The 458,338-nt window shown below is 71.9% G+C and carries 414 protein-coding genes, 3 tRNA genes, 4 pseudogenes and 3 riboswitches (2 of these 424 only partly in view); of the genes and pseudogenes, 162 read left to right on the top strand and 259 right to left on the bottom strand.

Translation table 11 applies throughout. The features are described from left to right. The 6 genes and pseudogenes from IE207_RS33945 to IE207_RS09390 all read right to left on the bottom strand — a co-directional run. On the bottom strand, positions 1–491 hold the start of the coding sequence (locus IE207_RS33945) for a helix-turn-helix transcriptional regulator (protein ID WP_190183546.1). Its footprint begins 2,575 nt before the window's first position; 491 of the gene's 3,066 nt are visible here — the first part of the coding sequence; its start codon is at positions 489–491; the stop codon falls past the left edge of the window. 79 nt (positions 492–570) lie between these two features. Continuing rightward, entirely contained in the window at positions 571–744 is a 174-nt protein-coding gene (locus IE207_RS09410; RefSeq protein WP_190183545.1) for a hypothetical protein, read from the bottom strand. A 179-nt stretch (positions 745–923) separates the two neighbouring features. Further along, complete coding sequence (locus IE207_RS09405; RefSeq protein ID WP_190183544.1) at positions 924–1,505, bottom strand: hypothetical protein; 582 nt, start codon at positions 1,503–1,505, stop codon at positions 924–926. 102 nt (positions 1,506–1,607) lie between these two features. Next, the gene (locus tag IE207_RS09400; RefSeq protein ID WP_190183543.1) at positions 1,608–2,162 is read right to left on the bottom strand and encodes a GNAT family N-acetyltransferase; all 555 of its coding nucleotides are present in this window, start codon (positions 2,160–2,162) and stop codon (positions 1,608–1,610) included. A gap of 40 nt (positions 2,163–2,202) precedes the next feature. Further along, on the bottom strand, positions 2,203–4,482 hold the full coding sequence (locus tag IE207_RS09395) for an MMPL family transporter (protein ID WP_190183542.1): 2,280 nt from the start codon (positions 4,480–4,482) through the stop codon (positions 2,203–2,205). A gap of 245 nt (positions 4,483–4,727) precedes the next feature. Beyond that, positions 4,728–5,114: pseudogene (locus tag IE207_RS09390) on the bottom strand (cupin domain-containing protein); the annotation flags it as partial. Positions 5,115–5,180: 66 nt separating this feature from the next. Between IE207_RS09390 and IE207_RS09385 the strand changes: the two are divergent. The 7 genes and pseudogenes from IE207_RS09385 (at position 5,181) to IE207_RS09355 (ending at position 12,253) form a co-directional block, all read left to right on the top strand. Beyond that, positions 5,181–5,987: a GNAT family N-acetyltransferase gene (locus tag IE207_RS09385; protein WP_190183541.1), complete on the top strand. Its 807-nt coding sequence runs from the start codon at positions 5,181–5,183 to the stop codon at positions 5,985–5,987. 84 nt (positions 5,988–6,071) lie between these two features. Next, a complete protein-coding gene (locus IE207_RS09380) occupies positions 6,072–6,572 on the top strand; it encodes a DinB family protein (RefSeq protein ID WP_190183540.1) in 501 nt (166 codons plus the stop codon). Between the two features lie 71 nt (positions 6,573–6,643). Then, a complete protein-coding gene (locus IE207_RS09375; RefSeq protein ID WP_190183539.1) occupies positions 6,644–8,707 on the top strand; it encodes a penicillin acylase family protein in 2,064 nt (687 codons plus the stop codon). Further along, entirely contained in the window at positions 8,704–9,303 is a 600-nt protein-coding gene (locus IE207_RS09370) for a GNAT family N-acetyltransferase (RefSeq protein ID WP_190183538.1), read from the top strand. Before IE207_RS09375 ends, IE207_RS09370 begins: the two co-directional genes overlap by 4 nt. Before the next feature lie 81 nt (positions 9,304–9,384). Further along, positions 9,385–10,209 carry a helix-turn-helix domain-containing protein gene (locus IE207_RS09365; RefSeq protein WP_190183537.1) on the top strand — a complete coding sequence of 275 codons (825 nt, stop codon included), beginning with the start codon at positions 9,385–9,387 and terminating at the stop codon, positions 10,207–10,209. Continuing rightward, positions 10,206–10,446: pseudogene (locus IE207_RS09360) on the top strand (DUF397 domain-containing protein). Before IE207_RS09365 ends, IE207_RS09360 begins: the two are co-directional and overlap by 4 nt. Before the next feature lie 73 nt (positions 10,447–10,519). Next, entirely contained in the window at positions 10,520–12,253 is a 1,734-nt protein-coding gene (locus IE207_RS09355; protein WP_190183536.1) for a protein kinase domain-containing protein, read from the top strand. Between the two features lie 86 nt (positions 12,254–12,339). Here IE207_RS09355 and gatB read toward each other — a convergent pair whose 3' ends face one another. The 10 genes from gatB to IE207_RS09305 form a co-directional block, all read right to left on the bottom strand. Further along, positions 12,340–13,848, bottom strand: coding sequence for an Asp-tRNA(Asn)/Glu-tRNA(Gln) amidotransferase subunit GatB (gatB, locus tag IE207_RS09350; protein WP_190183535.1), 1,509 nt, complete (start codon positions 13,846–13,848; stop codon positions 12,340–12,342). Positions 13,849–13,863: 15 nt separating this feature from the next. After that, positions 13,864–14,109, bottom strand: a complete 246-nt coding sequence (locus tag IE207_RS09345) for a hypothetical protein (protein WP_136214541.1) — start codon at positions 14,107–14,109, stop codon at positions 13,864–13,866. Then, positions 14,106–15,605 carry an Asp-tRNA(Asn)/Glu-tRNA(Gln) amidotransferase subunit GatA gene (gatA, locus tag IE207_RS09340; RefSeq protein WP_190183534.1) on the bottom strand — a complete coding sequence of 500 codons (1,500 nt, stop codon included), beginning with the start codon at positions 15,603–15,605 and terminating at the stop codon, positions 14,106–14,108. Before gatA ends, IE207_RS09345 begins: the two co-directional genes overlap by 4 nt. Before the next feature lie 5 nt (positions 15,606–15,610). After that, positions 15,611–15,907 (bottom strand): Asp-tRNA(Asn)/Glu-tRNA(Gln) amidotransferase subunit GatC, encoded by a 297-nt coding sequence (gene gatC, locus IE207_RS09335; protein ID WP_007266718.1) that lies wholly within the window; start codon positions 15,905–15,907, stop codon positions 15,611–15,613. Positions 15,908–16,289: 382 nt separating this feature from the next. Beyond that, positions 16,290–18,485, bottom strand: coding sequence for a putative bifunctional diguanylate cyclase/phosphodiesterase (locus IE207_RS09330; protein ID WP_190183533.1), 2,196 nt, complete (start codon positions 18,483–18,485; stop codon positions 16,290–16,292). Between the two features lie 388 nt (positions 18,486–18,873). Then, complete coding sequence (ligA, locus tag IE207_RS09325; RefSeq protein ID WP_190183532.1) at positions 18,874–21,084, bottom strand: NAD-dependent DNA ligase LigA; 2,211 nt, start codon at positions 21,082–21,084, stop codon at positions 18,874–18,876. 30 nt (positions 21,085–21,114) lie between these two features. After that, positions 21,115–22,110, bottom strand: a complete 996-nt coding sequence (locus IE207_RS09320; protein WP_190183531.1) for a methionine synthase — start codon at positions 22,108–22,110, stop codon at positions 21,115–21,117. Next, positions 22,107–22,796, bottom strand: a complete 690-nt coding sequence (locus IE207_RS09315) for an SDR family oxidoreductase (RefSeq protein WP_190183530.1) — start codon at positions 22,794–22,796, stop codon at positions 22,107–22,109. The genes IE207_RS09320 and IE207_RS09315 overlap by 4 nt, the downstream gene beginning before the upstream one ends. A gap of 42 nt (positions 22,797–22,838) precedes the next feature. Further along, positions 22,839–23,183, bottom strand: a complete 345-nt coding sequence (locus IE207_RS09310) for a DUF1330 domain-containing protein (RefSeq protein WP_190183529.1) — start codon at positions 23,181–23,183, stop codon at positions 22,839–22,841. A gap of 95 nt (positions 23,184–23,278) precedes the next feature. Next, positions 23,279–24,250: a GlxA family transcriptional regulator gene (locus tag IE207_RS09305; protein ID WP_190183528.1), complete on the bottom strand. Its 972-nt coding sequence runs from the start codon at positions 24,248–24,250 to the stop codon at positions 23,279–23,281. A gap of 114 nt (positions 24,251–24,364) precedes the next feature. On the opposite strand from IE207_RS09305, the gene IE207_RS09300 reads away from it, so the two are divergent. After that, on the top strand, positions 24,365–25,288 hold the full coding sequence (locus IE207_RS09300; protein ID WP_190183527.1) for an NADP-dependent oxidoreductase: 924 nt from the start codon (positions 24,365–24,367) through the stop codon (positions 25,286–25,288). Between the two features lie 39 nt (positions 25,289–25,327). Here IE207_RS09300 and mnmA read toward each other — a convergent pair whose 3' ends face one another. Then, positions 25,328–26,461 (bottom strand): tRNA 2-thiouridine(34) synthase MnmA, encoded by a 1,134-nt coding sequence (gene mnmA / locus IE207_RS09295; RefSeq protein WP_190183526.1) that lies wholly within the window; start codon positions 26,459–26,461, stop codon positions 25,328–25,330. A 69-nt stretch (positions 26,462–26,530) separates the two neighbouring features. Here mnmA and IE207_RS09290 point away from each other — a divergent pair, with 69 nt between their 5' ends. Beyond that, positions 26,531–27,172: an N-acetylmuramoyl-L-alanine amidase gene (locus IE207_RS09290; RefSeq protein WP_190183652.1), complete on the top strand. Its 642-nt coding sequence runs from the start codon at positions 26,531–26,533 to the stop codon at positions 27,170–27,172. Between the two features lie 34 nt (positions 27,173–27,206). Here the strand turns inward: IE207_RS09290 and IE207_RS09285 are convergent, their stop codons facing one another. The 11 genes from IE207_RS09285 to IE207_RS09235 all read right to left on the bottom strand — a co-directional run bounded on the left by IE207_RS09285 (position 27,207) and on the right by IE207_RS09235 (position 39,437). After that, positions 27,207–28,370: a cysteine desulfurase family protein gene (locus tag IE207_RS09285; RefSeq protein ID WP_190183525.1), complete on the bottom strand. Its 1,164-nt coding sequence runs from the start codon at positions 28,368–28,370 to the stop codon at positions 27,207–27,209. 107 nt (positions 28,371–28,477) lie between these two features. Further along, positions 28,478–29,332 carry a thioesterase family protein gene (locus tag IE207_RS09280; RefSeq protein ID WP_190183524.1) on the bottom strand — a complete coding sequence of 285 codons (855 nt, stop codon included), beginning with the start codon at positions 29,330–29,332 and terminating at the stop codon, positions 28,478–28,480. 57 nt (positions 29,333–29,389) lie between these two features. After that, positions 29,390–30,046, bottom strand: a complete 657-nt coding sequence (locus IE207_RS09275; protein ID WP_190183523.1) for a trimeric intracellular cation channel family protein — start codon at positions 30,044–30,046, stop codon at positions 29,390–29,392. A 115-nt stretch (positions 30,047–30,161) separates the two neighbouring features. Continuing rightward, positions 30,162–31,274 (bottom strand): ABC transporter ATP-binding protein, encoded by a 1,113-nt coding sequence (locus IE207_RS09270; RefSeq protein WP_229873558.1) that lies wholly within the window; start codon positions 31,272–31,274, stop codon positions 30,162–30,164. A gap of 5 nt (positions 31,275–31,279) precedes the next feature. Further along, positions 31,280–32,389 (bottom strand): ABC transporter ATP-binding protein, encoded by a 1,110-nt coding sequence (locus IE207_RS09265; protein WP_373304684.1) that lies wholly within the window; start codon positions 32,387–32,389, stop codon positions 31,280–31,282. Then, entirely contained in the window at positions 32,386–33,387 is a 1,002-nt protein-coding gene (locus tag IE207_RS09260; RefSeq protein WP_190183522.1) for an ABC transporter permease, read from the bottom strand. Before IE207_RS09260 ends, IE207_RS09265 begins: the two co-directional genes overlap by 4 nt. Positions 33,388–33,596: 209 nt before the next feature. Next, the gene (locus tag IE207_RS09255; protein WP_190183521.1) at positions 33,597–35,354 is read right to left on the bottom strand and encodes an ABC transporter substrate-binding protein; all 1,758 of its coding nucleotides are present in this window, start codon (positions 35,352–35,354) and stop codon (positions 33,597–33,599) included. A gap of 41 nt (positions 35,355–35,395) precedes the next feature. Continuing rightward, positions 35,396–36,388, bottom strand: coding sequence for an ABC transporter permease (locus IE207_RS09250; protein ID WP_190183520.1), 993 nt, complete (start codon positions 36,386–36,388; stop codon positions 35,396–35,398). Positions 36,389–36,972: 584 nt separating this feature from the next. Then, complete coding sequence (locus IE207_RS09245; protein WP_136214523.1) at positions 36,973–37,713, bottom strand: enhanced serine sensitivity protein SseB C-terminal domain-containing protein; 741 nt, start codon at positions 37,711–37,713, stop codon at positions 36,973–36,975. Between the two features lie 58 nt (positions 37,714–37,771). After that, entirely contained in the window at positions 37,772–38,506 is a 735-nt protein-coding gene (locus IE207_RS09240) for an enhanced serine sensitivity protein SseB (protein WP_190183519.1), read from the bottom strand. Between the two features lie 328 nt (positions 38,507–38,834). Then, the gene (locus IE207_RS09235) at positions 38,835–39,437 is read right to left on the bottom strand and encodes an ATP-binding protein (RefSeq protein ID WP_229873493.1); all 603 of its coding nucleotides are present in this window, start codon (positions 39,435–39,437) and stop codon (positions 38,835–38,837) included. Between the two features lie 257 nt (positions 39,438–39,694). Then, positions 39,695–39,798: riboswitch (glycine riboswitch) on the top strand. A 160-nt stretch (positions 39,799–39,958) separates the two neighbouring features. Here IE207_RS09235 and gcvT point away from each other — a divergent pair. From gcvT to IE207_RS09210, 5 genes are all read left to right on the top strand, one after another. Continuing rightward, positions 39,959–41,074 (top strand): glycine cleavage system aminomethyltransferase GcvT, encoded by a 1,116-nt coding sequence (gene gcvT / locus IE207_RS09230; RefSeq protein ID WP_190183517.1) that lies wholly within the window; start codon positions 39,959–39,961, stop codon positions 41,072–41,074. Positions 41,075–41,174: 100 nt separating this feature from the next. Then, positions 41,175–41,558: a glycine cleavage system protein GcvH gene (gcvH, locus tag IE207_RS09225; protein WP_030236063.1), complete on the top strand. Its 384-nt coding sequence runs from the start codon at positions 41,175–41,177 to the stop codon at positions 41,556–41,558. A gap of 17 nt (positions 41,559–41,575) precedes the next feature. Next, positions 41,576–42,832, top strand: coding sequence for a serine hydroxymethyltransferase (gene glyA, locus IE207_RS09220; protein WP_190183516.1), 1,257 nt, complete (start codon positions 41,576–41,578; stop codon positions 42,830–42,832). Positions 42,833–43,111: 279 nt separating this feature from the next. Next, complete coding sequence (locus IE207_RS09215) at positions 43,112–44,494, top strand: L-serine ammonia-lyase (protein ID WP_190183515.1); 1,383 nt, start codon at positions 43,112–43,114, stop codon at positions 44,492–44,494. 142 nt (positions 44,495–44,636) lie between these two features. Next, positions 44,637–45,128, top strand: coding sequence for an AMIN-like domain-containing (lipo)protein (locus IE207_RS09210; protein WP_190183514.1), 492 nt, complete (start codon positions 44,637–44,639; stop codon positions 45,126–45,128). 12 nt (positions 45,129–45,140) lie between these two features. On the opposite strand, the gene IE207_RS09205 is transcribed toward IE207_RS09210, so the two are convergent. Then, a complete protein-coding gene (locus IE207_RS09205; protein WP_190183513.1) occupies positions 45,141–45,872 on the bottom strand; it encodes a flavodoxin family protein in 732 nt (243 codons plus the stop codon). Between the two features lie 83 nt (positions 45,873–45,955). Next, positions 45,956–46,152: riboswitch (cobalamin riboswitch) on the top strand. Positions 46,153–46,181: 29 nt separating this feature from the next. Here IE207_RS09205 and IE207_RS09200 point away from each other — a divergent pair. Genes IE207_RS09200 through IE207_RS09180 form a run of 5 tightly spaced genes read left to right on the top strand, consistent with a single transcriptional unit; the run spans position 46,182 to position 49,401 of the window. Next, the gene (locus tag IE207_RS09200) at positions 46,182–46,877 is read left to right on the top strand and encodes an energy-coupling factor ABC transporter permease (protein ID WP_190183512.1); all 696 of its coding nucleotides are present in this window, start codon (positions 46,182–46,184) and stop codon (positions 46,875–46,877) included. After that, a complete protein-coding gene (locus IE207_RS09195) occupies positions 46,874–47,224 on the top strand; it encodes an energy-coupling factor ABC transporter substrate-binding protein (protein WP_190183511.1) in 351 nt (116 codons plus the stop codon). The genes IE207_RS09200 and IE207_RS09195 overlap by 4 nt, the downstream gene beginning before the upstream one ends. Positions 47,225–47,227: 3 nt before the next feature. Beyond that, the gene (gene cbiQ, locus IE207_RS09190; protein ID WP_190183510.1) at positions 47,228–47,977 is read left to right on the top strand and encodes a cobalt ECF transporter T component CbiQ; all 750 of its coding nucleotides are present in this window, start codon (positions 47,228–47,230) and stop codon (positions 47,975–47,977) included. Next, the gene (locus tag IE207_RS09185; RefSeq protein WP_190183509.1) at positions 47,974–48,807 is read left to right on the top strand and encodes an energy-coupling factor ABC transporter ATP-binding protein; all 834 of its coding nucleotides are present in this window, start codon (positions 47,974–47,976) and stop codon (positions 48,805–48,807) included. The genes cbiQ and IE207_RS09185 overlap by 4 nt, the downstream gene beginning before the upstream one ends. A 45-nt stretch (positions 48,808–48,852) precedes the next feature. Beyond that, the gene (locus IE207_RS09180; protein ID WP_190183508.1) at positions 48,853–49,401 is read left to right on the top strand and encodes a PadR family transcriptional regulator; all 549 of its coding nucleotides are present in this window, start codon (positions 48,853–48,855) and stop codon (positions 49,399–49,401) included. 21 nt (positions 49,402–49,422) lie between these two features. Here IE207_RS09180 and IE207_RS09175 read toward each other — a convergent pair whose 3' ends face one another. Continuing rightward, complete coding sequence (locus IE207_RS09175) at positions 49,423–49,635, bottom strand: EF-hand domain-containing protein (protein WP_190183507.1); 213 nt, start codon at positions 49,633–49,635, stop codon at positions 49,423–49,425. 251 nt (positions 49,636–49,886) lie between these two features. On the opposite strand from IE207_RS09175, the gene IE207_RS09170 reads away from it, so the two are divergent. Beyond that, positions 49,887–50,639 carry a tRNA-dependent cyclodipeptide synthase gene (locus IE207_RS09170; protein ID WP_190183506.1) on the top strand — a complete coding sequence of 251 codons (753 nt, stop codon included), beginning with the start codon at positions 49,887–49,889 and terminating at the stop codon, positions 50,637–50,639. Next, on the top strand, positions 50,620–51,873 hold the full coding sequence (locus IE207_RS09165) for a cytochrome P450 (RefSeq protein ID WP_190183505.1): 1,254 nt from the start codon (positions 50,620–50,622) through the stop codon (positions 51,871–51,873). Before IE207_RS09170 ends, IE207_RS09165 begins: the two co-directional genes overlap by 20 nt. A gap of 67 nt (positions 51,874–51,940) precedes the next feature. Here IE207_RS09165 and IE207_RS09160 read toward each other — a convergent pair whose 3' ends face one another. The 6 genes from IE207_RS09160 to IE207_RS09135 form a co-directional block, all read right to left on the bottom strand. Then, positions 51,941–53,128 (bottom strand): YncE family protein, encoded by a 1,188-nt coding sequence (locus IE207_RS09160; RefSeq protein WP_190183504.1) that lies wholly within the window; start codon positions 53,126–53,128, stop codon positions 51,941–51,943. Next, complete coding sequence (locus IE207_RS09155; protein ID WP_190183503.1) at positions 53,125–53,910, bottom strand: polysaccharide deacetylase family protein; 786 nt, start codon at positions 53,908–53,910, stop codon at positions 53,125–53,127. Before IE207_RS09155 ends, IE207_RS09160 begins: the two co-directional genes overlap by 4 nt. Positions 53,911–54,304: 394 nt before the next feature. Further along, positions 54,305–54,811: an ATP-binding protein gene (locus IE207_RS09150; RefSeq protein WP_190183502.1), complete on the bottom strand. Its 507-nt coding sequence runs from the start codon at positions 54,809–54,811 to the stop codon at positions 54,305–54,307. Between the two features lie 262 nt (positions 54,812–55,073). Continuing rightward, positions 55,074–55,841 carry an enoyl-CoA hydratase/isomerase family protein gene (locus tag IE207_RS09145; protein ID WP_136214504.1) on the bottom strand — a complete coding sequence of 256 codons (768 nt, stop codon included), beginning with the start codon at positions 55,839–55,841 and terminating at the stop codon, positions 55,074–55,076. 85 nt (positions 55,842–55,926) lie between these two features. Then, entirely contained in the window at positions 55,927–57,153 is a 1,227-nt protein-coding gene (locus IE207_RS09140; RefSeq protein ID WP_373304683.1) for a L,D-transpeptidase, read from the bottom strand. A 163-nt stretch (positions 57,154–57,316) separates the two neighbouring features. Then, positions 57,317–58,537: a L,D-transpeptidase gene (locus tag IE207_RS09135; RefSeq protein ID WP_190183649.1), complete on the bottom strand. Its 1,221-nt coding sequence runs from the start codon at positions 58,535–58,537 to the stop codon at positions 57,317–57,319. Between the two features lie 389 nt (positions 58,538–58,926). Between IE207_RS09135 and glgX the strand changes: the two genes are divergently transcribed. Next, the gene (gene glgX, locus IE207_RS09130; protein WP_229873547.1) at positions 58,927–61,104 is read left to right on the top strand and encodes a glycogen debranching protein GlgX; all 2,178 of its coding nucleotides are present in this window, start codon (positions 58,927–58,929) and stop codon (positions 61,102–61,104) included. A gap of 146 nt (positions 61,105–61,250) precedes the next feature. Further along, a complete protein-coding gene (locus IE207_RS09125; RefSeq protein WP_190183499.1) occupies positions 61,251–61,985 on the top strand; it encodes a CDP-alcohol phosphatidyltransferase family protein in 735 nt (244 codons plus the stop codon). Here the strand turns inward: IE207_RS09125 and IE207_RS09120 are convergent. Beyond that, entirely contained in the window at positions 61,966–62,463 is a 498-nt protein-coding gene (locus IE207_RS09120) for an FAD synthase family protein (RefSeq protein WP_229873490.1), read from the bottom strand. The genes IE207_RS09125 and IE207_RS09120 overlap by 20 nt on opposite strands. A gap of 157 nt (positions 62,464–62,620) precedes the next feature. On the opposite strand from IE207_RS09120, the gene IE207_RS09115 reads away from it, so the two are divergent. The 3 genes from IE207_RS09115 to IE207_RS09105 are packed head-to-tail and all read left to right on the top strand — an operon-like array spanning position 62,621 to position 66,815. Continuing rightward, the gene (locus tag IE207_RS09115; RefSeq protein WP_190183647.1) at positions 62,621–63,826 is read left to right on the top strand and encodes a glycosyltransferase; all 1,206 of its coding nucleotides are present in this window, start codon (positions 62,621–62,623) and stop codon (positions 63,824–63,826) included. After that, complete coding sequence (locus IE207_RS09110; RefSeq protein ID WP_190183498.1) at positions 63,823–65,592, top strand: lipopolysaccharide biosynthesis protein; 1,770 nt, start codon at positions 63,823–63,825, stop codon at positions 65,590–65,592. Before IE207_RS09115 ends, IE207_RS09110 begins: the two co-directional genes overlap by 4 nt. Continuing rightward, positions 65,589–66,815 (top strand): MATE family efflux transporter, encoded by a 1,227-nt coding sequence (locus tag IE207_RS09105; protein ID WP_190183497.1) that lies wholly within the window; start codon positions 65,589–65,591, stop codon positions 66,813–66,815. The genes IE207_RS09110 and IE207_RS09105 overlap by 4 nt, the downstream gene beginning before the upstream one ends. 498 nt (positions 66,816–67,313) lie before the next feature. Here IE207_RS09105 and IE207_RS09100 read toward each other — a convergent pair whose 3' ends face one another. Next, positions 67,314–68,828 (bottom strand): hypothetical protein, encoded by a 1,515-nt coding sequence (locus IE207_RS09100; RefSeq protein ID WP_229873488.1) that lies wholly within the window; start codon positions 68,826–68,828, stop codon positions 67,314–67,316. A 109-nt stretch (positions 68,829–68,937) separates the two neighbouring features. Between IE207_RS09100 and IE207_RS09095 the strand changes: the two genes are divergently transcribed. Both IE207_RS09095 and IE207_RS09090 read left to right on the top strand, forming a co-directional pair. After that, a complete protein-coding gene (locus IE207_RS09095; protein ID WP_190183496.1) occupies positions 68,938–69,477 on the top strand; it encodes a WcaF family extracellular polysaccharide biosynthesis acetyltransferase in 540 nt (179 codons plus the stop codon). Between the two features lie 8 nt (positions 69,478–69,485). Next, a complete protein-coding gene (locus tag IE207_RS09090; RefSeq protein ID WP_190183645.1) occupies positions 69,486–70,613 on the top strand; it encodes a glycosyltransferase in 1,128 nt (375 codons plus the stop codon). Positions 70,614–70,634: 21 nt separating this feature from the next. Here the strand turns inward: IE207_RS09090 and IE207_RS09085 are convergent, their stop codons facing one another. From IE207_RS09085 to gmd, 4 genes are all read right to left on the bottom strand, one after another. Further along, complete coding sequence (locus tag IE207_RS09085) at positions 70,635–70,853, bottom strand: hypothetical protein (protein WP_136214496.1); 219 nt, start codon at positions 70,851–70,853, stop codon at positions 70,635–70,637. A gap of 122 nt (positions 70,854–70,975) precedes the next feature. Then, positions 70,976–71,653: a hypothetical protein gene (locus IE207_RS09080; protein WP_190183495.1), complete on the bottom strand. Its 678-nt coding sequence runs from the start codon at positions 71,651–71,653 to the stop codon at positions 70,976–70,978. A 97-nt stretch (positions 71,654–71,750) separates the two neighbouring features. Beyond that, complete coding sequence (locus IE207_RS09075; protein WP_190183494.1) at positions 71,751–74,531, bottom strand: CBM96 family carbohydrate-binding protein; 2,781 nt, start codon at positions 74,529–74,531, stop codon at positions 71,751–71,753. A 246-nt stretch (positions 74,532–74,777) separates the two neighbouring features. Beyond that, positions 74,778–75,791 carry a GDP-mannose 4,6-dehydratase gene (gene gmd / locus IE207_RS09070; protein ID WP_190183493.1) on the bottom strand — a complete coding sequence of 338 codons (1,014 nt, stop codon included), beginning with the start codon at positions 75,789–75,791 and terminating at the stop codon, positions 74,778–74,780. A 473-nt stretch (positions 75,792–76,264) separates the two neighbouring features. Here gmd and IE207_RS09065 point away from each other — a divergent pair, with 473 nt between their 5' ends. Continuing rightward, positions 76,265–77,209 carry a GDP-L-fucose synthase family protein gene (locus IE207_RS09065; protein WP_190183492.1) on the top strand — a complete coding sequence of 315 codons (945 nt, stop codon included), beginning with the start codon at positions 76,265–76,267 and terminating at the stop codon, positions 77,207–77,209. 18 nt (positions 77,210–77,227) lie between these two features. Here IE207_RS09065 and IE207_RS09060 read toward each other — a convergent pair whose 3' ends face one another. Beyond that, positions 77,228–78,712, bottom strand: coding sequence for a sugar transferase (locus IE207_RS09060; RefSeq protein ID WP_190183491.1), 1,485 nt, complete (start codon positions 78,710–78,712; stop codon positions 77,228–77,230). 381 nt (positions 78,713–79,093) lie between these two features. Here IE207_RS09060 and IE207_RS09055 point away from each other — a divergent pair, with 381 nt between their 5' ends. Continuing rightward, complete coding sequence (locus tag IE207_RS09055) at positions 79,094–81,364, top strand: M4 family metallopeptidase (protein WP_190183490.1); 2,271 nt, start codon at positions 79,094–79,096, stop codon at positions 81,362–81,364. Between the two features lie 185 nt (positions 81,365–81,549). On the opposite strand, the gene IE207_RS09050 is transcribed toward IE207_RS09055, so the two are convergent. Further along, a complete protein-coding gene (locus IE207_RS09050; RefSeq protein WP_190183489.1) occupies positions 81,550–82,419 on the bottom strand; it encodes a hypothetical protein in 870 nt (289 codons plus the stop codon). Positions 82,420–82,600: 181 nt separating this feature from the next. Then, positions 82,601–84,121 (bottom strand): MFS transporter, encoded by a 1,521-nt coding sequence (locus tag IE207_RS09045; RefSeq protein ID WP_190183488.1) that lies wholly within the window; start codon positions 84,119–84,121, stop codon positions 82,601–82,603. A gap of 128 nt (positions 84,122–84,249) precedes the next feature. Here IE207_RS09045 and IE207_RS09040 point away from each other — a divergent pair, with 128 nt between their 5' ends. Further along, entirely contained in the window at positions 84,250–85,251 is a 1,002-nt protein-coding gene (locus IE207_RS09040; protein ID WP_229873486.1) for an Lrp/AsnC family transcriptional regulator, read from the top strand. A gap of 230 nt (positions 85,252–85,481) precedes the next feature. On the opposite strand, the gene glgP is transcribed toward IE207_RS09040, so the two are convergent. Continuing rightward, a complete protein-coding gene (glgP, locus tag IE207_RS09035; RefSeq protein ID WP_190183486.1) occupies positions 85,482–88,130 on the bottom strand; it encodes an alpha-glucan family phosphorylase in 2,649 nt (882 codons plus the stop codon). A gap of 502 nt (positions 88,131–88,632) precedes the next feature. On the opposite strand from glgP, the gene IE207_RS09030 reads away from it, so the two are divergent. The 4 genes from IE207_RS09030 to glgB all read left to right on the top strand — a co-directional run bounded on the left by IE207_RS09030 (position 88,633) and on the right by glgB (position 96,224). After that, a complete protein-coding gene (locus IE207_RS09030) occupies positions 88,633–90,627 on the top strand; it encodes an alpha-1,4-glucan--maltose-1-phosphate maltosyltransferase (RefSeq protein ID WP_190183485.1) in 1,995 nt (664 codons plus the stop codon). Next, on the top strand, positions 90,624–92,318 hold the full coding sequence (gene treS / locus IE207_RS09025; protein WP_190183484.1) for a maltose alpha-D-glucosyltransferase: 1,695 nt from the start codon (positions 90,624–90,626) through the stop codon (positions 92,316–92,318). Before IE207_RS09030 ends, treS begins: the two co-directional genes overlap by 4 nt. A gap of 172 nt (positions 92,319–92,490) precedes the next feature. Next, complete coding sequence (locus IE207_RS09020; protein ID WP_229873485.1) at positions 92,491–93,942, top strand: maltokinase N-terminal cap-like domain-containing protein; 1,452 nt, start codon at positions 92,491–92,493, stop codon at positions 93,940–93,942. Continuing rightward, a complete protein-coding gene (gene glgB / locus IE207_RS09015) occupies positions 93,939–96,224 on the top strand; it encodes a 1,4-alpha-glucan branching enzyme (protein WP_229873484.1) in 2,286 nt (761 codons plus the stop codon). The genes IE207_RS09020 and glgB overlap by 4 nt, the downstream gene beginning before the upstream one ends. Here the strand turns inward: glgB and IE207_RS09010 are convergent. Together IE207_RS09010 and IE207_RS09005 are read right to left on the bottom strand one after the other, a co-directional pair. Then, complete coding sequence (locus IE207_RS09010; RefSeq protein WP_190183483.1) at positions 96,214–96,555, bottom strand: thioredoxin family protein; 342 nt, start codon at positions 96,553–96,555, stop codon at positions 96,214–96,216. The genes glgB and IE207_RS09010 overlap by 11 nt on opposite strands. Before the next feature lie 20 nt (positions 96,556–96,575). Next, on the bottom strand, positions 96,576–96,965 hold the full coding sequence (locus IE207_RS09005) for a MerR family transcriptional regulator (protein WP_190183482.1): 390 nt from the start codon (positions 96,963–96,965) through the stop codon (positions 96,576–96,578). A 325-nt stretch (positions 96,966–97,290) separates the two neighbouring features. Between IE207_RS09005 and IE207_RS09000 the strand changes: the two genes are divergently transcribed. Next, complete coding sequence (locus tag IE207_RS09000) at positions 97,291–97,980, top strand: helix-turn-helix domain-containing protein (protein WP_190183481.1); 690 nt, start codon at positions 97,291–97,293, stop codon at positions 97,978–97,980. Positions 97,981–98,003: 23 nt separating this feature from the next. On the opposite strand, the gene IE207_RS08995 is transcribed toward IE207_RS09000, so the two are convergent. Next, complete coding sequence (locus IE207_RS08995) at positions 98,004–99,029, bottom strand: ATP-dependent 6-phosphofructokinase (RefSeq protein ID WP_190183480.1); 1,026 nt, start codon at positions 99,027–99,029, stop codon at positions 98,004–98,006. A 233-nt stretch (positions 99,030–99,262) separates the two neighbouring features. On the opposite strand from IE207_RS08995, the gene pta reads away from it, so the two are divergent. The 3 genes from pta to pyk all read left to right on the top strand — a co-directional run bounded on the left by pta (position 99,263) and on the right by pyk (position 104,157). Beyond that, positions 99,263–101,392 carry a phosphate acetyltransferase gene (gene pta / locus IE207_RS08990; RefSeq protein WP_190183479.1) on the top strand — a complete coding sequence of 710 codons (2,130 nt, stop codon included), beginning with the start codon at positions 99,263–99,265 and terminating at the stop codon, positions 101,390–101,392. Between the two features lie 57 nt (positions 101,393–101,449). Next, positions 101,450–102,664 carry an acetate kinase gene (locus IE207_RS08985; protein ID WP_190183478.1) on the top strand — a complete coding sequence of 405 codons (1,215 nt, stop codon included), beginning with the start codon at positions 101,450–101,452 and terminating at the stop codon, positions 102,662–102,664. Between the two features lie 62 nt (positions 102,665–102,726). Continuing rightward, on the top strand, positions 102,727–104,157 hold the full coding sequence (gene pyk / locus IE207_RS08980) for a pyruvate kinase (RefSeq protein WP_190183477.1): 1,431 nt from the start codon (positions 102,727–102,729) through the stop codon (positions 104,155–104,157). A gap of 96 nt (positions 104,158–104,253) precedes the next feature. On the opposite strand, the gene IE207_RS08975 is transcribed toward pyk, so the two are convergent. The 4 genes from IE207_RS08975 to IE207_RS08960 form a co-directional block, all read right to left on the bottom strand. Beyond that, the gene (locus tag IE207_RS08975; RefSeq protein WP_190183476.1) at positions 104,254–105,552 is read right to left on the bottom strand and encodes a hypothetical protein; all 1,299 of its coding nucleotides are present in this window, start codon (positions 105,550–105,552) and stop codon (positions 104,254–104,256) included. Next, complete coding sequence (locus tag IE207_RS08970; RefSeq protein ID WP_190183475.1) at positions 105,542–106,111, bottom strand: DUF6114 domain-containing protein; 570 nt, start codon at positions 106,109–106,111, stop codon at positions 105,542–105,544. The genes IE207_RS08975 and IE207_RS08970 overlap by 11 nt, the downstream gene beginning before the upstream one ends. A 108-nt stretch (positions 106,112–106,219) precedes the next feature. Next, entirely contained in the window at positions 106,220–106,870 is a 651-nt protein-coding gene (locus IE207_RS08965) for a DUF6230 family protein (RefSeq protein ID WP_190183474.1), read from the bottom strand. Between the two features lie 581 nt (positions 106,871–107,451). Then, on the bottom strand, positions 107,452–108,444 hold the full coding sequence (locus tag IE207_RS08960; protein ID WP_190183473.1) for a tetratricopeptide repeat protein: 993 nt from the start codon (positions 108,442–108,444) through the stop codon (positions 107,452–107,454). A gap of 251 nt (positions 108,445–108,695) precedes the next feature. Between IE207_RS08960 and IE207_RS08955 the strand changes: the two genes are divergently transcribed. Further along, positions 108,696–109,334, top strand: a complete 639-nt coding sequence (locus IE207_RS08955) for a TetR/AcrR family transcriptional regulator (RefSeq protein WP_190183472.1) — start codon at positions 108,696–108,698, stop codon at positions 109,332–109,334. Here the strand turns inward: IE207_RS08955 and IE207_RS08950 are convergent. The 5 genes from IE207_RS08950 to IE207_RS08930 form a co-directional block, all read right to left on the bottom strand. After that, a complete protein-coding gene (locus tag IE207_RS08950) occupies positions 109,300–109,620 on the bottom strand; it encodes a hypothetical protein (protein ID WP_190183471.1) in 321 nt (106 codons plus the stop codon). The two genes, IE207_RS08955 and IE207_RS08950, sit on opposite strands and share 35 nt — an antisense overlap. Positions 109,621–109,767: 147 nt before the next feature. Next, positions 109,768–111,468 carry a coenzyme B12-dependent isobutyryl-CoA mutase large subunit gene (gene icmA, locus IE207_RS08945; protein ID WP_190183470.1) on the bottom strand — a complete coding sequence of 567 codons (1,701 nt, stop codon included), beginning with the start codon at positions 111,466–111,468 and terminating at the stop codon, positions 109,768–109,770. A 145-nt stretch (positions 111,469–111,613) separates the two neighbouring features. Then, a complete protein-coding gene (locus tag IE207_RS08940) occupies positions 111,614–111,943 on the bottom strand; it encodes a DUF3817 domain-containing protein (RefSeq protein ID WP_190183469.1) in 330 nt (109 codons plus the stop codon). Between the two features lie 81 nt (positions 111,944–112,024). Further along, positions 112,025–112,534 carry a MarR family winged helix-turn-helix transcriptional regulator gene (locus IE207_RS08935; RefSeq protein ID WP_190183468.1) on the bottom strand — a complete coding sequence of 170 codons (510 nt, stop codon included), beginning with the start codon at positions 112,532–112,534 and terminating at the stop codon, positions 112,025–112,027. Positions 112,535–112,874: 340 nt separating this feature from the next. After that, a complete protein-coding gene (locus IE207_RS08930; RefSeq protein WP_190183467.1) occupies positions 112,875–113,216 on the bottom strand; it encodes a DUF3817 domain-containing protein in 342 nt (113 codons plus the stop codon). Positions 113,217–113,375: 159 nt separating this feature from the next. Here IE207_RS08930 and IE207_RS08925 point away from each other — a divergent pair, with 159 nt between their 5' ends. The 5 genes from IE207_RS08925 to IE207_RS34060 all read left to right on the top strand — a co-directional run bounded on the left by IE207_RS08925 (position 113,376) and on the right by IE207_RS34060 (position 116,230). Then, positions 113,376–114,014 carry an AIM24 family protein gene (locus IE207_RS08925; protein ID WP_190183466.1) on the top strand — a complete coding sequence of 213 codons (639 nt, stop codon included), beginning with the start codon at positions 113,376–113,378 and terminating at the stop codon, positions 114,012–114,014. Beyond that, positions 114,014–114,664: an AIM24 family protein gene (locus IE207_RS08920; protein WP_190183465.1), complete on the top strand. Its 651-nt coding sequence runs from the start codon at positions 114,014–114,016 to the stop codon at positions 114,662–114,664. The genes IE207_RS08925 and IE207_RS08920 overlap by 1 nt, the downstream gene beginning before the upstream one ends. Further along, entirely contained in the window at positions 114,661–115,494 is an 834-nt protein-coding gene (locus IE207_RS08915) for an AIM24 family protein (RefSeq protein ID WP_190183464.1), read from the top strand. The genes IE207_RS08920 and IE207_RS08915 overlap by 4 nt, the downstream gene beginning before the upstream one ends. 82 nt (positions 115,495–115,576) lie before the next feature. Further along, positions 115,577–116,053 carry a MarR family winged helix-turn-helix transcriptional regulator gene (locus IE207_RS08910; RefSeq protein WP_190183643.1) on the top strand — a complete coding sequence of 159 codons (477 nt, stop codon included), beginning with the start codon at positions 115,577–115,579 and terminating at the stop codon, positions 116,051–116,053. Positions 116,054–116,155: 102 nt separating this feature from the next. Continuing rightward, the gene (locus IE207_RS34060) at positions 116,156–116,230 is read left to right on the top strand and encodes a 50S ribosomal protein bL37 (RefSeq protein ID WP_099895366.1); all 75 of its coding nucleotides are present in this window, start codon (positions 116,156–116,158) and stop codon (positions 116,228–116,230) included. Positions 116,231–116,400: 170 nt separating this feature from the next. On the opposite strand, the gene meaB is transcribed toward IE207_RS34060, so the two are convergent. Together meaB and IE207_RS08900 are read right to left on the bottom strand one after the other, a co-directional pair. After that, on the bottom strand, positions 116,401–117,363 hold the full coding sequence (gene meaB / locus IE207_RS08905; RefSeq protein WP_190183463.1) for a methylmalonyl Co-A mutase-associated GTPase MeaB: 963 nt from the start codon (positions 117,361–117,363) through the stop codon (positions 116,401–116,403). Between the two features lie 11 nt (positions 117,364–117,374). Then, positions 117,375–118,589 (bottom strand): acetyl-CoA C-acetyltransferase, encoded by a 1,215-nt coding sequence (locus IE207_RS08900; RefSeq protein WP_190183462.1) that lies wholly within the window; start codon positions 118,587–118,589, stop codon positions 117,375–117,377. Positions 118,590–118,726: 137 nt separating this feature from the next. On the opposite strand from IE207_RS08900, the gene mce reads away from it, so the two are divergent. The 7 genes from mce to IE207_RS08865 all read left to right on the top strand — a co-directional run bounded on the left by mce (position 118,727) and on the right by IE207_RS08865 (position 129,102). Then, positions 118,727–119,155, top strand: coding sequence for a methylmalonyl-CoA epimerase (gene mce / locus IE207_RS08895; RefSeq protein WP_190183461.1), 429 nt, complete (start codon positions 118,727–118,729; stop codon positions 119,153–119,155). Positions 119,156–119,336: 181 nt separating this feature from the next. Continuing rightward, a complete protein-coding gene (gene scy / locus IE207_RS08890; RefSeq protein WP_190183460.1) occupies positions 119,337–123,872 on the top strand; it encodes a polarized growth protein Scy in 4,536 nt (1,511 codons plus the stop codon). A 194-nt stretch (positions 123,873–124,066) separates the two neighbouring features. After that, entirely contained in the window at positions 124,067–125,005 is a 939-nt protein-coding gene (locus IE207_RS08885; RefSeq protein WP_190183459.1) for a coiled-coil domain-containing protein, read from the top strand. Between the two features lie 134 nt (positions 125,006–125,139). Then, on the top strand, positions 125,140–126,180 hold the full coding sequence (locus IE207_RS08880) for an ABC transporter ATP-binding protein (RefSeq protein ID WP_190183458.1): 1,041 nt from the start codon (positions 125,140–125,142) through the stop codon (positions 126,178–126,180). After that, positions 126,177–126,959 carry an ABC transporter permease gene (locus IE207_RS08875; protein WP_190183457.1) on the top strand — a complete coding sequence of 261 codons (783 nt, stop codon included), beginning with the start codon at positions 126,177–126,179 and terminating at the stop codon, positions 126,957–126,959. Before IE207_RS08880 ends, IE207_RS08875 begins: the two co-directional genes overlap by 4 nt. A 161-nt stretch (positions 126,960–127,120) precedes the next feature. Then, positions 127,121–128,239, top strand: a complete 1,119-nt coding sequence (locus IE207_RS08870) for an ABC transporter ATP-binding protein (protein WP_190183456.1) — start codon at positions 127,121–127,123, stop codon at positions 128,237–128,239. Beyond that, positions 128,236–129,102, top strand: coding sequence for an ABC transporter permease (locus tag IE207_RS08865; protein ID WP_190183455.1), 867 nt, complete (start codon positions 128,236–128,238; stop codon positions 129,100–129,102). The genes IE207_RS08870 and IE207_RS08865 overlap by 4 nt, the downstream gene beginning before the upstream one ends. Before the next feature lie 50 nt (positions 129,103–129,152). Here IE207_RS08865 and IE207_RS08860 read toward each other — a convergent pair whose 3' ends face one another. After that, positions 129,153–129,506 carry an Rv1322 family protein gene (locus IE207_RS08860; protein ID WP_190183454.1) on the bottom strand — a complete coding sequence of 118 codons (354 nt, stop codon included), beginning with the start codon at positions 129,504–129,506 and terminating at the stop codon, positions 129,153–129,155. Between the two features lie 248 nt (positions 129,507–129,754). On the opposite strand from IE207_RS08860, the gene IE207_RS08855 reads away from it, so the two are divergent. Then, positions 129,755–130,774 carry an LLM class flavin-dependent oxidoreductase gene (locus tag IE207_RS08855; RefSeq protein ID WP_190183453.1) on the top strand — a complete coding sequence of 340 codons (1,020 nt, stop codon included), beginning with the start codon at positions 129,755–129,757 and terminating at the stop codon, positions 130,772–130,774. A gap of 89 nt (positions 130,775–130,863) precedes the next feature. On the opposite strand, the gene IE207_RS08850 is transcribed toward IE207_RS08855, so the two are convergent. Beyond that, a complete protein-coding gene (locus IE207_RS08850) occupies positions 130,864–131,256 on the bottom strand; it encodes an SCO5389 family protein (protein WP_136215131.1) in 393 nt (130 codons plus the stop codon). 220 nt (positions 131,257–131,476) lie between these two features. Here IE207_RS08850 and nucS point away from each other — a divergent pair, with 220 nt between their 5' ends. Beyond that, positions 131,477–132,148: an endonuclease NucS gene (gene nucS / locus IE207_RS08845; RefSeq protein ID WP_190183452.1), complete on the top strand. Its 672-nt coding sequence runs from the start codon at positions 131,477–131,479 to the stop codon at positions 132,146–132,148. A gap of 16 nt (positions 132,149–132,164) precedes the next feature. Here the strand turns inward: nucS and IE207_RS33735 are convergent, their stop codons facing one another. The 3 genes from IE207_RS33735 to IE207_RS08830 form a co-directional block, all read right to left on the bottom strand. Next, entirely contained in the window at positions 132,165–134,684 is a 2,520-nt protein-coding gene (locus tag IE207_RS33735) for an ATP-binding protein (RefSeq protein ID WP_190183451.1), read from the bottom strand. Between the two features lie 194 nt (positions 134,685–134,878). Further along, complete coding sequence (locus tag IE207_RS08835; protein ID WP_190183450.1) at positions 134,879–135,202, bottom strand: STAS domain-containing protein; 324 nt, start codon at positions 135,200–135,202, stop codon at positions 134,879–134,881. Positions 135,203–135,369: 167 nt separating this feature from the next. Then, complete coding sequence (locus tag IE207_RS08830) at positions 135,370–136,218, bottom strand: 3-hydroxyacyl-CoA dehydrogenase family protein (protein WP_190183449.1); 849 nt, start codon at positions 136,216–136,218, stop codon at positions 135,370–135,372. A 237-nt stretch (positions 136,219–136,455) separates the two neighbouring features. Here IE207_RS08830 and IE207_RS08825 point away from each other — a divergent pair, with 237 nt between their 5' ends. Beyond that, a complete protein-coding gene (locus tag IE207_RS08825) occupies positions 136,456–137,028 on the top strand; it encodes a cob(I)yrinic acid a,c-diamide adenosyltransferase (RefSeq protein ID WP_190183448.1) in 573 nt (190 codons plus the stop codon). Here IE207_RS08825 and IE207_RS08820 read toward each other — a convergent pair. After that, positions 137,025–137,579: a hypothetical protein gene (locus tag IE207_RS08820; RefSeq protein WP_190183447.1), complete on the bottom strand. Its 555-nt coding sequence runs from the start codon at positions 137,577–137,579 to the stop codon at positions 137,025–137,027. The two genes, IE207_RS08825 and IE207_RS08820, sit on opposite strands and share 4 nt — an antisense overlap. 185 nt (positions 137,580–137,764) lie before the next feature. Between IE207_RS08820 and IE207_RS08815 the strand changes: the two genes are divergently transcribed. The 3 genes from IE207_RS08815 (at position 137,765) to IE207_RS08805 (ending at position 141,641) form a co-directional block, all read left to right on the top strand. After that, positions 137,765–138,961 (top strand): sensor histidine kinase, encoded by a 1,197-nt coding sequence (locus tag IE207_RS08815; RefSeq protein WP_190183446.1) that lies wholly within the window; start codon positions 137,765–137,767, stop codon positions 138,959–138,961. Continuing rightward, positions 138,958–139,638 (top strand): response regulator, encoded by a 681-nt coding sequence (locus IE207_RS08810; protein WP_190183445.1) that lies wholly within the window; start codon positions 138,958–138,960, stop codon positions 139,636–139,638. Before IE207_RS08815 ends, IE207_RS08810 begins: the two co-directional genes overlap by 4 nt. A gap of 155 nt (positions 139,639–139,793) precedes the next feature. Continuing rightward, complete coding sequence (locus IE207_RS08805; RefSeq protein ID WP_373304682.1) at positions 139,794–141,641, top strand: glycoside hydrolase family 18 chitinase; 1,848 nt, start codon at positions 139,794–139,796, stop codon at positions 141,639–141,641. 167 nt (positions 141,642–141,808) lie between these two features. On the opposite strand, the gene IE207_RS08800 is transcribed toward IE207_RS08805, so the two are convergent. The 25 genes from IE207_RS08800 to IE207_RS08680 form a co-directional block, all read right to left on the bottom strand. Beyond that, positions 141,809–142,255 (bottom strand): DUF2550 domain-containing protein, encoded by a 447-nt coding sequence (locus IE207_RS08800; RefSeq protein WP_190183443.1) that lies wholly within the window; start codon positions 142,253–142,255, stop codon positions 141,809–141,811. Between the two features lie 128 nt (positions 142,256–142,383). Further along, positions 142,384–142,758, bottom strand: a complete 375-nt coding sequence (locus IE207_RS08795) for a F0F1 ATP synthase subunit epsilon (protein ID WP_190183442.1) — start codon at positions 142,756–142,758, stop codon at positions 142,384–142,386. A gap of 129 nt (positions 142,759–142,887) precedes the next feature. Further along, the gene (gene atpD / locus IE207_RS08790; protein WP_190183441.1) at positions 142,888–144,330 is read right to left on the bottom strand and encodes a F0F1 ATP synthase subunit beta; all 1,443 of its coding nucleotides are present in this window, start codon (positions 144,328–144,330) and stop codon (positions 142,888–142,890) included. Beyond that, positions 144,330–145,259, bottom strand: a complete 930-nt coding sequence (locus IE207_RS08785) for a F0F1 ATP synthase subunit gamma (RefSeq protein ID WP_190183440.1) — start codon at positions 145,257–145,259, stop codon at positions 144,330–144,332. The genes atpD and IE207_RS08785 overlap by 1 nt, the downstream gene beginning before the upstream one ends. 20 nt (positions 145,260–145,279) lie before the next feature. Further along, entirely contained in the window at positions 145,280–146,875 is a 1,596-nt protein-coding gene (gene atpA, locus IE207_RS08780) for a F0F1 ATP synthase subunit alpha (RefSeq protein ID WP_190183439.1), read from the bottom strand. Between the two features lie 129 nt (positions 146,876–147,004). Next, positions 147,005–147,820, bottom strand: a complete 816-nt coding sequence (locus IE207_RS08775) for a F0F1 ATP synthase subunit delta (protein WP_190183438.1) — start codon at positions 147,818–147,820, stop codon at positions 147,005–147,007. Beyond that, positions 147,817–148,356, bottom strand: a complete 540-nt coding sequence (locus IE207_RS08770; protein ID WP_190183437.1) for a F0F1 ATP synthase subunit B — start codon at positions 148,354–148,356, stop codon at positions 147,817–147,819. The genes IE207_RS08775 and IE207_RS08770 overlap by 4 nt, the downstream gene beginning before the upstream one ends. Positions 148,357–148,399: 43 nt before the next feature. Then, complete coding sequence (atpE, locus tag IE207_RS08765) at positions 148,400–148,633, bottom strand: ATP synthase F0 subunit C (protein ID WP_007266589.1); 234 nt, start codon at positions 148,631–148,633, stop codon at positions 148,400–148,402. A 79-nt stretch (positions 148,634–148,712) separates the two neighbouring features. After that, positions 148,713–149,552: a F0F1 ATP synthase subunit A gene (gene atpB / locus IE207_RS08760; protein WP_190183642.1), complete on the bottom strand. Its 840-nt coding sequence runs from the start codon at positions 149,550–149,552 to the stop codon at positions 148,713–148,715. Between the two features lie 210 nt (positions 149,553–149,762). Then, entirely contained in the window at positions 149,763–150,200 is a 438-nt protein-coding gene (locus IE207_RS08755; protein WP_190183436.1) for a Cg1360 family ATP-synthase-associated protein, read from the bottom strand. Between the two features lie 285 nt (positions 150,201–150,485). Then, complete coding sequence (locus tag IE207_RS08750) at positions 150,486–151,820, bottom strand: MraY family glycosyltransferase (RefSeq protein WP_190183641.1); 1,335 nt, start codon at positions 151,818–151,820, stop codon at positions 150,486–150,488. A 104-nt stretch (positions 151,821–151,924) separates the two neighbouring features. After that, complete coding sequence (glyA, locus tag IE207_RS08745; RefSeq protein ID WP_190183435.1) at positions 151,925–153,154, bottom strand: serine hydroxymethyltransferase; 1,230 nt, start codon at positions 153,152–153,154, stop codon at positions 151,925–151,927. A gap of 220 nt (positions 153,155–153,374) precedes the next feature. After that, complete coding sequence (locus IE207_RS08740; RefSeq protein WP_190183434.1) at positions 153,375–154,031, bottom strand: arsenate reductase/protein-tyrosine-phosphatase family protein; 657 nt, start codon at positions 154,029–154,031, stop codon at positions 153,375–153,377. After that, entirely contained in the window at positions 154,028–154,675 is a 648-nt protein-coding gene (locus IE207_RS08735) for an L-threonylcarbamoyladenylate synthase (RefSeq protein WP_190183433.1), read from the bottom strand. The genes IE207_RS08740 and IE207_RS08735 overlap by 4 nt, the downstream gene beginning before the upstream one ends. Before the next feature lie 58 nt (positions 154,676–154,733). Beyond that, the gene (prmC, locus tag IE207_RS08730; protein ID WP_190183432.1) at positions 154,734–155,579 is read right to left on the bottom strand and encodes a peptide chain release factor N(5)-glutamine methyltransferase; all 846 of its coding nucleotides are present in this window, start codon (positions 155,577–155,579) and stop codon (positions 154,734–154,736) included. 78 nt (positions 155,580–155,657) lie between these two features. Further along, on the bottom strand, positions 155,658–156,737 hold the full coding sequence (gene prfA / locus IE207_RS08725; protein ID WP_190183431.1) for a peptide chain release factor 1: 1,080 nt from the start codon (positions 156,735–156,737) through the stop codon (positions 155,658–155,660). Between the two features lie 108 nt (positions 156,738–156,845). After that, positions 156,846–157,064 carry a 50S ribosomal protein L31 gene (rpmE, locus tag IE207_RS08720; RefSeq protein ID WP_030153765.1) on the bottom strand — a complete coding sequence of 73 codons (219 nt, stop codon included), beginning with the start codon at positions 157,062–157,064 and terminating at the stop codon, positions 156,846–156,848. Between the two features lie 203 nt (positions 157,065–157,267). Then, positions 157,268–158,374 carry an LCP family protein gene (locus IE207_RS08715; protein ID WP_190183430.1) on the bottom strand — a complete coding sequence of 369 codons (1,107 nt, stop codon included), beginning with the start codon at positions 158,372–158,374 and terminating at the stop codon, positions 157,268–157,270. A gap of 342 nt (positions 158,375–158,716) precedes the next feature. Next, on the bottom strand, positions 158,717–160,855 hold the full coding sequence (gene rho, locus IE207_RS08710; protein WP_190183429.1) for a transcription termination factor Rho: 2,139 nt from the start codon (positions 160,853–160,855) through the stop codon (positions 158,717–158,719). 439 nt (positions 160,856–161,294) lie between these two features. After that, complete coding sequence (thrB, locus tag IE207_RS08705) at positions 161,295–162,221, bottom strand: homoserine kinase (RefSeq protein WP_190183428.1); 927 nt, start codon at positions 162,219–162,221, stop codon at positions 161,295–161,297. 304 nt (positions 162,222–162,525) lie between these two features. Beyond that, a complete protein-coding gene (thrC, locus tag IE207_RS08700) occupies positions 162,526–163,596 on the bottom strand; it encodes a threonine synthase (RefSeq protein ID WP_190183427.1) in 1,071 nt (356 codons plus the stop codon). A gap of 6 nt (positions 163,597–163,602) precedes the next feature. Beyond that, positions 163,603–164,907 (bottom strand): homoserine dehydrogenase, encoded by a 1,305-nt coding sequence (locus tag IE207_RS08695; protein WP_190183426.1) that lies wholly within the window; start codon positions 164,905–164,907, stop codon positions 163,603–163,605. 184 nt (positions 164,908–165,091) lie between these two features. Further along, positions 165,092–166,483, bottom strand: coding sequence for a diaminopimelate decarboxylase (gene lysA, locus IE207_RS08690; protein ID WP_190183425.1), 1,392 nt, complete (start codon positions 166,481–166,483; stop codon positions 165,092–165,094). A 19-nt stretch (positions 166,484–166,502) separates the two neighbouring features. After that, entirely contained in the window at positions 166,503–167,444 is a 942-nt protein-coding gene (gene nrtL / locus IE207_RS08685) for an ArgS-related anticodon-binding protein NrtL (RefSeq protein WP_190183424.1), read from the bottom strand. A gap of 101 nt (positions 167,445–167,545) precedes the next feature. Beyond that, positions 167,546–168,070 carry a response regulator gene (locus tag IE207_RS08680; protein ID WP_373304692.1) on the bottom strand — a complete coding sequence of 175 codons (525 nt, stop codon included), beginning with the start codon at positions 168,068–168,070 and terminating at the stop codon, positions 167,546–167,548. 52 nt (positions 168,071–168,122) lie between these two features. On the opposite strand from IE207_RS08680, the gene IE207_RS08675 reads away from it, so the two are divergent. After that, positions 168,123–168,194 (top strand) — tRNA-Arg (locus IE207_RS08675). Positions 168,195–168,506: 312 nt separating this feature from the next. Here IE207_RS08675 and IE207_RS08670 read toward each other — a convergent pair. Then, positions 168,507–169,574 carry a beta family protein gene (locus IE207_RS08670; RefSeq protein ID WP_229873481.1) on the bottom strand — a complete coding sequence of 356 codons (1,068 nt, stop codon included), beginning with the start codon at positions 169,572–169,574 and terminating at the stop codon, positions 168,507–168,509. A gap of 126 nt (positions 169,575–169,700) precedes the next feature. Further along, positions 169,701–171,266, bottom strand: coding sequence for an Eco57I restriction-modification methylase domain-containing protein (locus IE207_RS08665; protein ID WP_190183421.1), 1,566 nt, complete (start codon positions 171,264–171,266; stop codon positions 169,701–169,703). 203 nt (positions 171,267–171,469) lie between these two features. Here IE207_RS08665 and IE207_RS08660 point away from each other — a divergent pair, with 203 nt between their 5' ends. Then, entirely contained in the window at positions 171,470–172,702 is a 1,233-nt protein-coding gene (locus IE207_RS08660; RefSeq protein ID WP_190183420.1) for a phospholipase D-like domain-containing protein, read from the top strand. 120 nt (positions 172,703–172,822) lie between these two features. On the opposite strand, the pseudogene IE207_RS08655 reads toward IE207_RS08660, so the two are convergent. Continuing rightward, a pseudogene (locus tag IE207_RS08655) lies at positions 172,823–173,452 on the bottom strand (phosphoribosyltransferase); the annotation flags it as partial. 223 nt (positions 173,453–173,675) lie between these two features. On the opposite strand from IE207_RS08655, the gene IE207_RS08650 reads away from it, so the two are divergent. Together IE207_RS08650 and IE207_RS08645 are read left to right on the top strand one after the other, a co-directional pair. Beyond that, entirely contained in the window at positions 173,676–174,659 is a 984-nt protein-coding gene (locus tag IE207_RS08650) for an XdhC family protein (protein ID WP_190183418.1), read from the top strand. A gap of 106 nt (positions 174,660–174,765) precedes the next feature. After that, entirely contained in the window at positions 174,766–175,206 is a 441-nt protein-coding gene (locus tag IE207_RS08645) for a DUF6479 family protein (protein ID WP_229873479.1), read from the top strand. Positions 175,207–175,253: 47 nt separating this feature from the next. On the opposite strand, the gene IE207_RS08640 is transcribed toward IE207_RS08645, so the two are convergent. Next, on the bottom strand, positions 175,254–176,159 hold the full coding sequence (locus tag IE207_RS08640) for an ATP-dependent DNA ligase (RefSeq protein WP_190183417.1): 906 nt from the start codon (positions 176,157–176,159) through the stop codon (positions 175,254–175,256). Further along, positions 176,156–177,040 carry a non-homologous end-joining DNA ligase gene (gene ligD / locus IE207_RS08635; RefSeq protein WP_190183416.1) on the bottom strand — a complete coding sequence of 295 codons (885 nt, stop codon included), beginning with the start codon at positions 177,038–177,040 and terminating at the stop codon, positions 176,156–176,158. Before ligD ends, IE207_RS08640 begins: the two co-directional genes overlap by 4 nt. A gap of 31 nt (positions 177,041–177,071) precedes the next feature. Between ligD and ku the strand changes: the two genes are divergently transcribed. Further along, a complete protein-coding gene (gene ku, locus IE207_RS08630) occupies positions 177,072–178,160 on the top strand; it encodes a non-homologous end joining protein Ku (RefSeq protein WP_190183415.1) in 1,089 nt (362 codons plus the stop codon). 264 nt (positions 178,161–178,424) lie between these two features. Here ku and IE207_RS08625 read toward each other — a convergent pair whose 3' ends face one another. Next, the gene (locus tag IE207_RS08625; RefSeq protein ID WP_190183414.1) at positions 178,425–179,222 is read right to left on the bottom strand and encodes a nuclease-related domain-containing protein; all 798 of its coding nucleotides are present in this window, start codon (positions 179,220–179,222) and stop codon (positions 178,425–178,427) included. Positions 179,223–179,410: 188 nt separating this feature from the next. Between IE207_RS08625 and IE207_RS08620 the strand changes: the two genes are divergently transcribed. From IE207_RS08620 to IE207_RS08610, 3 genes are all read left to right on the top strand, one after another. After that, entirely contained in the window at positions 179,411–179,992 is a 582-nt protein-coding gene (locus IE207_RS08620; RefSeq protein WP_190183413.1) for a hypothetical protein, read from the top strand. A 151-nt stretch (positions 179,993–180,143) separates the two neighbouring features. After that, positions 180,144–180,833, top strand: a complete 690-nt coding sequence (locus IE207_RS08615) for a hypothetical protein (protein WP_229873477.1) — start codon at positions 180,144–180,146, stop codon at positions 180,831–180,833. Beyond that, positions 180,830–182,077 (top strand): histidine kinase dimerization/phospho-acceptor domain-containing protein, encoded by a 1,248-nt coding sequence (locus IE207_RS08610; RefSeq protein WP_190183411.1) that lies wholly within the window; start codon positions 180,830–180,832, stop codon positions 182,075–182,077. The genes IE207_RS08615 and IE207_RS08610 overlap by 4 nt, the downstream gene beginning before the upstream one ends. A gap of 417 nt (positions 182,078–182,494) precedes the next feature. Here the strand turns inward: IE207_RS08610 and IE207_RS08605 are convergent, their stop codons facing one another. From IE207_RS08605 to IE207_RS08595, 3 genes are read right to left on the bottom strand one after another with little or no spacing between them, the layout of a single operon-like run. Then, positions 182,495–182,755 carry a DUF8847 domain-containing protein gene (locus IE207_RS08605; RefSeq protein ID WP_190183410.1) on the bottom strand — a complete coding sequence of 87 codons (261 nt, stop codon included), beginning with the start codon at positions 182,753–182,755 and terminating at the stop codon, positions 182,495–182,497. Between the two features lie 10 nt (positions 182,756–182,765). Next, a complete protein-coding gene (locus IE207_RS08600) occupies positions 182,766–183,482 on the bottom strand; it encodes a TetR/AcrR family transcriptional regulator (protein ID WP_190183409.1) in 717 nt (238 codons plus the stop codon). A gap of 29 nt (positions 183,483–183,511) precedes the next feature. Next, positions 183,512–184,441 (bottom strand): AurF N-oxygenase family protein, encoded by a 930-nt coding sequence (locus IE207_RS08595; RefSeq protein WP_190183408.1) that lies wholly within the window; start codon positions 184,439–184,441, stop codon positions 183,512–183,514. A 179-nt stretch (positions 184,442–184,620) separates the two neighbouring features. On the opposite strand from IE207_RS08595, the gene IE207_RS08590 reads away from it, so the two are divergent. Continuing rightward, complete coding sequence (locus IE207_RS08590) at positions 184,621–185,742, top strand: ferritin-like domain-containing protein (protein ID WP_190183407.1); 1,122 nt, start codon at positions 184,621–184,623, stop codon at positions 185,740–185,742. A gap of 116 nt (positions 185,743–185,858) precedes the next feature. Here IE207_RS08590 and IE207_RS08585 read toward each other — a convergent pair whose 3' ends face one another. Beyond that, positions 185,859–187,328, bottom strand: a complete 1,470-nt coding sequence (locus tag IE207_RS08585) for a penicillin-binding transpeptidase domain-containing protein (RefSeq protein ID WP_190183406.1) — start codon at positions 187,326–187,328, stop codon at positions 185,859–185,861. Continuing rightward, complete coding sequence (locus IE207_RS08580) at positions 187,325–188,746, bottom strand: FtsW/RodA/SpoVE family cell cycle protein (protein ID WP_190183405.1); 1,422 nt, start codon at positions 188,744–188,746, stop codon at positions 187,325–187,327. Before IE207_RS08580 ends, IE207_RS08585 begins: the two co-directional genes overlap by 4 nt. A 222-nt stretch (positions 188,747–188,968) precedes the next feature. On the opposite strand from IE207_RS08580, the gene IE207_RS08575 reads away from it, so the two are divergent. Continuing rightward, complete coding sequence (locus tag IE207_RS08575; RefSeq protein ID WP_190183404.1) at positions 188,969–190,297, top strand: C40 family peptidase; 1,329 nt, start codon at positions 188,969–188,971, stop codon at positions 190,295–190,297. Here the strand turns inward: IE207_RS08575 and IE207_RS08570 are convergent. From IE207_RS08570 to IE207_RS08550, 5 genes are all read right to left on the bottom strand, one after another. Then, positions 190,243–191,508, bottom strand: coding sequence for a styrene monooxygenase/indole monooxygenase family protein (locus tag IE207_RS08570; RefSeq protein WP_190183403.1), 1,266 nt, complete (start codon positions 191,506–191,508; stop codon positions 190,243–190,245). The genes IE207_RS08575 and IE207_RS08570 overlap by 55 nt on opposite strands. A gap of 135 nt (positions 191,509–191,643) precedes the next feature. Then, positions 191,644–192,264 carry a GTP-binding protein gene (locus IE207_RS08565; protein ID WP_190183402.1) on the bottom strand — a complete coding sequence of 207 codons (621 nt, stop codon included), beginning with the start codon at positions 192,262–192,264 and terminating at the stop codon, positions 191,644–191,646. Beyond that, positions 192,245–192,628 (bottom strand): DUF742 domain-containing protein, encoded by a 384-nt coding sequence (locus IE207_RS08560; protein WP_190183401.1) that lies wholly within the window; start codon positions 192,626–192,628, stop codon positions 192,245–192,247. Before IE207_RS08560 ends, IE207_RS08565 begins: the two co-directional genes overlap by 20 nt. Continuing rightward, positions 192,625–193,098 carry a roadblock/LC7 domain-containing protein gene (locus IE207_RS08555; protein WP_190183400.1) on the bottom strand — a complete coding sequence of 158 codons (474 nt, stop codon included), beginning with the start codon at positions 193,096–193,098 and terminating at the stop codon, positions 192,625–192,627. The genes IE207_RS08560 and IE207_RS08555 overlap by 4 nt, the downstream gene beginning before the upstream one ends. Then, positions 193,095–196,145 (bottom strand): sensor histidine kinase, encoded by a 3,051-nt coding sequence (locus IE207_RS08550; RefSeq protein ID WP_229873475.1) that lies wholly within the window; start codon positions 196,143–196,145, stop codon positions 193,095–193,097. Before IE207_RS08550 ends, IE207_RS08555 begins: the two co-directional genes overlap by 4 nt. Positions 196,146–196,597: 452 nt before the next feature. Here IE207_RS08550 and IE207_RS08545 point away from each other — a divergent pair, with 452 nt between their 5' ends. After that, complete coding sequence (locus IE207_RS08545; RefSeq protein WP_190183398.1) at positions 196,598–197,371, top strand: hypothetical protein; 774 nt, start codon at positions 196,598–196,600, stop codon at positions 197,369–197,371. Positions 197,372–197,401: 30 nt separating this feature from the next. Here IE207_RS08545 and IE207_RS08540 read toward each other — a convergent pair whose 3' ends face one another. From IE207_RS08540 to IE207_RS08520, 5 genes are all read right to left on the bottom strand, one after another. Beyond that, a complete protein-coding gene (locus tag IE207_RS08540) occupies positions 197,402–197,842 on the bottom strand; it encodes a MarR family winged helix-turn-helix transcriptional regulator (RefSeq protein WP_190183397.1) in 441 nt (146 codons plus the stop codon). Positions 197,843–198,082: 240 nt separating this feature from the next. Beyond that, a complete protein-coding gene (lon, locus tag IE207_RS08535; RefSeq protein ID WP_190183396.1) occupies positions 198,083–200,482 on the bottom strand; it encodes an endopeptidase La in 2,400 nt (799 codons plus the stop codon). A gap of 103 nt (positions 200,483–200,585) precedes the next feature. Then, positions 200,586–201,356 (bottom strand): DUF4097 family beta strand repeat-containing protein, encoded by a 771-nt coding sequence (locus IE207_RS08530; RefSeq protein WP_190183395.1) that lies wholly within the window; start codon positions 201,354–201,356, stop codon positions 200,586–200,588. A 65-nt stretch (positions 201,357–201,421) separates the two neighbouring features. After that, positions 201,422–202,300, bottom strand: coding sequence for a sulfurtransferase (locus tag IE207_RS08525; RefSeq protein WP_190183394.1), 879 nt, complete (start codon positions 202,298–202,300; stop codon positions 201,422–201,424). Positions 202,301–202,357: 57 nt separating this feature from the next. Further along, positions 202,358–203,773, bottom strand: coding sequence for a glycosyltransferase family protein (locus IE207_RS08520; RefSeq protein ID WP_229873473.1), 1,416 nt, complete (start codon positions 203,771–203,773; stop codon positions 202,358–202,360). Positions 203,774–203,815: 42 nt separating this feature from the next. On the opposite strand from IE207_RS08520, the gene IE207_RS08515 reads away from it, so the two are divergent. The 4 genes from IE207_RS08515 to IE207_RS08500 all read left to right on the top strand — a co-directional run bounded on the left by IE207_RS08515 (position 203,816) and on the right by IE207_RS08500 (position 210,506). Further along, positions 203,816–204,340: a hypothetical protein gene (locus IE207_RS08515; protein ID WP_190183393.1), complete on the top strand. Its 525-nt coding sequence runs from the start codon at positions 203,816–203,818 to the stop codon at positions 204,338–204,340. Between the two features lie 115 nt (positions 204,341–204,455). Further along, complete coding sequence (locus tag IE207_RS08510; protein WP_190183392.1) at positions 204,456–205,196, top strand: response regulator transcription factor; 741 nt, start codon at positions 204,456–204,458, stop codon at positions 205,194–205,196. A 95-nt stretch (positions 205,197–205,291) separates the two neighbouring features. Then, positions 205,292–206,344 carry a HAMP domain-containing sensor histidine kinase gene (locus IE207_RS08505; protein WP_190183639.1) on the top strand — a complete coding sequence of 351 codons (1,053 nt, stop codon included), beginning with the start codon at positions 205,292–205,294 and terminating at the stop codon, positions 206,342–206,344. A 259-nt stretch (positions 206,345–206,603) separates the two neighbouring features. Further along, entirely contained in the window at positions 206,604–210,506 is a 3,903-nt protein-coding gene (locus IE207_RS08500; RefSeq protein ID WP_190183391.1) for a multifunctional oxoglutarate decarboxylase/oxoglutarate dehydrogenase thiamine pyrophosphate-binding subunit/dihydrolipoyllysine-residue succinyltransferase subunit, read from the top strand. 143 nt (positions 210,507–210,649) lie between these two features. Here IE207_RS08500 and fxsT read toward each other — a convergent pair whose 3' ends face one another. The 7 genes from fxsT to IE207_RS08465 form a co-directional block, all read right to left on the bottom strand. Continuing rightward, positions 210,650–213,652 (bottom strand): FxSxx-COOH system tetratricopeptide repeat protein, encoded by a 3,003-nt coding sequence (fxsT, locus tag IE207_RS08495; RefSeq protein ID WP_190183390.1) that lies wholly within the window; start codon positions 213,650–213,652, stop codon positions 210,650–210,652. Positions 213,653–213,725: 73 nt separating this feature from the next. After that, positions 213,726–214,979: an aKG-HExxH-type peptide beta-hydroxylase gene (locus tag IE207_RS08490; RefSeq protein ID WP_190183389.1), complete on the bottom strand. Its 1,254-nt coding sequence runs from the start codon at positions 214,977–214,979 to the stop codon at positions 213,726–213,728. After that, a complete protein-coding gene (locus IE207_RS08485) occupies positions 214,976–216,202 on the bottom strand; it encodes an FxsB family cyclophane-forming radical SAM/SPASM peptide maturase (protein ID WP_190183388.1) in 1,227 nt (408 codons plus the stop codon). The genes IE207_RS08490 and IE207_RS08485 overlap by 4 nt, the downstream gene beginning before the upstream one ends. Positions 216,203–216,634: 432 nt before the next feature. Next, on the bottom strand, positions 216,635–216,808 hold the full coding sequence (fxsA, locus tag IE207_RS08480) for an FxSxx-COOH cyclophane-containing RiPP peptide (RefSeq protein ID WP_190183387.1): 174 nt from the start codon (positions 216,806–216,808) through the stop codon (positions 216,635–216,637). Between the two features lie 104 nt (positions 216,809–216,912). Then, positions 216,913–220,095, bottom strand: coding sequence for an SAV_2336 N-terminal domain-related protein (locus tag IE207_RS08475; RefSeq protein WP_190183386.1), 3,183 nt, complete (start codon positions 220,093–220,095; stop codon positions 216,913–216,915). Between the two features lie 5 nt (positions 220,096–220,100). After that, complete coding sequence (locus IE207_RS08470; RefSeq protein ID WP_190183385.1) at positions 220,101–221,114, bottom strand: AAA family ATPase; 1,014 nt, start codon at positions 221,112–221,114, stop codon at positions 220,101–220,103. Positions 221,115–221,175: 61 nt separating this feature from the next. Beyond that, the gene (locus IE207_RS08465; RefSeq protein WP_190183384.1) at positions 221,176–223,278 is read right to left on the bottom strand and encodes a VMAP-C domain-containing protein; all 2,103 of its coding nucleotides are present in this window, start codon (positions 223,276–223,278) and stop codon (positions 221,176–221,178) included. Positions 223,279–223,400: 122 nt separating this feature from the next. Here IE207_RS08465 and IE207_RS08460 point away from each other — a divergent pair, with 122 nt between their 5' ends. Then, the gene (locus tag IE207_RS08460; protein ID WP_136215066.1) at positions 223,401–223,583 is read left to right on the top strand and encodes a DUF6104 family protein; all 183 of its coding nucleotides are present in this window, start codon (positions 223,401–223,403) and stop codon (positions 223,581–223,583) included. A 35-nt stretch (positions 223,584–223,618) separates the two neighbouring features. On the opposite strand, the gene IE207_RS08455 is transcribed toward IE207_RS08460, so the two are convergent. After that, the gene (locus IE207_RS08455) at positions 223,619–223,783 is read right to left on the bottom strand and encodes a hypothetical protein (protein ID WP_190183383.1); all 165 of its coding nucleotides are present in this window, start codon (positions 223,781–223,783) and stop codon (positions 223,619–223,621) included. Between the two features lie 107 nt (positions 223,784–223,890). Next, entirely contained in the window at positions 223,891–224,286 is a 396-nt protein-coding gene (gene sodN, locus IE207_RS08450; RefSeq protein ID WP_190183382.1) for a superoxide dismutase, Ni, read from the bottom strand. Between the two features lie 171 nt (positions 224,287–224,457). On the opposite strand from sodN, the gene sodX reads away from it, so the two are divergent. Further along, complete coding sequence (gene sodX, locus IE207_RS08445; RefSeq protein WP_190183381.1) at positions 224,458–224,877, top strand: nickel-type superoxide dismutase maturation protease; 420 nt, start codon at positions 224,458–224,460, stop codon at positions 224,875–224,877. On the opposite strand, the gene IE207_RS08440 is transcribed toward sodX, so the two are convergent. The 4 genes from IE207_RS08440 to IE207_RS08425 form a co-directional block, all read right to left on the bottom strand. Beyond that, complete coding sequence (locus IE207_RS08440; RefSeq protein WP_190183380.1) at positions 224,781–225,410, bottom strand: CGNR zinc finger domain-containing protein; 630 nt, start codon at positions 225,408–225,410, stop codon at positions 224,781–224,783. The genes sodX and IE207_RS08440 overlap by 97 nt on opposite strands. Before the next feature lie 155 nt (positions 225,411–225,565). Beyond that, on the bottom strand, positions 225,566–226,333 hold the full coding sequence (locus tag IE207_RS08435) for an amino acid ABC transporter ATP-binding protein (protein ID WP_308433567.1): 768 nt from the start codon (positions 226,331–226,333) through the stop codon (positions 225,566–225,568). Continuing rightward, positions 226,330–227,280: an amino acid ABC transporter permease gene (locus tag IE207_RS08430; RefSeq protein ID WP_190183379.1), complete on the bottom strand. Its 951-nt coding sequence runs from the start codon at positions 227,278–227,280 to the stop codon at positions 226,330–226,332. The genes IE207_RS08435 and IE207_RS08430 overlap by 4 nt, the downstream gene beginning before the upstream one ends. A gap of 36 nt (positions 227,281–227,316) precedes the next feature. Beyond that, positions 227,317–228,267 carry an ABC transporter substrate-binding protein gene (locus tag IE207_RS08425; RefSeq protein ID WP_190183378.1) on the bottom strand — a complete coding sequence of 317 codons (951 nt, stop codon included), beginning with the start codon at positions 228,265–228,267 and terminating at the stop codon, positions 227,317–227,319. A 526-nt stretch (positions 228,268–228,793) separates the two neighbouring features. Here IE207_RS08425 and IE207_RS08420 point away from each other — a divergent pair. Then, positions 228,794–229,996, top strand: a complete 1,203-nt coding sequence (locus IE207_RS08420) for an NAD(P)-dependent malic enzyme (protein WP_190183377.1) — start codon at positions 228,794–228,796, stop codon at positions 229,994–229,996. Positions 229,997–230,507: 511 nt separating this feature from the next. Further along, entirely contained in the window at positions 230,508–231,470 is a 963-nt protein-coding gene (locus tag IE207_RS08415) for a zinc-binding dehydrogenase (protein WP_190183376.1), read from the top strand. A gap of 118 nt (positions 231,471–231,588) precedes the next feature. Here the strand turns inward: IE207_RS08415 and IE207_RS08410 are convergent, their stop codons facing one another. The 3 genes from IE207_RS08410 to IE207_RS08400 all read right to left on the bottom strand — a co-directional run bounded on the left by IE207_RS08410 (position 231,589) and on the right by IE207_RS08400 (position 234,531). After that, positions 231,589–232,494, bottom strand: a complete 906-nt coding sequence (locus tag IE207_RS08410) for a PadR family transcriptional regulator (protein ID WP_190183375.1) — start codon at positions 232,492–232,494, stop codon at positions 231,589–231,591. A gap of 1 nt (position 232,495) precedes the next feature. Next, positions 232,496–233,419, bottom strand: coding sequence for a DUF4097 family beta strand repeat-containing protein (locus tag IE207_RS08405; protein WP_190183374.1), 924 nt, complete (start codon positions 233,417–233,419; stop codon positions 232,496–232,498). 179 nt (positions 233,420–233,598) lie between these two features. Further along, positions 233,599–234,531 (bottom strand): LysR family transcriptional regulator, encoded by a 933-nt coding sequence (locus IE207_RS08400; RefSeq protein WP_190183373.1) that lies wholly within the window; start codon positions 234,529–234,531, stop codon positions 233,599–233,601. Positions 234,532–234,739: 208 nt separating this feature from the next. Between IE207_RS08400 and snpA the strand changes: the two genes are divergently transcribed. After that, positions 234,740–235,402: a snapalysin gene (gene snpA, locus IE207_RS08395; protein ID WP_190183372.1), complete on the top strand. Its 663-nt coding sequence runs from the start codon at positions 234,740–234,742 to the stop codon at positions 235,400–235,402. Positions 235,403–235,412: 10 nt separating this feature from the next. On the opposite strand, the gene IE207_RS08390 is transcribed toward snpA, so the two are convergent. The 4 genes from IE207_RS08390 to IE207_RS08375 form a co-directional block, all read right to left on the bottom strand. Continuing rightward, a complete protein-coding gene (locus IE207_RS08390) occupies positions 235,413–235,616 on the bottom strand; it encodes a hypothetical protein (protein ID WP_190183371.1) in 204 nt (67 codons plus the stop codon). A gap of 70 nt (positions 235,617–235,686) precedes the next feature. Next, positions 235,687–236,289, bottom strand: a complete 603-nt coding sequence (locus IE207_RS08385; RefSeq protein WP_190183370.1) for a GNAT family N-acetyltransferase — start codon at positions 236,287–236,289, stop codon at positions 235,687–235,689. A 145-nt stretch (positions 236,290–236,434) separates the two neighbouring features. Next, a complete protein-coding gene (locus tag IE207_RS08380; RefSeq protein WP_190183369.1) occupies positions 236,435–237,484 on the bottom strand; it encodes a family 2 encapsulin nanocompartment cargo protein polyprenyl transferase in 1,050 nt (349 codons plus the stop codon). 32 nt (positions 237,485–237,516) lie between these two features. Next, a complete protein-coding gene (locus IE207_RS08375) occupies positions 237,517–238,929 on the bottom strand; it encodes a family 2B encapsulin nanocompartment shell protein (protein WP_190183368.1) in 1,413 nt (470 codons plus the stop codon). Positions 238,930–239,216: 287 nt separating this feature from the next. Here IE207_RS08375 and IE207_RS08370 point away from each other — a divergent pair, with 287 nt between their 5' ends. Together IE207_RS08370 and IE207_RS08365 are read left to right on the top strand one after the other, a co-directional pair. Next, positions 239,217–239,807: an N-acetylmuramoyl-L-alanine amidase gene (locus IE207_RS08370; protein WP_190183367.1), complete on the top strand. Its 591-nt coding sequence runs from the start codon at positions 239,217–239,219 to the stop codon at positions 239,805–239,807. Between the two features lie 103 nt (positions 239,808–239,910). Then, positions 239,911–240,864, top strand: a complete 954-nt coding sequence (locus tag IE207_RS08365) for a 1-aminocyclopropane-1-carboxylate deaminase/D-cysteine desulfhydrase (protein ID WP_190183366.1) — start codon at positions 239,911–239,913, stop codon at positions 240,862–240,864. Here IE207_RS08365 and IE207_RS08360 read toward each other — a convergent pair. Continuing rightward, complete coding sequence (locus IE207_RS08360) at positions 240,843–242,423, bottom strand: Na+/H+ antiporter (RefSeq protein WP_190183365.1); 1,581 nt, start codon at positions 242,421–242,423, stop codon at positions 240,843–240,845. The two genes, IE207_RS08365 and IE207_RS08360, sit on opposite strands and share 22 nt — an antisense overlap. Before the next feature lie 63 nt (positions 242,424–242,486). On the opposite strand from IE207_RS08360, the gene IE207_RS08355 reads away from it, so the two are divergent. The 3 genes from IE207_RS08355 to IE207_RS08345 all read left to right on the top strand — a co-directional run bounded on the left by IE207_RS08355 (position 242,487) and on the right by IE207_RS08345 (position 244,369). Then, the gene (locus IE207_RS08355) at positions 242,487–242,747 is read left to right on the top strand and encodes a UBP-type zinc finger domain-containing protein (protein WP_190183364.1); all 261 of its coding nucleotides are present in this window, start codon (positions 242,487–242,489) and stop codon (positions 242,745–242,747) included. A 216-nt stretch (positions 242,748–242,963) separates the two neighbouring features. Continuing rightward, the gene (locus tag IE207_RS08350) at positions 242,964–243,377 is read left to right on the top strand and encodes an ATP-binding protein (protein WP_136215044.1); all 414 of its coding nucleotides are present in this window, start codon (positions 242,964–242,966) and stop codon (positions 243,375–243,377) included. Between the two features lie 11 nt (positions 243,378–243,388). After that, positions 243,389–244,369: an RNA polymerase sigma factor SigF gene (locus tag IE207_RS08345; RefSeq protein ID WP_373304691.1), complete on the top strand. Its 981-nt coding sequence runs from the start codon at positions 243,389–243,391 to the stop codon at positions 244,367–244,369. Positions 244,370–244,388: 19 nt separating this feature from the next. Here IE207_RS08345 and IE207_RS08340 read toward each other — a convergent pair whose 3' ends face one another. Beyond that, on the bottom strand, positions 244,389–244,835 hold the full coding sequence (locus tag IE207_RS08340) for a hypothetical protein (protein ID WP_190183362.1): 447 nt from the start codon (positions 244,833–244,835) through the stop codon (positions 244,389–244,391). Positions 244,836–244,932: 97 nt separating this feature from the next. Here IE207_RS08340 and IE207_RS08335 point away from each other — a divergent pair, with 97 nt between their 5' ends. After that, positions 244,933–245,898, top strand: coding sequence for a diacylglycerol/lipid kinase family protein (locus IE207_RS08335; protein WP_190183361.1), 966 nt, complete (start codon positions 244,933–244,935; stop codon positions 245,896–245,898). 322 nt (positions 245,899–246,220) lie between these two features. Further along, the gene (locus IE207_RS08330; RefSeq protein WP_003953983.1) at positions 246,221–246,478 is read left to right on the top strand and encodes a WhiB family transcriptional regulator; all 258 of its coding nucleotides are present in this window, start codon (positions 246,221–246,223) and stop codon (positions 246,476–246,478) included. 171 nt (positions 246,479–246,649) lie between these two features. Here IE207_RS08330 and IE207_RS08325 read toward each other — a convergent pair whose 3' ends face one another. Both IE207_RS08325 and IE207_RS08320 read right to left on the bottom strand, forming a co-directional pair. After that, positions 246,650–248,119: a sensor histidine kinase gene (locus tag IE207_RS08325; RefSeq protein WP_190183637.1), complete on the bottom strand. Its 1,470-nt coding sequence runs from the start codon at positions 248,117–248,119 to the stop codon at positions 246,650–246,652. A gap of 413 nt (positions 248,120–248,532) precedes the next feature. Beyond that, positions 248,533–249,126, bottom strand: coding sequence for a TetR/AcrR family transcriptional regulator (locus IE207_RS08320; RefSeq protein WP_190183360.1), 594 nt, complete (start codon positions 249,124–249,126; stop codon positions 248,533–248,535). An 82-nt stretch (positions 249,127–249,208) separates the two neighbouring features. Between IE207_RS08320 and IE207_RS08315 the strand changes: the two genes are divergently transcribed. Continuing rightward, positions 249,209–249,970, top strand: coding sequence for an SDR family oxidoreductase (locus tag IE207_RS08315; RefSeq protein ID WP_190183359.1), 762 nt, complete (start codon positions 249,209–249,211; stop codon positions 249,968–249,970). 139 nt (positions 249,971–250,109) lie between these two features. Next, positions 250,110–250,895: a glucosamine-6-phosphate deaminase gene (nagB, locus tag IE207_RS08310; protein WP_190183358.1), complete on the top strand. Its 786-nt coding sequence runs from the start codon at positions 250,110–250,112 to the stop codon at positions 250,893–250,895. Between the two features lie 133 nt (positions 250,896–251,028). Here nagB and IE207_RS08305 read toward each other — a convergent pair whose 3' ends face one another. The 4 genes from IE207_RS08305 to IE207_RS08290 form a co-directional block, all read right to left on the bottom strand. After that, positions 251,029–252,516, bottom strand: coding sequence for a glycoside hydrolase family 3 protein (locus IE207_RS08305; protein ID WP_190183357.1), 1,488 nt, complete (start codon positions 252,514–252,516; stop codon positions 251,029–251,031). Positions 252,517–252,522: 6 nt separating this feature from the next. After that, positions 252,523–253,410, bottom strand: a complete 888-nt coding sequence (locus IE207_RS08300; protein WP_190183356.1) for a carbohydrate ABC transporter permease — start codon at positions 253,408–253,410, stop codon at positions 252,523–252,525. Continuing rightward, positions 253,407–254,402, bottom strand: coding sequence for a carbohydrate ABC transporter permease (locus IE207_RS08295; RefSeq protein ID WP_190183355.1), 996 nt, complete (start codon positions 254,400–254,402; stop codon positions 253,407–253,409). The genes IE207_RS08300 and IE207_RS08295 overlap by 4 nt, the downstream gene beginning before the upstream one ends. A 73-nt stretch (positions 254,403–254,475) precedes the next feature. After that, entirely contained in the window at positions 254,476–255,765 is a 1,290-nt protein-coding gene (locus IE207_RS08290; RefSeq protein ID WP_190183354.1) for an extracellular solute-binding protein, read from the bottom strand. Positions 255,766–256,056: 291 nt separating this feature from the next. Between IE207_RS08290 and IE207_RS08285 the strand changes: the two genes are divergently transcribed. The 8 genes from IE207_RS08285 (at position 256,057) to IE207_RS08250 (ending at position 264,989) form a co-directional block, all read left to right on the top strand. Then, the gene (locus IE207_RS08285) at positions 256,057–256,821 is read left to right on the top strand and encodes a GntR family transcriptional regulator (RefSeq protein WP_190183636.1); all 765 of its coding nucleotides are present in this window, start codon (positions 256,057–256,059) and stop codon (positions 256,819–256,821) included. 128 nt (positions 256,822–256,949) lie between these two features. Then, the gene (locus tag IE207_RS08280; RefSeq protein ID WP_190183353.1) at positions 256,950–259,163 is read left to right on the top strand and encodes a carbon starvation CstA family protein; all 2,214 of its coding nucleotides are present in this window, start codon (positions 256,950–256,952) and stop codon (positions 259,161–259,163) included. Then, a complete protein-coding gene (locus IE207_RS08275) occupies positions 259,160–259,357 on the top strand; it encodes a YbdD/YjiX family protein (RefSeq protein ID WP_190183352.1) in 198 nt (65 codons plus the stop codon). Before IE207_RS08280 ends, IE207_RS08275 begins: the two co-directional genes overlap by 4 nt. A gap of 76 nt (positions 259,358–259,433) precedes the next feature. Further along, positions 259,434–259,934, top strand: coding sequence for a GNAT family N-acetyltransferase (locus IE207_RS08270; protein ID WP_190183351.1), 501 nt, complete (start codon positions 259,434–259,436; stop codon positions 259,932–259,934). 53 nt (positions 259,935–259,987) lie between these two features. Beyond that, a riboswitch (cobalamin riboswitch) is annotated at positions 259,988–260,110 on the top strand. Positions 260,111–260,262: 152 nt separating this feature from the next. Then, a complete protein-coding gene (locus IE207_RS08265; RefSeq protein WP_190183350.1) occupies positions 260,263–262,659 on the top strand; it encodes a ribonucleoside-diphosphate reductase subunit alpha in 2,397 nt (798 codons plus the stop codon). Beyond that, positions 262,659–263,690: a ribonucleotide-diphosphate reductase subunit beta gene (locus tag IE207_RS08260; RefSeq protein WP_190183349.1), complete on the top strand. Its 1,032-nt coding sequence runs from the start codon at positions 262,659–262,661 to the stop codon at positions 263,688–263,690. Before IE207_RS08265 ends, IE207_RS08260 begins: the two co-directional genes overlap by 1 nt. Positions 263,691–263,778: 88 nt before the next feature. Then, positions 263,779–264,513 (top strand): helix-turn-helix domain-containing protein, encoded by a 735-nt coding sequence (locus tag IE207_RS08255; protein ID WP_190183348.1) that lies wholly within the window; start codon positions 263,779–263,781, stop codon positions 264,511–264,513. 47 nt (positions 264,514–264,560) lie between these two features. After that, entirely contained in the window at positions 264,561–264,989 is a 429-nt protein-coding gene (locus IE207_RS08250) for a DUF3703 domain-containing protein (RefSeq protein WP_229873471.1), read from the top strand. Here the strand turns inward: IE207_RS08250 and def are convergent. The 8 genes from def to IE207_RS08210 all read right to left on the bottom strand — a co-directional run bounded on the left by def (position 264,965) and on the right by IE207_RS08210 (position 272,508). Then, complete coding sequence (gene def / locus IE207_RS08245; RefSeq protein WP_190183347.1) at positions 264,965–265,600, bottom strand: peptide deformylase; 636 nt, start codon at positions 265,598–265,600, stop codon at positions 264,965–264,967. The two genes, IE207_RS08250 and def, sit on opposite strands and share 25 nt — an antisense overlap. 66 nt (positions 265,601–265,666) lie before the next feature. Continuing rightward, positions 265,667–266,662, bottom strand: coding sequence for a tetratricopeptide repeat protein (locus IE207_RS08240; protein WP_190183346.1), 996 nt, complete (start codon positions 266,660–266,662; stop codon positions 265,667–265,669). A gap of 131 nt (positions 266,663–266,793) precedes the next feature. Then, complete coding sequence (locus IE207_RS08235) at positions 266,794–268,095, bottom strand: HD-GYP domain-containing protein (RefSeq protein ID WP_190183345.1); 1,302 nt, start codon at positions 268,093–268,095, stop codon at positions 266,794–266,796. After that, positions 268,092–269,471, bottom strand: a complete 1,380-nt coding sequence (locus tag IE207_RS08230; protein WP_190183344.1) for an HD-GYP domain-containing protein — start codon at positions 269,469–269,471, stop codon at positions 268,092–268,094. Before IE207_RS08230 ends, IE207_RS08235 begins: the two co-directional genes overlap by 4 nt. Before the next feature lie 236 nt (positions 269,472–269,707). Beyond that, positions 269,708–270,010 (bottom strand): mycothiol system anti-sigma-R factor, encoded by a 303-nt coding sequence (gene rsrA, locus IE207_RS08225; protein ID WP_190183343.1) that lies wholly within the window; start codon positions 270,008–270,010, stop codon positions 269,708–269,710. After that, positions 270,007–270,651 carry a sigma-70 family RNA polymerase sigma factor gene (locus IE207_RS08220; protein ID WP_190183342.1) on the bottom strand — a complete coding sequence of 215 codons (645 nt, stop codon included), beginning with the start codon at positions 270,649–270,651 and terminating at the stop codon, positions 270,007–270,009. Before IE207_RS08220 ends, rsrA begins: the two co-directional genes overlap by 4 nt. Positions 270,652–270,984: 333 nt before the next feature. Further along, the gene (locus tag IE207_RS08215; RefSeq protein WP_190183341.1) at positions 270,985–271,662 is read right to left on the bottom strand and encodes an alpha/beta hydrolase family protein; all 678 of its coding nucleotides are present in this window, start codon (positions 271,660–271,662) and stop codon (positions 270,985–270,987) included. 30 nt (positions 271,663–271,692) lie between these two features. Next, complete coding sequence (locus tag IE207_RS08210) at positions 271,693–272,508, bottom strand: SOS response-associated peptidase (RefSeq protein ID WP_190183340.1); 816 nt, start codon at positions 272,506–272,508, stop codon at positions 271,693–271,695. Between the two features lie 53 nt (positions 272,509–272,561). On the opposite strand from IE207_RS08210, the gene IE207_RS08205 reads away from it, so the two are divergent. The 4 genes from IE207_RS08205 (at position 272,562) to IE207_RS08190 (ending at position 276,181) form a co-directional block, all read left to right on the top strand. After that, positions 272,562–273,275 (top strand): M50 family metallopeptidase, encoded by a 714-nt coding sequence (locus tag IE207_RS08205; protein WP_190183339.1) that lies wholly within the window; start codon positions 272,562–272,564, stop codon positions 273,273–273,275. An 87-nt stretch (positions 273,276–273,362) separates the two neighbouring features. Further along, complete coding sequence (gene aroA / locus IE207_RS08200; protein ID WP_190183338.1) at positions 273,363–274,715, top strand: 3-phosphoshikimate 1-carboxyvinyltransferase; 1,353 nt, start codon at positions 273,363–273,365, stop codon at positions 274,713–274,715. 8 nt (positions 274,716–274,723) lie between these two features. Then, the gene (gene rsgA / locus IE207_RS08195) at positions 274,724–275,734 is read left to right on the top strand and encodes a ribosome small subunit-dependent GTPase A (protein ID WP_190183337.1); all 1,011 of its coding nucleotides are present in this window, start codon (positions 274,724–274,726) and stop codon (positions 275,732–275,734) included. 123 nt (positions 275,735–275,857) lie between these two features. Beyond that, entirely contained in the window at positions 275,858–276,181 is a 324-nt protein-coding gene (locus IE207_RS08190; protein WP_190183336.1) for a DMT family transporter, read from the top strand. Here the strand turns inward: IE207_RS08190 and IE207_RS08185 are convergent. Beyond that, positions 276,147–276,716 carry a TetR/AcrR family transcriptional regulator gene (locus IE207_RS08185; RefSeq protein ID WP_190183335.1) on the bottom strand — a complete coding sequence of 190 codons (570 nt, stop codon included), beginning with the start codon at positions 276,714–276,716 and terminating at the stop codon, positions 276,147–276,149. The genes IE207_RS08190 and IE207_RS08185 overlap by 35 nt on opposite strands. 136 nt (positions 276,717–276,852) lie before the next feature. Here IE207_RS08185 and hisN point away from each other — a divergent pair, with 136 nt between their 5' ends. Together hisN and IE207_RS08175 are read left to right on the top strand one after the other, a co-directional pair. Continuing rightward, positions 276,853–277,656, top strand: coding sequence for a histidinol-phosphatase (gene hisN / locus IE207_RS08180; protein ID WP_190183334.1), 804 nt, complete (start codon positions 276,853–276,855; stop codon positions 277,654–277,656). A gap of 206 nt (positions 277,657–277,862) precedes the next feature. Then, positions 277,863–278,258, top strand: coding sequence for a CBS domain-containing protein (locus IE207_RS08175; protein ID WP_190183333.1), 396 nt, complete (start codon positions 277,863–277,865; stop codon positions 278,256–278,258). Between the two features lie 75 nt (positions 278,259–278,333). Here the strand turns inward: IE207_RS08175 and IE207_RS08170 are convergent, their stop codons facing one another. Further along, entirely contained in the window at positions 278,334–279,803 is a 1,470-nt protein-coding gene (locus IE207_RS08170; RefSeq protein ID WP_190183332.1) for a catalase, read from the bottom strand. Positions 279,804–279,935: 132 nt separating this feature from the next. Between IE207_RS08170 and IE207_RS08165 the strand changes: the two genes are divergently transcribed. After that, complete coding sequence (locus tag IE207_RS08165) at positions 279,936–280,352, top strand: Fur family transcriptional regulator (protein WP_190183331.1); 417 nt, start codon at positions 279,936–279,938, stop codon at positions 280,350–280,352. 104 nt (positions 280,353–280,456) lie between these two features. Here IE207_RS08165 and IE207_RS08160 read toward each other — a convergent pair. From IE207_RS08160 to IE207_RS08145, 4 genes are all read right to left on the bottom strand, one after another. Next, a tRNA-Met gene (locus IE207_RS08160) sits at positions 280,457–280,530 on the bottom strand. A 140-nt stretch (positions 280,531–280,670) separates the two neighbouring features. Beyond that, positions 280,671–282,518 carry a tetratricopeptide repeat protein gene (locus tag IE207_RS08155; RefSeq protein ID WP_373304681.1) on the bottom strand — a complete coding sequence of 616 codons (1,848 nt, stop codon included), beginning with the start codon at positions 282,516–282,518 and terminating at the stop codon, positions 280,671–280,673. 214 nt (positions 282,519–282,732) lie between these two features. Further along, positions 282,733–282,806: transfer RNA gene (locus tag IE207_RS08150), tRNA-Met, on the bottom strand. A 52-nt stretch (positions 282,807–282,858) separates the two neighbouring features. Next, on the bottom strand, positions 282,859–285,747 hold the full coding sequence (locus IE207_RS08145; RefSeq protein WP_190183634.1) for a UPF0182 family membrane protein: 2,889 nt from the start codon (positions 285,745–285,747) through the stop codon (positions 282,859–282,861). Positions 285,748–285,877: 130 nt separating this feature from the next. Here IE207_RS08145 and IE207_RS08140 point away from each other — a divergent pair, with 130 nt between their 5' ends. Then, a complete protein-coding gene (locus tag IE207_RS08140; protein ID WP_190183329.1) occupies positions 285,878–286,444 on the top strand; it encodes a PPA1309 family protein in 567 nt (188 codons plus the stop codon). A 20-nt stretch (positions 286,445–286,464) separates the two neighbouring features. On the opposite strand, the gene IE207_RS08135 is transcribed toward IE207_RS08140, so the two are convergent. The 4 genes from IE207_RS08135 to IE207_RS08120 form a co-directional block, all read right to left on the bottom strand. Then, positions 286,465–287,553, bottom strand: a complete 1,089-nt coding sequence (locus IE207_RS08135) for a YlbL family protein (protein WP_190183328.1) — start codon at positions 287,551–287,553, stop codon at positions 286,465–286,467. Between the two features lie 107 nt (positions 287,554–287,660). After that, positions 287,661–287,894: a hypothetical protein gene (locus IE207_RS08130; protein ID WP_190183327.1), complete on the bottom strand. Its 234-nt coding sequence runs from the start codon at positions 287,892–287,894 to the stop codon at positions 287,661–287,663. A 146-nt stretch (positions 287,895–288,040) separates the two neighbouring features. Continuing rightward, a complete protein-coding gene (locus tag IE207_RS08125) occupies positions 288,041–288,502 on the bottom strand; it encodes a molybdenum cofactor biosynthesis protein MoaE (RefSeq protein WP_190183326.1) in 462 nt (153 codons plus the stop codon). Positions 288,503–288,734: 232 nt separating this feature from the next. Beyond that, entirely contained in the window at positions 288,735–289,856 is a 1,122-nt protein-coding gene (locus tag IE207_RS08120) for an SDR family oxidoreductase (RefSeq protein ID WP_190183633.1), read from the bottom strand. Positions 289,857–290,105: 249 nt separating this feature from the next. Here IE207_RS08120 and IE207_RS08115 point away from each other — a divergent pair, with 249 nt between their 5' ends. Both IE207_RS08115 and IE207_RS08110 read left to right on the top strand, forming a co-directional pair. Beyond that, positions 290,106–291,530, top strand: a complete 1,425-nt coding sequence (locus IE207_RS08115) for a zinc-dependent metalloprotease (protein WP_190183325.1) — start codon at positions 290,106–290,108, stop codon at positions 291,528–291,530. Further along, a complete protein-coding gene (locus IE207_RS08110) occupies positions 291,527–292,051 on the top strand; it encodes an NUDIX hydrolase (protein ID WP_190183324.1) in 525 nt (174 codons plus the stop codon). Before IE207_RS08115 ends, IE207_RS08110 begins: the two co-directional genes overlap by 4 nt. A gap of 72 nt (positions 292,052–292,123) precedes the next feature. Here the strand turns inward: IE207_RS08110 and IE207_RS08105 are convergent, their stop codons facing one another. The 4 genes from IE207_RS08105 to IE207_RS08090 form a co-directional block, all read right to left on the bottom strand. Next, the gene (locus tag IE207_RS08105; RefSeq protein ID WP_190183323.1) at positions 292,124–292,879 is read right to left on the bottom strand and encodes an AIM24 family protein; all 756 of its coding nucleotides are present in this window, start codon (positions 292,877–292,879) and stop codon (positions 292,124–292,126) included. A gap of 17 nt (positions 292,880–292,896) precedes the next feature. Then, a complete protein-coding gene (locus tag IE207_RS08100) occupies positions 292,897–293,577 on the bottom strand; it encodes an AIM24 family protein (RefSeq protein ID WP_190183632.1) in 681 nt (226 codons plus the stop codon). Between the two features lie 29 nt (positions 293,578–293,606). Continuing rightward, positions 293,607–295,304, bottom strand: a complete 1,698-nt coding sequence (locus IE207_RS08095; protein WP_190183322.1) for a TerD family protein — start codon at positions 295,302–295,304, stop codon at positions 293,607–293,609. Between the two features lie 163 nt (positions 295,305–295,467). Continuing rightward, a complete protein-coding gene (locus IE207_RS08090; protein ID WP_190183321.1) occupies positions 295,468–296,097 on the bottom strand; it encodes a M48 metallopeptidase family protein in 630 nt (209 codons plus the stop codon). A gap of 172 nt (positions 296,098–296,269) precedes the next feature. Between IE207_RS08090 and IE207_RS08085 the strand changes: the two genes are divergently transcribed. Beyond that, the gene (locus IE207_RS08085) at positions 296,270–297,412 is read left to right on the top strand and encodes a TOMM precursor leader peptide-binding protein (protein ID WP_190183320.1); all 1,143 of its coding nucleotides are present in this window, start codon (positions 296,270–296,272) and stop codon (positions 297,410–297,412) included. A gap of 103 nt (positions 297,413–297,515) precedes the next feature. After that, entirely contained in the window at positions 297,516–298,886 is a 1,371-nt protein-coding gene (locus IE207_RS08080) for an ABC1 kinase family protein (protein WP_190183319.1), read from the top strand. Between the two features lie 185 nt (positions 298,887–299,071). On the opposite strand, the gene IE207_RS08075 is transcribed toward IE207_RS08080, so the two are convergent. The 5 genes from IE207_RS08075 to IE207_RS08055 all read right to left on the bottom strand — a co-directional run bounded on the left by IE207_RS08075 (position 299,072) and on the right by IE207_RS08055 (position 302,957). Then, on the bottom strand, positions 299,072–299,287 hold the full coding sequence (locus tag IE207_RS08075) for a hypothetical protein (RefSeq protein ID WP_190183318.1): 216 nt from the start codon (positions 299,285–299,287) through the stop codon (positions 299,072–299,074). Positions 299,288–299,387: 100 nt separating this feature from the next. Then, the gene (locus tag IE207_RS08070) at positions 299,388–299,720 is read right to left on the bottom strand and encodes a putative WhiB-interacting protein (protein WP_190183317.1); all 333 of its coding nucleotides are present in this window, start codon (positions 299,718–299,720) and stop codon (positions 299,388–299,390) included. After that, positions 299,717–300,088 carry a WhiB family transcriptional regulator gene (locus tag IE207_RS08065; protein ID WP_053676354.1) on the bottom strand — a complete coding sequence of 124 codons (372 nt, stop codon included), beginning with the start codon at positions 300,086–300,088 and terminating at the stop codon, positions 299,717–299,719. The genes IE207_RS08070 and IE207_RS08065 overlap by 4 nt, the downstream gene beginning before the upstream one ends. A 184-nt stretch (positions 300,089–300,272) precedes the next feature. Continuing rightward, on the bottom strand, positions 300,273–300,614 hold the full coding sequence (locus tag IE207_RS08060; RefSeq protein WP_373304680.1) for a hypothetical protein: 342 nt from the start codon (positions 300,612–300,614) through the stop codon (positions 300,273–300,275). Positions 300,615–300,791: 177 nt separating this feature from the next. Further along, on the bottom strand, positions 300,792–302,957 hold the full coding sequence (locus tag IE207_RS08055) for an ATP-dependent DNA helicase UvrD2 (protein ID WP_190183316.1): 2,166 nt from the start codon (positions 302,955–302,957) through the stop codon (positions 300,792–300,794). A gap of 148 nt (positions 302,958–303,105) precedes the next feature. Here IE207_RS08055 and IE207_RS08050 point away from each other — a divergent pair, with 148 nt between their 5' ends. Continuing rightward, positions 303,106–303,366 (top strand): mycoredoxin, encoded by a 261-nt coding sequence (locus tag IE207_RS08050; RefSeq protein WP_190183315.1) that lies wholly within the window; start codon positions 303,106–303,108, stop codon positions 303,364–303,366. A gap of 66 nt (positions 303,367–303,432) precedes the next feature. Here the strand turns inward: IE207_RS08050 and nudC are convergent, their stop codons facing one another. The 5 genes from nudC to IE207_RS08025 all read right to left on the bottom strand — a co-directional run bounded on the left by nudC (position 303,433) and on the right by IE207_RS08025 (position 313,917). Continuing rightward, complete coding sequence (gene nudC / locus IE207_RS08045) at positions 303,433–304,380, bottom strand: NAD(+) diphosphatase (protein WP_190183314.1); 948 nt, start codon at positions 304,378–304,380, stop codon at positions 303,433–303,435. Between the two features lie 75 nt (positions 304,381–304,455). After that, on the bottom strand, positions 304,456–305,859 hold the full coding sequence (locus tag IE207_RS08040; protein WP_190183313.1) for a dipeptidase: 1,404 nt from the start codon (positions 305,857–305,859) through the stop codon (positions 304,456–304,458). A gap of 10 nt (positions 305,860–305,869) precedes the next feature. Beyond that, positions 305,870–309,790, bottom strand: a complete 3,921-nt coding sequence (locus tag IE207_RS08035; RefSeq protein ID WP_190183312.1) for an ATP-dependent DNA helicase — start codon at positions 309,788–309,790, stop codon at positions 305,870–305,872. Positions 309,791–309,837: 47 nt separating this feature from the next. Further along, positions 309,838–313,308 carry an ATP-dependent helicase gene (locus tag IE207_RS08030; protein ID WP_229873540.1) on the bottom strand — a complete coding sequence of 1,157 codons (3,471 nt, stop codon included), beginning with the start codon at positions 313,306–313,308 and terminating at the stop codon, positions 309,838–309,840. A gap of 261 nt (positions 313,309–313,569) precedes the next feature. Further along, positions 313,570–313,917, bottom strand: coding sequence for an MGMT family protein (locus IE207_RS08025; protein ID WP_308433565.1), 348 nt, complete (start codon positions 313,915–313,917; stop codon positions 313,570–313,572). A 167-nt stretch (positions 313,918–314,084) separates the two neighbouring features. Between IE207_RS08025 and IE207_RS08020 the strand changes: the two genes are divergently transcribed. Continuing rightward, positions 314,085–316,844, top strand: coding sequence for a lysylphosphatidylglycerol synthase transmembrane domain-containing protein (locus tag IE207_RS08020; protein WP_373304679.1), 2,760 nt, complete (start codon positions 314,085–314,087; stop codon positions 316,842–316,844). A gap of 71 nt (positions 316,845–316,915) precedes the next feature. Here the strand turns inward: IE207_RS08020 and IE207_RS08015 are convergent, their stop codons facing one another. The 3 genes from IE207_RS08015 to IE207_RS08005 all read right to left on the bottom strand — a co-directional run bounded on the left by IE207_RS08015 (position 316,916) and on the right by IE207_RS08005 (position 318,712). Further along, the gene (locus IE207_RS08015) at positions 316,916–317,359 is read right to left on the bottom strand and encodes a winged helix DNA-binding protein (protein WP_190183309.1); all 444 of its coding nucleotides are present in this window, start codon (positions 317,357–317,359) and stop codon (positions 316,916–316,918) included. After that, positions 317,356–317,850 carry a MarR family winged helix-turn-helix transcriptional regulator gene (locus IE207_RS08010; protein WP_190183308.1) on the bottom strand — a complete coding sequence of 165 codons (495 nt, stop codon included), beginning with the start codon at positions 317,848–317,850 and terminating at the stop codon, positions 317,356–317,358. The genes IE207_RS08015 and IE207_RS08010 overlap by 4 nt, the downstream gene beginning before the upstream one ends. Positions 317,851–317,974: 124 nt before the next feature. Then, the gene (locus IE207_RS08005) at positions 317,975–318,712 is read right to left on the bottom strand and encodes a helix-turn-helix domain-containing protein (protein WP_190183307.1); all 738 of its coding nucleotides are present in this window, start codon (positions 318,710–318,712) and stop codon (positions 317,975–317,977) included. 93 nt (positions 318,713–318,805) lie between these two features. Between IE207_RS08005 and IE207_RS08000 the strand changes: the two genes are divergently transcribed. After that, on the top strand, positions 318,806–320,413 hold the full coding sequence (locus tag IE207_RS08000) for an alpha/beta hydrolase (protein ID WP_190183306.1): 1,608 nt from the start codon (positions 318,806–318,808) through the stop codon (positions 320,411–320,413). Between the two features lie 112 nt (positions 320,414–320,525). Here IE207_RS08000 and moeZ read toward each other — a convergent pair whose 3' ends face one another. The 7 genes from moeZ to IE207_RS07965 form a co-directional block, all read right to left on the bottom strand. Continuing rightward, entirely contained in the window at positions 320,526–321,704 is a 1,179-nt protein-coding gene (moeZ, locus tag IE207_RS07995; protein ID WP_136213940.1) for an adenylyltransferase/sulfurtransferase MoeZ, read from the bottom strand. Positions 321,705–321,767: 63 nt separating this feature from the next. Further along, on the bottom strand, positions 321,768–322,532 hold the full coding sequence (locus IE207_RS07990; RefSeq protein ID WP_190183305.1) for a spherulation-specific family 4 protein: 765 nt from the start codon (positions 322,530–322,532) through the stop codon (positions 321,768–321,770). Then, a complete protein-coding gene (locus tag IE207_RS07985) occupies positions 322,520–323,530 on the bottom strand; it encodes an NAD-dependent epimerase/dehydratase (protein WP_190183304.1) in 1,011 nt (336 codons plus the stop codon). The genes IE207_RS07990 and IE207_RS07985 overlap by 13 nt, the downstream gene beginning before the upstream one ends. A 100-nt stretch (positions 323,531–323,630) precedes the next feature. After that, positions 323,631–324,527 carry a hypothetical protein gene (locus tag IE207_RS07980; RefSeq protein WP_229873465.1) on the bottom strand — a complete coding sequence of 299 codons (897 nt, stop codon included), beginning with the start codon at positions 324,525–324,527 and terminating at the stop codon, positions 323,631–323,633. After that, on the bottom strand, positions 324,524–326,371 hold the full coding sequence (locus IE207_RS07975; RefSeq protein ID WP_190183303.1) for a DUF3492 domain-containing protein: 1,848 nt from the start codon (positions 326,369–326,371) through the stop codon (positions 324,524–324,526). Before IE207_RS07975 ends, IE207_RS07980 begins: the two co-directional genes overlap by 4 nt. A 206-nt stretch (positions 326,372–326,577) precedes the next feature. Further along, positions 326,578–327,819 carry a DUF3152 domain-containing protein gene (locus tag IE207_RS07970; RefSeq protein ID WP_190183302.1) on the bottom strand — a complete coding sequence of 414 codons (1,242 nt, stop codon included), beginning with the start codon at positions 327,817–327,819 and terminating at the stop codon, positions 326,578–326,580. A gap of 5 nt (positions 327,820–327,824) precedes the next feature. Further along, positions 327,825–328,958, bottom strand: a complete 1,134-nt coding sequence (locus IE207_RS07965; protein ID WP_229873463.1) for an alpha/beta fold hydrolase — start codon at positions 328,956–328,958, stop codon at positions 327,825–327,827. Between the two features lie 122 nt (positions 328,959–329,080). On the opposite strand from IE207_RS07965, the gene IE207_RS07960 reads away from it, so the two are divergent. The 4 genes from IE207_RS07960 (at position 329,081) to IE207_RS07945 (ending at position 330,898) form a co-directional block, all read left to right on the top strand. Then, positions 329,081–329,296, top strand: a complete 216-nt coding sequence (locus IE207_RS07960; protein WP_190183301.1) for an Rv3202a family protein — start codon at positions 329,081–329,083, stop codon at positions 329,294–329,296. Between the two features lie 136 nt (positions 329,297–329,432). Then, a complete protein-coding gene (locus tag IE207_RS07955) occupies positions 329,433–330,071 on the top strand; it encodes a TetR/AcrR family transcriptional regulator (protein ID WP_190183300.1) in 639 nt (212 codons plus the stop codon). Positions 330,072–330,216: 145 nt separating this feature from the next. Continuing rightward, positions 330,217–330,444: a DUF3107 domain-containing protein gene (locus IE207_RS07950; protein ID WP_190183299.1), complete on the top strand. Its 228-nt coding sequence runs from the start codon at positions 330,217–330,219 to the stop codon at positions 330,442–330,444. A gap of 151 nt (positions 330,445–330,595) precedes the next feature. Then, entirely contained in the window at positions 330,596–330,898 is a 303-nt protein-coding gene (locus tag IE207_RS07945; RefSeq protein ID WP_308433564.1) for a hypothetical protein, read from the top strand. 80 nt (positions 330,899–330,978) lie between these two features. On the opposite strand, the gene IE207_RS07940 is transcribed toward IE207_RS07945, so the two are convergent. After that, on the bottom strand, positions 330,979–331,737 hold the full coding sequence (locus tag IE207_RS07940; RefSeq protein ID WP_190183298.1) for a ferritin-like fold-containing protein: 759 nt from the start codon (positions 331,735–331,737) through the stop codon (positions 330,979–330,981). 455 nt (positions 331,738–332,192) lie between these two features. Here IE207_RS07940 and IE207_RS07935 point away from each other — a divergent pair, with 455 nt between their 5' ends. From IE207_RS07935 to IE207_RS07925, 3 genes are all read left to right on the top strand, one after another. Further along, on the top strand, positions 332,193–334,268 hold the full coding sequence (locus IE207_RS07935) for a DEAD/DEAH box helicase (protein WP_229873461.1): 2,076 nt from the start codon (positions 332,193–332,195) through the stop codon (positions 334,266–334,268). Positions 334,269–334,369: 101 nt separating this feature from the next. Next, complete coding sequence (locus tag IE207_RS07930; RefSeq protein WP_190183297.1) at positions 334,370–335,248, top strand: alpha/beta fold hydrolase; 879 nt, start codon at positions 334,370–334,372, stop codon at positions 335,246–335,248. Positions 335,249–335,332: 84 nt separating this feature from the next. Continuing rightward, on the top strand, positions 335,333–335,485 hold the full coding sequence (locus IE207_RS07925; RefSeq protein ID WP_168714059.1) for a DUF8834 family protein: 153 nt from the start codon (positions 335,333–335,335) through the stop codon (positions 335,483–335,485). A gap of 100 nt (positions 335,486–335,585) precedes the next feature. Here IE207_RS07925 and IE207_RS07920 read toward each other — a convergent pair whose 3' ends face one another. The 4 genes from IE207_RS07920 to IE207_RS07905 all read right to left on the bottom strand — a co-directional run bounded on the left by IE207_RS07920 (position 335,586) and on the right by IE207_RS07905 (position 339,035). Further along, positions 335,586–336,188 carry a MarC family protein gene (locus IE207_RS07920; RefSeq protein WP_190183296.1) on the bottom strand — a complete coding sequence of 201 codons (603 nt, stop codon included), beginning with the start codon at positions 336,186–336,188 and terminating at the stop codon, positions 335,586–335,588. A 57-nt stretch (positions 336,189–336,245) separates the two neighbouring features. Further along, positions 336,246–337,115, bottom strand: a complete 870-nt coding sequence (locus tag IE207_RS07915; RefSeq protein ID WP_190183626.1) for a PHP domain-containing protein — start codon at positions 337,113–337,115, stop codon at positions 336,246–336,248. Between the two features lie 606 nt (positions 337,116–337,721). Next, on the bottom strand, positions 337,722–338,366 hold the full coding sequence (locus IE207_RS07910) for a DUF6758 family protein (RefSeq protein WP_190183295.1): 645 nt from the start codon (positions 338,364–338,366) through the stop codon (positions 337,722–337,724). Between the two features lie 84 nt (positions 338,367–338,450). Then, positions 338,451–339,035, bottom strand: a complete 585-nt coding sequence (locus IE207_RS07905) for a suppressor of fused domain protein (protein ID WP_190183294.1) — start codon at positions 339,033–339,035, stop codon at positions 338,451–338,453. A 409-nt stretch (positions 339,036–339,444) separates the two neighbouring features. On the opposite strand from IE207_RS07905, the gene IE207_RS07900 reads away from it, so the two are divergent. Together IE207_RS07900 and IE207_RS07895 are read left to right on the top strand one after the other, a co-directional pair. Beyond that, positions 339,445–340,569 carry a magnesium and cobalt transport protein CorA gene (locus IE207_RS07900; RefSeq protein ID WP_190183293.1) on the top strand — a complete coding sequence of 375 codons (1,125 nt, stop codon included), beginning with the start codon at positions 339,445–339,447 and terminating at the stop codon, positions 340,567–340,569. A 30-nt stretch (positions 340,570–340,599) separates the two neighbouring features. Continuing rightward, positions 340,600–341,112 carry a hypothetical protein gene (locus tag IE207_RS07895; protein WP_190183292.1) on the top strand — a complete coding sequence of 171 codons (513 nt, stop codon included), beginning with the start codon at positions 340,600–340,602 and terminating at the stop codon, positions 341,110–341,112. A 150-nt stretch (positions 341,113–341,262) separates the two neighbouring features. Here IE207_RS07895 and IE207_RS07890 read toward each other — a convergent pair whose 3' ends face one another. After that, the gene (locus IE207_RS07890) at positions 341,263–342,060 is read right to left on the bottom strand and encodes a hypothetical protein (RefSeq protein ID WP_190183291.1); all 798 of its coding nucleotides are present in this window, start codon (positions 342,058–342,060) and stop codon (positions 341,263–341,265) included. 210 nt (positions 342,061–342,270) lie between these two features. Here IE207_RS07890 and IE207_RS07885 point away from each other — a divergent pair, with 210 nt between their 5' ends. From IE207_RS07885 to IE207_RS07875, 3 genes are all read left to right on the top strand, one after another. Continuing rightward, entirely contained in the window at positions 342,271–343,542 is a 1,272-nt protein-coding gene (locus IE207_RS07885; RefSeq protein WP_190183290.1) for a magnesium transporter MgtE N-terminal domain-containing protein, read from the top strand. Positions 343,543–343,675: 133 nt separating this feature from the next. Continuing rightward, complete coding sequence (locus IE207_RS07880) at positions 343,676–344,227, top strand: DUF1003 domain-containing protein (RefSeq protein WP_229873538.1); 552 nt, start codon at positions 343,676–343,678, stop codon at positions 344,225–344,227. An 87-nt stretch (positions 344,228–344,314) separates the two neighbouring features. After that, positions 344,315–345,430 (top strand): Mrp/NBP35 family ATP-binding protein, encoded by a 1,116-nt coding sequence (locus tag IE207_RS07875; protein WP_190183625.1) that lies wholly within the window; start codon positions 344,315–344,317, stop codon positions 345,428–345,430. A 113-nt stretch (positions 345,431–345,543) separates the two neighbouring features. Here the strand turns inward: IE207_RS07875 and IE207_RS07870 are convergent, their stop codons facing one another. The 5 genes from IE207_RS07870 to sigE all read right to left on the bottom strand — a co-directional run bounded on the left by IE207_RS07870 (position 345,544) and on the right by sigE (position 349,978). Continuing rightward, positions 345,544–346,281 carry a hypothetical protein gene (locus tag IE207_RS07870; RefSeq protein ID WP_190183288.1) on the bottom strand — a complete coding sequence of 246 codons (738 nt, stop codon included), beginning with the start codon at positions 346,279–346,281 and terminating at the stop codon, positions 345,544–345,546. Between the two features lie 147 nt (positions 346,282–346,428). After that, complete coding sequence (locus IE207_RS07865; RefSeq protein WP_190183287.1) at positions 346,429–346,875, bottom strand: sec-independent translocase; 447 nt, start codon at positions 346,873–346,875, stop codon at positions 346,429–346,431. Positions 346,876–347,072: 197 nt separating this feature from the next. After that, on the bottom strand, positions 347,073–348,407 hold the full coding sequence (locus tag IE207_RS07860; protein WP_190183286.1) for a S1C family serine protease: 1,335 nt from the start codon (positions 348,405–348,407) through the stop codon (positions 347,073–347,075). A 156-nt stretch (positions 348,408–348,563) separates the two neighbouring features. Then, positions 348,564–349,202, bottom strand: coding sequence for an anti-sigma factor family protein (locus IE207_RS07855; RefSeq protein ID WP_190183285.1), 639 nt, complete (start codon positions 349,200–349,202; stop codon positions 348,564–348,566). Then, positions 349,199–349,978, bottom strand: a complete 780-nt coding sequence (gene sigE / locus IE207_RS07850) for an RNA polymerase sigma factor SigE (protein ID WP_190183284.1) — start codon at positions 349,976–349,978, stop codon at positions 349,199–349,201. Before sigE ends, IE207_RS07855 begins: the two co-directional genes overlap by 4 nt. 189 nt (positions 349,979–350,167) lie before the next feature. Between sigE and IE207_RS07845 the strand changes: the two genes are divergently transcribed. Beyond that, positions 350,168–350,830, top strand: a complete 663-nt coding sequence (locus IE207_RS07845) for an O-methyltransferase (protein ID WP_190183283.1) — start codon at positions 350,168–350,170, stop codon at positions 350,828–350,830. Between the two features lie 101 nt (positions 350,831–350,931). Here IE207_RS07845 and IE207_RS07840 read toward each other — a convergent pair whose 3' ends face one another. Beyond that, the gene (locus IE207_RS07840; protein ID WP_003966491.1) at positions 350,932–351,099 is read right to left on the bottom strand and encodes a DUF3117 domain-containing protein; all 168 of its coding nucleotides are present in this window, start codon (positions 351,097–351,099) and stop codon (positions 350,932–350,934) included. Between the two features lie 330 nt (positions 351,100–351,429). On the opposite strand from IE207_RS07840, the gene chcB reads away from it, so the two are divergent. Continuing rightward, positions 351,430–352,233: a 2-cyclohexenylcarbonyl CoA isomerase gene (chcB, locus tag IE207_RS07835; RefSeq protein WP_190183282.1), complete on the top strand. Its 804-nt coding sequence runs from the start codon at positions 351,430–351,432 to the stop codon at positions 352,231–352,233. A gap of 58 nt (positions 352,234–352,291) precedes the next feature. Here chcB and IE207_RS07830 read toward each other — a convergent pair whose 3' ends face one another. Both IE207_RS07830 and IE207_RS07825 read right to left on the bottom strand, forming a co-directional pair. Then, positions 352,292–352,873 carry a DNA-3-methyladenine glycosylase I gene (locus tag IE207_RS07830; protein ID WP_190183281.1) on the bottom strand — a complete coding sequence of 194 codons (582 nt, stop codon included), beginning with the start codon at positions 352,871–352,873 and terminating at the stop codon, positions 352,292–352,294. A gap of 41 nt (positions 352,874–352,914) precedes the next feature. After that, a pseudogene (locus tag IE207_RS07825) lies at positions 352,915–353,199 on the bottom strand (DivIVA domain-containing protein); the annotation flags it as partial. A gap of 76 nt (positions 353,200–353,275) precedes the next feature. On the opposite strand from IE207_RS07825, the gene folP reads away from it, so the two are divergent. Beyond that, positions 353,276–354,136, top strand: a complete 861-nt coding sequence (gene folP, locus IE207_RS07820; protein WP_190183279.1) for a dihydropteroate synthase — start codon at positions 353,276–353,278, stop codon at positions 354,134–354,136. 9 nt (positions 354,137–354,145) lie between these two features. On the opposite strand, the gene IE207_RS07815 is transcribed toward folP, so the two are convergent. After that, positions 354,146–354,961: an LOG family protein gene (locus IE207_RS07815; protein ID WP_229873456.1), complete on the bottom strand. Its 816-nt coding sequence runs from the start codon at positions 354,959–354,961 to the stop codon at positions 354,146–354,148. 64 nt (positions 354,962–355,025) lie between these two features. Then, positions 355,026–356,105 (bottom strand): succinyl-diaminopimelate desuccinylase, encoded by a 1,080-nt coding sequence (gene dapE, locus IE207_RS07810; RefSeq protein ID WP_190183278.1) that lies wholly within the window; start codon positions 356,103–356,105, stop codon positions 355,026–355,028. A 110-nt stretch (positions 356,106–356,215) separates the two neighbouring features. Between dapE and IE207_RS07805 the strand changes: the two genes are divergently transcribed. Further along, positions 356,216–357,175, top strand: a complete 960-nt coding sequence (locus IE207_RS07805; RefSeq protein WP_229873454.1) for a hypothetical protein — start codon at positions 356,216–356,218, stop codon at positions 357,173–357,175. Positions 357,176–357,428: 253 nt separating this feature from the next. Continuing rightward, positions 357,429–357,788 carry an ATP-binding protein gene (locus tag IE207_RS07800; protein ID WP_190183277.1) on the top strand — a complete coding sequence of 120 codons (360 nt, stop codon included), beginning with the start codon at positions 357,429–357,431 and terminating at the stop codon, positions 357,786–357,788. Between the two features lie 103 nt (positions 357,789–357,891). Here the strand turns inward: IE207_RS07800 and dapC are convergent, their stop codons facing one another. Together dapC and fdxA are read right to left on the bottom strand one after the other, a co-directional pair. Further along, a complete protein-coding gene (dapC, locus tag IE207_RS07795; RefSeq protein WP_190183276.1) occupies positions 357,892–358,989 on the bottom strand; it encodes a succinyldiaminopimelate transaminase in 1,098 nt (365 codons plus the stop codon). Positions 358,990–359,126: 137 nt separating this feature from the next. Next, complete coding sequence (gene fdxA, locus IE207_RS07790) at positions 359,127–359,453, bottom strand: ferredoxin (protein ID WP_030291119.1); 327 nt, start codon at positions 359,451–359,453, stop codon at positions 359,127–359,129. A 117-nt stretch (positions 359,454–359,570) separates the two neighbouring features. On the opposite strand from fdxA, the gene IE207_RS07785 reads away from it, so the two are divergent. Beyond that, positions 359,571–360,554, top strand: coding sequence for a GNAT family N-acetyltransferase (locus IE207_RS07785; protein ID WP_190183275.1), 984 nt, complete (start codon positions 359,571–359,573; stop codon positions 360,552–360,554). Next, on the top strand, positions 360,551–361,342 hold the full coding sequence (locus IE207_RS07780; RefSeq protein WP_229873452.1) for a transglutaminase-like domain-containing protein: 792 nt from the start codon (positions 360,551–360,553) through the stop codon (positions 361,340–361,342). Before IE207_RS07785 ends, IE207_RS07780 begins: the two co-directional genes overlap by 4 nt. Before the next feature lie 34 nt (positions 361,343–361,376). Here IE207_RS07780 and IE207_RS07775 read toward each other — a convergent pair whose 3' ends face one another. The 21 genes from IE207_RS07775 to IE207_RS07675 all read right to left on the bottom strand — a co-directional run bounded on the left by IE207_RS07775 (position 361,377) and on the right by IE207_RS07675 (position 387,234). After that, positions 361,377–361,994, bottom strand: coding sequence for a response regulator transcription factor (locus IE207_RS07775; protein WP_190183273.1), 618 nt, complete (start codon positions 361,992–361,994; stop codon positions 361,377–361,379). Beyond that, complete coding sequence (locus tag IE207_RS07770; RefSeq protein WP_190183623.1) at positions 361,991–363,142, bottom strand: sensor histidine kinase; 1,152 nt, start codon at positions 363,140–363,142, stop codon at positions 361,991–361,993. The genes IE207_RS07775 and IE207_RS07770 overlap by 4 nt, the downstream gene beginning before the upstream one ends. Before the next feature lie 44 nt (positions 363,143–363,186). Beyond that, a complete protein-coding gene (locus tag IE207_RS07765; RefSeq protein WP_190183272.1) occupies positions 363,187–363,939 on the bottom strand; it encodes an ABC transporter permease in 753 nt (250 codons plus the stop codon). After that, entirely contained in the window at positions 363,936–364,895 is a 960-nt protein-coding gene (locus IE207_RS07760) for an ABC transporter ATP-binding protein (RefSeq protein ID WP_190183271.1), read from the bottom strand. The genes IE207_RS07765 and IE207_RS07760 overlap by 4 nt, the downstream gene beginning before the upstream one ends. Positions 364,896–365,072: 177 nt before the next feature. Continuing rightward, entirely contained in the window at positions 365,073–367,208 is a 2,136-nt protein-coding gene (locus IE207_RS07755; RefSeq protein ID WP_229873449.1) for a peptidoglycan binding domain-containing protein, read from the bottom strand. A 205-nt stretch (positions 367,209–367,413) separates the two neighbouring features. Further along, entirely contained in the window at positions 367,414–367,797 is a 384-nt protein-coding gene (locus IE207_RS07750) for a DUF6113 family protein (protein ID WP_190183269.1), read from the bottom strand. Then, positions 367,794–368,699, bottom strand: coding sequence for an N-acetyl-1-D-myo-inositol-2-amino-2-deoxy-alpha-D-glucopyranoside deacetylase (gene mshB, locus IE207_RS07745; protein ID WP_190183268.1), 906 nt, complete (start codon positions 368,697–368,699; stop codon positions 367,794–367,796). Before mshB ends, IE207_RS07750 begins: the two co-directional genes overlap by 4 nt. A 22-nt stretch (positions 368,700–368,721) precedes the next feature. Further along, on the bottom strand, positions 368,722–368,916 hold the full coding sequence (locus IE207_RS07740; RefSeq protein ID WP_136213899.1) for a hypothetical protein: 195 nt from the start codon (positions 368,914–368,916) through the stop codon (positions 368,722–368,724). Between the two features lie 335 nt (positions 368,917–369,251). Further along, complete coding sequence (locus tag IE207_RS07735; RefSeq protein WP_190183267.1) at positions 369,252–370,364, bottom strand: ABC transporter ATP-binding protein; 1,113 nt, start codon at positions 370,362–370,364, stop codon at positions 369,252–369,254. Continuing rightward, the gene (locus IE207_RS07730) at positions 370,357–371,340 is read right to left on the bottom strand and encodes an ABC transporter ATP-binding protein (protein ID WP_190183266.1); all 984 of its coding nucleotides are present in this window, start codon (positions 371,338–371,340) and stop codon (positions 370,357–370,359) included. Before IE207_RS07730 ends, IE207_RS07735 begins: the two co-directional genes overlap by 8 nt. A 12-nt stretch (positions 371,341–371,352) precedes the next feature. Continuing rightward, positions 371,353–372,354 (bottom strand): ABC transporter permease, encoded by a 1,002-nt coding sequence (locus IE207_RS07725; protein WP_190183265.1) that lies wholly within the window; start codon positions 372,352–372,354, stop codon positions 371,353–371,355. Then, the gene (locus tag IE207_RS07720; protein ID WP_190183264.1) at positions 372,347–373,270 is read right to left on the bottom strand and encodes an ABC transporter permease; all 924 of its coding nucleotides are present in this window, start codon (positions 373,268–373,270) and stop codon (positions 372,347–372,349) included. The genes IE207_RS07725 and IE207_RS07720 overlap by 8 nt, the downstream gene beginning before the upstream one ends. Before the next feature lie 30 nt (positions 373,271–373,300). Continuing rightward, on the bottom strand, positions 373,301–374,926 hold the full coding sequence (locus IE207_RS07715) for a peptide ABC transporter substrate-binding protein (protein ID WP_190183263.1): 1,626 nt from the start codon (positions 374,924–374,926) through the stop codon (positions 373,301–373,303). Between the two features lie 106 nt (positions 374,927–375,032). Then, positions 375,033–375,971 carry a GNAT family N-acetyltransferase gene (locus IE207_RS07710; protein WP_190183262.1) on the bottom strand — a complete coding sequence of 313 codons (939 nt, stop codon included), beginning with the start codon at positions 375,969–375,971 and terminating at the stop codon, positions 375,033–375,035. 128 nt (positions 375,972–376,099) lie between these two features. Further along, positions 376,100–377,245 carry an ABC transporter ATP-binding protein gene (locus IE207_RS07705; protein WP_190183261.1) on the bottom strand — a complete coding sequence of 382 codons (1,146 nt, stop codon included), beginning with the start codon at positions 377,243–377,245 and terminating at the stop codon, positions 376,100–376,102. Then, on the bottom strand, positions 377,238–378,293 hold the full coding sequence (locus IE207_RS07700; RefSeq protein WP_190183260.1) for an ABC transporter ATP-binding protein: 1,056 nt from the start codon (positions 378,291–378,293) through the stop codon (positions 377,238–377,240). Before IE207_RS07700 ends, IE207_RS07705 begins: the two co-directional genes overlap by 8 nt. Before the next feature lie 17 nt (positions 378,294–378,310). Beyond that, a complete protein-coding gene (locus IE207_RS07695; protein ID WP_190183259.1) occupies positions 378,311–379,231 on the bottom strand; it encodes an ABC transporter permease in 921 nt (306 codons plus the stop codon). A 31-nt stretch (positions 379,232–379,262) separates the two neighbouring features. Beyond that, positions 379,263–380,186, bottom strand: a complete 924-nt coding sequence (locus IE207_RS07690) for an ABC transporter permease (protein WP_229873448.1) — start codon at positions 380,184–380,186, stop codon at positions 379,263–379,265. 170 nt (positions 380,187–380,356) lie between these two features. Beyond that, on the bottom strand, positions 380,357–382,000 hold the full coding sequence (locus IE207_RS07685; RefSeq protein WP_190183258.1) for a peptide ABC transporter substrate-binding protein: 1,644 nt from the start codon (positions 381,998–382,000) through the stop codon (positions 380,357–380,359). Between the two features lie 436 nt (positions 382,001–382,436). Further along, a complete protein-coding gene (typA, locus tag IE207_RS07680; protein ID WP_190183257.1) occupies positions 382,437–384,341 on the bottom strand; it encodes a translational GTPase TypA in 1,905 nt (634 codons plus the stop codon). 421 nt (positions 384,342–384,762) lie between these two features. After that, on the bottom strand, positions 384,763–387,234 hold the full coding sequence (locus IE207_RS07675; protein WP_190183256.1) for an ABC transporter family substrate-binding protein: 2,472 nt from the start codon (positions 387,232–387,234) through the stop codon (positions 384,763–384,765). A 377-nt stretch (positions 387,235–387,611) separates the two neighbouring features. Between IE207_RS07675 and IE207_RS07670 the strand changes: the two genes are divergently transcribed. From IE207_RS07670 to IE207_RS07650, 5 genes are all read left to right on the top strand, one after another. After that, the gene (locus IE207_RS07670) at positions 387,612–387,833 is read left to right on the top strand and encodes an Rv0250c family protein (RefSeq protein ID WP_190183255.1); all 222 of its coding nucleotides are present in this window, start codon (positions 387,612–387,614) and stop codon (positions 387,831–387,833) included. A gap of 103 nt (positions 387,834–387,936) precedes the next feature. Then, entirely contained in the window at positions 387,937–388,773 is an 837-nt protein-coding gene (gene sdhC / locus IE207_RS07665; protein WP_190183254.1) for a succinate dehydrogenase subunit SdhC, read from the top strand. A gap of 1 nt (position 388,774) precedes the next feature. Continuing rightward, on the top strand, positions 388,775–390,679 hold the full coding sequence (locus IE207_RS07660; RefSeq protein WP_190183253.1) for a fumarate reductase/succinate dehydrogenase flavoprotein subunit: 1,905 nt from the start codon (positions 388,775–388,777) through the stop codon (positions 390,677–390,679). Then, a complete protein-coding gene (locus IE207_RS07655; RefSeq protein ID WP_190183252.1) occupies positions 390,676–391,449 on the top strand; it encodes a succinate dehydrogenase/fumarate reductase iron-sulfur subunit in 774 nt (257 codons plus the stop codon). The genes IE207_RS07660 and IE207_RS07655 overlap by 4 nt, the downstream gene beginning before the upstream one ends. A 267-nt stretch (positions 391,450–391,716) precedes the next feature. After that, positions 391,717–391,914, top strand: a complete 198-nt coding sequence (locus IE207_RS07650; RefSeq protein WP_190183251.1) for a hypothetical protein — start codon at positions 391,717–391,719, stop codon at positions 391,912–391,914. Positions 391,915–391,958: 44 nt separating this feature from the next. Here the strand turns inward: IE207_RS07650 and IE207_RS07645 are convergent, their stop codons facing one another. From IE207_RS07645 to IE207_RS07620, 6 genes are all read right to left on the bottom strand, one after another. Next, complete coding sequence (locus IE207_RS07645; RefSeq protein WP_373304678.1) at positions 391,959–394,583, bottom strand: SpoIIE family protein phosphatase; 2,625 nt, start codon at positions 394,581–394,583, stop codon at positions 391,959–391,961. Positions 394,584–394,731: 148 nt separating this feature from the next. Beyond that, a complete protein-coding gene (locus IE207_RS07640) occupies positions 394,732–395,160 on the bottom strand; it encodes an ATP-binding protein (RefSeq protein WP_190183250.1) in 429 nt (142 codons plus the stop codon). 166 nt (positions 395,161–395,326) lie between these two features. After that, entirely contained in the window at positions 395,327–395,731 is a 405-nt protein-coding gene (locus tag IE207_RS07635; protein ID WP_190183249.1) for a (deoxy)nucleoside triphosphate pyrophosphohydrolase, read from the bottom strand. Between the two features lie 123 nt (positions 395,732–395,854). Beyond that, the gene (locus IE207_RS07630; protein ID WP_190183248.1) at positions 395,855–396,049 is read right to left on the bottom strand and encodes an SPOR domain-containing protein; all 195 of its coding nucleotides are present in this window, start codon (positions 396,047–396,049) and stop codon (positions 395,855–395,857) included. 234 nt (positions 396,050–396,283) lie between these two features. After that, positions 396,284–397,036 (bottom strand): GntR family transcriptional regulator, encoded by a 753-nt coding sequence (locus IE207_RS07625; protein WP_190183247.1) that lies wholly within the window; start codon positions 397,034–397,036, stop codon positions 396,284–396,286. Between the two features lie 141 nt (positions 397,037–397,177). Continuing rightward, positions 397,178–398,341 (bottom strand): DUF4190 domain-containing protein, encoded by a 1,164-nt coding sequence (locus IE207_RS07620; protein WP_190183246.1) that lies wholly within the window; start codon positions 398,339–398,341, stop codon positions 397,178–397,180. 116 nt (positions 398,342–398,457) lie between these two features. Between IE207_RS07620 and IE207_RS07615 the strand changes: the two genes are divergently transcribed. The 3 genes from IE207_RS07615 (at position 398,458) to IE207_RS07605 (ending at position 401,528) form a co-directional block, all read left to right on the top strand. After that, positions 398,458–399,582: a pyridoxal-phosphate dependent enzyme gene (locus IE207_RS07615; RefSeq protein ID WP_190183245.1), complete on the top strand. Its 1,125-nt coding sequence runs from the start codon at positions 398,458–398,460 to the stop codon at positions 399,580–399,582. A gap of 199 nt (positions 399,583–399,781) precedes the next feature. After that, entirely contained in the window at positions 399,782–400,591 is an 810-nt protein-coding gene (locus IE207_RS07610) for an isocitrate lyase/PEP mutase family protein (RefSeq protein ID WP_190183244.1), read from the top strand. A 43-nt stretch (positions 400,592–400,634) separates the two neighbouring features. Next, complete coding sequence (locus IE207_RS07605; RefSeq protein ID WP_190183243.1) at positions 400,635–401,528, top strand: EamA family transporter; 894 nt, start codon at positions 400,635–400,637, stop codon at positions 401,526–401,528. A 45-nt stretch (positions 401,529–401,573) separates the two neighbouring features. Here IE207_RS07605 and IE207_RS07600 read toward each other — a convergent pair whose 3' ends face one another. From IE207_RS07600 to IE207_RS07585, 4 genes are all read right to left on the bottom strand, one after another. Next, positions 401,574–402,362, bottom strand: coding sequence for a trypsin-like serine peptidase (locus IE207_RS07600; RefSeq protein ID WP_229873446.1), 789 nt, complete (start codon positions 402,360–402,362; stop codon positions 401,574–401,576). Between the two features lie 5 nt (positions 402,363–402,367). Then, complete coding sequence (locus tag IE207_RS07595; RefSeq protein ID WP_373304677.1) at positions 402,368–403,588, bottom strand: alpha/beta hydrolase; 1,221 nt, start codon at positions 403,586–403,588, stop codon at positions 402,368–402,370. 255 nt (positions 403,589–403,843) lie between these two features. Beyond that, positions 403,844–404,986: an alpha/beta hydrolase gene (locus IE207_RS07590; protein WP_190183241.1), complete on the bottom strand. Its 1,143-nt coding sequence runs from the start codon at positions 404,984–404,986 to the stop codon at positions 403,844–403,846. Positions 404,987–405,099: 113 nt separating this feature from the next. Further along, the gene (locus tag IE207_RS07585; protein ID WP_190183240.1) at positions 405,100–405,537 is read right to left on the bottom strand and encodes a MarR family winged helix-turn-helix transcriptional regulator; all 438 of its coding nucleotides are present in this window, start codon (positions 405,535–405,537) and stop codon (positions 405,100–405,102) included. 91 nt (positions 405,538–405,628) lie between these two features. On the opposite strand from IE207_RS07585, the gene IE207_RS07580 reads away from it, so the two are divergent. The 4 genes from IE207_RS07580 to IE207_RS07565 all read left to right on the top strand — a co-directional run bounded on the left by IE207_RS07580 (position 405,629) and on the right by IE207_RS07565 (position 408,222). Beyond that, positions 405,629–406,618, top strand: coding sequence for an SMP-30/gluconolactonase/LRE family protein (locus IE207_RS07580; protein WP_190183239.1), 990 nt, complete (start codon positions 405,629–405,631; stop codon positions 406,616–406,618). 198 nt (positions 406,619–406,816) lie between these two features. Then, a complete protein-coding gene (locus IE207_RS07575; protein ID WP_190183238.1) occupies positions 406,817–407,443 on the top strand; it encodes a hypothetical protein in 627 nt (208 codons plus the stop codon). Positions 407,444–407,696: 253 nt separating this feature from the next. Continuing rightward, complete coding sequence (locus IE207_RS07570) at positions 407,697–407,966, top strand: type II toxin-antitoxin system Phd/YefM family antitoxin (RefSeq protein WP_190183237.1); 270 nt, start codon at positions 407,697–407,699, stop codon at positions 407,964–407,966. After that, positions 407,959–408,222: a type II toxin-antitoxin system RelE family toxin gene (locus IE207_RS07565; protein ID WP_190183236.1), complete on the top strand. Its 264-nt coding sequence runs from the start codon at positions 407,959–407,961 to the stop codon at positions 408,220–408,222. Before IE207_RS07570 ends, IE207_RS07565 begins: the two co-directional genes overlap by 8 nt. Positions 408,223–408,357: 135 nt before the next feature. Here IE207_RS07565 and ychF read toward each other — a convergent pair whose 3' ends face one another. Continuing rightward, positions 408,358–409,446 (bottom strand): redox-regulated ATPase YchF, encoded by a 1,089-nt coding sequence (gene ychF / locus IE207_RS07560; RefSeq protein ID WP_190183235.1) that lies wholly within the window; start codon positions 409,444–409,446, stop codon positions 408,358–408,360. Between the two features lie 135 nt (positions 409,447–409,581). Here ychF and IE207_RS07555 point away from each other — a divergent pair, with 135 nt between their 5' ends. Continuing rightward, a complete protein-coding gene (locus IE207_RS07555) occupies positions 409,582–410,082 on the top strand; it encodes a DUF6542 domain-containing protein (RefSeq protein ID WP_373304676.1) in 501 nt (166 codons plus the stop codon). Positions 410,083–410,102: 20 nt separating this feature from the next. On the opposite strand, the gene ppgK is transcribed toward IE207_RS07555, so the two are convergent. Continuing rightward, a complete protein-coding gene (gene ppgK / locus IE207_RS07550) occupies positions 410,103–410,846 on the bottom strand; it encodes a polyphosphate--glucose phosphotransferase (RefSeq protein ID WP_190183234.1) in 744 nt (247 codons plus the stop codon). Positions 410,847–410,879: 33 nt separating this feature from the next. Then, positions 410,880–411,920 (bottom strand): 4-hydroxy-3-methylbut-2-enyl diphosphate reductase, encoded by a 1,041-nt coding sequence (locus IE207_RS07545; RefSeq protein ID WP_190183233.1) that lies wholly within the window; start codon positions 411,918–411,920, stop codon positions 410,880–410,882. 86 nt (positions 411,921–412,006) lie between these two features. Here IE207_RS07545 and IE207_RS07540 point away from each other — a divergent pair, with 86 nt between their 5' ends. The 4 genes from IE207_RS07540 (at position 412,007) to IE207_RS07525 (ending at position 415,728) form a co-directional block, all read left to right on the top strand. Further along, positions 412,007–413,401, top strand: coding sequence for an APC family permease (locus tag IE207_RS07540; RefSeq protein ID WP_190183232.1), 1,395 nt, complete (start codon positions 412,007–412,009; stop codon positions 413,399–413,401). 9 nt (positions 413,402–413,410) lie between these two features. Next, positions 413,411–414,658 (top strand): exodeoxyribonuclease VII large subunit, encoded by a 1,248-nt coding sequence (gene xseA / locus IE207_RS07535; protein WP_190183231.1) that lies wholly within the window; start codon positions 413,411–413,413, stop codon positions 414,656–414,658. An 80-nt stretch (positions 414,659–414,738) separates the two neighbouring features. Further along, positions 414,739–414,978 (top strand): exodeoxyribonuclease VII small subunit, encoded by a 240-nt coding sequence (locus IE207_RS07530; protein ID WP_190183230.1) that lies wholly within the window; start codon positions 414,739–414,741, stop codon positions 414,976–414,978. A gap of 159 nt (positions 414,979–415,137) precedes the next feature. Further along, positions 415,138–415,728, top strand: coding sequence for a malonic semialdehyde reductase (locus IE207_RS07525; protein ID WP_190183229.1), 591 nt, complete (start codon positions 415,138–415,140; stop codon positions 415,726–415,728). Between the two features lie 131 nt (positions 415,729–415,859). Here the strand turns inward: IE207_RS07525 and IE207_RS07520 are convergent, their stop codons facing one another. Then, positions 415,860–416,378, bottom strand: a complete 519-nt coding sequence (locus IE207_RS07520; protein WP_229873534.1) for a DUF4245 domain-containing protein — start codon at positions 416,376–416,378, stop codon at positions 415,860–415,862. 224 nt (positions 416,379–416,602) lie between these two features. Between IE207_RS07520 and glpX the strand changes: the two genes are divergently transcribed. Further along, positions 416,603–417,634, top strand: a complete 1,032-nt coding sequence (gene glpX, locus IE207_RS07515; protein ID WP_190183227.1) for a class II fructose-bisphosphatase — start codon at positions 416,603–416,605, stop codon at positions 417,632–417,634. Between the two features lie 135 nt (positions 417,635–417,769). Here glpX and IE207_RS07510 read toward each other — a convergent pair whose 3' ends face one another. Further along, positions 417,770–418,168, bottom strand: coding sequence for a WhiB family transcriptional regulator (locus IE207_RS07510; protein ID WP_373304675.1), 399 nt, complete (start codon positions 418,166–418,168; stop codon positions 417,770–417,772). Between the two features lie 163 nt (positions 418,169–418,331). After that, positions 418,332–419,018 (bottom strand): DUF1707 SHOCT-like domain-containing protein, encoded by a 687-nt coding sequence (locus IE207_RS07505; RefSeq protein ID WP_190183226.1) that lies wholly within the window; start codon positions 419,016–419,018, stop codon positions 418,332–418,334. 169 nt (positions 419,019–419,187) lie between these two features. Between IE207_RS07505 and IE207_RS07500 the strand changes: the two genes are divergently transcribed. Both IE207_RS07500 and IE207_RS07495 read left to right on the top strand, forming a co-directional pair. Beyond that, a complete protein-coding gene (locus tag IE207_RS07500) occupies positions 419,188–420,855 on the top strand; it encodes a fumarate hydratase (protein WP_190183225.1) in 1,668 nt (555 codons plus the stop codon). 120 nt (positions 420,856–420,975) lie between these two features. After that, the gene (locus tag IE207_RS07495; protein ID WP_190183224.1) at positions 420,976–421,773 is read left to right on the top strand and encodes a glycerophosphodiester phosphodiesterase; all 798 of its coding nucleotides are present in this window, start codon (positions 420,976–420,978) and stop codon (positions 421,771–421,773) included. A 49-nt stretch (positions 421,774–421,822) separates the two neighbouring features. Here IE207_RS07495 and IE207_RS07490 read toward each other — a convergent pair whose 3' ends face one another. Beyond that, positions 421,823–423,352, bottom strand: coding sequence for a ricin-type beta-trefoil lectin domain protein (locus IE207_RS07490; protein ID WP_190183223.1), 1,530 nt, complete (start codon positions 423,350–423,352; stop codon positions 421,823–421,825). Positions 423,353–423,459: 107 nt separating this feature from the next. Between IE207_RS07490 and IE207_RS07485 the strand changes: the two genes are divergently transcribed. The 3 genes from IE207_RS07485 to IE207_RS07475 all read left to right on the top strand — a co-directional run bounded on the left by IE207_RS07485 (position 423,460) and on the right by IE207_RS07475 (position 428,024). Continuing rightward, positions 423,460–424,875 carry a class II fumarate hydratase gene (locus tag IE207_RS07485; protein ID WP_190183222.1) on the top strand — a complete coding sequence of 472 codons (1,416 nt, stop codon included), beginning with the start codon at positions 423,460–423,462 and terminating at the stop codon, positions 424,873–424,875. Between the two features lie 102 nt (positions 424,876–424,977). Continuing rightward, the gene (fomD, locus tag IE207_RS07480) at positions 424,978–425,709 is read left to right on the top strand and encodes a cytidylyl-2-hydroxypropylphosphonate hydrolase (RefSeq protein WP_190183221.1); all 732 of its coding nucleotides are present in this window, start codon (positions 424,978–424,980) and stop codon (positions 425,707–425,709) included. Between the two features lie 230 nt (positions 425,710–425,939). Beyond that, the gene (locus IE207_RS07475; RefSeq protein ID WP_190183220.1) at positions 425,940–428,024 is read left to right on the top strand and encodes a SpoIIE family protein phosphatase; all 2,085 of its coding nucleotides are present in this window, start codon (positions 425,940–425,942) and stop codon (positions 428,022–428,024) included. Positions 428,025–428,096: 72 nt separating this feature from the next. Here IE207_RS07475 and IE207_RS07470 read toward each other — a convergent pair whose 3' ends face one another. Next, positions 428,097–430,376, bottom strand: a complete 2,280-nt coding sequence (locus IE207_RS07470) for a transglycosylase domain-containing protein (protein WP_190183219.1) — start codon at positions 430,374–430,376, stop codon at positions 428,097–428,099. Positions 430,377–430,618: 242 nt separating this feature from the next. On the opposite strand from IE207_RS07470, the gene IE207_RS07465 reads away from it, so the two are divergent. Together IE207_RS07465 and IE207_RS07460 are read left to right on the top strand one after the other, a co-directional pair. After that, positions 430,619–431,551, top strand: coding sequence for an SPFH domain-containing protein (locus IE207_RS07465; protein ID WP_190183218.1), 933 nt, complete (start codon positions 430,619–430,621; stop codon positions 431,549–431,551). Further along, positions 431,548–431,826: a type II toxin-antitoxin system antitoxin gene (locus tag IE207_RS07460; RefSeq protein WP_229873444.1), complete on the top strand. Its 279-nt coding sequence runs from the start codon at positions 431,548–431,550 to the stop codon at positions 431,824–431,826. Before IE207_RS07465 ends, IE207_RS07460 begins: the two co-directional genes overlap by 4 nt. A gap of 27 nt (positions 431,827–431,853) precedes the next feature. On the opposite strand, the gene IE207_RS07455 is transcribed toward IE207_RS07460, so the two are convergent. Beyond that, on the bottom strand, positions 431,854–432,834 hold the full coding sequence (locus IE207_RS07455; RefSeq protein WP_190183216.1) for a hydrogen peroxide-inducible genes activator: 981 nt from the start codon (positions 432,832–432,834) through the stop codon (positions 431,854–431,856). Positions 432,835–432,968: 134 nt separating this feature from the next. On the opposite strand from IE207_RS07455, the gene IE207_RS07450 reads away from it, so the two are divergent. Next, positions 432,969–433,523: a peroxiredoxin gene (locus IE207_RS07450; RefSeq protein ID WP_030159560.1), complete on the top strand. Its 555-nt coding sequence runs from the start codon at positions 432,969–432,971 to the stop codon at positions 433,521–433,523. Between the two features lie 2 nt (positions 433,524–433,525). After that, positions 433,526–434,062 carry an alkyl hydroperoxide reductase gene (locus IE207_RS07445; RefSeq protein ID WP_190183215.1) on the top strand — a complete coding sequence of 179 codons (537 nt, stop codon included), beginning with the start codon at positions 433,526–433,528 and terminating at the stop codon, positions 434,060–434,062. Positions 434,063–434,134: 72 nt separating this feature from the next. Here IE207_RS07445 and IE207_RS07440 read toward each other — a convergent pair whose 3' ends face one another. The 4 genes from IE207_RS07440 to IE207_RS07425 form a co-directional block, all read right to left on the bottom strand. After that, entirely contained in the window at positions 434,135–435,505 is a 1,371-nt protein-coding gene (locus IE207_RS07440) for an AI-2E family transporter (RefSeq protein WP_190183214.1), read from the bottom strand. 132 nt (positions 435,506–435,637) lie between these two features. Then, positions 435,638–436,345 carry an aggregation-promoting factor C-terminal-like domain-containing protein gene (locus tag IE207_RS07435; RefSeq protein WP_190183213.1) on the bottom strand — a complete coding sequence of 236 codons (708 nt, stop codon included), beginning with the start codon at positions 436,343–436,345 and terminating at the stop codon, positions 435,638–435,640. A 460-nt stretch (positions 436,346–436,805) separates the two neighbouring features. Further along, on the bottom strand, positions 436,806–438,122 hold the full coding sequence (phoH2, locus tag IE207_RS07430; RefSeq protein WP_190183212.1) for an RNA 5'-3' helicase PhoH2: 1,317 nt from the start codon (positions 438,120–438,122) through the stop codon (positions 436,806–436,808). A gap of 329 nt (positions 438,123–438,451) precedes the next feature. Then, positions 438,452–439,213, bottom strand: coding sequence for an isoprenyl transferase (locus tag IE207_RS07425; RefSeq protein WP_136216151.1), 762 nt, complete (start codon positions 439,211–439,213; stop codon positions 438,452–438,454). A gap of 128 nt (positions 439,214–439,341) precedes the next feature. On the opposite strand from IE207_RS07425, the gene mgrA reads away from it, so the two are divergent. Next, positions 439,342–440,379 (top strand): L-glyceraldehyde 3-phosphate reductase, encoded by a 1,038-nt coding sequence (mgrA, locus tag IE207_RS07420; protein ID WP_190183211.1) that lies wholly within the window; start codon positions 439,342–439,344, stop codon positions 440,377–440,379. Between the two features lie 168 nt (positions 440,380–440,547). Here mgrA and IE207_RS07415 read toward each other — a convergent pair whose 3' ends face one another. Beyond that, positions 440,548–441,375 carry a prepilin peptidase gene (locus IE207_RS07415; RefSeq protein ID WP_190183210.1) on the bottom strand — a complete coding sequence of 276 codons (828 nt, stop codon included), beginning with the start codon at positions 441,373–441,375 and terminating at the stop codon, positions 440,548–440,550. Between the two features lie 86 nt (positions 441,376–441,461). Here IE207_RS07415 and IE207_RS07410 point away from each other — a divergent pair, with 86 nt between their 5' ends. The 3 genes from IE207_RS07410 (at position 441,462) to IE207_RS07400 (ending at position 444,277) form a co-directional block, all read left to right on the top strand. Next, positions 441,462–441,875 carry a DUF192 domain-containing protein gene (locus IE207_RS07410; protein WP_190183209.1) on the top strand — a complete coding sequence of 138 codons (414 nt, stop codon included), beginning with the start codon at positions 441,462–441,464 and terminating at the stop codon, positions 441,873–441,875. A 176-nt stretch (positions 441,876–442,051) separates the two neighbouring features. Continuing rightward, positions 442,052–442,669 (top strand): SMI1/KNR4 family protein, encoded by a 618-nt coding sequence (locus tag IE207_RS07405; RefSeq protein WP_190183208.1) that lies wholly within the window; start codon positions 442,052–442,054, stop codon positions 442,667–442,669. A 324-nt stretch (positions 442,670–442,993) separates the two neighbouring features. Next, complete coding sequence (locus IE207_RS07400) at positions 442,994–444,277, top strand: extracellular solute-binding protein (protein ID WP_444544995.1); 1,284 nt, start codon at positions 442,994–442,996, stop codon at positions 444,275–444,277. Positions 444,278–444,433: 156 nt separating this feature from the next. On the opposite strand, the gene IE207_RS07395 is transcribed toward IE207_RS07400, so the two are convergent. Beyond that, positions 444,434–445,060, bottom strand: a complete 627-nt coding sequence (locus IE207_RS07395; protein ID WP_190183207.1) for a hypothetical protein — start codon at positions 445,058–445,060, stop codon at positions 444,434–444,436. Positions 445,061–445,235: 175 nt separating this feature from the next. Here IE207_RS07395 and IE207_RS07390 point away from each other — a divergent pair, with 175 nt between their 5' ends. Then, entirely contained in the window at positions 445,236–446,372 is a 1,137-nt protein-coding gene (locus IE207_RS07390) for a serine hydrolase domain-containing protein (RefSeq protein ID WP_190183206.1), read from the top strand. A gap of 27 nt (positions 446,373–446,399) precedes the next feature. Here the strand turns inward: IE207_RS07390 and IE207_RS07385 are convergent, their stop codons facing one another. Beyond that, complete coding sequence (locus tag IE207_RS07385) at positions 446,400–447,215, bottom strand: polysaccharide deacetylase family protein (protein WP_190183205.1); 816 nt, start codon at positions 447,213–447,215, stop codon at positions 446,400–446,402. Positions 447,216–447,434: 219 nt separating this feature from the next. After that, positions 447,435–449,018, bottom strand: a complete 1,584-nt coding sequence (locus IE207_RS07380) for an MDR family MFS transporter (RefSeq protein ID WP_229873440.1) — start codon at positions 449,016–449,018, stop codon at positions 447,435–447,437. A gap of 122 nt (positions 449,019–449,140) precedes the next feature. Between IE207_RS07380 and IE207_RS07375 the strand changes: the two genes are divergently transcribed. After that, entirely contained in the window at positions 449,141–449,725 is a 585-nt protein-coding gene (locus IE207_RS07375) for a TetR/AcrR family transcriptional regulator (protein ID WP_190183204.1), read from the top strand. Here the strand turns inward: IE207_RS07375 and IE207_RS07370 are convergent. The 11 genes from IE207_RS07370 to IE207_RS07320 form a co-directional block, all read right to left on the bottom strand. Further along, the gene (locus IE207_RS07370; RefSeq protein ID WP_190183203.1) at positions 449,694–450,524 is read right to left on the bottom strand and encodes an alpha/beta fold hydrolase; all 831 of its coding nucleotides are present in this window, start codon (positions 450,522–450,524) and stop codon (positions 449,694–449,696) included. The two genes, IE207_RS07375 and IE207_RS07370, sit on opposite strands and share 32 nt — an antisense overlap. 133 nt (positions 450,525–450,657) lie before the next feature. Continuing rightward, a complete protein-coding gene (locus IE207_RS07365) occupies positions 450,658–451,296 on the bottom strand; it encodes an OmpA family protein (protein WP_190183202.1) in 639 nt (212 codons plus the stop codon). A gap of 4 nt (positions 451,297–451,300) precedes the next feature. Then, positions 451,301–451,882, bottom strand: coding sequence for a hypothetical protein (locus IE207_RS07360; RefSeq protein ID WP_190183201.1), 582 nt, complete (start codon positions 451,880–451,882; stop codon positions 451,301–451,303). Positions 451,883–451,914: 32 nt separating this feature from the next. Beyond that, entirely contained in the window at positions 451,915–452,565 is a 651-nt protein-coding gene (locus IE207_RS07355) for a pilus assembly protein TadG-related protein (RefSeq protein WP_190183200.1), read from the bottom strand. Further along, positions 452,565–452,816 (bottom strand): hypothetical protein, encoded by a 252-nt coding sequence (locus IE207_RS07350; RefSeq protein ID WP_373304674.1) that lies wholly within the window; start codon positions 452,814–452,816, stop codon positions 452,565–452,567. The genes IE207_RS07355 and IE207_RS07350 overlap by 1 nt, the downstream gene beginning before the upstream one ends. 110 nt (positions 452,817–452,926) lie before the next feature. Continuing rightward, a complete protein-coding gene (locus IE207_RS07345; protein WP_190183199.1) occupies positions 452,927–453,613 on the bottom strand; it encodes a response regulator in 687 nt (228 codons plus the stop codon). Continuing rightward, positions 453,613–454,824 (bottom strand): sensor histidine kinase, encoded by a 1,212-nt coding sequence (locus IE207_RS07340; RefSeq protein ID WP_190183198.1) that lies wholly within the window; start codon positions 454,822–454,824, stop codon positions 453,613–453,615. The genes IE207_RS07345 and IE207_RS07340 overlap by 1 nt, the downstream gene beginning before the upstream one ends. Positions 454,825–454,827: 3 nt before the next feature. Continuing rightward, positions 454,828–455,721: a DUF5936 domain-containing protein gene (locus IE207_RS07335; protein WP_190183197.1), complete on the bottom strand. Its 894-nt coding sequence runs from the start codon at positions 455,719–455,721 to the stop codon at positions 454,828–454,830. 10 nt (positions 455,722–455,731) lie between these two features. Next, positions 455,732–456,670 carry a type II secretion system F family protein gene (locus tag IE207_RS07330; RefSeq protein WP_190183196.1) on the bottom strand — a complete coding sequence of 313 codons (939 nt, stop codon included), beginning with the start codon at positions 456,668–456,670 and terminating at the stop codon, positions 455,732–455,734. Then, complete coding sequence (locus IE207_RS07325; RefSeq protein WP_229873439.1) at positions 456,667–458,094, bottom strand: ATPase, T2SS/T4P/T4SS family; 1,428 nt, start codon at positions 458,092–458,094, stop codon at positions 456,667–456,669. The genes IE207_RS07330 and IE207_RS07325 overlap by 4 nt, the downstream gene beginning before the upstream one ends. 2 nt (positions 458,095–458,096) lie before the next feature. Then, a protein-coding gene (locus IE207_RS07320) for a TadE/TadG family type IV pilus assembly protein (protein ID WP_190183195.1) crosses the window boundary here: on the bottom strand, positions 458,097–458,338 show its 3' portion. It continues 130 nt past the right edge of the window; the window shows 242 of its 372 coding nt (coding positions 131–372); its start codon lies off the right edge, out of view — the gene reads right to left on this strand; it ends in the stop codon at positions 458,097–458,099.

Here is a 458,338-nt window from a genome sequence, read left to right as displayed (position 1 = left end):
GAGGTGTCGGCCCAGTGCAGGTCCTCCAGGACGAGCACGATGGTGCGGTCCGCGGCGAGCCGCTCCAGCATCCGGGCCATCAGCTCGAACAGCCGGGCGGTGCTCTCCTCGTCGTGCGGGCCCCGGGGCGTGTCGCCGAGTTCGGGCAGGATCCGGGCCAGTTCGTCCTCCTGGCCGGCGGCCGCCGCGGTCAGCTCGTCGGGGAGCCGGCGGTGCAGACTGCGCAGGGCGGTCGAGAAGGGGGCGAAGGGCAGCCCCTCCGCCCCGATCTCCACGCATCCCCCGACGGCCACCACTGCGCCTCGGCGGCCGGCCGCCTCGAGGAACTCCTCGGTGAGCCGGGTCTTGCCGACCCCCGCCTCTCCGCCGATGAGGAGGGCTTGCGGCTCGTGCCCGGCGGCGCGGGTCAAAGCGTCGACGAGTGCGGCCAGTTCGTCGGCTCGGCCGACGAACACCGGGCTGACAGATCTGGTCTCCACGGCATCGAGCATCGCACAGGGGTGCTGCCCTGTGGCAGTCGTTATCGGTGCGCCCGTCATGTCGGGTCAGTGGAGCCGCTGTGCGGGCGGTTCACGCGGCCGGTGTGAAGCGGCTGCGTTGGCTCGTCACCAATGCCCCTCCGGATTCCCGGCTCCGTGAGGAGGCGGCGCGGCGCGCCTTCTTGGCCTCCCGGGCCAGGCGGTAGTCGGCGGCCTCGCGGATGAGGTCGGCGCGGCGGGCGGTGGCGATTTCGTAGGCGAACATCTCGTACTCCCTGGTTGCGTTTCTCGGACACCTCGTTCGGTGTGGTCCAAGAATCGCGTCCCAGGGGGTACCACCGCATCGGGCGCATGCCGCATCTGTACGGGCCGGGGTGCCTTAGGCGGGGGCCGTGGATGCCTGAGGCGGGCCGCGGGAGGGGGGAGGGGGAGCTAAGACGGTGCCTAGCCGGCGGGCTGGGCGGGGGCCGTCGGGACGGGGAGGAGGACGTCGAAGTACATGAGTGCGAAGAGCAGGATCCCGAGGACGGCGAGGGCGACGGCCGCCCAGGCGACGGACCGGACCCAGGTGGGGAGGGTGCGGCCGGGGCTGCCGAACGCCGGGCGGGCCAGGACGAAGACGGCGACGAGGAGCGCGATGGTGGCGAGGACGCCGTTGACGAGGGCGGTCGCGTGCCACGGCGAGCTGTAGAGCGCGGCGATCTTCTCGTTGTTGTCGGCGCCGGCGCTCAGGTCGAGCTGGTTGACGAGGTTCTCGCGCTCGGCGGCGACGCGGGAGATCCAGCTGCCGCTGAGGGCGACGGTGCCGAGCGCGGAGGCGACGATGGCACCGGCGGCTGCCCCGACGCCGCCGTCGCGCTCCTCCACCGAGTCCGTTTCATCGGCTCCGTCAGCCTCGGCCGCCGTCTCGGCCGCCTCGTCGATCTCGGCGGGGTCCTCCTTGACGAGGTCGACGGGCTTGTCGGCCACCGTCACGTCCTCGGGGGTCTCGGCGTCGGCGGGGGCGGGGGTCTTGGTGGTCTCCATGCGGGGCACCGTAGGCGGCGTTTCTGAGAGGTTCCTGAGAAGTCGCCGTGCCGCATCTGCCCAGGTGGGCGGCGAGTTACGGCGCACCAGTGGCGGGCCCGGTCACCGCCCGGCGGGTTCCGGCCATTCGGAGGCCAGTACCGCCCAGATCTCGGTGTCCTGGCGGACGCCGCGGTGCAGGTAGTTCTCCCGCAGCACCGCCTCCCGCTTCATGCCGAGGCGCCCGGCCGTCGCGAGGCTCTTGTGGTTGGCGGAGGAGGCGCGCCACTCCACGCGGTGCATGCCGCGCTCCCGCAAGGCCCAGTCGATGAGGATCCGGCAGGCTGCGGTGACCAGTCCCCGGCCGGCCGCGGCGGGCTCCAGCCAGCAGCCGACCTCGCAGTTCCCGGTCTCCGCCTCGAAGATCCGGAAGAGGACTCCCCCGACGAGCTTCCCGTCCACCCGGATCCCGTAGAGCCGTCCGCCATCGGCAGCCGTCTTCTGCGCGTACGCGGAGAGGAAGGCGCGTGCCGAGTCGAGGTCCGTGACGAAGTCGGGCAGCTGGATGTGCTCGCCGATGTACTCGCGGCCGCGGTCCATGTGCGCGAGGAACTCCTCGGCGTGCCAGATCTCCAGCGGGAACAGCCGGGCGTCGGCGGCGAGGTCTATCGAGAACATGAGGCTCTTCCTTCGGATCGGTCGGATCGGCCGGCCGACATCACCGGGCCGCGGTGGCGGCGTCGGTGGCGGAGGGGGCGCCGGCACCGCCCCCCTGCGCCGGGAGTGTCGCACGGTCGCCGCATTCGGGCGGCTCGATGCTGATGCGCGGCAGCCTGCGGTCCAGCCACGCGGGCAGCCACCAGTTGGCGCCGCCGAGCATGTGCATCAGCGCGGGGACCAGCAGCGTTCGCAGGACGAAGGCGTCGAGCGCGACGGCGGACGCGAGGGCGATGCCGAACATCGCGATCAGCCGGTCACCGCTGAGGACGAACGCCAGGAAGACGGAGATCATGATGACGGCCGCCGAGTTGATGACCCGGCTGGTCTCCGCCAGCCCGACACGGACGGCGCGGCGGTTGTCGCCGGTCTCCAGCCACTCCTCGTACATCCGGCTCACCAGGAAGACCTGGTAGTCCATGGAGAGCCCGAAGAGCACCGACACCATGATCACGGGGAGGAACGGCTCGATCGGGCCCGCGCGGCCCAGGCCTAGCAGCTCGCTGCCCCAGCCCCACTGGAAGACGCCGACGACGACGCCGAAGGAGGAGGCGACGGCCGCGAGGTTCATGACGGCGGCCTTGACCGGGATCCCGATGGACCGGAAGCCCAGCAGCAGGAGGGCGCAGCCCAGGGTGATCACCACCGAGACGAACAGCGGTAGTTTCCCGATGATCACCTCGGCGAAGTCGTCGAAGGAGGCGGTCACACCACCGACGTGGGCCTCCATCGAACTGCCCCGCGCGGCCCGCGGTATGACGTCCCGGCGCAGCCTGTCGACGAGGTCGCTGGTGGCGCGGGACTGGGGCGCGGAGTCCGGTACGACGGTCAGGACGGCGGTGTCGGCGCTCCGGTCGAACACGGGCGGGGCGGCCGAGGCCACGCCCTTCGTGGTGCGCAGCGCCTCGGCCAGCCGGTCGACGGCGATCCGGTCGCCGGCGCCGTCGAGCCGGGCGACGACGGTGAGCGGCCCGTTCGTCCCGGGGCCGAACCCCGGGGCCGGCGACCCGGGCGCCGCATCCCGCGACGGGCTTCCCGCCAGCAGGTCGTAGGCCTTGCGGGTGGTGGAGGCGGCAGGGTCGTTGCCCTGGTCCGAGGTGCCGAGGTGCAAGGAGGCGGTGGGGAGCGCCAGTACCACCATCACGGCGGCGGCGAGGAGTCCGAGCAGCTTGGGGTGGCGTTCGACGAAGGCGGACCACCGGGCGGCGAACCCGGCGGCCGCCTCGGGCCGCGGTCCCTGCGCCGCAAGCCTGCGGCGCTCGCGGCGCGAGAGGGCGCGCGGGCCGATGACCGAGAGGAGGGCGGGGAGCAGGGTGACCGACGCGGCCACGGTGAGCACCACGGTGAGGGAGGCCGCGATCGCGACGCCGTCGAGGAAGTCGAGCCGCAGCACCAGCATGCCGAGCAGCGCGATGCAGACGGTGGCCCCGGCGAAGACCACGGCGCGGCCGGTGGTGGCCACGGCGTGTGCGGCCGCCTCCTCGACGGGCAGGCCGCGGCCGAGGCCCTTGCGGTGCCGGGTGACGATGAACAGCGCGTAGTCGATGCCGACTCCGAGGCCTACGAGCGTGCCCAGCATCGGGGCGAAGTCGGCGACGGGCATGACGTGCCCGAGGAGGGTGGTCCCGGAGTAGGCGGTGCCGACGCTGACCAGGGCGGTGGCGATGGGCAGCAGGCTCGCGGCGAGGGAGCCGAAGGCGAGGAAGAGGACGACGGCCGCGATGACCACGCCGACGGCCTCGGCGTAGTGGGCGCTGGGCGTCTGCGTCAGGGCGATGGCGCGGCCGCCGAGTTCCACCTGGAGCCCGTCGCTCTGCGTGGCCGGGTTCTTGGCCGCTCGGACCACGGCCTCGGCCTGGGCCTTGGGTACGGAGTCGGCCGGCCGGTCGAAGGTGACGACGGCGTAGGCGGTGCGCCCGTCCGGGCTGATCTGCGCGGCCTGACCGGGGTGGGGGCCGTAGGGGCCGGCGACCGATCCGACGCCGGGCAGGCGTGACACCGCTTCCAGTGCCGCCGTCATCCGCTGCCGGACGGCGGGGGTGCGGGCCGTCTGGTGGTCGGGGGTCCGCCAGACGATGGTGTCGGTGTCACCGCCCTGGCCGTGGAAGCCTTCGCGCAGGAGGGTGGTGGCCCGGCCGGACTCGGTTCCGGGGACCTCGTAGTCGTTGGAGAACGCCGGTCCGGCGGCTCCGGCGGCGACTGCCGTCCCGGCGAGGGCGAGCAGCCAGATCAGGACGGTGGCCAGGCGGTGCCGGACGCACCACCGTGCGATTGCTGCCAACGGACGTGCTCCCTGTGGTTCGGATCTTCACGGGAGACGGCCCGTCGCAAAGAACGCCTGAACGTGTGAAGGTCCGGCCGAAGTTCTGAACTTCGCCGGTTCTGGCTCGCGCCTGCGCCGGGGCCTTACAGTCCACCGTCGAGGATCGCAGCGGTTCGTGATCGTTGGTCCCTTTCGTGCGCATCGTCACAGGGGGCCGGAGCCGGAGCCGGGCCGCTCTGCCGGGACACCTCACCCGACGGCGCTTCGGCCCGGTAGCCGGGGATCGAGGGCCAGCGGACCGTGAGGACCACCGTGTCCTCTTCCGCGTACCAGGAGTGGTCGACGCCCGGGCCCCAGACGACGTAGTCGCCCTGTTCGGCGAGGACGACGCTGCGGCCGGGGAACTCCAGCCGGAACCGCCCGCTGATCAGCACCTGGAGGGCGGTGCGCTCTTCTGCGGTGACCCACTGCGCCCGCTCGTCGCCCTTGGGGTGGACGCCCCACTTGATCTCCACGTCCTCGCTGTGGCGGGGGTCGCCGGGCGCCTTGAAGTGCCCGAGGAGCCAGCCACGGTCGGCGGCGGCATCGGGGGCGGCCTTGCCGGTGTAGACGGCGGGGGCGGAAGCGGCGGGCGTCGAGTGGTCGTTCACGGGGCGAGGTTAATGCAGTTGTGCGGGACCGGCGGCGGGTGGTGGGCTGGGCGGATGGCGACTGCGATGGACCGTGACGACCTGTTGAAGGTGCGTGCCCTGTACGACGCTCAGATGCGCCGTGACGCACGGCCCGACTCGGCCCTGGCGCGGGTCGAGCGGGTGGGCTCCGTCGTCCGGCAGACGGTGCCCGGGCTGCTCGGCTGGAACGGCGTGCTCTGGTCGGAGTTGGACGAGGGGAACGCGGACGCCGAGATCGCAGCGCAGATCGCGCACTTCGGGCAGCACGCGCGGACCGGGCAGCCGGCGGGCTTCGAGTGGAAGCTGTACGACTACGACCGCCCGGCCGACCTGGCGGACCGGCTGCGCGCCGCGGGCTTCGTGCCCGAGCCGCCCGAGACCCTGCTGGTGGCCCGGACGGACGCTCTGGCCGGGCTTCCGGTGGAGCCGCCGGAGGGGATCACGCTGCGGGTGGTGGCGGACGAGGCGGGGGTGGACCTGCTGATGGAGGCCCACGCCCGGGCCTTCGGCGTAGAGCGCCCGCGCATCCGCGAGCAGGTCCTCACCCTGCTGCGGGAGCGGCCCGAGACCATCGAGGCCGTGGTCGCGATGGCGGGTGACACACCGGTCAGCGCGGCCCGGATGGAGATGGTCCCGGGCTCCTCCTTCGCGGGCCTGTGGGGCGGCGGCACGGCCCCCGAGTGGCGCGGCCGCGGCATCTACCGCCTCCTGGTCGCCCACCGCGCCCGCCTGGCGGCGCGCCGCGGCATCCCGTACCTCCAGGTGGACGCTTCGGCCGACAGCCGCCCGATCCTGGAGCGGCTCGGCTTCCAGGTTCTGGGGACGACGGTGCCGTACGTGTGGCAGGTCTGAACGTGGCAGGTCTGACGGCCCGCCAGGGGAACCCCGGAGGAAACTGCCTTCCGTCCGCGGTCCCCCGCGCGGCAAGATCCGTACATGGAACGCATCCCACCCTCCCCGATCGCCGATGAGCGCGAGAGTCTGCGCGCCCACCTCGACTTCCACCGAGCCACCCTCGCCATGAAGTGCGAGGGCCTTTCCGACGAGGACCTGCGCCGGCCGGCGTCACCGCCCTCGACCATGTCCCTGCTGGGCCTCGTACGGCACATGGCCGAGGTCGAGCGGCAGTGGTTCCGCCGCACGGCCGGCGGCGCCGACGTACCGCACGTGTGGTCGGACCGGCACGACTTCCAGGCCGCCTACGACGCCTCCTCCTCCACCCGCGCCGAGGCGTTCGGGGCCTGGGAGGCGGAGGTCGAGCACTCGCGCGCCGTGGAGGCCGCCGCCGACTCCATCGACGTGCGCTTCTACGTCCCCAGGTGGGAGGCGGAGGTCACGCTCAGGCACTTGATGCTGCACATGATCCACGAGTACGCCCGCCACAACGGCCACGCCGACTTCCTGCGAGAGGCGATCGACGGCACTGTCGGCGTCTGATCCCCCTACCGCTATAGCCGCTGGGCATTAGGGTAGCCTTACCTAAGCCGCTACCACGGGGGGACCCCAGCATGCGCAGCACGGACGACGCGGAGCTCTACCGCGACAGCTGGGGCATCCCCCACCTCCGCGCCGGCGACCACCTCGGCCTCGCCCGCGCCCAGGGCCGCGTCACCGCCCTGGACCGGGCCTGGCAGATCGAGGTGGAGCGGCACCGCGCCCAGGGGTCGAGCGCCTCCTTCCTCGGCCCCGGGGCCGTCGCCTGGGACCGCTTCGCCCGCCAGGCCCGGCTCGACGACACCGCGCGCCGCTGCCACGACGCCCTCGACCCGCAGACCGCCGCCTGGGTACGCGCCTACGTCGACGGCGTCAACGACGGCCTCGCCGAAGGCGCCGCCCGCGACGAGCGGTTCGCGCGCACCGGGCACGGCCCCGCCCCCTGGGAGCCGTGGGTCCCGCTCTCCATCTGGATCGCCACCCACATCCTCTTCGCCGGTTTCGCCACCAAGCTCTGGCGCGAACGCGTCGCCCGCGCCCTCGGCGACGACGCCGCCACCCTCTTCGCCACCGACGGCCCCGGCACCGCCGGCAGCAACGGCTGGCTGGTCCCCGGGGAACGCACCGCCACCGGAGCGGCGATCATCGCGGGCGACCCCCACCGGTTCATCGAGGACCCGGGCGTCTACCAGCAGATACGTCTCTCCTGCCCCGAGTACGACGTCCTCGGCCTCGCCGTCCCCGGCGTCCCCGGTCTCGCCCACTTCGGCCACACCGGCAGCGCCGCCTGGGCCATCACCAACGCCATGGCCGACTACCAGGACCTGTACGTCGAGCAGTTGCGCCCGGCCGCCGACGGTGACGGCACCGAGGCGCTGGGCCCGGACGGCTCCTGGGAGCCCGTCCACCGGCACACCGAGACCATCACGGTCGCCGGCGCCGACCCGGTCACCGTCGAGGTGCTGGAAACCGCGCGCGGCCCGGTCATCACGCACACCCCCACGGCGCAGCAGACGCTGTCCCTGCGCTACCCGCCCCGCGTCCGCCGCGACCTCGGCTTCGCCGCCCTCCCCGCGCTGCTGCGCGCCCGCACCGTCACCGACATCGACCACGCCCTCGACGGCTGGGCCGAACCCGTCAACGTGGTCCACGCCGCCGACACCGACGGCGGGCTCCTGCACCGGGTCGCCGGAGCCGTCCCGCACCGCGACCCCGCCAACCGGCTGCGCCCGGTGCCCGCCTGGGAGGCGCGGTACGCCTGGCAGGGCTGGGCGCAGCCCCCCGCCGAACCGGTCCAGGGCTTCGCCGTCATGGCGAACGCGCGCGGCATCGCCTCCCCTCTCGGCGTCGAGTTCGCGCCGCCGCACCGCGCGAACCGCATCCGCGAGCTGCTCTCCGGCTCGGCCGACTGGTCCCCGGCCGCGATGGCCGACGTACACCGGGACACCCACCTGGCCTCGGCGGAACCCCTTCTGGCCCTGCTGCCCGGGCTCGAAGGCCTCTCCCCCGACGCGGAGCGGCTGAGGGAACGCCTGCTCGCCTGGGACCGGCACATGGCGGCCGACTCCACCGACGCCACCGTCTTCTCGGCCTTCCGGACCGCGACCGTACGCCGCTTCGCCTCCGACCCCGTCTTCGCCGGCCTGGCCGACGCGCCCGCCGCCCCCGAGGTGTTCCACCCCTGGCTGCACCTGGTCCCGCGCGTCGGCTACGCCCTGGAGGGCCTGCTCACCACCTCCCTCCTGCCCGCACTGGACCGCGCCGCGCACGTCCGCGCCGCCCTGGAGGAGACCGCGGCCGCGCACACCACCGACACACCGTGGTCGGAGGTCCACCGGCTGGCCCCGTGGTCGGCGCTCCCGGACCCGGACGCCGAGTGGCCCGGCCTCGGCGGCGACCACGACTGCGTGAACGCCACCAGTTCCGTCCCCGGCCTCACCGACCTCGCCGCCCGCGCGTCGGCGGCCCGCTACGTGTGGGACCTGGCCCGGCGCGAGGACAGCCTCTGGGCGGTTCCGCTGGGCGCGGACGGCGTCACCGGCTCCCCGCACCACCGCGACCAGCTCCCCCTGTGGGCGCGCTGCGAACTCGTCCCCGTCGTCACCGACTGGGCCCGACTCACCAAGGAATCCGCATGACCGCCTCCTCCGGCGCTCCCGCCACCCGGCAGCCCGTGTTCATCCGCGCCGTCGAGGGCTTCGGCACCGTCACCCTCACCCCCGTCGACCCGGCCGCCGACTCGGCCCTGATCCACAGCTGGGTCATCGAGGAACGGGCCCGGTTCTGGGGCATGGCCGAAGCCGGCCGCGAGCTGGTCCAGGAGATCTACGAGGACGTCGACCGGCGCACCACCCACCACGCGTTCCTCGTCCGCCGCGACGGGGAGCCGGTCGCGCTGTTCCAGACGTACGACTGCGCCGAGGACCGGATCAGCGAGTGCTACGAGGTGCAGCCCGGAGACGTCGGCATCCACCTGCTGCTCGGCCCCGCGCAGGGCGCTCCGGAACACGGGTTCAGCGCGACCCTGGTGAGCGTCCTCACGGCGTACGTGTTCGAAGGCTGCGGCGCCCGCCGCCTGGTCGGTGAACCGGACGCCCGCAACGGCAAGGCCATCGCCTTGCTGGAGCACTCGGGCTTCACCATCGGCCCCGAGATCGAGCTCCCCGAGATCGACCTCCCGGAGGTCTTCCTCCCGGCGAAGAAGGCCCGTCTCGTCTTCCTCACGACCCCGTAGTCCGCCGACGGAGCGATTCTGTACGGGTGTTGTACGGGTTCACGGTGCGTCAGCGCTCCGCCAATCGGGGATGTCTGCGCCATGGCACACACCAACAAGCCCCTGCGCAACGCCTCTTGGGTGGTCATCGGCGCCCTGGCCAAGCACTATCGCAAGCAGACGCCGTTTACCCAGGTGACGCTGGCCGAGCACCTGTTCATCGACCCGGAGACCATCGCCTCGATGGAACAGGGCCGCCGCCTGCTCCAGCCGAAGATGGCGGCGGTCCTGGACAAGCTGTTCAACACCGGCGGCGCGTTGACCGTCGCCCTCGCGGAGGTCCCGAGGCGGGAGCGGTACCCGGCCTTCGCGATCGACTTCATCACGCACGAGCGCGACGCGCAGAGCCTGTTCTCGTATGAGAACTCGGTCATCCCGGGACTGCTGCAGACGCCCGAGTACGCGGCGGCGGTATTCGGCTGCCTGTATCCGCCGCTCACCCCCGAGGAGATCGAGGTGCAGACGGCGACGAGGCTAGGCCGCCAGTCCCTGTTGGACCGCAAGCCGTGGCCGCCGATGATGCACCACATCATCGAACAGTCCGTGCTGGAACGTCCCGTCGGCGGCAAGGAGGTGCTCCGTGCCCAGCTCCGTCACCTGCGCGAACTGGCCGATCTCTCCTACCCTGGGCTCCAGATCATGCCCATGGGGCAGGGCGACCATGCCGGCCTTGACGGGCCCATGGTTCTGTTGGAGACCGACGACCACGACCAGCTCGCCTACATCGAAGGCCAGCGCGTCAGCTTCCTGCTGGACGACCCCGAAGAGGTCCATCCGCTCACCCTCAAGTATGGGATGCTGCGGAACCAGGCGCTGTCCATGGAGGACAGCAAGCGCCTGCTGGATGACCTGCTAGGAGAGTCATGACCCACGCCTTGGCCTGGTTCAAGTCGAGCTACAGCGGCAGCGAAGGTGGCAACTGCCTCGAAGTCGCCTACCACTGGCACAAGTCGAGCTACAGCGGCGACGCGGGGGGGCGACTGCGTCGAGGTCGCCGCGCACCCCGCCGCCGTGCACGTCCGGGACTCCAAAGTGAGCGACGGGCCGGTCCTGACCGTCTCCCCCGCCACCTGGATCGCCTTCGTCTGCGACGCGGCAAACTGACCGTTCCGATTGACCGTGTGATTCAGGCCACGCCAGACTGATCCCCACTCAGACCAGTTCCGCTGGGGGGAAATTGACCAGCCAGAATCTGCACATCGGACCGAATTCCGCAGCCGACCGCTACCGGTTGCTCCGATCCATCGGGCGCGGCGGGGAGGCCGTGCTCTACCTCGCCGAGATCGAACTCGCGGGCGGCCGCGAACCGGTGGTCGTCAAGGTGCTCGACTCCAAGACGACCATCACGCCCGACGTCTTCGACCGGATCAGCCAGAAGTGGAACGAACAGGCCGAGCTGCTCCGCTTCGTCCACCGCCCCGGTGTCGTCGGGGTGCGGGAGCACTTCGAAGGGCCGCCGATCCACCGCCCCGGGGAGTCCGGGACCCTGACCGGCCGGGCCCTCGTCCTCGTCATGAACCACGTCGACGGGCTCGACCTGCGCGACTGGCGGGCCGAGCGGACCCTCACCACCGCCGCCGAGCGCCGCGAGGTCATGCGCACGCTGGAGCAGCTGGCCGACGTCCTGGACTGGCTGCACTCGGGCAAGGCGACCCCCTCCGGGCGCCAGGTCATCCACGGCGACCTCTCCCCCGGCAACGTCATGGTCGACGCCCACGGGCAGGCGACCCTGGTGGACTTCGGCCTGAGCAAGCTCACCGCCGACCACCAGACGGCCGAGGTCTGGTTCACCCCGGGCTACGCGGCCCCCGAGGTCTTCGACGGCAAGCGGACCCCGGGCACCGACCGGTACGCCTTCGGGGCCATCGCTTACTTCCTGCTCAGCGGGGAATCGCCGCCCTCCTCGCCGGAGCAGCTGGCCCGGGCCGTGCAGGCGCTGCCGCAGATCGCGGTGCTGGATGCCGAGCAGCGGAACCGGATCACCTCGATCTACGCCTACGACCCCGCCGAGCGCCCGGTGAGCCTGACCGGGTGGATGAAGGACGTCCGGCACGCGGTGGTGTCCACGACCGGCTCCACCTCCCAGCGGGCCACGGCCGCCCAGGACGCGGTCCCGCCCAGGCCGGCGGTGGCGCCGGTCGTCCCGCCGCAGCCCGCCACACCGCCCGCCGCCACACCGTTCGCCGCCGCACCGCCCGCCGGGTACGCGCCCACGTACCCCCTGCACTCGACGCCACCCCCGGAGCCGGCGCGCAAGAAGAAGCGGACCGGGCTCGTCCTGGGCTCGGTGGCCTCCGTGCTGGTCATCGCCGCGCTGGCGGTGATCGGCGTACAACTGCTCCAGAACAAGGACGGCAACGCGCGGGACCGGACGGCCGCGGACAGCAAGGCCGACAGCACCGCCTCGGACGAGGCCACCGCGCAGGAGTCCGCGACGCCCACCCCGTCGGAGAGCGAGAGCGAGGCGGCCACGGCCGACCCCACCGCGTCGGGTACCAAGCCGGTGGGCGTCGCGGCGGACATCAAGGCCGCCGACCTGACCGTCATGACGCCCGTGGACTCGCTGGGCGACTTCACGGTCGGCGCGGCGAAGATCAACACCAAGCAGTACGGCGCGGCTTTCATCGCGGACCTGGGCTGCAACGGCGACGCGATCGCGGAGTTCGACCTCAACCGGGAGTGGAAGTCGCTGGACTTCACGGCCGGGATCGATGACGGCTCCACCCACGAGAAGGGCCGCGTCAGCATCTCGCTCGACGGCCGGCCGGCCGCCTTCTCCGAGCTGGTCGAGCTCGGCAAACCGATCACCAAGAAGGTGGACGTGAACGGCGCCCTGCGGCTGCGCCTCAAGGTGGACGCGGGGTGCGACATGGGCAAGGTCGTCATCGCCGCCCCGCAGCTGACGCGCTGACGCCCTGACCTTCTGACACGCAAGAAGGCGGCCCCGCACCGGTATTCCGGGGCGGGGCCGCCTTTCACCTGCGGTCGTACGGGGGTCTACTCCGAGACGCCCAGGCGTTCCAGGATGAGCTCCTTGACGCGAGCAGCGTCCGCCTGGCCGCGGGTGGTCTTCATGACCGCGCCGACCAGGGCGCCCACCGCGGCGATCTTGCCGCCGCGGATCTTGTCGGCGATACCGGCGTTGCCCGCGATGGCCTCGTCCACGGCCGCGCCCAGCGCGCCCTCGTCCGAGACGACCTTGAGGCCGCGCTTTTCGACGACCTCGTCCGGGGTGCCCTCGCCGGCGAGGACGCCCTCGATGACCTGTCGGGCCAGCTTGTCGTTGAGCGAGCCCTCGGCTACCAGCGCCGCGACCCGGGCGACCTGCGCCGGGGTGATGGGCAGCTCGTCCACGGAGACGCCCTGCTCGTTGGCGTTGCGGGCCAGCTCGCCCATCCACCACTTGCGCGCGGCGGCCGAGTCGGCGCCCGCCTCGACCGTGGCGACGATGGAGTCCACCGCGCCCGCGTTGAGGATCGACTGCATGTCGTGCTCGCTGACGCCCCACTCCTCGCGGAGCCGGTTGCGGCGCACGCGCGGCATCTCGGGCAGGGTGGCGCGCAGTTCCTCGACCCAGTCGCGGGCCGGGGCGACGGGGACCAGGTCGGGCTCCGGGAAGTACCGGTAGTCCTCGGCGTTGTCCTTGATGCGGCCGGCCGTGGTGGAGCCGTCCTCCTCGTGGAAGTGCCGGGTCTCCTGGATGATCGTGCCGCCGGAGGAGAGGACCGCCGCGTGGCGCTGGATCTCGAAGCGCGCCGCCCGCTCCACGGAGCGCAGCGAGTTGACGTTCTTCGTCTCCGAGCGGGTGCCGAACTTCTCCGTGCCGTTCGGGCGCAACGACAGGTTCACGTCGCAGCGCATCTGGCCCTTGTCCATCCGGGCCTCGGAGACACCGAGGGCCTTGATGACCTCGCGCAGCTCGGCGACGTACGCCTTGGCGACCTCGGGGGCCCGCTCGCCCGCGCCCTCGATGGGCTTGGTGACGATCTCGATGAGCGGGATGCCGGCGCGGTTGTAGTCCAGCAGGGAGTGGGACGCGCCGTGGATACGGCCGGTGGCGCCGCCGACGTGCAGCGACTTGCCGGTGTCCTCCTCCATGTGGGCGCGCTCGATCTCCACGCGGAAGATCTCGCCGTCCTCCAGCTGGACGTCCAGGAAGCCGTTGAAGGCGATGGGCTCGTCGTACTGGGAGGTCTGGAAGTTCTTCGGCATGTCCGGATAGAAGTAGTTCTTCCGGGCGAAGCGGCACCATTCGGCGATCTCGCAGTTCAGCGCGAGGCCGATCTTGATCGCGGATTCGACGCCGATCGCGTTGACGACCGGGAGCGCGCCGGGCATGCCGAGGCAGACCGGACAGGTCTGCGAGTTGGGCTCGGCGCCCAGCTCGGTCGAGCAGCCGCAGAACATCTTGGTCTTGGTGCCGAGCTCGACATGGACCTCGAGGCCCATGACGGGGTCGTACGACGCGAGGGCGTCCTCGTACGACAGCAGTTCGGTGACGGTCACAGTGAAACTTCCCTCTCAGCCCAGCAGGACGTCGTCGTCGCCGAGGCGCTTGAGCTCGCGGTACAAGATCGCGAGCCCGGTGACGATGGCGGCGGCGGACACAACGGCGTCGACCAGCTTCAGCGTGTCGTTCTCGGTGCGGGCCTTCTTGGCCTGCTTGATCACGCTGATGGCACCGAAGGCGGTGGTGCCGATCGACAGGTACGTACCGGACTTGGACTTCTTGAAGCCCTTGGCCTTGGACAGTGCGCTACCACTCACAGCGACGGAGCCTCCTCGAGCAACGGGTGACCCCAGCGCGCGGTGAAGGCGGCCTCGACGGCGGCACCGACCTTGTACAGCCGGTCGTCCTTCATGGCGGGGGCGATGATCTGCAGTCCGACCGGCAGGCCGTCCTCCGGTGCCAGGCCGCAGGGGAGCGACATGGCGGAGTTGCCGGCCAGGTTGGTCGGGATGGTGCACAGGTCGGCGAGGTACATCGCCAGCGGGTCGTCGGTGCGCTCGCCGATCGGGAAGGCGGTGGTCGGGGTCGTCGGGGAGACGATCACGTCGACCTGTTCGAAGGACTTCTCGAAGTCCTTCGAGATCAGCGTGCGGACCTTCTGGGCGGAGCCGTAGTACGCGTCGTAGTAGCCGGAGCTGAGCGCGTACGTGCCGAGGATGATGCGGCGCTTGACCTCGTCGCCGAAGCCGGCTTCGCGGGTCAGGGCGGTGACGTCCTCGGCGGACAGGGTGCCGTCGTCGCCGACGCGCAGGCCGTAGCGCAGACCGTCGAAGCGGGCCAGGTTCGAGGAGGCCTCGGACGGGGCGATCAGGTAGTACGCGGCCATGGCGAGGTCGAAGGAGGGGCAGTCCAGCTCGACGATCTCGGCGCCGAGCTCCTTGAGGAGCTCGACCGACTCGTTGAAGCGCTGGACGACACCGGCCTGGTAGCCCTCGCCCGCGAACTGCTTGACCACGCCGACGCGCATGCCGGCGACGGAGCCGTTGCGGGCCGCTTCGACGACGGGCGGGACGGGGGCGTCGATGGAGGTGGAGTCCATCGGGTCGTGGCCGGCGATGACCTCGTGGAGGAGCGCGGCGTCCAGGACCGTACGGGCGCAGGGGCCGCCCTGGTCGAGGGAGGAGGAGAAGGCGACCATGCCGTAGCGGGACACCGAGCCGTACGTGGGCTTCACGCCGACGGTGGCCGTGACGGCGGCGGGCTGGCGGATGGAGCCGCCGGTGTCCGTGCCGATGGCGAGGGGCGCCTGGAAGGCGGCGAGGGCCGCGGCGGAGCCACCGCCGGATCCGCCGGGGATGCGGGTGAGGTCCCACGGGTTGCCGGTGGGGCCGTACGCGCTGTTCTCGGTGGAGGACCCCATGGCGAACTCGTCCATGTTGGTCTTGCCGAGGATGACGACGTCGGCTTCCTTGAGCCTGCGCGTCAGGGTGGCGTCGTAGGGCGGGATCCACCCTTCGAGCATCTTCGAGCCGACGGTGGTCGGGATCCCGACGGTCGTGAAGATGTCCTTGAGCGCGAGCGGTACGCCGGCCAGCGGGCCGAGCTTCTCGCCGCGCTCGCGCTTGGCGTCGACGGCGCGGGCCTGGGCGAGGGCGCCTTCGCGGTCGACGTGGAGGAAGGCGTGGACCTTCTCGTCGGTCGCCTCGATGCGGGCCAGGTGGGCCTCGGTGACCTCGACGGCCGTGAGCTCGCCGGAGGCGATCTTCTCGGCGGTCTCGGCGGCCGTGAGCTTGATGATGACGGTGTCAGCCATGGTTGTTAGTCCTCCCCCAGGATCTGCGGCACCTTGAAACGCTGCTGCTCCTGGGCGGGAGCGCCGGAAAGCGCCTGCTCGGGGGTGAGCGACGGACGGACCTCGTCCGCGCGCATGACGTTGGTCAGCGGCAGCGGGTGGGAGGTCGGCGGGACGTCTTGGTCGGCGACCTCGGATACGCGGGCGACCGCGCCGATGATGTCGTCGAGCTGTCCGGCGAAGTGGTCGAGCTCTTCGCTCTTCAGTTCCAGACGTGCCAGCCGAGCGAGGTGGGCGACCTCCTCGCGCGTGATGCCAGGCATGCAGCGATCCTCTGGGGGTGGTGAGTGTGTAGGTTTCGCTGCCAATCCTATGGGGCGGGAGGCCGGAGCCACTAAACGGTTTGCCGCCGGGGGCCTCCGGCGGAGGGGGTACGGGCCGGCTGCGGCGCCGCGCCGCGAGCGGCCCCCGGGCTGGGCCCGGGGCTCCCCGGGGCTCCGCCCCGGCCCCCGCGCCTCAAACGCCGGCGGGGCTGAAATGTCCCGGCTGGACCGGGTGGGCCTCGGCGGGGGCCGGGTGAACCTCATGGCGGGACCGGGGGTGGGCCTCCGCCGGACCGGGTGGGCCTCCGGCAGGGCCGGATGCCCGCCGGAGGGGCATGGTGGGCCCCCGGCGGGCCCGGGGGCCTCCGGCGGGGCCGGGGGGTCAGGACGCCTGGGATTCCTTGGCGGCCGCGGCGGCGAGTTCGGCCGTGATGTCCGCCGGGCGGCGCCAGCCGCGTTCGCCGCGGGCCAGGAGCCAGGCCGTGGCCTCCTGCGGCGGCATGGCGGCGGCGACCAGCCAGCCCTGGACGGCGTCGCAGCCCAGGTCCCGCAGGCGCTCCCAGGTCTCGTCGTCCTCGACGCCCTCCGCGACGACCAGCAGGCCCAGCGAGTGCGCGAGGTCCACCGTGCACCGCACGATCTCGGCGTCCTGGGCGTCCACGGCCAGCCGCGCCACGAACGAGCGGTCGATCTTGAGCTCGCTGACCGGCAGCCGCCGCAGATGCACCAGCGAGGAGTAGCCGGTGCCGAAGTCGTCCAGGGACATCTTCACCCCGTGGCCGGTCAGCCCGGCCATGGTGTCCGCCGCCCGCTGCGGGTCCTCCAGCAAGACGTGCTCCGTTATCTCCAGCTGGAGGCCGCTCGCCGGGACGCCGTGCCGGGCGAGTCTGGCGGCCACGGCTCCCGCGAAACCGGGGGTGTGGACGTCGCGCGGTGAGACGTTCACGGCGACCGGCACCTCGAGGCCCTGCGCGCGCCAGCGCGCCACCTGGGCCAGCGCCGTCTCCAGGACGTATTCCGTCAGGTGCGGCATGAGGCCGGAGGTCTCCGCGATGGCGATGAACTCGTCCGGGGAGACCCGCCCCCGCTCGGGGTGGACCCAGCGCACGAGCGCTTCGAGGCCGGCCACCTTTCCGTCGAAGCGGACTTTCGGCTGGTAGTGGAGTTCGACCTCGCCCGCGTCGAGCGCCCTGCGGAGGTCTCCGAGGAGGCCGAGCCGGTCGGGCGTGTTGCTGTCGCGCTTGGACTCGTACACCTCGACGCCGGTGCGGTCCCGCTTGGCCTGGTACATGGCGACGTCGGCGCGGCGCAGCAGGCCCTCCGCGTCCAGGGCGTGGTCGGGGAAGACGGCGAGGCCGGCGCTGGCCTCCAGGACGAGGGTGAGGCCGTCGAGGTCGAGCGGGGAGCTGAGCTCGGAGACCAGGTGCCGGGCGACCCGCTGGGCGCTGGTGGTGGAGTCGGCCAGGGGCAGCAGGACGGCGAACTCGTCACCGCCCAGGCGCGCCGCCTCGGCGTCCGGCGGGAGCGCCTGGCGCAGCCGCTCGGCGATCTGGAGGAGCAGCCGGTCCCCGGCGAGGTGGCCGAGGGTGTCGTTGACGGCGCGGAAGCGGTCGAGGTCGATGAGGACGAGGGCGGAGCGGGTGCCCAAACGTTCAGCCTCGTCCAGCGCCGACCAGGTGCGCTCCAAAAGCCACTGCCGGTTCGGCAGGCCGGTCAGCGGGTCGCGCAGCTGTTCCTCGGCGCGGGCGCGGGCGATCCACAGGGTGGAGTCCAGTGCGATGAGCGGTACGGCGAACAGCGGCAGCAGTACCGGCTGGTTGGAGGCGACGACGCAGATCAGCGGGGCGATGCCGAGCAGGGCGGCGGCGACCAGGGCCTGGCGCAGCAGGGCGGTGCGGGCAACGGTGGGCAGTCCGGCGCCGCGCGGGGCGAGCGCGAACCACAGCACGATCCGGGTCACCAGCAGGTAGGTGAGGGCGACGATGACCACTTCGGGGATCGCCGCCAGGTCCCACGTGCCGGGCAGCCAGGGGGTTTCCACGGTCGGCGTCTCGCCGAAGGCGGCCAGGGCGAGGGCGCCCGCGCCGATGCCGAGGATGTCGGCGGAGCCGTGCAGCAGGCCTTGCCGCCAGCGGTGGCGGCGGGCCGCGCCGACGAGCGAGACGACGGCCAGCGAGACCAGTCCGGCGGGGACCCATCCGTAGAGGAGGAGGACGCCGAGTGTGAGCGCGGCTCCCGAGCCGGTGCCGCCCCACCAGCGGTCGCGGCCGAGCGCCACGAGGTGGCCGACGATGACTCCGGTGAGCAGGGCCAGCGCCCAGCCCACGGGGCCGCCGGGGAACAGGGCGTGACGGTCGGTCAGGGCGGAGACCACGCCTGCGGCCAGTACGGCGACGGCAAGGCCGACGACGGCGAAGGGCAGCACGGTGCGCCCCTGTACGTCATCCGCGGCCGCCCCGGTGTCGAGCGTGCGTGTCCGCGGCGTCCTGGCACGCAGGAGACCGAGCCGGCCCGTCCGCACGGGCGGGGGTTCCCCGCCTGATTCGGGTGACGGGTCGGCGCTTTCGGTGGGTTTCATGCCCGTCCCTCTCACAGCCGGCGATGCCGATGTCACGCGATGGCCCCTGTGTCATGCCATCACGGCTGACAGCGCATCAGGCAGCCGTGCACGACAGGCGCACCCCTCAACAGTAGGACGCCAAAGGCTCCCAGGGGCAGCGGTCGGCGGTGGTTGCCCGAATGCGACCCAGCCATCCTCATCAGTACGGTATCCGCCGAACGGGCGAGTTTGGACCAGGACAACCGGGGTCACCCATCCGATGATCCGACAGCTCATGGGCCTGCCACCAGCCTTGTACCGGCCGTTTACCACTGGGAGCCGCGCCGGGCGTGCGCCCGCCCGTACGGCCGCACGCCACGCATCCGTTCGTCTACACCGCTATCCCGGAAGGACGTTCATCCGGTTGTCACTCCGATTCGGTGGCGCCGTCCACCGGCAGGGCTGCGGCGCGCGCGGCATCGGGCCCCTGCTCCAGCAGCACCTCGAAACCCGCGTCGTCGAGCACCGGGAGCTTCAACTGCACGGCCTTGTCGTACTTCGAGCCCGGGTTCTCGCCGACGACGACGAAGGACGTCTTCTTCGAGACGGAGCCGGTGACCTTGGCTCCCCGGCTCTGCAAGGCCTCCTTCGCGCCGTCCCGGGTGTGGTTCTGCAGCGTGCCGGTGACCACGACGGTCATGCCCTCCAGCGGGCGCGGTCCCTCGGCTTCGCCGGAACCTTCCTCCTCCATCCGGACACCGGCCGCACGCCACTTGCGCAGGATCTCCTGGTGCCACTCGACGGCGAACCACTCCTTGAGGGAGGCGGCGATGATCGCTCCGACCCCGTCGGTGGCGGCGAGTTCCGCCTCGGTGGCCTGCTCGATGCGCTCGATCGAACGGAATTCGCGGGCGAGGGCCTCGGCGGCGACGGGCCCGACGTGGCGGATGGACAGCCCGTTGATGATGCGGGCCAGGGGCCGGTCCTTGGCCGCTTCGATGTTCTGGAGCATCGCCAGGGCGTTCTTCTTCGGCTCGCCCTTCTGGTTGGCGAAGACCGTGACGATCTTCTCCTCGCCCGTCTTCGGGTCGCGCTTGGGCAGTCCGCTGTCCTGGTCGAGGACGTACGCCTTGATGGGCAGCAGGTCCTCGATGGTGAGGGTGAACAGGTCCCCCTCGTCCAGCATCGGCGGGGAGGCCGGCTCCAGCGGCCGGGTCAGCGCGGCCGCGGCGACCTTGCCGAAGTTCTCGATGTCCAGGCACTGGCGGCCGACCAGGTAGAACAGCCGCTCGCGCAGCTGCGCGGGGCAGGTCTGCCCGTTGGGGCAGCGCAGGTCGATGTCGCCTTCCTTCATCGGCCGCAGCGGCGTACCGCACTCGGGGCACTCGGCGGGCATCACGAACTCCCGCTCGGTGCCGTCCCGCAGGTCCACCACCGGGCCGAGGATCTCGGGGATGACGTCGCCCGCCTTGCGCAGCACGACCGTGTCCCCGATGAGCACGCCCTTGGCCTTGACGACCTCCTGGTTGTGCAGCGTCGCGAACTCGACCTCCGAGCCGGCCACGGTCACCGGCTCGACCTGGGCGTAGGGGGTGACGCGCCCGGTGCGGCCGACGCCGACCTTGATGTCGACCAGCTTGGTGTTGACCTCTTCGGGGGCGTACTTCCAGGCGATGGCCCAGCGCGGGGCGCGCGCGGTGGAGCCGAGCCGGCCCTGGAGCGGGATCTCGTCGAGCTTGACGACCACGCCGTCGATCTCGTGCTCCACGGAGTGCCGGTTCTCGCCGAAGTAGGAGATGAACTCGCGTACCTCTTCGAGGGAGGCGACCACCTTGTTGTGCCGGGCGGTCGGCAGGCCCCACTCGCCGAGCAGGCCGTACGCCTGGGACAGCTTGTCGATGTCGAAGCCCTCGCGGGCGCCGATGCCGTGGACGACCATGTGCAGCGGGCGGGTCGCGGTGACCTTGGGGTCCTTCTGGCGCAGCGAACCGGCCGCCGCGTTGCGGGGGTTGGCGAAGGGCTTGTCGCCCGCCTCGACCAGGCGGGCGTTGAGCTCCTCGAACTTCTCCATGGGGAAGAAGACCTCGCCGCGGATCTCCACCAGCTTCGGGATCCGCTCGCCCTTGAGGCGGTCGGGGATCTCGGCGATGGTGCGGACGTTGGGCGTGATGTCCTCACCGGTGCGGCCGTCGCCGCGGGTGGCGGCGCGGGTGAGGCGGCCGTTCTCGTAGGTGAGGTTGACGGCGAGGCCGTCCACCTTGAGCTCGCACAGGTAGTGGTAGTCGCCGGTGTTCACGTCCCGGGCCACCCGCTCGGCCCAGGCCGCCAGTTCCTCGTCCTCGAAGGCGTTGTCGAGCGAGAGCATGCGCTCGCGGTGCCGGACGGAGGCGAAGTCCGTCTCGTACGCCCCGGCCACCTTCTGGGTGGGCGAGTCCGGGGTGCGCAGCTCCGGATACTCCTCCTCCAGTGCCTCCAGCGAGCGCAGCAGCTGGTCGAACTCGGCGTCGCTGACGACCGGCTGGTCGTTCACGTAGTACCGGAAGCGGTGCTCCTCGACCTGCTCGGCGAGCAGGGCGTGCTGTTCGCGCACCGCCGCCGGTACCGTCGTGTCGCTTGCCTGCTTCTGTTCGGCTGCCATGCCGTGTCCTCCCGTGGCCCGTCTCGACCGTCACTCAGGGTTGTCGGCGAGCGACCTCGCCGCTCTGACGCAGTGCGCCTGTGCCGCGCGGGCGTAGGCGGGCGAGGCGCCCGCCAGACCGCACGACGGGGTGACCACGACGGACTCGGCCAGAGTCCCCGGGGCCAGCCCCAGCCTGCGCCAAAGCTTCCTGACACCCATGACGCTACCGCCCGGGTCTGACAACGGGGCGTCGGTGCCCGGCACCACTCCGGCGAAGAGTTTCAGGCCGTCCTCGACCGCTTCCCCGATGGCGTCGTCCTCGCGCTCGGTGAGCAGCGAGAAATCGAACGACACGCCCGTGGCGCCCGCTCGGCGCAGGAGGCCGAAGGGGACCTCGGGGGCGCAGGAGTGGACGATCACCTCGCCGCCCCCGACGGAGTCCGTGACGGCGAACAGCTCGCGGAGCGTGCCCTCGACCACCTGCCGGTCGACCGCCCGGTAGGTGCGGTAGCCGCTCGCGGAGCGGACGCGGCCGAGCAGGACGGCGGTCAGCGAAGGCTCGTCGAACTGGAGCACGATCTCGGCGCCGGGTACCCGCCGCTGTACGTCGGCCAGGTGCTCGCGCAGGCCCTCGGCGAGGGATCCGGCCAGGTCACGGCAGGCACCCGCGTCCTGGAGCATGGCCTCGCCGCCGTGCAGTTCCAGGGCGGCGGCCAGGGTCCACGGGCCGACGGCCTGGATCTTGAGCTTGCCCCGGTACCCCTGGGTGAACTCCTCCAGGGCGTCCAGGTCCTCCCCGAGCCAGGACCGGGAACGCCTGGTGTCGCGGCCGGGGCGGTCGCTGATGCGCCAGCCGCTGGGTTCGACGTGGGCGTACATCTCCACGAGGAGGCCGAGGGTGCGGCCGATCATGTCCGCGCCGGGCCCGCGGGCGGGCAGCTCGGGGAGGTACGGGAACTCCTCGAAGGAGCCGGTGGCGGTCTTGGCGGCCTCGCGGGCGTCGCCGCCGGGCAGCGACCCGACGCCGGTGGCGTTCGCGGTCATCGGCCGGGCCTCACGGACAGGTCGTTGACCTCGGCGTCGCGGGGCAGGTCGACGGCCATGACGATGGTGGTGGCCACCGACTCGGGGTCGATCCAGGCGGCGGGGTCGTACTCCTTGCCCTCCTGCGAGTGCACCTTGGCCTGCATGGGGCTGGCCGTGCGGCCGGGGTAGACGGAGGTGACGCGGATGCCGTGGGGCTTCTCCTCCGCGCGCAGGGAGTCGGCGAGCGCCTTGAGGCCGTGCTTGGAGGCGGCGTACGCGCTCCAGTCGGCGTGGGCGCTCAGTCCGGCGCCGGAGTTCACGAAGACCACGGTGGCGTGCGAGGCGCGCAGGGTCGGCAGCAGCAGCCGGGTGACCTCGGCGGGGGCGATGAGGTTCACGTTGAGCTGCTGGTGCCAGGTCTTGGGGCGCAGCTCGCCGACGGGGCCGAGGTCCACGATGCCGGCGATGTGCAGGAGGGAGTCGATCCGCTCGGGGACGGCCTGCTTGGAGAACGCCCAGGAGAGCCGGTCGGGGTCGGCGAGGTCGCCGACGAGTGCGCGGGCCCCGGGGTAGCGGTCGGTGAGCTGCCTGGCGCGGCCGGCGTCGCGGGCCAGCAGGACGAGGTCGTCGCCGCGGGCGTGCAGGCGGGCGGCGACGGCGGCGCCGATGCCGGATCCGGCACCGGTGATCAGGTGAGTAGCCATACGGTCATGCTCGCACCCCGCCGGACCCCGCCCCGCCCCTCCTCAGAGTCCGGCCGCCTCGCGCAGCCCGGCGGCGGTCTTGCGGGCGTCGTAGCCCGGCGGGACGCCGTCGACCAGGATGATCTCTCCCGGGATGTGGCGGGTGCGGAGCGGGACGAGGGCCTGGTAGGCGGGCGAGGCGTACCAGGCGCGGGCGCGCTCGATGTCCGGGAAGCCGATGACGACGAGCGTGCCGGGGAAGGTGCCTTCCATGACCTCCACTTGTGCTCCGTGGACGAGGAAGCGGCCCTCGAAGGGATCCATGGTGGCCTGGATCTCCTCGATGTAGCGCAGGATCTCCTCGTTCATCGTCCCGGGACGTATGTGGCCGATGGCGTACGCGGTCATGGCTGTCTCCCTTGCCGGCTGTCGCGGGTGGCCCGGGCCCGGGCCGTCGGGTCGATCCTGCCGAACGGCGTCCGGGAGGGCGATTACCCCGGAGGTCATGCCTCCACGAGGGCCGGGCGGAAGGTGCGCCGGTAGGCGATCGGGGAGATGCCCAGGGCGGCGCGCATGTGCTGGCGCAGGGAGTTCGCGGAGCCGAAGCCGGAGCGGTGGGCGACCAGGTCGACGGGCAGGTCGCTCGATTCCAGCAACTGCCGTGCCAGGTCGAGGCGCTGGCCGGTGAGCCACTGGACCGGGGTCATGCCGACCTCGTCGCGGAAGCGCCGGGTGAAGGTGCGCAGGCTCATCCTCGCGTGCGCGGCCAGCTCGGCCAGGGTGAGGGGCTGGGAGAGCCGTTCCAGGGCCCAGGCGCGGGTGGCGGTGGTGGTGGCGACGGTGGGCTCGGGGACCGGCCGGTCGATGTACTGGGCCTGGCCGCCGTCGCGCCACGGCGGTACGACGCACAGCCGGGCGGCGCGGTTGGCGACGGCGGTGCCGTGGTCGGCGCGGATCAGGTAGAGGCAGAGGTCGATGCCGGCGGCGACCCCGGCGGAGGTGAGGAGGTCGCCGTCGTCGACGAAGAGCACGTCCTCGTCGAGCTTGACCCGGGGGAATGCCCGCTGGAACTCCGGCGCGTGCACCCAGTGGGTGGTGGCGGGTCGGCCGTCGAGCAGCCCGGCGGCGGCGAGCACCTCCGAGCCGGTGCAGATGGACACGATGCGGGTGCCGGGGCGGATGGCCGCGAGGGCGTCCGCGAGGGGCTCCGGCAGGGGTTCGCCGCGCAGCAGCCCCGGCATGGCGTGGGTCGGCGGGACGATCACGGTGTCGGCCGCGGCGAGGGCTTCGGGGCCCGCCGAGACGCCGATGGTGAAGCCCGCGTCGCTGGCTACGGGCCGGCCGTCCGCGGTACAGACGGTGACCTCGTAGAGGGCGCTGCGGTCCTCGGCGAGGGCGTTGCCGAAGACGCGCGAGGGCATGCCGAGCTCGAAGGGGGCGACGCCGTCGAGGGCGAGTACGGCTACACGGTGCATGGCCAGATTCTGTCACATGGTGGCCGTCCGGCCATCACCATGAGGGTCGGGGGGCGGCCAAGCTGGTGCCATCGGCCGGTAGAACCGGCGCAGAGCGCAACCAAGGAGACATTCATGCGTGCCGTCGTCGTCAGCCAGTGGGGTGGACCCGAGGTTCTCACCGAGGTCGAGACCGAGCGGCCCGAGCCGGGTCTGAACGAGGTCCTCGTGCGGGTCCACGCGGCCGGCGTGAACCCGGTGGACTTCAAGACCCGGGCCAGTGGCGCCCTCATCGGCTGGGGCGAGGTCCCGATGGTCGGCTGGGACGTCTCCGGCACCGTCGAGGCGGTCGGCCCGGGCGTGACGCTGTACCGCGCGGGCGACGAGGTCTACGGCATGCCGAACTTCCCGCGCCAGGCGGGCGGCTACGCCGAGTACGTGGTCGCCCCGGCCCGGCACTTCGCGCGCAAGCCCGCCTCCCTGGACCACGTGCAGGCTGCGGCCCTGCCGCTGGCCGCGCTGACCGCCTGGCAGGCGCTGGTGGACACGGCCGGGGTCGCCGAGGGTCAGCGGGTGCTGATCCACGCGGCGGCCGGCGGCGTCGGCCACCTGGCGGTGCAGATCGCCAAGGCCCGCGGCGCGTACGTGATCGGCACCGCCAGCGCCGCCAAGCACGAGCTGCTGCGCGAGCTGGGCGCCGACGAGGTGATCGACTACCGGACCACCGACTTCGAGGACGCCGTCCGCGGTGTGGACGTCGTGCTCGACGCGGTCGGCGGGGACCACGGGCAGCGCTCGCTCAAGGTGCTCAAGCAGGGCGGCCACCTGATCACCCTGCCGGGCCCGGACGGCCTGCCGCAGGACCCGCAGGGCGTGCACGCCGCGTGGATGCTCGTGGAGCCGGACCACCGCGGCCTGCTGGAGATCGCCGCGCTGGCCGACGCGGGCAGGCTCCGCGTGGTCGTCGACACCGTCCTGCCGCTGGAGCAGGCGGCGAAGGCCCACGAGATCGGCGAGCAGGGCCGCACCACCGGCAAGATCGTCCTGACGGTGGCCTGAGCCGGCTCGGGCCGGGGCCGGGGCCCGGCCCGGGGCCGGTCAGACGCTCGCGGCGGCGCGGGTGGTGGTGGCGATGGTGGCGGAGCCGACCACGCGCGTGCCGTCGTAGAGCACGATGGCCTGGCCGGGGGCCACGCCGCGCACCGGCTCCGTGAAGGAGACCCGCAGCTCGCCGTCCACGACTTCGGCGTGGACCTCGCTCTCGCCGCCGTGGGCGCGCAGCTGCGCGGTGTAGGTGCCCGGGGCGGCGGGGGTGGAGCCGCACCAGCGGGGACGGATGGCGGTGAGGGCGCTCACGTCGAGGGCCTCGGCGGGGCCGACGGTGACGGTGTTGTTGACCGGCGAGATGTCGAGCACGTAGCGCGGCTTCCCGTCGGGGGCGGGGTGCCCGATGCGCAGGCCCTTGCGCTGGCCGATGGTGAAGCCGAAGGCGCCGTCGTGGCTGCCGACCTTCTCGCCGGTCGCCCCGTCCACGATGTCACCCTCGGCCTTGCCCAGACGGCTCGCGAGGAAGCCCTGGGTGTCGCCGTCGGCGATGAAGCAGATGTCGTGGCTGTCGGGCTTCTTCGCGACGGCCAGGCCCCGGCGCTCGGCCTCGGCGCGGATCTCGTCCTTGGTGGTGAGCGTGTCGCCGAGCGGGAAGAGGGCGTGGGCGAGCTGCTTCTCGTCCAGGACGCCGAGGACGTAGGACTGGTCCTTGGCCATGTCGCTGGCGCGGTGCAGCTCGCGGGAGCCGTCCGGGTTCTCCACGACGGTGGCGTAGTGGCCGGTGCAGACGGCGTCGAAGCCGAGGGCGAGGGCCTTGTCGAGCAGCGCCGCGAACTTGATCTTCTCGTTGCAGCGCAGGCACGGGTTGGGCGTGCGGCCGGCCTCGTACTCGGAGATGAAGTCCTCCACGACGTCCTCGCGGAAGCGTTCGGCGAGGTCCCAGACGTAGAAGGGGATGCCGATGACGTCGGCGGCGCGCCGGGCGTCGCGGGAGTCCTCGATGGTGCAGCAGCCGCGGGCGCCGGTCCGGAAGGACTGCGGGTTCGCGGAGAGGGCGAGGTGGACGCCGGTCACCTCGTGCCCGGCTTCGACCGCGCGGGCCGCGGCGACGGCGGAGTCCACACCGCCGGACATGGCGGCCAGGACGCGAAGGGGGCGGGGGGTGCGCGGCAGGTTCTCAGTCATAGCACCGTCCAGGGTACGGGGGAACCGCCCGGGGTCACAGCGCGTTGTGAGGAGCGGGGGGTGGATCACATGGGGAGCAGGGGCAGGACCCGCAGGGCCGTGCTGTTCGGCGGGCTCGGGATCTTCGCGGTCGCGGCGCTCGCCGGACGGGAGGAGCTCGGGCGCGCGTGGTGGCTGCTGCCGGGGGTGTCCCGGCCGCGCGAGGAGGGGGCGCTGGACCACGCGGGCGCGAGCTGGACGGCGGCCTCGCCGGCGAACTGGCGGATGGCGGACCGGCCGGAGGACTACCGGGTGGACCGGATCGTCATCCATGTCACACAGGGCAGCTTCGACACCTCCGTGGACGCCTTCAAGAACCCGTGGCACAAGGCGTCGGCGCACTACATCGTCCGCCAGGACGGGCATGTGGAGCAGATGGTGCGCGAGCTGGACGTGGCCTTCCACTCCGGGAACCGCTCGATGAACGAGCGCAGTGTCGGCATCGAGCACGAGGGCTTCATAGACCGGCCGCAGGACTTCACGGACGCGATGTACGCGGCGTCGGCCCGGCTCACGGCGGACGTCTGCCGCAGGTACGGCATACCCGTCGACCGAAGACACGTCCTCGGCCACAGCGAGGTCCCGGGCACCGACCACACGGACCCGGGCCCCCTGTGGGACTGGGACCGGTACCTGCGCATGGTCCGCGAGGCGGGCCCGGGCACCGCCTAGTGCTGTGACCGGGAAGGTTCACCGGGTCACAGCACTAGCTGAGGCCGGCGGTGCGGGCGCGGGCCACGGCGGGGCCGATGGCGGCGGCCACGGCGGTGACGTCCTCCTTGGTGGAGGTGTGGCCGAGGGAGAACCGCAGGGTGCCGCGGGCCAGGTCGGGATCGGTGCCGGTGGCGAGCAGGACGTGGCTGGGCTGGGCCACGCCCGCGGTGCAGGCGGAGCCGGTGGAGCATTCGATGCCCTGGGCGTCGAGGAGCAGCAGCAGGGAGTCGCCCTCGCAGCCGGGGAAGCTGAAATGCGCGTTGGCGGGAAGCCGCTCGGCCGGGTCGCCGCCGAGGACGGCGTCGGGCACTTCCCGGAGCACGGCGGTGATCAGCTCGTCGCGCAGGGCGCCGATCCGGGTGGCGAAGTCCTCGCGCCGCTCTGCGGCGAGGACGGCGGCGACCGCGAAGGCGGCGATGGCGGGCACGTCCAGGGTGCCGGAGCGGACGTGCCGTTCCTGGCCGCCGCCGTGCAGGACGGGCACGGGGCTCTGGTCGCGGCCGAGCAGCAGCGCGCCGATGCCGTAGGGGCCGCCGATCTTGTGGCCGCTGACCGTCATGGCGGCGAGGCCGCTGTCGCCGAAGCGGACGTCGAGCTGTCCGAACGCCTGGACGGCGTCGGAGTGCACGGGGATCCCGTACTCGGCTGCGACCGTGGCGAGTTCGCGGACCGGCAGTACGGTGCCGATCTCGTTGTTGGCCCACATGACGGTGGCGAGGGCGATGTCGCCCGGGTCCCGCTCCACCGCTTCCCGGAAAGCCTCGGGGTGTACGCGTCCGTACCGGTCCACCGGCAGGTACTCGACGCGGGCGCCCTCGTGCTCGGCGAGCCAGTGGACGGCGTCGAGGACGGCGTGGTGCTCGACGGGGCTGGCGAGGACGCGGGTGCGGGCGGGGTCCTGGTCGCGCCGGGCCCAGTAGAGGCCCTTGACGGCGAGGTTGTCGGCCTCGGTGCCCCCGGCGGTGAAGACCACCTCGCTCGGGCGCGCGCCGAGGGCTTCGGCGAGAGCCTCGCGCGCCTCCTCGACGGTGCGGCGGGCGCGGCGGCCGGCGGCGTGGAGGGAGGACGCGTTACCCGTGGCGGCGAACTGCGCGGTCATCGCCGCAGCCGCCTCCGGCAGCATCGGCGTGGTTGCGGCGTGATCGAGGTAGGCCATGATCCCCCGATTCTACGAGCCCCCACCGGGCCCTGCGGCCCCGGGACCGGGCCCGGACCGGCCGGGGCCCCGAGCCGGACGGGACCCGGGCCGGGGGCGGGGTGCCGTCAGGTGCGCGGGGCGCGGGCCAGTTGGCGGGACTGGGCCACCAGGCGGTCCGCCGAGTCCCAGACTTCGGCGTCCTCCTCCAGGAAGCCGCCGGCCAGGTTGCGGGTGGTGATGGCGACCCGCAGCGGCCCCGGGGCCGGGCGGTGGCGGATGTGCGTGGTGAGCTCGACGGTCGGGGTCCACCCCATCAGACCGAGGTCGAAGGAGGTCGGCGGCAGCGCGTCCACCGCCAGCAGCAGGGACAGCGGGTCCGCGTCCCGGCCGTCGGCCAGCTCGAACCAGGCCCGCATCTCGCCCTTGCCGGACGGCGCGCCGACGGCCCAGCCGGCCGTCGCGGGGTCCAGCCGCAGCCGCAGCCGGTCGACGATCTCGGAGCTGCCCGGGATGGGCGCCGGGCCGGCTTCCGTGCCGAGGCAGTCCTCGTACGCCGGGATGGCCGGGGGCCGCGCCGTGGTGTGGACGGAGTCGGGGAGCGAGGCGAGATCGCCGTAGGAGGCGAGGACCCGGATGCGCTCGACCTCCGCGCCGTTCTCGTCGTACTGGAAGAGCGAGGCCTGCCCGGTGGAGAGGGTGCGTCCGCTCCGGACGAGCTGCGTGCGGATCACGGCGGGGCCGGGCACGGAGGAGGTCAGGTAGTGGGCGGAGACGGTGAACGGGTCCGGGTGCGGGAGCGCTGCCGCCAGCGCCCGGCCGACCAGGGCCAGCAGGTATCCGCCGTTGACCGCGCTGATGATCGTCCAACCGGCGGAGAGTTCCGCGTCGTACACCCCGGCCTCGCCCGCTCGGGGGGCGATGGCGGTGTCGCGGTCGAACTCGCTGTCTCCGATGGCTGCCTGGGCCGCTGTGTGTGACATGAGGCGAAGGTACACCGGCAAGCTACTAAGCGGTAGCTTTGTTGTGCTACGGCGATGTTACGGCTCTTCGGCCACCGCAGAGCGGCGGTTCCAGGCCAACGGCGCCCGCCAGTGGTACCGGATCGCGAGCAGCCGCAGCACGAAGGCGGTGACGATCGCGACGCCCGTGGTGAAACCGTTCAGCTTGTCGAAGCCGATGAACAGGGCCACCATCGAGGCCCCGACCACCGCCGGGACCGCGTACATCTCGCGGTCGCGCAGCAGGGACGGCACCCCGCCCGCGAGGACGTCGCGCATGACACCGCCGCCGACCGCCGTCGCCACCCCCAGCGCGGCCGACGCGGTGAGCCCCAGCCCGTACTCGTAGGCCTTCGTGGTGCCCGACACGCAGAACAGCCCGAGCCCGGCGGCGTCGAAGACGTTGATGGCGCGGTTGATCCGCTGGACCTCGGGGTGCAGGAAGAAGACGAGCGCTGCGGCGACCAGCGGGGTCAGGAAGAAGCTGAGCTCGCCGAACGCGGCCGGCGGGACGGCGCCGATCACCAGGTCGCGCAGCAGTCCGCCGCCGAGGGCGGTGACGAGCGCGAGCACGCAGATGCCGAAGACGTCGAAGTTCTTGCGGACGGCGAGCAGCGCGCCGGCGGTGGCGAAGACAAAAATGCCCGCGAGGTCCAGGGCGTGCTGGATACCGGGCGGGAAGAGATCGTGGGACACGCCCCCATTGTGCGGGCTGGCGGCGATGGCCCCGACAAAGGCCCCGCCGCGGCGGAACAGCAGCCCGCGCGGGGGTCCCGGGGCGTGGCCGCCCCGGGACCCCCGGCGTGCCGGCCTAGAGGGTCGGCGTCTCCACCGCTTCCGCCGCGCCCGGCAGGGCCTTGTCGCCCGGCGCCTGGTCGGGGGCGTTCTCCGGGTGATGACAGGCGACCTGGTGCCCGGTCTTGAGGGCGACCAGCGGCGGCTCCTGCGTCGTGCACAGCTCCGTCGCCTTCCAGCAGCGGGTGTGGAAACGGCAGCCGCTGGGGGGCGAGATGGGAGAGGGCACGTCGCCCTTGAGCAGGATGCGGCCGCTCTTCGCGCCGCGCCGCCTCGGGTCCGGCACCGGCACGGCCGACATCAGCGCGGTCGTGTACGGGTGCATCGGCGCCTCGTACAGCGACTTGCGGTCCGCCAGCTCCACGATCTTGCCGAGGTACATCACCGCGATCCGGTCGGAGACGTGCCGGATGACCGACAGGTCGTGCGCGATGATCACGTAGGTCAGGCCGAGTTCCTCCTGGAGGTCGTCCAGCAGGTTCACCACCTGGGCCTGGATCGACACGTCCAGCGCCGACACCGGCTCGTCCGCGACGACCAGCTTCGGCTTGAGGGCCAGCGCCCGGGCGATGCCGATGCGCTGGCGCTGGCCGCCGGAGAACTCGTGCGGGTAGCGGTTGTAGTGCTCGGGGTTGAGCCCAACCAGCGAGAGCAGCCGCTGCACCTCCGCCTTGACGCCGCCTTCGGGGGTGACCTTCTGGAGCTTGAACGGCGCTCCGACGATCGTGCCGACCGTGTGGCGGGGGTTCAGCGAGCCGTAGGGGTCCTGGAAGATCATCTGGACGTCGCGGCGCAGCGGCCGCATGCCGGCCACACCCAGGTGGGTGATGTCCTTGCCCTCGAACTCGACCTTTCCGCTGCTCGGTTCGAGCAGTCGCGTGATCAGCCGGCCCATCGTGGACTTGCCGCAGCCGGACTCGCCGACGATGCCGAGGGTCTCACCCCGGCGGACGTCGAAGTCGATGCCGTCCACGGCCTTGACCGCTCCGCTCTGGCGGCGCAGCAGCCCCTTGTTGATGGGGAAGTGCTTGACCAGTCCGGTCACCTTGAGCAGCGGTTCCTCGGCCGCGGACGCCCCTGAGGCCTCGGCGGCCCGCGGCGCGCCCGTCTGCGCGCCCGTCTCGTTCATGTCGCTCACAGCTTCGGCGCAATCTCTTCGGTCCAGATCCGGGTCCGCTCCTCCTGCGACATGTGGCAGGCGGACCAGTGCCGGCTGTCGTCCTGGGTCAGCTCGGGGCGCTGGGTGCGGGTGATGCCGCCCTTGGGTACGTCGGCGTAGGGGCACCGGGGGTTGAAGGCGCAGCCGCTCGGGATGTTGATGAGGCTGGGCGGGGAGCCCTTGACCGGGATCAGCCGCTCGGTCTGGTCGCGGTCGATGCGCGGCATCGAGCCGAGCAGGCCCCAGGTGTAGGGGTGGCGGGGCTCGTAGAAGACCTTCTCGGCGGTGCCGCGCTCGACGCACCGGCCGCCGTACATCACGAGGATGTCGTCTGCCATCTCGGCGACCACGCCGAGGTCGTGCGTGATCATGATGACGGCGGAGCCGAACTCCTTCTGGAGGTCGCGGATCAGGTCCAGGATCTGCGCCTGGACGGTGACGTCCAGCGCGGTCGTGGGCTCGTCGGCGATGAGCAGTTCGGGGTTGTTGACCAGCGCCATCGCGATCATCGCGCGCTGGCGCATACCGCCGGAGAACTCGTGGGGGTAGGAGTCCACGCGCCGGTGGGGCTCCGGGATGCCGACGCGGTCGAGCATCTCCACGGCCCGGGTGCGGGCCGTCTTCTTGTCGACGTCGTTGTGGGTCCGGTACGCCTCGACGATCTGCTTGCCGACGGAGTAGTACGGGTGCATCGCGGACAGCGGGTCCTGGAAGACCATCGCCATCTTGCGGCCGCGGAGCGTGCGCACGTGGTCGGCGTCGGCCCGGACGAGGTCCTCGCCGTCGAGCACGACCTCGCCGGAGATGTGCGGGCGGCTGCGGGACTGGCCGGTGCGGTGCAGGCCCATGATGGCCAGCGAGGTGACCGACTTGCCGGAGCCGGACTCGCCGACGATGCCGAGCGTCTTGCCGCGTTCGAGGTCGAAGGAGAGCCCGTCGACGGACTTGACCAGGCCGTCGTCGGTCGGGAAGTGGACCTGGAGGTCGCGTACGGACAGGAAGGACGTCGCCGGGACCCGGGACCCGGGACCCGCCTGCTCGGGCACGAACACGGGTCCGCCGGAGGTGGAGGGGTTGTCGGTCACGTCAGCCTCACGCGCGGGTCGATGACGGCGTACAGCAGGTCCACGATCAGGTTGGCCAGGACCACGAACAGCGCGGCGAGCATGGTGACGCCCATGATGACGGGGAGGTCGCCCTGGCTGATGGCGGCGACGGCCGCCGTTCCCAGGCCCTGGAAGTTGAAGGTCGTCTCGGTGAGCACGGCGCCGCCGAGCAGGCCGCCGAGGTCGAGGCCGAACATCGTGACGACCGGGGTGAGCGTGGAGCGCAGGGCGTGCTTGCGGATGACCACGCCCTCCTTGAGGCCCTTGGCGCGGGCCGTGCGGATGTAGTCCTCTCCGAGGACCTCCAGCATGGTGGCGCGGGTGATGCGGGCGTAGGTGGCGGCGAAGAGGAAGGCCAGGGTGACCCACGGGAGGATCAGGCTGTTGAGCCAGGCCAGTGGATCCTCGGTCAGGGGTTTGTAGTTGGACACGTCCAGCCAGCCCAGGCCGTAGACGAAGATCGCGGGCGCCACCATGCCGGTGAAGAAGATCGGCAGGGATACGCCGGCGAGCGCTCCGATCATCACGGTCCGGTCGATGGCGGTCCTGCGTTTGAGCGCGGAGACCACTCCGGTGGCCACACCGGCGATCACCCAGATCACGGCCGCGCCGAGGGCGAGCGAGAGGGTGACCGGCATGCGGTCGAGCATGGTCTCCCAGACGGGGGCCTCGCTCTTGAAGGAGTAGCCGAAACACGGTGCCGCGCAGTGCGTGACCTCGGTGCCGGCGTCGTAGTCGCGGCCGGCGAAGACGCCCTTGAGGAACATCCAGTACTGCTCGGAGATGGGCTTGTCGAAGCCCATCTTCACGCGGATGCCGGCCAGGGCGGTCGGGTTGGTCTCGCGGCCGGCGTACATGAGCGCGGGATCGCTGCCGGTCAGTTTCGGGACCGCGAAGAAGATGCCGAAGGTGACCACGGAGACCACCAGCAGCGTGGCGGCGACGTTGAACAGCCGCCGTATGAGGTAGACGAGCACTGCAGTCGGCCGCCCGGGGCGGGCGGTCGCCGCCCCTCGTGGGGACGGCGACCGCCGCCTGCGGCCTTCACCTGCCCTTCGGACTAGCGCATGTGCGGTGAAGGCACTTACTTACGTACTTGCTGACCTGCTGGTGTCCGGCGGCCGCCTCGCGGGGCCGCCGGACGGTCGGACGACTGGCGCCGACTACTGGCTGCCGTGCCCGCGGGCTACTTGGCGACGCCGACGACCGCGAGGTCGATCTTGCCCATGGAGTCGTTGAAGTAGACGTTCGTCAGGCGCGGGTTGTGGTAGACCAGCGCCTTGTCGAAGTTGATCGGCAGGTAGAGCGCCTTCTCCATGATCTTCTTGTTGATGTCGGTGTAGAACGGCGCTGCGGCGTCCGGCGTGGCGGCCGCGGCGGCCTTGTCGAACAGCCCGTTGACCTCGGGGTCGTCGAGCATCGTGTAGTTGTTGTTGCCGGTCTGCGCGATGAACGAACCGTCGACCAGCGGCTGGAGGAAGCCCGCGCCGGAGTTGTAGTCGGCGCCCCAGCCCATGACGATGATTCCGTAGTTCTTCTTCTTCACGTTGTCGGGCGAACCGATGGTGGAGGAGGAGAGCTTGCCGTCGTACTGGTCGATCGTGGCCTTGATGCCGACCTTGGCGAGCGAGGCCTGGAGGGACTCGGCCGACTTGACCTCGGGGGCCTTGTTGTTGCGGACCGCGATGGTGGTCTCGAAGCCGTCCGGCTTGCCGCACGCCTTGAGGGCGGCCTTCGCCTTGTCCTCCTGCGGCTTGCCGGCGGTCAGGTTCCACGGGTCGTAGGACTTGTCGGCGCCGGGGACACCGGGCGGCAGCATGTTCGCGCCGAGGTCACCGCTGGTCGGGCCGCCGCGGGCGTTCTGCAGCGACTTCGGGTCGGCCGCGTAGATGACCGCCTTGCGGCACTCGACGTTGTCGAACGGCGCGACCGTCTGCGGGAAGGCGAAGTAGCGGATGTAGCCCGTGAAGGGGTTGTCCGCGTTCTTCTTGAGGTTCGCGTCCTTGAGGATCTTGTTCTTCGCGGCCTGCTGGACACCGGTGCCGTCGACGGCGAGGTCGATGTCGCCGGAGAGCAGGCGCTGGTCCATGTCGTCCGGGTTGGTGGTGACCGTGAAGGTGATCTTGTCCGGCAGACCCTTGCGGATCGTGTCGGTCTTCGGGTCCCAGTTCTCGTTGCGGACGAAGGTCGCGCCCTTGCCGGAGGCGAAGCTCTCGACCTTGTACGGCCCCGTGGAGACCGGCTTGTTGGTGTAGGTGGCACCCGTGTCCTTGCCCGCCGGGACGGGCGAGGAGGACGACATGGCCAGCAGGTACTTGAAGTCGGAGTTCGCGCTCGCCAGGTTGAAGACGACCGTGTGGTCGTCCGGCGTCTGGACGGACTTCAGCCCCATCTTGTCCGGGTCGGTGTCCTTGTAGGGACCCTGGTACTTCTGGCCCTGGTCGAGCTGGTCGATCAGGTAGGTCGGGCCGCCGGCCAGCACGTCCTGTGCGAAGACGCGCTCGACGCCGTACTTGAAGTCCTTCGAGGTGATCGGCGTGCCGTCCTCGAACTTCACGCCGTCCTTGATCTTGACGGTGTACGTTTTGCCGTCGTTGCTCAGGACGGGCTCGCCGTCGGCGAGGTCCGGGACCAGCTTGGTGCCCGCGGCGCCCGGCTTGCTGTCGTACGCGTAGAGCTGGCGTATGAACAGGCGCTGCATGTTCCACACGAAGCCGTAGTAGGCACGCGCCGGGTCGAGGAAGTCGACGTCCTGGGGGGACCAGAGCTTGAGCTCACCGCCCTTGGCGTCGGAGGCGTTCACGACGCCGGTGGCGGCACCGCTGTAGCCCTTGTCGCCCTTGTCGCCCCCCGCCTTCTTGGTGTCGTCGCCACCGCACGCGGCGGTCAGCGACAGGGCGGCGATCACGGCGGTGATCGCGAGTGCCTGCTTTCTGCGGATCACGGTTGTCCAACCTCCATAGGTGGGTGAATCGAAAGAGCGGTTCAGCTGCCCTTGGGGTCGAGTGCGTCGCGCAGCCCGTCCCCGAAGAGGTTGAACGCCAGGACGGTGATGAAGATCGTGATACCGGGGACCACCATGTACATGGGGTCGTCCTGGTAGATGGGGATGGCGTCGGACAGCATCTTTCCCCAGGAGGCGGTGGGCGGCTTGACGCCGGCACCGAGGAAGCTGAGGGCCGCTTCCGTCAGGATGTTGGTCGGGATGATCAGCGTCGAGTAGACGAGGATCGGCGCGACCAGGTTCGGCAGCAGCTCCTTGATCAGGATGTACCCGCGGCCCGCGCCGAGGCTGCGTGCCGCCTCCACGTACTCGCGCTCCCGCAGGGACATCGTCTGGCCCCGGACGATACGGCCGATGTAGGGCCAGCCGAAGAAGCCGATGACGAGGATCAGCACCGCCATGCGGACGCTCGAACCCTCCAGCCCCATGAGGCTGTTGGGCACGACGGAGACGAGCGCGATGGTGAACAGCAGCTGCGGGAAGGCCAGCAGCAGGTCCATCAGGCGGCTGATCACGCCGTCGACCCAGCCGCCGAGGAAGCCGGCGAGCGCGCCCAGCAGGCTGCCGATGACGACCGAGACGAAGGCCGCCAGGAAGGCGACGATCAGGGAGATGCGGGCTCCGTAGAGGATCCGGCTGAACACGTCGCGGCCGTTGGTGGGTTCGACACCCAGCAGGAAGTCGGAACTCACGCCGCCGAACGAACCGATCGGCGTGCCGAGGTCGGGATCGATCAAGTCCTCGTGGAACTCGTTGGGCGGGTGGCCCAGCAGGCTCACGATCTGCGGCGCGAAGACCGCCACCAGGATCAGGAAGATCACGACCACGCCGCCGGTCAGCGCGACCTTGTCGCGCTTGAGCCGCATCCAGGCGATGCGGCCGGGCGAGCGGCCTTCGATGGCCTTGGCAGGGACGTCGGCTACGGACACGGGTGCGGGCGTCTCCGCGCTCGTGTCGTGCAGTGGTGCCGTCATCGTGGTGGGGACCCCTCTCGGCCGACGGGTGTGCCGGCCCATGCCCGCCGCTGTGGCGGCGTTGGTGCGGAGTGACGCTCGGAGTGCGTGGGACACGCGGAACGCGTGTGAAGTGCAGGAAGTGCAGGACGTGCGGGAAGTGCTGCGGGAAAAACGCGGCGTGCGAGTGCAGTGCCGATCACGTGCCGAACCGCGTCCTGGAGGACTGACCGGCTCTTGGGTGGGGAGTCTTCATCGGGCGCTCGACCAGCCGCCAGACCCGCAGTTGAATGGATGCGCAACCGTGATCTGACGCCCTGATTCCCGTTATCCGGACTCCACTCACACCTGAGCGGAGCAAGACCGTCCGTTCGGTACGCAATCGGGCATGTCGCCCAACTCGCAAGAGCGATGCGTCTTTTGGGCGTACGACTCGGGTGAAATCCGGACAAGACGAAGGCCGCCGGGAACCGTGGGGTCCGGCGGCCTCGGAATGGCCGGTATTCGATGTCTCAAAACATAAGCACGTTCCGGAAGGAGGGATTCCGGCGCAGGAGCTCGTACGGGCCTCGTACGGGGCCTCGTACGGGAGCCGGCGGGGGCGGCTAGTAGGAGGGGGCCTGGCCCTCGCGGTCGTAGAACGGACGGGTCTGCGAACGCAGCCACATCGCCACCGGGTCGTGCTCGTCGGCGAGCGCGACGGTGCACACCGGAACGCCCTCCGGGACCGCCCCGACCGACTGCCGCATCATCTCCCGTACGGATTCCAGCGCGGGCGCGGAAGCGTCGTACAGGTCCAGCCCCACCGCCAGGTACGCCGACCCCAGCGACGGCTGCACCCAGGCGCGGCGGAGCGAGCGGACGGCGGGCGTACGGTGCGCGTGCTGGGTCAGCAGCCCGTAGAACTGCGGGAGCTCCAGGGCGGGCTCGGACAGCCGCAGCGGGCCGGCCGGCATCCGGTCGAGGCCGGTGGCGATGCGGCGCAGGTCCGCCCAGGGCAGGCCGAGGCCGCCGCCCTGGGCATGGGGGTTGAGCCACAGGCCCCAGCGGTCCGGGTACAGGGCGCGGGCGATGTCCCGGCCGGTGACCACTTCGTAGCCGCGGTTCCATCCGCTGGCGGCCAGCTCCTGCGGGGAGGTCACGCAGGGCGCGTAGCCGAGGCCGTCGACCTCCATGCCGCCGTACTGGGCGTCCGGGGAGCCCGGCCGGCCCTGCCAGAGCAGCATCCACAGGCGGCCCTCCGCCAGGGCGTGCAGGAGCGACTCGTAGCTCTCATAGCGCCCCGGAGTCACCTGGCGCAGCATGTGCTCGACCTGCCCGGCCGCGGCCGTGCCTGACGCACTCACCCGGTACCCCTCTTCGTCCGCCGTCATCCACGCGTATGGGCCACCAGCTTAAGCGGCCCTAGGGGAGGTAGAAGGGGCGTACGCGCTCACGGATGTAGTCGACCACCGGGTCCTGGGCGGCGTCGAGGAGGATCAACTGCACGGGCCAGGGCGGGGGTACGCGCGTCAGGGCCCGGCCGAGGGCCTCCAGCGGGGCGCTGCGCGCCTCGGGATCCCATCCCGCCAGTTGGACACCGATGTACAGCTGCGGCTCCCCGCCTTCGACGCTGGCGAGACAGCGGTGGGCGGCGGTGACCACGCCGAGGGCGCGGAACTCCTCGGTGGCGGCGGCGAGGAAGTCGACCGGGTCGTGCTGCCAGTCGGGCTCGAAGAGCCGGACGCGGCCGCCGGTGGCGGGGCCGTCGAGGGGGGTGCGGCCGGTGCGGCAGAGCTCCGCGACGGCGGGCGGGGGGAGCGGGACGCCGACGGCGCCCTCGGGGTTCAGGGCGATGCCGAGCTGCGGGGGCAGGCCGCGGGCGAACTCGACCGCGGGGGCGACGGCGAAGTCCATGGCGGGGCCGGCGCAGACGCGGAACTGGGCCTCGGAGCTGTAGACGGGGACGTACGCCTGTCCGCCGATCAGCATCGTGGGCAGGTCGAGGCTGGCGTGGTCCGGGCCGCCTCCGCGCGGCAGCGGCACCCACACCTGGCTGCGGCCGAGCACCTCCAGGATCCGGGCCCCGGCGTCCGCCTGCCCCAGGGCCGCGCCGAGCACGTGCTCCAGCTCGTTGTCGGGCCACCCACTGCCGTGCATCCGCCGCCTCCTCGCTCCGCGCTCCTCCGCAGACCCTAATCCTTCCCACCTCCCGCCCTCCCCCGGGGCCCCGCGCCACCCCGGCCCCGCCGGCCCACTCCGGCCCACTCCAGCCCCGCCGGCGTTTGAGGCGCGGGTCCGGGCGGAGCCCGGTGCCCGGCGGACCCGGGTTCCCTGGGGCTCCGCCCCAGACCCCGCGCCTCAAACGCCGGCGAGGCTGACATGGCCCGAACCGGCGCCTCGAACGCCGGCGAGGCTGACATGGCCCGGACCCCGCGCCTCGAACGCCGGCGGGGCTGGAGTGGGCGGCGGCGCGGCCAGGGCGGGGCTACCGGAACGTGATGTGCGTGACCGCGGCAGCGGAAGGGCGGTCCAGGAGGGTGACCGTCGCGCAGCCCGCAGGGGGACGGCCGGCTTCCGCGGCGCGCAGGAGCCGGGTCACCGCCGCGCGGTGGCGGGCGAAGGCGTACGCCGACACCCCCCGCCCCCGCTCCGCCTGCCCGGACAGTGCCTCCTGCGCGGTGGTGTCCAGCAGCAGCAGGTGCAGCGCCCGCCCCCGTCGCCGCGCCACCGCCGCCAGCAGGCCCCGCACCCACGCCTGGCTGCCGCAGTCGTGCACCACCGCCGACGCCCCCGACCGCAGGGTCCGCCACAGCCCCCAGTAGTGGTCGAGGCGGACCAGCGGCCGGTACACCCCGTACGGCAGCGCCCCCGGCATCCGCCGCTCCCACCGCTCCCGGGTGTCCTGCGAGTCGATCGCCCCGACCCCCGCGGCCCGCTTGATCAGCGTGCTCTTGCCACCGCCCGGCAGGCCGGACACCACCACGATGTCCCCCGCGGCGAAGCCGAGCCACCGAGGCCCCCGCGCCCCGGTCCCGCGCAGGTCCCGGACCCGCCCGGCCTGCGCCTCCACCGGAACCGCCGCCGGCACGTCCGCACGCCGCTGCGCCGGAACCCCCCCAAGGGTCCCCGTCAAAGCCGGCACTCCGAACCTCCGCACAGTGATCGCCTCCCCCGCTTCTGTAAAGGGACGGTAATCCGCCCCGCCCGGTTCCGACCCGCCCGGTGCCGCCCCGCCGGGTTCCGCCCCGCTCAAGCCCCGCTCGGACTTTCGGGCCCGCCCGCCCGCACCCGCCGACCTCGTGCAATGATGTGCGCCATCTGGACACCAACTGCATACCGGCCGCTTGAATCCGCGCGGGAGAGTCCCGGCAGGCCGCAAGGCCGTGCCCGGGCGCCGAAGGAGCAAGTTCCTCCCTTGAATCTCTCAGGCCCCGTACCGCGTGGATGAGGCAGATCTGAAAAGCGGGCTGCTCGACAGCTCCACCCAAGGTGCAAGCCGATGACGCGCCCGCCCGGCGCGGGAACTCTCGGCGAACCTCTCAGGTTCCGATGACAGATGGGGAGGATCGTCCTCGTCATGTCATGCCCTGGGACCCGGGAGCCACACCCATGAGCACTGCCCCCCGCCTGACCGCGCTCGACGCGCTGCACCGCTCGCTCGGTGCGACCATGACCGACTTCGCGGGCTGGGACATGCCGCTGCGCTACGCCAGTGAGCGCGACGAGCACAACGCCGTGCGCACGAAGGCCGGTCTCTTCGACCTGTCCCACATGGGCGAGATCACCCTGACCGGCCCCGAGGCCGTCAAGGCGCTGGACCACGCGCTGGTCGGCAACATCTCCACCGTCGGCGTCGGCCGCGCCCGCTACACGCACATCTGCCAGGAGGACGGCGGGATCCTCGACGACCTGATCGTCTACCGCCTGGGCGAGAGCGAGTTCATGGTCGTCGCGAACGCCTCCAACGCCCAGGTCGTCCTGGACGCCCTGACGGAGCGTGCCGCCGGCTTCGACACCGAGGTCCGCGACGACCGTGACGCGTACGCGCTGATCGCCGTCCAGGGCCCCGAGTCCCCCGGCATCCTCGCCTCCCTCACCGACGCCGACCTGGACGGGCTCAAGTACTACGCGGGTCTGCCCGGCACGGTCGCCGGCGTCCCCGCGCTGATCGCGCGTACGGGCTACACCGGCGAGGACGGCTTCGAGCTGTTCGTCGCCCCCGAGCACGCCGTGGAGCTGTGGCAGGCGCTGACCAAGGCCGGCGAGGCCGTCGGCCTGGTCCCGGCCGGCCTGTCCTGCCGGGACACGTTGCGCCTGGAGGCGGGCATGCCGCTGTACGGGCACGAGCTGACCACCTCCCTGACCCCGTTCGACGCGGGTCTGGGCCGGGTCGTGAAGTTCGAGAAGGAGGGCGACTTCGTCGGCCGCGCCGCGCTGGAGGCCGCCGCCGAGCGTGCCGCCTCGAACCCCCCGCGCAAGCTGGTCGGCCTGATCGCCGAGGGCCGCCGGGTCCCGCGCGCCGGTTTCCCGGTGGTCGCCGACGGCAAGGTCATCGGCGAGGTCACCTCCGGCGCCCCGTCCCCGACGCTGGGCAAGCCGATCGCGATGGCCTACGTGGACGCGGCGCACGCCGCGCCCGGCACCTCCGGTGTCGGCGTGGACATTCGCGGTACGCATGAGCCGTACGAGGTCGTCGCCCTGCCGTTCTACAAGCGGCAGAAGTAGCCCCCGTACGCCGTACCGGCCGTCTCAGCCCGTCTCAGCCCGTCTCAGCCCGCAAGACCACTGTTCGTATCCACTCCCCCGCATCCAGGAGAATCAGGTCATGAGCAACCCCCAGCAGCTGCGTTACACCAAGGAGCACGAGTGGCTGTCGGACGCCGTGGACGGCGTCGCGACGGTCGGCATCACGGAGTTCGCGGCCAACGCGCTCGGTGACGTCGTCTACGCCCAGCTGCCCGCGGTCGGCGACACCGTCACCGAGGGCGAGACCTGTGGCGAGCTGGAGTCGACCAAGTCGGTCAGCGACCTGTACTCCCCCGTCTCCGGCGAGGTCGTCGAGGCCAACCAGGACGTCGTGGACGACCCGGCGCTCGTGAACACCGCACCGTTCGAGGGTGGCTGGCTGTTCAAGGTGCGCCTCTCGGAGGAGCCGAAGGACGTGCTCTCCGCCGACGAGTACGCCGCGCTCACCCACTCCGACAACTGACACCCCAGGGGATCCTGATGTCCGTTCTGAACACCCCCCTCCACGAGCTCGACCCGGACGTCGCCGCCGCCGTCGACGCCGAGCTCGTACGCCAGCAGTCGACCCTGGAAATGATCGCGTCGGAGAACTTCGCTCCGGTCGCCGTCATGGAGGCCCAGGGCTCGGTCCTGACCAACAAGTACGCCGAGGGCTACCCCGGCCGCCGCTACTACGGCGGCTGCGAGCACGTCGACGTGGTCGAGCAGATCGCGATCGACCGGATCAAGGCGCTGTTCGGCGCCGAGGCCGCGAACGTCCAGCCCCACTCGGGTGCGCAGGCGAACGCCGCCGCGATGTTCGCGCTGCTCAAGCCGGGCGACACGATCATGGGCCTGAACCTGGCCCACGGCGGTCACCTGACCCACGGCATGAAGATCAACTTCTCTGGCAAGCTCTACAACGTGGTCCCGTACCACGTCGACGAGACCGGCCAGGTCGACATGGCCGAGGTCGAGCGCCTCGCCAAGGAGTCCAAGCCGCAGCTGATCGTCGCCGGCTGGTCCGCGTACCCGCGCCAGCTGGACTTCGCCGCGTTCCGCCGGATCGCGGACGAGGTCGGCGCGTACCTGATGGTCGACATGGCGCACTTCGCCGGCCTGGTCGCCGCGGGTCTGCACCCGAACCCGGTCCCGCACGCCCACGTCGTCACCACCACCACGCACAAGACCCTCGGCGGTCCGCGCGGCGGTGTCATCCTGTCGACGCAGGAGCTGGCGAAGAAGATCAACTCCGCGGTCTTCCCCGGTCAGCAGGGTGGCCCGCTGGAGCACGTGATCGCGGCCAAGGCCGTCTCCTTCAAGGTCGCCGCGTCGCCCGAGTTCAAGGAGCGCCAGGAGCGCACCCTGGAAGGTGCGAAGATCCTCGCCGCCCGCCTGGTCCAGGACGACGTCAAGGCCGTGGGCGTGGACGTCCTCACCGGCGGCACCGACGTGCACCTGGTCCTGGTCGACCTGCGCAACTCGGAGCTGGACGGCCAGCAGGCCGAGGACCGCCTCCACGAGGTCGGCATCACGGTCAACCGCAACGCCATCCCGAACGACCCGCGGCCCCCGATGGTCACCTCGGGCCTGCGGATCGGTACGCCGGCCCTGGCCACCCGCGGTTTCGACGCCGAGGCCTTCACCGAGGTCGCCGAGATCATCGCGCAGGCGCTCAAGCCGGCCTACGACGCCGAGTCCCTCAAGGCGCGCGTCTCCGCGCTCGCCGCGAAGTTCCCGCTGTACCCGACGCTCTGACGCGGCCGGGCGGGGCCCGGTGCCTGTTCCCACAGGCCCGGGCCCCTTTTCACGCCCGCCCGGCCCTCCCCGCCCGCCGGGTGCGGCCGGAATGTGAGCCGACCCACACCCGGGCTTCCCCTTGTGGCCCCGTCCGGCAGCCAGGTCGTTCACCTCGCCGCGTTAAGCTCGACCGTCGGACAAAATCCGAACAAACCTCCCTGATCACCTCCCGCTGATCAAACCCGCTCTCCTGTGCCCCTCTCCCACCCCACGAGCAGACAAGGGAGTCTCGCCACCGTGGCCATCTCCGTCTTCGACCTCTTCTCCATCGGCATCGGCCCCTCCTCCTCCCACACGGTCGGCCCGATGCGGGCGGCTCGCATGTTCGTGACCCGCTTGAAGAAGGAAGGCGTCCTCGCCCAGACGGCTTCCGTACGCGCAGAGCTCTTCGGCTCGCTCGGCGCCACCGGCCACGGCCACGGCACCCCCAAGGCGGTCCTGCTGGGTCTGGAGGGCCACTCCCCCCGCTCGGTGAACGTGGAGACCGCCGACGCCGAGGTCGAGCGGATCCGCCAGAGCGGCCGGCTGCGCCTGCTGGGAGCGGAGATAGGCGAGGCCCACGAGATCGCCTTCGACGAGCCGAGCCAGCTCATCCTGCACCGCCGCCGGTCCCTGCCCTACCACGCGAACGGCATGACGCTCTTCGCGTACGACGCGGCCGGCGCCCCTCTGCTGGAGAAGACGTACTACTCGGTCGGCGGCGGCTTCGTCGTGGACGAGGACGCGGTCGGCGAGGACCGGATCAAGCTCGACGACACCGAGCTCAAGTTCCCGTTCCGCAGCGGCGACGAGATGCTGCGCATGGCCCGGGAAAGCGGCCTGTCGATCTCCGCGATGATGCTGGAGAACGAGAAGGCCTGGCGCACGGAGGAGGAGATCCGCGAGGGCCTCCTGGAGATCTGGCGGGTCATGCAGGCCTGCGTCGCGCGCGGCATGTCCCGCGAGGGCATCCTGCCGGGCGGCCTGAAAGTCCGGCGCCGCGCCGCGAACACCGCGCGCAAGCTGCGCTCCGAGGGCGACCCGCAGGCGCTGTCGATGGAGTGGATCACCCTCTACGCGATGGCCGTGAACGAGGAGAACGCCGCGGGCGGCCGGGTGGTCACCGCCCCGACGAACGGCGCCGCGGGCATCATCCCGGCGGTGCTGCACTACTACATGAACTTCGTGCCCGGCGCCGACGAGGAGGGCGTGGTCCGCTTCCTGCTGTCGGCCGGAGCGATCGGTCTGCTCTTCAAGGAGAACGCCTCGATCTCCGGCGCCGAGGTCGGCTGCCAGGGTGAGGTCGGCTCGGCCTGCTCCATGGCGGCCGGCGCCCTCGCCGAGGTCCTGGGCGGCAGCCCGGAGCAGGTCGAGAACGCCGCCGAGATCGGCATGGAGCACAACCTGGGCCTGACCTGCGACCCGGTCGGCGGCCTGGTCCAGATCCCGTGCATCGAGCGCAACGGCATGGCGGCGGTCAAGGCCGTCACCGCGGCCAGGATGGCGATGCGCGGTGACGGCTCCCACAAGGTCTCCCTGGACAAGGTCATCAAGACCATGAAGGAGACCGGCGCCGACATGAAGGTCAAGTACAAGGAGACCGCCCGCGGCGGCCTCGCGGTCAACGTCATCGAGTGCTGAGCCCCTGAGGGCGGACGTGAGGGCCGGGCGCGCGCGTGCGCCCGGCCCTCACGTCGTCCCCGCGCGCGTGCAACCGTGACGGCGTCCCGCGTGTCTTCAGCGGTGTCACCTTGTCCCCGTCTCTCAGAATCGGGGGGACGTCATGCAGCACGTACGTCGCCGCCAGGTCACCGCCCTGCTCGCGGGCGCCCTGCTCACCGCCGGGATCGCGTTCGCCGCGCCGGCCTCCGCCGCCACCACCACGCTGGTCACCAACGCCCGCTGGGGCGGCCACTGCACCTACGACCGGCTCGTCATCGACCTCCAGGGAGCCGCCCCGCCGGTCACCGTCACGCCCGTCTCCGAGCTGGTCTACGACGGGTCCGGCAAGCCGGTGCCCCTGCCGGGCAAGTATTTCCTGGAGATCAGGCTGCACCCCGCCGCCGCGCACGACTCGGCCGGTCACAACGTCTACGTGGGGCCGGCGCTCCAGCAGATCGCCCTCCCCAAGCTCAAGGGCATGGCCAAGACCGGCGACTTCGAGGGGTACGTCACCTTCGGGGCGGCCTTCGACACCCCGCCCACCTACAACACGAGCGTGCTGCACGCCCCGGAGCGGTTCGTCCTGGACTTCCCGCACCCGGCCACCTGCTGAGCCCGGCCCCCGCTAGCGGTGCTCGGGGTTGGGGAAGTCGAAGCGGCACCCGGCGTCCCACTCCGAGCGCTGGTTGCCGTGTGCCGGGATGCCGCCCGCCCGTTTCAGGAGGGCGGCCAGGTGCATGAGGTTCCAGCTCATGAAGGTCGTGTTCCGGTTGGTGAAGTCGTTCTCGGGGCCGCCCGAGCCGGGGTCCAGGTACGAGGGCCCCGGCCCGGCCTCGCCGATCCACCCGGCGTCGGCCTGCGGCGGGATCGCGTACCCGAGGTGCTGGAGGCTGTAGAGGACGTTCATCGCGCAGTGCTTGACGCCGTCCTCGTTGCCGGTGATCAGCGCCCCGCCCACCCGGCCGTAATAGGCGTACTGGCCGTGCTCGTTCAGCAGCGAGGAGCAGGCGTAGAGCCTCTCGATGACCCGCTTCATCACGGAGCTGTTGTCCCCGAGCCAGATCGGGCCGCAGAGCACCAGGATGTCGGCGTCCATGATCCGGCTGTAGAGGACGGGCCACTCGTCGCTCTCCCAGCCGTGCTCGGTCATGTCGGGCCACACACCGGTGGCGATGTCGTGGTCGACGGCCCGGACGAGCTCGGTCCGGGCGCCGGCGGCCTCCATGACCGCCCGGCTCCTGGAGATCAGGCCCTCGGTGTTGCTGGTCTCGGGGGACCGCTTGAGGGTGCAGTTCACGTAGAGGGCGCTCAGGTCGCCGTAGCGGGGGCTCTGCGCGGATTCCGAATCGTCGGCCACCGCACCACCGTGCGTCCCGCGGGACGCGGCCACCAACCCGGCGCGCCCGGAAGGGGCGGGTTGTGACCCGTCCGGGCGGGCGACTAGGGTCATGGGGCCTTGGTGTTCGGGAAACCGGTGGGAAACCGGTGCGGCCCTCGCCACTGTGATCGGGAAGTCCGGCTCCACTCCCACGCGGGAAGCCACTGGGCCCGCGCGGGTGACCGCACGGCCCCGGGAAGGCGGAGTCAGGGCATCAGTACCCGTGAGCCAGGAGACCGGCCGGGGCGCGTCGTCCATCCACGAGGTGCTGGAGAGGTCTCCAAAGTCATGCATATCGCCGAGGGCTTCCTGCCCCCGTTGCACGCGGTCGCCTGGGGCGTCGCGTCCGCCCCCTTTGTCGTACACGGTGCCCGCGCCCTGACCCGCGAGGTGAAGGCGAACCCGGAGAGCACGCTGCTGCTCGGAGCGTCGGGAGCGTTCACGTTCGTCCTGTCGGCCCTCAAGATCCCGTCCGTCACGGGCAGTTGCTCCCACCCGACCGGGACGGGGCTCGGCGCCATCCTGTTCCGACCGCCGGTCATGACGGTGCTCGGGACCATCACCCTGCTGTTCCAGGCCCTGCTGCTCGCGCACGGCGGGCTGACCACGCTCGGCGCGAACGCCTTCTCGATGGCGATCGCCGGGCCCTGGGCGGGATACGGCGTCTACCGGCTGCTCAAGCAGTTCGACGTGCCGCTGATGGTGACCGTCTTCTTCGGCGCGTTCTTCGCCGACCTCGTCACCTACTGCGTGACCAGCGTCCAGCTGGCGCTGGCCTTCCCGGACCCGTCGAGCGGATTCCCCGGCGCGCTCGCGAAGTTCGGCGGCATCTTCGCGGTCACGCAGATCCCGCTGGCCGTCAGCGAAGGGCTGCTGACCGTCCTCGTCATGCGGCTGCTGATGCAGTCCAGCAAGTCCGACCTGGTCCGCCTCGGCGTCGCCAAGCTGACCGGCGGCGCCGCACGCACGGAGGCCGCCCGATGAGCCGTAACGCTAAGATCAACGCCCTGCTGCTGCTCCTGGTCGCGGCGCTCGCCGTACTGCCCGTCGCGCTGGGCATGGGCGACGGCAAGGAAGAGCCGTTCGCCGGCGCGGACAGCCAGGCCGAGTCGGCGATCACCCAGATCGAGCCGGACTACAAGCCGTGGTTCTCGCCCCTGTACGAACCCCCCTCCGCGGAGGTCGAGTCGGCGCTGTTCGCGCTCCAGGCGGCCCTCGGTGCGGGCGTGCTCGCGTACTACTTCGGCCTGCGCAAGGGCCGCCGCCAGGGCCTCGCCCACAACCGCGGCGAACAGGCCGGCGTCGCCCGGTCGCGCGGCGAACAGCCGTAGCCGGTGCTGCCCATCGACGTGGCGGCGCACGGCAGCCGCTGGCGCCACCGCCATCCGCTGGAGAAGGCACTGCTCGGGCTCGGGCTCACCGTCACGGCCGTCGCCCTGCCGCCCTGGCCGGGCGGGCCGCTGGTCGCGGCGGCGACCCTGGCCGTGCTGCTCGGTCCGGCCGGCGTGGCCGGACGGCAGCTGTGGCGGGCCTTCCGGATCCCGCTGGGCTTCTGCGTCACCGGGGCGCTGCCCCTGCTGTTCGCGGTCGGCGGCCCGGCGGGGCCGGTCTCCCTGGCCCCGGACGGCCCCCGGCACGCGGCGGAGCTGCTGCTGCGCACTTCGGCGGCTTCGCTCGGGGTGCTGCTGTTCGCCTTCACCACCCCCGTGTCGGACGTGCTGCCCCGGCTGGTGCGGGCGGGGGTACCGGCCCCGGTCGTGGACGTGGCCCTGGTCATGTACCGGATCGGGTTCCTGCTGCTCGACTCGGTGGCCCAGGTCCGCCGGGCGCAGGCGGCCCGGCTCGGGCACACCGGCCGGGCCGCGCTGTGGCGTTCGCTGGCCGGGCTCGCCGCGACCTCGTTCGTGCGGGCCTTCGACCGCGCGGCGCGGCTCCAGGAGGGGCTGGCCGGGCGGGGCTACGACGGGGCGCTGCGGGTGCTGGTGCCCGGGGCGACGCTGTCGTGGCGGTTCCTGGCGGCGTCGGCGGCCCTGCTGGGCGCGCTGGTCACCGTGACTCTCACCCTGGAAGGGCTGTACTTGTGAACCCGTTGGTGGAACTGGTGGGCGCGGGTTACGCGTACGAGGACGGCCCGGAGGTGCTGTCCGGAGTGGACTTCGCCATCGCACCGGGCCGGGCGCTGGTCCTCCTGGGCCGCAACGGCAGCGGCAAGACCACGCTGATGCGGCTGCTGAGCGGCGGCCTGCGGCCGGGTGCGGGCGAACTGCGGCTGGACGGCACTGCGGTGGGGTACGACCGGGCGGGGCTGACCCGGCTGCGCAGCCGCGTCCAGCTGGTCGTGCAGGACCCGGACGACCAGCTGTTCGCCGCCTCGGTCGAGCAGGACGTGTCCTTCGGCCCGATGAACATGGGCCTGGCCCTGGCAGAGGTACGGGACCGGGTGGACTCGGCGCTCACCGCGCTGGACATCACCGCCCTGCGGGACCGGCCGACGCACCTGCTCTCGTACGGGCAGCGCAAGCGGGCGGCGATCGCGGGCGCGGTCGCGATGGCGCCGGAGGTGCTGATCCTGGACGAGCCGACGGCCGGACTGGACCCGGACGGGCAGGAGCGGCTGCTGGAGGTGCTGGCGGGCCTGCGCGCGAACGGCACGACGGTGGTGATGGCCACGCACGACGTCGAGCTCGCGGTGCGCTGGGCCGACGACGCGGCGGTCCTCACCCCGTCGGGCATCCGCGTCGGCCCGGCCGCGGCGCTGCTGTCGGACCCGGAGCTGCTGGCTTCGGCGGGGCTGCGCCAGGCGTGGTCCCCGGCGGTGACGGCGCTCCTGCGGGCGCGGGGCCTGCTGGAGCCGGACGCACCGGGGCCGAGGACGCCGGAGGCACTGTCCGCCTGGGCGGGGGCCCCGTCCTGAGCCGGGACACGGCCCGGCGCCGGCGGCCGAACCTAGGATGAGCGCATGTCGCTCCCGCACGCCATCCTCACCGCCCTGCTCGAGAAGCCGTCGTCCGGGCTGGAGCTGACCCGGCGGTTCGACAAGTCGATCGGGTACTTCTGGTCCGCGACGCACCAGCAGATCTACCGCGAGCTCGGCCGGCTGGAGGAGGCCGGGCTGATCCGGGCGCTGCCCAGCGAGGTACCGGTGCGCGGGCAGAAGAAGGAGTACGAGGTGCTGCCGGCCGGAAGCGCGGAGCTGGCCCGGTGGGTCGGCGAGAGCCAGGACCCGAAGGCGATCCGCGATCCGCTGCTGCTGCGGGTGCGGGCGGCCGGCGTCGTCGGCCCGCAGGGGCTGGCCGGGGAGCTGCGGCGGCATCTGGAGCTGCACCGGGGGCAGCTGGCGGAGTACGAGGCGATCGAGGCGAAGGACTTCCCGCCGGGGCGGGACTCCGACGAGGACCGGCTGCGCCGGCTCGTGCTGCGCGGCGGGATCGGCCTGGAGACGTTCTGGCTGCGCTGGCTGGAGGAGGCGCTGGCCGAGGTCGAGGACATGACGGGGCCGCCCGCGTGACGCGGCCCCGCCCCGCGTGCGCTACTTGTTCAGGGCGTTCCAGAACTCGTCGAAGCTCAGCAGGCCGTCGCCGTTCGCGTCCTTGGCGGCGATGACGGCGTCCGCGACGGCGCCGGTGACGTACGCGTCACCCATGGCCTTCATGGCCGCGCTGTACTCGTCGGCCGTGACGAAGCCGTCGCCGTCCGCGTCGAACTTGCCGAACGTCGCCCGCGCGCTCTCGATGTCCGCCACTGGGTCCACCCCTTCTCGGTGCTTGTTGACGGCTCAGGGTAGCGCCCTGCGCGGGCCGTCCTCACCCCGGGTCCCGTTCGGTCGGCAGAAAGAAATTCAATTACCCTTCCGGCAGCCGGAAGCGATAATTCCAGCCAACAAATCCGGCCGCCACTTGTCACGCTCCGGGATCACGGCATAACGTACCGGCATTGCCGCCACACCAGGAGCGCAGGGCTCCCAGGGACAAGCGGCATAAAGGGCGATCACAGGTGACGATCACAACTGACGCATCATTCGAAGTTCTGCCCTTCACCCGCACTTGCCGCCATATCTGGGAAGACGGCGACCATGTGCTCATCGGAGTGAGCCCCGGCAACAGCTACTTCAGCTCCGAGCGCATCAGCAGTCTTGCCCGATGGGCTGCGACCCGCTTCGCGCAGGTCGACTTCGTCTACGCGGACCTCCACGTGGACCGGATGTTCGCCGCCTTCGGCTACACCCCGGAGCACGCGGGCAAGCGGGCCGCGAAGGAGATCAAGGCAGTGCGGCGAAGGATCGTCAAAGGTGTCGAGGATTCAGGGTCCACGCACGCCGAGATACGCGTGAGGGCGCTTTCCGACTTCCAGTCGAACCCGGTGTACCAACTACTGCACCGGCGGGTCCTGCATTTCCTTGAGACGGATGACGGGTTTCGTAAGGGATGCGAGGAAATGGCCCTCCACTTCGTCGGATCGAAGTTGCCGGAAGGTGAATCCATCACAGACGCACAGTTGCAGGTCTGTTTCGATTACATGGCGGCGGAGCTGCCGTTCTTCGTGGACACCCCGAGCATTCTCGACGTGCCGTCCTCCGTGGCGGCCTACCACGTCAAGATGCCGATGACCGATCTCCTCTTCGCGCGCGGCGGGGGCCTGCGCGCGACCCGCAACCAGGCGTACGCCGTCGTGCGCCCGGAGCAGCACGCCACACCCGCGCACCACGCACCGACCGAAGGGACCGTCGATGAGCGTCGAGCAGCTTGAGGGCCCGCAGGCCGGAACGGGCGCGGGGGCCGGTGGGGCGCTCCTCGACTTCCCGCTGTCGCGGCGCGGAGACGTACTCCCCGAGGAGTGCGCCTGGCTGCGCGAGAAGGCACCGGTCGCCGCGGTCCGCACCCTGACAGGGGACCCGGCCTGGCTCGTCAGCAGCTACGCACTGGCCAAGCAGGTGCTGGAGGACGAACGGTTCAGCCTCAAGGACACCGCCAACGCCGGTGTGCCCCGCCAGTACGCGCTGACGATCCCGCCCGAGGTCGTCAACAACATGGGCAACATCAACAGCGCCGGGCTGCGCAACGCGGTGATGAAGGCCCTGAACCCGCGCCAGAAGGGCCTCCAGGACTGGTTGCGCGCCAAGGCCGGGGAGCTCATCGACCGGATCGTGGCAGAGGGCGGTCCGGCGGACCTCCGGGCGGGGTTCGCCGACCCCTTCTCGGCGGCGTTGCACTGTCGGGTACTGGGTGTTCCCTTCGAGGACCACCGCCGGCTGATGTCGGGGCTGGACGTCGCGTTCATGACCGCACGCGAGCCGTTCGCCGACTCCGCACTGAACTGGTACAAGGACGTCGGCTATTTCGTCGAGCAGCTGAACGTCCAGCTCGCGCTGCCGGCCGAGGAGCGTACGGGGCTCCTCGGCAGGTTCGCCGGGCTCAAGGAGGCCGACCCCGAGTCGGCGCACCTGAGTGACGACATGTTCGCGACGGTCGCCGTCTCCCTCTTCGGGGCGGGCGCGGTGTCCACCTCGGCGTTCCTGGTGCTCGCGGTCCTCGCGCTGCTCCAGCGCCCCGAGCTCATCGGGTACCTGCGGGCGCACCCCGAGCGGATGGCCGGCGCGGTGGAGGAACTGCTGCGCTGGAACCTGTCCGTGGGTGACGGCCTGCCGCGCATCGCCATGGCCGACGTACAGGTCGGGGACGTCCTGGTGAAGGAGGGCGAGCTGGTCCTCGTCCTGCTGGAGGGGGCCAACTTCGACCCGGCGGCCTTCGAGAACCCGGACGAACTGGACCTGGAGCGGGAGAGCGCGAACGCCCACCTGGCCTTCGGGGCCGGGCGGCACTTCTGCCCCGCGTCCGCGCTCGGCCGGGTGCACGCGCAGATCGCGCTGGAGGTGCTGGTGGAGCGGCTGCCGGAGCTGCGGCTCGCGGTGCCGGCGGAGAACCTCGTCTGGCGCACCGGCTTCATCAAGCGGCTTCCCGAGCGGCTTCCCGTCGCCTGGTGAGCCACCGCGCGTAGGGACGGGGGTGCCCCGGGAGCCGTGCGGGCTCCCGGGGCACCCCCGCCGCCGCCTACCGGAAGATGCCGGTGTGGCCGAGCGAGTAGCGGCCGGGCTGCGGGTAGACGGCGAGGCCGTGCGGGCCGGAGCCGACCGGGATCTTGGCCAGTTCCTCGCCCGTCTTCGTGTCGATCGCGTACACCTCGGAGTTGTAGCGGCCCGAAAGCCACAGCACCTTGCCGTCGGCGGACACCCCGCCCATGTCGGGGCTGCCGCCGTCCGGGAGCTCCCACTTCTTGGTGAGCTTGTTCGCCTTGAAGTCGAAGACGGAGATGCTGCCCTCGCCCCGGTTGGAGATGTACATCTCCTTCGAGTCGCGGCTGACGTACAGGCCGTGGCAGCCCTTACCGGTGGGCAGCAGCGTCGGCGCCCCGAACTTGTCGCCGCTGAGCACCCACATGCCGTGCGCCATCATGTCCGCGACGTAGAAGGTCTTCCCGTCCGGGGAGACCTTGACGTCCTGTGGCATGGCGCCTTCGAAGGGCAGCTTCTGCTGGCCGACGACCTCCATCTTCTCGGTGTCGACCTTGAGCAGCTCGCCGGAGAACTCGCAGCTGACGATGAAGTACCGGCCGTCCAGCGAGAAGTCCGCGTGGTTGACGCCGTAGCAGGTCACCGGGACCGTCTTCACCCGGTTCATGGTGTGCGGGTCACGGAAGACCAGCTCGCGGTCCATGGAGGCCATCACGACCGCGTACTTGCCGTTGGGCGTGAAGTACAGGTTGTACGGGTCGTGCACCTCCACCGGGTCACCGGCCTCGCCGGTGGCCGGGTTGATGGGGGTGAGCGTGTGACCGCGGTTGTTGTTGACCCACAGGGTCTTCATGTCCCAGGACGGCACCACGTGCTGGGGCTGGATGCCGACCGGGATGGTGTCGATGACCTTGTACGTCTTCGGGTCGATGACGGACACGGTGTTGGAGCCGGTGTTCGGTACGTAGACACGGGAAGGGAAGTTCTTGACGACCGGGGACAGCTGGTTCGGCCGGTCGGCCGCGTAGACGTCGTGGGGGTCGAGCACCGGCGGCATTCCGGCCAGTCCGGGCGGCGCCGCGGGTTCCGCCTTGACCGGCCGGGCGGGCCCCTTGGTGCCGAGCGCCTCCGTCGCGTTCTTTCCCCCGGCTCCGCACCCGGCCAGGGCCGCGAGAACCAGTCCGGCAAGGAGCACGGTGGCCTTCCGTGGAAGGCGATTCGTCGTCATGGGGTCAGCAGCTCCGTGGTGGTCACCGCGCGCAGTTGGCGACGCGCGAGTTCTTCGAGGAGGGGCGGCATCGCGTCGACCGTGTCCGCGTAGCCGAAGTGCAGGCTCACCACCGATCCGGCGTGGATCGTCCCGGTGACGTTGCGGATGACGGCCGCGGCGCCGGGCGAGGTGAAGTCGAGGGAGTCCACGTCGTACGAGAGGACGTGCGGGTAGCCGGCCCTCTGGGCGAGCTCCTGGACGAGGGGGGTCGCGTACTGGGTCTGCGAGGGGCGGAACCAGGTGCCGATCGAGCCGGTGAGGCGCCTGAGGCGTTGGGCGCATCCGGTGATCTCCGCGTAGGCCTCTTCCTCCGGCATGGAGTTGATGGCGAGGTGGCGCTGGGTGTGGTTGCCGAGCTCGTGCCCGCCGTCCAGGACCCGGCGGGCCATGTCGGGGTGCTCGTCGAGCCAGGTGCCGATCGCCAGTACGGTGACACGAGCGCCCGCGCGCTCGGCTTCGGCGAGGACCGCGCGCCCCGTCGCGGGGTCGCCGTTGCCGTGGAAGGTGAGGGCGATGCGGGGGCGGTCCCGGGAGCCGTGCCCGATCTCCACGGGCTGACCGGCGAACCGGCGCGGGCCCGGGGCGGCGGCCGCCGGGGCGGGTCCGGCGGCGGTGGGGGTGGCGGCGGCGGAGGCGGGCGCCTTGGGCGCCGTCGCGGTCCCACAGGCGGCGGTGAGGGCACCGGCGGCGACCGCGGCACCGGCGAGGAGGGCAGATCGACGGTCCGGGTAGCAGTGCACCCGCCCATTTAAGGTCCGTACGCCCCTTTACAGGCTGATTGACCCAGTTCGCCGTCTGCCCCAGGCAGGCCCCGGCGAGCGAGCCGTCCGCTACGTGATCAACGATTCACTCAGAGCGGTCGATACTTATTCATAGATTACGAGGCGAGTAGGTCACCTCACCTAGGATTTAGCTGTGAACTCTTAGGTTATACACACTTATGTCCGAGTTTGCGCTTTTGGCATTTGGTCGCTCGTCTGCCATAGTCGGAATCACGGCTTCCCTTTGACCCGAGCGAAGTCCCACGCCGAGGATCACACCCCCCCAGATCCTCGGCGCACCCCTGAAACCCCCGCGGCGCCCCCATCACACGGCGACAGGGGGTTTCCGGCGTTCCGACGGCTTCCGCGCGCCTCAGCGGTCCGCCACCCGCATCTCGAACCAGGTGATCTTGCCGCGCGGCAACAGGTCGGCGCCCCAGCGGTCGGACAGCTTGTCCACGAGGAAGAGACCCCGGCCCGTGGTGTCCATCTCGTGGACCGGCATCAGACAGGGCAGCCCCCGCGAGGGGTCGCGCACCTCGGCCCGGATCCACCCGCGGCGGCGCACCAGCCGTAAGCCGAACGACCGCGCCCCGGTGTGCCGCACGGCGTTGCCGACGAGTTCGGAGACCAGCAGGACGGTGTGCTCGGCGATCTGCGGCGACAGGCCCCACAGCCGGATCACCACGGACTGGGTCAGCCGGCGCGCCGTACCGGCCGATTCGGGCATGGACGGCAGCGTGACTTCCGCCTCGGCGGGGTTCCCGTACAACTCCAGGGCCCTGAGGCCCTGTTCCTCCTCAAGAGCCGCCGCGATCCGTACCGCCGAAGCGCTGCCGCGCTGCTGCCGCGGCTGTTCCACACCCTCCAGGCCCGCCATGCACCCATCATGGACGGCCGCACCGCCGCTCCGGGCCGTTCCGCGGGAAAACACCCCCCGGGTTCCACCGACTCCCAGGGGGCGTTCCGGCATATGCGGAAGGCAATCAGGGGGCCGCGCCACCGGTCCGACCTGGGGTGACACGGCGCACACCGGTGATCACGTGGAGTGGATCACCGGTTCGCCTTAAGGCCCCCTTAAGGCCCGGCTAATCCACCCCCAAGGAGGAACCGGCCGGGAACCGGTCACAACCGGCCGCGACTCAGAGGAACTTGGCCTTGCCGGGTCCCTCCTCCACGAAGCTGCGCATCCCGCGCTCGCGGTCCTCCGTTGCGAACAGACCGGCGAACCAGTTGCGTTCGATGGTGAGCCCGGTGTCGATGTCCGCCTCCAGCCCGGCGTCCACGCACTCCTTGGCGGCGCGCAGCGCGAGGGCCGGTCCCTGCGCGAGCTTCGCCGCCCAGGCGTGCGCCTGCTCGTACACCTCGGCGGCCGGCACGACCCGGTCAACGAGCCCCAGGGCGAGCGCCTCGTCGGCCTTGACCATGCGGCCGGTGAAGATGAGGTCCTTGGCCTTGGAGGGACCGATCAGCCGGGACAGCCGCTGGGTGCCGCCGGCGCCCGGGATCAGGCCGAGCAGGATCTCGGGCTGGCCGAGCTTGGCGTTGTCGGCCGCGATCCGGTAGTCGGCGCACAGCGCCAGCTCGCAACCGCCGCCGAGGGCGTAGCCGGTGACGGCCGCGACGACCGGCTTGGGGATCCGCGCGACGGCGGTGAAGGCGTCCTGGAGCCCGCGGGACCGGGCGACCATGGCCGCGTGGTCCATCGTCTGCATCTCCTTGATGTCCGCGCCGGCCGCGAACACCTTCTCGCCGCCGTAGAGGATCACCGCGCGGACGTCGGCGCGGTCGGTGGCCTCCGCCGCGAGCTCGCGCAGCCGGTCCTGGGTGGCGATGTCCAGGGCGTTCATGGGAGGGCGGTCCAGACGCAGGGTGCCGACGCCTTCGGAGACTTCGAGAGAGAGGGTCATACGGGGAAGGTTAGTGCCGGTTAACGCCGGGTGGCCCGGTGCTGTGGGTCACAGCACCGGGCCACCGATCACGTACGGGAGCGGACTACTTGATCCACTCCGACCAGTCCATGTTCCAGCCGTTGAGGCCGTTGTCCGGGGCGATCTGCTTGTCCTTGGAGTTCTTCACGACGACCACGTCGCCGATCAAGGACTCGTTGAAGAACCAGGCGGCGGGCTGGTCGTCGTCACCGGCGCCGCGCGCGTCCTTGAGGCCGACGCAGCCGTGGCTGACGTTCTCCGAGCCGAACGTGCTGCTGGAGGCCCAGTAGTTGCCGTGCACGAAGGTGCCGGAGTTCGACAGGCGCATGGCGTGCGGGACGTCGGAGATGTCGTACTCGCCGCCGAAGCCGACGGTGGCGCCGTTCATCCGGGTCACCTTGTACTTCTCGCTGATGACCATCTGCCCGTTGTACGTGGTGGTCGACGGGGCGCCCGCGGTGATCGGCAGGTTCTTGAGCACCTGGCCGTCGCGGACGACCTCCATCGTGTGCGCGCTCGCGTCGACCGTGGAGACCTGGGAGCGGCCGATGGTGAAGTGCACGGTACGGGTCTGCTTGCCGTAGACGCCCGGGCGGCCTTCGACCCCGTCGAGGGCGATCTTCACGGTGACCTTGGTGCCCGCGGCCCAGTACTTCTCGGGGCGGAAGTCGAGGCGGTCGTTGCCGAACCAGTGGCCCTCGACCGGCACGTTCGGCTCCGCCGTGACGGTGATGGCCTTCTCGACGGCCTCGGTGTTGGTGATGCCCCGGGTGAAGTTGATCGACACGGGCATGCCCACGCCGACGGTGTCCCCGTCCTCGGGCGCGTAGTGGCCGACGAAGGTGTTCGTCGGCGTGAGGGTGGTGAAGGTGGTGTCCTTGGCGGACTCCCGGCCCGCCTCGTCCTTGGCGACCACGTGCACCTTGTATTCGGTGGCGGCGGCCAGGTTGCGCGCGGGCTCCCAGCTGGCCCCGTCGGCGCCCATCTTGCCGTCGACCGCGTTGCCCTTGGTGTCGGCGACCGTCACCGTGGTGAGCTTGCCGCCGGTGCTGGATATCTTGAGGACGCCGCTCGTGGCGACCTCCTTGGAGCCGTCGTCGGGCTTGACGTTGACCACGGCCTTGGACGCTTCGGTGCCGGTCTTGCCACCGCCCTTGCCGCCGGCGTTGTCACCGGCGCCGCCCCCGCTGTCTCCGCCGCCGCTGCACGCGCTGGTGAACAGCAGGGCCGCTCCCAGCAGAAGGGCCGGCAGGCCGGTGCGGACGCGGCCGCGAATCGGCTGCAGGTTCACTCTTGTTCTCCCCATGTCCCCCGCGCGGACAGTCGCGCGCTTGTCGACAGGAAATCACATGGGGAGATCACGTGAAGGCACGGTCTTGTCACCGTTCCGTCCCAACTGGAGTGCGGGCCGTGTCCTCCCGCGCCCGTTCCGCACCCCTGCCGTCACCTGGCCCTCAGCCGGTGGCGGAGCCGGCGGTCCAGTCGGCCCAGGAGAGGTTCCAGCCGCCCAGGCCGTTGTCCGGCGCCACCGTCTTGTCCTGCGAGTTGACGACCTCGACCACGTCCCCGACCAGCGAGCGGTCGAAGAACCAGCCCGCCGGGGTGTCGGAGCCGCCGCCCTTGTCGTCGCGCAGGCCCACGCAGCCGTGGCTGGTGTTGAGGGTGCCGAAGGTGTCGGGGCTGGCCCAGTAGTTGCCGTGCAGGAAGGTGCCCGAGGTGGTGAGCCGCATGGCGTGCGGGACGTCGGGGATGTCGTACTCGCCCCCGAAGCCGACGGTCTGACCGTTCATGCGGGTCACGTCGAACATCTCCATCACCACCATCTTCCCGTTGTAGGTGGTGTTCTTGGGTGCGCCCGCGGTGATGGGCAGCGTCTGCAACAGCTGTCCCTCACGGCGGACCTCCATGGTGTGCGCGGCCGCGTCCACGGTGGAGACCTGCGAACGGCCGACCTTGAAGGTGACCGTCTTGTCCTGGATGCCGTACGCGCCGGGCGCGCCCTCGACGTCGCGGAGGTTCATCCGGATGGTGACCTCGGTGCCGGGCTTCCAGTACTCCCTGGGCCGGAAGTCGAGGCGGTCGGCGCCGAACCAGTGGCCGACGACCTTCACGGCGGGTACGGAGGTGACGGTGATGGCCCGTTCCACGGCGGCGCGCTGCTTGATGGAGCGGTTGAACCGGAAGGAGATGATCATGCCGGTGCCCACGGTGGAGCGGTTCTCGGGCCGGAAGTAGCCGATGAACCGCTCCTCGGGCACGTAGGTGGTGAAGGTGGTGTGCCGGGCCTGACGGCGGTCGTGTCCGTCGACGGCCACCACGTCGACGGTGTACTTGGCCGCGAGCGCGAGCCGTCCGGCCGCCGGGTCGGGGCTCCAGCTGAGCCCGTCTTCGGCGATGTCCCCCGGGACCCGCTCCTCCTGGGCGTCCTCGACCTTGGTGACCACCACCCGCTCCAGCCGCCCCTCGGCGACCTTGACGGTCAGCGGGCCGTCGGCGGGCACCCCCTTGGCGTTGTCCTCGGGGGTGATCCGGATGGCCTCGTCCGGCGACCGGGGTTTTCCGGGCAGCTGGATCTCGACCGGTGAGCGGCCGTCCTTGGTACAGCCGCTCAGACCGCCCAGCAGGGCCGCCCACACCGCGACGGCCGCCAAGCCCGCCGCTGCCCGCCTCGTCAGAAGAGTCACGCCCTTCCAACGACCGGCCCCCTCGGGGGGAAACGTGGGCGCGGCCGACGTTCCGGGCCGGGCAGTTCGGGCAGAACAGTGTGAAGGACCAGACGGGGGCGGGCCCGGGCCGGGACGCCGGGGCCGCACTCCCCTGCCCCCGCAGGTACCGAGAGCCGTGGAGGCGGGCAGTGTCGAGCGCAGCCGAGCAAGAGGCGGTGGAAACCGTCGCCGGAGAGGTACGGGTCAACGGGAGCGTGCCCGCGCCGCCCGTCGACGGGCGGCCGGACGGACATCCGCTGGACCGGCCGAACGGGCTGGTCGACGGCGTCGACGGCGCCCCTGGCCTCAACGGTGTCAACGGGCAGGCCGCCGGCCGGCCGGCGGGTCGGACCGCACGGGTGCCGGCGCCCCCGGGGCCGCCGGTGTGGCCGGGCTCCTCGCACCCGCTGGGTGCCCGCTACCGGTCGGGCCCGGAGGGCGTCGCGGGCACCAACTTCGCGCTGTGGGCGCCGGGCGCGGAGGCGGTGGAGCTCTGCCTGTTCGACGGTCAGGGCGCCCAGACGCGCTGTTCCCTGACGGAACTCACCCACGAGATCTGGCACGGCTTCGTCCCCGGCGTGCGGCCCGGGCAGCGTTACGGGTTCCGGGTGCACGGCCGCTGGGACCCCTGGACGGGCGCCCGCCACAATCCGGCGAAGCTGCTCCTGGACCCCTACGCGCGGGCCGTGGACGCACGCCCGGGCAACGACTACGGGGCGCTGCCGCCGGAGGTGTACGGCCACGTGCGGGACTGGCCGCAGCAGTACATCGCCGACACCGTGCGCGACGACCGCGACTCGGCCCCGCACGTCCCCAAGGGCGTCGTGGTCCACGATGACGACGACTGGGCGGACGACGTCCGGCCGAAGACGCCGTGGGCCGATTCGGTGATCTACGAGCTGCACGTGCGCGGGTTCACGATGCGCCACCCGCGTGTTCCCGAGCAGCTGCGCGGCACCTACGCGGGGCTCGCCCATCCCGCGGCGATCGAGCACCTGACCCGCCTCGGGGTGACGGCGGTGGAGCTGCTGCCGGTGCACCAGTTCGCGCACGAGGACCACTTGCTGCGCCGCGGGATGCGCAACTACTGGGGCTACAACTCGATCGGCTACTTCGCCCCGCACGCCGCGTACTCCTCCAGCGGCACGGCCGGTCAGCAGGTCGGCGAGTTCAAGCGGATGGTGCGGGCGCTGCACGCGGCCGGGATCGAGGTCATCCTCGACGTGGTCTACAACCACACGGCGGAGGCGGGCGAGCTGGGGCCGACCCTGTCCCTGCGCGGGATCGACAACAGGGGCTACTACCGGCTCCAGAACGACCAGCGCCGGTACGCGGACTACACGGGCTGTGGCAACACCCTGCACGCGGGGCGGCCGAACGTGCTGCGGCTGATCACCGACTCACTGCGCTACTGGGTGACGGAGATGGGGGTCGACGGCTTCCGCTTCGACCTGGCGGCGGCCCTGGCCCGCTCCATGCACGACGTGGACATGCTGTCGCCGTTCCTCGCGGTGATCGCCCAGGACCCGGTGCTGCGGCGGGTCAAGCTGATCGCGGAGCCGTGGGACGTGGGCTCGGGCGGCTACCAGGTGGGCGCGTTCCCGCCCCTGTGGACGGAGTGGAACGACCGCTACCGGGACGCCGTCCGGGACTTCTGGCGCGGCGCTCTGCCCGACGTACGCGATCTGGGGTACCGGCTGTCGGGGTCGAGCGACCTCTACGCGTGGGGCGGCCGGCGCCCGTACGCCTCGGTGAACTTCGTGACCGCGCACGACGGTTTCACGCTGCGGGACCTGGTGTCGTACGAGCGCAAGCACAACGAGGCCAACGGGGAGGACGGCCGGGACGGCACCAACGACAACCGGTCGTGGAACTGCGGGGCGGAGGGCGAGACGGACGACCCCCGGATCGGGGCGCTGCGCCGGCGGCAGCTGCGCAACCTGCTCACCACGCTGCTGCTGTCGACGGGGGTGCCGATGCTGGTCGCGGGCGACGAGTTCGGCCGGACACAGGGCGGCAACAACAACGCGTACTGCCAGGACAACGCGACGAGCTGGCTGGATTGGTCGCTGCTGGAGGACCCGTCCTGGCGCGAGCTGTTCGCGCTGACCACCCGGCTGACGGCGCTGCGCCGGGAGCATCCGGTGCTGCGCAGGCGGGCGTTCTTCTCGGGGCGCGCCCAGGACGCGGACGGCCTGCGCGACCTGGCCTGGTTCACCCCGGCGGGCACGGAGATGACCGAGCGGGACTGGTACGCGCCCGCCGCGGCGCTGGGCCTGTACCTGTCGGGCCGGGACATCCCGGGCCGCGACGAGTGCGGGCGGCAGGTGAGCGACGACAGCTTCCTGGCGTTGCTCCACGCCGGGGACCGGCCGGTGGAGTGGATGCTGCCGGGCGCGCCGTGGGCGGCGGCGTACGAGCTGGTGCTCGACACCTCGCGGGAGGAGCAGGCGGCGCCGCCCGGCACCCGCCACCGGGGCGGCGAGCGGCTGACGGTCCCGGCGCGGGCGGTGCTGCTGCTGCGGGTGGCGGCCTGAGCGCGGGGTCACGCGCCTCTCCTTACCGCCGCTTCAAGACGTAAGGGCGCATCCGGAGCCGAAAGCCCGGTGCGCCCTGCGATGATGTGCCCTTCGTACACACACGCGTCGCACACACGTGCGCACTGCGAAGGGGGCTTGCGTCGATGCCGAGAGTCGGGACCGCGCTGCGGGAGCTGCGCGGGGCGCAGAAGTCGGCGAAGGGGGTGTCGCTCTACTCGCGGTTCGTGAACCGGCCCGCCGGGCGGTACCTGGCCGCCGGTTCGTACGCGCTCGGGCTCACCCCGAACCAGGTGACGCTGATCAGCGCCGCGTTCAGCTTCGCCGCCGTGGCGGCGGTCGCGCTGGCCGCGCCCTCGTGGGGGCTGGGGGTCGCGGTGTGGGCCGCGCTCGCGGTGGGCTTCGCCTTCGACTCGGCGGACGGACAGCTGGCCCGGCTGCGCGGGGGCGGCAGCCCTTCGGGCGAGTGGCTCGACCACGTCGTGGACTGCGCGAAGCTGACCGCGCTCCACACCTGTGTGCTGATCGCCTTCTACCGCTTCCCCGACGCGTACGGGATCGCGGGGGACGGGGCGCCGTCCGGCGGCTGGCTCCTGGTGCCGCTCGGCTTCCAGTTCGCGGCCGTCGTCACCTTCTTCGGCGGGCTGCTCACCGAGAAGCTGGGGCCCCGGCCGGCGCCGGGGAGCCCCGCCGCCGCCCCGTCGACGCTGCGGGCGGTGGCGTTGCTGCCCGTGGATTACGGGGTGTTCTGCCTGGTGTTCCTGCTGCTCGGCGGCGGGCTGTTCCGCTGGGCGTACGCGGCCCTGGGCGCGGTCGCCGCGCTGTTCCTGCTGGCGTTCTCCGCGAAGTGGTTCCGGGAGCTCAGCGCAGTTCAGCGGTGAGGGGCTCCGGGAGCGGCTGCGACAGCGCGTCCAGCGCCCGGCGCAGCTGGGTGCTGGAGGTGTGCACCGTGTAGGGGAAGTAGACGACGTCGACCCCGTGCGCGGCGAAGTCCTTCTCCAGCCGGTCGCCCTTGGGGGTGCCGCGCCAGTCGTCGCCCTTGAAGATGACGTCGAAGCGGACCTGCTTCCAGGTCTCCACCTTGTCCGGGACCGTCTCGACGAAGGCGGCGTCGACGTACTTGACGCTGCGGACGATCTCCAGCCGTTCGACGAGCGGGATCATCGGCCGGCGGCCCTTGGCGAGCTCGGCCATCTCGTCGGAGACCACCCCGGCCACCAGGTAGTCGCACTGACTGCGGGCGTGCCGCAGGATGTTGAGATGCCCGATATGGAACAGATCGTAGGCGCCGGGCGCGTAGCCGACGCGGTACGGCCTGTGCCCGGACGCGCCGAGGTCGGACATGTCCTGCTCCGTCATTTCCTACCCCCCAGAAGCCACACCCCCCGGTGTGGCGGATTAGCAGACAATAGCGTGCACGTTCCGCACCACGCCGGTGAACGAATAGGGTGACGTGCGCATCATCCAGGGGAGAAGGGGACGTTCAGTGTCGAGATCCGGTCACCGGCGACTGCTGCTGGTTTCCACCAATTACGCTCCCGAGCACGCGGGGATTGGGCCGTACGCCACCCAGATCGCGGAGCACTGGGCGGATCTCGGCCACGAGACGCACGTCCTCGCGGGCATGCCGCACTATCCGGCCTGGTCGCTGGAGCCCGAGTACAAGGGGGCGCTCCGGCGCACGGAACAGCGCGCGGGTGTCACTGTGCACCGGCGCGCGCACACCGTGCCGCCCCGCCAGACCGCCGTACGACGGGCCCTGTTCGAAGGATCGATCCTGCTGCACGGCGCCGTGGCCCCGCCCCGGATGCCGAAGCCGGACGCGGTCCTCGCCCAGATGCCCAGCCTGGCCGGCGGGGTGCTCGCCGCACGCCTGGCCGCGAAGTGGAAGGTCCCCTACGTCCCGGTCGTCCAGGACCTGATGGGCGCCGCCGCCGCGCAGAGCGGGATCAGCGGAGGCGACAGGGCGGCCGCGCTGGCCGGGCGCGCCGAGGCGTACGCGCTCAAACGCGCCACCCTGGTCGGCGTCATCCACGAGACCTTCGTGGACCGGGTCGTCGGGATGGGCGTGCCCGAGGAGAAGATCCGCCTGGTGCCCAACTGGTCGCACGTGGCCGTGCCGACCAAGCCGCGCGGCGAGACCCGCCGCCACCTCGGCTGGGCGCCGGGCCAGACGGTGGTCCTGCACTCCGGGAACATGGGCCTCAAGCAGGGGCTCGAAGTCCTCGTCGGCGCGGCCCGGCTCGACCCCGATGTCCGCTTCGTCCTGATGGGGGACGGCAGTCAGCGCGCGGCCCTCGCCGACCTCGCGTCCGGCGTACCGAACCTTGACATCATTCCCCCTGCCGCCGACGGGGAGTTCCCCGATATCCTCGCGGCGGCGGACGTGCTCGCGGTCACGCAGCACGCAGCTGTGCTCGACATGAGCGTGCCCTCCAAGCTGACCTCGTACTTCCAGGCCGGCCGGCCCGTCGTCGCGTCCGTCGCGGCGCAGGGCGGGACCGCCCAGGAGGTGGAACGTTCCGGCGCGGGGGTGCTCGTACCGCCGGAGGACCCGCACGCCCTGCTCAAGGCCGTACGGGCGCTGGCCGAGGACCCGCGGGCCGCGGACGCGCTGGGCGCCGCCGGGCCCGTCCACGTGGCGGCCCACCTGAGCCGCGAAGCGGGGCTGGCCCGCATCGACGCACTGATGGACGAAGCACTTGGGGGTTCCCGGCCGTGATCGAGACGAACCGGCCGGCAGCGGCCCCCGCCGAGGACGAACCCGACCTCCTGCGGGACCAGTTCCGACAGCTCCTGCGCTACCGCCGCCTCCTCGGCGCGGGCGTCGGCATCGGACTGCTGGGCGGCGTCTACCTCGGCATATCGACGGCCGACACCTATGTCGCGACCGCCGACATCGTGCTCCGCGCACCCACCGACGACCCGTTCAACCCGAGCCTGGCGCCCGACAAGGCGATCAACATCGGCTCGGAACGCCAGGTCGCGCTCAGCTCCTCCACCGCCGACGAGGCGGCGAAGAAGCTCGGCGTCCCCGACTCCGGCGTCCCCGCCCTGCGCAGCGGCCTCCAGGTCACCAACCCGCCGCAGACGATGGTGCTCCGCTTCACCTACACCGCGTCCACCCCCGGGGAGGCCGCGAAGCGGGCCAACGCGATGACCGCGGCGTACCTGCTCAAGCGGCAGGAATCCCTGGACGTCACCCGCGACAAGATGGTCAAGGGCTACCAGGACCAGCGCGATCCGGTCGCCAAGCAGCTCGACGAGCTCGTCAAGCAGATCAACTCCATGCCCTCCGGCCCGGGGCGCGACGCGGCCTACTCCTCCAAGACCGACCTCCAGAGCAAGGTCAACACCCTCAACAGCAACATCGCCAAGCTCCAGGCGCTGGACATGGCCCCGGGCCGGGTCACCAGCCCCGCGACCCCGCCCGGCGACTCCGACGGACCGGGACTGCCGATGTCCCTCGCGCTCGGCGCGGCCGTGGGCCTGGCGCTCGGCCTGCTCGCCGCCTGGGTGCGGCTCGTCTTCGACCCGGCGCCGCGCTCCGAGGGCGATGTGGCGCGGGCCCTGCGGGCGCCCGTACTGGGCTCCCTGCCGCGGGACAAGTCCGGCGGCGGTCCGCTGCTCGCGGCCGGTGAGGAAGACCCGCGCCTCGCGGAAGAGTTCCGGTCGGTGGCCTTCCGGCTCGCCTACGACTCCCGCTTCGCCGACCGGCGCCGGCTGCTGGTGGTCGCGCCGCGCGGGAGCAGCGAGACCGCCGCCGCCGTCGCCGTGAACCTGGCCGCCTCCTTCGCGGAGACCGGCAAGGACGTCCTGCTGATCGAGGCGGACCTGCGCACTCCGGTGCTGGCCAGCCAGCTGCCGACCGACGCCGGCGGGCGCCCGCGCTGGAGCCAGATGCCGGGCGGCCCGGGCGCGGGCGGCCGGCCCGGACAGCAGGGCGACTCCGACTGGCCCGACGGGCGTCAGCTCGTCGTGGACGCGGGGGAGTCGGGCGCCTTCGACCTCATCCCCGGTGAGCGGGTCCGCAACGTCGCCCGCGCGCTGACCTCGCCGCGCGCGACCCGGCTGATCTCCGAGGCCGACTCGCCGAACTCCACCGTCGTGGTGCTCGCGCCGCCCGTGCTCTCCTACGCCGACGCGCTCGCGCTGGTCGACCGGGTGGACGGCGTCCTCGTGGTCTGCGACCCGCGGGCCGTGCACCGCAGCGACCTGTCCCGCATCCGGGAGCTCATCAGCGGCGCCGGCGGGACCGTGCTCGGCGCGGTGCTGCACACGCCGCTGCCGGGCGAGAAGCGCGGGCGCGGCAAGGGCAAGGGCAAGGCGGCCCCGGCGGAACCCGCGGGCCCGGCACCGGCTCCGGCTCCGGGCGGCAAGCCGGCTCCGCAGCCGATCCCGTACGAGGTCGCCGAGGCCGAGCAGCACATCCCCGGTGACGGTACCGACACCGTCGCGCTGCGTACGGTCCGCACGGGCCGGCGGTGAGGCGCGGGGGTCTCGCGGCGGTCGCCTCGGTCCTGGACCAGGCCGCTTCCAGCGCCACCAACATCCTGGTGCTGGTGCTGGCCGCCCGGCTGTCGTCGGCGTCCGGCTTCGCCGACTTCTCGATGGTGTACGTGACCTTCACGGTGCTCCTCGGGCTGAACATGGCGTACGTCGGCCAGACGGTGGTGCTGGAGAAGTCCGCGGAACGCCTCGGCGCGGTGTGCCGTTCGGGCCTGGCTTTCACGGCGGCCGCCTCGGCCCTGGCCGGGGTGGTGCTGGCACTGGTGGGCCTGGTGCTGCCGGGGGCCGGGGGGTGGGCGTTCCTCGCGCTGGGGCTCGTACTGCCGCTGGTGCTCGTCCAGGACGGGCTGAGGTACTGCTTCTCGGCGCTGCGCGTGCCGGAACGGGCGCTGGCCGCCGATGTGCTGCGGCTGGGCGGCGTGGTCGGCGCGCTGCTCGCGCAGCCCGAAGGGGCCTCGGCGGGACGGCTGGTACTGGTGTGGGGGGTGTCGGCGCTGCCGGCGCTCGGGCTGGGGCTGTGGCTGCTGCGGCCGTACGTCAGCGGGGCGCGGGTGGAGCTGCGGCCGTACGTGCGGCGGGGGCACCTGGGTCAGCGGTTCGTGGTCGAGTTCGCGGTGGGCAACGGCTCCAGCCAGCTGGCGGTGCTGGGACTCGGGGTGTTCGCGACGCCGCTGGCGGTGGGCGCGCTGCGGGGCGCGACGACGTTGTTCGGGCCGCTGAACGTGCTGTTCAACTCGGCGAACGCGTTCGGGCCGCCGGTGGTCGGGCGGGCGTCGGGCAAGCGGGGCGTGGTCCGGCTGACGCTGCTCATGGGCGGGGTGCTGGCGGCGCTCGGCGCGGGGTGGGGCGCGGTGCTGTACGCGCTGCCGGGGTCGGTGGGGCGGCAACTGCTGGGCGACACGTGGGGGGCGGCGTCCGCCCTGCTGCCCGCTACGGGCGCCCAGTACGCGGTGATGGGACTGGGCACCTGCGCGCTGCTGACGCTGCGGGTGCTGAACCCGAAGGCGACGCTGTCGTTGCAGGTGGTGTTCTCACTGCTGTCGGTGGCGCTGCTGTTGGGCGGGTACGCCGCGTGGGGGGTGGCGGGCGCCGCCTGGGGGCTGGCGGCCGGCTCCGCCGCGAAGGCGGCGGCGGCCTGGACCCGCGTCTCCCGCCTCCGGACCCCGGCCCCGGAACCGGCCACGGCCACGGAACCGGCCTGACGCCCCCTGCGGCCTCGTCGGCCTGACCGGGGTCCGGTGCGCCGCCTCTGCGCAAGCGTTTCCCGGCTGCGCCGGGCTTCGCGGGGCTCCGCCCCGCACCCCGCGCCTCAAACGCCGGCGGGGCTGGATTGGCTGCCCCGGCGTTCGAGACCCCGAGCCGGGGGCGGAGCCCCACACAACCCGGCGGAGCCGAGGGCTTCGGGGCGGAGCCCCACACAACCCGACGCAGCCAAGGGCCTTGGGGCGGAGCCCCACACAACCGGGCGGAGCCAAGGGCTTCGGGGCGGAGCCCCACACAACCCGGCGGAGCCGAGGGCTTTAGGGCGGAGCCCCACACAACCCGGCGGAGGCGAGGGCTTCGGGGCGGAGCCCCACACAACCCGGCGCAGCCAGGGGCTTAGAGGCAGAGCCTCGCAGAACCCGGCGCAGCCGGGGGCGGTTCGCGGGACGGTGCCGAAGCCGGACGGGCTCACGTGGGGGCGTCGCTCGGATGGGGCGTCAGCGGAGGCGGGCTGCCTTGTCGTCGCGGAACGTCGCGACCAGCGCCAGGCAGAGGGCCGCGATGGCGATCCGGCCCGAGGCCTGGAGCAGGGGACCCCGCAGGAGGATGAAGGAGTAGCCCGCCACCAGCGGCACCACCACCGAGATCAGGCTGCCCGGCGGCGACCGCCTCGTGGCGCGCTTCGCGTACCGGCGGTCCACCCGGGCGGCCGCGTAGCCCATCCCCAGTAGCCCCGCGCCCATCCCCAACGAGCCGAAGTCGACCCACAGCTCCGCCCAGACCGGGGACGAGAGGTTGGTGTTGACCGTGCCCATCCACTCCCCGATCATCACGCCCGTGTCCTTCGGCTTCCCCGCCCACACCGACCGCGGCACCGCGAAGAACACCGACCCCGCGAGCTGACGCCCGTACAGATGGCCCGGCCCCGAGTCCGAGTACGTGATCGTGTTCGCGAACATCCCGATCTGGTCGTAGTCCTTGAGGGCCATCGGCTCCAGGAACGAGGTCGTCTCGACCGGCTTGTAGTTCTTCTCGTCGTACCGGAAGCGGTCCGCGAACGGGAAGACGAGCAGCGCGATCACCACGGCCATCGACAGCGCCACCCGGTACATCGCCGCGCTCACCGGGAAGACGGTGAACAGCAGCGCGAACATCACCGTCAGGAACCAGTACCGCGGGTTCGAGATCGGGTTGTTGACCACCAGGTTCAGCAGCGCGAGCCCGCCCCACGTCACGATGACCGAGACCTTGCGGCGGGCGTACTTCGAGGTGATCAGCCAGCGCGTGTACAGCAGCATCGCCAGCAGCGCCGGTACCGTGCCGAAACCGCGCAGCAGGGCCTGGCCCGCCTGGCCGTCGCCGTTGGAGACGCCCGCTTCCTCGATGCCCGCGATGATCTCCTGCCGGCTGGAGAAGAAGACCGCCGGGCCGCCCAGCTTCATGATGAACGCCGCGCTGCACAGGAACGCGAGCGCGGTGAGCAGGTGCAGGCGCCGCCGGTGCGCGAGGACGGGCCGTTTCTCCTTCTGCGAGCCGCCGGCGCGCCCCGTCGGCCGGTGCCGGGCCAGCAGTACGCCGACGTCGAAGGCGGTGCAGCCCAGCAGGACGAGACCGATGGCGGTCGTCAGGTCGTAGCGGGGGCCGACGACGGGTGTCGGGACCCGGCCGAGGACGGCCTGGGCGAGCGGGGCCACCCCCATCGCCATGTAGACGAAGAGCCAGAACGAGCCCTGGAGCAGTTTGCGCCGACTGGTCAGGACCATCGCGGACAGCCGGGCGCCCGCGTACATCGTCAGCAGCAGCTGGAGCCAGAACGCGGCGTCGTGCTGGCCGTCGCCGGGCTGTATGGCGACGAAGAGCGGCAGGAAGACGGTGAACCCGAGGATCAACGGGACGGACAGGGCGCGCGAGAGCAGGGTGCGGGGGGTGGTGACACGGCCCCACTGGGCCTCGTCCTGGGGCGGCGGTACCGGTACTACCGCGACGGCGGGCTTGCGTATGTCCGTTGCCACTGCCGCCCCCACCCCATGTGCCTGGTCCGCGCGCAGTCTAGTCTGAGCGGGCTGCGCCCGGGGAGGCGCGGCGGGGTGGTTGTCGGGGGCGGACGATGAGGGGCAACTGTTGCGTGATCTTCCTTCCTTCACGCTGGCCGGGTACGACAAGGGGCGCGGGCTGCTGACGCAGGCGCTCTGGTTCGCGGTGATGAACACGCTCTTCATGGCGTGGTTCTGTCCGGCCCGGGTGCGGGTGGCGCTGCTGCGCGCGTTCGGTGCGCGGATCGGCGAGGGTGTGCTGATCCGGCACAGGGTGCGGGTGCTGTGGCCGTGGAAGCTGACGGTCGGGGACCACACGTGGATCGGCGAGGGCGCCTGGCTGCTGAACCTGGAGCCGGTGACCATCGGGGCGAACGTGTGCGTCTCGCAGGAGGCGATGCTGTGCACCGGTTCGCACGACCACCGGGCCGCCGACTTCCGCTACCGCAACGCGCCCGTCGTGGTGGAGGACGGGGCGTGGGTGGCCGTACGCGCCACCGTGCTGGCGGGTGTGACGATCGGGCGGTGCGCCGTGGCGGGCGCGGGCGCGGTGGTCCACAAGGATCTGCCCCCACTGACCCTCCAGACCCAGGACGGGCGTCGCCGCCCGGTGGAGGAGCCGAAGTGAGCCCCGCTCTGAGAGTTCTGCACGCCGTCACCCTGCACTCCCCCTCGCACGCCTTCGGCGGGCCGGTCCGGGTCGCCCTGAACCTGGCGAAGGGTCTGCGGGCGCGCGGCCACGAGGCCCGGCTGCTGGCCCTCGGCGAGGGGTTCCCCGATCCGTGGCCCACCTCCGTCGAAGGGGTGCCGGCGAAGCTGTTCCCGGCCCGCAGACTGCTGCCGCTGGGGTTCAGCGGGATGACCTCGCCGACGCTGCTCGCCTCGGCGGGACGGCTGGTGCGGGACGCCGACGTGGTCCACGTCCACCTCGCGCGGGACCTCGTGACGCTGCCGGTGGCGCTGGCCGCGCTGCGGGCCCGCAAGCCGCTGGTCCTCCAGACCCACGGCATGGTGGACCCGAGCGGGAAGCTGCTGGCCAAGGTGCTGGACGCGGTGGCGGTACGCCGGCTGCTGCGCGGCGCGGACGCGGTGCTGTACCTGACCCCGCACGAGCGGCAGGGCCTGGACGCGGTGGTGGGTCCGCCCGCGCTGGCCACGGCGGTACGGCTGGTCAACGGCACTCCGGCGCAGGAGGAGCGCCCGGCACCGGCGGGGGCTCCGCGCATCCTGTACTCGGCGCGCCTACAGGCCCGCAAGCGGCCCGTGGACTTCGTGGACGCGGCCCCGGCCGTGCTGGCCGCGCATCCGGACGCGCAGTTCGTGGTGGCGGGGCCGGACGAGGGTGAACTGGCCGCGGTGCGGGCGCGGATCGCGGGGCTGGGGCTGGGCGCGCGGTTCACGGTCCCCGGACCCCTGTCGGGCGCGGAGGTCCTGGCGGAGCTGCGCCGGGCCCACGTGTACGTGCTGCCGTCGGTGGAGGAACCGTTCCCCATGTCGGTACTGGAGGCGCTGGCGGTGGGCGTGCCTTCGGTGGTGACCCACTCCAACGGTCTGGCCCGGGACATCGCCGCGGCGGGGGCCGGGCGGGCGGTGGATCCGGGCCCGGCGGGGGTCGCCGGTGCGGTCCTCGACCTCCTGGACCCGGACGCGAACCGGTCGGCCTCGGTCGCCGCCCGGAAGCTGGCGGCGCGGTCGTTCTCGATGGACGCCGTGCTGGACACCCTTCTGCCGGTGTACGAGTCCGCCCGCGGCGCGGGGGCGTAGCCGCTCCCCCGCCCGGAGGGGTCAGATGATGTCCCGGCCGCGTTCCTCGACCACCGGGAGCACCCCGGCGGCCCGGCGGCGGCGCAGGACGCTGGAGTACACGGCCAGGCCGATCGCACCCGCCGCCATCATGATCAGGCCGACGAGGGGCAGGTTGACGCCCTCCATCCGCCAGTCGCTGGCGAAGGTGATGATGGCCCCCACCACGATCAGGGCAATGCAGCCGCCGATGCCTCGCATGTCAACTCGCCTCCACGTTCGTGGTCTTGTGACGGCGCGAGTACCCCGGGCCGGGACATGGAAACGCCCCCGCGGGCAGTGGGACTGCCCGCGGGGGCGTTCTCGTCCGGTCGCGGCCGCGCCTACGCGGGGATCCAGGCGTAGCAGGCGGTCGAGCTGAACTCGGCGGTACCCGCCGGGATCGTCGCCGTGATCTTGTCGCCGGCCTTCGGCGGGGCCTCGGGGCCCGAGGCGAGGACCGAGCCGTCCTTGCCCTTCGCCTCCCAGGAGCAGGAGGTGCTCTGGGTCAGCGCCCGGTAGGTGCCCGCGGCGGGCGACTGGTGGCGGCCGTCGCCGAAGCCCTTCTCGGCGGCGGCCAGGATCGGCTTCTGCTCCGGGCACAGGTACGGGATGGCGTCCTTCGCCCCCGGGATCTCACCGGCGACGATGGCACCCGTGGCCGCGTCCTTGTCGTGCTTGGCCGTGCGCTCCACCCGCTGGCAGGACTCCTGGCCGGTCTGGAGGACGGCCGCGGGGTCCATCTTCTCCGGAACCCGGCCGCTCAGGTACTTCTTCTCCGTCTCGGTGAAACTGCCCGTCTTCGGGACGAGCTTGGAGTCGGGCAGGACCGGGCCGGACGGCTTCGCCCCGGGGGAGGCCGACGCGGCCGGGCTGTCGGCGGGGTCCGGCGCCGGGGCGGAGGCCGGCGGCTTCGGCTTGCCGGGCGCCGGGTCGGCCTTCGCGCCGCCGTCCGAACTGCAGGCGGTCAGGGTCAGGGCGGCGGCCAGCAGAACAGCAGCCGCTGCGGAGCGTCGGTACATCAGGGGGCTCCCGTACTTGCCGGTGGTGGACAAAGGAGTACGGGGCCTGCCGCGCGGGCGGGCCCCGTACTCCGTCAGGCGGGTGTTGCCTCGGCCGTTACTTGGGGCCGAAGGTGAGGATCAGCTGCGGAGCGGCGTCCGCGGCGGTCGCCTCCGAGGACCAGATCCACAGCGGGTCGGTGCCCGTGCTCGTCAGGGCCATGCTGTATCCGGTGCCCAGCACCGAGGAGACGGCGGTGGTGTCCAGTTCGACGCTCTGGACCGCCGAGCCGTCCGGCACGCCCGCGATGGATCCGAGCGGGGTGGTGCCGAGGGTCGGCTTGGTGTTGAACGTCGTGCCCGCGGCGCTCCAGGTGCCGGTGACCGGCACCACGGACACGGTGTCGGCCGTACCGGCACCCGTCTGTGTCGTGGTCTTGACCTGGAGCGAAGCCGACTTGAGGACCGTCCCGGCTGGGGCGGCCGGCAGGTTGAAGCGCAGGTACGTCTCGTAGGCCGAGGTGCCGCGCACCGCGAGCGAGGTGGACGTGCCGTAGGCCTGGCTGGGGGCGCCCTGGTTGATGTAGGTGTCCTCGGTCGTGACGACCTTGGAGACCGTGTCGGTGGGGGCCTTGGCGAGGTCGTAGTGGTTCTTGACCTGGGCCTGCGTCAGCGCCGTCGGGTAGACGGCCGTCTCGTCGATCTGTCCGGCGAAGAAGTTGCTCGTCGGACGGTTCGGCCAGCTGCTCAGGTTGTCGCCGCCCACGTGCCAGAAACCGGCGTACTGCTGGAAGTTGGTGACGTTGAGCGTGCCCTTGTTCTGGCCGTCCACGTACAGCGCCATGCCCGAGGGGCCCTGCGTGCCGACGACGTGGTGCCACTTGTTGTCGTTGTACGTCTCGAACAGCCCGGTGGAGACGGTCCGGGTCGAGCCGTTGTACACGCCGAAGACCAGGCGGCCCGTGTTGGTCATGTACAGCTGCTTGTCGTACGAGCCGCTGCTGCGGTCGGTGTTGTTGCCGAAGCCGATCAGCTTGCCGCCGCGCGTGGTGTTCGTCTTGAACCAGGTCTCGATGGTGTAGCTGGCGCCGACCGTCTGGCGGTGGTCGCTGTACACCTGCTGGCTGGTGCCGTTGAAGCCCATCGCGGTGCTGGCACCGGAGACGGCGCCGGGCGTCTGGCGCAGGGCCGGGGCGTTCAGCTGGATGCCGCTGGTGTTGCCGTCCGTGGAGGAGTCGGCGACGTAGGGGCTGACGGTGTCGTCGTAGCGCCAGTACAGGTTGGCGCCGTCGGCGCGGACCTGGTTCGGGTACGACTGGACCGAGACGGGCACCGTCACCGAGGCGGTGGCCGACAGCGCGCTGGTGTTGCCGGCGGCGTCGGTCGCGGTCACGCGGTAGGTGTAGGACTGGCCGGCCTTGACCGTGGTGTCGGTCCAGGAGGCCTGCTGCCGCTCGAACTCCAGGGAGTCGGCGGTCATGGTGTGGGCCGGGGTGGACGAGCCGTTCCGGTAGATCCGGTACGTCAGCTTGCTGTCGTCCTCGTCGTAGCTGGTGCGCCAGCGGACCTGGACCTCGCCGGGCTTGACGCTCGCGGCGCTGGCGACCGGGGTGGTGGGCGCGCCGACGTCGCCGGTGGAGGCGAAGCGGGTCAGGCCCTGCTGCGCGACGCCGTTGACGGTGGTGAACTCGCCACCGACCCACATGTACTTGGTGTCGCCCTTTTCCGCGACCGCCATGACGCGCGGGCCGATGCCCTCGCCGAGGCCGTCGTTGGTGTCGGGGAACCAGCCGAGCTTGCGGGGGCTGGCCACGAAACCGTCCACCGGGGCCGGGGGTGTGCCCTGGTAGTCGGTGGGCTGGGCCAGCAGGTGGTGGCGCCGGCCGTCGGGGTATTCGCCGTTGAGCGTGCAGTCGTGGGCGTGCGAGGAGCTGTAGAGCACTCCGTCGTACGGCAGGACGAACTGGGTCGCGCCGAGGCAGCGGTCCCGCCACTTCTCGCTGAAGTCGCCGAGGTTCAGGCCGATGCGGCCGTCGAAGACACCGCCGCCGGAGCCCTCGTTGCCCGTGTAGAAGCCGGTCGCGTCGGTGGCGATCGACTTGACGACGGAGTTGGAGGGGATGGTGCTGTAGGTCTTGGCGACGGCGCCGGTGGCGGAGTTCACGACCGCCAGCGCGTGCGTGTTCTGGCCGTTGACCGTGAAGAAGTCACCGCCCAGCAGCACGTTCTTGCCGTCGGGGGTGACCGCTACGGCCCGGCCGGGCTCGTCGGCGTTGGCGACGAAGGGCCTGAGCGCACCGGAGGTGGCGTCGACCGCGGCGAACCGCTCGCGGGTCTGGCCCTCGACGGTGGAGAAGTCGCCGGCCGCGTACAGCGTGTCGTCGCTGACCGCGAACGCGCGCACGGTGGCGGGGAAGCTCGGGTGGAACGACGCCTTGGGGGTGCAGGTCTCGATGTCGATCGCGGCGGCGCTGGAGACCGGCGTGCCGTTGACGGCGCCGAAGTAACCGCCCGCGTACAGGGTCTTCTTGTCCTTCGAGACGGCCAGGGTGCGCACGGTCGCGCTGCCGTCGCCGACGGTGAAGGCGAGCTTGCAGGAGGTGGGGGCGCCCGTCGCGGCGTCGAGCGCCACGAAGTTCACCGCTTCCTGCTCGGTTCCGCTGCCGCTGCCGTCCGGCGGGCGGACCGTGGAGAAGGTGCCGCCGGCGAAAACCGTGCCGCCCGCCTGGGCCATCGCCCAGACGATGCCGTTGGGCTGCCAGGTCGGCAGTTCGTCGGCGGTGAATGCCACGGGCGGCGTGATGGCGGACGCCTCGGGCATCAGCACCAGGCCCAGGCCGGTGCCGGCACCGGCCAGTGACAGGACGAGGGCAGCAGTCAGCCCTCTGGATCTACGCATGAGCCCCCCAGGGCAATCGCCCGGTTTGATGGCTGGAATTATCCGAACAGCCATATGTACTGGCGCAGACTAGGGCTCACGCGAGGGCCCGGTCACCTCACTTGACCCATTGCATACCAACTTGGAATCAACAGGATCCGCACAGAGGGCGCACGACGACATACGGCGGGTTTGCCCCGGTCACGAGGGCAGAGATCTGCGCGTCATGACCGGGACACGGCAAAGCGTAGGGGAAATACAGGACCTCTAACGGTCGATGCGGACCGTTACGCCCGCCAGCTGGTCCTCTACCTGACGGATGTCGGCGTCGACCATGATCCGGGCGAGTTCGGCCACCAGGACCGTCGGCTTCCAGCCGAGGATCTCCTGCGCCTTCGAGGCGTCGCCGATGAGGGCGTCGACCTCGCTGGGGCGCTCGTACTTGGGGTCGTAGCGCACGTGCTCGTTCCAGTCCAGGCCCGCGTGGCCGAAGGAGGACTCGACGAACTCGCGGACGGTCGCGGCGACCCCGGTGGCGACCACGTAGTCGGTGGGCTCGTCCTGCTGGAGCATCCGCCACATGGCGTCGACGTACTCGGGCGCGTAGCCCCAGTCGCGGACGGCGTCGAGGTTGCCGAGGTAGAGGTGGTCCTGGAGACCGGCCTTGATGCGGGCGACCGCGCGGGTGATCTTGCGGGTCACGAAGGTCTCGCCGCGGCGCGGGGACTCGTGGTTGAAGAGGATCCCGTTCACCGCGAACATGTCGTAGGCCTCGCGGTAGTTCACCGTGGTCCAGTACGCGAAGACCTTGGCGGCGCCGTAGGGGCTGCGCGGGTGGAAGGGGGTGTGCTCGTTCTGCGGGGGCGGGGTGGCGCCGAACATCTCGGAGGACGAGGCCTGGTAGATACGGGTGTCCACGCCGCTGGCCCGGATGGCCTCCAGCAGGCGCAGCGCGCCGAGGCCGGTCACGTCGCCGGTGTACAGCGGGGCGTCGAAGGACACCCGGACATGGGACTGCGCACCCAGGTTGTAGACCTCGTCGGGGCGTATGTCGCGCAGCAGGTTCACCAGGGCGACGCCGTCGGACAGGTCCGCGTGGTGCAGCACGAGGGAGCGGTTCTCGGTCTGCGGGTCCTGGTAGATGTGGTCGATCCGCTCCGTGTTGAAGCTGGAGGACCGCCGCACGAGCCCGTGCACCGTGTATCCCTTGGAGAGCAGGAGCTCTGCGAGGTACGAGCCGTCCTGCCCGGTGACGCCGGTGATCAGTGCGGTCTTGCCCATGGGGTCCCCCTGGTTGTCGGTGTGCTCTGCTTCGGTGAGCGGGGCCGGCCCCCACCCGTTGTGCGGGGCTCTGCCCCTCGTTCCCCCGGCGGGCCTGCGGCGGGCGCCCGCGCGGCCCGGCGCCGGATGGGTACCGTACACGCCCCGTCCGCAACCGCCCCCACCGCCAAGCCCCGCCCCGGACCACCCCGCCGCAACGGCGGCCGAGCCGCAGCCGGGCCGCCCGCCGCGGCCCGGCAACAGGCCGCAGCCGGCCAACGGGTCGCAGGCCGCGGGCGGGCGGCAGGGCAACCGGTCGCGCCGGGCAGTCGGCCGCAGCCGGGCCTGACGGGCCGCCCGCCGCTGCGGGGCCGCCGGCACAGCCCGGCCACGAACCGCCGCCGGGCGAACCGCCGCCTGTGGGGCCGGCGGGGGCGGGGCCGGCGTGGGCCTCCCGCGTAACACCGCGGCAGCGGACTGGCATCATCGGCGGTATGACAAGTTCGCTGCCGCTCCTGCCCCCGCACGCCCGCGTCTTCGTCGCCGGCCACCGCGGCCTCGTGGGGTCCGCGGTCGCCCGGCGGCTGACCGCCGACGGCCACGAGGTGCTCACCCGCAGCCGTGCCGAGCTGGACCTGCGCGACGGCGCCGCGACCGAGGCGTACCTGCGGGACGTCCGCCCGGACGCCGTGGTGCTGGCCGCCGCCAAGGTCGGCGGGATCATGGCCAACAGCACGTACCCGGTGCAGTTCCTGGAGGACAACCTCAAGATCCAGCTCAGCGTCATCGCCGGCGCGCACGCCGCCGGGGTGGGCCGGCTGCTGTTCCTGGGCTCCTCCTGCATCTACCCGAAGCTGGCCCCGCAGCCCATCAGCGAGGACGCCCTGCTGACCGGTCCGCTGGAGCCGACCAACGAGGCCTACGCCCTCGCCAAGATCGCCGGGATCGTGCAGGTCCAGTCGTACCGCAAGCAGTACGGCGCCTCGTACATCTCGGCCATGCCCACGAACCTGTACGGCCCGGGGGACAACTTCGACCTGGAGTCCTCGCACGTCCTGCCCGCGCTGATCCGCCGCTTCCACGAGGCCGCGGCCGAGGGGCGCGAGGAGGTGACGCTGTGGGGATCGGGCACCCCACGCCGCGAGTTCCTGCACGTCGACGACCTCGCCGCCGCCTGCGCGGTGCTGCTGGAGCGCTACGACGGCGACGAGCCCGTCAACATCGGCTGCGGCGAGGACCTCACCATCAAGGAACTGGCCGAGACGGTCGCCGAGGTGACCGGCTTCGAGGGCCGGCTCGCCTGGGACACCTCCAAGCCGGACGGGACGCCCCGCAAGCTGCTGGACGTCACCCGCCTGACCTCGCTCGGCTGGAAGCCGGGCATCCCGCTGCGGGACGGCATCGCCGCCACCTACCGGTGGTGGCGGGAGCAGGGCTGATCGCAAGACCGCGGCCCCTCAGTATGCTCCGCGACCGTCGACGACGGCGCGGAGCGTACGGCCCATCACGTCGACGTCACTGGTGAAGGACCAGTTGTCGACGTACTGGAGATCGAGCTGAATCGTTTCGTCCCAGGACAGGTCCGACCGTCCGCTGATCTGCCACAGGCCCGTCATACCGGGCCGCACGCTCAGCCGGCGCAGCTCGGTCTCGTCGTACCGGGCCACCTCCTCCGGCAGCGGCGGGCGCGGGCCGACGAGGGACATGCTGCCGGTCAGCACGTTGAACAGCTGGGGCAGTTCGTCCATAGAGGTGCGGCGCAGCAGCCGCCCCACGCGGGTCACCCGCGGATCGCGGCGCATCTTGAACATGAGGCCGTCGTTCTCGTTGGCGCCCGCCAGCTCGGCCTGCAACCGGTCGGCGTCCACGACCATCGTGCGGAACTTCCACATGACGAACGGGACCCCGTCGCGCCCGATCCGGCGCTGGCTGTAGAAGGCCGGCCCGCGCGAGCCGAGCCGGATCGCCAGGATCAGCGCGAGGAAGAGCGGCGACAGCAGCAGCAGTCCGACGGCGGCTCCCGCCCGGTCCATCGCCGACTTGAGCAGCGTCTGCACGCCCCTGCGCACGGGCGGTGCGATCCGCAGCACGGCGAGCCCGCCGGCGGAGAGGGTCTCCAGCCGCTTGACGGATATCTCCACCAGACCGGGGAAGACGGCCAGTTCCAGCCCGGCGTCGTGCAGCGCCCAGGCGACCCGGCGCAGCCGCTCCCCCGCGATCCGCACGCCCGGGGCGACGAGCACCAGGTCGGCGTGGTGGCTGCGGACGGCGCCCAGCACGGCGGTGGCGTCCGCGTTCGGACCGTGCGGGACCGCGCCCAACCGGGCCGTGACGGGTACGCCGCTGTCCAGCCGGCCCTCGCCGACCGGGACGACGCCGACGACGACGTACGGGTGGTCGGTGCGCGAGGCGAGGTGCGCGATCACACCTTCGGCGGCCTCGGGTTCACCGACGACCAGGACCCGGCTGACCGCCTGCGCCTCCCGGCGGGCGGCGAAGAGGTGACGGTAGGTCAGCTTGTGGCAGGCGACGGTGATGAGCAGGGCGGGCAGCAGCGCCCCCAGCGCCGCCAGCCGCGGGGTGCTCTCGCCGGTCACCACGCGGGCGACGGCGAGGACACCGATCAGAATCAGCCAGTCGTGGACGACGGGCAGCACACCGCGGGACTCACCGAGCGCCCGGGTCGCGTACCGTCGACGCAGCGCCTGGACGGCGGTCCAGGCCAGGGCCGCGCCGACGGCGCAGTAGACGGGCCGCGCCTGCTGCGCCGCGTCGAAGACGAGCCCTACGGGAACGGCCGCGCCGAGGAAGTCGGCCGTGACCGCCGCGGGAAGGTACCACCGCGCCTTGTCGCCGAGCCGACGCGGAGGCGCGGTACTCGACGCGTTCGGATCGACGGCCGTCCCGGCCACTCTTTGCGCAGGAAAATGGACATGCCTCATGGGCCCCCCTGGCACGTGGTCTATGACAGTGGCGTGTGCCCGCGGCTTCCCCAGGCGACGGGCATCTGACGCACCGGGAAACAGTACGACAAACACCCGTACGGTAAATGCCGTTTGCGTTAACGAGGTCCCCTGTTGCTCAAGTGTTAGCAACCGGTATCTACAGTTCCGGCTGTTTCGACCTCCCCTCTCACACAAAAGTGAATGGTTCGGATACCGGATACGTCTCTTCGGACAACGGACTGTTTCCAGCCAACCTTTTGATGTGGCCCTGACATCGGCGCGCGCAAGTGACACTCTTCGACCGTTCATCGCACCAGCCCTGATCTGCCCGGAGGCCCACCCAGCCGTCCGGAACCCCCCTTGCAGAAGGAGTTTGCGTTGAGTCACACCCCCCAGCGGCGGGCCACCGCGGCCGGCGCTCTCGTCGCCGCCGCGGCCCTGCTCGCCGTAGGCATTCAGGCCGGAACCGCCACCGCCGACGCCACCGCGTCGTCGCAGTCCACCAAGGCGGCTCAGCCCAACCCGGGCGCGGCCGCCCGCCTGCTCAGCGCTTCGGAGCGTGCGACGCTCCTCGCCGACGCCAACTCGACCACCGTGCAGGCGGCGAAGGCCCTCGGTCTCGGCGGCCAGGAGCGCCTGGTCGTCCGGGACGTGGTCCAGGACGCCGACGGCACCACCCACACCACCTACGAGCGCACCTACGACGGCATACCCGTGCTCGGGGGTGACCTGACGATCCACGCCAAGGGCGGCGTCACCAAGAGCGTCACCAAGGCCACGCAGCACGAGATCAAGGTGGCGGACACCAGCCCCTCCGTCGCCCCCTCGGCGGCCGAGAGCCAGGCCGTCGCCTCGGCCAACGCCGCGGGCTCCAAGCAGGCCAAGCCCTCCAAGAACGCCCGCAAGGTGATCTGGGCCGCCGAAGGCGCGCCCGTCCTCGCCTTCGAGACCGTGGTCAGCGGCCTCCAGGACGACGGCACCCCGAGCGAGCTGCACGTGGTCACCGACGCCAAGACCGGCGCGAAGATCACCGAGTGGCAGGCCATCGAAAAGGGCACCGGCAACACCATGTACAGCGGTCAGGTCACGCTGGGCACCTCGCAGTCGGGCAGCAACTTCACCCTGACCGACGCCGGCCGGGGCGGCCACAAGACCTACGACCTCAACGGCGGCAGCTCCGGCACCGGCACGCTCTTCACGAACACCACCGACGTCTGGGGCAACGGCGCCGCCTCCAACCGGGCGACCGCCGGAGCCGACGCGCACTACGGCGCCCAGGTCACGTGGGACTTCTACAAGAACGTGATGGGCCGCAACGGTCTGCGCAACGACGGCGTGGCGCCCTACAGCCGGGTCCACTACGGCAACGCGTACGTCAACGCGTTCTGGGACGACGGCTGCTTCTGCATGACCTACGGCGACGGCACCGGCAACACGCACCCGCTGACGTCCATCGACGTGGCCGCGCACGAGATGACCCACGGCCTGACCTCGGTCACCGGCAACATGACCTACAGCGGTGAGCCCGGCGGTCTGAACGAGGCCACCTCCGACATCATGGGCTCGGCGGTCGAGTTCTACGCCAACAACCCGACGGACGTCGGCGACTACCTCATCGGCGAGAAGATCGACATCAACGGTGACGGCAGCCCGCTGCGTTACCAGGACAAGCCCAGCAAGGACGGCAGCTCCGCGGACGCCTGGTACTCGGGCGTCGGCAACCTCGACGTCCACTACTCCTCGGGCCCGGCGAACCACTGGTTCTACCTGGCCTCCGAGGGCTCCGGCGCCAAGGTCATCAACGGTGTCAGCTACAACTCGCCGACCTCGGACAACCTGCCGGTCACCGGAGTCGGCCGGGACGCCGCCTCGAAGATCTGGTTCCGCGCGCTGACGGTGGGCTACTTCAAGTCGAACACCAACTACGCGGCCGCCCGTACGGCGACCCTCCAGGCCGCCGCCGACCTGTACGGCGCGGGCTCGACCACGTACAACAACGTGGCCAACGCCTGGGCCGGCATCAACGTCGGACCGCGCATCACCTCCGGCGTCACGGTCACCCCGATCGCCAACCAGACCACCCAGATCAACACCGCTGTGAGCCTGCAGGTCCAGGCGACCAGCACCAACGCGGGTGCGCTGAGCTACGCGGCGACCGGTCTGCCGGCCGGCCTGTCGATCAACTCCTCGACGGGTCTGATCTCGGGTACCGCCACCACCGCGGGCACGTCCAACGTGACCGTCACGGTGACCGACTCCGCGGGCAAGACGGGTACGGCGTCCTTCACCTGGTCCGTCGGCACCGCCCAGCAGAGCGTGTTCGAGAACACGAACGACTACCAGATCGCGGACAACTCGACGGTCGAGTCCCCGATCACGGTGACCCGCACGGGCAACGCCCCGAGCACCCTCAAGGTGGACGTCAACATCGTCCACACCTACGTCGGTGACCTGAGGGTCGACCTGGTCGCCCCCGACGGCTCCGTCTACAACCTGCGCAACCGCACCGGCGGCAGCGCGGACAACATCGTCCAGAGCTTCACCGTGAACGCCTCCTCCGAGGTCGCCCAGGGTGTCTGGAAGCTGCGGGTGGCGGACCTCGCCGCCGCGGACACCGGCTACATCAACAGCTGGAAGCTCACGTTCTGACCCCGACAGGGGTGACGGGGGCCGAGCCGGATCCCGGCTCGACCGATTGATCACGGGGCCGCCCGGGAGACGACCTCCCCGGGCGGCCCTGTTCCATGACGGTTCCACGACGCGGCAGAGCCCGGCACCACGGGGGTGCCGGGCTCTGCCGCGTCATGCGGTCGACGGGGTCGTGCGGTGGCGGGTCAGCCGATGGCGCCGAAGATGCGGTCGAACATGTCGGGACCCTGCTCGCCGGTGCGGCCCTGCTCCTCTTCGCGCCGGTCCTGCTCCTCGCGGGCCTGCTGCTCCTGGCGGGCCTGCTCGTCACGCCGGGCCTGGTCCTGACGCGCCGTCTCCTCCTGGCGGGCCTGCTCCTCGCGCGCCTGCTGTTCCTCACGCGCGTGCTCGTCACCCGCCTGCTCGTCACGGGCCTGCTCGTCACGGGCCTGCTCGTCGCCGGGCTGCTCGTCGCGGGGCTGCTCGTCGCGGGGCTGCGCGGCCGGCTCGTCCGTGCGCGGCTTCACCATCTCCTGCATGGCCGGCTTGGCGCCGTTCTGCACCGGTGCCCCCGGCATGCCCGGCCTGGCGTCGTGACGGCCGCGGTCCTCGTCGCCGTTGCCGAACCCGTCGTCGTTCCCGTCGTGGCGGCCGTCGTTCCGTCCGTCGTTCCGTCCCTCGTGGCGGCCCTCCTCATCGTCCACCGGCTTGAAGAGCACCGAGCGGACCTGGACGCCGTTCGCCCGCTCCCCCGGCGCCAGCGTCCGCTCCGCCCGCTCGCCACAGTCGCGGTCCCGGAAGAGCACCGCCAGTGACTCCGTCTCGTTGCGCACGGTGGTCGCCGGGTTCTCCCAGGAGGTGCCCGTCAGCCGGTAGCAGGTGTCGTTGTCCGCCGGGCGGATCTGGCGGTGCTCGTCGTCGCCGGCCTCGTCGTCGTCCTCGACGAGGTACTCCAGGCGGCCGAGCGAGCGGCGGCCGTCATCGTCGTCGTGATCGGCCGCCAGCGTGGCGCCCGCGGTGGGCAGGACGATGGCGAGGGCACCGAGGAGTGCGGCGGCGGTGGTACGAGCACGCATGAAGAGTCCGTTCTCTGGTCGGCTGGAACGCCGGGTCCGGTGGCTTCCAGCCGGCAGCGTAGGAGCGGACGATTCAGACGAAACGATTCAGCATGCCCAGCGCGTTCGAAGGTTCACCCTCCTGGATCGGTCCGCGGGCCCATGCGGCAGTCACCCCGCCGACCGGACCCGCGCCCCGCGCTCAGACCCGTTCCGGCACCGCCGCGGCGTCCGCGGGCCTGGCCCCGGCCTGCGGCGCGCCCCCGCTCCGCCCCGTCGAGCGGATCAGCAGGGCGACGGCGAGGGCACCCAGCAGACCCATCACCCCCGAGGCCACGAAGGTCTCCCGCAGCCCGCTCACGAAGGCCGCCTCCACCCAGGCCCTGGCCGCCGGGGCGGCGGCCAGCAATCGCCCGGCCCCGCCCGACGCCAGCGCCTCGGCGGTGCCGCGCGCCTGGCCGGAGCCGCCGAGCCCGTCCGCCAGCCCGGCGTGGAAGAGGGAGCCGAGCACCGCGATGCCGAAGGCCATGCCCAGCTGCCGCGCCGTGTTCAGCGCGCCGCCGGCCATGCCCGCCCGGGCCGGGGCCACCGCCCCCATCACCGTGGCCGCCAGCGACGGGATGGCCGCGCCCACGCCGGCCCCCGTCATCACCAGGCCCGGGACCAGCGCCTGCCAGCCGTCACCCGCGTCCAGCATCCAGGCCTGGAGCAGCGCGCCCGCCCCGATGAGCGCCAGCCCGCCGCCGATGGTCAGCCGCGCCGGGGCCCCGTGCAGGAGCCGGCCGGCCAGCGCCGAGACGAGGAACGAGGCCAGGCTCAGCGGCACCACCACCAGGCCCGCGCCGACCGGGCTCATCCCCTCGACGGACTGGAGCCAGAGGGAGACGTACATCAGGTACGAGAACGCCGCCCCGGACAGCAGCAGCGCGGCGGCCATGACACCGACGAAGGTGCTGCTGCGGAACAGCGACAGGTCCAGCATCGGGCGTGCGGTGCGCAGTTCGACGAGGACGAAGACGGCGAAGGCGGCCACGCCGACGCCGAGGAGGCCGAGGGTGGCGGCGGAGGTCCAGCCGTTCTCGCCGGCCCGGATCAGGGCGTACGTGACCACCCCCGCCCCGGCGGTGAAGGCCGCCATGCCGGGCAGGTCGAGGCCCTTGGCGTGGGGGTCGCGGGAGTCGGCGACGGCTTTGAGGGTGACGTACACGGCCACGGCGCAGACGGGCAGGTTGATGTAGAAGATCCAGCGCCAGCCGAAGTGCTCGGTCAGCAGACCGCCGATGATCGGCCCGGCCGCGGCGGCGGCGCCGTTGACCGCGCCCCACACTCCGAAGGCGATCCCGCGGTCGCGGCCCTGGTAGGCGGAACTGAGCAGGGCCATGGTGGTGGCGAACATCGCCGCGCCGCCGAGGCCCTGTACCGCGCGGAAGGCGATCAGCGCGGCGGGGCCGGTGGCGAGGCCGCAGGCGAGCGAGGCCGCGGCGAAGACCACGAGGCCGCCGAGGTAGACGCGGCGCCGCCCGATCCGGTCGGCGAGGGAGCCCGCGCCGAGCAGCAGGGCGGCCAGCGCCAGGGCGTATATGTCCATCACCCACTGGAGGGCGGCGAACCCGGTGTGCATGTCGGCGGCCATGTCCGGCAGGGCGACGGTCACGATCGTGACGTCGACCAGGAGCATGAAGGCCCCCAGACAGACCGCCGTCAGCGGCAGCCACTTGCGCATGAATCTCTCCTTGTGGGGGTTTCACTTCATCGGTGACCCCACGGTTTCAGGGCCGGCGCCGCGCCCTGCACCCGGCACCCGTTCGCCGGCGGATTTCCGTCATGGAAGGCTCTGGGATGATGGAAAGCATGAACCGGACCGCGCCGAACGAGGAGCTCGACCTCCTCGACCGCTCCCTGATCCAGGCGTTGATGATCGACGGACGTGCCTCGTTCAGCCGGCTCGCCGAGGTGCTGGAGGTCTCCGACCAGACGGTGGTGCGCCGCTACCGGCGGATGCGGTCCGGCGGGCTCATCCGGGTGATCGGCCTCCCCCAGGGCCGCCGCGTCGGGCTGTTCGAGTCGTGGCTGCGCGTGCAGTGCGCGCCCGACGCGGCGCTGGTGGTGGCCGAGGCGCTGGCCCGCCGGCCGGACATCTCCTGGGTGAAGCTGGGCTCGGGCGGGACGGAGATCCACTGTCTGACCAAGGCGCGCACCCGCGCCGACCGCGACGGCCTGCTGCTGGACAAGCTCCCGCGCACCCGCCGGGTGACCGGGGTCAGCGCCCACACGCTGCTGCGGGTCTTCGTCGGCGGCCCGGAGCGGTGGTGCGGGCTGGACGTGCTGCGGCCCGACCAGGTCGCGGCGCTGGAGCGGCCGCCGGTCCCGCCGGGGCGGGAGCGCCACACCCTGGACGAGGCCGAGCTGGCGCTGCTGTCGGTGCTCGGCCGGGACGGGAGGGCCGGTTACCCCGAACTGGCGCGCGCCTCGGGCCTGTCGGAGTCCACCGCGCGCCGGCGCCTGGAGCGGCTGCGGGAGCTCGGGGCGCTGTACCTGGACGTGGAGCTCGTCCCGACCCGGCTGGGCTACGAGGCGGAGGCCACGCTGATGCTGACGGCGGCGCCCGCGCGGCTGGCGGAGGCGGGCGCGGCGGTCGCCCGGCACGAGGAGGTGCCGTTCGCCGCCGCGGTGACCGGGGCGGCGAACCTGTTGGCGGTCGTGGTCTGCCGGGACACGGAGGCGCTGTACACGTACCTGACGGAACGGATCGGCGCCGTGCCCGGCATCGAGCGGGTCGAGGTGATCCCGACCCTGCGGAACATCAAGCGGGCCGGGATGCTGGTGGAGGACGGACGGCTGGTCGACCCCTAGGGCGCGTTTCGAGAGTCCCGCCTGCCCCGCGACGCCCGGCACGCACGCTCGCCGCGTTGCCGGGATCGCCCGCGTACGGCCCGGTACGAGGGCGACCCTCCGCCTTGCGATCGCACGCACCGGACGCCGCGGGGCCCGCCCTTCGGGCGGCCGGCGCTACTTTCGCAACACGCCCTGGGCCCTGACGCCCGGCCCCGGGGTACTCGCCCCGCCGCCCGCCCCCGCGGGTCTCACCTCAGCAGCACCCCGCCCACCGCGTCCGCGTCGGCGCCGGCGTCCTGCGGGCCGGCGACGAGCCCCAGTTCGGCCGGGCTCGCCAGCAGCGGGTGCGCGGGCAGGATCCGTACGGTGTAGCCGAAGGGCCCCGTACGGTCGAGGGCGAGCGGGCCCTCGTAGACCCAGCGGCCCTCCAGGTCGGGCCCGGAGGCCGGTTTCAGCGGGAAGGTCCGGGCGCCCTGGATCACGTCCTGGGCGTCCACCCGGCCCGCGACGGCCTGCACTTCCACGTCCTCCGGCGCGAGCGCGTCCAGCGCCACCCGCACCCGCAGGGTGAGCGTGGCCCCCAGCTCGGCGGTCCCGCCGACGGGCGCGGCGGCGAGCGCCTCCACGTGCTCGACGGTGACCCGGGGCCAGGCCGCGCGGACCCGGCCCTTCCACCAGGCGAGGTCCCGCGCCGCCCCGGGGTCGAGGGCGCGGTGGGCGAGCGCGGCGGGGGCGTAGAGCCGCTCCACGTACTCCCGTACCATCCGCCCCGCGAGCACCTTGGGCCCCAGCGAGACCAGGGTGCGCCGGACCATCTCGATCCACCGCTCGGGCAGCCCGCTGCGCCCGGCCCGGTCGTAGAAGCGGGGCGCGACCCGGCTCTCGATCAGCTCGTAGAGGGCGTTCGCCTCCAGGTCGTCGCGCCGCTCGACGTCCGTCCCGGCCCCGTCGGCGGTGGGGATGGCCCAGCCGAAGTCGGGCTCGAACCACTCGTCCCACCAGCCGTCCAGCACGGAGAGGTTGAGGCAGCCGTTGAGCGCGGCCTTCATCCCGCTCGTGCCGCAGGCCTCCAGCGGGCGCAGCGGGTTGTTCAGCCAGATGTCGCAGCCCGGGTAGAGCTTCTGTGCCATGGCCATGCCGTAGTCGGGCAGGAAGACGATCCGGTGGCGCACCCGCGGGTCGTCCGAGAACCGCACCAGCTCCTGGACGAGGCGCTTGCCGCCGTCGTCGGCGGGGTGCGCCTTGCCGGCGACCACGATCTGCACCGGCCGGTCGGGGTCCAGCAGCAGCCGGCGCAGCCGTTCCGGGTCGCGCAGCATCAGGGTGAGCCGCTTGTAGGAGGGGACGCGGCGGGCGAAGCCGATGGTCAGCACGTCCGGGTCGAGTACGCCGTCCACCCAGCCCAGCTCGGCGTCCGCGGCCCCGCGCTGCTTCCACGAGGCCCGCAGCCGGTCGCGCACCTCCTGGACCAGTTGCTCCCGAAGCACCCGGCGCAGGTCCCAGACCTCCTGGTCGGCGATGCCCGCCACGGCGTCCCAGCGCGGGGAACCGCCGACGGACAGCGCGTCCTCGGTCCGGCCGGCCCCGATCTGGCGCGCGCCGAGCCGGACCACCTCGGGCGCCACCCAGGTCGGCGCGTGCACGCCGTTGGTGATGGAGGTGATCGGCACGTCGACCGGGTCGAAGCCGGGCCACAGCCCCGCGAACATGCCCCGGCTGACGGCGCCGTGCAGGGTGGAGACGCCGTTGGCGCGCTGGGCGAGGCGCAGGCCCATCACGGCCATGTTGAACACCCCGGGGTCGCCGCCGGGGTAGGACTCCGCGCCCAGTTCGAGGATCCGCTCGACGGGTACGCCGGGCAGTTCACCGCCCTCGCCGAAGTGCCGGGCGACCAGGGCCCGGTCGAAGCGGTCGATGCCGGCGGGGACGGGGGTGTGCGTGGTGAACACGGTGCCGGCGCGGACCGCCTCGACGGCGGCGTCGAAGCCGAGCCCCTGTTCACCTTCGAGTTCCCTTATGCGTTCGAGACCGAGGAAGCCGGCGTGTCCCTCGTTGGTGTGGAACACCTCGGGGTCGGCGTGGGCGGTCAGCCGGCAGTACGTCCGCACCGCGCGGACCCCGCCGATGCCGAGCAGCATCTCCTGGAGCAGCCGGTGGTCGCTGCCGCCCCCGTAGAGGCGGTCGGTCACCTCGCGGGCGGCCGTGTCGTTGTCCTCGACGTCGGAGTCGAGCAGCAGCAGCGGGACCCGTCCGACGCGGGCTTGCCAGATGTGCGCGTGCAACGACCGCCCGCCGGGCAGGGTCAGGGTCACCCGGGCGGGCGTGGCGTCGGCCTCGCGGACGAGGGCGAGGGGGAGCTCGTTGGGATCGAGGACGGGGTAGTGCTCCTGCTGCCAGCCGTCGCGGGACAGGGACTGGCGGAAGTAGCCGTGGCGGTAGAGCAGTCCCACGCCGATGAGCGGGACGCCGAGGTCGCTCGCCGCCTTGAGGTGGTCGCCGGCGAGGATCCCCAGCCCGCCGGAGTACTGCGGCAGGGCGGCGGTGATGCCGAACTCGGGCGAGAAGTAGGCGATGGCGGCGGGCAGGTCCCCGCCGCTCTCATGGGTCTGGTACCACCTCCCGCCGTGGACGTAGTCGTCGAGGTCGGCGGCGGCCACGGCCAGCCGCCGCAGGAACCGCCGGTCGCCGGCGAGCTCCTCCAGGCGGCCGGCGGACACGGCGCCGAGCAGTCGCACGGGATCGCCGGCAGCGGCCTGCCAGCCTTCGGGATCGACGGATTGGAAGAGTTCGCGGGTTTCCGCGTGCCAAGACCAGCGCAGGTTGCGCGCGAGGTCGGCGAGTGGCAGCAGCGGCTCGGGGAGGACGGGGCGCACGGTGAATCGACGGATAGCCTTCACGTGTTCCACCTTCGCAGGGGATTGCGGATCGGAGCGGCCGCACCACGCTGTGCACCCGCGCATCCGTCCACTTTGGATCCACTTCCGACAGCCGCGAGGCTAGCCGCGACCGCCCGGTGCGGCCACGGTGCCGACGGGCGGGCGGGCCGCGAAGGCGGTATACCGGTGTAGGTCCCGGAGTTTCCAACCGACTTGACGGAGCCTCGGTGGATGTAGAGCCGGGGCTTGGTTATCGGCGTGCCACTACGTACGAGTAGTTAACCAAGCACGCGGATTGGGCGGGACGAGAGTGGGAAGGGCTCCCCGGGTACACGCACGGCGCACACCGCCCACCACCTCTCCCGCCACCCGAGTGAACGCGGACAGGAGCGGCCATGCCCGCAGCCCAGCCGTCTTCTGAACGGCTAGAAACAGAGCGAACAGAGCGTGCACTGCCGGCTGCCCCTTCGTCAGCCGGACCGCCCACAGCTAGCCCCGCGAACTGCCCCCAGGTGATCCCATCATGATCGGTCGCATTCCCGTGCTGGACGTCCGCCCCGCCGTCGACTGCGGCGCCAGACCCGCCAAGGCGGTCGTGGACGAGGTCTTCCGGATCTCGGCCACCGTGTTCCGCGAGGGCCACGACGCCGTTTCCGCGCACGTCGTACTCCGAGACCCGAGCGGACGGCTGCGGCCGCCCGTGCCGATGTGCGAACTCGCACCCGGAACGGACCGGTGGGGCGCCAGGGTCTGCGCCGACACCGAGGGACGGTGGACGTACACCGTCGAGGCGTGGAGCGACCCCATCGCCACCTGGCGCTCGCACGCCGCCATCAAGATCCCCGCGGGGATCGACACCGGGCTGATGCTGCTCGAAGGCGCGGAGCTGTACGCGCGAGCCGGTGCGAAGATCCCCAAGAAGGACGGGCGCGCGCACGTGCTGGCCGCCGCCGAGGCCATGCGCGACGAGGACCGGGAGGTCTCCGTGCGCTACGCGGCGGCCCTGGCGGCGCCCGTGACCGAGGCCCTCGCCCGGCGCCCGTACCGCGAGCTGGTCAGCGCCGCGAAGCCGCTGCCACTGCTCGTCGAGCGCAAGCGGGCCCTCTTCGGCTCGTGGTACGAGATGTTCCCCCGCTCCGAGGGAGCGGTGGTGGAGCCCGGCTCGGCTCCGGTGAGCGGGACCTTCCGGACGGCCGCCGAGCGGCTGCCGGCCATCGCCGCCATGGGCTTCGACGTGGTGTACCTGCCGCCCATCCACCCCATCGGCAGCACCTACCGCAAGGGGCCCAACAACACCTTGTCGGCCGGTAGTTGGGACCCGGGCGTGCCGTGGGCCATCGGGTCGACCGAAGGCGGCCACGACGCCGTCCACCCGGAGCTGGGCACCATCGAGGACTTCGACGCCTTCGTGGCACGGGCCCGTGAGCTGCGGATGGAGATCGCCCTCGACTTCGCGCTCCAGTGCTCGCCCGACCACCCGTGGGTGGAGAAGCGGCCCGAGTGGTTCCGCCACCGCGCGGACGGGACGATCGCGTACGCCGAGAACCCGCCGAAGAAGTACCAGGACATCTACCCGATCCACTTCGACACCGACATGGCCGGCATCGTCGAGGAGACGGTCCGGATCCTGCGGCACTGGATGGACCACGGCGTCCGGATCTTCCGCGTCGACAATCCGCACACCAAGCCCGTCGTCTTCTGGCAGAAGGTGATCGCGGACATCAACAAGACCGACCCCGACGTGATCTTCCTGGCGGAGGCCTTCACCCGCCCCGCGATGATGCGCGCACTGGCCGCCGTCGGCTTCCAGCAGTCCTACACGTACTTCACCTGGCGCAACACCAAGGCGGAACTGACCGAGTACCTGACCGAGCTCGCCGACGACCGTTCGGCGGCCGTCATGCGGCCGAATTTCTTCGTCAACACGCCGGACATCCTCCACGAGTACCTTCAGCACGGCGGGCGCCCCGCCTTCGAGGTACGGGCCGTGCTCGCCGCCACCCTCTCCCCCACCTGGGGGATCTACGCCGGGTACGAGCTCTGCGAGAACGAACCGGTCAGGCCGGGCAGCGAGGAGTACCTGAACTCCGAGAAGTACGAGTTCCGGCCACGCGACTGGGCCGCCGCCGAACGCGAGGGCCGCTCCATCGCCCCGCTGATCACCACCCTGAACCGGGTCCGCCGCCGCAATCCCGCCCTCCAGCAACTGCGCGACCTGCACTTCCATTCGACCGACAACGAACAGGTGATCGCCTATTCGAAGCACGCCGGAGCCAATTCCGTACTGGTGGTCGTCAACCTCGATCCGCACCACACCCAGGAGGCGACCGTCTCGTTGGACATGCCGGTACTCGGCCTCGACTGGCACGGGTCCCTCGCGGTGCGCGACGAGCTCACCGGCGAGACCTATCACTGGGGCAGGGCGAACTACGTGCGCCTAGAGCCGGGCCGTACGCCCGCGCACGTACTGGCCGCTCTGCGACCGTCCCCGCCCACCGGAGGGTCACCCATCACATGATGATCAACGATCCCGTCCCCGACATGTTCGAGGACACCCCCGCCAAGGACCGCGACCCCGACTGGTTCAAGCGGGCGGTGTTCTACGAGGTCCTCGTCCGCTCGTTCCAGGACAGCAACGGCGACGGCGTCGGCGACCTGCAGGGGCTCACCTCCAAACTCGACTACCTCCAGTGGCTGGGCGTGGACTGCCTCTGGCTTCCGCCGTTCTTCGCCTCACCGCTGCGCGACGGGGGCTACGACGTCTCCGACTACACGTCAGTGCTGCCCGAGTTCGGCGACCTCGCCGACTTCGTGGAGTTCGTGGACGCCGCGCACCAGCGCGGCATGCGGGTGATCATCGACTTCGTCATGAACCACACGAGCGACCAGCACGAGTGGTTCCAGCAGTCGCGCAAGGACCCGGACGGACCGTACGGGGACTACTACATGTGGGCCGACAACGACAAGCAGTACCAGGACGCCCGCATCATCTTCGTCGACACCGAGACCTCGAACTGGACGTACGACCCGCTGCGCAAGCAGTACTACTGGCACCGCTTCTTCTCGCACCAGCCGGACCTGAACTACGAGAACCCGGCGGTGGTCGAGGAAATCATCTCGGCGCTGCGCTTCTGGCTGGACCTCGGCATCGACGGCTTCCGCCTCGACGCGGTGCCCTACCTGTACGCCGAGGAGGGCACCAACTGCGAGAACCTCCCGCGCACCCACGCGCTCCTCAAGCGGGTCCGGGCCGAGATCGACGCGCACTACCCCGACACCGTCCTGCTCGCCGAGGCCAACCAGTGGCCCGAGGACGTGGTCGACTACTTCGGGGACTTCACCAAGGGCGGGGACGAGTGCCACATGGCGTTCCACTTCCCCGTCATGCCGCGCATCTTCATGGCGGTGCGAAGAGAGTCCCGCTACCCCGTCTCCGAAATCCTGGCCAAGACCCCGGCGATCCCGGCGAACTGCCAGTGGGGCATCTTCCTGCGCAACCACGACGAGCTCACCCTCGAAATGGTCACGGACGAAGAGCGCGACTACATGTACTCCGAGTACGCCAAGGACCCGCGGATGCGGGCGAACATCGGCATCAGGCGCCGGCTCGCCCCGCTCCTCGACAACGACCGCAACCAGATGGAGCTGTTCACGGCCCTGCTGTTGTCGCTGCCCGGCTCGCCGGTGCTCTACTACGGCGACGAGATCGGCATGGGCGACAACATCTGGCTCGGCGACCGCGACGGCGTGCGCACGCCCATGCAGTGGACCCCGGACCGCAACGCCGGTTTCTCCTCCTGCGATCCGGGCAGGCTGAACCTGCCGGTCATCATGGACCCCGTCTACGGGTACCAGGTCACCAGCGTCGAGGCGGCGATGGCCTCGCCCTCCTCGCTCCTGCACTGGACGCGCCGGCTGATCGAAATCCGCAAGGCCAACCCCGCCTTCGGGCTGGGGTCGTACACCGAACTGCCGTCGACCAACCCGGCGGTGCTCGCCTTCCTGCGCGAGTACGGGGACGACCTGGTGCTGTGCGTGCACAACTTCTCGCGCTTCGCCCAGCCCACCGAGCTGGACCTGCGCTCGTTCAACGGGCGGGTGCCCGTCGAACTCACGGGCGATGTGCGGTTCCCGCCGATCGGCGAATGGCCGTACCTGCTCACGCTCGCAGGCCATGGCTTTCTGTGGTTCCGCCTGCGCACTGAGTAGTCCGGCACCGAAAAGCGGGTAACGGCGGTACGGGGCGGGCGCGCGAATGGGTCAATCGCCCGCCCCTGTACGGATCATCCTGACCCGACACTCGCACACCGCCGGACAGCAACCATCGCCATCCGGGACACTCTGCGCATTCTGTGACGGCCCGGGGAAAGGACGCGACGCCATGTCGGAGGCTGCATCCGCCCGGAGCCGCCAGGGAAGCCTGGCAGGAGTCCCGCTCGGACCGCTGGAGCCCATGCTGCGAGCCTGGCTGCCGAGACAGCGCTGGTTCGCCGGCAAGGGACGCCCCATCACCCGGCTCCGGCTGGTCTCGGCCGTCGAACTGCTGCCTCCCGGTGCCTCACCGGGACTGCTCCACCTGCTCATCGGGGTGGACGCGGAGGGCAGTTCGGACTGCTACCAGCTGCTGCTCGGGGTACGCCCCAACCTGCCCCCGGGGCTGGCGCCCGCGCTGATCGGGTACGCCGAGCAGGGCCCGTACGCCGGCCAGGCCGTGTACGAGGGACTCGGCGATCCGAGGCTCGCGGCGCTGCTGCTGGAACGATTGCGCTCCCCGGGCGCGCTCGGCCCGCTGCGCTTCGAGCGGGACCCGCACGCCGTGATCCCGGCGGCGCCCGCACCCCGGCCGCTCTCCGGCGAGCAGACCAACTCCTCGATGATCTACGGGGATTCGCACATCCTGAAGGTGTTCCGCCGGGTCGGCCCCGGGATCAACCCGGACCTGGAACTGCCCCGGGCACTCGCCGCCGTCGGCTGCACGCGGGTACCCGCGCCCGTCGCCTGGTACGAGGCGGAACTGCCCGGCTCCGAACCGCTGACCCTGGGCGTGCTCCAGCCGTACCTGCGCGGCTCCGACGACGGATGGCAGCTCGCGCTGCGCCGGCTCGCCGCCGGGGCCGACTTCACCGCCGAGGCGCACGCGCTGGGCCGGGCCACCGCCGAGGTGCACAGCGCGCTCGCGGACGCCCTGCCCGCCGTGGCGCTGGATCCGGAGCAGACCGCCCGGCTCGCCGCCGGGATGACGGCGCGGCTGGCCGCCACCGCCCGGGAGGTGCCCGCGCTGCTGCCCTACGAGGCCGGGCTGCGCGGGGCGTTCGACGCGCTGGCCGCCTCCCGGGGCACCGGGGTCGCCGCCCAGCGGATCCACGGGGACCTGCACCTGGGGCAGACCCTGCGGGCCCCCGACGGCAGCTGGGCGCTGATCGACTTCGAGGGCGAACCGGCCCGGCCGCTGGCCGACCGCCGCCGTCCCGAGCCGGCGGTGCGCGACATCGCCGGGATACTGCGCTCCTTCGACTACGCCGCCCGCTCGCACAGGCCGTTCGCCCCCGCGTGGGCCGACGACTGCCGGGCCGCGTTCTGCGAGGGCTACGCACGCACCACCGGGCGGGACCCGCGCGAGGACCCCGTCCTGCTGCGGGCGTACGAGACCGACAAGGCGGTGTACGAGGCCCGCTACGAGTCCCGGCACCGCCCCGACTGGCTGCACGTCCCGATGGCGGCGATCCGCCGGCTCTCGGAGCCCCAGCGGCCGGCCCACCGGCTGCCGCCCGCCCCGGGCGGCGCCGCCCACCCCCAGCCCCATCCGAAGCCCCCGAGGAGGCCGCTCGCGTGAGCGCCGCACGACAGCCGTCACCGACCGTCCGCGACGAAGCCGCTACCGCCCCCGAGCCCGCGAGGAAGGCTCGTACCCCCCGTGCCCGGCGGCCCGCCGCGCCCCAGGGCGTCTCGCCGGCGCCCGTGCTCGACGCCGGCGAGCGGGCCCGGCTGCTGGAGGGCCGCCACCACGACCCGCACGCCGTGCTGGGCGCCCGCCCCGGGCCCGGCGGGGTGGTGTTCCGCGCACTGCGCCCGTACGCCAAGTCCGTCACCGTCGTGACCGACACGCTCCGGGCCGAGCTCCACGACGACGGCGACGGGCTGTTCTCCGGGCTGCTGCCACTGACCGAGGTGCCCGAGTACCGCCTGCTGGTCGGGTACGACGGCGACGGGATCGAGGTCCACGACCCCTACGGCTTCCTGCCGGCGCTGGGCGAGCTGGACCTGCACCTGATCGGCGAGGGACGGCACGAGGAACTGTGGACGGCCCTGGGGTCCAGGGTCATGGAGCACCAGGGCGTGAGCGGCACCCGCTTCACGGTGTGGGCGCCCAACGCCCAGGGCGTGCGGCTGACGGGCGACTTCTCGTACTGGGACTCGGGCGCGTACCCGATGCGCTCGCTCGGTTCGACGGGGGTGTGGGAACTGTTCGTGCCGGGGATCGGCGAGGGCGCCCTGTACAAGTACGACATCACCCGCCCCGACGGCGGCCACACGCTGCGCGCCGACCCGATGGCGCGGCGCGCGGAGGTCCCGCCGGCGACAGCCTCGATCGTCACCGACTCCCACCACACCTGGCAGGACGCCGAGTGGATGGCCGCGCGCGGCGCCCGGCCGGCCCACCTCGCGCCGATGTCGATCTACGAGGTGCACCTGGCGTCCTGGCGGCCGGGGCTCTCGTACCGCGAGCTGGCCGAGCAGCTGCCGGCGTACGTGCGGGAGCTGGGCTTCACGCACGTGGAGCTGATGCCCGTGGCGGAGCACCCGTTCGGCGGGTCCTGGGGATACCAGGTCACCGGCTACTACGCGCCGACCTCGCGGATGGGCACCCCGGACGACTTCCGGTTCCTGGTGGACTCGCTGCACCGGGCCGGGATCGGCGTGATCGTCGACTGGGTCCCGGCGCACTTCCCGCGCGACGAGTGGGCGCTGGCCGAGTTCGACGGCCGGCCGCTGTACGAGCACCACGACCCGCGGCGGGCCGCGCACCCGGACTGGGGGACGCTGGAGTTCGACTACGGCCGCACGGAGGTGCGCAACTTCCTCGTCGCCAACGCCGTGTACTGGTGCCAGGAGTTCCACATCGACGGGCTGCGGGTGGACGCGGTGGCCTCCATGCTCTACCTCGACTACTCGCGCGAGGAGGGGCAGTGGCTGCCGAACGAGCACGGCGGCCGGGAGAACTGGGACGCGGTGAAGCTGCTCCAGGAGATGAACGCGACCGTGTACCGGCGCTGCCCCGGGGTGGTGACGATCGCGGAGGAGTCCACGGCCTGGGAGGGGGTGACCCGGCCGACGGACTCGGGCGGTCTGGGGTTCGGCCTCAAGTGGAACATGGGCTGGATGCACGACACGCTGCGCTACGTCTCGAAGGAGCCCGTGCACCGCAAATACCACCACCACGACATGACCTTCGGGATGATCTACGCGTACAGCGAGAACTACGTGCTGCCGATCTCGCACGACGAGGTGGTGCACGGCAAGGGCGCACTGGTGTCGAAGATGCCCGGCGACTGGTGGCAGCAGCGGGCCTCGCACCGTGCGTACCTGGGCTTCATGTGGGCCCACCCGGGCAAGCAACTGCTGTTCATGGGACAGGAGTTCGCCCAGGGGGCCGAGTGGTCGGAGGAGCACGGGCCGGACTGGTGGCTGGTGGACCCCGGGTACTCGGCTGCCGGTGACCACCGGGGCGTGCGCGACCTCGTGCGGGACCTGAACCACACCTACACGGCGACGCCCGCGCTGTGGGAGCGGGACACCGTGCCGGAAGGTTTCGCGTGGGTGGAGGCGGACGCCTCGGACGACAACGTCTTCGCGTTCCTGCGGTACGCCGAGGACGGCTCCCCGCTGCTGGCGGTGTCGAACTTCTGCCCGGTGGTGCGCCACGGCTACCGGATCGGGGTGCCGGAGCAGGTGGGGCAGTGGCACGAGGTGCTCAACACGGACTCCGAGGCGTACGGCGGCAGCGGGGTGCGCCACCTCCAGCCGCTGCGCCCGGAGCCGGTTGCGGCCCAGGGGCGCCCGGTGAGCCTGCGCCTCACGCTGCCGCCGATGGCGACGGTCTGGTTCAGGCCGTAGCGAGCTCGGGCTCCAGCTCCTGGAGGAGCTTGCGCTTGGCGCGGGCCCCGACCATCTGCCGGACGGGTTCGCCGTCGCGGAAGACGATGAGGGTCGGCAGGGACAGCACCCCGTACCGGGAGACGGTGGCGGGGTTGCTGTCCGCGTCGATCTGGACGACCTTGAGCCGGCCGGCCTCCTCGGCGGCGACCGCGGAGATCACGGGCGCGATCTGCCGGCAGGGGCCGCACCAGCCGGCGGTGAACTCCAGGAGCACGGGCCGGTCCCGTTCGCCCAGCACCTCGGTCTCGAAGTCCGCGTCGGTCACTTCGGCGACGCCTTGAGCCTTCATCTTCTTCCCCATTCCTCTGGTCAGGTCAGTTCGCAGCGGGGTGCGGCGGCCCCTCCGGCCGCCTCCTCGGCTTCGGCGAGCTGGCGCGCGACCGTCTCCCGCACGTCGGCCAGCCGGCCGATGACCGCGTCGAGCTCCGCGAGCTTGCGCCGGTAGACGGCGAGCGAGGCCGGGCAGGAGTCCCCGGCCGGGTGTCCGGCGCGCAGGCACTCCACGAAGGGCCGGGTCTCCTCCAGCTCGAAGCCGAAGTCCTGGAGCACCTTGATCTGGCGCAGCAGGAGCAGGTCGTCCTCGTCGTAGGTGCGGTAGCCGTTGCCGGTACGCCGGGCGGGCAGCAGCCCGCGCGACTCGTAGTACCTCAGGGTCCGCGTGCTGGTCCCGGCCCGCTCCGCCAGTTCACCGATTCGCATGCCGAGACCGTAAGCCTTGACGCCGAGGTCAAGGCAAGGAGGCGTTTCGGGGCCCTCGCCACCCCCGTATGCGAGGGCCCCCGCCATGGATCACGCAGGTGGCGGGTGGCCGGTTCACGGCCGTGACGGGGATCACTCGGCGGTTGTTCCGGTAATCCGGAAATGGGGTGGCGAAATCCGTACGCTGAAATTGGATCTTCGCTCCATCCGATTACCGGACGGTCGCCGGGAAACCCACCCAAAGCGCCGAACTCTATAGGACTTTCCTACGAGTTATGAGCTTGTTTGAACGGTCTGTAGTCGCCACGGCTTGGCAACTCCTACCGTGTGCCCTGTGCATTCCAGCCCCCCTTTCAATGCCCCCGCCGCGCGTCGCCTGCGCGCGGCCCTGGGCATGGCTCCCGGTCATGTCGCTTTTGGCCTGCGCGCCCAGTACGGTCTGACGGTCTCGCCCGAGACCGTGATGGCGTGGGAGCGTGGCGAGATTTCGCCGACTTCCGCCGAACTCACCGCGCTCGCCGGCGTGCTGTGGTGCGCCCCCGGCGAACTGCTCGCCGAGCCGGTGACCCTCCGCGAGCACCGCATGGCCCGGGGCCTGGCCCCCGATGAGCTGGCCCGGCGCATCGGGCTGGAGACGAACGCGTACCAGAAGATGGAGGACTCCGGCCGCTGGAAGGGCAACGAACGGCAGTCGGCCGCCCTCGCCGCGACGCTGGGGCTGAGCCCGGCGCAGTACGTGATCGCGACCGGCAAGGAGCAGGAGCTGGCCGAGTCGCTGCGGAGCGCGGTGACCACGCGCTGGCAGGCGTACGCGAAGCCGCTCGCCAAGCTGCTGCCGGTGCCCCGGGCGGACCTGGACCGGGTGCTGGAGAAGATGCACGGCGAGTACCAGTCGCTGATGCTGGCGACGTTGAGCTGGGGCGGCGGAGGTGCGACGGCGACGGGCGACGCCGGCCGGGAGTACCTCTCGCAGATCGTGGACCGCTTCTGGGCGGTGGCCGCCGGCGCGAGGTAGGACCCGGCGCCGGCGGGGCCGGTTCAGAAGACCGACTCGGCCTCGTACATCCGGTGGTCCGGGACCCGCTTGAGCTCGGTGACCGCGGAGGCGAGGGGAGCCATGACGATGTCGGTGCCGCGCAGGGCGGTCATGTTGCCGAAGTCGCCGCGGTGCACCGCCTCCACGGCGTGCCAGCCGAACCGGGTCGCGAGGACGCGGTCGTACGCGGTGGGCGTGCCGCCGCGCTGGACGTGGCCGAGGATGACCGGGCGGGCCTCCTTGCCCAGGCGGTGTTCCAGCTCCACGGCCAGGCGGTTGCCGATGCCGGCGAAGCGCTCGTGCCCGTACGCGTCGATCTCGCCCTTCTCGTACGGCATGGAGCCCTCGGCCGGGTGCGCGCCCTCGGCCACGCAGATCACCGCGAACTTCTTGCCGCGCGAGAAGCGTTCCTCCACCATCTTCACCAGGGCGTCCACCTCGAACGGGCGCTCCGGCAGGCAGATCCCGTGGGCGCCGCCGGCCATGCCGGACTCCAGGGCGATCCAGCCCGCGTGCCGGCCCATGACCTCGACGACCATGACCCGCTGGTGGGACTCGGCGGTGGTCTTGAGGCGGTCGATGGCCTCGGTGGCGACCATCACGGCGGTGTCGAACCCGAAGGTGCGGTCGGTGGAGGAGATGTCGTTGTCGATGGTCTTCGGCACCCCTACGACCGGCATGCCGGCGTCCGCCAGCATCCGGGCGGCGGTCAGCGTGCCCTCGCCGCCGATCGGGATCAGCGCGTCGATGCCGTACCGCGTCGACAATTCCTGCGCGTGCTCGGCGGCTTCGTGCAGCCGGGCGCGCTCCATGCGCGCCGAGCCGAGGATCGTGCCGCCGCGGGCCAGGATGCCGCTGACGGCGTTGATGTCCAGGGGGCGGTAGTGGCCGTCGAGCAGGCCCTTGAAGCCGTCCTCGAAGCCGATGACTTCGTCTCCGTGTCCGACCAGCGCACGGTGTACGACCGACCGGATGACGGCGTTCAGCCCCGGGCAGTCGCCGCCTGCGGTGAGAACTCCGATACGCATCGTGCTGTGTCTCCTGCTCCTGGTCGTACCTGGCCGTACGCGTGCGGGCGGGCGGCCGTACACATGAAGGGCGTATTACTGGACCCCTGTCCGATTGTTCCACGGGGCCGGGGTGGGGCGCTCTTTCCCGGCAGGTCCCTTAGCTAGGCTCAGAGGTATTGTCAAGAGGTCAAGCCCACCCTAACCGGGACAACCGTCCCGGTGAGATCGATCAACATGGACGGAGAGCACGCGTGACGCGCAGCGTGTACGTGACCGGCATCGAGCGGGGGGACGGCCGGCAGGTCGTCGAGCTGGGGATCATGGAGCTGCTGGCCCGGCAGACCGGCCGGGTGGGCGTCTACCGTCCGCTGCTGCACGACGGCCCCGACCGGCTCTTCGACCTCTTGAAGGCCCGCTACCGGATAGACCAGGACGCGGCGTCCGCGTACGGCATGGAGTACCACGAGGCCTCCGCCGTCCTCGCCGAGAAGGGCACCGACGAGCTGGTCTCCAGGCTGGTCGAGCGCTACCACCGGGTGGCCCGTGACTACGAGGTCGTGCTGGTGCTCGGCACCGACTACGCCGACACCAACCTGCCGGACGAGCTCGCGCTGAACGCCCGCCTCGCCAACGAGCTGGGGGCCGTGGTCGTGCCCGTCGTGGGCGGTACGAAGCACTCCGCCGAGGCCGTGCGCGCGGAGGCCCGCAACGCCTACCGGGCGTACGAGGGCCTGGGCTGTCACGTGGTGGCCATGGCGGTCAACCGGGTGGCCGCCGAGGACCGGGACGTCATAGCCGAGTGGCTGGCCGCCCGCCTCCCCGTGCCCTGCTACGTCCTGCCCGACGACAAGTCCCTCTCCGCCCCGACCGTCGCCGAGATCACCCGGGCGCTGGGCGGCGAAGTGCTGCTGGGGGACGACGCCGGGCTGGCGCGCGACGCCCTCGACTTCGTGTTCGGCGGCGCGATGCTGCCGAACTTCCTGGGCGCGCTGACCCCCGGCTGCCTGGTCGTCACCCCCGGGGACCGCTCCGACCTGGTGATCGGCGCGCTGGCCGCGCACACCTCGGGCACCCCGCCCATCGCCGGGGTCCTGCTGACGCTGAACGAGCGCCCCGGCCGGGACATCCTGACGCTGGCCTCGAAGCTGGCGCCCGGTACGCCCGTGGTGTCGGTGGCCGGGAACAGCTTCCCGACGGCCGCGGAACTCTTCTCGCTCCAGAGCCGTTTGAACTCCGCGACCCCGCGCAAGCTGGAGACCGCGCTCGGCCTGTTCGAGCGGCACGTGGACACCGCCGAGCTGCGGGACCTGCTCTCGGTGGCCCGCTCCGAGCGGGTCACGCCGATGATGTTCGAGAACGAGCTGCTGGAGCGCGCCCGCGCCGAGCGCCGCCGGGTGGTGCTGCCCGAGGGCACCGAGGAGCGGGTGCTGCGCGCCGCGGACGTGCTGCTGCGGCGCGGGGTCTGCGACCTGACCCTGCTCGGCGAGGAGCCGGCGATCCTCAAGAAGGCCGCCGACCTGGGCATCGACATCTCGGGCGCCCAGCTGATCGACCCGGCGACCTCACCCCTGCGTGAGCGTTTCGCCGAGTACTACGCCCGGGCCCGCGCCCACAAGGGCATGACCGTCGAGCTGGCCCACGACGTGGTCACCGACGTCAACTACTTCGGCACCCTGATGGTCCAGGAAGGCCTGGCCGACGGCATGGTCTCCGGCGCCGTGCACTCCACCGCCGCGACCATCCGGCCCGCCTTCGAGATCATCAAGACCAAGCCGGAGGCGTCCATCGTCTCCTCGGTCTTCTTCATGTGCCTGGCCGACCAGGTCCTGGTCTACGGGGACTGCGCGGTCAACCCGGACCCGGGCGCCGAGCAGCTCGCCGACATCGCCGTCCAGTCCGCCGCCACCGCCGCCGCCTTCGGTGTCGAGCCGCGGATCGCGATGCTCTCGTACTCCACCGGCACCTCCGGGACCGGCGCTGACGTGGAGAAGGTCCGCAAGGCCACCGAGACCGTCCGCGCGCAGCGGCCCGACCTGCTCATCGAGGGGCCGATCCAGTACGACGCCGCGGTCGAACCCTCCGTCGCCGCGACCAAGCTGCCCGGGTCCGAGGTGGCCGGGCGGGCGAGCGTGCTGATCTTCCCCGACCTGAACACGGGCAACAACACGTACAAGGCCGTGCAGCGCTCGGCGGGCGCCGTCGCGGTCGGTCCGGTGCTCCAGGGGCTTCGCAAGCCGGTCAACGACCTGTCACGCGGGGCCCTGGTCCAGGACATCGTCACGACGGTGGCGATCACCGCGATCCAGGCCCAGTCGGCCGCCCGGTCGCCTGCCCAGTCGCCCGACCCGTCTGCCGCCCGGCAGCAGCCGTCGGCCGGCTGACCCGTACGTCCCACGCCCGTTTCGGCAACCACCTCACCAGTGAAGGCTCCCGCACCTGTGACCGCATCACGCATCCTCGTCCTCAACTCCGGCTCCTCCTCGCTGAAGTACCAGCTGCTCGACATGGCGGACTCCTCCCGCCTCGCCGGCGGCCTGGTCGAGCGCATCGGCGAGGGCACGTCCCGGCTCGTGCACGAGCCGCTGACCGGACCCGGCGCCGCAGGCGGCAAGCGCGAACGCACCGGGGCGGTCGCCGACCACGAGGCCGCGCTGCGGGTCGTCGCGGCGGAGCTGGCCGCCGACGGGCTGGGGCTGGACTCCCCCGAACTGGCCGCCGTGGGCCACCGGGTGGTGCACGGAGGGACCCGCTTCACCCGGCCGACGGTGGTCGACGACGAGGTGCTGGCGGAGATCCGCAGCCTGATCCCGCTGGCCCCGCTGCACAACCCGGCCAACGTGACCGGCATCGAGGTGGCCCGCTCGCTGCGCGCCGATCTGCCGCAGGTCGCCGTCTTCGACACGGCCTTCCACGCGACGGTGCCGGAGTACGCGGCCCGGTACGCGATCGACGCCGAGACGGCGCAGAAGTACTCCATCCGGCGGTACGGGTTCCACGGCACCTCCCACTCCTACGTGTCGCGGGCGACCGCCGCCCTCCTCGGACGGCCGGTGGAGGACGTCAACGTGATCGTGCTGCACCTGGGCAACGGCGCCTCGGCCTCGGCCGTGCGGGGCGGGGTCTGCGTGGAGACGTCGATGGGCCTGACCCCGCTGGAAGGGCTGGTCATGGGGACCCGGTCGGGTGATCTTGATCCGGCCGTGATCTTCCACCTGTCGCGGGTAGGCGGCCTCTCGGTGGATGAGATCGATTCGCTACTGAACAAGAAGAGCGGTCTGCTGGGCATGTGCGGCGACAACGACATGCGCGAGGTGCTGCGGCGCGCGGGCGAGGGGGACGAGGCGGCGTCGACGGCGTTCGCGGCGTACGTCCACCGGCTGAAGAAGTACATAGGCGCCTACTCGGCCGTGCTCGGGCGGGTGGACGCGGTGACGTTCACGGCCGGGGTCGGCGAGAACGCCCACCAGGTCAGGGAGGCTGCGGTGGACGGGCTGAGCGAGCTGGGCCTCGCGCTCGACCCGGAGGCCAACGCGGTGCGCTCGGCGCAGCCGCGGGTGATCTCGGCGGCGCACGCCCGGGTGGCCGTGGCCGTGGTACCGACGGATGAGGAGCTGGAGATCGCCGCCCAGGTCTACGCGCTGGTTACCCAGTAGTCACTTGGACTTTCCACCAGACGGAATATTCCGCTACGAAACAAACCGATAGGATCCGCTCCATGCGCCGTTCCAAAATCGTCTGCACGCTGGGCCCCGCCGTCGACTCGTATGAGCAGCTGAAAGCGCTCACCGAGGCAGGCATGAACGTGGCCCGATTCAACTTCAGCCACGGATCCCAGGCAGAACACCAGGAGCGGTACGACCGCGTCCGGAAGGTCTCCGAGGACACCGGGCGCGCCATCGGCGTCCTCGCCGACCTCCAGGGCCCGAAGATCCGTCTGGAGACCTTCGCCGAGGGTCCCGTCGAGCTGGTGCGCGGTGACGAGTTCACCATCACCGTCGAGGACGTCCCGGGCGACAAGTCCATCTGCGGCACCACCTACAAGGGCCTGCCGGGCGACGTCGCCAAGGGCGACCCGATCCTGATCAACGACGGCAACGTCGAGCTGCGGGTCACCGAGGTCGACGCCGTCCGCGTCAAGACCATCGTCATCGAGGGCGGTGTCATCTCGGACCACAAGGGCATCAACCTGCCCGGCGCGGCCGTGAACGTCCCGGCCCTGTCGGAGAAGGACATCGACGACCTGCGCTTCGCGCTGCGGATGGGCTGCGACATGGTCGCCCTGTCCTTCGTGCGCGACGCCAACGACGTCAAGGACGTCCACAAGGTGATGGACGAGGTCGGCCGCCGGGTCCCCGTCATCGCCAAGGTGGAGAAGCCGCAGGCCGTCGAGAACATGGCCGCCGTGGTGGACGCCTTCGACGCCGTCATGGTGGCCCGTGGCGACCTGGCCGTCGAGTACCCGCTCGAAAAGGTGCCGATGGTGCAGAAGCGGCTCATCGAGATGTGCCGCCGCAACGCCAAGCCGGTGATCGTCGCGACCCAGATGATGGAATCGATGATCACCAACTCCCGCCCCACCCGCGCGGAGGCGTCCGACGTCGCCAACGCGATCCTGGACGGCGCGGACGCGGTCATGCTGTCGGCGGAGTCCTCGGTCGGCGCCTACCCGATCGAGACCGTCAAGACGATGTCGAAGATCGTCGCGGCGGCGGAGGAGGAGCTCCTGTCCAAGGGCCTCCAGCCGCTGGTCCCGGGCAAGAAGCCCCGTACGCAGGGCGGCTCCGTCGCCCGCGCGGCCTGCGAGATCGCCGACTTCCTCGGCGGCAAGGCGCTGATCGCCTTCACCCAGTCCGGCGACACGGCCCGGCGGCTCTCGCGCTACCGCGTGCAGCAGCCGATCCTGGCCTTCACCACGGACCAGAACACCCGCAACCAGCTCACGCTGAGCTGGGGCGTCGAGTCCTACATCGTCCCGCACGTGGACACCACGGACGCGATGGTCGACCTGGTGGACGGCGAGCTGCTCAAGCTCGGCCGCTACAACACCGGCGACACCATGGTGATCACGGCCGGCTCTCCCCCCGGCGTCCCGGGCACGACCAACATGGTCCGCGTCCACCACCTGGGCGGCGCACTCAGCGCCTGACCCACCCGCTCCTCCTCTGCCGCACAGAGACCGAGGACGGCACGACGAAGCTCCCGGCAGCGCAACGCCGCCGGGAGCTTCGCTTCATTTCTCGGGTTACTCCGGGGGACCGACGTAGTTGTGCAGGCCCGGGACCGTGAGGTTGCCGCCGAACTGGCCGGCCTGGACGACCTTGACGTTGGTGAAGAACGCGAAGGGGACGTTCAGGGGCGGCGGGGAGTTCGGGGTGAACTCGATCGGGATCAGCCCGAACAGGTTCCCCTTGAGGCTCTCGGTGTACATCGTCACCTTGCCGCCGCGGATCGTGGACGTCGAGCCCGGGCGGGACTTGAGGTGGGCGACGTTGCCCGTCTTGCCGACCGTCTGGTAGAGGTCCTTGATGTCCAGGGAGTCCGCGGTGAACTTGAGGACCTTCTTGGTCTTGCCGCCCGCCGTCTTCACCTCGACGATGCCCGCGTAGTCCAGGCCGTAGAGGGTCAGCATCGAACTGTCGAGGTACCACGGCTCGTCCGGCAGCAGCGGGATGCCCTGCTCCAGGGAGGCGTCGGCGAGGGCCTTGGCGTCGTAGGTCGGGCAGGGGAAGGGTTCCTTCCCGTCCGCGTCCTTGGCCGCCGCGGGGGAACCGGACGGGGAGGGCGAGGCCGTCGGCCCGTCGCCGGCCGTCTTGCCCGTCTTGCCCGTCTCGTCCTTCGGGGTCTTGGCGGTGTCCTTGACGTCCTGCGGCAGCTCCTGGACCGAGGCGCCCGCCTTCTTGGCCGCCTCGCGGATCGCGTCCGCGGAGGGGTCCGGGGCGGGCGTGGCGGTCTTGGTGGGCGCGGGAGTCGCCGGGGTGGCCGGCTTCGTCGCGTCCTGGAGGGGCTTGGTGAGCCCTCCGACCAGGCCCGAGAGCGCGTCGCCGACACCCAGCGGGTCCAGCGGGTTCTTCGGCTTCGCCGCCGGCGCGGACGCCGAGGGCGAGGGAGAGGCGGACTGCGGGGCGCTCTGCTTCGGCACCGACTTCGGAGCCTCGGCGGCGGGCTTCGAAGCCGACGGGGTCGGCCCGGGCTTCGGTGCCGCGCTCGCGCCGGGTGACGCGGACGCGCCGGGCGAGGGCGAGGCGGAGGTGGAGGGCGAGCCGGACGGCGTCGGGGACGCCGACTGCGTGGGCTCGTCGGAGCGGGTCACACACGGGCCGGGCGCGAAGGGGATGTCCTTGTCGTCGGCCAGGGCCAGCTTCGGGGCGAGGCCCATCCCGACGAACACGGCCGTCGGCATCGCCGCCAGCGCCATCGTCTTGCCGACGGGTATCTGGATCTTGTTCAGCAGCGACTTCCGGGGCGCCGCGTGCCGCGGACCCCTTCTTTCGCGGGACTGCGCGTCAGGGACCACGCCCTGCTGCGTCTCGTCACCCCGCACTGTTCCTCCCGCCATCGGCGTGGGCAGTCGTCTCGCTCGGGTAGCTCGGGTAGGCCGTCTCCATGCCGCGCTGACCGGGGACGCCGCCCACGGGGGCGTCCGCGTACGCCGGCGCGTGGTCCGTCACCCCTTCGGCCTCGGCCTCGGGTCCGGCCGGCTTGCCCGGTGCCCACGACAGCGCGAGCGCCCCGCCGAGCAGCGAGAACAGGAAGCCGATGAAGAAACCGCCGAGGTTGGACACCGGCAGGGACACCAGGGCGAGGAGGATCGACGCCACACCGGCGAAGACCCGGATGCCCTGCTGGAACCAGAGGGCCACGCCGAGGGTCATCAGCAGGATGCCGATGATCAGCGAACCCGCGCCCGCGGTGGTCGCCATGGCGATGGTGATGTTGCCCAGCCGGAGGTCCGCGTAGGGGAAGTACGCGATGGGAAAACCGCCGATGAGAGTGAACAGGCCCGCCCAGAAGGGCCGGCCGCCCCTCCAGGCGCGGAAGCGGTAGTACACCACGGTGAGCCAAGCGTCGTCTGCGGCGCGAACCGGGGCCTGGGGGTTCATGGACAACAGCTCCCTGGAAACGGTGGTACGGAGAACTCTGTGGTGCTCGGAGGGACGGGCGGCGACGGCCGCCACCGCCCGCCTCTACCGCTCACCTGCCGGGAACGACTACTTCTCGTCCTGGTAGCACGGCTGGTCACCGCTGAGCAGACGCAGCTTGAGGTCGGGCAGCGTGAAGGTGCCCGCCGTCGTCGCCCACGCCTTCTGGCGCACGTTCGTCAGCACGGCCTTCTTGGCGCGCTGCGAGAACAGGGCACCGTTGGCCACCGTGCCGGCCTGCGGCGCGGTGGGGTGGTCCTTGTCGGCCGCCGCGTCCACCGCGACACCGATGTCGAGGTTGGTGAACGTGGCGTCGGTGTCGAGCTCGGCGACGTCCAGGTAGATGTTCTCCGCGACCGCGGGCTTGCCCTTGTTGCCGGTCTGGAGCTTCATCGTGATCGCGCCGAGGCCGGGGATCGGCGTCACCAGCGACTGGCACATGTTGGTGATCTCGGCGTGCCGGAACCCGGAGATGGTGACCGGGTGCGCCGCGTCCTTGCCGTCGAGGCCCTTGCCCTTGGCAACGCTGCCGTACTGCAGCAGGTCGTCACCGTCCAGCTTGTCGGCCGAGACCTTGAAGTCCTGGCCGGAGACGCTGAAGGACGCCGCGAGGGCACCCTGCGCCAGTCCCACACCGACCGCGGCCGTGGCCGCGATGCTCGGCACCATGACGAGCGCGAAGCGCTTCCATCTGGTCCCACCACGAACCTGAGAACTCATCTTGTTCCTCCTTCTCGGACGTACATCTCCGGTCCGGGCCGTGCCCGTCCTGGGATGGGAGAAGTGCTACGTCCTCGGGAAGGAGCGCAGGTGCCCGAGCCGCAGCAGAGCCGCGTCGCGTACACCGGCGTTCACCCCCGAGCGACAACCACTGGGCCACGCGTTCGCGCAACCAGGAGGACAGGCTCCGCCGGTGCGGCGAAGACCCCCCTGTCCTACGGCCGGTGCCACTGCCACCGGCCGGCTCGGTGGGGACCCTCGCCGCGGCTCCGGATGAGCGGCTCTGCGGGAAGGACCGAGCGTCGCCGATCGTGGTCCATTCCCGGCCTGTACACAAGGGGGTTCGTTACTGGCGGGTAACGGCTGGATAACCACGGTGCGGCGCGCCGTCGTCGGGCAGCAACACAGGGTGTTACCCAGGGCCACGACAATGAGGAGGAATACGAACCAACCGGACAGAACACGGGGTTCGATTTACTGGGAGTAACAGCAGCCGCGATTGCCAAGTTTTGGCAAAGCGCGGCCGCTGTTTATCTCCGTGTCAACAAATCGCCGGTGGCGCACCACCCGCGACACGCCGCCTAGAACAGCACCCGGGCCAGCGCAGTCCGGGCCGCCGAGACCCTCGGGTCGTCCGCGCCGATGACCTCGAACAGCTCCAGCAGCCGCAGCCGTACGGCGTCCCGGTCCTCACCGAACGTCACGCGCACCGTGTCCACGAGGCGCCCGAAGGCGTCCTCCACGTGGCCGCCGACCAGATCGAGGTCCGCCGCGGCGATCTGCGCCTGCGGGTCCTTCGGATTCCCGGCCGCCGCCGCGCGCACCGCCTGCGGATCCATGTGCTGGACCCGGGAGAGCAGCTCGGCCTGGGCCAGCCCCAGCTTCGCCTCGGTGTTGCCGGGGTCGTCGACCAGCACGTTCTTGTACGCCTGCACCGCTCCGGCCAGGTCACCGGCGTCCAGCGCCACGACCGCCGCCTCCAGCAGCGCGTCGTACGGACCGGCGGCGGGACCGGCGGCGGAGGCCGCGGCCGGCTCCGGGGCGCCTTCGGCGGCCGGGTCGACCTGGAGCCCGAGCAGGCCGAAGCGTTCTTCGGCGACCTGGACCAGCTGGGCCAGCGTCGCGCGGATCTCCTGCTCCGGGGCCGCGCCCTGGAACAGCGGCAGCACCTGGCCGGCCACCACGGCGAAGACGGCCGGGATGCCCTGGATGCCGAACTGCTGCATCAGCATCTGGTTGGCGTCGACGTCGATCTTGGCCAGTACGAGCCGGCCGTTCGCCTCGACGGTCAGCCGCTCCAGCAGCGGGCCGAGCTGCTTGCACGGCTCGCACCACTCGGCCCAGAAGTCGAGGACGACCGGAACCTGGTCGGAGAGGCGGATGACGGTGCTGTCGAAGGCGGCCTCGTCTACGTCGATGACGAGTGCGGACGGCGGTACGGCGCCGGCGGACGCGCCGCCGCCCTGCCGGGCCGCCTCGGCGCGCGCCTGCTCGGCCTTGGCCTTCGCGTCGGCGGCCGCCTTCACCGCGGCGAGGTCGACGACGCCGCTCATGGACATGTTTCTGGGCTGCATGCGTACATCCTCCCCCGTGTGCGCGCGCCGACGAAAAAGATCGGGCAAGCCGGCCCGGAAATTACCGCGCCGGTGTCCCCCTGTGGCGCCGGGTCCCCACCTGGCGCCTGTAGCTTCGCGTGGTTGTCGCTCTTACGCTACGAGCCGTAGCGTAACTCGCGGGGACCCCGTGCGGGCATCCGGGTGCCGTGATCTGAACCACAGCGAGCGGGGTCCCGGCCGCTGCCCTACTGGCGGGTATGGTCTCGGCCATGCGCAACCCCAGCCCCGGCCCCAGCTCCCCGCCCGGCCGCACCGGCCGTCCCCGCAGCGCGGCGGCGGACGCGGCGATCCTGGCGGCGACGCGGGAGGCGCTGGTGGAGCTGGGCTGGTCGAAGCTGACGATGGGGGACGTATCGGCCCGGGCGGGGGTCGCGAAGACCACCCTCTACCGGCGCTGGGCGGGCAAGAACGAGCTGGTGGTGGACGCGGTCGCGGAGCTCTTCGACGCGCTGGAACTTCCCGACCGGGGCTCGCTCGAAGCCGACATCGAGCACGTGGTGCTCCAGTTCGCGCAGCTGCTGGGGCGCCCGGAGGCCCGTACGGCCCTGATGGCGGTGGTCGCCGAGTCCACCCGGGACCCGGCGCTGCGCGACCGGATCCGGTCGGCGATCGTCGACCGGCAGAAACGTCTCGTCGTACTGGGACGCGAACGTGCGCAGGCCCGCGGGGAACTCCCGTACGAGGAGGACGAGTCGCTCACCGGGCACACCACCGACCTGATCTTCGACGTCATCGCGGGCACGGTGGTCCACCGGGCGCTGGTGAGCTGCGAACCGGTGGACGAACTCTGGGTCGCCGCCTTCACGACGCTCCTCATGCACGGCCTCCGGGGCGCGCCCGGGGCGTGAAGCCCCGCCCTACGGCCGCGAGCGCGGCCCGGCCCGCGTACAGGCCGGCCTCACGGTAGCCCGCGCCGCGGGAGTCCACCTCGTGGAAGCCCCCGTCGGTGAGCAGCGCGCTCGCCGCCACCCCGCCGAGCCCTTCCCGGACGCCCTCCCACAGGGCGGGCAGGAACCCGCCGGGCAGCCGCGACCCCGGCACGGCGTGCAGGAACTCCGCCCCGCCGCCGGGGCCGGGCGGCTCGAAGTCGAGGACGACGTACGCGTACGGTCCGCAGCCGGTCTGCTTCAGCACGCGGACGCTCACCCCGCGCACGGCAATAGGCAGGCCGGGAACAGGGAGCCCCGGCCAGGAAGGGGAAGACCGGTCACGTCCGCCACCGTAGTCGGGACCCGACCGGCCGTTCCACGTCCTTGCGCGCGGGCCCGTGGCCCGGCGGCCTCAGAAGCCCGGCGGCTCGGTGTACGTGCCCCACTCGTCCCGCAGGGCGTTGCAGATCTCGCCCATCGTGGCCTCGGCGCGTACCGCGTCCAGCATCGCCGGGATCATGTTCGAACCGTCCCGCGCGGCGGCCAGCATGGCCTCCAGCGACCGCTCGACCTTCGCCGCGTCGCGCCGCTCCTTGCGCTCCGCGAGCTCGCGCACCTGGACGCGCTCGACCTCGTGGCTGACGCGGAGGATCTCCAGGTCGCCGGTGACGGAGCCGTGGTGGACGTTGACACCGACGACCCGCTTGTCGCCCTTCTCCAGCGCCCGTTGGTACTGGAACGCCGACTCGGCGATCTCGCCGGTGAACCAGCCGTCCTCGATGCCGCGCAGGATGCCGGAGGTGATCGGCCCGATCGGGTGCCGGCCGTCGGGGTGGGCGCGCAGACCGCGCTCCTTGATCTGCTCGAAGATCTTCTCCGCGTCGGCCTCGATGCGGTCGGTGAGCTGCTCGACGTACCAGGAACCGCCCAGCGGGTCCGCCACGTTGGCGACGCCGGTCTCCTCCATCAGCACCTGCTGCGTGCGCAGGGCGATCTCGGCGGCCTGCTCGCTCGGCAGCGCGAGGGTCTCGTCGAGGGCGTTGGTGTGCAGCGAGTTGGTGCCGCCGAGGACCGCCGCGAGGGCTTCGACGGCGGTCCGCACGACGTTGTTGTACGGCTGCTGGGCGGTGAGGGAGACACCGGCGGTCTGGGTGTGGAAGCGCAGCCACATCGTCTTGTCGGACTTCGCGCCGTACACCTCCTTCATCCAGCGGGCCCAGATCCTGCGGGCGGCGCGGAACTTGGCGATCTCCTCGAAGAAGTCGAGGTGTGCGTCGAAGAAGAAGGAGAGCCCGGAGGCGAAGTGGTCGACGTCCAGGCCCCGGGAGAGGCCCAGCTCCACGTATCCGAAGCCGTCGGCGAGGGTGTACGCCAGCTCCTGAGCGGCCGTCGCCCCGGCCTCACGGATGTGGTAGCCGGACACCGACAGCGGCTTGTAGGCCGGGATGCCGTTCGCGCAGTACTCCATGAGGTCGCCGATGAGGCGCAGGTGCGGCTCCGGTTCGAAGAGCCACTCCTTCTGGGCGATGTACTCCTTGAAGATGTCGGTCTGGAGCGTGCCGTTGAGCACGGCGGGGTCGACGCCCTGCCGCTCGGCGGCGACCAGGTACATGCAGAACGCGGGGACGGCGGGCCCGCTGATGGTCATGGAGGTGGTGACGTCGCCCAGCGGGATGTCCTTGAACAGGACCTCCATGTCGGCGGCGGAGTCTATGGCGACCCCGCAGTGGCCGACCTCGCCGAGCGCGCGGGGGTCGTCGGAGTCGCGGCCCATGAGGGTCGGCATGTCGAAGGCGACCGAGAGCCCGCCGCCGCCGGCGGCCAGGATCATCTTGTAGCGCTCGTTGGTCTGCTCGGCGTTCCCGAACCCGGCGAACTGCCGGATGGTCCAGGTCCGGCCGCGGTAGCCGGTGGCGTGCAGGCCGCGGGTGAAGGGGTACTCCCCCGGCCAGCCGATGCGCTCGAATCCCTCGTACGAGTCTCCGGGGCGGGGCCCGTAGACGGGGTCGACGTCATCTCCGGAGAGCGTCGTGAAATCGGCCTCGCGCTTGCGGGCCTTGTCATACCGGGCCTGCCAGCGTCGGCGGCCCTCCTCGATGGCGTCAGCGTCCATACCCATGAATTTACTAGGACGTCCTAGTAAATGTCGATGGCAAACCCCCGGGGAGTCCTCCCGGGGGCAGGTGGATCCAGGCCTGGCGCGAGCCGGACGCGAGGCGCGGGCCGCCGGCGGGCCGGGGCGGGCGCCCGCGCGGGGCCTACGCCCGGGCGGTGGCCAGGCCGTCGGTGACCAGGGGCTCGATCTCCGCGCGGACCTTGCGCTCGACGAAGAACGCGGCGAGCGGGATGGTGCCGCTCGCCAGGACCCAGATCATCTTGCCGAACGGCCACTTCGCCTTGGAGCTCAGGTCGAAGGCGAAGACCAGGTAGATCATGAAGAGCACGCCGTGGATCTGGGAGACCACCAGGGTCAGGTCCGCGCCCTTGTCGAATCCGTACTTGAAGATCATGCAGGTGCACAGCACCAGCAGCATCACGGCGGTGGCGAAGGCCATCACCCGGTACCGGGTCAGCACGCTCTTTTTCATGCCACCGAGACTAGCTGTCCGATATGCGCGATCTTGACGCGGGCCCCGCGGCCGCCCTGTGACGCCGCGCACCCCTGCGCGTCACTTCTCCTCGAAGTCCCCGGCCGCCACCCGCAGCGGGCGCAGCAGCGCGAAGATCTCGCCGCACTCCTCGGAGTCGTACGCGCCCAGCCCGAAGTCGATCTCCATCAGGTCCCGGGTGGCGGCCTCGACGACCTCGCGGCCCTTGTCCGTGATGGAAGCGAGCGTGCCGCGGCCGTCGTTCGGGTTCGGGCGCTTGTCCACCAGCCCCGAGCGCACCAGGCGGTCCACGGTGTTCGTCACCGAGGTCGGGTGGACCATCAGCCGCTCCCCGATCTTCGACATCGGCAGTTCACCGGCCTGCGAGAAGGTGAGGAGCACCAGCGCCTCGTAGCGCGCGAAGGTCAGACCGTACGGCTTCACGACGGCGTCGACCTCGCCGAGCAGGATCTGGTGCGCCCGCATGATCGAGGTGATCGCGGACATCGAGGGCACCGGCCCCCAGCGCTGCTGCCAGAGCTCGTCGGCGCGGGCGATGGGGTCGAAGGGAAGGCTGAGCGGCTTGGACACCCGCCAGACCCTACCGGGCGGTCATTTGACGGTCAGCCCCGTCTCACGCTTCGGCCCCCGCACGGGATCCGCCGCGCCCGAGTGAGGAAGAGGGCGGGGCGGGACCGGGTCGACGGGCGCGTACCGCTCCGCCCGCGGGTCGGACCCGTACGCCCGCTTGATGCCCCGGAAGTGCCAACTGCACCCCGCCGACGGGGCGGTTCCGCGGCGGGCCGCGCGCTCAGGGCCGCGCGCTCAGGGCCGTACGGGTGGACGTGCGCGGCAGTGCGGTGCGGTGCGGCGGCATGCGGACGCCCCCGGCGGGTGGGCCGGGGGCGCGGGCGGGATCAGCGGGCGGCGGTCAGGCCGCGGCCTCGGCGCGCGCCCGGGCCGCCACCACGCTGTCGGCCTCGTCACGCTTGAGCACCCGGTCGCCGTAGAGACCGCCGAAGGGCACCAGGGCCAGCAGGAAGAACAGCGCGACCTTCTTGGCCGGCCACTTGGCCCGGTTCCAGACGTCCAGCAGGAACACCACGTACAGGACGAAGAGGATGCCGTGCAGCGCGCCCAGGGGCATGACCAGGTTGATGTCCGAGATCCGGCTGAGCAGCGAGCCGAAGATCAGCAGGGCCGGGAACGACAGCGCCTCCGGTACGGAGACGAGGCGCAGCCGGTGCAGGGCGGAGGCGGTCTTGATGTCCACGAGGAACCTTCGGGGGGTCGAGGCGATGGTCCGAACCAGTCTCTCAGCCGCCCGCGGAGATCTTGACCGGGCCCCCGTGCGCCGCCGGACAGGCCCTTCGTGGCGGATATCGGGCAGGGGCCACTGTTCGGCCCGGCCCCCTGCCGATACCGTCTCCCCGTGGCTCAGTTCCGACTCCAAGGCAGCAAGGTGCTCGCCGTCGACCTGACCGGGGACGCCGTGAAAGCGAAAAACGGCTCCATGGTCGCGTACGACGGCCAGATGGCCTTCAAGAAGATGACCGGCGGCGGCGAAGGCCTGCGCGGCATGGTGACCCGCCGGCTGACCGGCGAACAGATGACCGTGATGGAGGTGCAGGGGCACGGCACCTGCTTCTTCGCCGACCGCGCGAGCGAGATCAACCTGGTCAACCTGCACGGCGAGAAGCTCCACGTCGAGGCCAGCAACCTGCTGTGCACCGACGCGGGGCTGCGCACCGGCACCACCTTCACCGGCCTGCGCGGCGGGGCGACGGGCAACGGCCTGTTCACCACCACCGTCGAGGGCTCCGGCCAGGCGGCGATCATGTCGGACGGCCCGGCGGTGGTGCTGCGCGTCAGCGCCCAGTACCCGCTGTCCGTGGACCCGGGGGCGTACATCGCGCACACCGGCAACCTCCGGCAGTCGTTCCAGTCCGGGATCAACTTCCGCACGCTGATCGGCGAGGGCTCGGGCGAGTCCTTCCAGATCCGCTTCGAGGGCGAGGGCCTGGTGTACGTGCAGCCCAGCGAGCGCAACACCATCGGGGGCGACCTCTGATGCCGTTCCGCGAGATCAACTCGAAGATGGTCGAGGCCCAGGTCGTGCCCGGGCAGAGGATGTACAGCCAGCGCGGGGCGATGCTCGCCTACCGCGGTGAGGTGTCCTTCACCCCGAGCCTGACCGGTGGCCAGGGCGGGGTCATGGGCATGATCGGGCGCCGGGTGGCGAACGAGCAGACCCCGCTGATGACGGTCGAGGGCAGCGGCACCGTGATGTTCGGCCACGGCGGCCACCACATCCAGGTGATCAACCTGTCCGGCGAGACCCTGTACGTGGAGGCGGACCGGTTGCTCGCCTTCGACGGAACCCTCCAGCAGGGCACGATGTTCATGGGCTCGCAGGGCGGCGTCATGGGCATGGTGCGCGGCCAGGTGACCGGCCAGGGCCTGTTCACCACCACCCTCAAGGGCCACGGCTCGGTCGCCGTGATGGCCCACGGCGGGGTCATCGAGCTGCCCATCACGCCCCAGCGGCCGGTCCACGTCGACCCGCAGGCGTACGTGGCCCACCACGGGGACGTGCGCAACAAGCTCTCCACGGCGCTCGGCTGGCGGGACATGGTCGGACGCGGTTCGGGCGAGGCGTTCCAGCTGGAGCTGTCCGGCCAGGGCGCCGTGTACGTACAGGCCTCGGAGGAGAAGCTGTGACGTATTACTCCGGAACGAACGGTCCCGCGAGCGGCGGCCCCGGCGGCCCGACCGTCTTCGACCCGCACACGCTGCCCAGCGACGACAACGTGAACGCGTACACCTTCTGCGTGGAGCTCAAGGGCGGCCAGTGGTTCCTGCAGAAGGGCAAGATGATCTCGTACTACGGGAGCATCGAGTTCAACGGCGTCGGCAACGGCCGGTTCGACCGGCTGCTGCGCACGAGCTTCCACTCGCCGCTGCACGCGAGCGACTGGGTGGTCGCCGAGGGCCAGGGCAAGATGCTGCTGGCCGACCGGGCCTTCGATGTGAACTCGTACGACCTGGACGAGGGGAACCTGACGATCCGGTCGGGGAACCTGCTGGCCTACCAGCCCACCCTGGCCCTCAAGCAGTCGATCGTCCCCGGCTTCCTGACGCTGATCGGCACCGGGAAGTTCGTGGCGGCGTCCAACGGGCCGGTGGTGTTCATGGAGCCGCCGCTGCGCGTGGACCCCCAGGCGCTGGTGGGGTGGGCGGACTGCCCTTCGCCGTGCCACCACTACGACCACGGGTACATGTCCGGGGTGATCGGCGGCCTGCGCTCGCTGACGGGCCTGGGCGGCTCCTCGGGCGAGGAGCACCAGTTCGAGTTCGTGGGGGCGGGGACGGTGCTGCTGCAGTCGTCGGAGACGCTGATGGCGGAGCAGGCGGTCGGGGCGGTGGGCACCGGCGCCGTCGGCGGACAGAACCAGGGGGTCCCGGGGGCGGGTGAGGGGCCGCTGGGACAGCTCGGCGTACCGCGGATGCCGGGGCAGCTGGGTGATCTGCAACGGCGCTTGGGGCTGTGAGCGCGTACCGTGACCGTCTTCGGCCCCGTCCTATTTTTGTACGCAATTCAACTTCTTAGGTAGACTTTCAGTCATGGAGACCATGGAGACCGAGACGGCCACGCGCTGGCTTACCGACGCGGAGCAGTGCGCCTGGCGCACTCACCTGGACGTCAGCAGACTGCTGATGCACCAGCTGGAAAAGGATCTCCAGCCCTTCGGACTCACCAACAACGACTACGAGATCCTCGTGAACCTCTCGGAGTCGGAGCACCACCGGATGCGGATGAGCGACCTCGCGACCGCCACCCTCCAGTCGAAGAGCCGGCTCTCCCACCAGATCACCCGGATGGAGTCGGCCGGACTGGTCACCCGGGTGAACTGCGAGTCCGACCGCCGCGGCCTGTACGCGGTGCTCACCGACGAGGGCATGGAAACCATGCGCAAGGTCGCTCCGCGCCACGTGGCGTCCGTACGGCAGCACTTCATCGACCTGCTCAGCCCGCAGGACCTGGCGGCGCTGCGCGCCTCCCTGGCGCCGGTGGCCGACCACCTGCGCGACCAGCGCGGCAAGGCCTGACCGCGCGCCGTCCGCCCGGAACGGCGAGTGGGCCTGCGCGGGGGACCCGGCGCGCCTAGACTGGCGGACGCCCGGAGTACCCGATCTTCGAGGGAGCGGCTCATGGCCAAGCGCGGCAACAAGAAGCGAGCACGCAAGAAGAAGAAGGCGAACCACGGCAAGCGTCCCAACGCCTGACCGCGGAAGCCCGCCCCACAGATCCACGAGCGCCGCGCCCCGCGATGACGGGGGCGCGGCGCTCGCGCGTGTCCGGGCCGGATCCGAGTCCGGTGTCCGGGTCCGGATCCGAGTCCGGTGTCCGGATCCGGGTCCGGGTCCGGGTCCGGGTCCGGGTCCGGGTCCGGGTCCTAGGCTTCCGTCAGCGTCGCCAGCAGTGCGTCGGAGGCCGCGTACGGGTCCAGCTCGCCGGTGGCGACCTTGGCTGCGAGGGTCCCCAGGTGCGCGTCGCCGTGCAGGTCCGCCATGCGGGCCCGCAGCGCCGTCACCGCGATGGTCTCCACCTCCCGGGCGGCGCGGGCGGTCCGGCGCTCGGCCAGCACCCCGCGCTCGTCCATCCACGCCCGGTGCTTCTCCAGCGCCTCGACCAGCTCGTCGATGCCCTGGCCGCGGGCGGCGACCGTCTTGACGATCGGCGGCCGCCAGTCCCCCGGCCCGCGGGACTCCCCGAGGCCGAGCATGTGGTTCAGCTCCCGGGCGGTCGCGTCGGCGCCGTCCCGGTCGGCCTTGTTCACCACGTACACGTCGCCGATCTCCAGGATCCCCGCCTTCGCGGCCTGGATCCCGTCGCCCATGCCCGGCGCCAGCAGCACCACCGAGGTGTCGGCCTGCGAGGCGATCTCCACCTCCGACTGCCCGACCCCGACCGTCTCGACGAGGATCACCTCGCAGCCGGCCGCGTCCAGCACCCGGATCGCCTGCGGCGCCGCCCAGGCCAGACCGCCCAGGTGGCCGCGCGTGGCCATGGACCGGATGTAGACGCCCGGGTCGGAGGCGTGGTCGGACATGCGCACCCGGTCGCCGAGCAGGGCGCCCCCGCTGAACGGCGAGGACGGGTCCACCGCGAGCACGCCGACCCGCTTGCCGGCCTTGCGGTAGGCCGACACCAGGGCCGACGTGGACGTGGACTTGCCCACGCCCGGGGAGCCCGTGAGGCCCACCACGTACGCCCCGCCGGTCAGCGGGGCCAGGGCGGCCATCACCTCGCGCAACTGCGGGGACGCCCCCTCGACCAGGGAGATCAGCCGGGCCACGGCCCGCGGGCGGCCCTCTCGGGCCTGGGCCACCAGCGTGGGGACGTCCACCGTCGTCATCCTCGCGGTACCTACGCCTTCGCGCCGTTGCCGGGCACGCGGACGATCAGGGCGTCACCCTGACCGCCGCCGCCGCACAGGGCGGCCGCGCCGACCCCGCCGCCGCGCCGGGCCAGCTCCAGGGCCAGGTGCAGCACCACGCGGGCGCCGGACATGCCGATCGGGTGTCCCAGGGCGATGGCGCCGCCGTTGACGTTCACCTTTTCCGGGGTCACGCCGAGGTCCTTCATTGACTGCACGGCGACCGCCGCGAACGCCTCGTTGATCTCGATCAGGTCGAGGTCCGCGACCTCCAGGCCCTCCTTCTTGAGGGCGTGCTGGATGGCGTTCGAGGGCTGCGACTGGAGCGAGTTGTCCGGTCCGGCCACGTTGCCGTGCGCGCCGATCTCGGCGATCCACTCCAGGCCCAGCTCCTCGGCCTTGGCCTTGCTCATCACGACCACGGCGGCGGCGCCGTCGCTGATCTGCGAGGAGGTTCCGGCGGTGATGGTGCCGTCCTTGGCGAACGCGGGGCGCAGCTTGCCGAGGGATTCGACGGTGGTCTCGGGGCGGATGCCCTCGTCGTGCGCGAAGATCACCGGGTCGCCCTTGCGCTGCGGGATCTCCACCGGGGTGATCTCCGCCTCGAAGACGCCGTTCTTCTGGGCGGCCGCGGCCCGCTGGTGGGAGGCGGCGGCGAACTCGTCCTGCGGGGCGCGCTCGATGCCCAGGCGGGTGTTGTGCTTCTCGGTGGACTCGCCCATGGCGATGTTCTCGAACGCGTCGGTGAGGCCGTCGTAGGCCATCGCGTCGAGCATCTCGATGGCGCCGTACTTGAATCCCTCGCGGGACTTCGGCAGCAGGTGCGGGGCGTTGGTCATCGACTCCTGGCCGCCGGCGACCACGATGTCGAACTCCCCGGCGCGGATCAGCTGGTCCGCGAGGGCGATGGCGTCGAGGCCCGAGAGGCACACCTTGTTGATGGTGAGCGCGGGCACGCTCATGGGGATGCCGGCCTTGACCGCGGCCTGGCGGGCGGGGATCTGGCCCGCGCCCGCCTGGAGCACCTGTCCCATGATCACGTACTGGACCTGGTCGCCGGAGATCCCGGCCCGTTCCAGCGCGGACTTGATGGCGAAGCCGCCGAGGTCGGCGCCCGAGAAGGACTTCAGCGAGCCGAGCAGACGCCCCATGGGCGTGCGGGCCCCGGCGACGATCACGGAAGTGGTGTTGTTCGTTCCGGACATGAGGCACAGCCCCTTGGATGAGAGGAGTGAACGAGGGTTTACCCGAATGTACTGAGCGGTACCCGCCCAGTCATCGGGCTGTCGGTGTGATCGCTGGCACGTTGCGTGACCACCCTCCTCAGCTGTGCACTGTTCCCATGCTGACAAGAATCGACCACATCGGGATCGCCTGCTTCGACCTCGACAAGACCGTCGAGTTCTACCGTGCCACGTACGGCTTCGAGGTGTTCCACACCGAGGTCAACGAGGAGCAGGGAGTTCGCGAGGCCATGCTCAAGATCAACGAAACCTCCGACGGCGGGGCCTCGTACCTCCAGCTCCTGGAACCCACCCGCGAGGACTCCGCGGTCGGCAAGTGGCTGGCCAAGAACGGCGAGGGCGTCCACCACATCGCCTTCGGCACCGCCGACGTCGACGGCGACGCCGAGGCCATCCGCGGCAAGGGCGTCCGCGTCCTCTACGACGAGCCCCGCACCGGCTCGATGGGCTCCCGGATCACCTTCCTGCACCCCAAGGACTGCCACGGCGTACTCACCGAACTGGTCACCTCGAACCCTGACCACTGATAGCCCGATTCCCCGGCCGGTAGAGTGGCCATGGCTCGGCCGGGGTTCGGTGCGGAGACGGGGTCGGGGCCTGTGACCCCTGCCCCGGTATCTGACACCATTCCCCGGGGGCGTCGTTCAGCGGGCGAGCGATGCTCAATTGGGAGTGAGCTTGCGACCAGGGGACGGATGGGACCGCGCTGTGCGGGGCTACGAAAGCCAGGAGAGCCATCAGGCCGAGGCCGACCACCTCTCGCGCTTCGAGGCCGAGATGGAGCGGCTGAAGAAGGAGCGCGGGAAGGCCGTCCAGCACGCCGAAGACCTGGGATACCAGGTCGAGGTGCTGCGCGCCAAGCTCCATGAGGTACGCCGCAATCTCGCGTCCCGCCCCGCCTACGACGGTGCGGACATGGGCTACCAGGCGGAGCAGCTGCTCCGCAATGCCCAGATCCAGGCCGACCAGATGCGCTCGGACGCCGAGCGCGAACTGCGCGACGCCCGGGCGCAGACCCAGCGCATCCTGCAGGAACACGCCGAGCACCAGGCGCGTCTGCAGGCCGAGCTGCACGCCGAGGCCGTCAACCGGCGCCAGCGGCTGGACCAGGAACTCAACGAGCGCCGCCAGACGGTCGAGGCGCACGTCAACGAGAACGTCGCCTGGGCCGAACAGCTGCGCGCGCGCACGGAGTCCCAGGCCCGCCGGCTCATGGACGAGTCCCGCGCCGAGGCCGAACAGACCCTGAACGCGGCGCGCGCCGAGGCCGCCCGGCACGCCGCCGAGGCCACCCGCCGGCTCGCCTCCGAGGCCGAGGCCACCCGAGCCGAGGCCGAGGCGACGCTGCTGCGCGCCCGCAAGGAGGCCGAGCGGCTGCTCGCCGCCGCTTCCGCGCAGGCGCAGGAGGCCACCGAGCACGCGGAGCGGCTGCGCACGAGCACCACCGCCGAGGCCGAGCAGACCCGGCAGCAGACCCTCGACCTGGGCCGGGTCGCCGAGTCCCGGGTCCAGGAGGCCGACAACGCGCTGCGCACCGCGCGCGCCGAGGCCGAGAAGGTGCTCGCGGAGGCCAAGGAGAGCGCGGCCCGCCAGCTCGCCTCGGCGGAGTCGGTCAACGAGCAGCGCACCCGCACCGCCAAGGAGCAGGTCGCCCGGCTGGTCGGCGAGGCGTCCAAGGAGGCCGAGGCCCTCAAGGCCGAGGCCGAGCAGGCGCTGGCCGACGCCCGCGCGGAGGCGGAGCGGCTGCGCACCGAGGCCGGCGCGCAGGCCCGTACGGCCGCCTCCGAGGAGATGGCGGCGCAGCTGGCGAAGGCGGCCCGCACCGCCGAGGACGTACTGAACAAGGCTTCGCAGGACGCCCAGGCCACCACCCGCGCCGCGTCCGAGGAGGCCGAGCGGATCCGCCGCGAGGCCGAGGCCGAGGCCGAGCGGCTGCGTGCCCAGGCCGCGGCCACGGCCGATGAGCTCAAGGGCGCCGCGAAGGACGACACCGAGGAGTACCGGGCCCGTACGGTCGAACTCCAGGAGGAGGCCCGCCGGCTGCGCGGCGAGGCCGAGCAGCTGCGCGCGGAGGCCGTCGCCGAGGGCGAGCGGATCCGCGGCGAGGCACGCCGCGAGGCGGTCCAGCAGATCGAGGAGGCGGCCCGCACCGCGGAGGGGCTGCTGGGCAAGGCCAAGGCCGACGCCGACGAACTGCGCGGCGGGGCCGCCGCCGAGAGCGAGCGGGTCCGCGCGGAGGCCGTGGAGCGGGCCACCACCCTGCGCAGGCAGGCCGAGGAGACCCTGGAGCGGACCCGCGCCGAGGCCGAACGGCTGCGCGCCGAGGCCGAGGAGCAGGCCGAGGCCGTACGCGCCGAGGCGGAGGCCGCGGCCGCCGCCCGGCGCGAGGAGACCGAACAGGCCATCGCCGCCAAGCGGGCGGAGGCCGACGAGGAACTGGTCCGGCTGCACACGGACGCCGAGAGCCGGCTGTCCACGGCCGAGGTGACGCTGCGCGACGCCCGCACGGCGGCGGAGAACATCCGCCGGGAGACCGCCGAGGAGACCGACCGGCTGCGCTCCGAGTCGGCGGAGCGGATCCGCACGCTCCAGACGCAGTCGCAGGCCGAGGCCGAGCAGCTGCGCACGGAGGCGGCGCAGGACGCCGGCCGGGTCCGGGCGGAGGCCGAGCAGGTCGCGGTACGGCTGCGCGGTGACGCCGAGGCCGAGGCGGAGCGGGTGCGTTCCGAGGCGCAGGAGACCGCGGACCGGCTGCGCGCGGAGGCGAAGGCCGCCGCCGAGCGGGTCTCCGCGGAGGCCGCGGAGGCGCTGTCCGCCGCCGCGGAGGAAGCCGCCCGGCGCCGCCGGGAGGCCGAGGAGACCCTCGCTTCGGCCCGTACGGACGCCGACAACGAGCGGGCCCAGGCCCGTGAGCAGAGCGAGGAGCTGCTGGCGCAGGCCCGCAAGCGCTCGGAGGAGGCTCAGGCCGAGGCGGCCCGGCTCACCGACGAGGCGGAGCGGCGCGCGTCGGAGCTGGTGGCGGCGGCGGAGGCCACCGCCCAGCAGGTCCGCGACGCCGTGGCCGGACTGCACGAGCAGGCCGAGGAGGAGATCGCCGGGCTGCGCAGCGCGGCCGAGCACGCGGCGGAGCGCACCAGGACGGAGTCGGAGGCCGAGGCCGGCCGGGTCCGCGCCGACGCGCACGCGGAGCGGGAGCGGGCCGCCGAGGACGCCGCCCGCATCCGCAGCGAAGCCCGGCAGGAGACGGACGCGGCGAAGGCGCTGGCGGAGCGCACGGTCGGCGAAGCCATCGCCGAGGCCGAGCAGTTGCGCGCGGACACCGCCGAGTACGCGCAGCGGGTGCGTACGGAGGCGACGGACGCGCTGGCCGCCTCCGAACGCGACGCGGCCCGTACCCGGGCGGACGCCCGGGAGGACGCGAACCGGATCCGCGGCGAGGCGGCGGAGTCCCTGGAGTCCTCGCGCGCCGAGGGCGCCCGGATCGTCGCGGAGGCGACGGAGGAGGCCGAGCGGCTCACCGAGGAGACCCTCGCGGCCAACGCGGCGACGGTCACGGAAGCCACCGCGGAGGCGGAGCGGCTCCGCGCCGACGCCGAGGCGGCGGCGGAGGCGACCCGCGCCGAGGCGGCGGACACGCTGGACGAGGCCCGGGTGGAGGCCGGCCGGCTGCGTACCGAGGCCGCGGAGCAGGCGGACCGGCTGGTCACGGAGGCGATCTCCGAGGCGGAGCGGCTCACCGAGGAGACGCGCACGGCGAGCGAGGCCACCTTGGCCGCGGCGACGGCGAAGGCCGAGCGGCTCACCGCGCAGGCCGCGGACACCCTGGCCGCGGCCGAACGGGACGCGGCACGCGTCCTGATCGATGCCCGCACCGAGGGCGACCGGCTGGTCGAGGAGACCCGCGCGGCCAACGAGGCGACGGTCGGCGAGGCCGCGGCGGAGGCCGAGCGGCTGCGCACGGAGGCGGCGCGGACGCTGGAGGAGGCGCGCGCGGAGGGCGGCCGGGTCATCGGCGAGGCCACCGCGGAGGCCGAGCGGGTCACGGCCGCGGCGGCGGAGACGCTGGCGAGCGCCGAGCGGGAGTCCGAGCGGATCCTGGACGAGGCCCGCGAGGAGGCGGGCAGGCGCCGCACCGAGGCCGCGGAGCAGGTGGACCGGCTCATCACCGAGGCCGCGGCGGAAGCCGACAAGCTCACCGAGCAGACCCGCAAGGACAACGAGCGTACGGTCGGCGAAGCCCGGAACGAGGCGGAGCGGCTGCGGGCCGAGGCCACGGAGGCGCTGTCCTCGGCGCAGGAGCACGCGGCCCGCACCCGGTCGGAGGCCGAGCGCGTCAAGGCGCAGGCGGCGGCCGAGGCGGAGCGCATGCGCACCGAGGCCCGTGCGGAGTCGGAACGCATGCTCGACGAGGCCCGCGAGGAGGCGGGCAGGCGCCGCACCGAGGCCGCGGAGCAGGTGGACCGGCTCATCACCGAGGCCGCGGCGGAAGCCGACAAGCTCACCGCCGACGCGCGGCAGCAGGCCCTGGCGGCGACCACGGCTGCCGAGGAGCAGGCCGACGCGATGGTCGACGCGGCCCGCAAGGAGGCGGCGCGGATCACTTCGGAGGCGACCGTCGAGGGCAACTCCACCGTGGAGAAGGCCCGTACGGACGCGGACGAGCTGCTCGTCGGGGCGCGTACGGACGCCGCCGCCATAAGGGAGCGGGCGGAGGAACTGCGCGCCCGCGTGGAGTCCGAGGTGGAGGAGCTGCACGAGCGGGCCCGCCGGGAGTCGGCCGAGCAGATGAAGTCGGCGGGCGAGCGCGTGGACAAGCTGGTGCGCGCGGCGACGGAGCAGAGCGTCGAGGCCGAGGCGAAGGCCAAGGAGATGCTGTCCGACGCGAGCAGTGAGGCGAGCAAGGTCCGCATCGCCGCCGTCCGCAAGGCGGAGGCGCTGCTCAAGGAGGCCGAGCAGAAGAAGGCCGACCTGGCGCGTCAGGCGGAGCAGGCGCTCGCGGAGGCGAAGGCCGAGGCGGAGCAGCTGGTCGAGGAGGGCCGCCGTGAGCTGGAGGTCCTCGTGCGCAGGCGGGAGGACATTCAGGCGGAGATCTCCCGTGTCCAGGACGTTCTTGAGGCGTTGGAATCATTCGAGGCGCCTTCGGGCGGCGGAAAGCCGGTGGTCGGCGGTCAGGGCGCGGGGGGCGTGAAGGCCGGAGCGGCAGCGGGTTCCACTCGTTCGGGTGGTAAGTCGTCAGAGGGCTAGTCAGTATGAGGGAATGTGTGCACCTGATGAAGGTTCATCCGAACGAGTGACAAGCATTCTGTCGCCTTGCCACTCAAAAGGGGTGTCATTGTCCGGATCAAACGTGGATTGACTCGATGACACGCCGCTCGGGCGCCTAGGATTCCCCCAACACCTCACGTAGCACCTCATCGGTCTCATTCGACAGGAACCCCATGAGCGACACTTCCTCCCCCTTCGGCTTCGAGCTCGTGCGGCGTGGTTACGACCGCGGTCAGGTGGACGACCGCATCACCAAGCTGGTCTCCGACCGCGACAGCGCACTTGGACGTATCAACTCTCTGGAAAAGCGGATCGAGGAGCTGCACCTCGAAACGCAGAACGCCCAGGCCCAGGTGAGCGACGCCGAGCCGTCGTACGCCGGTCTCGGCGCCCGGGTCGAGAAGATCCTGCGCCTGGCCGAGGAGGAGGCGAAGGACCTGCGCGAGGAGGCCCGTCGCGCGGCCGAGCAGCACCGTGAGCTGGCGGAGTCGGCCGCCCAGCAGGTGCGCAACGACGCCGAGTCGTTCGCCGCCGACCGCAAGACGAAGGCGGAGGACGAGGGCGTCCGCATCGTCGAGAAGGCCAAGGGCGACGCGTCGACCCTGCGCGCCGAGGCCCAGAAGGACGCCGCCTCCAAGCGCGAGGAGGCCGACGCGCTCTTCGAGGAGACGCGCGCCAAGGCCGCCCAGGCCGCCGCCGACTTCGAGACCAACCTCGCCAAGCGCCGGGAGCAGTCCGAGCGGGACCTGGCCTCCCGTCAGGCCAAGGCCGAGAAGCGGCTCGCGGAGATCGAGCACCGCGCGGAGCAGCTGCGCCTGGAGGCCGAGAAGCTCCGTACCGACGCCGAGCGCCGCGCCCGCCAGACCGTGGAGACCGCGCAGCGCCAGGCCGAGGACATCGTGGCCGACGCCAACGCCAAGGCCGACCGGATCCGCAGCGAGTCCGAGCGCGAGCTGGCGGCGCTCACCAACCGCCGCGACTCCATCAACGCCCAGCTGACCAACGTCCGCGAGATGCTGGCGACGCTGACCGGTGCCGCCGTGGCCGCCGCCGGCTCCCCGATCGACGACGAGCCGGTCACCCGCGGCGTCCCGGCGCAGCAGACCCGCTGAGCCCCGTTACGGCGTCCGGCGCGTACACCCCCGATACTCGCCGGTAGGACCGCGGCTCGCAGCACTTGCCCAACGAGGGCCCTGTGTCACCTTTCGAGGTGGCGTAGGGCCCTCGGGCGTTCTAGCGTGGCCGCATGATCGAGCTTGAGGGCCTTACCAAACGATTCGGCGCCAAGACCGCCGTGGACAACCTCAGCTTCCAGGTCAGACCGGGGGTGGTGACGGGCTTCCTCGGCCCCAACGGGGCGGGCAAGTCCACGACCATGCGCATGATGCTCGACCTCGACAACCCGACCAGTGGCACGGTCAGGATCGACGGCAAGCACTACCGGGACCTGCCGGAACCGCTGAAGCACATCGGGGCGCTGCTGGATGCGAAGTCCATGCACGGCGGACGCAGCGCCTACAACAACCTGCTCTGCCTCGCCCAGTCCAACCGGATCCCCGAACGCCGGGTGGCGGAGGTACTGGATCTCGTCGGGCTGACACCGGTGGCGAGGAAGAAGTCGAAAGGATTTTCGCTCGGCATGGGGCAGCGGCTGGGAATCGCCTCCGCCCTGCTCGGCGATCCGGAGATCCTGATGTTCGACGAACCCGTCAATGGTCTGGACCCGGAGGGAATTCACTGGATCCGCAATCTGATGAAGAGGCTGGCGTCGGAAGGAAGGACGATCTTCGTTTCCTCGCACTTGATGAGTGAAATGGCGCTGACGGCAGACCATTTGATCGTGATCGGACAGGGCAGACTCCTCGCCGACTTGCCGATGGCCGATTTCATCCATCAGAACTCGCGCAGCTACGTACGTCTGCGCTCACCGCAGCAGGAGCGGCTCAAGGACGTCCTGCACGAGGCCGGCATCAACGCCGTCAGCGTTCCGGCCACCGGCACGCTGGAAATCGACGGCGTGGGACCGGAGCGGCTCGGCGAACTGGCCGCCCAGCACCAGATCGTGCTCCACGAACTCAGCCCCCAACGGGCTTCACTGGAAGAAGCGTTCATGCGTATGACGGCGGACTCCGTCGAGTACCACGCCCACGCGCCGGGGCTCCCCGGCGCCCCTGCCGCTCCCGCTCCCGCTCCCGCTCCCGGCATGGCCGGCGACAACCCGGCCCGGCCGGCCGACGTCCCCGCGTGGGGCGCCGGTTTCGACGCGACCCGCAAGGGCGGTGAGTGACCGTGGCCCTCCCCGCCGTCCTCAACTCCGAGTGGACGAAGATCCGTACGGTCTCCTCCACGGTGTGGACCCTCGCCATCGCCCTCATCGCCACCGTCGGCTTCGGCGCCGGGTTCTGCGCGCTGATCAGCTCGGCCTTCGACAGCATGCCCGAGATCGAACGGGCCACGTTCGATCCGACCCTGATGAGCTTCAGCGGGATGCAGTTCGGCCAGCTGGCGATGATCGTCTTCGGAGTGCTGGTGGTCAGCACCGAATACAGCACCGGCATGATCCGCGCCTCCCTGGCCGCCGTACCGGGCCGCGGGAGCTTCCTGCTGGGCAAGCTCACCGTCGCCACGGCACTGGCCCTGCTGGTCGGGCTGACGACCAGCTTCGTGGCGTTCTTCGTCGGCCAGGCGATCCTGGGCGAGCACGGCATCGGCATCGGGGAGGAGAACGTCCTGCGGGCGGTGATCGGCGCCGGCGTGTACATGGCGCTCCTCGCCCTGTTCTCGATGGGGGTGGCCACCATGCTGCGCAGCTCGGTCGCCTCGATCAGCATCCTCATCCCGTTCTTCCTGATCGTCTCGAACCTGCTCAGCGGCTTCGAAGTGACCAGGAAGTACGGCCAGTACCTGCCCGACAAGGCGGGATCCAAGATCATGCAGATCGTGCCGGACGCCATGGGCCGCGGCGAGACGCCCTACGGCCCCTGGGGCGGCCTCGCCATCATGCTGCTGTGGGTGGCCGCCGCGGTGCTCGGGGGCTACTTCGTCCTCAAGAACAGGGACGCCTGACCCTCCAGCGCTACGGACGTCCTCCGGGGAAAGCCCGGGTCGGTCTCAGGGGCAGCTCAGGGATCCGGCCCGGGACGGAACCGTAGGCCACTCGATATCCTCTTAACCCTTACAGGGGCGAGAGCCGTCCCGGGCCTGCCGGCCTGTCGAGGGGCACAACCATGATCGAGGCAGTCGGCCTGACCAAGCGCTTCGGCGCCAAGACCGCCGTCGACCAGCTGTCCTTCCAGGTCAGGCCTGGTCACGTCACCGGATTCCTCGGACCCAACGGGTCGGGCAAATCCACCACCATGCGCATGATCCTCGGACTCGACCGGCCCACCGCCGGTCATGTGACGATCAACGGGCACGCCTTCCGGGAGCTGCCGAACGCGCAGCGGCACGTCGGCGCCCTGCTCGACGCCAAAGCCATGCACGGCGGCCGCCGGGCCCGCACCCACCTGCTGTCCATCGCCCAGCTCTCGGGCATCCCGGAGAAGCGGGTGGACGAGGTGCTGGCGGTCGTCGGCCTCCAGGACGCCGCCCGGCAGCGCACGAAGGGCTTCTCCCTCGGCATGGGCCAGCGGCTCGGCATCGCCACCGCCCTCCTCGGCGACCCCCAGGTGCTGCTCTTCGACGAACCCGTCAACGGTCTCGACCCGGAGGGCATCCTCTGGGTCCGCAACCTCATGCGCCGGCTCGCCGCCGAGGGCCGTACCGTCTTCGTCTCCTCGCACCTGATGAGCGAGATGGCCGTGACCGCGGACCACCTGATAGTGATCGGGCGGGGCCGGCTGCTGGCCGACATGAGCACCCAGGAGTTCATCACGCACAACTCGGCCGGATTCGCTCGGGTGCGCGTGGCCGGGACCGGCCCCGATGGCCGGGACGCGTTCGCGGAGATCCTCCGCAAGGACGGCGCCCGCGTCCTCCAGGAGCCGGACGGCGCCCTGCGGGTGACGGGCCTGGAACTGCCCCGGATCTCCGATCTGGCCCACGAGGGCGGCCTGCGGCTGTGGGAGCTGTCCCCGCACCGCGCCTCGCTGGAGGAGGCCTACATGCGGATGACCCGGTCCTCCGTCGAGTACACCTCCACCGACGACCCCCGGGCCCAGCTGTGGGAGACGGATCCGCTGGCCCTGCCGCAGTGGGAGGAGGGTCCGGCGGCCCCCGAAGTCCCGCAGACGGGCTTCTTCGCACCCCCGCCGCCCGCCGCCACGGGCGGTTCGGGATTCCTCATGCCCAGCGAGCCCGGCGAGCTCGCCGCCTCCGCCCAGAACAACCCCGAGGCCTCCCGATGACCGGCGCGCAGACCGACCCTTCGACCCACTCGTCCGCCCCCGCCGCGGCGGCCTACGGCCCGCCGGTGGAGAGCCGGCGCCCGCACCTGGGTCATGCCCTGGCCTCGGAGTGGACCAAGCTCGTCTCGGTCCGCTCCACCCTGTGGACGCTCGGCTCCCTCGTGGTGGTCGTCGTCGGCATCGGCATGATCTTCATCGCCCAGACGTCCTCGGGCGACTACGCGAACATCCCGTTCACCACTCCGGCCCTCTTCGGCATGCTCGTCGGGCAGCTCGCGGTGATGGTGCTCGGCGTGCTCACGATCACCTCCGAGCACGGCACGGGCCTGGTGCGCACCACCTTCACCGCCGCGCCCGACCGGCACCGGGTCCTCACCGCCAAGTACCTCGTGTTCGGCCTCGTCGCGTTCCTCACCAGCGCCGGTTCCGTCTTCGTGGTCGGCACGGCGGCGGCCATCGCCCACAACGGCGCCGGCGCCGGGAGCCACTCGACGGGCGAATGGGCCGGGGCGCTCGAGGGGAGCTTCTACGTCACCCTGCTCGGGTTGCTCGCACTGGCCGTCGGGGCGCTGGTGCGGCACTCGGCAGGGGCGATCGCCGTCATGATCGGCGTGGTGACGCTGCCGCCGGTGGCCGGGGCGATGCTCAGCATCTGGGAGGCCTCGGCGCCGCTGGGGCGGCTGGTGCTCCAGCACAACGCGCCGGTCGCGCTGATGCAGCTGTTCGGGATGCCGTCGGGCACCAGCCCGTCCGGCTCCCCCCAGACGATGCCCGCCGATCTGACGCAGATGGCGCTGATGCTACTGGTGACGGGCGCCGCCATGGCGGCCTCGTACGTGGTGGTCGGCCGCCGGGACGTGTGACGCGGGGGGCCCTGGGAGCCGGCCCCGAAGCCCGGCCCCGAGACCCGGCCCTAGTACTTCGGCGCGTTCCTGGACCGCTGCACCCGTGAGGTGCGGCGGTCCTTCGCGTTCCAGCAGGCCTTGTGCCAGTGCCGGCGGTCGTCCACGCCCCCGTACTCCGGCCAGGCCACCAGGTGCGGGGTGCCGGAGGGGATCTCCTGGTCGCAGCCGGGGCAGCGGTAGCGCTTGCCCGCCGCGCTCGCGCCCGCCACGTGCCGGACCCGCCACTCCTCGCCGAGGTACTCCTCGGTCTGCTCCAGACCGAACCGGTCCATCCCCCCGGCACCGGACCCGGAGCCGGACCCCGTACCCGAACGGTCGGCTGAGTTCCCGCCGCCCCTGGGGCGGTTGTGGCGCGGTGACACGTATACCTCACGGATGGGCGGACGGCAGTGACTTTCCCCCAGACTACGCGCAGCGAGCCCGGGTACCCGCAGTGTGTCCAAGGGCGGGGCTCGTTCACGAGTACTGGCCTGACAATCCCAATAACTTTGCCGCCGGGCCGTGCCTTTGGCACGTGTCGGGCGTTGTTGCCATCAGACGTTGATGTCATGAACGGCGGAGAGCCGGTCCACCTGGGGAGGCCGCGTCAGCCGCGAGGAGGTTGAGCGCGATGCGCGTAGGAGCGTTTGTGGTGGCGGCCCAGTTCCCGGGCCAGGGACCGGGGGAAGCGCTGCACCGGGCGGTGCGGACCGCGGAGGTCGCCGAAGAGGCCGGACTGGACGCGGTCTGGCTCGCGGAGCACCACTTCGTGCCGTACGGGGTCTGCCCCTCCGCGGTGACCCTGGCCGCCCTGCTGCTCGGGCGGACCCGGCGGCTGCGCGTGGGCACCGCGGTGAGCGTGCTGCCGAACTCGCACCCGGTGACCGTGGGCGAACAGGCGGCCCTGCTGCACCTGACCTCGGGCGGACGCTTCGTGCTCGGGGTGGGCCGGGGCGGCCCCTGGGTCGACCTGGAGGTGTTCCGCGGGGGCCTGGATGCGTACGAGAACGGCTTCCCGGAGGCCCTGGACCTGCTGCGACGGTGGCTGACCGAGGCCCGCGTGGGAGCGTCCGGCGAGCGGTACGACTTCCGTGAGGTGGCCGTCGTACCGCGTCCGTCGGAGGCACTGGACGGTGACGGGAAGGGGCCGGAAGTGATCGTCGCCTGCACCTCCCCGGCGTCGGTACGGCTGGCCGCGGAGCGGGGCCTGCCGATGCTGCTGGGCATGCACTGCGGGGACGAGGAGAAGGCGGACATGGTCGCGCTGTGGCGGCGCACCGCCCGGGCGGCCGGGCACCCGCCGGAGGCCGACCACGTGTCGGCCGGGGTCTGCCAGCTCGCCGACCGCACGGCGGGCGCCCGGGAGACGCTGGTGAAGGCGATGCCGGGCTGGCTGCGCCAGGGCCTGGACGCGCACGTGACGGTGGACGGCCGCCGGCGCGCGATGCGGGACCCGGTCGCGTACACGGAGCTGCTGTGCGCGCTGCACCCCGTCGGCACCCCGAAGTTCGCGGCGGACCGGCTCGCCGCCACGTCCGAACGCACCGGGATCACCCGCTTCGCCCTGCTCACCGAAGGCTCCGGTGACCTCGCCGCGACGGAGGAGAACGTACGACGCCTCGGCGCCGAGGTCCTGCCCCGCCTCGGCTGAGACCCGGGCTGCCGCTCCGGTACCGGTCGCACCTCCCGCGAACGGAGCGGCAACGGGAAGGGTCACAAGGCCCAAGGCCCCGGCGGGGCCTAGCAGTCGCGCAGCTCCGGCGACTGGTTGAGCAGCTGGCCGCGGATCGAGGTGAACTTGGCGAGTCGGTCATCCACCGCGGGGTCCAGCGGGAACACCGCCACCCGGTGGCAGTTCTGGAACGCCAGGCGCACCCCGAAGTGCCGCTGCAGGGCACCGCGTATCGCGTCACTCGCGAGCGCGCGCAGCAACTGCCCGCGCGCCTGCTCGTCCGGCGGCGGCGTCTGGTTGTCGGCGAACTCTCCGCCCTCAACCTCCAGCTGGGCCACCAGCGAGCTGACCATCTCCCATGCGTAAGGCAGGGAGGTCCGGACGCAGTCGACGAAAGCGGCTTCGTCGACCTCGCCTCGCTCGGCCTGTTCGAGTAGGGCCGGTGAGACGTCGAGCGACATGGGTTCTCCTCTCGTGACCCCGGCCGTCTGGGTGTCCGGAGTCCTACGGGCAGGGAAGGCGGCAGCGACGCAGCGTGCACGCTCGACAACCACCCGCTCACCACGGTAGGCGCCCCCGGGTTGCCGCACCAGGAGAATGCGCATACAACGCGCCATCGGCGAAGGGGGCTTTCACGGGCGAATCGCGTGGAGGCCCATCGGTCGAGTAGCGTTGCCGACCATGCGTCTCGTCATTGCCCGCTGCTCCGTCGACTACGCGGGCCGGCTCACCGCCCATCTGCCCTCCGCACCCCGTCTGATCCTCGTGAAGGCCGACGGCAGTGTCTCGATCCACGCGGACGACCGGGCGTACAAACCGCTCAACTGGATGTCTCCTCCGTGCACCCTCAAGGAGGGGACCGGCGCCGAGGAAGGCGTCTGGACCGTCGTCAACAAGGCGGGCGAAAAGCTCATCATCACCATGGAGGAAGTGCTGCACGACTCCTCCCACGAGCTGGGCGTCGACCCGGGCCTGATCAAGGACGGCGTGGAAGCACACCTCCAGGAGCTGCTCGCCGACCGCATCGACACGCTGGGCGACGGCTACACGCTGATCCGCCGCGAGTACATGACGGCGATCGGCCCGGTGGACATCCTGTGCCGTGACGCCTCGGGGGCGACCGTGGCCGTGGAGATCAAGCGGCGCGGCGAGATCGACGGCGTGGAACAGCTCACCCGTTACCTCGAACTCCTCAACCGCGACCCGCACCTCGCGCCGGTCCGCGGTGTCTTCGCCGCGCAGGAGATCAAGCCGCAGGCCCGCGTACTGGCGACGGACCGCGGCATGGACTGCGTGGTGCTGGACTACAACGCGATGCGCGGCATCGAGGACGACAAGCTCCGCCTGTTCTGATCCGCGGGCCCCGTCCTCACTGCGTGGACGACGGGGCCGATTCGGAGGCGGACCCGCTCGTGCCCGGCCCGGTCGGGGGATCCGTCGGGGGAGCCGTGGACGGGGTCGTCTGCGGCGAGGAGGAGGTGGCCGGCGGGGGCGCCGACGAGGTGGCCGGTGCCGTGGTGCCCGGAGCCGGCGGTGAGGCCTTGTGCGTCGGGGTCCGGCCCTTCGACGTGGTCCGCGGGCCCGGGGTGGTCCCCGGAAGGGGCTCCGCCGCCGGTTCGCCCGGCCGGGGCGCCGCCGGGTCGGACGGGTCCGCCGTCGGTCCGGCGGTGCCCGGCTCCGGAGCGGCGGCGGGGTCGCCCGTGCCGGTGTCGGTGCTCAGGCCGGTGTCCGGGGTCGAGGACACCGCCGGGTCCGTCGGCGTCGTCCGCGCGTCCGAGCCGGACACCGCGAGGCCCACCACGGTCCCGATCACGGCAACGCTCAGGGCCCCGGCCGCGGCGAGGAACGCCGTCCTGCGCCGGGAGCCGGGCTCCCCGGCGGACGGCCGCACCGGGGCGGGAGCCCCGCCGCGCGCGACCCCCGGCACCGGCACCGTGACCGGCTCGGGCTTCGGTATGGGCGGGAAGGCGTCCTCGAACACCCCCGAGAAGGCCGACGGCGTCGTCGGCGCGGCGGGCCGCCGGATCGCGGGCACCACCTGGGTCACCGCGTCCGGCCCGGCGGGAGGTACGGGCGGAGCCACGGAGCGGGCGAGGGGGTGGATCACGGGGCCGGCCGCCACCGGGGGCGCGGCCGCGGCCACCGGGGCCTCCAGCCGCAGCGGCGGCGACACCTCCACCTCCGCCGCCTCGCGGTCCGTGACCAGGGCCAGCGCCCGCCGGCCCGCGACGGTCCCGCGCTTGTCCGCGAGCGCGCCCCGCAGTCCTATCGAAGCCTCCAGCTCCGCACGCGACCGCTCCAGCCGCCCCTCGCACAGCGCGAGCACGCCCAGTTCGTGGTGGAAGTAGGCCTGTTCCGCGACCTCGCCCGCCTTGCGGGCGGCCTCCGCGCCCGAGCGCAGCGCCCGCTCCCACGCCTCCCAGTGCAAGGACGCCGCCAGGGCCGGGGCCGCCGTCCGGGCCAGCATGACGGCGGCCACCACGTCGGCGCCCGCGAGCGCCGCCAGCACCGCGTCCGCCTCGGCCGCGACCCGCTCGGGCGTCACCGAGGCGTGCCCGGTCCACCAGGCGTAGTGCCGGGCCGCGGTACGGGCCTCCTCGTCGGCGCTGTCCCCGTACCCGGCCTCCTCCAGCTGCCGCGCGACCCCGCAGGACAGCCGGTAGCGCGGGCCCACGGGGGTCAGCAGTCCGCAGTCCAGCAGTTCCGCGACCGCCGCGTCGGCGTGCGTGTCCCCGACCAGCGCCGGCAGGTGCGCGTGGTGCGGCATCTCCCCGCCGAGCGCGCAGGCGATCCGCAGGGCTGCCCGCGCCGACTCGCTCACCCGTGAGGCCAGCAGCTCCGCGGGCGCGGCGCCCTCGGCCAGGGTCGGCAGCGGTACGTGGGCGGCTTCGCGCGGCCGGCCCTCGAAGACGCCGGGCTCGTCCTCGTCGTCCGGCGCGTCGCGGTGGTTCAGCTCGTCCCGGCGGCGCAGCAGCGCGGCCGCCTGTACGAAGCGCAGGGGCAGCCCCTCGGAGGCGAACCGCAGGTCCCCCGCCCAGGCCGTCTCCTCCTCCGTCAGGGGGCGTCCGGTGAGGTCCTCCAGGAGCCGGACGCACTCGGCCCGGCCGAGACCTCCGAGGAAGACCTCCTCCAGGTGCGAGTGCTCTGAAGGGGCGGTGGTGTCGGGGGTGGCGGCCAGCAGGTAGGCGCACTCGGGGGTGGCGCGCAGGAGTTCGTCGAGGGCGGCCCCACCGAGCTCCAGGTCGTCCACGAGGACGATCGCACCGATGTCCCGGACCCGTGCGAGGAGTTCCGTCCGGTCGGGACGTTCACCGGTGGTCTCGTACACGGCCGCGTGGAGCGCGTACAGCAGTTCCTGCGGCTGCTGCCGGCCGTACCCGCTGAGCCGGACGACCCCGTCGGGGGCGAGGCCCGCGCACACGGCGGCAACGGAGTCGAGCAGCGCGGAACGGCCCGATCCGGCCGGTCCGGTCAGCCGTACGGAGCGGCCCCGGCCCAGCAGCCGTTCGAGCCGCTCCCGCTCCTCCTCGCGCTGGAGCAGGGGGCGGGCGGGGGCGGTGGAGCCGGGGAGTGCGGGCGGCCGTCCGGCGGCCTCCCAGGCGGCGCGGGAGGCCGGGCCGCGCTTGGCGGGGCGGGCCGTCCCGGTGCCGGGGCGCAGGGGTTCTATCTCGCTGCCGTCGACGGGGTTGACGGTGAGGGTGAAGTCCCCCGTGGTCAGTGTGACGACGCGCGTGACACCGCCGGTGGGGGCGGCAACCGCTCCCCCGGGCCCGGTGGAGCCCGATCCCGGTCCGGCGGACCCCGGGCCCGCAGATCCGGTGCCCGAAGACCCCGCGCCCGCTGCCCGAAGTCCCGAGTCCGCGCCGGGCTGCCCCTGCGTACGGTCCATGACCAAGTCCCCCGATCGCGTCGCGTGCCGCGCCGCTGCCGCCGTCGTACCGCCCGGCCTTCGCACGCACTCGCCGCTGTCGCTACTGGTCCGGTTTCCGCCCGGAGCCTAGACCGTGGCCGGGCGCGCGGGGAACCGTCAGAGGGCCTTCACCACCGGAACGTTACGTTTCCGCAGGAAAAAACCGCCCGGCATCACACCCGCGGCAGGGATTCCGCTTCCAGTCCGCCCTCGATGGCGAGGATCCGGTGGAGCCGGGTCGCCACGAGCAGCCGCTGCATCTGGGCGGGCACCCCGCGCAGCACGAGACGGCGCCCGGAACGGCCCGCCCGCCGGTGGGCGCCCATGATGACGCCGAGTCCGGTCGCGTCCCAGGAGTCGAGCCCGGCGAGGTCGAGCACGAGGTCGCCGTGGCCGCGGTCGAGGGCCGTGTGGAGGGCCGTACGGGCGTCCGCCGCGCTGCGCACGTCGAGGCGGCCCCCGACAACGAGTTCGGCGTGGTCGCCCCTGATGTGCATATGTGCTCCCGCAGTCCCGCGTACGTGCCGCGTACGTTTGGTCCGACTGGTCCGTGGTCGGCAACTCTCACTGGAACTGACTGCCCCGGGGGCAGGGAAGTTGCCGACTGTGAGCGAACCGATACTCTCATTCACACCAACGGGTGAAGGCGTTCGAACGATGGCGCTCAGTGCTTGTAGAAGCCCTGCCCGCTCTTGCGACCGAAGTCACCGGCGTCCACCATCCGGCGCATCAGCTCCGGCGGCGCGAACTTCTCGTCCTGCGACTCGGTGTAGATGTTGCTGGTGGCGTGGAGCAGGATGTCGACACCCGTGAGGTCGGCGGTGGCCAGGGGCCCCATCGCGTGCCCGAAGCCGAGCTTGCAGGCGATGTCGATGTCCTCGGCCGTCGCGACGCCCGACTCGTAGAGCTTGGCGGCCTCGACGACCAGTGCGGAGATCAGACGGGTCGTCACGAAGCCGGCCACGTCGCGGTTGACGACGATGCAGGTCTTGCCGACGGACTCGGCGAACGCGCGGGTCGTGGCGAGGGTCTCGTCGCTGGTCTTGTAGCCGCGGACGAGCTCGCACAGCTGCATCATCGGGACGGGCGAGAAGAAGTGCGCGCCGACGACCCGCTCCGGGCGCTCCGTCACCGCGGCGATCTTGGTGATCGGGATGGCGGAGGTGTTGGACGCCAGGATCGCGTCGTCGCGCACCAGCTTGTCGAGGGCGCGGAAGATCTCGTGCTTGACCTCGAGCTTCTCGAAGACGGCCTCGACCACGATGTCCGCGTCCGCGACCGCGTCGAGGTCGGTGGTCGTGGTGATCCGGGCGAGCGCCGCCTCGGCGTCCTCGGCCGTCAGCTTGCCCTTGGAGACGAACTTGTCGTAGGAGGCCTTGATCCCGTCCGTGCCGCGGGTCAGCGCGGCATCGGTGACATCGCGCAAGACGACGTCCCATCCCGCCTGAGCGGAGACCTGAGCGATCCCGGAACCCATGAGTCCGGCACCGATGACGGCGAGCTTCCCAGCCACTGCACACCCCTCGTTCTCGCTACGGCCCAGTCTCGTAGCCTCTCCGGCGGAGACTAGCGTCCGTGAGGGACGGTGTGACCGCGAAGTAACACGCGTCACGTCTCAGATGACGGACATCACACTGGTACGGCCCAGCAGCGCGGCGGGGGGCCGCAGTTGACCCTTGCGCACCTTTGTCCGGGAAAGCGCCTTCCTCCCTCCCCGGGCCGCACCGGGTGCTGTCACTAGGCTGGAGCCATGGTGAACCTCACGCGCATCTACACCCGCACCGGCGACAAGGGCACGACTGCCCTCGGTGACATGAGCCGCACGAACAAGACGGACCTGCGGATCTCCGCGTACGCCGACGCCAATGAGGCCAACGCGGCCATCGGGACGGCGATCGCGCTCGGCGGCCTGTCCGAGGACGTGGTGAAGGTCCTGGTCCGGGTGCAGAACGACCTGTTCGACGTCGGGGCCGACCTGTGCACCCCGGTCGTCGAGGACCCGCAGTACCCTCCGCTGCGCGTCGAGCAGTTCTACATCGACAAGCTGGAGGGGGACTGCGACCGCTTCAACGAGCAACTGGAGAAGCTGCGCAGCTTCATCCTCCCCGGCGGCACCCCGGGCGCGGCCCTCCTGCACCAGGCGTGCACGGTGGTCCGGCGCGCCGAGCGCTCGACGTGGGCGGCGCTGGAGGTCCACGGCGAGGTGATGAACCCGCTGACGGCGACCTACCTCAACCGTCTCTCGGACCTCCTCTTCATCCTGGCCCGCACCGCCAACAAGGACCTCGGCGACGTCCTCTGGGTGCCGGGGGGCGAGCGCTAGGGGGCCTCCCCGGGGGCGGGCGCCGGGGCTTTGCGGGGGAAGAAGGTGTACGTCGCCGCCACCACGGTGTGGACGGCGAAGACCCGCAGCGCCGCGAACTGCCAGCTCCGGAGCCCGCTGACGTCGGCCCCGTCGCCCGCGTACCGGATCACCGCCTGGAGCAGTCCCAGCGCGACGGCGGCGGCGACGAGGGTACGGACCCACAGCCGCCACTCGTGCCGGGCGCGGGCCTTGCCGTACAGCGGACCGGGCGGCTTCGGCCCCCCGCCGAAGCGGTACGCGGCGTGCCGGTCGAGCCACTTCACGGTGTAGTGCCCGTACCCGGCGGCGTAGCCGAGGTAGAGCGCGGCCAGGCCGTGCGTCCAGCCGGGCTCGCCGCCGCCGCGCAGGTCGAGGGCGGTCGCGGCCAGCAGGGCCAGTTCCAGCACGGGCTCGCACAGCAGGACGGCGGCCCCGAGCCGGGGCATCCCGGCCAGGTAGCGCAGGGCCAGTCCGCCGGCCAGCAGCACCCAGAAGCCGATCTCGCAGCCGATGATCAGGGTGACCAGCACGGTCCGTTCCTCTCGTCGTGATCCTTCCCGGCCGCTCACGTCGCACCGGCTGCTTCCAGCCTCGCGTCCGGGGGATCCGCACCGCGTCGTCACCGGTGACGAACCGCGACTGCATCCTTCGGTGTAGCCGGGCGGGAAGCACCTCCGCCCCCGCGGCGAGGTCCGTGGCGCTGCGGGCGTGTTGGATGGGGACCGTGACCGCCACGACCTTCCGTCCCCACCGCCACGACGTGCTACTCGCCGTCGTCAGCGTGCTCGTGGGCCTGCTGCTGTGGCTGCTGGGGATCCACAGCAACGGCGACCGGCCCACACCGGACTGGCTGGCCCTCATCCCCCTGCTGGTCCTGGGCGCGATGGAGCCGCTGCGCCGCTCCAACCCCCGGCTGACGCTGGCCGTCGGTACCGTCGGGGTGATCGCGGACCAGTTCACCGTGGGCAACCTGGGCACGGTCCTGATCTTCACCGACCTGATGTACGCCGCCGTCGTCTACGGCACGCCCGCCTCGGCCCGGCGGCTGCCGATCACCACCGGACTGATCACGATCGCCGTCACGATCGCGTCCGTGGCCTGGCTGCGCACCCCGCAGTCCCTGATGATCGGCGTGCTCACGGGAATCGTGTGCTTCGGACCGGCCCTGACCGGCGCGACCCTGCGCAACCACCGGGACGCCGCCGAGGCGGCCCGGCTGCGCGCCGGACAGACGGCGCTGCTGGCCGAGATGGACCGCAGCCAGGCCGTGACCGCCGAGCGGGCCCGCATGGCCCGGGAGTTGCACGACATGGTGGCCAACCACCTGTCGGCCATCGCCATCCACTCCACCGCCGCGCTCTCCATCGACTCGGCCGACACCAGCCGCCAGGCGCTCGGGGTGATCCGGGAGAACAGCGTCCAGGGGCTCGCCGAGATGCGCCGGCTGATCGGTCTGCTGCGGGACGCGGGCGCGGAGCAGGAGGCCGCCGCCACGCCCTGCCTCGACGGGCTCGACGCCCTTCTGGGCCAGGCCCGGGTCAACGGCGCGGCGAGCGGGCTGGACTTCGTGCTCGTCGACGAGCGGACGCCCGGGGAGCCGCTGCCCGCGCCGGTGGAGCTGGCGGCGTACCGGATCGTGCAGGAGTCGCTGACCAACGCGCTCAAGCACGCCGCCCCGGGCGAGGTCACGGTCCGGGTGGGCCGGGCCGGCCCGGAAGGGCCTCTGACCGTACGGGTGGACTCGCCGTACGGCGACCGGCCGGGCCCCCGCGCCCCCGGCTCGGGGACCGGGCTGACCGGCATGCGGGAGCGCACGCAGTTGCTGGGCGGGGAGTTCGCGGCGGGCCGGGCGGGACCGGTGTGGCGGGTGCGGGCGGCGTTGCCCGCCGGGGAAGGGGCGGTGACCGGATGACCGGGCGGGTCGTGACGGTGCTGGTGGCGGAGGACCAGAGCGCGGTACGGGCCGGGCTGGTGCTGATCCTGCGCAGCACGGGGGACATCGAGGTGGTGGGGGAGGCCGCGGACGGCGAGGAGGCGGTCCGGCTGGCCCGGGAACTGCGGCCGGACCTGGTGCTCATGGACGTGCAGATGCCCCGCCTGGACGGGGTCTCGGCGACCCGCCAGGTGGTCGGCGAGGGGCTCGCGGACGTGCTGGTGCTGACCACCTTCGATCTGGACGAGTACGTCTTCGGGGCGCTGCGCGCGGGCGCGGCGGGGTTCCTGCTGAAGAACGCGGAGGCCTCGGAGCTGATCGGGGCGGTACGGACGGTCGCGCGCGGGGAGGGGCTGATCGCCCCGGCGGTGACGCGGCGGCTGATCGCGGAGTTCGCGGCGCCACGGGCGGTGCGCCCGGCCGTACCGCCGGCGAAGGCGGCGGCGGTGGAGTCGCTGACCCGGCGCGAGCGCGAGGTGCTGGGGTGTCTGGGCGAAGGTCTGTCCAACGCGGAGATCGCCGGGCGGCTGGAGATGGCGGAGGCGACGGTGAAGACGCACGTCAGCAAGGTGCTGGGCAAGCTGGAGCTGCGCAGCCGCCTCCAAGCGGCCGTACTGGCGAGGGAGTTGGACCTACGGGGCCCGACCCCCGGATGAGGTCTGGACCTCTTGACGGTTGGTCCAGACCTTTCTACGCTCACCGGAACTGTGGTGAGCGTGCCATGACAAACAGGCAGGCTCACGGGCGGCGCAGGTCCCACCCCCATGCCGAAGTCGGCCCCGCGACTTCGGCGGACCTACGGAGGACGACCTTGAGCACAGCACCCCCACCCCGCACCCGACTCTTCCGGAGGCTCGCCGCCGCGGTGGCAGCCTTCGCCCTGCCGGCCGCGGGACTCGTGGCCCTGGCCGGCCCCGCCCAGGCCGCCGGCTCCGCGACCGCGACGTACACGAAGGTCTCCGACTGGGGCTCCGGCTTCGAGGGCAAGTGGACGGTGAAGAACACCGGCACCACCACCCTGACCAGCTGGACCGTGGAGTGGGACTACCCCTCCGGCACCACGGTCACCTCCGCCTGGGACGCCACCGTCACCAGCTCCGGCACCCACTGGACCGGCAAGAACGTCGGCTGGAACGGCACCCTCTCCCCCGGCGCGACCATCAGCTTCGGGTTCAACGGCGCCGGCCCCGGCTCCCCCTCCGGCTGCAAGATCAACGGAGCCTCCTGCGACGGCGGTACGACCCCCACCGACTCCCCGCCGTCGGCCCCCGGCACCCCCACCGCCAGCGGCGTCACCGACACCTCCCTGACCCTCGGCTGGAGCGCCGCCACCGACGACAAGGGCGTCAAGAACTACGACGTCTTCCGCGGCGGAGCCAAGGTCGCGACGGTCACCGGCACCAGTTACAGCGACTCCGGCCTCACCAAGGGCACCACCTACAGCTACACCGTCACGGCCCGTGACACCGCCGACCAGACCGGGCCCTCCTCCGGCGCCCTCTCCGTCACCACCACCGGCGGCGGCACCACACCCCCGCCCGCGGGCGGCCCGGTCAAGCTCGGCTACTTCACCGACTGGGGCGTCTACCAGCGCAACTACCACGTGAAGAACCTGGTCACCTCCGGCACCGCCTCGAAGATCACCCACATCAACTACGCCTTCGGCAACGTCACCGGCGGCAAGTGCGCGATCGGCGACGCATACGCCGACTACCAGAAGACGTACGACGCCGCGTCGAGCGTCGACGGCACCGCCGACACCTGGGACCAGCCCGTCGCGGGCAACATCAACCAGCTGCGCGAGCTGAAGAAGAAGTACCCCGGCATCAAGGTGCTGTGGTCCTTCGGCGGCTGGACCTGGTCCGGCGGCTTCGGCCAGGCCGCCGCCAACCCGGCCGCCTTCGCCGACTCCTGCTACAGCCTGGTCGAGGACCCCCGCTGGGCGGACGTCTTCGACGGCATCGACATCGACTGGGAGTACCCGAACGCCTGCGGCCTGTCCTGCGACACCAGCGGGGCCGCCTCCCTCAAGAACCTGCTCTCCGCGCTCCGCGCCAAGTTCGGCGGCAGCAACCTGATCACCGCCGCCATCTCCGCCGACGGCTCCAACGGCGGCAAGCTCGACCTCGCCGACTACGCGGGCGCGGCCCAGTACGTCGACTTCTACAACGTCATGACCTACGACTTCTTCGGCGCCTGGGACGCCAAGGGCCCGACCGCCCCGCACTCCCCGCTCACCTCCTACGCGGGCATCCCGATCGCCGGCTTCAACTCCGAGGCCGCCATCACCAAGCTCAAGGGCAAGGGCATCGCGGGCTCCAAGCTCAACCTGGGCATCGGCTTCTACGGACGCGGCTGGACCGGCGTCACCCAGGACGCCCCGGGCGGCGCCGCCACCGGCCCCGCCCCCGGCACGTACGAGCAGGGCATCGAGGACTACAAGGTGCTCAAGGGCAGCTGCCCGGCCACCGGCACCATCGCCGGCACCGCCTACGCGAAGTGCGGCAGCAACTGGTGGAGCTACGACACCCCCGCCACCATCGCCGGAAAGATGACCTGGACCAAGCAGCAGGGCCTCAGGGGCGCCTTCTTCTGGGAATTCAGCGGCGACACCACGAACGGCGAACTCGCGAACGCGATCCACACCGGTCTCCAGTAACCCCCACCCACAGGACCGGTGAACGAACGAAGCCGGGGAGGAAGGGTCCGCCCCCTTCCTCCCCGGCTTCTCCTTCTTGACGCGCCGCTCGCACGGCTCGGCCCCAGGGGGCCTCACCGGCTTCCCGCCGCTGCGCCGAACTCCGTCCGGCGGGGACGCCCCGGCCCTCAGGCCACGTTCACCCTCTGCCCCGGAGGCGCCGCCTCCAGCCAGGCGAGGAAACCCGTCAGCGCGTCATCGCTCATCGCCAGCTCCAGGCGCGTCCCCCGGTGGGAACAGCCGAGCACGACGGCGTCGGAGAGCAGCGCCAGCTCCTCCTCGCCCTCGGGGGCGCGACGGGACAGCACCTCGATGGAGGAGCGCTCGAGCAGCCGGCGCGGCCGCGGCGAGTAGCTGAACACCCGGAACCACTCGATCCGGTCACCGCTGTAGCGGGCGACCCCGTACACCCAGCCCTTGCCGGAGACGTCGGGCTCATCGGCCACGCCCCAGCGCAGGCTGCAGTCGAAGGTCCCCCCGGACCGCTGGATGAGTCTGCGGCGCAGCCCGAAGACGAATAGCCCGATCACCACCAGGGCTACGACCAGGCCGCTCACAAGCAGAGCGAGGAGCATCTTCACCGACCTCCTCGCTCATCGAATACAGCACACGAAAAACTGATCCGCATCGCCTCAGCCGCGACCCGCTCTGGAAAATTCCAGACCGGGCCGCGGCTGAGGACGCACACTATTCGGTAAGGGGCTCAGTGCCCCGTCACCGCGCGCAGCCGGACATCGGCGCGACGCTCGGCGGCCGCGTCGGCCTCCGCCTTCGCGCGCTCCAGTGCCCGCTCCGCCCGCTGGACGTCAATCTCGTCCGCGAGCTCGGCGATCTCGGCCAGCAAGGACAGCTTGTTGTCCGCGAACGAGATGAATCCGCCGTGCACCGCGACGACGACGGTGTTGCCGTCGCTGGTGCGGATGGTCACCGGGCCCGATTCCAGCACACCGAGAAGCGGCTGGTGACCGGGCATGACGCCGATGTCGCCGGACGTGGTGCGCGCGACAACAAGGGTGGCCTCGCCGGACCAGACATTGCGGTCCGCCGCGACCAGCTCGACGTGCAGCTCAGCAGCCAAGGTGGCTCCTCGGGTCACCACCCGGCGGGTCTGCCGGGTGTTGGGTCAAATTCTAATGGGCGTGGGGAGAGGGGCGGGACGTACCCCGCCCCTCTCCGTAAATCAGCTCTGCTCGCGAGGAGCGGGGCTTCAGGAGACGCCCAGCTCCTTGGCGTTGGCCTTCAGGTCCTCGATGCCACCGCACATGAAGAACGCCTGCTCGGGGAAGTGGTCGTAGTCACCGTCGCAGATCGCGTTGAACGCGGTGATCGACTCGTCGAGCGGAACGTCCGAACCGTCCACGCCGGTGAACTGCTTGGCGACGTGGGTGTTCTGCGACAGGAAGCGCTCGACGCGACGGGCACGGTGGACAACGAGCTTGTCCTCCTCGCCCAGCTCGTCGATACCGAGGATCGCGATGATGTCCTGGAGGTCCTTGTACTTCTGCAGGATCCCCTTGACACGCATGGCGGCCGCGTAGTGGTCCGCCGCGATGTACCGCGGGTCGAGGATGCGGGACGTCGAGTCCAGCGGGTCCACGGCCGGGTAGATGCCCTTCTCGGAGATCGGACGGGAAAGCACCGTCGTCGCGTCGAGGTGGGCGAAGGTGGTGGCCGGCGCCGGGTCGGTCAGGTCGTCCGCGGGGACGTAGATCGCCTGCATGGAGGTGATCGAGTGACCGCGGGTCGAGGTGATGCGCTCCTGCAGCAGACCCATCTCGTCAGCCAGGTTCGGCTGGTAGCCCACCGCGGACGGCATGCGGCCGAGCAGCGTGGAGACCTCGGAACCGGCCTGGGTGTAACGGAAGATGTTGTCGATGAAGAAGAGCACGTCCTGCTTCTGCACATCGCGGAAGTACTCCGCCATGGTCAGACCGGCGAGCGCGACGCGCAGACGGGTGCCCGGGGGCTCGTCCATCTGGCCGAAGACGAGCGCCGTCTTGTCGATGACGCCCGAGTCGCCCATTTCCTCGATGAGGTCGTTGCCCTCACGGGTACGCTCACCGACGCCCGCGAAGACCGACACACCGTCGTGGTTGTTGGCGACGCGGTAGATCATTTCCTGGATCAGAACGGTCTTGCCGACGCCGGCACCACCGAACAGACCGATCTTGCCACCCTTGACGTACGGGGTGAGGAGGTCGATGACCTTGACGCCGGTCTCGAACATCTCGGTCTTCGACTCGAGCTCGTCGAAGCTCGGCGCCTTGCGGTGGATCGGCCAGCGCTCGGTCACCTCGGAGTTGGCCTCCGGGTAGTTGAGCACCTCACCCAGGGTGTTGAAGACCTTGCCCTTGGTGAAGTCACCGACGGGGACGGTGATGCCCTCGCCCGTGTCGGTCACCGCGGCCTGGCGGACCAGACCGTCGGTCGGCTGCATCGAGATGGTACGGACGAGGCCGTCACCCAGGTGCTGCGCGACCTCGAGGGTCAGGGTCTTGAGCTTGCCGTCCTCGGCCGGGTCGGCGACCTGGACCTTGAGGGCGTTGTAGATCTCGGGCATGGCGTCGACGGGGAACTCCACGTCGACGACCGGGCCGATGACCCGGGCGACGCGGCCCGTGGCGGCGGCCGTCTCAACAGTGGTCGTCATTACTTGTCACTCCCCGCGGTCGCGTCAGCCATGGCGCTCGCGCCACCGACGATCTCGCTGATTTCCTGGGTGATTTCGGCCTGGCGGGCCGCGTTGGCAAGCCGGGAGAGGCTCTTGATGAGGTCCCCGGCGTTGTCGGTGGCCGACTTCATCGCGCGGCGGCGGGCGGCGTGCTCGGAAGCGGCCGACTGCAGCAGCGCGTTGTAGATGCGGCTCTCGACGTAGCGCGGCAGCAGGGCGTCGAGGACGTCCTCCGCCGACGGCTCGAACTCGAACAGCGGAAGGATCTCGCCCTTCGCACGGTCCTCGTCCTGAGCCCCAGCGGATGTCTCCGCGAGGCTGAGCGGCAGCATCCGGCCGTCCACGGCGTTCTGCGTCATCATCGACACGAATTCCGTGTAGACGATGTGCAGCTCGTCCACGCCGCCCTCGGCCGTCTCCGTCTGGATGGCCTCGATCAGCGGCGCGGCGACGCGCTTGGCGTCCGCGTAAGCCGGGCTGTCGGTGAAGCCGGTCCACGAGTCCGCGATCTTGCGCTCGCGGAAGCCGTAGTAGGCGACACCCTTGCGGCCGACGATGTAGGCATCGACGTCCTTGCCCTCAGCGCGCAGCCGCTCGGTGAGCCGCTCCGCCTGCTTGATGGCGTTCGAGGAGTAGCCGCCGGCCAGACCGCGGTCGCTCGTGATGAGCAGCACCGCGGCGCGGGTCGGCGCCTCGACCTCGGTGGTCAGGGCGTGCTTGGTGTTCGAACCGGTCGCCACCGCGGTCACCGCACGGGTGAGCTCGGTCGCGTACGGCATCGATGCCGCCACCTTGCGCTGCGCCTTGACGATGCGCGAGGCGGCGATCATCTCCATCGCCTTGGTGATCTTCTTGGTCGCCGTGACGGCACGGATGCGACGCTTGTAGACCCGGAGCTGCGCTCCCATGAGTCAGGTCCCTTCCGTCGTCACTTGGAGACGTTGACGGCCGGAGCGTCCTCGCCCAGGAGCTTGCCGTCAGACGTCTCGAACTGCTGCTTGAAGGCAGCGATGGCGTCCGCGATCGACGTCAGGGTGTCGTCCGACATCTTGCCGCCCTCGGCGATCGAGGTGAGGAGGTCCTTGCGCTCGCGGCGCAGGTGCTCCAGCAGCTCGGACTCGAAGCGACGGATGTCGTTGACCGGGACGTCGTCCATCTTGCCGGTGGTGCCGGCCCAGACGGAGACGACCTGCTCCTCGACGGGCATCGGCTGGTACTGGCCCTGCTTGAGCAGCTCGACCATGCGCTTGCCGCGCTCCAGCGAAGCCTTCGACGCGGCGTCCAGGTCGGAACCGAAGGCGGCGAACGCCTCCAGCTCGCGGTACTGGGCGAGGTCGACGCGCAGTCGGCCGGAAACCTGCTTCATGGCCTTGTGCTGCGCGGAACCACCGACGCGGGAGACCGAGATACCGACGTTCAGCGCCGGGCGCTGGCCCGCGTTGAACAGGTCGGACTCCAGGAAGCACTGGCCGTCGGTGATGGAGATGACGTTGGTCGGGATGAACGCCGACACGTCGTTCGCCTTGGTCTCGACGATCGGCAGACCGGTCATCGAACCGGCACCCATCTCGTCGGAGAGCTTCGCGCAGCGCTCCAGCAGACGCGAGTGCAGGTAGAAGACGTCACCCGGGTAGGCCTCACGGCCCGGCGGGCGGCGCAGCAGCAGCGAGACGGCGCGGTAGGCGTCGGCCTGCTTCGACAGGTCGTCGAAGATGATCAGGACGTGCTTGCCGGCGTACATCCAGTGCTGGCCGATGGCGGAGCCGGTGTAGGGCGCCAGGTACTTGAAGCCGGCCGGGTCGGACGCCGGGGCGGCGACGATCGTCGTGTACTCGAGCGCGCCGGCCTCTTCCAGGGCGCCGCGAACGGACGCGATGGTCGAGCCCTTCTGGCCGATGGCGACGTAGATGCAGCGGACCTGCTTGTTCACGTCGCCCGAGCGCCAGTTGTCGCGCTGGTTGATGATCGTGTCGACGGCAAGAGCGGTCTTGCCGGTCTGACGGTCACCGATGATCAGCTGACGCTGGCCACGGCCGATCGGCACCATCGCGTCGACGGCCTTGTAGCCGGTCTGCATGGGCTCGTGCACCGACTTGCGGACCATGACGCCCGGGGCCTGCAGCTCGAGGGCGCGGCGGCCCTCGGTCGCGATCTCGCCGAGGCCGTCGATCGGGTTGCCGAGCGGGTCGACAACGCGGCCGAGGTAGCCCTCGCCGACACCTACGGAGAGAACCTCACCGGTGCGCTGCACCGGCTGGCCCTCCTCGATACCGCTGAATTCGCCGAGGACGATCGCACCGATCTCGCGCTCCTCGAGGTTGAGGGCGAGACCGAGGGTGCCGTCCTCGAACTTCAGCAGCTCGTTCGCCATGGCGGAGGGCAGACCCTCCACCTTCGCGATGCCGTCGCCGGCAACGCTGACCGTTCCGACCTCCTCGCGCGAGGCCGCGTCCGGCTGGTACGACTGGACAAAGTTCTCCAGTGCGTCCCGGATCTCCTCCGGCCGGATCGTGAGCTCCGCCATCTGGGTTCCCTGCTCTCCTTGTTGGGCCTGAAGCTTCTTAGGGGTCTGGGGGTGACCCCCAGGAATCTTCTGCAAGTTCTGCACGGCCCAACCGGGCCGCTAGGAATGCGTTGTTCTATTGGTGGCTGGTCAGCCGGCCATGCGGCGGGACGCCTCTTCGAGGCGGTCCGCGATGGTGCCGTCGATGACCTCGTCGCCGACCCGCACCGAGATCCCGCCGAGGACCGCGGGGTCCACGTCGAGGTTCAGGTGCATCTGTCGGCCGTACAGCTTGGCCAGCACCGCACCGAGACGCTGCTTCTGCGCGTCGCTGAGCGGCACCGCGCTGGTCACGGTGGCGACCATGCGGTCACGGCGCTCGGCGGCGAGCTTGGAGAGGGACTCCAGTCCCGCTTCCAGGCTACGTCCACGCGGGTGCGTGACGAGACGGATGACCAGACGCTCCGTGACGGCGTTCACCTTGCCGCCGAGCAGGCTGCGCAGCAGCTCGCTCTTGGCGGAGGCGGTCGCCGCACGGTCAGTCAGCGCGGAGCGCAGCTCGGTGCTCGAGGAGACGATCCGGCCGAACCGGAACACCTCGTCCTCGACGTTGTCGAGCGCACCCGCGCGCTGGGCCGCCGTGAGGTCGGCGGTGGCCGCCAGCTCCTCCAGCGAGTCGACCAGGTCACGCGACTGCGACCAGCGGGACCGGGCCATGCCGGACACCAGGTCGAGGGTTTCCCCGCTCACCTGGCCTCCCAGCAGGCGGCCCACCAGCTCGGCCTTGGCCTCGCCGGGCTGCGACGGGTCCGTGAGGACCCGACGCAGCGAGACCTCACGGTCGAGCAGCGCGGTGACGGAGGCCAGCTCGTCGGCGAGCTTCGCCGCGTCGACGGACGTGTTGTCCATCAGCGCGTCGAGACGCTCGCGCGCGGAGGCCAGCGCCTCGCGGCTCGCTCCGTTCATCGGGCGGCCTCGGCCTTCTCCTCGAGCTCGCTGAGGAAACGGTCGATCGTGCGGCTCTGCCGGGCGTGGTCCTCAAGGGACTCGCCGACGAGCTTTCCGGCCAGGTCGGTGGCGAGCTTGCCCACGTCCTGACGGAGCGCCTGCGAAGCGGCCTTGCGGTCGGCCGCGATCTGGGCGTGGCCGGCAGCGATGATCTCCTCACGCTGCCGCTGGCCCTCTGCGCGCAGTTCTTCCTTGAGCGCAGTGCCCTGCTCCAGCGCTTCCTGGCGCAGGCGCGCGGCCTCGTGCCGGGCTTCGGCGAGCTGGGCCTTGTACTGCTCCAGCACGCTCTGGGCCTCGGTCTGAGCGGCCTCAGCCTTCTCGATACCGCCCTCGATCGCCTCACGACGCTCGTCCAGAACCTTGTTGATGTTCGGGAGGAGCTTCTTCGCGAGGAAGCCGAAGACGATGACGAAGGCGATCAGACCGATGACGAGCTCGGGGATCGGCGGGAAGAGCGGGTTTTCCGTCTCTGCCGCGAGAACCAGGAGGTTCACATCAGTGCCTTTCGTCTAATGGGCTGTTCGTCGAGACCGAGGATCAGGAGCTCGGGTAAACGAACGGCATGACCAGACCGATCAGGGCGAGCGCCTCACAGAAGGCGAAGCCGAGGATCTGGTTGGCGCGGATCAGGCCGGCAGCCTCGGGCTGACGGGCGAGGGCCTGGGTGCCGTTGCCGAAGATGATGCCGACGCCGACGCCGGGGCCGATGGCCGCGAGACCGTAACCAACGGAGCTGAGGGAGCCGGTGACGGCGGCAAGGGTCTGGGACATGCCAGTTCTTCCTTCTCTTTCACGGACCGGTGGGGGTTGGCCACCGGACGAAATGGGGGCTGAGCGGGGCGGGCCTGGCTCAGTGGTGCTCGGCGAGCGCGCCCTGGAGGTAGCTGCAGGCCAGGAGGACGAAGACGTACGCCTGGACAGCCTGGATGAAGAGCTCGAAGGCCGTCATCACGAGCACCATCACGAACGAGACGCCGGCGTACGCGATGCCGATCCCGTTCAGCAGGTACCAGCTGGCGATCGTGAAGAGCAGCAGCAGGGTGTGACCGGCGAACATGTTCGCGAACAGTCGGACCGCGTGGGTGAACGGACGCACCAGGACGTTCGAGAAGAACTCGATGACCATGACGAGCGGCAGGACGCCACCGAGGCTCTTGTCGTAGCCCGTCAGGTTCTTGAGACCGCCGACGAAGCCGTGACGCTTGAACGTCACCGACATCCACGTGGCGTAGACGAGAAGGGCCAGGATCGCCGGGTAGGCGATGATCGAGGTCACCGGGAACTGCGCCACCGGAACGATCGACCAGACGTTCAGGATCCAGACGAAGAAGAACAGCGAGACCATGAAGGGGACGTACTTCTCGCCCTCCTTCTTGCCCAGCGTCTCGTAGACGATGCCGCGACGCACGAAGTCGTAACCGGATTCGGCCACCATCTGCAGCTTGCCGGGGACGACCTTCGGCTTGCCGAAGGCGACCCAGAAGAAAGCCACGATGATGATGCTGCCCAGAAGGGCCAGCAGCATCGGCTTGTTGAAGTAGACGCTGGTCAGGCCAGCTTCGCCCCACAGCGGCTCGAAGAGGAACGAGTGCAGGCCCGGGCCGGGGAAGCCACATCCTTCGAAGATGTGACAGTCGGTCTCGAAGGCGAGCACCTGCGTCGGGTCAGGACTCACCGCGGGCTCCTTCAGCGTGGCGCATGGGTACGGCAACCTCGTTGTGTCGGCGCGGCGCGAAGCCGCGGTTCGGCACTGGACTGGTGTAACGGATGTGGGGGCGGCGGTCAGGCATCGAGCCTCGCGATGGAACAGGCGTCAGCTCAGATGCCCGCGCCCGCAGTGCCGCAGTTTGAACCGGACGATAGCAGCATCTCGAACGCACGCTTATCCCGGCCCTACCCCTCACGGCTTCGACCCCGGATTTCCGGGCTTGTCGCCCTTCGTGGACTCGGGTTCGACGTAAAGAATCTTGGCCTTCATGTGGGCTCGCGTCTGTGCGCCGATCCACACGAGGGTGGTGGCCACAAGGGTGATCGCGAACGCCCGGGGGTGGAACAACGTCGTGTTCTTGAACACGGCGAGAAAGACGAAGAGCAACAGGATTTGGGCCGCGTAGAGCATGAGGCCCATCGCCTGGAACAGGTGCGGCAGTGATTTCGCCGTGCGCTGGAGAACCAGGAATCCGAGACCCATGAACACGATCACCACCACCGTCGCGATGACGGCCCCGATCGCGCCCTTGCCACCGACCAGCGCACCGCTGATCCCGGCGGCTACAGCGCCGGCGACAGCCGTGGGTACGGCGGTTTGCAGGAGGGATCGGACGTCATCTGACCGCATGGCGGTTTGCTCCGCGTGGTGGTGGGGGCACGGACTCGTACGGGACTCGTACGGGGACGAGCGTAAGCCCGGTCCGAGGCAGCGCCTCGGGCCGTTGGACCGTCGCACTACGGTCCTTCGGCTCTGTCGCCGGGTTTAGTGAACGGTATCACAAAGTATTTGATGAGAGCTTTACCCAGGGAGTGTGCTGACTGTCACACATGAGGGCTAACGCGCCCGTGTGTGCAAGACAACAGGTCGCCTTGTCTGGTAAAGGGCGTTCATGTCGGACATGCGTTCCGGGCGTCAGCGGGCCGATCCGGCCTTACGCCGGTCGGGGAAGCGCGAACGGGGGCCAATGGCGGTCGCCCCGTTGACGCCGGAGATGCCCGCCGCGATCGGCCTGGCCGGCTCCGGCTCCGTCCCCGACGCGTCCAGCAGCGCCGCTTCCGCCGCCCGGTCCGCGTGCCGGTAGCGCGGCGGGACCAGGCCCTCGGCCCAACGCGGGGCGCGCGGGGTGAAGCGCGGCAGGAGGAGCAGTACCAGCCCCAGGGCGCTCAGCCCCGCGATGCCGAGCACGATCCACATCGAGGTCGAGTGCACCGAGTAGGCAACCGCCCCGAAGGCGATCAGGCCCGACCAGAAGTACATGATCAGTACAGCGCGACTGTGGGAGTGCCCGAGTTCCAGCAGCCGGTGGTGCAGGTGCCCGCGGTCGGCCGCGAAGGGGGACTGGCCGTTCCAGGTGCGCCGGACGATCGCCAGGAACAGGTCCGCCATCGGGATCGCGATGATCGTCAGCGGCAGCACCAGCGGGATGAACACCGGCAGCATCGCGTGCGTCGCGTTGCGCTCACCACCCGCGAAGAGCTTCAGTGTGTCCGGGTCCACCTGCCCGGTGATGGAGATCGCGCCGGCCGCCAGCACCAGGCCGATCAGCATCGACCCCGAGTCCCCCATGAAGATCCGGGCGGGGTGCATGTTGTGCGGCAGGAAGCCCAGGCACATGCCCATCAGGATGGCGGCGAACAGCGTCGCCGGCGCCGCCGACTCGATCCCGTAGCCGTACCAGATGCGGTACGCGTACAGGAAGAACGCCGCGGCGGCGATGCAGACCGTGCCGGCCGCCAGTCCGTCGAGGCCGTCCACGAAGTTCACCGCGTTGATGGTGAGCACCACGAGGGCCACCGTCAGCAGGTTGCCCTGCCAGGGGGTGACCGCGACCGTGCCCATGAAGGGCACCGGGATCCACAGGATGGTCAGACCTTGGATGACCATCACACCGGCGGCGATCATCTGGGCGCCGAGTTTGATCAGGGCGTCGATCTCGAACTTGTCGTCGAGCACGCCGATCAGCCAGATCAGCGCCGCGCCGGACAGCAGCGCCCGGGGCTCGTTCGACCCCGTGAACACACCGTTGAGGTTGCGCAGGTGGTCGGCCACCAGCAGCCCCGCGCACAGACCGCCGAACATCGCGATCCCGCCGAGCCGGGGGGTCGGCTCGCGGTGCACGTCGCGGGCACGGATCTCCGGCATGGCCCCGACCGCGATCGCGAACTTCCGCACGGGCCCGGTGAGCAGGTAGGTCACCGCGACCGTGACGCAAAGCGTCAGCAGATATTCACGCACTGGCAGCCCCAGATGTATCGCCGGCCATCTCAGCCCCACACATTAGCCGCGATGTCACCGCTATCGAGGACGCGAGGGGCCCCTAGCCCGGTTGCGGTACGTCCGGCTCGTCCGCGTTACGCCCCATAAGGAGGAAATCCACTGGCCAGCTCGCCGACCTCCGTACGGGTCTGCGCGGTTTCCCCGCGCAGCGCGGCCGCAAACAGCGCGGCGATGCGGACCATCTCCGTCTCCCCCATGCCCTGGGTGGTCACCGCCGCGGTACCGAAGCGGATCCCGCGCTGGTCCCCGTACGGCAGCGCGCAGGTGTCCAGCACGATCCCGGCGGCCGCGAGCCGGCCCCGGGCGGTGGGGCCGTCGATGCCGAGAGGGGCGGGATCGGCGCAGATCAGGTGCGTGTCGGTGCCTCCGGTCGTCACGGCGAAACCCGCGGCGTCCAGCGCCTCGGCGAGGGTCCGGGCATTGGCGACGACCCGGTGGGCGTACGTGGCGAACGCGGGGGCGGCGGCCTCGCCGAAGGCCACGGCCTTGGCGGCGATCGTGTGCATCTGGGCGCCGCCCTGGGTGAAGGGGAACACGGCCCGGTCGACGCGCTCGGCCAGGTCGGCGGTGCACAGGACCATGCCGCCGCGGGGGCCGCGCAGCACCTTGTGCGTGGTCGCGCAGACGACGTCCGCGTACGGGACGGGGCTGGGGGCCGCGCCACCGGCGACGAGCCCGATCGGGTGCGCGGCGTCGGCGATCAGGTACGCCCCGACCTCGTCGGCGATCTCCCGGAAGACGGAGTACTCGGGGTGGCGGGGGTAGCAGATCGAGCCGCAGACGATGGCCTTGGGGCGGTGCGTGCGGGCGAGCTCCTGGACCTGCTGGTAGTCGATCAGGCCGGTCTCGGCGTCGACCCCGTACCCGACGAAGGAGAACCAGCGGCCGGAGAAGTTGGCGGGAGAGCCGTGGGTGAGGTGTCCTCCGTACGGGAGCCCCATCGCGAGCACCGTGTCGCCTGGGCGCAGCAGCGCGGCGTAGGCGGCGAGCACGGCGGAGGATCCGGAGTGCGGCTGTACGTTGGCGTGCTCGGCGCCGAACAGCGCCATGGCCCGTTCCACCGCGATGCGTTCGGCGAGGTCGGCGTACTCGCAGCCGCCGTGGTGGCGGGCTCCGGGGTAGCCCTCGGCGTACTTGTTGGCGAGCGCCGAGCCGAGCGCGGCCAGTACGGCGGGCGAGCAGAAGTTCTCGGCGGCGATCAGTTGCAGGGAACCGGCCTGCCGCTGGGCCTCGCCCGCGAGCACGTCGGCCATCTTCGGATCCTGCTGCCGCAGCAGGTCCGTGGGCGGGGTGATGACGCTCATGGCGCGGCTCCCAGTGCTGTCCCGGATACGGCCACTGTAGGCCCGCCCCCGCGATCGCGCCCCTCGCACTTTCGACGCGCCGCCCGCACTCTCGGCGCGCCGCACGCATTCTCGTCGCGCCGCTCGCACGGCCCGGCCCGAGGGACCGTTCAGGCTTCGCCCCGCTGCGCCGGCCTCCGGCCGTCGGGCGTACTGGGGCTCTGTCGGGCGCCGTCGGCCGTCAGCGGGAGGCGGTGACGCCCGTCAGGGCCGTGACCACGGGGTCCAGCGCCTGGTTGATCTCGTCGCCGATCGAGCGGAAGAACGTGATCGGCGCCCCGTACGGGTCGTACACCTCGTCCGCGTCGGCGGACGGCGCCAGCAGCCAGCCGCGCAGCGCCGCGGCCGCCCTCACCAGGGCCCGCGCGCGCTGCGCCATGCCGTCGTCCAGCGGCGGCAGCGTGGCCGGATCGATCGCCCGCACCAGCCGAGTGAACTCCTTCAGCGTGAACGTCCGCAGCCCCGCCGAGTGGCCCATGGAGATGACCTGCGCCCGGTGGTCCCGGGTCGCCGTCAGCACCAGGTCGGCCCGGATGACGTGCTCGTCCAGCAGCTCCCGCCCCGTGAAGCCGGACGCGTCGGCGCCGAAGTCCGCGAGCACGGCCGCGGCGTTGGCCTCCATCGGGGCCCCCTCGTGGCCCCACGTGCCGGCGCTCTCCACGACGAGGTCGCCGCTGACCAGACCGCCCAGCCGGTGCGCCAGGGCGTGCCGCGTCAGCCGCTCGGTGATGGGCGAGCGGCACACGTTCCCGGTGCTGACGTGGAGGATGCGGAAGCAGTCTCCCCCAGCCTCCGCCGGAAGACGCCCCGTTGCTATGCCACGCCCCTGAGGGCTCACGGAGCCACCTCGAGGTCGGGTACGACCTCCCGCAGCTGCTCGGCGGTCAGCGCCCCCTCACGCAGCAGCAGGGGCACCTTCCCCGTGACGTCGACGATCGAGGAGGGCTGGATCCCCGGGGTGGGGCCGCCGTCCAGGTACACCGACACCGCGTCGCCCAGCATCGCGCGCGCCGCGTCGCAGTCCTCCGGCGCCGGGTGCCCGGTCAGGTTCGCCGAGGACACGGCCATCGGGCCGACCTCGGTCAGCAGCTCGATCGCCACGGGGTGCAGCGGCATGCGTACGGCGACGGTCCCGCGGGTCTCGCCCAGGTCCCAGGCCAGCGACGGCTGGTGCTTGGCGACGAGCGTCAGCGCGCCCGGCCAGAACGCGTCGACCAGCTCCCACGCCTGCTCGGAGAAGTCCGTGACCAGGCCGTGCAGGGTGTTCGGGGAGCCGATGAGGACGGGGGTGGGCATGTTGCGGCCGCGCCCCTTGGCGGCGAGCAGGTCACCGACCGCCTCCGCGCTGAACGCGTCCGCGCCGATCCCGTACAGGGTGTCGGTGGGCAGCACGACGAGCTCGCCGCGGCGCACTGCGGACGCGGCTTCACGCAGGCCCGTCTTGCGGTCCGTGGCGTCGTTGCAGTCGTATCGCCGGGCCATCAGCGGGCCTCCTCTTGCAGCGGGGTGGTGACGTCGTTCAGGAGCGGGGGCGCGCTGATCACGGCATGGCCTTGCGGGCGGTCGCGAAGCGCGGGCGGTTGTTCAGGTCGGGGTGGTCGGCGGCGTCGGCCCAGCCCCGCTCTTCGGCGAAGATCCACGGGACCTGGCCGCCCTGCGTGTCGGCGTGCTCGATGACGACGATGCCGCCGGGCCGCAGCAGCCGGTGGGCGGTGCGCTCGATGCCCCGGATGGTGTCCAGGCCGTCCTCGCCGGAGAACAACGCCATCTCGGGGTCGTGGTCGCGGGCCTCGGGGGCGACGTACTCCCACTCGGTGAGCGGGATGTACGGCGGGTTGGAGATCACGAGGTCCACCTGGCCGTCCAGCTCGGGCAGCGCTCTGAGCGCGTCTCCCTGGTGGACGGTGACGCGGGAGCCCTCGGCGTTCTTGCGGGTCCACCGCAGGGCTTCCTCGGACAGCTCGACCGCGTGGACGCGCGAGCGCGGCACCTCCTGCGCCATGGCCAGCGCGATGGCGCCGGAGCCCGTGCAGAGGTCCACGATCAGCGGCTCGACGACGTCCATCGCCCGGACGGCGTGTATGGCCCAGTCCACGACCGACTCGGTCTCGGGCCGGGGCACGAAGACCCCGGGTCCTACCTGGAGCTCCAGGTAGCGGAAGAAGGCGCGCCCGGTGATGTGCTGGAGCGGCTCGCGCGCCTCGCGGCGGGCGACGGCCTCCCAGTAGCGGGCGTCGAAGTCCGCGTCCTTGACGTGGTGCAGTTCCCCCCGCTTGACGCCGTGCACGAAGGCCGCGAGTTCCTCCGCGTCGAAGCGCGGTGAGGGCACGCCGGCGGCGGCCAGCCGCTGGGTGGCCTGGGCCACCTCGGCAAGCAGCAAGTTCACGCTGGTCCTCCGGGCTGCTGTCGTACGGGGGTGGAGCGGGGGGTCAGGCGGGCGTCACGGTCACGCGGGTGGTGCGGTTCAGTGCGCGGCGGCGAGCTTGGCGGCGGAGTCCGTGTCCACGCAGGCCTGGATGACCGCGTCGAGGTCCCCGTCGAGCACCTGGTCCAAGTTGTACGCCTTGAAGCCGGTCCGGTGGTCCGAGATCCGGTTTTCCGGGTAGTTGTACGTGCGGATCTTCTCGGAGCGGTCCACGGAGCGCACCTGGCTGCGGCGCACGTCGGAGGCCTCCTGCTCGGCGGCTTCCTGGGCCGCGGCGAGCAGCCTGGAGCGCAGGATACGCATCGCCTGCTCCTTGTTCTGGAGCTGGCTCTTCTCGTTCTGGCAGGAGGCGACCACACCGGTCGGGATGTGCGTGATGCGCACGGCCGAGTCGGTGGTGTTGACGGACTGGCCGCCGGGGCCGGAGGAGCGGTACACGTCGATGCGGAGGTCGTTCATGTTGATCTCGACCTCGACCTCCTCGGCCTCCGGGGTGACGAGCACGCCCGCGGCGGAGGTGTGGATGCGGCCCTGGGACTCGGTGGCCGGAACCCGCTGGACGCGGTGCACGCCGCCCTCGTACTTGAGGCGGGCCCAGACGCCCTGGCCGGGCTCGGTGGCGCCGTTGCCGCCCTTGGTGCGGACGGAGACCTGGACGTCCTTGTAGCCGCCGAGTTCGGACTCGGTGGCGTCGATGATCTCGGTCTTCCAGCCGACGCGCTCGGCGTAGCGCAGGTACATGCGCAGCAGGTCGCCGGCGAACAGGGCGGACTCGTCGCCGCCCGCTCCGGCCTTGACCTCCAGGAGCACGTCCTTGTCGTCGCTGGGGTCGCGCGGGACGAGCAGCAGGCGGAGCTTCTCGGTGAGCTCTTCGCGCTGGACTGCCAGTTCCTTGGCCTCGGCGGCGAAGTCGGGGTCGTCGGCCGCGAACTCCTTGGCCGTCTCGATGTCCTCGGCGGTCTGCTTCCAGGCGCGGAAGGTCGCCACGATCGGGGTCAGCTCCGCGTAGCGCTTGTTGAGCTTGCGCGCGTTGGCCTGATCCGAGTGGACCGAAGGGTCGGCGAGCTTCTTCTCAAGGTCGGCGTGCTCGCCGACCAGTTCCTCGACCGCCTCGAACATCGGGGGCTCCTGTGGTGAAAGTGAAGAAAGGGCTGCGGGACGAGAAAGGCGCCGGCCCGGCTGCCCGCGCGTGACGCGGTGCAGCCGGGGTCCGGCGCCGAAGGCTCGCTACTTCGAGCCGGCAGCCTTGCCGAAGCGGGCCTCGAAGCGGGCCACACGGCCACCGGTGTCGAGGATCTTCTGCTTGCCCGTGTAGAACGGGTGGCACTCGGAGCAGACCTCGGCACGGATGGTGCCCTCGGTCAGGGTGCTACGGGTGGTGAACGACGCGCCGCAGGTGCAGCTGACCTGGGTCTCGACGTACTCGGGGTGAACATCGCGCTTCAAGGTGTCTCCTAGATTCGGGAGGGCGCCGGGTCGCAGGGGCCGAATTGCGCGCTGCGTGAACCGGGGCCGACAGACCAGTCTGCCAGGACCGGGCCGCCTGTCAAAATTCTGAGGACACCCCCCTCAACGGGGAGGGGCGGGCATCTATTCCACCCCGGCGGAAACCCCGCCTGCCGGGCATTCACGGCGTTACGGCCGCGGCGTCACGGCTGCTGGACGATGCCTCCGGCGCTGCCCTTGTCACCCATGGAGTTCGCCGTCGCCTCGGCCGGGACCGGCTGGTCCGCGAGCAGGGCGTCCCAGACCATCTTGGACTCCTTGGCGAGCGGGGCGACGCGGTCGGAGTCGAGGGGGTCCGCGGTCACGGGCATGGTGATCATCTGGAGGTTCTGGGCGTCGATGCCCCGCAGGCTCTCGGCGAAGCCCAGGAGGGACTTCACGTCGCCGAGCTGCTTGTCGGTGGTGAGCGCCTTGGTGCCGGTGTCCGCGAGGTCGAGCAGCCGCTTGGGGTTGTCGAAGATGCCGATGCCCTTGACCTGCTTGATCAGGGCCTTCATGAAGGCCTGCTGGAGCTGTATTCGGCCGAGGTCGCTGCCGTCGCCGACGCTCTTGCGGGTACGGACGAGGCCGAGGGCCTGTTCGCCGTTCAGCTTGTTGGGGCCCGCGGGCAGGTCGAGGTGGCTGGAAGCGTCCTTGATCGGCTTGGTGGTGGTGACCTGGACGCCGCCGAGGTTGTCGATGATCTTCTTGAAGCCCGTGAAGTCGACCTCGATGTAGTGGTCCATGCGGATCCCCGACATCTTCTCGACGGTCTTGACCGCGCAGGCGGCCCCGCCGATGGTGAACGACTCGTTGAACTGCGAGCGCGAGCTGCCGCGGTCCGTCTTCCCGTTCGACGTCTGGCAGGCGGGCCGGTTGACCATGGTGTCGCGCGGTATCGATATGACGCTGGCCTTGTGGTGGCCCTCGTAGAGGTGGACGATCATCGCCGTGTCGGAGCGGGCCGACCCGCCGTCGTCCCGGCCGTACTCGCTGTTCGCCCCGCCGCGGGAGTCCGAGCCGAGGACGAGGATGTCCATCGAGCCGTTGTCCACGTTCTGCGGGCGGTCCTTGCCGAGCGCCGCGTCGATGTCGACCGTCTTCAGGTTGCCGTTGAACTTGAAGTAGAAGTAGCCCACGCCCGCGCCGCCGAGTACCACGACCCCCGCGGCCGTCCACGCGACGACTCTGAGGCCCTTGCGGCGCTTGGGCGCCTTCCGTCGGCGCCCGGCGCCCGCGGCGCGGCGGCCGGCCCTCGTGTCCTCGCTCATGCTCTCCTCGGTCCCCGGCCCGCTCCCGCGACCCGTTCGGCCTGTCTGCGACCTCCGCTGTTCTCTGACACAGACGGAGGAACGTCTTCCAGGGTTCCACGGCCTCGGACGGGCGCCGCACGAAGGCCCCCGGACCGCAGCCCTGGAGACGTACGGGCTGTGACGGCGCGCCTACCAACCGTGCCGGAACCCGGACGAAAGCGACGATGTGCGGAGCCGCCGAGAGGACGCGGCTGTGGCGAAGGTCGCAGCTGCCGCCGCAGTCGAAACCCGAAAGGACAACCGCCCCCGTCGCGGCTGCGACGGGGGCGGTTGCGTGGGACGGTCCGGCTACGGCGACGGTCAGTCGTCGTTCTTGCCCGCCGGGGTCGTCTTCGCGATCTGCATCAGGAACTCGGCGTTCGACTTCGTCTGCTTCATCTTGTCGAGCAGCAGCTCGATCGCCTGCTGCGAGTCGAGCGCGTGCAGCACCCGGCGCAGCTTCCAGACGATGGCGAGCTCCTCCGCGTTGAGGAGGATCTCCTCCTTGCGCGTACCCGACGGGTCGACGTCGACGGCCGGGAAGATGCGCTTGTCGGCGAGCTTGCGGTCGAGCTTGAGCTCCATGTTGCCGGTGCCCTTGAACTCCTCGAAGATCACCTCGTCCATGCGCGAGCCGGTGTCGACCAGCGCGGTGGCCAGGATGGTCAGCGAGCCGCCGTCCTCGATGTTGCGCGCGGCACCGAAGAAGCGCTTCGGCGGGTACAGCGCGGTCGAGTCGACACCACCGGACAGGATGCGGCCGGAGGCGGGGGCGGCGAGGTTGTACGCGCGGCCCAGGCGGGTGATGGAGTCCAGCAGGACGACCACGTCGTGGCCCAGCTCCACGAGACGCTTGGCGCGCTCGATGGCCAGCTCGGCGACGGTGGTGTGGTCCTCGGCCGGACGGTCGAAGGTCGAGGAGATGACCTCGCCCTTGACCGACCGCTGCATGTCGGTGACCTCTTCCGGACGCTCGTCGACCAGGACGACCATCAGGTGGCACTCGGGGTTGTTGGTGGTGATCGCATTGGCGATCGCCTGCATGATCATGGTCTTGCCGGTCTTCGGCGGGGCCACGATCAGACCGCGCTGGCCCTTACCGATCGGCGACACGAGGTCGATGATGCGGGTGGTCAGCACGCCCGGGTCGGTCTCCAGGCGGAGCCGGTCCTGCGGGTACAGCGGGGTCAGCTTCTGGAACTCCGGGCGGCCGCGGCCGGATTCGGGCGCCATGCCGTTCACCGAGTCCAGACGCACGAGGGCGTTGAACTTCTCGCGGCGCTCGCCGTCCTTGGGCTGGCGCACGGCACCGGTGGTGTGGTCGCCCTTGCGCAGCCCCGCCTTGCGGACCTGGGCGAGGGAGACGTACACGTCGTTCGGGCCGGGCAGGTAGCCGGAGGTCCGGATGAACGCGTAGTTGTCGAGGATGTCGAGGATGCCGGCGACGGGGATCAGGACGTCGTCGTCGGCGACCTGCGGCTCGCTCGGCGCGAACTCGTCGCGGCCGCGACGGCCACGGCGGTCGCGGTAGCGGCCGCGACGGCCGCGACGGCCGTCCTCGGAGTCGAAGTCGTCCTGCGGGCCGTTGTCCTGACGGTCCTGCCGGCCCTGCTGGCCCTGGCCGCGGCCGCCCTGCTGCTGACGGTCGCCGCGGTCCTGGCGGTCCTGACGGCTGCCGCCCTGACCACCCTGCGCCTGACCGCCCTGCGCCTGGCCGCCCTGGCCCTGCGCCTGGCCGCCCTGCGCCTGGCCCTGGCCGCCCTGGTCGTCGGTCTTGGCACCGCGGTCGCGGCGGTCGCGCTGGCGCTCGCCGCGCTCGCCCCTGTCGCGGTCGCGGCGGTCCCGGCGGCCGCGGCCCTCGCCGGCCTCCTGGAGCTGCGTCTGCCCCTGGCCCTGGCCCTGGGCGGAGACGGCGGTGGCGGCCTCCACCTTGACGTCGGCCTGTGTCGCCGGGGCGGCGGTCTCGGTCTTCTGCTCGACCTGTACGGCGACGGGCGCCGTGGACTCCGGGCTGCCGGAGGGGGCGGTGGCCCGACGGCGGCGGCGCTCGCCGACCGGGGCGTCGTCGCTGGCCGGCTGGCCGGGGATCTCGATCTGGGCCTGCGTGGCAGGCTTCTCGGCGGGCGCCTCGGCGGCGGCCTCACCCGTACGGGCCTTGCTGGTGGCGCGGCGCTTCGGCTTGGCCTCGGCGGTGTCCGCGACGGAGGCGGCGGCCTTGGGGGCGCCTGCGCCCGCCTGCGCCTCCTTGATGACCTCGATCAGCTGGCTCTTGCGCATCCGCGCGGTGCCCCTGATGCCGAGGCCCGACGCGACCTGCTGGAGCTCGGCCAGGACCATGCCGTCAAGGCCGGTGCCGGAGCGGCGCCGCCGGCCGGCAGTGGCAGCCGCGGCGCCCGCGGCGGGGGCACTGGTGTCGACGTTGGTGTCGGCAGCGCCCATCAGATCGGTGGTGTCGCTCACGAAGGGTCCTTCCCTGGAGCGGACGTCGGCCTGTCTGGCTCGGCGACCGGTTGTGCTGTCCGACGACAGTCCATTTCCTGATGGGTCATGGACCGCAGCCGGGGCGGTGGTCCGCCGGTAGAGATACGGCGGAGAGAAAACGTGCGTGCTTGTTCCGGCGAGAAGCCCCCGAGCTGGAAGCGTGGGAATGTCACGCCGATTCCGGAGCGTGCTCGAAACTGCTGGAAGCGATCAGAGCAGTCGGGGAGGCTCCCGGAAGAAATGTGGTCCCGAATGGGGACACTGAGCACCGAGCCATGGCGGCTTCGGATGCGCACTTGAGATTAACACTACCGGATCCAACAGACATTCCCCCTCTCAATCACCGGCAATCAGCGCTTCCGCGCGGTCGGCCTGCCCAGCCGCCGCACCGGCCCCTGGCCGGCCGGGCCCCGTGGGCCTAGCCGCCCTGGGTGCCCAGCGGAAGAACGCTCGCGCCCGGGACGTCGAGGGCCAGCCGGTTGGCCGCCCACCCCTCGCCCGCGAGCTGCGCGACCTTGTCGGCCGCACCGTTGTCGACCAGCGCGAGGACCGTGGGGCCCGCGCCGGAGATGACCGCGGGGATACCGTCCGCCCGCAGCCGGGCCACGAGAGCCACGCTCTCGGGCATCGCCGGGGACCTGTACTCCTGGTGGAGCCGGTCCTCGGTGGCGGGCAGCAGCAACTCGGGACGCCTGGTCAGGGCTTCGACGAGCAGGGCCGCGCGACCCGCGTTGACGGCCGCGTCCACATGCGGGACGGTACGCGGCAGCAGGCCGCGCGCCGTCTCCGTGAGGACCGGCTTGGAAGGTACGAAGACCACCGGAACGATGGAATCGGCGGGGTCCATCCGGATCGCCTTGGCGCTGCCGCCGTCCATCCAGGCGAGGGTGAACCCGCCGAGCAGGCAGGCGGCGACGTTGTCGGGATGGCCCTCGATCTCGGTGGCGAGTTCCAGCAACGCCGCGTCGTCGAGCCGGGCCTCGGCGCCTATGGTCACGGCGCGGGCGGCGACGATGCCGGCGCAGATCGCCGCGGAGGACGAACCGAGCCCGCGGCCGTGCGGGATGCGGTTGGCACAGACGACCTCCAGACCGCGCGGCTGCCCGCCCAGCAGGTCGAAAGCGGTGCGCATGGAGCGAACGAGGAGGTGGCTCTCGTCGCGCGGGAGGTTGTCGGCGCCCTCACCGGCGATGTCGATGTTCAGGCCGGAGTCGGCGACGCGGACGACCACGTCGTCGTAGAGCCCCAGGGCCAGGCCGAGGGCGTCGAAGCCGGGGCCGAGGTTGGCACTGCTGGCGGGGACGCGCACTCGTACGGCGGCGGCGCGGAACGCTGGACCTGCCATCGGTCGATGACACTCCTTGTGACTGTGCGAGATCTGGTGCTGAGCGGGATCTTCGCTGCGAATGTACTGGAGAACGCACGACACCCGAAGGCCCTTGGGGCAGCACCGCGGTCATGTGCGCGGTGGCGGATGTAAGTACAGCCTATCGAAGGAAGGTTCTCTCGCGACATAGGGCGCACAGGAGGCGCACGATGCGTGTCGCGGTCTTCCGCCGGCTCCGGCCGCCGTGCGGACCGTGTCGCCGGATTCCGGGGGTCCCGGAATCCGGCGGCACGGCGTGGAGCCCGCGTGGGCGGGCTCCGGGTCAGACCAGGCCGAGCCGGACGGCCGCGGCCTCGGCGTCCACCGGTACGGTGACCGGCTGCGGGGCACCGGCGACCGCCCAGTCGGGGTCCTTGAGGCCGTTGCCGGTGACGGTGCACACGATCTTCTGGCCGGGGTCGACCAGTCCGGCCTCGGCGGCCTTGAGCAGACCGGCCACCGACGCGGCGGAGGCGGGTTCCACGAAGACGCCCTCCTGTGCCGCCAACAGGCGGTAGGCGGCCAGGATCTGGCGGTCCGTCACCTCGTCGATGAAGCCGCCGGACTCCTCGCGGGCCGCGAGCGCGTACTCCCAGGAGGCCGGGTTTCCGATGCGGATCGCCGTCGCGATGGTGTGCGGCTCCTTGACGATCTCGCCGCGCACGATCGGCGCGGAACCCGAGGCCTGGAAACCCCACACGCGAGGCGTACGGGAGGCCAGACCGTCGGCCTTGTACTCCTTGAAGCCCTTCCAGTACGCGGTGATGTTGCCCGCGTTGCCGACCGGCAGCACGTGGATGTCGGGGGCGTCGCCCAGCGCGTCGACGATCTCGAACGCGGCCGTCTTCTGGCCCTCGATGCGGACCGGGTTGACGGAATTGACCAGCGCCACCGGGTAGTTGTCCGAGAGCGCGCGGGCCAGGTCCAGGCAGTCGTCGAAGTTGCCGTCGACCTGGAGGATCTTGGCGCCGTGCACGAGGGCCTGGCCCATCTTGCCGAGCGCGATCTTGCCGCGGGGCACGAGGACGGCCGAGACCATCCCGGCACGCACCGCGTACGCGGCGGCGGAGGCCGAGGTGTTGCCCGTGGAGGCGCAGATGACCGCCTTGGCGCCCTCCTCCTTGGCCTTGGTGATCGCCATCGTCATGCCGCGGTCCTTGAAGGACCCGGTCGGGTTCGCGCCCTCGACCTTGAGGTGCACCTCGCAGCCGGTGCGCTCGGAGAGCACCTGGGCCGGTACGAGGGGAGTGCCTCCCTCGCGGAGCGTGACCACGGGCGTCGCGTCCGTCACCGGCAGGCGGTCCCGGTACTCCTCGATGATGCCGCGCCACTGGTGGGTGCGATTGCTGCTCATGGGTCCTTACTCCCCTTCAACACGCATGATGCTGGCGACACCGCGAACGGTGTCCAGCTTCCGCAGCGCCTCGACGGTCCCGGAAAGGGCGGCGTCGGGTGCCCGGTGGGTGACGACGACGAGGGAGGCCCCTTCGCCGACGCTGTCTGGATGCCCTTGCTGGCGGACCGTGTCGATGGACACTCCGTGCTCCGCGAAGGTCGTCGCGACCTGGGCGAGGACGCCCGGCTTGTCGGCCACATCGAGGCTGATGTGGTAGCGCGTGACGACGTCCCCCATGGGGCTGACCGGCAGCTGGGTGTACGCCGACTCGCCGGGCCCCGTTGCCTCGGCGAGCTTGTTGCGGCAGACGGCGACGAGGTCGCCGAGGACCGCGGAGGCAGTCGGCGAGCCGCCCGCTCCCGGGCCGTAGAACATGAGCCGCCCGGCGGCCTCCGCCTCGACGAAGACGGCGTTGTACGCCTCGCGGACCGACGCCAGCGGGTGGCTGAGCGGGATCATCGCCGGGTGCACGCGGGCGGTCACCGACCGGCCGTCGGCGGCGCGCTCCAGGATGGCGAGGAGCTTGATGGTGCAGCCCATGCGCTTGGCGGAGGCGAAGTCCGCGGAGCTGACCTCGGTCATGCCCTCGCGGTAGACGTCGTCGAGCCGGACCCGGGTGTGGAAGGCGATGCCGGCGAGGATCGCGGCCTTGGCGGCGGCGTCGTAGCCCTCGACGTCGGCGGTGGGGTCGGCCTCGGCGTACCCGAGGGCGGTGGCCTCGTCGAGCGCCTCCTGGTAGCCGGCGCCCGTCGAGTCCATCTTGTCGAGGATGAAGTTGGTCGTGCCGTTGACGATGCCCATGACCCGGTTGATCTTGTCGCCCGCGAGGGACTCGCGCATCGGGCGGACCAGCGGGATCGCGCCGGCGACGGCGGCCTCGTAGTACAGGTCGAGCCCGGCCTCGTCGGCCGCGGCGTGCAGCGCGGCGCCGTCCTGGGCGAGCAGCGCCTTGTTCGCGGAGACGACCGAGATGCCGTGCTGGAAAGCGGTGGTGATCAGGCCGCGCGCGGGCTCGATGCCGCCGATGACCTCGATGGCGACGTCGATGTCGCCGCGTTTGAGGAGGGCGGTCGCATCGGTGGTGATCAGGGCCGGGTCGATGCCCTCGCGGACCTTCGAGGGGCGGCGCACGGCGACGCCGGCCAGTTCGACGGGCGCGCCGATCCTGGCCGTCAGGTCTTCGGCGTGCGTCGTCATGATGCGCGCCACCTCTGAGCCGACCACACCACAGCCCAGCAGCGCCACCTTCAGCGGACGCGTACGCATCATTCGACCTACGCCTTTCGATCTTCCATCACCACCCGGCACGCGTTTGCGTACCGGGCCCGACCAGCCTCACACCGACCGGTCTCACGCGACCAGTCTCATGCAATGGACAGTAGTTTCCATCCTCGGTCCATTGAGTGAGACGTCCATTTTGGGCCCCTGGGGGCGTTCCCCAGAAATAGGGGCCTCATCCGAGGTCGAGACGCAGGAGATCTTCCTCCGTCTCGCGCCGGACGATCACCCGGGCCTGTCCGTCGCGCACGGCGACGACGGGCGGCCGGAGCGCGTGGTTGTAGTTGCTGGCCATGGAGCGGCAGTACGCGCCGGTCGCCGGGACGGCGATGAGGTCGCCGGGGGCGAGGTCCGCCGGGAGGAAGGCGTCCTTGACCACGATGTCACCGCTCTCGCAGTGCTTTCCGACGACGCGCACCAGCATCGGCTCGGCGTCGGAGACACGGGAGACGAGGGTGACCGCGTACTCGGCGTCGTAGAGGGCGGTGCGGATGTTGTCCGACATGCCGCCGTCGACGCTGACGTACGTCCGCAGCCCTTCGAGCGGCTTGATGGTGCCGACCTCGTAGAGGGTGAAGGCGGTCGGGCCGACGATCGCCCGGCCCGGCTCGACGGAGATCCGCGGGGCGCGCAGCCCCGCCGCCTCGCACTCCCGCGCGACGATCTCGTGCAGGGCCTTGGCGATCTCGTGCGGCTCGCGGGGGTCGTCGGCGGAGGTGTAGGCGATGCCGAGGCCACCGCCGAGGTCGATCTCGGGCAGCTCCACGCCGTGCTCGTCGCGGACTGCGGCGAGCAGCCGCACGACCCGCTTCGCGGACACCTCGAACCCGGCCATGTCGAAGATCTGCGAGCCGATGTGGGAGTGGACGCCGAGCAGGTCGAGGCTGTCGTGTCCGAGGGCGCGTCGTACGGCCTCGGCGGCGCTGCCGTCGGCGACGGCGATGCCGAACTTCTGGTCCTCGTGCGCGGTGGCGATGAACTCGTGCGTGTGCGCTTCCACGCCGACGGTCACGCGGATCTGGACGGGCTGGCGTACGCCCAGCTCACGGGCGATGTGCGCGACGCGGGCGATCTCCTGGAAGGAGTCGAGCACGATGCGCCCGACGCCGGCCGTGACGGCCCGCCGGATCTCGCCCTGCGACTTGTTGTTCCCGTGGAAGGCGATCCGCTCGGCGGGCATCCCGGCGGCGAGGGCGGTGGCCAGCTCACCGCCGGAGCACACGTCGAGGTTGAGGCCTTCCTCCTCGAGCCACTTCACGACGGCCTTGGAGAGGAACGCCTTGCCCGCGTAGAACACGTCGGCGTCGGCGCCGAAGGCGTGCGCCCAGGCGCGGCAGCGGGCCCGGAAGTCCTCTTCGTCCATGAAGTAGGCGGGCGTCCCGAACTCCTCGGCCAGGCGGGTCACTTCGATGCCGCCGACGGTGACGACGCCGTCGGCGTTGCGGGTGACGGTGCGCGACCAGACCTTCTCGTCGAGGACGTTGAGGTCGGCGGGCGGCGGCGCGTAGTGGCCCTCGGGCAGGACGTCGGCGTGGCGGGGCCCGGCGGGGTGCGCGGAACGGCTCATCGGAATCTCTCTTCGCAGGTCACAGGCGTTCGGGAGCAGCTATGCCGAGCAGGGACAGGCCACCGGCCAGCACCGTCCCGGCGGCTTCGGCGAGTGCCAGCCGGGCACGGTGGGCGGCCGAGGGTTTCTCGTCTCCCTTGGGGAGCACGTCGTACTGGAAGTCGAGCAGCGCGTCGGCCAGCCGGACGAGCTGGCGCACGAGCCGCTCGGGCGCACGGTGGTGGGCGGCGGCTTCGCGGGCGAGGGGGTAGTCGGCGAGGGCGCGCAGCAGCGCGTCGGCGCCGGCGACGTCGCCGACGTCGCCGGGCTCGGGGGGAAACCCGAGCAGGGCGGCGTTGCGCAGCAGGGCCCGGCTGCGCGCGTATCCGTGGCGCACGCGGAAGAACTCGTTGGACTCGTCCTGGACCAGGAGTCGAGCGGAGAACGAGGGGGTCTCATGGGGCGCCGTGGCGAGCATGGCCCAGCGGGCGGCGTCGGCGCCGTAGGCGGCGAAGACGTCCCCTTCCTTCCCGGGCACGGGGGCGACGCGGAGCCCGCCGTTTCCGGGGTCCCCACCGAGACGCGAAACCGAGCCGCGCACCACTGCGTCCCGCGTCTCCCCACTGTCCTGCGGGGGGCAGCCGTAGCGGATGCCGCGCGCCTGCACGTCCCGTACGAGGGCCTCGGCGGACGGCCGCCCCATGACGAAGTTCAGGAACCCGGCGCCGGTGACCTCGACCTTCTCGATCCCGGGCACCTGCGCCAGCCGGCGGGCGAGCAGGCGGGCGACGTCCCCGGGAGCCCGTCCGGCGCTCTTGGCGAGGGGGAAGGCGACGGCGGTGGCGTACTCCCCCACTCCGCCGGGCCGTGTCCGGTCCACGACCACCCGCTGCGGCAGCTCCGCGTCGGCGGGCAGCTCCCCGTCCTCGACGGCGCGGCGCACGGCGTGCGCGACGGTACGGGAGAGGTCGGCGGGGGTCACGGGACCCAGCCTAGGGGAGAACCTTCCGCGTCATGCGAAGGGTTTCGCCATGTGAACAGCGCCTGTGCGCCGCCGGCCTCCCCGTCACCCTCGCCCCGCCTTCACCCTCTGCCGCTCCCGGCCGGAGCCCCTTCCCGCTCCCGCCGGTCGCGCCGCTCGACGAGCCGGCGTACGACCCGGACCAGCTCGGCGGGCTCGAAGGGCTTGGTGAGGAACGCGTCGACCCGGGCGGTGATCCCGGCCTCGACCTCGTGCTGCGTACAGGCGCTGACCATGGCGAGCGGCACGTCCCGGGTCCGCGGATCGGCCCGCAGCCGCGCCGCGGTCCCGAACCCGTCCAAGCGGGGCATGACCACATCGAGGGTGATCACGTCGGGACACACGTGATGCACGACGTCCAGGCACTCGGCACCATCGTTCGCGGTCACTACCTCGAAGCCCTCCAGCTCGAGATTGACCTTGATCAGCTGCCGGATGACCTTGTTGTCGTCGACAACAAGCACCCGGCGCGAGGCGCCTGGCACAACTCGAGAGTAGGTCCGCCTAAGCCCCCGCGTCCGGGTTTTCCCCACTTCCACCCCCTCCGGGCGACCGCCCCCTCCCCACCCCCTCAAACCGTTTCTGATCACCGCCCGCGAGCTGGTAGTGTTCAACCCGTCGCCGCAACGCGAACGACACGCCCCCGTAGCTCAGGGGATAGAGCAACGGCCTCCGGAGCCGTGTGCGCAGGTTCGAATCCTGCCGGGGGCACTCCAGCCGGACCAGCGTGAAACACCCGCTGACCTGCACGAGTGCCAAGCATGAAGGCCCGAACTCAGTCCCACTGAGTCCGGGCCTTTGTCGTTGGTGCGCACTGGTCCCAGGTGGGGGGTGTGCGAGCTTCGGGAGAGGCCGGCCGTCGGCCGCCGAGTGCGGGCAACCAATCCGCCGGATGCTCAGGGCACGGTCTCTCGCCGGTGCTGAGGCTCCGCCAGGTCAGCGAGGAGACGGGACGGCGAGGCCTCGATGACTGCACTGCTGCGCCACTCCGGGACGAAGCGATCCCCCGCCAGGGGGACTGCCTCACGGGTGCCCCAGCGCGTTGAGACTGGAGGTGACCACTGCCAGATGGTGCGAGGTTGCCCATGCCCGCCACTCCGTACCGCCGCCGGCTCTGGGCCTTTGGCGCAGGGCGCATTCGTTCAGACGCGCGTCACCCCATGAAGTCCGCGCCCCTGTCGCAGGCCAGTACGGAGACGCGATCAGGTCGGCACTCAGGGTGAAGAAGTCATCGTTGCCGGAGCGGACTCGCGGATAGACGAAGACCTGCCAGGCATCCGGGGTCGTGTAGCGCATGTTGGGATCCGGGGTCCCCCGAGAGCTCGCCGGCATCCGAGGATGTGTCACACCGAAGTCGCCGAAGTCCGGCGACTTCCCGTCGCATTGGCCCAGCACACGCCGCCACAACTGCGCATCACGCCGGGCGACCGGCGTCGCCCGCCCCCTCGGGAACCCGGTCAGGTTGGCGGGGAACGCTCCGGCGGCAACGCATTCACGCCGCCAGCGCCACGGAGAGAGCGTGGTGAGCGCGGCCAGAGCGCGGTCGGCCAATCGATCCCTCATGCTGCCGGAATCCACCGGCCCGGCATCAATGAGCAGGTCGACCTCGCCCGGATCCAGGCGAAGCACCTTGAGCAGCCCCCGGATCTGACCGTGGTCGGGAAGCCAGTCCCGCATGTCGGCGGCAACGGACACGCGCAAGCAGACACCACGCTGGTGTAGCGCGATCGCCCGCGAGGCCTCTGCCAGAACGTCTCGCGCATCCGTGTACCGGACGACCGGGCACATGGCCACGCCACGGAGGGCGAGGGACTCGCTCAGCCGGGCCATCGGGCCACCCGCGTCGCCCTCGAGTACTCGTGCCGTGGGCAGGGCGCCGCTGTCCACAGTCAGGACAGCGCCGTTCGGCACTGCGTCCATCGCGCGGTCACAGAAGGTCTCCAGGACATCCCGCACGTCCGGATCGGGGACCAGCTCCATGACGGGGCGGATGCATGAGCGAACCGCCGGTGTGACGTGCTCAAGCGCCGAGAACTCCCCCGCCTTGCCCTTGAGTATCGGAACGTAGGCCAACGGCTTCCCCCAGCGCACTCAGCACCAGCCAATGGATATCTGGCTCACTCCAACCAGATTGTGACGAGAAGCCGCCATCTCACATAGAGACGCGAATCAGCCGTAAGGCCGGTTCTCACCCGCCTTGCGGTCCCCGGGGCCGGGTTAGAGGGGGGCCGAGGAGCGGTTGCGGTCGAGGCGGCGCTTTTGCAACTCCGTGCGCGCTTCGGCCAGGAGGCCGAGGGTCGAGTCCGAGATCTGCGGGATCCGCTTGGCCAACTGGCCGTCGGTTTCCCGGATCAAGATCTCCTCGACATCGCCGGAGGCGGACCGCGAGACCCGGTCCAAGCGGTCCAGCTCCTCGCTCATCGACGGGTGCGCCATGACCCGCAGCCGCGCCACCTCGCTCGGTACCAGCTCCAGCACACCACCGCCGAAGCTCCTTCCCTCGATCTCCGCGGACAGCAGGGTCAGCGAGTTGTGGAAGGAAGCGGCGAACGAGCGCGCCGACATCGCCTCCGGCGCCAGCATCTTCCCCTGGTAGATCGTGTCCGTGGTGATGGCCGACACTTCGTTGACCACGACGCGGGGGTAGAGGTGGGACCTCTTCGACAGGAGCAGGTCTCCGGCCGCGACCACCGGGACGCAGTACCAGGGCTCACGGATCCTGCACTTGTAGCGCGTGTGCAGCTCGGCCTGCTCGCCGGCGTGGATGTAGCGCAAGGCGCCGTCGTGCCGGAGCGGGCTGGCTTCACCCCGTGCGAAGTCGATCAGGCCGGCGCGAGCGCCCTCCTCGATGTTCCTCTCATGGTCTTCGGGGGTGAAGACCAGGCCCTCGGCATTCCTGATCCTCGGCAGCAGGGGGAGGATCCAGTCTTCGAGGCCGTACTGTTCGATCGTTTCGCGGTCGACGGAAAAGTAGTCGTTGGCGCCCGTGACGGTCGCGACCCCGAAACGAACCCAGCTTCCGGCACTTCGCACACAGGACAGCGAGGAGACCTCGTCGAGGGCTTCCAGCTGGGCGGGGGAAAGCAGATAACGGGTCCAGGTGGGCGCCTCCGGGGAGGCCGAATGACGCCAGGCACGCCCGGCGGCGCTGTGGTCCCATGCCGTCAGTCGCCCATCGGCGGCCGAAGGGTCCCGACGGCCGCTGAGAACGACCACTTCCTGTAGGACGCCGGGAAAGGAACCCGGGCCGAACAGGTCGACGCGCACGGCCGAGCAATTGCGCAGCAGCCACCGCCGCACAGCCCCGGCCGAGATTCCCGTAAGGCATTCGGCCGGGATGATGAAGGCGAAAGCGCCACCTTCGCGGACTTTGTTCAGAGCGCAGAGGAAGATGGGGATCCACAGATTGGAAACCCCCTTGAGGGTTACTCCCATACCCGTCGCGACCTGATCGGCGTAGCTCCGTTCCGTCTCGCTGACGAATTGGAACCGGACGAAAGGCGGATTTCCCACCGCCGCGTCGAAGCCTTCTTCGGGCACCAGGTCGGGGTCGAGGAAGCTCCCGTGCCTGATTTCCGTCTCGAACGAAGCCCGGTCGCCGGCCTCCTCGCAGCGCTGTGCTTCCGACTCCAGCAGTTCGACGGCCACCAGATCCCGGACGCGCTTGCCCAGGGGGTCCTCGTCGAGACCGCGGATGAAGGCACCGTCGCCGGCGCTGGGTTCCAGGAGACGGAGGGACCCCAGGGAGTCGGGGAGCAGATCGCGCAGCCGGTCGAGGCACACGGCGACCAGGGGCTGAGGCGAGTAGAACCCGCCGCGCAGCTTGTCGGCGGACACCTGTTGCATGGTCTTCACGTGTGCTGTGCCCTCCAGGCATCGGTCGATCGCCAGTCGAGTCTAGTGCTGTGGCCAGACAGAACGGACCAGACGTAATAAGTCGGAATCCCGCTTGCCACCACGGGCCGCTTACGGCACGGTGATCATCCATGCGAATCAGTCTCGTGGGCCAGCCGTATGCAAGCTCGCCGAATCTCTACCAGTTCCTGGCCTCGCACTGCGCAGATGATAGGTACTCGGAACTGCGCATAGCAACAGCATGGGCGAAACAGAGCGGACTCTCCCGAGTGCAGGGCGATTTCCGCGCGTTTCGCGATCGCGGGAACAAGATCACGGCAGTGGTGGGCATCAGCGAGGGCGGCGCGACCCGCCAGGGACTTCATCTGGTGCACAAACTCTGCGACGCGTCGCACGTATTCCATGAGACGGGTCGCACGTTCCATCCCAAAATCTACTTCTTCACCGGCCCCGACGACTGGTCGGTGTTCATCGGGTCGAACAACCTCACCGCCGGTGGCGTCTTTTGGAACTACGAAGCCGCCGTCGAGATCTCCGGGTCTTTCGGATCACCGGACGACGTGGCACTCGCCGGTCAGTTCACCGGCCTCTTCGACGAACTCCTGCGTGACAGCGAGGTGTGCAAGCCCCTTGACGACGCCTTGATCAAGCTGCTGATCGAGTCCCCGGTCTACCGGATCGGTGACGAGATCCGCATGGCCGGACGGAGGCGGTCCGCTGCCGCCCGGACCGGAGCGGGCGAGCCGGTCTTCGGCCGGTCCCGGCATACCAAGACGCCGGATCCTGGGAAGCCCGGAAAGAACAGCACGAAGGTGTCGTCCGGCGCCCCGAAGGACCATGTGGGGCACGTGGACGACGTGAACTATGTGAACTATGTGGACGATCAACCGGCCATGCCGTCGGAACTGCTCAGCCACTCCTGGTTCAAGAAGATGTCGGCCAGCGATGCCCAGCGGCCCCCCAAGGCGGAGAGCAAAACCACCGGGAACCTCAGGCTTTCGCAGGCGCAGCACCCCATCGACCAGAAGACGTACTTTCGCAAGGTCTTCTTCGCGGACGCGCAGTGGGAAGCGAAGGAGAACGCCAGAGGCGTGCAGGAAAAGGCGAAGGTGCCGTTCGAAGTCGTCATCGGCGCGCAGTCCTTGGGTGTGCACGAGATCGTCATCGATCACGCCGATTACCGGATCGCGGGCCAGGGCAACGTCCCGACCTGGCTGCATTGGGGAGAGGCTCTGACGGCGCACCTGAAAGCCCACGACCACACGGGCCACTACGTCACGATCGAGACCTTCGAGGACGGGTCACGGCGCCTCACCATCTCGGCGGATCCGATCGGGGAGATCAACGTGTCCGAGGGCGCTTGACGGGCGCCGGGGGTGCGGGGGGGCATCGCCGGCAGGGCCGTCAGCCGCTCGGTGTCGAGCGCTGCGAGCCGGTGCGGCAGGGCGGTGCGTGCGTCCACACGGTCAGCCCGGGTCTCGTCGGGCGCCCGGGGTCAGGAGGGTGATCACCTGGGCGTCCGACGTCTGGGAGAAGTCGCCGTACCACTGGCCCACGGAGGAGAAGGCCGGCGGGGTGGAGAGGCAGACGAGTTCGTCCGCCGAGTCGCGGAGGCGGGCGGCGGCGTCCGGTGGGGCGACCGGGGTGGCCATGACGACGTGGGTCGCGCCTTGGGCGCGGACGACTTCGCAGGCGGCGGCCGCCGTCGCGCCGGTGGCGATGCCGTCGTCCACCAGGATCGCGGTGCGGCCCGAGACGGGCAGGCGCGGGCGGCCCTCGCGGAAGCGGTGGGCCTGGGCGGCGAGCGAGGCCTGCTCGGCCCGTTCGACTTCCGCCATGTCTTCGGGGCGCAGCCGGCCGCGGCGGACGACGTCCTCGTTGATCACGCGTACGCCGCCTTCGCCGAGGGCGCCGAACGCCAGCTCGCGGTGGCCCGGGACGCCCAGCTTCCGGACGACGATCACATCGAGCGGAGCGTCCAGCGCCCGTGCCACGTGGAACGCCACCGGGACTCCGCCCCGGGGCAGGCCGAGCACCACCGGGTGCCGGGGTCCGTAGGGGCGCAGGGCCTCGGCCAGGCGGCGGCCGGCGTCGTCGCGGTCGGTGAACAGCACCCTTCGAACCAACGCCTCCGGGCGCAGGGGCGCAACTCGGCCGCGCAGCCGGTACGCACGGCTCGGCCGCGCAACTCGTACGAAGGAGGTGGTGCCGGGTCTGTGCTTTCGGGGGATGGGTAGGGCGTGGGCGGGGTGCGTAGGTTTGCGGAAAAGGCCGTCCGGCGCCGCTGACCAGGCGCTCGGCGTGGCGGGCTCTGACGACGAGGATGGGGCGGACACGATGCGTGAGCTGGTGGGTACGGCGCGGCGGTGGGTGGCCGAGGAACGGGTCGGGTACCTGGCGCGGCCCGTCGCCGAAGAGGGGTTCGGGCCGCGGGACCCGGCCGGCGCGGTGCTCGTGGATGCCCGGGGGGACTGCGTCGGGGCCCTGTACCAGGGGGTGTTCGACGCCGAACTCGTCGCGGAGGCGCGTGCGATGGGCGCCGGGGACACGGCGCGGGTGTGTGAGGTCTCCGTCGGCGGCGCTGAGGCGGTGCAGGCGGGGCTGACGTGTGGCGGCCGGGCGGAGGTGCTGCTCCAGCCGCTGGCGCAGATCCCGGCGCAGTGGTGGGAGCTGCTGGGCGCCGGGCACGGGGTGGCGCTGGTGACCCGGCTGAACGAGGCGGCGGACCGGGCGGTGAGCGAGGTCGTACGGGCCGGCGACACCCCGGCCGACGACGCCGCGCGGCGGGCCGGCGAGCTGCTGCGCACCCGGCGGCCCGGGCGGGACGCCCTGTACGGGGGCTCGGGGCTGGTGCTCGTGGAGGCGTACCCGTCCGCGCCGCAGGTGGTGATCGGCGGGACCGGTGAGCTCGCGGAGATCATCGCGCGGCAGGCCGGGCTGCTGGAGTGGGGCGCGGTGGCGGTCGGGTCGGCCGCCGAGGCGGAGAAGGTGCTGAGCGCCCACCGGGACGCCGCCTGCCTGGTGCTGCTCAGCCATGAGCCGGAGTTCGACGTGCCGGCCCTGCGCACGGCGCTCGCGCTGGGCATCCCGTACGTCGGCGCGCTCGGCTCCCGCCGCACCACGGCCCGGCGCCGCGAGGGGCTGCTGGCGGCCGGGGTGACGGAGGCCGAGCTGGCGCGGGTGCACGGCCCGATCGGCCTCGACCTCGGTGCGCGGACCCCGCAGGAGACGGCCCTGGCCATCTGTGCGGAGATCCTCGGGGTGCTCGGCGGGCGGGACGGCGGGGGGCTGCGGGACTCCGAGGGGCCGCTGCGGGCGTAGCGGCCGGCCGGGAGGGCGGGAGGGAGGGCCCGGCGGGCGCCTCCCGTTCCCCGCCTTGGGCGAACAGATCGTGTGATTACGTACCGAATGCGAGAAAATAGGACGTATGAACACGATCGCGTTGGAAGACGCGCACAATGCCGTTTGGTTCGTCTTCGTCGGGCTGATCATCGTCGCGTTCCTCCTCGCCGCCTTCAAGCTGGGCCAGCTGGTGCGCGCGAAGGAGCCGCCGCCGCCCACTCCCGAGAGCCACCCGCACCTGCCCGACGGCGGCGCGGTGTTCGAAGTGCGCGAGGAGCGGGACCCCGTGGAATTCCCCGAGGGTGGCCTGCGCCCGCACGAGATGCAGGGCTTCGGCAACTTCGGGTCCACGACCTCCACCCACCCGGACGAGGTCCGCGCCGCCCGGGAATCCGGGTACCAGCACTCCCACCCGCACGCCGGCCAGCGCCCCTCCCCCGAGGTGACCGAGCCTCCGCCGCCCGCGCCGCCGACCCCGCCGGAGCCGCCGGTGGCGCCGCCGCACGGGGGAACCGACCACTCCTGACGGACCTGCCTGACGGACCTGCCTGACGGACCTGCCTGACGGACCTCTTACAGGTCCGTGCGCAGCCGGAGCACCTCGGGCGGCGGGTGACGCAGCGAGGTGTGCCGGATCTCCGCCGACAGGGGCGGGTCGAGCGGCCGGTAGGCCACTTCCCCGAGCCCGACCGCCGTGACGGTCGGGCTCGGGGCAGCCCCGGCCGGAGCGTCGCCGGTACGGCCGGCCAGGGTCTCGGACAGCTCCCGGCGCAGGGGCGCCGAAAGCGGGCTCGACACCAGCGGGGCCTCGTCGTCGCCCGGAACGACCAGCACCAGCGCCGCCGGACGGCGCGGCGTGCCCGTGTAGCCGATCACCGCCGCGTCCCGCACGTCGGTGTGCCGCAGCTTCTGCCAGGCCCGCCGGCCCGCCGGGTAGGACTGGTCCAGCCGTTTGACGACCAGGCCCTCGATGCCGCTGGCGGGCAGCGTCTCGTACCAGGTCGCGGCGAGCTCGGGATCGGTCGTCATCGGTACCGGCTGGAGCGGTGGCCCGAGCGGGAGCAGCAGATCCACCAAGAGCGCCCGGCGCCGTTCGTACGGGCGGCCGCGTACGTCGACTCCGGCCAGCTCCAGTACGTCGAACGCCGCGTACGAGGCCGGCAGGCTCTGCGCGAGCATCGGTGCGCGGGCCGCCGTGGCCGCCGCCCGCCGCTGTACGAGGGCGAAGTCGGTACGGCCCTCGTGCCACACCACGACCTCACCGTCGAGGACGGTTCCGGCGGGCAGCCGCTGTGCGGCCCGGGCCAGGTCGGGGAACGCGCCGGTCACGATCCGGCCGGAACGGGCCTGGAGCACCACGGAGTCCGGGGTGCGCAGGATGACCAGTCGGTGGCCGTCGAACTTCGGCTCGTACGCCAGGCCCGGCGCCCGCGGGAGGGTCCGTACGGTGGCGGCGAGCGCGACGCGGACCCGGCTCACGGCAGTGCCCCGGCCTGCTCGGGGTCGGTGAGCGGGGCGAAGAGGTCGCCGTCGCGGGCCAGCCGGGGCGGGATGTCGTCGGCGAGGAACACCAGGTCGGAGGGGTTCGCGCAGGCCTCCACCTCCGCCCAGGACAGGGGTGCGGAGACGGTCGGGCGGGCTCGGGCGCGCAGCGTGTAGGGCGCGGCGGTGGTCTTGGCGGCGGCGTTCTGGCTGTGGTCGACGAAGACCTTGCCGGGCCGCAGTGCCTTGGCCATGCGGTGCACGACGAGTCCAGGGAGTTCCCGTTCGGCTTCCTGGGCGAGCTTCTTCGCGTACGCGGACACCCGCGCGGAGGGGGTCGGCTCCAGGGGCGCGGACAGGTGGAGGCCTTTGGCGCCGGAGGTCTTGGGGTAGGCGTGCAGGCCGTCGGCGGCGAGCCGGTCGCGCAGCCACAGGGCGGCGGCGCAGCACTCCACGATGGTGGCGGGGGCTCCGGGGTCGAGGTCGAGGATCAGCCGGTCGGCGATGGCGGGGCTGTCGGCGGTCCACTGGTGGACGTGGAACTCGACGACGAGGTTGGCGGCCCACATGAGGGTGGGCATGTCGGCGATGAGCACCTGTTCGGCGGAAGGGTCCTCCGAGCGCGGGACGGGGCTGGTCTTCACCCAGTCGGGGGTACCGGGCGGCGGGTTCTTGGTGAAGAAGAGCTGCCCGTCGGGGCCGTCGGGATAGCGCAGGAACGACACCGGCCGGTTGTGGATGTGGGCCAGCAGGGGTTCCGCGACGGTGGCGTAGTAGTGCAGCACCTCGCCCTTGGTGAAACCGGTCTCCGGATAGAGGACCTTGTGCAGGTTGCTGAGAGCGATGCGCCGCCCCTCCACCACGGTGATCGGCGTCATACGATGAGATTGCCATGAAACGGGAGGAACTGTGCGATCCATCTGGAACGGGGCGATTTCCTTCGGCTTGGTCAGCATCCCGATCAAGCTCGTGAACGCCACCGAGAGCCACTCGATCTCGTTCCGCCAGATCCATGTGACCGACGGCGGGCGCGTCCGGTACCGCAAGGTGTGCGAGCTGGACGGCGAGGAGGTCTCGCAGGCCGAGATCGGCAAGGGGTACGAGGAGGCGGACGGCTCGATCATCCCGATCACGGACGAGGACCTGTCGCGGCTGCCGATCGCCACGGCGAAGACGATCGAGATCGTGTCGTTCGTACCGGCCGACGAGATCGATCCGCTCCAGATGGACGCGGCGTACTACCTCGCGGCGAACGGGGCGACGGCGGCGAAGCCGTACACGCTGTTGCGGGAGGCCCTCAAGCGGAGCCGGAAGGTGGCGATCGCCAAGTTCGCGCTGCGGGGGCGGGAGCGGCTGGGGATGCTGCGGGTCGTCGACGACGTCATCGCGATGCACGGACTGCTGTGGCCGGACGAGATCCGACAGCCGGAGGGGGTGGCGCCGGAGACGTCGGTGACGGTGAGGGACGCCGAACTGGACCTGGCGGACGCGCTGATGGCGACGTTGGGGGAGGTGGACATCTCCTCGCTGCACGACGACTACCGGGAGGCCGTGGAGGAGATGATCGCGGCGAAGGCGGGTGGCGCGTACGAGCCGGCGGAGGCCGCGACGGAACCGGCCGGGGGTCAGGTGATCGACCTCATGGCGGCGCTGGAGCGGAGCGTTCAGGCGGCGAAGGCCTCGCGGGGGGAGGGCGGCGGGGCGCCTGCTCCTGCGGAGGCGGAGGAGGAGGCGGCGGACGTGACGCCGATCCGGCGGAAGCCGGCCGCTGCGGCTGCGCCGAAGGCGGTGGGCGGGAAGAAGTCCACGGCGGCATCGGGGTCGGCGGCGAAGAAGACGGCATCGGGCCGGAAGTCCACGTCGGCCTCGGCGAAGAAGACGGGCTCGGCGGCAGCGAAGTCGAACAAGTCCGGCGCCACCAAGTCCACTTCGACGGCCGCGAAGAAGTCGGCCTCGCCGAAGAAGGCCTCCCCACCCCGCAAACGCCGCTCGGCCTGACGGCCGGGGCCGGCGGGCCGCGCCGGATCCACCGGCCGGGACCGGGAACACCCCCGATCCGGCAGGCCCGGCCGCGAAGGAGCCCGCCGGCACGGACGCCGCCCGGCCCGACGGCCGGGGATCGGGTGCTCGGCCCGACGGCCGGGGCCCGGGTGACCGGCAGTGCGCCCGCTTCCCACGACCCGGGCCCGGGTGCCGGGCGAGACAGGGACGGCCGGGCGGCGAGAGGTCCGCGTCGGCACGCGAGTGCGCTCGGGGCTGTTGTTACGGGAGCCAGGTGCGGGTGTCGCGGGCCAGGGAGAAGAGGGCTTCGGTGTCCGGGGGTTTAAGGGTGGCGGTGGCGGTCGTGAAGTAGGGGGCCGCCGTGGCGGGTTGCAGGACTCGGACGTCGCGCAGGGTCGGAGCCACCTCGACGGCGGAGGCCTCGACCACGGCCACCACCGGGGTGACCGGCGCCCGGAGGGCATGCGCGGCGCGGGCCGCCGCCCGGCGGACGCGGCGCACGTCGGGGCGTGGGCCGGCCCGGCCCACCGTGAGCAGCAGGTCGCCCGCCTGGACCCGCTGGCGCCGGCCCGGCACCGTCGCGATGCAGAACACCCCGGCCGGCCCGATCAGCACGTGGTCGATCAGGCCGCCGCCCGGCAGCGGCACGGCGTGCAGGACCCGCCAGTCCAGCGCTTCGAGGGAGTCCAGCTCCGCCCCCATCAGCTCCCGGGCCCCGATCTCCCGGCGCAGCCGGTGCCGGGCCCTGGTGCCCGGCGAGCCGTACACCAGCTCCCCCAGCATCGGCTCGCCCGGGCGGTTCGGGGCCAGGTCCCGGTCGGGAGGAAGGGCCAGCCGGAGCCGTTCGGCGGGCGTGGGCACCGGCGGCGGTCCGACGGCCACCTCCCCGCCCAGGTACGGGCCCAGGGCTGCCAGCACCGCCTCCCGACGATCCGCCTCCAGCAGGCTGACCCGGTTGGCCCGCCGGTCGTACCAGGCAACCGCCCGGCCGTCCGGCAGGTTGACGAACAGCCGCCCCCGGCCGGCCCGGCCGCTCGGCAGCACCGTGAGTCCGCGCATCGCCCTCACCCCCCGGCGTCCATGGGAGCAGGCGGTCCGCCGCCCGGCAATCCCCCGTACGCGGCGTGATGTGTAACGACTCCGAGGGGGCGCCGTCGGGTGACCGTTACAAAGCCATCGCCCTACTGCAACGGCGCGACCCTAGGTTGGGACGCCCCGGGCCGCGCCCGACCCGTAGAAGGAGTTCCGTGACCAGCGTCAGCCGCCGCAGCCTCGTTCGCGCCGCCGCCGTGACCGCGTGCGCCGGCGCCCTGCTGGCCCTGCCCACCGCCGCCGCGCTCGCCGAAGGGGTGCCGGCCGCCTCGGTCGGGGCGCGGACCCTGGTCGGCAGCCTCTCCCTGGCCGACGGCCGGTCCACCGCCCGGGTGTACCGGCTCGCCGGGAACACGTACGAGGCCGACGTGCTGCGCGACGGATCCCGTGTGACGGCGCTGGTCAGCCACCCCGGCTCCCCCGCCGTCGGCGAGGCGCAGGGGCTGCACGTCGCGCTGCAGGCCGACGGCCGGCTCTCGTCCTGGGTCGGCGCCACCGCGCCCGGGCCGCAAGGACACGCGCTGGCCGGCGACGGGCACAAGACCGCGACCCGTAGCCGGCCCCTCCCGGCGGCCGCCGCCCCGCGGGGTGCTGCGGTCGAGGCGCTGCGCTCGTACGCCGTGCCCGACGGGCCGGGCAACGGCGTGCTGCTGCTCGCCGCGGGCGGCGGCATCGCAGCCGTCGGCGCCGCCGGACTGGGCTTCGCGATGCTGCGGCGGGGACGCACCGACGCCTGACCCGCGCGCCCGGCGGCCTGCGCGGCACCGGAGCGTCGCTCCCCCGTCGCCCGGGCGTCGCCCATGTGTGCGGGCGAAAGGGGACCGGGTCGGCCTAAGGTTGGCTGAAACCGACCGTCATCCCGGCACCGTGAAGAGGAGGCCCGCCGCTGTGCGCACCCTTCCCCTCCGCGCGGGCGCCGGGCTGCTCCTGGCGGCCTGCCTGCTGCCGCTGGCGTCGGCGTGCGGCGACCCGGGCGGCCTGGCCGCCGCCGGAGCGGCGCCGACGGCGCGTGGACCCGTACAGCTGTGGCCGTGGCGCAAGGGCGCCGAGGTGCCGCCCGCCCCGCCAGGGGGCGTGCCGCCCGTTTACGTGCAGGGCCTGCCGCCGGTCCACGACCAGAACGTGCACGAGGTGGACGCGGTGGCCCTGGTGCAGGCGGAGCTGCGCGCCCACCGGGGCGCCGTCACCGGCGCGGACGGGATGCCGAAGGAGACCGCCGACGCGATCCGGGCCTGTGGGACGGAGGCCTCGGAGAAGTGCCCCGTACTCACCCCGTACTACCGGGACCTCACGGCGAACGGCAAGGACGAGGTCATCGTCGGCATCGAACTGCCGGACAGCATGATGTCGGTACGCGTCTACACGGCCGACCCCGACGGGCGGCTCAACCGGGTCATGGCGACCACCGAGACCGTCATCCGCGTCGAGCTGGCCGGGCAGAACGTGATCCTGCACGTGCCGAGCGGGCATCCCGGGTACGAGCTGATCACCACCTGGTCGTGGGACGAGAAGCAGCGGAGCATGATGGCGACGCGCGAGCAGATCGTACGGGTGGCGGCGGGCCCGCGGACGCCATGAGGGCCCGGTTGCCCGCGTGGACCGCCACGCTCACCTGGAAGTCGGCGTGCTTCATCGTGGTCATGTGCTGTGCGCTGGCGGCGGCGCTGGGCGCGCTCGTGCACGTCGAGGTCACCCGGCAGACGGTCGACAACGCGCGCGACCGGGCGCTGGAGAAGCTGAGCGACGCCACGCGGGCGTACGAGGCGGGGGAGGCGCTGCCGCCGCGTTCCTCTCTCGACCCGGCGGGCCTGCCGGCGTCGCTGCGGAAGCTGGCCGTGGGGGGACGGCGGGGCACGGTCGTGGCCGAGTACCGGGGACGGCAGGTCATGTGGGCGGCGGCCCCCGCAGACGGCCGGGCCCTGGCCACGGCCGTGGACTACAGCCAGGCGGCGCGCACGATCAGCGGGCTGGACCACGCGATCATCGGCTCCTCGGGGCTGGCGATCGGGGGCACGCTGCTGCTGGGCGCGTTCGCGGTGACGCGGGTGACCAGGCGGCTCCAGCAGACGGCGGCGGTCGCGCGGCGGATCTCGCACGGCGACCTCGACGCGCGGGTGGACGACCCGCGGACGAGGGACTCCTCGCGGCACCAGGACGAGGTGGCGACGGTGGCGGGCGCGCTCGACACGATGGCGGCCACCCTCCAGGGGAAGCTGGAGCGCGAGCAGCGGTTCACGGCGGACGTCGCGCACGAGCTGCGGACGCCGCTGACCGGGTTGCAGGCCGCGTCGGAACTCCTGCCGGAGGGGCGGGCGACGGAGCTGGTGCGGGAGCGGGTCCGGACGATGCGGGGGCTGACGGAGGACCTGCTGGAGATCTCGCGGCTGGACTCGGGGCGCGAGGTGGTGGAGACGGACCTGCACCAGCTGGCGCGGCTCGCGCGGCGGGTGGTGCGGGCGTCGGGGACGGCGACGGAGGTGGTCGTGGTGCGGGACGCGATGGTGGAGACGGACCGGCGGCGGCTGGAGCGGGTGCTGGGGAACCTGGTGGTGAACGCCCATCGGCATGGGCGGGAGCCGGTCGTCCTGACGGTGGACGGGCCGGTGGTGACGGTGCGGGATCACGGGGACGGGTTTCCGGAGTACCTGGTGGAGCGGGGGCCGCAGCGGTTTCGCAGTGGGGCGGGGGCGGGAGCCGGTTCCGGGAAGGGGCACGGGCTGGGCTTGACGATTGCCGTCGGGCAGGCCGGGGTGATCGGGGCGCGGCTTGAGTTCCGGCAGGCCGAGGGGGGTGGGGCGGAGGCGGTGGTGACACTGCCGTAGCCCTGGCCGGGCGGTGGGGCGGGGGGCGCGTGGGTGCGTGCCGGCGTCGGCCGGCGCCGGCCGACGCAGCGGTCCCGGTTGCGACGGGCTCGCCGGGGGTGGGTGGGCCGGGGCCGGGCGGGGGGTGGGGTGTTGTCCGGGGCGGGCATGATTTATGGCGCCTGTCCGGGGTCGGTGAAGTGCGGCCCCTGAGCGGCCACAAATCACGTTTTAGCCCCGGTCAACACCCCACCCCCCACCCGTCCCCGGCCCGGTGGGATGTTCGGCCCCCGCTCGTCGTCGGCTGCGATGCCCCGCCCGTTCCCGGCCCGGTGGGATGTTCGGCCCCCGCTCGTCGTCGGCTGCGATGCCCCGTCCGTCCCCGGGCCGGCGGGATGTTCGGCCCCCGCCCGGCGTGGGCTGGTGTGGGGTGGCCGGTTAGGGCTTGCGCCAGGGCCAGTGGGGGCGGGGGCGGGTTCCGGTTGGGCGGAAGGTGTACTTCCAGCCCTTCTGGAGGCCCAGGCGTTTTGTCTGGCCCGCCGGGACGCGTTCGTACAGGAGGACCGTCGGGGCGGTGCCGTCCGGGTTCGGGACCGGGATTTCGTACCACTTCGGCGGGTGGCCCGTCGGGCCGAGCAGGATCGGCAGGGACCGGCCGTCCATGGGGCCGCCCTCGAACGGGGTGGGTTCGCTTCTCACCCCTCCAGTGTCACAGCAGGTGGGCCGCCTCGGAGACCAGCGGGATCACCCGCCGCGCCAGGGCCCCGACCGGGCCGTCGGCCGGTTCCAGGGCCAGGGCCGCCCGCGCGGCCGCGGCCGTCTGGGGGTCGGTGGCCGCGGTGGCGGTGAGGAGGGCGATGAACTGGTCCACCAGCCACTCCCGGAGCGAGGCCACGTCCGGCTGCTTGCCCTCGTCGATCCAGATCAGCGAGGCCCCTTCCACCGCCGTGATCCAGGTGCGGACCATCATCCTCAGCCGCGGGCCGGGGTCCGCGACGGCCAGGTGGACGAGGATCTGCTGGGCCGCGGCCCGGCGGATGCCGTCCACGGTCGCCGTCGTACGGGAGGTCTCCACGACGCTGCCGCCCTGGAGCAGCGCCGCGAAGCCGGTGTCGTGTTCGTCGACGAAGGCCAGGTAGCGGTCCAGGGCGCGGGACAGCCGATGGGTCAGCGGGCCGGCCTGGGGCTGGGCGAAGCACTGTTCCAGCAGCTCCGCCGCCGAGCGCAGGGCGGCCTCGTAGAGCTGCTGCTTGCCGCCGGGGAAGTAGCGGTAGACCAGCGGGCGCGAGACCCCGGCGGCCTCGGCGACGTCGTCGAGGGAGACCTCCTCCGGCGCCCGGTGCGCGAACAGCGACAGGGCCGCGTCGAGGAGTTGGGCCCGCCGCTCCTCGACGCTCAGCCTGCGGTACGCCCGTACGGTCGTCATGCCCGCAGCGTAACCCCGCGGGGCGGCGGTCAGGCGAGGAGTCCCGAGCTCCGCCACAACCTGCGGCCGACGCCGCGCAGCACGCCTATGTCGTCGAGGAAGTCGGTCAGCCGCTTGGCGCCGGTCTGCATGACCTCCCGCCGGTGGCCGCTCGCCTTGACCTGGGTGACGGCTTCGCGCCGGTCCAGGCCGATGTTCTCGTAGACCTGGGGGTTGACGAAGGCCAGCGAGAAGACGCGGGCGGCCTCGCCGCAGCTGATCCGGGTGAGTTCCTGCTCCCAGCGCGGGGCCGTCAGCATCTGGCGGCGCAGTTCCTCGCGGGCGTAGCGGACGTGCCGGGCCTCCTCTATGACGTGGATGCGGGTCACCCCGCGTACGAGCGGCTGGATGCGCTCGTCGGGGAAGGTCAGGCGCTGCATCCAGTCGAGGATCTCCTCGCCGAGCAGGGTGCAGGCGAAGGAGCCGGGGGTGGTGGAGACCGTCTTGAGGACGCGGGCGAGGTTGTGGTGGGTGCGTGAGACCGGGTAGGCGGGGGTGTCCGCCTTGCGGATCATGCGGGCGAACATCATGGAGTGCCGGCATTCGTCGGCGATCTCGGTGAGGGCGTAGCGGACGTGGTCGCTGACCAGCGACTTGTCGTAGATGTGCCGGACGAGCAGCTGCATCAGGATGATCTCGAACCAGATGCCGAGGGAGCCGAGCGCGGCCGCCTCGTGGCGGGAGAGGTCGATGCGCTGCTCCTCGCCCATCTTCTTCCAGAGCGGGGTGTCGTAGAGCGAGAGCAGTTCGGGCGGCCAGTAGTACTTGCCGTCGATCGGCGGGGCGTCCCAGTCGAGTTCCCTGTCGGGGTCGAAGGAGTGTTTGGCCGATGCTTCGAGCAGTCGCGCGGCGGTCTCTTCGCGGTCCTTGAGGAGGCCGAGTGCGTCCCTCGGCGCTGCTCGATCGGTCACGGTCGTCATGGCTTCGGACACCTCGCTCGTGGAGTTACCGGCGGTCACCGCTTATGAGACTGCTTGTCAGCAAGACCGTCAATCCCCCCGGCGCGACTTGTTGACCCCGCGTCTACCAACGTGTGACGCTGCGGACGGTGGCCAACTGGCCGGTCCGGTACGCGAGTACACGAGGCAAGGGGGCGTCAGTGTCGACGCACGAGCTCTACACCAAGGACCCGGGCGAGGGCGTCTGGCCGGTCCCGGCCTCCGGCGCCGCCCGCTTCAGCTGGGAGTACGACGGGGGCCGGGAGCGGCTGCTCGCCCTGTACCAGAAGGGCAAGGACAAGCAGTGGGACGGCGCGAAGCGCATAGCGTGGGACCTGGAAGTGGACCCGAACGACCCGCTCGGCACCCCCGACGAGGCGCTGACTCTCTACGGCACCCGGTACTGGGGCAAACTCACCGACAAGGACAAGGGCGAGCTGCGCCGCCACTACGCGGCATGGAATTTCAGCCAGTTCCTGCACGGCGAGCAGGGGGCGATGGTGTGCGCGGCGCGCATCGTGGAGTCCGTGCCCGACCTGGACGCGAAGTTCTACTCGGCCACCCAGACCATGGACGAGGCCCGGCACGCGGAGGTCTTCGGGCGTTTCCTGCACGAGAAGGTCGGGATGCTCTACCCGATCAACGACAGCCTCCAGGGGCTGCTCGGCGACACTCTGCGCGACTCCCGCTGGGACATGCCGTACCTGGGCATGCAGGTGCTGATCGAGGGGCTGGCGCTGGCGGCCTTCGGGATGATCCGCGACACGACGGACAAGCCGCTGCCCAAGCAGATCCTCGCGTACGTGATGCAGGACGAGGCCCGGCACGTGGCGTTCGGGCGGATGGCGCTACGGGACTACTACAAGCAGTTGACGGACGCCGAGTTGCGCGAGCGCGAGGAGTTCGTGATCGAGGGCTGCTACCTGATGCGGGACCGGCTGCGCGGGGTGGAGGTGCTGGAGAACTTCGGCATCCCGAGGAAGGAGGCGGAGGAGTTCAGCGAGCAGTCGGAGTTCCTGCACCTGTTCCGCAGGCTGCTGTTCAGCCGGATCGTGCCGTGCGTGAAGGACATCGGGCTGTGGGGTGACCGGCTGCAGCGGGCGTACGTGGAGATGGGCGTCTTCGAGATGGGCAACTCCAACCTCGACCTGCTGATGAGCGAGGACGAGGAGATCGCCGAGGCCCTGGACCGCGAGCGGTTCGCGGCCGAGGAACGCGACCGGGTGGAGGAGGTCCGGGCCACCATCGCCGAAGGCGCGCGCAGCGGTGACCCGGCCGCCTGAGGACCGGCGCGGCGGGGGCGACAGCCACCGCCCGAGGACCGGCGCGGCGCGAGGGGTCCGGCCGCCTGAGGACCGGCGCGGCGGGGGCGGCGCCGGGCGCCTGGGCGGCGCGCCCGTCACGGCGCGGGCTTCGCCGCCAGCGCCGCGGCCATCACGGCGCGGGCGATCGGCGCCGCCGCGCTGTTGCCGCTGATGCCGCCGCGGTCCGCCGCCGCGTCCTCGACGACCACCGCCACCGCGACCGCCGGCAGCGGCGCGCCCTGCGCCCTGGCCCAGGCGATGAACCAGGCGTAGGGCGTGCCCGCGTTGCCGACGCCGTGCTGGGCGGTGCCGGTCTTGCCCCCGACCACCGCACCCGGGACGGCGGCGTTGCGTCCCGTTCCGTTCTCCACCACCTTGACCATCAGCTCCTGCACGCGCAGCGCCGTCGCCGGGCTCATGGCCCGGCCCAGGGCGTGCTGTTCGCCGCGGCGCACCTGGCTGCCGTCGTCCTGGGTCGTGCGCTCCACCAGGTACGGGCGTTTCAGCTCCCCGCCGTTCGCGACCGCCGACGCCACCATCGCCATCTGCAGCGGGGTCGCCTTGGTGTTGAACTGCCCGATCGAGGACAGCGCCAGTTGGTCCGGGCTCATGTCGGTGTCGAAGGCCGACGGCGACACCCAGGACGGCACCCGCAGCCCGTCGTCGTTGAAGCCGAAGCGCCGCGCCGCTTCGACCATGCCGGCCAGGCCCACCTGTACGCCGATCTTGGCCATCACCGTGTTGCAGGACCACTGCACCGCCTCCGCCATCGAGGCGTCTTCGCAGCCGGTGGCCTCGTTCGGCAGCAGGGTGCTCGTCCCGGGAAGCGGGTACGGGTCGGGGGTCTGCGTCGGGGCGTCCACGTCCGTGACCACCCCGGCATCCAGCGCGGCCGCCGCCGTCACGATCTTGAAGGTGGAGCCGGGCGGGTACGTCTCGCGCAGCGCCCGGTTGAGCATCGGCCTGGCGGGGTCCGCGTTGAGCCGTGTCCACGCCTCCTTGACCCGCGCCCCCGTGCCCGAGAGCGCCGCCGGGTCGTAGGAGGGGCTGCTGACCAGGGTCAGGATCCTGCCGGTCGCCGGCTCCAGGGCCACCACCGCGCCCCGCCGGCCCGCCAGACCCGTGTACGCGGCCCGCTGCATCGAGGCCCGGATCGTCGTCACCGCGTTCCCGCCGGGCGGGTGGCCGCGCGCGAGGTCGTACCAGAACGGGAAGGCGGACAGGCCCGGGTCGGTGCCCGCGAGGACGGGGTCCTCGGCGCGCTCGACGAAGCTCGTCCCGTACGTCTGGGAGGAGAACCCGGTGACGGGCGCGTAGAGCGGGCCGTTGGCGTAGGTGCGCTCGTAGCGCAGCAGTTGGCCGCTGTCGCGGGAGCCGGTCACGGGCCGGCCGTCGACCAGGATGTCCCCGCGCGGCTTGGCGTACCGCTCGACGGCGGTGCGTTTGTTGGCCGGGTTCGCGCCGTAGGCGGAGGCCTCCCAGACCTGCACCCGGCCCATGTTGATGAGCAGGGCGGCGAGCAGCGCCGCGCAGAAGTAGGCGCACCAGCGGATGTAGCGGATCACGCGCGGCCCGCCTCTCCGGTCGGCAAGGGCGACGACGGGGGCGCGGGGAACGGCGCCGGGAAGGGCGCCGGCACCGGCCTGCGGGCGCTGTCCCCGAGCCGGATCAACAGGGCGACGATGATCCAGTTGGTGACGACGGACGAGCCGCCCTGCGCCAGGAACGGCATGGCCATACCGGTGAGCGGGATCAGTCCGGTGACGCCGCCTGCGATGACGAACACCTGGAGGGCGAGGATCGAGGCGAGCCCGGTGGCGAGGAGCCGCCCGAAGGGGTCGCGCAGCGCGAGTCCGGCGCGAAATCCCCGGTCCACGAGGAGCCCGTAGAGCAGCATGATCGCGCTGAGGCCGACCAGGCCGAGTTCCTCGCCGGCGGTGGCCAGGATGAAGTCGGACTTGGCGGCGAACCCGATGAGGAAGGACTGGCCGTGGCCCAGGCCGGCGCCGAGGAGGCCGCCGGCGCCGAAGGCGAAGAGGGACTGGGCGAGCTGGCCCGGTCCGTCGCCCCGCGCGATGGAGGCGAAAGGATTCAGCCAGTCCTCCACGCGGCTGTGCACGTGTGGCTCGAACGTCCCCACGGCGTACGCCCCGACGGCCGCGAGCAGCAGCCCGATCGCGATCCAGCCGATCCGCCCGGTGGCGGTGAACAGCATGATCACGAACAGGCCGAAGAAGAGCAGGGACGTGCCGAGGTCCCGTTCCAGCACCAGCACGCCGACGCTGAGCAGCCAGATCGTGAGGATCGGGCCGAGTACGCGGCCGGGCAGCAGGCGCAGTTTCCACAGCAGTCGGCGCCCGGTCAGGGCGAGGGCGGTGCGGTTCGCGGCGAGGTAGGCGGCGAAGAAGACGGCGAGCAGGATCTTGGCGAACTCCCCCGGCTGGAAGGAGTACCCGGCGAACCGGATCCAGATGTGGGCGCCGTTGACGGCCGGGAAGAAGACGGGGACGAGCATCAGCGCGAGCGCGGCGGTGACGGAGAGGTACGCGTACCGCTGGAGGACGCGGTGGTCCCGCAGCACCGCGACGACCAGCACGAACAGGGCCAGCCCGATGCCGGACCAGCGCAGTTGCTCGTCGGCGGTGTGGTGGCCGGCGGCGGTGAGGTCGAGCCGCTCGATGAGGACCAGGCCCAGTCCGTTGAGCAGGACGGCGATGGGCAGCACGAGCGGGTCGGCGTACGGGGCGCGCAGCCGTACGGCCAGGTGTGCGATCAGCGCGGCGGCGGCGAACCCGACGGTGTGGCGGGTGACGGCTTCGGGGAAGCGGCCGGTGGCGGCGAAGCCGACGTAGAGGTGACCGAGTACGGAGATCAGGACCGCCCCGGCGAGCAGGGTCAGCTCCACGCCGCGGCCCTGCGGGGCCCGGGCGTCGGGAGGCGGGGGCGGGGCGGGCTCCGTCACCTTCGCCGTCAGAGCGGTCATAGGGGGAACGTAGCAAGCACAGGAACGCTATGTCCGCTTATGTCACAGTGCGCCGAAGAGTCGCCACAAACGGTCGGAACCCGGGGCGATCGCGAACCGCGCCGGTGCCCGCGTTCCCCCGCCGCGTCCCTCCGAACAGGTGACGTGACCTCACCCCGCCGCCTCCGCTGGGCGATTCGTCATACCGGGCATGGCAGCATCGGCCGCCCCGGAGGTGATTACATGACAAACCGACCACGTCTTGTCCGCACCGTCTGCATCGCCGCCGCCGTCCTCCTCACGGCCGGCGGCGCGCCCGCCACCGCCCGCGCCGAACCCCTCCCCGCGACGGAACCCGCCGGAGCGCCCGGCCCCGTTTCGGCGCACCCCGCCGCGGCGCCCCGCCCGGCCGCGGTGCCCCGCCCGGTTTCGGCTCCCCGTCCGGTTTCGGCTCCCCGTCCCGCCGCGGGGCCCCTTCCCGCCACCGAGCCCGTGGGGGTGCTGCTCACCCGCCTCCAGGACCTGTACCAGAAGGCGGAGCAGGCCTCCGAGGCGTACAACGCCACCGAAGTCGCCCTCAAGGCCCGCCAGGACGAGGAGCGCCGGCTCACCGCCGAGCTCGGCAAGGCCCGTACCGCCCTCACCGCCGAGCGGGCCCTCGCCGGCCGGCTGGCCCGGGAGCAGTACCAGCACGCCCGCGGCGGCCTCTCGCCCTACCTGCGGATGCTCCTCTCCGGAGACCTCCGCCACGCCTCCGACCAGCGCCGCCTCACCGCCCTCCAGGGCGCCCGCACCGCCGGGGTCCTCGCCCGCCTCGAACACGGCGAGCGGCACGCCGGGACCCTCGCCGGCGCCGCCCGCAAGGCCCTGGACGCGCAACGGAACCTGACCGCCGAGCAGAAACGGCACAAGGACGATGTCACCGGCCGGCTCAAGGAGGTCGAGCGGCTCCTGGCCTCCCTGACCGCCGAGCAACTCGCCCAGCTCGACGCCCGCGAGAGCGCGGTCACCGCCGAGGCGCAACGGGAGCTGGTCGGCTCCGGTCGCCTGGGCCGGGCGGGCGCCCCCTCCGCCGGCGCACCGGCCTCCACCCCCACCGCCGCGGGCGGCGCGGCCCTCGCCTACGCGGCGGCCCAGATCGGCAAGCCGTACGTCTGGGGCGCCGAGGGCCCGGCCTCGTTCGACTGCTCCGGGCTGACCTCCCGGGCCTGGGAACACGCCGGGCGGTCCATCCCCCGGACGAGCCAGGAGCAGTGGGCGCAGTTGCCGAAGGTGCCGCTGGACCGGCTGCGTCCCGGGGACCTGGTGGTGTACTTCCCCACCGCCACGCACGTCGCCCTGTACATCGGCGGCGGCAAGGTCATCCAGGCGCCCCGTCCGGGAACCCGCGTCAAGGTGTCACCGATCGCCGCGAACCCGGTCCTGGGCGCCGTACGCCCGGACCCCGGCGGGACCCCGCTCGCCTCGTTCACCCTCCCCCCGCTGCCCGAATCGGCCACGGAGGGGGACGACACCGGCTACTCGGGGGCCGGGCCCGACGCCGACACCGAAGCCGAGACCTCGGCGAGGTAGTCCGCGGTGTCCTCCGGGTCGTAGAAGTACGCGTCGAAGTCGGCCGGGTTGTCGAAGCCGTTGGCGAATCGATCCGCCACCGGTGGCAGCTGCCCGGCCGCCCCGATCAGGTTCAGCACGTGCTCCGGCGGCACGCCCAGCATCGCGTTGGTCCACTGCGTCACCGGCTTGCCGGTCGTGAACCAGTACTTGTCGAAGGTCGCCTTCATCCACGCCTCGTCGAACGGCTTGTCGCCGTGCATGAGGATCGAGGAGAGGTACGAGGCCGCGCACTTCGCGGCGGAGTTCGAGCCCTGCCCCGTGATCGGGTCGTTCGCCACGACCACGTCGGCGACGCCCAGCACCAGGCCGCCGCCCGGCAGCCGGCCGATCGGGTTGCGCACGACCGGCGCGTAACGCCCGGCGAGGGTGCCGCCCGCGTCCGTCAGGTCCACCTTGGTGGCGCGCGCGTATTCCCAGGGCGTGAACTTCTCCATCAGCTCCAGCGTCAGCGCCAAGTGCTCCGCCGGGTCCTTGATGCCCTTGAAGGCGTCCACCGGACCGCCCGGGAGGCCCTCCCAGAACAGGATGTCCGCCCGCCCCGAGGTGGTCAGCGTCGGCATGACGAACAGCTCGCCGACGCCCGGCACCAGGTTGCAGCGCACCGCCTCGGTGTCCGGGTGCTCCGGGCGCGGCCCGAGCCCGTGCACGTAGGAGACCGCCAGCGCGCGCTGCGGCGCGTCGTACGGGGACCGCGCCGCGTCCCGTCCGAACATCGACACCAGTTCGCCCTTGCCGGCGGCGACGAGCACCAGGTCGTACGTCCGGGAGAAGAAGTCCAGGTCGGCGACGGACGCGCCGTGGATGACCAGCTGCCCGCCCCACTGCACGAACGTGTCGATCCAGCCCGCCATCTTCACGCGCTGGTCGACGGACTGCGCGAAGCCCTTCAAGCGGCCGAGCCAGTCGACGGCGCGCCCGCCGTCCGGGGCGGCGACCGAGACCCCGACGCCCTCGATCCTCGGGGCCTGCCGCTCCCAGAAGGCCAGCTGGAGGTCCCGCTCGTGCTGGAGCGCGGTGTCGAACATGCACTGGGTGGACATGACGCGCCCGGTGCGGATCTCGTCCGCCGTCCGGTTGGACATGAGGGTGACCTCATACCCCTTCGACTGGAGTCCGAGGGCGAGCTGGAGACCGGACTGGCCGGCCCCGACGACGAGTATCTTGCGCATCTCAGGTTCTCGATTCGGGGGCTGCGGTTCTACGGGCCTGCGGTTCTGGGGGCTGCGGTGCTGGGGGCCCGCGGTTCTGGGGGACTGCGGTGCCGGGAGCCCGCGGTGCTACGCGCTGCGGTTCCGCGCCGGGCGCTACTCGGGCGTGGCGTCGAGGGCGTGCGAGACGAGGGCCAGCAGGGACTCGACGACCGTGGCCCGGCGTCGGGCGTCCATGATCACGACGGGTACGGCCGCCGCGATGCCGAGCGCCTCCCGCACGTCCCGCTCCTCGTACTCCCGCGAGCCCTCGAAGTGGTTGACGGCGACCGCGTACGGCAGCCCGCAGCTCTCGAAGTAGTCGAGGGCCGGGAAGCAGTCGCGCAGACGGCGCGTGTCGGCCAGCACGAGCCCGCCGATCGCGCCCCGCACCAGGTCGTCCCACATGAACCAGAAGCGCTCCTGGCCCGGCGTCCCGTACACGTACAGGACGAGGTCGTCGGCGAGCGTGACCCGGCCGAAGTCCATCGCGACGGTGGTGGAGTTCTTCTCCGGGGTCGCGGACAGGTCGTCGGTGGCCAGGCTCGCCCGGGTCATCACCGCCTCGGTGCGCAGCGGGGTGATCTCGGAGACGGACGACACGAAGGTGGTCTTGCCGACGCCGAAGCCGCCCGCCACCAGGACCTTGACGGCGACGGGCGCGCGCGAACGGTCGTACTGCCACGGCTGGGCGGGATCGTCGTCCGCCAGGGCCCGGTCAGAGACGGCGAAGGCCATCGAGCACCCTTTCCAGCAGCGCGCGGTCGGGGCGGCCGGTGCCGTGACCCGTGCCGTAGACGCGGAGGCGGCCCTGGTCGGCGAGGTCGCTGACCAGGACGCGGACCACGCCGAGCGGCAGTTTCAGCAGCGCGGCTATTTCGGCGATCGTGCGCATGCGGCGGCAGACCTCGACTATGGCCGGCATCTCCGGCATCCGGTCCGCCGTTTCGGCCGGACCGGTGTCGAGGGCGGCGACGAAGGTCTCCACCAGCAGGATCTGCGCGAAGCGGGTCCGGCCGCCCGTGAGGGAGTACGGGCGGACACGGGCGGGGCGGCGGTCGGCGCCGCGTATGGGCAGCCGGTCGGCGGCCGGACTCCTCACGGGGTGTTCTCCATCGACTGGCGCAGCTCGCTGCGGACTTCGGGGGTCAGGACGTGCCCGGCCCGCCCCACGAACAGGGCCATGTGGTAGGCGACGACGCTCATGTCGCAGTCGGGGGTGGCGTGCACGCCCAGCAGCGAGCCGTCACTGATGACCATGACGAAGACGGAGCCGTGCTCCATGGCCACCATGGTCTGCTTCACGGAGCCGAACTCCATGAGGTCGGCGGCGCCGCTGGTGAGGCTGCCGAGACCGGAGACGATGGTGGCGAGGTCGGCGGAGGCTCCCCGGGGGCCCTTGGGCCGGTCGGTCTCCGCGGGGGGCGCCGGCTCGGAGGAGAGCAGCAGGAGCCCGTCCGAGGAGACGACGGCGACGGAGTTGACTCCGGGTACCTCCTCGACCAGGTCGGTCAGCAGCCATTGCAGGTTGCGGGCCTGGGTGCTCAGTCCGTACGTACTGGGCGCGGTCATGTGCGTGCCTCCTGTGCGGTGTCCCCCCGGTCGGTCTGCCCTTGCTGCCGGCCCTGGTCGGGGCCCGGGTCCTGGGCCAGTTCGGCTGCGGCGACGCGCCGCCCGTCCTGGGACCCCTGGTAGAAGCCGCCGAGTCTGCGGCGCAGCTCTTCGGCGTCCACCCGGCGCGGTTCGGGCCGTACGTCGGCGGGGCGCCCGGCCGTCGCGGCCTTGGCCGCGGGGCGTGGGGTCCGCTTCGGCAGGCCCGTGCCGGTGACGGCCTCCTCGGGATGGGCGTGGTTGCCCTGGCGCGGGAGCCAGTTGTCCTCGGCGGCGGCCCGGCCGTGGGGGTCGGGCTCCGCCGGGGCGGTGCCGGGCCGCGCGGGCGCAGCCGGCGTTTCCTGCTGTACGACGGCCCCGGGTGCGGTCTCCGGCAGCGGCTCGGCGCCCGCCGGGCCGGGGTCGGGCACCGCGAAGGCCGCCGGGTCCGGCTCGGGCACGACCCTCGCGAGGAGCTCCTCCCCGGGCCCCGCCGCGCCCGGCTCCGCGCCGCCGGGCGCGCCGACCGTGAACACCTGCGCCCCGGGGGGCGTCTGCCCCGCGGAGCCCCCGAAGGCGACGCCCCCGGGCGACGGCTCCTCAAGGGGGGCCGCCTGCCCGTCCGGGTCCTCGCCCGGGCCGAAGCGGCCCGCTGCGGCGGAGCCGGCGTCGTCGGCCGGGGTCCCGCTCACTGCGGCGGGGCCGGAGGCGGCCCCGGGGGCCCCGTCCGGGCCGGCGCCCGCGGTGGACCGGTCCGCTGCGGGGCCCCCGAGGCCCCCGTCCGGGCCGGCGCCCGTGGCGGCGTCGGCGGTCGCCGCGTCCGTGTCGGGCTCCGGGTCCGCATCCGGGTGCGCACCCGCGCCGGCAGCAGCCCCGGGCTCCGTACCCGGCTCGGCGGAGGACTTCCCCTCGGCCCCCTGAACCGCCGGAGGAACCCGCGGGGGCAGCGTGTTCTCGTTGGCCTCCGCGATCACCCCGGGCAGCCGGAACTCCGGCAGTCCCGGCGTGGTCAGCGTGTGCACGGGCGAGGTCGGCGGCGCGACCGGCAGCAGCGCGGCCGGGACGACCACCAGGGCCTCCGTCCCGCCGTGCCGCCCGGCCCGGAGCTCCGCGGTCACCCCGTGGCGCGCCGCGAGGCGGCCGGCCACGTACAGGCCGAGGCCCAGCCCGTGTTCCGCTTCCGGTTCCTCGTCGTACGCCTCCGGCGTGGCGAGGCGGGCGTTCAGCGTCTCCAACCGGTCGGCGGTGACCCCGATGCCCTCGTCCACCACGGACAGCAGCACCTCACCGGAGTCCAGCAGCCGTCCGGACACCTTCACCTTGGCGTCCGGCGGCGAGAACGTCGTCGCGTTCTCCAGGAGTTCCGCGAGCACGTGCGAGATGTCGTCGGCGGCGTGCCCGGCGACCTGCGTGTACGACGGCATCGCCGCCAGGTCGACCCGCTCGTAGCGTTCGATCTCGCTGACCGCCGCCCGCATCACGTCGACCAGCGGCACCGGCAGCGCCTGCCCGTGGCCGTGTTCCTGTCCGGCCAGCACCAGCAGGTTCTCGTTGTGGCGGCGCATCACCGTCGCCAGGTGGTCCAGCTTGAACAGGGTCGAGAGCCGTTCCGGGTCCTGTTCCTTGGACTCCAGCTCCTCGATGACCGCCAGCTGCCGCTCGACCAGGCCCAAGGTCCGCAGCGAGAGCGAGACGGAGGTCGTCGACATGATGCGCCGGTGCTCGTCCAGCCCTGCCCGCAGCTCCGCAAGCTCCGCTTCCAGCCGGGCGCGGACCTCCGCCAGTTCCGTTTCCAGCGCGCCCCGGCCCGAGGACAGCGCCTCGTTGCGGCCGATGAGCCGGCGCCGGTCCGCGTCGAGCCCGGCGACCTTGGTGTGCAGGGCGACGGTCTGGTCCCGTACCGCGTTGAGGTGGCGTACGACCTCGGCGAACTCGTCGTTGCGACCGGTGAACCGGACCGGCTCCACCGAGCCCTCGGGCGTCGCCAGCCGCTCCGCGCCCCGGCGCAGCACGGACAGCGGCCGGGTCAGCGAGCGGGCGACGGCCGTGGAGACGCCGACGACGAACAGGAACAGCACGCCGAGGAAGGCGACGAGCAGCTCCAGCCGCTGGACGTCGTCGTCGCGCAGGGTGGCGAGGGCCGTGGAGCGCTGGCCGGCCAGCGTGGACTCCACCGAGCGCATCCGGTCGATGCGGGCGGTGAGGGCCGAGCCGACGGCGCCCGCGTCGGTCTTGCGGTCGGCGGCGGACAGCGTCGGCCGCTCCGTGAGGCGCTTGAGGTAGTCGTCGGCCGACTTGACCTCGGGACCGGTGACGGTGACGGTCAGCGTCTGCCGTACGTCGGGCCGCGCGGCCCGCGCGAAGTCGTCGAGGGCCGCCTGTTCCCGGACGCGGGTGCGCTGGGCGGCGGCGGTGAGTTCGTCCGCGGCAAAGGCTCCGGAGGTGGTGGAGCCGCCGGAGGGCTGCTCCCCGCGGGGGGCGGGGACGGCGAGGGCGGCGAGCAGCAGTCCCCGGGTCGCCGAGGCCTGCTCGACGGCCTGGCCGAGCGGGGCGAGCGGGCGGGTGGTGGCCAGTGCGGCCTCCGCGCGCGGCGGGGTCAGTTCCGCGAGCCGGTCGCCCGGAGCGAGGAGTTCCGCGATGACGGCGCTGTAGGCCTGGTACGCGGCGAGGGGGCTGCCCTTGCCGTCGACGGCCTCGGTGCGTACGGCCGGGATCCGGCCGAGTACGCCGGCGAGTTGCTCCTCCGCGTCGGCCCGGACCTCGGACAGCTGCCGGTCGGTGCCGGCGACTCGTTCCTGTACGGCCGTCTTGGCGCCCGCCGGGCGGCCCTTGGCGGCGTACTCGACGACGGCATCGCGCTCGTCGCCCAGGAGGTGCGCCAGGGTCAGGCTCGCCTGCGCTTGTTCGGCGAGGGTCACCAGCCGCTGGGAGTCGTTCAGTTCTCTGGTTGCGGAGACGACGGCGGGAGCGCCTGCCGCGAGGACGGTGAGGCCCGCGACGGCCACGCCGACCACCAGCCTGCTGCGCACGCGGACGCGACGTCCTGCGATGGCGGGTCCGTCTGCGCTGGCGGTGCCGTTCTTCCGAGACCGCTTCTTCTGCACCGGTGCTCGCAATCCTGTACGTGTGCTCGTGCTCGTCTACTCGTGTGGCCGAGGTAACGGCCGGTCAACAAGTAAACGCCCCCTGCCCCCTCGTACCGCCTCAGACCTTCGCAGTGCGATGGGAACAGAGCCGCACATCGCCCACCCCGCCACTCGAAGGAGTGAACATCACGGAGGAGTGGCCGACCAACTCGGGCCGGGTGTGCCAGGCGCCGTCCGTGGACGGGTGGTTGAAAGAACGCGGCGCGCTTTGGCAAGATGCCCCGCCCTTCCCGCCCCGCGGGGCCCGCGCGGGCGTCCCACCGCTCCCGATTTGGTATGGACCTGACCTCGACGCCGGGTCCGTCCGCGACTGCCGGGCGGGGCAGAATGTCCGCATGCGGATCGACTTGGCCTCGGTGGCCGGCAGCCCGGAACGCCCCAACGAGGACTGGGTCTCAGCTGCGATACCCGCATTGGGCGGCGGAGTTGTGGTGCTTCTCGACGGAGTGACGCCGCCGCGCGGCGACGACGGCTGCGTACACGGGGTGCCGTGGTTCACGGCCCGGCTCGGCGGCCGGCTGGCCGAACTGTCGGGCTCGCGGCGGGACATGCCGCTGGACCGGATCCTGGCGGAGGCCATCAGGGCGACCGCCGCGGCTCACGGCGACGGCTGTGACCTTTCTCACGTGCGCACCCCGCAGGCGACGGTGGTGATGGCGCGTTGGGACGAGACGCAGGTGGAGCATCTGGTGCTGTCGGACTCCGTACTGCTGTTGCAGGCGCCCGGGGGCGGGGTCGCGGCGGTGGTGGACGACCGGCTGGACCGGGTGCCGCGTGCGGCGTTGCGGTCGGAGGCCACGGCGGACGCGCTGCGCAACGCGGAGGGCGGCTTCTTCACGGCGGCCGCGGATCCGGCGGTGGCTGCCCGGGCGGTGACGGGGCGTACCCCGCGGGGGGACGTGCGGGCGGTGGCCGCGCTCACGGACGGGGCCAGCCGGTGGACGGACACGTTCCGGGAGGGCGACTGGGCGGACTGCATGGCGGTGCTGCGCAAGGAGGGCGCCGAGGGCCTGATCGGCCGGGTCCGGGCGGCGGAGTCCGACCCGGCTCGCCCGCCGGCCCGCCACAAGCGCCACGACGACGCGTCGGCGGTCTACGCGGAGCTGTGACCCACGCGGGGTCCAGTCGGCCCGCTCGGCCTACTCGCCGCCCTGGTTGAGCTGGTGGAGCAGCCGGGCCAGCTCGGCGACCTCACCACGGTCCCAGTCGGCCAGCTTGCGCATGTACTGCTCGCGCCGGGCACCCCGCACCCGCAGGAACCGGGCCCGGCCCTCGTCGGTGAGTCCGACGAGGAAGGCACGGCCGTCGGCGGGGTCCGGCTCGCGGGCCACCAGGCCGAGTACCTCCAGGGCGCGCAGCTGGCGGCTCATGGTGGCCTTGCCGACCCCGAAGTAGGCGGCGAGCTCGGTGGCCCGCTGCCGCCCCGCGGCCTCCAGCCGGACGAGGAGCCCGTACGCGGCCGGCTCCAGTTCGGGGTGGAGAGCCCGGGCCATCTCGCCGGAGGAGGCGCGAGCACGTCGGAGGAAGACGGACAGCTCCCGCTCCAGGGCAAGGAACTCCTGGTCTTCTCTCCCGTGCACGTCCGGCTCCCGTCGATGGTGTGATCACGCTGCGTCCACCCAGTATTTCGCAGCGCACCCCCCGCACGGCACGACGCCCCCGCCAAACCGGCAGATCCAGCCCCTCCCCGACGATCAGGGCACGGGGCCGAACCCAGCCCCGCCGGCCACTGAGGCGCGCGGCCGAACCCGGCCCCGCCGGCGTTTGAGGCGCGGGGTCTGGGGCGGAGCCCCAGACCACCCGGCGCGGCCGGGGCCGCGTCAGGCCGCCGTGACCGCCGCCGCCACCTCCGCCTCGGCCAGCGCCAGCTCCAGCACCTGCCGCACGTCCGTGACCGGATGCACCTCCAGCCCCTCCAGAACCTCCGCCGGCACGTCGTCCAGATCGGCTTCGTTCCGCTTCGGGATGATCACCGTCGTCAGCCCCGCCCGATGCGCTGCCAGCAGCTTCTGCTTGACCCCGCCGATCGGCAGCACCCGCCCGGTCAGCGAGACCTCCCCGGTCATCGCCACGTCCGTCCGCACCTGCCGCCCCGACAGCAGCGACGCCAGCGCTGTCGTCATCGTGATGCCCGCGCTCGGACCGTCCTTCGGTACCGCCCCCGCCGGGAAGTGGATGTGCACGCCCCGGTCCTTCAGGTCGGCGACCGGAAGCTCCAGCTCCGCTCCGTGCGAGCGCAGGAAGCTGAGGGCGATCTGCGCCGACTCCTTCATCACGTCACCCAGCTGCCCCGTCAGGGTCAGCCCGGCCGCCCCGGTCTCCGGATCGGCCAGAGAGGCCTCCACGAAGAGCACGTCGCCGCCCGCTCCCGTCACGGCGAGGCCGGTGGCCACACCCGGCACGGCGGTGCGCCGCTCGGCCGGGTCCTGCGCGGACTCCGGCACGTGGTGCGGCCGCCCGATGAGCGCCCGCAGGTCGTCCGCGCCGATGCTGAACGGCAGGTCCCGCTCCCCCAGCTCGTGCTGCGAGGCGACCTTGCGCAGCAGCCGCGCCAGGGACCGCTCCAGGGTGCGCACGCCCGCCTCCCGGGTGTACTCCCCGGCCAGCTTGCGCAGCGCGTCCTCCTCCAGGACCACCTCGTCGGCGGCGAGCCCGGCCCGCTCCAGCTGGCGCGGCAGCAGGTGGTCACGGGCGATGACGATCTTCTCGTCCTCGGTGTAGCCGTCGAGCCTGACGAGTTCCATGCGGTCCGCGAGCGCTTCGGGGATGGCTTCGAGCACGTTCGCGGTGGCCAGGAACACCACGTCGCTCAGGTCCAGCTCCACTTCCAGGTAGTGGTCGCGGAACGTGTGGTTCTGCGCGGGGTCCAGCACTTCCAGCAGTGCGGCCGCCGGGTCGCCGCGGAAGTCGGACCCGACCTTGTCGATCTCGTCCAGGAGCACGACCGGGTTCATGGACCCGGCCTCCTTGATGGCCCGCACGATGCGGCCGGGCAGCGCGCCGACGTACGTCCGCCGGTGGCCGCGGATCTCGGCCTCGTCCCGGACGCCGCCGAGGGCGACCCGGACGAACTTTCGACCCATGGCGTGCGCGACCGATTCGCCGAGGGAGGTCTTGCCGACGCCGGGCGGTCCCACCAGGGCCAGTACGGCGCCGCCGCGGCGGCCGCCGATGACACCCATGCCGCGCTCGGAGCGCCGCTTTCGGACGGCGAGGTACTCGGTGATGCGGTCCTTCACGTCGCTCAGTCCGGCGTGCTCGGCGTCGAGCACCGCGCGGGCGCCGCGGATGTCGTACTCGTCCTCGGTGCGCTCGTTCCAGGGCAGCTCCAGGACGGTGTCCAGCCAGGTCCGGATCCAGGAGCCCTCAGGCGACTGGTCGCTGGCCCGCTCCAGCTTCTCGACTTCCTTGAGCGCGGCCTCCCGTACCTTCTCGGGCAGGTCGGCGGCCTCGACGCGGGCCCGGTAGTCGTCGGACTCCTCGCCGTCCTTCTCGCCGTTGAGCTCGCGCAGTTCCTTGCGGACGGCCTCCAGCTGGCGGCGGAGCAGGAACTCGCGCTGCTGCTTGTCGACGCCGTCCTGGACGTCCTTGGCGATGGATTCGGCGACGTCCTGTTCGGCGAGGTGCTCGCTGAGCGCCTTGATGGCGAGCTTGAGCCGGGCGACGGGGTCGGCCGTCTCCAGCAGCTCGACCTTCTGGGCCACGGTCAGGAACGGCGAGTACCCGGAGTTGTCGGCGAGCGCCGAGACCCCTTCGATCTGCTGGACCCGGTCCACGACCTGCCAGGCGCCGCGCTTCTTGAGCCAGGTGGTGGCGAGGGCCTTGTACTCCTTGACGAGCTCGGCGACGGACCCGGGCAGCGGGTCGGGCACCTGTTCGTCGACGGTCTCCCCCTCCACCCACAGCGCGGCCCCGGGGCCGGTGGTCCCGGCGCCGATGCGGACGCGGCCTCGGCCGCGGATCAGCGCCCCGGGGTCACCGTCGGAGAGCCGTCCCACCTGCTCGACGGTCCCGAGCACCCCCGTCCCGGCGTACTTGCCGTCGACCCGCGGTACGAGCAGCACCCGCGGCTTCCCGCTGCCCGCGGCGGCCTGGGCGGCCTCCACGGCTCCGCGCACCTCGGCGTCGGACAGGTCCAGCGGTACCACCATTCCGGGCAGCACGACCTCGTCATCGAGCGGCAGCACGGGCAGGGTGAGCGTTACGGACGTCGAAGCCATGATCTTCCCTCCGGCAGTGAAGTTGAGCTATGCCGACTCAATGTCCCGGAGCCCGGCATTGTTCCCCAACCTCAGTTCGCCGGGGGCGAACATGTGGCGCGGGTCAGTCGGCCGAGAGGTGCAGATCGCCCGAGGTGGTCTTCACCGAGAGGCTCGCCGAGGCCGCCGGATCGGCGGGGAGGGCGATGTCACGGGAGCCGGAGGCGGTGGCGGCGTCGATCCGGTAGGGCGCGCGGGGCACCCGGAGCGTCAGGTCACCCGAGCCGGTGTCGGTGGTGACCGCGGCCGGGGGCGTGACGAAGGCCAGGCGGGCGTCGCCCGAGTCCGAGTGGACGTCGGCCCGCGGGCCGGACAGTCCGGCGGCCCTGATGTCGCCCGACGAGGTACGGATCTTGAGTTGGCCGGCGATGCGTTCGGCCCTGACGTCACCCGAGGAGGAGGTGAGGTCGGCGGCGGCGACGCCGGTGACGCTGAGGCGACCGCTGTCGGTCCGCAGCCTCACCGTCGCCGAGGCGGGTACCTCCAGCCGGTAGTCGACGTAGCAGGTGCCGGCGCAGCCGCCTGCGAAGGTGAGCACACCCCCCGTGACCTGCTGGACCGGCCGGGGCCGGGTGTCACCGCGGTAGTGGACCGTGCGGTGGACGGTGACGCCGGGGCCGCTGCCCGGGGTGACCTCGACGGAGCCGTGCCGCCCGTCCGTCACCTCGACGGCGTTGACGGCCTCGGTCACGGTGGCGTCGTCGGTCGCCGTCTTCTGCCCGCCCTCGACAAGACGGCCGAAGGAACAGCCGGTGAGGAGCAGTGCGGCCGTGGCGGCGAGGGCGGGTAACGCGAGGGCCGGTCGGGCGGGGAGGGCGCGGGAGCGGAAGGTCATGACCGCAAGTCTGACGGACCGCGCCCCCTGCCACGATGGGGCCGCTACCCGGGACGGACCGGGGGTTAACCCCCCGTCACCACCGGGCGGTGCAGGGACGGGCCGGGGTGCAGGGACCGGCCGGGAAGCTCGGGGAGGCCCCATTCGCTCCAGGAGCCGTCGTAGACGGCCGTTTCCCGGTAGCCGGCCAGCTCGGCGCCGAGCGCGAGGACGCAGGCCGTCACCCCCGAGCCGCAGCTGAGGTAGAGGCGCTCGCGCTCACCCGCCGCCGTGCGGAACGCCTCCCGCAGTTCCAGCGCGGGCCGCATCAGGCCGCCGGGGCCCTGGAGTTCCGCGAAGGGGAGGCTGACCGCCCCCGGCATGTGGCCGCCGCGCAGCCCCGGCCGGGGTTCCGGCGCGGTGCCCGCGAACCGCTCCCGGGTGCGGGCGTCGAGCACTGCGGCGCCCGGATCCGCCAGGGCCTCGGCCACGGTGGCGGCGTCCACCAGCAGCCCGGGCCGCGGCCGGGCGGTGAAGGAGCCGCGCGGGCCCTCGTACGCCGGGCCGGTGTCCTCCACCGGCAGTCCGGCGGCGCTCCACGCGGGCAGCCCACCGTCCAGGACGGCGGCACGGTCGAAGCCCATCGCGCGCAGCATCCACCAGGCCCGGGCGCTGGAGTAGATCCCGGCGCCGTCGTACACGACCACCGTGTCGCAGTCGCCGAGCCCGAGGCCCCGCATCGCCTCCTCGAACACCGTGGCCGCGGGCATCGTGTGCGGCGCGGGCGCGTCGTGGTCGGACAGCGCCCCGTCGAGGTCGAAGGGGCGGGCCCCCGGGATCCGCCGGTCCGCGCCGCGCAGCGCGCCGACGGAGGCGTCGAACAGCACCAGCCCCGGCTCCCCGAGGCGGGCGGCGAGCTGCCGGACGCCGATCAGCGGTCCGGAAAGGCGAGCGGGCTCGGTCATACGGTTCCTCCAGCACAGTAGGGCCGCCCATCCAACCACCGCTCCCCCGCGGTGTTTTCAGCCGCAGTCGGCTGCCGTGCGCCCGTACACCGCGACCCTCGCCCCCCGCACCTGTGTGAGCGAGCACAGCCGGAACCCGGCCGCCAGCGCCTCCCGTTTCGCGGCCTCGGCCGGATACGGGTCCAGCGGCTGCCCCTGCGGGTCGAGCAGGGCCACCACCCTCGGTGTCCCGGCCAGCCGGGCCCGTACCTCCCCGGCGGGCAGCTCGGTCCCCCACAGGCTGTGCGAGGCCGCCGGGGTCCGGGCCAGGGCCAGGTCGCGCAGCGGCGCGTACGTCCCGGGGGAGGACAGCAGCCACTCGCGCCGCCGCGACGGCATGAACAGCACGGCGTCCCCCGGCCGGGCCCGCTCCCGGACGGCGGCGGCCACCGCCAGCACGTCGTCCTTGCGGCTCTCGGGGGTCCGCAGCCACCCCGACCACCATCCCCACGGCACCAGCAGCGCCCCGGCCAGCACCCAGGGCCACACCGCGCGTGCCGGCACGCCGCCGGCCCGGCCGAGCCGCAGCCCGATCAGCAGCGCCGGCCCGGCCAGTGCGTAGAGCACGTACCGGTCGACGTACCAGGGGTGCACCAGGGAGACCGCCATCAGCAGCCCCGGCGGCAGCAGCGCGAGCGGCACCGCGACCCGCAGCGCCCGCCGCTCGTCCCGGACGCCCCGCGCCAGGAGCACCACCGTGAGCGCGAGCACCCCGTAGGCCGTCCAGTCCTGCCAGCTCGGCCGCCCGAGCCAGCCGAGCTGCTGCTGCGCCTGCCGGGCACTGACGACGGCCAGCGGCAGCAGTGCGGCGACGACGGCCGCGGCGCTCCACCGCCAGCCGCGCGAACGCCAGGCGGCGCAGCCGTGCGCGAGGAGGGCGAGTACCGCGAACTCGTGCAGCCAGCAGCCGAGCAGCAGCACCACCGCGTACGCCACCCACCGCTCGGCCAGCATCAGGTACGTGGCCCACACCACGGCGCAGGCGACGAGGGCGTACGAGCGCCCCTCCTGGGCGTACATCTGCACGGGCGGCAGCAGGGCGTAGGCGGTGCCGGCGATCACCGCGGCCCTCGGCCCCGCCAGCCGGTGCGCCACCGCGGCCACCCCGGCGGCGGCCAGGGCGGTGGCGGCGACGGAGGGCAGGCGCAGCGCCCACAGGCCGCCGTCCCACAGGGCGAAGACCCCGTGCATCAGCAGGTAGTACAGCCCGTGGACGGCGTCGACCCGCCCGAGGAGCTCCCCGAGGGCGGCCGGCGGGCGGTGCGCGACTTGGACGGTGACGGATTCGTCGCGCCACATGCTGCCGCCGCCGGGGCCGCGTTCCAGGCCCCAGAGGCCGAGAACGACGGCGAGGAGCGGCGGCAGCCCGCGCCACAGGGCTGTGCGGCTGATGTCGGCCTCCGGGTGCTTCCGTGCGGGTGGTGCGCACTCCATACTCGGGGTTCGGGTCGGCCCCCGTTCCAGCGGAGGTGGGTTGTGCGAGCGTTCCGGGCGATGGCGGCGGCACTGCTGGGCGCGGTGGTCCTGGGCGGATGCGGTCTGGCCCGGCCCGACCACTCCCTGGTCACTTTCAGCACGGAGGCGTCGGCCGCCGGGAGTCTGCCCTCGCCCGGCCCCGGCGCGCCCTCCCCCGAGTCGGGTGCGCCCTCGCCGCCGCCCGCCGCCACCGAGAGACTGGTCACAGTCACCCGCAGCGGCGGCTTCGCCGGCCGGACGCACACCCTGACCGTCACCTCCGACGGCGCCTGGACCCGGCAGGGCGCGCGCGCCGAGCCGGAGGGCGCCGGCCGGCTCTCGGGGGCCCAGCTCACCAGGCTGCGCACGGCGGTCCAGGAGGCCGACTTCGCCCACCCGCCCCGGCCCGCCAAGAGCGGCGGGACGGTCTTCGACGGGTTCACGTACACCTTCGTGCGCGGCACGCTCAGGCTGGTCACCGACGACGGCTCGGTCCCGCCCGCGCTGACGAAGGTGCTGGACGCGCTGCCGCCCTTCGAAGGCTGACGTCGGGCGCGGCGGGTTCCGGACGCCCGCGGCGGTCCGTAGGAACCCCACATGGCCGCGGAACGGTGCCTCCTCTACGCTGCACCCCATCACGCGGGATCTTCAGGGGCGGGACATGGAACAGACACACACCACCCACAGCGGCGCCGCGGCCACCCCCGGTGCCCAGCGGCGCGTGCTCGTGGTCGAGGACGACCGCACCATCGCCGACGCCATCGCGGCCCGGCTGCGGGCCGAGGGATTCCAGGTGCAGACGGCGTACGACGGGCCGGCCGCCGTCGCGGCGGCCGAGAGCTGGCTGCCCGAGCTGCTGGTGCTGGACGTCATGCTGCCCGGCTTCGACGGGCTGGAGGTCTGCCGCCGCGTCCAGGCGCAGCGGCCGGTGCCGGTGCTGATGCTCACCGCCCGGGACGACGAGACCGACATGCTGGTCGGGCTGGGCGTCGGCGCGGACGACTACATGACGAAGCCGTTCTCGATGCGGGAGCTGGCCGCGCGGGTCCACGTGCTGCTGCGGCGGGTGGAGCGGGCCACGCAGGCGGCGACCGCCCCCCGCGGGGCGACGCTGCGCCTGGGCGACCTGGAGATCGACCACGCGCAGCGCCGGGTGCGGGTGCAGGCCGAGGACGTGCACTTGACGCCGACCGAGTTCGACCTGCTGGTGTGCCTGGCCGGGACGCCGCGCGCGGTGCTGTCCCGGGAGCAGCTGCTGGCCGAGGTGTGGGACTGGGCGGACGCGTCGGGCACGCGTACGGTCGACAGCCACATCAAGGCGCTGCGCCGGAAGATCGGTGCCGAGCGGATCCGTACGGTCCACGGCGTCGGGTACGCCCTGGAGACCCCGGCCCAGGCGTGAGCGGCGCCCGCCCCGGTCGGGGACGCGGCACCGGCGGAGCGGGGGAGCGCCCCGGGCACCGGCCCGGACACCGCCCCGGTGACCGCGCCGGAGGGCTGCGGCCGTTCTCGCCGTTCTCGATCAAGACGAAGCTGGGCTCGCTCGTCGTGGTGTCCGTGTTCATCACGACGGGGCTGCTGATGGTGGCCCTGCGCACCGACACGGAGCTGCGGTTCATCACCGTGTTCTCGGTGATCGCCTCGATGCTGATCACACAGTTCGTCGCGCACAGCCTGACGGCGCCGCTGGACGACATGACGACGGTCGCCGGTGCGATCTCCCGCGGTGACTACACGCGCCGGGTGCGCGGGGCCGGGCGCCGCGACGAGCTGGGCGACCTCGCCTCGACGATCAACCTGATGGCGGACGACCTGGAGGCGGTGGACCGCCACCGCAAGGAACTCGTCGCCAACGTCTCGCACGAGCTGCGCACGCCGATCTCGGCGCTGCGCGCGGTGCTGGAGAACGTGGTCGACGGGGTCTCGCAGGCCGATCCGGAGACCATGCGGACGGCGCTCAAGCAGACCGAGCGGCTGGGCCGGCTCGTGGAGACCCTGCTGGACCTGTCCCGGGTGGACAACGGGGTGGTGCCGCTGCGGGCGCGCCGCTTCGAGGTGTGGCCGTACCTGTCCGGGGTCCTCAAGGAGTCGGGGCTCGCGGCGGCCGGGCGGCCGGGGCTGGCCACGGGTTCGGGCGGCCACACCCGCAACGACGTCCACCTCCACCTGGACGTGCACCCCTCGGGTCTGACCGCGTACGCGGACACGGAGCGGCTGCACCAGGTGGTGGCGAACCTGATCGACAACGCGGTCAAGCACAGCCCCCCGCACGGGCGGGTCACGGTCCGCGCCCGGCCCGGCGACGCGCCCGGGAGCCTGGTGGTCGAGGTCCGGGACGAGGGCCCTGGAATCCCGGAAGAGGAACGCCACAGGGTCTTCGAGCGGTTCAACCGGGGCAGCGCGGGCGGCGGCGACGGCGGTACCGGGCTGGGTCTGGCGATCGCCCGCTGGGCCGTCGGCCTGCACGGAGGGGACATCCGCGTGGCCGAATCGTCACGGGGCTGCCGCATCCTCGTCACGCTTCCGGGCAGCTCCCGGGCGTCGCGTTGACGTAGGGTTCGAGTGGGAGAAGACATGATCTCGGCCACACCAGGCAGGGGTCGTAAGGGGTGCGAAGCCAAGGGGGCCGCAACCTCGGTGCCCCCTACCCGAACCACGCTTGTTTCCCGCCATTCCCGGCCGTGAAACCCGCCGTTCGATGTGACCTGCGCGACGTAAGTCCCGCCCGGCCTGCATCACCCCGTCCGGGAGGCGTAGCCTTTATTCCCGCTGTCCATACCTTGTGAAGCGGAAGAGGGCGGTTGCCGCCGTGTCGCCACAGTCCCCCAGTAACCCGAGCACCACGACCGAAGCAGCAGAGGGCGGGAAGACCCCTGCCTCAGGCTTCGGTGCCAACGAGTGGCTCGTCGACGAGATCTATCAGCAGTACCTCCAGGACCCCAACTCGGTCGACCGGGCCTGGTGGGACTTCTTCGCCGACTACAAGCCGGGGGGCGCTGCCGCTCCCGTGAAGGCGGATGGTCCCGAGAAGTCCACGACGACGGACGGCGCCTCCGCACAGGCCGCCGCCACCGTCCCCGCCGAGGTCCCGCGGGCCGACGTCGCAGCCGCCACGGGGGCGGCGAGCGCCGCACCCCCCGTGGCGAACACCGGCTCCACCGGAGCCCCTGCCGCCGCCGCGCCCGTGTCAGCTCCTGCCCCTGCTCCTGCCACCCCCTCTGGTGCCCCTGCTGTGACTGTCACCTCCCAGGCCCCGGCCGCCGCACCGGCCGCGAAGCCCGCCCCTCAGGCCGCCGCTCCGGTCGCCGCGCAGAAGTCCGCGCCCACCGCCGAGGCCCCCGCGGGGCCCGAGCTGGTGACGCTCCGCGGTCCGGCTGCGGCCGTCGCCAAGAACATGAATGCCTCCCTCGACGTCCCGACGGCCACGTCCGTCCGCGCCGTCCCGGTGAAGCTGCTGTTCGACAACCGCATCGTCATCAACAACCACCTCAAGCGCGCCCGGGGCGGGAAGATCTCCTTCACCCACCTCATCGGCTACGCGATGGTGCAGGCCATCAAGGCCATGCCGTCCATGAACTACTCCTTCGCGGAGAAGGACGGCAAGCCGACCCTGGTCAAGCCGGAGCACGTGAACTTCGGCCTCGCGATCGACCTGGTGAAGGCCAACGGCGACCGGCAGCTCGTCGTCGCCGGCATCAAGAAGGCCGAGACCCTCAACTTCTTCGAGTTCTGGCAGGCGTACGAGGACATCGTCCGCCGCGCCCGCGTCGGCAAGCTGACGATGGACGACTTCACCGGCGTCACCGTCTCGCTGACCAACCCCGGCGGACTGGGCACCGTCCACTCCGTGCCGCGCCTGATGCCCGGTCAGTCGGTCATCATGGGCGTCGGCTCGATGGACTACCCCGCCGAGTTCCAGGGCACCTCGCAGGACACCCTGAACAAGCTGGGCATCTCCAAGGTCATGACCCTGACCTCGACCTACGACCACCGGGTCATCCAGGGCGCGGCCTCCGGCGAGTTCCTGCGCATCGTCGCGAACCTGCTGCTCGGCGAGAACGGCTTCTACGACGACGTCTTCGAGGCGCTGCGCATCCCCTACGAGCCGGTCCGCTGGCTGCGGGACATCGACGCCTCCCACGACGACGACGTCACCAAGGCCGCCCGCGTCTTCGAGCTGATCCACTCCTACCGGGTCCGCGGCCACGTCATGGCCGACACCGACCCGCTGGAGTACAAGCAGCGCAAGCACCCCGACCTCGACATCACCGAGCACGGCCTCACCCTGTGGGACCTGGAGCGCGAGTTCGCGGTCGGCGGCTTCTCCGGCAAGTCGATGATGAAGCTGCGCGACATCCTCGGCGTGCTGCGCGACTCGTACTGCCGCACCACCGGCGTCGAGTTCATGCACATCCAGGACCCCAAGCAGCGCAAGTGGATCCAGGACCGCATCGAGCGCCCGCACTCCAAGCCGGAGCGCGAGGAGCAGCTGCGCATCCTGCGCCGCCTGAACGCGGCGGAGGCTTTCGAGACGTTCCTGCAGACGAAGTACGTCGGCCAGAAGCGCTTCTCCCTGGAGGGCGGCGAGTCCGTCATCCCGCTGCTGGACGCCGTCATCGACTCGGCCGCCGAGGCCCGCCTCGAAGAGGTCGTCATCGGCATGGCCCACCGCGGCCGTCTGAACGTCCTCGCGAACATCGTCGGCAAGTCCTACGCGCAGATCTTCCGCGAGTTCGAGGGCAACCTCGACCCGAAGTCGATGCACGGCTCCGGTGACGTCAAGTACCACCTGGGCGCCGAGGGCACCTTCACGGGCCTGGACGGTGAGCAGATCAAGGTCTCGCTCGTCGCGAACCCCTCGCACCTGGAGGCCGTCGACCCGGTCCTGGAGGGTGTCGCCCGCGCCAAGCAGGACGTGATCAACAAGGGCGGCACGGACTTCACCGTCCTGCCCCTGGCGCTGCACGGCGACGCGGCCTTCGCCGGCCAGGGCGTCGTCGCCGAGACGCTGAACATGTCGCAGCTGCGCGGCTACCGCACCGGCGGCACGGTCCACGTCGTCATCAACAACCAGGTCGGCTTCACCGCCGCCCCGGAGTCCTCGCGTTCGTCCATGTACGCCACCGACGTGGCCCGCATGATCGAGGCGCCGATCTTCCACGTGAACGGTGACGACCCGGAGGCCGTGGTCCGCGTCGCGCGGCTCGCCTTCGAGTTCCGTCAGGCGTTCAACAAGGACGTGGTCATCGACCTCATCTGCTACCGCCGTCGCGGCCACAACGAGTCCGACAACCCGGCGTTCACGCAGCCGCTGATGTACGACCTGATCGACAAGAAGCGTTCGGTGCGCAAGCTGTACACCGAGTCCCTCATCGGTCGCGGCGACATCACGCTGGAAGAGGCCGAGCAGGCGCTCCAGGACTTCCAGGGCCAGCTGGAGAAGGTCTTCGCGGAGGTCCGCGAGGCCGCCACGCAGCCCGCGATCGGCACGCCGGCCCCGGTCGCGCAGCAGCAGTTCCCGGTTCCGGTGAACACCGCGGTCTCCCAGGAGGTCGTCAAGCGGATCGCCGAGGCGCAGGTCAACATCCCGGAGAACGTCACCGTCCACCCGCGTCTGCTGCCGCAGCTCCAGCGCCGCGCGGCGATGATCGACGAGGGCACCATCGACTGGGGCATGGGCGAGACCCTCGCCTTCGGTTCGCTGCTGATGGAGGGCACCCCGGTCCGCCTGTCGGGCCAGGACTCCCGCCGCGGCACGTTCGGCCAGCGCCACGCGGTCCTCATCGACCGGGAGACGGGCGAGGACTACACCCCGCTGCAGTACCTGTCGGAGGACCAGGCCCGCTACAACGTCTACGACTCGCTGCTCTCCGAGTACGCGGCCATGGGCTTCGAGTACGGCTACTCGCTGGCCCGTCCGGACGCGCTCGTCCTGTGGGAGGCGCAGTTCGGTGACTTCGTCAACGGCGCGCAGACCGTCGTCGACGAGTTCATCTCCTCGGCCGAGCAGAAGTGGGGCCAGACCTCCGGCGTCACGCTCCTGCTCCCGCACGGCTACGAGGGCCAGGGCCCGGACCACTCGTCCGCCCGCCCGGAGCGCTTCCTGCAGATGTGCGCGCAGGACAACATGACGGTCGCGATGCCGACCCTGCCGTCGAACTACTTCCACCTGCTGCGCTGGCAGGTCCACAACCCGCACCACAAGCCGCTGATCGTCTTCACGCCGAAGTCGATGCTGCGTCTCAAGGCGGCGGCGTCGAAGGCGGAGGAGTTCACGAGCGGTTCGTTCCGTCCGGTCATCGGCGACAGCACGGTGGACCCGAACGCGGTCCGCAAGGTCGTCTTCTGCGCGGGCAAGGTCTACTACGACCTGGAGGCCGAGCGGGAGAAGCGCGGCATCACGGACACGGCGATCATCCGCATCGAGCGGCTGTACCCGCTGCCGGGTGCGGAGCTCCAGGCGGAGATCGCGAAGTTCCCGAACGCGGCGAAGTACATCTGGGCGCAGGAGGAGCCGGCGAACCAGGGTGCGTGGCCGTTCATCGCGCTGAACCTGATCGACCACCTCGACCTGGCGGTCGGCGCGGACATCCCGGCGGGCGAACGCCTGCGGCGCATCTCGCGCCCGCACGGCTCGTCCCCGGCGGTGGGCTCCGCGAAGCGCCACCAGGCGGAGCAGCAGCTCCTGCTGAACGAGGTCTTCGAGGCGTAACCGCCCCGACCGGCCCCAAGGCCGAAGGCCCGGCCCCCCACCCGGGGGGGCCGGGCCTTCGGCCCTTTCCGGCTCCGCCGACCACGTCCGGCCCCGCCGACGGGGCTGGGACGGCCCGCGGGGCCGGGGCGGCCCGGCCAGGGTTACGGCTGGGGTTCGAAGTCCCAGTACGGGCGGGTTTGCTGGCGGGCCGAGACCGTGTGGACGTGTTGGGCGCCCAGGGTGCGGGTGAGGGCCTTGAGGCCCGCTTCCTCGTGCTTCGCCGCCTCCGCGTCCTCGCGTACCGCCCTCAGGTCCGCCGCCAGGGCGATCTGCGCGCTCAGCGTCATGGGGTGGTCCGGGCCCAGCACCTGTTCCGCCCCCCGCAGGGTCTCCCGGCTGAGGTCCACCGCGTCCTCCAGCCGCCCGGTGATGTTCCGGTGGCCGGTGGCGTTGAGCGCGCAGCCCAGCGTCCAGGGGTGCCGGTCGCCCAGCGCGCCCCGCATCCCGACCAGCGCCTGCTCCGCCAGGCTCAGCGCCTCCGCCCGCTCGCCCTGCGCCCTCAGGACGAGCCCGAGGTTGCCGACGGTGCCGATGCTGTACGGGTGGGCCAGGCCCAGCTGCGACTGGTAGCCCCGTACGACGTCCTCCGAGATCCGGCGGGCCTCGTCGACGTCGCCGTACTCGCGCAGGTAGGTGGCGTAGTCGGAGGCGACCATCAGGGTCCAGGGGAATTCCGCGCCGAACACCCGCGTCGAGCGTTCCAGCACGCTGCGCAGCCGGGCCCCGGCGCCCGGGATGTCGCCAGAGCGGCGCAGGCACATGCCCAGGTTGTGTTCGGCGCGCAGGGTCTGCGGGTGGTTGGTGCCCAGGACCTGGGCGTTGACCTTGAGGCCTTGCTCCTGGCGGGCCAGTGCCTCCCGGTAGCGGCCCATCAGGCGCAGGCCCATCGCGCAGCCGATCCCGGACGACAGGGTGGCGATGTGCCGTACGCGCAGGACCCGTTCGCGGCGCCGCAGGGTGTCGAGGTCGGTGTCGTAGGCCTCCTGGTAGCGCCCGAGGAGGCGCAGGGCGACGGCGACGTTGTTCTGTGCGGCGAGGGTGGTGGCGTCGTCCTCGCCGAGCAGTTCGCGGTAGCTGGTGAAGGCGTGTTCCAGCAGGTCGCGGGCCTGCTCGAACTTGGCGGTGTTGAGCAGGACGCCGGCGTACGAGCTGGTGGCGCGCAGCGATTCGAGGTCGCGGGGGCCGCGTTCGGCGACGAGTCGCTCCGCCCGGGCCCTGGCGAGGGTCTCCGCCTGGCGGAAGTGGCCGAGCATGCGCAGGGCGCTGCCGTAGTGGTAGCTGAGCTCGCGGACCTGGTCGTGGTCCTCGCCGAGCATGGTCCGCCAGATCCCGTCGGTCTCCTCGGCGAGCCGCAGGCAGGTGCGGTACTCCCCGGCGCGCAGCAGGTAGCGCATGCAGTGCAGCAGGAAGTTCTGGATGCGCGGGTTGGAGCTGCGCAGGACCCCGGCGGGTTCCAGGTGGGGGATGAGTTCGGCGTAGCGGGGCCACAGGCGGGAGTCGGAGGGACGGCCCGGGTCGGCGGCGGCGAGGACCTGGCGTACGACGCGGGACAGTTCCTCGGCTTCGTCGTCGCCGAGGTCCCCGCGGACGATGTTGTGGACCATGCGGTGCAGTTGCACGGTCTCCAGGCCGCCGCCCTCCTCGACGGCCAGGTCGGAGTACTCCAGCCGGACGACGGAGAACTGCACGAGTTTGTTGAGGGCGGCGTTCCACCGGATCTGGTCGTTGATCAGCCCGGCGAGCTGCTCGGGTACGTCGTCCGCGGGGAACTCGCTCAGCAGCCGCAGCGGGACCCGGCCGGGGGCGAAGAACACGAACAGCCTCAGCAGGGCGAGTGCGTCGGGGAAGTTCTCCCGTACGTTGTTCAGGAGTATGGCCAGGGCGGTGGGGAAGGGCAGCGGGTAGTCGTCGGAGAGGGTGACGGCCTCGTGGGAGTCGAGCCGGCTCTGCAACAGGTGCAGGTACTCGCCGACGCCGATCGGTGAGTCGGCGAGCCAGCCGGCGGTCTGGTCGAGGGCGAGCGGGTAGTCCTCCAGCGCCTCGGCGAGCTGGTCGGCCTCGGCCGCGGTGAGGCGTCCGGCCCGGCGCCGGATGAAGGTCACCGACTCGGGGCGCGCGTACAGCGGGACTTCGACGAGGCTGGTGTGGCGGGCCGCCCATTCGCGGTTGCGGGAGGTGATGATCACGTCTCCGGCCCCGGAGGGAAGCAGGTCGGTGAGGTCGTCGGGGTTGTCGCAGCCGTCGAAGACCAGCAGCCAGCGGTAGTACGGGTTCCCGCGCCGCAGCGCTTCCAGCACCGCCCGGATCTGCTCGCCGTAGCTGCCGGCGCCCCGGGGCAGGCCGAGCGCGGGCGCCAGGTCGGCGAGCCGCTCGCGCAGGGTCGGCCGGTCCTCGGCCGGGACCCACCACACCACGTCGTACTCGGAGGCGAACCGGTAGGCGTACTCGGTGGCCACCTGCGTCTTGCCCACCCCGGACAGGCCGAGCAGGGTGACGGTCGACGCCCCGGGCGGGGCTTCGGTGAGGGCGGCGCGCAGGCGGCCGATGACGTCGTTGCGGCCGGTGAAGCGCGGGTTGCGGCGCGGCACCCGGCCCCAGATCTCGGGCGGGTCGTTGGGGAAGCGGGGCCCACGGCGGCCGCTCTCGATGCCGATCCGGTCGGTGGGCAGCTCCAGCCGGCGCAGCACCCGGTACTCGGCCTCGTAGGCGTCCAGCCCCCACAGGTCGGTCTTCTCCAGGGCGGCCACGGCGCTCGGCAGCGGGGCGTCGGTGAGGCAGACGGCGGCGAACCGGTCGGGGTGGTGCTCGGTGACGGTGCGCAGGGCCGCGTTCCACTCCTCCTCGGTGTGGGTGCCGGCGGAGAAGTAGCGTTCGCTGAGGACGACGAGGACCTTGCCCCCGGCCCGGGCCAGGTCGTCGAGGGCTTCGGTGACCCCCGGGCTGGTCTGCGGGTCCCAGCGCTGGAGGGCCACGCGGTGGCCGTGCTCCTCCAGGCGGTGCGCGATCCACACGGCCCAGGGGCGGTTGAATCCCGCGAAGCTGATGACGAAGCGCTGCGGCGGCTGTGCCGCTCCGTCTCGGTCCTGCCGAATACCGGTGGTCATGCGGCCGTCTCCCTGGAACCGGGCGGTGGACGGGGTTGAAAAGGTACCGCAACGGACGGGCCGTGAGGGCCCCTCAGCAACCGGTGAACTCGGCGAGTTCGGGATGCTTCTCGCACCAGGCGCGGCGTTCCCGCTCCAGGGTCCGGCGGGCGGTGGCGTGCTGGTCGCCGGGCGGTGGCAGTTCGTCCATGGCCCGCTCCGCCTCGGCCATCGCATCGGCGAACTCCCGCCCCGTAGCGGTCAGTTGGGGGTGGGCCCGGATGGCGGGCAGGACGGCCGCCACTTGGGCGCGCAGCCGTGCGTGCCGGGCCCAGGCGCCGCGGGCCCCGTAGAGGGCGGCGCGCTGCCAGTAGCCGGCGAGGGCCAGGTGGGCGTACGCGCCGTGCACCAGCCCGTCGAGCGGCCGGGGGTCGCTGCGCCAGGGGGCCCAGTGGCGGGGCGCGCGGTCGGCGGTGTGCAGGGTAAGGACGTCGGCGAGGGCGGCGAGTTTCCCGTGCTGGACCTCGTGGACGAGGGTGGCGGCCAGGGCGGGCGGGGCCTGCGCCCGGGCCATGACGGACCCGGCGGCGGCGGGCAGGGTCGCGCCGCTGGAGCGGGAACCGCCGGCCAGGGGGACGACGGAGCGCAGCAGGCGGCCGATCTCGTCCGCGCGGGTGGAGTCGTAGCGCCGCAGCAGGGTGAGGGCGCCGGACCACTGGGTGTCCCAGCGCTTGTGCCCCTTGGGGGTGAGCCGCCGGGCGGGGCGCACGTGGGCGGAATCCTCGCGGGCGGGGGCGCGGTAGGGGTCGAGGTCGTCGAGGGCGGTACGGCCGTCGGGCAGGGCGTGCAGCGGCAGGGGGTCGGGGGCCGTGGCCCAGGACCGCTCGGTGACGGCGAGCAGGCCGGGCCGGTCGGGTCGCAGCAGCCCGAGGGTCGGCAGCACGAGCCGGCCGCCCGCGGGGCGCAGGGTGACCTTGAAGGTGATCCCGGCGCGCAGCGCGGCGGCGGCCGCGAGCGCGCCGAGGTGCCCGAGGTCGGCGGGGGGCCCGTCCGGCGCGTGCAGGCGGCGCAGGGTCTCCTCGGCCCACACCCCGGTGGCGGGGTAGTGCAGCACGTCCCGCACCGCGCCGGGGTCGTGCCGTTCGGCTTCCTCCAGCAGCGCCCAGTGCTCGGCGGCCTCGGCGCCGGGGGCCCGGTCGAGTACGGCGCGCAGCAGGAGCAGCCGCTTGGAGCGGCGTACGTCGCGCACGAGCCGGGTGCCTTCGGGCGAGGGTTCCGTGGAGGCGAGGGCGCGCAGGGTCGGGGCGCTGACGGCGAACGGGGCGAGGGTGGTCTGGGCTTCGCTCATGAGGCGGACCGCCCGGTGACGGCGGCCGGCTGCGGGGGCCGGTCGGCGAGGGCGGCCGTGTGCAGGGCGCGCGCGACGTGCCGGATGAGGGCCTGGAGGTCGGCGCAGTACACGGAGGGCCGGCGGAACCCCTCACCGGCGCGGTAGCGGTGCGGGTAGTGTCCGCCGCCGCACACTTCGACGAGTTCGCAGGCGCGGCAGTCGGCGGCGAGGGCGTCCCGCCCGAGCTGGCGGGCGGCGAACCCGGGGTGGTCCAGGAGCCGGTCGAAGCCGTCGGTGTCGATGTGGAGGCCGGTCGCGGCGGCGCCTTCGTAGGCGGATTTCAGCGAATCGGCCTGTTCGATGCTGCCGTCCGTCTCGATGACGGCGGTGGTGGCGGGGGCCAGGCCGAGGGTTTCGGTGGCGGTGGGCAGTCCGAGCAGCAGGGCGATGATCTCCTCGAAGATCCGTATCCGGGTGCGGTGCACCCCGTCGTGCCACCAGCGTTCGAAGACGGCGAGCAGCCAGTCGGCGTACGGGGTCGCGTGCGGGGAGTGGGCGGGCGGCGGGTCGCTCCAGTTGGCCAGGGGCAGGAGCAGGCCGATGGCGGGCGGGGCGAAGTCGAGGAGCGACTCGTACACCTCGACGGGGTCCTGGGCGAGGTCGACGACGCAGAGCACGCCCGCGTAGCCGTCGGGGCTCTGGGCGAGCAGCCGCAGCCCGCGCGCCGCGGCCGCGAACCCGGGGCGTCCGGCGTGGTCGGCGCGGCGGGCGTTGTGCGCGGGCAGGCCGCCGTCGAGGCTGACGCCGACGCGGATGCCGGCGGCGGTGAGCGCGGCGAGCCGGCCTCGGGTGAGGAGGGTGGCGTTGGTCTGGACGGTGGCGGTGACCCGGGTGCCGGGGGCGACGGCGGCCCGTACCGCCTCGACGGGCGCGGCGAGCGCGGCGGGCCCGCTCAGCAGCGGCTCACCGCCGTGCAGGACGAGGTCGACGCGGGTGAGCCGGTGGGCGGCGGCGTGCTCGGCGATCCGCTCGGCGGCGCGGCGGACGGTGGCGGCGGACATCACGGCGGGGCGCTCGCGCCAGGACTGGTCGGCCATTTCGTAGACGTAGCAGTAGGTGCAGGCGAGGTTGCAGCGGCTGTGCGTCTTGAGCACGAACTGCCGCACGGGGAAACCGAACTGCCCGGCGGCGCGCAGGGCGCCCACATCGAGCCGCGCGTACGGCCAGGGCGCGTTCCGCACGTGCGGGTCCTCCGGCTCCGCGCCCGGCGCCGGCGCCCAGGCCGCATGCCGCGGCTGCGGGCTGCCGGAACCCGCTCCTGCCGACGGCGTCCGCTGCGCGCGGTCGCCCAGACTCGGGTCCGCTGCCGCAGGGGGCAGCCGGTGCGCATGGTCACGCAGGTCCGCTCCCGGCGGGGGCGGCCGGTGCGCGTCGTGCGGATGCGGGTCGCCCGCGGCCGCCCTCGGCGGGGGTGGGCGGTGAGTGGGGTCGCTCGGGGTCGGCCTTGGTGGGGGTGTGCGGTGGGTAGGCAGCACGGGGTCGTTGGTGGTCGCTCGCGTCATCGGCCTGTGCCTCCCTCCCCCGCCGCCGTCCCGGAGGTACCCCGGCGGACGGTCCATCCCTGCCCTGCGGACGAGCCGGACTAACGGCGGAAAGTGGTCAACTCCCCTCGCTCACACCACCCCCGAGTCGAAGGCGTTGAGGATCTCGGCGGGGTGCGTGACCCGCTCCACCAGGCCTTCGATCACCTCGGCGAGCACCGGGTGCCCGATCCCGCGCAGCCCGGCCAGATCCAGTCCGGACAGGTCCGGCAGCCCCCCGCCGCACTCCCGCCGACGCGTCGTCACTTCCTGATCCTGGGTCACCATGAGCTGCCCGTCCCCCTCTTGGCCGTATGGTCCACTGCCCTTTCCCTTCCCGTGGCCGCCGGAAACGGCACTGCCGTCCCGGGTCACGGCCCCGCCTCCAGGGCGCGGATGCGTTCGCCCACCCAGGCCACGCGGGCTTCGGGGGCGCCCGCCCGCAGCCACAGCTCCAGCGCCGCCCGGTAGGCCTCCAGCGCGCCCCTCGGCCGCTCCAGCCGTTCCAGCACCTCGCCGCGCAGCTCCTGCACGCGCGCGGCCAGTTCCACCGCCACCCGCTCCAGGTCGTCGCCCCCCGCGGCCAGGGCGGCGCGCCACGCCCTGCGGTAGGAGTCGGCGGCCCGGTCCAGCCGGTCCACGCCCCGCGTGTGGGTGTGGATCTCCTGCTGGACGTCCCCGTGTTCCCGCCAGGCCCACGCCTGTTCCAGTGGGCTGCGGCTCTGCCGGGCGGCCAGCTCCAGCAGGTGTTCGGCCTCCCGCAGGTCCACCAGGTCGCCCTCGTAGGAGTGCCGCAGCCGCAGCCCCGCCGCCAGCCGCAGCAACCGCCGCGCCGAGCGGGGGTCCGACTGCGGGACTGCGGCCCGGCTCTCGCGCAGCACCCGTACGGCGGTGGACGTGTACCGCCGCCCGTCGGCGCCGGCGGCCGCGGCCCGGTCCAGGAGTACGTCGCCCCACTCGGGCAGCAGCTCCCCGTAGGCGTCCCCGTCGCGGGAGGTCAGCCTGCGGGCCCGCTCGTAGGCGGCGGCCGCGTCGTCCAGGGCCGCCGGGTCCCCGTCCCGCGCGTACCGCGCCCGGTGCACCCGCGCGAGGCACACCAGCGCCGCCAGCCGCAGCTGCGGCTCCCCGGCCGTCTCCCCTGCCCCCTCGGGCCCGGCGTCTTCCCCCGCCTCTCCCGCCTCGTCGGCCTCGTCGGCCTCCTCGGCCTCCTGCAAGGCCCGGGCCAGCTGCCCGGCCGCCTCCTCCAGCCGCGCGGGCAGGTACCGCAGCGCCGTGGCCTGCTCCACCCGGGCCCGGGCCCGTTCCTGCGGCCGGGCGTCCGGGTCCACGAGCAGGCGCCCCGCGGCCAGTTCCGCCAGGGCGGCGCGTTCCGCCGGATCCGCGGTGTGGGGCAGCAGGGCGAGCAGGACCCGCCCGAGCGCCGGGCCGACCCCGGGCTCCGCCTCCCCGGCGGCCTCCAGCGCGGCCCGTGCCTCCCGCAGCGGCCCCGGGTCCCCGCGCAGCTCGCCGAGACGGACCAGGGCCCGGGTCCGCCGTACGACGCAGTCGAGCCGGAACTCCCGGTCGGCGCCCGGCGCGGCCGCGACCGCCGCGAACTCCCGCTCGGCCGCCGCCAGGAGCTCCGCGTCCGGTACGTCCCCGGCCAGGGCCCGCTCGTACAGCACGCGGCCCCGCGCCGCCCGGGCCTGCGGGCCGCCCAGCCCGGCCAGGGTGCGCTCGGCCTCCGCGAGCAGCTCGGGGTCCCGTTGCAGCGCCCACAGCCGCAGCAGAGCGCCCGCGAGTTCCAGTTCGGCCTCCTCCACCGGATCGGCGGGGCCGGGCGGCGCCGACACGGCCCGGCGCAGCAGGGTGACGGCCTCGTACAGGCCGCGCCGCCCGCCGTCGGCGATCCGGGCCCGGGCGGTCCGTACGGCCCACTCCCGGGCGGGCGCGGCGGCGGGCGGTTCCGCGTCCGGCCCGTCGGGCGGCGGCCCGGGCAGGTAGCGGCGTACGACCTTCGCCGAGACCTGCGCGAAGGCCTGCGGGAGCCGCCCGGCGGGCACCCGTTCTCCGTCGGGCTCAAGGGGGGCACCGGTCAGCTGCGAGACGGCGAGCGCGGGGAAGTTCCGTACGCCCCGCCCGAAGTGGGACCGTACGTATTCGGAGCAGTGCTTGAGCACCAGCGCCGCCTCGTCCCGGCCGAGCGGCCCCAGCAGCACGTCCTGCACCCCGGGGGCGAACTCGTACCACCCGGCGTCCGGCGCCCGCCGCAGCAGCCCGCTCAGCAACACCTCCGCGAGGTCGGACGGTTCCGAGTCGGGCAGCATCGTGCGCTGCACGAGCCGCATCACGGGCAGGGTGAGGGGGGCCGCCGCGAGGTACAGGGCGAGTCGCACCGCACCGGGCGCGGCCGACGAGCGGAAGCGGCGCACGAGCTCCCGCGGCGGCCGCGCGGCCCGGGGCGGGGGTTCGGCCCCGGCGGGGTGGCGCGGCAGTACCCGCCCGACCTCGGCCGGTACGGGCCCGGTCCCCAGGCCCGCGACGAGGCGGGCCCAGGCGCCGAGCGCGCCGGCGTTCGGCGGGAGCACGGGGACGGTCAGCCCTCCGGTGGGCCGCCCGGGCCGGGGCGGCCGGTCCGGGCGGAACTCCAGCCTGCGCGGGCCGCCTTCCCTGCGGGACAGCACCCCGCGCTCGGTCGGCAGCCAACTGCGGTTCCACAGGCGCTGCGGCAGCGGCTGCACCACCGCGCAGGGGGTGCAGCCGGCCCACCGGTACAGCAGCCGCTGCGCCCGGCCCTCGCGCCACACGGGCCCGGCACAGTCGGAGACGACCATGGTCAGCGCCCGGCCGGTGGGGTCGCGCACCTGGTCGCCGGAGCGGAGCCCGGCGGTGGGGTGCGGGCCGCGGCCGACGGCGGCGGTGCCGTCCGCCAGCCGGTGCAGGTAGTAGACCTGGACGTCGCGGAAGGCCCCGAGCCGTTCGCACACGGACCGCAGTTCCTCGAACATGTCGTGCCACACGGCCATCGACGGTGAGGCGTCCATGACGAGGCGGACGGTCGCCTCGCGCCGGCTCTCGGGCCGGAACACGGGGATGACCAGCCCGAGGGCCCGGGCGCTGGCCTCGGCGGTGGCGGCCTCGTCGAGGACGGTCCGGGTGGGCGGCCCGGGCGGGCGGTGCCGCTGGAGGGCGCGCAGGGCCCGCTGGATCTCCAGGATCCGGGGCAGCGCCGCCGCACCGGGCACCCGTACGGGCACCCCGCCGCCGGCCGGGAGGTCCGTGTCGGCGTCCGCCGCCCCGCCGCCCCGCGTGGCGTACAGCCGGACCGCGTCCCGCGGTTCGGGCTCTTCCCGTACTGGTTCCTCCGCGCGCGGGGCCTCCTCCTGCGGACCCTCCTGCGGCCCGGGCCGCGGTGCCGGCTCCCGGGCCGGGCCGTCCGTCCCGCCGGGCTCGCCGGCCGGCCCTGCGGTCCGCCCGGCGAGCCACAGCGCGTCGGCGAGCTCCTCGGCGGACGGGTCGAGCCCCGCGCCCCGCAGCAGCGCGGCGAGGTCGCGTATGGGCTCGGCGGGCGGCACGGGCCTCACCTCGGCCGGTCGAGGCGCTGGATGAGCAGGTCGGCTAGGTCCTCCCGGGTGGGCGGGGCGGCGTAGTGGGTGAGGTAGATGGCGTTGAGCAGCTGGTCGGCGGCGACCAGCTCGGACTGCGAGCGGCTGAGGAACTCCCGGATCAGCTCGGCGCCCAGCTGGGCGGCCTCCTCCCCCAGGTGTGCCCGCACCATGGTGGCGAGGCGTTTCTCGCCGGGCTGTGCGAGCTTGAGCTGGATGCACCGCCTGAGCAGCGCGGCGGGGAAGTCCCGCTCGCCGTTGCTGGTCAGGATGATGAAGGGGAAGGCCCGGCAGCGGATCCGGCCGTCCCGGACGGTCACTTTGGTGCCGTCGTCGGTGAGGACCCGCACCTCGGGTTCGGAGTCCGCCACCCGTTCCAGCTCGGGGAGGGTGAACTCCCCTTCCTCCAGCACGTTGAGGAGGTCGTTGGGGAGGTCTATGTCGCTCTTGTCGAGTTCGTCGATGAGCAGTACCCGGGGGCGCTCGGTGGGCAGCAGCGCCGTTCCCAGCGGGCCGAGGCGGATGTACTTGCCGATCCCGGGCGCTGTGTCGGAGGCCGCTGCGCCGCCGGCGGCGATCTGTACGTCCTGGAGGCGCGCTATGGCGTCGTAGCGGTAGAGCCCCTCCTGGAGCACGGTGCGCGATACGACGGGCCAGCGCAGGACGCGGCCCAGTTTCAGTTCGTGGGCGACGGCGTGCGCGAGGGTGGACTTCCCGGTGCCGGGATAGCCGGTCACGAGCAGCGGCCTGCGCAGGTAGAGCGCGGCGTTGATGGCCTCCAGTTCCTCCGGTTCGGGGCGGTGCATCTCGGCGGCCTGCCGGTGCGCGCCCAGGCGGCGGGCCACGTTCCCGTCGGGCGTGCCCCCGGCTCCCGGGCCGTCCTCGACGGGGCCGCCGTCGAAGTCCCGCCAGGGCGGCGGGTCGGGCAGGGCGTCGATCCCGTCGTGGGGCTCCCCGACGCCCCGGTAGATGAGCCACTCCTCGGTCATGTGCCCGCCCCTCACGTCATCGGTCCGGCGGTGTCCGGCGGTGTCCCGCCGGACACGCCCCTCACAGGTCCCCTTGCAGCGGTTCGTCCTCCGGGAGCGGCCGCTGCGGGTCCTGCCACACCAGTGCCGTCCCCACCGCCCAGTACGCGTCCGGGTCCGCCCCGTACGCCCGCCCCCGCAGCGTCTGGAGCCGGGCCGGCAGGACCACCGCCCGTCCGGCGTCGGCCAGTTCCTCGCGCAGGCCGCGGTGGAACGGCTCGCAGGACGCCCTGGGGTCGGCCGGGGGCCTGCGGCACACCGCCACCCCGTACCCGGCGTCCCGCGCGTCGTGCAGCATCGCGAGCGTCGGGTCCTCCCCCGGGGCCCGGCACAGCACCGGCACCGTGTGGTCCACCAGCGCGGCCAGCCATCCGGGCGGCGGGCGCCACTTGCGGCCCCGCGAGCAGTCGGCCCGCCGGCCCAGCAGCGGGCCCGCCTGTACCCGTGCCCACCGCTCGGCGGCCTCCGGGGACGGTTCGCCGCCCGGGGGGCGCAGCACGACCGGCCGCTGCACTCCGACCGGGACCCCGCCCGACACCGTCCACTCGTCCACCGGCAGCCCGAACAGATCCTCCGCCACCACCACCTCCAGCAGCGCGGCCGCCTCGTGGGTGTCGCACCGCCGGAACCCTTCGGCGAGCGGCGCCCGCACCGCCTCGGGCAGGGCCGCCAGGGTGACCCGGGTTCCGGATGCCACCGGGGTCGCCTCCCCCGGCCGGTCCGGGCCGGCCAGGACGGAGACCCGCCAGTCGTAGACGTCCTCCCACACCTGGGCCCAGGCCTCCAGCAGGACCGACGGCCCCGGGGGCGGTACTCCGACGGCCGGCCGGAAGGGGCCGTGCACCATCTGCCCGGCGGAGGCGCGCCGGCGCCGTTCGCGTTCCGCGAGGCCGCGCTCGTGGCGCTCGCCCAGTTCGCGGCGCAGTGGCCGCCACAGCCGCGCCGCTGTCGCGCGCACCCAGTCCCACAGTTCCTCGTCGGCGCCGGGCGCGGGCGGTTCGCGGTGGTCGGCGACGCTGACGTCGGTGGCGTAGCGGAGCATCGCGGCGGCCTCGCCTCCCGTGCCCGGCGGGTCGTGGAGCAGCCCCAGCCCGTCGCGCCAGGTCAGCGGAGCCGGTAGGCCCGTGTCGGGTTCCTCTCCCCGGGCGGCTTCGGCGAGGGCCCGAACGGCCTCGGAGGAACCGGGCGGCGGCAGTTCGGCGAGCAGCCCGCACAGGGTGGTGCGTTCGCCCGGGGTGAGCCGGGTGAGGCGGCTCAGACGGGTGGGGCGCTCCGGTCCGCCGGTGGTGTCGTCGTCGTCCGAGGGCAGCTCGTCGTGGACGTCCGTCCAGGTCCGGCGGCTGTCCAGGTCGCTGACGTGCTGGTCGTAGTGGTACAGGTCGTGTCCCTGCATCACCCGCCGGTACAGGCCGACCTGCCCGGTCGCCCCCGTCGGCAGGGTCCGCAGCTGCGCGACCGATACCGCGATGCCTCCGCCGCCGGCCTGGCGGCGGGCCTTGACGATCCCGATGACCTCGCCGCGCGCCAGGTCGACCAGCGGGCCGCCGGACATGCCGGGTTCGATCTCGTCGTCGTCGCCGAGGCGGATGGCCGCCCCGTTCGCGGCGGTGCCGCGCAGCCGGGTGGTGCGGCCGGTGATCTCCCGTACCCCGAGGTCCTCGGTGACGCCGAAGTACGCGGCTTCGTCGAGGCGGGGCCCGGGCCGGTCGGTGAGCCAGACGCAGGCGTGCGAGATGGGCGCGAGTACCCGTACCAGGGCCAGGTCGGGCAGGTCCCACAGGGCGCGCGGGGCGGGCCGGCGTTCCTCCAGCCGCTCGGGCAGTACGCATTCGACCCGGCCGGCGACCGTCCCGGTGGCCCCCGCCGCCGCGGGGGACCCGGCGACGGAGAAGGTGATGCCGACCTCCCGGCCCGCCAGACGCACCGCAGCACCCCCTTCGCCGATCACGTGCGCGCACGTGAGGACCCACCCGGGGGCGATGAAGAAGCCGCTGCCCCAGGTCGGACCGGTCCCAGGGGTTCCATACCCGTCCGCGGGCGCGTGGACGCGTACGGTGGCCGCCTTGACGAGGGGTTCCAGAAGCTCGAAGGCGCGCGCGGAGCCGCCCGTGCGCCCGTCCGGCATCCCCTGTCCCCCTCAGGTCGAGTCTGTCAAGGCTAGCGCCGGGGCAGGGAGGAACGGGAGGTGTGCGTGGTACGCGGATTATCCTGGCGGGAAACACCCCATCACGTCTTACGGAGCCGGACTTGTACTTCACCGATCGCGGCATCGAGGAGCTGGAGAAGCGGCGCGGCGAGGAGGAGGTCACCTTCGAGTGGCTCGCCGAGCAGCTCCGCACCTTCGTCGACCTCAACCCGGACTTCGAGGTCCCGGTGGAACGCCTGGCAACCTGGCTGGCCCGCCTCGACGACGCCGAGGACGACGAGTAGTCCCTCCGCGAGCGCCGGTTCAGCCCCTGCCGTCGTCACACCAGCCGTGCGCACTGCCCCGGCTGGTGGCGTACGGACGGCCCCTCCGCGAGGGTGCCGCGGACGGCCTCCGCGAGGGTGCCGGCTCCCGGCCGCGGGGGGCGCGGAGCCTCCCGCCACAGGTCCAGGGCCGCCGTGCGGGCTGCCGGGGCGTGGGCCACGGACGTGCTCTTCGAAAATGCCCAACGGCCCGGCCGCTCGAAGCGGTCGGGCCGTTGTCATGTGCGCTCTGACCAGCAGCGCAGGGGGATCCCCCGGGCGCCCAAGATCAGGCGGCCTTGGTCTCCCAGAAGATGCGGTCGATCTCGGCGATGAGTTCGAGGGCCTTCTGGCCCGTCGCCGGGTCGTTGGACGCCTTCGCTGCCGAGAGGGCCTTGAGGGTGTCGTTGACCAGGGTGTGCAGCTGCGGGTACTTCTCGAAGTGCGGCGGCTTGAAGTAGTCGCTCCACAGCACCGAGACGTGGTGCTTGGCGAGCTCGGCGCGCTGCTCCTTGATGGTGATCGCGCGCGCGCGGAAGTCGGCGTCCTCGTTGGCCTGGTACTTCTCCTGAACGGCCTTGACCGACTCGGCCTCGATGCGGGCCTGGGCCGGGTCGTACACGCCGCACGGCAGGTCACAGTGGGCGGAGACCTTCGCCTTGGGGGCGAAGAGGCGGGTAAGCATGGAGTTTGTCCTCCTCGTGATCGTCTTCTCAAGGGCGAGATTACTCGCTCGGCATGCGGAATTCGCGGGCGGCCCCGTGGGCTTCGGACAAAAGTCCAGCGCCGTACCGGCGGCGGTGAGCGAACGTACGGCGGCGTGCGGCAGCATGCGGGAGGGACGAGGAGGTCGTACATGGTGGACAGGGCGCGCCCGGGCGGGCAGTTCGGGCTGGCCGAGGTGTCGGGGCCCTCGATGGTCCCGACCCTGCTGCACGGGGACCGGCTGGTGGTCCGCTACGGGGCGCCCGTGCGCCCGGGGGCGGTGGTGGTGCTGCGGCACCCCTTCCAGCAGGACCTGCTGGTGGTCAAGCGGGCGGTGGAGCGGCGGCCGGGCGGCTGGTGGGTGCTGGGCGACAACCCGTACAACGCGACCGGCGACAGCACCGACTACGGGACGGTGCCCGAGGAGCTGGTGCTGGCGACGGCCGTGCTGCGGCTGCGGCCGCTCCCCGCCGGTCAGCGGTCGCTGAGGGCGCGGCTTTCCTGGGCGGTTTCGGCGCTGAGACCGCTGCGGGCGGACCCCTCGGCCTCCAGGCGCTTGCGGGCCCGGTAGGCCGCCACGTTCGCCCGGGTGGCGCAGCGGTCGGAGCAGTAGCGCCGGGACCGGTTGGTGGAGGTGTCGAGGTAGGCGTTGCGGCAGGGCGGCGCCTGGCACAGGCCGAGGCGGTCGGCGCCGTGCTCGGTCAGGTGGAAGGCCAGCCCGAAGGAGGCGAGGGCGGCGTAGCCCGCGGAGGCGTTCGAGGGGTGATCGGCGAGGTGGATGTGCCAGTGGGGGCGGCCGTCCTCGCCGAGCGAGTCGTGGCCGGTCACCTGGGGGCTGACCGGGAACTCCATGAGCAGGGAGTTCAGCAGGTCGACGGCGAGCACGTGGTCCCCGCCGTCGGCGGCCTCGAAGACGGAGCGCAGCCGGCCCCGGACGTTGCGGAAGCGGGTGACGTCGGCGTCCGTGACGCGGCGTGCGGCCTGCACCCCGGTACCAAAGAGGGCGCGTACGGCGTCCACCGAGGTGAGGGAGTCCTTGTTGCGGGCCGGCTCCTCGGTGTTGACCAGGCGCACGGCGTAGTCCGAGTAATGGGCCAGTTCCACGTCGAGTCCTTACGGCTGCGGATGGGGTCCCTGTAACGGCTGAGATTGCTACAAGGGTATTACGACCGCAGGGGTGCACCGGGCAGCGCGAAGGGGCGGTACGGGAATCCGTACCGCCCCTCTCAAAGCGCTCGACGAGCAGCGCTCGAACGCAACTACAGCACCTTGGACAGGAACGCCTTCGTCCGGTCGTGCTGCGGGTTGCCCAGGACCTCGCGCGGGTGGCCGGATTCGACCACCACACCGCCGTCCATGAAGACGAGGTTGTCGCCGACCTCGCGGGCGAAGCCCATCTCGTGGGTCACGACGATCATCGTCATGCCCGATTCGGCCAGGTCCCGCATGACGTCCAGGACGTCACCGACGAGCTCCGGGTCGAGCGCCGAGGTGGGCTCGTCGAAGAGCATCAGCTTGGGTTCCATGGCCAGCGCGCGGGCGATCGCCACGCGCTGCTGCTGACCGCCGGACAGCTGCGTGGGGTAGTTCCCGCCCTTGTCGCCGAGGCCGACGCGGTCGAGCAGCTTGACGGCGCGCTCGCGCGCCACCGCCTTGCTCTCGCCCTTGACCTGGACGGGCGCCTCCATGACGTTCTCGATCGCCGTCATGTGCGGGAACAGGTTGAAGCGCTGGAAGACCATGCCGATCTCGCGGCGCTGCGCGGCGACCTCGCTGTCCTTGAGCTCGTAGAGCTTGTCGCCCTTCTGGCGGTAGCCCACCAGCTGCCCGTCCACCGACAGCCGCCCGGAGTTGATGCGCTCCAGGTGGTTGATGCACCGCAGGAAGGTCGACTTGCCGGAGCCGGACGGACCGACCAGACAGAAGACCTCGCGCGGGGCGACTTCGAGGTCGATGCCCCGGAGGATGTGGGCGGCGCCGTACGACTTGTGGACGCCTTCTGCCTTGACCATCGGCTGGGCGGTCATCGCGCGACCTCCGTACGGCGGAACATGTTGAGGTTGGCACGCAGGCGCTGGAACGGCGTCGGCGGCAGGCTCCGCGTGGAACCTCGGGCGAAGCGGCGCTCCAGGTAGTACTGGCCGACGCTGAACACACTGGTCAGGGCCAGGTACCAGACGGATGCCACGAACAGCATCTCCATGATGGCACCGGCCGTGTTGCCGATGTTCGACGAGGCCCGCAGGAGTTCCGTGTACTGCACCGCCGAAACCAGTGAGGACGTTTTCAGCATGTTGATGAACTCGTTGCCGGTCGGCGGGATGATCACGCGCATCGCCTGCGGCAGCACGACACGGCGCATCGTCTTCGTCTGGGGCATGCCGAGCGCGTGCGCGGCCTCGGTCTGGCCCTCGTCGACGGACTGGATGCCGGCCCGGACGATCTCCGCCATGTAGGCGCCCTCGTTCAGGCCCAGACCCAGCAGGGCGACCATGAACGGGGTCATGACGGCGACCGTGTAGTTCTTGTAGATCGGCCCGAGGTTGATGTACTCGAAGATCAGCGACAGGTTGAACCACACCAGCAGCTGGACGTACACCGGGGTGCCGCGGAAGAACCAGATGTAGAGCCAGGAGACGGCGCTGGTCACCGGGTTCTTCGACAGGCGCATCACCGCGAACACGATGCCGAGCACGAGGCCCAGCGCCATGGCGGCGACGCTGATGAGGACGGTGTTCCAGAGGCCGCCGAGGACGGCCGGGTCGAAGAGCTTGTCGCCGACCGTCCCCCAGATGACGTTGCCCTGGGAGAAGGCGTAGACGAGCCACGCCAGCAGCGCGACGACGACGACACCGCTGATCCAGCGGCCGTAGTGCCGCACGGGGATTGCCTTGATCGCCTCGTACGGGGTTCCCGAGGCGCCGGGTCCGGCCGGCGGGGTTGCGGCCGGACCCTTGTCGATCTTGTCAGTCACAATGACTGCCCTTCAGTGGAGCGTGGAGCGCGGGACTTACTGACCGGCGTTGACCGTCGCGGACTTGACGGCACTGTCCTGCACGTTCCACTTCTCGAGGGCCTTGCCGTACGAGCCGTCCTTGATGGCGGCGTCGAGGGCCTGCTTGAGGGCGTCGCGCAGCTGCGTGTTGTCCTTGCTGACGCCGATGCCGAAGAGGCCGACGCCGGTCTGCTGGCCGGCGATCTCGAAGTCGTTGCCACCGCCGGAGGTCTTCACGGTGTACGCGGCGACCGGGTAGTCGTTCAGGTCGGCGACGGCGCCGCCGGCCTTGACGCGGGTCTGCGCCTCGGCGTCGGTGTCGAAGGCCTGGATGGTGAGCTTCTTGTCACCGCACTTCTCGGCCTGCTTCTTGAACTCGTCCTCGTACGTCGTCCCGCGCTGGACCGCGACGGTCTTGCCGCACAGGTCGTCCAGGGTCTTGATGCCCTCGGGGTTGCCCTTCTTGACCAGGAGCGAGAGACCGGAGGAGAAGTAGTCGACGAAGTCGATGCCCTTGCCGATCTTCTGACCCTTGTCGTCCAGGCCCTCCTGGCGCTGCTTGTTGTCCGTGATGGAGGACATGATCGCGTCCTCGCGGCCGGTGTAGATCGAGGTGATCAGGCCGTCGAAGGTGCCCGCGGTGAACTGGACCTTCACGCCGAGCTGCTTGGCGAGCGCGTCCGCGATATCGGGGTCGACACCGACGATCTTGCCGTTCTCGACGAATTCCATCGGGGCGTACGCGGAGTCCGTGCCGATCTTGATGACACCGGCGTCCTGGATCTTCTTCGGCAGGGCCGAGAAGAGCGGGGCGCTGCTGGACTTGGTGCCCGAGGAGTTCCCGGAGCCGCTCTTGGTCTGGTCGCCACAGCCGGTGAGGATCAGGGCGCCGGCGACCGCGATCGCGCCGACCGCGGCGATCCGGGACCGTGCGGCGGTCGAACGACGGGTGGTGCTTGCGGTCATGAGCTGGTTCCTCCGGCAGTGGGGAAAAAAGCATCCGAGAACGGTCGGGGCACGCACCATCGAGTGCAGCGACCTGTGTGATTACGGCATCTTGCCATTCGGACTGCGACATTCAGGGTGGTCGTCAGGTCAAAATCGGATAACGGGCCACACGGAGTTCCCAACAGGCCTGCGGCGACGGGGCCGCGGGGCCGCACTATGCACCGCCGACAGGGCGTTTGGCCGCAGTTTTTACTGTCGGTCTCGCCCACCGGACAGTAACGTCCGGACTTATGGGGGAAACCGGGGCAAGAGACCTGCGAACGTGAGGCAATCGACTCGTCCGGACGGGCGTTTTTCAGGTAGAACAGATCCTTACACCCCTCATCCGGGGCCCAGGGCGCGTGTGCGGCGCGCCCGCGCGTACGAAACCTCCCCTTCGCGGAGGCGGGACGAACCCGTCGATGCGGAGACGGACGCGGTGCCCGCCCACCCCTTAACCAGGAGTGGCCACCCTCAACGATTAAAGACTTAAGGGGTCAAACAAGTGGCAGCGGAGATCGTCAATCCTCGCAGCGACAGCGTGACGGACAACAACCCCGACGCGGTGTTCGCACTGCACCGGGGCGGCAAGATGGCCGTGCAGGCCACCGTGCCCGTCCGCGACAAGGACGACTTGTCCCTCGCCTACACGCCTGGCGTGGCGAAGGTCTGCAGCGCCATCGCGGAGAACCCGGAACTCGTCAACGAGTACACGTGGAAGTCCAACGTGGTCGCCGTCGTCACCGACGGCACGGCCGTGCTCGGCCTCGGGGACATCGGTCCCGAGGCCTCCCTCCCGGTGATGGAGGGCAAGGCCATCCTGTTCAAGCAGTTCGGTGGAGTGGACGCGGTCCCGATCGCGCTCGCCACCAAAGACACGGACGAGATCATCGAGACGGTCATCCGTCTCGCGCCGTCCTTCGGCGGGGTGAACCTGGAGGACATCTCCGCCCCCCGCTGCTTCGAGATCGAGCGCCGGCTCCAGGAAGCCCTGGACATCCCGATCTTCCACGACGACCAGCACGGCACGGCCATCGTGACGCTGGCCGCCCTGCGCAACGCGGCGAAGCTCACCGGCCGCACCCTCGGCGACCTGCGCGCCGTGATCTCGGGCGCGGGCGCGGCGGGCATCGCCATCGCCAAGATCCTCGTGGACGCGGGCATCGGCGACGTGTGCGTCACCGACCGCAAGGGCGTCGTCTCGGCGGACCGCTCCGACCTGACGGACGTCAAGGCCGAGATCGCGGGCCTGACCAACAGGACCGGTCAGTCCGGCCCCCTGGAAGCGGCCCTGTCCGGCGCGGACGTCTTCATCGGCGTCTCGGGCGGCACGGTTCCCGAGGAGGCGGTGGCGACCATGGCGAAGGACTGCTTCGTCTTCGCCATGGCCAACCCGAACCCGGAGGTCCACCCCGACGTCGCGCACAAGTACGCGGCGGTCGTGGCCACCGGCCGGTCGGACTTCCCGAACCAGATCAACAACGTGCTGGCCTTCCCGGGCATCTTCGCGGGCGCCCTCAAGGTGCGCGCGACCCGGATCACGGAGGGCATGAAGATCGCCGCCGCCGACGCCATCGCGGGCGTCGTGGGTGACGAGCTCGCCGCCGACTACGTGATCCCGTCGCCCTTCGACGAGCGCGTCGCCGAGGCCGTCGCGGCCGCGGTCGCCGCCGCGGCGAAGGCGGACGGCGTGGCCCGCCTGGTCTGATCGCCGCTCCGGCGAGACGCGTGACCGTACGGGCAAGGGCCCGGCCTGATGGATCCCATCCGGCCGGGCCCTTCCCGTTGCTCGCCACCTGGTCGCGGACGCACCCTCCTGGCCCCCGAACCGGGAGGGGTCGCCGCGCCTGTCGTGTGTCCGGGCGCACGGCGAAGCGGCGTACGGCCACACGAAGAGGACCGCGGCGCAGATGACAGGGCTGCCGATGACAGGCTCATGGCGAGCGCGCCGCATGGCCAGAATGTTACCCCTGCCGACGGGCTTGAATGACATTCCGGTTTACCACCGGGAAAGCCCAAACCGACTGGTACGAGTGGAAGTTGAGGGATGGACTATTCCTTCCGCCTGGATGCGGCGGATGGCCCGTTATAGACGCCGAGAACCCCCTGTCCGGTTCCCGCTATCGGCAGTGTTCGTCCGAGGGCACTGCGACGAAGGCCTCACCCGCCGCGCCCCGACAGGGGTGGCCCCTCGCGCTACCGGGCGGTAGCGTCGCGGCATGTTCGCTGCCTACGCCGCCAGAATCGACCGCGACCAGCCGCTGAACGGCCTTGAACTGGGCGAGCGCCCGGCTCCCGGGGCCCGCCCCGGCTGGGTGACCGTCAACGTCAAGGCCGCCTCGCTCAACCACCACGACCTGTGGTCGCTGCGCGGGGTGGGTCTCGGCGAGGACAAGCTCCCCATGATCCTCGGCTGTGACGCCGCCGGGACCGACCAGGACGGCAACGAGGTCGTCCTGCACTCCGTCATCGGCCAGAGCGGCCACGGGGTCGGTCCGGACGAGCCGCGGTCGATCCTGACCGAGCGTTACCAGGGAACGTTCGCGGAGCAGGTGACGGTGCCCGCCTGGAACGTGCTCCGCAAGCCCGCCGAGCTGTCCTTCGAGGAGGCCGCCTGCCTGCCGACGGCGTGGCTGACGGCATACCGGATGCTGTTCACCAACGCCGGGGTGCGGCCGGGGGACTCGGTCCTCGTCCAGGGCGCGGGCGGAGGCGTCGCCACCGCCGCGATCGTCCTGGGCAAGGCGGCCGGCCTGCGGGTCTTCGCCACGAGCCGGGACGAGGCGAAGCGCAAGCGCGCGGTGGAGCTGGGCGCGGTGGAGGCGTACGAGCCGGGCGCGCGGCTGCCGCAGCGGGTGGACGCCGTCATCGAGACGGTGGGCGCGGCCACGTGGTCGCACTCGGTGAAGTCCCTGCGGCCGGGCGGCACGCTGGTCATCTCGGGTGCGACGAGCGGCGACCGGCCGGCGCACGCCGAGCTGACGCGGATCTTCTTCCTGGAGCTGAAGGTGGTCGGCTCCACGATGGGTTCGAAGGACGAGCTGGAGGACCTGCTCGCGTTCTGCGCGGCCACCGGCGTACGGCCGGTCATCGACGAGGTCCTCCCCCTGGACCGCGCCCGCGAAGGCTTCGAAAAACTCGCCTCGGGCGACCTCTTCGGCAAAATCGTCCTCACGGTCTGACGCGGCAGCCCGCGGGCCCCACCGAACCCCAGCCCCGCCGGCCGTCAAGGCGCGGGGGCCGGGGCGGAGCCCCGGGAAGCCGCGAGCGCAGCGAGGGGGCCCGCCACCGGGCCGGGCCCTACGCCCGGTCCGGGCGGAGCGCCGCCGTCACGCGGGCGGCTGCCGCCGCCAGGTGGGCCCGGGCCTCGGCCAGCTGCGCCGGGGAGACCCCGTGGTCCCTCGCGGCATCACGGACGTCGTCGCGGAAGCGGTCCAGCAACCGGTCCAGGTCCCGCACCGGGTCGGCCGTCGGGCCCAGGTCCTCGGCCCAGCCCGCCTCCGCCGTCGGCGCGCCGGGCCGCCCGGCCTGCGCACCGGTACCTCCGTGGCCGCCGGCGCCACCCAGCCACGCCCCCGCCAGACTCCCCAGCACGCCGCCCGACTTCGAGAACTGCTCCTGCAGCTGGCTCGCGATCCGCTGGACCTCCTCGCGCGCCCGCTCCTGCGCCTCCTTCGCCTGGCGACGCGCCTGCTGCGCCTCCTCGCGCGCCCGGCGGCTCTCGTCCTTCGCCCGCCGCGCCTGCTCCTTCCACTCCGCCTTCGCCTTGCGGAGCTCCTCCTTGGCCGCCTTCCAGCCCTCGTCCTCACCGTGCGTGGCCGTCGCCGAGGCGGCCGCGGCCCGCATCTCGCGCCGCAGGTCCCCCGCCGCGCCCCGGACGTCGTCCCGGATCTCCGCGGCCAGTTCGGAGACCGAGTCGCGGATCTCCAGTTCCAGGACGGCGAGTTCACCGCCCCGGTCGGCCAGTTCGGCGCGGCCCGCCTCGGTGATGGAGTACACCTTGCGGCCGCCCTCGGTGGCGTGCGTGACCAGTCCCTCCGCCTCCAGCTTGGCGAGCCGCGGGTACACCGTGCCCGCGGAGGGCGCGTACAGCCCCTGGAACCGCTCCTCCAGCAGGCGGATCACCTCGTACCCGTGGCGCGGGGCCTCGTCCAGCAGTTTCAGGAGGTACAGGCGCAGGCGTCCGTGGGCGAAGACGGGCGGCATGTCAGAGCACCTTCTTGTCGAGCGCGAGCGGAGCGGCGGCGTCGGGGCCGTCGGCCGCCGGGCGGCGCAGCAGGGCGATGGCGCCGGAGACGGTGGTGGCCCGCAGCGTCCCGGTGCCGGCGCCGAGCGTTCCGGTGATCCGCTTGGCGGCCCACTGGCCGCTGACCCGCAGGTCCTCGAACGCGTTGGAGACGCCGCCGGTGGCGGTGTTGGCCTCCACGCGGGCGTCGGCGGGGTGCGGGAGGCGGATCGCGACCTGTCCGGACACGGAGTTCAGGGTGATGTCGACGGGGCGCGCGTCGGCCGGGTCGAGTACGAGGTCGATGAGCATGTCACCGCTGACCGAGTCGGCCCGTACGCTGCCGCCCGCGCCGTCGACGACCGTCAGTCCGCCGGAGACGGAGTGGAAGCCGAGTTCGCCGGTCACGGACTGCGCCTCGACGTTGCCGGACACGGTGTGGGCCTTGACCTTGCCGGAGAGCCCGACCAGGGTCGCGTCGCCGCTGACGCCGTTGACGTCGGTGGCGCCGCTGATGCCGGAGACGAAGGCGGCCGCGCTGACGGTGGCCAGCTGGACGGCGGTGGCGGCGGGGACGGTGAGGGTGACGGTGGCGCTGCGTTCCCAGGCCTTGCGGCCGTCGGCGGAGCCGGACCAGGCCTTCCAGGGCTTGCCCTCGAACCACTTCTTGAAGCCCTGGGAACCGTTCCAGGGCAGGTCTTCGTAGGAGACGGTGAGGATGCCACCCTCCTGCACGACGTGCAGGGGCGGCCCGTTGACCTCGGCCACTTCGAGGCGGGCGGGGCCGTCGTCCGCGGCGACGACGTTGACCGTGCCGCCGACGACGCGGACGCGGAGTTCGGTCACCTGCTGCTCGAAGGTGAGCTTCTGCGGTTCGGCGACGGACCACGTCATCTGCTCTGCCATGGTTCTGATCCTCCTCGTGGGCGCACGAACGGTGCTCGACGCTCGCAACATATCGCGTCTTCTGGGAACACGATATATCGCGGATCGGGGAAGTCAAGCGGCCGACACGCCGGTACGCCGACACGCGCGCGGGCAGCCCGGGGACCGGACGGTGTCCGGGGACGCGGGAAGGAACGGGCCTACGCGGCCAGCAGCGGGCTCGCGTGGTGGTGCAGCCACGCCCGGTACGGCGCGGTGCGCAGGGCCGCCTCTCGATAGGCGGCGCGAAGGTCCTCGTACACCTCCGCGTGCGCGCCCGGCCGGCTCGCCAGCAGCAGGCGTACGGCGAGCGGGTCGCCCGAGAGCGGCCGGATCGCCATGTCGTCACGGGGGCCGGAGGTCGGCTGGCAGGGGGCGACGGCCTCGCCGGAGACGATCAGCGAGGTCGCGGTGTGGTAATCGGCGTGCAACACCGGCGGGTCCACCCCGGCGCCGGCGAAGACCCGCCGCAAGCCGTCCCACTCGCCGTCCACCGACGGGTCGACCGTCCAGCGATCGGCGGCGAGTTCCCGTAACTCCACCACCGGCCGCCGCGCCGCGGGGTGGTTCCGGGACATGGACACGAACTGCGGCTCCCGCTCCATCAGCACGCGCAGTTCCAGCCCGGGCGGCACCCGCAGCGGGCATCCCTCGACCTCGTGCACGAACGCCACGTCCAACTGCCCCGCGTCCACCATCCGCAGCAGGGCGTTGGCCGATACGTCGACCACCAGCGAGGTCTCCGTCTCCGGCGAGCGGCGGTGCAGTCTGCGCAGCCACCCGGGCAGGGCCCGGCTGGCCGTGGAGCCGATCCGCAGGCGGGGTCCGCGGGCCACCGCGCGGGCGTCCGCCACCAGGGCGGCCATCTCGGCCAGCAGCGGGCGCGCCCGCCCCAGTACCGTGCGCCCGAACGGCGTGGGCCGGCAGCCGGTCCGTTCGCGGAGGAACAGCTCGCCCTCCAGGGCCCGTTCGATCCGGCGGAGCTGGGTGGTCAGGGAGGGCTGGCTCACGCCGAGCTGCCGCGCCGCCTTGTGCAGGCTGCCGGCGTCGGCGATGGCGCACAGTGCGCGCAGATGCCTGACCTCAAGCTCCATGACCAGAGGGTAGGACGGCCCAGGTCGGCCGCACCAGCCACCGGTATCCCCTCGAATCCGGCCAATTTCCCGGAAGTTGGCCTGCGCAAAACCAGCCGATAGCCCGGTGTTATCGGTGGCTGACATCATCCGCCGAGCGGTGACGCTCCCGCAGACTCCGGTACCGAACGACCCACCCCCCACACCGGATGAGTAGGAGCTCCCCCACATGCGCCACTCCCGCACGGCCGTTCCGGCCGCCGCCACCGTAGGTCTCGTTCTCGCCGCCGCCCTGGCCGGCATCGCCCCCACCGCCAACGCCGCCCCCGCCCCGTCCGGCAACGCCGCGAGCTACGCCGCGTACGAGCGCTCGCCGGAGAACCAGGCCGCCAACCGGGCCTTCTTCGAGGCCGTGCAGCGCTCGGTGGCCGAGCAGCGCGCCGCGAACCCCGGCCTGATGGCCGTGACCGTCACCTACAACACCCGCAACGCGCCGAGCTTCCGCACCGTGATAGCCCGCTCCACGCAGATCTGGAACGGCTCGGTGTCCAACGTCAAGCTCCAGGAGGTGTCCTCGGGCGGCAACTTCTCGTACTACGAGGGCAACGACTCACGGGGTTCCTACGCGAGCACCGACGGCCACGGCCGCGGCTACATCTTCCTCGACTACGCGCAGAACCAGCAGTACAACTCCACCCGGGTCACGGCGCACGAGACCGGGCACGTGCTGGGTCTGCCGGACCACTACTCCGGCCCGTGCAGCGAGCTGATGTCGGGCGGTGGGCCGGGCACCTCGTGCACCAACCCGAACCCGAACGCCGCCGAGCGCTCCCGCGTGAACCAGCTCTGGGCGAACGGCCTCGTCGCCTCGGGCCTGGGCACCAAGAGCTGACCCCGCTGAGCTAACCCGCCGATCCCTGGTAGCGGGGGCAGTCGGGGGCCGGGCACGGCCCCGGGCCCCAGTCCGGTACGAAGATCCCCAGGGACTTGCGCCGCCCGACGATCACCCGCTCCACGGGGCGCCCGCAGTCCGGGCACGACTCCTGCTCGTGCCCGGACTGCGCGGCGTCCGCCGCACCCGCACGCTGTCGCTCATCACCGGCCATACCTCCACGGTAGGCCGGTTCGGCGCATCCGGCGGGGCGGGAGCGGGGGCCGGGAGCCGGGGCGGGAGCCTCACGGCTGCGGCTTGCGCCACATCGGCCACATCAGCGGTCCGTCCGGCAGCCGCACCGCGGTGCCGGTGAACTGCCACCCGAGCCGCTCGTACAGCGCCTTGCTGCGCTCGCTGCTGGCCTCCAGGTACGCCGGAACCGCCTCGCGGTCGCACCGCTCCAGCACCGGGCGCATCAGTTCGGTACCCAGCCCCTCGCCCTGCCGCCCCGGAGCCACCGCGATCATCAGGAGGTACTCGTGCTCCTCGGCGGTGGGGTGCACCTCGCCCGTCAGACGGCCGACCAGCTCGCAGCGCTCGTTGTCCGGGTCGGCCACCGCACGCATCTTCGCCGGGACGTCGTCCCCGGCGGCCTCCCCCTCGTGGTTCCCGGCGGGGACCCGCAGCCACAGCGCGGCCGCCGAGCCGTCGGCCGCGTAGTCGATGCGGCCCTCCGCCAGCGCCACGTCCACGAACACGCCGAGGAACTTGCCGTGCACCGCCGCCCGGTGCTCGGGGTCCGGGAAGACCCAGCTGCTCACCGGGTCGTCGCGGAACGCCTCGTCCAGCAGCCGGGTTACCGCGTCCCGGTCCGACTGATCCGCCCTACGTATCTCCAGCACCACGGAACCCACCCCTCACTCACGTTGCAACAACCGTGAGCGATCCTAGAGTTGGGCTCCGGACGCGGACAGGCCTGTTCCGGCACCATGCGGTGCCGGAACAGGCCTCCTCCCCGCGGGTCCTGCGAAGACACCTGGTGCGGCGACGTCACCTGGTGCGGCGCGTGACGAACTCCGCCAGCGCCAGCAGGCCGCCCGCCGCCCCGAGGTCCGGCACCGCCCGCGACAGCTGCTGCACCGCCCGGCCCATCCGGTCGGCCGCGTGGGCCTGCGCCCAGTCGCGGGCTCCGGCCCGGTCCACCGCGTCGGCGGCCCTTCGTACGTCGTCCCCGGTCATGGGGCCGGCGTACAGCTCGGCCAGCTCCGCCCCGGCCTTCGTGCCCGAGGTGAGGGCGGCCACGACCGGGAGGGACTTCTTGCGGGCGATCAGGTCGGCTCCGGCGGGCTTGCCGGTGTGCCCCGGGTCGCCCCAGATGCCGATCAGGTCGTCGATCAGCTGGAAGGCGAGCCCCGCCTCCCGGCCGAAGCCGTCCATCGCGTCGGCCTCGTCCGGTCCGGCCCCCGCGTACAGGGCGCCCAGCGCGCAGGCGCAGCCCAACAGGGCCCCGGTCTTGGCGGTGGCCATCGTCAGGCACTCGTCGAGGGAGACGTCCGGCCGCTGTTCGAAGGCGCAGTCCGCCTGCTGCCCGGCGCACAGCTCGATGACGCAGGCCGCGAGCCGGGCGGCGGCAGCCGCCGAGGCCGGGTGCGGGTCCTCCGCCAGCTGTTTCAGCGCGAGCGCCATCATGGCGTCACCCGTGATGAGTGCGTCCGGTGTGCCGAAGACGGTCCAGGCCGTGGCGCGGCCGCGCCGCCTGACGTCCTTGTCGATGATGTCGTCGTGCAGGAGCGTGAAGTTGTGCGCGAGCTCCACGGCCACGGCCGCGCGTACGGCGTCCGCCTCATCGCCGCCCGGCCCGCTCAGCGCCCGCATCGCCGCCAGGACCAGGGCCGGGCGGATGGCCTTGCCCGGGTTGCCCGCGGCGGGGGTGCCGTCGGCGTGCTCCCAGCCGAAGTGGTACATCGCCACGCGCCGCATGGAACCGGGCAGGAGCTCGACCACCCGGCGCAGTCGCGGGTTGACCGTTTCCCTCGTCCGTTCCAGCAGGGCCGCCGCTTCCTGACCCTCGCCCGTGGTGACCGCACCGGTGGCCGCCATCGCGTGTCCCGCCGTGCCCCGAGCCGGCCGGCTCAGCGCCAGCGGCCGATCTCGACGTTCTCCAGGATGCCGAGCGCGTCCGGCACCAGGACCGCGGCGGAGAAGTACGCGGTCACGAGGTAGGAGATGATCGCCTGCTCGCTGATCCCCATGAACCGCACCGACATGCTCGGCTCGATCTCGTCCGGGATGCCCGGCTGGTGGAGGCCGATCACGCCGGACGCCTCCTCGCCCGTACGCATGCACAGGATCGAGGTCGTACGGGCGTCGCTGATCGGGATCTTGCTGCACGGGAAGATCGGGACTCCGCGCCAGGACGGCATCCGGTGGCCGCCGATGTCGACCGCCTCCGGGTAGAGGCCGCGCTTGTTGCACTCGCGTCCGAAGGCCGCGATGGCCTTGGGGTGGGCGAGGAAGAGGTTGGAGTCGCGCCGCATGCTGAGCAGCTGGTCCATGTCGTCCGGGCTGGGCGCGCCGTCGTGCGGCTGGATGCGCTGGTCGTAGTCGGCGTTGTGGAGCAGGCCGAAGTCCGGGTTGTTGACCATCTCGTGCTCCTGGCGCTCGCGCAGCGCCTCGACCGTGAGCCGCAACTGCTGCTCGGTCTGGTTCATCGGCTGGTTGTACAGGTCGGCGACGCGCGTGTGGACCCGGAGAACCGTTTGTGCGATGGAGAGTTCGTACTCGCGCGGGCGCGCCTCGTAGTCCACGAAGGTGCCGGGGAGGACGGCTTCGCCCTGGTGGCCGGAGGAGAGCTCGATCGCGGCTTCGCCGTACTTGTTGGTGCGCTGGGGCGGCAGCGAGCGCTGGGTGTCGACGTGCGCGCGCAGCGAGTCGACGCGGTCGGCGAGGAGCTGGAAGTCCTGGCGGGTCAGGACGAGCGCGGTTCCGGAGGTGACCGCCCGTGCGGTGTACTCCCAGATCGCCTCCTCGTCGACGAGGGCGTCCTCGCCGAAGAAGGCGCCGTCGGCGACGGTGCGCAGGACCGCGTCCTCGCCGTAGGGGCCGGGGCCGACCTGTTCGATGCGGCCGTGGGCGAGGAGGAAGACCTTGTCGGAGGGGCTGCCGAAGGAGGTCAGCTCCTCGCCGGGCGCGAAGTCGACCTGCTGGCAGCGGGCGGCGAGTTCGGTGAGGACGTCGAGGTCCTCGTAGTCGCGCAGCAGCGGGAGTTCGCCGAGCTCGGCCGGGATCACCTGGACCTGGGTGCCGGTCTTGATGAACTCCACGATGCCGTTGCCGACGGAGTAGCTCAGCCGGCGGTTGACGCGGTACGTGCCGCCCTGCACCGACACCCAGGGGAGCGTCTTGAGCAGCCACCGTGAGGTGATCTCCTGCATCTGCGGCGCGGACTTGGTCGTGGTTGCCAAGTTCCGCGCGGCCGAGGTGCCGAGGCTCCGCTGGGGGCTCTGCGCCTGGGCCTCGGACTCGGAACCTGCCTGGACCGACATGTGTTTCCCTTTCGATCACTCCATGGATCTGCGGGTCCAGCTTTCAGCACGGGCCGTAGTGGGACCATTACACAAAAGGGTGGGACTACTCCGTCGGTGGGGTGGGCACTGTCATGGGCCGCCGGGTCAGGGGCGGCGGCCGGGGCAGCGGCCGGGGCGGGGCTGGCCGGATCCGCTCGCTCGCCGTACGAACCCACTAGCCCGGAAGGGGCGCTTCCATTACACCGGTACGTGACGGGGCGAGCACGCAAGGTGACCGCCACGCGCGTACTGCGAAGGAGGCGGCCATGTCCGCACCCATGTCCGCGGACCGGTTCATCGAAGCGCTGCGGGACGAGGGCCTGACCGTCGTGGAGGTCGGGGCCTGGCGCACCCACAACCGCAACCACAAGGGGCCCTGGGGTCCGGTGCACGGGGTGATGATCCACCACACCGTCACGCACGGCACCGCGTACACCGTCTCGCTCTGCCGCGACGGTGACGAAGAGCTGCCGGGCCCCCTCTGCCACGGGGTGATCACCAAGGACGGCCGCGTCCACCTGGTCGGCTACGGCCGCGCCAACCATGCGGGCGCGGGCGACTCCGACGTCCTGGCGGCGGTGATCGCGGAGAAGCGCCTGCCGCCCGACCACCGCGCCGACACCGACGGCAACCGCTGCTTCTACGGCTTCGAGTGCGAGAACCTCGGCTCCGGCGACGACCCGTGGCCGCAGGTCCAGCTGGACGCGATGGTCAAGGCGGCGGCCGCGGTGTGCCGGGTCCACGGCTGGTGCGAACGCTCGGTGATCGGCCACCTCGAATGGCAGCCCGGCAAGATCGACCCGAAGGGCTTCACGATGGACTGGTTCCGCGACCGCGTGTCGGACCGGCTCAAGTAGGCGGTCCGGCGAGCCGGCCCCGGCCCCGCCCATACGCCCCGGCGGGCGTGGGCGGGGCCCTGACGTGCGACGGCAGCGGCAGGAGCGGCGCCACAATGGACGGGTGAACCGTCCCGCGAACCCCGACGTGCTCTTGCAGCCGCGCCCGCCGTCCCCGTTGCAGGAGATCCGCGACGAGCGGTTCGAGCGGCACGGTGTTCGGGTGGTGGTCAAGCGGGACGACCTCGTGCATCCCGAGCTGCCCGGGAACAAGTGGCGCAAGCTCGCGCCCAATCTGCGGGCCGCCGTGGAGCGGGGTCGTGCCGGGCTGGTGACCTTCGGTGGGGCGTACTCCAACCATCTGCGGGCCACCGCCGCCGCCGGGCGGTTGCTCGGGATGGCCACCGTCGGGGTGGTGCGCGGGGACGAGCTGGCCGGGCGGCCGCTGAACGCCTCGCTGGCCCGCTGCGCCGCCGACGGGATGCGGCTGCACTTCGTGTCCCGCTCGGAGTACCGCCGCAAGGCCGAGCCGGAGGTGCTGGCCGGGTTGCTCGCCGCGGTCGGCGCTGCCGACGCGTACGTGATCCCGGAAGGCGGCAGCAACGCCCTCGCCCTGCACGGCTGCGCCGAACTGGGCCGCGAGCTGCGCGGGGCGGCCGACGTCGTCGCCGTCGCCTGCGGGACGGGCGGCACCCTGGCCGGCCTGGCGGCGGGGCTCGGGCCCGGTCAGCGGGCCGTCGGCGTCCCGGTGCTGGCGGGCGGCTTCCTGGAAGCGGAGATACGTTCCCTCCAGCGGCAGGCCTTCGGCGGCCCGGCGGGCGACTGGACGCTGGCCGAGGGGTTCCACCACGGCGGCTACGCCCGGATCCCGGCCGAGCTGGAGGCCTTCGCCGCCGGGTTCGAGGCGCGGCACGGCATCCCCGTCGAGCGGGTCTACGTGGCGAAGCTGCTCTGGGCCCTGGCCGCGCTGACCGGGTCCGGCGCCTTCCGCCGCGGCACCACCCTCGCCGCGGTCGTCACCGGCGCCCCCGATCCCTGCGAGGGCGCCGGCCGGCCTCAGGCCGACTCCTCCCGGTAGGCCGCGGCCTCCTCCAGGTCCAGCCGGCGCAGCAGCGCCCGCAGCATCTCGTCATCGATCTGCCGCCGGTCCCGCAGCGCCACGAACACCTCCCGCTCGGCCTCGATCATTTCCCCGGCCAGCCGCCGGTAGATGTCGTCCGCGGACTCCCCCGTGACGGGGTTGACCTCGCCGAGCCGCTCCCACACCGCGTTGCGCCGTCGCTCCATCACCGTCCGCAGCCGGTCCGCCAGCGGCCCCGGCAGGGCGTTGCGCGGCTCGGCCAGCAGTTCGTCCAGCCGGTCCTCCGCCGCCCGCGAGGCCTCGCTCTGCGCCTGGGCCTCCGCCAGCGTCTCCGCCTGGACGTCGCGCGGCGGCAGCCGCAGCAGCCGGATCAGCGGCGGCAGGGTCAGGCCCTGCACCACCAGCGTCGCGATGACGGTGGTGAAGGTCAGGAACAGGATCAGGTTCCGGTGCGGCACGTTCATCGGCACGGAGAACGCGATGGCCAGCGAGACCACCCCGCGCATCCCGGCCCAGCCCACGATGACCGGCGCCTTCCAGTTCGTCTCCGGTTCCCGCCTGCGGATCCGCTCGGACAGCACCCTCGGCAGGAACGTCGCCGGGAACACCCAGACGAACCGCGACACCACCACGGCCAGGAAGACCGCCAGCGCGTACCAGGCCGCGCGCGGGCCCTCGTACTCGGCCAGTCCCTTGAGGACCACCGGCAGCTGGAGGCCGATCAGCGCGAAGACGACCGACTCCAGCACGAAGGAGACCACCTTCCACACCGCGGCTTCCTGGAGCCGGGTCGCGAAGTCGACCTGCCAGTTGCGGTGCCCGAGGTACAGCGCGACCACGACGACCGCGAGCACGCCCGAGGCGTGCACCCGCTCGGCCGTCGCGTACGCGACGAACGGGATCAGCAGGGACAGGGTGTTCTGCAGCAGCGGCTCCCGCAGCCGCCTGCGCAGCAGGTGGATCGGCACCATCAGCACCAGCCCGACCCCGACGCCGCCCACCGACGCGAGCAGGAACTCCGCGATTCCGCCCGCCCAGCCCGCGCCGGTGCCGACGACGGCGGCCAGCGCCACCTTGTAGGCGGTGATCGCGGTGGCGTCGTTGACCAGGGACTCGCCCTGCAGGATGGTCGTGATCCGGTTCGGCAGTCCCAGCTTCCGGGCGATCGCCGTCGCCGCCACCGCGTCCGGCGGTGCGACCACGGCGCCCAGCACCAGCGCGACGGGCGGCGTCAGGCCGGGCACCAGCACGTAGGCCGCGTACCCCACGGCGAGCGTCGCGAAGATCACGTACCCCACGGACAGCAGCGCGATCGGCCGTACGTTGGCCCGCAGGTCCAGGTACGAGCTCTCCATGGAGGCCGTGTACAGCAGGGGCGGCAGCAGCAGGGGCAGCACGATGTGCGGGTCGAGGGTGTACGACGGCACGCCCGGGACGTACGAGGCGATCAGGCCGGCGGCGACGAGCAGCAGCGGCGCGGGCACCGGTGTGCGGCGGGCCACCCCGGCGACGACCGCGCTGCCCGCCACCAGGGCCACCAGCTGCAATACCTCCATCGAAGATCGATCCTCCTCGGTATCAACCGTCCCGTGCGCCCGCACGTCAGTACGCTGGCCATCATGAGCGAGTGCACCCACGTTGCCGAACTGCCGCGCCCCGAGCCCGTCCCGCTTGCCCCGACCTGCCCGGAATGTCTGGCGATCGGCAGCCATCCCGTGCAACTCCGGATGTGCCTGGGGTGCGGACACGTGGCGTGCTGCGATTCCTCCCCCTACCGGCACGCCACGGCGCACCACCACGAGACGGGCCATCCGGTGATGCGCAGCTTCGAACCGGGCGAGACGTGGCGGTGGTGTTTTGTCGACGGTTCGATCGTCTGAGGCGGGGTAGGTCAACCCTCCGCCGGTTCCCCCGAATTGGGCCCGCAGCCCTCTAGCCACTGTGTGTACCCATGGGCTTACCATCGGTCACCGGCCGCAGGAACGGCGGGTGTCCCGGGCACTCCCAGCGGGTGCCGTGAGGGGTGCCGCGACACGATCACCCGGATCGCGATAGCGTCACCGGCGAACAGAGCTCGTACCACCTTGGAGGTGAGGGTGTCCCAGATCGCAGGCGAGCCCGCGACCCAGGACTTCGTCGAAGTCCGGCTGCCGGCCGCGGGTGCCTACCTTTCGGTGCTGCGCACGGCGACAGCCGGTCTCGCGGCACGGTTGGACTTCACCCTCGACGAGATCGAGGACCTCCGCATCGCGGTCGACGAGGCCTGCGCGATCCTGCTGCAGCAGGCCGTGCCCGGCTCCGTCCTCAGCTGTGTGTTCCGGCTGATCGACGATTCGCTGGAAGTCACCGTCTCGGCACCGACCACGGACGGCCGCGCACCCGAGCGCGACACCTTCGCGTGGACGGTCCTGTCGGCCCTGGCCGGCAAGGTCGAGGCTACGGTCGAGGAGGACCGCACGGTGTGCATCAGCCTTTACAAACAGCGCGGCGCGGGGCCAGGCCCGGCGTGAGCGGCGGGGAGATCCCGGTGCGGGGCGGGGATCGGCCCCGGGTACGGCATGAGGTCGACGGCGGCATCCCGGAGCAGCAGCACGCCCGGCCGCACCCGGCTGACGCGGATGCGGAAGACGGCTTTTTGGACTCGGCGGAGCGACGGGCGGGCCCTATGAGCGAGAACCAGCACGACGAACCACAATCCTCACAGCCACCCGCGGCCGTGGCTCAGGCGGCTCCGGCGCTGCCGGACCCCCGCGACCGCAGTGGCGCGCGGGCCCTGTTCTTCGAGCTGCGGGAGCTGCCCGACGGTTCGCCGGAGCGGGCGGAACTGCGCAACCGCCTGGTCAGGATGCACCTGCCGCTGGTGGAACACCTGGCGCGGCGGTTCCGCAACCGCGGCGAGCCGCTCGACGACCTGACCCAGGTGGCGACGATCGGCCTGATCAAGTCGGTGGACCGGTTCGACCCGGACCGGGGGGTCGAGTTCTCCACGTACGCCACGCCCACCGTCGTCGGCGAGATCAAGCGGCACTTCCGCGACAAGGGCTGGGCGGTGCGGGTGCCCCGGCGCCTCCAGGAGCTGCGGCTCTCGCTGACCACGGCCACGGCGGAACTCTCCCAGCAGCACGGCCGTTCCCCCACGGTCCACGAGCTGGCGGAGCGGCTCGGGATCTCCGAGGAGGAGGTGCTGGAGGGGCTGGAATCGGCCAATGCCTACAGCACGCTCTCGCTGGACGTCCCGGACACGGACGACGAGTCGCCGGCGGTCGCGGACACGCTGGGCTCGGAGGACGAGGCGCTGGAGGGGGTCGAGTACCGCGAATCCCTCAAACCGCTGCTGGAGGGACTGCCGCCGCGAGAGAAGCGGATCCTCCTGCTCCGGTTTTTCGGCAACATGACGCAGTCGCAGATCGCCCAGGAGGTCGGCATCTCCCAGATGCACGTCTCCCGCCTGCTGGCCCGCACCCTGGCCCAGCTGCGCGACAAGCTCCTCGTGGAGGAGTGAGCGCGGGAATCCGACGGCCCTAGGCCGGTCCGATACCGAGGGCCTCGGTCGCCGTCGGGTTCACCAGCAGGACCACGACCGCCAGCGCGGCCGCCGCCAGGGCCACCGCGGCGGCGGTCAGCGCACCGCCGGCGGTCCACAGCGTCCACGCCACCGGCAGGGCCATCAGCTGGGTGATCAGCGCCGGGCCCCGGCTCCAGCGTCGGCCCAGGCGCAGCCCGCGCGCCGCGATCAGCGGGAGCGCGGCGAGCGCGAGCAGGGTCAGGCCGCCGGTCTCGGACTGCTGGGCGGAGTCGACGTGCCCGGCGACTCCGACGAACAGCAGGTAGCCGCCGAGGCCGGCCAGGGCCAGGCCCTGGAGGGCGCAGAGCACGGCGGCGGCGGTCAGCCGGCCGGGCAGCGCGGCGGGCGCCGCGGCGCAGGGCGCATCGGAGGTCATGGCATTCGGGGTCGGCTTCTCACTCACTCCAGCAGGGTAGCCGCGCGCCGCCCGCGCCGGAGGGGACGGTGCCCGGGGGCGGGCAGTACGGGCCGCCTCCGGACGGGTGGGTAGGCTGGCGTTCATGCGTGCACTTCTCGTGGCCAATCCAGCAGCGACGACCACCAGTGCGCGTACGCGTGACGTCCTGACCCACGCCCTGGCCAGCGAGATGAAGCTGGAGGCGGTGACCACCGAATACCGGGGTCACGCCCGTGACCTGGGACGCAAGGCGGCCCACGAGGGTCTGGACCTCGTGGTGGCCCTGGGCGGCGACGGCACGGTCAACGAGGTGGTCAACGGCCTGCTGCACGACGGCCCCGACCCCGAGCGGCTGCCGAGGCTCGCGGTGGTCCCGGGCGGGTCGACGAACGTGTTCGCCCGCGCGCTCGGGCTGCCCAACGACGCGGTCGAGGCGACCGGCGCCCTGCTGGACGCGCTGCGGGAGCAGCGCGAGCGCACGGTGGGCCTGGGCCTGGCGGCCGGCACCCCCGGCACGGAGGACGAGTCGGTCCCGTCGCGCTGGTTCACGTTCTGCGCGGGCTTCGGTTTCGACGCGGGGGTGGTGGGCCGGGTCGAGCAGCAGCGCGAGCGCGGCAAGCGTTCGACGCATGCCCTGTACGTACGACAGCTCGTGCGCCAGTTCCTCGACGAACCGAACCGCCGGCACGGAACGGTCACCTTGGAGCGGCCCGGCGTGGAACCCGTGAGGGACCTCGTGCTGTCGATAGTCTGCAACACCTCGCCCTGGACCTACCTGGGAAACCGCCCTCTGTACGCCTCTCCGGACGCGTCGTTCGATACCGCACTTGACGTATTGGCACTGGACCGTTTGTCAACTCCGGCGGTCGCCAAGTACGCCACACAGCTCCTGACCTCGACTCCTGAGCGCGGTCCGCAGGGCAAGCACGCGGTGACTCTGCACGATCTGACCGACTTCACCTTGCATTCGAAGGTTCCGCTGCCCTTCCAGATGGACGGCGACCACCTCGGATTGCGGACCAGCGTTCAGTTCACAGGCGTTCGCCGTGCACTGCGTGTGATTGTGTGAGTAGAAGAGCCAAAAATCCTTTCACTCGAACGTTTACACGCCGGTACACCCCCAGGAACTAGGGCTGTGACCTAGTCGACACCGACGAATCCAAAAAAACTTTCCGGAAGGGGTTGTATCCCCGTCCGAGGTTTGCGAATCTCTACATGGCGATCGGGACAGCCCGCACAACCCGGCACCCGCACAGATCGCCAGAACCCCACCACGAATCTTCGGACCCCCCAGTCGTCTTCTGGGGGCCAGCCCTTCCCTCACGGGGGGATTCGTGAAAGCGTTCACATTCACAAGCAACCTGTTCGCAATACAAGGAGATGGAGCAGCCATGGACTGGCGTCACAACGCCGTTTGCCGCGAGGAAGACCCGGAGCTCTTCTTCCCCATCGGCAACACCGGTCCTGCGCTGCTGCAGATCGAGGAAGCCAAGGCCGTCTGCCGCCGCTGCCCCGTCATGGAGCAGTGCCTGCAGTGGGCGCTCGAGTCCGGTCAGGACTCCGGCGTCTGGGGCGGTCTCAGCGAGGACGAGCGCCGCGCCATGAAGCGCCGCGCCGCTCGCAACCGGGCGCGCAACGCCAGCGCCTGACATCGACTTTCGAGCCTCGAGCCGCAGCGCGTAGAACCCTGAGAAGCGCTCAGCAACGTGCTCTTGAGCCCCGGACCGGGAACCATCGGTCCGGGGCTCAGTGCTGTGCCGGGCAGGATCCGTAACACTGCGTGAGGTGCCGGTCGCTGCGCTGCGTCACCGCCGGCCGCCCTACTTCTGCGGGCTGGCCGGGATGTCGAGGACGACCCGGGTGCCGTGCGGCTCGGCCTGGACCATGTCGAACGTACCGCCGAGCTCTCCCTCGACCAGGGTGCGGACGATCTGGAGCCCGAGGTTGCCGGCCCGCTGCGGGTCGAAGCCCTCGGGCAGGCCGCATCCGTCGTCCAGCACCTTGATCAACAGCCGCGCGTCGGCACGGCCGGTGCCCGAGCGGGTGGCGGACACCTCGACCGTGCCGCCCTCCCCCTGGGTGAAGGCGTGTTCCAGGGCGTTCTGCAGGACCTCGGTCAGCACCATCGACAGCGGAGTGGCGACCTCCGCGTCCAGGATCCCGAACCGGCCGGTGCGCCGGCAGGCGACCTTGCCGGGCGAGATCTCGGCGACCATCGCGATGACCCGGTCGGCGATCTCGTCGAACTCCACGCGCTCGTCGAGGTTCTGAGAGAGCGTCTCGTGCACGATCGCGATCGAACCGACGCGCCGCACGGCCTCGTTCAGCGCCTCGCGCCCCTGCGGGGAATCCATCCGGCGGGCCTGGAGGCGCAGGAGCGCCGCCACCGTCTGGAGGTTGTTCTTCACCCGGTGGTGGATCTCCCGGATGGTCGCGTCCTTGGTGATCAGTTCACGTTCGCGACGGCGCAGTTCGGTGACGTCGCGGCACAGCACCAGGGAACCGATCCGGGTGCCCTTGGGCTTGAGCGGGATGGCCCGCAGCTGGATGACCCCACCGTTGCCCTCGATCTCCGTCTCGCGGGGGGCCCAGCCGCTGGCCAGCTTCACCAGCGCCTCGTCCACCGGGCCGCGCGAGGGGGCCAGTTCGGCGGTGGTGGTGCCGAGGTGCTGGCCGACCAGGTCGGAGGCGAGCCCGAGGCGGTGGTAGGCGGAGAGCGCGTTCGGGGAGGCGTACGTCACCACGCCCTCGGCGTCGAGCCGGATCAGTCCGTCCCCGACGCGCGGGGAGGCGTCCATGTCGACCTGCTGGCCGGGAAAGGGGAAGGAGCCCGCCGCGATCATCTGGGCCAGGTCGGAGGCGGACTGGAGGTAGGTCAGCTCCAGCCGGCTCGGTGTACGCACGGTGAGCAGGTTGGTGTTGCGCGCGATCACTCCGAGTACCCGGCCCTCGCGCCGGACGGGGATCGACTCGACGCGCACCGGGACCTCCTCGCGCCACTCCGGGTCTCCCTCGCGGACGATCCGGCCCTCGTCGAGCGCGGCGTCCAGCAGCGGGCGGCGGCCGCGCGGGACCAGGTGGCCGACCATGTCGTCCTGGTACGAGGTGGGGCCGGTGTTCGGGCGCATCTGCGCGACCGAGACGTACCGGGTGCCGTCGAGGGTGGGAACCCAGAGCACGAGGTCCGCGAAGGACAGGTCGGAGAGCAGCTGCCACTCCGAGACCAGCAGGTGCAGCCACTCCAGGTCGGTTTCACTGAGAGCGGTGTGCTGGCGTACGAGGTCGTTCATGGAGGGCACGGGCCGAGCGTACCCCGGGTACGGCCATGACTTTCCCCACGGCGAATACCAGGGAGTATCCAGGAGGCCCCTGCGCCGCGTACTGTTGGAGGAAGTGACGGGATTACAACCCCTGTCCTTGGATGGACAGGACAGATTGGTCTAGTCCACAATGGTTTAAGCTTCCGCCCTCCCCGCACAGGAGGACGGATCGAGGTAAGCCGCGCGCTCTGCCCTGACCGCGCAGGCCCCTCCCACCGGCCGCCGGGAACCGCACACCCGCCGGCCGTAAGTACTCCGGGCTACGGTGCCGGGCGGGCTGAGGGTCCCGTCCTGCACCGTGGCCCAGAGGAAATGACTCGGAGGAAACGGCCCGGAGGAATCCGGCCGGAAGGCGCGGGGCCTACGGGACGCGTACGGGTTGCCTATCGCGGCCAGGCCGCCATCGCCGCCTCCGCGAGCGCTTCCATCTCTTTTCGGCCCGCGCCGTCCCGTGACTGCTGGGACATCCCCTGGAGCACCGCTGCGACGTAGCGCGCGAGCCCGCACGCGTCCGTACCGGCCGGCAGCGCACCGGCGGCGACGTCGGCCCTGATCCGGCTCTCGAACAGGGCGAGGCCGGCCTCGCGCCGCTGCCGCAGGGCCTCGGCCACCTCGTCGGAGGCGGTGTTGACGGCCGCGCTGAGGACCATGCAGCCCTTGGGGTGGGCGGGATCGGTGTAGATGGCGGCGGCCTCGCGCAGGATCCGCCGCACGGCCGCGCCGGCGCTGGGCTCCTCGGTGAGCGCCACGGCCGCGAAGTCCGCGTACCGGGCGCCGTAGGCCGCCACGACCTCGTCGAAGAGGGTGCGCTTGTCCCCGAAGGCCGCGTAGAGGCTGGGGGCGCCGATGCCCAGTTCCCGCGTGAGGTCGGCGATCGAGGTGGCCTCGTACCCGCGCTCCCAGAAGAGGCGCATGGCCGCGTCCAGGGCGGCGTCACGGTCGAAGGAACGGGGCCTGCCGCGCTGTCCGGTCACCATGCCCTCATTCTATAGCGGCCGCTAGGGAATCTGGTACGTTCATTCTGTAGCGACCACTATTGATTACGAAGGGGGGCGCGTCATGGGCGTGCTCAAGGGGAAGACGGCGTTGGTCACGGGCGGCAGCCGGGGCATCGGCCGGGCCGTTTCACAGCGACTGGCGCGGGACGGGGCGCTGGTGGCGGTGCACTACGGGCACGACGCGGCGGCGGCGCGGGAGACGGTGGCGGCGATCGGGGCGGAAGGCGGACGGGCCTTCGCGATCGGGGCGGAACTCGGGGTCCCGGGGGACGCGCAGGCGCTCTGGGCCGCGTACGCCGCCCACCCGGAGGCTGACCCGGGGGTGGACATCCTGGTCAACAACGCGGGGGCGGCCACCTTCGCGGGCATCGAGGAGACGGACGAGGAGACCTACGAACGGGCGCACGCGCTGAACGCGAAGGCGCCGTTCTTCGTGATCAAGCACGGGCTGACCCGCCTGCGGGACGGGGGCCGGATCGTGAACGTGACGGGCACGCCCGACATCGCGCTGCCGGCGATCCTGGCGACGATCACGGCGAAGGGGGCGGTGAACGCCCTGACGGTGTCACTGGCCGCCGCGCTCGCGCCGCGCGGCATCACGGTGAACTCGGTGGGGCCGGGCGTCATCGAGACCGGCCTCAACGCGGGCTGGCTGGCCGACCCGGCGGCCCGGGCGCACGTATCGGCCCGCTCGGTCTTCGGCCGCACCGGAACGGCGGAGGAGGTCGCGGACATCGTCGCCTTCCTGGCCTCCCCGGACTCGCGCTGGATGACGGGCAGGCACCTGGACGCGTCGGGCGGCCTCCAGCTCGCGCTGCTGTAGGCCCCCGAACCCTCGCCGAGAGGCCGGCGCGCGACATTCGGATCACGATGGAAGAGGGGCGCAAGGCCCGCCGCGGACGGGCCCGGTTCTGCTAGATTGGTCTATACCACACCAACCTCTCCAGATCGGCAGGCCCCGCGTGGAAGTTGTCATCGTCCCGAACGCCAAGGCAGGCGGCGAGCTCATCGCGGAGGCCATGGCCGCCCTGGTCCGCCGCAAGGCCGACGCCCTGCTCGGTGTGGCGACCGGCTCTACCCCGCTGCCCGTCTACGAGGCGCTCGCCGCCAAGGTCAAGGCCGGCGAGGCCGACGTCTCCAAGGTCCGGATCTGCCAGCTCGACGAGTACGTCGGCCTGCCGGCCGGGCACCCGGAGTCCTACCGCGCCGTCGTGCTGCGCGAGGTCGTCCGGCCGCTGGGGCTGTCCGAGGCGTCCTTCATGGGGCCCGACGGCTCGGCGGACGACATCGTGGCCGCCTGCGACGCCTACGACCGCGCCCTCGCCGAGGCCGGGGGCGTCGACCTCCAGCTGCTGGGCATCGGCACGGACGGGCACATCGGGTTCAACGAGCCCTGCTCCTCGCTGGCCTCGCGGACCCGGATCAAGACGCTGACCCACCAGACGCGCGTCGACAACGCCCGCTTCTTCGACGACGACATAGACCAGGTCCCGCACCACGTCATCACCCAGGGCATCGGCACGATCCTCGACGCCCGCCACCTGGTGCTGCTCGCCACCGGTGAAGGCAAGGCCGAGGCCGTCGCACAAACCGTCGAGGGGCCGCTGTCCGCCCTCGTCCCCGCCTCTGCGCTCCAGTTGCACCGGCACGCGACGGTGGTCGTGGACGAGGCCGCGGCGTCGAAGCTGAAGCTGGCCGACTACTTCCGGCAGACCTACGCCGACAAGCCCGCGTGGCAGGGGCTTTAGGCGGCACCTCCCCCACGCGCCCGAAGGGCCGGCCCCGTTTCGGGTGCCGGCCCTTCGGTGTCGGCCGCGTGCATGCCGCTGCGCGGAGCTCCCTGCCCGCCCTCCGGTCGCTTCCTCGGGCTCCGCCCCGGACCTACGCGCCCGCGATGACTTCCGCGGCCGCGCGGCCGGATACCCGGGACGCACCGTGCGTCGCGATGTGGAGGGCGCCGCGGGGCTCGGCCCGGGGCAGGCCCATCTCGACCACCACGGTGTCCGGCCGGGCCGCGACCAGCGCGTCCAGCGCCCGCGTCATCCAGCCGTGCCGGTGCGCGTCCCGGACCACGGCGACGACCGTACGGTCCCCCGCCGCGGCCAGGATCTCTCCCGCGCCGGCCCCCTCCCGGTAGACGCCCGCGGCGGTCCCGGGAACCAGCGCCGCGAGCTCGGCGGCGACCCCCCACGGGGTCTCGTCGCCGACCGCGATGTTCGCGACGGGCGCGAGCGTGGCCACGTACGGGGCCTCGACCGCGCCGACCCGGCCGGTCAGGACCAGGGCCCGGCGGGCCGCCGTCAGGCCGATGCCGGGCGCGCTCCCCTCCGGCGCGCCCGGCACCGCGGCGGCCCGCTGCGCGCGGGTCCATCCGGCGAGGTCGCGGACCCGGGCGGCGGCGTCGGCGAGCCGCTCCTCGGCCAGCGCACCCTCGCGTACGGCCGCGACCAGCGCGTCCCGCAGCCGCAGGACGGTGGCCTCGTCGGCCAGTCCCCCGCCCACGCAGATCGCGTCGGCGCCGGCGGCGATGGCGAGGACGGAGCCGCGCTCGATGCCGTACGTCCCCGCGATGGCGTTCATCTCCATGCCGTCGGTGACGATCAGGCCCTCGTAGCCGAGTTCCTTGCGCAGCAGGCCCGTCAGAATCTGCGGGCTGAGCGTGGCGGGGCGGGTCGCGTCGAGGGCGGGGACCAGGATGTGCGCGCTCATCACGGCCCTCGTCCCGGCTTCGACGGCGGCCTTGAACGGTACGAGCTCCCGCGCCGCGAGGGTGTCCGGGTCGGCGTCGATGCGCGGCAGGGCGAGGTGCGAGTCGACGTTGGTGTCGCCGTGGCCGGGGAAGTGCTTGGTGCAGGCAGCGACCCCGGCGGCCTGCAGGCCCTGGACGTAGGCGGCGGTGTGCCGCGCGGCGAGGTGGGTGTCGGCGCCGAAGGACCGTACGCCGATGACCGGGTTGTCGGGGTTGGAGTTGACGTCCGCGGAGGGCGCCCAATTGAGGTTGACGCCGCAGGCGGCGAGGCGGCGGCCCAGCTCGCGGGCGACGGCCCGGGTCAGGCCGGTGTCGTCGACGGTGCCCAGGGCCAGGTTGCCGGGGAAGGAGGAGCCGTGGCGGGCCTCCAGGCGGGTGACGTCGCCGCCCTCCTCGTCGATGGCGACCAGGACGTCGTCCCGCTCGGCGCGCAGCTGGGCGGTGAGCCGGGCCAGCTGCGCCGGGGAGGTGATGTTGCGGCCGAACAGGCCGACGGAGTGCAGTCCTTCGCCGAGCCTGCGCAGCAGCCAGGCGGGGGCGGTGGAGCCCTCGAAGCCGGGCTGGAGGACCGCGAGGGCGTCGCGGGTGAGGGTGTCCGTCCGGTGCGCGAGGACAGTCATGGGCCGTTATCCCTTCACGGCGCCGGCGGTGAGGCCCGCGGCCATCTTGCGCTGGACGATGAGGAAGAGGATGACGATGGGCAGCGCCATCATGGTGGAGCCGGCCATCATCGGGGCGAACTCGGTGCCGTTCTTGGTGGTGAAGTTGCCGAGCCAGACGGTGGCCGTCTGGTTCTGCTGGCTCATCAGCATCAGGGCGTAGAGGTACTCGTTCCACGCCTGGATGAATCCGTAGACGGACGTGGCCACCATGCCCGGGGCGAGCAGCGGAAAGACGACGCGCAGGAAGGCGCCGGTGGGCGTGCAGCCGTCGACCATGGCCGCTTCTTCCAGCTCCTTGGGGATGTTGACGATGAAGCCGCGGAGCGTCCAGACCGTGAAGGGCAGGATGAAGGTCAGGTAGGTGATGATCAGGCCGCTGAGCTTGTCGTACTGGCCGAGGTCGTTGAGGAGCAGGAAGACCGGGATGATCATCGCGACGAGCGGGATCATCTGGACGGCGAGGATGCCGACGATCACGATCTTGCGGCCGCGGAAGGCGAACCGGGAGATGGCCAGGGCGGCCAGCATGCCGACGGCGATGCCGATGACGACCACGGTGAGCGAGACGATCATGCTGCGCCCGACCGGTCCCCAGAAGTCGGAGATCTCCAGCGCCCGACGGAAGTTGTCCAGCGTGAAGGTGGTCGGGAAGAAGTGCGGGTTCGGGTCGATCGCGTCCTTGGCCGGTTTGAGGGCCGTGTTCAGCATCCAGTAGACCGGGAACCCGGCGGTGACGAAGACCAGCAGGCCGAGGAGGTTCCAGCCGAGCCTGGACTTCTTCTTCTTCTTCTGCTTGTAGCGGGGGGCGCCGGGGGACGCGGTGGCCGGGGCGGCCGCGGTGGTCGAGGTCACTCCACCTCTCCGATCTTGAGCATCTGGCGCATGTAGACGGCGACCACCCCGAGCAGCAGCAGGACGGTGACGAGGGCGATCGCGGAGCCGCCCGAGTAGTCGTTGACCACGAAGGCCTGCTTGTACGAGTAGGTGGTCAGCAGCTGGAACTCGGCCTCGGGGTTGCCGCCCCGCATCACGAACACCTGCGGGAAGACACCCATGTCCCAGATGACCGAGAGGGTCGTCAGCATGACGATGATCGGCTTGAGGATGGGGAGGGTGACGTGGCGGAACACGCCCCAGGCTCCCGCGCCGTCGAGGCGTGCCGCCTCTTCCAGCTCCTTGGGCACCTGGGTGAGGCCGGCGCTGAGGGTGATGACGACGAAGGGCACCGCGCCCCAGACGACGAGCAGCGTGATCACCGCGAGGCCCTGGGGGCCGCTGGCGAACCAGTTGTGGCCGATCATGTCGACGCCGGGGAGCCTGCTCAGCAGGTAGTTGAGGACGCCGTAGTCGGTGTCGAAGATCCACTTGAAGATGGCGGTGGCGACGATGATGGGCATGCCCCAGCTCGCCACCAGGGCGATGCTGATGAGCGCCTTGACCCAGCCGGCGACCTTCTGGAGCAGCAGGGCGACGAGCATCCCGATGACCATGGTGAGGATGACCGCGCCGGCCGCGAAGACGATGGTGCGCAGTACGACGGACCAGAACACGCCGTCGCCGAGGACCTTGGTGAAGTTGTCGAAGCCGACGAACCGCGCGTCCTTGAAGCCCCAGAGCTCGGACTTGCCGAAACTCTGGAAGGAGAGGGACACCAGCCTGAACAGCGGGTATCCCATGACGAGGACGATGATCAGCAGGCAGGGGGCCAGCAGCAGCCAGGGGGTCGCGCCGGGGCCCTTGCGGCCGCGCGGCCCCGGCGCGGAGGTCTTGCCCGTCCCGGGTCCGGTGGAAGTCCGCTGCCGTGCCGGCGGCAGATCGGCGGTGGTTGTCTGTGCGGCACTCATCGCGTGCTCCTCGGGGGTCCCTCTCTTGACGGGCAGCGGGGCCCCGCCGGTCCGGCGGGGCCCCTCACTCAGGTCACTTGGTGTTGATGACCTTGTCGATCTCGGCGTCGGCGGCCTTGGCCGCGTCCTCGACCGACTTCTTGCCGGTGCCGATGTCCTGGAGCATGGTCTGCAGGACCTTGCCCTTCTCGACCTGGCCCCAGCCGGGCGCGGTCGGGACGAACCAGGAGGACTCCGCGGCGGTGGCCGGGACCTGGGTCTTGGGGTCGGCCTTGAGCGGGCCGAGGTCCGTCTTGTTGTTGGGCAGGTTGCCCTTGGCGATCAGGCCCTTCTGGCCCTGGGCGCCGGTGAAGGCGTTGATCCACTCGGCGGCGATGTCCTTGGCCTTGGACTTGGAGGGGACCGCGAGGTCCGAACCGCCGAGGAAGACCGGGAGGTTCTTGCCGTTCGGGCCGGGCATCACGAAGTTCTCGAGCTTGTCCTTGAGCCCGCCGACCTTGTCGCTCTTCGGGTCGGCCGCGGTGGAGCCTTCCCAGGCGGCGGCGAAGATGGCGGCGGAGTTGCCCTGGCCGAAGACGACCGGGCGGTCGGCCTCGTCCTTGGTCTTGTCCGCGTGCATGTACTTGTCGAGGAGTTCCTTGTACTGCTGCAGCCCCTTGACCGACTCGGGGGAGGACAGGGAGCCCTTCCACGAGCCGCCGTCCTTCTTGGCGATGGCGCCGCCGTTGTCGTAGACGAAGGACATCGCGCCGTACCAGTCCGGCGAGGGCTGGTACAGGGCGCTGAACTTGTCGCCCTTCGCGGCCTGGATCTTGTCCAGGGCTGAGGTCAGCTCGGCCCAGCTCTTGGGGGCGGCGGTGACGCCGACCTCGGCGGCCAGGTCCTTGCGCCAGGTGCCGACGCGGCCACCGGCGTAGTAGGGGACGCCGTAGGTCTTGCCGTCGTAGGTGACGGACTGCTTCAAGGCGTCGAGCCAGGCGGCGGAGTTGTCGAACTTCGACGGGTCGACCTCGGAGAAGGCTCCGGTCGACATGTAGCCGATCATCTCGGAGTTGCCCATCTCGACGACGTCCGGGGCCTTGTCCGTGGCGAGGACGGCGTCGAGCTTGGCGTTCTTGTCCGGCCAGCCGTAGTACTCGTGCTTGACCGTCAGACCCGGGTGCTTGGCGACTATCGCGTCGTCGGCCGCCTTGACCAGCTCCGGCCAGTTGTTCTGGGCGTCGACCGTCAGCCAGACGGTGAGCTCCTTGGCGCCGGACGCCTTGTCGGCCGTGTCGCCGCCCTTGCTGTCCGAACCGCCGCACGCCGCCAGGCCGATCACCATGCCCGCGACTCCAACCGCCGCGATGAGCTTGCGCTTCACGCCACCCTCCTCAGGGATGCCTTCCTGCACTTCCCTTGCCCGCCGCGGTGACATACGCGAAGTACTGAGCGTGGGGCCGGGATCCGATCCATATTGGTGTAGACCAGTAACCGGAGCTTGGCCTAGACCTTTAGGGGTGTCAAGGGTCTAATGAGCGGGTGATCGGTCCGTTACCGGACCGACACCTGTGGGAGGGAGGAGGCCTGTCCTCCCACCCGTGTCACGATGTGACCGCACATATCGGAGGAGCCGGTGACGGCAGCGAAACTGGAGTCGGGAAGGCGGGCGGCGATGGCCACCGAAGGGGCGACCACGGAGCCGGAAGGCGGGCCGGCCACTCGCACGGCGCGGGTTCCCAAGTACTACCGACTCAAGCGGCACTTGCTCGACATGACCGAGACCATGCCGCCCGGCACGCCGGTGCCGCCGGAGCGCACGCTCGCGGCCGAGTTCGACACCTCGCGGACCACCGTCCGCCAGGCCCTGCAAGAACTCGTCGTGGAGGGCCGGCTCGAACGCATCCAGGGCAAGGGGACCTTCGTCGCCAAGCCCAAGGTCTCCCAGCCGCTGCAACTGTCCTCCTACACGGAGGACATGCGCGCCCAGGGTCTGGAACCGACCTCCCAGCTCCTGGACATCGGCTACGTGACGGCCGACGACACCCTCGCCGGACTCCTCAAGATCGCCGCCGGCGGGCGCGTCCTGCGCATCGAACGGCTCCGCCTGGCCAGCGGCGAGCCGATGGCCATCGAGACCACCCACCTGTCGGCCAAGCGCTTCCCCGCGCTGCGCCGTTCGCTGGCCAAGTACACCTCCCTCTACACGGCCCTCGCCGAGGTGTACAACGTGCGGCTGGCCGAAGCCGAGGAGACCATCGAGACCTCGCTGGCCACCCCGCGCGAGGCCGGACTGCTCGGCACGGACGTCGGCCTGCCGATGCTGATGCTCTCCCGGCACTCGCTGGACGCCGACGGTGAGCCGGTCGAATGGGTACGTTCGGTGTATCGCGGCGACCGTTACAAGTTCGTTGCCCGCCTCAAGCGGCCCGCCCCCTGATACCTCATTGACTCCTGATCGGCCCTCGGTGGACGCTCGTACCGCTATACGGACGGGGGCTTACGTCCACCGGTCGGGCCCCCGTAGATTCCCTGCGCTCAGCAGTGATCAACGAGGGGACGAGGATCATGCCGGAACCGGAAGCAACAGGCACGACACGGGACACGGCGGGAGCCTCGTCAGGGGGGCTCTCGCCCAAGTCGATCGCCGTGTGGGTGCTCGTCGCCCTCATCGGGGCCATCGGCTGGGGCGTGCTCGCGCTCTCGCGGGGTGAGGAGATCTCCGCGGCGTGGCTGCTCGCCGCCGCGCTGGGCTCGTACGCCATCGGCTACCGCTTCTACTCGCGCTTCATCGCCGACCGCGTCCTCAGGGTCGACAAGACCCGGGCCACCCCGGCCGAACGCCTGGACAACGGTGTCGACTTCCATCCCACCGACCGCCGCGTGCTCTTCGGCCACCACTTCGCCGCCGTCGCCGGCGCGGGCCCGCTGGTCGGTCCCGTGCTCGCCTCGCAGATGGGCTACCTGCCGGGAACCATCTGGATCGTGGCGGGTGTGATCTTCGCGGGCGCCGTCCAGGACATGGTGACGCTGTTCTTCTCCACCCGCCGCAACGGCCGTTCGCTCGGCCAGATGGCCCGTGACGAGATCGGCCCGGTCGGCGGAGCGGCCGCACTGGTCGCCGTGTTCGTCATCATGATCATCCTGCTGGCGGTCCTCGCCCTGGTCATCGTCAACGCGCTGGCAGACTCCCCCTGGGGCGTCTTCTCCATCGGCATGACCATCCCGATCGCCCTCTTCATGGGCTTCTACCTGCGCGTCCTGCGCCCGGGCCGGATCACCGAGGTCTCCCTGATCGGTGTCGCCCTGCTGCTGCTCGCCATCATCGCGGGCGGCTGGGTCGCCGACTCCTCCTTCGCCGGCGTCTTCACCCTGGACAAGCAGACCCTGGTCATCTGGATGGTCGCCTACGGCTTCTTGGCCTCCGTGCTGCCGGTGTGGATGCTGCTCGCCCCGCGCGACTACCTCTCCACCTTCATGAAGGTCGGCACCATCGCCCTGCTGGCGGTCGGCGTCGTCATCGCGATGCCCGTGCTCAAGATGCCCTCCGTCACCGACTTCGCCTCGCGCGGCGACGGCCCCGTCTTCTCCGGCTCGATGTTCCCGTTCGTCTTCATCACCATCGCGTGCGGCGCGCTGTCCGGGTTCCACGCACTGGTCTCCTCGGGGACCACCCCGAAGATGATCCAGAAGGAGACCCAGGTCCGGGTCATCGGCTACGGCGCGATGCTCACCGAGTCCTTCGTCGCCGTCATGGCCGTGATCGCCGCATGCATCATCGAGCCGGGCCTGTTCTTCGCGGTGAACTCCCCCGCCGGGGTCGTCGGCGCCACCGTCGAGAGCGCCTCGCAGGCGGTCACGCACTTCGGGTTCGCCATCTCCCCCGAGGCCCTCGCCCAGGCCGCGAAGGACGTCGAGGAGACCACCCTGCTGTCCCGCACGGGCGGCGCGCCGACCTTCGCACTCGGAATGTCGCAGATCTTCTCCTCCGTCATCGGCGGCGCCGGGATGAAGGCCTTCTGGTACCACTTCGCCATCATGTTCGAGGCCCTGTTCATCCTCACCACCGTCGACGCGGGCACCCGCGTCGGCCGCTTCATGCTCCAGGACACCCTCGGGAACGTGCACAAGTCCTTCAAGGACGTCAGCTGGAAGCCGGGCGTGTGGATCGCGAGCGCGGTCGTGGTCGGCGGCTGGGGCTACTTCCTGTGGGTGGGCGTGGAGGACCCGCTGGGCGGCATCAACCAGCTGTTCCCCCTGTTCGGGATCGCGAACCAGCTGCTGGCGGCGGTCGCCCTGGCGGTCTGCACCACACTGCTCGTCAAGTCCGGCCGCCTCAAGTGGGCCTGGGTGACGGGCCTCCCGCTGGCCTGGGACGTGGCGGTGACCCTCACCGCCAGCTACCAGAAGGTCTTCTCCGAAAACCCGAAGATCGGCTTCTTCGCGCAGCGCGACCTGTACCAGGACGGCATCGACGCCGGGAAGGTCATCAAGCCGGCGAAGAACCTCGACCAGATGCACACCGTGGTCACCAACGCCACGGTGGACGGCGTGCTGTCCGTGCTGTTCGCCCTGCTGATCGTCGTCGTGCTGGTGGACGCCGCCCGCGTCTGCGTCAAGGCGGTCCGCGCGCCGCAGGACGTCGCGCTCACCGAAGTCCCCTGGAGCGAGTCGAGGATCGTCGCCCCGGCGGGTCTGATCGCGACCCCCGAGGAGCGCAGGGAGCTCGCCGCGGCCGGCCTCGACTCCGGCGGCGGCAAGACCAAGGAGCCGGTGGCGTGAGCGGCGTCCGGGAGGCGCTGGCCAAAGCCAGGTACTACGTACGGGAGTTCTCCGGCGAGGCCGCCTACGACCGCTACGTGGCCCACGCCCGCTCCCACGACCCGGACGCCGAGGTCCTCACCAGACGCGCCTTCGAGCGCGCCCGCACCGACGCCCGCGAGGCCGACCCGCGCGAGGGCTTCCGCTGCTGCTGAACCGGCCGAGGGCCGCCGCGTCTCCCCCCGGGAAACGCGGCGGCCCTTTCCGCAACACCGGGGCACACTCGGTGCCATGGACATCACCATCAGAGCCGCCCTGCCCGCGGAGTACGAGACGCTGGGTGACATCACCGCCCGGGCCTACCTCGGGGACGGGCTGCTCACGTACGGGGAGGGCGACCCGTACCTCGCCAGGCTCCGGGACGTGGCCGGGCGCGCCGCGGCGGCCGAGGTACTCGTCGCCGTGCTCGGTGACGGGCGCGTCGTCGGCGGTGTGACCTTCGCCGCGCCGGGCAGCGCGCTGTGTGACATCGCCCGCGCGGACGAGGCCGAGTTCAGGATGCTGGCGGTCGCCCGCGAGGGCCGCGGCCGCGGCGCCGGCGAGGCGCTCGTACGGGCCTGCATCGACCGCGCCCGGGCCGTGGAGGGCGTACGGCGGCTGGTCCTGTCGACCACCCCGGACATGCCGGCCGCGCACCGGATCTACGAGCGCCTGGGCTTCGTACGGTCGCCGGAACGGGACTGGGAACCCGTCCCCGAACTCGTTTTGCTCACGTACGGTCTCGCGCTGTAGTCGGCGCGCGACACAACATCTAGGGGGTCCCCCAGGAGGGGGCCCCCACATGTATGCTCGTGCTCGCTGTCGCCGCAGGGGAATCCGGTGCGAATCCGGAACTGTCCCGCAACGGTATGAAAGGCACCCATAGGTGCGTCCGAAGTCCGAGGACCTGCCGACAGCACGCCCGGCTCGACCGAACCGGGTACAGCCACGTCCGGGCCTCGCGGTTGGGCCGGTGGACGCCGCGCGGCGCAAGCGTGCCCTGATGGGGGCCGGCCCGTGCGCGCCCGCTCGCGCCCCGCACCGAAGGTGCCCCGGAGCCGAGTGAGGGAGAGCTCCCCCCGTGACCATCGCGCCCGCCGCACCGCGCGCCGAGTCCGACCCGTCCGACAGCGGAACCACCGGCGGGGGCCATGGGGCCACGCTGCTGCGTACCCTCACCGAGCTGACGGCCGACCTCCCCGACACCGACCCCGGCCGGGTCGCCGCCGCCGCCCTGCGCGGCCGCAGCGCCACCGCGGACGAGGCCGAACTGCGCTCGCTGGCCACCGAGGCCGCCGCCGGACTGATCTCCGAGGACCCGGCGTACTCCCGGCTGGCCGCACGCCTGCTCACGCTCGCCGTGCGCGACGAAGCCGCGGGCCAGGGCGCCACCTCCTTCGCCGCGTCCGTCGCGGTCGGCCACCGCGAAGGCCTGATCGCCGACCGTACGGCCGAGTTCGTGGCCGCCCACGCGAACCGCCTCGACGCGCTGGTCGAGCACGCGCTCGCCGAGGGCGCCGACGACCGCTTCGGCTTCTTCGGCCTGCGCACCCTGCACAGCCGCTACCTGCTGCGCCACCCCATCACCCGTCAGGTGATCGAGACCCCGCAGTACTTCATGCTGCGCGTGGCCTGCGGACTCGCGGCGGACGAGAGCGTGACGGCCGTCGAGGAAGTGGCCTCGCTGTACCGGCTGATGAGCCGCCTGGACTACCTGCCGTCCTCCCCCACCCTCTTCAACTCCGGCACCCGGCACCCGCAGATGTCCTCCTGCTACCTGCTGGACTCCCCGCTGGACGAGCTCGACTCGATCTACGACCGCTACCACCAGGTCGCCCGCCTGTCCAAGCACGCCGGCGGCATCGGCCTGTCGTACTCCCGCATCCGCGCCCGCGGTTCGCTGATCCGCGGCACCAACGGCCACTCCAACGGCATCGTCCCGTTCCTCAAGACCCTCGACGCCTCCGTCGCCGCCGTCAATCAGGGCGGCCGCCGCAAGGGCGCCGCAGCCGTCTACCTGGAGACCTGGCACGCGGACATCGAGGAGTTCCTGGAGCTGCGCGACAACACCGGTGAGGACCAGCGCCGTACGCACAACCTGAACCTCGCGCACTGGGTGCCGGACGAGTTCATGCGCCGGGTGAACGCCGACGCCGACTGGTCGCTGTTCTCCCCGGCCGACGTCCCCGAGCTGGTCGACCTGTGGGGCGACGAGTTCGACGCCGCCTACCGCAAGGCCGAGGCGGCGGGCCTCGCCCGCAAGACCATGCCCGCCCGCGACCTGTACGGCCGGATGATGCGCACCCTCGCGCAGACCGGCCAGGGCTGGATGACCTTCAAGGACGCCTCCAACCGGACGGCGAACCAGACCGCCGAGCCCGGCACGGTCGTCCACTCCTCGAACCTCTGCACCGAGATCATCGAGGTCACCAACGACGGCGAGACGGCCGTCTGCAACCTCGGCTCGGTCAACCTGGGCGCCTTCGTCCTCCCCGAGAGCGGCGACATCGACTGGGAGCGGCTGGACGAGACCGTCCGCACCGCCGTCACCTTCCTCGACCGCGTCGTGGACATCAACTTCTACCCGACCGAGCAGGCCGGCCGCTCCAACGCCCGCTGGCGTCCGGTCGGTCTGGGCGCGATGGGCGTCCAGGACGTCTTCTTCCAGCTGAAGCTGCCCTTCGACTCCCCCGAGGCGAAGGCCCTGTCCACGAAGCTCTCCGAGCGGATCATGCTGGCCGCGTACGAGGCCTCCTGCGACCTCGCCGAGCGCAGCGGCCCGCTCCCCGCCTGGGAGCAGACCCGTACCGCCCGCGGCGTCCTGCACCCCGACCACTACGACGTCGAGCTGAACTGGCCGGAGCGCTGGGCGGCGCTGCGCGCCCGCGTCGCCGAGACCGGCATGCGCAACTCGCTGCTGCTCGCCATCGCCCCGACGGCGACGATCGCCTCGATCGCGGGCGTGTACGAGTGCATCGAGCCGCAGGTGTCGAACCTCTTCAAGCGCGAGACGCTGAGCGGTGAGTTCCTCCAGGTCAACGCCTACCTGGTGGCCGAGCTCAAGAAGCTCGGCGTGTGGGACGCACAGACCCGCGAGGCGCTGCGCGAGGCCAGCGGCTCCGTGCAGGGCTTCGGCTGGATCCCCGCCGAGGTGCGCGAGCTGTACCGCACGGCGTGGGAGATCCCGCAGCGCGGCCTGATCGACATGGCGGCGGCCCGTACGCCGTTCCTGGACCAGTCGCAGTCGCTGAACCTGTTCCTGGAGACGCCGACCATCGGGAAGCTGTCCTCGATGTACGCGTACGCCTGGAAGCAGGGCCTCAAGACCACGTACTACCTGCGCTCGCGCCCCGCCACGAAGATCGCCCGCGCGGCCCAGGCGGCCGCCGCCCCCGCCGCCGCGCTTCCGCAGGCCGTCGACGCCGACGCGCTGGCCTGCTCCCTTGAGAACCCCGAGTCCTGCGAGGCCTGCCAGTAATGAGCTCCACCGACACCGATGCCGCAAAGAGCAAGAACCTGCTCGACCCGGGCTTCGAGCTGACCCTGCGTCCCATGCGCTACCCGGACTTCTACGAGCGCTACCGGGACGCGATCAAGAACACCTGGACCGTCGAGGAGGTCGACCTCCACTCGGACGTCGCCGACCTCGCGAAGCTGACGCCGGGCGAGCAGCACATGATCGGCCGTCTGGTCGCGTTCTTCGCGACGGGCGACTCGATCGTCTCGAACAACCTCGTGCTCACCCTGTACAAGCACATCAACTCCCCGGAGGCGCGCCTGTACCTGTCGCGCCAGCTGTTCGAGGAGGCCGTGCACGTCCAGTTCTACCTGACGCTGCTCGACACCTACCTGCCCGACCCGGACGACCGGGCGGCCGCCTTCGACGCGGTCGAGGAGATCCCGTCGATCCGCGAGAAGGCGCAGTTCTGCTTCAAGTGGATGGATTCGGTCGAGAAGATCGAGCGGCTGGAGACGCAGGCCGACCGCCGCCGCTTCCTGCTGAACCTGATCTGTTTCGCCGCGTGCATCGAGGGCCTGTTCTTCTACGGCGCGTTCGCGTACGTGTACTGGTTCCGCTCGCGGGGCCTGCTGCACGGCCTGGCGACGGGCACCAACTGGGTGTTCCGGGACGAGACCATGCACATGAACTTCGCCTTCGAGGTCGTGGACACGGTCCGCAAGGAGGAGCCGGAGCTCTTCGACGACGCCCTCCAGCAGCAGGTCACCGACATGCTCAAGGAGGCCGTGGAGGCGGAGCTGCAGTTCGGCCGCGACCTGTGCGGTGACGGCCTGCCGGGCATGAACACCGAGTCGATGCGCGAGTACCTGGAGTGCGTCGCGGACCAGCGTCTGGTCCGTCTCGGCTTCCCGCCGGTGTACGGCTCGCAGAACCCGTTCTCGTTCATGGAGCTCCAGGGCGTCCAGGAGCTGACCAACTTCTTCGAGCGCCGCCCGTCGGCCTACCAGGTCGCGGTCGAGGGCACGGTCGACCTGGACGAGGACTTCTGAGTCCCTGCTCCGACGGCTTGATAGCGTCCCCGCCCATGGGGAGAACGACGACTCGGGTGACCTGGGTCCTGGGCGGGGGCGCTTCGTCGTGTCCGGGCCCCTCGGCATGACCGCCTCCGGGTGGGCCGGGCGGGCCCGGTTGCGGCCCGGGGGCCTGCTGTACGGGGGCGCCGTCGGGTCCGCGACCGCGCACGCGCACCACTCCGTGCAGGTGATCGCCGCGCTGGGCGGCGACGACCTGCTGATGGCCGGGCCGGACGGGGAGCCCTTCGGGTGCCGCGCGTACGTGGTCCCGGCCGGGGTGCGCCATTCCGTGCTGGGCGGCACCGCGCGCGGGGTGGTGCTGCACTACGACCCGCTCTCCTCGGCCGGCCGCGGGCTCGCGGCCCTGGCGGGGGACGCGGGTGGCCTCGTACCGGCCGCCGCGGACCTGCCCGCCGATCCCTTCGAGGCGGCGTGCGCGCTGGACGCCGTACTCCCCGGCGGTCCGGCGGCAGAGGCTGCCGCGCATCCGGGGCTGGCGCGGGTGCTGGCGTGGCTGCCCGGGCGGGACGGCGTAGGGCTGTCCCGGGCGGCCGAGGTGGCCTGCCTGTCGCAGAGCCGCCTCGCGCACCTGTTCCGGGCGGAGCTGGGGCTGCCGTTCCGCCCGTACGTCCTGTGGCTGCGGCTCATGCGGGCCGCCGAACTGGCCTCCCGGGGCCACTCCCTGACGGACGCGGCGCACGGCGCGGGCTTCGCCGACGGGGCTCACCTCAGCCGTGTGTGGCGGCGGATGTTCGGGATCCCGCCGTCGGACTTCACCCGCACCGTCCAGTGGATGTAGCAGGTTCGTTCAAGCGCCGACGGGCCCCGTGGCCGCACCGTTGACGCATGACGAACTTGCTGAAGACCTGCATCACCGCCTGCACGCCGAAGGCCATGCCGGCCGCCGTGCGCGCGGCCTTCGAGGCGGAGCTGCGCCGCGCCCGCGACGCCGCGCCCGACACCGCCACCATGTGGGACGCCCTGGAGCGGGCGCACATCATCTCCCAGGCCTGGGCCCGGCCCCACACCCGTGCCCACTGGCACATGTTCCGGCTCGCGGTGCGCTGCCGGGACCGGGCGGAGACGGTGGGGCAGGTGGTCCGGATCCTGGTGGCCGGAGCCGGGTCGGTGTCCGGGCGCGTGCCGTACGGCAACACGGGGCGTACGGCGGCGGGCCTGCTCACGCCGATGCCCCTCCCGGAGGATCTGCGGGTGCTGCTGGGCCGCGCCCGGGAACGGCCCGAGACGGCTCAGGCGTTGGGGACGGTCTCGTAGCGGGGGGTGCCCTCTTCCATCTGGCGCAGGGCGTCCTTGCGGTCGCGCTTGGAGAGGCGGTCGATGTACAGGTACCCGTAGAGGTGGTCCGTCTCGTGCTGGAGGCAGCGGGCGAAGTAGCCGGTGCCGCGCACCTTGATCGGGTTGCCCCGGGCGTCCTGGCCCGTGACCTCCGCGTAGTCCGGGCGGGCCAGTGAGGCGTAGGCGGTCGGGACCGACAGGCAGCCCTCGTTCGAGTCGTCCAGCACGCGCGCGGAGGCGGGCAGTTCGACCAGCTTCGGGTTGACCACGACACCGGTGTGGCGCTTGCCGTCGTCGTCCGGGCAGTCGTAGACGAAGACCTTGGCGTCCACGCCGATCTGGTTCGCGGCCAGGCCGACGCCTTCGGCGGTCTTCTGGCTGGCGAACATGTCGTCGATCAGCTGCGCCAGTTCGTCGCCGAACTCGGTGACGTCCTTGCACTCCCGGTGCAGGACCGGGTTGCCGACCACCGTGATCGGGCGGGAGGTGCCGCGCTCGCGGTGGGCGAGCTCGCGCGCCTCACAGTCCTCCGTGTCCACGACGTAGCCTTCGTCGTCGACCGGGACAACCTGGTTCTCCTGCTGCGCCATGTCCGCCGTACGCCTTCCGTAAGTCTGCGAGTCACCGATGTGACCGGTACAGCCTACGGCCCCCGCTCAGCAGACTTCTTCGAGATCGCGCCACTCGCGGCTGTCCGGGCTGTCCGCGACCCACCCGTCCAGGAGTCCGCGCACCAGTCCGGCCGGTGCGGCGATGCCGCATTCCCGCTCGGGCACCCACAGGGACCCCGAGCCGGCCGTACGGTGCCCCAGCGGGCCGGGGTGGCCGGGTTCGCTGTGGTCGTGGGGGTCCAGGTGCTCGCCGTCGCCCTCGTCGCTGGGCATCGCGCTCTCCGAGCAGGTCCGGCACAGCAGCCGCACCGACGACGACCAGTCCTCGGCGGCGAAGCCCGCGTCCGAGGCCAGCTGCTCCAACGCGTCCCGGTCGCTCTCGGTGGCCGCCTCCAGCAGGACCACCCAGGTCGGGACCGGCGAGGGCGCCCACAGCTCGATCTCGTCGAAGACCGGGTACGAGGGCCCGGCGGCGGTGATCCGCTCACCGTGCGGGACGCCGTCGTGCAGGACGACCTCGCCCCAGCGCCGCCCCGAGGACGGCAGCGGGATCGAGAGGACCTCTATCCGGGCCGGATCGAGCCTGCGGCCCCACACCACTTCGGCCTCGCCCTCCGGCGAGAGCCGTACGGCGGCGCTGCCCAGCTCCATGCCGACCGGCTCGGCGCCCGCGGCGGCTCCGTGCGGGTCACCGGGGACCTTGAGCCCGTAGGCCTGCCAGGCCCGCCGGGCCAGCGGCCAGTCCTGGAGCGCGGTCGCGGCGATCCCCACGTTCCACCAGTCCGGGGCGCCGGTCTCGCGGTCCAGCAGGGCCACGGCGCGCAGCCCGGCGGCCCGCGCCTGCTCCCAGTCGTGGCGGAACTTGTGCAGCAGGGCCAGGTTGAACCAGGACTCGGACAGCCAGGGTTCCAGGTCCGCCGCTCTGGTCAGGAGCGCGCCCGCGTCCTCGTACCGCCCGTCGCCGATCAGCGTGAACGCGCGGTCGGTGGCCTGCCGCCACGAGGCGGAGGGCCGATGCCGTACCTTCCCGAAGATCCTCACAATTCCCGCCTGCCTGGGGGCACCTCCCAGCGGTGGCTGGGGGACTACGGTGCAGCCTTGCGGACACCCTCATGGACACTCTTACTCGCATCCAACCATGCCCACTCGGACGGCCGCTCATTACCCATGGGTTACCCAGGTGGGAGCGGGCCGACTCCGGCCCGTCCGTCCCTGGCCAGAACCCTTGCCAGGCACTCCACGACCTCCGGCTGGAAGTCGCGTCCGGTCCCCAGGCGCAGCCGTTCCAGGGCGGCCAGTGAGCCGCCCGGGTGACCCTGGCCGCCGCACAGGTCCTCGTACGCGTTCACCGCGCGCACGATCCGTGCGGCGACGGGCTGCTCCCGGTAGGGGTCCGCCTGGCGCTCCACCACGACGGCGACCTCCGCCGGCACCCCCGTCTGGCGGGCCACCTCCCCGCCGAGCCCGGCGATCCGGCGGGCCTCGGCGGCGGGCAGCGGAGCCGTTGCCCCGGCCGGGACGGGGTCGACGAGCGAGAGCTGGCCGATGTCGTGCATCAGGGCGGCGTACTCCAGCACCGTGAGCTCCCGCTCCGACAGCCCCAGCTCCCGTCCGACGGCGCAGCTCAGGGCGGCCACCCGGCGGGCGTGCCCCGGGCGGGTGCAGCCGGCGATCTCGGTGGCGCGGGCGAGGGAGGTGATGGTCTGGCGGTAGGTGGTGCGAACGGCGGTGATCCGGTGGAAGGACATCTGGGTCAGCAGCAGCGGCACACTGAACACGGGCAGCGCCCACAGCCCGGCCACGGCCGTTCCCAGCGCCATGACCAGGCCGGTCGCGCAGATGGCGGTGCCGATCCCGGCCGGCGCGCGCAGCTCGTCGTGGAGCAGGCTGCCGTAGGGCCGGCCGGTGCGGGCCCCGGCCAGCGCGGCGCCGAGGACGGCGTCGCACAGGGCGGTGAGGCCGAGCAGCAGCACCAGGAACAGCACGAGGTACGGGCCCTGCCCCAGCCGTGCCTCCAGCCGGCCGGAGTTGTGGAGCGGCTGGAAGCAGACGGCGGCGAAGGCCACGGCCAGTACCCGCCGGGCCACGTGGTCGAAGGCGGGCCCGTGGCCACGGGCGATGTGCGGCACGATCCCGACGAGGGCCGCGGCGACGACGACCGCGACGACCTGGAGCACCCCGTGGTGGGTGGGGTGCCCGGCGGCCCCGCCCAGCAGTGCGTAGGCGAGGGCGCCCGCGGAGCCCAGCGGCGCGGGCCGGCGGTCCTGCGGGCGGTCCTGCCCGCGGTCCTCGGCCGCGGCGGGGGCGGCCGCGTCACGGTGGTCGCTGCGGGCGAGCTCGCCGATGCCGATGAGGATGCCGAACGCGAGGGCGGTGGCGCCCTCCGCGACGCCATTCCACAGGGTGTGGCCGAGGGCGGCGAGGGTGAGCAGCGCGGCGGCCGCCCGCACGGCGCCGGCGGCAAGGGCCCTCACGCCCCGCTCCCGGCGCCCCGGGCGGGGGCGGGGGCACTGCTGCGCGGGGCCGCCACCTGCACGTCGTCGTCGGAGGTCACCACCGGGTGCCAGCCGTGCCGCCCGATGGCGTCGACCAGGGCCCGCACCATGGCCGGGTCGAACTGGGCGCCCGCGCAGCGCTCCAGCTCGGCCAGGGCGACGGGGACCGGGCGGGCGCGGCTGTAGGAGCGGGTCGAGGTCATCGCGTCGAAGGAGTCGGCCACCGCCACGACCCTGGCCAGGACCGGGATCTGCTCCCCGGCCAGCCCGTACGGGTATCCGGAGCCGTCGACCCGCTCGTGGTGGTGCAGGATCGCGGACCGGGCCTCCCCCAGGAACCCGATGCCGCGCACCATCTCGTGCCCGTACTCGGGGTGCAGTTCGATGACCTTGCGCTCCTCGGGGGTCAGCGGCCCGTCCTTGCGCAGCAGCCGGGTGGGGACGCCGAGCTTGCCGACGTCGTGCAGGATCCCGGCGATCCGGACGACCTCCATCCGGTCGTCGGCCATGCCCAGCTCGCGGGCGATCATCGCGGAGGCCTGCCCGACGCGCTCACTGTGACCGCGCGTGTAGCGGTCCTTGATGTCGACGGCCTGCACCAGCGCGCGGATCGTGGCCTGGTGTGCGGTGCGCTCGCGGGTGTACTGGGCGAAGACCCAGGAGGAGATGTACATCGGCAGCAGCGCCGGCAGCGCGGCCGGTACCCCGTAGGGGCTGCGCCACATCACGGCCGTCATCAGCCCGGCGAGGCCGTGGACGCAGTACGGGGACAGGGACCGGGCCGGCAGTCCCCGCCAGGCGGTGACCGCGGGACGGTGTTCCGCGGTGGCCAGGACGGCCCCGTCGAGGGCGGTGATCACCAGGCAGAAGGCGACGGCCGCGGCCCCTGCGGGGACCACGGCGTACGGGAAGTCCGCGACCCGGCCGGGGTATCCGGCGGCGCCGGACCCGGCGCCGCCGAGCGTGGCCGGTCCGTCCAGCAGCCGGTAGGCCTGCCCGGCCGCCCAGGCGGCGCACGCCTGCTGGGCGGCGTGCCAGGTCCGGCGCACCCATACGGGCCGCTGCGCCACGCCCGCCGCCAGCCCGCCGGGCAGCGCCGCGAGCGCGGCGGCAGACGGGGGCAGGAGGAACACGGCGGCCAGTACGACGGGGAAGAAGGCGCCCGTGCCCCCGGGGACCCGGCCGCCGAGCAGCCGGCAGTCCGCCAGGAGTTCGCAGCCGAGGCACAGGGCGCAGAGCAGGGCGACGGCCGGCCACGGCGTACCCGGATCCGTCAGGGCGGGAGCGGCGCACGCGCAGGCGGCGAGGACGGCGCACAGGATGAGGGCGCGCGCCCCCGGCGGAAGTACCCGCATGGCACCCTCCTCCCCTGCACGGGCCGGGCCGGCACCGAAACCGACCGGTACCGGAAGGGGAGAATAGGTGCGGCCCGCGTCACAGCGGGCCGCATTCGCGCATCGGGGCATACGGACGCCCCCGGATTAGCACCTTCGAGTGAACGAAAGGGGCTTCCGGGGGCGGTTGTCGCCGTTCGAGTCGTCGGCGTTCGAGTCGTCGCCGTTTGGCTCGTCGCCGTTCGAGTTGTCGCCGCTCAACCGGAGGACGGGTCCGCGGTGACGTCGTGGTCCGGGACGGCCTGTCCCGAACGGATCAGTTCGATCCGTCCCATCACCTTGGAGCGCAGGTCGCTCGGCACGTCGTCCGACCCGCAGCACCGCTTGACCAGCTTCTTGACGGCCTGCTCCAGACCGTACTTCTCAAGACAGGGATTGCACTCGCCGAAGTGGGTCTCGAACTTCGTGCAGTCGCTGTCGGGCATCTCGTGGTCCAGGAACTCGTAAAGGTGATCCAGGACCTCGGCGCACTCCGTCTCGTGCGGCTCTCCGCAGCTCATGAGCCCGAGCCTTTCGCGTCGTTCGACTCTCCGGCACCGGCCGGGACGAGCCCGCGCTCGCGGGCGTAATCCTCCAGCATTCCGCGGAGTTGCCGGCGGCCACGGTGCAGCCGGGACATGACCGTACCGATGGGTGTACCCATGATGTCCGCGATCTCCTTGTACGCAAAGCCCTCTACGTCGGCCAGGTAGACCGCGATGCGGAATTCCTCCGGGATGGCCTGGAGCGCTTCCTTCACGTCCGAATCGGGCAGGTGGTCGAGCGCCTGCGATTCGGCGGAGCGCAGCCCGGTCGACATGTGCGACTCGGCGCGCGCCAGCTGCCAGTCCTCGATCTCCTCCGCCGCACTGCGCTGGGGCTCGCGCTGCTTCTTGCGGTAGGAGTTGATGAAGGTGTTGGTCAGGATGCGGTACAGCCACGCCTTGAGGTTGGTGCCCTCGCGGAACTGGTGGAAGGACGCGTACGCCTTCGCGTACGTCTCCTGGACCAGGTCCTCGGCGTCGGCCGGGTTGCGCGTCATGCGCAGCGCGGCGGAGTACATCTGGTCGAGGTAGCCGAGGGCGTCCCGCTCGAAGCGCGCGTTGCGCTCCGGGGTCGTCTCCTCCGCGTGGCCTTCGTCGGTCCCAGCGACAGGACCCACCTCCTCCGACAGCGTGGCGGCTCCGAAAGCGGATCCGCTCGAATCGGAGAATAGTCGACCTTCCCGATCCTCCGCCGCCCGAAGCGTTCCGCGCCTGGGCGCGGGCAGCACCGTCCATTCCAGGTCAGCGGCCTGTAGACGGTTCTGGCTGATGACCTGGGTCATGCGCTCCCTCTCATCCGACGAAGTTCCCGTACGTACCGACATCCGTTCAACGACAGGTCCGGGCGCCGCATTCCCGGGCGGGACAAGGGTTTCCGGGCCCGAGGGCGGGGCCGGTCGGCCGGTGGGCGGGGGGTGGGCGGCGAGTGAGCGGGATCACGCGGGAATCCGTCAGATCGGTCCCGGCCGGCCTCGGACGGGGAGCCGGCCGAGCCATCCGGCGACCGCCGCGGTGATCACCGTCAGCGTCTCGGCCTCGGTCACGCCGGCCCGTTTGGGCACCGCGAAGCCGTGGTCGCCGTGCGGGACGGCGACCAGTTCGTACGGGGTCTGCGGGGCCGGCGGCGGGAACTCCCCGGGGTGTCCGAAAGGGTCCCGGTCGCCTTGGACCACCAGGGTGGGCCGCCCGGCGCCCAGCAGTTCCTCGGCCCGGGACTTCTCGGGCCGCCCCGGCGGGTGCAGCGGGAACGCCAGGGCCAGCACCCCGGCCGCGTCCAGCTCGGCGGCGGTCCGGCACGCCACCCGGGCTCCGGCGCTGCGCCCGCCCGCGACGACGGGCAGGCCCGGCGCCAGCAGGGCGGGCCACACGGCGCGCCAGCCCTCGTCCAGGACCTTGGGCGCGGCGGCGACCTTCTTCCCGGCGACCCGCCAGGGCTGTTCGACCAGTGCGACGGTGACCCCCTGGCCGGGCAGGGCGGCGGCCAGGGCCCGGAGGTCGCGGGCCTCGATCCCGCCCCCCGCGCCGTGGCTGACGGCGAGTACGAGCCGGGCCTCCCCGCCGGTGGCGCGGTGCCAGGTGACCCGGGCCTCGCCGGCCGGGGTGTCGACGCTTTCGGTACGCGTGGTCATGGGCCGATCATGCCGTCGCCGGGACGGGGCTCAGAACAGGGTCGCCTCCTCCGGCGCGGCGAGCTCGGTCAGCAGCTCCGGCCCGTTGTTGCGCACGTTGCTCACGGCGGTCGGGACCGGGTAGGCCCGCATCAGCCCGCCGGGCGGCGGCGCCAGCAGCGCCTGGAGTTCGTCCACGTCGCTGCGGGCCGGGTCGAGCCAGGGGTCCCACTTGTCGGGGGTCAGCATCAGCGGCATCCGGGGGTGGATGTCGGCGAGCGAGCGCGGGCCCTCGTCGGGCGCCACGGCCAGCGGCCCGGTCTCGGCCTCGGTGGTGATGACCGAGCAGGTGGCCCACCAGGCGTTCGGGTGCTCGTCGGGCAGGGTCCGGTCGCGCCAGAACTCGTATATGCCGGCCATGGCGAAGGCGGTGCCGTCGGCGGGGAGCACGAAGTACGGCTGCTTGCGCGCCCGCTTCTTCTTCCCTTCGACCTCAAGCTGCCGCTCGTCGTGGGCGGTGACCCACTCGAAGTAGCCGTCGGCGGGGATGATGCAGCGGCGCTGCGCGAAGGGGCGGCGGAAGGACGGCTTCTCCGCGACCGTCTCGGCCCTGGCGTTGATCATCCGGGCCGCGCCCTCGGGGCCGCTCGCCCAGGAGGGGACGAGCCCCCACCGCAGTACCCGGAGCTGGCGAACCGGACGCCGGCTCGGCGCGTCCTTCACTGGACGGTCGAGGACGACGTGGACCTCCTTCGTCGGTGCCACGTTGTAGTCCGGGGCCAGGGCCTCCTCGGGCTCCCAGCGCTCGATGCCGAAGATCCGCGCCAGTTCCTCGGGCGCCCGGCTCGCTGCATACCTTCCGCACATGGCTGACACACTGCCATGGCCCTCTCCCCCTACCGCAAGGAGTCCGCCACTCCATGGACAGCATGACGACGGCCGGCCTGTGGGACCGGCTGAGCGGTATACAGACCGAGCCCGCGTGGTGGCTGGTGGTCGTGACGGGGCTCGCCGCGCTCGCCGTCGTGACGCCCCGTCCCCTGTGGCGGCTGTCCCGGAACGCGATCACCATCGCCCACGAGGGCGGACACGGGCTGCTGGCACTGCTCACCGGGCGCCGGCTCGACGGGATCCGGCTGCACTCCGACACCAGCGGCGTCACCGTCAGCCGGGGCAAGCCCAGCGGGCTCGGCATGGTGCTGACCGCCGCCGCCGGGTACACGGCGCCCTCGCTGCTCGGCCTCGGCGGGGCCGCCCTGCTCTCGGCCCACCGCATCACGCTGCTGCTGTGGGCGGCGACCGCACTGCTGCTCGCGATGCTGGTGATGATCCGCAACGCGTACGGGCTGCTGACGGTGGTGCTGACCGGCGCGGTCTTCGTCCTGGTCTCCTGGCTGGCCCCGGCCGAGGTGCAGGCGGTGTTCGCGTACGGGGTGGTGTGGTTCCTCCTGCTGGGCGGGGTCCGGCCGGTGTTCGAGCTCCAGGCCAAGCGCCGCCACGGCGGTGCCCCCGACTCGGACGCGGACCAGCTCGGCCGTCTCACCCACGTCCACCCGGTGGCGTGGCTGCTCTTCTTCCACGCCGTCGCGCTGTGCGCGCTGACCGGCGGGGCGCGCTGGCTTCTCGGTCTCTGAGACGGCGCCGGCGGCGCTCCCGCGGCAGGTCCCCGAACGGGCCCCGGCCACGATCCGGGCTTGGGCGAAGCCACTAAAGTGGAGGCCATGACCGAGACCCCAGCGCCCCACGCCCTCTGGCCCGCCCCGCTCGCGGACGGCGCCGTCCACGCCACCGTCACCGTGCCGGGATCCAAGTCGGTCACCAACCGGGCCCTCGTGCTCGCCGCGCTTGCCTCCGAGCCGGGCTGGGTGCGCCGCCCGCTGCGCTCGCGCGACTCCCAGCTGATGTCGGACGCGCTGCGCGCCATGGGCGTCGGCATCGAGGAGACCGTCTCCTCCAGCTCCGCCGGCGGGGGCGCCGGCGGGGAGGCCTGGCGGGTCATCCCGGCGGCCCTGCACGGCCCGGCCACCGTCGACGTCGGCAACGCGGGCACGGTCATGCGCTTCCTGCCGCCCGTCGCCACCCTCGCCTCCGGCGACATCCGCTTCGACGGCGACCCGCGCTCCTACGAGCGCCCGCTGGGCGAGGTCATCAACGCCCTGCGCGTCCTCGGTGCCCGGATCGACGACGACGGCCGGGGCGCGCTGCCCCTGACCGTCCAGGGCGGCGGAGCCCTGGAGGGCGGCACGGTCGAGATCGACGCCTCCAACTCCTCGCAGTTCGTCTCGGCGCTGCTGCTGTCCGCGCCGCGTTTCAACCAGGGCGTGGAGGTCCGCCACACTGGTGACACCCTGCCCTCCATGCCGCACATCCGGATGACCGTGGAGATGCTGCGCGCGGCGGGCGCCCAGGTCGACACCCCCGAGGCGGGCGGCGAGAAGAACGTGTGGCGGGTCACCCCCGGCGCGCTCCTGGGCCGCGACCTGGTCGTGGAGCCGGACCTCTCCAACGCGCAGCCCTTCATGGCGGCGGCCCTGATCACCGGCGGCACGGTGACCATCCCGGACTGGCCGCGACGCACCACGCAGCCCGGCGACGCGCTGCGCCGGATCTTCACCGAGATGGGCGGCTCCTGCGAGCTGACCGACGCGGGCCTGGTCTTCACCGGCAGCGGCAAGATCCACGGCATCGACGTGGACCTGGGTGAGGTCGGCGAGCTGACGCCGGGCATCGCGGCGGTCGCGGCGCTGGCGGACTCGGAGTCCGTGCTGCGGGGCGTGCGCCACCTGCGGCTGCACGAGACGGACCGGCTGGCGGCGCTCACCGCCGAGATCAACGGCCTGGGCGGCGATGTCACCGAGACCGCCGACGGGCTGCGCATCCGCCCGCGCCCCCTGCACGGCGGTGTGTTCCACACCTACGACGACCACCGCATGGCGACCGCCGGCGCGGTGATCGGCCTGGCGGTGGAGGGCGTACTGATCGAGAACGTGGCGACGACAGCGAAGACCCTGCCGGACTTCCCCTCGATGTGGGCCGGGATGCTCGGCCTCCCCTCGCGGGGCGCGGGAGCGTAGGGCCCGTCATGCGCAGGTACGGCAAGCACACCGACGAAGACGACATCCGCTCGCGCCCCAACCCCAAGGGCAACCGGCCGCGTACGAACATCCGCCCCAAGCACGAGGACGCCGCCGAGGGCTTCGTCCTGACCGTCGACCGGGGCCGGCTGACCTGCCTGGTCGGCAGCCGCACGGTGCACGCGATGAAGGCCCGCGAACTGGGCCGCAAGGCGGCGGTGGTGGGCGACCGGGTCTGGATCGTCGGCGACCTGACCGGCAAGAAGGACACCCTCGCCCGGATCGTGCGGATCGAGGAGCGCAAGTCCGTCCTGCGGCGCACCGCGGACGACGACGACCCGTACGAGCGGGTGGTCGTCGCCAACGCCGACCAGCTGGCCATCGTCACGGCGCTGGCCGACCCTGAGCCGCGGCCCCGGATGATCGACCGCTGCCTGGTGGCCGCGTACGACGCCGGTCTGGAACCGCTGCTGGTGCTCACCAAGTCGGACCTGACCTCCGCGGACAAGATCCTCGAGATCTATTCGACGCTCGGCGTCAACTACGTCGTCACCAACCGCGAGGAGCTGGCGACGGGCGACGCGGCCGACCGGGTGCGCGAGCGGCTGAACGGCCGGATCACCGCCTTCGTCGGCCACTCGGGCGTCGGCAAGACCACCCTGGTCAACTCGCTGGTGGCCGAGGGCCGCCAGCGCGCCACCGGCCACGTCAACGCCGTCACCGGCCGGGGCCGGCACACCACCACCTCCGCCCTCGCGCTGCCGCTGCCCGGCGGTGACGGCTGGGTCATCGACACCCCCGGCGTGCGCTCGTTCGGCCTGCACCACGTCGACCCGTCGCGGGTGATCCTGGCGTTCCCGGACCTGGTCGGCGGCACGGAGGAGTGCCCGCGCGCCTGCAGTCACGACGAGCCGGACTGTGCGCTGGACCAGTGGGTGCAGGACGGTCACGCGGATCCGGCGCGGCTGTACTCGCTGCGGCGGCTGCTGGAGACGCGGGAGCGCCGCGAGGGCGACTGACGGCGTGGAGGGGGGCCGACCGGGCCGGGCAGCCGGGTTTGCCGAAGATCGCGTCGGGATAAATGCATAATCGCACCAAGTGACGCGACGTCACGTGACGCGGGAGGCGGGGAGGCATACGCCATGGCGTGGCTGCTGGTGGTGGTCGCCGGAATCCTGGAGACCGGTTTCGCGGTGTGCCTCAAGCTCTCCCACGGGTTCACCCGGCTGTGGCCGACGATCGCCTTCGCGTCCTTCGCGCTCGGCAGCTTCGGCCTGCTGACCCTGGCCCTCAAGAAGCTCGACGTGGGCCCCGCCTACGCCGTGTGGACCGGCATCGGGGCGGCCGGCACCGCCATCTACGGCATGGTCTTCCTCGGCGACCTCGTCTCCACCTTGAAACTCGTCTCGATCTCGCTGGTCATCCTCGGCGTCATCGGGCTCCAGCTGTCCGGTTCGGCGCACTGACCAGCCCGAGCAGCCCGCCGGCCGCCGCCTCCTCCCCGGGCCCGGTCGGGGCGACCACGTAGGACAGCGCCAGCCGTACGACCAGCTCGCACCGCTGCGCGGGCTCCGCCGGGAGCGCGGCGGCCGCCCGGTCCCGGACGGCGCGCACCAGCTCCCCCGGCCCCAGCGCGGGCGAGCCCGGCCGGACGCCCCGCCCGGGCGGGGCGGGCAGGCCGGCGTTCCACGACCCCGTCAGCAGGGCCCGTACGAGGGGACGCGCGCGGGCCGCCCGTACGGTCCACTCGGCGACCCCCGCCAGCCGCTCGGCGGTGTCCGGCGACGCCTCCAGGGCGCGGTCCACACCCGTGAGGTACCAGTCGGCCTCCCGGCGCACCAGGGCGCGCCCCAGACCCGCCTTCCCGCCGAACTCGTTGTACAGGGTCTGCCGGGACACCCCGGCGGCCGCCGCCACCTCGACCATCCGCACGGCGGGCCAGGCGCGCGCCGCCAGCGCCGCTCCCGCCGCTTCCAGCAAGGACTCCCGCGCCGCCGCCATCGTCGCCTCCCCCGCTCCCCTCCCCCGATCGTCTTCCCGTCAGAGTTGACGGGGCGCCAGGTCCTGTCAAGGGCGCCCGTCGGCCGTACCGTGGACGGCGTTCGCCGGTCGGCCGCGGTCTCGATACTGTTCGGCCATGCCCGAGTATGACGATGACCTCCGCCTCGCCCTCGAACTCGCCGACGCGGCGGACGCCGCCACCACGCAGCGTTTCCGTGCACTGGACCTCCAGGTGGAGACGAAGCCGGACATGACCCCGGTGAGCGAGGCCGACAAGGCGGCCGAGGAGATCATCCGGGCCGGGATCCTGGCCGCACGGCCCGACGACGCCATCCTGGGCGAGGAGTACGGGCTCAAGGGCGAGGGCCCGCGCCGCTGGGTCGTGGACCCGATCGACGGTACGAAGAACTACGTCAGGGGCGTTCCCGTGTGGGCGACGCTGATCTCTCTGATGGCCGAGGGCCCCGACGGGGAGTTCCGCCCGGTGGTCGGGGTGGTCTCCGCGCCCGCGCTGGGCCGCCGCTGGTGGGCGGCGAAGGGCAGCGGCGCCTGGGCGGGCGGCGCGCTCGGCGAGCCCACGGCGATCGGCGTCTCGAAGGTCGCCACCCTGGGAGACGCGTCCTTCGCGTACTCCTCGTTGACGGGCTGGGAGGAGCAGGGCCGGCTGCCCGGCTTCCTGGACCTGACCCGCGCGTGCTGGCGCACCCGGGGCTACGGCGACTTCTGGCCGTACATGATGGTCGCCGAGGGCTCGCTCGACCTGTGCGCCGAGCCGGAGCTGAACCTGTGGGACATGGCCGCGATCGCGGTCGTCGTCGAAGAGGCGGGCGGACGTTTCACCAGCCTCGACGGGGTCGACGGCGTCCACGGCGGCAACGCGGCCGCCTCCAACGGCCTGCTGCACGAGGAGATGCTGACGCGCCTGCGTCCGCGCCCCTGAGGCGCGCTGACGCGCCGTCGGTGCGCTCGGCCGGGCGGGTGTTGCCGGGCGCGCCCCTCTTGATGACCCTGCGTACGCGTGGGAATCTGGGACTCCCCCGCTTGTGCGCTTGTGAAGCCCTTCTCTTGAGGCGGGTTCTCTTGAGCCGGGTCCCTCACCCGGCGCACCCACCCAGGCGGGGTCTCACCCAGGAGGTGGCTCTCTTCATGCTCGTCCGCGACGCCATGAGCACCGTGATCCTCACCCTCGGACCCGCGCACACCCTCCGGCAGGCGGCCTGCCTGATGTCCGGCCGGCGCGTCGGCGCGGCCGTCGTCCTCGATCCCGACCACAGCGGCATCGGCATCCTGACCGAGCGCGACATCCTCAACTCCCTCGGCGCCGGCCACGACCCCGACCGGGAGTCGGTGGGCGCGCACACCACCAACAACGTCGTCTTCTGCACCCCCGACGCGACGGTCCAGGAAGCCGCCGAGGCCATGGCACACGGCGGCTTCCGCCATCTGATCGTGCTGGAGGACGGCGGCCCGGTGGGCATCGTCTCGGTGCGCGACGTCATCCGCTGCTGGGCGCCGGCCCGGCGCAGCGCCGTACTGGCCTAGGGCGCGTGACGGGTACGGCGACGGGCCGGCGCTCCGAGGAGCACCGGCCCGTCATCTCGCTGCGACAAGCGTCCGTCAGCCGCGGAGGGCCTGGACCGCGACGTCCAGCCGCTTGCCGAAGTCACCGTCCGCCTGGCGGAAGTTGTTGATCGCGCGGTCGACGATGTCGTCGCGGGAGACCTTCGCGATGAAGCCGGACAGGTTCTCGATCAGACGGGTCTTCTCGTCCTGCGACATCAGGCGGTAGAGGTTGCCCGCCTGGACGAAGTCGTTGTCCTCGCGGTGGACCGAAGTGGCGTGGTTGCCCGTGCCACCGGTCAGCGGGACGGGCTGCCACAGCGGACGGTCCGTCTGGAACGGTCCGCCGAAGCTGTTCGGCTCGTAGTTCTTCGCACCCTTGTGGCGGCCGTCGTACAGGGCGCCGTCACGGGAGTTGGTGCGGGCCTGCGTGGCGTGCGGGCGGTTCACCGGCAGGTGGTCGGCGTTGATGCCGACGCGGTAGCGGTGGGCGTCGCCGTACGCGAAGAGGCGGCCCTGGAGCATCTTGTCCGGGGACGGTCCGATGCCGGGGACGAAGTGGGCCGGGCTGAAGATGCTCTGCTCGACCTCGGCGAAGATGTTCTCCGGGTTGCGGTTGAGCTCCAGCTTGCCGATCTCGATCGGCGGGTAGTCCTCGTGCGGCCACACCTTGGTGAGGTCGAACGGGTTGAAGCGGTACTCGGCCGCCTCGGCCGCCGGCATGATCTGGACCTGCACGGTCCAGCTGGGGAAGTCACCGCGCTCGATCGACTCGCGCAGGTCCCGCTGGTGGGAGTCGGGGTCCTCGCCTGCGAGCAGGTTGGCCTCGGCCTGGGTGAGGTTCTTGATCCCCTGGTCGGTCTTGAAGTGGTACTTGACCCAGAAGACCTCGCCGGCCTCGTTGTTCCACTGGAACGTGTGGGAGCCGTAGCCGTTCATGTGGCGGTAGGACGCCGGGATGCCGCGGTCGCCGAAGAGCCAGGTCACCTGGTGCGTCGACTCGGGGCTCAAGCCCCAGAAGTCCCACACGTTGTCGGCTTCCTGCGAGCCGGTGTACGGGTCGCGCTTCTGCGTGTGGATGAAGTCCGGGAACTTGATCGCGTCGCGGATGAAGAAGACCGGGGTGTTGTTGCCGACGAGGTCGTAGTTGCCCTCTTCGGTGTAGAACTTGAGCGCCCAGCCGCGCGGGTCACGGCGGGCATCGGCGCCGCCGAGACTGTCCGCGACGGTCGAGAAGCGCAGGAAGGTCTCGGTCTGCTTGCCGACCTCCGACAGGAACTTCGCGCGGGTCCACTGCGAGACGTCGCGGGTGACCGTGAAGGTGCCGTACGCGCCGGCGCCGCGGGCGTGCACGACGCGCTCCGGGATGCGCTCGCGGTTGAAGTGGGCGAGCTTCTCCAGCAGGAGCTGGTCCTGGACGAGTACGGGCCCACCGACGCCGGCGGTCTCACTGTTCTGGTTGTCGGCGACCGGTGCTCCGGCCTCCGTGGTGAGCGGTCCCTGCGTCACGTGCGCCTCCTGCGTCATTGCCTGCGTGTCCTGTCCTCGTGGCCAGCCGCAATCGATCCTACAATGGACATTGTCTAAGTCAAGCCGCCATCCAACTCCATACGCTTTCGGGAGTTACACCGAATCAGCGGCACTGTTAGGCTGGGACGCATGAGTGACCTGCTGGAACGACTTCGCGGACGCGGATGGCGCATGACCGCACAGCGGCGCGTCGTGGCCGAGGTGCTCGACGGTGACCACGTTCACCTGACGGCCGACGAGGTACACGCGCGCGCGGTGGCCAAACTGCCGGAGATCTCCCGGGCGACGGTGTACAACACCCTGGGCGAGCTGGTCAGCCTCGGCGAGGTGCTGGAGGTGTCCACGGACCGCCGCGCAAAGCGGTACGACCCGAACGCCCACCGCGCGCACCAGCACCTGGTGTGCGCCCAGTGCGGCGCGATCCGCGACGTCCACCCGTCGGGCGACCCGCTGGCCGACCTGCCGGACGCCGAGCGGTTCGGCTTCGTGGTCTCGACGGTCGAGGTGACGTACCGGGGCGTGTGCCCGAACTGCGCGGGCGCGTAGGCGTACGCATGGGAAGGGGCCCGGAACCAGTCGGTTCCGGGCCCCTTCCGCATTGCGAATGACCGAAGGCCCGGATCCAGGGGATCCGGGCCTTCGGTTTTCAGTAGCGGGGACAGGATTTGAACCTGCGACCTCTGGGTTATGAGCCCAGCGAGCTACCGAGCTGCTCCACCCCGCGTCGGTAAACACGACTTTACGTGACGCCCCCCGGCAGATGCAAATCGCTTAACGATTCCGCCCCCGCAGGCCCGGATCGGCCCCGCGGGGGCACGGCGCCGCGGACGCCCCCGTGCCACCCCGCCGAGACCCCGGCCGGGGCTACGCCGAGAGTTCCTCCGCCAACGCGTCCCGCAACCGCCCCGCCCGCTCCGAGACCTCCGCCGGCCCCAGCTCCATGGCCCGCACGCACCACTTCTGCCCCTCGTTCAGATCCCCCTGCCGCGCCGCCAGCAGCCCGAGCCGCAGCGCCGCCCGCCCGTGGCCGGCCACCGCCGCCCGCGTCCACCACAGCGCCGCCTCCGGTTCGTTCCCTTCCCGGGCCAGCAGCAGCCCCAGGTTGAACGCCCCGTTCCGCGAGCCGGCCTCCGCCGCCTCCCGGTACCACCGCGCGGCCGCCGCCAGGTCACCCCGCGCCGCCGCCAGCATCCCGACCCGTACCTGGGCCCGCCGGTGCCCCTGCTCGGCGGCACGCTCGTACCACTCCTCGCTCTCCGTGCGCGCGGCTCCGCCGGCCGGCTCGCCCAGCGCCACCGGCTCCGGCGGCGGGGCCAGCGACTCCAGCAGCGCGGCCAGCCGGAACGCCGCCTCCGCGCTGCCGCCGCCCGCCGCGCAGCGCAGGTGCCGCTCCGCCGCCCGCTCCTCGCCGTCCCGCACCAGTGCGATGCCGACCTGGAGCGCAGCGTCGGTATGGCCGGCCGACGCGGCCCGCTCGTACCACTTGAGCGCCGTGCGGTCCTCGTCCCGGCTGGCGAACAGGATCCCGAGGTTGAAGGCGGCGTCCACGCTGCCCGCTTCGGCCGCCTTGGAGAACCACGGCTCGGCGCCTTCCGCGTCCCCGCCCTGGAGCAGCAGGATCGCCAGCGCGTTGGCCGCCTCGCGGTGGCCCGCGTAGGCCGCACGGCGGTACCACTGCTCGGCCTGCGCCGTCCGCTCCTGCGCGGCGCACAGCAGGGCGAGGTTGTACGCCCCGTTGTGATCGCCCGCGTCCATGGCGACCCGGTACCACTTCTCGGCCGTCTGGGTCTCGCCGCGGGCCGCGTGCAGGGCGCCCAGGGCATTGGCCGCGTTGCCGTCGCCGTCCTCGGCGGCCCGGCGCCACCACGCGGCCGCGCTCTCCTCGTCCCCGGCGTCGCGCAGCAGGAAGCCGAGGGCGCACGCGGCACGCGCCTCGCCCTGCTTCGCCGAGGTCAGGTACCAGCGCCCCGCCTCCTTGAGCTCCCCGCGGGCCTCCAGCAGCGCGCCCAGGTGCAGCGCGGCCCGGCGGTGCCCGCGCGCGGCGGCCTGCCGGTACCACTGCTCGGCCTCGACGGGGTCGCCCTTCCTCAGGTGCCGGGCCAGCCGGTACGCGGCTTCACGGTGCCCCTGTTCCGCCGCGGCGCGGAACCACCGCTCGACGCCCTTGTCCCCGCGGTGTTCCAGCAGGTCTGCCAGCCCGTAGGCGCCCAGGGCGTGGCCGGATTCCGCCGCCTGCCGCATCCAGTACTCCGCGGCGGGCTCGTCGCCGCGCTCGCGGTAGTGGCGGCCCAGGGCGTGCGCGGCCGGGGCGGAGCCCGCGACGGCGGCGACCCGCCACCAGCCCGCGGCCTCGTCGGGGTAGCCGCGCTGGTGCAGCAGCACCCCGAGGTTGTTGGCGGCGGCCCGGTCCCCCTCCGCGGTGGCTCCCCGCAGGTACGGTTCGGCCCCGGCCAGGTCGCCGCGGCGCAGCAGCAGCGCCCCGAGCACGCTCATGGCGCCCGGGTCCCCCTTGTCGGCGGCCACGCGGTGCCGGGCCTCCAGCTCCGCGTCACTGGCCACGTCGGCTTCGACGAACGCTTCGTCCGCGAAATCCGCATCGGTCAATGCGGTCTGCGCGTTAACGGTCTGAGCCCCCTTCTCGGCTTCCCTGCCCGACTCGACCCCCGACCTCACAAACCGCCCTGTCTCCAGCAGAGTTGACCTGTCCCCCATAAATCCCATCGTCGCATCACCTGCTACCCGCGTACACCTGGTATGTCGCAGTCAGTGAGGTCACTACAGCGTTTTGTCGACATGCCCACAGAGAGACAAGTCAAACACGCTCCCATCCCAACTCACCCGCCCCAGCGACCCCGTGTGCTGCCGGGACGGTCACCCCGGACATGACGAAGGCCCGGATCCCATGGATCCGGGCCTTCGTTTTCAGTAGCGGGGACAGGATTTGAACCTGCGACCTCTGGGTTATGAGCCCAGCGAGCTACCGAGCTGCTCCACCCCGCGTCGGTGAAACCACAGTATCACGACGCGGGGCCGGGCCATTACCCAATGATCATCAGCCGGCCGGCTTGGGGGCCGTCAGCTTCGCCTCGGCGTCTACCGCCCGCTGCAGCGCCGCCTTGATGTCGTCCTGCGCCTTGCCGAAGGCCGTCCAGTCGCCCGCCTGGCGGGCCTTCTCCGCCGCCTCGATGGCCTTCTGCGCATCGGACAGGGCCGCCTTGACCGTCGGGTCCTGCGTTCCCGGCGGCGTGGTGGTGCCCTCCCCCGGCGGGGTGGTGGGAGTGGTCGGCGTCGTCGGCGCGCTCGGCGCCTCCGCCCCGAACACCACGTTCAGCGCCTTCTCCAGCGTGTCCTCGAAGGCCGTCTGGCCGCCGTAGGTCACCAGCACCTTGCGCAGCGTCGGGTACTTGAGGCCGCCGCCCTTGACGTACACCGGCTCGACGTTCAGCAGGCCGTCGTCCAGCGGCACCGTCAGCAGGTTTCCGTACTCCACCTGGGAGTCGCCCCGGCTCAGGATGTTGATCTCCTGGGCGATCTCCGGCTTGGAGTTGAACTTGCTCTGCACCTGCTTGGGTCCGTCGACCGGGGTGCTGGTCGGCAGTTTCAGGATGCGGATCTTGCCGTAGTCCGGGGTGCCCGGATCGGCGTTGACCGCCATGAAGGCGCTCAGGTTGTCGCGGCCGTTCGGGGTGAACGTCGTCGTCAGCGAGAACGCCTGCTCCTTCTGGCCCGGCATCTTCATCGACAGGTAGTACGGCGGCACCGCACTGCCCGTCTTGGTGGTCGGGTCGTCCGGAACGGCCCAGACCTCCGAACCGCTGAGGAACGTCTGGGCGTCGGTGACGTGGTAGCGGGTCAGCAGCTCGCGCTGCACCTTGTAGAGGTCCTGCGGGTAGCGCATGTGGTCGATGAGCGCCTTGGGGATCTCGCTCTTCGCCTTGACGGTGCCGGGGAACGCCTTCATCCAGGTCTTGAGGACCGGGTCCTGGGTGTCCCACTGGTACAGCTTGATCGTGCCGTCATAGGCGTCGACGGTGGCCTTCACCGAGTTCCGGATGTAGTTGACCCGGTTCTCCTGCGCCACGACCGCGCGCTGGCTGTTGGTGAGCGAGTCGGCCGTGGAGTCGCCGAGCGTGGTGCGCGAGGCGTACGGGTAGCCGTTCGTCGTCGTGTAGGCGTCCACGATCCACTGGATGCGGCCGTCCACCACGGCCGGGTAGGCCGCGCCGTCGATGGTCAGCCAGGGGGCCACGGCCTCGACGCGCTCCTTGGGCGTGCGGTTGTACAGGATCCGCGAACCGTCGCCGATGGCGCCGGAGTACAGGATCTGCGGCTCGCTGAACGAGAGGGCGTAGGCGGCCCGGTTGATCGGGTTGTCGAGGCTGACACCGCTCTTGCCGGTGTAGCTTGTCTCCTTCTCGCCCTTGTCGTCGGAGTAGTCGAGCTCCTTCTGCGGGCCGCCGACGATCGAGTACTGCTTCGTCTGCTCGCCGTAGTAGATCTGCTGCTTGAAGGCGTTCCCGGTGCCGAACTCGCCCTTGGAGGGGAGGTCGGACTGGATGAAGACGGGGTCGCCGTTCTTCGTGACCTCGGTGCCCTTGGCGGCGACCACGCCGTAGCCGTGCGTGTAGCGGAAGTGGTCGTTGATCCAGTTGTTCTTGGGGATGCCCGCGAGGTTCAGCTCGCGCAGGCCGATGACGGTGTCCTGGCCCTTGTAGCGGTCCACGGCGAGCGTCGCCGGGAAGCCGTAGTAGCCCTTGACCTGCTGGAGCTGCTGGAAGGCCGGCGAGACGATGTTCGGGTCGAGCAGGCGGATGCTCGCCGTGGTGTCGGCGTCGGCCCGCAGCTTGGCGTGGTCCGTGTTGGACCCGGTCCCCGGGTAGTCCTTCACCTCGGCGTTGGCGATGCCGTAGGCGTTCCGCGTCGCCTCGATGTTCTTCTCGACGTACGGGGACTCCTTGGCCTGCTCGTTCGGCTGGACCTGGAACTTCTGCACGATCGCCGGGTACAGCCCGCCGATGAGGATCGCCGAGAGCACCATCAGGCCGAAGCCGATGACCGGCAGCTGCCAGGTCCGGCGCCACAGCGTGGCGAAGAACAGCAGGGCGCAGATCGCGGCGATGGCGACGAGGATCGTCTTCGCCGGCAGGTAGGCGTTGGCGTCGACGTACCGCAGGCCGGTCCAGTTGTCGGCGGCCTTGAAGTCACTGGACTTCACCGCGAGGCCGTACCGGTCGAGCCAGTACGCGACCGCCTTGAAGGTCACGAACAGGCCGAGCAGCACCGACAGGTGGCCGGTGGCGGCGGCGGTGGCGCGGGCGCCGGGGCTGGTCACGCGCAGCCCGCCGTACAGGTAGTGCACGACGACGGCGGCGATCACCGACAGCACGACCGCCGCGAACCCGAAGCCCAGCAGGAAGCGGTACCAGGGAAGGTCGAAGGTGTAGAAGGACACGTCCAGACCGAACTGGGGGTCCTTCTGCCCGAAGGGCACCCCGTTCACATACATCAGCCAGGTCTTCCACTGGCCGGCCGCCGACGCTCCCGCGATCAGGCCGACGATCGCGGCGATGCCGAGGAGCAGCCACTTCTTGTACGGCGCGACGCTCATCCGGTAGCGGTCGAGGCTCTGCTGTTCCACCGACATCGCGCTGAGCGGCGGCCTCAGCCGGTGCGCCAGCCAGATGTTGAACCCGACGGCTCCCGCCATCAGCAGCCCGAACACCGCGAAAAGGCCGATCTTGGTCCACAGAGTGGTGGTGAACACACTGGAAAAGGCGACGGAGCGGAACCAGAGCCAGTCGGTCCAGAAACCCGCGAACATGATGAACGCCATGGCCAGCACGGCCAGCACGCCCAGAGTCATCAGAAGAGTGCGGGCACGCCGGGAGGGGCGGCCGACTCTCATCCGTGGCCCGGAGGGGCCTGCGCCGCGGTCCGGCATCTGGAAAGCCAAGGTGCGCACCTCTGAAAGTCGCTGGGGCTGGTCATCAACGGGCCCCGATCGTAGAGCCCACTCATGCAACTTACTGAGGCTTTAGTCAGTTCCCGCTATCCGGTCCGAAGGAGGCAGGATGTTGTCCATGTCCAACCTTTCGCCTTCCGGCACTCCCATGGCGGCCAGCCCGCTGACCCGCGCCTGCCTCGAGATCGACGAATACGCGGCCGGCCTCGGCTGGGACCGGCCGGCCCGGCTGTTCGCCCTCGTCGACACCGCCCGCCTGCGGCGGCAGGAGCCCCGGCTGGCCGGCCAGCTCGGCCTCGACCAGGACGACGCGGGCAAGTCCTCCCTGACCCCGATCGAGCAGGAGGAGGTGCCCGCCAACACCCCGCTCGACAAGTTCCTGGGCACCATCGCCTGGCCCGACGCGGTCGTGGGCTGCGCGCTGACCGTGGAGCGGCTGATGCTGCCGCCGTCCGCGGAGGCCTCCGTACCGGAGGGGCTGAGCGACAAGCAGCTGGCGAAGTGGGTCGCCTCCCACCCCGAGCGGCAGGAGGTCCGCCTGACCGTGGCGGTGCTGCGCGACGGGTCCCGGGAGTCCGCGGTCAGGCTGCGGGAGAAGGACTCGTCGAGCGAGGTCCTCACCGGCGAGGGGCTGGTGCCCGGGCTGGCGGAGGCGCTGGCGGCGACCTTCGCGTAGCGGCACGGGCGGGGGGCCGGTCAGGACGTGGTGCAGCTCGGCAGTCCGGCCGTGTCCCCCTTGCCGATCTTCTCCAGCGCCTGTTCGGCGTCGCCGATGGTGGAGACCTTGACGAGGGTCAGGCCGTCGGGGACGTGCGCGGCGGCGGAGGCGCAGTTCTCGGCGGGGGTGAGGAAGTACTGGGCGCCCGCATTGCGGGCCCCGATGGTCTTCATCTGGATGCCGCCGATCGGGCCGACCTTGCCCGCGTCGTCGATGGTGCCGGTGCCCGCGATGAACTTCCCGCCGGTCAGGTCCGCAGGGGTGAGCTTGTCGACGATGCCGAGCGCGAACATCAGGCCGGCGCTGGGGCCGCCGACGTCGGCGAGCTTGATGTCGATGGGGAACGGGAAGGTGTGGTCGACGCCCGCGCGGATGCCGACGATGGCGTGACCGTCGTCCTCGGCCTTCCCGGCGACGATCGTGACCTTGGCCGTGGTGCTGGGCTCGCGGCCCGCCTTCTCGGCCTCGGCCGCGTCGGCCGCGGGCACGATGGTGAATTCGACGGGCTCTCCGGGCTTGTGCTTGGTGACGAGCTTGGCCACGTCGCCCGGTTCCGTCACCGGGGTCCCGTCCACGGACTTGATCACGTCACCGGCGTGCAGCTTGCCCTCGGAGGGGCTGCCCTTGACCACGGTGGAGACGACGACGCGGACGGGGACCTCGATGCCCAGCTGCTTGAGGGCGGCCACCTTCGCGCTCTCCTGCGACTGGCTGAACTCCTCGGCGTTCTCCTGCGTGGACTGCTTGTCCGTCTTGCCGTCCGGATAGAGGTTCTCGTGCGGCACCACGATGTTGTCCCCGGCCAGCCAGCCGTAGACCGCTTCCAGCAGGTTCATGTCGTAGTCCGCCCCGGTGACGCGGACCGTCGTCATGTTGAGGTGCCCGGTGGTGGGGTAGGTCTTGTGCCCGGAGATGTTCAGGACGGGCTCGCCGTGCGATTCGCCGAGGGTGTTCACCGTGGGGCCGGGGCTCATCTCGGAGTACGGGACCTTGAGGAAAACCCCTGCGCAGAGCAGTGCGAACAGCATGAGGGTGGAAGCGAGCATCGTCGCAGTGCGGCGTGGCATGGACCGACAGTACGGGACGCCTCTGGCGGGCGGCCCGTGGGGCCGGTCCGTACGGGGTTCGTCCGCGGAACTCTCAGGGGATTTTCAGGCGGACCTCGCGGGACGCGTCAGACGGCGTCGGAACCGGAGTGCGCCTTCTCCCTCGTTTCGGTGCCGCTCGTCTCGGGGCGGGTCGTCTTGCTGCGGGCCGGTTCGGCCTGGTCCATGGCCTCACGGAAGCGGGCGTAGCCGGTGAGCTCGGATATGTCGCCGGACGTGCGGTCGCGCGCCGCCCAGCTGCCCCATATCGCCGCTCCGATGGCGGCGAACAGCGGAATCAGCAACCACGCCAGTGACGCCATGGACGTGCCTCCCTGCCCCGAAAGTACGTGTCGTCGGTGACTCCAACGCTCGTGCCCGGAAGGGGGTTACGCAAATCGAGGGCGTGTTGCGCGGCCGAACGGGTGTGAGGCTACCCCCTTGCGGGGGGCGTGCCGGGGCCGGGGGTTCAGCAGGCCCCGACCCACTCCTGCGTGCCGTCGGCGAAGGTCTGGTGCTTCCAGATCGGGACCTCGTGCTTGAGGTCGTCGATCAGCATCCGGCAGGCCTCGAAGGCCTCCCCGCGGTGCGGGCAGGACACGGCCACGACCACCGCGAGGTCACCCACCGACAGGTCGCCGATGCGGTGCACGGCGGCGAGGGCGCGTACCGGGTACTTCGCCACGACGCGTTCGGCGATCCGGCGCATCTCGGCCTCGGCCGTGGGGTGGCAGGAGTAGCCGAGGGAGTCGACGTCGGCCCCGCCGTCGTGGTCGCGCACCGTTCCGACGAAGAGGGTCGTACCGCCCGCCGAGTCGTCGCCGACCGCCTGGAAGACCTCGTCGATCGAGAGCGGGGTCTCGCGGATGTCGAGCAGCCGGATCGGGTCCTGGGCGGCCTGCTCGCCGGGGTGGTCGAAGTGCGGTGCCATACCGCCCATCGTGCCCTAGCGGGGGCCGCGGCGAAATAGCCGATTCACCCGGGCCCGCGCGGCCGCCTTGGGAGCCTCCTACAGGAAGCCGCCGGTGGCGGCCGCCGGCGAGGTGACCGTCCAGGAGGTGCTCGCCGACGAGGTGACCGTCGGGGAGCGAGGCGCCGAGGGGTGGGGCGTCAGGGGTGGGGCGCCCAGGGGGGGCCGGGGGTGGGGCCCGGGGGCGGTCCGCTCAGATCCCGCGGCGCTTGCGGGCCCGGCGCACCGCGGCGGCGGCGCCCAGCAGGGCGACCGTCGCACCCGCCGCGCCGGCGGCCGTGGCGGCGTCCTTGCGGCCCAGGCGGCGGCCGGCGACCGTGTGGCGGCCCGCGACCTCCTGGAGCAGCTCGGCGAGCACCTCCTCGTTGGTCCAGCGCGGCCGCCACCCCGCGGCGTGCAGCGCGCTCACGCTGACCACCCACGGGTGCATCGTGTACGCGAGGTCCCCCGCCGGGGACGGGGTCAGGCCGATCCGGTGCAGCCGGGCCGCGGCCCCCAGGGCGACGGCGGAGGGGAGCTCCATGCGGCGGATGCCGCTCAGCTCCTCGACCTGCTCCTGCTCCAGCCAGCCCTCGCAGCCGACGGCCAGCTCCCCGTCGACCTTCTCCAGGGCGGCGTACTCCAGGGCGCTGACCAGGTCCTCCACGTGACAGAACTGCCAGGTGGGCCGGGATCCCGCGACGACCAGGAGCCGGGGCGACTCGAAGTACCGGGTCAGGGCGGTGTCGGTGCCGCCGACCAGCACTGCGGGGCGCACGATGGTGACGTTGAGCCCGGGGTGCGCGCGGGGGGCGCGCCGGCCCAGGCGCTCGATCTCCAGCAGGTCGCCGACGCCGGTGGCCTCGGCGGTGGCCCGCAGCTCGGAGTCCTCCGCCAGCGGGATGTCGTTGTCGGGCAGCGCCCCGTAGACCATCGCGGAGGTGCAGAGCACGACGCGGTGCACCCCGGCGGCCGCCGCGGCGGTCAGTACGGTCTGCGTTCCGCGCACGTTGTAGGCGGTGCGGGCCGCCGGGTCCGTCTCCAGGTCCAGGTCCAGCGCGAGGTGGACGACCACGTCGGCGCCCCGCAGCTTCTCGGCGATCGCGGGGTCCCGTACGTCCAGGACGTGCCAGGTCGCCGACGCGCACTCGCCGCGCCGCTCGTCGATGGCGACGACCTGCTTGACCTCGTCCGATGCGGCGAGGCGGCTCACCAGTGCCGCGCCGACCCCCGACGCGGCGCCGGTCACCGCGATCACCGGCCCCCGTACCGCCGGGTTTCGCGGCGGGCGAACGCCGCTCTCGCCGGGCTCGGGGTGCTGTTCGGCGTGCGGCACGGGATCGGGCTCGTGCGGGCCGTCTTTGTCCAAAGCGTACGGATCTGGGGAACTCACCGGGCGTCTCCAGCGGTTGTCTTCAGTGGGGACGCGTCGTGACGCGTACCCACCAGGTGATGTCCATCCTGCCGCAGCCCAGGACCCGGCGGAGCACCGAGCCCCGAAGCGGGCGGGGTGTCTACGCTGGGTGGTGTTGCAGGACCATTGCCCGTCGGCACCCGCCGGCGGCCCTACGAGCCGAGGAAACCCGTGAGCGACACCCCATTCGGATTCGGCCTTCCGCCGGAGGAGCCGGAGAACGGCGACGAAGGCAAGAAGAAGGGCAACCAGGGCGGCCAGGGCGGCCCGAATCCGTTCGGGTTCCCCGGCATGGGGCTGCCGGGCGGCGCCGGTACCCCGGGCGGCGCGGACAATCCGTTCGCCGCGATGTTCGGTGCGATGAACCCGAACGACCTCGGTGCGGCCTTCCAGCAGCTGGGCCAGATGCTGAGCTACGAGGGCGGTCCCGTGAACTGGGACATGGCCAAGGACATCGCCCGCCAGACCGTCGCCCAGGGCACGGCGGACGGCGTCAAGGACGCCAGCGTCGGCGTCGCCGAGAAGTCCGCGGTGCAGGAGGCCCTGCGCCTCGCCGACCACTGGCTGGACGGCGTCACCTCGCTGCCCTCGGGCGCGACGACGGCCGTGGCGTGGAGCCGGGCCGAGTGGGTCGAGGCCACCCTGCCCGTGTGGAAGGAGCTCGTCGACCCGGTCGCCGAGCGCGTCGGCGTGGCCATGGGCAGCGTGCTGCCCGAGGAGATGCAGGCCATGGCGGGCCCGCTGCTCGGCATGATGCGCTCCATGGGCGGGGCCATGTTCGGCCAGCAGATCGGCCAGGCCGTGGGCGTGCTCGCGGGTGAGGTCGTCGGCTCGACCGACATCGGGCTGCCGCTGGGTCCGGCCGGCAAGGCCGCGCTGCTGCCGCTGAACATCGCGAGCTTCGGCAAGGACCTGGGCGTCCCGTCCGAGGAGGTGCGGCTGTACCTGGCGCTGCGGGAGGCGGCCCACGCCCGCCTGTTCGCGCACGTGCCGTGGCTGCGTTCGCACCTGTTCGGCGCGGTCGAGGGGTACGCGCGCGGCATCAAGGTCGACACCTCGAAGCTGGAGGACGTGGTCGGCCAGATCGACCCGTCGAACCCGGAGCAGCTCCAGGAGGCCCTCCAGGGCGGCATGTTCCAGCCGCAGGACACCCCCGAGCAGAAGGCGGCGCTGGCCCGGCTGGAGACGGCGCTCGCGCTGGTCGAGGGCTGGGTCGACGCCGTCGTACACGAGGCGGCCAAGCCCCGCCTGACCTCGGCGGACGCCATGCGCGAGACGATGCGCCGACGCCGCGCCTCGGGCGGCCCGGCGGAGCAGACCTTCGCGACGCTGATCGGGCTGGAGCTGCGTCCGCGCCGGCTGCGGGACGCCTCGCGGCTGTGGGCCTCGCTCTCCGACGCCCGCGGGATGGACGGCCGTGACGGGCTCTGGGAGCACCCGGACATGCTGCCCACGGCCTCCGACCTGGACGACCCGGACGGGTTCGTGCACCGGGAGCAGCTGGACTTCTCCGAGATCGACAAGATGCTCGGCGAGGCCGCTGAGAAGCGCGAGCAGGGCGACGGCTCCGACGGCGAGGGCGAAGAGAAGAAGTGAGCCTGTACGACGACGCGGTCCTCGTCCTCAAGGGGTACGAGGGCCAGCCCGAGCTGCGCGACCTGTACCTCGAGCACCTCGCGGCGCATCCCGACGGGGTCTACAAGCCGTGCCGGGCCGGGCACATCACCGGCAGCGCCCTGGTGGTCGACCCGGCGCGCGGGCGGGTGCTGCTGACCCTGCACAAGAAGCTGGGCATGTGGCTGCAGATGGGCGGCCACTGCGAGCCGGGCGACGCGACCCTCGCGGACGCGGCGCTGCGCGAGGCGCGCGAGGAGTCGGGGATCCCCGAGGGGCTGACCCTGCTGGCGGGCGGCCCCGTACGGCTGGACCGGCATCCGATCCCGGCGCCGTGCAACTGGCACCTGGACGTGCAGTACGCGGCGCTGGCGCCGACCGACGCCGTGGCGGAGATCAGCGAGGAGTCGCTGGACCTGCGCTGGTTCCCGTACGAGGAGGTGGCGGCGGTGGCCGACGCCTCGGTGGTGCGGCTGGTGGAGGCCACGCGGGCGCGCCTGTGACCGGGTGACACACGTGCCGGAGGGGGCGGTCCCGCGGGGCCGCCCCCTCCGGCACGCCGTGGCGGGACCGGTTCAGTTCCAGGCGTTGTTCTGGTTCTGGGCGTGGGCGCCGTGCTGGCCCATGCCGTACTGGGCCGCGAGGCCCTGCCCCGGCTGCGCGTTCTGCGGCGGCAGCAGCTCGCTGGGCTGCACCAGTGCGAAGCCGGTGCCGAGGAAGCTGAGCTCCCAGCCCTCGCCGGTGTTGCCGCGGCGCCGCCAGACGCCGGTGGAGTGCGTCTGGGCCTGCATCTGCACGCGCAGCGAGGTGGACCAGGCGACGATGGCGTCCGCGTCGGCGTTGACGTACTTGTCGGGCGTGACCTGCATCATCAGCGGCTGCCCGGAGGTCATGAGGGCGACCTTGCCGCGGCCGGTGATGTTGAGCTGGTACTTGCCCGAGCCCGAGATCCCGTACTGGCTGTCCACCGCGACGGCTTCGGTGTGCAGGGTCGAGTCCAGGGCCAGCACGTAGCTGCTGTCGACCGTCAGGCCGTCCTGGTCCACGTCCACGACGTGCACGTACTGCGCGAGGTTGGCCAGGTAGACCGTGCCCTGCCCCGAGCAGCGCATGAGGTCCAGGCCCTCGCCGGTGCGTGCGCGGGCGGTGCGCTGGGTGGTGCTCTGGTACTCGCCGTCGAAGTCGATGATCCCCTGGTAGGCGACCATCGCTCCCTTGCGGGCGAGCACGTCGTCGGAGCCGCTCAGGGAGACCCGCAGCAGTTGCGGGTTCTGGACGGTGTACCGGTCCTGGGACTGCGCTTCGGCGTGTGCGAAAAGTGCGCTCTGCATGGTGTGTCCGCTCCCCCTCAGCCCCGGGCCCGGAGCCGGTCGGTGCTGTCCTCGCTGGGCTGTACGACGACGATTCCCTGCCCGGAGAAGGCCATCTGGTAGGCCTCCCCGCTGCCCCGGCCGATCATCGACGAGGCCTTGAAGCTGCGCTTGCCCTTGACCTTGAGGTTGGGGGACCAGGCGACGAGCGCGTCTGGGTCGACGTACGTCTCGTCCTCGCCGCGGCCGCAGTCGACCACGATGGGGGTGCCGCGCGAGGTGATGGCGACCCAGCCGGTGCCCGAGATCTGTACGTTGAACAGGCCCTGGCCGGCGAATTTGGCCATGCCCTTGACCCGCTCGACGCCCCACTGGAGCTGGGCGTCGAAGGCCAGCAGGTTGGTGCCGTTGACGGAGAGGGCGTCGTTGTTGAGGTTGATGACGACGACGTCCGCGCCGTAGTCGGCGAGGTAGAGCAGGCCGTCGCCGGTGCACTTCATCAGCGGGGCGCCTTCGCCGGTGAGCCACTGCGAGGCCATCTGGCGCACGGCGGGCGGGTTCGGCTCGTACTGGACGAAGCCCTCGTAGGCGACCATCGAGCCGGTACGCGCGAAGAGGTCGTAGCCGCTCTGCATGGCGACCTTGAGCATGGCCGGGCCGTGGTTCTCCATGCGGGCCGTGACGGGGGTGGGGGCGTAGCCCGCGAGTTGCTGGTTCATTGCGTTCATGGCATTCATGTGGGGCTCCCTCAGACCTCGTACGGCTGGACGACGATGAAGTTGCCGGGGGCGCCGCGGAACTGGAGGTTCACGGTCTCCCCGCTGTGGCCGGGGTAGGCGTTGCGGCGCAGCCGGACCTGGCTGGAAATGATCACTTGCGAGGCGGCGGACCAGGCCACGATGGCGTTGCTGTCGGCGAAGGTGGTCGGGGTGACGGGCAGGACGACGGGGGTGCCGTGCGTCTTGACGACAACGGTGCCGGTGCCCTGGAACAGCATGGTGAACAGGGCGCCGCCCGGGATGCCGTGGCCCTCGATCCGGCGGACCTCGTGCTGGAGGGACTCGTCGAAGGCGAGGACGGACTCGGCGGAGACGCAGATGCCGTCCCCCTGGAGCTCGATGGCGTGCAGGTGGGCGCCGTTCTCCGCGAGGAAGACCTGGCCGCGGCCGGTGCAGCGCATGAGCTGCATCTCCTGGCCGGTGGCGTTGCCGACGATGCGGCCGGCGAAACCGGCGCCCTTGTAGCTGAAGTCGACCTTGCCCTGGTAGAGGACCATGCTGCCCTGGCGGGCGAGGACGGGCTGGCCGCCGCCGGAGGCGAGGTCGACCCGCATCAGCTGGTGGTTCTGCGGCGTCCAGCGGGCGCCGGTGGGGGCTTCCTTGTACCGGCTGAGCGCGGCGGTGAGCCCCGGGGCGGCTGCGGCGCCGGCCGGCTGGGGGTAGCCGGGCTGCTGGCCGTACGGAGGCTGTTGGCCGTAGGGCGGTTGCTGGCCGTACGGGGCCGGCTGGCCGTGCGGCGCGGGGACCGGGCCGGGCGGGGGCACCTGTCCGCCGTACGAGGGCTGCTGGTTCGGGACTTGGCCGTACGAGGGCGGTCCCGGCGGCTGCGGCGCGTGCGGAGGCCGGCCGTACGGGGCCGCCGGGGGCGCGGGCACCAGGGGGCCGACCATGGTGGGTGCCGAGTGCACCGGCTGGTGGGGGGCGGGTGCGGGAACGGATGCGCCGAAGGAGGGCTGCGGGGGCGCGGGCGGGGCCGGAGGCTGCGGCGCGTACGGGGCCTGGGGCGCGGGCGGGGCCTGGGGCGCGGGCGCGCCGAACGCGGGCGCCGGGGCCGTGGCCTGCGGGGGCGGGGCGAAGCCGGGTGCCGCGGCCGCGGACTGCGGGTGCGCCGTGGGCTGGGCCTCGGGCTGGGGCTCCTCTTCGGCGACCTCGCCGCCGAAGTTCTCGAGCAGGGCGGCGAGCCCGCCGTCGAAACCCTGACCGACGGCGGCGAAGCGCCACACGTCCTTGAGGTAGAAGTCCCCGATCATCAGCGCACGCTCGGTGCTGAACTCCGCGCCGGTGAACGAGTACCGGACGACTTCCTCGCCGCCCGCCACGACCCGGATGTAACCGGGGCCGATCTGCGACATCTGTCCGGCGCCGTCGATGGAGGCGGCGAAGGTCAGCTTGTGGATGTGCGCGGGCACGCGGTCGAGGGTCACCCGGAAGGACTCGGTGTCGCCGGCCTGGGCACCGAGCTGCTGGATGGACTCCTCGGGCGACTTGGGCTGGTTGTAGAAGACGAAGTACCGGTCGTCCGAAAGCTGCTCGCTGGCGTCGAGGCCGAAGCAGCTGATGTCGATGGAGAGGCCCGCACCGGCGATCTGCACGCCCACGTACAGATCGGTACCCGCCGTCAGATCACTGATCTTGGCCTTGTGGCCGCGTTGGAATTCCCTGGCCATGCGTACGACCGTCCCCCGTCCCGACTGTGAATGCGTGCACCCGCTCCGAATGCGTGCCGCTCAGGCTAACGGCTGACGCGGACATCCGGCCAAGTCGGTACCGAGCCGGTACAGATCGCTTCCGCGGGTGCTCGACGGGGCGTGGCCGGACCGGCCGACGGGCTCATTCGTCGCGGGCGGCGGGGACGGATGAGGGAATGGCGGGGGCGGGGGCTGTGGGGGCGGGGAGGCGTTCCGCCGCGACGACCCCTTCCAGATATCCGCGGGCGCGTTCGGTCTTCGGGTACGCCTCCAACAACTGCCAGAAACGGGCGCCGTGTCCGGGTACCAGGAGGTGCGCCAGCTCGTGCAGCAGTACGTAGTCGACGACGTACTCGGGCATGCCCTGGAGGCGGTGCGAGAGCCGGATGCTGCCCTCGGCCGGGGTGCAGGAGCCCCAGCGGGTGTTCTGGTTGGTGACCCAGCGCACCGAGCGGGGGCGGGCGCGGGAGCCGAAGTACTGCTCGGACAAACGCTCGGCGCGTTCGGTGAGTTCCGCGTCGCCGAGGGTGCGCTTGGTCTCCTGGGCGGCGAGCTTGTCGAGCATCACCCCCACCCAGCGCTTCTCCTCCGCCTCGGACATGCGTGCGGGGATGAGGACGACCGTCCGCTCGCCTTCGCGGTAGGCGGATACGGTCCTGCGGCGGCGCGCGCTCCGGCGTACTTCGACGGCGCGCGGGGAGGGGTCGGCTGACACGCATCGACGGTACCCGGTCGTCGGGGCGGCCGTACCGTCCGTCCGGGGTTCGAACATGATCGGTTCGACGGCGCCCCGGTGACACCCCTTCTCTTCATCTCATATGCCTAATACCCCTTGCCTGTGGACAAATCTCCGCACGCATTTCGGAAGGCGGGCACTGTGGCGGAAGACGCGAAGGGATCGGGATCGCGGAGGAAGAACCGGACGGGAAAGCGGGGGGACTGTCATGTATCCGAAGGTGAAGCCGGCGCTGGCGCGGGCCTGGCGGGATCTGATCACCGTGCAGTGCGGGGTGACGCCCGCCCACGCGGTGGCGCTGGGCCCGGTGGACACGGCGACCGCATCGCTGATCGACCGGATCGACGGGACGCGGGGCATGGAGTTGCTGAGGGAGGAGGCCGGGAGGATCGGGCTGCCCCGTGGCCAGGCGGACGAACTGGTCCGGCGCCTGGCGGGAGCCGGGCTGCTCGATGACGCCACCGCGGGCGGCCCCCGGGCGCAGGCGGTGCGCAAGCGGCCGCAGATGCTGGAGCGGCTGGGGCCGGATCTGGCGTCGCTGTCCCTGGTCCACCGCGAGCCCGGCGGCGAGTTACGGGCGGTCACCGCCCGGCGGGCGATACGGGTACAGGTGCGCGGGAGCGGCCGGGTGGGCGGGGTGATCGCCGCCGTCCTGGCAGGAGCCGGGGTGGGGCGGGTCGAGGTGCTCGACGGGGGGCGGGTGCAGCCGGGCGATGTGGCACCGGGCGGGCTGGGTCCGGCCAGCGTGGGGCGGCTGCGGGCCGAAGCCGCGGCGGCGGTGGTCCGGGAGGCGGCGCCCGGGCGGGCACCACGGGCCGGGGAGAGCGGCGGCCCCGAACCGGGGCTGGCCATGGTGGTGGTCGCGCCCCGGGACGGGCTCCAGGCGTGGGCCCCCGATCCGGAAGCGGCCGCCGACTGGGTGGCGGCCGGCATCCCGCACCTTTACGCCGGGGTGTTGGAGGGCACGGGGGTGGTCGGACCGCTGGTGCTGCCGGGAACTGCGGCCTGCGCGGGGTGCATGGAGCGGGAGCGCATCGAGCGGGATCCGGCCTGGCCCCGGATGCTGGTGCAGTGGCGGTCGGCGCACCGTCGCAGAGCCGTCGCCGCCTGCGATCTGGGCCTGGCCACGGCGGTGGCCGGTCTCGCCGCCGCGCATGCCCTGTCGTTCCTCGACGGCCGGCTGCCGGCTTCGACGGCGGCCCGCTGGGAGGTCACCCTGCCGGGCCTGCATTGGGAGCGCTCCGAGGTCCTCCCCCATCCGGACTGCCCTTGTGCGGCCGGTGCGCGGGGCCGCGGCGGCACCGGGAGTGGTCCAGCGGTACTGGACGGACGGGAGGCAGGATCGGGCTGACTCGCATGCAGAGGGCCATGACAGGATGCGTTGACCTAGGGCCAGAGGGGACACCCCCCGAACCGCCGCTGGCGGCACAGCTGTCTGGGAACTGGAGGGGCGCATGTCAGATCTTCCCCGGAAGGCGGTCACCCGCACCGTCAAGCTGGCCGCGCTGCCACTGGGCATGGCCGGCCGGGCCACATGGGGCCTGGGCAAGCTGATCGGCGGCAAGTCCGCGGAGATCGTCGCCCGCGAACTGCAACAGCGCACCGCCGACCAGCTGTTCCGCACCCTCGGCGAGCTGAAAGGCGGCGCCATGAAGTTCGGGCAGGCGCTGTCGGTCTTCGAGTCGGCTCTGCCCGAGGAGGTCGCGGGGCCCTACCGGGCGGCGCTGACCAAACTCCAGGAGGCGGCCCCGCCGCTGCCCTCGGCAACCGTCCACCAGGTGCTGGCGGAGCGGCTGGGCGAGGACTGGCGGGAGCTGTTCGAGGAGTTCGAGGACAAGCCGGCCGCGGCGGCCTCGATCGGGCAGGTGCACCGGGCGGTGTGGCACGACGGCCGTCAGGTGGCGGTGAAGGTCCAGTACCCGGGGGCGGGGGAGGCGCTGCTCTCCGACCTCAAGCAGCTGGGCCGGTTCGCCGGGTTGCTGGGGCCGCTGATCCCGGGCATGGACATCAAGCCGCTGATCACCGAACTGCGCGACAGGGTGGCGGAGGAGTTGGACTACGAACTGGAGGCCGAGGCACAGCGGACGCACGCCGACGCGTTCGCGGACGATGAGGACGTGGTGGTGCCGGCTGTCGTGCACCAGGGCGACCAGGTGCTGGTGAGCGAGTGGATGGAAGGGACCCCGCTGTCGGAGGTGATAGCCGACGGCACCCAGGAGGAGCGCGACCGTGCGGGGCAGTTGCTGGCCCGGTTCCTCTTCTCCGGGCCCGCGCGCACCGGGCTGCTGCACGCCGATCCGCATCCGGGGAACTTCCGGCTGATCCGGGCCGCCGACGGCACGGCCCGGCTGGGGGTGCTGGACTTCGGCACGGTCGACCGGCTGCCGGGCGGCTGGCCCGAGCCCATCGGCCGGTCGCTGCGGATGACGCTGGACGGTGACGCCGAGGGGGTCTACGGGCACCTGTGCGCGGAGGGCTTCGTCAAGAAGTCGATCGAGCTCGACCCGGATGCGGTGCTGGACTACCTCAAGCCGATCATCGAGCCGGCCGAGGCGGAGGAGTTCACCTTCACCCGCCCGTGGCTGCGCGGTCAGGCGGCCCGGATCGCCGATCCGCGCTCCCCCGCCCACCAGTTGGGACGGCAGATCAACCTCCCGCCCTCGTACCTGCTGATCCACCGGGTGACGCTGAGCACCATCGGCGTCCTGTGCCAGCTCGGCGCGACGGTGCGCCTGCGCGACGAACTGGAGTCCTGGCTCCCCGGATTCCTCCCCGAGGGCCCGGGCGAGGGCGATGGCAAGAGCCAGACCGCCTCGTTTGGATGACCGACGCGTAGTGGGGGGATCGAACCACGCCGCATCCGGCCGGGCCCCTACCGTAGGCATCTCCTCCGGTCCGCCCATTGCTACACCGACCCCGTCGGTCGGCTCCACGCAGCCGGGGCGACGAGCCGCCCCTCCCTGTGATCCGAACGGAACGGCCTAGCCGGGGCGGCGGCGGGTGGGCGGGTTCACCACCAGGAGGAGTCGAGGCGGCCCTCGATCGCCCTGAGGTTGGCGCGCGCGCAGGCGACGCAGAAGTACTGGCGGGTCCCGTTCTCCACCGAGCAGGTCCAGGTGGGCGGGGCACCGTCGGGGGACTGGGTGCCGCAGCGCGCGCAGACAGTCGCAGGACGGGGCTGGGTCTTGGGCCCCGGCTCGGTGGGGCGGGGGGTCGGCTGGTCCACCTGCCGACGATATCCCCGTACGGCGCTCGGGGCGCGTCCGCAACGCCCCGGGGGGACCGGTCCGTGCGGACCGGTCCCCCCGGGGGTGCATGTGGGGCTGTCAGTGCATGACGGCCATGGCCAGCGCGCGCCGGGCGCGCATGGAGACGCGCTCGGCTCGACGCTGCATGCGCCGGGCGGAGACCAGGCGCAGGGCGTGACGCTCGGCGTCGGCCTCACGCATGCGGTCGTCCATATGGGCACGAGCCATGGCTTCTGGGATGAGTTGCATTTCGCGGGTCCTGTTCTGACGCGAGGTGATCGCGCCTGCGGTGATGAAGTCTGCGGTGGCGGAGCCGTGCGGCTGCTCGCTCGTGGTGGAGAAGGGGGACATGGGGGCCTGCTTCAAGGGGTCGTGCGTCAGGGGGCGGTCGATGGTTCCGTTGGCGGTCATGCCGCGACAACCGGGTTCTTGCGCGGACGGCCACGGGGCCGCTTCCGGGCGACGACCACACCCTGGACGAAGAGCTCTCCGCCCCAGACACCCCAGGGCTCGCGGCGCTCCTTCGCCCCGGCGAGGCAGGCCTCGACCAGCGGGCAGGTGCCACAGAGGGACTTGGCGTACTCGACGTCGGCCGGGGACTCGGCGAAGAAGACCTCGGGGTCGAAGGTGCGGCAGGGGACGGGCACGCCGAGGTTCTCGATGGCGTCGTCGAGCGCGGTCAGCGCGGTGAGGGGAGTCAAGGTGGAGTCCTCCGGGACTGCGGGCGGGGAGATCGTTTGGGTCTGCGGTACGGACGGGGCGTGCGCTTCGAGTTGCACGGTGTTTTCTTCCTCGTCTTTGTTGACTAGTCGTTCCGGCCGGGTTCGGCCGGGGTCGGCTGGTACCTGTTCTTGCCAGTCCCGAGGCCCCTTCGCTCCGTCGTCCCCGTTCGGGGACAAACAGAAGGGCCGCGGATCCCGGGTGGGGTTCCGCGGCCCTGAAGGCGCCGGCCTGATCTTGAGATCAGACTGGATCACTCCAGGGTTCGAGCCCACGGAAGGCCCACATCAGGTGGTGCTGCTGCTTCGTCTGCTTCGTCTGGGATCCGGCACCGGCTGCGGCCGCGAAGCCATAGGCGCCATGCGCCTGGGCTTCGGAAGCCAGTACTGCCACCGGTGCCTGGGTCGGTCGCTCATTCCGGTCGCTGACGGGCAGCGCGCAGGGCGCGGCCGTCAGGACAGGGCTGTCCGCGGAAATCCGGGACAGACCGGTCGCCAGGATCGGGAGGAGCGAGGAGGAGCCGAGCGTGCAGGAAGCGGCGACCGAGCGATCGGTCATTTTGGTGAAGGTCATGAAGCTGGTCACTGGTCTCGCCTCCTCTCGGCGTCTCGGGGACCCGGCCCGAGGGCCTGTCCCATGCGTATTCGGATAAGTACAGCCAAGTACAGCACGGATCAGGGGCTTCGGAGAAGCCACCGTTTCCGTTGCTAAGAACCTATGGGGATCCGCTGGGCATGTGCAAACTATTTTTCCGACGAGTTTCTACGCGTCGTCAGAATCCTCGCCCTCGGGGTCCTGGCCTGCGCAGATGGCCAGGACGTCGGCCCCGTACCGCTCGAGCTTGCGGCCGCCGACTCCGGAGATCATCGAGAGCTCGCCCTCCTCGGACGGGCCGGCCTCCGCGATCGCCATCAGCGTCTTGTCGGTGAAGACGCAGTAGGCCGGCAGGCCCTGCTCCTTCGCCTGGGCCGCGCGCCACTCCCGCAGCCTCTCGTAGAGGCCCTCGTCCATGTCGGACGGGCAGTCCTCGCAGCGCATCAGCTTGAGCTCGCCCGCCTCGGTGAGGGTCTTGCCGCAGACGCGGCACAGCACCGGTCCGCGGCGGCCGCGTTTGCGGGCCGCCCGCTCGCCCGCGGCGCCCGCCTTGGCTCCGGGGGCGAGCGAGCCGGGCCGCAGGCCGTTCAGGAACCGGCTGGGGCGCCGGGAGGCCCGGCCCCCCGGGGCGCGGGACAGGCCCCAGGAGAGCGTCAGGTGCAGCCGCGCCCGGGTGACGCCGACGTACAGCAGCCGGCGTTCCTCCTCGACCTGCTCGTCCGTCTTGGCGTAGGTGATCGGCATCATGCCGTCGGTGAGGCCCACGAGGAACACCGCGTCCCACTCCAGGCCCTTCGCGGCGTGCAGCGAGGCGAGGGTGACGCCCTGCACGGTCGGCGCGTGCTGGGCGGCCTTGCGTTCCTCCAGCTCGACGGTGAGCTCGGCGAGGGTGGCGCCGGGCCGGCTGCGGGCGAAGTCCTCGGCGAGGCGGACCAGCGCGGCCACCGATTCCCACTGGTCGCGGACGGCTCCGGAGCCGGCGGGCGGCTCGCTGGTCCAGCCGGTGGAGCTGAGCACGGCCCGGACCTGGGAGCCCAGCTCCACGACGTCGTCGAGCAGCGGGTCGTTGCCGCCGGAGCGGGCGGCGCCGCGCAGCGCGAGGATCGCCTTCTGCACCTCGGCGCGCTCGAAGAAGCGTTCGGCGCCGCGGAGCTGGTAGGGCACCCCGGCGTCGGCGAGGGCCTGCTCGTAGACCTCGGACTGGGCGTTGATGCGGTAGAGGACGGCGATCTCGCCGGCCGGGACCCCGGCGGCGATCAGGTCACGGATGCGGGCGGCGACGCCCTCGGCCTCGGCGGGCTCGTCGGGGTACTCGGCGTAGACGGGGTCGGGGCCGGGCTCGCGCTGGGAGACCAGCTCCAGCCGGTGTTCGGCGGCCCGCCCCTTGGCCTGGTTCAGCAGGCCGTTGGCGAGGTGGACCACCTGGGGGGTGGAGCGGTAGTCGCGGATCAGCTTGACCAGGGTGGCCTGCGGGTACTTGGTGCGGAAGTTCAGCAGGTGGTCGGGGGTGGCGCCGGTGAAGGAGTAGATGGTCTGGCTGGCGTCACCGACGACGCAGAGGCTGTCGCGCTCGCCGAGCCACAGGTCCAGCAGGCGCTGCTGGAGCGGGCTGACGTCCTGGTACTCGTCGACCACGAAGTGCTGGTACTGGGCGCGGATCTGTGCGGCGATGTCCTGGCGGTCCTGGAGGATGCCGACGGTGAGGAGCAGCACGTCCTCGAAGTCGATCATGTTCCGGTCGCGCTTGAGCTGCTCGTAGGTGCCGTAGATCTGGGCGATCTCCGCCATGTCCCGGGGCGCCTCGCGGCCGGCCTTGAGGGCGGCCGCCGGGTAGTCGGCGGGGACGGTCTGGGTGACCTTGGCCCACTCGATCTCGCCGGTGACGTCGCGCAGCTCGCCCCGGTCGAGGCGGATGCGGCAGCGCGATCCCGCCTCGGCCACGAACTGGATCTTGCGTTCCAGCAGCCGGGGCACCTCTCCGCCGATGGCGCGGGGCCAGAAGTACTGGAGCTGGCGCAGCGCGGCGGCATGGAAGGTCCGGGCCTGCACCCCGCCCGCTCCCAGGGCGCGCAGCCGGCCGCGCATCTCGCCGGCCGCACGGTTGGTGAAGGTGACGGCCAGCACGCTGGCGGGCATGAGCTGCCCCGAGGCGACGCCGTAGGCGATGCGGTGGGTGATGGCGCGGGTCTTGCCCGTACCGGCTCCGGCGAGGACGCACACCGGCCCGCGCAGGGTCGTCGCGACCTCGCGCTGCTCCGGGTCAAGGCCCTGGAGCACCGCGTCGGCCGAGTCGGCGCCGGACGGGAAGGATGAGGAGTGCGTTGCTGATGTCACCCCGCCATGCTGCCAGGTCCGGTGTGCCGGGCGGGAACGTCGTCCACAGGCAGCCGGTATCCGTCGTACTTAGTACTCATGGGAATGGCGCGGCGGTCGCGTACGTTCGAGTACTCGGACCACCGAGCCTCACGAAGGAGAGCGCAGCATGCAGGACACCGGTTCCGTCACGATGTACAGCACGACCTGGTGCGGCTACTGCCGCCGGCTGAAGACCCAGCTGGACCGGGAAGGCATCGCGTACGACGAGATCAACATCGAGCTCGACCCGGCGTCCGCGGCGTTCGTGGAGCAGGCGAACGGTGGCAACCAGACGGTTCCGACCGTGCTCGTGAAGTCCGCCGCGGGCAACGAGTCCGTCATGACGAACCCGAGCCTGGCCCAGGTCAAGCAGGCCCTCGCCGTCTGACCCCGCTCCCCCGCGCACACAGCAGGAGGCCCCCGCCGCGGCGGGGGCCTCCTGCTGTGACGAACGTTACGGCCGGGCTGCGGGCCGGGGCAACGGCTTGCCGTACCAGAGCTCGACCAGCCGGGCCGCGATGGAGATCCCCGAGGGCGGGAGCACCTCTCCCGACTCGATGGCCTCGCGCAGGTCCTCGCGGGAGAACCAGCGGGCCTCCTGGATCTCCTCGCCGTCTACCGTGATCTCCGAGGTGACGGCGCGGGCCGTGAACCCGAGCATCAGGCTGTATGGGAACGGCCAGGGCTGGCTGGCGACGTACTCGACCTCGCCGACCTTGACGCCCGCCTCCTCCCACACCTCGCGTATCACGGACTGCTCGATGGACTCGCCCGGCTCCACGAACCCGGCCAGCGTCGAGAAGCGGCCCTCGGGCCAGTGCACCTGGCGGCCGAGCAGCGCGCGGTCCTGCTCGTCGGTGACCAGCATGATCACGGCCGGGTCGGTGCGCGGGTAGTGCTCGGCGCCGCAGCCCGGGCAGCGCCGGATGTGACCGGCCGCCGCGACGACGGTGCGCTCGCCGCAGCGGGAGCAGAAACGGTGCATCCGCTGCCAGTTCTCCAGCGCCACCGCGTGCACCATCAGCCCGGCGTCGCGCGGTGACAGCAGCATCCCCGCCTCCCGCAGCCCGGCGGCGCGCGCCGACTGGTCCATGCGGCCCGGCAGGGAGTCCTTCTGGAGCGCGAAGTACCGTACGCCGTCCTCGTCGGTGCCCAGGAAGTACCGGTGGGTCTGGGTGACGGGGGCCTCGAAGGCGGGGGTCATCACGATGCCCGTGCCCCCGTCGGGGGTGTCGTCGATCAGGACCTGGCCGCCGGAGACGACGAAGACGCGGGTCGTCGGGTGACTCCAGGCGGCCGCGAGCCAGGCCTCGTCGAGGCGGTGGTGCGCGGCGCGGTCGATGCCGCTGGGCGCGGCGAGCGAGAGCGGACGCTCGGTACGGGTACTCACAGGTACTTCCAACTCCCCCGGTGGTGGACAGGCGGGCTATGCGGGCGGCGCGGGCGTGGGCGGGGTGGATCCGTGCGGTCCGGTCCCTCAGGCGGGCTTCCAGTGGGCGGCGAGGTCTCCCCACAGGTAGGCGGCCGTCTCCACGCCCTTGAGGAGCAGGTCCAGCTCGACCTTCTCGTTCGGCGCGTGCCAGCCGTCCGACGGGACGGAGATGCCGAGGAAGAGGACCGGGGCGCCCAGCACGTCCTGGAGGTCGGCGGCGGGACCGGAGCCGCCCTCGCGCGTGAAGCGGACCGGCTGCCCGAAGGCGCGGCCCATGGCCCGCACGACGGATTGCAGGGCGGGGTGGTCCAGCGGGGTCAGGCACGGCCGGGTCGGGGCGCCGAAGACGATGGAGTGCCGGATCCCGTCGGGGACGCGGGCCGCGACCCAGTCGCGTACGGCTGCCTCGACCTCGTACGGGTCCTGCCCGGACACCAGGCGGAACGACAGCTTCACGTGTGCGGAGGCGGGCACGATGGTCTTGCCGCCGGGGCCCTGGTAGCCGCCGCCGATGCCGTTGACCTCGGCGGTCGGGCGGGCCCAGACGCGCTCCAGCGTCGAGTAGCCCTTCTCGCCGGCGGCCGCGTGCGACTTGGCCGTACGCAGCCACTCGGCCTCGTCGAAGGGCAGCTCGGCGATCAGCCGGCGTTCGGCGTCGCTGAGCTCGGCGATGCCGTCGTAGAAGCCGGGGATCGTGACCCGGCCGTCGGCGTCGTGCAGCGCGGCGACGAGGCGGGCCGCGGCGGTGGCCGGGTTGGGCACGGCGCCCCCGAAGGCGCCGGAGTGGATGTCCTGGTCGGGGCCGTGGAAGTCGATCTCGCAGTCGGCGACGCCGCGCATGCCGGTGCAGACGGTGGGAGTGGTCTCGGACCACATGCCGGTGTCGGAGACGACCACGACGTCGGCGGCGAGGCGGTCGGCCTCGCGTTCGACGAGGGCCCGGAAGTTGATGGAGCCGGACTCCTCCTCGCCCTCGATGAGCAGCTTGAGGTGCACGGCGGGGGCGTCGGCGCCGGTGGCGGCGAGGTGTGCGCGCACGCCGAGGGTGTGGAAGAACACCTGGCCCTTGTCGTCGGCCGCGCCGCGCCCGTACATCCGGCCGTCCTTGACGACCGGCTCGAACGGTTCGGTGTGCCAGCCGTCCTCGCGGGCGGCGGGCTGCACGTCGTGGTGCCCGTAGACGAGGACGGTGGGGGCGGCCGGGTCGGCGCTCGGCCACTCGGCGAAGACCGCGGGGGCGCCGGGGGTCTCCAGGACCTCGGCGACCGGGAAGCCGGTCTCCTTGAGCTTGGCGGCGAGCCATTCGGCGCTGCGCCGTACATCGCCCGCGTGCTCGGGCTGGGCCGAGACGGACGGGATGCGCAGCCACTCGGCGAGGTCGTCGAGGAAGGCGGCGCGGTGGGTGTCGATGTACGTGCGGACGACGCTGTCCGCCGGGGTTTCGCTCATGCCTACGAGCCTAACCGTCCGCCTGGTGGGCGCTGTCCGTGCCCGATTTGCCTTGGAGGATCCGCTCAAGACGGGCCCGGTCGGGCAGGTCGCGGGGGCGGATGACGCGACCGCTGCGGACGTGCAGGAACGCGGCGGAGACCCGGTCGAGGGGGGTCTGGGTGGCTTCGGCCCAGGCCAGGCGGTAGACGGCGAGCTGGAGGGGGTCGGCCTCGGTCGTACGGCCGGTCTTCCAGTCGACGATCTCGTACGAGCCGTCGGGGTTCTTGTAGACGGCGTCGATCCGGCCGCGGACGACGCGGCCGGCGAGGGTGAGCTGGACCGGGGCCTCCATCCGGTGCGGGGTGCGGTCGGCGAACTCGCTGCGCTCGAAGGCGGCCTTGAGGGAGGCGAGGTCGGCCTCGTCGGCGATGTCCTGGTCGGAGGCGGCGCCGGGGAGTTCGGTGGCGGGATCGAGGACGTCGAGGAGGGGGAGCGGGAGCTCGTCGAAGCGGGACTCGACCCAGGCGTGGAAGCGGGTGCCTTGGCGCGCGGCGGGCTGGGGCGGCTTCGGCATGGGCCGGGCGAGCTCGCGGGCGAAGCCCTCCTCGTCGGCGGCGAGGCGCAGCAGCTGGCTGGCGGAGAGGGAAGCCGGCAGCTCGACGTCCCGCACCGCCGTACGGGCACGGCGGAGCTCGCCTTCGAGCGCGTCGAGGTCCCGGTCCCAGGAGGCCACGATCCGCGCCTCTTCGAGCCCCGGCGCGCCACCGCCACGGCCGGCCTGCTGCCCCGGGCTCTCGCCGGGCGCGGGCACGGCGACCCAGCCGTCGGCCTCGGGCCAGAGGTCCTCGGCGGGCGCGTCGGTGCGGACCCGCGCCCCGGGGGCGGCCGCGGGTACGGCGGAGCCGGGCCGGGGCGCTTCGCCGTGGGCGGTACGGGCCGACGGGACCGCCGGACCGGACTGCGGGCGGTGGCCCCCGGCGGGCGCAGGTGCGTCGCCCCGGACGTCGGACTCCGGTGCGGAAGCCCAGGCGCCGGGCTCGGGTGCGGAAGCCCAGGCGTCGGGCTCCGGTGCGGAAACCCAGGCGTCGGACTCCGGTGCGGAAACCCAGGCGTCGGACTCCGGTGCGGAAACCCAGGCGTCGGGCTCCGGTGCGGGAGCCCACGCGTCGGGCTCCGGTGCGGGAGCCCACGCGTCGGGCTCCGGTGCGGGAGCCCACGCGTCGGGCTCCGGTGCGGGAGCCCACGCGTCGGGCTCCGGCCAGAGGTCGTCGTCGGGCTCCGGTGCGGGCGTCCGGGCGTCGGACTCCGCCCAGAGGTCCTCGGGTGGGGCGGGGCGGGGGGACGGGAGCTCGGGGGCGTCCGGGGCCGGCCAGGAGTGCGGGAGCCGGAGGTGGGACTCCACCAGGGCTGCCGCGCGGCGGCGGAGGGCGAGGGAGGCCGGGTCCAGGGGGAGCGGCCAGGCGTGGTCCGCCGTCGCAGCCGCGGTCAGGGCCGGGTTCTCGGCGTCGGGCTCCGGCTCGTCCGCCCAGGCCTCGATCTCGCCGTGCCCCCGGGCGCAGTGCTCGTACAGGGCCTCCAGGAACGCCGAGGGCCCCCGCCGCTTCTTCTGCGCCGGCCCCCACCAGTGGCCGGAGGCCAGCAGCAGGGAGCGCGGCCGCGTGAACGTCACGTACCCCAGCCGGAGTTCCTCCACGGCCTTGTGCTCTTTCAGCCCGGCCTTGAACGACTTGAGCCCCGCCGAGGTCCACGCCGGACCTCCCGGCAGGGTCGCGGCGTCGCCGCGCAGCGCGTACGGCAGGACCTTCGCGTACGACGTCCAGGCCTCCGGCGGCTTCTCCTTCGGGAAGGACCCCGCGCACAGGCCGGGTACGACGACCACATCCCACTCCAGCCCCTTGGACTTGTGGGCCGTCAGCACCTTGACCGTGTTCTCCCCGCCGGGCAGGGCGTGGTCCAGGCCCTTCTCGTACTGGGCGGCCGTCCGCAGGAAGCCGAGGAACGCCAGCAGCGACGCCTCCCCGTCCAGCGAGGCGAACCCGGCCGCGACGTCCAGGAACCCGGACAGCGTCTCGCGCCGCCGGGTGGCCAGGGCGTGCGGGGAGGCCGACAGCTCCACCTCCAGCCCGGTCAGCGTCAGCACCCGGTGCAGTACGTCCATCAGTGGATCGGCGAGCGATCGCCGCAGGTCACGCAGCTCCTGGGCGAGGTGGGCGAAGCGGACCCGGGCCTCCGCCGAGAACGGCAGGTCCTCCCCCGGGACGGCCCCGGCGGAGTCCAGGAACGTCTCCAGCGCGTCCGCCAGCGAGACGACCTCGACCGGGTCCACACCCTCGACGGCCGCCGCGAGGCGCTCGTCCGGATCCACCTCACCGGGCGCGCGGCCGATCAGCTGCCGCGCCCGCCGCCCCAGCAGCGCCAGGTCGCGGGCGCCGATCCGCCAGCGCGGGCCGGTCAGCAGGCGCACCAGCGAGGCGTTGGCCCCCGGGTCCTGGAGCACCTCGCACACCGCGACCAGGTCGGCGACCTCGGGCAGGTGCAGCAGCCCGGACAGCCCGACCACCTCCACCGGCACCTCGCGGGCCACCAGTACCTCCTGGATCCGCGCGAAGTCCCCGGCGGAGCGGCACAGCACCGCGATCTCCCCCGGCGGCGTCCCCGTACGGACCAGGTGCGCGACGGAGTCGGCGAGCCACTCCAGTTCCTCGGCGTGCGTGGGCAGCAGGGCGCAGCGGACGGAGCCGGCCTGCTCCTCCCCCGGCGCGGGCCGCAGCGCCTCGACGCCCTCGTGCATGGCGCGCAGGGGCGCGGCGAGGCCGTTGGCCAGGTCCAGCAGCCTGCCGCCGCTGCGCCGGTTCTCGCTGAGGGAGTACCGGGTGGCGGGGCTGCCGTCGGCGTTCGGGAAGTGCTCGGGGAAGTCGTCGAGGTTGGCGACGGAGGCGCCACGCCAGCCGTAGATCGCCTGGCAGGGGTCGCCGACGGCGGTCACGGCGTGGCCCGTGCCCGCGCCGAACAGGCCGGACAGCAGCAGCCGCTGGGCCACGGAGGTGTCCTGGTACTCGTCGAGCAGGACGACCCGGAACTCCTCGCGCAGCAGCGCCCCCACTTCGGGCCGGGTGGTGGCGAGCCGCGCGGAGAGGGCTATCTGGTCGCTGAAGTCGAGCAGGTCGCGGGAGCGCTTGGCCTCGCGGTAGCGCTCGGTCAGCTCCAGCAGTTCGAGTCGGCCGCGTACCGCCTCGGGGACCTTGCGCAGGTCGTCGTTGGTGAGTCTCGTTCCGGCGAGTTCGTCGAGGAGCCGGGTGTCGTACGTACGCAGTTCCTCGGGGGCGACCAGGTGCTCGGACAGCTCGGCGTCGAGCGCGAGCAGGTCGCTGACCAGGTCGGGGAGGGACTTCGTCAGCGACGGGTACGGGCCGGGGGCCTCGCGCAGCACGCGGGCGGCGAGCTGGAAGCGGGTGGCGTCGGCGAGCAGCCGGGAGCTGGGTTCCAGGCCGATGCGCAGGCCGTGGTCCTTGAGGAGCTGCCCGGCGAAGGCGTGGTAGGTGGAGATGCGGGGCTCGCCGACGGCCGCCCCGCCCCCGGCCGGGGCGGGGCCGGGGAAGGACCCGGGGACGGGGAAGGAGCCGGGGACGGGCCCGGGGGAAGGATCCGGGTCGCTGATGCCGGCGCGGGCGAGGGCCCTGCGCACGCGCTCGGCGAGCTCGCCGGCGGCCTTGTTGGTGAAGGTCAGACCGAGGACCTGGTCGGGGGCGACGGCACCGGTGCCGACCAGCCACACCACGCGCGCGGCCATGACGGTGGTCTTGCCGGAGCCGGCTCCGGCGACGATGACCTGGGGGGCTGCCGGGGCGGTCGCACAGGCCAGCTGTTCCGGCGTGAAGGGGATCCCGAGGAGCTCCTTGAGCTGCTCGGGATCGGTGAGGGCCGGTGGGCCGGCCGGACGCGCGGACACCCCAAAAGGCTAGCCGCCCGCACCGACAGCCCCGGCCGCACCGGCTCTCATTCCACGGTGTGACGGCCCTCGGGACGGGCGCTGCACGCGCTGCGGAAGGAGCAGTGGTCGCAGTGCTGCCCGGTGGTGGGGGTGAAGCGCTCGTCCAGGACCCGGCCGGCGGCGGTGGCGAGCAGGTCGGCGGCCCACTCGCCGTCCGGCGGCTGCTGCGCCTGGACCTTGGGCACGTCGTCGCCGCCGTCGCGTTTGGCGGCGCCCTGACGCAGCTGCACGAGTTCGGCGCCGCCGGGTTCGGGGCGCCGGCCGTCGAAGACCTCGTCGACGGCGCCTTCGCGGACCGCGAGCTGGTACACGGCGAGCTGGGGGTGCCGCGCGACCTCGTCCTTGGTGGGCGCGGCCTTGCCCGTCTTGAAGTCGACGACGTACGCACGCCCCTGAGGGTCGGATTCGACCCGGTCCATGGAGCCCCGGATGCGAACGGCGAAGTCGCCCGCTTCGAGCGTGACGTCGAATTCGTGCTCCGTGGCCACGGCCGCCCTGCCCCCGCGGTCGGTGGCGTGCCAGCGCAGGAAGCGTTCGAGGGCGGCGCGGGCGTTGTCCTTCTCCTGGCGGGACTTCCAGGGGGCGTCGAAGGCGAGGGCGTCCCAGACGGAGTCGAGGCGTTCCATCAGGACGGCGAGGTCGGCGGGGGTCCGGCCGGAGGCGACTTCGTCGGCGAGGACGTGCACGACGTTGCCGAAGCCCTGTGCGGCGGTGGAGGGGGCGTCGGCCTTGACCTCGCGGCCGAGGAACCACTGGAGGGAGCAGGTGTTGGCGAGCTGGTCCAGGGCGCTGCCGGACAGGGCGACGGGCCGGTCGCGGTCGCGCAGCGGGACGCTGCTGCGGGTGGGTTCGTACAGGCCCCACCAGCGCTGCGGGTGCGCGGCGGGCACCAGGGGGCGGTCCTCGTCGTCGGTGAGCGCGGCGAGGCGGGCCAGGCGCCGGGCGGCGGCGTCGCGCATCGCCTCGGAGGCCTCGGGGTCGACGGTGGTGGCGCGGAGTTCCGCGACGAGCGCCGGGACGGAGAGGGGGCGGCGGGGGCGGCCGGAGACGTCCTTGACCGGCACGCCGAGTTCGGTGAGGAAACGGGAGGGCTGGTCGCCGTCCTCGGCGGGGGCCTTGACGGCGGTGACGACGAGGCGGTGGCGGGCGCGGGTGGTGGCGACGTAGAAGAGCCGGCGCTCCTCGGCGAGGAGCGCGCCGGGGGTGAGGGGATCGGCGAGGCCGTCGCGGCCGATGCGGTCGGCTTCCAGGAGGGAGCCGCGGCGGCGCAGGTCGGGCCAGAGCCCCTCCTGGACGCCGGCGACGACGACGAGGCCCCATTCGAGGCCCTTGGAGCGGTGGGCGGTCATCAGCCGGACGGCGTCGGAGCGGTGGGCCTTGCGGGTGAGGGTGTCGGCGGCGATGTCCTCGGCTTCGAGCTGTTCGAGGAAGTTGAGGGCGCCGCGGCCGCCGGTGCGTTCCTCCGCGCGGGCGGCGGTGTCGAAGAGGGCGCAGACGGCGTCGAGGTCGCGGTCGGCGTTGCGGCCGGCGGCGCCGCCGCGGCGGGCGTTGCGCTCCAGGCGCTGGGGCCAGGGGGTGCCGTCCCACAGGAGCCAGAGGGCCTCTTCGGCGGTGCCGCCGCCTTCGAGGAGTTCGCGGGCCTTGCGCAGGAGCAGGCCGAGGCGTTGCGCTCCGCGGGCGTAGGCGGGGTCGTGGGCGACGAGCCGCTCGGGCTCGGCGAGGGCGCGGGCGAGCAGCACGTCGGAGGGCGCGGGCACGGTGACGCCGGCGGCCCGCTCCTCGTCCCGGAGCGCCCGCCCGAGCCGCCGCAGATCGGCGGCGTCCATCCCCCCGAGCGGTGACCCGAGCAACGCCACGGCCGCCTCGACCCCGACCCACCCCTCCCCGCCGGGGCCCTCGGCGGAGCCGGCAAGCGTGGCCGGGGCGGGGGCGTCGGCGTCGGCTTCGGTGGAGCCGGGAAAGCGGGCGTCGGCGTCCGCGCCGGCAGGGCCTGGAAGCGGCGCGTCGGTGGAGCCGGGAATCCGGGCTCCCGCTACGGCAGGGCCGGGGAGCGGGGTGGTGGCGGGCGAAGGGATCGTCCCCGCGCCGAGGGTGGGCAGGGCACCGGTGGCTTCGGTTCCGGGTGCGTCGGTGCCGGCGGCGGCCGTGGCGGTGAGGCGGAGGGCGGTCAGGAGGGGGGCGACGGCCGGTTCGTGGCGGAGGGGAGTGTCCGTGCCGTCCGTCTCCGCCGGGACCCCCGCCGAGATCAGCGCGCGCCGCATCGCCGGAAGCGTGCGGCCGCCCGCGCGGACCAGGACGGCCATGTCCCGCCACGGCACGCCGTCCTCCAGGTGGGCCCGCCGCAGGATGTCGGCGATGTTGTCGAGCTCGGCGCCGGCCGTCGGGTACGTGTACACCTCCACCCGGCCCCCCTCCCGTACGGGCTCCAGCGCCCGGTGCGCCCGGACGGCGGCCGACGGCAGCCGCGGCACCGGCATGCGGGTGGTGAGCAGGCGGGTGGCGGTCAGCAGGGCTGCGTCCGCGCGCCGCCCCACCGTCAGGGCCCGGACCTGCGCCCCCGGGAAGGAGCCCTCGAAGTCGAGGACGTTGTTGATGTCGGCGCCCCGGAACGCGTAGATCGACTGGTCCGGGTCACCGAAGGCGACCAGCGTCCCGCCCGGCCCGTTGAGCGCGCGCAGCAGCCGCAGCTGCGAGGCGTCCGTGTCCTGGTACTCGTCCACGTAGATCACGTCGTACGCGGAGGCCAGCGACGGCGTGCGCTCCGCCAGGAGCACCGCGCGGTGCAGGAGCTCCGCGTAGTCCACGGCGCCCTGGAGGTCCAGGACGTCGAGGTACTCGGAGAGGAACGCGGCCGCCGCCTTCCAGTCGGGGCGGCCGATGCGCTCGGCGAAGTCGGACAGGGCGTCCGGGCCCAGGCCGAGTTCGCGGGCGCGGGCCAGGACGGCCCGGACCTCGTCCGCGAACCCGCGGGTGGTCAGCGCGGCCCGCAGGTCGTCCGGCCAGCGGATCGAGCGGATCCGGCGCTGCCCCTCCAGCAGGGTGCGGACCATCACGTCCTGCTCCGGCCCGGACAGCAGCCGCAGCGGGTCGGCGAAGAGGTCGGTGTCCTGGTGGGCGCGGACCAGGCCGTAGCAGAAGGAGTGGAAGGTGGTGGCCTGGGGGGCGCGGGCGCCGCCGAGCCGCAGGGCGGCCCGGTCGCGCAGCTCGACGGCGGCCTTGCGGCTGAACGTCAGGATCAGGATGCGGGCCGGGTCGGCCCCCGCCTCGACCCGGGCCGCCGCCGCCTCGATCAGCGTGGTGGTCTTGCCGGTACCCGGCCCGGCCAGTACCAGCAAAGGTCCGCGGGTGTGCTCAACCACCGCCCGTTGCGCTGCGTCCAGGACAGGGGGAGCCACCCGTTCCGGCCCGGTGCGCACCAGGCGGTACGCGTCGGAGGTACGCGTACGCCGCTCTGAGCGGTCGGAGGGGGATGTGATCACGTGGGGTGCCGGTCCTGGTGGGTCTGCGGGTGGTACGGGTGGTGCGGATGCGTCGGGCGCGTCGGGCGGTGCGCCCGGGCCGTCTCTCGCGGCCGCCCCGGGCGGGACGGCCGAAGAGGCAACGCTACGTCACCGGCGCCCTCCGCCGCAGTCGTCCCGCAGGCACCGGCGCGGTACGGACGTCGCCCCGCGGACCCCTCGTGTCGTCCCCTGTACGAGCCTTCGACCTCCCGCCCGGCCCACGAATGGCCGAAGCTGTCAGATGTGAGCCTCGTCGCCTCCGTCACGTCCGTCCCGGCCGTCCCAGCGCGCCCGCCGCATCACCAGCCGCGGCTCGCCGCCGGCGCTGTCGCGCAGCGGTGTGCCCTCGGCCCGGTAGTGCTCCAGGGCCCGGTGCTCGCTGCCCGGCAGCGGCCGGCCGTCCGCGCGCACCACGCGCCACCATGGCACGGCGGCCCCGTACAGGGCCATGACGCGGCCGACTTGGCGCGGTCCGCCCACGCCGAGCCACTCCGCAACGTCCCCGTACGTCATCACCCGGCCGGGCGGAATCCGCTCGGCCACCTCCAGCACCCGCTCCGCGTACTCGGGCAGTTCTGCGCTCATCCGGACCATGGTGCCGCACCACACCGACAGGGCCGTGGAAGGTTTCGTTCCGCACCGGCGCGCACCCTGCTGCCCCGCACGCACGCCGGTCCGTGCCACCATCTTCCGGGCGGTGACTGGTGATACGTGATCAAGAAGAGACGGAAGTGACGGCGAAGGAGCAGGGTGTGAGCCCTCCGGACGGCGCGACGCCGGACGACGGCGCACGCCCAGACGCGCCCCGCGACGACCGCCGGGACCCGAGCCCGGAGCCCGGCGACGAGGGCGGCGGCACCGGCGGCGCCGCCAAGGACGACGCCGCCAAGGACGACGACGGCCACGACGGCCTCGACAGTCCCGAGCGCCCGCACGGCCACACTCCGACCGACGCCGACCGCGTAGAGGTCGACGAGCCTCTCCTCGCCGCCCGCGTCCACCGGCCCTCCGACCTCGTCCGGCTGCTGGTCGGCATCCTCGGCATCGCCATCGTCCTCGGCATCTCCGCCTTCGCCCACGGCACCACCGCCGGCCTCGAACAGGACATCTCCAACGGCACCGGCCAGGCGCCCGACGTGCTGATCAAGGTCGCCGGGCTGGTGTCGAGCATCGCCGTCCTGCTCGTGCCCGTCGCCTTCGCCATCGAGCGGCTGATCAAGCGCGACGGTCTGCGCATCGCCGACGGCGTGCTCGCCGCGGTCCTCGCGCACGGGGTCACCCTCGCCACCGACCTCTGGGTCTCCCAGGCCGCCCCCGAGACGATCCAGGACGCCCTCACCCGCGCCACCGGCGTCGGCGGCGCCCTCACGGACCCGGTGCACGGCTACCTCGCGCCCGTCATCGCGTACATGACCGCGGTCGGCATGACCCGCCGGCCGCGCTGGCGGGTCGCGCTGTGGGTGGTCCTGCTGCTCGACGCCTTCGCGATGCTGGTCAGCGGCTACACGACGCCCTTCTCGATCGTCCTGACCGTGCTGATCGGCTGGAGCGTGGCGTACGGGACGCTGTACGCGGTCGGCTCCCCGAACGTCCGCCCCACCGGGCAGCACCTGCTCGCGGGGCTCCGCCGGGTCGGCTTCCAGCCGGTCAGCGCGATGCGCGCGGAGGCGCCGGACAGCGCCGAGGCCTCCGAGGTGAGCGACCGGGGCCGCCGGTACCACGTGACGCTGGAGGACGGCCCGCCCCTCGACGTCACCGTCGTCGACCGGGAACAGCAGGCGCAGGGCTTCTTCTACCGGGTCTGGCGCCGGCTCACCCTGCGCGGCATCACGACCGGGCGCAGCCTGCAGTCGCTGCGCCAGGCGCTGGAGCAGGAGGCCCTCCTCGCGTACGCCGCCATCGCGGCCGGCGCCAACGCGCCGAAGCTGATCGCGACCTCCGAACTCGGGCCGGACGCCGTGATGCTCGTGTACGAGCACTTGGGCGGGCGGACGCTGGACTCCCTCGCCGACGAGGAGATCACCGACGAGCTGACGCGCAACGCGTGGGAGCAGGTGCGGGCGCTGCAGTCGCGGCGGATCGCGCACCGGCGGCTCACCGGGGACGCCCTGGTGGTGGATCGTTCCGGCAATGTGATCCTCACCGACCTGCGGGGCGGCGAGATCGCGGCCGGGGACCTGGTCCTGCGGATGGACATCGCGCAGCTGCTGACCACGCTCGGCCTGCGGGTCGGCGCGGAGCGGTCGGTGGCATCGGCGGTTTCGGTGCTCGGCCCCGACGCGGTCGCGGACTGTCTGCCGCTGCTCCAGCCGATCGCGCTGAGCCGCTCGACCCGTGCGACGCTGCGCAGGCTGGCGCGGGAGCGGGCCGACCGGGAGCGCGAAGCGGTACTGGAGTCCTCGCGGGCGGCGAAGGCGGCGCGCGAGGCGGACTCCGCCGCGAGCCCGGCCGCCGACCGGAAGGCGGAGAAGCGGGCGCTGGACGACGCGCTCGACGGGGCCCGCGAGGAGGACCTGCTGAGCCAGATCCGTCGGCAGGTGCTGCTGATCCGGCCGCAGGCGCCGGTGGAGCCGGCCCGGCTGGAGCGGATCCGGCCGCGCACCCTGGTCTCGTTCATCGCGGGGGCGTTCGGGGCGTACTTCCTGCTCACGCAGCTGGCGCACGTGGACTTCGCGACCATCGTCGGACAGGCCCAGTGGGGCTGGGTGGGTGCGGCGCTGGCCTTCTCGGCGCTGAGCTACTTCGCGGCGGCGATGAGCCTGCTGGGGTTCGTACCGGAGCGGGTGTCGTTCCTGCGGACGGTGGTGGCGCAGGTGGCCGGGTCGTTCGTGAAGCTGGTGGCACCGGCGGCGGTGGGCGGGGTCGCGCTGAACACCCGCTTCCTCCAGCGGGCCGGGGTGCGGCCGGGGCTGGCGGTGGCGAGCGTGGGTGCTTCGCAGCTCTTCGGGCTGGCCAGCCACATCCTGCTGCTGCTGTCCTTCGGCTACCTGACGGGGACGGAGAAGACGCCGGAGATGACCCCGTCGAGGACGGTCATCGCGGGTCTGCTGACGGTGGCGGTACTGGTGCTGGTGGTGACGGCGGTCCCGTTCCTGCGGAAGTTCGTCGCGACGCGGGTACGGGCGTTGTTCGCGGGCGTGGTGCCGCGGATGCTGGACGTGCTCCAGCGACCGCAGAAACTGATGACGGGCATCGGCGGGATGCTGCTGCTGACGGCGTGCTTCGTGATGTGCCTGGACGCGTCGATCCGCGCGTTCGGGGGCGGCCAGGCCATCAGTTACGCGAGCATCGCGGTGGTCTTCCTGGCGGGCAACGCACTGGGTTCGGCCGCGCCGACGCCGGGCGGCATCGGCGCGGTGGAGACGACCCTGACGCTGGGGCTGATCGCGGCGGGGCTGGAAAAGGAGGTCGCCATCTCGGCGGTGCTGCTGTTCCGCCTGATGACGTTCTGGCTCCCGGTCCTCCCGGGCTGGCTGTCGTTCAACTTCCTGACGCGCAAGGAAGCCATCTAGCGCTGTTGCGGGGAAGGTTTTGCCGGGTCGCCGCGTCCGGTGCGGTGCATCGCAAGGCGGAGGGCCGTGGCTCAGGTGGCCAGCGCCGCGAGCTCCGCGTCGGCGCGCTCGCGGACCAGGGCGAGGACGCGGCCGGCGGCGGCAAGGTCCTCGGCGGGTATGCCGCCCCAGATGCGGTCGGAGATGGGGACGGTCTCCGCGCCGACGGCCGCGAGCAGCTCGCGCCCCGCGTCCGTGGCGTGAAGGTGCGCGCCGTCCGCGGCGAGCAGCTGCTTGGCCAGCAGCTCGCCGAGCGTGCGGTGTACGTCGGCCGGATCGGCCTTGAGGGAGTTCCTGACCTGGGTGACGAGGTCGTCCGGCGTCCGGGGGGCGTCGGCGGTGACGGCGGCGCGCAGGGCGATCTGCTGCTGGAACGTGATGCCGTGCCGGGACAGGACGTGCTCCAGGACGCCGCGGGCGGCGTAGTGGGCCAGGCCGAGGGCGCGGGCGTCGGCGGCGGGTGCGGTGGTGGTCATGGTGTCGTCCCCTGAGTTGTCCGGTCGTTCGGTACGGGTGGAGCGAGGGGTGCGTCGAGCAAGGTCGTCAGCGTGTCGGTGAACGCGCCCGTCCGCGGGGCGTCGAGGCCGCCGAGGGGTTCCAGCAACTGCTGGTGCAGTTCCTGGACCACCGCGATGGCCTGCCGCGTGGCGGCCTGACCCGGCTCGGTGAGGGTGAGCTGCATGGCGCGCGGGTCGCGGGGGTCGCGGGTGCGCTCGATCAGGCCGGCCGACTCCAGGGTCCGCGCCAGCTTCGAGACGTACAGCGCCTCCAGGCCGGTGTGGTCGGCGAGTCGGCGCTGACTGGGCCGCTCGCCGGCGCGCTGCATGCCGTACAGCGACGCGACCAGGGAGTACTGCGCGTGGGTGAGGCCCAGCGGGGCCACCGCGCGATCGACCGCGACGCGCCATTTGTTGGCGAGCCGCCACACCAGGAAGCCGGGCGTGGAGCCCGTTGAATCCTTGCTCATGACGAACAACGTACATGGCGACTATGTACATGGCTACTATTTTGCCCGACGCGACGGTTTACCCCGACGAACCGGTGCGGCGGCACGGCCCACAGGAGAGCGCCCGCGAAAGGACGGCCGGCCGTCAGTCGGGGTTCGGGTGGGGGGTGAGGAGGTGGGCCAGGCGGGACAGGGCCGGGGACATGGCGGGTGGGAGGGGGAGGACGGCCGGCGGCGGGGCGGTGGGGGTGGGCGGGGTGTCGATGAAGTCCGCTTCCGGGAAGTCCGCCGCACGTTCCGCCGCCTCCAGGGCCAGCAGGTGCACCGAGAAGTCGTGGGCCAGCGCGACCACCCGCGGGTCGTCCGGCGGGAACTGTGGGTCGGAGAGCACCTCGATCTCCAGCTCCAGCCGCCGCTGCTCCGCCTGCAGTCGCGGGTGCAGGGAGATCATGGGATGCCCCTTCGCCGGAGACGGAGACGGAGACGGGGCCGGGGCCGGGGCCGGGGCCGAAGACGTGAACGGCGACGAAGCCACCCGCAGGTCACCGGCCGCCGCATGGAGGCGGCGCACCGCCGACAGCAGCTCCCCGGCCTGCTCGCGGTGCCGCTCCAGCGACGCCTCCAGCTCCGCCAGCAGGTCGCCCCGCCCGGCCGCCGCCGCCTCCATGCCCGACCGGACCTCCGCCGCCGGCGTCCCCAGTTCGGTCATCCCCCGCACCCACAGGATCCGGACGACGTCCTCGTACCCGTACCGCCGCCGCTCCCCCGGCCCTCGCCCGGGCTCCGGCAGCAGCCCGCTCCGGTGCATGTGCCGGATGGCGTTCGGCGTCGTACCGGTCAGGGCGGCGGCTTCGCCGATCCCGACCCACTGGGCGTGTTCCATGGATCCAGGTGACCACGTCCGGCCCCGCCCCGCACACCCCCGAACGGCCCATCACCCGCGCGCCGCGCCCCGTCCGACCACAGGATGGGGTACATGCCGACAAACGCACTGCGGGCCACCGCCGCCGCAGCCGTCGCCGCCGCGCTGCTCACCGCCAGCGCCTGTTCCTCCGGCGACGGCAAGGAGAAGGACAAGTCGACCTCAGGCAGCAACGCCCCCAAGGCCCTGCAATGGGGGGCGTGCGACGCCCCCACCGCCGCCGAGGGCGGCGGACAGGCCCCCGGCAAGGACTGGCAGTGCGCCACCATCGATGTGCCCCTCGACTACGCGAAACCCGAAGGAGAAACGATTCAGCTGGCCCTGATCCGCGCCAAGGCGCGCGACAAGGACAAGCGCATCGGTTCCCTCGTCTTCAACTTCGGCGGCCCCGGCGGCTCGGGCATCACCACCCTTCCGGGCGCCGCCAAGGAGTACGAGGCCCTCCGCTCCCGCTACGACCTCGTCAGCTTCGACCCCCGCGGCGTGGGCCGCAGCGCACCCGTCCGCTGCGAGGACGACCGGCAGCTGGACGCGTACTACGCCGCGGACTCCACGCCCGCGACGCCGCAGCAGGAGAAGGCGTTCGTCGACAACATCCAGCGGTACCGACAGGCTTGCGAGCGCAACTCCGGCAAGGTCCTCCCCTACGTCGGCACCGAGAACGCCGCCCGGGACATGGACCGGATCCGCCAGGCGCTCGGCGACGAGAAGCTGAACTACTTCGGCATCTCCTACGGAACCGAACTCGGCGGCGTCTACGCCCACCTCTTCCCGAAGAACGTCGGCCGGGCGGTCTTCGACGCCGTCGTGGACCCGAGCCAGACCTCGGAGCAGGGGTCGCTCGGCCAGGCCAAGGGCTTCCAGCTGGCGCTCGGCAACTTCGCCCAGGACTGCGTGAACCGGGGTGACGCCTGCCGCCTCCAGGGCAGCACCGCGAAGGAGGTCGAGGAGAACGTCATCCGGCTCCAGAAGCAGCTGGCGGCCAAGCCGATCCCCGGTCTCGGCGGGCGGCAGCTCACCGACTCGGCCGCCACCAACGGCATCGCCCAAGCGCTCTACTCCAAGGAGCTGTGGCCCCTGCTGGAACAGGGGCTGGACGAGGCCGAGGGCGGCCAGGGGCAGTTGCTGATGGCGCTGTCGGACGCGCTCAACGGCCGTGACCAGCAGGGCCACTACAGCAACATCGGGGCGGCGAACACGGCGATCAACTGCGCCGACTCCAAGCAGCGCTTCACTCTGGCGCAGACCAAGTCGAAGCTGCCGCAGTTCCGTTCGGCGTCGCCCGTCTTCGGCGACTTCCTCGGCTGGGCGCTGATGAGCTGCACGGACTGGCCGGTCCCGGGCGCCTGGGAGACCCCGGACGTCTCCGCCCGCGGATCCGCCCCGATCCTGGTGATCGGCAACACCGGCGACCCGGCGACCCCGTACGAGGGCGCGCGCAAGATGGTGGAGCGGCTCGGCCCCGGCGTCGGCGTGGAGCTGACGTACAAGGGCCAGGGGCACGGCGCGTACAACAGCGGCGACCCGTGCGTACAGCAGGCGACGAACGCCTACCTGCTGGACGGGAAGGTGCCGGGCGCGGGCAAGGTCTGCACCCCGAGCCAGAACCCGTCGGCCCAGCCCTCGCTGCCCGACCAGCCGGGCGGCGCCGGCGACGCCTGAGCAGCAGCCGTACAGCGGCCGGCGGAACAGCCGGCCGGCCCGGCAGCCGCACGCGCCGAGGGGCCGTACCGCAGCGTGCGCGGTACGGCCCCTCGGCGAGGCTACGGACGGGTCAGTAGACCGGCTTCTCCGGCTCGATCTGGTGGACCCAGCCGATGACTCCGCCGCCCACGTGGACCGCGTCGGAGAAGCCCGCCGACTTCAAGACGGCGAGGACTTCCGCACTGCGGACACCCGTCTTGCAATGCAAGACGATCCGCTTGTCCTGCGGCAGGTCCTGGAGCGCGGTCCCCATCAGGAACTCGCCCTTGGGGATCAGCCGCGCGCCCGGGATCGAGACGATCTCGTACTCGTTCTTCTCGCGGACGTCGATGATCTCGATCGGCTCGTCGCTGTCGATCCACTCCTTGAGCTGCTTGGGAGTGATCGTCGAACCGGCCGCCGCCTCCTGGGCCTCTTCCGACACGACGCCGCAGAAGGCCTCGTAGTCGATGAGCTCGGTGACGGTCGCGTTCGGCCCGCAGACGGCGCAGTCGGGGTCCTTGCGGACCTTGACCTGGCGGTACTGCATCTCCAGGGCGTCGTAGATCATCAGACGGCCGACCAGCGGCTCGCCGACGCCCGTGAGGACCTTGATGGCCTCGGTGACCTGGATGGAACCGATGGACGCGCAGAGCACGCCCAGCACGCCGCCCTCGGCGCAGCTCGGGACCATGCCCGGCGGCGGGGGCTCCGGGTACAGGCAGCGGTAGCACGGCCCGTGCTCGGACCAGAAGACCGAGGCCTGGCCGTCGAAGCGGTAGATGGAGCCCCACACGTACGGCTTGTTCAGCAGCACGCAGGCGTCGTTCACGAGGTAGCGGGTGGCGAAGTTGTCCGTGCCGTCGACGATGAGGTCGTACTGGCTGAAGATCTCCATCACGTTCTCGGCTTCGAGCCGCTCTTCGTGAAGGACCACGTTCACGTACGGGTTGATGCCCAGCACGCTGTCACGGGCCGACTCGGCCTTCGAACGGCCGATGTCCGCCTGGCTGTGGATGATCTGGCGCTGGAGGTTCGACTCGTCGACCTCGTCGAACTCCACGATGCCCAGCGTGCCGACGCCGGCCGCGGCCAGGTACATCAGAGCGGGCGAGCCGAGGCCGCCCGCGCCCACGGCCAGCACCTTGGCGTTCTTGAGGCGCTTTTGGCCGTCCATCCCGACATCCGGGATGATCAGGTGGCGGGAGTACCGACGGACCTCGTCAACGGTGAGCTCAGCAGCTGGCTCGACCAGGGGTGGCAGCGACACGGGGACTCCGTAGATGGGTATGTCTGAACGGTGGTTCTCCCCGTAACACTGCCACGCCCTTCTTCATTCCGAGACACCCGGTCCGATACGCGAGACGATTTCGTCCCAGTACCCGGGCATCGACGCCCAGGGGTCGCGGTCCGCCGTCCCGCGCCGGTCGGTGAACCAGATCGTCCCGGCGCCCTGCCAGCGGGCGATCCGCAGCGCCTCTTCCAGGTGGGTGCGCGGCACCCCGTGCACCAGGTGGCAGAAGAGCTCCGGCGGGTAGTCGGCCGTCCACTCCGCCACCAGCGACCAGCGGTAGTCCGCCCAGGCGCCGGAGAAGGTGACCAGCTGGTCGGCGGTCTCCGCGTAGCCCTCGTAGGGGTGCGTGCCGTGCCCCAGCACGATACGGAGGCCGTCGCCGAGGCCGCGCAGGGCGTCCACCACGCGGCGCACCGCGGGCAGGTCCGCCCGGTCGGCCGGGGTGTCGGCCAGGTAGAAGCCGCCGACCCCGTACCAGTCGCGGAAGCGGTGGGCGTCACCGATCAGCTCCCCGAACGACCGCGCGCCGTCCCGCATGGCGAGATGGCCGAGGAGACGTGGGCCGGTGCGGCCCGGGTCGCCGACGTCGCGCAGCCGCCCGGCCGCTTCCGCGCAGTGCGCGTCGGGCCGGCCGCCCGGGCCGTCCGTCACGTTGAGCACCGCCCAGTGCAGCGGGGTCCCGGGCCGGGTCAGCTCGGCCCACTCCACCGGCGCGAGCAGCGGGTGCGCGTAGCCGGGCGTGCCCAGGCCCAGGCGCCCCGCCTCGGTCGCGGCGGCCGCGGGCGGCGTCGTCAGATGCGGCACGCCGCCTCCATCCAGATGTCGGCCAGGGACTCCTCCAGGTTGATCCGGGGCCGCCAGCCGAGCCGGTCGCGGGCGGTGCGGACGTCGGCCTGCTGCCAGGTGCCGCAGCCGTCCGGGTACGGGGCCTGCGGGGCGGCGGCGAGCTGGTCGGCCGTGGCCTCGCCGCGCGGGGAGCCGATGGCGGGCAGGCCCTGCGGCCGTCCCGGGTGCCCGTGCGACACCGGGTGCTGGCCGCCGCCGTGCGGCACGTCCAGTTCGTGCAGGGAGCCGCCGTAACCCGCGACCCGGGCCAGTACGGCCGCCGCGTCGCGCAGCCGGACCGCGCGGCCGGTGCCGATGTTGACGACGCCCTGGGCTGCGGAGAGGGAGGCCGCGTGCACGGCCCGGGCGACGTCGCGCACGTCGACGAAGTCGCGCTGCACCCCGAGTCCGCTGAGCTTCAGTTCACCGTCGCCGGACTGCATGGCGCGCCGCATGGCTTCGGCGAGCCGGCCGAGGGGGGATCCGGCGGGGGTGCCGGGCCCGACGGGCGAGAAGATCCGCAGTACGACCGCGTCCAGCCCGGAGCCGAGGACCAGCTCGGTCGCGGCCAGCTTGCTGACGCCGTACGGTCCGCCCGGTCTCGGGACTGCGTCCTCGGCCGTGGAGGACCCGGGCTGGCTGGGCCCGTACTCGGCGGCGCAGCCCAGCTGGACGAGCCGGGCCCCGCAGCCGCTGCGGCGCAGGGACTCGCAGATGGTGGCGACGGCCACGGTGTTGTGGCGGGTCAGCTCCCGGGCGCCGCCACGGGTGGCGCCCGCGCAGTTGATGACGACGCCCGGGTGGACGGCGTCGAGGAACCGGGTGAGGGCCCCCGGGCTGCCGGTTGCAAGGTCGAAGCGGACGTCGGCGTCGTCGCCCCGGCCGAGCGCGGTGAGCTGCACGGCGGGGTCGGCGAGCAGCCGGTCTGCGACGTAGCGGCCGAGGTATCCGTTGGCTCCGATCAGCAGCACCCTCATCGCGCGGCCCCTTGGTTGGTTGGCTGGCCGGTCATCCTGTTTCTCCTTGGTCTGGGTGGGGTGGTAGGGGTACGGCGCTCCGGCGTCGGTTTCCGAAGGCTCAGGGACGCGCGTGTGCGGAGGCACGGGACAGCGCGAAGACGGCGTGTACGAGGAGTCCCGCGGCTGCGGCGAGCGGAGCCGCCGGGACCGGTACGAGGGCCACGGCCAGGGCGGCCGCGACGGGCGCCCGGTGTGCGCCGTGGGCGAGCAGCAGCCGGGTCACGAAGAGCAGCGCCGCGAGCGGGACGGCGGGCGCGAGCGGCGCGGCGGCGAGCGTGGCGGCCCCCGCGGCGGCGGCGGTGAACCCGGCGGCGGTGAGGAGGAGCAGCGGCCGCACTCCGGCGGCGAAGTCCTCCAGGACCCGGCTCCCGGCGAGGCCGCGCCGGGCCCGGGCCGCGAAGGCGGCGGCGGCCAGGTGTGCGGGGGCGACGGCCAGGGCGAGGGCGACGCCGAGGGCGGGGCCGTGCCGGTGGACGGCCCAGCCGACGGCGGCCGCCGCGAGCAGGTGGAGCAGGCCGGGGAACCGCCCCCCGGCGGTCCGCCCGGGCCACACGAGCGCGGCGACGGTGACGGCCACCGCGACGGCGCCGGCCCACGGCACCCGGGCGGCGACGGCCCCGAGCGCGACGGCCCCGGGCAGCAGGGCGAGGCCGAAGCCGCGCAGGGCGGCGGGGGTGACGGCGCCGGCCGGGGTCGGCACGGCCCGGGTCTCGCCGCGCGGGGTGCGGGCGTAGAGCTCCTCGGCGAGGGAGAAGACGTCCCGGTGGCGGAAGCGCGCGGCGGTGCGGTCGGTGATGCCGTGGGCTTCGAGCCCGGCGGCGATCTCCAGCGGGTCTACGGCGCGCTCGCACAGGTCGCGGTGGCGGTGCAGCAAGGCCTTGACGGGGTCCCCCGCGGCCCGCCGGCGCGGCGCGGCGGCGGGCTCGGGGCGCAGCCCGGTGTCTTCGAGGGTCATGCCGCCGCCTCCGCAGCCGAAGCGGACCCCGCGGTGCCCGGCCCCGGCCCGGGCCCGGGCTCCGGCGAGGGCTCCCGGTACAGCGCGAGCGCGGGATCCGACGACGCCGCCCCGGGCCCCGGCACAGCACCCCGCCCGGACCCGGACACGACACCCCCCGACGACGCCGACACGGCATCCCGAGCGGGCGCGGACACCGGCAAGGGTCCGGGCTCGGGCCCGGAAGCCGGCGCCGGCACGGCACCCCCACCGTGCGCCGGACCCGCCGAGGGGTCCGCAGGGGTCGCGGGCGTCGTCGCCCAGGTCGGCGTCGTCCAGTGGCCCGGTACCCGCGCTTCCGGGGGTTGCGCGAACGGGATCCCCCCTTCGGGCCGGGCCGGCCCCTGCGCGAGCAGGAGCAGGTAGGTGTCGCCGAACGCGGCCACGTTCTGCTCGACGGTGAACAGTTCGAGGGCCCGCGCCCGGGCGGCCGCCCCGAGCCGCTGCGCCCGCTCGGGATCGCGCAGCAGCGACAGGCAGGCCTCGGCCAGGGCCTTCGGGTTGCGCGGCGGCACGACGAGCCCGGTCCCGCCGATGACTTCGCACACCGCGCCCACGTCGGTGGAGACGGTGGCCCGGCCGCAGAACATCGCTTCGGCGAGCGTGAGCGGGAACCCCTCGATCACCGAGGACAGCAGCACCACCCGCCCCGCCCCGTACGCGTCGGCCGCCGACGGCGCCTCGGGTCCGCCGATCCCCTCGAAGGTGACCGGGTTCTCCCCCATCGTGATCGCGTCGGCGGCCTCGTCCGGGAAGAGCTGCGCGGCCAGGGAGCGGCAGTCGGCGAGGTAGCCGGGCTCGGCGGCAGTGGCGAAGATCCGCAGCCGCGTCTGCGGTGCGGCCCTGCGCACCTCGGCGAAGGCGTGCAGCAGGGCGACGAGGTCCTTGGCCGGCTCTATCCGGCCGACCCACACGAGCGTGTCCGGGTCGCCGCAGCCCGGGTCCTCCCCGACGGTGGCGAATCGGTCCGCCTCCATCCCCGGGTAGACGGTGCGCACCCGCTCCCGCGCGGCCCCGCACCGCTCCTGCCAGCGGCGGGCGTGGGCGTTGCCGGGGGTGAGCAGGTCGGCCCGGGCGTAGATCTCGGCGGCCAGGCGGATGTGGAAGGCCGCCAGCAGGGCGCGTACGGCGGGCCGCTCGTCCGGCGAGTGCTCCAGGTAGTGGGCCCGTAGCCGCACCCCGTACTCGGTGACCAGCAGCGGGACCCCGAAGAAGCGTTTGGCCAGCAGGCCGGGGAGGGCCGCGGTCCCGCCGGCGGCGGCGTGGCAGACGTCGACCCGGCCGAGGTCCCCGTACCAGTCGAGGGACAACGGCCGCAGCAGGCGCTCCAGTTCGTCCACGAACTCCAGCAGGTCCGGTACCCGGGCCGCCTGTAAGGCGCGGCCGGCGCCCGGTGCGCGGCAGGCCGCCTCCACCGCCCGCACGGCGGTCTCCGAGCGCAGGGCCGCGTACAGCCCGCCCTGGTCGCGGCCGAGTTCGGCGAGTCCGTACAGTCCGGCGGCGAAGGGGCCGGCCTCTGCGGCGCAGATGCCGCGCACCAGGTCCCCGAAGCAGTCGGCGAACCGGCGGCGCTCACGCCGGGAGTAGCTGCGCCCGTCGTCGGCGGGGGCCCACAGCGAGGCGGTCCGCAGGGTGGCGTTGCCGGGCAGCGGCACGCGGCCGCGCTCTTCCTGTTCGGCGCTGCGGCTCAGCGCGTAAAGCTCGAACGCGTGCTGCGGCAGCCCGCGAACGAGCCGGTCGCACCACGCCCCGGCCTCTCCCGTCGCATACGGATAACCACCTTCCGTGAGCAGTCCGATCCGCACGAGTGGCACCCCCGATCTCCCGTTACAGGCGGTCTCCGTCGGTCCGTCGACCGCCGCGGGAGAACTCAAGCCGATATGCCGAAGGCGCGACGGACGGTTGTCCATCGCGCCACCGGAAGGGGTGAAGAGTCGTAACTTTCCCCTGCGGCTCGCGTTCGAGCGCGCTAAAAAGGGCCCGGCCGCGCCCGGGCGGCCGATTTGCGGGGTCAATTTCCGGGGTATACCCAGGGGTTGGGCTTGCAGGGGACGTCGTCGATGTCGAGGGACTTCGTCTGCTGCTGCATGATCGGGGCGAGTGCCCCCGGCGTCCGGCAGTTGACGTGACCGTGTCCGAGCCGGTGCCCGACCTCGTGGTTGATGAGCATCTGGCGGTAGGCGAACATCTGGTCCGCGCCGTAGGTCGGGGAACCCTGGGCCCAGCGGAACGCGTTGATCATCACGCGTTCGGTGGCCGCGGAGTCGCAGGAGACGTTGTCGACGGTCGTGTCCAGCCCCGACTTGGCGCACCAGGTACCGGTGGTGCCGGGGCTGGCGAGGGTGATCACGAAGTCGGCTTCGCCGCCGGGGACCCGCTCGAAGGTCATCTCCCCGTTGTGCGCCCAGCTGCGGGGGTCGTTGAGGGTGCGCTGCACGGCCTCCGCGAACATCTGCGGGTCCAGGCCCAGCCCCTGCTCCACGTCGACCCGGTAGCGCAGCAGTTTCCCCTTGCCCGGCGCCTTGGCGACGCCCGGGACCGTGTCGAAGAGGCCCGGGCCGGTGAGCTTCGCGTCGATCGGCAGCTGCTGCGCCATCTTCTGCTCGTACGTCAGCTCCGCCACGGCGACCTCGGGCGTCGCCCGGCCCTCGGAGCGGGACGCCGGCGACTGCCCGACGACCGGCCGGCCCTTGGCGCTGTCCGCGGCGGCCCGGGTGGGGCCGGCGTCGCTGTCGCCCTGGCCGGCCACCTGTGCGGCCACGACGACGGCGAGCACGGTGGTCACGGCCGCGGCGGCCATGCCGGTGTAGGTACGGATCTTCGTGCCGCGGCCGGATCCCGACGCGGGCTGCGTCCCGGGCTCGGCCTGTGCCTCGGGCTCCGGCGCGTGCTCCGGCGCGGCGAGCGGCGTACGGGGCCCCGGGAAGCCGACCACGGGTGTGCCGAACGCCGGGGTGTCGGTGTCCCGCGCGGGCGGCGGTACGGCCACGCGCGCCCGCGGCACCCCGCGCCAGTCGCCGTAGACGGCGCCGGTACCGGTCGGCGGCCCGGCGCCCCAGGCGCCACCGGGCTCCCGCTGCTGCGGATGCCCGGACGGCCGCTCCTCGCGGGGCGGCGCGCCGGAGCCGAACGCGTCGAAGGCGGCGGCGTGCGCCGGACTCGGGAGGGGCTCACCGCGCCGCTCGTCCGGCGCGGACTCCACCGGCGGCGCGGGCCTGGTGGGGGCGGAGCCCTTGCGACTATGTCGTCCCACGCGTCTCAGCCTCTGCCGTCTTCGGTGTCCGCCGTGTCTTCGCTCTGCTGGTTCTGCTGGTCCTGCCGGTTCTGCTGCTTCTCTTCGTCCTGCTGGTCCTGCTGGTCCTGTTCGCCCGGCCCGGTCCGCCCGGGGCGTTCCGTCTCGTCGGCCGTCCGCTCTCCGGCAGCAGTCTGGCGCCCGCGTTCGGTGTCCCGCAGCAGTTCCCGGAAGGCGGCGGCCACCACCTCCGGGTACTCCATCATCGCCACGTGCCCCGCCTCCGGCAGACTCAGCAGCCGCGAACCGCGGAACGCCGCGGCGGCCTTGTGCGCCTTGCGGAACGAGACCAATTGGTCGCGGCCGCCGTAGATCAGCAGGGTCGGCGCGAGCACGCGCTGCGCCTGCCGCCACAGTCCGTGCTGGCCACCGAGGGTGTAGGCGTCGACGATGCCGCGCGAGGAGCGGGTCATCGCGTCCCAGAAGTACGGCAGGGCCATCCGCCGCTCCATCTCCTCGACGGCGGCCTCGAAGCCCTCCAGCGTCACCCGTGAGGGGTCTCCGTAACAGAGGGCCGTCACCCCCCTGGTGCGCTGTTCGGCGTTCATTCCCCGGGTGAGCCGCCCGAACAGGGCGGCGACACCGGGCAGCGCCAGCAGGGCGGTGGGCACCGCCGACCTCTGCACGCGCAGCTCCGGCAGCGCGGGCGAAACCAGCGTCAGGGTGCGTACGAGGTCGGGCCGGACGGCGGCGACCCGGGTGGAGACGGCGCCGCCGAGGGAGTTCCCGAACAGGTGCACCGGCCCGCGTCCGGCGGCGTCGAGGTACCGGATGACCACACGGGCCAGGCCGGTGACGGAGTAGTCCCGGTCGGCCGGCGGCGGCGACCAGCCGAACCCGGGCAGGTCGACGGCTTCGCAGTCCACGTCGTCGGCCAATTGCTCCATGAGCGCCGACCAGTTCTGCGAGGATCCGCCGAGCCCGTGGACGAACAGGGCGGGCGGCAGCCCTTCCCGTACCGGTGGCCGGAAACGTACGTTCAGCTCCAGGCCGGACAGCGGGGCCGTGCGCAGCCGCTCGCCTTCGGCCACCCGGGCGCCCCCCACCTGGGAGGTCAGCTCGGCGGCGGCCTTTACACCCGGCAGCTCCGTCGAAGACATGGGGCCAATGTTACGAGACGATCACACCGGGCCCCTTGTGTCGGCGGTCACAGGACCACCTGGCGGGCTAACCGCGATCCTCCTAGGCTCATAGGGAGACGAGAGAAGGCGAGGGGAGCGGTATGACGGTCGATCCTGCCGAACCGGACAGTTTCCAGGAGGAGCTCCGGGAGTTTCCCGACCCGGAGACGCCCGAGGCGGACGCCGCGGAGCAGCACACCGACGTCCAGCCGCACGACGACGACCGGCCCACGGGCGTGGACCGGGGCGAGGCCACCGACGGCGACGCCTTCGAGCAGGCACGGGTGGTACCCCTGGACGAGGACGACTACCGCTGACCAGCGTGTCCGGCCGGTCGGCAGTGGTCCGTACAGCGAGAAAACTCGGCCTGAACCCACCAGATTCGGTTACCGAAAAGTACGATGGCGGCGCGGCGCAGAGCGCAGTGTGTTCTTAGAGAAAGTGGGAGGCGGCGTGACAGCCATCGAGCAGACGGACGCAGCGCGTCCCCGGGGCACGCGACTGCCGCGCCGCGCCCGACGCAACCAGCTCCTGGGCGCGGCCCAGGAGGTTTTCGTCGCGCAGGGGTACCACGCGGCGGCGATGGACGACATCGCCGAGCGCGCGGGTGTCAGCAAGCCGGTGCTCTACCAGCACTTCCCCGGCAAGCTCGACCTCTACCTTGCGCTGCTGGACCAGCACTGCGAGGCGCTGCTGCTGGCGGTGCGCACGGCGCTGGAGTCGACGACCGACAACAAGCAGCGCGTCGAGGCGACCATGGACGCCTACTTCGCGTACGTAGAGGACGAGGGCGGCGCGTTCCGGCTGGTCTTCGAATCGGACCTGACGAACGAGCCGGCGGTGCGCGAGCGCGTCGACCGGGTCTCGCTGCAGTGCGCGGAGGCGATTTCGGACGTCATCGCGGAGGACACCGGCCTGTCGAAGGACGAGTCGATGCTGCTGGCGGTGGGTCTGGGCGGCGTCTCGCAGGTGGTGGCCCGGTACTGGCTGTCGAGCGAGAGCCCGGTCGCCCGGGACACGGCGGTGGGTCTGCTGACGTCGCTCGCCTGGCGCGGCATCGCCGGTTTCCCGCTGCACGGCACCGAGGGCTGAGGCCGGGCCGCGGACCTGCCGCGGCGGGGCCGTTGTTCGCTGCGAGCGTGTCCGCCGCGAGCCGATCGTGTCCCCTCTCCGGGCTAATGTGGACCGGGTACGGCGCGGCTGATCGCGCGAACCGGATCGTCGGAGGGACAAAGCCGTGGAGGTCAAGATCGGCGTGCAGCACGCACCCCGGGAGATCGTGCTGGAGAGCGACCTGAGCGCCGAGGAGCTGGAGAGCATCGTCACGGCGGCGCTGTCCGGCACGGTGCCGCTGCTGAGCCTGACCGACGCCAAGGGCCGCAAGGTCCTGGTGCCGTCCGACCGCCTGTCGTACGTCGACCTGGGCGAGCCGAGCGGGCGCAAGGTGGGCTTCGGCGCGCTCTGAGGCGAGCGGACGGGGCCGTGACTTGAGTCCCGGCAGACCGAGAGTGACGGCCCGGCGGATGGTTCCGCCGGGCCGTTTCCGTTTCTTCCGCTTCGGGTAGGAGCGCACTGCTGCACCCCGGAAACGCCCGCTGACGTAGGGAAGGGACCTCATGCTGCTGATGGAAGCGTTCGGCTCCGGTCTGCTGGGACTCGCCCTTGCCGGGGCGGCTGTGCGCGCGCTCGGGGAGCGGCTGCCCTCTTCCAGAATGGTGCTGGTCAGCGGAGTGGCGGGGGCGCTGTTCGGGGCGTACCTCACACACATGTCGCTGGGTCCCGGGCACAACAGCCTGGCCGCGACGCTGCTGGGCTCCGTGATGGTGTCCGCGGTGGTGCTGTCGTTGCTGCTGCGGCCCGCGGGCGACTCCGGCCGGCCCCGCAGGCGGCCTCCGTTTTCGCTTCCGACGCGGGGCTGACCGCTAGCACTTCTCCGGACGAGCACGCCCGGCCCCGGGCGGGGATCCCGCTCCGGGGCCGGGCGTGTCGTCAGGCGGGCTCAGGCGGCGAGGCCGAGGGCCGCCATCCGCTTGGTGTGGGCCTTGGTGATCCGGGTGAACATCTCGCCGACCGCCGCGAGGTCGAAGCCGGCGGCCATCCCGTCGACACCGCCGACCAGCATGGTCGACAGCGCGTCGCGTTCGGCGACCACGCGCTGGGCCTGCGAGAGGGCCTCGCCCATCAGCCGGCGGGCCCACAGCGCGAGCCGGCCGCCGACGCGCGGGTCGGCCTCGATCGCGGCGCGCACCTTCTCGACGGCGAAGCCCCCGTGGCCCGTGTCGTCGAGCACGCCGACCACGAGGGCGCGGGTGTCGGTGTCCAGGTGGCTGGCGACCTCGCGGTAGAAGTCGCTGGCGATGGAGTCGCCGACGTACGCCTTGACCAGGCCTTCCAGCCAGTCCGAAGGAGCGGTCTGGCGGTGGAAGTCGTCGACGCCCTTGGCGAAGGGCTCCATTGCGGCGGTGGGCTCGGCGTCGATCGCCGACAGCCGGTCGCGGAGCCGCTCGAAGTGGTGGAACTCGGCGGAGGCCATCTTCGCGAGTTCGGCCTTGTCGGAAAGCGTGGGCGCGAGCTTCGCGTCCTCGGCCAGGCGCTCGAACGCCGCGAGTTCTCCGTACGCGAGCGCGCCGAGCAGGTCCACGACGGCTGCCCGGTACTGCGGTGAGGCCGAGGCGGTCGCCCAGTCCTGGGCGGCGATTCCGGCCGCCTCCGCGGGGGTGCCGTCGTCGGCGGGCGATGCGTTTTCTACGGTCGACATGCACCGCACAATAGCCCGCCGAATCCCGCCGCGATCCACCTGCTCGGTCCACCTAAACGCGACTACCAGGTGAATTCACCCGACACAGCTGCGCGATTCCGAGGTACAGTGGTAATGCGCCTGCCGGAAACTCGGCGGGCCATCCGAATGAGGATGCCCGGTCGGTGGCCCGATCGGCTCCACCCGACCGCCCTCTGTGTGGTGCGTACGTTCATGCGTACCGCCTGCACGAGGGGCCCCCTCAGCGGCAGAAGCGCTTGAGCGAAGGCTAGTGGTCCCGCGCAGCTTTGTACGGCCCGCCCGAACGTGGGTGGGCGTAGTACTGCAAGCCCGGCACGGTACGACCCCCCTCGCCGCCTCGCGCCGCGTCTCACAGAAGAGGCAGCACCCTGACTACGTTCCGTGAACTCGGGATCCTCCCCGAGACCGCCGAAGCCCTTGAAGCCGTCGGCATCGTGACCCCCTTCCCGATCCAGGAGATGACCCTCCCCGTAGCCCTTTCCGGCTCGGACGTCATCGGCCAGGCCAAGACCGGAACCGGCAAGACGCTCGGTTTCGGCCTTCCGCTGCTGGAGCGCGTCACCGTCCCCGCCGACGTCGAGGCCGGCCGGGCCCGGCCCGACCAGCTGACCGACGCCCCGCAGGCGCTCGTGGTGGTTCCCACCCGCGAGCTCTGCACCCAGGTGACCAACGACCTGCTGACCGCGGGCAAGGTCCGCAACGTCCGCGTCCTCGCCATATACGGCGGCCGCGCGTACGAGCCGCAGGTCGAGGCCCTCAAGAAGGGCGTCGACATCATCGTCGGCACCCCGGGCCGTCTCCTCGACCTGGCCGGCCAGCGCAAGCTGGACCTGTCCCACGTCAAGGCCCTCGTCCTGGACGAGGCCGACGAGATGCTCGACCTGGGCTTCCTGCCCGATGTCGAGAAGATCATCAACTACCTGCCGCCGAAGCGCCAGACCATGCTGTTCTCGGCGACCATGCCGGGCGCGGTCATCGGCCTGGCCCGCCGGTACATGTCGCAGCCGACGCACATCCGCGCCACCTCTCCCGAGGGCGAGGGCGTGACGGTCGCCAACATCAAGCAGCACGTCTTCCGTGCGCACAACATGGACAAGCCGGAGCTCGTCTCCCGCATCCTCCAGGCCGAAGGTCGTGGCCTGGCCATGATCTTCTGCCGTACGAAGCGCACGGCGGCCGACATCGCCGAGCAGCTGGAGAAGCGCGGCTTCGCCTCCGGCGCCGTCCACGGCGACCTGGGCCAGGGCGCGCGCGAGCAGGCGCTGCGGGCGTTCCGCAACGGCAAGGTCGACGTCCTGGTGTGCACCGACGTGGCCGCGCGCGGCATCGACGTCGAGGGTGTGACCCACGTCATCAACTACCAGGCGCCCGAGGACGAGAAGACCTTCCTGCACCGCGTGGGCCGTACCGGCCGCGCGGGCAACAAGGGCATCGCCGTCACCCTGGTCGACTGGGACGACATCCCGCGCTGGCAGCTGATCAACAAGGCGCTGGAGCTGGACTTCCACGAGCCGGTCGAGACGTACTCCACGTCGCCGCACCTGTTCGAGGAGCTGAACATCCCCGCCGGGACCAAGGGCGTCCTGCCGCGTGCCGAGCGCACCCGGGAAGGCCTCAAGGCCGAGCAGCTGGAGGACCTGGGCGAGACCGGCGGCCGCGGTGGCCGTGGCGGTCGCGGCCCGGCCGCGGCCGCGCCGGCCGAGGAGCGTCCGGCCCGCACGCGGACCCCGCGTCAGCGCCGCCGTACGCGCGGTGGCGCCGAGACGGGTGCCGAGACGGTGGCCGCGGCCGCCGCGGTGACCCCCGTCGCCGAGGCACCGGCTGCCGAGGCGCCGGCCGCTGCGGCCCCCGCCGCCCTGGCCCCGGTCGGCGACGAGACGCGCAGGCCGCGTCGGCGCCGGACCCGCGCGTCCGCGCCTTCGGCCCATGCCGCCGCGGTGACTCCGGTCGCCGAGGCGCCGGCCGCCGCCCCGGAGCCGGACTTCCAGATGGCCCCGGCCGTCGAGCCCGTCCGGCCCGCGCGCCGCCCGGTCCGCCGGGCCGTGGCGCCGTCCGCCTCGGAGCCCGACTTCCAGATGGCCCCGCCGGTGGAGCCCGCCCCGGCCCGCCGCACCCGGACCCGCAAGGCCGTGGCTCCTGTGGCCGAGGCCGTCGCCGAAGCCGCCGTGGTCACCGCCCCGGCCGCGGTCGCCGAGGAGGCTCCGGCCAAGCCGAAGCGCACGCGGACCCGCAAGGTCGCGGAAGCCGCCCCGGTGGTGACCGAGGCCGCCCCGGTGGCCGAGGAGGCCCCGGCGAAGCCGAAGCGCACGCGGACCCGCAAGGTCGCGGAGGCCGCCCCGGTGGCCGCCGAGGCTGCGCCCGTCGCCGAGGAAGCCGCCAAGCCGAAGCGCACCCGCACCCGCAAGGCCGCCGCCCCGGCCGTGGAGGCGCCCGCCGCCGCGGAGGAGGCTCCCGCCAAGCCGAAGCGCACGCGGACCCGCAAGGCCGTCGAGCCGACGCCGGAGGCGTAACCCCGCCCGCCCGGACGGCCCCGGCCCCCTCTTCGGAGGGGCCGGGGCCGTCCGCGTGCCAGGGGGTGTACCGCCCGCTACGGGCCGGTAACCTCGGGCCCATGAGCAAGCCGCCCCGCCTGACCCTGCCGTCCGTCGCCCGCGCGTACCGTCTCGGGACCGCGCGCGGGGAGTTCGCCGTGCACGAGGCGGGTGAGCCGCTGCACGGCACGGCCCTGCTGGTCCCCGGCTTCACCGGCAGCAAAGAGGACTTCATCGGCCTGCTGGAGCCGCTGGCCTCCGCCGGATACCGGGTGGTCGCGGTCGACGGGCGGGGCCAGTACGAGAGCCCCGGCCCGCGCGACGAGTCCGCGTACGGCTGCGAGGAGCTGGCCCGGGACCTGCTCGCGCAGGCCGAGGCGCTGGACGCCGGGCCGGTGCACCTCGTCGGCCATTCCCTGGGCGGCCTGATCTCCCGCGCGGCCGTGCTGCGCGACGCCGCGCCCTTCGCTTCCCTCACCTTGATGAGCAGCGGCCCGGCCGCGATCTCGGAGCATCAGCAGGCCCGTACGAAGCTGCTGATCGCGGCGCTGGAGACGCTGCGGGACGACATGCCGGCGGTGTGGGAGGCGATGCGCGCCCAGGACCCGCCGAACGCGGTGCCCGACTCCCCCGCGCTGGCGGGCTTCCTGCGCGAGCGGTGGCTGGCGACGGTGCCGGAGCAGCTGATCGGCACGGGGCGGGTGCTGATCTCCGAGCCCGACCGGGTGGCGGAGCTGGCGGAGGTGCCGCTGCGCAAGCTGGTCCTGTCCGGGGTGGTGGACTATGCCTGGCCGGTACCGCTGATGGACGAGATGGCACGGCGCTTGAGTGCGGCGCGAGTCGTGGTCGATGACGCCGAACACTCCCCGAATGCCGAGAACCCGCAGGTCACAGCTGGTGCGTTGGCCGCCTTCTGGGGCGCGGGCACGGTGGCGGCGCCTAGGTTCGTTAGCGAGTGAAAAAATTTCCTTAGCGTAGGGAATGTTTGCGGCTTACACTTCGTTATGCCAGTGCAAGTGAAACACTGACGAAGGGAGAAGCCCGTGCGCTTCGAGATTCTGCGCCTGGACGATGTCAACGGAAGCGCCGTGGACAGCACCGTCGTGGACGCGGCCTCCGTCAACCGGATCGTGCAGCACGCCGCCTCTGTGGGCCAGCGCATTCTGATCCGACCGGCCGAGACCGCGTCCAACTGACCCGCTCACCCGATTGCCCGCTGTTACGCGATGGACGACGGAATGCCCCGCACCGGACCGGTGCGGGGCATTCGCATGTGCGGCGGCGGGCGCCGGCATCTCAGGCGTGCACGACCTGGAGCACACCGTTGATGATCTGCTGGACGGCGATCGCCGACAGCATCATGCCGGCGAGGCGCGTCACCAGGACCACGCCGCCGTCCTTGATCACCCGGATGATCACCAGCGAGTAGCGCATGGTGATCCACAACACGACGTGCATGGCGATGATCGCCGACCACACCGAGAGCTGGCCGCCGAAGCCGTCGGCCTTCTGCACGGCCAGGATGACGGACACGATCGCACCCGGGCCCGCCAGCAGCGGCATGCCCAGCGGCACGAGGGCGACGTTCACGTCCTTGGTCTGCTTGGGCTCGTCCGTCTTGCCGGTGAGCAGGTCCAGCGCGATCAGCAGGAGGAGCAGGCCGCCCGCGATCATCAGCGCCGGCACGGAGACGTGCAGGTAGTCGAGGATCTGCTGACCGCAGATGCCGAAGACGGCGATGACACCGAAGGCCACGCAGACGGCCTGCCAGGCCATGCGGCGCTGGACCTTGGAGGCGCGGCCGGAGGTCAGGGCGAGGAAGATCGGCGTGATCCCCGGGGGGTCCATAATCACAAAAAGCGTGAGAAATAGGGATCCGAAGACGGCGAAATCAAACACAGTGATGCCTTGCAGGAGAGAGGGGTGTAGCAAAAAGGAGCGGGGACGGACGAGGGCTCAGCCCTCGTGGCGCCGTCCACCGGCGCCGGGGACGGGGAAGGCCCCGGTGGCGCGGCGCGTGATCTCGCCGTAGATCTCGGGGTCGGTCGTGTACTCCCCGAGACGGCAGGTCTTGCGGCTGCCGTGGTAGTCGCTGGACCCGGTCGTCAGCAGGCCCAGTTCGTCCGCGAGGCCCCGCAGCCGGGCGCGCGTCGCGGCGTCGTGGTCCATGTGGTCGACCTCGATGCCGTCCAGTCCGGCCGCCGCCAGTTCGGCGATGGCGCTCTCGGGCACGCACACGCCGCGCTTGAAGGCGGCGGGGTGGGCGAAGACGGTGACCCCGCCGGCCGCCTTGACCAGACGTATCGCGTCGAAGGGGTCGAGCTCGTGCTTCTCGGCGTAGGCGCGGCCGCCGTCGGCGAGCCAGTCGGGCGTGAACGCGTCGGAGACGGTGGGCACGACGCCGAGTTCGACGAGGGCGGTGGCGATGTGCGGCCGGCCCACGGATCCCGCACCGGCGATCCGGGCGACCTGCTCCCAGGTGATGTCCACGCCGAGCGCCTGGAGCTTGCCGATCATGGCCTGCGCGCGGGGGGTCCGGTCGTCGCGGACCAGCTCCCGCTCGGCGTGCAGCTCGGGCTCTTCGGGGTCGAAGAGGTAGGCGAGCATGTGCATCCCGATGCCGTCGAGGCGGCAGCTGAGCTCGGCGCCGGTGACGAGGGTGAGGCCCTGCGGGAGGGCCGCGATGGCCTCGGCGTACCCGCCGACGGTGTCGTGGTCGGTGAGCGCCACGACGTCCAGCCCGGCGGCGGCCGCGTTCCGGACCAGCTCGGCGGGGGTGTCGGTGCCGTCGGAAGCCGTGGAGTGGGCGTGCAGGTCGATGCGCACAGCCATGCTCCAGGGTTCGGGACGTACGGGGACACTCAAGGGTACCCCCGCCCTGGCCGGGCCTTGACGTGCCGAACCGGGCGCGGGGGCCCGGCTGCCGGGGCCGCGCGTGAGCCGCTGCGCGGGGGGGGGCGGGCCGCTGCGCGGGGCGGGATGCCCGGCTGCGGGGTGGCTACGGGCGGGCCGCTGCGCGGGGCGGTTCCCCTACCCGCCCTTCCTCCGTTCCCCGGGGCTCCGCCCCGGACCCCGCACGCCGCTCGTACGGCTCGGCCCTGGCGGGCCTCCCCGGCCCGATCGAGCTTCGCGTGGGGGTACCCCCGGCGGAGTCCGGAAGAGCGGGCGTCCATGGCGCGGGTACCCCGAGCGCCGGCCCGGGGCCCGAGGGCCCGGGCCGGACGGTGCGCCCGAGGCGGAGGGACCGGCCCCGCCCCGGTGCCCGACGGACGGAGTCCGGCGCAGCGGCGCGAAGCCGGTAAGGCCCGCCAGGGCCGAACCGCGCAAGGGCCGCGTCGAAAGGGGCAAGCCCGGCGCAGCGGCGCGAAGCCGATAAGGCCCGCCAGGGCCGAGCCGCGCGAGCGGCGCGTCGAAAGGGGCAAGCGCGGCGCGTTAAGAGGAAGCCAAGATGCGGGGGCTCAGGGCGCCGCAGGGGACCAGTTCGACTTCGGCGCCCGCCTCGCGGAGGTCGGTCAGGACGAGCTCGTCGTACATGAGCAGCCCCGTCTGCTCCGGCCAGACCACGGCCCACAGCCACAGCCCGCGCGCCTCGCCGGCGAACACGGCCCGGTCGTCGGGGGCTCCCTTGACGTGCCACAGCGGGGTCGGCCGGCCGGCCGCGACGACCTTGGCGTGCGGCGGGGCGGAGACGTCCATGTAGGGGCCGGGGTCCGGGGCGTCGATCCCCGCGTACCGCGCGCCGAGGCCGACGCCGAGTTCCTCCGCGACGAGCACCAGTTCCCCCATCCCGCCGAGCGGCCCCGGACCCGAGCAGGCGACGGCGGTGGCGCGGCCCCCGCTGCGGTCGTCCCCCGCGGCGGCGACGCCGGTGAACAGCCACCCCACCGGCAGGGGCCACGGCATCCACACCGGTACGTGCGCCCGGTGCACTATGACGCCCAGGCCCTCGACGCTGGGCGGGATCACGGGCTGTAGGGGATGGACGGCGCCGTGCACCGCGCACTGCCAGGAGTCGGCGAAAAGACCGGGCGCTCGGACCCGGCCACCGCACTTCGGGCAACTCGGTTCGCCCCTCATAAGAAGCACGCTCCTCCCCGCCCGGCGCCCCGTCAAGGCACGCTCACCCGTCCGGAGGCCATCCGTACCCCGGGCGACGGGAGCTCAGTCCAGTGCGACGGCCGTACGCAGAGGATCCCGCAGATCCGTCCCGCGCGCGAGCCAGCGTTCCTGGAGGGCGGCCGCGCCGTGCACCCGCTTCCAGGCGGCCTCGTTCGCGGTCATCGGGAGCAGCGGGAGGAACCGCACCGGCTCCAGCGGCTCGTCCAGCACGAGGTCCTCCACCAGCCCGCCCGGTTCGGCGACCAGGACGGAGCTGAACGGCGCACCCTCCCACAGGGGTTCGCCCACGTCCAGGGAGGCCCCGGGTGCCACGACCAGCCCTTCGACCATCGGGGACGCGGCCAGCACGGCGAGCGGGCGGAGCAGCTTGTCGGTGGGCGCCAGCCCCGCCCGCACGGTCAGCACCAGCTCGGCGCGCGGGCCGCGCAGCGGGTCGGCGACCACTGCGGTCGGGTCGGTCATCGGGTGCGCGGACATGCCGAGGGTCGCGTACCGCACGAGGTCGCCCTCGGCGAAACGGAGTACCTCGATGCGGTCGGTGCCGAGGAAGGTGACGGCGGCGCGGGCGTCGGGTTCGCCGAACGCGGTGCGCAGCCGGGCCTCCACAAGGGCGAGAATTTCTGCCATGGAGCGAGCATAGAACTCGTATCCGGCGGGTAAAGGCGCGGTCCTGACCATCCGTCGGCTGATAGTGTTGACAGCTGGTCGGGACCGCACGCAGACGCGTTGTTTCCAGGGTCCGGGCGACAGGACGTCCCTTACGGGGGACCGGCCGGAGGAGGTGGGGCTGCGATGGATCGAAGTCGATCGTGCAGTACCAATCGCTCTTCCACTTCTATGCCGGGCGTTTCGCGCCCCCTGTGATCTTCCCCCGGTCGGCCTTGCCGCCGCCGGAAGGTCAGTAGAAGAGCGACGGCAGAACGTTTGTCCTCTCCGTCCTGTTTCCCTCCGTCTGCCCGGGGCTGACTGCCCGTGCGCAGCCGCGGAGGGCCTCCCACCCGTACGGTCCACAGCCGTGCGCGCGAAGGAGCCTGCCATGTCGATGCTGCCCTACCTCCGTGCCGCCGTCCGTCCGGCCCTGCGCCGCTCGACCCCCGCGCAGCCCGGCTACGACGCCACCCGCGACCCGTCCGCGAGCAGCGCGGTGGTCGACTGCGCCGTGTACCGCGACGGCCGGCGCGAACCGCGCGAGCCCGGCACGGCGTGTCTGACGCCCCGTGAGGCGATCCGCCGGGTCCGCGAGGACGGCGGTTTCGCCTGGATCGGCCTGCACGAGCCCACCGAGGCGGAGTTCGCCGGGATCGCCGCCACCTTCGGGCTGCACCCGCTCGCCGTGGAGGACGCGGTGCACGCGCACCAGCGGCCCAAGCTGGAGCGCTACGACGACACCTTGTTCACCGTCTTCAAGACGATCCACTACGTCGAGCACACCGAACTGACCGCGACCAGCGAGGTCGTGGAGACCGGTGAGGTGATGTGCTTCACCGGCCCGGACTTCGTCATCACCGTCCGGCACGGCGGACAGGGCTCCCTCAAGGGGCTGCGCCACCGCCTCCAGGACGACTCCGAGCTGCTGGCGCGGGGGCCTTCGGCGGTGCTCCACTCCCTCGCCGACCACGTCGTGGACGGCTACATCGCGGTCGCGGCGGCCGTGCAGGACGACATCGACGAGGTGGAGAGCGCGGTCTTCGCCGCGCCCGCCAAGGGCAGCGGCCGCGGCGGCGACGCGGGCCGGATCTACCAGCTCAAGCGCGAGGTGCTGGAGTTCAAGCGGGCCGTGTCCCCGCTGCTGCGGCCGATGGAGCTGCTCAGCGAGCGCCCGATGCGGCTGGTGGACCCCGACATCCAGAAGTACTTCCGCGATGTCGCCGACCACCTGGCGCGGGTGCACGAGCAGGTCGTCGGCTTCGACGAGCTGCTGAACTCGATCCTCCAGGCCAGCCTCGCGCAGGCGTCGGTCGCGCAGAACGAGGACATGCGCAAGATCACCTCCTGGGCGGCCATCATCGCGGTGCCGACGATGATCTGCGGCGTGTACGGGATGAACTTCGAGCACATGCCGGAGCTGCACTGGCGCTACGGCTATCCGATGGTGATGACCGCCATCGCCGGGGCCTGTCTCACCATCCACCGGGCCCTGCGCCGCAACGGCTGGCTGTAGCGGCTCCGGGGGCCTGGCTACCCTGTCCGCATGACTCTCAGCGCGCTCGACCTGGCCCTCGTCGAGGAGGCCACCAAGAAGTCCGGGCTCATCTGGGTCCGCGGCTCCGGGGCCGACCGGGCCCTGTGGCACGCCTGGGTGGACGGCGCCGCCCACGTGGTGGGCGACGGGCCCGGGGAGCAGCCGTTCCCGGGGCTCGTGGACGGCGGCCCCGCCGAGGTGACGGTGCGCAGCAAGGACAAGGGCGGCCGGCTGGTCGCCTGGACCGCCACGGTCCGCGAGCTCGCCCCGGGCGGCGAGGCGTGGCAGGCCGCGGTCGCGGAGCTCAAGGGCAAGCGGCTGAACGCGCCCGATGCCGAGCGGATGACGGAGCGGTGGGCGCGGGAGTGCCGGCTGCTGCGGCTGGAGCCGGCGGCGGTACGGGACTCCCTTCCGGGCGGGTCGCTGGCCGCGGCCCCGCTGCCGTCCCCGGCGATCACGCGCCGGGAGGTCCCGGCCGGGCTGCCGAAGCTGCTGCTCAAGCGAAAGAAGGCGGCCCGCTAGAGCCGCGCACCGCCCCGGCCCGGCGCGGGCCGCCGGGCCGGGTGCGGGGCCCTTCCGGGCCGGGGTGAGGCGCCGTTCCGGGCCGGCGGGGCCCTTGCGGGCCGGGCGGAGGCTGCCGGGTGCGGGGCGGACGGCCCGGGCTCGGCGGGGTCAGCCGTCGGTGGGGTCGGAGCCCTGGCCGGAGCTCTTGGCCGGGCCGGGCGTCGCGCCGCTCGCGTCCTTGGTGGTGGGCAGCTGGGAACCGTAATCCACCGTCTGGTCCTGCGCGGGCGCGGACAGCTGGAAGCTCTGGCCCCATTCGGCGAGTTCCACCCGCCCCGCGCCGCCCGCGCGTTCCATGAGGAGCGGGTATGGGGTCCCCTCCAGGGACACCGAGAGCCGGCCGCCCTTGCCGCCCGCCGCGAGGACCGGCACCACCCGGCCGTGACCGACCTTGCCGTAGGGCGCCTTGGTGAGCTTGCCGTCGAGGCCGAGGAGCCCGTCGAGCAGCACGTGCATGTCGGTGAAGCCGCGGAACTGCTTGTACGTGGGGTCGCTCTGGGGCACCTTCACGAACTTGTCGCCGAGTTTGCCGGCCGAGTCGGACTTCCCCCAGAAGGCGGCGTTCGCCTTCAAGTACAGCTGCTCGCCGATGCGCAGCACCTGGAAGGTGTCCTGCTGGGACTTGACCTCGCCGGAACCGCCGTCGCCCTTGAGGCGCATGTCGAGGGTGAAGGTCTTGCCGCCGGTGACCACCGAACCGGACAGGTGTACCGAGCTCGCCGCGGTGGCCGCCGCCTTCGCCTTCGCCTCGATCTGGTCGGCGGGCAGCTTGCCGACGCCGTTGGTGCCCTTGTCCGGGTCCTCGCCGCCGCCGCCGCAGCCCGTGACGGTGACGGTGAGGCCCGCGCACAGCGCGCCGATGAAGGCGGCCCGGCGCAGGCGCGCGGCGGGGAAGTAGGCGGTCACGTGCGGGTGCCTCCCGGTCGGTCGTCTGGGGCAGCAGGCAGCGTACCCGCCCGTCCCGCGCGGCCCGCGCCCGGTGTGGGAGCCGCCCGTCCGGCCCCGTACGGACGCCGTCCGACGGCCCCACCAGGACGCCTTCCGGGCCCACGGGCTAGCCTGAGGCTCGGCAGGACTGTTGATCGACGGTCGGTTCACGTTCTAGGAGGCGCTCGGATGGCTGCTGGCGCCCCGCGGATCTTCGTTTCGCATCTGTCGGGTGTGCCCGTCTTCGACCCCAACGGCGACCAGGTGGGCCGGGTGCGCGACCTCGTCGCCATGCTGCGCGTCGGCGGGCGGCCCCCGCGGCTGCTGGGGCTGGTCGTCGAGGTGGTCAGCCGGAGGCGGATCTTCCTGCCCATGACGCGGGTGACGGGCGTGGAGTCCGGGCAGGTCATCACCACGGGCGTCGTCAACATGCGGCGATTCGAACAGCGGCCCACCGAGCGGCTGATCCTGGGCGAGCTGCTGGACCGCCGCGTGAAGCTGGTGTCGACCGGCGAGGAGGTCACCGTCCTCGACGTGGCCATCCAGCAGCTGCCGGCCCGCCGGGACTGGGAGATCGACCGCATCTTCGTCCGCAAGGGCAAGAGCGGTGCGCTGCGCCGGCGCGGCGAGACCCTGACCGTGGAGTGGTCGGCGGTGACCGGCTTCTCCCTGGAGGAGGAGGGCCAGGGAGCCGAGAACCTGGTGGCCACCTTCGAGCAGATGCGCCCGGCGGACGTGGCGAACGTACTGCACCACCTGACGCCGAAGCGGCGCGCCGAGGTGGCCAGCGCCCTCGACGACGACCGGCTCGCCGACGTCATGGAGGAGCTGCCCGAGGACGAGCAAGTGGAGATCCTCGGCAAGCTCAAGGAGGAGCGGGCGGCCGACGTCCTGGAGGCGATGGACCCCGACGACGCGGCCGACCTGCTGTCGGAGCTGCCGGAGGACGACAAGGAGCGGCTGCTGACGCTCATGAAGCCGGACGACGCCGCGGACGTGCGGCGTCTGCTGTCGTACGAGGAGCGCACGGCGGGCGGTCTGATGACCACCGAGCCGATCGTGCTGCGCCCGGACGCGACGGTCGCGGACGCGCTGGCCCGGGTCCGCCAGTCGGACCTCTCCCCCGCGCTGGCCGCCCAGGTCTACGTGTGCCGCCCGCCGGACGAGACGCCCACCGGCAAGTACCTGGGGACGGTGCACTTCCAGCGGCTGCTGCGCGATCCGCCGTTCACCCTGATCAGCTCGATCGTGGACACGGACCTGCCGCCGCTGCGGCCGGACGCCTCGCTGCCGGTGGTCACCAGCTACCTGGCCGCGTACAACATGGTCGCGGTGCCCGTGGTCGACGAGAGCGGCTCGCTGCTGGGCGCGGTGACCGTGGACGACGTGCTCGACCACCTGCTGCCGGACGACTGGCGGGAGACGGACTTCCACTCCGAGGAGGCCGTACGTGGGCACTGAGCGGCGGCGTGACCCGGCGCGCGACCGGCGCCGCGAGCAGACGCGCGTGCGGCGCGAGCTGGCGCGCGAGCACGCCCGCGAGTACGCGCGCGAACAGGGCCTGACGGGGCGGGAGGAAGAGATCACCGAGCGGCTGCGGGCCAAGACGGCCGCTTCCGCGACCGGGGCGAGCGCGCTGACCCGCTCGCCGCGGGCCCGGCTGGACCAGCCGCGCAGCGACCGGAGGCGGCTGCTCCCGGTGTACGACCCGGAGGCGTTCGGGCGGCTCTCGGAGCGGGTGGCGCGGTTCCTGGGCACGGGCCGCTTCATCGTCTGGATGACGATCGTCATCATCGCCTGGGTGCTGTGGAACGTCTTCGCGCCGGACCACCTGCGCTTCGACAAGTACCCCTTCATCTTCCTGACGCTGATGCTCTCGCTCCAGGCCTCGTACGCGGCCCCGCTGATCCTGCTGGCGCAGAACCGCCAGGACGACCGGGACCGGGTCAACCTGGAGCAGGACCGCAAGCAGAACGAGCGCTCCATCGCCGACACGGAGTACCTGACGCGTGAGATCGCCTCGCTGCGGATGGGCCTAGGCGAGGTCGCGACGCGCGACTGGATCCGCTCGGAGTTCCAGGACCTGATCAAGGAGATGGACGAGCGGCGGCTGCTCCCGCCCGAACGTGACGAAGGCGACCGCTGACGGGCTTACCGGCGCCGTGCTACCGAGCCGTACCATCGGGGCATGGCTACCGACACAAGCTCCGCCGCTGCGCCTGGGCAGGACGCGATCCTGGACGCGCTGGCGACGGTGAACGACCCCGAGATCCACAAGCCGATCACCGACCTCGGCATGGTCAAATCGGTGGAGATCGGCGACGGCGGCGCGGTCGCGGTCACGGTGTACCTGACGGTGTCGGGCTGTCCCATGCGCGAGACCATCACCAAGAACGTCACCGAGGCCGTGGAACGTGTCGCGGGCGTCACCTCCGTCGCCGTCACCCTCGACGTGATGAGCGACGAGCAGCGCAAGGACCTCGCGGCCACCCTGCGCGGCGGCACCGCCGAGCGTGAGGTGCCCTTCGCCAAGCCGGGTTCGCTGACCCGCGTCTACGCGGTCGCCTCCGGCAAGGGCGGCGTGGGCAAGTCGTCCGTGACCGTCAACCTGGCGGCGGCGATGGCGGCGGACGGGCTCAAGGTCGGCGTCGTGGACGCGGACATCTACGGGCACAGCGTGCCGCGCATGCTCGGCGTGGACGGCCGGCCCACCCAGGTCGAGAACATGATCATGCCTCCGTCGGCGCACGGCGTGAAGGTCATCTCCATCGGCATGTTCACCCCGGGCAACGCGCCGGTCGTCTGGCGCGGTCCGATGCTGCACCGGGCGCTCCAGCAGTTCCTCGCGGACGTCTTCTGGGGCGACCTGGACGTACTGCTGCTGGACCTGCCGCCGGGCACCGGTGACATCGCGATCTCCGTGGCGCAGCTGGTGCCGAACGCCGAGATCCTGGTCGTGACCACCCCGCAGCAGGCCGCGGCCGAGGTGGCCGAGCGGGCCGGTTCGATCGCCGTGCAGACCCACCAGAAGATCGTCGGTGTCGTCGAGAACATGTCGGGCCTGCCCTGCCCGCACTGTGACGAGATGGTCGACGTCTTCGGCTCGGGCGGCGGCCAGAAGGTGGCCGACGGCCTGACGAAGACGGTCGGCGCCAGCGTGCCGGTGCTGGGCAGCATCCCGATCGACGTGCGGTTGCGCGAGGGCGGCGACGACGGCAAGCCGGTCGTGCTGTCGGACCCCGACTCCCCGGCGGGTGCGGCGCTGCGTGCGATCGCCGGGAAGCTGGGCGGGCGTGCCCGCGGGCTGTCGGGCATGTCGCTGGGAATCACGCCGCGCAACAAGTTCTGACCGTAGGGGTCCGAGCGCGGGGGCCTGATCGTGAAGGCACGGGCGTGAGGCCCTGAGGGCGTGGGCCAGGCACCGCGGACCCCCGGTCCGCGGTGCCTGGCGTTTCCGCGCGGCTACTCGTACGTGCCGAGGTCGGAGATGGCCGAGAAGCCGAGGCCGTACGCGCTCATGCCGCGCCCGTACGCGCCCAGGTGGACGCCCGCCCGGGTGGAGCCGGCGAGCACCCAGCCGAATTCGGACTCGCGGTAGTGGAAGGTGGTCGGCTCGCCGTCGACCGGCAGCGACAGCGTCGACCAGTCGGAGCCGTCGAGGTCGTCCGCGAGTTCCCAGGCCGCCTCGGTCTGCTGGTCGAGCCAGTCGTTGCGCAGGGTGTGGTCCATCTGGCCGGGCCAGCTGTACGCGAGCAGCCCCGAGCCGGCCAGCCAGGCGGCGGAGGAGACCGAGGTGGCCTCCAGGACGCCGGTGCCGTCGCCGCTGCGGCGCAGGGGGTTGCTGGCCACGGTGATCACCACCGCGAAGCGTTCCTTCTCGCCGGTGGCGATCTCGCCGCGGGCGGAGGGCTCGTCCCCGTGTCCGGTGGAGCCGTGCTCGACGGTGCCGTCCGCGGCGGTCCCCACCTGCATGAGCCAGCGGGGGCCGGTGAAGGCCCCGTCCAGCCCGTACCAGGGGAAGTCGGCCCTCAGGTAGCCGTCGACCGCCCGGCGGGCCGTCGCCGCGGGCGAGGCGGGCTCCTGGGTCTGCTGTGGGGCGGGGGGCCGCTCGGGCTCCGGGGTCGGCTGTGGTGCGGCGGCGGGGGCCTCGGCGGTGGCTTCCGCGGGCTGTACCCCTACGCGGCTGCTGGTCGTCTCCATCTGGGCGCCTCTCGTTCCGTGGGGTCCGGAACGGCCCTCCCCTCGCTTCGCGGGGGGATCCCATCCTCGGGTGCCCTGCGTCCGGACAGATGGAGAGAATAGCCATCCGGTCCCGGATCGCCGGGCAGGCAGTGGCCCGGACACGGGCTAGGTGGCGTCGGCGTCGAAAGGTGTGCGCTGTTCGGCGGCGGGGGAGGCGGGCTTCTTGAGCAGGTCCGGACCCGTGCCGGCGGCGGGCGTGGCGGCGGCTGCGGCGGCCGGCCCGGGCTGCGCTTCCCTGCCGTTGACGGCGTCCGTGACCTCGCTCAGCTCCTTGCGGAGGTCGAAGCTGCCGCGGATCTCCTTGAGGTCCTCGTTCTCCGCCAGGTGCTTGCGGATGAAGGTCTTGGGGTTGAGGTCCTCGAACTCGAAGTCCTTGAACTCCGGGCCCAGTTCGGAGCGGATGTCCTGCTTGGCGCTGTCCGAGAACGACCGGATCTTGCGGATGACCCCGCTGACGTCCTGGATCACCTTCGGCAGCTTGTCCGGGCCGAAGACGAGGATGGCGAGCACCACGATCGTGACCACTTCGAGTGCGCCTATGTCGTTGAACACCTTGCCGCTCCTCGGCTCTTTCCACGTCCGGCCCCACAACGGTACCCGGCCCCGGCTCGATGCCCCTACGCCAGGAGGCCCCGGATCGCCTCAGGACGCCCGGGATCCTTCTTCCGGCCCCGCGCGTCTCCCGCTTGCCGCGCCGCGCGTCTCCTGCTTCCGGGCCCGCGCGTCTCCCGCACGGACGCCCGCGGCCGTCACGATCCGGTGGCCGAGCCGAGGACCACTTCCAGCGCGAGTTCCCTGCCTTCGCGCAGCACCGTCAGGCGCAGCGCGTCGCCGGGGCGGTGGGCGCGGATCTTGATGATCAGCTCGTCGCCGCCGTGCACGCGCTGTCCGTCCACCTTCGTGATCACGTCGCCCGCCTTGATCCCGGCTCGGGCGCCGGGGCCGTCCGCGACGACCGAGGGCTTGCCGTCCTCGCCCTTGGCGCCGACCCGTGCTCCGTCGCCGGTGTACTGCATGTCGAGGGTGACGCCGATGACCGGGTGCGTGGCGTGGCCGGTGCGGATCAGCTCCTCGGCGACCCGCTTGCCCTGGTTGACGGGGATGGCGAAGCCGAGGCCGATGCTGCCGCTCTGGCGGGCGCCCTCGTCCCCCTGCTGCCCCTTGTCCGCGCCCCGGATGGCGCTGTTGATGCCGATCACGTGGGCCTGGGAGTCCAGGAGCGGGCCGCCGGAGTTGCCGGGGTTGATGGGGGCGTCGGTCTGGAGGGCGTCGACGTAGCTGATGTCGCTGCCGTCGCCCTTGTCGCCGCCGGCGGTGATGGGGCGCCCGGTGGCGCTGATGATGCCGGCGGTGACGGTGTTGGAGAGGTCGAACGGCGCGCCGATGGCCACGACGGGGTCGCCGACCCGGACGTTCTCGGAGTTCCCGAGGGCGAGCGGGCGCAGCCCCCGTACTCCGCTGACCTTGACCACGGCCAGGTCGTAGCCGCCGTCGCGGCCCACCACTTCGGCGGGAACGCTGTCACCCGTACTGAAAGTGACCGTTATGTCCTTGGCGTCGGCGACGACGTGGTTGTTGGTGAGGATGTGGCCGTCGCCGTCGAGCACGAAGCCGGTACCGGTACTGCCGCCGCTGCCGCTGCTGACGTGCAGGGTGACCACGCCGGGCAGGGCGGTGGCGGCGATCCCGGCCACGCTCTCCGGGGCGCGGTCCTTGTGGTCGACTGCGGCCTGCGGGAGTTCGAGGCGGGTGTTGCCGCGGCGTTCGGTGAGGACGCCGACGTAGCCGCCGACGCCCCCGGCGAGGAGGGCGGTGACGACTGCGAGGGCCACGAGCTGCCACATCCGCGGCCCTGGACGGGGCGCCCGGCCCAGGTCTGCGACCTGCAACGGCGCGTCGGCCCACGGGTCGTAGCGGGGCCCGGCGGCCGACGGGGGCGCCTGCCCCGGCTCGGGTACCGGCTCCGGCTCGGGTCCCTGCCCCGGCTCGGCCGCGCGCGCCGCCGGCACGTCCACCGGGCCCTCGGGGCGGCTCCACCAGCGGGGCGCCGCCGGGGCCGGATCGGTGTGCTGGCTGTCGGACATGGGCGCTCCCCCGCGCTGGCGGACTTCCACAAGCTGTCGCACCGCCGGACGGCGCGACTGCCGCCGATTCAACCAGGTCCGCCCCCGGCCCGAGGCCTGCGGCCCGCTTCCCCTGTCCGTACGCCCGGGGCCGCGGGAGCCGGCCGGCTCCCGCCGTCAGTGCGCCAGGGAGACGGCCGGTCGGGCCGGGGCCGGCGCGGAGGGGCTCAGTACCCCCCTGGGCGCGAAGGTGGGCAGCACGCCGGGGCTGGGGAGCCGGTCGCGGACCACCGCATCGGTCAGCGGCACGTACGGCTCGGGCCGCGCGGCGGGAGCCTCGCCCCGAGAGCCGCCCGGCTCGGCGGAGTCCAGCGGCAGGGCGCCGCCCAGGGCGAGTGCGGCCAGCGAGACCGCGCCGGCCGCGACGAACGCGAACCGGCGCCTGGGGCGGCCCGGCTCGTGGACGCGGCCGCCCTCATGGATGCGGAGCGCTTCGCGCGGCGCGGCCGGAGCCACGTACCCGAAGGTCGCCGCGGGGGCTCCGCCGCCCGGCGAGCCGGAGGAGGGGCTCCCGGGATCACCGCCCGGCAGGCCTTGCAGACGGGCCAGCAGCCCGGCGGACAGCGGCGGTGGCGCGCTCTCCACGAACATGGTCTTGAGCCGGCGCTGGGCGTCGGCTTCGGCCTTGCACTTGGGGCAGGTCGCCAGGTGCGCGAGCACCCGCTCGCGGGCGTCGTGGCTCAGCTCTCCGTCGACCAGGGCGGCGAGACGGTCGCCCAGGTGTTGTTCGGCGGGGGAAGGTCGGGCTCCACTCACTCGCTTCCGCCCTCTCCCCCGGCGCCGGGGGCGCCCACCGCCACCCCGGCCAGCGCGCGCTGTTCCGCGCGGGCCTCGGGGGACCGGTGCTTGAGCGCCTTGCGCAGGTGCGAGCGGCCCCGGTGGATACGGCTGCGCACGGTGCCGAGCTTCACGCCGAGCGTGGCGGCGATCTCCTCGTACGACAGGCCCTCGATGTCACACAGCACGACGGCCGCGCGGAACTCGGGCGCGAGGGTGTCCAGCGCCTGCTGCACATCGGCATCGAAGTGGGTGTCGTGGAGCACCTGCTGGGGGGACGGCTCACGGCTGGGCAGCCGCTCGGCGGCGTCGTCGGCGAGCGCGTCGAACCGGATCCGCTGCTTGCGGCGGACCATGTCCAGGAAGAGGTTGGTGGTGATGCGGTGCAGCCAGCCCTCGAACGTGCCGGGCGTGTACGTGGACAGCGAGCGGAAGACGCGGACGAAGACTTCCTGCGTCAGGTCCTCGGCGTCGTGCTGGTTGCCCGTCAGGCGGTAGGAAAGGCGGTAGACCCGCGCGCTGTGCGTGCTGACGATCTCCTCCCAGGAGGGAGGCGTCCACGCCTGCGGTCCCGCTTCGGTGGCAAAGGTCGCGGTGGTTGCGGTGTCGGCGGTGTGGAAGCGGTCAGCGGTCTCGGTCACGGATTTCGGCTCACCTGCCGACCAGAAGAGACGTCTGAATACGCCTCCACGATCCGTAGGCGCAGCCGCACCTCCCCTATCGGCTCTGGTGGTGTCCAGTGGAGCCCCTACCATAGCCACCCCTCCCGTCAGCTCCGGATAAGCATTTTTGCAGTAACTTTGCACGAGTCTTATGGGTCCGCGGGGCCGCCGATTGCCGATCTGCCCTCTGCCGTCCCCTCTATCCCGCATCCGTCCCGCGCCTACTCCTCCCAACGCCCGGTCCCATCTGCGGGTTCCCGACGTCAACGGATACAGTCACCGTTGCGCCAACTATGGGGACAGGAGAGGGTCATTAGCGGCAACCGGCAGACGAGCTGGGCGTTCGCCGACGCGTTTGTCGCCGAGGACGACGCTCTGCGATGGGCCCGCGACCGGTCCAGGGAAGCGGGGCTGCGCTCCGTCTCCCCGGGCACCGGGGCCGCACTGCGCCTGCTGGCCGCGACCGCCGACGCCAAGGCGGTGGCCGAGATCGGCACCGGGACCGGAGTCTCCGGCATCCACCTCCTGTACGGGATGCGCCCTGACGGGGTGCTGACCACCGTCGACCCGGAGCCGGACCGGCAGGCGTTCGCCCGCCAGGCCTTCCGCGCCGCAGGCTTCGCGGGGAACCGGGCCCGCTTCATCCCCGGCCGCGCCCTGGACGTGCTGCCGCGGCTCGCCGACGGCGGCTACGACCTCGTCTTCTGCGACGGTGACCCCACCGAGTCCCTCGACTACCTCGCCGAAGCGTTGCGGCTGCTGCGGCCGGGCGGTCTGGTGTGCTTCGAAGGCGTCTTCTCCGACGGCCGTACCGTCGACTCCGCCGCCCAGCCGGTGGAGGTGCTCCGGGTCCGCGAGCTGCTGCGCAGCGTGCGCGAGAGCCCGGCTCTTGAGGCCGCGCTGCTCCCGGTGGGTGACGGGCTGCTGTGCGCGGTCCGCCGCTGACCCGGCGGCTCCGCGGTGGTACGACACCGCCCCGGTCGCGCGAGGCGGCCGGGGCGGTGCGGAGTTTCGTAGGCGAAGTGCCTGTCAGCGTCCTCGGGGGATCAGCCGACGACCTTCTTCAGGGCGTCACCCAGGGCGTCCGCCTCGTCCGGAGTCAGCTCGACGACGAGCCGACCGCCGCCCTCGAGCGGTACGCGCATGACGATGCCTCGCCCCTCCTTGGTGACCTCGAGCGGGCCGTCGCCCGTCCGCGGCTTCATGGCCGCCATGCTCGTTCCCCTTCCTGAAACCAGCTCATCGTCGCCGACGGCCCCATTCAGGCGCCTAGTACCCGGCATCGAACACATTGCTTCCCAGCCATTATCCCGCATGTCAGGACCCGATGACCAACATCGGCGGGGAACGCTTGTGCAACGCGCTCGACCAAAACCACTCATTTCGGGGATCCGCCTGCGATACTTCGCCGCTGCGCCCGGCGGGCGGCCTCTTCTTTCTTTGACGCACATCACATGTCCGGCGCGTGCGCGGTCCGCCATGCTGGCCCTTGCACCGGCCGGTACCGGCCGGTAGCCAAGCCCGCGACGAAGGGGGACCCCGCCATGGCCGACAGCGTGCTCTACGAAGTGACCGACGGACTCGCCACCATCACGATCAACCGGCCCGACGCGATGAACGCCATGAACACGGAGGCCAAGGTCGCCCTGCGCGACGCCGTGCAGGCCGCCGCGGCCGACGAGCGGGTACGGGCGGTCCTGCTCACGGCGGCCGGGAGCCGGGCCTTCTGCGTCGGCCAGGACCTCAAGGAGCACATCGGCAACCTCGCGGCCGACCGCGACAGCGGCTCCTCTCTGACGATGAGCACGGTCGCCGAGCACTACAACCCGATCGTGCGGGCGCTGACGGAAATGCCGAAGCCGGTGGTGGCGGGCGTGAACGGGGTCGCGGCGGGAGCCGGCTTCGGTTTCGCGCTCGCGGCGGACTTCCGGGTCGTCGCCGACACGGCCTCCTTCAACACCTCGTTCGCCGGGGTGGCGCTGACCGCAGACTCGGGCGTCTCCTGGACCCTGCCGCGGCTGATCGGCGCCTCACGGGCCTCGGACCTCCTGCTCTTCCCTCGTTCGGTGAAGGCGCAGGAGGCGTACGAGCTCGGCATCGCGAACCGCGTCGTCCCGGCGGACGCGCTGGCCGCGGAGGCCGAGTCGGTGGCCCGGGCCCTCGCCTGCGGCCCGACCGTCGCCTATGCGGCCCTCAAGGAGTCCCTCGCGTACGGGGCGTCCCACTCGCTGCCGGAGGCCCTGGCCCACGAGGACGTCCTGCAGACCCGTGCGGGCGCCTCCGCGGACCACGGCATCGCGGTCGAGGCGTTCCTTGCGAAGCAGCCCCCGAAGTACCTGGGCCGCTGACGAGAGCGTCCGGGCGGGCGGCGGCAGCCGCCGGCCGCCCGGACGGACAGGCGGACGGTCAGGCCCGGTGCCGGAAGCCGCAGGCCGCGAGGTGGTCGTTGACCAGGCCGCAGGCCTGCATCAGGGCGTAGGCCGTCGTCGGCCCGACGAAGCGGATGCCCGCCTTCTTGAGCGCCTTGGCCAGCGCCGTGGACTGCGCGGTCACCGCCGGGACGTCCGCGAGGGTCTCGGGCACCTTGCCCGGCTCGGGGGCGTGCGACCAGATCAGCGTCTCCAGCTCGCCCGGCGCCCACTGCGCGAGCACCTTGGCGTTCGCCAGCGTCGCCTCGATCTTCATCCGGTTGCGGATGATGCCCGGGTCCAGCATCAACCGTTCCGCGTCGCTGCCGTCGAACCGCGCGACCTCCGCGATCCGGAAGTCCGCGAAGGCCTTGCGGAAGCCCTCGCGCCGCCGCAGGATCGTGATCCAGGACAGTCCCGACTGGAACGCCTCCAGGCACAGCCGCTCGTACAGCGCGTCGTCCCCGTGGACCGGGCGGCCCCACTCGGTGTCGTGGTAGGCGACGTACTCCTGCGCCGACAGCGCCCACGGGCAGCGCAGGATCCCGTCCGTCCCGGCCACCGCCGGGGCGCCGCTCACTGGTCCTCCTTGGTGAGGTCGACGCGGCCGTGGGCGCGGACGGCGGCGGTCAGTTCCGCGATGCGCGCGTCCCGCTCGGCCAGCTCGGCCGCCAACCGGTCCAGTACGTCGTCCACCTCGGCCATCCGGTAGCCGCGCGGCGCGACCGGCAGCCGCAGGGCGTCGATGTCCGCCCGTAGCACCGGGCGGGTTTCCGGCAGGGCATCGGCCACCCGGTCCGGCTCCGCCTCGGGCAGCACGGCGTCCGAACCTCCGCCGACCACCGCGAGGGTGACCGCGGCCACGACCACGACCAGCGCGATCAGCAAGAACCAGAACACGATCAACTCCCCTGAGAGACTCCGGCCACCAGGTTAAGGTCGCAGGCGAGGCGCGAGGGCCGCCGAAGGAGGAAAGACCAGGATGCTGCGACTGGGCAGGCGCGAGTTCGACACCCACGAGCCGGTGATCATGGCCATCGTGAACCGGACCCCGGACTCCTTCTACGACCAGGGCGCGACGTTCCACGACGAGCCCGCGCTGGAGCGGGTCGGGCAGGCGGTGGCCGAGGGCGCCGCGATCATCGACATCGGCGGGGTCAAGGCGGGCCCCGGCGAGCACGTCGACGCGGCCGAGGAGGCCCGCCGAACGGTCGGCTTCGTGGCCGAGGTGCGGCGCCGCCACCCCGACGTGGTGATCAGTGTGGACACCTGGCGGCACGAGGTCGGCGAAGCGGTGTGCGAGGCCGGCGCCGACGTCCTGAACGACGCGTGGGGCGGGGTCGACCCCAAGCTGGCGGAGGTCGCGGCCCGTTACGGCGCCGGGCTGGTCTGCACCCACGCGGGCGGGGTCGAGCCGCGTACCCGGCCGCACCGGACCGCGTACGAGGACGTGATGGCGGACGTCCTGCGGGTCACCGTCGGCCTGGCCGAGCGGGCCGTGGCCCTAGGGGTGCGCCGCGACGCCATCATGATCGACCCGGGACACGACTTCGGGAAGAACACCCGCCACTCCCTGGAGGCCACCAGGCGGCTCGGCGAGATGACCGGGACGGGCTGGCCGGTGCTGGTGTCGCTGTCCAACAAGGACTTCGTCGGCGAGACCCTCGACAAGCCGGTGAAGGAACGTCTGCTCGGCACCCTGGCCACCACTGCCGTCTCGGCCTGGCTCGGCGCGCAGGTCTACCGCGTGCACGAGGTCGCCGAGACCCGGCAGGTCCTCGACATGGTGGCGTCCATCCAGGGCCACCGGCCCCCGGCGGTCGCCCGCCGGGGACTCGCCTGATCCTGCGGCCTAGTCGCCCGCCTCCCGGGCGGCCTCTTCGGTGGCGGCGCGGGCGGCGCGTTCGTTCGTGCCCTCGCCGACCTCCTTGCTGACCAGTGTCACGGCCTCTTCCACGTCGTCCGTCACGTGGAAGAGGCACAGGTCGTACTCGGAGGCCTTGCCCTGCGCGACGACGGTGTTCCGGAGCCAGTCGATCAGTCCTCCCCAGTACTCCGTGCCGAACAGCACGATCGGGAAGCGGGTGATCTTCCGGGTCTGGACCAGGGTCAGCGCCTCGAACATCTCGTCCAGCGTGCCGAGCCCGCCGGGCAGCACCACGAAGCCCTGGCTGTACTTCACGAACATCGTCTTGCGGACGAAGAAGTACCGGAAGTTCAGCCCCAGGTCCACGTGCTGGTTCAGGCCCTGCTCGAAGGGCAGCTCGATGCCCAGCCCCACGGAGATGCCGCCCGCCTCGCGGGCGCCCTTGTTGGCCGCCTCCATCGCGCCCGGGCCGCCGCCCGTGATGACGGCGAACCCGGCGTCGACGAGGGCGTGCCCGATCCGTACGCCCGCCTCGTACTCCGGCGAGCCCTCCGGGGTACGGGCCGATCCGAACACGCTGATCGCCGGCGGCAGCTCCGCCAGCGTGCCGAACCCCTCGATGAACTCCGACTGGATGCGCAGGACCCGCCAGGGATCGGTGTGCACCCACTCGGAGGGCCCGGCGGAGTCCAGCAGCCGCTGGTCCGTCGTACTTCCCGCCTGCACCTGGCTCCGCCTGCGCAGCACCGGCCCGAGCTGCTGCTCCTCGGGCCGACGAGCGGAACGTTCGGGGTTGCCCATGATGTGCTCCCTCCAGCTGATCGTTCGATCAGGTTAGGCGCACGAAGGTGACGGCAAGCGGAATTCAGGAGGTCAGCCAGGCGCGGAGTCGCTCCTCGCAGTGCAGGATCGCCTTCGTCTCGACCCGTTCGTCGACCTTGTGCGCCAGCAGCGCGTCGCCCGGGCCGTAGTTGACCGCCGGGATGCCCAGCGCGCTGAACCGGGCCACGTCCGTCCAGCCGAACTTGGGCATGGCACGTCCGCCGACCGCCTCCATGAAGGCCGCGGCCGCCGGGTGGGACAGGCCCGGGAGGGCGCCGCCGGAGAAGTCGTCGACCACGAACTCGGCGATGTCGCAGCCTTCGAAGACCTCCTTCACGTGCGCCAGCGCCTCTTCCTTGCTCCGGTCGGGGGCATAGCGGAAGTTGACCGTCACCGTGCAGGAGTCGGGGATGACGTTGTTGGCGACGCCGCCCTCGATACGGACCGCGTTGAGGCCCTCGTGGTACTCCAGCCCGTCGATGACCGGCTTGCGGGCCTCGTACGCCGCGAGCCGCGCGAGGACCGGGGCGGCGCCGTGGATGGCGTTGGAGCCCATCCAGCTGCGCGCGGAGTGGGCGCGCTCACCGGCAGTGCGCAGCAGCACGCGCAGGGTGCCCTGGCAGCCGCCCTCGACCTCGGCGTTCGACGGTTCCAGCAGGACCGCGAAGTCCCCCTCCAACCAGTCGGGGTGGGCCTTGGCGACCTTGCCCAGGCCGTTGAGGTCGGCGGCGACCTCCTCCTGGTCGTAGAAGACGAAGGTGAGGTCCCGGTTGGGTGCGGGCACGGTCGCCGCGATCCGCAGCTGCACGGCGACCCCGGACTTCATGTCCGTGGTGCCGCAGCCCCACAGGACGTCGTTCTCGTCCAGGCGGGAGGGCACGTTGTCGGCGATCGGGACCGTGTCGAGGTGGCCGGCGAGCACGACGCGCTCGGCGCGGCCGAGGTTCGTGCGGGCCACGACGTTGTTCCCGAAGCGGTCGACCGTCAGGTGCGGCAGGCCGCGCAGCGCGTGCTCCACGAGGTCGGCGAGGACCTTCTCGTCGCCGCTCACGGAAGGGATGTCGACGAGCCGGGCGGTCAGCTCGGCAGCGTCCAGGGTGAGGTCCAGCTCGGATTCGGACATGAGCCGACCCTAACGCCCGGGCGGTGGAGCGGCCCGGCCGGTCCGGCGGGTGGACGGGTCCCGGTGAGGGTCCGGCGGACACGTCACGCGGCTCAAGTACGGTGGGCCGCGTGTCCCCCACCGATCACTCCAGCCCGCGCCGCCGCCGACCGCTGCTCAAGATCGCCGGTCTGCTCGTTCTGCTCGCGCTCGGCGGTTACCTCGTCGTGCAGTACGAGTCCAACGGCGGGGGTGGCGCCCCGCACTGCACGGCCGGCGCGCCCGGTGAGCAGAGCGGCGCCGGTACGTACGAGATGTCGCCGGAGCAGGCCGGGAACGCGGCGACGATAGCCGCCGTCGGCGTCGCCAAGGGCGTCCCGGACCGGGCGGTCACCATCGCGCTGGCCACCGCCATGCAGGAGTCGGGGCTGCGCAACCTCGACCACGGCGACCGGGACTCGCTCGGGCTGTTCCAGCAGCGTCCCTCGCAGGGCTGGGGCACGCCGCAGGAGATCCGTGACCCGGTGTACGCGGCGGGGATCTTCTACGACCGGCTGCTGGAGGTCAGGGGCTGGGCGCGGCTGCCGCTGACGGAGGCCGCGCAGGAGGTGCAGCTCAGCGGCTTCCCGCAGGCGTACGCGAAGCACGAGCCGAACGCGACCGTCCTGACGGCGGCCTTCGCGGGCGGCGGTTCCGTCGTCTGCGGCGGGCCGGCGCCCACCGGGCCCGGCCGGCCGGAGCAGGTGCGGGCGGAACTGGAGCGGATCTTCGGCAAGCAGGTGCGGGTGGAGGCCGCTGCCGCGCCCTCCCCCGCGAAGCAGGGCGCGGGCGCCCCGGAGGCGGAGATCACCGTCGGGCAGCCGCAGGGTTCCGCCGACGCGGCGTTCCGGCGCGCGCGGGTGGTGGCGTACTGGGCGGTGGCGCACTCCGGCGACATGGGCATCGCCCGGGTCTCGTACGCCTCGCGGGGCTGGACGGCGGGCGAGGCGCAGGGCAAGTGGCAGCAGGAGCGCGCCGGGTCCTCGCGGTCCGGTGCGCCGGGGACGCACACCGCGCAGGCGGACGAGGTACGGATCTTCGTGCACCGCTGATCCCCGCTGTGAACCGCCCCCCGGCCCGGATACCGCTCGGGTGTGCGACACGTCCCTCGCCCGGGGGTGACCGGCGCGGGGGCGCCCGGGGGCGCGAAAGGGGTGGAACACCTGGTCGGCGCCCGTCCGGTGCGGTTGTCGCGGAACCCGATTATGCGATGCGTTACCGATCCTTTACCCGTCGGGTCCGCAACTTACCCCGCCCCGGGAGCGGTTGTACCGGCGTACTCAGCCGCTACCGCTTAGGAGCATCATGTCCCTCCCCCTGACCCGTCGGATCGCCCGTGCCGCGCTGCTTCTCGCAGCCGGGACAGCTCCCGTGGTCGGTGCGGCCGGCGCGGCCAGCGCCGCGGGCCTGGAGTCCGTGCCGCAGCTGGGCGCGCTCACCTCTCCGGACGCCGCCACCAGCACCGTGGGCGCCGCCGCCGGTGACGCCACCGCCACTGCCACGGACACCGCGGCGAAGGCCGCCCCCGCCCAGCTGACCGAGGCGGCCGGCCCGCTGCTGGCCGGCCTGCCGACCTCGGGTCTGCCCACGTCGGCCCTGCCGGCGGCGCCCACGTCGGTGCTGCCCGCCGCGCCGGAGCTGCCGCTGGGCGGCCTCGGCCACTGACCCGCCGCCGCGGGAACGCCGAGGGGCCGGGAGTGCGAACTCCCGGCCCCTCGGGCGGTTCCGGATCCGGGCCGGAGCGCGCCCCGACCGCGCCCGGCGCCCCCTACGCGCCGAGCCGCTTGACGGCGGCCGCGACCCGCTCGTCGGTGGCGGTGAAGGCGACGCGGACGAAGTTCGCCCCCGCCTCGCCGTAGAAGTCACCCGGCGCTACCAGGATGCCCAGCTCGGCGAGGTACTCCACCGTCTGCCAGCAGGGCTCGTCGCGGGTCACCCACAGGTACAGGCTGGCCTCGCTGTGCTCGACGCGGAAGCCGTGGGCCTCCAGGGCCCCGCGCAGCGCCTCGCGGCGGGCCGCGTAACGGCCGCGCTGCTCCTCCACGTGCGCGTCGTCCCCCAGGGCGGCGACGACGGCGGCCTGGACCGGCGCGGGGGTCATCATGCCGCCGTGCTTGCGGATCTCCAGCAGCTCGCCGAGTACGTCCGCGTCACCGGCGATGAACGCCGCCCGGTAGCCCGCCAGGTTGGACCGCTTGGACAGCGAGTGGACGGCGACGATGCCCTCGTAGGAGCCGCCGCACACCTCGTCGTGCAGGACGGAGACGGGCTCGGCCTCCCAGCCCAGCTCCAGGTAGCACTCGTCGCTGAACACGAGGATCCCGTGCTCGCGCGCCCAGGCCACGATCCGGGTCAGCTCTTCCTTCGGAAGGACCCGGCCGGTGGGGTTGGAGGGGGAGTTGAGCCACAAAAGCTTCACGCCCGCCGGGTCGAGCTCGGTCGGGTCGTCGTAGACGACCGGCTCGGCCCCGCACAGCCGGGCGCCGACCTCGTACGTCGGGTAGGCGAGGCGGGGGTAGGCGACCTTGTCGCCGGCGCCCAGGCCCAGCTGGGTCGGCAGCCAGGCCACCAGCTCCTTCGAGCCGACCACCGGCAGGACGTTGCGGTGCCCGGCGGCGCTCGCGCCGAGGCGCCCGCGCAGCCAGCCGGTGATCGCGTCGCGCAGCGCGACCGTCCCCCACACCGTCGGGTAGCCCGGGGAGTCGGCGGCGGCGACGAGGGCGCTGCGGATCAGCTCGGGCACCGGGTCGACGGGAGTGCCGACCGACAGGTCGACGATGCCGTCCGCGTGGGCGGCCGCCGTCGCCTTGTAGGGCTCCAGCTTGTCCCAGGGGAAGGCGGGGAGGCGGGCGGATACTGCGGCCACGGTGCTCTCTGCTCTCTGTTCGCTGCTTGTCCTGCTACGTGCTGCCCGTCGGTACGGACCGCTGTGCGCAAACGGCTCGGTCCCGCGCGGCACGGGGCCGTACGGGACCGAAGCTCACTGCGCCGGGGCGACGGCCGTCAGTGGCCCTCGCCCATCGGCGGCAGCGCTGCGATGAAGGGGTGGTCCCGCTCGATCAGGCCGAGCTTCGAGGCGCCACCGGGCGAACCGAGCTCGTCGAAGAACTCCACGTTCGCCTTGTAGTAGTCCTTCCACTCCTCCGGGGTGTCGTCCTCGTAGAAGATGGCCTCGACCGGGCAGACCGGCTCACACGCACCACAGTCGACGCATTCGTCCGGGTGGATGTACAAGGACCGCTGGCCCTCGTAGATGCAGTCGACGGGGCACTCTTCGATGCATGCCTTGTCCTTGACGTCGACACAAGGCTCCGCGATGACGTAGGTCACGCTCTCGTTCCTCCTCGGTAGGGCTTTCCATATCGCGCGGGAGCGCGGCGTCGTCGATGCCCACGCCTAGTATCTCCGTTCCCGGGCACGATCCGAACAGGAGGGGCTGACAGAGCTGTGGAAATCACTGCCGGTGGACTGCTGGAGATCCGTATTACCCCGGCTGACGTGGGTAAACGGGTTTCTGTGCGACGGGTGGAGGCGGACCGGAGCGGGCCCCCCTCGTTCACGGACACGGTCGGGGTTCTCACATCCTGGACCGGGGGTGTGCTCACGATCACACGCAAGGACGGGCGGTCCGTCCACATCGCGGAATCGACGCTGGTAGCAGGCAAGATCGTCCCTCCGGCGCCCGCCCGGCGCAAGGGGCCTGGAGCGTCTTTCGAGGAGCTCGCCAGGGTCACCGCCAGGGCCTGGCAGCCGCTGGAGAGCGAGCCGCTGGGCGAGTGGACCTTGCGTGCGGCGGGCGGGTTCACCCGGCGGGCCAACTCGGTGCTGGCGCTGGGGGACCCGGGGACACCGCTGGACGAAGCACTCGCGCGAGTGACCTCCTGGTACGCGCGACGTCGCCTTCCGGCGTACGTACAGGCCGCGACCGGCGCCGTCGGCACGCAGGAGCCGCTGTGCGCGGAGCTGGAGCGGCGGGGCTGGGTGAACGAGGTCTCGGCGGAGGTCCGCATCGCGGCGCTGGCCCCGGTCGGGGACGTGGACGCCGCCGCGGCGTCCCGGGTACGGCTGACCCGCGCGCCCGACGAGGAGTGGCTCGGGCGGTACGGGCGCGTCGAGGACCCCGAAGTGGCCCGGAAGGTGCTGGTCGCGGGGCCTTCGGTGTGGTTCGCGACGCTGCCCGGACAGGCGATCGGGCGCATGGTGGTCGACGGCCGCTGGGCCGGGTTCGCGGCGGTCGAGGTCGATCCCGCTCAGCGGCGCGGGGGCCTCGCGACGGCGGTGATGACGGCACTGGCGCGGCGGGCGCTGGAGGAGGGCGCCTCGGCGGCGTGGCTCCAGGTGGAGGCCGCCAACGCGGGGGCGCGGGCCCTGTACGAGGGGATGGGATTCGCGACGCACCACGCCTACCACCACTTCCGGGCGGCGGCGTGAGCGCCGGGGCACGGGCCCGGTTCGCGGCGGAGGCCCGCTCGGAGCGGCCGGACCTGGCACTGCTGTGCCTGCTGCTGGCGGCCGAGGCGGACCCGGAGCTCGACGAGCGGGGCATGGACCGGGCCCAGATCGAGCTGGACCGGCTCGCGGGGATGCTGCCGTACGGGCTGCGCGGCGGGGCGGCCTGGGCCTCGGCGGTGACGGAGCTGCTGGGCGGGCGGCTCGGCTTCCACGGGACTCCGGCGGACTACGACCGGCTCTCGTCCTCGCTGCTGCACGAGGTGCTGCTGCGCCGCAGGGGCCTGCCGATCCTGCTGTCCGTCGTATGGCTGGAGGTGGCCCGGCGCGCGGGGGCTCCGGTGTACGGGCTGGGGCTGCCGGGCCACTTCGTGGTGGGTTTCGGGGATCCGGAGGAGGGGGTCGTGGTGGATCCCTTCGCGGGCGGCGCGTCGCTCGGGGCGGGTCCGGCGGAGTCGGCGAGCGGGCCGCGGACGCCGGCCCGGACGCTGGACATCGTGCTGCGGATCCTGAACAACATCCGGGCGTGGGCCGCCACCCGGCCCGAGCAGTCGGCGGTCGCGCTGTGGGCGCTGGACCTGTCGCTGCTGCTTCCCTCGCACCCGGCGTCGCTGCGGTACGAGCGGGCGCGGGTGCTGGTCGAGCGGGGGCAGTTCGTGGCAGGGGCGGCGGAGCTGGACGCGTACGCGGAGGTGGTCGGCGCCGTGGACGCGGCGGCGGCGGCCCGCGTCCGCGCGGAAGCCCTCTCGGCCCGCGCGCTGCTGAACTGACCCGCGCAGCCGGCATCCCGCGCCCGCGGCGCTGCTACAGCCAGCCCTTCTCGCGGGCCACGCGGACGGCTTCGGCGCGGTTGCGGGCGGCCAGCTTCTGGATCGCCATCGAGAGGTAGTTGCGGACCGTGCCCTGGGACAGGTGCAGCCGGGCCGCGAGTTCCGCGTTGGTCGCGCCGAACTCCGCCTCGCGCAGCACCTCCCGTTCCCGGTCGGTCAGCGGGTTCGCCCCCTCGGCCAGGGCCGCCGCCGCGAGCGTCGGGTCGATGACGCGCTCGCCCGTGAGGACCTTGCGCACCGCCTCCGCCAACTGCGCGGCCGGGGCGTCCTTCACGAGGAACGCCGACGCTCCCGCCTCCATCGCCCCGCGGAGGTAGCCGGGGCGGCCGAAGGTGGTCAGGATGACGATGCGCAGCGCCGGCAGGGCGTCCCGCAACGCCGCGGCCGCTTCGATGCCCGTCATGCCCGGCATCTCGATGTCGAGCAGCGCCACGTTCACGTCGTGTGCGCGGGCCGCCGCCAACACCTCGTCCCCGCGGGCGACTTGGGCCAGTACCTCGATGTCCGGTTCGAGGCCGAGCAGCGCGGCGAGGGCTTCCCGGACCATGGACTGGTCCTCGGCGAGGAGGATCCGGATGGGCCGTGGCGTCATGAGGCTGATCCTAGGGGGACGCGGGCCAGCAGCCGGAAGCCGGTCCTGCCCACCGGGCCCGCCTCCAGGGTGCCGCCCACCGCTTGCAGGCGCTCCGTCAGGCCGGTCAGGCCGTTGCCGTGGGCTGCCGCGCCGCCCGCGCCGTCGTCGAAGACGGTCAGTTCGACCACCTTGCCGGCGAGGGTCTGGCGGATGGCCAGGGTGACCGTGCAGCGTTTGGCGCCGCTGTGCCGTACCGCGTTCGTCACCGCTTCGCGCAGTGACCACGCCAGCGCCGATTCGACTTCCTGCGGGAGGTCCTCCGGGGGCTCCGGCGGAAGGTCGGCGAGGACGCCCGCCGCGGTCAGGGCGGTGCGTGCGCCGGCCAGTTCGCCCGGCAGGGTCGGCCGCCGGTAGCCGCTCACCGCTTCCCGTACGTCGACCAGCGCCTGTCGGCTGACCTGCTCGATGTCCGCCACCTGCTGGGCGGCGAGCTCCGGGCGGTCCGGGAGCATCCGGCCCGCCAGTTCGCTCTTGAGCGTGATCAGCGACAGCGAGTGCCCGAGCAGGTCGTGCAGGTCCCGGGCCATCCGCAGGCGTTCCTCGTTGGCCGCGAGCTGCGCCACGGTCGCCCGGGCCTCGCGCAGCTCGATGGTGGTACGGATCATCGCGCGGATGCCGACCATCGCGTAGCCGCCCATCACGGCCGGGATCAGCAGGCCCGCCAGGTACGCGTCGCCGCCCGGCACCGCGAGGGCCGTCGCCGTCAGCAGCGCGGTCGCGGCCGGCACCGTCCAGCGCGAGATTCCCCCCGGCAGCGCGGCGCCGGAGGAGATGGAGACGTAGACGAAGAGGACGAGCCATTCGCGGCCCAGGCTCAGCGAGAGCACGGTCGCCTGGGCGGAGAGGGCGCCGACGGAGATCAGCAGCCAGCGCAGCTCGCTTTCCCGGGCGGTGCGGAACACCAGGACCAGGTACCAGGAGACGAAGGCCGCGAGGCCCAGGCCGCCCAGCAGCCGGGCCTCCAGGCTGTGTCCGCCGCGGACCAGGTCGATGACGGGGGCGCTGAGGTAGAACAGCCACAGGCTGATCCACATCGACTTCACGATCTTGTGGCGCCGGGTCTCGGGCCGTACGCCCACCCTCGGGCCGCCGCCGGATCCCTCCATCAGGCTGTCGTTCATGAACCTGGTCGCTTCGGTCACTTGCGTCGTCACGCCTTCAACGAGTCCTTCCGGTACAGCCAGGCGGCAGCACCAGTGAACAGTACGAAGTAGACCGCGAGGATCGCGACGTCCTTCATGTGGGGCGCGCCACCCAGTTCTATCGCCTGGCCGAGGCCCGCGTAGGCGTGGGTGGGCAGCCACTCGCAGATGTCGCGCAGCCACTGCGGGAAGGCCGCGGTGGGCATCCACAGGCCGCCGAGGATGGAGAGGCCGAAGTAGAAGAGCATGGTGATGGGGCGGACGGTGTCCCCGCTGGCCAGGTAGCCGAGGGCCACGCCGAGGGCGGCGAAGACGAGGCTGCCGGCCCAGATGGAGCCCGTCAGGGCGAGCCACTGCCAGACCTCGAACCGTACGCCCTTGACCAGGGCGGCCACCGCGAAGACGACGAGGATCGCGGGCAGGGACAGCACTCCGGCGCTGGCGGTCTTGGCCAGGACGTAGCCGCGGCCCGGCAGGGAGGTCAGGCGCAGCTGGCGGACCCAGCCGGCCTCACGCTCCTTGGCTATTCGCTCGCTGTTGCCCATGAGGACGGCGGTCAGGGCGCCGAAGGAGGCCATGGCGACCATGTAGAAGGCGGGCATGGCCAGGTCCGTGCCCATGACCTTGGTCGTGCCGTTCAGGGTGCCGCCGAGCATCAGGAACAGCGCGGCCGGATAGAGGACGGTGAAGAACAGGTACTTCTTGTTGCGCAGGGCGCGGGTGACTTCCAGCTTGACGAGCTTGAGCGTTCCGGTGGTCATGATGCGTTGGCCTCCTCGGCCTCGGTGAGGGCGATGAAGGCCTGTTCCAGGCCGAGCCCGGCGACTTCCAGGTTCCTGGGGTAGAGCCCCAGGGCGTAGACGGCGTGTACGGTCGCGTCGGCGTCGCGCGACTGGAGCTTCACGGTTTCGCCGTGGCGCTCGTAGGAGGTCAGGTGCGGCAGGGCGCGCAGCGCCCGCTCGTCGACCTGGCCGTCCGCGAGGTCGAAGGCGATCCGGCGGGCGCCGGCCTTGGCCTTGATCTCGGCGGCGGTGCCGTCGGCGAGGAGCCGGCCCTTGCTGAGGACCAGGACGCGGTCGGCTATCGCGTCCGCCTCCTCCAGGTAGTGCGTGGCGAACAGGACCGTACGGCCCCGGGCGGCCTGCTCCCGCATGGTGGCCCAGAAGGCCTGCCGGGAGGTGACGTCCATGCCGGTCGTCGGCTCGTCCAGCACGATCAGCTCGTTGTCTCCGGCGGTGGCGAGCGCGAAGCGGACGCGCTGCTCCTGTCCACCGGAGAGCTTGTTGACGAGCCGGCCCGCTATGTCGGAGATCCCGGCACGGCTGAGCACCTCTTCGACCGGGTACGGGCGGGGGTGCAGCGCGCAGGTGAGGGCGACGATCTCACGGACGGTCACTTCCTCCATCAGCCCGCCGGTCTGGAGCATGGCCCCGACCCGCCCGGCGGCTATGGCTTCGCGGGGCGTGGTCCCGAAGAGCCGGACGGACCCGGAGTCGGCGGGGCGCAGTCCGAGCAGGAGGTCGAGGGTGGAGGACTTGCCGGCGCCGTTGGGGCCGAGGAGCGCGACGGTCTCTCCCGGGTGCAGATCGAGGGAGAGGCCGTCGACCGCACGGACGGCGCCGTAGCTCTTGGTCACGTTCTGGAAGCTCACCACGGAACCGGTGGTGGCTCCGGGGCCCGGGGCGGCGGCTGTGTGCGTCGCGGTCGTCGTCTTCATGGCTCAAGATTCGCCCGCGGCGAGGGGTCCGCGTCAGTGTCTCGCGTCGTGACTGCCGCATGACAGTTGTCATGCGGTGGATGTGACGGTGTGCCGGGGCCAGGCCAGAGCCCCTGCCGGCCCTCTCGTACGAAAGGGCCGGCAGGGGCTCTGGCATGCGGTTTCAGCAGTCGCCGATCAGTTGGCGTCCGTGTCGATGACCGCGGTCCGCTCCGCGGGCGTCTTGCCGCGCAGGGCCTTGCCGAGGGCGCCCGCGACGTCCTGCGGCGTGACGGCGGTCTTCGCGCCGGTGCCCCGGGCGATCTGGACCCCGTCGAAGGTGTCGCTGTAGGCGGCCTTCAACGCTTCGAGGTCGTACTTCTCGACGAGGTGCCCCTGGACGGGCGTCATGCTGAGGATCTTGGGCAGCGTCTTGGCGCCGAACGCGATGGACTTGCTGCCCGCCTTGACCGTGGCGATGCCGGACATCGCGGGTTCTGCGAACTCCTTCATGGCACGGTTCAGTTCGGCCTGGTCGATGGACGGTTCCCGGGTGGCGGTGGGCAGTTCGACGGGGGTGGACTTGCCGGTGGCGATGGTGTTCCGGAAGGCCTTGATCACCGGGTCGACGGAGCCGTCGACGTCGAGGCTGGTGCCGGCCTGGCCGGGAACGGCGACGGCCTTGCCGGTGTCGAACTTGATCGTGCCCTCGGTGGCCGTGCCCGCGCTGCCCGCGAGTTGCTGGAGCGCGACCCGCAGCTTCTCCTCGTCCACGGGCATGACCGCTTCGGCGGTGCGCGACTGCCCGAGGAGGGAGCCGATGACGGTGACCGGGTTGTAGTCGCTGCCGGTGGCGTTGCGGACGGTGGTCTGGGTGTCGAGGGTCAGTCCGGCCTTGTCGGGCTTCAACTCGACCTGCTTGCCGCCGACCGTGAACTGGAGCGGGGCGGAGGCCCGGGTGCCGAAGACGGCCTGGAGCCGGGTGACGGCCTCGTCGCGGCTGCCGCTGATGTCGACGCCGAGGACGGTGGTGCCCTTGGGGACGTCGGAGTGGTTCAGGAGCAGCCCGGCGCCGTAGGCCACGCCGAGCAGGACGATCAGGCCGCCGCCGGCCATGACGAGCTTGGAGCGCTTCTTGGCGGGCTTCGCGGGCGCCTTGGGGGCCGGCCGGGTCTGCTTCGGCGGCTGCGGGGCCGCCGTCGGCACGACCGGCCCGGGCCCCGGGCCACCCGCGAGCGGACCACCGGGCAGCGGACCGGGCCCGCCGGGCACCGGGCCACCGGGGAACGTGTCCCCGGGCACCGGGCCACCGGGGAACGCGTCCCCGGGCACCGGGCCACCGGGGAAGGGGTCCCCGGCGAACGGGTCCCCGGGCACCGGGCCGTCCGCGCGCGGGCCGCCCGGGAACGGGCCACCCGCCGGCGGGGCCTCCGGCCCGGGCCAGCGCGGCGCGTCGTCGGCGCGCACGGGGGCGGTACCGAACGCGGGGCCAGTGGTCGGCCCGGCCGGGCCGGCCTGCCGCGCGGGCTCCTCGTACGCGGGGAACGCCTCGGTGGACGGCCCGTTGTCGAACTCCGGGTACCCCTGGGGCGATCCCGGCGCCGGCGGCCCGGGCGGGAACCCCCGGTCCGAGCCGTAACCGGACGCGGGACCCTGCGGCCTCGGCACGCCGCCGCCGGTACGGGCTGCGTCGGGCGCGGGCGACCCCGCAGGCCCGGACCCCACCGGCCCGCCCTGCCCCGCCGGTGCGCCGCCCGCGGTCGGTCCGTAGCCCGCGCCCCCCTGCGCCGGACCGGGCTCGGTCCGCACACCCGCGGGCGGGGTCGGGGACGACTTGCGCGGCGCGAACCAGTTGCTGGACGTCTCGTCCGAGCCGCCCTGGGCCTGCGCCCGCCCGGCCTGGGAGGCCGCGGGGTTCCGCGTGGGCAGCGGCGCGGGCGACGCCTGCGCCCCGGCCCCCGGACCGGCGGACGGTGCCGGCGCCGGGACGGCGGCCTGACCGGCCTCGCCCTCGGACACCTCGGGTCGCGACTGCGCGGCCCCCTCGGCGTCCTTCACCGGCTTGCGCACGACGACGGGCGGGATCGGCCGTGAACCGGGGATGTTGATCCGGATCCGGGTCGTCAGGGTGGTCTCGGTCTTCGGCCCGTCGGAGTCGGGCGTGGACGGCTTCGAAGTCACAGGGTTCTCCTCCGTGGCGGTCGCCGCGCCAGGCCCGGGTGGCTCAGTCGTGGACGGATTCCGGCCGGTTCCATACGGCGGCGTGCCCGAGGGGTAGGCGGCTCCACCGTGCCCTTGGGGCCCGGGGGACGAACTGTCAGTTTCACGACTCAAGGCAGGTTCTCCCGGTTGGCTCCGCCGCCCGTCAACCTTGCGCGGGCAGCTCGGCGGCCCGTCCACCATACTGGCCGCCGCGCACGCGCAACTGTCCGTCGGGAATCCGGGATTCCTCTTGGGCTTCCGCAGGGTCACCCTTACACGGACCGTCAAACCGCCTCAAGCCGTCCCCGATCAGAGCCCGGCCGAGTCCGACAGCACGTCAGCGCCGGGGCCGGGTGGCCGGAACCGGCCGGTCCGGCGCGCTTTTCATTGTGGCGCAGATCACAGCGATGGCGGCCCCGCCCAAAAGGTAGGCGTACAGCCCGATTCCGGACGAACCGAGCAGGAAGTCCCCTTCGGGGCGCGGCAGGCTGAGCACCACGTACGCCAGGAACCAGCCGACCGCCGCCGCGCCCACCCCGAGCCCGCTCCCGGTCGTGAGCCGGCCTGCGAGGAAGACCCCGAAGAGGGCGAGCAGTGCCAGCAGCAGCCCGCCGGGGAACCAGAGGCCGATCACGAGCCATCCGGCCGCGCCCGTCAGCGCCCCGGCGACGAGCAGGCCCAGGAGGGCGGCGATCCTCGCGGGCGTCAGCGTCCCGGTCATGCCGGCACCCCCGCGAACAGGTCGCGCTCCCGCTCGCCCTCCGCGGCTCCCGGCTCCCCGGCGACGAGTTCGTAGTACTCGCGGGCGAAGAGCGGCTGGGCCAGGTCGTTCGACAGGGCGAAGAAGGGACCGTCCACGGCGATCTGCGTCGCGTGCGCCCGCATCGCGGCGGCCTTGGCGCGTACGAAGTCGTCCCGGCCGTCCTCGTCGCCGATCTCGGCGGTGATCCGCTCGTCCGCGACGACGCCCGGCACGTCCTGCGGGGACGCGACACCCGGGAAGGGCACTGCCGCACCGGCCGCGCGGAGCCGCTCGAAGCCCTCCTCGACCGCCGAGCGCGGCACCCGGTTCCAGTAGACCTTGCGGATCTCGTGCGGATCGCCGAGGTCGCGCCGGTACGTGGTCTCCGCCGCGAGTTCGGCGGCGCGCGTGGCGACGCGGTGGGCCTGGATGTGGTCGGGGTGGCCGTAGCCGCCGTCGGGGTCGTAGGTGACCAGCACCTGCGGACGCAGCTCGCGGATGATCTCCACGAGGTACGCGGCGGCCTCGTCCACCTCTGCGGACCAGAAGGCGCCCGGCCGGTGGTTCTGCTCGGCGCCCATCATCCCGGAGTCCCGGAAGCGGCCGGGGCCGCCGAGGAACCGGTGGTCGGTGACGCCCAGTTCCTTCATGGCGGCGGCGAGCTCGCCGACCCGGTGCGCGCCGAGGGTGTCGTCGCGGTCGGGCGCCAGGTGGGCGAGGGCGGGCGGGATGACCTCACCCTCCTCGCCGAGGGTGCAGGTCACCAACGCGACGTGGGCGCCCTCGGCCGCGTACTTGGCCATGGTGACGCCGTTGTTGATCGACTCGTCGTCCGGGTGCGCGTGCACGAGGAGCAGACGACGGGCGGGAAGACCGTTCATGGGGTCAGCCTACGAGCTGGCCCTACAGCTTGAGGCCACTGATCATGCTCGCCACGTTGGACGTCAGCTGGCTGAGGGTGGGCGCGATGGTCGAACTCGCCAGGTAGAAGCCGAGGAGCACACAGACGAAGGCGTGTCCCGCCTTCAGCCCCGATTTCCGCACCAGCAGGAAGACGACGATCGCCAGCAGCACCACGGCCGAGATCGAGAGTGCCACGGCGTTTCACCTCCACGTCGAGCGGACATCGGTACGCGTACTCGTGCACGGCGGACTCATACCCACCGTGCGCTACGGATCATAACTTTCCGTACCAGCGCATCGATCGAATTCCGGCAGCACGAAGGGCGCACGCCGCGCACGGGCGGGGGCACGGGGAGGCCGGCCGGGGAGGCCGTACGCCCGCCCGGCCGGCTGTGGGCACCCGCACGGCCGCACGCGCACCAGGCTGCCGGGCCGATATCTCGGGGCAGATACGGTCAAGTTGCCTCGACGTAAACGGAGTTGTGGCAACCGCAGAGATATTCGGACGTACGCTCGGGGGTGGCCTGAAATCATCGGTCCCCCGGAGGCCGCTCCTCCCCCGGGAGGCCCGTCGGCGGCGCGGCCGGCGGCGGCGCGGCCGGCGGCGGACTCGGCGGCGGGGCCGTCACCGGCACCACCCTTTTCTCCGCCGCGAAGTGACAGGCCGACGGATGCGCCCTGGGCCCGGACGGGAACCATTGGGGCACCGCGAGCGGCGGCACCTCCACGGCGCACCGCTCCTGGGCCTTCCAGCAGCGCGTGCGGAAGCGGCACCCCGACGGAGGGTTGGCCGGGGACGGGACGTCACCGCTCAGGATGATCCGCTCGCGGATCGCCCGGGCGCGGGGGTCGGGCACGGGCACGGCCGACAGCAGCGCCTGGGTGTAGGGGTGGGTGGGGTGCTCGTAGATCTCGGTGTCGGTGCCGGTCTCGACGATGCGGCCCAGGTACATCACGCCGACCCGGTCGGAGATGTGCCGCACGATCGAGAGGTCGTGCGCGATGAACACGTAGGACAGGCTGAACTCGTCCTGGAGGCGCTCCAGCAGGTTGACGACCTGCGCCTGGACCGAGACGTCCAGCGCGGAGACCGGCTCGTCCGCGACGATGACCTCCGGCCGCAGGGCCAGCCCCCGGGCGATGCCGATGCGCTGGCGCTGGCCGCCGGAGAACTGGTGCGGGTACCGGTTGATGTACTCGGGGTTCAGCCCGACCACGTCGAGGAGTTCCTGCACCTTGCGGCGCCGGTCGCCCTTGGGGGCCACCTCGGGGTGGATCTCGTACGGCTCGCCGATGATGTCGCCGACCGTCATGCGCGGGTTCAGCGAGGTGTACGGGTCCTGGAAGACCATCTGGATGTTGCGGCGCACCGCCTTGAGGGCCCGGGCCGGGAGCCGGGTGATGTCCTCGCCCTTGTACGAGATCGTCCCGGACGTCGGCCGCTCCAGGTTGACCAGCATCTTGGCGACGGTGGACTTGCCACAGCCCGACTCGCCGACGATGCCGAGGGTCTCGCCCTGGTGCAGGCCGAAGGAGACCCCGTCGACCGCCCTGACCGCGCCGATCTGCCGCTTGAAGAGGATGCCCTGGGTCAGCGGGTAGTGCTTGACCAGCTCCTTCACCTCCAGGATCGGCTCAGGCATGCAGGCATTCCTTCCAGAAGTGGCAGGCGGTGGTGCGCGGCACCGGCGACTCGGTCACCTCGTACAGCGGCGGGACGTCGGTGCGGCAGACGGGCTGCGCCATGGGGCAGCGCGGGTTGAACGCGCAGCCCGGCGGGATGTGCAGCAGGTTGGGCGGCAGCCCCTTGATGGCGTACAGCTCCTGGCCCTTCTGGTCCAGGCGCGGGATCGAGTCCAGCAGCCCCCGGGTGTACGGGTGCGCGGGGGCGGCGTAGATCTCGTGCACGGGAGCGGACTCGACGATCCGGCCGGCGTACATGACGGCGATCTTGTCGGCGACGTCGGCGACGACTCCGAGGTCGTGGGTGATCAGGATGAGCCCCATGTTCAGTTCGCGCTGGAGCTCCGCGAGCAGGTCCATGACCTGGGCCTGGACCGTGACGTCCAGGGCGGTGGTGGGCTCGTCGGCGATGATCAGCGAGGGTTCCAGCGCCAGCGCCATGGCGATCATGATGCGCTGGCGCATACCGCCGGAGAACTGGTGCGGGTAGTCCCCCACGCGCTGCCTGGCCGCCGGGATCTTCACCCGGTCCATCAGCTCGACCGCCTTGGCCCTGGCGACCTTGCGGGACAGGCCCCGGTGCACCTCGTACATCTCGCCCAGCTGGGCGCCGACGCTCAGTACGGGGTTCAGGGAGGAGAGGGCGTCCTGGAAGATCATGGCCATTTCGGCCCCGCGGATCCTGCGGCGCTCCTCCTCCCGCATCGTGAGCAGGTCCTTGCCCTTGAACAGGATCTCGCCGCCCGCGATCCGGCCCGGCGGCATGTCGAGGATCCCCATCACGGCCTGCGCGGTCACCGATTTGCCGGAGCCGGACTCGCCGAGCACGGCGAGGGTCTCGCCCGCGTCCACCGAGTAGTCGACGCCGTTGACGGCCTTGGCGACCCCGTCGCGGGTCGTGAACTCCACGTGCAGGTCGCGCACTTCGAGCAGCATGGGCGGGGCTCCTCAGCGCAGCTTGGGGTCGAGGGCGTCGCGCACCGCGTCGCCGAGCATGATGAAGGCCAGCACGGTCAGGCTCAGCGCTCCCGCCGGGTAGAGCAGCATGTGCGGGGCGTTGCGGATCTGCGAGGCGGCGTTGGAGATGTCGATGCCCCAGGAGACGGTCGGCGGGCGCAGGCCCACCCCGAGGAACGACAGGGTGGCCTCCAGGGCGATGTAGGTGCCCAGGGCGATGGTGGCGACGACGATGACGGGGGCGACGGCGTTGGGCGCGACGTGCCGCAGCAGCAGCCGCGTGTTGCCGGCGCCGAGGGCCCGGGCGGCCTGGACGTAGTCGTTCTGCTTGGCCGTGATCACCGATCCGCGGGCGATGCGGGCGAGCTGTGGCCAGCCGAGCAGCACGATGAATCCGACGACGGGCCACACGGTGGTGCTGGTGACGACGGACAGGAAGACCAGGCCGCCGAGGACGACGGGGATGCCGAAGAAGATGTCGGCGATCCGGGAGAGCAGCGCGTCGCCCCAGTGGCCGAAGAACCCGGCCAGCCCGCCGAGCGCGGAGCCGAGCAGGGCGGCGCCGAGGGTGGCGCAGACGCCGACGGTGATGGAGGCGCGGGCCCCGTAGACGGTGCGCGTGTACACGTCGCAGCCCTGCGTGTCGTAGCCGAAGGGGTGCCCCGGCGCGGAGCCCTGCTGCGACTTGGACAGGTCGCAGTGCAGCGGGTCGCCGCTCGCGATGAGCTGCGGCCAGATCGCGATGAGGACGAGGAAGAGGATCAGCAGCGAGGAGACGATGAAGACGGGGTTGCGGCGCAGCTGGTGCCAGGCGTCGGACCACAGCGAACGGGCCTTCTCGGCCGGGCCCGTCGGCTCGTCGCCCAGCACCTTCTCCAGACTTTCGGCCTCGTCCAGCGCGAGGTCCATGGGGCCGCCCTGGCCGGTGGGTGCGATGGCCTCTCCCTCTCCGGGTTGCAGCGGGTCGTAGGCGGGCTCGTCGCGCTCAGGCATAGCGGATCCTCGGGTCCAGGACCGCGTAGAGCAGGTCGACGAGCAGGTTGGCCAGCAGGAAGACGATGACGAGGATCGTCACGAAGCCGACCACCGTCGGGGAGTTGTTGCGCAGGATGCCCTGGTACAGCTGGTAGCCGACGCCGTGGATGTTGAAGATCCGCTCGGTGACGATGGCGCCGCCCATCAGGGCGCCGATGTCGGTGCCGATGAAGGTGACGACGGGGATGAGCGAGTTGCGCAGCAGGTGCCGGGTGACGACGCGGCGGCGCGGGAGGCCCTTGGCGACGGCGGTGCGGACGTAGTCGGCCTTGACGTTCTCGGCGATGGAGGTGCGCGAGAGCCGGGTGACGTAGGCGAGGGAGACGAGCGCGAGGACGATGCCGGGCAGGATCAGCTCGTTGAAGGGGGCGTCCGGGGAGACCGTGGGCCGTACCCAGCCCCATTTGACGCCGAAGAGGTACTGGAGGAGGTAGCCCGTCACGAAGGTGGGCACGGAGATCACGATCAGGGTGAGCACCAGCAGGCTGGTGTCGACGGACTTGCCGCGGCGCAGTCCGCTGACCACGCCGAGGGTGATCCCGACGACGACCTCGATGACGACAGCGACGATGGTCAGGCGCAGGGTGACGGGGAAGGCGGTGGCCATCAGGTCGGTGACGCTCTGGCCGTTGAAGGCGGTGCCGAAGTCGCCCTGGAAGATCTGTCCCATGTAGTGGACGTACTGCTTCCACAGGGGCTGGTCGAGGTAGAGGTCCTTGCGGATGCGGGCGGCGGTCGCGGGGTCGGGCGCCTTGTCGCCGAAGAGGGCCGCGACGGGGTCACCGAGCGCGTACACCATGAAGAAGATCAGGAACGTGCTGCCGATGAACACCGGGATCATCTGGAGCAGCCGCCGGATCACATAACGTCCCATGGACTGCTCCAGGTTCGATCCGAAGGCGGGTCAGCTGACCTTGATCTCGTTGTAGACCGGCACGCTGAACTGGTTGAGGGTGACGTCGGAGATCCGCTCCGAGTGCCCGGCGCTGCCGTTCTGGTACCAGAGCGGGATGGAGGGCATCTGTTCGGCGAGGATCTTCTCCGCGTCCTGGAACTTGCCGATCGCCTTGGCGGAGTCGCTCTCCTGGTTGGCCTCGTCGATGAGCTTGTCGAACTCCGGGTTGCTGAACTTGCCGTAGTTCGAGGAGGCACCGGTGTAGTACAGCGGCTCCAGGAAGTTCTGGATCAGCGGGTAGTCGGCCTGCCAGCCGGAGCGGAAGGGGCCGGTGAGCTTGTAGGCGCTCTGCTGGTTGCGGAAGTCGGCGAAGGTGCCGACCGGGTTGACGGTGCAGACCGGGCCTTCGCCGAGGGCGTTGTTGATGCTGTTGCAGACGGCGTCCATCCACTCGCGGTGCGAGCCGGTGTCGACGTTGGAAGTCAGCGTGATCTTGCCGCCGGGCACCCCGCCGGCGTCCTGGATCATCTTCTTCGCCGCCGCGGGGTCGTAGGTGCACAGGTCGCCGCAGACGTCCTTGAAGCCGCCCTTGTCGCCGAGGGCCGGGGAGGTCCAGTCCTTGGCGGGGGTGCGGGTCTCGCGGAAGATCTGCCGGGTGATCTCGTCGCGGTTGATGGCGCGCGAGATGCCCTGGCGGACCTTCTCCATCCCGGCCTTGCCCCAGTTCGCGTCGTACAGGGGGAAGGTGAGGGTCTGGATGATGAGGGCCGGCTGGTTGATGTAGCGGTCCCCGAGGTCGTTCTTGACGTTCTTGAGCTGCTGCGCGGGCACGTCGTCCACGAGGTCGAGGTTGCCGGAGATCAGGTCCGTGTAGGCGGTGTTGTTGTCCGTGTAGACCTTGAGGTCCACACCGCCGTTCTGTGCCTTGTCCGGACCGGGGTAGCCGTCCCACTTGCGCAGCTTCATCCCGGTGCCCTTGGTGTAGGAGTCCACCGTGTACGGGCCGTTGCCCACGGGCTTGTTCAGCCAGCCGGCGTGGTCGGTGAAGAAGGACTTGGGCAGCGGGGAGAAGGCCTGGTAGCCGAGGGTCTCGGGCCAGGTGGAGAACTTCGCCTTCAAGGCGACCGTGAAGGTCTTGGGGTCCTTGACGACCAGCCCGGACATCGTCTTCGCCTTCGGTTCGCCGGAGGCGGGGTGCAGGTCGGCGTATCCGACGATGTCGGCGAAGAAGGGCGCGTTGTTCTGTTTGTTGCGCACGTCCGCCGCATAGTTCCACGCGTCCACGAACGACTGGGCGGTGACCGGCTCGTCGTTGCTGAACTTCCAGCCGTCCTTCAAGGTGATCGTGAAGTGCTGGCTGTCCGTCGTGTCGATCTTGTCGGCCAGCATGTTGACGGCCTCGCCGGTCTTCGGGTCGTACCGCTTGAGGCCCCGGAAGAGCATGTCGAGCACCTTGCCGCCCTGCACCTCGTTGGTGTTGGCCGGCTCCAGCGGGTTCTGCGGGTCACCCCAGGAGGAGCTGACGATGCCGGCGTCGCCGCCCCCGCCGCTGTCGCTCCCACCGCCGCAGGCCGTCGCCGCGAGGGCGACGGCCGCCGCACATGCGGCCCACTTGGCGTGGGTGGCTCCGCGCATGGAGTGCCTCCTAGGTCCCAAGATTCACGTAGGCCCCAATGTCACCCCAGGGTGGAGCCCTGTGCACTCATGGTTGGACCGATTGCACCCGGGCGATACGCGCGCGTCACCCCTGTGGGTGCAAACGGAGCTCCCACGTGTCGACGGCGTAGTGCAGCCGCATGCCGTGCGCCTCGTAGAGCGCCAAAGCGCCGGTTTCGTTGCCGGTGTCGACGCCGAGGCCTACGGTGTCCCGCCCGCGCGCGGCGTAGGCGGCGAAGCCGTGGCGCAGCAGGAACCCGCCGATGCCCCGCCCGCGCACGTCCTCGCGTACGCCGAGGTGGCTGATCCAGCCCATGCTGGTGTGGTCGTCGCGGGTGAGGAGGACGGCTACGTCGCCCAGCGCGGGCAGGGTCGCGATCCAGACCAGGGTCCAGTCCAGGTTCCGGGCGTCGAGGTGGTCCAGCCAGGGCTCGTACGCCCGCTCCACGTGCCCGAAGTGCGCGGCGAAGGTCTCCTCCACCAGGGCGTGCGCCCGCCGGCGGTCGGCCTCGTCCGTACCGCAGTGGCGCAGCGCCAGCCCGGCCGGGGGCCGCGGCGCCGGTTCCCCGGCCCGGGCCGGCGGGCGGGTCATGACCTGGTGGCGGCGCACGGTGCGGTAGCCGCGCCGGGCGAGGACGCCGGGGTGCAGGGTGGGTTCCACGTTCAACTGGAGTCGCAGTACGGCGGCCCGGTCGGGGCCTGCCATCCGCCGGGCCCGGACCTCCATGAGCTCCAGCAGCCGCACGGCCGCCCCCGTGTGGCCGGGCAGGACGTAGTGGTCGCCTTCGACCCGGCCCGGCCCGGAGTCGGCCCAGAGCAGTGCGTAGGCGACGGGCCGGCCGCCCTGGAGGGCGAGCCAGGAGTCGGTGGCGAGGTGTACCCGGGGGTGGTGGAGGTCGGCCTCGACACTGCCGAGGTCCGTCTCCGGTCTGCCGATCTCGATCACGTCGACGGCGTTGAGCAGCGCGCAGATGTCGGCGGCGTCCCCCGGCCCGGCGGGGCGGACGGTCAGCGTGTCGGTCATCCGGACACTCTCGGCCGGGGCCCGGCGCGTCCGCAAGCGCCTTCGCCCCCGCCGGGCGCACGACGGGGCGCGCCCGGCGCCGGAGGGATCCGGTGCCGGGCGCGCCCGGGAAACGTGGCCTCGCGGGATCAGACGGCCAGGACGGCCTTCTCCTCCGCGAAGTGGCAGGCCGACTCGTGTGCGGCCGGGCTGTCCACGCTCTTGAAGCGCTGCGGGATCGCCAGCAGCGGCTCCTCGGTGGCGCACTTGTCCTCGGCCTTCCAGCAGCGGGTGCGGAAGCGGCAGCCCGACGGCGGGTTGGCCGGGGACGGGACGTCGCCGGTGAGGATGATCCGCTCGCGGCCCTCGCGGGCCTCCGGGTCGGGGACCGGGACGGCCGACAGCAGCGCCTGCGTGTACGGGTGCGTCGGGTGGTCGTAGATCTGGGTGTCCGTGCCGATCTCGGCCATCTTGCCCAGGTACATGACGCCGACGCGGTCCGAGATGTGCCGGACGATCGACAGGTCGTGCGCGATGAAGATGTAGGAGAGGTTGAACTCGTCCTGCAGCTTCGCCATCAGGTTGATGACCTGCGCCTGCACCGACACGTCGAGCGCGGAGACCGGCTCGTCGCAGATGATGATCTCCGGGTTGAGCGCGAGGCCGCGGGCGATGCCGATGCGCTGGCGCTGGCCGCCGGAGAACTGGTGCGGGTACCGGTTGATGTACTCGGGGTTCAGGCCCACGACGTCCAGGAGCTCCTGGACCTTGCGGCGCCGGTCGCCCTTGGGGGCCACCTCGGGGTGGATCTCGTACGGCTCGCCGATGATGTCGCCGACCGTCATGCGCGGGTTCAGCGAGGTGTACGGGTCCTGGAACACCATCTGGATGTTGCGGCGGACGGCCTTGAGGGCCTTGCCCGACAGCTTGGTGATGTCCGTGCCCTTGTAGAAGACCTCGCCCGACGTCGCCGTCTCCAGCAGCATCAGCAGCTTGGCGACGGTCGACTTGCCACAGCCCGACTCGCCGACGATGCCGAGGGTCTCGCCCTGGTGCAGGTCGAAGGAGACCCCGTCGACCGCGCGGACGGCGCCGATCTGCTTCTTGAAGAGGATGCCCTGGGTCAGCGGGAAGTGCTTGACCAGGTTGCGCACCTGGAGGATCGGCTCGCCGCGGTCGACGGGCGCCTCGATGGCGGCCAGGGCCGCCGTCTCGCTCGCCGCGTCGACGACCTCGACCTCGCTGATACCGGGGGTCGCGTCCACGGCGTCATCCTTCTTGTCCAACTCAGCCATGGAGCTGCTCCTCCCGGAAGTGGCAGGCGCTTCCGCGACCGGCCAGTTCGGTGCCGTCCCGCTCGGTCACCGGCAGCAGGGCCGGGACCTCGGTGCGGCAGATGTCCTGCGCCTTCGGGCAGCGCGGGTTGAAGGCGCAGCCGGAGGGGGTCTTGAGCAGGTTGGGCGGCAGACCCTTGATCGCGTAGAGCTCCTGGCCCTTCTGGTCCAGGCGCGGGATCGAGTCCAGCAGCCCTCGGGTGTACGGGTGCGCGGGGCGCTTGTACAGCTCGTGGATCGGAGCCTGCTCGACGATGCGGCCCGCGTACATCACGGCGATCTTGTCCGCCACGTCGGCGACGACACCGAGGTCGTGGGTGATCAGGATCAGACCCATGTTGTACTCGCGCTGCAGGTCCGCCAGCAGGTCCATGACCTGGGCCTGGACCGTCACGTCGAGCGCCGTGGTGGGCTCGTCCGCGATGATCAGGTCCGGCTCCAGGGCGAGCGCCATGGCGATCATGATGCGCTGGCGCATGCCGCCCGAGAACTGGTGCGGGTAGTCGTTGACCCGGCTGCGGGCAGCCGGGATCTTCACCCGTTCCATCAGCTCGATGGACTTGGCCTTGGCGTCCTTCTTCGACATGCCCTGGTGGACGCGGAACATCTCGCCCAGCTGGTTGCCGACGGAGAAGACCGGGTTGAGCGCCGACAGCGCGTCCTGGAAGATCATCGCCATCTTGGGGCCGCGCAGCTTGCGCCGCTCGCTCTCCGGGAGCTGGAGGATGTCCCGCCCCTGGAAGAGGATCTCTCCCTTGGAGACCCGCCCGGGGGGCGAGTCGAGGATGCCCATGATCGCCTGCGCGGTCACGGACTTGCCCGAGCCGGACTCGCCGAGCACGGCCAGCGTCTCACCGGAGGACACGCTGTAGTTGACGCCGTTGACGGCCTTGACGACGCCTTCGCGGGTCTTGAACTCGACGTGCAGGTCGCGCACTTCGAGTACGGGACCCTCGGCGCCCTCACCCCTCTGGCGGGGCACTTCTGCGGTGATGCTTGAAGTAGTCATGTGATGGTGCCGCCCTTCTAGCGCAGCTTCGGGTCAAGGGCGTCGCGGAGCCCGTCACCGACGAAAACGAAGCCGAGAACCGTCAGCACGATCGCGATGCTGGGGTACGTCCAGAGGTAGTCCTTGACGCCCATGAAGTCCTTGGCGGCGGCGAGCATGTTGCCCCACTCCGGGACCTCCGGGCTCACGCCCACGCCCAGGAAGGACAGCGAGGCCTCGGCCACGATGGCGCCACCGACGTTGAAGGCGGCGTAGGCCATCACGGCGGCGATGGAGTTGGGGAGGATGTGACGCAGGATGATCCGGCGGGTGTTGGCGCCCAGGGCGCGCGCCGCCAGCACGTAGTCGGCCTCGCGGACCGACAGGATCGAACTGCGCAGCAGTCGCGAGACCGTCGGCCAGGAGAACACGGCCAGCGAGATGATCACCGGGGTCACTCCGCGGCCCATCACGATGATGATCACGATGGCGCCGATGAGCAGCGGGAAGGCGAAGAAGACGTCGGCGATGCGCATCAGCACCGAGTCGGTGCCGCGGCCGAAGTAACCGGCCAGCGCACCGACGGCGATGCCGATGACACAGGCCAGGAAGATCGAGGCGAGACCGACGACGACGGCGATGCGGCTGCCGTAGAGGATGCGCGAGAGCTGGTCGCGGCCGAGCGCGTCCGTTCCGAGCAGGTGGTCGCCTCCCGGGCCCTGCAGCGTGTTGGTGAGGTCCTGGGCGTACGGGTCGTGCGGGGACAGCAGGGGCGCGAATATCGCGACCAGGAAGAGCAGCGCGACCAGCACGAGGCCGATGACTGCGAGCTTGTTGGCCAGGAAGCGGTGGCGGATCTCGCCCCACTGCGTGACGCGGGCGATCGCCGGCTCGGCGGGGGCTGCCGGCGCCGTTTGAGCGGGCCCCGCCCCAGCTGTGCTCTTGGTGAGCTCGGACATGGGTGTGACTCCTAGAACAGGCTGCCTGGAATCAGGCGAGACGGATGCGCGGGTCGAGGACCGCGTACAAGAGGTCGACGATCAGGTTGAGCAGAACGAACACGGCGACGCCGAAGCTCACCACGCCGATGATGATCGGGTTGTTCTGCTGCTGGACCGCTTGCACGAGCGCGAGTCCGATGCCGTCCCAGTTGAAGATCGCCTCGGTGATGAGCGCACCGCCGAGCAGCGTTCCGAACGAGATGCCGAGGTAGGTGACGACCGGGATGATCGAGTTGCGCATCACATGCTTGAAGAGCACCGTCCGCCGGGGCAGACCCTTGGCGATGGCCGTCTTGACGTAGTCGGCGCGCAGCACCTCCAGCATGGTGCCGCGCATGAGGCGTGCGACCAGCGCGGCGTCCAGGATCGCCAGGGTGAACGCGGGCAGGATCAGGGAGTTGACCGTTCCGTCGGAGATCAGGGGGAACCAGGGCAGCTCCACCACGAACGCCTTCTGCAGGACCATGCCGATGACGAAGGACGGGAAACCGACGGCCATCGTCGTGAGAAGCGTGATCAGCACGTCCCAGAACGAGTATCTGAACAGCGCCGCGACCAGGCCCGCCAGGAGGCCGATCACGATGTCGATGACGATGGCGGTGATGGCCAGCTCGGCGGTGTTGACGAGCTTGGGCTGCAAGATCTCCGTCACCGGGCGGCGCTGGGTGAAGTCCTCGCCGAGGTCTCCCTGGGCCAGGTTCTTCACGAAGTTCCCGTACTGGACGGGGAGCGGATCGTTGAGTCCGTAGCGCTCCCTGAGCTGTTCGACGACAGCCGGGTCGCGGGCCTTGTCACCGCCGAGCGACCCCACGGGGTCGCCGGGAAGGACGAACAGACAGCAGAAGAGCACGACCGTCGCACCGAAGAGGACGACCACCATCTGCCCGAGCCGGCGGATCACATATCTGCCCACGATGCCTCCTTCACATACTGAGCGTGGGAATGGGCGGCATCATCCGATCGGGAGAGGGGCCGCCGCCGGGCGCCGGTAGAGGGGTGCGCCCGTGACTGAACGAAGGCCGTGGAGAGAGGAAGTACTCCGTCCCCACGGCCTTCGCTTACCTGCTGTGTGTGGAGGGGCCGCTACTTGAGCGAGATCTCCGCGAGGGTCGGGTCCTCGTAGAAGTCCATCTTGATGTCCTTGAACTTCTTGCTGTTGACCAGGCGGTACTGGGTGCGCTGCCACAGCGGGATGACGCCCTGGTCGGTGTCGACCGCGAGCTTCTCGGCCTGCTTGTACAGCGCGGCGCGCGCGGCGTCGTCCTTCGTGGCCTTGGCCGTGACGAGCAGCTTGTCGAACTCCGGGTTGGAGTAACGGCCGCGGTTGTCGCCCTGCGCCTTGCCCGTCGCCGGGTCCTCACCGATGCCGGTGGTGCTCAGCAGCGGGGTCATGAAGTTGTCCGCGGTCGGGTAGTCGGCGGTCCACGCCTGACGCCACAGACCGGAGGTCGCCTTGTCCTGCTGGGTGGCCAGCGCCTCCTTGAACGGCTTGCCGTCCAGCTTGACGTCGAGACCGAGGACGTCCTTGAGCTGCTGCGCGACGGCCTGGACCCACTCTTCGTGGCCGGCGCCGGTGTTGTAGCCGAAGTTGACGACGGTGCCCGGCTTGAGGCCGCCCTTCTCGGCGTACTCCTTGGCCTTCGCGACGTCCTGCTTGACGCAGGAGGTGCAGACACCGGCCTGGTAGACGTCGGCGAACGACGGCGGCAGGAAGGCCGAAGCCGGCTTCTGCAGACCCTGGAAGACGCCCTTGACGATCGCCTCGCGGTCGATCGCGTACGAGATCGCCTTGCGGGCGTCCGCGTTGTTGAACGGCGCGTTCTGGTTGAAGATGTTCAGGTAGTTGATGCCGGAGAAGTCACCGGAGATCCACTCGCCCTGCGGGTCGTACTTGGCCTTGGCCGCGGTCAGCTGCGGCGTGGGCATACGGGCGTAGTCGAACTGGCCCGACTGGAAGCCCTGGTACTCCAGCGTGGAGCCGTTGGCCGGGTTCAGGATCTTCGCCTCGACCTTGGCGAGGTGCGCCTTCTGCAGGCCGTAGTCGTCGTTGCGGACCAGCGTGATCGACGTGTTGTGCTGCCACGGGCTCGTCATCTTGAACGCGCCGTTGCCGATGGGCTGGTCGTTGAACGCCTTGTTGTCACCGGCGCCGGCCACCTTCGGCACGGGGCTGAAGACGGAGTGCGCGGTCTTCTTGACGAACTCGAAGTCCGGGATGGACAGCTCCACCTTGAGGGTGGTCGCGTCCACGGCCGTCAGGCCGGCGAACTTGTCGCTCTTGCCGCTGTGGAGGTCCTCGTAACCGGCGATGTCGGCCATGTGGTACGAGACGTCGGAGGCGGACGCCTTGGCGGAAACGCGGGTCCAGCCACGGACGAAGGACTCGGCGTCGACCGGCTCACCGTTGGTGAACTTGGTGCCGGCCTTGATCTTGAACGTCCAGGTCTTGCCGTCGTCGCTCGGCGTGCCGGACTCGGCCAGCTTCGGGATCAGCTTGCCGTCGGTGGACGTGTCGTACAGCCCGGTGAAGAGCGCGCGGGCGATGACGATGCCCTCCGACTCCTGTGCGTTCACGGGGTCGATGGCGGTCGGCTCGGTGATGCCGAAGCGGAACGTACCGCCCGCCGATCCACCGTCAGCCTTGTTGTCGCCACCGCCACATGCCGTGGCAGACATTGCCACGATGACGGCACCCACGACCCACTTGGCGCTCGTTGCTCCGCGCATGGGTAATTGCCTCCTCAGGAGTCACTGTCGATAGTGAAGGGCCGTCCCCCGCTGACACCCCTGACAGCGAAATCCGGTCCCATCGGTGTGCTCGTGAGTCGACGCTCCCCACAGCGTGTGACCCATTGACCCGAGCTCAATGGAGCAATCCTCGGCGACACCCAGACCGTAAACCACACTTACGTGGTCTCGTTTTCACAACATCACCGCATGGCGAAAACCCGAAATCCGGACAAACGGATAGGAGACAGACACGTGCGAAACGGACGGTTAGCTCACCTTCCGGTGCGTCACGGTCGGTATGCGGACGCCGGGACCGGCAAATCCGCTTGACAAAAGCGAACAGCCCCTCCCCTCACGGACATCGTGAGGGGAGGGGCCGGTCGACCGATCGGCTTTCAGCCGCCGCCGCAGCGGGACTCGGGCAATACGGTTGTCACTTACCGGACTTGGCGCGCGACGCGGAACGCGAGCGCTCCTTCTGGTCCAGGACGACCTTGCGGATGCGGACCGCCTCCGGGGTCACCTCGACGCACTCGTCGTCGCGGCAGAACTCCAGGGACTGCTCCAGGGAGAGCTTGCGGGGCGGCACCACGTTCTCGGTGTTGTCCGCGGAAGCCGCACGCATGTTGGTGAGCTTCTTCTCCTTGGTGATGTTCACGTCCATGTCGTCGGAGCGCGAGTTCTCACCGACGATCATGCCCTCGTACACCTCGGTGCCGGGCTCGGTGAACAGCACACCGCGCTCCTGGAGGTTGATCATCGCGAAGGGCGTGACCGCACCGGCGCGGTCGGCGACCAGGGAACCGTTGTTGCGGGTCACCAGCGGGCCGAACCACGGCTCGTGGCCCTCGTGGATCGAGTGGGCGATACCCGTACCGCGGGTGTTGGTCAGGAACTCCGTACGGAAGCCGATGAGGCCGCGCGACGGGACGACGAACTCCATGCGCACCCAGCCGGAGCCGTGGTTCGACATGTTGTCCATGCGGCCCTTGCGGATGCCCATGAGCTGCGTGACGGCGCCCATGTGCTCCTCGGGGACGTCGATCGTCATGCGCTCGACCGGCTCGTGCACCTTGCCGTCGATCTCCTGGGTGACGACCTGCGGCTTGCCGATGGTCAGCTCGAAGCCCTCGCGGCGCATCTGCTCGACCAGGATGGCGAGCGCGAGCTCACCGCGGCCCTGGACCTCCCAGGCGTCCGGGCGCTCGGTGTCGAGGACGCGGAGCGAGACGTTGCCGATGAGCTCGCGGTCCAGGCGGTCCTTCACCTGGCGGGCGGTGACCTTGCGGTCCTTGACGGCGGACTTGGCGTCCGCGCCCTTGCCCGTGCCGCCGCGGCCGACGAGCGGCGAGGTGTTGGTGCCGATGGTCATGGAGATGGCCGGCTCGTCCACCGAGATCAGCGGCAGCGCGATCGGGTTCTCCGGGTCGGCCAGGGTCTCGCCGATCATGATGTCGGGGATACCGGCGACGGCGCAGATGTCACCGGGGCCGGCGACCTCCGCCGGCTTGCGGGTGAGGGCCTCGGTCATCATCAGCTCGGTGATGCGGACGTTGGACATGGTGCCGTCACGCTTGATCCACGCGACGGTCTGGCCCTTGCGCAGCTCGCCCTGCTCGACGCGCAGGAGCGCGATGCGGCCGAGGAAGTTGTCGGCGTCCAGGTTGGTGACGTGGGCCTGGAGGGGGGCCTCCTCGTCGTACACCGGGGCCGGGACGTGCTCCAGGATGGTGGAGAAGAACGGCTCCAGGCTGTCGCTGTCGGCGGGGACGGTGCCGTCCTCCGGCTTGGTCAGCGAGGCGATGCCGTCACGGCCGCAGGCGTAGACGATCGGGAACTCGATCTGCTCCTCGGTCGCGTCCAGGTCCAGGAAGAGGTCGTACGTCTCGTTGACGACGTCGTCGATCCGGGAGTCCGGGCGGTCGGTCTTGTTGATGCAGAGGATGACCGGCATCTTCGCCTGGAGCGCCTTGCGGAGCACGAAGCGGGTCTGGGGCAGCGGGCCCTCGGAGGCGTCCACCAGCAGGACGACGGCGTCCACCATCGACAGACCGCGCTCGACCTCGCCACCGAAGTCGGCGTGGCCGGGGGTGTCGATGATGTTGATCGTGATGGGCGCCCCGCCGTCCTTGGGGTGGTACTTCACCGCCGTGTTCTTGGCGAGGATCGTGATGCCCTTCTCACGCTCCAGGTCGTTCGAGTCCATCATGCGGTCGTCGAGGTGCTGGTGGGCGGCGAAGGCACCGGCCTGCTTGAGCATGGCATCGACGATGGTCGTCTTGCCATGGTCGACGTGGGCGACGATGGCGACGTTACGGATGTCGTGGCGCGTGGGCACTTCGGCGCTTCTCCCGGGATCGTGGATGGCGGCGCGTACGGTCCGGCACGCGAGCCTTGAGCCGGGCGGAAACCTGCCACGGCCTTACCCCATCGTACGTCGAATGGCGGGAACCGCCTGCCGTGGGGTCTGTCAAGGGGCCGGACGACTGAGCGGGGCCGGGTCTGGAGTGGGGTGCCGCGGCCTTGGCAGTCGCCCGCTTCCACCTGGGATTCATGCGGGTCAACGGGTACTCACGACCTTGCCCGCCGGGGTGTCCGGCGGGCAAGGCAATTGAGTCACATCTGAGCTTGTGACCCGCGGGTCAACCCGCTCGGCACCTCTTTGTCACCACTTCTTCCCCGTGTGTGCTCCTGGGGGGCTTGCTCCTCACCGGGTTGCTCGTCGGCGGGTTGCCCGTCGGCGGGTTTTCGTTCCTCGCCTACTTCTTGTTCTTCCCGGCGGGCGCGTCCGGCTTCTTCCATCCGATGTCCTGGAAGCGGGGGGTGCCGAGACCGAAGGCGCCCGCGTTGACCAGGTTCGTCTTGACGGCCACCAGCTCCGGGCGCTGGTAGAGCGGGATGGATCCCGCGGCGGCCCAGATCCGGGCGTCCGCCTTGCGGATCAGTTCCCGGGACTGCTCCTCGTCCAGCTCGCCGAGCGCCTGGTCGAAGAGCTGGTCGATGTGGTCGGTGCCCACCCGGGTGTAGTTCTGCTCCACGAGCAGAGATCCGTCGGCGGCCGGCGCGGGCTTGGCGAAGATGGGCCGGGCGTCGGTGGCGGGGTAGGCGGTCGCGGGCCAGGAGTAGAGGGCCAGGTCGTACTGGCCCGAGGCGATGTGGTCCTTGAAGAAGCTCTCGTCGGCGACCTTGGTCAGCTCGGTCTGGATGCCGACCTTCTGGAGCATCTGGGAGATCCGCTCGCCCACCGTCCGCAGGGCCTCCGAGCCGGGGCCCGAAGGAAGCACGAACCGCAGGGTCAGCGGCTTGCCGTCCTTGGCGAGCGGGGCGCCCGCCCGGTTCTGCTTGGCCGGGGCCGCCGGAGCGGGGCTGGCCTTCGCCGGGGCCTGCGCGGGGTCCTTCGCGGCCGGGTCCTTCGCGGCCGGGTCCTTCGCGTCCGCTGGGTCCTTCGCCTCCGCGCCCTCCTCGCCGTCACGGGCCGCCGCGGCCCGCTTCGCGTCGTCGACGACCTTCGCCGCCTGCGCCAGCAGGGCCCGCTCCTGCTGGGCCGCGAGCGGGGCCGGGGCCAGCACCGGCGAGGGCCGGCCCGCTTCGGTGCCCGGCGCGGAGCGGTCCGCGTCGGCGAGCTCCCCGTCCGGGGCGTAGAGGCCCTCGGGCAGGCTCGCCTCGGCGGGCAGCATGCCCGCGCGCCGCAGGCCGCCGTGCATCAGGTGGTCGCCGGGGCTGCCCGCCCGGGCGCGGCCGGCGCCCGCGGGCTTGTCGTCGCCGTTGCGGTCGTCCTGGCCGACGATGTACAGGCCGTCGTTGCCGGTGCCCGGCCCGGCGGGGGTCTTGCCGTCGTCCTTCGCGGCCCCGTCCTCGCCCCCGGGGCCCGCCTTGGCCGCCGGCTCCTTGATCTTCCCGCCCCGGTGCCAGCCCGCGTCGGCGAGCAGCGCCTGCGCGGCCTGGGTGTCCTGGCCGCCGAGGGCGTCGCTGTTGTCGGCGTACGCGCGCTGCCCGGCCAGCGCCAGGTGGCTGCCGACGGGCTTCGCCGGCAGTCCGAGCGGCTTGAGCACGGTCTCGGCGAGGGCCTTGCGGTCGATGGCCCGGGCCACCGCGCGGCGGACCCGCTCGTCGGACAGGGGCCCGGAGGCTCCGTTCATGGCCAGCTGCGTGTAGGCCGGCTCCAGGGACTTGCGGACGGTGAAGGCGCGCAGGGCGGCCTGCTCGTCGGCGTACTTCTTGGCCGCGTCCGCGTTCCTGGCCCGGTTCTCCTGCTCCTCCCGGGCCCGGTTCTCGTCGGCGCCGTGGGCCACCGCCCAGGACAAGGTGGCCTCCGCCGCCGTCACCGAGGCTCCGGGCCCGTGGGCGCCGCCCGGGTCGCCCGCGTCCCGGTGGGCGAGCGCGATCCGGTCGGCGCCCGTGCGGTCGACCTCCGCCAGGTCGACCCGGCCCGCGGCGAGGGCGGCCGGGCGCTCGGCGCGGGGCACGGCGGTCAGGACGAGGCTGTCCAGCTTGGCCGGCCGGCCCCACCAGCGGGCGTTGCGGGTCAGCGCCGCGGTGCCGGTCTTCTTGTCGATGGTGCCGAGGTTGAAGGGTCCGGCGGTGACCTTGAGGGCGCCGCGCGCGCCTTCGTTGAAGGCCTCGGGGGTGCCGGTGACCTGCTTCGGGTAGAGCGGGCTGAACAGCGAGCGCCAGTCGGTGTACGGCTTGGCGAAGGTGACCTTCACCTCCAGGTCGGTCTTGCCTCGCTCGATCTTCTCGATCCGGTCGTAGCCCGCGTTGCGCGCGGTCCAGTACGCCGAGTCCTTGCCGTTCAGGGCCCGCCACTGGGCGACGAAGTCGGCTGCGCCGATCTCCCGGCCGTCGCTCCACACCGCCTGCTGGTTCAGCTTGTACAGGACGACCTGCTTGGGCTCCCGGGCGACGATCTCCGCCTTCTCCAGGTAGTCGGGATCGGCCACCGGCCGTCCCTTGTCGTCGAGCCTGAACAGCTGCGGCAGCACCGCCCCGGCGATCCGCGAGGTGGTGCCGTCGGCGTCGGCCTGGAAGGTGTTCAGGGTCTCCGGCAGCGTGTCGACGGCCCAGCGCAGCACGCCGCCGTCGGCGACCCGGTCGCGGGCCGTCGCGGCGATGTCCTGGCCGGCGGCGACCGGACCGCCCTCGTCTTCACCCGCGCCGCAGCCCGCGAGCAGCGGCAGTGCGAGGACTCCCGAGGTCAGGAGCGCCAAGGACCTGCGCCTTCTCTGGGTCATGGGTGGTACCTCCGGGGCGGGGCGTGGGTGAGCCTGAGCGTGGAGCTTGATCAATTTGGCGGTATATGGAGCTGATCACACTGCGTGCGAAACCCACTGAAATCGACGGCACTCCGGGTGCCCCGGAGGGGAACCGCGCCACGCCGCGAACCCCACCCGTGCGGACCAATGCGGCTTGCGACAGGGGGGTGAAGCCACCGAAAGCCAAAGGAGCGTTCCCCCGTTCGAGGGATGAGAATGGGGGCAGGGAGGGGCGCACATATCGCGCCTGTGCGCCCGCAATCGCTGCACGTCCCTTCACAACGGGGGAAGGGAAGAGCGACACTCGCAGGCGCCCAGGAGCATTGCCACCGCACGCGCGGAAGTGAGGGCACCTCATGTCCCTGCAAGACGATCTGACCGCCGTACGACGGAATCTGAACGAGCTGGTCCGCTCGGTCGAGCGGCTGGAGCGCGACGTCGCCCGCCAGGGCCCGGCCGCCTCCGGGCCCGTCGGCCGGGAGGGCATGGTGACCGTCCCGGACACCCCGTACGACAGCTCGCTGTGGACGGATTCCGACGACGAGGGCCTCGGCGCCCGCGACCGCCGGGCCCCCTGACCCGGCATACTCCCCCGCACATCCTCACCCCATCTGACCCGGCCGGCGCAGCGCGCGGCCGGGTCTCCTGGGCCACCCCTCATCACTCCACCCGGAGTCCCCCTTGGCCACAGGCACGGACTTGCCCCCATCCCACCGGCCCCCGCGGGCCGGCGGCGTCCACGGACCCTCGCGGGCCGCGATCGCGGCCCGTCACCTGCGGACCGACCGGTGGTGGCTCTCGCCCGCCGGCACCGCCGCCGGACTGCTCGCCTTCATCGCGTACTCGACCTGGCGGGCGTTCGCGAACGCCGACTACTACGCGGCCCCCTACGTCTCGCCCTTCTACTCCCCCTGCCTGGCGGAGAACTGCAAGGAGATGCGCGGCGGGCCCAACCTGGACGTGTTCGGCAGCTGGTGGGGCCTGTCCCCCGCCCTGCTGATCCTGATCTTCCCGCTCGGCTTCCGGCTGACCTGCTACTACTACCGCAAGGCCTACTACCGGGGCTTCTGGGCCTCGCCGCCCGCCTGCGCCGTCGCCGAGCCGCACACCGCGTACACGGGCGAGACCCGTTTCCCGCTGGTCCTGCAGAACCTGCACCGGTACTTCTTCTACGCGGCGCTGCCGGTCGCGGGCATCCTCACGTACGACACCGTGCTGGCCTTCCGCAACGACCGCTACGAGTGGGGCCACATGGGCCTCGGCACGCTGGTGTTCCTCGTCAACATCGTGCTGATCTGGGCGTACACGCTCTCCTGCCACTCTTGCCGGCACATCATCGGCGGCCGCCTCAAACACTTCTCCGAGCACCCCGTCCGCTACCGGCTGTGGGGCTGGGTGAGCCGGCTGAACGCCCGCCACATGCAGCTGGCGTGGGCCTCGCTGATCAGCGTTGCCCTGTGCGACCTGTACGTCTACCTGGTGGCCAGCGGCGCCTTCACCGACCCGAGGATCTTCTGACATGGCTCAAGTCGACCGGCAGCAGTGGGACGTGGTCGTGGTCGGCGCGGGCGGCGCCGGGCTGCGGGCCGCGATCGAGGCCCGGGAACGCGGCGCCCGTACGGCCGTGATCTGCAAGTCCCTCTTCGGCAAGGCCCACACGGTCATGGCGGAGGGCGGGATCGCCGCCTCCATGGGCAACGTCAACGAGGGCGACAACTGGCAGGTGCACTTCCGCGACACCATGCGCGGCGGCAAGTTCCTCAACCAGTGGCGCATGGCGGAACTGCACGCGAAGGAGGCGCCCGACCGGGTCTGGGAGCTGGAGACCTGGGGCGCCCTGTTCGACCGGACGCCGGACGGGAAGATCTCGCAGCGCAACTTCGGCGGCCACGAGTACCCGCGCCTCGCCCACGTCGGGGACCGGACCGGCCTGGAGCTGATCCGCACCCTCCAGCAGAAGATCGTGGCGCTCCAGCAGCAGGACTTCAAGGAGTACGGGGACTACGAGGCCCGGCTCAAGGTCTTCCAGGAGTGCACGGTCACCAGGGTCTTGAAGGACGGGGAGAAGGTCTCGGGGGCCTTCTGCTACGAGCGCGAGACGGGCCGGTTCTTCGTACTGGAGGCACCGGCGGTGGTGCTGGCCACGGGCGGGATCGGCAAGTCGTTCAAGACGACCTCCAACTCCTGGGAGTACACCGGCGACGGCCACGCGCTGGCCCTGCTCGCCGGGGCGCCGCTGCTGAACATGGAGTTCGTGCAGTTCCACCCGACCGGAATGGTCTGGCCGCCCTCGGTGAAGGGCATCCTCGTCACCGAGTCGGTGCGCGGCGACGGCGGGGTGCTGCGCAACAGCGAGGGCAAGCGGTTCATGTTCGACTACGTCCCGGACGTCTTCAAGGAGAAGTACGCGCAGAGCGAGGACGAGGGCGACCGCTGGTACGAGGACCCGGACAACAACCGGCGCCCGCCCGAGCTGCTGCCGCGCGACGAGGTGGCGCGGGCCATCAACTCCGAGGTCAAGGCCGGGCGCGGGTCACCGCACGGCGGGGTGTTCCTGGACGTGTCCACGCGGATGTCCGCCGAGACCATCAAGCGGCGGCTGCCCTCGATGTACCACCAGTTCAAGGAGCTGGCGGACGTGGACATCACCGCCGAGGCGATGGAGGTCGGCCCGACCTGCCACTACGTGATGGGCGGGATCGCCGTCGAGTCGGACACCGCCGCCACCGTGGGCGTTCCGGGGCTGTTCGCCGCGGGTGAGGTCGCGGGCGGCATGCACGGCTCGAACCGGCTCGGCGGCAACTCCCTCTCCGACCTGCTGGTGTTCGGCCGGCGGGCCGGGCTGCACGCGGCGCAGTACGCCTCCGCCCTGGCCGCGCCCCCGGCCGTGTCCCAGGCGGAGGTCGACGCGGCGGCCGCCGAGGCGCTGGCCCCCTTCCACGCCGACGATGGCGCCGAGAACCCGTACACGCTCCACCAGGAGCTCCAGACGACGATGAACGACCTGGTCGGCATCATCCGCCGCGAGGGCGAGATGGCCGAGGCGCTGGAGCGGCTGCGCGGGCTGCGGGCGCGGGCCGCTCGCGCCGGGGTCGAGGGCCACCGCCAGTTCAACCCGGGCTGGCACCTGGCACTGGACCTGCGGAACATGCTGCTGGTCAGCGAGTGCGTGGCGCGGGCCGCCCTGGAGCGCACGGAGAGCAGGGGCGGGCACACCCGCGAGGACTGCCCGTCGATGGAGCGGGACTGGCGGCCGGTGAACCTGCTGTGCCGGCTCCTGGAACCCGCGCCCGCCGACGGCCCGGACGCGGACCGGATCCGCCTGGAGCGGACCCGTACCGAACCCATCCGCCCTGACCTGCTCGCCCTCTTCGAGAAGGACGAGCTGGCCAAGTACCTCGCCGAAGAGGAGCTCTACGAGTGACTACCTACGACGCCCGCTTCCGGATCTGGCGGGGCGACGCGGAGGGCGGTGGGCTGCGGGACTTCACCGTCGAGGTGAACGACGGCGAGGTGGTGCTGGACATCGTCCACCGCTTGCAGGCCACGCAGGCCTCGGACCTCGCCGTCCGCTGGAACTGCAAGGCGGGCAAGTGCGGCTCGTGCAGCGCGGAGGTCAACGGCCGGCCGCGGCTGATGTGCATGACCCGCATGTCCACCTTCTCGCGGGAGGAGACCATCACCGTGACCCCGCTGCGGGCCTTCCCGGTGATCCGCGACCTGGTGACGGACGTGTCCTTCAACTACTCCAAGGCACGGGAGGTGCCGGCCTTCGTGCCGCCGCCCGGGGTGGCCGCGGGCGCGTACCGGATGCAGCAGGTGGACGTGGAGCGCTCGCAGGAGTTCCGCAAGTGCATCGAGTGCTTCCTGTGCCAGGACACCTGCCACGTGGTGCGTGACCACGAGGAGAACAAGAGTGCCTTCGCCGGTCCGCGGTTCCTGATGCGGGTCGCCGAGCTGGACATGCATCCGCTCGACGCGGCCGCCGGGGAGGGCCTGGACCGCAAGCGCACGGCCCAGGAGCAACACGGGCTGGGCTACTGCAACATCACCAAGTGCTGTACGGAGGTCTGCCCGGAGGGGATCAAGATCACCGACAACGCGCTGATCCCGTTGAAGGAGCGGGCGGTGGACCGCAAGTACGACCCGCTGGTGTGGCTGGGGAACAAGATCCGCAGGCGCTCGCAGCCATAGCACCCCGGCTGTTCACTTCGCAGGACACGGTGCCCCCTGGGGAACGTCATCGACGTGAGTCAGGGGGCACGTGCGGTGCGGGCGGGGGATCGACTGGCGGACACGTGGGGCAGCAGGACGGGCGGCTGTTCATCGTGGTGGAGCTGCTCTCGGCGAGGACCTGGGCGCTGTCCGTCGCGTACGCGCGGTCCGTCGTGCTACGCACTGCTCGGCGGGGCGCCCCCGTTCGGCACCGGGACCGGCGACGGCGAGGGTCCCTGGGCACTGATGCTCCGGCACATCGGGGATCCGCCGCCCCCGCCGCGGGTGCCGGCGGAGCCGGACGCGCCGCCGTTCCTCGCCGGGCTCGACGTGCTCACCGGCGTCCCGCAGTGGCGGTGGGAGCGCCCGGGGACCGGGGCGGCGCCGATGGACGCGGTCCTGGCGGGCGACAGCGTCGTCCCGTCCCGGCGCTGCCGCAGCTGACGGCGGTCGCGCTGCCCTGAACGGGCGCGGGGAGAGGTCGCCGGTCACCCGTACATGCCGAGCAGCTGCTCCGCCGACAGTTCGTTCACCGGTTCGGCCGCGGCGCCCGGCAGCGGGAGCTCGAACCACACCGTCTTGCCCCGGTGCGTCCGCCGTGTGCCCCACCCGGCGGACAGCAGCCCGACCAGCTGGAGGCCGCGGCCGCCCTCGTCGGTGTCGCGGGCCCGGCGCCGCCGCGGCTGCGCCAGGTTCGCGTCCCACACCTCGCACACCAGGGTGCGGTCCAGCAGCAGCCGCAGCCGGATCTCCCCCTCCCCGTACCGCAGGGCGTTGGTCACCAACTCGCTCACCAGCAGCTCGGTGGTGTCCAGCAGCCCCTCCAGGCCCCACGCCGGCAGCTTCGCCCGCGCCAGTTCCCGCGCCCGCCCCACCGACCGGGCCTCCCGCGGCAGCTGCCAGTCCCCGACGGCGTCGACAGGCAACCCCTGCACCCGTGCCATCAGCAACGCGATGTCGTCCTCACCGTGCCGGGTCTCCAGGGTGTTCAGCACGTGGTCGCAGACCTCCTCCAGCGGGCGCGCCGGGTCGGCGAGCGCGTCGCGCAGCCCGCTCAGGCCCTCTTCCAGCGGATGGTCCCGCGATTCGACGAGCCCGTCGGTGTACAGGGCGAGCAGTGCCCCCTCCGGGAGGTCGATCTCCACCTCCTCGAACGGTTCGCCGCCCACGCCCAGCGGCATCCCGGGCGGTACCTCCAGCAGCAGTCCGGGGCGCGGCGGGGCGCCCTCCTCGGAGGGTTCGCTCAGGACCGGCGGCATGTGACCGGCGTTGGCGATGGTGCAGCGCCGGGTCACCGGGTCGTAGACGGCGTAGACGCAGGTGGCGAGGTAGACCTCCGAGCGGTCGGCGTCGCGCGAGTGCAGCGCCGCGCGCGAGGCCTGCTGTGCGCCGCCCGGTGCGCCGAGGCCGCGGGCGACCTCGTCCAGGGCGGAGAGCACCTCGGCCGGTTCGAGGTCCAGCAGGGCCAGCGTCCGTACGGCGGTGCGCAGTTCGCCCATCGCGACGGCGGCCCGCAGGCCCCGGCCCATCACGTCCCCGACGACCAGCGCGGTGCGGTGCCCGGGGAGTTCGATGACGTCGAACCAGTCGCCCCCGACCTCGGTCGCCGCGTTCCCGGGCAGGTAGCGGCAGGCGATGTCCAGGCCGGCCGCCTCGGGGTCGCCGGGGGGCAGCAGGCTCCGCTGGAGGATCAGCGCCCGCTCGTGCTCGCGCCGGTAGAGGCGGGCGTTGTCGATGCAGACCGCGGCCCGCGCGGCGAGTTCCACCGCGACGGCCCGGTCGCGTTCGCCGAACGGTTCGCTGCCCTTCGTACGGGAGAACTGGGCGAGACCGATGACCGTGTCGTGGGCGAGCATCGGCACGACCAGCGTCGACTGCACGATCTCGTCGCTCCCGGCGCCCTCCACCAGGCGCGGCCTGGCCGTCCGCAGTGCCAGGGCGCCCGACGACCCGGCCGGGTAGCGGTGGGTCTCGCCCACGGAGACCGGCGCGCCCGGCCCCGACAGCGGGGCGTCGGACACCGCGGAGGCGAAGGCCACCCGCCGCAGCGGCGCGGACGGCGCGCGCCCGGAGCCCTGCCCGGGCACGGCCGGCAGCTCACGGCGCCGGCCCTGGGGCCGGGCCGGGCGGTCGTCGTCGCCGAGCAGCAGTCCCTGGTAGAGGTCGACGGCGGCCAGGTCGCAGAAGCCGGGGACGGTGACGTCGAGGAGTTCCCGTGCGGTGGTCTCCAGGTCGAGGGAGTTGCCGATCCGGTGCCCGGCCTCGTTGAGGAGGGCGAGGTTGCGCCGGACCCCGGCGGCTTCACGGGCCGCGAGGTGGCGGCGGGTGACGTCGATGCCGATCCCCGCGATGCCGATGGGGCTGCCGGTGCCGTCGTGCACCCGGTAGAGGTTGATCGACCAGTGGCGGTCCTCCCGGCTGCGCGGGGTGGCGCCGGTGATCCGCAGGTCGTTGACGGACTCGCCGGTCTCCAGCACCCGTCGCAGGGCGTCCGCCATCCGGTCGGCCTCGTGCGGCGGCAGGTAGTCGTGGACCGTGCGGCCCCGGTGCTCCTCGGCGGCGCCGCCGAAGACGGTCGCGAAACGGCGGTTGGCGCGCTGCACCGTGAGATCCGTACCGAACAACAGGAAGCCGAAGGGAGATTGACCGAATATGGCCTGCGAGGCGGCGAGATCGGATTCGATCCGGCGCAGCGCGCGTACGTCGACGACGACGCACAGGGCGGCCCGGCGGCCCGTCTCCGTGCGGGTGGGCATCACGTAGATCTCGGCGACGCCGTGCGCGCCGTTGCCGCCGGGGATGCGGAAGGGGATGAGACCGGTCCACTCCTCGCCGTCGAGGATCTCGGCGACTTTGCGGTGACCGCCGTCCCGCAGCTCCGGCGGCATGAAGGCGTCGACCGGGTCGCGTCCCACCGCCTGGGCGGCGGTCAGGCCGAAGAGCTCCTCGGCACGCAGGCTCCACTGGTCGATGAGACCGTCGGGCCCGATCGAGAAGGAGGCGACTCTTATGTAGTCATATATCGAGCCAGGCGGGCTGCTGTGCCACAGGGAGTCGTGCCACGTCTCCCCGCGCTCGCGGGCCTGATGTGCCTGTGCAGGTATCTCGCTCACGCGACCGTCCCCTCCAGCTCACCGCAACCGGACCGGCCATGACCGAAGTATTCAGCACCACGGCCCGGGACGGCACGGCGTTCACGATCACAAAAAGGTCCCGTTGTTTTGAGCCATTGTGGATGGTGGTCGGCAACCCTTCTCCTTGTTACTCACCAGGAAGTGCCAACTCGAACCACACGGTCTTGCCCGACTTCCCGTGCCGCGTGCCCCAGCGGCGCGCCGAGACGGCCACGAGGTGCAGACCCCGGCCCCCCTCGTCGTCGGGGTTGGCGACCCGTTCGCGGGGTGGATCCGGAAGCGGATCGGAAACCTCCACGATAAGCGCCGGACCCGGGACGGCCTTCCCCCGGTCGGGTCCGTGCCACTCGAGGCGGACGCCGATGGGGCCGGAGGCGTAGCGCAGCGAGTTGGTCACCAGCTCGCTGACCAGCAGGACGGTCACGTCACCCACGGAATCCAGACCCCAGGCACGGAGCTTTCCGCGCACGGCGTGGCGAGCGGTTCGGACGGAACCGGGCTCGGCCGGGAAGACCCACTCGGCGCACTCACCGTCTGTGTCGATCACGCCGATCACTTCCCGGGCCGCGGCGACCCCAGTCGGGTTCAGCAGGGACGTTTCGGAAACGAGATAGGGATTAATAGCGACATACCCGATATTCGGGGCGTCGTACCACCCGTTCCTCCCCCCAACGGCGCACTGTGGCGCAGACGGCCTACAGCGCGAGCCGCCATGCGCCCCCTCAGTCGCGCCCGCGGAGGGACAGGCGGCGGCCGGCTTCCGCGACCGCCGGGCGGTCCTGGTCGAGCCAGTCCACCGTGTCCAGCTCGTCCGGGCCGAGCCAGCGCAGTTCGTCGTGGTCCTCCAGCGGCGCCGGGACCCCCGACAGCAGCCGGGCCATCCACACGTGCAGGACCAGGCCGGGCCTGACCGGCCACTCACCCGGGATCCGCTCCAGCGCCTCGGTCTCCACGCCGAGCTCCTCGCGCAGTTCGCGCACCAGCGCCTCGGGGACCGACTCGCCCGGTTCGGCCTTCCCGCCCGGGAGTTCCCACCGGCCGGCCACCTCCGGGGGCGCACTGCGCCGGGCGGCCAGCAGGCGCCCGTCATGACAAAGGGCTCCGCCCACGACCACGCGTACAGTCATGGGGCGGAGCCTATGTCAGGGCGCCGGCCGTGCCTGCGCCCGGCCGGTCGCCCGGTTCGTCCCTCGGTTCGTCACTCAGGTCATCACCCAGGTCTTCACCCAGGTCATCATCCAGACCTTCGCTCAGTTCGTGGTCGCGGTCTGGGTGTCTTGACCGACCCGCTCGACCCAGTAGAGCTGCTTGTGTCCCCGGTCATCCAGACTGTCGACGACCTTCTGGGCCTCGGCCTGGGTGGCGTACCGGCCCACCCGGTAGCGGTTGCCGTTGTCGTCCTGACGTATGACCAGCCATGAGAGCAGGGCACCGCTGTCGTTCATCGCGTTTCACCCTCCGCCGATGTGCCTGCCCGGGAAACCGCACTGCGCATATGCCGGAGCTTACGCCCGACCTTTACTGAGCGGATACGGTTTTTCACGAAGAGGCACCTGGCAGGCGTACTCATCCGGCCACGCGTGCGAACGCACCGCGCGTACCCCGGCGCACATCCAGCACCGCGCGGTCACACGGCGCACCACCCGGCAGGCCGGATCGCAGCGCGAGCCGACGACGCGCTAGCGCACCGGGAGGTGGTACGCCAGCCGGTAGCGGTCCGCGGGCACCACGACGTCGGCGGTCTCGACGGCGAGTCCGGAGGCGTAGTAGGTGCGGCTGACCACCAGCACCACGTGTCCCGGGACGCCGCCCAGCAGGGAGATCTCCTCCGCGAGGCCCGGCCGGGCGCCGACCTCCTCCACCACGTTGTCCACGACCACGTCGATCGCGGCCATCCGCTCCACCACCCCGGACCCGCCCAGCGGACCCTCCTCGGGCAGCATCACCGGCGTCCGGCCGGTCACGGACAGGGGCTCCCAGGACGTGGAGAGCATCATCGCCTCCCCCGCGTCGCGGAAGACGTACCGCGTCCGCATGACCCGGTCCCCCGGCGCGACGCCGAGCCGCTTGGCGATCTCCGGCGGGGCGTCGGCCTGTTCGCTGTTCGACTCCCACGTGCCGCGCGCCCCCGCGTCCGCCTGCTCCTGACGGAACGGCGTGGACGGGCCGCCCGTCCGGTAGCCGGAGCGGGCCACCCGGCGCGGCACGGGCTGCTCGCGCACGTACGTACCGGATCCGGAGCGCCCCTCGACGAGACCCTCCGCCATGAGCACCTTCCGGGCCTCCAGCGCCACGGTGTCGGACACCCCGTACTCCTCGCGGATGCGGGCCTGCGAGGGGAGCCGGGCGTGCGGGGGCAGGGACCCATCGACGATCTTCTGTCGCAGATCACCGGCGACGCGCAGATAGGCCGGCTGCTCACCGAAAGTCACTGGCCACTCCCATCAGGTTGACAGACTGCTACAGCGTGGCAACCGATCGTTGTGCGCCGCAACCAAGGGCCAGAGTTTCACTCGAAGTGATGAAGGCAGGTCACTCAAACCCGTTACCGCGCGTTACGCACCGACGCCCTGTCACACGCGCTCCGCCGACGGACCCTTCGCAGGACCGCCGCCCTTGTCCCCCGGCCCCGGCCGCAGCCACTGCGGAACCTCCGTCGAGAGCCCGTACGCTCCGCGGAGCGCCTTCTCCGACTCGACCGTGACCACCTCCGCCGCCCGGTCCCACGCCTCCTCGAACTGGTCCGGGGTCGTCGCCGCCGCCGCCCGCCGCCACTCCTTGCGCGCCGCCTCGACCTCCCTGAGCCGCGCGGCCGCCGCGGCGGCCGCCTCAGGACGCGCCGACGGGACGGCACCCAGCATCCGCGCCTCGCCGCCCAACGCCGCCTCGACCTCCCGCGCCCAGGTGCGGTACTGCGCGAACGCGCCGTCGACGTCCTCCTCGGGCTCGCGGCCCACCGCCTGGTCGGCCGCGTTCATCGCCCGCAGGAAGGTCACCTGGTCCGGCCTCAGGGACGCCCCGTCCTGGCGCAGGCTGCCCCGGTGCTCCTTGGTCGTGGTGCCCATGACGCACACCAGCCGCCGGTCGCCGAGCCCCCACGCCTCGCGCGAGGGTGCGAAGTAGAACATCTCGGCGTAGCCGGGCACCGCCCAGCTGTCCATGGCGTACTCGTCCTGCGCCTTCCAGCACGCGGCCGTGGCCTGCTCCTTGAGCCGCTCGGCACCGGGGTACGCGCCGTCCGCCATGGGGCCCGAGGACGTCACCTCCGCGTGGTGCACGCCCGTGCAGGCCGTCCGGTAGGCGACCGCACGCCCGCCGAGCAGGTCACCGCCGGGGACGTTGAAGCAGTCGCCGGGCCGCAGTGCGTTCATGTCCGTCAGCCGGCCCTCGACGTACGGGCGGCCGCCCGCCGAGCCCAGGCGCCGGAAGAAGGGGTCGGCGTACCGGCCCGTGGCGTACACCAGAGCCGCACTCATCACCAGGGACACCACCAGGCCCACCACGGCCAACGCCTTGCCGCGGTCGCCCCTGCGCGCGATCTGCACCAGCGCGACGACGGCGAAGACCACACCCAGCGGCGGCAGGCAGAGCAGCCCGACCGGCAGTGAGGCGACGGCGAACCCGTTGAGGGCGGGCGGCAGCGGGGCCGCGGGCGAACCCCACACCGACGGCGGTGACGGCGGGGGCCAGTGGTGGCCCGGGCCGACGGGGGAAGGCGGTGGGGGCGCAGTGGTCACGAGGTGCGGTGCTCCATACACAAGGGCGCGCGGGGTGCGAACGAATGCGCGCATCGTACGAGGCGGCGTCGCCCCGGTCGGCGGTGGGGCCGGGCGCGGACCCGTAGCATCCGGACATGATCGACGAACTGCCGGGCTACGTATGCCCCTTGGACGGAACGCGGGCGGACGTGGCGACCGCGCGGTGGTGCTGCCCGGCGTGCGGCGGCCCCTGGGACCTCGACTTCACCCCGGACCCTGCGGTGCCGCTGGAACCGGCGGCCGGTCCGTGGTCGTTGTGGCGGTACGCGCCCGTCCTGCCGCTGGCCGGGGAGATCCCCGTCTCGCTGGGCGAGGGGCACACCCCGCTGGTGCCGCTGACGGACCGGATCCACGCCAAGCTCGACTTCCTGATGCCGACGCTGTCGTTCAAGGACCGGGGCGCGGTGATGCTGGTGGAACTGGCCCGCAGGCTCGGCCCGGAGCGGGTGGTCGCGGACAGCAGCGGCAACGCGGGGACGGCGTTCGCGGCGTACTGCGCGCGGGCCGGGCTGAGGTGCGAGGTCTTCGTGCCGGAGGGCACCTCGGAGAAGAAGACCGAGCGGATGCGGGCGCACGGCGCGGCCGTGCGGATCGTGCCGGGCGGGCGGGAGGCGGCGGCGCGGGCCGCGCGGGAAGCGGCCGACGCACCGGGGGTGTTCTACGCGAGCCACGTCTTCAACCCGTACTTCCTCCACGGGACGAAGACGTACGTGTACGAGGTCTGGGAGCAACTCGGGGGGCGGCTCCCCGAGGTGCTGGTGCTTCCGGTGGGCAACGGCACGCTGCTGCTGGGCGCGGCGCTGGCGGTGGAGGAACTGTCCCGGCGCGGGGTACGGGCGCCGGCGCTGATCGGGGTGCAGACGGAGGCGGTGGCCCCGCTGGCGGCGGCGTTCGCGGCGGGCGCGGACGACGCGGAGCCGGTGGCGCAGCGGCCGACCCTGGCGGAGGGCATCGCGATCCCGGCCCCGCCGCGGGCCCGGCAGATCCTGGCGGCGGTACGGAAGTCGGGCGGCGCCATCGTGACGGTCCCGGACGACCGCCTCCGCGCCGCCCTCGCGGACCTTGCCCGGCGCGGCCTCTCGGTCGAGCCCACGGCCGCCGCCTGCTGGGCGGCAGTCTCCCAGCCCTCCCCCACCAACCCCCTCCACTCCCGCACGGCGGTCCTCCCCCTCTGCGGCGCCTCCGGCCCCCTGGGCAATCCCGGCCCCACCGCCGCTTGAGGCGCAACTCCAGCCGCAACTCCAGCCCCGCCGGCGATTGAGGCGCGGGGTCCGGGGCGGAGCCCCGAAAGCCCGGCGCAGCCGGGACCGCCCCGCGCAACCGCACCCGCACCCGCACCCGCAACGGCTCCGCACACCGCCACCACTCCGTCCGAAAATGGCCAGCCCCACCGCGCCCCCCTCTGGTGGACTGACCTCCATGACAGCCACCACCGCCACCGCCACCGCGTTCGCCGCCCTCCACACCCCCGCCGCCCCCCTCGCCCTCGCCAACGCCTGGGACGTCGCCAGCGCCCGCCTCGTCGAGGCCGCCGGAGCCCGCGCCGTCGCCACCACCAGCGCCGGCGTCGCCTGGTCCCTCGGCTCGCCCGACGGCGACGCCCTCGCCCGCGACCGCGCGCTCGACCTCGTCGCCCGCGTGGCCGCCGCCGTCTCCGTGCCCGTCACCGCCGACATCGAGGGCGGCTTCGCCACCGACCCCGCCGGCGTCGGCGAAACCGTCACCGGCGTGCTGGCCGCCGGCGCGGTCGGGATCAACATCGAGGACGGCACCCGCACCCCCGCCGACCACGCCGACCGCATCGCCGCCGCCCGCGCCGCCGCCGAAGCCGCCGGGGTCCCCCTGTTCATCAACGCCCGCGTGGACACGTACCTCTTCGGCCTCGGCGAACCGCACACCCGCCTCGACGAGACCCTCGCCCGCGCCGCCGCCTACCTCCGCGCCGGCGCGTCCGGCATCTTCGTCCCGGGCGTCACCGACCCCGCCACCATCGCGGAACTCGCCAAGGGCATCGACGCCCCGTTCAACGTCCTCGTCGGCCCCGGCGCCCCGACCGTCGCCGAGCTCGGCGCCCTCGGCGCGGCCCGCGTCAGCCTCGGGTCCGGGGTGGCCGAGGCCGCGTACGCCGTTGTCCGCCGCGCCACCGAGGAACTGCTCACCTCCGGCACCTACGGCACGCTCTCCGGCTCCCTCCCGTACGGCGAGCTGAACGCCCTGCTCAAGGGCTGACCGGGGTCCGGGCGGCCGCCCCGTGCCCCCGTAGGCTCCGGTCGTGCGCACATCGAAAGTCTCCGGCTCCGTCTGGTTCGCCCTCACCCTGGTGTACGTCCTGTGGGGCTCGACCTACCTCGCCATCCGCATCGTCGTGCAGACGATGCCGCCGTTCCTCTCGGCCGGGGCCCGGTTCATCACGGCCGGGCTCCTGCTCGCCGGTGTCGTCGCCTGGCGCTTCGGCCCGTCCGCGCTTCGCGTCACCCGCGCGCAGCTCGGCTCGGCGGTGCTCGTGGGCCTGCTGCTGATCCTCGGCGGCAACGGCCTGGTGGTGCTCGGCGAGACCGCGGTCCCCTCCGGCCTCGCCGCCCTGCTGATCGCCGCCGTGCCGGTGTGGCTCGTGGTGCTGCGGGCGGCCACCGGGGACCGTCCGCCGGCCCGTACCGTCGCCGGGGTGCTGCTGGGGCTGGCCGGTCTGGCGGTGCTGACCAGCCCGGCGTTCGGTGGCGACGTACGTCTGTGGGGGGTGCTGCTGGTGCTGACCGCCTCGGTGCTGTGGGCGCTCGGCTCGTTCGCGTCCTCGAAGCTGCCGCTGCCCGCCAATCCCTTCGCGGGCAGCGTGTACCAGATGCTCGCGGGCGGGATCGGCGGCATCCTCACCGGCCTCGCCCGGGGCGAGCAGCAGGCCTTGCGCCCGTCGGACTTCTCGACCGCCTCCTGGCTGGCGCTCGGCTACCTCGTGGTCTTCGGTTCGCTCGTCGCCTTCACCTCGTACGTGTGGCTGCTGAGCTCGGCGCCGCTGTCGCTGGTGGCGACGTACGCCTACGTCAATCCGGTGGTCGCCGTCGCGCTGGGTTCGCTGATCCTGGACGAGCCGCTGACCTGGCCGATCGTGACCGGCGGGGCGATCGTGGTGGCGGGAGTGGGCCTGATCGTGAGCACCGAGCGCGGCTGAGCGGCTCGTGAGCACTGAGCGCGGCTGAGCGGCTGGGGCGGCGGCTCAGCCGCGCGCTGCCTGGTCGTACAGGGCCTTCGCCCGTTCGTCGTACAGCGCGGCCGTGGAGTCCACGTCCGTGTCGCCGCCGCTGAGCACCCCGATCAGCCGGCCCGGCCGGCCGGGGCCGCCCCGGTCGGCGATCCAGGGGCTGCCGCTGGTGCCCGTCCAGAAGCCCGAGCAGCTGATGTACAGCATGGCGGGGTCGTCCTCGTCGTGGCGGGTCTGCGTCGTGCAGGAGACCGGCTTGTTCTGCGGGTTGCGGTCGGGCTCCGGGTAGCCGACGACGGTGACCTCCCGCTCGTACCCGGAGGTCCAGTCGGGTTTCGGCGCCTCGTCGCGGCCGACCCGGTCCTGCACGCTGCGGCCGTCCCCGTCGGGTTCGACGGTGAGGAAGGCGAAGTCGGCGGTCTCGTCGCCCCACTTCGTCCAACGGTCGTCGACGTGGATGGAGCGCACCTTCCACAGCCCCAAGGGCCGGGTGCCCGAGCCCTCGCCGGAGAAGGCGGGCGCGAAGGCGAGCTCACCGATGGCGAGGCCGTCGTGCGCTGCGTCGCCCGGCTGTCCGTCCTCGCCGGCGGGGGCCACGCAGTGCGCGGCGGTGGCGACGACGTTGCCCTTGGGGCTGTCCACGACGCTGGCCGTGCACCAGTGCTCCCCGTTGGCCATCAGGACCCCGACCGTGGGGAAGGGGTGCACCGCCCGGTCCCCCGTCGCCTCGACGAACGCGACGCCGAACACCGCCGCGATCCCGGCGGCGGCCAGCGCGCCGATGACGGCGCGTCCCTTCACCACCGGGCTCACGGCACGTCGGGGTCGGGGGTCGGCGCAAGCATCACCTTGCTGATCCACTCCAAGGAGCCCTCCCGCATTCCGCGCACGTACGACTTGCCATTGTGCTCGCCATCCTGGATCACCTGGAGACGGGTGTGCACGGGACCCTTGCCGTACTGCCGCATGAACTTCTCGGCGAGGTCGCGGCCGCTCTCCTTGGTGCCGATCTGGAAGTTGACGTAGACGTCCGGGCCGCCGGCCTCGATCAGCTCTTCGGCGAGCTTCTCGGGGTTGTTCTCGTCCATGGCCTGCCGGTTCCCCTTCCACAGCGGGGAGTCGGGGACGATGTCCACGCCGCTCGCGATGACGGCTTTGAAGCGGTCGGGGTACTTGAGGACGTGCTTGAAGGCGCCGAAGCCGCCCGAGGAGGAGCCCATGAAGGCCCACCCGTCGCGGGAGGTGAAGGTGCGGAAATTGGCCCTGGTGAAGTCCGGGACGTCATCGGCCATCCAGGTGCCCATCTTGGGCTGGCCGGGGATGTCGGAGCCGTCGTAGTGGTGCTTGGTGTCGGCGTTGATCACCGGCATGACCAGGATGAACGGCAGGCTGGTACCGGCCTTCGCCCCGTCGGCCACGGCCTGCTGGAGGCCGAGGCCGGGGCCGGTGCCCCAGTAGTTGGTGGGGTAGCCGCGGCCGCCGGGCAGTGAGATCAGGACCGGGAAGGCGCTCTTGGCGTACCTCGGCTCGTCGTACTCCTTCGGCACCCACACCCACACGTCGCCGGTGAAGCCGGACTTCGCCCCGGTCAGGGTGGTCTTGGCGATCTGGGTGCCGTCGGGCAGCCGGGCGGCGCGGACGAACGCGGCCTTCGGGCCGGTGGGCATGCGGACCCCGTTGGGCATGTCCACGGCGGCCGCGGCGGTCTCCTGGGTCTTGCCGAAGGCGACCGGTTCGCCGACGCCCGAGAAGAAGCCGGTCTTGTACGCCGCCACGCCGCCCCCGGCGACGAGGGCGAGGGCGAGGCCGCCGCCGAGGAGAACGAGGCGACGCCGGCCGGTGGTCCTGGCGGGTGACCCGGTGGTCGTGGCGGGCTCCGCGTTGGTCGTGCCGCGCGCCCCGGTGGTCGTGGCGGATGCCCCGGTGGTCGTGGCGGATGCCCCGGTGGTCGTGGCGGATGCCCCGCTGGTCGTGGTCGTCGCCGTACCGGTGGCCGTCGGACCGCCGTCGCCTTGCTGGTCTTGCTGCACGGATTTTTCCCGTTCCTTCTCCGGCGCTCGTCGCGAGCGCGGGTCGGACCGATAGGTCCCCCTCACACCCCTGACAGAGGTGTGAACGACGCTATGGGTTGCCTGGGACGGGTGCGACGTGGTGAGAGCCACGCGAGGGACGGACCCCCCGGCGCGGACCGGGGTGCCCGCGCTGTCCACGGCCGCCGCTCCGAGAACCGGGACAGCGGCCGTTTGCGCAGGTCGCGGCGGTGGTGCGGTCAGCAGGCCCGCTCGTCAGCCGGCCGCCGGGACGGGCCCCTTCAACACCTTGCTGATCCACTCCAGGGAGCTTTCCTTCATCCCCCGGACGTAATGCCAGCCGTTGTGTTCGCCGTTCTGGATGTCATGGATGGTCGTCTTGACCGGGCCCGTACCGAACTCGCGCTGGAACCGCAGCATCCGGTCCTTGCCGGTCTCCTTCGTGCCGACCTGGAAGTTGATGTAGACGTCCGGACCCTTGCCGTCGATCAGTTTCCTGGCGAGCTTCTCCGGGTTGTTCTCGTCCATCTCCGTCTGGTGGCCCTTCCAGAGCGGGGAGTCGGGAACTATCTCCCCGCCGCTGGCGATCACGGCCTTGAACCGGTCCGGGTGCTGGAGGACCTGCTTCATGCCGACGAAGCCTCCCGAGGAGGAGCCCATGAAGGCCCAGCCGTCGCGGGACTTGTACGTACGGAAGTTGGCGCGGGTGAAGTCCGGTACGTCCTCGGCGAGCCAGGTGCCCATCTTGGGCTGGCCGGGGATGTCCGAGCCGTCGTAGTAGTACTTGTTGTCCGGGTTGAGCACCGGCATGATCAGGATGAACGGCAGGCTGGTACCGGCCGCCACTCCCTCCTCGACGGCCTTTTGCAGGCCGAGGCTGCGGTCGGACCAGTAATTGGCCGGGAAGCCGTTGCCGCCGGGCAGCGAGATCAGGACCGGGAAGGCGCTCTTGGCGTACTTCGGGTCGCTGTACTCCTTCGGCGTCCAGACCCAGACGTCGCCCTCGAACCCGGACTTGGCGCCCGTGAGGCGCGTCTTGGCGATGACCGTCCCGTCGTCCAGCTTGGCGGTCTGCTTGAACTCGGCCCGGGGGCCGGTCTCCATGAGGACGTCCGGGTCGCCGGTGGGCACCGCCGGGGCCGACGGGGCCTGCGGCTGCGGGCTCCGCGGCGCCTTGCCGTCGCCGTGCGCGGCGGGCGGGGCGGTCTTGCCGAAGGAGACGGCCCGGCCGTTGCCGGAGAACCACTCGAACTTCCAGGCGACGAAGCCGCCGCCCCCGACGACCAGCGCGACCGCGAGGCCGGCGCTGATCCATACCGCGCGACGGGACCGCCCCGGCGCGGGGCCGTCGGCGGCCGGGGTGTCCTGGGACCGCGGGCTCTGTGGGTACTGGGGCACGGTCTTCGCTCCGAACGCTGAACGGGGTGGGGCTTCCCTAGTGCTGATGTACGAATCCTGCCGGGAGTTCCCGACCCGGCCAAAAGCCGGGGAAACCTCACCCGCCGACCGCCTCACTTCAAGGCGTCGAGGACCTGCGCGCACCGCCCCAGCAGCTCGATGAGCCGCTCCCGCTCCTCACCGCTGAACTCGGCCGCCAACGCCCGCTCCACCCGCACCGCACCGGCGTCCGCCAGCTCCATCACGGCCCGGCCCTGCTCGGTGAGCCGGGTCTCCAGCACGTTGCCGTGCCACTCGTGCGGCGTCCGCTCGATGAGCCCGCGCTCCTGGAGGTTCTTCAGCACGGTGTTCATCGTCGGCGGCGTCACCCCGCACAGGCGCGAGAGCGCGGCGGCGGAGATGCCCGGCTTCTCGGCGAGCCAGAGCAGGGCGGCGTACTGGGGAACCGTTACTGCGGCCGGCTTGCACGCCGCGTTCTTCGCCGCGAGGAGCGCCTGCTCGGCGCGCTTGATGTGCGAGCCGATGCGCTCCTGAGCGGGCAGGGAAGTCATCCCCACATCCTAGGCCCCTTGCACTCATTAGAACTCTAACTTAGATTCGTGCGCACATCATCGATCGACCTCACACGAAGGACTTCCCCAGATGCGCTTCTCCGCGCGGTTCACCGCCAAGGCCGTACCCCTCGCCGCCGCCGTCGCCACGGTCCTGACGCTGGGCGCGGCCCCGGCCGACGCGTCCACCGCCGCCCGGCTCTCCACCGCGTTCGTCCTCCCCGGCGCCAAGGTCTACCCCGAGGGCATAACCTCCGACCCCCGAACCGGCACGGTCTACGTCGGCTCGTACGCGGACGGCACCGTCTACCGCGCCCGCCCCGGCCAGGGCACGGCCGAGGTCTTCCTCCCCGCCGGGGCCGACGGCCGCCACACCGCGAACGGCCTGTCGGCCGACGCCCACGGCCGGCTGTGGGTCACCGACTCCACCAAGGGCGTCGCGGTGTACGACACCCGCACCGGGACCCGCTTGGCCCACTTCGACACCCCGGGCGGCGCCCCGTCCTTCGTCAACGACCTGGCGCTGACCCCGGACGGCACCGCCTACCTCACCGACAGCCTCCGCGCGGCGGTCTACCGCGTCACCCCGGCGCAGCTGGCCGCCGGCTCCGGCCCGCTGGAGGTGGCGTACGACCTGAGCGGCCGGGTGACGCCGTCGCCGGCGGGCAGCGTCTCGCTGAACGGCATCGTCGCCGACCCGGCGGGCCGCTTCCTGCTGACCGTCGACATGACCGCGGGCGACCTCCACCGCATCGACCTGCGCACGGGCGCCCTGTCCCGCGTCACCCTCCGCGGCGGCGACCTCAAGCACGGGGACGGCCTCCAGCTCTCCCCAGGCGGCGTCCTGCGCGTGGCCCACAACACCACCAACACGCTGACCCGCTGGCAGCTCACCCCGGACGGCACCGCCGCCCGCCTCACCCGCACCCTGACGGACCAGGCCCTCCAGATCCCCACCACCCTCACCCACACCCCGGGCCGCACCCTGGTGGTCCGCTCCCAATTCGACAAGGACGGCCCCATGACCCCCTCCACCGGCACCCCCACCACCTTCACGGTGGCCTCCGTCCAGGGCCTCTGACCACCGAAGCACCCGCCTCCACCGACCGGGAGCCGGCCCCTTGGAGATCGACGGTTCGGTCGCGCCCCTGCGCCGCGCCCACCGCGCCTGCCTGCAACGTCAGGCGGACCGGACCGAGCCGGACGGCATCCGCTGGGCGGCCTTCCGCCCGAGGTGCGGGCCGAGGTGGATGTCAGTGACGGCTGCTTCCATGGCGTCATGAGCACTGTGCACGAGGTTGCCGCCCGCCTGCCCGAACCGGCCCAACTCCGCGCCCACCTGCGCGCACTGGCCTTCTTGGACAGCGCGATCGGCGACGATCCGCGTTTCTGCCAGTACACCTTTGACGCCGCCTGGGGCCCCGGCACGGAGGCGGCACAGATGGAGAACGGCTCGGGGGACGACTTCTCCGTCCTCTTCACCCCGGCGGGCATGCTCATACGCGGCTTCGACCACGAATCGGCGATGAGTCCGTACGGGACGGACGACGAGCAGGTCTGGCCCGGTGTCATCGACGAAGTACCCACGGCGCTGCGCCCGCTCCTGGACGACCCCGCCTTCCATGACGAGGGCATCGACGTCCATCGAGTCACCGCATGCCTGTGGTGGGAAACCGGCGACACCGGCTGGCGCACCGGCTCGACCATCACCTTCCCCGCCGACAGCGAGGACCCGGACGGCTCCGGCTTCCTCTTCCACCTCCTCACCGACCGCTCCGCCGAGACCGTCCAGGCCCACTTCGAGGACTACTACGAGCGCCCCGTCCCCCTCGCCACCATCCGCCGGGCCCTCGCCGGCCACCCCGAGGCGCGGCCTGTATCCCTCCTCAGGTCAAACCGGAAGTGAAACCACAGCCGTAGCCACCGCCGACTCAGCCCACCAGCCGTTCAAGAACACCCCTGCGCCGCGCCACATATTGGCGGAGGGCACCGGCCGTGTGTCGACAAACGCGTCAGGGATGGCGCCGGCGTCAACCCAGCGGACCTGGAAGTACTTGCGGGGCTCGCGGTTCTCCGGAACATCCAGTACGCGCGTCCGCGGCGAGGGCAGGCCGCCCGCGACATTGTGTACACATGGGACACTCGGTACGCTTGAGCGCATGACGCAGCCACTACCCGTAGAGTCCATTCGCGACGTGCGAGCACACCTGGCGGAGGTCGTGGAGCGTGCAGACCGCGACGATGTGCCCACGGTGATCACGCGCCGAGGCAAGGAAGTCGCGGCCGTCGTCTCCATCGAGGTGCTGCGCAAGTACCAGGAGTGGGAAGAGCGCGAGATCAATCGGATCATCGACGAGCGCATGACCAACCCAGCACCCGGCATCCCGATCGAGGACATCATGAGGGAGACGCTGGCGCGCGGTGAGTGAGTACCGAACCGTCTTCCGCCCCGAGGCGCAGGCCGAGCTTCGGAAGATCCCCCGCGACATGGCGCTGCGCATCCTGGCCAAGCTGACCGAGCTGGAGACCGACCCTCTCGGCTTCAGCACCACCGCACTCGTGTCACAGCCGGAACGACGCCGTCTCCGCGTTGGCGACTACCGCGTCGTCTACACGATCGACAACGGCGAGCTGGTGATCTGGGTCGTCCACGTGGGACACCGGTCCACCGTCTACGGGACCTGATTACCCGCTGACTCCACGTCAGAATGGCCAGCACCCATCCAGCACGGTGACGACGAAGGGGTCGGACTCGGCGGAGTCCGCCCCCTTCTGGCCTGCACGTTTCGAGTCAGAAACTAACGTGCAGTATGCACACCACTACACGTTGAAGCGGAACTCCACCACGTCGCCGTCCTGCATGACGTAGTCCTTGCCCTCCATGCGGGCCTTGCCCTTGGCGCGGGCTTCGGTGACCGAGCCGCATTCGACCAGGTCGGCGAAGGAGATGACCTCCGCCTTGATGAAGCCGCGCTGGAAGTCGGTGTGGATGACGCCGGCCGCCTCCGGGGCGGTGGCGCCCTTCTTGATGGTCCAGGCGCGGGTTTCCTTCGGGCCGGCCGTCAGGTAGGTCTGGAGGCCCAGGGTGTCGAAGCCGACGCGGCCGAGGGTGGCGAGGCCGGGCTCCTGCTGGCCGACCGACTGGAGGAGCTCCAGGGCTTCGTCCTCGTCCAGCTCCGAGAGGTCCTGCTCCAGCTTGGCGTTCAGGAAGATCGCCTCGGCCGGGGCGACCAGTGCGCTCTGCTCCGCCTTGAAGGCGTCGTCCGTCAGCTCGTCCTCGTCGACGTTGAAGACGTACAGGAACGGCTTCGTGGTCAGCAGGTGCAGCTCGTGGAGGAGATCGCCCTTCTCCGTGCCCTTGGTGATGCCCTTCGAGAAGAGCGTGTCGCCGGCTTCCAGGATCTTCTGCGCCTCGGTGACCGCGGCCAGGACGGCGACCTTCTCCTTCTGGAGGCGGGACTCCTTCGTCAGGCGCGGCACCGCCTTCTCGATCGACTGGAGGTCGGCGAGGATCAGCTCGGTGTTGATCGTCTCGATGTCGTCCTTGGGCGAGACCTTGCCGTCGACGTGGACGACGTTCTCGTCCTTGAAGGCGCGGATGACCTGGCAGATCGCGTCCGACTCGCGGATGTTCGCGAGGAACTTGTTGCCGAGCCCCTCGCCCTCCGACGCGCCGCGCACGATGCCCGCGATGTCGACGAAGTCGACCGTCGCCGGCAGGACCTTCTGCGAGCCGAAGATGCCGGCGAGGACGGCCAGACGCTGGTCCGGGACACCGACGACGCCGACGTTCGGCTCGATGGTGGCGAACGGGTAGTTGGCCGCCAGCACGTCGTTCTTGGTCAGGGCGTTGAACAGGGTCGACTTGCCGACATTCGGCAGGCCGACGATTCCGATCGTGAGCGACACGTTGGCGACTTCCCGTAGCTGGAGGGGGCGGCGGCCCGGGCATGGGCCACCTGACAGTTTACTTTCCGCTGAGCGGCGCTCGATGTACGCGTGTCCAGGCGGCGCCGGAGGGCCCGTCCCGCCTAGTTTGGTGCCGTGGAGCCATACAGGGTGGAGCAGTACAGCAGCGGCGAGCGGTACGGGACGAAGCGCCCCGCGCGCCGGCCCCGGACGTCCCGGCCGCCGCGGCCGGCACCCGTACGGCGGCTGCCGCGGCCCCGGCTGACCGGGCTCGGCGGGGGGCTGTTCGCGTGCGCCGCGATGGTGCTGGTCGGCGGGATCGACTGGCTGCTGTTCGGCTCCTCGCTGTTCGCGTACGGGCTGCTCTTCCTGCCCGTCGCCGCCGCCACCGCGCTCTGGGTGCGCCCGGCGGACCTGATCACCGCGCCGGTCTCCGTGCCGATCGCCTTCGCCGTCGGCGTCTGGCCCGTCTCGGGGGGCTCGGGCGGCTTCGGCGGGGAGCTGATGGGCATCGTGTCGGCCCTGTCCCTGCACGCCGGGTGGCTGTACGCGGGCACGGTGATCGCCGCGCTGATCGCGCTGGTGCGCAAGGCCGTGCTGATCGGGAAGCGGAGGCTGCCCAGGCGCGTGGCCTAGGCACCCCCCGCACGACCGGCCTACGCCGCCGGGCGCGCCGCCATCGCCGCACCGACGATGCCCGCGTTGTTCTGCAGCTGCGCCGGGACGATCTCCGCCCGGATGCCCTCGATCAGCGGGAGGAACTTCTCGGGCTTGCGGCTGACACCGCCGCCGATGATGAACAGCTGCGGGGAGAACAGCATCTCCACGTGCGCCAGGTACTTCTGTACGCGCCGTGCCCAGCGCTCCCACGTCATGTCCGCGTCCTCCTTGGCCTTCACCGAGGCCCGCTTCTCCGCGTCGTGGCCGTGCAGCTCCAGGTGCCCCAGCTCGGTGTTCGCGACCAGCCGGCCGTCCGTGAAGAGGGCGCTGCCGATGCCCGTGCCCAGCGTCAGCAGGATGACGGTGCCGTCACGGCCGCGGCCGGCGCCGTACGTCATCTCCGCGACCCCGGCCGCGTCCGCGTCGTTCAGCACCGTGACCGGGCGCCCACCCAGCCGGCTCGTGAGCAGGCCCGCCGTGTCCATGCCCACCCAGGCGGGGTCCATGTTGGCCGCGGTGCGCGTGACGCCGTCCGTGACGACGCCGGGAAAGGTGACGCCGACCGGGCCGTCCCACTCGAAGTGGCGGACGACCTCGACCACGACGTCGGCCACCCCCTCGGGAGTGGCCGGGTGCGGTGTCGGAAGTTTGAGTCGTTCGTGCACCGGCTCGCCGCGGTCCAGGTCCACGGGAGCGCCCTTGATGCCGGTTCCGCCGATGTCCACGCCGAAGATCTCCATGCGACCACCGTAGAGAACGGCGCGGCCCGTGGCCTACTCGTCGGCGGTGTTCGTGTCCTCCGCGGCCCCGCCGCGGCCGGCGATCAGCTCGGCCGCCTCGGCGCGCAGGTCACGGCGCAGCTCCTTCGGCAGCGAGAAGACGATCGACTCCTCGGCCGTCTTGACGATCTCCACGTCCCCGTAGCCACGCTGCGCCAGCCACTCCAGCACCTCCTCGACCAGCACCTCCGGCACCGAGGCGCCCGAGGTCAGACCGACCGTGGTGACGCCCTCCAGCCAGGCCTCGTCGATCTCGCTCGCGAAGTCCACCAGGTACGCGGCGCCCGCGCCCGCGTCCAGGGCGACCTCGACCAGGCGGATGGAGTTAGAGGAGTTCTTGGAGCCGACGACGATGACCAGGTCGGAGTCGGCGCCCATCTGCTTGACGGCGGCCTGCCGGTTGGAGGTGGCGTAGCAGATGTCGTCGCTCGGCGGCGAGACGAGCAGCGGGAACTTGGTCTTGAGCGCGTCGACCGTCTCCATCGTCTCGTCCACGGAGAGGGTGGTCTGCGACAGCCAGACGACCTTCGACTCGTCCCGGACGGTCACCTTCTCCACGTCGTGCGGGCCGTCCACGATCGTGATGTGGTCGGGGGCCTCGCCAGAGGTGCCGATGACCTCCTCGTGGCCCTCGTGGCCGATGAGGAGGATGTCGAAGTCCTCGTTCGCGTAGCGGATGGCTTCCTTGTGCACCTTGGTGACCAGCGGGCAGGTCGCGTCGATCGTCGCGAGCTTGCCGCGCGCCGCCTCCTCGTGGACCACCGGGGCCACCCCGTGCGCGGAGAACATGACGATGGAGCCCTCGGGGACCTCCTCCGTCCGCTCGACGAAGATGGCGCCCTTCTTCTCCAGCGTCTGCACCACGTACTTGTTGTGCACGATCTCGTGGCGTACGTAGACCGGCGCGCCGTACTGCTCGAGGGCTTTCTCAACGGCGATCACGGCTCGGTCGACACCCGCGCAGTAGCCGCGCGGGGCGGCGAGCAGGACGCGGCGGGAAGCGGGAGCAGGGGCGGGAGCAGTCATGTGCTCCATCGTACGGGGGTCTCCGGCAGGCCGGTCGTCGCCCGTTCGGCACAGACTGGGTCGCACGTACGTGCCGACTACCCCCCGGAGGAACGATGGCGTCCGCGACGGACACCCCCACGGCGCCCACCGCCCTGCGGCGGACCCTCGGCTTCCGGGACCTGGTCGTCTACGGGCTGCTCTTCATCGCCCCGATGGCACCGGTCGGGGTCTTCGGGACGCTCGACGCCAAGTCGCACGGTGCGGTCGCCCTGGTCTACGTCGCCGCGACCGTCGCGATGGCCTTCACCGCCTCCTCCTACGCCCAGATGGTGCGGGTGGACCCGCGGGCGGGGTCGGTGTTCACGTACGCCCGCCGGGGGCTGGGTGAGGGGCCGGGGCTGATCGCGGGGTGGATGGCGATGCTGGACTACCTGCTGATCCCGGCCGTCGCCTACCTCTTCTCCGGCATCGCGATGAACGCCCTGGTCCCGGAGGTGTCCCGGTGGGTGTGGACGGCGCTGGCCGTGGTGGTGACCACCTTGCTGAACCTGTGGGGCGTACGGGCGGCCGCGCGCGTCGGCTTCGCCGTGCTGGCGATGGAGATCCTGGTGCTGCTGGTGTTCGTGGTCGCGGCGGTCACCGTGCTGGCCGAGGGCGGCGCGCGACGCGGCTGGCTGTCCCCGCTGACCGGCGACGGCTCGCTGGGCTTCTCGGTGGCCGCGGTGCTCGGCGCCGTGTCGGTGGCGGTCCTGTCGTACCTGGGCTTCGACGCCATCGCGTCCTTCGCGGAGGAGGTGACCGGGGGCTCGGAGCGGGTCGCGCGGGCGGTGCTGTTCTGCCTGGCGCTGGTCGGGGTGCTGTTCGTCGCGCAGAGCTACCTGGCGGCGCTGCTGATGCCGGTGTCCTCGGCGGAGCTGGCGGCCGACCCGTCGTCGCAAGGGGCGGCCTTCTACACCGCGGTGCAGTCGGCGGCCGGGACCTGGCTGCACGACCTGGTCGCGGCGAGCAAGGCGATCGGGGCGGCCTTCGCGGCGCTGGCGGGGCAGGCTGCGGCGGGCCGGCTGGTGTTCGCGATGGCCCGGGAGCGGCGGCTGCCGCGGGTGCTGGCGGGGACCTCCGGCGGGACGCCCCGGCCGGCCCTGCTGGTGGCGGCGACGGTGACGCTGGTCGCGGCGGTGTGGGCGGCCCGGCGCGACGACGGCCTCGACCACCTGGTGTCGGTGGTGGACATCGGGGCGCTGGTGGCGTTCACGCTGCTGCACGCCTCGGTGGTGGGGTGGTTCGTCGTACGGCGCGGGAGCGGGGCACCGAACTGGTGGCTGCACCTGGTCGTCCCGGTGCTGGGGGCCGCGGTGACCGTCGCGGTGATCGTCGAGGCGGCCTGGACGGCGCAGGTCGTGGGGGCGGTGTGGCTGGTGGTGGGGCTGGGGGTGCTGGTGGCGCAGCGGGGCCGACGTGAGCCGGATCGGGGGACCGGGCCCCGCACCGGTGTCGGTCCGGGCGGATAGCCTGCCTGCATGGGTCTGAATACGTCGGCCGAGGCGCCGCTGCCGGTCGGTCAGGTGTCCCGGCTCATCGGGGGCTGGATCGACCGGCTCGGACAGGTGTGGGTGGAGGGCCAGATCACGCAGCTGTCCCGGCGGCCGGGGGCGGGGGTGGTCTTCCTGACGCTCCGCGACCCGTCGCACGACATCTCGCTCAGCGTCACCTGCTTCCGGCAGGTCTACGACGATGTCGCGGACGCCGTTTCGGAGGGCGCGCGCGTCGTCGTACGGGCCAAGCCGGAGTGGTACGCGCCGCGCGGGCAGCTGTCGCTGCGGGCCACGGAGATTCGGCCGGTCGGCATCGGTGAGCTGCTGGCGCGCCTGGAGAAGCTCAAGCGCTCGCTGGCCTCGGAGGGCCTGTTCGCGCTGGACCGCAAGCGCCCGCTGCCTTTCCTGCCGCAGCTGATCGGGCTGGTGGTGGGGCGGGCGTCGGCGGCCGAACGGGACGTGCTGGAGAACGCGCGGCGCCGGTGGCCGGCGGTCCGCTTCGAGGTGCGCAACGTCGCCGTGCAGGGGGTGAACGCGGTGCCCCAGGTGATCCAGGCGGTCAAGGAACTCGACGCCCTGGACGAGGTCGACGTGATCATCGTGGCGCGCGGCGGCGGGAGCGTGGAGGACCTGCTGCCGTTCTCCGACGAGGAGGTCGTGCGCGCGGTCGCGGCCGCCCGTACCCCCGTCGTCTCGGCGATCGGGCACGAGCCGGACTCCCCCCTGCTCGACCTGGTCGCGGACCTGCGGGCCTCCACGCCCACGGACGCGGCGAAGAAGGTGGTCCCGGACGTCGGCGAGGAACTGGAGCGGGTGCGCCAGCTCCAGGGCCGGGGCCTGCGCGCGCTGCGGGGGCTGCTCGACCGGGAGGAGCGCGGGCTCACCCATGCGCTGGGCCGGCCGGTGTTCGTGCACCCGCAGCGGATGGTGGAGACGCGGGAGGCGGAGGTGGAGGCGCTGCTGGCGCGCAGCCGGCGGACGCTGGGGCACCTGCTGGACCGGGCGGACTCGGAGCTGACGCACACCCGGGCCCGGGTCGTGGCGCTGTCCCCGGCGGCCACCTTGGAGCGCGGGTACGCGGTGCTCCAGCGGGCCGACGGGCACGTGGTGCGCTCGCCGCAGGAGGTCGGGGCGGGGGACGTCCTGCGCGCGAGGGTGGCGGCCGGGGAGTTCTCCGTACGCGTGGAAGGTGATGCGGACGCGGACCGAGGGGCCCCGGTGGACGCCGATTGACGGGGCGCCGGCTCAGCGCACGGTCCGCTGTACCGGAAATCAAGCAGGAACCGAGTCGAGGCACAGAAGGTGGGACGGGAATGGCTGAGGCCGATACGGCGCTGGGTTACGAGCAGGCCCGGGACGAGCTCATCGAGGTCGTCCGCAAGCTGGAGGCCGGCGGGACCTCGCTGGAGGACTCGCTCGCGCTCTGGGAGCGGGGCGAGGAGCTGGCGAAGGTGTGCCGGCACTGGCTGGAAGGCGCACGGGCACGGCTCGATTCGGCGCTTGCCGAGCGGGACCGGGGCGACGAGGGCGCCGAGGGCGGCCGGGGGGAGTGACCCCCGCGGCGGCCTCGCGGCCCGCGCCCGGGCCGGGCGCCGGGGGCGGCAGCGCCGAGTGATCCCGGTCACCCCGAGCAGATTTAGTTGAAAATTCATCTATTTTTGCGTAGGGTCGGAGACATCGCGCTTCACCTCCGCATAGAAGAAGGCTTTCCGATGTCTCTCGTTCTCGATGCCGCCGCTCAGGACCTGCTGTTCCGCGAGGCCCGCACCGCCAACACCTTCTCCGACGAGCCGGTGACCGACGAGCAGGTCCAGGCGATCTACGACCTGGTGAAGTACGGTCCCACCGCCTTCAACCAGACGCCGCTGCGCATCACCCTGGTCCGCTCCCCCGAGGCCCGCGAGCGCCTCGTGAAGCACATGGCCGAGGGCAACCAGGCCAAGACCGCGTCCGCCCCGCTGGTCGCGATCCTCTCCGCCGACAACGAGTTCCACGAGGAGCTGCCGCAGCTCCTGCCGCACTTCCCGCAGGCCAAGGACGCCTTCTTCTCCGAGCGCCCGGTCCGCGAGCAGGCCGCCCTGCTGAACGCCGCGCTGCAGGCCGGCTACTTCATCATCGGCGTCCGCGCCGCCGGTCTGGCCGCCGGCCCGATGACCGGCCTGGACTTCGCCGGTGTCCAGAAGGAGTTCCTGGACGCCGACCACACCCCGCTGATGGTCGTCAACATCGGCAAGCCGGGCGAGGACGCCTGGTTCCCGCGCTCCCCGCGCCTGGAGTTCGACCAGGTCATCACGACCGTCTGAGCCCGCCCGCAGCAACGCCAGAGGCCGCCCACCCCGGATGACGGGACGGGCGGCCTCTCGCATGTCCGCCGGGGCGGCTACCGGCTCCGGCTGAACCACCGGGCCACCGCCCCCGGGCCACCGGCCCCGGGCTACTGCCCCTGCTTGTACTCCAGCGCCGCCGCCATCGCGCCGAGCTGCTCGAAGGAGACCGTCCCCGTCACCACCGTGACGTGGCCCTGCTCCTGGCGCACCAGCGCGTCGTACTTGTCGCCGTCCCAGCGCTCCCAGCTCTGGCCGCCGACCTGCTGCGACTGCCCGGTGGGCTTGGCCTGCTGCGTCACCTTGGCGACGTTCTTGGCGGAGGCGTCGCTGGACTGCTCCACCGCCACGTACTGCTTGTCCGGGTCGAGGAAGCCCAGGTGCCAGGCATTGGCGTTCTTGCGCTCGAAGGACACGGAGGTCGCCCGCCACTCGGCCGGCAGCCCCACGGGCGCCGCGACCGGATACGGAGCCGCGCGCCGGGCCGTCGCCGTCTCCACCCGGTAGTCGACCACGTGCGTCGGATCGGCGTTCTCGTCATGCGGGACGAACATGTAGACCCCCGCCACGACGACACCGATCACCGCCAGCGACCGGACCATGTCCAAGACCGTCTGCTTGCCCTTCATACCTGCCACGGCTCCATAGTCCCGCATGGGCGGGAGCGATCACCGCCGGGGTAGGGCGCGGCGACGGGCGAAGCCGCCGCCGAAGGCGCAAGATGTCCGCTCAGGCCAACACCCTGACCGATATTCCGCTCATAAGTGACCCGCTCTGCTCAATATGTCGACGTACCGATAGAGTTCCAGCACCCTCACATCCCGGCCGTCGTCGTACAGAAAGGTGCGCTCCGATGACCGAGCACAACCTGCCGCCCCAGCTCGAAGTCTCGCCCGACGCCCCCGACCGCAACCTCGCCCTGGAACTCGTCCGCGTCACCGAAGCCGCCGCCCTGGCCGCCGGCCGCTGGGTGGGCCGCGGTGACAAGCTCGGCGCGGACGGCGCGGCGGTCAACGCCATGCGCACCCTGATCTCCACCGTCTCGATGAACGGCGTCGTCGTCATCGGCGAGGGCGAGAAGGACGAAGCACCGATGCTCTTCAACGGCGAGCAGGTCGGCGACGGCACCGGTGCCGAGGTCGACATCGCCGTGGACCCGATCGACGGCACCACCCTGAACGCCAAGGGCATGCCCAACGCCATCGCCGTCCTGGCCGCCGCCGACCGCGGCACCATGTTCGACCCGTCCGCGGTGTTCTACATGGACAAGCTGGTCACCGGCCCCGAGGCCGCCGACTTCGTCGACATCAACGCCCCCGTCTCGGTCAACATCCGCCGGGTCGCCAAGGCGAAGAGCATCGCCGTCGAGGACGTCACCGTCGTCATCCTGGACCGTCCCCGCCACGAGGGCATCGTCAAGGAGATCCGCGAGACCGGCGCCCGCATCAAGTTCATCTCGGACGGCGACGTCGCGGGCTCGGTCATGGCGGTGCGCGAGGGCACCGGCGTGGACCTGCTCCTCGGCATCGGCGGCACCCCCGAGGGCATCATCTCGGCCTGCGCCATCAAGTGCCTGGGCGGAACGATCCAGGGCAAGCTGTGGCCCAAGGACGACGCCGAGCGCCAGAAGGCCATCGACGCCGGCCACGACCTGGACCGCGTCCTGCACACCAACGACCTGGTGTCCGGCGACAACGTCTTCTTCGTCGCCACCGGCATCACGGACGGCGAGCTGCTGCGCGGCGTCCACTACCGCTCGGAGACCGCCACCACGTCCTCGCTGGTCATGCGGTCGAAGTCGGGCACGATCCGGCAGATCGACTCCACCCACCGGCTGTCGAAGCTGCGCGCCTACAGCGCCATCGACTTCGACCGCGCCCGGTAGGAACGGGCCGACCCGGATCCCGCGGGCCCGACGTGCGTGGGGCGGTCCTCCATGGTGGAGGACCGCCCCGCGCGCGTTCTGTCCGCTCACGTTCCTTCGTACGGAGGGGCGCCCCGCCGCGTCGGCGGCCCCGGCTCAGCCCGCGGCCGCGACCGGTCCCGCCCCGCCGGCCTGGCGCAGCTCCGCGGACCGGCGCCGCCGCCGGGCCAGTACGACGCGCCGCTCGGCGGCGGTCAGTCCGCCCCACACCCCGTAGGGCTCGGGCTGCAGGAGTGCGTGCTCCCGGCAGGCGACCATCACCGGGCACCGCGCGCAGACCCGCTTGGCGGCCTCCTCGCGGGCGAGCCGCGCCGCGGTGGGCTCCTTGGAGGGCGCGAAGAACAGCCCCGCCTCGTCCCTGCGGCACACCGCCTCCGCATGCCATGGGCCGTCCTCTTCCCTCGCCGGCATCCGCGGCCTCGGCACGGCGGACGGACGCGCCTGGAGCGTCTTGACGGCGGCTACCTGCAGGGACTGATGCGGCGGATGCGGCACGGTCTACTCCTGACGACGTATACGCGAGCGAGAGACGATGCGACTGTCCCTACCCGCTGTGCGTGCCCCTAAGCACTGCGTGCCGCGCGTCGGCCGCTCCACCGGACTTCGACCGAAACGCGTCCCTCCGCTCCCAGGCGTTCCGGCCGTCGGGCCGCAGCGTTCAGGTGCCCGGCCGGCCGCGCAGCTTGGCCGCCAGGTCGGTGACGCGGGAGCCGCGCTTGGGCCGGACCTCGACGTTGCCCAGCAGCGCGAAGCCGCGCACGATCACCACCGGTGCCTGCGGGTCGGCCCCCGCGGCGCTCCCGTCGGTCACCTCGAAGTTGCCGAGCACGCCGCCGCCGTAGCCGCGCAGCGTCACGTTCTCCGGGACGACGATGTCGACGTTGCCGAGGACGCAGCTCACGTTGATCTCGGTGACCTGCTGCTCGAACACCGCCTCGGTGAGGTCGAGGGATACGTCGCCGAGGACCGAGACCGCCCGGATGAGCGCGCCCGGCCGCCAGCGGCCCTTGCGCGTCGCGGAACTGCAGACGGCGAGCACCGTCTCCGCCGCGGGTCCCTGCGGGCCGGCGACGGGCACGGGTGGCGGCGGGCTCGCCGCGGGCGCCCAGGCCGCGCCGTGGGCGGCGGGCAGGTCACGTACGAGCACGTCCAGTTCCCCGACCGTCTTCACGGCGTAGAGGGAGTCCAGGCGGTCGGAATGCTCCTCGGCGGTCAGCCGGCCTTCGGCCAGGGCGTCGGCCAGGATCTGTGCGATCCGGTCCCGGTCGGCGTCGGAGGCGCGCAGCCCGACTGCCGGGGGGACGGCGGGCGCGGCAGGGGCGGCGGGGTGCTTTTCCAGGTCCACGAAGCCAGCATAGCCAAACACGATAGATCGCGATACTCCTTGCGCGGCGTGCCCTGCCCCGGCCAGTGAGCCTTACCTCACAAGCACAGCCGTCCGGCGAGGTCCTACGCTGGTGGACTGCGCTGCCAATTGGTCGCCAGCGCTGTCTGCCGAGTGAGGAATGGCCACGATGCCGGAGTTCGCGTACACCGACCTGCTGCCCTTGGGCGAGGACACCACCCCTTACCGGCTGGTGACCTCCGAAGGCGTCTCCACCTTCGAGGCCGACGGCCGTACGTTCCTCAAGGTCGAGCCCGAGGCGCTGCGCAAGCTCGCCGAAGAGGCCATCCACGACATCCAGCACTTCCTGCGCCCCGCGCACCTCGCGCAGCTGCGCCGGATCATCGACGACCCCGAGGCCTCCTCGAACGACAAGTTCGTCGCGCTCGACCTGCTCAAGAACGCGAACATCGCGGCGGCCGGCGTGCTCCCCATGTGCCAGGACACCGGCACCGCGATCGTGATGGGCAAGCGCGGCCAGAACGTCCTGACCGAGGGCGGCGACGAGGCGGCCCTCTCCCGCGGCATCTACGACGCGTACACGCGCCTGAACCTGCGCTACTCGCAGATGGCTCCGCTCACCATGTGGGAGGAGAAGAACACCGGCTCGAACCTGCCCGCGCAGATCGAGCTGTACGCGACCGACGGCGGCGCGTACAAGTTCCTCTTCATGGCCAAGGGCGGCGGCAGCGCCAACAAGTCCTTCCTCTACCAGGAGACCAAGGCGGTCCTCAACGAGGGCTCCATGATGAAGTTCCTGGAGGAGAAGATCCGCTCGCTGGGCACGGCGGCCTGCCCGCCCTACCACCTGGCGATCGTGGTCGGCGGCACGTCGGCGGAGCACGCGCTCAAGACGGCCAAGTACGCCTCGGCGCACTACCTGGACGAGCTTCCGACCGAGGGCTCCGCGCTGGGCCACGGCTTCCGCGACCTCGATCTCGAACAGCAGGTCTTCGAGCTGACGCAGAAGATCGGCATCGGTGCGCAGTTCGGCGGCAAGTACTTCTGCCACGACGTGCGCGTGGTCCGCCTGCCGCGCCACGGCGCGTCCCTGCCGGTCGCCATCGCCGTCTCCTGCTCGGCCGACCGCCAGGCGGTCGCGAAGATCACCGCCGAGGGCGTCTTCCTGGAGCAGCTGGAGCGCGACCCGGCCCGCTTCCTGCCGGACACCACGGACGAGCACCTCGCCGAGTCGGCGGACGTCGTCTCCATCGACCTGAACCAGCCGATGGACGAGATCGTGGCGACCCTGACCAAGCACCCGGTCAAGACCCGCCTGAGCCTGACCGGCCCGCTGGTCGTGGCGCGCGACATCGCGCACGCCAAGATCAAGGAGCGGCTGGACGCGGGCGAGGGCATGCCGCAGTACCTCAAGGACCACCCGGTCTACTACGCCGGCCCCGCCAAGACCCCCGAGGGCTACGCCTCCGGCTCCTTCGGCCCGACCACGGCCGGACGCATGGACTCCTACGTCGAGCAGTTCCAGGCGGCGGGCGGCTCGAAGGTGATGCTGGCCAAGGGCAACCGCTCGCAGCAGGTGACGGACGCCTGCGGCACGCACGGCGGCTTCTACCTCGGCTCGATCGGCGGCCCGGCGGCGCGCCTGGCGCAGGACTGCATCAAGAAGGTCGAGGTCCTGGAGTACGAGGAGCTCGGCATGGAGGCGGTCTGGAAGATCGAGGTCGAGGACTTCCCGGCCTTCATCGTCGTCGACGACAAGGGCAACGACTTCTTCCAGAACCCCGCCCCGGAGCCCACCTTCACCCACATCCCCGTCCGCGGACCCGGCCTGGGCTGACCCGGCCCGCGCGCCCCGGGCGGGTGGGCGGGGCGCGGGCGGGTGGTGGGGCGGGGTCGGTTAACGTCGGGGTGGCGGGGAGGTGGCTTCCCGTTCATCCCGGTTCGCAAGGATCCCCGTATGACTGTGACGTCCCCCCTCCGCACCGGTCGCACGATCCGGGTCATCGCCCATCGCGGGGCTTCGTTCGAGCACCCCGAGCACACGCTGGCCGCGTACCGGCAGGCCATTGCCGACGGGGCCGACGCGCTGGAGTGCGACGTGCGGCTCAGTGCCGACGGGCGGCTCGTGTGCGTGCACGACCGGCGGGTGGAGCGGACCTCGGACGGGCGCGGGGTGGTCTCCGCCATGACGTACGAGGAGCTGGCCGCGCTCGACTTCGGCCGGTGGAAGGGCGAGGAGCACCGCGGGGCGCAGGTGCTGCTCTTCGAGGACCTGCTCAAGGAGGCGCTGGCCGCCGGACGGCCCGTCGGGCTGGCCGTCGAGACCAAGCACCCCACCCGCGCCGGCGGCCGGCTGGAGGCCGAACTCGTACGGGTGCTCAAGGAGCACGGGCTCGCCGACGGCAGGGACGGCCTCATCGAGGTGATGAGCTTCTCGCGGACCGCCCTGACCCGGCTGCACCGGCTCGCGCCCGGCCTGCCCGCCGTGTACCTGATCGAGCGGCCGCTGCGCCCCCTGCGCCCGCCGTACGCCACGCACGCCGGCCCGGGCATCGACCTGGTGCGGCGCGACCCGGGGCTGGTGGGGCGGCTCAAGGCCAAGGGGCTCGGGGTGCGGGTGTGGACGGTGGACGAGCCCGAGGACGTGGAGCTGTGCCTGCGCCTGGGCGTGGACACGCTGATCACCAACCGCCCCCGCGAGGTGAGGGCACTCGTGGAGCGGCCGGAGCGGCCGGAGCGGCGTCGAGGGCGATGAGGACACCCGGCCGGGGACCGGCCGGGTGTGGGGGGTGTGCGGGGGCGGGTCAGACGAAGCGCTGGTTGGGCGAGCCGTTGCAGGTCTGCAGGCGCAGCGGTTCGTGCGGGGCGGCGACGGTCAGGCACATGCCGGGGGCGGCCGCGGGGCGCAGCGTGGCGCCGTCGCGGACGAACTGCTGGTTCGCTCCGCCGTGGCAGTTGTAGATGATCAGGGCGGTGCCGTTGCCGTAGCCGGCGCCGGGGGCGTCCAGGCAGCGGTCCTGGGTCAGTTCGGTGTGCAGGGCCTTGCGGGTGGCGTCGTACCACCAGCCCTGGTTGCGGCCGCCGTGGCAGTCCCAGCCCACCACCTTGGTGTCGTTGGCGCTGGACCCGCCGAAGGTGTCGAGGCAGTTGCCGGTGGCCTCGTTCTTGAGGGGCCGGTAGAGGGAGTCCCAGGCGCCGGCGGTCAGGACCGGGGTGCCCGTGCTCGCCGGGTCTGCGCAGGAGGCTTCGCGCAGACCGGAGTTGTAGAGCTGGGTGAGGCAGGAGGCGAAGGCGCCGTGGCCCCGGTAGTTGGGGTGGAAGGACTGCCGGGCGGTGTTCTCGTCCCACGGGAAGTGGTCCCCGAGGTCGAGGTAGAGCCCGCGGGCCCAGGCGTCCTCCATGCACACCTCGTGGCCGTGGAAGAGCCGCGAGTCGTCCAGGTAGGTGGCGCCGGAGGCGAGGGCCGCCTCGCGCATGCCCTTCTCGAACGTGGGTACCGCGTAGTTGCGGCCCCAGGCGGCGTCGGAGTCGTAGCCGGCGCAGCCTCCGGGGAGCTTGCCGGGGAAGTTCGGGTTGTCGTTGAAGTCGGGACCGATGGGGCTCGGGTAGCCCATGACGACCAGTTTGTAGTCGGAGTCGGCGTAACCCGCTTCGCGCATGACCGTCTTGAGGTCCGCGACGGTGGCCTCCACCTTGGGCTTGAGGCCGTCGACGCGGGCCTGCCAGCCGGGGCCGTACTTGGGCTCGCAGGCGCCCTGGCTGAGCACCCAGCGGGTGACGCAGTCCGTCATGACGGGCCCGAACTGGAGGTCGTCGTTGGCGCCGGCGACCAGCAGCACCATCTTGATGCGGGTGTTGCGGGCCTTGATGGCCAGGTTGTCGCTCTGCACCAGCTCGTCGGGGTACTGCTTGCTGCCGCCGATGCGGATGTTGCCGGTGTACCCGCCGGAGCAGGCGACGTTGAAGGTGAGGTCGGCCGGGATGCCGGTGCGGTGGATGGCGGAGTCGGGCGAGCGGTGGCACTGGTTGGCGGACGTATTGGTGGCGGGGTCGTAGTTGCCGACGCCCTCGCCCGAAATCTCGCTGTCGCCGAGCGAGATCAGGCCGGTCTTGCGGTCGGCGAGCGGACGGACGGCCGGGTCCCCGTAGATCTTGGTGGCCTCGGCCGCCCGGATGGCTTCCAGTTCGGGCGAGAGGGGGGTGGCGGCCGGTCCGGCGACGGGTGCCGCCTGGGCCATGGGGGTGATGGCGGTGACGCCCCCGAGGGCGGCCGCGATCGCCGCGACGGCGGCGAAGGTAGATCTGAGCCTGGGTTTCGTACGTGCACGTGCCATGAACGCCTCCCCGATATCAGTGTTACCCCCGGTATTTACTGGCCGGTAGGGGAGTTGGGAACACTTCTAACAAGACAATTGCTCAACTTTTTGAGGAGGCTACGAACATGACCGACGATCAGCAGCCCGCACAGGACCCCGCCGAGTTCCGGATCGAGCACGACTCCATGGGCGAGGTACGGGTACCCGCACACGCCAAGTGGCGGGCCCAGACCCAGCGCGCGGTGGAGAACTTCCCCGTGTCCGGCCAGCGGCTGGAGCGCGCCCACATCGCCGCCCTGGCCCGCATCAAGGCCGCCGCCGCGCTGGTCAACGCCCGGCTCGGCGTCCTGGACGAGGACGTCGCCGGGGCGATCCGCTCCGCCGCCGAGGAGGTCGCCGACGGCCGCTGGGACGAGCACTTCCCCGTCGACGTGTTCCAGACCGGGTCCGGGACCTCGTCCAACATGAACACCAACGAGGTGATCGCCACGTTGGCGAGCGAGCGGCTCGGCCGCCCGGTGCACCCCAACGACCACGTCAACGCCTCGCAGAGCTCCAACGACGTCTTCCCCTCCTCCGTGCACATCGCGGCGACCGCCGCCGTCACCGGCGAACTGATCCCGGCACTGGAGCACCTCGCCGTCGCGCTGGAGCGCAAGTCCGCCGAGTTCGCGGAGGTGGTCAAGGCCGGGCGTACGCACCTGATGGACGCCACCCCGGTCACCCTCGGCCAGGAGTTCGGCGGGTACGCGGCCCAGGTGCGCCACGGCGTCGAGCGGTTGCGCGCGGCCCTGCCCCGGCTCGCCGAGCTGCCCTTGGGCGGCACGGCGGTGGGCACCGGGATCAACACCCCGCCCGGGTTCTCCGCCGCGGTGATCGCGGAGGTGGCCGCCGCGACGGGACTGCCGCTGACCGAGGCGCGGGACCACTTCGAGGCCCAGGGCGCCCGGGACGCGCTGGTGGAGACCTCGGGGATGCTCCGTACGGTCGCCGTCTCCCTCACCAAGATCTGCAACGATCTGCGCTGGATGGCCTCGGGCCCGCGCACCGGATTGGCCGAAATCAATCTCCCGGATCTCCAGCCGGGGTCCTCGATCATGCCGGGGAAGGTCAATCCGGTCATCCCGGAGGCCGTCCTGATGGTGGCAGCGCAGGTGACGGGCAACGACGCGGCAGTCGCCGTGGGGGGCGCGTCCGGCAACTTCGAGCTCAACGTGATGATCCCGCTGATGGCCCGGAACCTGCTCGAATCGATCCGGCTGCTGGGCAACGCGAGCCGGCTGCTGGCCGACCGGACGGTGGACGGGATCACCGCCAACTCCGAGCGGGCCAGGGAGTACGCGGAGTCCTCGCCCTCCGTGGTGACCCCGCTGAACCGCTACATCGGCTACGAGGAGGCCGCCAAGGTGGCCAAGCGGGCCCTGGCTGAGCGCAAGACGATCCGGGAGGTCGTGCTCGAATCCGGCTACGTCGAACGGGGCGCCCTCACCCTCGCGGAGCTGGACGAGGCGTTGGACGTGCTGGGTATGACCCGGCCCTGAACACCCCGGGGACGGGGTCCGGATCCGGTCGTTTCCCGTCCCCGGACGAGGCCGTGACCTGCACCGCAGCACAGGGACGGGCACCCGCCCTAAGATCTGCGCATGACAGGTACCGGAGGCCGCGGGGACCGCGACGCGCACGGCCCCGCGCGGGGCGCCACGCACGGTGGGACGCCGGACACGCGCTGGGCGCCCGGGGAGCAGATCCTCTGGCGCTACCGCGACCACGCCCCGGGCCGCCGGGGCCCCGTGCACATCTGCCGGCCGGTGACGGTGGTGCAGGACACCGCCGAGCTGCTGGCGGTGTGGATGGCGCCCGGCACCGAATGCGTCAAGCCGGTGCTCGCCGACGGCACCCCGGTGCACGAAGAGCCCCTCGCCACCCGCTACACCGCGCCGCGCACCACCGCACGCTCGCGCTGGTTCGGGGCGGGGGTGCTGAAACTGGCCAGGCCCGGGGAGCCGTGGTCGGTGTGGCTGTTCTGGGAGCACGGCTGGCGGTTCAAGAACTGGTACGTCAACCTGGAGGAGCCGCGGACCCGGTGGTCCGGCGGCGTTGACTCCGTGGACCATTTCCTCGACATCTGCGTGTACCCCGACCGCAGCTGGGTGTGGCGCGACGAGGACGAGTTCGCGCAGGCGCGGCGGGTCGGGCTGATGGACCCCGCGCTGGCGCGCCGGGTGGAGGACGCGGGCCGCGCGGCGGTGGAGGTCGTCAAGGAGTGGGGGCCGCCGTTCCGCGACGCCTGGCAGGACTGGCGCCCCGATCCACGTTGGCCGGTTCCGGTACTGCCCGAGGAGTGGGACCGCACCCCGGCGCATATGACGTCATGAGACCCTTGATGCGCCCCCGGGGTTCAACCGTAGGATCGTCCTCCGCCGGGCTGAGCATCCGTAATCGACGTGCCGCGCACGGGACTTGGGCGCCGGACCGACGCGAGGTGAGGTAACGAGCGGGACGCGGAACCGCGGGGCGGTGGTGCCCCTGCCGCTGAGCGGGTATACCGCGACTGAACCGAGTTGAGTGCAGCGCACATCGAGCGCAAACGGACGGAAATCCACGCGTGACGGAGTACCCCACCTCCCAGGAGGGCCCGCAGCCCGTCGCCTCCGGCGGAGGTACGGATGACGCCGGCCACGGCAAGGCCCCGATCGTGGCCGCCGAGGCCGTGCGCACGCATGCGCAGAACACGGCCGGCGACCCGGACGGCGCCCGCACGCCGGGCCGGTCCGCCGGACTGCCCCGGCCCCGGGGCGGCAGCGCGGGCAAGGGCGGCGGCAGCGGTACGGCGGGCGGCGCCCGTGCGGCGCTCGACGGGACGTCCGCGGTGAGCGGCGCGGGCACCGTCGGGGCCGGTTCGGCCGGGCCGGGCGGCGGGACGGCGGACGTCACCGCCGCGCGCCGCGAGGGCGACCGGCTGCGCTTCGTCGGCGCGGCCACCCGCCGGATCGCGCGCGGCATCGACCTGGACGAGATCGTGCTCGGCCTGTGCCGGGCCACCGTGCCGACGTTCTCCGACGCCATCCTCGTCTACCTGCGCGATCCGCTGCCGGTCGGCGACGAGCGTCCCGTCGGCCCGGTCGTCTTAAGGCTGCGCCGCACCGACCGGCTCCGGCCCCTGGACGACCTGACGGGCGGTGAGTTCAGCGGGACGGCCGGGTCCGGCGGCGAACTCGATTTCAGCCGTCTGCCGCTGGTCGGCCCGCAGGGTGACCTGCCCGCGTCCGAGCTGTGCGAGATCCGGCCGGGCGGCCCGCTCGCCGAGGTGCTGCGCGGCGTCCGCCCCGTGTTCGGGTCCTCCGTCGCCGCGAAGGACGCCCTGTCGGAGCTACTGGGCGGCGACCACCCCGTCCCGCGCGGGCAGCGGGCGATCCTCGCGCCGCTGCGCGGGCGGCGCCGGGTGATCGGCGCGGCGGTGTTCCTGCGCACCCCGGAGCGGCCCGCCTTCGAGACCAACGACCTGCTGGTCGCGGCCCAGCTGGCCACGCACACCGCGCTCGGCATCGACAAGGCGGTGCTGTACGGCCGCGAGGCGTACATCGCCGACGAGCTCCAGCGCACCATGCTCCCCGACAGCCTTCCCCAGCCCACCGGGGTCCGCCTCGCCTCCCGCTACCTGCCGGCCGCCGAGACGGCCCGGGTCGGCGGCGACTGGTACGACGCCATACCGCTGCCCGGCAGCCGCGTCGCGCTGGTCGTGGGTGACGTCATGGGCCACTCCATGACCTCCGCCGCGATCATGGGGCAGCTCCGCACCACGGCGCAGACCCTGGCGCAGCTCGACCTGCCGCCCGCGGAGGTCCTGCACCACCTGGACGAGCAGGCGCAGCGCCTGGGTTCCGACCGGATGGCCACCTGCCTCTACGCGGTCTACGACCCCGTCTCGCACCGGATCACCATCGCCAACGCCGGCCACCCGCCGCCGGTGCTGCTGCACCTGGGTGGGCGCGCGGAGGTGCTGCGCGTACCGCCGGGCGCCCCCATCGGCGTCGGCGGGGTGGACTTCGAGGCGGTGGAGCTGGACGCTCCGGCGGGGGCCACCCTGCTGCTGTACACCGACGGGCTGGTGGAGTCCCGCCTCCGTGACGTCTGGACCGGCATCGAGCAGCTGCGGGAGCGGCTGGCCACCACCGCGCAGCTGACCGGCGTGGACCATCCGCCACCGCTGGAGGCGCTGTGCGACGACGTGCTGGACATGCTCGGCCCCGGCGACCGGGACGACGACATCGCGCTGCTGGCGGCCCGCTTCGACGGGATCGCGCCCAGTGACGTGGCGTACTGGTTCCTGGACCCGGAGGAGACCGCTCCCGGGCGGGCCCGCCGCTTCGCCCGCCGGGCGCTCGCCCGTTGGGGCCTGGAGGAACTACAGGACTCCCTGGAACTGCTGGTCAGCGAGGTGGTGACGAATGCCGTCCGGTACGCCGAGCGGCCCGTGACCTTGCGTCTGCTGAGGACGGACGTGCTGCGCTGCGAGGTCGGCGACGACTCCCCGCAGCTGCCGCGCCAGCGCCGGGCCCGGGACACGGACGAGGGCGGCCGGGGCCTGTTCCTCGTCAACCGGATGGCCCGCCGGTGGGGTGCCACCCGGCTGAGCAGCGGAAAGGTCGTCTGGTTCGAACTCACGCTGCCCCGCGGCGAGTCCGGCTGAGGCACTTCGGCCGGGAGACGCGACCGCCCCGCGACGATCACGTCACGGGGCGGTTTCACGTTCAGGGGGCCGTCAGGGCTGTTGCTGCTCCTGCGGCGGCGGCGGGAAGAGGAACGACTTCGTCGGGTCCGCGGTCTTCGTCGGGTCCTTCGTCGGCTTCGTCGGGTCGGCGGTCTTCGTCGGGTCCTTGGTGTGGCCGGTCGGGTCGGCCGTCTTGGTCGGGCTGGTGGTGGTCGTCGGCGACTTGGTCCCGGTGGCGCCGGAGGTCGGGCTCGCGTCCTTCGTGGGGACGGCGGTGCGGGTGGGGGCCTGGCTGGGGCCCATGTCGGCGTCCGACAGGTCGAACTCGTCGGTGCTCACACCGCTGAGGGCGGAGGTGGTGTACGCCTTCCAGATCTCGGCGGGGAAGCTGGAGCCGCCCGCGCGGCCGCCGCCGGCGGTACCGGTCAGGGTGACCTGCTTGTGCGTGTTGGGGTCCTCACCGAACATCGCGACGACGGTGACGAGCTCCGGGGTGTAGCCCGTGAACCAGGCCGCCACGTTGGACTCGGTGGTGCCGGTCTTGCCCGCCGCCTGGTAGGCGTCGCTCGCGACGGCGTTGCCGGAGCCGTCCCGGACCACACCCGTGAGCACCTTGGTGACGGTGTCGGCGGTCTTCCGGCTGAGGACCTGGCCGCCGATGGGACTGCCCGGGTTGTACGTGGCGTCCTTGCGCTCGGCCTTCTTGACGATGGTCGGGGTGACCTTCTTGCCGTGGTTGTCGAAGGTGGCGTAGACGCCGGCCATCTCCACGGTGTCGGCGCTCATGGTGCCCAGCGACATGGCCGGCTTGTCCTCGGGCCAGCCGTCGCGGTCCTGCATGCCGAGGGCGAGCGCCTGCTTCTTCACGGAGGCCGGCTTGGCGTCCACGATCATCTGGGCGTAGACGGAGTTCACGGAGGAGTTGGTGGCCGCCTGGACCGTGAGCATCGGGTCGCCGTAGTTGCGGTCGTCCTGGTTCTGCGGGGCGAACGCGACGGGGCTGCCGACGACGGGGCGCTTGCTCGTGCCGTCGTAGAGGGTGTTCGGGGTGATCTTGCGGCCGTCCTGGGTGGTCGCCCCGGTTTCCAGCGCGGTGGCCAGCACGACCGGCTTGAAGGTCGAGCCGGGCTGGTAGTCCTTGCGCAGCGCGTTGCTGTTGTACTTCTCGCTCAGGCCCGTGCCGCCGTACATGGCCACGATCGCGCCGGTCTTCGGGTCCACCGAGGTGGCGCCGGCCTGCACGCTCTGGTCCTGGGGCCGCTCCTGGACGTTCTTGCGTTGGAGCTGGGACTCCAGCTTGTCCTGGACGGCCTTCTCCAGCGCGGCCTGCTTCTTCTTGTCGACGTTGAGCGTGATCGTCCAGCCGCCGGCGGTGATCTGGGCGTCCGTGACGTTGTGGCGGTTGAGCTCGGCGTTGGCGGCCTCGATCAGGTAGCCCTTCTGGCCGTCCATCCCGGGGGCGGGCTTGGGCTTGATGGGCTCCGGCAGCTGGATCGTCTTGCGCGTGGCGGGGTCCAGCTTGCCCATCTCGACCATGTTGTCGAGCACGGCGTTGAAGCGGACGTTCACCAGGTGCCTGCCGTTGGGGCCCGCGAACGCCAGGTCGTACTGGCTGGGGGCCTGGATGACGGCGGCGAGGTACGCGCCCTGCGCGAGGGTCAGCTTGTCCGCGTCGACGCCGTAGAAGGCCTGGGCCGCGGCCTGGATGCCGTAGGCGTTGCGGCCGTAGAAGTTGGTGTTGAGGTAGCCGGCGAGGATGTCGTCCTTCGACATGCGCTGGTCGACCTTGATGGCGATCACCAGCTCGCGGAGCTTGCGGGACGCCGACTGGTCCTGGGTGAGGTAGTAGTTCTTGACGTACTGCTGGGTGATCGTCGAACCGCCGGCCGTGCCCTTGCCCCGGAGGGTGTTGAACAGGCCGCGGCCCACGCCCATGAGGTCGACGCCGCTGTCCTTGTAGAAGGACTTGTTCTCGATGGCGATGAACGCCGTCCGCACGTCCTCGGGGATCTTGTCGAGCGGGACGATGACACGGTTCTTCTCGCCCGTGCGCGCCATGATCGAGCCGTCGGCGTACTTGTAGGTGTTGCTCTGGAGCACCGCGTCGTTGCGGGGGTCCGGCGGCTCCACCATGAAGTAGGCGGCGACCGCTCCGAGTATCAGGAGCAGGATCGTCCCGAAGAAGGCGCCGAGGATCTTCTTCCATGTGAAGAAGCGGCGTATGCCGGTGCGTTTACCGGACGCCTTGCCCGCGCGCCCGCTTGGGTGCCCGCTCGGTGCTTTCTGCGCACCGCGCTGCTGCTGCGCCCGTCGCGCTTCTGCTCGGCCCATCGCTCCCGCTCCGCTCGATTACCCCCCCGACGTCAGCTCAGAAAACTAACACCGCAGGCTGTGACAAAGGTTGACTAACCCTGATCAATTCCGGTCATTTCGGACGTGAGAATCAGCACCCACACCACTGGAACCGACGCACTTGAGGCCCGGAGGGTTGCGGCGGGAGCAAAAAGTGATATCACTTTGCTAGAAGCTCCGGCCGAACCGGGCCGGGCATCACCGACATACGGGGGCACACCATGACCACGGCACCGGCGACGGAATCCGGCGCGATCGACGGATCTCCGGGCGCCATAAGGGAGTTCGCCGCCCACAGCATCGGCGGCGGCCCGGCGCTGCTGCTCGGCCTCGCGGGCCTCGCCGGCGGCACCGGCCTGGTGTTCCTCGGCTCGCTGATGGAAGCGGACGCCCTCAAGGTGGCACTGATCGCGACGGGCATCCTGCTGGGCGTCCTGGCCGTCTTCGCGATGAGCGGGCTCAACACGATCGCCCCCGGGCAGGCGCGGGTCGTCCAGCTCTTCGGCCGCTACCGGGGGACGATCCGGCAGGAGGGCCTGCGCTGGGTCAACCCGCTGACCAGCCGCGAGAAGGTCTCCACCCGCGTCCGCAACCACGAGACGAACGTCCTCAAGGTCAACGACGCGTACGGCAACCCGATCGAGCTGGCGGCCGTCGTGGTGTGGCGGGTAGAGGACACGGCCCGCGCGGTGTTCGAGGTCCAGGACTTCACCGAGTTCGTCGAGACGCAGACCGAGACGGCCGTGCGGCACATCGCCATCGAGTACCCCTACGACGCCCACGAAGAGGGCGGCCTCTCGCTGCGCGGCAACGCCGAGGAGATCACCCGCAAGCTCGCGGACGAACTCTCGACCCGCGTGGAGGCCGCGGGCGTGCACATCATCGAGTCCCGCTTCACGCACCTCGCGTACGCTCCCGAGATCGCCTCCGCGATGCTCCAGCGCCAGCAGGCCGGGGCCGTGGTGGCGGCCCGCCGGGAGATCGTCGAGGGCGCGGTGGGCATGGTGGAGCTGGCCCTGACCCGCCTGGCGGAGGAGGACATCGTGGACCTGGACCCGGAGCGCAAGGCCTCCATGGTGTCGAACCTGATGGTGGTCCTGTGCGGCGACCGCGCGGCCCAGCCCGTCCTCAACACCGGCACGCTCTACCAGTGAGTCCCGCCGGCGGCGCGCCCCGCTCCGGACCCGGCCCGGCCGAGGAGCCGGAGCGGGGCGCGCGTGCGGGGCGCCAGGCGCGCAAGCAGGTGCTGCTGCGGCTGGACCCCCAGGTGTACGAGGCGCTGGCGCGCTGGGCGGGCGAGGAGCTGCGCAGCGCGAACGCCCAGATCGAATTCCTGCTCCGGCGCGCGCTCGCCGAGTCGGGCCGTCTTCCGGGCGGCGCGGCCCCGATCCCGCCCCGCGGCCGGCCCCGGGCCGATCCCGAGTCCTGAACGGGCCGGGCGGGTGCGGGAGCCGGCTCAGGTCTGGTCGGTCGGCCAGACCGGGAGCGGGCGTACGGCTTCGCGCAGGGAGGCGGCGATCGCCGTGAACTCCTCCTGGCGGGCCGTGCCCGTCCGCATGGCCAGCGCGATCCGCCGCGAGGGGGCCGGCTCGGCGAAGTATCCGGTGGCCAGGTACTCGTTGCGGGCGGTCTCCAGGCGCAGCGCCGTACGCGGCAGCAGCGTCACCCCCAGTCCCCCGGCGACGAGCTGCACGAGCGTGGAGAGCCCGGCGGCGGTGGTCGTGACGTCCGCCCCGGCCGTGCGCCCGGCCTCCCGGCAGATGTCCAGGGCCTGGTCCCGCAGGCAGTGGCCCTCGTCGAGCAACAGCAGTTGCAGTTCGCGCAGTTCCTCGCGCGGGATGTCCCTGCGCCCCGCGAGGGGGTGCTCCCGGGGCGCGAGCAGTACGAAGTCCTCGTCGAACAGCGGGAGTTCGGTGACGCCGGGGACGCCGAGCGGCACCGCGAGCAGCAGCAGGTCGAGCCGTCCGGCGGCCAGCCCCTCCAGCAGCGACGCCGTCTGCTCCTCGTGCACCTGGAGGTCCATCCGGGGGTAGCGGCGGTGGAACAGCCCGAGCACGGTCGGCAGCAGGTACGGGGCCACGGTGGGGATCACGCCGAGCCGCAGCATCCCGGTGAAGGGCGCGCGCACCGCCTCGGCCTCCTCCAGCAGGGCGCCCATCGCGTCGAGCACGGCCCGCGCGCGGGCGGCGATCCGCTCACCGGCCGGGGAGAGCAGCACCTTGCGGGTGGTGCGCTCCAGCAGCTGGACACCGAGGGCGTCCTCCAGGGCGGAGACGGCGCCCGACAGCGCCGGCTGGCTCATCCCGATCGCCGCGGCGGCGTCCCGGAAGTGCAGGTGCTCGGCGACGGCCGCGAAGGCGCGCAGCTGCGCGAGCGTCGCCTGCCTGGCCGAACCGTTCTTCGGCCCGAGCTTCGCTCCCCTATTACCGATAGCCACTGATAGGCACCTCCGATCACCAGGCACAAGAGTAGCTATTTCTGTAATCAATGCAGCTGTGCCAGCATGTGAGATCCGTCCAACCCCTTGGAAAGCCCTCAAAAAGGGTACTTTCCTGTCCGCAAGGAGTGCACGTGCTCACTGTCGGTGACAAGTTCCCCACCTATGATCTGACCGCTTGCGTCTCGCTCGAAGCCGGTAGCGAGTTCGCGCAGATCGACCACAAGACCTACGAGGGCAAGTGGCGCGTGGTGTTCTTCTGGCCGAAGGACTTCACCTTCGTCTGCCCGACCGAGATCGCCGCCTTCGGCAAGCTCAACGAGGAGTTCCAGGACCGCGACGCGCAGATCCTCGGCGTCTCCGGCGACTCCGAGTTCGTCCACCACGCCTGGCGCAAGGACCACGCCGACCTGCGTGACCTGCCCTTCCCGATGCTGGCCGACTCCAAGCACGAGCTCATGCAGGCCTGTGGCGTGCAGGGCGAGGACGGCTTCGCGCAGCGCGCCGTCTTCATCGTCGACCAGAACAACGAGATCCAGTTCACGATGGTGACCGCCGGTTCCGTGGGCCGTAACCCCAAGGAGGTCCTGCGGGTCCTCGACGCCCTGCAGACCGACGAGCTGTGCCCCTGCAACTGGAACAAGGGCGAGGGCACCCTGGACGCCGGCGCGCTGCTGGCCGGTGAGTGACGATGTCCCTCGACTCCCTCAAGGCCGCCGTCCCGGACTTCGCCAAGGACCTGAGGCTGAACCTCGGTTCGGTCATCGGCAACAGCGACCTGCCGCAGCAGCAGCTGTGGGGCACCGTTCTGGCCTGCGCGATCGCCGCCCGCTCCCCGCGCGTCCTGCGTGAGCTGGAGCCGGAGGCGAAGGCGGCGCTGTCGCCGGAGGCGTACACCGCCGCCAAGTCCGCGGCCGCGGTCATGGCGATGAACAACGTCTTCTACCGGACCCGGCACCTGCTGTCCGACCCGGAGTACGGCACCCTGCGCGCGGGCCTGCGGATGAACGTCATCGGCAACCCGGGTGTGGAGAAGGTCGACTTCGAGCTGTGGTCGCTGGCGGTCTCCGCGATCAACGGCTGCGGCCAGTGTCTGGACTCGCACGAGCAGGTGCTGCGCAAGGCCGGTGTCGGCCGCGAGACCGTCCAGGAGGCCTTCAAGATCGCCTCGGTGATCCAGGCCGTCGCCGTCACCCTCGACGCCGAGGACGCCCTCGCCGCCGAGTAGGCACCCCCGTACGCGCACGACCGCCAAGGCCCCCGCCGCCGTCCACCGGCTGCGGGGGCCTTGGGCGTTGCCCTACGCGTTCGCGCTCTCGTCCTGCTCGGCGTGCTGGGGCAGGGCCGTGGCGCCGTGCGGGCCCGGGCCCGTCGCCGCGGTCGCGATCGCCGCTCGCTGCTGGTCGCGCGAGTAGGCCCGCAGGAACACCACCACGGTGTTGGTGACGGCGACCAGCGGTACGGCGACCACTGCGCCGCCGATGCCGGCGACCATTCCGCCCGCCGCCACCGCCAGCACCACCGCGAGCGGGTGCACCCGTACCGCCCGGCCCAGGATGAACGGCTGGAGCACGTGCCCCTCGATCTGCTGCACCGCCAGCACCACCGCGAGGACCATCAACGCGATGAACGGTCCCTGGGTCACCAGCGCCACCACCACGGCCAGCGCCCCGGAGACCACCGCGCCGACGAGCGGGATGAAGGCGAACAGGAAGATGAAGACGGCCAGCGGCACCGCCATCGTGACGTCGAGGAAGTACAGACCGAGGCCGATGAACACCGCGTCGATGAGGGCGACGAGCACGGTGCCGCGGACGTACGCGGTCAGCGTGCGCCAGGCGCGCGGACCGGCGCCCGCCACCCCGGGCCGGGCCGCGCGCGGGACCAGGCCGAGCACCCAGGTCCAGATGCGCTTGCCGTCGTAGAGCAGGAAGAGCGTCGAGAACATCGACAGCAGGATGCCCGTCAGCACCTCGACGAGGACCGTCACGCCTTGCAGGCCGGCGGAGGTGATCTGCTCGGTGTTGGTGCCGATGGTGTCCGTGAGGTTCTTGGCGATGTCGTTGATCTGCTTCTCGGTGACGTGGAACGGACTGTCCAACGCCCAGAGTTTCAGTTCGTTGATGCCTTCGCGGACCCGGTCGGAGAGGGTGTCGAGGTTCTCCATGACCTGCCAGACCACGAACCAGCCGACCAGCCCGATCACGACGAAGCCGAGGATCGCGGTCACGGCCGTGGCGAGCCCGCGCGGCAGCCCGAGCCGCCTCAGCCGCACCACGAAGGGCTGGAGCAGCGCGGTGACCAGCAGGGCGGCGGAGAAGGCGAGGACGACGAGGCGGACCTCGCTGATCACCTTCATCAGTACCCAGAGCATCCCGGCGAGCAGCAGCAGCCGCCAACTGGCCTCGGCCGCGACCCGCATGCCCCACGGGATGACCGTCACGGGGTCGGGCCGCTCGCGCCAGCCCGGGTCACCGCCCGCACCCGGCGCGGCCGCGGGCACCGCCCCGTCGACGGAGACGGGCACGCGGACGGGGACCGTAGCCGGGACGGCACCGGGGACGTCGACGGCGGTCTCCGCCTCGACCTCGGCCCGCCGTTCGTCGAGGCGCGCGCCGATCTGACTGAGCCCTCTGCCGAGCCGGCCGAGCCAACCTGCCCTCTTCGTCATGTCTTTCCCTTTCCCCCGGCCCGCGGACACACTCGCCCGACCGTACACGCGCGGGAGCCCCGCACCGTAGGACGGTGCGGGGCTCCCCCAGGTTGTCCGCCGCGGCCGGGATCCCCGGGCGGCCTCGGAGACTCAGTACCAGCCGTTGCTCTGGTGGAAGCTCCAGGCACTGCACGGGCTGCCGTACCGGTCGTTCATGTAGTTCAGGCCCCACTGGATCTGCGTGGCCGGGTTGGTGCGCCAGTCGGCACCCACGGAGGCCATCTTGGAGCCGGGCAGCGCCTGCACCAGGCCGTAGGCGCCCGAGGAGGAGTTCACGGCCTGGTAGTTCCAGGTCGATTCCTCGTTGATGATGTTGGAGAAGCACTGGAACTGGCCGGCCGGCACGATCTGCCGGGCGATGTCCTTGACCTGGGCGACCGTGTAGGAGCCCTGGACGGCGAAGTCTCCGGCGCTGCGCGTCGCGGAGCGGCTGGCGACCTGCTCCGCGTCGCGCTTCTTCGCCTGCTCTTCGGCCTTCTTCTTGGCCTCCGCCGCCTCGGCGTCCGTCTTCTTCGCCTTGGCGTCCTGCGCCGCCTGGACGCGCGCCGCTTCCTCTGCCGAGCGCTTGGCGTCGGCGTCGGCGGCGTGGGCGATGGCATCGGCCTGCTGCGTCAGGGACGCGCTCTGGACCTGAGCCTGGTCGCCGACCGGGATGTCAGTGAGGAGAGTCGTTCCGGCGGCGGTCGTTTCGAGGTCGTTCGGGGTGGCGTCGCCCGCTGCAACGCCTACGACTGCGCCGACGGTGGTGACCGCGGTGGCCGAAGCCACTGCGAACCCCCGGACCGAGATCCGGCTCACACGGTGTCCTTCCAGCAGCGTCCGCAGTGACCGCGCGGGCGCAATAGTGCCCCTCGACACTGGCCTCCATGAATCTGCGGTCACTGGAGGCGCGGACCCGGGGCAACTCCCTCGCGGGGGCTGCCGGCTAGCTCGGGCGGCATACGGCGACCGGCTCTGGAGTTGTTGTCATGCATGTACCTCGTGAGAGGTACCGGGGTACCCCCGGACGAGGTCCGGAGGAGAGTGCCGTATGCGGGGCCTGACGGAAAGCAGACTCTGCCGGACCGCGACGCCGCAGGGCAATTCCACGTTGCGTGGGAAAGGTCACACCTGCCTGAACGCCCCTGATTTCAGGGAAGACCTGTGCAGCACGACGCCGCCCGGCTAGGCTGCTGGACCTTTGCCGGGCGGCGCCAACTCATCGTGCACCTATGGGGTTTCTGCCCCTTTTGCCGTCAGGGCCGACGGGCCCGGCCCGTCACAGCTGCTCCAGCATCTCGGTGACGAGCGCGGCGATCGGGGAACGCTCGGAACGCGTCAGCGTGACGTGCGCGAACAGCGGGTGCCCCTTGAGCTTCTCAACGACCGCGACCACCCCGTCGTACCGGCCGACCCTCAAGTTGTCCCGCTGGGCCACGTCGTGGGTCAGGACGACCCGCGAGTTGGCGCCGATGCGCGACAGCACGGTCAGCAGGACGTTGCGCTCCAGCGACTGGGCCTCGTCCACGATCACGAAGGCGTCGTGCAGCGAACGGCCCCGGATGTGCGTGAGCGGCAGGACCTCCAGCATCCCGCGGTTCAGCACCTCCTCGATGACCTCCCGCCCGGCGACGGAGGAGAGGGTGTCGAAGACCGCCTGCGCCCAGGGACTCATCTTCTCGGCGGCGTCGCCCGGCAGGTAGCCGAGGTCCTGCCCGCCCACCGCGTACAGCGGCCGGAAGACCATCACCTTCTGGTGCTGCCTGCGCTCCAGCACCGCCTCCAGGCCCGCGCACAGCGCCAGCGCCGACTTGCCGGTGCCGGCCCGGCCGCCCATGGAGAGGATCCCGATCTCGGGATCGAGCAGCAGGTCCAGCGCGATGCGCTGCTCGGCGCTGCGGCCGTGCAGGCCGAAGGCCTCGCGGTCGCCGCGTACGAGGCGGACGTTGCCGTCCGCCGTGACGCGACCGAGGGCCTTGCCGCGCTCCGACTGCAGGACGAGCCCCGTGTGGACCGGCAGTTCGGCGGCCTCCGGTACGTAGAGCCGCTCCTCCGAGAAGAGCAGGTCGACCTGCTCCCCGGAGAGCGCGAGCTCGCTCATGCCGGTCCAGCCGCTGTCGGTGATCGCGAGCTCGGCCCGGTACTCCTCGGCGAGCAGCCCCACGGAGGAGGCCTTGATGCGCAGCGGCAGGTCCTTCGAGACCACCGTGACGTCGTAGCCCTCGGCCTGGAGGTTGCGGGCGACGGCCAGGATGCGGGAGTCGTTGTCCCCCAGGCGGAAGCCGGCGGGCAGGACGCCGGGGTCGGAGTGGTTGAGTTCGACGCGCAGGGTGCCGCCCAGATCGCCCAGCGGGATGGGGGCGTCGAGGCGACCGTAGCGGACCCGGAAGTCGTCGAGCAGGCGCAGGGCCTGGCGCGCGAAGTAGCCGAGTTCGGGATGGTGCCTCTTGGCCTCCAGCTCGGTGATCACCACGATGGGGAGCACGACCTCGTGCTCCTCGAAGCGGGATACCGCGTTGGGGTCTGCCAGCAGGACGCTGGTGTCGAGGACGTAGGTCCGCCTGTCGGGCAGGCGGCGCTTTGTGCTGGTCACCACGGAAGGACGTACCCCCTCGGAAGAGGTCGGGCCATGAAGACCGGACCGGTCATCGGCACCCATGCGTGGGCCGATTTCCGGCCCTCCACTACGTCCCGTGCGAACCGCACGCGCGTCCTGGTGCAAAGGGCCTCCCGGGCGGACGGCCCCATGCCGTCCGCTGAGACTCGACACCCGTGGATCGGGCGTCGACCTGCTAGGGGTATGCCCTCGAACCGGTGCGCCCATGCCATGGCATATGACGGACGCTCGGTGAACCGCTGGTGAAGGCTTCGCGACGGCGGAGGGTGGCCCCGGCAGGGGCCCGAGGGGGCGTCAGGTCCCGTGGCTCAGGTGCCGTACCGGCGGTGGCGCGCGGCGTAGTCGCGCAGGGCCCGCAGGAAGTCGACCTTGCGGAAGGCCGGCCAGAAGACCTCGCAGAAGTAGTACTCCGAATGGGCGCTCTGCCACAGCATGAAACCGGACAGCCGCTGCTCGCCGCTGGTGCGGATCACCAGGTCCGGGTCGGGCTGGCCGCGCGTGTAGAGGTGCTCGGCGATGTGGTCGATGTCCAGGACCTCGGCGAGCTCCTCGAACGAGGTGCCCTTCTCGGCGTGCTCCAGCAGCAGCGAGCGGACCGCGTCGGCGATCTCCTGCCGGCCGCCGTAGCCCACCGCGACGTTGACGAGTATCCCCTCGACGTCGTGCGTGGCCTGCTCGGCCTCCTTGAGCACCGTTTGGGTCCCGGCGGGGAGGATGTCCAGGTTGCCGACGTGGTGGACCCGCCAGCGGCCGTCCGCGGCGAGGCCGCGCACGGTGTTCTCGATGATGTTGAGCAGCGGGCGGAGCTCGACCTCCGGCCGGTCCAGGTTGTCGGTGGACAGCATCCACAGGGTGACGACCTCGACGTCCGTCTCGGTGCACCAGCCCAGCATTTCCGAGATCTTGTCGGCGCCGGCCTGGTGGCCCTGCTCCGTCGTGCCTCCGGACGCCTTCGCCCAGCGCCTGTTCCCGTCAAGGATCACGCCGATGTGCTTGGGCGACGCGTCGTGGTCGAGGCGGCCTTCCACCCGGCGTGCGTAGAGCCTGTACACCAGGTCGCGCAGCTTCACGATCTTCCAGCCCCTCCGTGCGATCCCCCGTGCGGATTGCGGTCCCTACCCCCGAGCCGCCACATTACTGCGCGCCGGGATCGGGTACCCAACTCGGCCGGTCACAGCTCCGTGATAGGGAGGACAACGTGACTGATACCAATCCCTATCGGGCAGAGCCCTCGCGCTACGACTCCATGGAGTACCGCCGCACCGGCCGCAGCGGCCTCAAGCTCCCCGCCGTCTCCCTCGGCCTGTGGCACAACTTCGGCGACGACAAGGCGCTGGCGACGCAGCGTGCCATCCTGCGCCGGGCCTTCGACCTCGGCGTCACCCACTTCGACCTCGCCAACAACTACGGTCCGCCGCCGGGTTCGGCCGAGCTGAACTTCGGCAAGGTCTTCGCGCAGGACTTCGCGTCCCACCGCGAGGAACTGGTGCTCTCCACCAAGGCCGGCTACCTGATGCACGAAGGCCCGTACGGCGAATGGGGCAGCCGCAAGTACCTGCTCGGCTCGCTCGACGCCTCGCTGGGGCGGATGGGCGTCGACTACGTCGACATCTTCTACTCGCACCGCTTCGACCCCGAGACCCCGCTCGAGGAGACCATGGGCGCCCTCGCGTCCGCGGTGCAGCAGGGCAAGGCGCTCTACGTCGGCGTCTCCTCGTACACGGCCGAGCAGACGGCCGAGGCGGCGCGGATCCTCGTGGAGATGGGAGTACGCCCCCTCATCCACCAGCCCTCGTACTCCCTGATCAACCGCTGGACGGAGGAGGACGGGCTGCTGGACGTCCTGGAGGAGGCGGGCATGGGATGCATCTCCTTCGCGCCGCTCGCGCAGGGGCTGCTGACGGGCAAGTACCTCAAGGACATCCCCGAGGGCTCGCGGGCCACCCAGGGCAAGTCGCTGGACCCGGGCCTGCTCTCGGACGACGTGGTGCGGCGGCTGAACGGCCTGAACGAGATCGCCGGGCGGCGCGGGCAGTCGCTGGCGCAGCTGGCGCTGAAATGGGTGCTCCGGGACAGCCGGATGACCTCGGCGCTGATCGGCGCGTCGAGCGTGGCTCAGCTGGAGGAGAACGTGGCCGCGCTGGCAGGTCCGCCGCTGACCGCGCAGGAACTGGAGGAGATCGACTCCTACGCCGTCTCGACCCCGGGGACGAACATCTGGGCCCAGCGGGGCTGACGGGCTCTCTCGCCCCCGCGGTACTGACCTGCGCCTTTGCGTCGGTGCTCGCGGGGGCGGGGGAAAACAAAAAACGGGCCGGTCCGTGGGGGGGATACGGACCGGCCCGAGGGGGGGGTTCCACCATAACCCTTCGTAAAGCGTCCTGCGTGCATCGGCGCGAAACGATTACGCTCCGAATCCGCCCAGCAGCACTCCGGTGAGTGCGCCGGCCGCCATGAAGGGGCCGAACGGGATGGCCGCCTTGAGCCCCCCGCGGCCGCGCAGCACAAGGGCGAGGCCGTACGAGGCGCCGTAGAGGAAGCCCAGGAACGTTCCGGCGATCCATACCCCCCACCCGTACCACCCAAGAGCGACCCCGAGCGAGAGCGCCAGCTTGACGTCGCCGAAGCCCATCCCGGCGGGGTTGATCAGGAACAGCACGAGGTACGAGGCTCCGAGCGCCGCCCCGCCGAGCAGGGCGAGCCGCCACGATCCGGCGGCGCGGGGCAGGAGGGCCGCGCCGCCGAGCAGTGCGGCGGTGAGCGCGGCGAGCGGCAGGGTCAGCGGGTCGGGCAGCCGGTGCACGGCGAGGTCGACCAGGGCGAGCAGGACCAGTGCGGGTGCGAGCGCCACGAAGGCGGCCACCTCGGGGCGGGGGCCGCCGGCGGCGGCGAGGGCGGCGCAGACCGCGCCGCTCAGCGCGGCGGTGCGGATGGAGGAGGGCCCGTACGGATGCGGCCGCGCGGGTGACGGCCTGCCGCCCGGGGGCGTTCGCGCGGGGTCTTGCGGGCCTTCCGGGTCTTCCGGGCCTCCGGTGCCTTCCGGGCCTCCGGTGCCTTCCGGGCCTCCCGGGCAGCGGGCGAGGCCGAGCCAGCCGGGCAGCGGGTGGCCCTCGGGGCAGCGGTCGCGCCAGGGCCGGTCCGGCTCCACCGACAGCCGGTAGGCGGCGCGGGGCAAGAGCAGCCCGCCGGTCACGCCGTAGACGGCGGCGAGGATGATCACGACCAGGCCCATCAGCCGACCGTAGGCCCCGCCGGGCCACGGGGGCATGGGCCCCAGGGCCCATGGGGCGGGGCGCATCGGCGCCTACCCTGGCGGGCATGGCGATCAGGCGGCACTGGACGGACGGCGGAGCCACCCTCAGGGTCTGCGGACCGCCGCGAGCCGGGGAGCCGGGGACGGCGGGGTCTTTCGTGGAGGTCCCGCTGGAGATCGCGGCCTCCTACCGGGCCCGCACCCGCGGCCTGCTCGGCCGGGAGACGATCACCGGGGCCCTGCTGCTCACTCCGGCGGCAAGCGTCCACACCTTCCGGATGCGCTTCGCCATCGACGTGGCCCACCTCGACCGGAACCTCACCGTCATCGCCGTGACCACGATGCCCCCCGGCCGCCTCGGCCTGCCCCGCCCGCGCTCGCGCCACGTCCTGGAGGCCGCGGCCGGCGCCATGGCGGACTGGAACCTGCGCCCCGGAACCCGCGTGGAAGTACGGGCCGCCGAGCGGGACGACCGCTAGTGCTGTGACCAGAAAGGTCCACCAGGTCGCGACGCCCGGCAGACCTTCCCGGCCACAGCACCGGGCCCGTCGTCGAAGTCCCGCGTGGTCCACCGCTGGTTTGACGGCCGGACCTAGGCGAGGAGACGCCCCGGGGGTAGGTTGGGGCGGTTGAGCTGGGGTGGCAGGGGAGCGGCATGACGGAGAACGTTGCGGTCAAGGCGCTGGAGCAGATCATGCCCGCGACGCACGGCGCCGACGAGGACATCGACTGGCCCGCCGCGGAGGCGGTCTGGGGGACCCGGTTCCCGTCCGATTTCATCGCGTTCATGGGCCGTTTCGGCTCCGGCTCCATCAACGGCGAAGCCGGCATCCTGCTGCCGCTCCCGAAGCCGGGACTCCAGTGGGCTCCCGCCGAGATGGCCGAGGAGACCGAGAACGCCCGGCAGGTGTGGGAGGCCGAGGGCGGCCGGGCCGCCTTGGACGTGGACCCCGGATCGATCATCGCCTGGGGCGTCACCGGCGGCTCCGACATCCTGTGCTGGCTGACCGACGACCCCGACCCGGACCGGTGGCCGGTGCTCGTCGTAGGGCGGCACACCGCGGACCCGTTCGCCCTCTACCCGTACGGCATGGCCGAATTCCTCTACCGGCTCTGCTCCGACGAGTTCGACGTCAGCCCCGTCAGCATCACCTTCTGGGACGGCGGGCACCTCAGCTTCGTGCACTGGCGCAAGGCCCAGCGCCGTTGGCAGGAGGGCCGCAACCCCGAGACGGGCGAGCCCGACCCGTACGCGGGCGACTTCGCCGACTGACCCGGCACCGACCGGCGCCCGCCCCGCGCCGACCCTGCCCCTGCCCCTGCCCCAGCCCTCGCCCCTGAGTGGCCATCAGCCCGATTCCCGGCCGGAAACGGGCTTTTCGGCATGTCTACGCGCGTCGGAATTGTCGATCAGATATCGGAAAACACCATAGGGAATAACGCCAGTTGGAGCATTACCCACAACTGCCACCCCAATGGGACCAACCGCCCCACCGTCAGGAGAGAATTCCGGCCAACGGGCCACGGACGGACACCTCGGCCCGGAGTAACTCATAAGTAACACCGGGAATCAGAAGAAACTCAGGGGAATCCACCCGTGCGACGAAGAATGTTCGGTCCCACCGCCGGTGCGGCCGTAATAGGCCTATTGATACCTCTCGCAGGCTGCGGCAGCTCCGACGGCGGCGCAGGTGACAGCGGTACGCTGCGCCTCGTCGCCGCGGAATACGGTGACACTTCGGCCACGAGTTCCAAGGCGTACTGGGACAAGGTCACGCAGAGCTTCACCGCCGCCAATCCCGGTATCAAAGTCGAGGTGCAGCTGCTGCCCTGGGCCGACATCGACCGCGAGGTCTCCCGCATGGTCAAGGCCGGCCATGCGCCGGACATGGCACTCATGGGCTCCTACTCGGACTTCGCGGCGCAGGGCAAGCTCTACAACGCCGACGAACTCCTCGCCATAACCGCCGAGGCGAACTTCCTCCAGCCCCTCGCCGAGGCCGGTTCGGTCGGCAACACCCTCTACGGCCTGCCCTTCGTGGCGAGCAGCCGACTCCTCTTCTACAACGAGGGCCTGTTCAAGCAGGCCGGCATCTCGGCCCCCAAGACGTGGAACGACCTCAAGGCCGACGCCAAGGCCCTCAGGGAAAAGGGCGTGAAGGTCCCCTACGCCCTGCCCCTGGGGCCGGAGGAGGCGCACGCGGAGGCGCTGATCTGGGAGCTGAGCAACGGCGGCGGCTACGCCGACAGCAGCGGCAACTACAGCCTCGCGTCGGACCAGAACATCCAGACCTTCAAGTGGGTCAAGGACAACCTGGTGACCCCCGGTCTGACCGGACCCGTCGCTCCGTCGCAGCTCAACCGCGCCGACGCCTTCGCCGCGTTCCTGCGCGGTGAGGTCGGCATGGTCAACGGCTACCCGTCGCTCGCCTACGAGGCGCGTGCCAAGGGCATCAGCGTCGCCGCCGTGCCCATGCCGGTCTCGGACACGCTCGGGACGGGCGAGATCCCGCCCACCGTCGGCGTGGCGGACTGGATGATGGCGTTCAAGCAGAACGGCAAGGGCCCGGAGATCGGCAAGTTCCTGGACTTCGTCTACCAGGACAAGAACCTCTCGGACTTCGCCAACCGCTACCACCTGCTGCCCGCGACCGTCACCGCCTCCCGCACCCCGGCCGGCGGCGGCCTCGACAAGAACGACGAGCAGTTCCTGACCGCGCTGCGCGGTGCCCAGCTCTACCCGGTCAACGACCCGTCCTGGGTGTCGGTCAGCGACACCATCAAGCGCAACATCGGCCGTGCGGTGGAACCGACGGGTGACGCGAAGAGCGTCCTGGAGGACATCGCCGCCAAGGCGAACGCGGCCCGCAAGAAGCACTGAGCCGGGCGACCGGATCTCCACCGCGCGCCGCGCCCACCCCGTGCGGCATCATGGCTTCCACGGCCCTTGATCCAAGGCCGCGGCCCAGCCGCCCTGCAACCACCCACAAGGTGGGCGGGCGGCCGGCCTTTCGAACTCTCCCCGCCCGCAGGCGCTCTACTTGATGTGCCCGTTCTCGTCCGAGAACGCCGTACGGTACTGCTCGCAGCCGGAGTCCCAGGGCAGCGTGCCGTGGAGCGTCCCGTAGCCGGAGCGGGTGACCGACCACTCCACCGTGTACCGACCGGTGTCGCAGGCGATCCGCTTTCCTCCCGCGACCTTCGTCCTGCCCGTGGCGGGCCGGCCGGACAGCTCCTGGTCCACCTCCGCCACCTTGGCGCGGTCGGCGGTCAGCAGCACGGCGTGCACGACGATCGGGTGCTTGCCGTCCTTCGTCGTCACGGCCTTCTTGACGAGCTGGGAGTCGGCGACGGACCACGCGAACTCGTACGAGGGCATCCAGGCCAGCGTCTTGGGGTCGGGAACGTCCCGCTCCCACTGCTGGCCGCCCTTGGATTCGGTCCGGGTGACCGTCTTGTACTGGATGTTCGGGTAGAGGCGGAACTGGGCCTCCACCTTGTGCATGTCGTCCTTCGTCCACATCGACTTCATCGCCTTCTCGCCCCCTGCCGGGTCCTGGAGGTAGGTGCCCTGGGCCGCGGTGGCGGCGGACTGGCCGAGGGCCGGGGCGATGGCCGCCACGGCGGCGGCGAGGGCGAGGGCGGTGGTGCGGGTGCGGTTCATGCCGGGCCCAACGCGGGCTCGTGGCGGGCCGGAACGACGCCGCGGGCGCGTTCACCCGTAAGGGAGCCGGCACCCGCCGCGGAGGTGACATATCCCGGCGAGCCCAGGAATACCACCTGATCAACGCCGGTTGCGCCGTGCGTTCGATGCTGAGACGAAGCAACAGGGGGATTCCATGGGCGTGAAGGTGACCGGCACCGTGGCGGCGGGCTGGGAGACGGTACGGGCCGAGTTCGAGGCGGTGGTGGCGGCGCAGCCGCACTCGCCGGAGGCCCAACTGGCCGTACGTCACCACGGGCGCACGGTGGTGGACCTGTGGGCGGGCGAGGACACCGACGGCGAGACGCTGTCCGGCGTCTTCTCGATCACCAAGGGCGCGGCGCACCTGGTGGTGGCGTTGCTCGTCCAGGACGGTGTGCTGGAGCCGGACCGGCCGGTCGTCTCGTACTGGCCCGAGTTCACGGGCCACGGCAAGGAGCGGCTGACCGTACGGGACCTGCTCGCGCACCGGTCGGGCCTGATCAACACGCCGGAGGGGTTCACGATCGAGGAGCTGGCCGACGACGCGTTCATCGCGGCGCGGCTGGCGTCCGCCGAGCCGTACTGGGAGCCGGGGACGGCGTACGGGTACCACGCGTTCGTCATCGGCGCGTTGACCGGTGAGGTGGTACGGCGGGCCACGGGCCGGTCGATCCGGGAGATCTACGAGGAGCGGGTGCGCGCGCCGTACGGGCTGGACCTGTACATGGGTCTGCCGTCAGAGGCGCAGGAGCGCTGGAAGCCGGTCCTGGAGGCCCTGCCGACGCCCGCCCAGCTGGAGATCCAGGCGGCGGCCGGCCCGATGCCCGAACTGTTGCCCGTGGCGTTCAACTGGCACACCGATCCGCCGATGGACCTCGTCGCGTACGCCAACCACCCCCTGGTGAAGGCGCAGGGTCCGGCGTCGGCGGGCGGGGTCGGCACGGCGGCCGGCATCGCGGGCATGTACGCGGCGGCGATCGGCGAGGTCGACGGCCGGCCCGCGCTGCTGAAGCCGGAGACGGTGGCGGAGTTCGCGAAGCTGCACACCCCGGGCCTGGACCGGGTGGTCTCGGAGCCGGACCACTTCGGGTTGGGCTTCGAACGGCAGCCGGCGGTGGGGCCCGAGGCCTTCGGCCACTGCGGGGCGGCGGGGGCGAACGGCTTCGCGGACCCGGTCACCGGCATCGCGTACGGGTACACGCGCCGGCGCTTCGGCTTCCCGGGCGGCCCGGCCCCGGAGAACCTCCCCCTGACGGCGGCGGTACTGAAGGTGGCCCGGGCGTCCTCCTGACGGCGGGGGCGCGGGCCGGGGCACGGGTCAGGGCGCGGTGCGGACCGGGAAGCCGGTCGGCCGGCCCTGGCCGGCGAGCCGGTCGAGCACCTGGTCGAGGGCCTGGACGGTCTGGGAGCGGTTGCCCCCGCCGTCGTGGAAGAGCAGGGTCGGCCCGTTCTTCATCTCCCGCTCGACGGTGGCGACGATCGCCGCGACGCCCGGCTTGGCGAAGTCCTTGCTGTCGACGTTCCAGCCGAGCGGGCGCATGCCGTTCTCGGCGGCGAGGCGACGGCTCTGCGGGGTGAAGGCGCCGCCGGGAGCCCGGTAGTACGCGACCTCGGCCGCGCCGCCCGCCGCCCGCTCTATCTGCCGCTTCGCGGCCAGGATCTGCTCCTGCTGGTAGGCGGTGGGCTTCTTGTCCATCGCCGTGTCGTGCGAGGTGGTGTGGTCACAGAGCCGGTGGCCCGCCGCGACGACCTGCTCGACGAGGTCGGGCCGGGCCTCGGCCTGCGGCCCGACCATGCAGAAGGTGGCCTTCACGTCGTGCCGCTTGAGCACGTCGAGGACCTGCGGGGTCCAGCGGGGGTCGGGCCCGTCGTCAATGGTGATGTTGACGGCCCGCGCTCCGCCTTCGGAGGCGTGGGCTATGCCCTCGGGTATGCGCCGGGACGTGTCGTGGGGAGCGGTGGCCCCTGGCGCGGCGGAGGGTCCCCCACCCGCCCGGGGGCTGTCCTGGGCCGGTCCGGTGAGGGTCGTCGCTCCCCACACCGTCGCCGCGGCGGCCGCCGCCACTGCCGCTGTCGCGATGGCCGGCCGGGCCGTCGTCGTTCCCCGTCGCCGTCCGCCTGCCGTGAACTTCATGAGCCGTTTCAACTCCCCGCATCGCGTCCGCTTTGTGTGATCCGTCCATAGATCATGACGTCCGCCGCCGGTGAGGAGTTCCGCCCGAAAGGGCGTCAAGTGCCGTGTCCGGAGTTTTCGTCGGTGATCGTCCTTGCGGTGGCGGGGAGTCGGACGCGCAAAAAAAGCCCGGCCCGGGGGATCGGCGGATCCCCGGGGCCGGGCCTTCATGAGGCACGATCAGTGGGCGAGGGACTCCTGCGGAGCCTGGGCGGGCTTGCCGCCCTCACCGGCGCCGGCCGGGGCCGGACCCGCGCCCCGCAGCGGGACCTCCTTGACGAACCAGGCCGCCAGGAAGCCCAGTACGGCGATGGCCGCGCCCAGCAGGAAGGCCGAGTGCGTACCGGCGGCGACCGCGTGCTGGTAGGCGTCGCGGATCGCCGCGGGCAGCTTGGCCAGGCTCGCCGCGTCGAGCTGCGCCGAGCCCGCCTTGGCGGCGGCGGCCGGCCCGAGCCGGTCGGTCATGGTGTCGGTGACCTGCGAGGTGAACAGCGAACCCATCAGGGCCACGCCGAAGGAACCGCCGAGCGTACGGAAGAGGGTGGCGGAGGACGAGGCGACGCCCATGTCCTTCATGTCCACGCTGTTCTGCGCGACCAGCATCGTGATCTGCATCAGGAAGCCGAGGCCGGCGCCGAGCACCGCCATGTACAGGCCGGACACCAGTCGGGTGGTTCCGGTGTCCATCGTCGCGAGCAGGAAGAGCCCGACGACCATGAGCGCGCCGCCCGCGATCGGGAAGACCTTGTACTTTCCGGTGCTGGTGGTGACCCGGCCCGCGATCAGCGAGACGACCATCATGGAGAGCAGCATCGGCAGGAGCAGCAGGCCCGAGTTGGTCGCGGAGGCGCCCTGCACGGCCTGCTGGAAGAGCGGCAGGTAGAGCACGCCGCCGAACATCGCGAAGCCGACGAGGAAGCCGATCACCGACATGAGGGTGAAGTTGCGGCTGCGGAAGATGTGCAGCGGCATGACCGGCTCGGCGGCCTTGGTCTCGACGTAGAGGAACGCGGCGATCGCCAGGACGCCGACGACGATCAGGCCGATGATCTCACCGGAACCCCAGGCGTACTCGGTCCCACCCCAGGTGGTGACCAGCACGGTGGAGGTGATCGCGAGGGTCAGCAGGGCCGCACCCAGGTAGTCGATCTTGCCTTGCGCCTTCTTCTTGGGAAGGTGCAGGACCGCGCTCACCATCGCCAGCGCCACGGCGCCGAGCGGGAGGTTGATGTAGAAGGACCAGCGCCAGCCCATGTGGTCGGTGATGGTGCCGCCGACCAGCGGTCCGCCGATCATGGCGAGGGCCATGACACCGGCCATCATGCCCTGGTACTTGCCGCGCTCGCGGGGCGGGATCAGGTCGCCGATGATCGCCATGACGCCGACCATCAGACCGCCGGCGCCGAGGCCCTGGATCGCGCGGAAACCGATCAGCTGGCCCATGTCCTGCGCCATGCCGCTCAGGGCGGAACCGATCAGGAAGATCACGATGGAGGTGAGGAACGAGCCCTTGCGGCCGTACATGTCGCCGACCTTGCCCCAGATGGGCGTGGAGGCCGCGGTGGCCAGCGTGTACGCGGTGACCACCCAGGACAGGTGCTCCAGCCCGCCGAGCTCACCTACGATCGTCGGCATCGCCGTACCGATGATCATGTTGTCGAGCATGGCGAGCAGCATCGCGATCATGAGGGCCATGAGCACGACGCGGACACTGCGGGGCTTCACCTCCCCGGCGTTCTCCATGTTTTTCGTCATCTCCACCATGTCGTCCACTCCCCTGGCACTTTCCGTACCCGGCCACTTACTTGCCGCCCGGCTAGTTCACTACACTGGTGAAGGTAGACGCGTCACTAGCCGGGCGTCAAGTAAGTTCTTTGGGGAGAGTCATGTCCAGCAACAGTCCGCACCAGCGGCGCGGGAACACGCGCCAGCGCATCCAGGACGTCGCGCTGGAGCTCTTCGCCGAGCAGGGATACGAGAAGACGTCGCTGCGCGAGATCGCGGAGCGGCTGGACGTCACGAAGGCGGCGCTGTACTACCACTTCAAGACCAAGGAAGACATCATCATCAGCGTCTTCCAGGACCTGACCCAGCCCATCGACGACCTGATCGAGTGGGCCGAGGGCGAGCCGCGCACGCTGGAGACCAAGCGGGAGGTGCTGCGCCGCTACAGCGAGGCGATGGCGGCGGGAACCTCGCTCTACCGGTTCATGCAGGAGAACCAGGCGACGGTGCGGGAGCTCAGCATCGGCGACACCATGAAGAAGCGGCTCTTCGCCCTGGTGGAACTCCTCAGGGCGCCGGACGCACCGCTGGCCGACCAAGTGCGCTGCATCAGCGCGCTGTTCACCCTGCACGCCGGAATGATGTTCCTCCAGCACGTGGAAGGCGACCCCGAGGAGACCCGTAAAGCGGCCCTGGAAGTCGCGACGGACCTCATCACCCGGGCCCACCACCAGCAGCAGCCGTAGTCGCACGCAGGAACCCGGTGAGGGTGTCGACGTAGGCGTCCGGGTGCGTGAGGTGGGGGACATGGCCTGCGCCCTCCAGGGTGACGACCCGCGCCCGGCGCAGCGCCTTGGCGAGCTTGGCGGTGATCCCCGGGAACCAGGGCATGCCCTCGCCGCCCAGGGTCAGCAGCACCGGGCCGGTGTAGGTGGCGGCGAGGCGCGGGAGGTCGACCATCGCCCACGACGGGTCCGACTGCTCGTCGAGGAAGGTCGGGGCGTTGGCGACGAACGTCTCACGGATCGGCTCCGGCACCCTCTCCCACTCCCCGGGCCCCGAGACCACCTCTTCCACGAAGCGCCGGGCCGCGGCGGCGCGGTCGCCCGCGCGGATGTCCGCGAAGACGGCGTCCAGGCGCAGACGGGCGGCCTCCGCTTCCTGATCGCCCTCGACGAGGCCCAGCAGCGGGGGCTCGTGGGCGGCGAGGGTGCGGAACAGGTCGGGCCGGCGGGCGGCGAGGCCGAGGGCGGTGGACCCGCCGAAGGAACTGCCCGCGACGTGGGCCGGGGCGAGGTCCAGGGTCTCGATGAGCGCCGCGAGGTCGTCCTCGTCCTGCGTGCGGGTGCCGGGGCCGGGGGGACGCTCGCTGCGACTGTGGCCACGGCGGTCGTAGACCACCACCCGGTACGACTCGGCCAGGCGGGGGACGACCAGGCGCCAGGTGTGGTGGTCGGCCCAGGACCCGTGGACCAGCACGAGGGGATCGCCCTCGCCCGTGACCTCGTAGAAGAGTTCCACGCCGTTCACCCGAGCCCGTGGCATGCCGAGTCTCCTCCTCCGCCGGTAGGAACGGGACACATACCTCGGGCGGCGCCGCCTCACACGCGCCGTTAGCCCGGGTGGCGGCGGGCGCGCGGGGGCGGGAGCGGGGGCGGGGGCGGGATGACCGGGCGGCCTACCTCTCGCTGCCGCGGGGGAAGGTGACCTCGACCCGGCGGTTCTTCTTACGGCCCTCTTCGGTGCCGTTGTCGGCGATCGGGTAGTCCTCGCTGTAACCCCGGACGTCGAAGATGACCCCGGGACTGGTCACGGTCTTGGCGAGCTCCGCCTGCACGGCGTCGGCGCGCTGCTTGGAGAGTTCCTTGCCGTGCTCGTAGCTGCCCTGGTCGTCGGTGAACCCGAAGACCCGCACGCGGGTCGCCTTCTGCTGGTTGATCTCCTGCGCGATGGCCTGGATCCGGGCGGCCGCCTGGGCGTTGAAGACGGCGCTGTCCTCGGGGAAGAGCACCTCGGCTTGCAGCGCCATCATGACGGTCTGGTTCGTCTCCTGCCGCCGCTGCTCCCCGCCGAGGTCTTCGACGACCTCGGCGATGTCGAGCACCTTGACGGGGGCGAGGGTCCCGCCCTGCGGGATCTTGAGCCCGGGCGCGTTGGAGTCGATGGCCACGGGCGCGGCGGCGGAGGGCTCGGTCCCCGGCGGCACGGAGGGCTTGATGTCGTCGGCGTACGCGACGGTCGCCCCGAGGATGTGGACACCGGCGATGACGAGGCCGGCGACGGCGGTCGCGGCGGAGACGCGGTGGCGTGTGGTCATGGGGTCACCCGGAGATTTTGACGGTGGCCGTGGCGAAGGTGGGGAGGTTGAAGTCCACGTCGGTCGTCGATGCTGGCGGAGACGGGAACTGAACGAAGAATGGCATGGATTCGCCAGGTCCGATGCGGGTGATCCCGACGGTGCACAAGCACCTGCCGTCAGTGTCACGCAGGCCGTAGTACCTCTTTTTGCCGGGCTTGTCGGTCAGAGTCGCCCCAGCCACGGATGCAGCGCTGGCGCTCTTCTCATCACCGCGCCACGCAGCTGTCTCTACGAACGCCTCAGTTCCGCCGTTTCTGATCTGCCCACTCACGGTAAGGAAACCCCCTTGATCACGGCTTGCCGAATTGATCGTGAGCGTGAGTTCGGCCGGGCCCTTCAAGGTCGCGATGATGGGCGCGGGGGTGTCACTCTGAGTCGGATTGGCAGCAGGCGTCTGCGATCCGGCCTTGTGAGACTGGACGTTAGACGGCTTGGCATCATCCTTGGCGCTGCCGCCCCCGCCGCATCCAGCCAGCGCAAGAGTGAGGGCCGCCGCCACTGCAATTGCTCCGCCCCGCGCTTTCGCCATGTGCCGCATGCTCATATATGTGCCGCTTTCCTGTCTCTCGCTCGCGATCACTTGACCAACCGGACCGTAAAGAGGCTTTTTGCCAGCTTGTTCAAGGAACCCGGACTGCGTGGGTCGACTTCCAAGGTCCTTCCGCCCTTGCAGACGAACCTGACGGGCTCTGGACCCGACGGCCCTTCTCCCCCAGGAGTGGGCGTCGGCGACGGGGTGATGGACGGGCTCGGACTAGGCAGCGGAACATCCACAAGATGACAGTGCGGCTCGATGACGGCGGTCGCGGTCGCCGTCCCGTGCATGCGCTCCGTGCCAGGAATCACGGACTTTCCGACGGTGCGCACCGTCTCCACCGTCACAGTGAACCGAGGCGGGTCGGGTTCACACTGAGCTGTTGCATCATTCAAGGCCGCGAAACGGAGACCGGTTGCACAAGCGTCGCCGATCCCGAACCGCGACCCAGATAGGACGGACTCCCAAGCCTCGGGAGTCAAACCTGTCAGGTCTAGTCCCGTGAAGACATCGTTTCGTGCTGCACCTGCAGCCGCCAAAGCCCCGGAGTCGGCTGCCCCCTGCGCATCGCTGCGTGTAACCCCCGCCTGCCCGATCACGAAGAACGCCAAGGCGGAGAAAAGCAGACCCGCCACCACTACGACATAGAGGGGGAAGGCCTGCCCTTGGTCGCTTCGAAGTGCGGCAATCATCAACTGCCACCGGCCTTGATGCTCTCCACCGCCCTGGCAATCTTGTTCGTGATCGCGGTGCCGATGCCCGTGCCAATGATTGCCCCGATGATCACTACGACCACCAGGATGATCCCCAGGTACTCGAAGGCCGTTTGGCCGCGGTCCAGGCCCGCGTAGCGCTTGCGGAGCCTCGTCACGGCAGTGTCCGTCCACCCACTTACCCGGATCTTCGTCTGAACGGTGGCCTTCAGCAGGGTGTTGTGTGACATGGGGGTTTCCTCCCGGGCCGGTGCCGCTGTCGATGGGCGGACAATACGGGGAGTTAGCGGTGGTGACCAAGGGTCCCGGGGCCCAAATGCGGACCCAGTGCGTCAGGTGTCTACCCATGGCCGGTCACTCCCGGACGGGCCGTTCCCAGCCAGCGGGCTATCGCCTCGCTGCGGGTGGTGGTCTGGAGCTTCGCGAAGATGCGGTTGATGTGGTTCTTGACCGTCTTCTCGCTGATGAAACAGGCCGCCGCGATCTGCTGGTTGTTCATCCCGGATGCGATCAGGTCCATGACCTCCTCCTCCCGGGAACTCAGGCCGTAGGCCATGTGGTTGACGAGTCGCTGAGAAGACTGTGCCACAACTGGTTGCGTTTGCGAAGAGGCGCGGAGTTCCGCGAGGAGGGCGTTCGCCGCCGTCGGGGTGAAGTGGGCGCGGCCCGCCTGGGTGTCGTGGATGGCGCGGATCAGGTCGTCCGGGGTGAATTCGCCGTGGACCAGGTAGCCGCCCGCGCCCAGGAGCAGGGCCTCCCGGACCACCTCCGCCTCCTGGCTGTACGTCAGCATCAGGACCGGCGCCAGCCGGACCAGGTGCGGGAGGGCCGAGATGCCGTCGACGCCCGGCATGCGGACGTCGAGCAGGACGACGTCGGGCCGGTGGAGGCGGGTCAGGTTCAGCGCCTCGCGGCCGTCCGCCGCCTGGGCGGTGACTTCCAGGTCCTCGGCGGTCGCCAGCAGGGCGGCCAGGCCCGCCCGGACGACCGGGTTGTCGTCGGCGATCAGGACGCGCAGTGGGGGCATCACGGGCTCCCGAGGCAGAGGTCGAGGCGGACCCGGGTGCCGGGGCCGGTCGGGCGGGGGCCGACGTGCAGGCGGCCGCCGATGGCCGTCGCGCGCTCCGTCATGCCGAGCAGGCCGTAGTGGCCGGCGTCGGCCAGGGCCCTCACGTCGACGCCGCCCGCCGGCAGGCCGCAGCCGTCGTCCTCCACCGTCAGGACCAACCGCGGCCCGCAGACGGCGGCCTCGACTTCGACCGCCGACGCCGACGCGTGGCGGCGGGCGTTCTCCACGGCTTCCGAGGCCACCGCCACCAGGTGTGCGGCGACCGCGGAGGGGAACAGGGGCAGCACCCCGGACGTACGGACGACCACGCCCGCCTCCGCCAGCGCCCGCAGCTCCGCCGCCAGCGAGACGCCCGGGGTGTCCAGGTCGCGCCGCAGGTCCGTCAGCAGCTCCCGGGACTCCGCCGCCGCCCGACGGGCCGCCTCCGCCACCGCCCGCGCCTGGTGTCGGGCGGCCCCCGGGTCGGCGGGGTCGGCGGCGGTGCGGGACAGCGCGTCGGCGGCGAGGGCCAGGCCGTGCAGGGTCTTCGACACCGAGTCGTGCATCTCGCGGGCCAGGCGCTCCCGTTCGGCCCGTACGGCTTCGGCCACCGCCAGCCGCGCCCGGGTCTCCGTCAGGGCCTGGCTCGCCGCCCCGAAGCGGAAGAGGAAGTCCCGCAGCCAGGCCCCCGCCGCGCCCGCCAGCAGGCACAGCGCGGCGAGCGTGAACCCGCCGGTGACGGCCGCCACCACCGCCGCCTGCGCGGCCGCGTAGACCGCCGAGCCGCGCCACCCGTAGACCAGACCCGCCAGCAGCGGTGTGCAGAGCGGGAGCAGGCCGAGCGGGGACGCGGCGGTGGCGGTGATCAGGAGCAGCGCGCTGAACGCCATGTCCACGGCCAAAAGCCAGCGGTGGCGCAGCAGCAGCGGCCCGAATCGCTCCCAGTCGCGGAACAGTACGTAGGACAGCATGAAGGTGAGCAGGACCGCGCCGCCCACCAGGTACACGGGGGCGCCGGGCGCGGTACGGCCGAGCGCCACGGGTGCGCCCAGGCCGAGCATGACCAGCCGGAAGGCGAAGACCTGGCGGCACAGCGCCTGCAACGCGTTCACCTGGAGGGCGAGCGGAGGGGCCGGCTGCGCCTCGGCGCCGCGCGCGGCCGGGGCCGCGAAGCCGATCGTGGCGGCCATGGTTCACCCGCTCCCGAACAGGGCGCCGAAGTCGATGTCCGCCCCGTAGACGAACCCGCAGACGAGCAGGATCAGGGTGCCGGGCAGCATGAACATGGTGACCGTGAAAGTGGCCTTGGGGACCGCCCGAGCGGCCCGGCGGCGGGCGTTCTGCGCGTCCGTGCGGCGCATGTCCTCCGCGATCGCGATCAGCGTCTCCACGATCGGGGAGCCCAGCTCCTCGCCCTGCTGGAGGGCGGTGACGAACTGCGCCACCTGCTCGGAGTCGTTGCGCCGGCGCAGCTCGTCGAAGGCCTGGCGGCGGCTGACGCCCATGTCCATCTGCTGGAGGGTGATACGGATTTCGTCCGACCAGGGCCCCTCGTACTTGTCCGCGACGCGGTCCAGCGCCTGCCGGAAGCCGAGCCCGGCGCTGACGACGACCGCCAGCACGTCGAGGAAGTCGGGCAGTGTCCGCTCGATGTGGTCCCGGCGCACCCGGATCGCCGACCACAGGCCCGCCTCGATCCAGAACAGGCCGAAGGCGACCATGAGCAGGGCGGCCACCACCTGCCCGTTGATCAGCATCGCGAAGGCGCCGAGCGCGCCGAGGAACCCGTAGACCGCGCGCCGGGCCGCGTACCGGTCGATGGTCAGACCGGCCGGATTGCCCGCCATGTCGATCTGGCGGCGTTTGCGGGCCACCCGGTCCGGGCCCATGAGCCGCAGTACCAGCGGGGCCCAGCGGATGCCGAGGCGGTCGACGAGCGAGCCGACGGCCGTGGTGCGGGTCGCGCCGACTTCGAGGGCGAGGGCGAGGTCGCTGGGGAGTTTGACGTCGGCGCGGTAGAGGCGGACCCCGTACAGGGCCCCGAAGACCGACAGCCCGAGGGCCGCGGCGAGCAGCAGTGCGGTCACGTCGTCCCCCTCACACGTCGATCTTGGACAGCCGGCGGATGAGGACGAACCCCAGGGTGAACAGGCCGAGGGCGATGATGACGGCCGTCTGCCCGATGAACGCGCCCGTCATGCGGTCCAGCGCGCCCGGCATCATCATGTCGACGAGCAGCAGTGACCCGAGCCCGATGGCCGGGACCAGGTACGCCGTCACCGTCACCTGCGAGAGCTGTGTACGGATCTCCCTGCGCGTCTCCTTGCGCTGTTCCAGCGTCACGGTGAGGTTGCGCAGGCTCCCCACGAGTGCGCCGCCCGCGCGGGCGGACAGGACCAGGGTGGAGACGAGAACGACGAGTTCGCGCGAGGGCAGGCGTTCGGTCAGCTCGCCCAGGGACTCCTCGATGGAGTGGCCGACGGCGAGGCGGTCGGCGACGCGGCCGAGTTCCTCGCCGGCCGGGGCCTCCAGTTCCTCCGCCGCCATGCCGATGGCGGTGCGCAGCGCCAGGCCGGCCTGGGTGGCGTTGGCCAGGATGCGGGCGAGTTCGGGGAGCTGGTTGATGAACCGCTCCGTGCGGCGCGTGCGCTGCCAGTTGAGGAAGGCGTTGCCCGCCCACAGCCCGATCAGGCCCGCGACCGGTCCGAAGAACGGGGCCAGGAGGGACGCCGAGACGAGCCAGACCCCGGCCACGGACATCAGCATGTAGACGAAGAACTCGCCGGGGGTGAGGTCCAGGCCCGTGGTCGCCAGCTTGACCTCGATCCGGCGGCCCAGCCGGGTGCGGCGCAGCCGGCGGTCGACCCCGCGGAAGCGGCGCCGGCGGCCGAGCGGCTCCGGGGCGCCGCTCGCGGAGAGGCGTTCGATGAGGGCGGCGCGCTGGGCGCGGCCGGCGGCGTAGGCGTGCACGCCGAGGACCACGAGCAGGCAGGCGAGCAGCGTGGCGCCGAGGGTGAGGAGGATCAGTGGGTTCACAGGACGTTCCGAGTGGTCCAGGGGGTGCCGGGGCCGCCGGGGGAACCCGTCGCCCAAGGGGCTCCGGGCGCCCCGGGGAAGCCGGGGGCCCCGGTGGTCCGGGCGGCGAGCTGGTCGTCGGACTGGGCGACGCCGAAGGCCTGGGGGATCGGCTGGTTGTTCATGTAGAGGCGGTCGGCGATCGTGCGCGGCAGCGGGTAGTACTCGAAGTGGCCGTGCACGCGGCCGTCCGCGCCCATCGGGCGGGCGGCGAACCGGCACACGGTGATGATCCGGAAGGGTTCGCGGCCGTGCGAGTCGAGGACGGAGATCTCGGTGATGCGGCGCGAGCCGTCGCCGAAGCGGGTGAGCTGGACGACGATGTTCACCGCACTGTTGATCTGGTCCTGGAGCGCCTCGAACGGGATCTCCACCTCCGACATGGACGCCAGGGTCTGCAGGCGCAGCAGGGCGTCCTCGGAGCTGTTGGCGTGGACGGTGGCCAGGGAGCCGTCGTGGCCGGTCGACATCGCCTGGAGCATGTCGAGGGTCTCGCCGCCGCGCACCTCGCCGACGATGATGCGGTCGGGGCGCATGCGCAGGGAGTTGCGTACGAGGTCGCGGATGGTGATCCGGCCGCTGCCCTCGACGTTGGCGGGGCGGGATTCGAGACGGATGACGTGTGCCTGCTGGAGCTGGAGTTCGGCCGAGTCCTCGATGGTGATGATCCGCTCGCCCTCGGGGATCAGACCGGAGAGGGCGTTGAGGAGGGTGGTCTTGCCGGTGCCGGTGGCCCCGGAGACGATCACGTTCATCTTCGCCTGCACCAGACCGGACAGCAGGAGCAGCATCTGCTCGTCCAGCGATCCGAGGCTGATCATCTCGTGCAGGGTGAAGGCGCGCGGGAAGCGGCGGATGGTGAGCGTGGCGCCGGTGAGGGAGAGCGGCGGGATGATCACGTTGACGCGTTCACCGCTGGGCAGCCGGGCGTCGACCATCGGATTGGCCTCGTCCACACGGCGGTTGACGGTGGAGACGATGCGCTCGATGGTCTGCATGAGCTGCTCGTGCGAGGCGAAGCGCAGCGGCAGTTGCTCGACGCGTCCGGCGCGTTCCACGAAGATCTGGTCGGGGCCGTTGACCATGATCTCGGAGATCGACGGGTCTTCGAGGAGCGGTTCGAGGACGCCGAGGCCGAGTGCTTCGTCGACGACGCGGCGGATGAGCTGGGCGCGTTCGACGGTGGAGAGGACGGGGCCCTCGCGGCTGATGATGTGGCCGAGTACGCGTTCCAGCCGGGACCGGCGTTCGGCGGGCGCGAGCGCCGACATTTCGGCGAGGTCGATCTCCTCCAGCAGCTTCGCGCGGTAGGAGGAGACCAGCCGGCCGTCCTCGCGCGGGTTGTGGCGGTCGTCGGGGGTGCCGACCCGGGAACGCAGGCTCATCGTCAGGGTCCCTTCGGGTCGTCGTTGGGCATGACGGCGGTGGCCGTGGCGGGATCGAGTCCCAGCCCGGGGATGATCGACTTCACGTCGATGGTGGCGGTCGCCGTGACGGCGTCGGCGGTCTTGGAGACCACCACCCTCGCGCCGAGGGAGGCCTTCACGGCGGCCGCCCCCGCCGCCTCCCCCGCCCCCGGTTTGCGGGCCTCCACCCGGGCCGCCGTACGCGCCGCCGTCTGCGCCTGCT

Source organism: Streptomyces cirratus, from assembly GCF_014650775.1.
Classification (GTDB): Bacteria; Actinomycetota; Actinomycetes; order Streptomycetales; family Streptomycetaceae; genus Streptomyces; species Streptomyces cirratus.
The sequence above is the reverse complement of the archived record's forward strand: the minus strand, read 5'-3'. Positions and strand labels throughout refer to the sequence as shown.

Excerpts from the sequence above, each read along its gene's own strand:
- IE207_RS09410 (WP_190183545.1), bottom strand. The coding sequence starts at position 744 with ATGTTCGCCTACGAAATCGCCACCGCCCGCCGCGCCGACCTCATCCGC.
- IE207_RS09405 (WP_190183544.1), bottom strand. The coding sequence starts at position 1,505 with ATGGAGACCACCAAGACCCCCGCCCCCGCCGACGCCGAGACCCCCGAG.
- IE207_RS09400 (WP_190183543.1), bottom strand. The coding sequence starts at position 2,162 with ATGTTCTCGATAGACCTCGCCGCCGACGCCCGGCTGTTCCCGCTGGAG.
- IE207_RS09385 (WP_190183541.1), top strand. The coding sequence starts at position 5,181 with ATGGACCGTGACGACCTGTTGAAGGTGCGTGCCCTGTACGACGCTCAG.
- IE207_RS09380 (WP_190183540.1), top strand. The coding sequence starts at position 6,072 with ATGGAACGCATCCCACCCTCCCCGATCGCCGATGAGCGCGAGAGTCTG.
- IE207_RS09375 (WP_190183539.1), top strand. The coding sequence starts at position 6,644 with ATGCGCAGCACGGACGACGCGGAGCTCTACCGCGACAGCTGGGGCATC.
- IE207_RS09370 (WP_190183538.1), top strand. The coding sequence starts at position 8,704 with ATGACCGCCTCCTCCGGCGCTCCCGCCACCCGGCAGCCCGTGTTCATC.
- IE207_RS09365 (WP_190183537.1), top strand. The coding sequence starts at position 9,385 with ATGGCACACACCAACAAGCCCCTGCGCAACGCCTCTTGGGTGGTCATC.
- gatA (WP_190183534.1), bottom strand. The coding sequence starts at position 15,605 with ATGGCTGACACCGTCATCATCAAGCTCACGGCCGCCGAGACCGCCGAG.
- gatC (WP_007266718.1), bottom strand. The coding sequence starts at position 15,907 with ATGCCTGGCATCACGCGCGAGGAGGTCGCCCACCTCGCTCGGCTGGCA.
- IE207_RS09330 (WP_190183533.1), bottom strand. The coding sequence starts at position 18,485 with ATGAAACCCACCGAAAGCGCCGACCCGTCACCCGAATCAGGCGGGGAA.
- ligA (WP_190183532.1), bottom strand. The coding sequence starts at position 21,084 with ATGGCAGCCGAACAGAAGCAGGCAAGCGACACGACGGTACCGGCGGCG.
- IE207_RS09320 (WP_190183531.1), bottom strand. The coding sequence starts at position 22,110 with ATGACCGCGAACGCCACCGGCGTCGGGTCGCTGCCCGGCGGCGACGCC.
- IE207_RS09315 (WP_190183530.1), bottom strand. The coding sequence starts at position 22,796 with ATGGCTACTCACCTGATCACCGGTGCCGGATCCGGCATCGGCGCCGCC.
- IE207_RS09310 (WP_190183529.1), bottom strand. The coding sequence starts at position 23,183 with ATGACCGCGTACGCCATCGGCCACATACGTCCCGGGACGATGAACGAG.
- IE207_RS09305 (WP_190183528.1), bottom strand. The coding sequence starts at position 24,250 with ATGCACCGTGTAGCCGTACTCGCCCTCGACGGCGTCGCCCCCTTCGAG.
- IE207_RS09300 (WP_190183527.1), top strand. The coding sequence starts at position 24,365 with ATGCGTGCCGTCGTCGTCAGCCAGTGGGGTGGACCCGAGGTTCTCACC.
- mnmA (WP_190183526.1), bottom strand. The coding sequence starts at position 26,461 with ATGACTGAGAACCTGCCGCGCACCCCCCGCCCCCTTCGCGTCCTGGCC.
- IE207_RS09290 (WP_190183652.1), top strand. The coding sequence starts at position 26,531 with ATGGGGAGCAGGGGCAGGACCCGCAGGGCCGTGCTGTTCGGCGGGCTC.
- IE207_RS09285 (WP_190183525.1), bottom strand. The coding sequence starts at position 28,370 with ATGGCCTACCTCGATCACGCCGCAACCACGCCGATGCTGCCGGAGGCG.
- IE207_RS09280 (WP_190183524.1), bottom strand. The coding sequence starts at position 29,332 with ATGTCACACACAGCGGCCCAGGCAGCCATCGGAGACAGCGAGTTCGAC.
- IE207_RS09270 (WP_229873558.1), bottom strand. The coding sequence starts at position 31,274 with ATGAACGAGACGGGCGCGCAGACGGGCGCGCCGCGGGCCGCCGAGGCC.
- IE207_RS09250 (WP_190183520.1), bottom strand. The coding sequence starts at position 36,388 with ATGACGGCACCACTGCACGACACGAGCGCGGAGACGCCCGCACCCGTG.
- IE207_RS09240 (WP_190183519.1), bottom strand. The coding sequence starts at position 38,506 with ATGCACGGCAGTGGGTGGCCCGACAACGAGCTGGAGCACGTGCTCGGC.
- gcvT (WP_190183517.1), top strand. The coding sequence starts at position 39,959 with ATGAGCACTGCCCCCCGCCTGACCGCGCTCGACGCGCTGCACCGCTCG.
- gcvH (WP_030236063.1), top strand. The coding sequence starts at position 41,175 with ATGAGCAACCCCCAGCAGCTGCGTTACACCAAGGAGCACGAGTGGCTG.
- glyA (WP_190183516.1), top strand. The coding sequence starts at position 41,576 with ATGTCCGTTCTGAACACCCCCCTCCACGAGCTCGACCCGGACGTCGCC.
- IE207_RS09210 (WP_190183514.1), top strand. The coding sequence starts at position 44,637 with ATGCAGCACGTACGTCGCCGCCAGGTCACCGCCCTGCTCGCGGGCGCC.
- IE207_RS09200 (WP_190183512.1), top strand. The coding sequence starts at position 46,182 with ATGCATATCGCCGAGGGCTTCCTGCCCCCGTTGCACGCGGTCGCCTGG.
- IE207_RS09195 (WP_190183511.1), top strand. The coding sequence starts at position 46,874 with ATGAGCCGTAACGCTAAGATCAACGCCCTGCTGCTGCTCCTGGTCGCG.
- IE207_RS09180 (WP_190183508.1), top strand. The coding sequence starts at position 48,853 with ATGTCGCTCCCGCACGCCATCCTCACCGCCCTGCTCGAGAAGCCGTCG.
- IE207_RS09165 (WP_190183505.1), top strand. The coding sequence starts at position 50,620 with ATGAGCGTCGAGCAGCTTGAGGGCCCGCAGGCCGGAACGGGCGCGGGG.
- IE207_RS09160 (WP_190183504.1), bottom strand. The coding sequence starts at position 53,128 with ATGACGACGAATCGCCTTCCACGGAAGGCCACCGTGCTCCTTGCCGGA.
- IE207_RS09150 (WP_190183502.1), bottom strand. The coding sequence starts at position 54,811 with ATGGCGGGCCTGGAGGGTGTGGAACAGCCGCGGCAGCAGCGCGGCAGC.
- IE207_RS09145 (WP_136214504.1), bottom strand. The coding sequence starts at position 55,841 with ATGACCCTCTCTCTCGAAGTCTCCGAAGGCGTCGGCACCCTGCGTCTG.
- IE207_RS09125 (WP_190183499.1), top strand. The coding sequence starts at position 61,251 with ATGCCGAGAGTCGGGACCGCGCTGCGGGAGCTGCGCGGGGCGCAGAAG.
- IE207_RS09120 (WP_229873490.1), bottom strand. The coding sequence starts at position 62,463 with ATGACGGAGCAGGACATGTCCGACCTCGGCGCGTCCGGGCACAGGCCG.
- IE207_RS09085 (WP_136214496.1), bottom strand. The coding sequence starts at position 70,853 with ATGCGAGGCATCGGCGGCTGCATTGCCCTGATCGTGGTGGGGGCCATC.
- IE207_RS09080 (WP_190183495.1), bottom strand. The coding sequence starts at position 71,653 with ATGTACCGACGCTCCGCAGCGGCTGCTGTTCTGCTGGCCGCCGCCCTG.
- IE207_RS09075 (WP_190183494.1), bottom strand. The coding sequence starts at position 74,531 with ATGCGTAGATCCAGAGGGCTGACTGCTGCCCTCGTCCTGTCACTGGCC.
- gmd (WP_190183493.1), bottom strand. The coding sequence starts at position 75,791 with ATGGGCAAGACCGCACTGATCACCGGCGTCACCGGGCAGGACGGCTCG.
- IE207_RS09065 (WP_190183492.1), top strand. The coding sequence starts at position 76,265 with ATGACAAGTTCGCTGCCGCTCCTGCCCCCGCACGCCCGCGTCTTCGTC.
- IE207_RS09060 (WP_190183491.1), bottom strand. The coding sequence starts at position 78,712 with ATGAGGCATGTCCATTTTCCTGCGCAAAGAGTGGCCGGGACGGCCGTC.
- IE207_RS09050 (WP_190183489.1), bottom strand. The coding sequence starts at position 82,419 with ATGCGTGCTCGTACCACCGCCGCCGCACTCCTCGGTGCCCTCGCCATC.
- IE207_RS09045 (WP_190183488.1), bottom strand. The coding sequence starts at position 84,121 with ATGCGCAAGTGGCTGCCGCTGACGGCGGTCTGTCTGGGGGCCTTCATG.
- IE207_RS09040 (WP_229873486.1), top strand. The coding sequence starts at position 84,250 with ATGAACCGGACCGCGCCGAACGAGGAGCTCGACCTCCTCGACCGCTCC.
- IE207_RS09030 (WP_190183485.1), top strand. The coding sequence starts at position 88,633 with ATGATCGGTCGCATTCCCGTGCTGGACGTCCGCCCCGCCGTCGACTGC.
- treS (WP_190183484.1), top strand. The coding sequence starts at position 90,624 with ATGATGATCAACGATCCCGTCCCCGACATGTTCGAGGACACCCCCGCC.
- IE207_RS09020 (WP_229873485.1), top strand. The coding sequence starts at position 92,491 with ATGTCGGAGGCTGCATCCGCCCGGAGCCGCCAGGGAAGCCTGGCAGGA.
- IE207_RS09010 (WP_190183483.1), bottom strand. The coding sequence starts at position 96,555 with ATGAAGGCTCAAGGCGTCGCCGAAGTGACCGACGCGGACTTCGAGACC.
- IE207_RS09005 (WP_190183482.1), bottom strand. The coding sequence starts at position 96,965 with ATGCGAATCGGTGAACTGGCGGAGCGGGCCGGGACCAGCACGCGGACC.
- IE207_RS08995 (WP_190183480.1), bottom strand. The coding sequence starts at position 99,029 with ATGCGTATCGGAGTTCTCACCGCAGGCGGCGACTGCCCGGGGCTGAAC.
- pyk (WP_190183477.1), top strand. The coding sequence starts at position 102,727 with ATGCGCCGTTCCAAAATCGTCTGCACGCTGGGCCCCGCCGTCGACTCG.
- IE207_RS08970 (WP_190183475.1), bottom strand. The coding sequence starts at position 106,111 with ATGAACCCCCAGGCCCCGGTTCGCGCCGCAGACGACGCTTGGCTCACC.
- IE207_RS08965 (WP_190183474.1), bottom strand. The coding sequence starts at position 106,870 with ATGAGTTCTCAGGTTCGTGGTGGGACCAGATGGAAGCGCTTCGCGCTC.
- IE207_RS08960 (WP_190183473.1), bottom strand. The coding sequence starts at position 108,444 with ATGCAGCCCAGAAACATGTCCATGAGCGGCGTCGTCGACCTCGCCGCG.
- IE207_RS08955 (WP_190183472.1), top strand. The coding sequence starts at position 108,696 with ATGCGCAACCCCAGCCCCGGCCCCAGCTCCCCGCCCGGCCGCACCGGC.
- icmA (WP_190183470.1), bottom strand. The coding sequence starts at position 111,468 with ATGGACGCTGACGCCATCGAGGAGGGCCGCCGACGCTGGCAGGCCCGG.
- IE207_RS08940 (WP_190183469.1), bottom strand. The coding sequence starts at position 111,943 with ATGAAAAAGAGCGTGCTGACCCGGTACCGGGTGATGGCCTTCGCCACC.
- IE207_RS08920 (WP_190183465.1), top strand. The coding sequence starts at position 114,014 with ATGCCGTTCCGCGAGATCAACTCGAAGATGGTCGAGGCCCAGGTCGTG.
- IE207_RS08910 (WP_190183643.1), top strand. The coding sequence starts at position 115,577 with ATGGAGACCGAGACGGCCACGCGCTGGCTTACCGACGCGGAGCAGTGC.
- meaB (WP_190183463.1), bottom strand. The coding sequence starts at position 117,363 with ATGACGACGGTGGACGTCCCCACGCTGGTGGCCCAGGCCCGAGAGGGC.
- IE207_RS08900 (WP_190183462.1), bottom strand. The coding sequence starts at position 118,589 with ATGTCCGGAACGAACAACACCACTTCCGTGATCGTCGCCGGGGCCCGC.
- mce (WP_190183461.1), top strand. The coding sequence starts at position 118,727 with ATGCTGACAAGAATCGACCACATCGGGATCGCCTGCTTCGACCTCGAC.
- IE207_RS08885 (WP_190183459.1), top strand. The coding sequence starts at position 124,067 with ATGAGCGACACTTCCTCCCCCTTCGGCTTCGAGCTCGTGCGGCGTGGT.
- IE207_RS08880 (WP_190183458.1), top strand. The coding sequence starts at position 125,140 with ATGATCGAGCTTGAGGGCCTTACCAAACGATTCGGCGCCAAGACCGCC.
- IE207_RS08870 (WP_190183456.1), top strand. The coding sequence starts at position 127,121 with ATGATCGAGGCAGTCGGCCTGACCAAGCGCTTCGGCGCCAAGACCGCC.
- IE207_RS08865 (WP_190183455.1), top strand. The coding sequence starts at position 128,236 with ATGACCGGCGCGCAGACCGACCCTTCGACCCACTCGTCCGCCCCCGCC.
- IE207_RS08855 (WP_190183453.1), top strand. The coding sequence starts at position 129,755 with ATGCGCGTAGGAGCGTTTGTGGTGGCGGCCCAGTTCCCGGGCCAGGGA.
- IE207_RS08850 (WP_136215131.1), bottom strand. The coding sequence starts at position 131,256 with ATGTCGCTCGACGTCTCACCGGCCCTACTCGAACAGGCCGAGCGAGGC.
- nucS (WP_190183452.1), top strand. The coding sequence starts at position 131,477 with ATGCGTCTCGTCATTGCCCGCTGCTCCGTCGACTACGCGGGCCGGCTC.
- IE207_RS33735 (WP_190183451.1), bottom strand. The coding sequence starts at position 134,684 with ATGGACCGTACGCAGGGGCAGCCCGGCGCGGACTCGGGACTTCGGGCA.
- IE207_RS08835 (WP_190183450.1), bottom strand. The coding sequence starts at position 135,202 with ATGCACATCAGGGGCGACCACGCCGAACTCGTTGTCGGGGGCCGCCTC.
- IE207_RS08825 (WP_190183448.1), top strand. The coding sequence starts at position 136,456 with ATGGTGAACCTCACGCGCATCTACACCCGCACCGGCGACAAGGGCACG.
- IE207_RS08815 (WP_190183446.1), top strand. The coding sequence starts at position 137,765 with ATGGGGACCGTGACCGCCACGACCTTCCGTCCCCACCGCCACGACGTG.
- IE207_RS08810 (WP_190183445.1), top strand. The coding sequence starts at position 138,958 with ATGACCGGGCGGGTCGTGACGGTGCTGGTGGCGGAGGACCAGAGCGCG.
- IE207_RS08800 (WP_190183443.1), bottom strand. The coding sequence starts at position 142,255 with ATGCTCCTCGCTCTGCTTGTGAGCGGCCTGGTCGTAGCCCTGGTGGTG.
- atpD (WP_190183441.1), bottom strand. The coding sequence starts at position 144,330 with ATGACGACCACTGTTGAGACGGCCGCCGCCACGGGCCGCGTCGCCCGG.
- IE207_RS08785 (WP_190183440.1), bottom strand. The coding sequence starts at position 145,259 with ATGGGAGCGCAGCTCCGGGTCTACAAGCGTCGCATCCGTGCCGTCACG.
- atpA (WP_190183439.1), bottom strand. The coding sequence starts at position 146,875 with ATGGCGGAGCTCACGATCCGGCCGGAGGAGATCCGGGACGCACTGGAG.
- IE207_RS08775 (WP_190183438.1), bottom strand. The coding sequence starts at position 147,820 with ATGAACGGAGCGAGCCGCGAGGCGCTGGCCTCCGCGCGCGAGCGTCTC.
- atpE (WP_007266589.1), bottom strand. The coding sequence starts at position 148,633 with ATGTCCCAGACCCTTGCCGCCGTCACCGGCTCCCTCAGCTCCGTTGGT.
- IE207_RS08755 (WP_190183436.1), bottom strand. The coding sequence starts at position 150,200 with ATGCGGTCAGATGACGTCCGATCCCTCCTGCAAACCGCCGTACCCACG.
- glyA (WP_190183435.1), bottom strand. The coding sequence starts at position 153,154 with ATGAGCGTCATCACCCCGCCCACGGACCTGCTGCGGCAGCAGGATCCG.
- IE207_RS08735 (WP_190183433.1), bottom strand. The coding sequence starts at position 154,675 with ATGGCCCGGCGATACGACTGCAACGACGCCACGGACCGCAAGACGGGC.
- prfA (WP_190183431.1), bottom strand. The coding sequence starts at position 156,737 with ATGTTCGAGGCGGTCGAGGAACTGGTCGGCGAGCACGCCGACCTTGAG.
- IE207_RS08715 (WP_190183430.1), bottom strand. The coding sequence starts at position 158,374 with ATGAGCGAGGACACGAGGGCCGGCCGCCGCGCCGCGGGCGCCGGGCGC.
- thrB (WP_190183428.1), bottom strand. The coding sequence starts at position 162,221 with ATGGCAGGTCCAGCGTTCCGCGCCGCCGCCGTACGAGTGCGCGTCCCC.
- thrC (WP_190183427.1), bottom strand. The coding sequence starts at position 163,596 with ATGAGCAGCAATCGCACCCACCAGTGGCGCGGCATCATCGAGGAGTAC.
- IE207_RS08695 (WP_190183426.1), bottom strand. The coding sequence starts at position 164,907 with ATGATGCGTACGCGTCCGCTGAAGGTGGCGCTGCTGGGCTGTGGTGTG.
- lysA (WP_190183425.1), bottom strand. The coding sequence starts at position 166,483 with ATGAGCCGTTCCGCGCACCCCGCCGGGCCCCGCCACGCCGACGTCCTG.
- IE207_RS08660 (WP_190183420.1), top strand. The coding sequence starts at position 171,470 with ATGCGAATCAGTCTCGTGGGCCAGCCGTATGCAAGCTCGCCGAATCTC.
- IE207_RS08650 (WP_190183418.1), top strand. The coding sequence starts at position 173,676 with ATGCGTGAGCTGGTGGGTACGGCGCGGCGGTGGGTGGCCGAGGAACGG.
- IE207_RS08645 (WP_229873479.1), top strand. The coding sequence starts at position 174,766 with ATGAACACGATCGCGTTGGAAGACGCGCACAATGCCGTTTGGTTCGTC.
- ligD (WP_190183416.1), bottom strand. The coding sequence starts at position 177,040 with ATGACGCCGATCACCGTGGTGGAGGGGCGGCGCATCGCTCTCAGCAAC.
- IE207_RS08625 (WP_190183414.1), bottom strand. The coding sequence starts at position 179,222 with ATGCGCGGACTCACGGTGCTGCCGAGCGGCCGGGCCGGCCGGGGGCGG.
- IE207_RS08610 (WP_190183411.1), top strand. The coding sequence starts at position 180,830 with ATGAGGGCCCGGTTGCCCGCGTGGACCGCCACGCTCACCTGGAAGTCG.
- IE207_RS08600 (WP_190183409.1), bottom strand. The coding sequence starts at position 183,482 with ATGACGACCGTACGGGCGTACCGCAGGCTGAGCGTCGAGGAGCGGCGG.
- IE207_RS08595 (WP_190183408.1), bottom strand. The coding sequence starts at position 184,441 with ATGACGACCGTGACCGATCGAGCAGCGCCGAGGGACGCACTCGGCCTC.
- IE207_RS08580 (WP_190183405.1), bottom strand. The coding sequence starts at position 188,746 with ATGACCGCTCTGACGGCGAAGGTGACGGAGCCCGCCCCGCCCCCGCCT.
- IE207_RS08575 (WP_190183404.1), top strand. The coding sequence starts at position 188,969 with ATGACAAACCGACCACGTCTTGTCCGCACCGTCTGCATCGCCGCCGCC.
- IE207_RS08570 (WP_190183403.1), bottom strand. The coding sequence starts at position 191,508 with ATGCGCAAGATACTCGTCGTCGGGGCCGGCCAGTCCGGTCTCCAGCTC.
- IE207_RS08565 (WP_190183402.1), bottom strand. The coding sequence starts at position 192,264 with ATGGCCTTCGCCGTCTCTGACCGGGCCCTGGCGGACGACGATCCCGCC.
- IE207_RS08555 (WP_190183400.1), bottom strand. The coding sequence starts at position 193,098 with ATGACCGCGCCCAGTACGTACGGACTGAGCACCCAGGCCCGCAACCTG.
- IE207_RS08545 (WP_190183398.1), top strand. The coding sequence starts at position 196,598 with ATGCGGATCGACTTGGCCTCGGTGGCCGGCAGCCCGGAACGCCCCAAC.
- lon (WP_190183396.1), bottom strand. The coding sequence starts at position 200,482 with ATGGCTTCGACGTCCGTAACGCTCACCCTGCCCGTGCTGCCGCTCGAT.
- IE207_RS08530 (WP_190183395.1), bottom strand. The coding sequence starts at position 201,356 with ATGACCTTCCGCTCCCGCGCCCTCCCCGCCCGACCGGCCCTCGCGTTA.
- IE207_RS08525 (WP_190183394.1), bottom strand. The coding sequence starts at position 202,300 with ATGACCGAGCCCGCTCGCCTTTCCGGACCGCTGATCGGCGTCCGGCAG.
- IE207_RS08520 (WP_229873473.1), bottom strand. The coding sequence starts at position 203,773 with ATGGAGTGCGCACCACCCGCACGGAAGCACCCGGAGGCCGACATCAGC.
- IE207_RS08510 (WP_190183392.1), top strand. The coding sequence starts at position 204,456 with ATGGAACAGACACACACCACCCACAGCGGCGCCGCGGCCACCCCCGGT.
- fxsT (WP_190183390.1), bottom strand. The coding sequence starts at position 213,652 with ATGACCACCGGTATTCGGCAGGACCGAGACGGAGCGGCACAGCCGCCG.
- IE207_RS08490 (WP_190183389.1), bottom strand. The coding sequence starts at position 214,979 with ATGAGCGAAGCCCAGACCACCCTCGCCCCGTTCGCCGTCAGCGCCCCG.
- IE207_RS08470 (WP_190183385.1), bottom strand. The coding sequence starts at position 221,114 with ATGACCGAGGAGTGGCTCATCTACCGGGGCGTCGGGGAGCCCCACGAC.
- IE207_RS08465 (WP_190183384.1), bottom strand. The coding sequence starts at position 223,278 with ATGCCGGACGGGCGCACGGGCGGCTCCGCGCGCGCCTTCGAGCTTCTG.
- sodN (WP_190183382.1), bottom strand. The coding sequence starts at position 224,286 with ATGCTTACCCGCCTCTTCGCCCCCAAGGCGAAGGTCTCCGCCCACTGT.
- sodX (WP_190183381.1), top strand. The coding sequence starts at position 224,458 with ATGGTGGACAGGGCGCGCCCGGGCGGGCAGTTCGGGCTGGCCGAGGTG.
- IE207_RS08435 (WP_308433567.1), bottom strand. The coding sequence starts at position 226,333 with ATGACCGCCCAGCCGATGGTCAAGGCAGAAGGCGTCCACAAGTCGTAC.
- IE207_RS08425 (WP_190183378.1), bottom strand. The coding sequence starts at position 228,267 with ATGACCGCAAGCACCACCCGTCGTTCGACCGCCGCACGGTCCCGGATC.
- IE207_RS08415 (WP_190183376.1), top strand. The coding sequence starts at position 230,508 with ATGTTCGCTGCCTACGCCGCCAGAATCGACCGCGACCAGCCGCTGAAC.
- IE207_RS08410 (WP_190183375.1), bottom strand. The coding sequence starts at position 232,494 with ATGCCGCCCGTCTTCGCCCACGGACGCCTGCGCCTGTACCTCCTGAAA.
- IE207_RS08405 (WP_190183374.1), bottom strand. The coding sequence starts at position 233,419 with ATGGCAGAGCAGATGACGTGGTCCGTCGCCGAACCGCAGAAGCTCACC.
- IE207_RS08400 (WP_190183373.1), bottom strand. The coding sequence starts at position 234,531 with ATGGAGCTTGAGGTCAGGCATCTGCGCGCACTGTGCGCCATCGCCGAC.
- snpA (WP_190183372.1), top strand. The coding sequence starts at position 234,740 with ATGCGCCACTCCCGCACGGCCGTTCCGGCCGCCGCCACCGTAGGTCTC.
- IE207_RS08390 (WP_190183371.1), bottom strand. The coding sequence starts at position 235,616 with ATGGCCGGTGATGAGCGACAGCGTGCGGGTGCGGCGGACGCCGCGCAG.
- IE207_RS08380 (WP_190183369.1), bottom strand. The coding sequence starts at position 237,484 with ATGGCGGCCACCGGTGCGGTCACCACGGGCGAGGGTCAGGAAGCGGCG.
- IE207_RS08375 (WP_190183368.1), bottom strand. The coding sequence starts at position 238,929 with ATGTCGGTCCAGGCAGGTTCCGAGTCCGAGGCCCAGGCGCAGAGCCCC.
- IE207_RS08370 (WP_190183367.1), top strand. The coding sequence starts at position 239,217 with ATGTCCGCACCCATGTCCGCGGACCGGTTCATCGAAGCGCTGCGGGAC.
- IE207_RS08360 (WP_190183365.1), bottom strand. The coding sequence starts at position 242,423 with ATGGAGGTATTGCAGCTGGTGGCCCTGGTGGCGGGCAGCGCGGTCGTC.
- IE207_RS08355 (WP_190183364.1), top strand. The coding sequence starts at position 242,487 with ATGAGCGAGTGCACCCACGTTGCCGAACTGCCGCGCCCCGAGCCCGTC.
- IE207_RS08335 (WP_190183361.1), top strand. The coding sequence starts at position 244,933 with ATGCGTGCACTTCTCGTGGCCAATCCAGCAGCGACGACCACCAGTGCG.
- IE207_RS08330 (WP_003953983.1), top strand. The coding sequence starts at position 246,221 with ATGGACTGGCGTCACAACGCCGTTTGCCGCGAGGAAGACCCGGAGCTC.
- IE207_RS08325 (WP_190183637.1), bottom strand. The coding sequence starts at position 248,119 with ATGAACGACCTCGTACGCCAGCACACCGCTCTCAGTGAAACCGACCTG.
- IE207_RS08320 (WP_190183360.1), bottom strand. The coding sequence starts at position 249,126 with ATGGTGACCGGACAGCGCGGCAGGCCCCGTTCCTTCGACCGTGACGCC.
- IE207_RS08315 (WP_190183359.1), top strand. The coding sequence starts at position 249,209 with ATGGGCGTGCTCAAGGGGAAGACGGCGTTGGTCACGGGCGGCAGCCGG.
- IE207_RS08305 (WP_190183357.1), bottom strand. The coding sequence starts at position 252,516 with ATGACTGTCCTCGCGCACCGGACGGACACCCTCACCCGCGACGCCCTC.
- IE207_RS08295 (WP_190183355.1), bottom strand. The coding sequence starts at position 254,402 with ATGAGTGCCGCACAGACAACCACCGCCGATCTGCCGCCGGCACGGCAG.
- IE207_RS08285 (WP_190183636.1), top strand. The coding sequence starts at position 256,057 with ATGGCCACCGAAGGGGCGACCACGGAGCCGGAAGGCGGGCCGGCCACT.
- IE207_RS08280 (WP_190183353.1), top strand. The coding sequence starts at position 256,950 with ATGCCGGAACCGGAAGCAACAGGCACGACACGGGACACGGCGGGAGCC.
- IE207_RS08270 (WP_190183351.1), top strand. The coding sequence starts at position 259,434 with ATGGACATCACCATCAGAGCCGCCCTGCCCGCGGAGTACGAGACGCTG.
- IE207_RS08260 (WP_190183349.1), top strand. The coding sequence starts at position 262,659 with ATGAGCTCCACCGACACCGATGCCGCAAAGAGCAAGAACCTGCTCGAC.
- IE207_RS08250 (WP_229873471.1), top strand. The coding sequence starts at position 264,561 with ATGACGAACTTGCTGAAGACCTGCATCACCGCCTGCACGCCGAAGGCC.
- def (WP_190183347.1), bottom strand. The coding sequence starts at position 265,600 with ATGGCGCAGCAGGAGAACCAGGTTGTCCCGGTCGACGACGAAGGCTAC.
- IE207_RS08230 (WP_190183344.1), bottom strand. The coding sequence starts at position 269,471 with ATGCGGGTACTTCCGCCGGGGGCGCGCGCCCTCATCCTGTGCGCCGTC.
- rsrA (WP_190183343.1), bottom strand. The coding sequence starts at position 270,010 with ATGAGCTGCGGAGAGCCGCACGAGACGGAGTGCGCCGAGGTCCTGGAT.
- IE207_RS08215 (WP_190183341.1), bottom strand. The coding sequence starts at position 271,662 with ATGACCACGCGTACCGAAAGCGTCGACACCCCGGCCGGCGAGGCCCGG.
- IE207_RS08210 (WP_190183340.1), bottom strand. The coding sequence starts at position 272,508 with ATGTGCGGAAGGTATGCAGCGAGCCGGGCGCCCGAGGAACTGGCGCGG.
- IE207_RS08205 (WP_190183339.1), top strand. The coding sequence starts at position 272,562 with ATGGACAGCATGACGACGGCCGGCCTGTGGGACCGGCTGAGCGGTATA.
- aroA (WP_190183338.1), top strand. The coding sequence starts at position 273,363 with ATGACCGAGACCCCAGCGCCCCACGCCCTCTGGCCCGCCCCGCTCGCG.
- rsgA (WP_190183337.1), top strand. The coding sequence starts at position 274,724 with ATGCGCAGGTACGGCAAGCACACCGACGAAGACGACATCCGCTCGCGC.
- IE207_RS08190 (WP_190183336.1), top strand. The coding sequence starts at position 275,858 with ATGGCGTGGCTGCTGGTGGTGGTCGCCGGAATCCTGGAGACCGGTTTC.
- IE207_RS08185 (WP_190183335.1), bottom strand. The coding sequence starts at position 276,716 with ATGGCGGCGGCGCGGGAGTCCTTGCTGGAAGCGGCGGGAGCGGCGCTG.
- hisN (WP_190183334.1), top strand. The coding sequence starts at position 276,853 with ATGCCCGAGTATGACGATGACCTCCGCCTCGCCCTCGAACTCGCCGAC.
- IE207_RS08175 (WP_190183333.1), top strand. The coding sequence starts at position 277,863 with ATGCTCGTCCGCGACGCCATGAGCACCGTGATCCTCACCCTCGGACCC.
- IE207_RS08170 (WP_190183332.1), bottom strand. The coding sequence starts at position 279,803 with ATGACGCAGGAGGCGCACGTGACGCAGGGACCGCTCACCACGGAGGCC.
- IE207_RS08165 (WP_190183331.1), top strand. The coding sequence starts at position 279,936 with ATGAGTGACCTGCTGGAACGACTTCGCGGACGCGGATGGCGCATGACC.
- IE207_RS08155 (WP_373304681.1), bottom strand. The coding sequence starts at position 282,518 with ATGGGGGACAGGTCAACTCTGCTGGAGACAGGGCGGTTTGTGAGGTCG.
- IE207_RS08145 (WP_190183634.1), bottom strand. The coding sequence starts at position 285,747 with ATGCCGGACCGCGGCGCAGGCCCCTCCGGGCCACGGATGAGAGTCGGC.
- IE207_RS08140 (WP_190183329.1), top strand. The coding sequence starts at position 285,878 with ATGTTGTCCATGTCCAACCTTTCGCCTTCCGGCACTCCCATGGCGGCC.
- IE207_RS08135 (WP_190183328.1), bottom strand. The coding sequence starts at position 287,553 with ATGCCACGCCGCACTGCGACGATGCTCGCTTCCACCCTCATGCTGTTC.
- IE207_RS08130 (WP_190183327.1), bottom strand. The coding sequence starts at position 287,894 with ATGGCGTCACTGGCGTGGTTGCTGATTCCGCTGTTCGCCGCCATCGGA.
- IE207_RS08125 (WP_190183326.1), bottom strand. The coding sequence starts at position 288,502 with ATGGCACCGCACTTCGACCACCCCGGCGAGCAGGCCGCCCAGGACCCG.
- IE207_RS08105 (WP_190183323.1), bottom strand. The coding sequence starts at position 292,879 with ATGCAGAGCGCACTTTTCGCACACGCCGAAGCGCAGTCCCAGGACCGG.
- IE207_RS08100 (WP_190183632.1), bottom strand. The coding sequence starts at position 293,577 with ATGAACCAGCAACTCGCGGGCTACGCCCCCACCCCCGTCACGGCCCGC.
- IE207_RS08095 (WP_190183322.1), bottom strand. The coding sequence starts at position 295,304 with ATGGCCAGGGAATTCCAACGCGGCCACAAGGCCAAGATCAGTGATCTG.
- IE207_RS08090 (WP_190183321.1), bottom strand. The coding sequence starts at position 296,097 with ATGTTCGAACCCCGGACGGACGGTACGGCCGCCCCGACGACCGGGTAC.
- IE207_RS08085 (WP_190183320.1), top strand. The coding sequence starts at position 296,270 with ATGTATCCGAAGGTGAAGCCGGCGCTGGCGCGGGCCTGGCGGGATCTG.
- IE207_RS08080 (WP_190183319.1), top strand. The coding sequence starts at position 297,516 with ATGTCAGATCTTCCCCGGAAGGCGGTCACCCGCACCGTCAAGCTGGCC.
- IE207_RS08070 (WP_190183317.1), bottom strand. The coding sequence starts at position 299,720 with ATGACCGCCAACGGAACCATCGACCGCCCCCTGACGCACGACCCCTTG.
- IE207_RS08050 (WP_190183315.1), top strand. The coding sequence starts at position 303,106 with ATGCAGGACACCGGTTCCGTCACGATGTACAGCACGACCTGGTGCGGC.
- IE207_RS08040 (WP_190183313.1), bottom strand. The coding sequence starts at position 305,859 with ATGAGCGAAACCCCGGCGGACAGCGTCGTCCGCACGTACATCGACACC.
- IE207_RS08025 (WP_308433565.1), bottom strand. The coding sequence starts at position 313,917 with ATGAGCGCAGAACTGCCCGAGTACGCGGAGCGGGTGCTGGAGGTGGCC.
- IE207_RS08015 (WP_190183309.1), bottom strand. The coding sequence starts at position 317,359 with ATGACCACCACCGCACCCGCCGCCGACGCCCGCGCCCTCGGCCTGGCC.
- IE207_RS08010 (WP_190183308.1), bottom strand. The coding sequence starts at position 317,850 with ATGAGCAAGGATTCAACGGGCTCCACGCCCGGCTTCCTGGTGTGGCGG.
- IE207_RS08005 (WP_190183307.1), bottom strand. The coding sequence starts at position 318,712 with ATGGAACACGCCCAGTGGGTCGGGATCGGCGAAGCCGCCGCCCTGACC.
- IE207_RS08000 (WP_190183306.1), top strand. The coding sequence starts at position 318,806 with ATGCCGACAAACGCACTGCGGGCCACCGCCGCCGCAGCCGTCGCCGCC.
- IE207_RS07985 (WP_190183304.1), bottom strand. The coding sequence starts at position 323,530 with ATGAGGGTGCTGCTGATCGGAGCCAACGGATACCTCGGCCGCTACGTC.
- IE207_RS07980 (WP_229873465.1), bottom strand. The coding sequence starts at position 324,527 with ATGACCCTCGAAGACACCGGGCTGCGCCCCGAGCCCGCCGCCGCGCCG.
- IE207_RS07965 (WP_229873463.1), bottom strand. The coding sequence starts at position 328,958 with ATGTCTTCGACGGAGCTGCCGGGTGTAAAGGCCGCCGCCGAGCTGACC.
- IE207_RS07960 (WP_190183301.1), top strand. The coding sequence starts at position 329,081 with ATGACGGTCGATCCTGCCGAACCGGACAGTTTCCAGGAGGAGCTCCGG.
- IE207_RS07945 (WP_308433564.1), top strand. The coding sequence starts at position 330,596 with ATGCTGCTGATGGAAGCGTTCGGCTCCGGTCTGCTGGGACTCGCCCTT.
- IE207_RS07940 (WP_190183298.1), bottom strand. The coding sequence starts at position 331,737 with ATGTCGACCGTAGAAAACGCATCGCCCGCCGACGACGGCACCCCCGCG.
- IE207_RS07930 (WP_190183297.1), top strand. The coding sequence starts at position 334,370 with ATGAGCAAGCCGCCCCGCCTGACCCTGCCGTCCGTCGCCCGCGCGTAC.
- IE207_RS07910 (WP_190183295.1), bottom strand. The coding sequence starts at position 338,366 with ATGAGGGGCGAACCGAGTTGCCCGAAGTGCGGTGGCCGGGTCCGAGCG.
- IE207_RS07905 (WP_190183294.1), bottom strand. The coding sequence starts at position 339,035 with ATGGCAGAAATTCTCGCCCTTGTGGAGGCCCGGCTGCGCACCGCGTTC.
- IE207_RS07900 (WP_190183293.1), top strand. The coding sequence starts at position 339,445 with ATGTCGATGCTGCCCTACCTCCGTGCCGCCGTCCGTCCGGCCCTGCGC.
- IE207_RS07895 (WP_190183292.1), top strand. The coding sequence starts at position 340,600 with ATGACTCTCAGCGCGCTCGACCTGGCCCTCGTCGAGGAGGCCACCAAG.
- IE207_RS07885 (WP_190183290.1), top strand. The coding sequence starts at position 342,271 with ATGGCTGCTGGCGCCCCGCGGATCTTCGTTTCGCATCTGTCGGGTGTG.
- IE207_RS07870 (WP_190183288.1), bottom strand. The coding sequence starts at position 346,281 with ATGGAGACGACCAGCAGCCGCGTAGGGGTACAGCCCGCGGAAGCCACC.
- IE207_RS07860 (WP_190183286.1), bottom strand. The coding sequence starts at position 348,407 with ATGTCCGACAGCCAGCACACCGATCCGGCCCCGGCGGCGCCCCGCTGG.
- sigE (WP_190183284.1), bottom strand. The coding sequence starts at position 349,978 with ATGGTAGGGGCTCCACTGGACACCACCAGAGCCGATAGGGGAGGTGCG.
- IE207_RS07840 (WP_003966491.1), bottom strand. The coding sequence starts at position 351,099 with ATGGCGGCCATGAAGCCGCGGACGGGCGACGGCCCGCTCGAGGTCACC.
- chcB (WP_190183282.1), top strand. The coding sequence starts at position 351,430 with ATGGCCGACAGCGTGCTCTACGAAGTGACCGACGGACTCGCCACCATC.
- folP (WP_190183279.1), top strand. The coding sequence starts at position 353,276 with ATGCTGCGACTGGGCAGGCGCGAGTTCGACACCCACGAGCCGGTGATC.
- IE207_RS07815 (WP_229873456.1), bottom strand. The coding sequence starts at position 354,961 with ATGGGCAACCCCGAACGTTCCGCTCGTCGGCCCGAGGAGCAGCAGCTC.
- dapE (WP_190183278.1), bottom strand. The coding sequence starts at position 356,105 with ATGTCCGAATCCGAGCTGGACCTCACCCTGGACGCTGCCGAGCTGACC.
- IE207_RS07800 (WP_190183277.1), top strand. The coding sequence starts at position 357,429 with ATGTCCCTCCCCCTGACCCGTCGGATCGCCCGTGCCGCGCTGCTTCTC.
- IE207_RS07775 (WP_190183273.1), bottom strand. The coding sequence starts at position 361,994 with ATGACGCCACGGCCCATCCGGATCCTCCTCGCCGAGGACCAGTCCATG.
- IE207_RS07770 (WP_190183623.1), bottom strand. The coding sequence starts at position 363,142 with ATGGAGGGATCCGGCGGCGGCCCGAGGGTGGGCGTACGGCCCGAGACC.
- IE207_RS07765 (WP_190183272.1), bottom strand. The coding sequence starts at position 363,939 with ATGACCACCGGAACGCTCAAGCTCGTCAAGCTGGAAGTCACCCGCGCC.
- IE207_RS07760 (WP_190183271.1), bottom strand. The coding sequence starts at position 364,895 with ATGAAGACGACGACCGCGACGCACACAGCCGCCGCCCCGGGCCCCGGA.
- IE207_RS07750 (WP_190183269.1), bottom strand. The coding sequence starts at position 367,797 with ATGACCGGGACGCTGACGCCCGCGAGGATCGCCGCCCTCCTGGGCCTG.
- mshB (WP_190183268.1), bottom strand. The coding sequence starts at position 368,699 with ATGAACGGTCTTCCCGCCCGTCGTCTGCTCCTCGTGCACGCGCACCCG.
- IE207_RS07735 (WP_190183267.1), bottom strand. The coding sequence starts at position 370,364 with ATGCCTGAGCCGATCCTGGAGGTGAAGGAGCTGGTCAAGCACTACCCG.
- IE207_RS07730 (WP_190183266.1), bottom strand. The coding sequence starts at position 371,340 with ATGCTGCTCGAAGTGCGCGACCTGCACGTGGAGTTCACGACCCGCGAC.
- IE207_RS07725 (WP_190183265.1), bottom strand. The coding sequence starts at position 372,354 with ATGCCTGAGCGCGACGAGCCCGCCTACGACCCGCTGCAACCCGGAGAG.
- IE207_RS07720 (WP_190183264.1), bottom strand. The coding sequence starts at position 373,270 with ATGGGACGTTATGTGATCCGGCGGCTGCTCCAGATGATCCCGGTGTTC.
- IE207_RS07715 (WP_190183263.1), bottom strand. The coding sequence starts at position 374,926 with ATGCGCGGAGCCACCCACGCCAAGTGGGCCGCATGTGCGGCGGCCGTC.
- IE207_RS07710 (WP_190183262.1), bottom strand. The coding sequence starts at position 375,971 with ATGACCGACACGCTGACCGTCCGCCCCGCCGGGCCGGGGGACGCCGCC.
- IE207_RS07705 (WP_190183261.1), bottom strand. The coding sequence starts at position 377,245 with ATGGCTGAGTTGGACAAGAAGGATGACGCCGTGGACGCGACCCCCGGT.
- IE207_RS07700 (WP_190183260.1), bottom strand. The coding sequence starts at position 378,293 with ATGACTACTTCAAGCATCACCGCAGAAGTGCCCCGCCAGAGGGGTGAG.
- IE207_RS07695 (WP_190183259.1), bottom strand. The coding sequence starts at position 379,231 with ATGTCCGAGCTCACCAAGAGCACAGCTGGGGCGGGGCCCGCTCAAACG.
- IE207_RS07685 (WP_190183258.1), bottom strand. The coding sequence starts at position 382,000 with ATGCGCGGAGCAACGAGCGCCAAGTGGGTCGTGGGTGCCGTCATCGTG.
- IE207_RS07675 (WP_190183256.1), bottom strand. The coding sequence starts at position 387,234 with ATGACCCAGAGAAGGCGCAGGTCCTTGGCGCTCCTGACCTCGGGAGTC.
- IE207_RS07670 (WP_190183255.1), top strand. The coding sequence starts at position 387,612 with ATGTCCCTGCAAGACGATCTGACCGCCGTACGACGGAATCTGAACGAG.
- IE207_RS07660 (WP_190183253.1), top strand. The coding sequence starts at position 388,775 with ATGGCTCAAGTCGACCGGCAGCAGTGGGACGTGGTCGTGGTCGGCGCG.
- IE207_RS07650 (WP_190183251.1), top strand. The coding sequence starts at position 391,717 with ATGCTCCGGCACATCGGGGATCCGCCGCCCCCGCCGCGGGTGCCGGCG.
- IE207_RS07635 (WP_190183249.1), bottom strand. The coding sequence starts at position 395,731 with ATGACTGTACGCGTGGTCGTGGGCGGAGCCCTTTGTCATGACGGGCGC.
- IE207_RS07630 (WP_190183248.1), bottom strand. The coding sequence starts at position 396,049 with ATGAACGACAGCGGTGCCCTGCTCTCATGGCTGGTCATACGTCAGGAC.
- IE207_RS07615 (WP_190183245.1), top strand. The coding sequence starts at position 398,458 with ATGATCGACGAACTGCCGGGCTACGTATGCCCCTTGGACGGAACGCGG.
- IE207_RS07610 (WP_190183244.1), top strand. The coding sequence starts at position 399,782 with ATGACAGCCACCACCGCCACCGCCACCGCGTTCGCCGCCCTCCACACC.
- IE207_RS07585 (WP_190183240.1), bottom strand. The coding sequence starts at position 405,537 with ATGACTTCCCTGCCCGCTCAGGAGCGCATCGGCTCGCACATCAAGCGC.
- IE207_RS07580 (WP_190183239.1), top strand. The coding sequence starts at position 405,629 with ATGCGCTTCTCCGCGCGGTTCACCGCCAAGGCCGTACCCCTCGCCGCC.
- IE207_RS07575 (WP_190183238.1), top strand. The coding sequence starts at position 406,817 with ATGAGCACTGTGCACGAGGTTGCCGCCCGCCTGCCCGAACCGGCCCAA.
- IE207_RS07570 (WP_190183237.1), top strand. The coding sequence starts at position 407,697 with ATGACGCAGCCACTACCCGTAGAGTCCATTCGCGACGTGCGAGCACAC.
- ppgK (WP_190183234.1), bottom strand. The coding sequence starts at position 410,846 with ATGGAGATCTTCGGCGTGGACATCGGCGGAACCGGCATCAAGGGCGCT.
- IE207_RS07545 (WP_190183233.1), bottom strand. The coding sequence starts at position 411,920 with ATGGAGCACATGACTGCTCCCGCCCCTGCTCCCGCTTCCCGCCGCGTC.
- IE207_RS07540 (WP_190183232.1), top strand. The coding sequence starts at position 412,007 with ATGGCGTCCGCGACGGACACCCCCACGGCGCCCACCGCCCTGCGGCGG.
- xseA (WP_190183231.1), top strand. The coding sequence starts at position 413,411 with ATGGGTCTGAATACGTCGGCCGAGGCGCCGCTGCCGGTCGGTCAGGTG.
- IE207_RS07530 (WP_190183230.1), top strand. The coding sequence starts at position 414,739 with ATGGCTGAGGCCGATACGGCGCTGGGTTACGAGCAGGCCCGGGACGAG.
- IE207_RS07525 (WP_190183229.1), top strand. The coding sequence starts at position 415,138 with ATGTCTCTCGTTCTCGATGCCGCCGCTCAGGACCTGCTGTTCCGCGAG.
- IE207_RS07520 (WP_229873534.1), bottom strand. The coding sequence starts at position 416,378 with ATGAAGGGCAAGCAGACGGTCTTGGACATGGTCCGGTCGCTGGCGGTG.
- glpX (WP_190183227.1), top strand. The coding sequence starts at position 416,603 with ATGACCGAGCACAACCTGCCGCCCCAGCTCGAAGTCTCGCCCGACGCC.
- IE207_RS07500 (WP_190183225.1), top strand. The coding sequence starts at position 419,188 with ATGCCGGAGTTCGCGTACACCGACCTGCTGCCCTTGGGCGAGGACACC.
- IE207_RS07495 (WP_190183224.1), top strand. The coding sequence starts at position 420,976 with ATGACTGTGACGTCCCCCCTCCGCACCGGTCGCACGATCCGGGTCATC.
- IE207_RS07490 (WP_190183223.1), bottom strand. The coding sequence starts at position 423,352 with ATGGCACGTGCACGTACGAAACCCAGGCTCAGATCTACCTTCGCCGCC.
- IE207_RS07485 (WP_190183222.1), top strand. The coding sequence starts at position 423,460 with ATGACCGACGATCAGCAGCCCGCACAGGACCCCGCCGAGTTCCGGATC.
- fomD (WP_190183221.1), top strand. The coding sequence starts at position 424,978 with ATGACAGGTACCGGAGGCCGCGGGGACCGCGACGCGCACGGCCCCGCG.
- IE207_RS07470 (WP_190183219.1), bottom strand. The coding sequence starts at position 430,376 with ATGGGCCGAGCAGAAGCGCGACGGGCGCAGCAGCAGCGCGGTGCGCAG.
- IE207_RS07465 (WP_190183218.1), top strand. The coding sequence starts at position 430,619 with ATGACCACGGCACCGGCGACGGAATCCGGCGCGATCGACGGATCTCCG.
- IE207_RS07445 (WP_190183215.1), top strand. The coding sequence starts at position 433,526 with ATGTCCCTCGACTCCCTCAAGGCCGCCGTCCCGGACTTCGCCAAGGAC.
- IE207_RS07440 (WP_190183214.1), bottom strand. The coding sequence starts at position 435,505 with ATGACGAAGAGGGCAGGTTGGCTCGGCCGGCTCGGCAGAGGGCTCAGT.
- IE207_RS07415 (WP_190183210.1), bottom strand. The coding sequence starts at position 441,375 with ATGGGCCTGGTCGTGATCATCCTCGCCGCCGTCTACGGCGTGACCGGC.
- IE207_RS07410 (WP_190183209.1), top strand. The coding sequence starts at position 441,462 with ATGGCGATCAGGCGGCACTGGACGGACGGCGGAGCCACCCTCAGGGTC.
- IE207_RS07405 (WP_190183208.1), top strand. The coding sequence starts at position 442,052 with ATGACGGAGAACGTTGCGGTCAAGGCGCTGGAGCAGATCATGCCCGCG.
- IE207_RS07395 (WP_190183207.1), bottom strand. The coding sequence starts at position 445,060 with ATGAACCGCACCCGCACCACCGCCCTCGCCCTCGCCGCCGCCGTGGCG.
- IE207_RS07390 (WP_190183206.1), top strand. The coding sequence starts at position 445,236 with ATGGGCGTGAAGGTGACCGGCACCGTGGCGGCGGGCTGGGAGACGGTA.
- IE207_RS07385 (WP_190183205.1), bottom strand. The coding sequence starts at position 447,215 with ATGAAGTTCACGGCAGGCGGACGGCGACGGGGAACGACGACGGCCCGG.
- IE207_RS07380 (WP_229873440.1), bottom strand. The coding sequence starts at position 449,018 with ATGGTGGAGATGACGAAAAACATGGAGAACGCCGGGGAGGTGAAGCCC.
- IE207_RS07375 (WP_190183204.1), top strand. The coding sequence starts at position 449,141 with ATGTCCAGCAACAGTCCGCACCAGCGGCGCGGGAACACGCGCCAGCGC.
- IE207_RS07370 (WP_190183203.1), bottom strand. The coding sequence starts at position 450,524 with ATGCCACGGGCTCGGGTGAACGGCGTGGAACTCTTCTACGAGGTCACG.
- IE207_RS07365 (WP_190183202.1), bottom strand. The coding sequence starts at position 451,296 with ATGACCACACGCCACCGCGTCTCCGCCGCGACCGCCGTCGCCGGCCTC.
- IE207_RS07360 (WP_190183201.1), bottom strand. The coding sequence starts at position 451,882 with ATGAGCATGCGGCACATGGCGAAAGCGCGGGGCGGAGCAATTGCAGTG.
- IE207_RS07355 (WP_190183200.1), bottom strand. The coding sequence starts at position 452,565 with ATGATTGCCGCACTTCGAAGCGACCAAGGGCAGGCCTTCCCCCTCTAT.
- IE207_RS07350 (WP_373304674.1), bottom strand. The coding sequence starts at position 452,816 with ATGTCACACAACACCCTGCTGAAGGCCACCGTTCAGACGAAGATCCGG.
- IE207_RS07345 (WP_190183199.1), bottom strand. The coding sequence starts at position 453,613 with ATGCCCCCACTGCGCGTCCTGATCGCCGACGACAACCCGGTCGTCCGG.
- IE207_RS07340 (WP_190183198.1), bottom strand. The coding sequence starts at position 454,824 with ATGGCCGCCACGATCGGCTTCGCGGCCCCGGCCGCGCGCGGCGCCGAG.
- IE207_RS07325 (WP_229873439.1), bottom strand. The coding sequence starts at position 458,094 with ATGAGCCTGCGTTCCCGGGTCGGCACCCCCGACGACCGCCACAACCCG.